The 456,664-nt window shown below is 66.8% G+C and carries 391 protein-coding genes, 1 tRNA gene and 1 pseudogene (1 of these 393 cut by a window edge); 163 read left to right on the forward strand and 230 right to left on the reverse strand.

Features of this window, described 5'->3' with window-relative positions:
* Positions 1-419 precede the first annotated feature (419 nt).
* The 6 genes from PV781_RS08390 to PV781_RS08415 form a co-directional block, all read right to left on the reverse strand.
* A complete protein-coding gene (locus PV781_RS08390) occupies positions 420-812 on the reverse strand; it encodes an ester cyclase (RefSeq protein ID WP_274775186.1) in 393 nt (130 codons plus the stop codon).
* A 190-nt stretch (positions 813-1,002) separates the two neighbouring features.
* Positions 1,003-2,412: a TRAP transporter large permease gene (locus PV781_RS08395; RefSeq protein ID WP_274775187.1), complete on the reverse strand. Its 1,410-nt coding sequence runs from the start codon at positions 2,410-2,412 to the stop codon at positions 1,003-1,005.
* 65 nt (positions 2,413-2,477) lie between these two features.
* Positions 2,478-3,017: a TRAP transporter small permease subunit gene (locus tag PV781_RS08400; protein WP_274775640.1), complete on the reverse strand. Its 540-nt coding sequence runs from the start codon at positions 3,015-3,017 to the stop codon at positions 2,478-2,480.
* Positions 3,017-3,931, reverse strand: coding sequence for a PhzF family phenazine biosynthesis protein (locus PV781_RS08405; protein ID WP_274775188.1), 915 nt, complete (start codon positions 3,929-3,931; stop codon positions 3,017-3,019). The genes PV781_RS08400 and PV781_RS08405 overlap by 1 nt, the downstream gene beginning before the upstream one ends.
* Complete coding sequence (locus PV781_RS08410) at positions 3,928-5,034, reverse strand: TRAP transporter substrate-binding protein (protein WP_274775189.1); 1,107 nt, start codon at positions 5,032-5,034, stop codon at positions 3,928-3,930. The genes PV781_RS08405 and PV781_RS08410 overlap by 4 nt, the downstream gene beginning before the upstream one ends.
* Before the next feature lie 209 nt (positions 5,035-5,243).
* Positions 5,244-6,650 carry an aminotransferase-like domain-containing protein gene (locus tag PV781_RS08415; RefSeq protein ID WP_274775190.1) on the reverse strand — a complete coding sequence of 469 codons (1,407 nt, stop codon included), beginning with the start codon at positions 6,648-6,650 and terminating at the stop codon, positions 5,244-5,246.
* On the opposite strand from PV781_RS08415, the gene PV781_RS08420 reads away from it, so the two are divergent.
* Together PV781_RS08420 and PV781_RS08425 are read left to right on the forward strand one after the other, a co-directional pair.
* Entirely contained in the window at positions 6,649-7,854 is a 1,206-nt protein-coding gene (locus tag PV781_RS08420) for a carbon-nitrogen hydrolase family protein (protein WP_274775191.1), read from the forward strand. The two genes, PV781_RS08415 and PV781_RS08420, sit on opposite strands and share 2 nt — an antisense overlap.
* A gap of 1 nt (position 7,855) precedes the next feature.
* Entirely contained in the window at positions 7,856-8,935 is a 1,080-nt protein-coding gene (locus PV781_RS08425) for a threonine aldolase family protein (RefSeq protein ID WP_274775192.1), read from the forward strand.
* 841 nt (positions 8,936-9,776) lie between these two features.
* On the opposite strand, the gene PV781_RS08430 is transcribed toward PV781_RS08425, so the two are convergent.
* Positions 9,777-10,016, reverse strand: coding sequence for an ATP-binding cassette domain-containing protein (locus tag PV781_RS08430; RefSeq protein ID WP_342455442.1), 240 nt, complete (start codon positions 10,014-10,016; stop codon positions 9,777-9,779).
* 159 nt (positions 10,017-10,175) lie between these two features.
* Between PV781_RS08430 and PV781_RS08435 the strand changes: the two genes are divergently transcribed.
* Entirely contained in the window at positions 10,176-10,310 is a 135-nt protein-coding gene (locus PV781_RS08435) for a hypothetical protein (RefSeq protein ID WP_274775666.1), read from the forward strand.
* A gap of 257 nt (positions 10,311-10,567) precedes the next feature.
* On the opposite strand, the gene PV781_RS08440 is transcribed toward PV781_RS08435, so the two are convergent.
* The 3 genes from PV781_RS08440 to PV781_RS08450 all read right to left on the reverse strand — a co-directional run bounded on the left by PV781_RS08440 (position 10,568) and on the right by PV781_RS08450 (position 14,499).
* Entirely contained in the window at positions 10,568-11,830 is a 1,263-nt protein-coding gene (locus tag PV781_RS08440) for a glycoside hydrolase family 75 protein (protein WP_274775193.1), read from the reverse strand.
* Positions 11,831-11,937: 107 nt separating this feature from the next.
* Positions 11,938-13,146 carry an extensin-like domain-containing protein gene (locus PV781_RS08445; RefSeq protein ID WP_274775194.1) on the reverse strand — a complete coding sequence of 403 codons (1,209 nt, stop codon included), beginning with the start codon at positions 13,144-13,146 and terminating at the stop codon, positions 11,938-11,940.
* A 99-nt stretch (positions 13,147-13,245) separates the two neighbouring features.
* Positions 13,246-14,499, reverse strand: coding sequence for a D-amino acid dehydrogenase (locus PV781_RS08450; protein WP_274775195.1), 1,254 nt, complete (start codon positions 14,497-14,499; stop codon positions 13,246-13,248).
* A gap of 298 nt (positions 14,500-14,797) precedes the next feature.
* Between PV781_RS08450 and murJ the strand changes: the two genes are divergently transcribed.
* The 4 genes from murJ to ubiG all read left to right on the forward strand — a co-directional run bounded on the left by murJ (position 14,798) and on the right by ubiG (position 19,448).
* Positions 14,798-16,327 (forward strand): murein biosynthesis integral membrane protein MurJ, encoded by a 1,530-nt coding sequence (murJ, locus tag PV781_RS08455; RefSeq protein ID WP_274775196.1) that lies wholly within the window; start codon positions 14,798-14,800, stop codon positions 16,325-16,327.
* A gap of 98 nt (positions 16,328-16,425) precedes the next feature.
* Positions 16,426-17,289: an alpha/beta fold hydrolase gene (locus tag PV781_RS08460; protein ID WP_274775197.1), complete on the forward strand. Its 864-nt coding sequence runs from the start codon at positions 16,426-16,428 to the stop codon at positions 17,287-17,289.
* Between the two features lie 239 nt (positions 17,290-17,528).
* A complete protein-coding gene (gene trpS, locus PV781_RS08465; RefSeq protein WP_274775198.1) occupies positions 17,529-18,563 on the forward strand; it encodes a tryptophan--tRNA ligase in 1,035 nt (344 codons plus the stop codon).
* Positions 18,564-18,704: 141 nt separating this feature from the next.
* Positions 18,705-19,448 carry a bifunctional 2-polyprenyl-6-hydroxyphenol methylase/3-demethylubiquinol 3-O-methyltransferase UbiG gene (ubiG, locus tag PV781_RS08470; protein WP_274775199.1) on the forward strand — a complete coding sequence of 248 codons (744 nt, stop codon included), beginning with the start codon at positions 18,705-18,707 and terminating at the stop codon, positions 19,446-19,448.
* Between the two features lie 18 nt (positions 19,449-19,466).
* Here the strand turns inward: ubiG and galE are convergent, their stop codons facing one another.
* The gene (gene galE, locus PV781_RS08475) at positions 19,467-20,462 is read right to left on the reverse strand and encodes a UDP-glucose 4-epimerase GalE (protein ID WP_274775200.1); all 996 of its coding nucleotides are present in this window, start codon (positions 20,460-20,462) and stop codon (positions 19,467-19,469) included.
* Positions 20,463-20,719: 257 nt separating this feature from the next.
* On the opposite strand from galE, the gene PV781_RS08480 reads away from it, so the two are divergent.
* The 6 genes from PV781_RS08480 (at position 20,720) to dapB (ending at position 25,220) form a co-directional block, all read left to right on the forward strand.
* Complete coding sequence (locus PV781_RS08480) at positions 20,720-21,616, forward strand: UTP--glucose-1-phosphate uridylyltransferase (protein WP_274775201.1); 897 nt, start codon at positions 20,720-20,722, stop codon at positions 21,614-21,616.
* A 118-nt stretch (positions 21,617-21,734) separates the two neighbouring features.
* The gene (locus tag PV781_RS08485; RefSeq protein ID WP_274775202.1) at positions 21,735-22,337 is read left to right on the forward strand and encodes a class I SAM-dependent methyltransferase; all 603 of its coding nucleotides are present in this window, start codon (positions 21,735-21,737) and stop codon (positions 22,335-22,337) included.
* A gap of 55 nt (positions 22,338-22,392) precedes the next feature.
* Positions 22,393-22,974 (forward strand): histidine phosphatase family protein, encoded by a 582-nt coding sequence (locus tag PV781_RS08490; protein ID WP_274775203.1) that lies wholly within the window; start codon positions 22,393-22,395, stop codon positions 22,972-22,974.
* Positions 22,971-23,705 (forward strand): orotidine-5'-phosphate decarboxylase, encoded by a 735-nt coding sequence (gene pyrF / locus PV781_RS08495; RefSeq protein WP_274775204.1) that lies wholly within the window; start codon positions 22,971-22,973, stop codon positions 23,703-23,705. Before PV781_RS08490 ends, pyrF begins: the two co-directional genes overlap by 4 nt.
* 21 nt (positions 23,706-23,726) lie before the next feature.
* Positions 23,727-24,356, forward strand: a complete 630-nt coding sequence (locus tag PV781_RS24045) for a DUF1330 domain-containing protein (protein ID WP_342455443.1) — start codon at positions 23,727-23,729, stop codon at positions 24,354-24,356.
* A 48-nt stretch (positions 24,357-24,404) separates the two neighbouring features.
* A complete protein-coding gene (gene dapB / locus PV781_RS08510) occupies positions 24,405-25,220 on the forward strand; it encodes a 4-hydroxy-tetrahydrodipicolinate reductase (protein WP_274775205.1) in 816 nt (271 codons plus the stop codon).
* A gap of 108 nt (positions 25,221-25,328) precedes the next feature.
* On the opposite strand, the gene PV781_RS08515 is transcribed toward dapB, so the two are convergent.
* The 3 genes from PV781_RS08515 to PV781_RS08525 form a co-directional block, all read right to left on the reverse strand.
* Positions 25,329-26,102 (reverse strand): SGNH/GDSL hydrolase family protein, encoded by a 774-nt coding sequence (locus PV781_RS08515; RefSeq protein ID WP_274775206.1) that lies wholly within the window; start codon positions 26,100-26,102, stop codon positions 25,329-25,331.
* 29 nt (positions 26,103-26,131) lie between these two features.
* Positions 26,132-26,704 carry an HdeD family acid-resistance protein gene (locus PV781_RS08520; protein ID WP_274775207.1) on the reverse strand — a complete coding sequence of 191 codons (573 nt, stop codon included), beginning with the start codon at positions 26,702-26,704 and terminating at the stop codon, positions 26,132-26,134.
* Positions 26,705-26,865: 161 nt separating this feature from the next.
* On the reverse strand, positions 26,866-28,149 hold the full coding sequence (locus PV781_RS08525) for a L,D-transpeptidase (protein WP_274775208.1): 1,284 nt from the start codon (positions 28,147-28,149) through the stop codon (positions 26,866-26,868).
* A gap of 262 nt (positions 28,150-28,411) precedes the next feature.
* On the opposite strand from PV781_RS08525, the gene PV781_RS08530 reads away from it, so the two are divergent.
* The 3 genes from PV781_RS08530 (at position 28,412) to metH (ending at position 34,197) form a co-directional block, all read left to right on the forward strand.
* Positions 28,412-29,458 carry an ArsR/SmtB family transcription factor gene (locus PV781_RS08530; RefSeq protein ID WP_274775209.1) on the forward strand — a complete coding sequence of 349 codons (1,047 nt, stop codon included), beginning with the start codon at positions 28,412-28,414 and terminating at the stop codon, positions 29,456-29,458.
* On the forward strand, positions 29,458-30,375 hold the full coding sequence (gene metF, locus PV781_RS08535) for a methylenetetrahydrofolate reductase [NAD(P)H] (protein ID WP_274775210.1): 918 nt from the start codon (positions 29,458-29,460) through the stop codon (positions 30,373-30,375). The genes PV781_RS08530 and metF overlap by 1 nt, the downstream gene beginning before the upstream one ends.
* 93 nt (positions 30,376-30,468) lie before the next feature.
* Positions 30,469-34,197 carry a methionine synthase gene (metH, locus tag PV781_RS08540; RefSeq protein WP_274775211.1) on the forward strand — a complete coding sequence of 1,243 codons (3,729 nt, stop codon included), beginning with the start codon at positions 30,469-30,471 and terminating at the stop codon, positions 34,195-34,197.
* 38 nt (positions 34,198-34,235) lie between these two features.
* Here metH and PV781_RS08545 read toward each other — a convergent pair whose 3' ends face one another.
* The 5 genes from PV781_RS08545 to guaB form a co-directional block, all read right to left on the reverse strand.
* The gene (locus PV781_RS08545) at positions 34,236-35,825 is read right to left on the reverse strand and encodes a PAS domain-containing sensor histidine kinase (protein WP_274775212.1); all 1,590 of its coding nucleotides are present in this window, start codon (positions 35,823-35,825) and stop codon (positions 34,236-34,238) included.
* A 106-nt stretch (positions 35,826-35,931) separates the two neighbouring features.
* Complete coding sequence (locus PV781_RS08550; protein WP_274775213.1) at positions 35,932-37,431, reverse strand: tripartite tricarboxylate transporter permease; 1,500 nt, start codon at positions 37,429-37,431, stop codon at positions 35,932-35,934.
* A gap of 8 nt (positions 37,432-37,439) precedes the next feature.
* Positions 37,440-37,910: a tripartite tricarboxylate transporter TctB family protein gene (locus PV781_RS08555; RefSeq protein ID WP_274775214.1), complete on the reverse strand. Its 471-nt coding sequence runs from the start codon at positions 37,908-37,910 to the stop codon at positions 37,440-37,442.
* 66 nt (positions 37,911-37,976) lie between these two features.
* Entirely contained in the window at positions 37,977-38,969 is a 993-nt protein-coding gene (locus PV781_RS08560) for a Bug family tripartite tricarboxylate transporter substrate binding protein (RefSeq protein WP_425532373.1), read from the reverse strand.
* A gap of 253 nt (positions 38,970-39,222) precedes the next feature.
* Positions 39,223-40,743, reverse strand: coding sequence for an IMP dehydrogenase (guaB, locus tag PV781_RS08565; protein WP_274775215.1), 1,521 nt, complete (start codon positions 40,741-40,743; stop codon positions 39,223-39,225).
* A gap of 432 nt (positions 40,744-41,175) precedes the next feature.
* On the opposite strand from guaB, the gene PV781_RS08570 reads away from it, so the two are divergent.
* The 3 genes from PV781_RS08570 to blaOXA all read left to right on the forward strand — a co-directional run bounded on the left by PV781_RS08570 (position 41,176) and on the right by blaOXA (position 43,509).
* The gene (locus PV781_RS08570; RefSeq protein ID WP_274775216.1) at positions 41,176-41,745 is read left to right on the forward strand and encodes an NnrU family protein; all 570 of its coding nucleotides are present in this window, start codon (positions 41,176-41,178) and stop codon (positions 41,743-41,745) included.
* A gap of 69 nt (positions 41,746-41,814) precedes the next feature.
* Complete coding sequence (panB, locus tag PV781_RS08575) at positions 41,815-42,642, forward strand: 3-methyl-2-oxobutanoate hydroxymethyltransferase (protein WP_274775217.1); 828 nt, start codon at positions 41,815-41,817, stop codon at positions 42,640-42,642.
* Positions 42,643-42,651: 9 nt separating this feature from the next.
* Complete coding sequence (gene blaOXA / locus PV781_RS08580; RefSeq protein ID WP_274775218.1) at positions 42,652-43,509, forward strand: class D beta-lactamase; 858 nt, start codon at positions 42,652-42,654, stop codon at positions 43,507-43,509.
* Positions 43,510-43,681: 172 nt separating this feature from the next.
* Here the strand turns inward: blaOXA and PV781_RS08585 are convergent, their stop codons facing one another.
* The 4 genes from PV781_RS08585 to PV781_RS08600 all read right to left on the reverse strand — a co-directional run bounded on the left by PV781_RS08585 (position 43,682) and on the right by PV781_RS08600 (position 46,535).
* Positions 43,682-44,242, reverse strand: coding sequence for a hypothetical protein (locus PV781_RS08585; RefSeq protein WP_274775219.1), 561 nt, complete (start codon positions 44,240-44,242; stop codon positions 43,682-43,684).
* Between the two features lie 147 nt (positions 44,243-44,389).
* Positions 44,390-44,938 (reverse strand): flavin reductase family protein, encoded by a 549-nt coding sequence (locus PV781_RS08590; RefSeq protein WP_425532374.1) that lies wholly within the window; start codon positions 44,936-44,938, stop codon positions 44,390-44,392.
* On the reverse strand, positions 44,935-45,087 hold the full coding sequence (locus tag PV781_RS08595; RefSeq protein ID WP_274775220.1) for a hypothetical protein: 153 nt from the start codon (positions 45,085-45,087) through the stop codon (positions 44,935-44,937). Before PV781_RS08595 ends, PV781_RS08590 begins: the two co-directional genes overlap by 4 nt.
* Before the next feature lie 125 nt (positions 45,088-45,212).
* Complete coding sequence (locus PV781_RS08600) at positions 45,213-46,535, reverse strand: diguanylate cyclase domain-containing protein (protein WP_274775221.1); 1,323 nt, start codon at positions 46,533-46,535, stop codon at positions 45,213-45,215.
* A 176-nt stretch (positions 46,536-46,711) separates the two neighbouring features.
* Between PV781_RS08600 and PV781_RS08605 the strand changes: the two genes are divergently transcribed.
* The 7 genes from PV781_RS08605 (at position 46,712) to PV781_RS08635 (ending at position 58,223) form a co-directional block, all read left to right on the forward strand.
* Positions 46,712-48,115, forward strand: a complete 1,404-nt coding sequence (locus tag PV781_RS08605) for a sigma-54-dependent transcriptional regulator (RefSeq protein WP_274775222.1) — start codon at positions 46,712-46,714, stop codon at positions 48,113-48,115.
* Complete coding sequence (locus tag PV781_RS08610) at positions 48,099-50,123, forward strand: sensor histidine kinase (RefSeq protein ID WP_274775223.1); 2,025 nt, start codon at positions 48,099-48,101, stop codon at positions 50,121-50,123. The genes PV781_RS08605 and PV781_RS08610 overlap by 17 nt, the downstream gene beginning before the upstream one ends.
* Positions 50,124-50,455: 332 nt before the next feature.
* Positions 50,456-52,117 carry an OFA family MFS transporter gene (locus PV781_RS08615; RefSeq protein WP_274775224.1) on the forward strand — a complete coding sequence of 554 codons (1,662 nt, stop codon included), beginning with the start codon at positions 50,456-50,458 and terminating at the stop codon, positions 52,115-52,117.
* Between the two features lie 351 nt (positions 52,118-52,468).
* Positions 52,469-55,705, forward strand: a complete 3,237-nt coding sequence (locus tag PV781_RS08620; protein WP_274775225.1) for a hypothetical protein — start codon at positions 52,469-52,471, stop codon at positions 55,703-55,705.
* 332 nt (positions 55,706-56,037) lie between these two features.
* Complete coding sequence (locus tag PV781_RS08625; protein ID WP_274775226.1) at positions 56,038-56,841, forward strand: potassium channel family protein; 804 nt, start codon at positions 56,038-56,040, stop codon at positions 56,839-56,841.
* Between the two features lie 156 nt (positions 56,842-56,997).
* A tRNA-Arg gene (locus tag PV781_RS08630) sits at positions 56,998-57,074 on the forward strand.
* Between the two features lie 231 nt (positions 57,075-57,305).
* A complete protein-coding gene (locus tag PV781_RS08635; protein WP_274775227.1) occupies positions 57,306-58,223 on the forward strand; it encodes a LysR family transcriptional regulator in 918 nt (305 codons plus the stop codon).
* Here PV781_RS08635 and PV781_RS08640 read toward each other — a convergent pair.
* The 13 genes from PV781_RS08640 to PV781_RS08700 all read right to left on the reverse strand — a co-directional run bounded on the left by PV781_RS08640 (position 58,183) and on the right by PV781_RS08700 (position 69,366).
* Entirely contained in the window at positions 58,183-58,455 is a 273-nt protein-coding gene (locus tag PV781_RS08640; protein WP_274775228.1) for a DUF2274 domain-containing protein, read from the reverse strand. The genes PV781_RS08635 and PV781_RS08640 overlap by 41 nt on opposite strands.
* A 2-nt stretch (positions 58,456-58,457) precedes the next feature.
* The gene (locus PV781_RS08645) at positions 58,458-59,639 is read right to left on the reverse strand and encodes a TraB/TrbI/VirB10 family type IV secretion system protein (protein WP_274775229.1); all 1,182 of its coding nucleotides are present in this window, start codon (positions 59,637-59,639) and stop codon (positions 58,458-58,460) included.
* Positions 59,636-60,619, reverse strand: a complete 984-nt coding sequence (trbG, locus tag PV781_RS08650) for a P-type conjugative transfer protein TrbG (protein ID WP_274775230.1) — start codon at positions 60,617-60,619, stop codon at positions 59,636-59,638. The genes PV781_RS08645 and trbG overlap by 4 nt, the downstream gene beginning before the upstream one ends.
* Positions 60,616-61,305, reverse strand: coding sequence for a conjugal transfer protein TrbF (trbF, locus tag PV781_RS08655; protein ID WP_274775231.1), 690 nt, complete (start codon positions 61,303-61,305; stop codon positions 60,616-60,618). Before trbF ends, trbG begins: the two co-directional genes overlap by 4 nt.
* Positions 61,302-62,531, reverse strand: coding sequence for a P-type conjugative transfer protein TrbL (trbL, locus tag PV781_RS08660; RefSeq protein WP_274775232.1), 1,230 nt, complete (start codon positions 62,529-62,531; stop codon positions 61,302-61,304). Before trbL ends, trbF begins: the two co-directional genes overlap by 4 nt.
* A gap of 1 nt (position 62,532) precedes the next feature.
* Positions 62,533-62,802, reverse strand: a complete 270-nt coding sequence (gene trbK-alt / locus PV781_RS08665) for a putative entry exclusion protein TrbK-alt (protein WP_274775233.1) — start codon at positions 62,800-62,802, stop codon at positions 62,533-62,535.
* Positions 62,803-62,813: 11 nt separating this feature from the next.
* A complete protein-coding gene (trbJ, locus tag PV781_RS08670; RefSeq protein WP_274775234.1) occupies positions 62,814-63,566 on the reverse strand; it encodes a P-type conjugative transfer protein TrbJ in 753 nt (250 codons plus the stop codon).
* Positions 63,563-66,001: a conjugal transfer protein TrbE gene (gene trbE, locus PV781_RS08675; RefSeq protein WP_274775235.1), complete on the reverse strand. Its 2,439-nt coding sequence runs from the start codon at positions 65,999-66,001 to the stop codon at positions 63,563-63,565. Before trbE ends, trbJ begins: the two co-directional genes overlap by 4 nt.
* 13 nt (positions 66,002-66,014) lie before the next feature.
* Positions 66,015-66,284: a VirB3 family type IV secretion system protein gene (locus PV781_RS08680; protein WP_274775236.1), complete on the reverse strand. Its 270-nt coding sequence runs from the start codon at positions 66,282-66,284 to the stop codon at positions 66,015-66,017.
* Positions 66,284-66,616: a TrbC/VirB2 family type IV secretion system protein gene (locus PV781_RS08685; RefSeq protein ID WP_274775237.1), complete on the reverse strand. Its 333-nt coding sequence runs from the start codon at positions 66,614-66,616 to the stop codon at positions 66,284-66,286. The genes PV781_RS08680 and PV781_RS08685 overlap by 1 nt, the downstream gene beginning before the upstream one ends.
* Positions 66,613-67,584, reverse strand: a complete 972-nt coding sequence (trbB, locus tag PV781_RS08690; RefSeq protein ID WP_274775238.1) for a P-type conjugative transfer ATPase TrbB — start codon at positions 67,582-67,584, stop codon at positions 66,613-66,615. The genes PV781_RS08685 and trbB overlap by 4 nt, the downstream gene beginning before the upstream one ends.
* A 550-nt stretch (positions 67,585-68,134) precedes the next feature.
* On the reverse strand, positions 68,135-69,016 hold the full coding sequence (locus tag PV781_RS08695) for an ImmA/IrrE family metallo-endopeptidase (RefSeq protein ID WP_274775239.1): 882 nt from the start codon (positions 69,014-69,016) through the stop codon (positions 68,135-68,137).
* Entirely contained in the window at positions 69,013-69,366 is a 354-nt protein-coding gene (locus tag PV781_RS08700) for a helix-turn-helix domain-containing protein (protein WP_274775240.1), read from the reverse strand. Before PV781_RS08700 ends, PV781_RS08695 begins: the two co-directional genes overlap by 4 nt.
* A gap of 146 nt (positions 69,367-69,512) precedes the next feature.
* Here PV781_RS08700 and PV781_RS08705 point away from each other — a divergent pair, with 146 nt between their 5' ends.
* The 7 genes from PV781_RS08705 to PV781_RS08735 all read left to right on the forward strand — a co-directional run bounded on the left by PV781_RS08705 (position 69,513) and on the right by PV781_RS08735 (position 76,897).
* Complete coding sequence (locus PV781_RS08705; protein WP_274775241.1) at positions 69,513-70,799, forward strand: nucleotidyltransferase domain-containing protein; 1,287 nt, start codon at positions 69,513-69,515, stop codon at positions 70,797-70,799.
* A gap of 40 nt (positions 70,800-70,839) precedes the next feature.
* Positions 70,840-71,289 carry a type II CBASS E2 protein gene (locus PV781_RS08710; RefSeq protein ID WP_489667328.1) on the forward strand — a complete coding sequence of 150 codons (450 nt, stop codon included), beginning with the start codon at positions 70,840-70,842 and terminating at the stop codon, positions 71,287-71,289.
* Positions 71,279-72,307, forward strand: coding sequence for a CBASS cGAMP-activated phospholipase (locus tag PV781_RS08715; protein WP_274775243.1), 1,029 nt, complete (start codon positions 71,279-71,281; stop codon positions 72,305-72,307). Before PV781_RS08710 ends, PV781_RS08715 begins: the two co-directional genes overlap by 11 nt.
* A 77-nt stretch (positions 72,308-72,384) precedes the next feature.
* Positions 72,385-73,599 (forward strand): nucleotidyltransferase domain-containing protein, encoded by a 1,215-nt coding sequence (locus PV781_RS08720; protein WP_274775244.1) that lies wholly within the window; start codon positions 72,385-72,387, stop codon positions 73,597-73,599.
* Positions 73,596-75,308 (forward strand): ThiF family adenylyltransferase, encoded by a 1,713-nt coding sequence (locus PV781_RS08725; protein WP_274775245.1) that lies wholly within the window; start codon positions 73,596-73,598, stop codon positions 75,306-75,308. Before PV781_RS08720 ends, PV781_RS08725 begins: the two co-directional genes overlap by 4 nt.
* Positions 75,305-75,766 carry a M67 family metallopeptidase gene (locus PV781_RS08730; protein WP_342455444.1) on the forward strand — a complete coding sequence of 154 codons (462 nt, stop codon included), beginning with the start codon at positions 75,305-75,307 and terminating at the stop codon, positions 75,764-75,766. Before PV781_RS08725 ends, PV781_RS08730 begins: the two co-directional genes overlap by 4 nt.
* A gap of 12 nt (positions 75,767-75,778) precedes the next feature.
* On the forward strand, positions 75,779-76,897 hold the full coding sequence (locus tag PV781_RS08735) for an SAVED domain-containing protein (RefSeq protein WP_274775247.1): 1,119 nt from the start codon (positions 75,779-75,781) through the stop codon (positions 76,895-76,897).
* Positions 76,898-77,134: 237 nt separating this feature from the next.
* On the opposite strand, the gene PV781_RS08740 is transcribed toward PV781_RS08735, so the two are convergent.
* From PV781_RS08740 to PV781_RS08750, 3 genes are read right to left on the reverse strand one after another with little or no spacing between them, the layout of a single operon-like run.
* Complete coding sequence (locus PV781_RS08740) at positions 77,135-77,581, reverse strand: CopG family transcriptional regulator (RefSeq protein ID WP_274775248.1); 447 nt, start codon at positions 77,579-77,581, stop codon at positions 77,135-77,137.
* A 5-nt stretch (positions 77,582-77,586) separates the two neighbouring features.
* Complete coding sequence (locus PV781_RS08745; protein WP_274775249.1) at positions 77,587-79,578, reverse strand: conjugal transfer protein TraG; 1,992 nt, start codon at positions 79,576-79,578, stop codon at positions 77,587-77,589.
* A 21-nt stretch (positions 79,579-79,599) separates the two neighbouring features.
* Positions 79,600-81,339: a relaxase/mobilization nuclease domain-containing protein gene (locus PV781_RS08750; protein WP_274775250.1), complete on the reverse strand. Its 1,740-nt coding sequence runs from the start codon at positions 81,337-81,339 to the stop codon at positions 79,600-79,602.
* A gap of 253 nt (positions 81,340-81,592) precedes the next feature.
* On the opposite strand from PV781_RS08750, the gene tnpA reads away from it, so the two are divergent.
* The 3 genes from tnpA (at position 81,593) to tnpC (ending at position 84,441) form a co-directional block, all read left to right on the forward strand.
* Entirely contained in the window at positions 81,593-82,489 is an 897-nt protein-coding gene (gene tnpA / locus PV781_RS08755) for an IS66-like element accessory protein TnpA (RefSeq protein WP_274775251.1), read from the forward strand.
* Positions 82,486-82,839 (forward strand): IS66 family insertion sequence element accessory protein TnpB, encoded by a 354-nt coding sequence (gene tnpB / locus PV781_RS08760; protein ID WP_274775252.1) that lies wholly within the window; start codon positions 82,486-82,488, stop codon positions 82,837-82,839. Before tnpA ends, tnpB begins: the two co-directional genes overlap by 4 nt.
* Positions 82,840-82,911: 72 nt before the next feature.
* Positions 82,912-84,441: an IS66 family transposase gene (gene tnpC, locus PV781_RS08765; protein WP_274775253.1), complete on the forward strand. Its 1,530-nt coding sequence runs from the start codon at positions 82,912-82,914 to the stop codon at positions 84,439-84,441.
* Between the two features lie 107 nt (positions 84,442-84,548).
* Here the strand turns inward: tnpC and PV781_RS08770 are convergent, their stop codons facing one another.
* The 10 genes from PV781_RS08770 to PV781_RS08815 form a co-directional block, all read right to left on the reverse strand.
* The gene (locus tag PV781_RS08770; protein WP_274775254.1) at positions 84,549-85,211 is read right to left on the reverse strand and encodes a lytic transglycosylase domain-containing protein; all 663 of its coding nucleotides are present in this window, start codon (positions 85,209-85,211) and stop codon (positions 84,549-84,551) included.
* Position 85,212: 1 nt separating this feature from the next.
* Positions 85,213-85,758 (reverse strand): S26 family signal peptidase, encoded by a 546-nt coding sequence (locus PV781_RS08775; protein WP_274775255.1) that lies wholly within the window; start codon positions 85,756-85,758, stop codon positions 85,213-85,215.
* Positions 85,755-86,276 (reverse strand): DUF2840 domain-containing protein, encoded by a 522-nt coding sequence (locus PV781_RS08780; protein ID WP_274775256.1) that lies wholly within the window; start codon positions 86,274-86,276, stop codon positions 85,755-85,757. Before PV781_RS08780 ends, PV781_RS08775 begins: the two co-directional genes overlap by 4 nt.
* Complete coding sequence (locus PV781_RS08785; RefSeq protein WP_274775257.1) at positions 86,273-86,524, reverse strand: ribbon-helix-helix protein; 252 nt, start codon at positions 86,522-86,524, stop codon at positions 86,273-86,275. The genes PV781_RS08780 and PV781_RS08785 overlap by 4 nt, the downstream gene beginning before the upstream one ends.
* Positions 86,521-87,174 (reverse strand): ParA family partition ATPase, encoded by a 654-nt coding sequence (parA, locus tag PV781_RS08790; protein WP_274775258.1) that lies wholly within the window; start codon positions 87,172-87,174, stop codon positions 86,521-86,523. The genes PV781_RS08785 and parA overlap by 4 nt, the downstream gene beginning before the upstream one ends.
* Positions 87,171-88,280, reverse strand: coding sequence for a replication initiator protein A (locus PV781_RS08795; protein ID WP_274775259.1), 1,110 nt, complete (start codon positions 88,278-88,280; stop codon positions 87,171-87,173). The genes parA and PV781_RS08795 overlap by 4 nt, the downstream gene beginning before the upstream one ends.
* A gap of 9 nt (positions 88,281-88,289) precedes the next feature.
* Positions 88,290-88,571, reverse strand: a complete 282-nt coding sequence (locus tag PV781_RS08800) for a helix-turn-helix transcriptional regulator (protein ID WP_274775260.1) — start codon at positions 88,569-88,571, stop codon at positions 88,290-88,292.
* A 122-nt stretch (positions 88,572-88,693) separates the two neighbouring features.
* Complete coding sequence (locus tag PV781_RS08805; RefSeq protein WP_274775261.1) at positions 88,694-89,119, reverse strand: DUF2285 domain-containing protein; 426 nt, start codon at positions 89,117-89,119, stop codon at positions 88,694-88,696.
* Positions 89,085-89,426 carry a transcriptional regulator domain-containing protein gene (locus tag PV781_RS08810; protein ID WP_274775262.1) on the reverse strand — a complete coding sequence of 114 codons (342 nt, stop codon included), beginning with the start codon at positions 89,424-89,426 and terminating at the stop codon, positions 89,085-89,087. Before PV781_RS08810 ends, PV781_RS08805 begins: the two co-directional genes overlap by 35 nt.
* 118 nt (positions 89,427-89,544) lie before the next feature.
* Positions 89,545-89,805 carry a DNA -binding domain-containing protein gene (locus PV781_RS08815; RefSeq protein WP_274775263.1) on the reverse strand — a complete coding sequence of 87 codons (261 nt, stop codon included), beginning with the start codon at positions 89,803-89,805 and terminating at the stop codon, positions 89,545-89,547.
* Between the two features lie 256 nt (positions 89,806-90,061).
* Here PV781_RS08815 and PV781_RS08820 point away from each other — a divergent pair, with 256 nt between their 5' ends.
* Positions 90,062-90,310 (forward strand): helix-turn-helix domain-containing protein, encoded by a 249-nt coding sequence (locus PV781_RS08820; RefSeq protein WP_274775264.1) that lies wholly within the window; start codon positions 90,062-90,064, stop codon positions 90,308-90,310.
* Between the two features lie 83 nt (positions 90,311-90,393).
* On the opposite strand, the gene PV781_RS08825 is transcribed toward PV781_RS08820, so the two are convergent.
* The 9 genes from PV781_RS08825 to PV781_RS08865 all read right to left on the reverse strand — a co-directional run bounded on the left by PV781_RS08825 (position 90,394) and on the right by PV781_RS08865 (position 98,946).
* Positions 90,394-90,720 (reverse strand): DUF736 domain-containing protein, encoded by a 327-nt coding sequence (locus PV781_RS08825; protein ID WP_012172357.1) that lies wholly within the window; start codon positions 90,718-90,720, stop codon positions 90,394-90,396.
* Positions 90,721-91,348: 628 nt separating this feature from the next.
* The gene (locus PV781_RS08830) at positions 91,349-91,789 is read right to left on the reverse strand and encodes a hypothetical protein (RefSeq protein WP_274775265.1); all 441 of its coding nucleotides are present in this window, start codon (positions 91,787-91,789) and stop codon (positions 91,349-91,351) included.
* A gap of 123 nt (positions 91,790-91,912) precedes the next feature.
* Positions 91,913-92,080 carry a hypothetical protein gene (locus tag PV781_RS08835; protein ID WP_188079217.1) on the reverse strand — a complete coding sequence of 56 codons (168 nt, stop codon included), beginning with the start codon at positions 92,078-92,080 and terminating at the stop codon, positions 91,913-91,915.
* A gap of 282 nt (positions 92,081-92,362) precedes the next feature.
* Positions 92,363-92,785: a type II toxin-antitoxin system VapC family toxin gene (locus PV781_RS08840; protein ID WP_274775266.1), complete on the reverse strand. Its 423-nt coding sequence runs from the start codon at positions 92,783-92,785 to the stop codon at positions 92,363-92,365.
* The gene (locus PV781_RS08845; protein ID WP_132030399.1) at positions 92,782-93,036 is read right to left on the reverse strand and encodes a FitA-like ribbon-helix-helix domain-containing protein; all 255 of its coding nucleotides are present in this window, start codon (positions 93,034-93,036) and stop codon (positions 92,782-92,784) included. The genes PV781_RS08840 and PV781_RS08845 overlap by 4 nt, the downstream gene beginning before the upstream one ends.
* A gap of 85 nt (positions 93,037-93,121) precedes the next feature.
* Complete coding sequence (locus PV781_RS08850; protein ID WP_274775267.1) at positions 93,122-94,048, reverse strand: DUF2493 domain-containing protein; 927 nt, start codon at positions 94,046-94,048, stop codon at positions 93,122-93,124.
* Positions 94,049-94,418: 370 nt separating this feature from the next.
* Positions 94,419-95,453 (reverse strand): DUF7146 domain-containing protein, encoded by a 1,035-nt coding sequence (locus PV781_RS08855; protein ID WP_274775268.1) that lies wholly within the window; start codon positions 95,451-95,453, stop codon positions 94,419-94,421.
* A gap of 69 nt (positions 95,454-95,522) precedes the next feature.
* Positions 95,523-97,586 (reverse strand): ParB/RepB/Spo0J family partition protein, encoded by a 2,064-nt coding sequence (locus PV781_RS08860; RefSeq protein ID WP_274775269.1) that lies wholly within the window; start codon positions 97,584-97,586, stop codon positions 95,523-95,525.
* Between the two features lie 166 nt (positions 97,587-97,752).
* Complete coding sequence (locus tag PV781_RS08865; protein ID WP_274775270.1) at positions 97,753-98,946, reverse strand: DUF932 domain-containing protein; 1,194 nt, start codon at positions 98,944-98,946, stop codon at positions 97,753-97,755.
* A 346-nt stretch (positions 98,947-99,292) separates the two neighbouring features.
* On the opposite strand from PV781_RS08865, the gene PV781_RS08870 reads away from it, so the two are divergent.
* Together PV781_RS08870 and PV781_RS24050 are read left to right on the forward strand one after the other, a co-directional pair.
* Positions 99,293-100,498, forward strand: a complete 1,206-nt coding sequence (locus PV781_RS08870; RefSeq protein WP_274775271.1) for an NnrS family protein — start codon at positions 99,293-99,295, stop codon at positions 100,496-100,498.
* 148 nt (positions 100,499-100,646) lie between these two features.
* Entirely contained in the window at positions 100,647-101,933 is a 1,287-nt protein-coding gene (locus tag PV781_RS24050) for a PAS domain S-box protein (protein WP_342455445.1), read from the forward strand.
* Positions 101,934-102,038: 105 nt separating this feature from the next.
* Here the strand turns inward: PV781_RS24050 and PV781_RS08885 are convergent, their stop codons facing one another.
* From PV781_RS08885 to PV781_RS08935, 11 genes and pseudogenes are all read right to left on the reverse strand, one after another.
* Positions 102,039-102,506, reverse strand: a complete 468-nt coding sequence (locus PV781_RS08885; protein ID WP_274775272.1) for a hypothetical protein — start codon at positions 102,504-102,506, stop codon at positions 102,039-102,041.
* Positions 102,506-103,033, reverse strand: coding sequence for a molybdopterin adenylyltransferase (gene mog / locus PV781_RS08890; RefSeq protein ID WP_274775273.1), 528 nt, complete (start codon positions 103,031-103,033; stop codon positions 102,506-102,508). The genes PV781_RS08885 and mog overlap by 1 nt, the downstream gene beginning before the upstream one ends.
* Position 103,034: 1 nt before the next feature.
* Complete coding sequence (moaA, locus tag PV781_RS08895; RefSeq protein ID WP_274775274.1) at positions 103,035-104,057, reverse strand: GTP 3',8-cyclase MoaA; 1,023 nt, start codon at positions 104,055-104,057, stop codon at positions 103,035-103,037.
* Positions 104,058-104,290: 233 nt separating this feature from the next.
* Positions 104,291-104,920, reverse strand: a pseudogene (locus PV781_RS08900) (carbonic anhydrase); the annotation flags it as partial.
* On the reverse strand, positions 104,907-105,269 hold the full coding sequence (locus PV781_RS08905; RefSeq protein ID WP_274775276.1) for a hypothetical protein: 363 nt from the start codon (positions 105,267-105,269) through the stop codon (positions 104,907-104,909). The gene PV781_RS08905 and the pseudogene PV781_RS08900, both read right to left, overlap by 14 nt.
* Before the next feature lie 9 nt (positions 105,270-105,278).
* The gene (locus PV781_RS08910) at positions 105,279-106,124 is read right to left on the reverse strand and encodes a peptidylprolyl isomerase (RefSeq protein WP_274775277.1); all 846 of its coding nucleotides are present in this window, start codon (positions 106,122-106,124) and stop codon (positions 105,279-105,281) included.
* A gap of 5 nt (positions 106,125-106,129) precedes the next feature.
* Complete coding sequence (narI, locus tag PV781_RS08915; RefSeq protein WP_274775278.1) at positions 106,130-106,903, reverse strand: respiratory nitrate reductase subunit gamma; 774 nt, start codon at positions 106,901-106,903, stop codon at positions 106,130-106,132.
* Positions 106,904-106,915: 12 nt separating this feature from the next.
* Complete coding sequence (narJ, locus tag PV781_RS08920) at positions 106,916-107,617, reverse strand: nitrate reductase molybdenum cofactor assembly chaperone (RefSeq protein WP_274775279.1); 702 nt, start codon at positions 107,615-107,617, stop codon at positions 106,916-106,918.
* Positions 107,618-107,622: 5 nt separating this feature from the next.
* Complete coding sequence (narH, locus tag PV781_RS08925; RefSeq protein WP_274775280.1) at positions 107,623-109,146, reverse strand: nitrate reductase subunit beta; 1,524 nt, start codon at positions 109,144-109,146, stop codon at positions 107,623-107,625.
* On the reverse strand, positions 109,143-112,898 hold the full coding sequence (locus PV781_RS08930; RefSeq protein WP_274775281.1) for a nitrate reductase subunit alpha: 3,756 nt from the start codon (positions 112,896-112,898) through the stop codon (positions 109,143-109,145). The genes narH and PV781_RS08930 overlap by 4 nt, the downstream gene beginning before the upstream one ends.
* A gap of 14 nt (positions 112,899-112,912) precedes the next feature.
* Positions 112,913-115,681 (reverse strand): nitrate/nitrite transporter, encoded by a 2,769-nt coding sequence (locus PV781_RS08935; protein WP_274775282.1) that lies wholly within the window; start codon positions 115,679-115,681, stop codon positions 112,913-112,915.
* Between the two features lie 333 nt (positions 115,682-116,014).
* On the opposite strand from PV781_RS08935, the gene PV781_RS08940 reads away from it, so the two are divergent.
* From PV781_RS08940 to chrA, 11 genes are all read left to right on the forward strand, one after another.
* Positions 116,015-116,710, forward strand: coding sequence for a cyclic nucleotide-binding domain-containing protein (locus PV781_RS08940; RefSeq protein WP_274775283.1), 696 nt, complete (start codon positions 116,015-116,017; stop codon positions 116,708-116,710).
* 373 nt (positions 116,711-117,083) lie between these two features.
* Entirely contained in the window at positions 117,084-119,561 is a 2,478-nt protein-coding gene (gene nirB / locus PV781_RS08945) for a nitrite reductase large subunit NirB (protein WP_274775284.1), read from the forward strand.
* A 5-nt stretch (positions 119,562-119,566) separates the two neighbouring features.
* Positions 119,567-119,905, forward strand: a complete 339-nt coding sequence (gene nirD / locus PV781_RS08950; RefSeq protein WP_274775285.1) for a nitrite reductase small subunit NirD — start codon at positions 119,567-119,569, stop codon at positions 119,903-119,905.
* 184 nt (positions 119,906-120,089) lie between these two features.
* Entirely contained in the window at positions 120,090-120,902 is an 813-nt protein-coding gene (locus PV781_RS08955; protein ID WP_274775286.1) for a formate/nitrite transporter family protein, read from the forward strand.
* Positions 120,903-120,971: 69 nt separating this feature from the next.
* Positions 120,972-122,705, forward strand: coding sequence for a bifunctional protein-serine/threonine kinase/phosphatase (locus tag PV781_RS08960; RefSeq protein ID WP_274775287.1), 1,734 nt, complete (start codon positions 120,972-120,974; stop codon positions 122,703-122,705).
* Between the two features lie 212 nt (positions 122,706-122,917).
* On the forward strand, positions 122,918-123,223 hold the full coding sequence (locus tag PV781_RS24120) for a sulfite exporter TauE/SafE family protein (protein WP_425532375.1): 306 nt from the start codon (positions 122,918-122,920) through the stop codon (positions 123,221-123,223).
* Between the two features lie 3 nt (positions 123,224-123,226).
* Positions 123,227-124,546, forward strand: coding sequence for an MFS transporter (locus PV781_RS08970; protein ID WP_274775288.1), 1,320 nt, complete (start codon positions 123,227-123,229; stop codon positions 124,544-124,546).
* A 25-nt stretch (positions 124,547-124,571) separates the two neighbouring features.
* A complete protein-coding gene (locus tag PV781_RS08975; protein ID WP_274775289.1) occupies positions 124,572-125,009 on the forward strand; it encodes a YqaA family protein in 438 nt (145 codons plus the stop codon).
* Between the two features lie 2 nt (positions 125,010-125,011).
* A complete protein-coding gene (locus tag PV781_RS08980; RefSeq protein WP_274775290.1) occupies positions 125,012-125,737 on the forward strand; it encodes a nickel/cobalt transporter in 726 nt (241 codons plus the stop codon).
* Positions 125,738-125,862: 125 nt separating this feature from the next.
* On the forward strand, positions 125,863-126,681 hold the full coding sequence (locus PV781_RS08985; RefSeq protein WP_274775291.1) for a sulfurtransferase/chromate resistance protein: 819 nt from the start codon (positions 125,863-125,865) through the stop codon (positions 126,679-126,681).
* An 11-nt stretch (positions 126,682-126,692) separates the two neighbouring features.
* The gene (gene chrA, locus PV781_RS08990; RefSeq protein ID WP_274775292.1) at positions 126,693-128,084 is read left to right on the forward strand and encodes a chromate efflux transporter; all 1,392 of its coding nucleotides are present in this window, start codon (positions 126,693-126,695) and stop codon (positions 128,082-128,084) included.
* Between the two features lie 220 nt (positions 128,085-128,304).
* On the opposite strand, the gene PV781_RS08995 is transcribed toward chrA, so the two are convergent.
* Positions 128,305-129,666 carry a tyrosine-type recombinase/integrase gene (locus PV781_RS08995; RefSeq protein ID WP_274775293.1) on the reverse strand — a complete coding sequence of 454 codons (1,362 nt, stop codon included), beginning with the start codon at positions 129,664-129,666 and terminating at the stop codon, positions 128,305-128,307.
* Between the two features lie 623 nt (positions 129,667-130,289).
* On the reverse strand, positions 130,290-130,844 hold the full coding sequence (locus tag PV781_RS09000; protein WP_274775294.1) for an FMN-dependent NADH-azoreductase: 555 nt from the start codon (positions 130,842-130,844) through the stop codon (positions 130,290-130,292).
* Positions 130,845-130,936: 92 nt separating this feature from the next.
* On the opposite strand from PV781_RS09000, the gene PV781_RS09005 reads away from it, so the two are divergent.
* Complete coding sequence (locus PV781_RS09005; protein ID WP_274775295.1) at positions 130,937-131,338, forward strand: winged helix-turn-helix transcriptional regulator; 402 nt, start codon at positions 130,937-130,939, stop codon at positions 131,336-131,338.
* A gap of 80 nt (positions 131,339-131,418) precedes the next feature.
* On the opposite strand, the gene PV781_RS09010 is transcribed toward PV781_RS09005, so the two are convergent.
* Entirely contained in the window at positions 131,419-132,195 is a 777-nt protein-coding gene (locus tag PV781_RS09010) for an IclR family transcriptional regulator (RefSeq protein ID WP_274775296.1), read from the reverse strand.
* 135 nt (positions 132,196-132,330) lie between these two features.
* Here PV781_RS09010 and PV781_RS09015 point away from each other — a divergent pair, with 135 nt between their 5' ends.
* From PV781_RS09015 to PV781_RS09055, 9 genes are all read left to right on the forward strand, one after another.
* Positions 132,331-133,173, forward strand: coding sequence for a cyclase family protein (locus PV781_RS09015; RefSeq protein WP_274775297.1), 843 nt, complete (start codon positions 132,331-132,333; stop codon positions 133,171-133,173).
* A gap of 75 nt (positions 133,174-133,248) precedes the next feature.
* A complete protein-coding gene (locus tag PV781_RS09020) occupies positions 133,249-134,175 on the forward strand; it encodes a 3-hydroxyacyl-CoA dehydrogenase family protein (RefSeq protein ID WP_274775298.1) in 927 nt (308 codons plus the stop codon).
* The gene (gene kce, locus PV781_RS09025; protein WP_274775299.1) at positions 134,172-135,107 is read left to right on the forward strand and encodes a 3,5-dioxohexanoate:acetyl-CoA acetone transferase; all 936 of its coding nucleotides are present in this window, start codon (positions 134,172-134,174) and stop codon (positions 135,105-135,107) included. The genes PV781_RS09020 and kce overlap by 4 nt, the downstream gene beginning before the upstream one ends.
* 36 nt (positions 135,108-135,143) lie before the next feature.
* Positions 135,144-136,277, forward strand: coding sequence for an ABC transporter substrate-binding protein (locus tag PV781_RS09030; protein ID WP_274775300.1), 1,134 nt, complete (start codon positions 135,144-135,146; stop codon positions 136,275-136,277).
* Between the two features lie 33 nt (positions 136,278-136,310).
* Positions 136,311-137,186 (forward strand): branched-chain amino acid ABC transporter permease, encoded by an 876-nt coding sequence (locus tag PV781_RS09035; protein ID WP_274775645.1) that lies wholly within the window; start codon positions 136,311-136,313, stop codon positions 137,184-137,186.
* A 3-nt stretch (positions 137,187-137,189) separates the two neighbouring features.
* Positions 137,190-138,236 carry a branched-chain amino acid ABC transporter permease gene (locus PV781_RS09040; protein ID WP_274775301.1) on the forward strand — a complete coding sequence of 349 codons (1,047 nt, stop codon included), beginning with the start codon at positions 137,190-137,192 and terminating at the stop codon, positions 138,234-138,236.
* Positions 138,233-139,024, forward strand: a complete 792-nt coding sequence (locus PV781_RS09045) for an ABC transporter ATP-binding protein (protein WP_274775302.1) — start codon at positions 138,233-138,235, stop codon at positions 139,022-139,024. Before PV781_RS09040 ends, PV781_RS09045 begins: the two co-directional genes overlap by 4 nt.
* A 1-nt stretch (position 139,025) precedes the next feature.
* Positions 139,026-139,739: an ABC transporter ATP-binding protein gene (locus PV781_RS09050; protein WP_274775303.1), complete on the forward strand. Its 714-nt coding sequence runs from the start codon at positions 139,026-139,028 to the stop codon at positions 139,737-139,739.
* 345 nt (positions 139,740-140,084) lie between these two features.
* Positions 140,085-141,296: an ABC transporter substrate-binding protein gene (locus PV781_RS09055; RefSeq protein WP_274775304.1), complete on the forward strand. Its 1,212-nt coding sequence runs from the start codon at positions 140,085-140,087 to the stop codon at positions 141,294-141,296.
* 50 nt (positions 141,297-141,346) lie between these two features.
* On the opposite strand, the gene PV781_RS09060 is transcribed toward PV781_RS09055, so the two are convergent.
* The 3 genes from PV781_RS09060 to PV781_RS09070 are packed head-to-tail and all read right to left on the reverse strand — an operon-like array spanning position 141,347 to position 144,625.
* Complete coding sequence (locus PV781_RS09060; protein WP_274775305.1) at positions 141,347-142,249, reverse strand: MBL fold metallo-hydrolase; 903 nt, start codon at positions 142,247-142,249, stop codon at positions 141,347-141,349.
* A complete protein-coding gene (locus PV781_RS09065; RefSeq protein ID WP_274775306.1) occupies positions 142,246-143,403 on the reverse strand; it encodes an NADH:flavin oxidoreductase/NADH oxidase in 1,158 nt (385 codons plus the stop codon). The genes PV781_RS09060 and PV781_RS09065 overlap by 4 nt, the downstream gene beginning before the upstream one ends.
* Positions 143,404-143,443: 40 nt before the next feature.
* Positions 143,444-144,625 (reverse strand): zinc-binding dehydrogenase, encoded by a 1,182-nt coding sequence (locus PV781_RS09070; protein WP_425532376.1) that lies wholly within the window; start codon positions 144,623-144,625, stop codon positions 143,444-143,446.
* Positions 144,626-144,892: 267 nt separating this feature from the next.
* Between PV781_RS09070 and PV781_RS09075 the strand changes: the two genes are divergently transcribed.
* Positions 144,893-146,347 (forward strand): NAD-dependent succinate-semialdehyde dehydrogenase, encoded by a 1,455-nt coding sequence (locus PV781_RS09075; protein ID WP_274775307.1) that lies wholly within the window; start codon positions 144,893-144,895, stop codon positions 146,345-146,347.
* On the opposite strand, the gene PV781_RS09080 is transcribed toward PV781_RS09075, so the two are convergent.
* The 10 genes from PV781_RS09080 to gcvA form a co-directional block, all read right to left on the reverse strand.
* Positions 146,335-147,324, reverse strand: coding sequence for a LysR substrate-binding domain-containing protein (locus PV781_RS09080; RefSeq protein WP_274775308.1), 990 nt, complete (start codon positions 147,322-147,324; stop codon positions 146,335-146,337). The genes PV781_RS09075 and PV781_RS09080 overlap by 13 nt on opposite strands.
* A gap of 70 nt (positions 147,325-147,394) precedes the next feature.
* On the reverse strand, positions 147,395-148,180 hold the full coding sequence (locus PV781_RS09085) for an N-acyl homoserine lactonase family protein (RefSeq protein ID WP_274775309.1): 786 nt from the start codon (positions 148,178-148,180) through the stop codon (positions 147,395-147,397).
* Positions 148,177-149,568 (reverse strand): MmgE/PrpD family protein, encoded by a 1,392-nt coding sequence (locus tag PV781_RS09090; protein ID WP_274775310.1) that lies wholly within the window; start codon positions 149,566-149,568, stop codon positions 148,177-148,179. Before PV781_RS09090 ends, PV781_RS09085 begins: the two co-directional genes overlap by 4 nt.
* Positions 149,569-149,573: 5 nt before the next feature.
* Entirely contained in the window at positions 149,574-150,464 is an 891-nt protein-coding gene (locus PV781_RS09095; protein ID WP_342455446.1) for an NAD(P)-dependent oxidoreductase, read from the reverse strand.
* 47 nt (positions 150,465-150,511) lie between these two features.
* The gene (locus tag PV781_RS09100) at positions 150,512-151,720 is read right to left on the reverse strand and encodes an ABC transporter substrate-binding protein (protein WP_274775311.1); all 1,209 of its coding nucleotides are present in this window, start codon (positions 151,718-151,720) and stop codon (positions 150,512-150,514) included.
* A gap of 53 nt (positions 151,721-151,773) precedes the next feature.
* Positions 151,774-152,643 carry an alpha/beta fold hydrolase gene (locus PV781_RS09105; RefSeq protein ID WP_274775312.1) on the reverse strand — a complete coding sequence of 290 codons (870 nt, stop codon included), beginning with the start codon at positions 152,641-152,643 and terminating at the stop codon, positions 151,774-151,776.
* The gene (locus PV781_RS09110) at positions 152,640-153,029 is read right to left on the reverse strand and encodes a hypothetical protein (RefSeq protein WP_274775313.1); all 390 of its coding nucleotides are present in this window, start codon (positions 153,027-153,029) and stop codon (positions 152,640-152,642) included. Before PV781_RS09110 ends, PV781_RS09105 begins: the two co-directional genes overlap by 4 nt.
* Before the next feature lie 16 nt (positions 153,030-153,045).
* Positions 153,046-154,212, reverse strand: coding sequence for an acyl-CoA dehydrogenase family protein (locus PV781_RS09115; RefSeq protein ID WP_274775314.1), 1,167 nt, complete (start codon positions 154,210-154,212; stop codon positions 153,046-153,048).
* Between the two features lie 17 nt (positions 154,213-154,229).
* Positions 154,230-155,210, reverse strand: coding sequence for a Bug family tripartite tricarboxylate transporter substrate binding protein (locus tag PV781_RS09120; RefSeq protein ID WP_274775315.1), 981 nt, complete (start codon positions 155,208-155,210; stop codon positions 154,230-154,232).
* 137 nt (positions 155,211-155,347) lie between these two features.
* On the reverse strand, positions 155,348-156,241 hold the full coding sequence (gcvA, locus tag PV781_RS09125) for a transcriptional regulator GcvA (RefSeq protein WP_274775316.1): 894 nt from the start codon (positions 156,239-156,241) through the stop codon (positions 155,348-155,350).
* Between the two features lie 102 nt (positions 156,242-156,343).
* Between gcvA and PV781_RS09130 the strand changes: the two genes are divergently transcribed.
* The 3 genes from PV781_RS09130 (at position 156,344) to PV781_RS09140 (ending at position 161,046) form a co-directional block, all read left to right on the forward strand.
* On the forward strand, positions 156,344-157,492 hold the full coding sequence (locus PV781_RS09130) for an acyl-CoA dehydrogenase family protein (RefSeq protein WP_274775317.1): 1,149 nt from the start codon (positions 156,344-156,346) through the stop codon (positions 157,490-157,492).
* Complete coding sequence (locus PV781_RS09135; protein WP_274775318.1) at positions 157,489-159,591, forward strand: acetate--CoA ligase family protein; 2,103 nt, start codon at positions 157,489-157,491, stop codon at positions 159,589-159,591. Before PV781_RS09130 ends, PV781_RS09135 begins: the two co-directional genes overlap by 4 nt.
* Positions 159,592-159,894: 303 nt before the next feature.
* The gene (locus PV781_RS09140; protein WP_274775319.1) at positions 159,895-161,046 is read left to right on the forward strand and encodes a winged helix-turn-helix transcriptional regulator; all 1,152 of its coding nucleotides are present in this window, start codon (positions 159,895-159,897) and stop codon (positions 161,044-161,046) included.
* Here PV781_RS09140 and PV781_RS09145 read toward each other — a convergent pair.
* Positions 160,982-162,220 (reverse strand): ABC transporter substrate-binding protein, encoded by a 1,239-nt coding sequence (locus tag PV781_RS09145; RefSeq protein ID WP_425532377.1) that lies wholly within the window; start codon positions 162,218-162,220, stop codon positions 160,982-160,984. The genes PV781_RS09140 and PV781_RS09145 overlap by 65 nt on opposite strands.
* A gap of 322 nt (positions 162,221-162,542) precedes the next feature.
* Between PV781_RS09145 and PV781_RS09150 the strand changes: the two genes are divergently transcribed.
* The 5 genes from PV781_RS09150 to PV781_RS09170 are packed head-to-tail and all read left to right on the forward strand — an operon-like array spanning position 162,543 to position 166,944.
* Positions 162,543-163,004, forward strand: a complete 462-nt coding sequence (locus PV781_RS09150) for an acyl-CoA thioesterase (RefSeq protein WP_274775320.1) — start codon at positions 162,543-162,545, stop codon at positions 163,002-163,004.
* Positions 163,005-163,778 (forward strand): enoyl-CoA hydratase-related protein, encoded by a 774-nt coding sequence (locus PV781_RS09155; protein ID WP_274775321.1) that lies wholly within the window; start codon positions 163,005-163,007, stop codon positions 163,776-163,778.
* Positions 163,779-163,797: 19 nt separating this feature from the next.
* Positions 163,798-164,559: an N-acyl homoserine lactonase family protein gene (locus PV781_RS09160; RefSeq protein WP_274775322.1), complete on the forward strand. Its 762-nt coding sequence runs from the start codon at positions 163,798-163,800 to the stop codon at positions 164,557-164,559.
* A gap of 51 nt (positions 164,560-164,610) precedes the next feature.
* Positions 164,611-165,363, forward strand: a complete 753-nt coding sequence (locus tag PV781_RS09165; protein ID WP_274775323.1) for an SDR family NAD(P)-dependent oxidoreductase — start codon at positions 164,611-164,613, stop codon at positions 165,361-165,363.
* 42 nt (positions 165,364-165,405) lie between these two features.
* A complete protein-coding gene (locus PV781_RS09170; protein WP_274775324.1) occupies positions 165,406-166,944 on the forward strand; it encodes a class I adenylate-forming enzyme family protein in 1,539 nt (512 codons plus the stop codon).
* Between the two features lie 58 nt (positions 166,945-167,002).
* Here the strand turns inward: PV781_RS09170 and PV781_RS09175 are convergent, their stop codons facing one another.
* Genes PV781_RS09175 through PV781_RS09185 form a run of 3 tightly spaced genes read right to left on the reverse strand, consistent with a single transcriptional unit; the run spans position 167,003 to position 170,741 of the window.
* Positions 167,003-169,381 carry a xanthine dehydrogenase family protein molybdopterin-binding subunit gene (locus tag PV781_RS09175; protein ID WP_274775325.1) on the reverse strand — a complete coding sequence of 793 codons (2,379 nt, stop codon included), beginning with the start codon at positions 169,379-169,381 and terminating at the stop codon, positions 167,003-167,005.
* Positions 169,378-169,860, reverse strand: a complete 483-nt coding sequence (locus PV781_RS09180; protein ID WP_274775326.1) for a (2Fe-2S)-binding protein — start codon at positions 169,858-169,860, stop codon at positions 169,378-169,380. The genes PV781_RS09175 and PV781_RS09180 overlap by 4 nt, the downstream gene beginning before the upstream one ends.
* Positions 169,857-170,741: an FAD binding domain-containing protein gene (locus tag PV781_RS09185; RefSeq protein WP_274775327.1), complete on the reverse strand. Its 885-nt coding sequence runs from the start codon at positions 170,739-170,741 to the stop codon at positions 169,857-169,859. The genes PV781_RS09180 and PV781_RS09185 overlap by 4 nt, the downstream gene beginning before the upstream one ends.
* Positions 170,742-170,855: 114 nt before the next feature.
* Between PV781_RS09185 and PV781_RS09190 the strand changes: the two genes are divergently transcribed.
* Entirely contained in the window at positions 170,856-171,980 is a 1,125-nt protein-coding gene (locus PV781_RS09190; protein WP_274775328.1) for a zinc-dependent alcohol dehydrogenase family protein, read from the forward strand.
* A 54-nt stretch (positions 171,981-172,034) separates the two neighbouring features.
* Positions 172,035-172,799 (forward strand): SRPBCC family protein, encoded by a 765-nt coding sequence (locus PV781_RS09195; RefSeq protein ID WP_274775329.1) that lies wholly within the window; start codon positions 172,035-172,037, stop codon positions 172,797-172,799.
* 198 nt (positions 172,800-172,997) lie between these two features.
* Here PV781_RS09195 and PV781_RS09200 read toward each other — a convergent pair whose 3' ends face one another.
* The 3 genes from PV781_RS09200 to PV781_RS09210 all read right to left on the reverse strand — a co-directional run bounded on the left by PV781_RS09200 (position 172,998) and on the right by PV781_RS09210 (position 178,768).
* Positions 172,998-176,081, reverse strand: a complete 3,084-nt coding sequence (locus tag PV781_RS09200) for an efflux RND transporter permease subunit (protein ID WP_274775330.1) — start codon at positions 176,079-176,081, stop codon at positions 172,998-173,000.
* A gap of 12 nt (positions 176,082-176,093) precedes the next feature.
* Entirely contained in the window at positions 176,094-177,215 is a 1,122-nt protein-coding gene (locus PV781_RS09205; RefSeq protein WP_274775331.1) for an efflux RND transporter periplasmic adaptor subunit, read from the reverse strand.
* Between the two features lie 71 nt (positions 177,216-177,286).
* Complete coding sequence (locus PV781_RS09210; RefSeq protein ID WP_274775332.1) at positions 177,287-178,768, reverse strand: efflux transporter outer membrane subunit; 1,482 nt, start codon at positions 178,766-178,768, stop codon at positions 177,287-177,289.
* Between the two features lie 171 nt (positions 178,769-178,939).
* Between PV781_RS09210 and PV781_RS09215 the strand changes: the two genes are divergently transcribed.
* Positions 178,940-179,575: a TetR/AcrR family transcriptional regulator gene (locus PV781_RS09215; protein WP_274775333.1), complete on the forward strand. Its 636-nt coding sequence runs from the start codon at positions 178,940-178,942 to the stop codon at positions 179,573-179,575.
* A gap of 251 nt (positions 179,576-179,826) precedes the next feature.
* On the opposite strand, the gene PV781_RS09220 is transcribed toward PV781_RS09215, so the two are convergent.
* The 28 genes from PV781_RS09220 to PV781_RS09355 all read right to left on the reverse strand — a co-directional run bounded on the left by PV781_RS09220 (position 179,827) and on the right by PV781_RS09355 (position 208,991).
* Positions 179,827-180,627, reverse strand: a complete 801-nt coding sequence (locus tag PV781_RS09220; RefSeq protein WP_274775334.1) for an SDR family NAD(P)-dependent oxidoreductase — start codon at positions 180,625-180,627, stop codon at positions 179,827-179,829.
* Between the two features lie 278 nt (positions 180,628-180,905).
* Positions 180,906-181,982, reverse strand: a complete 1,077-nt coding sequence (gene hypE / locus PV781_RS09225; RefSeq protein ID WP_274775335.1) for a hydrogenase expression/formation protein HypE — start codon at positions 181,980-181,982, stop codon at positions 180,906-180,908.
* Positions 181,979-183,100: a hydrogenase formation protein HypD gene (gene hypD, locus PV781_RS09230; RefSeq protein WP_274775336.1), complete on the reverse strand. Its 1,122-nt coding sequence runs from the start codon at positions 183,098-183,100 to the stop codon at positions 181,979-181,981. The genes hypE and hypD overlap by 4 nt, the downstream gene beginning before the upstream one ends.
* A gap of 12 nt (positions 183,101-183,112) precedes the next feature.
* The gene (locus tag PV781_RS09235; protein ID WP_274775337.1) at positions 183,113-183,412 is read right to left on the reverse strand and encodes a HypC/HybG/HupF family hydrogenase formation chaperone; all 300 of its coding nucleotides are present in this window, start codon (positions 183,410-183,412) and stop codon (positions 183,113-183,115) included.
* 10 nt (positions 183,413-183,422) lie between these two features.
* Entirely contained in the window at positions 183,423-184,883 is a 1,461-nt protein-coding gene (locus tag PV781_RS09240; protein ID WP_274775338.1) for a sigma-54-dependent transcriptional regulator, read from the reverse strand.
* Positions 184,884-184,886: 3 nt separating this feature from the next.
* A complete protein-coding gene (gene hypB, locus PV781_RS09245) occupies positions 184,887-185,903 on the reverse strand; it encodes a hydrogenase nickel incorporation protein HypB (protein WP_274775339.1) in 1,017 nt (338 codons plus the stop codon).
* Positions 185,903-186,244 (reverse strand): hydrogenase maturation nickel metallochaperone HypA, encoded by a 342-nt coding sequence (hypA, locus tag PV781_RS09250; protein ID WP_209103747.1) that lies wholly within the window; start codon positions 186,242-186,244, stop codon positions 185,903-185,905. The genes hypB and hypA overlap by 1 nt, the downstream gene beginning before the upstream one ends.
* A gap of 1 nt (position 186,245) precedes the next feature.
* A complete protein-coding gene (locus tag PV781_RS09255; protein ID WP_274775340.1) occupies positions 186,246-187,181 on the reverse strand; it encodes a nickel-dependent hydrogenase large subunit in 936 nt (311 codons plus the stop codon).
* On the reverse strand, positions 187,181-188,077 hold the full coding sequence (gene hybE, locus PV781_RS09260; protein WP_274775341.1) for a [NiFe]-hydrogenase assembly chaperone HybE: 897 nt from the start codon (positions 188,075-188,077) through the stop codon (positions 187,181-187,183). Before hybE ends, PV781_RS09255 begins: the two co-directional genes overlap by 1 nt.
* Complete coding sequence (locus tag PV781_RS09265; RefSeq protein WP_274775342.1) at positions 188,064-188,936, reverse strand: hydrogenase expression/formation protein; 873 nt, start codon at positions 188,934-188,936, stop codon at positions 188,064-188,066. Before PV781_RS09265 ends, hybE begins: the two co-directional genes overlap by 14 nt.
* A gap of 19 nt (positions 188,937-188,955) precedes the next feature.
* Positions 188,956-189,363: a thioredoxin domain-containing protein gene (locus tag PV781_RS09270; RefSeq protein ID WP_274775343.1), complete on the reverse strand. Its 408-nt coding sequence runs from the start codon at positions 189,361-189,363 to the stop codon at positions 188,956-188,958.
* Positions 189,363-189,689, reverse strand: a complete 327-nt coding sequence (locus PV781_RS09275; protein WP_274775344.1) for a HypC/HybG/HupF family hydrogenase formation chaperone — start codon at positions 189,687-189,689, stop codon at positions 189,363-189,365. The genes PV781_RS09270 and PV781_RS09275 overlap by 1 nt, the downstream gene beginning before the upstream one ends.
* A gap of 3 nt (positions 189,690-189,692) precedes the next feature.
* Entirely contained in the window at positions 189,693-190,313 is a 621-nt protein-coding gene (locus PV781_RS09280; RefSeq protein ID WP_274775345.1) for a HyaD/HybD family hydrogenase maturation endopeptidase, read from the reverse strand.
* Between the two features lie 230 nt (positions 190,314-190,543).
* Complete coding sequence (gene cybH / locus PV781_RS09285; protein ID WP_274775346.1) at positions 190,544-191,299, reverse strand: Ni/Fe-hydrogenase, b-type cytochrome subunit; 756 nt, start codon at positions 191,297-191,299, stop codon at positions 190,544-190,546.
* Positions 191,300-191,309: 10 nt separating this feature from the next.
* Positions 191,310-193,124 (reverse strand): nickel-dependent hydrogenase large subunit, encoded by a 1,815-nt coding sequence (locus PV781_RS09290; protein WP_274775347.1) that lies wholly within the window; start codon positions 193,122-193,124, stop codon positions 191,310-191,312.
* A complete protein-coding gene (locus PV781_RS09295; RefSeq protein WP_274775348.1) occupies positions 193,121-194,266 on the reverse strand; it encodes a hydrogenase small subunit in 1,146 nt (381 codons plus the stop codon). The genes PV781_RS09290 and PV781_RS09295 overlap by 4 nt, the downstream gene beginning before the upstream one ends.
* A 202-nt stretch (positions 194,267-194,468) precedes the next feature.
* Positions 194,469-196,772: a carbamoyltransferase HypF gene (gene hypF / locus PV781_RS09300; protein WP_274775349.1), complete on the reverse strand. Its 2,304-nt coding sequence runs from the start codon at positions 196,770-196,772 to the stop codon at positions 194,469-194,471.
* 7 nt (positions 196,773-196,779) lie between these two features.
* Positions 196,780-198,258, reverse strand: coding sequence for a nickel-dependent hydrogenase large subunit (locus PV781_RS09305; RefSeq protein WP_274775350.1), 1,479 nt, complete (start codon positions 198,256-198,258; stop codon positions 196,780-196,782).
* A complete protein-coding gene (locus PV781_RS09310) occupies positions 198,255-199,292 on the reverse strand; it encodes an NADH-quinone oxidoreductase subunit B family protein (RefSeq protein ID WP_274775351.1) in 1,038 nt (345 codons plus the stop codon). The genes PV781_RS09305 and PV781_RS09310 overlap by 4 nt, the downstream gene beginning before the upstream one ends.
* Entirely contained in the window at positions 199,289-200,695 is a 1,407-nt protein-coding gene (locus tag PV781_RS09315; protein ID WP_274775352.1) for a sensor histidine kinase, read from the reverse strand. Before PV781_RS09315 ends, PV781_RS09310 begins: the two co-directional genes overlap by 4 nt.
* 79 nt (positions 200,696-200,774) lie before the next feature.
* A complete protein-coding gene (locus PV781_RS09320) occupies positions 200,775-201,164 on the reverse strand; it encodes a twin-arginine translocation signal domain-containing protein (protein ID WP_274775353.1) in 390 nt (129 codons plus the stop codon).
* A gap of 203 nt (positions 201,165-201,367) precedes the next feature.
* Entirely contained in the window at positions 201,368-203,191 is a 1,824-nt protein-coding gene (locus PV781_RS09325; protein ID WP_274775354.1) for an AMP-dependent synthetase/ligase, read from the reverse strand.
* A gap of 10 nt (positions 203,192-203,201) precedes the next feature.
* Entirely contained in the window at positions 203,202-204,008 is an 807-nt protein-coding gene (locus PV781_RS09330) for an ABC transporter ATP-binding protein (RefSeq protein WP_274775355.1), read from the reverse strand.
* A 17-nt stretch (positions 204,009-204,025) separates the two neighbouring features.
* Positions 204,026-205,201 carry an ABC transporter substrate-binding protein gene (locus PV781_RS09335; protein ID WP_274775356.1) on the reverse strand — a complete coding sequence of 392 codons (1,176 nt, stop codon included), beginning with the start codon at positions 205,199-205,201 and terminating at the stop codon, positions 204,026-204,028.
* A gap of 49 nt (positions 205,202-205,250) precedes the next feature.
* On the reverse strand, positions 205,251-206,294 hold the full coding sequence (locus PV781_RS09340; protein WP_274775357.1) for a branched-chain amino acid ABC transporter permease: 1,044 nt from the start codon (positions 206,292-206,294) through the stop codon (positions 205,251-205,253).
* A gap of 1 nt (position 206,295) precedes the next feature.
* Complete coding sequence (locus PV781_RS09345) at positions 206,296-207,180, reverse strand: branched-chain amino acid ABC transporter permease (RefSeq protein WP_274775649.1); 885 nt, start codon at positions 207,178-207,180, stop codon at positions 206,296-206,298.
* Positions 207,180-207,995 carry an ABC transporter ATP-binding protein gene (locus PV781_RS09350; RefSeq protein ID WP_274775358.1) on the reverse strand — a complete coding sequence of 272 codons (816 nt, stop codon included), beginning with the start codon at positions 207,993-207,995 and terminating at the stop codon, positions 207,180-207,182. Before PV781_RS09350 ends, PV781_RS09345 begins: the two co-directional genes overlap by 1 nt.
* Before the next feature lie 213 nt (positions 207,996-208,208).
* A complete protein-coding gene (locus tag PV781_RS09355) occupies positions 208,209-208,991 on the reverse strand; it encodes a FadR/GntR family transcriptional regulator (RefSeq protein ID WP_274775359.1) in 783 nt (260 codons plus the stop codon).
* 402 nt (positions 208,992-209,393) lie between these two features.
* Between PV781_RS09355 and PV781_RS09360 the strand changes: the two genes are divergently transcribed.
* A complete protein-coding gene (locus PV781_RS09360) occupies positions 209,394-210,884 on the forward strand; it encodes a sensor domain-containing diguanylate cyclase (protein ID WP_274775360.1) in 1,491 nt (496 codons plus the stop codon).
* Positions 210,885-210,903: 19 nt separating this feature from the next.
* Here the strand turns inward: PV781_RS09360 and guaD are convergent, their stop codons facing one another.
* The 3 genes from guaD to PV781_RS09375 all read right to left on the reverse strand — a co-directional run bounded on the left by guaD (position 210,904) and on the right by PV781_RS09375 (position 214,081).
* A complete protein-coding gene (gene guaD, locus PV781_RS09365) occupies positions 210,904-212,301 on the reverse strand; it encodes a guanine deaminase (protein ID WP_274775361.1) in 1,398 nt (465 codons plus the stop codon).
* A gap of 191 nt (positions 212,302-212,492) precedes the next feature.
* Positions 212,493-212,939, reverse strand: coding sequence for an RrF2 family transcriptional regulator (locus tag PV781_RS09370; RefSeq protein ID WP_274775362.1), 447 nt, complete (start codon positions 212,937-212,939; stop codon positions 212,493-212,495).
* Positions 212,940-213,037: 98 nt separating this feature from the next.
* The gene (locus PV781_RS09375; protein ID WP_274775363.1) at positions 213,038-214,081 is read right to left on the reverse strand and encodes a tetratricopeptide repeat protein; all 1,044 of its coding nucleotides are present in this window, start codon (positions 214,079-214,081) and stop codon (positions 213,038-213,040) included.
* 200 nt (positions 214,082-214,281) lie between these two features.
* On the opposite strand from PV781_RS09375, the gene PV781_RS09380 reads away from it, so the two are divergent.
* The 3 genes from PV781_RS09380 (at position 214,282) to PV781_RS09390 (ending at position 216,800) form a co-directional block, all read left to right on the forward strand.
* Positions 214,282-214,725, forward strand: coding sequence for a hypothetical protein (locus PV781_RS09380; protein ID WP_274775364.1), 444 nt, complete (start codon positions 214,282-214,284; stop codon positions 214,723-214,725).
* An 88-nt stretch (positions 214,726-214,813) separates the two neighbouring features.
* Positions 214,814-214,963, forward strand: a complete 150-nt coding sequence (locus PV781_RS09385) for a DUF5989 family protein (protein ID WP_274775365.1) — start codon at positions 214,814-214,816, stop codon at positions 214,961-214,963.
* A 7-nt stretch (positions 214,964-214,970) separates the two neighbouring features.
* Positions 214,971-216,800 carry a carbamoyltransferase family protein gene (locus PV781_RS09390; protein WP_274775366.1) on the forward strand — a complete coding sequence of 610 codons (1,830 nt, stop codon included), beginning with the start codon at positions 214,971-214,973 and terminating at the stop codon, positions 216,798-216,800.
* A 39-nt stretch (positions 216,801-216,839) separates the two neighbouring features.
* Here the strand turns inward: PV781_RS09390 and PV781_RS09395 are convergent, their stop codons facing one another.
* From PV781_RS09395 to PV781_RS09410, 4 genes are all read right to left on the reverse strand, one after another.
* Complete coding sequence (locus tag PV781_RS09395) at positions 216,840-217,529, reverse strand: fumarylacetoacetate hydrolase family protein (RefSeq protein WP_274775367.1); 690 nt, start codon at positions 217,527-217,529, stop codon at positions 216,840-216,842.
* A gap of 137 nt (positions 217,530-217,666) precedes the next feature.
* On the reverse strand, positions 217,667-218,974 hold the full coding sequence (locus tag PV781_RS09400) for an SGNH/GDSL hydrolase family protein (protein WP_274775368.1): 1,308 nt from the start codon (positions 218,972-218,974) through the stop codon (positions 217,667-217,669).
* Positions 218,975-219,075: 101 nt separating this feature from the next.
* Complete coding sequence (gene msrA, locus PV781_RS09405; RefSeq protein ID WP_274775369.1) at positions 219,076-219,732, reverse strand: peptide-methionine (S)-S-oxide reductase MsrA; 657 nt, start codon at positions 219,730-219,732, stop codon at positions 219,076-219,078.
* Between the two features lie 164 nt (positions 219,733-219,896).
* Positions 219,897-220,208, reverse strand: a complete 312-nt coding sequence (locus PV781_RS09410) for a hypothetical protein (RefSeq protein WP_274775370.1) — start codon at positions 220,206-220,208, stop codon at positions 219,897-219,899.
* A 187-nt stretch (positions 220,209-220,395) separates the two neighbouring features.
* Here PV781_RS09410 and PV781_RS09415 point away from each other — a divergent pair, with 187 nt between their 5' ends.
* On the forward strand, positions 220,396-220,905 hold the full coding sequence (locus tag PV781_RS09415) for a GNAT family N-acetyltransferase (protein WP_274775371.1): 510 nt from the start codon (positions 220,396-220,398) through the stop codon (positions 220,903-220,905).
* Positions 220,906-220,956: 51 nt separating this feature from the next.
* On the forward strand, positions 220,957-221,487 hold the full coding sequence (gene ppa, locus PV781_RS09420) for an inorganic diphosphatase (protein ID WP_274775372.1): 531 nt from the start codon (positions 220,957-220,959) through the stop codon (positions 221,485-221,487).
* A 42-nt stretch (positions 221,488-221,529) separates the two neighbouring features.
* Here ppa and PV781_RS09425 read toward each other — a convergent pair whose 3' ends face one another.
* The 3 genes from PV781_RS09425 to PV781_RS09435 form a co-directional block, all read right to left on the reverse strand.
* A complete protein-coding gene (locus PV781_RS09425; protein ID WP_274775373.1) occupies positions 221,530-223,227 on the reverse strand; it encodes a formate--tetrahydrofolate ligase in 1,698 nt (565 codons plus the stop codon).
* 23 nt (positions 223,228-223,250) lie between these two features.
* Positions 223,251-224,738 carry a nitrilase-related carbon-nitrogen hydrolase gene (locus PV781_RS09430; protein ID WP_274775374.1) on the reverse strand — a complete coding sequence of 496 codons (1,488 nt, stop codon included), beginning with the start codon at positions 224,736-224,738 and terminating at the stop codon, positions 223,251-223,253.
* 93 nt (positions 224,739-224,831) lie between these two features.
* Positions 224,832-225,203, reverse strand: a complete 372-nt coding sequence (locus PV781_RS09435; protein ID WP_274775375.1) for a winged helix-turn-helix transcriptional regulator — start codon at positions 225,201-225,203, stop codon at positions 224,832-224,834.
* Positions 225,204-225,328: 125 nt separating this feature from the next.
* On the opposite strand from PV781_RS09435, the gene PV781_RS09440 reads away from it, so the two are divergent.
* Positions 225,329-226,051 (forward strand): alpha/beta hydrolase, encoded by a 723-nt coding sequence (locus PV781_RS09440; protein WP_274775376.1) that lies wholly within the window; start codon positions 225,329-225,331, stop codon positions 226,049-226,051.
* A 108-nt stretch (positions 226,052-226,159) separates the two neighbouring features.
* Positions 226,160-227,173, forward strand: a complete 1,014-nt coding sequence (locus PV781_RS09445; RefSeq protein ID WP_274775377.1) for a zinc-binding alcohol dehydrogenase family protein — start codon at positions 226,160-226,162, stop codon at positions 227,171-227,173.
* A 45-nt stretch (positions 227,174-227,218) separates the two neighbouring features.
* Here PV781_RS09445 and PV781_RS09450 read toward each other — a convergent pair whose 3' ends face one another.
* From PV781_RS09450 to PV781_RS09490, 9 genes are all read right to left on the reverse strand, one after another.
* Positions 227,219-228,259, reverse strand: a complete 1,041-nt coding sequence (locus tag PV781_RS09450; RefSeq protein WP_274775378.1) for a sulfate/molybdate ABC transporter ATP-binding protein — start codon at positions 228,257-228,259, stop codon at positions 227,219-227,221.
* Complete coding sequence (gene cysW, locus PV781_RS09455; RefSeq protein ID WP_425532378.1) at positions 228,256-229,155, reverse strand: sulfate ABC transporter permease subunit CysW; 900 nt, start codon at positions 229,153-229,155, stop codon at positions 228,256-228,258. Before cysW ends, PV781_RS09450 begins: the two co-directional genes overlap by 4 nt.
* Before the next feature lie 20 nt (positions 229,156-229,175).
* Positions 229,176-230,036 carry a sulfate ABC transporter permease subunit CysT gene (cysT, locus tag PV781_RS09460; RefSeq protein ID WP_274775379.1) on the reverse strand — a complete coding sequence of 287 codons (861 nt, stop codon included), beginning with the start codon at positions 230,034-230,036 and terminating at the stop codon, positions 229,176-229,178.
* A 94-nt stretch (positions 230,037-230,130) separates the two neighbouring features.
* Positions 230,131-231,156 (reverse strand): sulfate ABC transporter substrate-binding protein, encoded by a 1,026-nt coding sequence (locus PV781_RS09465; RefSeq protein WP_274775380.1) that lies wholly within the window; start codon positions 231,154-231,156, stop codon positions 230,131-230,133.
* 404 nt (positions 231,157-231,560) lie between these two features.
* A complete protein-coding gene (locus tag PV781_RS09470) occupies positions 231,561-232,289 on the reverse strand; it encodes a phosphoadenylyl-sulfate reductase (RefSeq protein WP_274775381.1) in 729 nt (242 codons plus the stop codon).
* Between the two features lie 11 nt (positions 232,290-232,300).
* Positions 232,301-232,792 (reverse strand): DUF934 domain-containing protein, encoded by a 492-nt coding sequence (locus tag PV781_RS09475; RefSeq protein WP_274775382.1) that lies wholly within the window; start codon positions 232,790-232,792, stop codon positions 232,301-232,303.
* Complete coding sequence (locus PV781_RS09480) at positions 232,779-234,431, reverse strand: nitrite/sulfite reductase (protein ID WP_274775383.1); 1,653 nt, start codon at positions 234,429-234,431, stop codon at positions 232,779-232,781. The genes PV781_RS09475 and PV781_RS09480 overlap by 14 nt, the downstream gene beginning before the upstream one ends.
* A gap of 22 nt (positions 234,432-234,453) precedes the next feature.
* Positions 234,454-234,765 (reverse strand): DUF2849 domain-containing protein, encoded by a 312-nt coding sequence (locus PV781_RS09485; RefSeq protein ID WP_274775384.1) that lies wholly within the window; start codon positions 234,763-234,765, stop codon positions 234,454-234,456.
* A gap of 173 nt (positions 234,766-234,938) precedes the next feature.
* Positions 234,939-235,868, reverse strand: a complete 930-nt coding sequence (locus PV781_RS09490; RefSeq protein ID WP_274775385.1) for an NAD(P)H-dependent flavin oxidoreductase — start codon at positions 235,866-235,868, stop codon at positions 234,939-234,941.
* Between the two features lie 199 nt (positions 235,869-236,067).
* On the opposite strand from PV781_RS09490, the gene PV781_RS09495 reads away from it, so the two are divergent.
* Together PV781_RS09495 and PV781_RS09500 are read left to right on the forward strand one after the other, a co-directional pair.
* The gene (locus tag PV781_RS09495; protein WP_274775386.1) at positions 236,068-236,859 is read left to right on the forward strand and encodes an enoyl-CoA hydratase/isomerase family protein; all 792 of its coding nucleotides are present in this window, start codon (positions 236,068-236,070) and stop codon (positions 236,857-236,859) included.
* 76 nt (positions 236,860-236,935) lie between these two features.
* Positions 236,936-237,112 carry a hypothetical protein gene (locus PV781_RS09500; protein WP_274775387.1) on the forward strand — a complete coding sequence of 59 codons (177 nt, stop codon included), beginning with the start codon at positions 236,936-236,938 and terminating at the stop codon, positions 237,110-237,112.
* Between the two features lie 267 nt (positions 237,113-237,379).
* Here the strand turns inward: PV781_RS09500 and rnd are convergent, their stop codons facing one another.
* Positions 237,380-238,543 (reverse strand): ribonuclease D, encoded by a 1,164-nt coding sequence (gene rnd, locus PV781_RS09505; RefSeq protein WP_274775388.1) that lies wholly within the window; start codon positions 238,541-238,543, stop codon positions 237,380-237,382.
* 56 nt (positions 238,544-238,599) lie between these two features.
* Positions 238,600-240,831 carry a bifunctional diguanylate cyclase/phosphodiesterase gene (locus tag PV781_RS09510; protein ID WP_274775389.1) on the reverse strand — a complete coding sequence of 744 codons (2,232 nt, stop codon included), beginning with the start codon at positions 240,829-240,831 and terminating at the stop codon, positions 238,600-238,602.
* Positions 240,832-241,161: 330 nt separating this feature from the next.
* Between PV781_RS09510 and aspS the strand changes: the two genes are divergently transcribed.
* The gene (aspS, locus tag PV781_RS09515) at positions 241,162-242,934 is read left to right on the forward strand and encodes an aspartate--tRNA ligase (protein ID WP_274775390.1); all 1,773 of its coding nucleotides are present in this window, start codon (positions 241,162-241,164) and stop codon (positions 242,932-242,934) included.
* 234 nt (positions 242,935-243,168) lie between these two features.
* On the opposite strand, the gene PV781_RS09520 is transcribed toward aspS, so the two are convergent.
* The gene (locus PV781_RS09520) at positions 243,169-245,163 is read right to left on the reverse strand and encodes an AsmA family protein (protein ID WP_274775391.1); all 1,995 of its coding nucleotides are present in this window, start codon (positions 245,161-245,163) and stop codon (positions 243,169-243,171) included.
* A gap of 322 nt (positions 245,164-245,485) precedes the next feature.
* On the opposite strand from PV781_RS09520, the gene PV781_RS09525 reads away from it, so the two are divergent.
* Positions 245,486-247,765, forward strand: a complete 2,280-nt coding sequence (locus PV781_RS09525) for an NADP-dependent malic enzyme (RefSeq protein WP_274706729.1) — start codon at positions 245,486-245,488, stop codon at positions 247,763-247,765.
* A gap of 125 nt (positions 247,766-247,890) precedes the next feature.
* Here PV781_RS09525 and PV781_RS09530 read toward each other — a convergent pair whose 3' ends face one another.
* The 4 genes from PV781_RS09530 to PV781_RS09545 all read right to left on the reverse strand — a co-directional run bounded on the left by PV781_RS09530 (position 247,891) and on the right by PV781_RS09545 (position 254,061).
* On the reverse strand, positions 247,891-251,076 hold the full coding sequence (locus PV781_RS09530) for an autotransporter domain-containing protein (protein WP_274775392.1): 3,186 nt from the start codon (positions 251,074-251,076) through the stop codon (positions 247,891-247,893).
* A 113-nt stretch (positions 251,077-251,189) separates the two neighbouring features.
* The gene (locus tag PV781_RS09535) at positions 251,190-252,422 is read right to left on the reverse strand and encodes a cell wall hydrolase (protein ID WP_274775393.1); all 1,233 of its coding nucleotides are present in this window, start codon (positions 252,420-252,422) and stop codon (positions 251,190-251,192) included.
* Between the two features lie 135 nt (positions 252,423-252,557).
* Positions 252,558-253,430, reverse strand: a complete 873-nt coding sequence (locus PV781_RS09540; RefSeq protein WP_274775394.1) for an ArgK/MeaB family GTPase — start codon at positions 253,428-253,430, stop codon at positions 252,558-252,560.
* Between the two features lie 322 nt (positions 253,431-253,752).
* A complete protein-coding gene (locus PV781_RS09545; RefSeq protein WP_274775395.1) occupies positions 253,753-254,061 on the reverse strand; it encodes a YMGG-like glycine zipper-containing protein in 309 nt (102 codons plus the stop codon).
* Positions 254,062-254,440: 379 nt separating this feature from the next.
* Between PV781_RS09545 and PV781_RS09550 the strand changes: the two genes are divergently transcribed.
* The gene (locus PV781_RS09550) at positions 254,441-254,782 is read left to right on the forward strand and encodes a rhodanese-like domain-containing protein (RefSeq protein WP_274775396.1); all 342 of its coding nucleotides are present in this window, start codon (positions 254,441-254,443) and stop codon (positions 254,780-254,782) included.
* A gap of 14 nt (positions 254,783-254,796) precedes the next feature.
* On the opposite strand, the gene PV781_RS09555 is transcribed toward PV781_RS09550, so the two are convergent.
* From PV781_RS09555 to PV781_RS09565, 3 genes are read right to left on the reverse strand one after another with little or no spacing between them, the layout of a single operon-like run.
* Entirely contained in the window at positions 254,797-255,942 is a 1,146-nt protein-coding gene (locus PV781_RS09555) for a sensor histidine kinase (RefSeq protein ID WP_274775397.1), read from the reverse strand.
* Positions 255,943-255,951: 9 nt separating this feature from the next.
* On the reverse strand, positions 255,952-256,389 hold the full coding sequence (locus tag PV781_RS09560) for a response regulator (RefSeq protein WP_274775398.1): 438 nt from the start codon (positions 256,387-256,389) through the stop codon (positions 255,952-255,954).
* Positions 256,382-257,884, reverse strand: coding sequence for a sensor histidine kinase (locus tag PV781_RS09565; RefSeq protein WP_274775399.1), 1,503 nt, complete (start codon positions 257,882-257,884; stop codon positions 256,382-256,384). The genes PV781_RS09560 and PV781_RS09565 overlap by 8 nt, the downstream gene beginning before the upstream one ends.
* A gap of 308 nt (positions 257,885-258,192) precedes the next feature.
* Between PV781_RS09565 and PV781_RS09570 the strand changes: the two genes are divergently transcribed.
* On the forward strand, positions 258,193-259,563 hold the full coding sequence (locus PV781_RS09570) for a glutamine synthetase family protein (protein ID WP_274775400.1): 1,371 nt from the start codon (positions 258,193-258,195) through the stop codon (positions 259,561-259,563).
* 82 nt (positions 259,564-259,645) lie between these two features.
* Here the strand turns inward: PV781_RS09570 and PV781_RS09575 are convergent, their stop codons facing one another.
* Together PV781_RS09575 and PV781_RS09580 are read right to left on the reverse strand one after the other, a co-directional pair.
* The gene (locus PV781_RS09575) at positions 259,646-259,900 is read right to left on the reverse strand and encodes a hypothetical protein (RefSeq protein ID WP_274775401.1); all 255 of its coding nucleotides are present in this window, start codon (positions 259,898-259,900) and stop codon (positions 259,646-259,648) included.
* Positions 259,901-260,211: 311 nt separating this feature from the next.
* Positions 260,212-261,675 carry an MFS transporter gene (locus tag PV781_RS09580; protein WP_274775402.1) on the reverse strand — a complete coding sequence of 488 codons (1,464 nt, stop codon included), beginning with the start codon at positions 261,673-261,675 and terminating at the stop codon, positions 260,212-260,214.
* Positions 261,676-261,835: 160 nt separating this feature from the next.
* On the opposite strand from PV781_RS09580, the gene PV781_RS09585 reads away from it, so the two are divergent.
* The 12 genes from PV781_RS09585 (at position 261,836) to PV781_RS09640 (ending at position 276,593) form a co-directional block, all read left to right on the forward strand.
* Complete coding sequence (locus tag PV781_RS09585; protein WP_274775403.1) at positions 261,836-263,893, forward strand: NAD(+) synthase; 2,058 nt, start codon at positions 261,836-261,838, stop codon at positions 263,891-263,893.
* A gap of 171 nt (positions 263,894-264,064) precedes the next feature.
* A complete protein-coding gene (locus PV781_RS09590) occupies positions 264,065-264,742 on the forward strand; it encodes a tetratricopeptide repeat protein (protein WP_274775404.1) in 678 nt (225 codons plus the stop codon).
* Positions 264,743-264,753: 11 nt separating this feature from the next.
* On the forward strand, positions 264,754-265,017 hold the full coding sequence (locus PV781_RS09595; RefSeq protein ID WP_274775405.1) for a hypothetical protein: 264 nt from the start codon (positions 264,754-264,756) through the stop codon (positions 265,015-265,017).
* Between the two features lie 25 nt (positions 265,018-265,042).
* Positions 265,043-266,398 carry a ribosome biogenesis GTPase Der gene (gene der / locus PV781_RS09600; protein WP_274775406.1) on the forward strand — a complete coding sequence of 452 codons (1,356 nt, stop codon included), beginning with the start codon at positions 265,043-265,045 and terminating at the stop codon, positions 266,396-266,398.
* Between the two features lie 153 nt (positions 266,399-266,551).
* Complete coding sequence (gene mepA / locus PV781_RS09605; protein WP_274775407.1) at positions 266,552-267,472, forward strand: penicillin-insensitive murein endopeptidase; 921 nt, start codon at positions 266,552-266,554, stop codon at positions 267,470-267,472.
* Between the two features lie 94 nt (positions 267,473-267,566).
* Positions 267,567-268,727: an LPS export ABC transporter permease LptF gene (gene lptF / locus PV781_RS09610; protein WP_274775408.1), complete on the forward strand. Its 1,161-nt coding sequence runs from the start codon at positions 267,567-267,569 to the stop codon at positions 268,725-268,727.
* Positions 268,728-268,731: 4 nt separating this feature from the next.
* Positions 268,732-269,826 (forward strand): LPS export ABC transporter permease LptG, encoded by a 1,095-nt coding sequence (gene lptG / locus PV781_RS09615; RefSeq protein ID WP_274775409.1) that lies wholly within the window; start codon positions 268,732-268,734, stop codon positions 269,824-269,826.
* Positions 269,823-272,342, forward strand: a complete 2,520-nt coding sequence (locus tag PV781_RS09620; protein WP_274775410.1) for an LPS-assembly protein LptD — start codon at positions 269,823-269,825, stop codon at positions 272,340-272,342. The genes lptG and PV781_RS09620 overlap by 4 nt, the downstream gene beginning before the upstream one ends.
* A 131-nt stretch (positions 272,343-272,473) precedes the next feature.
* On the forward strand, positions 272,474-273,406 hold the full coding sequence (locus PV781_RS09625) for a SurA N-terminal domain-containing protein (RefSeq protein ID WP_274775411.1): 933 nt from the start codon (positions 272,474-272,476) through the stop codon (positions 273,404-273,406).
* Positions 273,406-274,455, forward strand: coding sequence for a 4-hydroxythreonine-4-phosphate dehydrogenase PdxA (gene pdxA / locus PV781_RS09630; protein ID WP_274775412.1), 1,050 nt, complete (start codon positions 273,406-273,408; stop codon positions 274,453-274,455). The genes PV781_RS09625 and pdxA overlap by 1 nt, the downstream gene beginning before the upstream one ends.
* Positions 274,452-275,318 (forward strand): 16S rRNA (adenine(1518)-N(6)/adenine(1519)-N(6))-dimethyltransferase RsmA, encoded by an 867-nt coding sequence (gene rsmA, locus PV781_RS09635; RefSeq protein WP_274775413.1) that lies wholly within the window; start codon positions 274,452-274,454, stop codon positions 275,316-275,318. Before pdxA ends, rsmA begins: the two co-directional genes overlap by 4 nt.
* A 78-nt stretch (positions 275,319-275,396) precedes the next feature.
* The gene (locus PV781_RS09640; RefSeq protein ID WP_274775414.1) at positions 275,397-276,593 is read left to right on the forward strand and encodes a histidine-type phosphatase; all 1,197 of its coding nucleotides are present in this window, start codon (positions 275,397-275,399) and stop codon (positions 276,591-276,593) included.
* 71 nt (positions 276,594-276,664) lie between these two features.
* Here the strand turns inward: PV781_RS09640 and gmk are convergent, their stop codons facing one another.
* The 7 genes from gmk to fabD form a co-directional block, all read right to left on the reverse strand.
* Complete coding sequence (gmk, locus tag PV781_RS09645) at positions 276,665-277,351, reverse strand: guanylate kinase (protein WP_274775415.1); 687 nt, start codon at positions 277,349-277,351, stop codon at positions 276,665-276,667.
* Positions 277,352-277,365: 14 nt separating this feature from the next.
* On the reverse strand, positions 277,366-278,253 hold the full coding sequence (locus tag PV781_RS09650) for a YicC/YloC family endoribonuclease (protein WP_274775416.1): 888 nt from the start codon (positions 278,251-278,253) through the stop codon (positions 277,366-277,368).
* 216 nt (positions 278,254-278,469) lie between these two features.
* Positions 278,470-280,002 (reverse strand): endolytic transglycosylase MltG, encoded by a 1,533-nt coding sequence (mltG, locus tag PV781_RS09655; protein ID WP_274775417.1) that lies wholly within the window; start codon positions 280,000-280,002, stop codon positions 278,470-278,472.
* A gap of 265 nt (positions 280,003-280,267) precedes the next feature.
* Entirely contained in the window at positions 280,268-281,530 is a 1,263-nt protein-coding gene (gene fabF, locus PV781_RS09660) for a beta-ketoacyl-ACP synthase II (protein ID WP_274775418.1), read from the reverse strand.
* A gap of 78 nt (positions 281,531-281,608) precedes the next feature.
* A complete protein-coding gene (locus PV781_RS09665; protein WP_029003376.1) occupies positions 281,609-281,845 on the reverse strand; it encodes an acyl carrier protein in 237 nt (78 codons plus the stop codon).
* A 337-nt stretch (positions 281,846-282,182) separates the two neighbouring features.
* Positions 282,183-282,920 carry a 3-oxoacyl-[acyl-carrier-protein] reductase gene (fabG, locus tag PV781_RS09670; RefSeq protein WP_274775419.1) on the reverse strand — a complete coding sequence of 246 codons (738 nt, stop codon included), beginning with the start codon at positions 282,918-282,920 and terminating at the stop codon, positions 282,183-282,185.
* A gap of 52 nt (positions 282,921-282,972) precedes the next feature.
* Positions 282,973-283,929, reverse strand: a complete 957-nt coding sequence (gene fabD, locus PV781_RS09675) for an ACP S-malonyltransferase (RefSeq protein WP_274775420.1) — start codon at positions 283,927-283,929, stop codon at positions 282,973-282,975.
* A 365-nt stretch (positions 283,930-284,294) separates the two neighbouring features.
* On the opposite strand from fabD, the gene rpsF reads away from it, so the two are divergent.
* From rpsF to PV781_RS09740, 13 genes are all read left to right on the forward strand, one after another.
* Entirely contained in the window at positions 284,295-284,738 is a 444-nt protein-coding gene (rpsF, locus tag PV781_RS09680; RefSeq protein WP_209103669.1) for a 30S ribosomal protein S6, read from the forward strand.
* Positions 284,738-284,995 carry a 30S ribosomal protein S18 gene (rpsR, locus tag PV781_RS09685; protein WP_012172827.1) on the forward strand — a complete coding sequence of 86 codons (258 nt, stop codon included), beginning with the start codon at positions 284,738-284,740 and terminating at the stop codon, positions 284,993-284,995. The genes rpsF and rpsR overlap by 1 nt, the downstream gene beginning before the upstream one ends.
* Before the next feature lie 194 nt (positions 284,996-285,189).
* Positions 285,190-286,143 (forward strand): DUF2232 domain-containing protein, encoded by a 954-nt coding sequence (locus PV781_RS09690; protein ID WP_274775421.1) that lies wholly within the window; start codon positions 285,190-285,192, stop codon positions 286,141-286,143.
* A gap of 70 nt (positions 286,144-286,213) precedes the next feature.
* Positions 286,214-286,777, forward strand: a complete 564-nt coding sequence (rplI, locus tag PV781_RS09695; RefSeq protein WP_274775422.1) for a 50S ribosomal protein L9 — start codon at positions 286,214-286,216, stop codon at positions 286,775-286,777.
* A 281-nt stretch (positions 286,778-287,058) separates the two neighbouring features.
* A complete protein-coding gene (locus PV781_RS09700) occupies positions 287,059-288,312 on the forward strand; it encodes a cyclopropane fatty acid synthase (RefSeq protein ID WP_274775423.1) in 1,254 nt (417 codons plus the stop codon).
* Positions 288,313-288,484: 172 nt separating this feature from the next.
* On the forward strand, positions 288,485-289,969 hold the full coding sequence (locus tag PV781_RS09705; RefSeq protein ID WP_274775424.1) for a replicative DNA helicase: 1,485 nt from the start codon (positions 288,485-288,487) through the stop codon (positions 289,967-289,969).
* Positions 289,966-291,111, forward strand: a complete 1,146-nt coding sequence (gene alr, locus PV781_RS09710; RefSeq protein ID WP_274775425.1) for an alanine racemase — start codon at positions 289,966-289,968, stop codon at positions 291,109-291,111. The genes PV781_RS09705 and alr overlap by 4 nt, the downstream gene beginning before the upstream one ends.
* A 3-nt stretch (positions 291,112-291,114) precedes the next feature.
* A complete protein-coding gene (gene radA, locus PV781_RS09715) occupies positions 291,115-292,533 on the forward strand; it encodes a DNA repair protein RadA (protein ID WP_274775426.1) in 1,419 nt (472 codons plus the stop codon).
* 123 nt (positions 292,534-292,656) lie between these two features.
* Positions 292,657-293,349, forward strand: a complete 693-nt coding sequence (locus PV781_RS09720; RefSeq protein ID WP_274775427.1) for a CvpA family protein — start codon at positions 292,657-292,659, stop codon at positions 293,347-293,349.
* 20 nt (positions 293,350-293,369) lie between these two features.
* Positions 293,370-294,932, forward strand: a complete 1,563-nt coding sequence (purF, locus tag PV781_RS09725) for an amidophosphoribosyltransferase (protein WP_425532379.1) — start codon at positions 293,370-293,372, stop codon at positions 294,930-294,932.
* 56 nt (positions 294,933-294,988) lie between these two features.
* Positions 294,989-295,732: an SDR family NAD(P)-dependent oxidoreductase gene (locus PV781_RS09730; protein WP_274775428.1), complete on the forward strand. Its 744-nt coding sequence runs from the start codon at positions 294,989-294,991 to the stop codon at positions 295,730-295,732.
* A 73-nt stretch (positions 295,733-295,805) separates the two neighbouring features.
* Positions 295,806-296,390 carry a chlorite dismutase family protein gene (locus PV781_RS09735; protein ID WP_274775429.1) on the forward strand — a complete coding sequence of 195 codons (585 nt, stop codon included), beginning with the start codon at positions 295,806-295,808 and terminating at the stop codon, positions 296,388-296,390.
* 98 nt (positions 296,391-296,488) lie between these two features.
* Positions 296,489-297,985, forward strand: a complete 1,497-nt coding sequence (locus tag PV781_RS09740) for a leucyl aminopeptidase (protein WP_274775430.1) — start codon at positions 296,489-296,491, stop codon at positions 297,983-297,985.
* A gap of 30 nt (positions 297,986-298,015) precedes the next feature.
* Here the strand turns inward: PV781_RS09740 and PV781_RS09745 are convergent, their stop codons facing one another.
* Positions 298,016-299,194 carry an NAD(P)/FAD-dependent oxidoreductase gene (locus PV781_RS09745; RefSeq protein ID WP_274775431.1) on the reverse strand — a complete coding sequence of 393 codons (1,179 nt, stop codon included), beginning with the start codon at positions 299,192-299,194 and terminating at the stop codon, positions 298,016-298,018.
* A 215-nt stretch (positions 299,195-299,409) separates the two neighbouring features.
* Here PV781_RS09745 and PV781_RS09750 point away from each other — a divergent pair, with 215 nt between their 5' ends.
* Positions 299,410-300,279 (forward strand): transglutaminase family protein, encoded by an 870-nt coding sequence (locus PV781_RS09750; RefSeq protein WP_274775432.1) that lies wholly within the window; start codon positions 299,410-299,412, stop codon positions 300,277-300,279.
* A gap of 17 nt (positions 300,280-300,296) precedes the next feature.
* Here the strand turns inward: PV781_RS09750 and PV781_RS09755 are convergent, their stop codons facing one another.
* Positions 300,297-301,202, reverse strand: coding sequence for a LysR family transcriptional regulator (locus tag PV781_RS09755; protein WP_274775433.1), 906 nt, complete (start codon positions 301,200-301,202; stop codon positions 300,297-300,299).
* Between the two features lie 102 nt (positions 301,203-301,304).
* On the opposite strand from PV781_RS09755, the gene PV781_RS09760 reads away from it, so the two are divergent.
* The gene (locus tag PV781_RS09760) at positions 301,305-302,312 is read left to right on the forward strand and encodes an NAD(P)H-binding protein (protein WP_274775434.1); all 1,008 of its coding nucleotides are present in this window, start codon (positions 301,305-301,307) and stop codon (positions 302,310-302,312) included.
* Positions 302,313-302,316: 4 nt separating this feature from the next.
* Here PV781_RS09760 and PV781_RS09765 read toward each other — a convergent pair whose 3' ends face one another.
* The 4 genes from PV781_RS09765 to PV781_RS09780 form a co-directional block, all read right to left on the reverse strand.
* A complete protein-coding gene (locus PV781_RS09765; protein ID WP_274775435.1) occupies positions 302,317-302,508 on the reverse strand; it encodes a hypothetical protein in 192 nt (63 codons plus the stop codon).
* Positions 302,509-302,640: 132 nt separating this feature from the next.
* A complete protein-coding gene (locus tag PV781_RS09770; protein ID WP_274775436.1) occupies positions 302,641-304,047 on the reverse strand; it encodes a L,D-transpeptidase family protein in 1,407 nt (468 codons plus the stop codon).
* A gap of 223 nt (positions 304,048-304,270) precedes the next feature.
* Entirely contained in the window at positions 304,271-305,221 is a 951-nt protein-coding gene (locus tag PV781_RS09775; RefSeq protein ID WP_274775437.1) for an acetyl-CoA carboxylase carboxyltransferase subunit alpha, read from the reverse strand.
* A 389-nt stretch (positions 305,222-305,610) separates the two neighbouring features.
* Positions 305,611-305,988 carry a hypothetical protein gene (locus PV781_RS09780; RefSeq protein ID WP_274775438.1) on the reverse strand — a complete coding sequence of 126 codons (378 nt, stop codon included), beginning with the start codon at positions 305,986-305,988 and terminating at the stop codon, positions 305,611-305,613.
* A 335-nt stretch (positions 305,989-306,323) separates the two neighbouring features.
* On the opposite strand from PV781_RS09780, the gene PV781_RS09785 reads away from it, so the two are divergent.
* The 4 genes from PV781_RS09785 to PV781_RS09800 all read left to right on the forward strand — a co-directional run bounded on the left by PV781_RS09785 (position 306,324) and on the right by PV781_RS09800 (position 311,197).
* Positions 306,324-306,614 carry a YggT family protein gene (locus PV781_RS09785; RefSeq protein ID WP_274775439.1) on the forward strand — a complete coding sequence of 97 codons (291 nt, stop codon included), beginning with the start codon at positions 306,324-306,326 and terminating at the stop codon, positions 306,612-306,614.
* A gap of 8 nt (positions 306,615-306,622) precedes the next feature.
* Positions 306,623-306,931 (forward strand): DUF167 family protein, encoded by a 309-nt coding sequence (locus PV781_RS09790; protein ID WP_274775440.1) that lies wholly within the window; start codon positions 306,623-306,625, stop codon positions 306,929-306,931.
* 836 nt (positions 306,932-307,767) lie between these two features.
* Entirely contained in the window at positions 307,768-310,281 is a 2,514-nt protein-coding gene (locus PV781_RS09795) for a circularly permuted type 2 ATP-grasp protein (RefSeq protein WP_274775441.1), read from the forward strand.
* 7 nt (positions 310,282-310,288) lie between these two features.
* Positions 310,289-311,197, forward strand: a complete 909-nt coding sequence (locus tag PV781_RS09800) for a transglutaminase family protein (protein ID WP_274775442.1) — start codon at positions 310,289-310,291, stop codon at positions 311,195-311,197.
* 18 nt (positions 311,198-311,215) lie between these two features.
* Here PV781_RS09800 and PV781_RS09805 read toward each other — a convergent pair whose 3' ends face one another.
* The 6 genes from PV781_RS09805 to PV781_RS09830 all read right to left on the reverse strand — a co-directional run bounded on the left by PV781_RS09805 (position 311,216) and on the right by PV781_RS09830 (position 319,414).
* Positions 311,216-313,189 carry an alpha/beta hydrolase domain-containing protein gene (locus PV781_RS09805; RefSeq protein ID WP_274775443.1) on the reverse strand — a complete coding sequence of 658 codons (1,974 nt, stop codon included), beginning with the start codon at positions 313,187-313,189 and terminating at the stop codon, positions 311,216-311,218.
* 144 nt (positions 313,190-313,333) lie between these two features.
* Positions 313,334-314,650, reverse strand: coding sequence for a TRAP transporter large permease (locus tag PV781_RS09810; RefSeq protein WP_274775652.1), 1,317 nt, complete (start codon positions 314,648-314,650; stop codon positions 313,334-313,336).
* 5 nt (positions 314,651-314,655) lie between these two features.
* Positions 314,656-315,162: a TRAP transporter small permease subunit gene (locus PV781_RS09815; RefSeq protein ID WP_274775444.1), complete on the reverse strand. Its 507-nt coding sequence runs from the start codon at positions 315,160-315,162 to the stop codon at positions 314,656-314,658.
* Between the two features lie 98 nt (positions 315,163-315,260).
* Positions 315,261-316,211: a TRAP transporter substrate-binding protein gene (locus tag PV781_RS09820; RefSeq protein ID WP_274775653.1), complete on the reverse strand. Its 951-nt coding sequence runs from the start codon at positions 316,209-316,211 to the stop codon at positions 315,261-315,263.
* A 300-nt stretch (positions 316,212-316,511) separates the two neighbouring features.
* On the reverse strand, positions 316,512-318,047 hold the full coding sequence (locus PV781_RS09825) for a malonate--CoA ligase (RefSeq protein WP_274775445.1): 1,536 nt from the start codon (positions 318,045-318,047) through the stop codon (positions 316,512-316,514).
* The gene (locus PV781_RS09830; RefSeq protein WP_274775446.1) at positions 318,044-319,414 is read right to left on the reverse strand and encodes a malonyl-CoA decarboxylase; all 1,371 of its coding nucleotides are present in this window, start codon (positions 319,412-319,414) and stop codon (positions 318,044-318,046) included. Before PV781_RS09830 ends, PV781_RS09825 begins: the two co-directional genes overlap by 4 nt.
* Before the next feature lie 241 nt (positions 319,415-319,655).
* Here PV781_RS09830 and PV781_RS09835 point away from each other — a divergent pair, with 241 nt between their 5' ends.
* The 3 genes from PV781_RS09835 to PV781_RS09845 all read left to right on the forward strand — a co-directional run bounded on the left by PV781_RS09835 (position 319,656) and on the right by PV781_RS09845 (position 323,193).
* Complete coding sequence (locus PV781_RS09835; protein ID WP_274775447.1) at positions 319,656-320,330, forward strand: GntR family transcriptional regulator; 675 nt, start codon at positions 319,656-319,658, stop codon at positions 320,328-320,330.
* A gap of 146 nt (positions 320,331-320,476) precedes the next feature.
* The gene (locus PV781_RS09840) at positions 320,477-322,099 is read left to right on the forward strand and encodes a GMC family oxidoreductase (protein WP_274775448.1); all 1,623 of its coding nucleotides are present in this window, start codon (positions 320,477-320,479) and stop codon (positions 322,097-322,099) included.
* A gap of 68 nt (positions 322,100-322,167) precedes the next feature.
* Positions 322,168-323,193: a 3'-5' exonuclease gene (locus PV781_RS09845; protein WP_274775449.1), complete on the forward strand. Its 1,026-nt coding sequence runs from the start codon at positions 322,168-322,170 to the stop codon at positions 323,191-323,193.
* 24 nt (positions 323,194-323,217) lie between these two features.
* On the opposite strand, the gene PV781_RS09850 is transcribed toward PV781_RS09845, so the two are convergent.
* Positions 323,218-323,715: a hypothetical protein gene (locus PV781_RS09850; RefSeq protein WP_274775450.1), complete on the reverse strand. Its 498-nt coding sequence runs from the start codon at positions 323,713-323,715 to the stop codon at positions 323,218-323,220.
* A 69-nt stretch (positions 323,716-323,784) separates the two neighbouring features.
* Positions 323,785-324,693 carry a LysR family transcriptional regulator gene (locus PV781_RS09855; protein WP_274775451.1) on the reverse strand — a complete coding sequence of 303 codons (909 nt, stop codon included), beginning with the start codon at positions 324,691-324,693 and terminating at the stop codon, positions 323,785-323,787.
* Between the two features lie 169 nt (positions 324,694-324,862).
* Here PV781_RS09855 and PV781_RS09860 point away from each other — a divergent pair, with 169 nt between their 5' ends.
* The 9 genes from PV781_RS09860 (at position 324,863) to atzD (ending at position 334,265) form a co-directional block, all read left to right on the forward strand.
* On the forward strand, positions 324,863-325,615 hold the full coding sequence (locus PV781_RS09860; protein WP_274775452.1) for a cysteine hydrolase family protein: 753 nt from the start codon (positions 324,863-324,865) through the stop codon (positions 325,613-325,615).
* Between the two features lie 20 nt (positions 325,616-325,635).
* Positions 325,636-326,700 (forward strand): ABC transporter substrate-binding protein, encoded by a 1,065-nt coding sequence (locus PV781_RS09865; protein WP_209103641.1) that lies wholly within the window; start codon positions 325,636-325,638, stop codon positions 326,698-326,700.
* A gap of 152 nt (positions 326,701-326,852) precedes the next feature.
* Complete coding sequence (locus PV781_RS09870) at positions 326,853-327,644, forward strand: SDR family NAD(P)-dependent oxidoreductase (protein WP_274775453.1); 792 nt, start codon at positions 326,853-326,855, stop codon at positions 327,642-327,644.
* 10 nt (positions 327,645-327,654) lie between these two features.
* Positions 327,655-329,100 (forward strand): allantoinase AllB, encoded by a 1,446-nt coding sequence (allB, locus tag PV781_RS09875; RefSeq protein WP_274775454.1) that lies wholly within the window; start codon positions 327,655-327,657, stop codon positions 329,098-329,100.
* The gene (locus tag PV781_RS09880; protein ID WP_274775455.1) at positions 329,097-329,912 is read left to right on the forward strand and encodes an ABC transporter ATP-binding protein; all 816 of its coding nucleotides are present in this window, start codon (positions 329,097-329,099) and stop codon (positions 329,910-329,912) included. The genes allB and PV781_RS09880 overlap by 4 nt, the downstream gene beginning before the upstream one ends.
* Entirely contained in the window at positions 329,909-330,682 is a 774-nt protein-coding gene (locus PV781_RS09885; RefSeq protein WP_209103637.1) for an ABC transporter permease, read from the forward strand. Before PV781_RS09880 ends, PV781_RS09885 begins: the two co-directional genes overlap by 4 nt.
* Positions 330,683-330,730: 48 nt before the next feature.
* Entirely contained in the window at positions 330,731-331,762 is a 1,032-nt protein-coding gene (locus tag PV781_RS09890; RefSeq protein WP_274775456.1) for an ABC transporter substrate-binding protein, read from the forward strand.
* Positions 331,759-333,204: an amidohydrolase family protein gene (locus tag PV781_RS09895; RefSeq protein ID WP_274775457.1), complete on the forward strand. Its 1,446-nt coding sequence runs from the start codon at positions 331,759-331,761 to the stop codon at positions 333,202-333,204. Before PV781_RS09890 ends, PV781_RS09895 begins: the two co-directional genes overlap by 4 nt.
* Complete coding sequence (gene atzD, locus PV781_RS09900; RefSeq protein ID WP_274775458.1) at positions 333,204-334,265, forward strand: cyanuric acid amidohydrolase; 1,062 nt, start codon at positions 333,204-333,206, stop codon at positions 334,263-334,265. The genes PV781_RS09895 and atzD overlap by 1 nt, the downstream gene beginning before the upstream one ends.
* Before the next feature lie 17 nt (positions 334,266-334,282).
* Here atzD and PV781_RS09905 read toward each other — a convergent pair whose 3' ends face one another.
* From PV781_RS09905 to PV781_RS09925, 5 genes are all read right to left on the reverse strand, one after another.
* Complete coding sequence (locus PV781_RS09905) at positions 334,283-335,299, reverse strand: proline racemase family protein (RefSeq protein WP_274775459.1); 1,017 nt, start codon at positions 335,297-335,299, stop codon at positions 334,283-334,285.
* Positions 335,300-335,331: 32 nt separating this feature from the next.
* A complete protein-coding gene (locus PV781_RS09910) occupies positions 335,332-336,141 on the reverse strand; it encodes an ABC transporter permease (RefSeq protein ID WP_274775460.1) in 810 nt (269 codons plus the stop codon).
* Positions 336,138-336,971: an ABC transporter permease gene (locus PV781_RS09915; RefSeq protein ID WP_274775461.1), complete on the reverse strand. Its 834-nt coding sequence runs from the start codon at positions 336,969-336,971 to the stop codon at positions 336,138-336,140. Before PV781_RS09915 ends, PV781_RS09910 begins: the two co-directional genes overlap by 4 nt.
* Positions 336,972-336,975: 4 nt before the next feature.
* Positions 336,976-338,049, reverse strand: coding sequence for an ABC transporter ATP-binding protein (locus PV781_RS09920; protein ID WP_274775462.1), 1,074 nt, complete (start codon positions 338,047-338,049; stop codon positions 336,976-336,978).
* 348 nt (positions 338,050-338,397) lie between these two features.
* Positions 338,398-339,468 (reverse strand): ABC transporter substrate-binding protein, encoded by a 1,071-nt coding sequence (locus PV781_RS09925; protein ID WP_274775463.1) that lies wholly within the window; start codon positions 339,466-339,468, stop codon positions 338,398-338,400.
* A 106-nt stretch (positions 339,469-339,574) separates the two neighbouring features.
* Between PV781_RS09925 and PV781_RS09930 the strand changes: the two genes are divergently transcribed.
* Positions 339,575-340,609, forward strand: coding sequence for a GlxA family transcriptional regulator (locus PV781_RS09930; protein ID WP_274775464.1), 1,035 nt, complete (start codon positions 339,575-339,577; stop codon positions 340,607-340,609).
* 10 nt (positions 340,610-340,619) lie between these two features.
* Here the strand turns inward: PV781_RS09930 and PV781_RS09935 are convergent, their stop codons facing one another.
* Positions 340,620-341,507, reverse strand: a complete 888-nt coding sequence (locus tag PV781_RS09935) for a LysR family transcriptional regulator (protein ID WP_274775465.1) — start codon at positions 341,505-341,507, stop codon at positions 340,620-340,622.
* Positions 341,508-341,660: 153 nt separating this feature from the next.
* Between PV781_RS09935 and PV781_RS09940 the strand changes: the two genes are divergently transcribed.
* The 5 genes from PV781_RS09940 (at position 341,661) to PV781_RS09960 (ending at position 346,094) form a co-directional block, all read left to right on the forward strand.
* Positions 341,661-342,854, forward strand: coding sequence for a TDT family transporter (locus PV781_RS09940; protein ID WP_425532380.1), 1,194 nt, complete (start codon positions 341,661-341,663; stop codon positions 342,852-342,854).
* Positions 342,855-343,129: 275 nt separating this feature from the next.
* The gene (locus PV781_RS09945) at positions 343,130-344,554 is read left to right on the forward strand and encodes a sensor histidine kinase (protein WP_274775466.1); all 1,425 of its coding nucleotides are present in this window, start codon (positions 343,130-343,132) and stop codon (positions 344,552-344,554) included.
* Complete coding sequence (locus tag PV781_RS09950; protein ID WP_274775467.1) at positions 344,551-345,402, forward strand: peptidoglycan-binding domain-containing protein; 852 nt, start codon at positions 344,551-344,553, stop codon at positions 345,400-345,402. The genes PV781_RS09945 and PV781_RS09950 overlap by 4 nt, the downstream gene beginning before the upstream one ends.
* A gap of 1 nt (position 345,403) precedes the next feature.
* Positions 345,404-345,748: a DUF1491 family protein gene (locus PV781_RS09955; RefSeq protein ID WP_274775468.1), complete on the forward strand. Its 345-nt coding sequence runs from the start codon at positions 345,404-345,406 to the stop codon at positions 345,746-345,748.
* A gap of 160 nt (positions 345,749-345,908) precedes the next feature.
* Positions 345,909-346,094, forward strand: a complete 186-nt coding sequence (locus PV781_RS09960) for a hypothetical protein (protein WP_274775469.1) — start codon at positions 345,909-345,911, stop codon at positions 346,092-346,094.
* Between the two features lie 5 nt (positions 346,095-346,099).
* Here the strand turns inward: PV781_RS09960 and PV781_RS09965 are convergent, their stop codons facing one another.
* Genes PV781_RS09965 through PV781_RS09975 form a run of 3 tightly spaced genes read right to left on the reverse strand, consistent with a single transcriptional unit; the run spans position 346,100 to position 349,538 of the window.
* Positions 346,100-346,780, reverse strand: coding sequence for a DUF1254 domain-containing protein (locus PV781_RS09965; protein ID WP_274775470.1), 681 nt, complete (start codon positions 346,778-346,780; stop codon positions 346,100-346,102).
* On the reverse strand, positions 346,777-347,352 hold the full coding sequence (locus PV781_RS09970) for a DUF1214 domain-containing protein (protein WP_274775471.1): 576 nt from the start codon (positions 347,350-347,352) through the stop codon (positions 346,777-346,779). Before PV781_RS09970 ends, PV781_RS09965 begins: the two co-directional genes overlap by 4 nt.
* A 17-nt stretch (positions 347,353-347,369) precedes the next feature.
* On the reverse strand, positions 347,370-349,538 hold the full coding sequence (locus tag PV781_RS09975) for a transglycosylase domain-containing protein (protein ID WP_274775472.1): 2,169 nt from the start codon (positions 349,536-349,538) through the stop codon (positions 347,370-347,372).
* Between the two features lie 254 nt (positions 349,539-349,792).
* Between PV781_RS09975 and PV781_RS09980 the strand changes: the two genes are divergently transcribed.
* The 3 genes from PV781_RS09980 (at position 349,793) to PV781_RS09990 (ending at position 352,046) form a co-directional block, all read left to right on the forward strand.
* Entirely contained in the window at positions 349,793-350,308 is a 516-nt protein-coding gene (locus tag PV781_RS09980) for a YcgN family cysteine cluster protein (RefSeq protein ID WP_274775473.1), read from the forward strand.
* A gap of 95 nt (positions 350,309-350,403) precedes the next feature.
* Positions 350,404-351,651: an Hsp70 family protein gene (locus PV781_RS09985; RefSeq protein WP_274775474.1), complete on the forward strand. Its 1,248-nt coding sequence runs from the start codon at positions 350,404-350,406 to the stop codon at positions 351,649-351,651.
* 251 nt (positions 351,652-351,902) lie between these two features.
* The gene (locus PV781_RS09990; protein ID WP_274775475.1) at positions 351,903-352,046 is read left to right on the forward strand and encodes a hypothetical protein; all 144 of its coding nucleotides are present in this window, start codon (positions 351,903-351,905) and stop codon (positions 352,044-352,046) included.
* A gap of 260 nt (positions 352,047-352,306) precedes the next feature.
* Here PV781_RS09990 and zigA read toward each other — a convergent pair whose 3' ends face one another.
* Positions 352,307-353,521: a zinc metallochaperone GTPase ZigA gene (gene zigA, locus PV781_RS09995; protein ID WP_274775476.1), complete on the reverse strand. Its 1,215-nt coding sequence runs from the start codon at positions 353,519-353,521 to the stop codon at positions 352,307-352,309.
* Positions 353,522-353,775: 254 nt separating this feature from the next.
* Here zigA and PV781_RS10000 point away from each other — a divergent pair, with 254 nt between their 5' ends.
* Together PV781_RS10000 and PV781_RS10005 are read left to right on the forward strand one after the other, a co-directional pair.
* Positions 353,776-354,780, forward strand: coding sequence for a Bug family tripartite tricarboxylate transporter substrate binding protein (locus tag PV781_RS10000; protein WP_274775477.1), 1,005 nt, complete (start codon positions 353,776-353,778; stop codon positions 354,778-354,780).
* Positions 354,781-354,899: 119 nt separating this feature from the next.
* The gene (locus PV781_RS10005; RefSeq protein WP_274775478.1) at positions 354,900-355,766 is read left to right on the forward strand and encodes an outer membrane protein; all 867 of its coding nucleotides are present in this window, start codon (positions 354,900-354,902) and stop codon (positions 355,764-355,766) included.
* 42 nt (positions 355,767-355,808) lie between these two features.
* Here PV781_RS10005 and PV781_RS10010 read toward each other — a convergent pair whose 3' ends face one another.
* The 3 genes from PV781_RS10010 to PV781_RS10020 form a co-directional block, all read right to left on the reverse strand.
* Complete coding sequence (locus tag PV781_RS10010) at positions 355,809-356,954, reverse strand: CmpA/NrtA family ABC transporter substrate-binding protein (RefSeq protein ID WP_274775479.1); 1,146 nt, start codon at positions 356,952-356,954, stop codon at positions 355,809-355,811.
* Positions 356,951-357,541 (reverse strand): ANTAR domain-containing response regulator, encoded by a 591-nt coding sequence (locus PV781_RS10015; RefSeq protein ID WP_274775655.1) that lies wholly within the window; start codon positions 357,539-357,541, stop codon positions 356,951-356,953. The genes PV781_RS10010 and PV781_RS10015 overlap by 4 nt, the downstream gene beginning before the upstream one ends.
* A 233-nt stretch (positions 357,542-357,774) precedes the next feature.
* Positions 357,775-360,732 (reverse strand): hypothetical protein, encoded by a 2,958-nt coding sequence (locus PV781_RS10020; RefSeq protein WP_274775480.1) that lies wholly within the window; start codon positions 360,730-360,732, stop codon positions 357,775-357,777.
* A gap of 308 nt (positions 360,733-361,040) precedes the next feature.
* Between PV781_RS10020 and PV781_RS10025 the strand changes: the two genes are divergently transcribed.
* Complete coding sequence (locus PV781_RS10025) at positions 361,041-362,714, forward strand: hypothetical protein (protein ID WP_274775481.1); 1,674 nt, start codon at positions 361,041-361,043, stop codon at positions 362,712-362,714.
* Positions 362,715-362,775: 61 nt separating this feature from the next.
* Positions 362,776-363,684, forward strand: coding sequence for a hypothetical protein (locus PV781_RS10030; RefSeq protein ID WP_274775482.1), 909 nt, complete (start codon positions 362,776-362,778; stop codon positions 363,682-363,684).
* Between the two features lie 121 nt (positions 363,685-363,805).
* Here the strand turns inward: PV781_RS10030 and rplS are convergent, their stop codons facing one another.
* The 9 genes from rplS to PV781_RS10075 form a co-directional block, all read right to left on the reverse strand.
* Positions 363,806-364,204 (reverse strand): 50S ribosomal protein L19, encoded by a 399-nt coding sequence (rplS, locus tag PV781_RS10035; RefSeq protein ID WP_274775483.1) that lies wholly within the window; start codon positions 364,202-364,204, stop codon positions 363,806-363,808.
* Positions 364,205-364,324: 120 nt separating this feature from the next.
* Complete coding sequence (gene trmD / locus PV781_RS10040) at positions 364,325-365,038, reverse strand: tRNA (guanosine(37)-N1)-methyltransferase TrmD (protein ID WP_274775484.1); 714 nt, start codon at positions 365,036-365,038, stop codon at positions 364,325-364,327.
* Between the two features lie 84 nt (positions 365,039-365,122).
* Positions 365,123-365,425 carry an STAS domain-containing protein gene (locus PV781_RS10045; RefSeq protein WP_274775485.1) on the reverse strand — a complete coding sequence of 101 codons (303 nt, stop codon included), beginning with the start codon at positions 365,423-365,425 and terminating at the stop codon, positions 365,123-365,125.
* On the reverse strand, positions 365,415-367,046 hold the full coding sequence (locus tag PV781_RS10050; protein WP_274775486.1) for a Na/Pi cotransporter family protein: 1,632 nt from the start codon (positions 367,044-367,046) through the stop codon (positions 365,415-365,417). The genes PV781_RS10045 and PV781_RS10050 overlap by 11 nt, the downstream gene beginning before the upstream one ends.
* Positions 367,047-367,175: 129 nt before the next feature.
* Positions 367,176-367,622 carry an ATP-binding protein gene (locus tag PV781_RS10055; protein WP_274775487.1) on the reverse strand — a complete coding sequence of 149 codons (447 nt, stop codon included), beginning with the start codon at positions 367,620-367,622 and terminating at the stop codon, positions 367,176-367,178.
* Positions 367,619-368,317, reverse strand: a complete 699-nt coding sequence (locus PV781_RS10060) for a hypothetical protein (protein WP_274775488.1) — start codon at positions 368,315-368,317, stop codon at positions 367,619-367,621. The genes PV781_RS10055 and PV781_RS10060 overlap by 4 nt, the downstream gene beginning before the upstream one ends.
* Positions 368,317-369,354 carry an ABC transporter substrate-binding protein gene (locus tag PV781_RS10065; protein WP_274775489.1) on the reverse strand — a complete coding sequence of 346 codons (1,038 nt, stop codon included), beginning with the start codon at positions 369,352-369,354 and terminating at the stop codon, positions 368,317-368,319. Before PV781_RS10065 ends, PV781_RS10060 begins: the two co-directional genes overlap by 1 nt.
* Positions 369,351-371,342, reverse strand: a complete 1,992-nt coding sequence (locus tag PV781_RS10070; protein ID WP_274775490.1) for an MFS transporter — start codon at positions 371,340-371,342, stop codon at positions 369,351-369,353. Before PV781_RS10070 ends, PV781_RS10065 begins: the two co-directional genes overlap by 4 nt.
* Positions 371,339-371,992 carry a hypothetical protein gene (locus PV781_RS10075; protein ID WP_274775491.1) on the reverse strand — a complete coding sequence of 218 codons (654 nt, stop codon included), beginning with the start codon at positions 371,990-371,992 and terminating at the stop codon, positions 371,339-371,341. Before PV781_RS10075 ends, PV781_RS10070 begins: the two co-directional genes overlap by 4 nt.
* 201 nt (positions 371,993-372,193) lie before the next feature.
* On the opposite strand from PV781_RS10075, the gene PV781_RS10080 reads away from it, so the two are divergent.
* The 4 genes from PV781_RS10080 to PV781_RS10095 all read left to right on the forward strand — a co-directional run bounded on the left by PV781_RS10080 (position 372,194) and on the right by PV781_RS10095 (position 377,147).
* A complete protein-coding gene (locus tag PV781_RS10080; RefSeq protein ID WP_274775492.1) occupies positions 372,194-372,904 on the forward strand; it encodes a hypothetical protein in 711 nt (236 codons plus the stop codon).
* Positions 372,894-373,721 carry a hypothetical protein gene (locus tag PV781_RS10085; protein WP_274775493.1) on the forward strand — a complete coding sequence of 276 codons (828 nt, stop codon included), beginning with the start codon at positions 372,894-372,896 and terminating at the stop codon, positions 373,719-373,721. The genes PV781_RS10080 and PV781_RS10085 overlap by 11 nt, the downstream gene beginning before the upstream one ends.
* Positions 373,721-375,772, forward strand: coding sequence for a SpoIIE family protein phosphatase (locus PV781_RS10090; protein WP_274775494.1), 2,052 nt, complete (start codon positions 373,721-373,723; stop codon positions 375,770-375,772). The genes PV781_RS10085 and PV781_RS10090 overlap by 1 nt, the downstream gene beginning before the upstream one ends.
* A gap of 154 nt (positions 375,773-375,926) precedes the next feature.
* On the forward strand, positions 375,927-377,147 hold the full coding sequence (locus PV781_RS10095; protein WP_274775495.1) for an MFS transporter: 1,221 nt from the start codon (positions 375,927-375,929) through the stop codon (positions 377,145-377,147).
* A 4-nt stretch (positions 377,148-377,151) separates the two neighbouring features.
* Here PV781_RS10095 and PV781_RS10100 read toward each other — a convergent pair whose 3' ends face one another.
* The 3 genes from PV781_RS10100 to PV781_RS10110 are packed head-to-tail and all read right to left on the reverse strand — an operon-like array spanning position 377,152 to position 379,684.
* The gene (locus PV781_RS10100) at positions 377,152-378,600 is read right to left on the reverse strand and encodes an FAD-binding oxidoreductase (RefSeq protein ID WP_274775496.1); all 1,449 of its coding nucleotides are present in this window, start codon (positions 378,598-378,600) and stop codon (positions 377,152-377,154) included.
* A gap of 44 nt (positions 378,601-378,644) precedes the next feature.
* Positions 378,645-379,214 (reverse strand): TetR/AcrR family transcriptional regulator, encoded by a 570-nt coding sequence (locus tag PV781_RS10105; protein WP_274775497.1) that lies wholly within the window; start codon positions 379,212-379,214, stop codon positions 378,645-378,647.
* Complete coding sequence (locus PV781_RS10110) at positions 379,214-379,684, reverse strand: nuclear transport factor 2 family protein (protein ID WP_274775498.1); 471 nt, start codon at positions 379,682-379,684, stop codon at positions 379,214-379,216. Before PV781_RS10110 ends, PV781_RS10105 begins: the two co-directional genes overlap by 1 nt.
* Before the next feature lie 174 nt (positions 379,685-379,858).
* Here PV781_RS10110 and PV781_RS10115 point away from each other — a divergent pair, with 174 nt between their 5' ends.
* Positions 379,859-380,317 carry a MarR family winged helix-turn-helix transcriptional regulator gene (locus PV781_RS10115; protein ID WP_274775499.1) on the forward strand — a complete coding sequence of 153 codons (459 nt, stop codon included), beginning with the start codon at positions 379,859-379,861 and terminating at the stop codon, positions 380,315-380,317.
* Between the two features lie 27 nt (positions 380,318-380,344).
* Here the strand turns inward: PV781_RS10115 and PV781_RS10120 are convergent, their stop codons facing one another.
* The gene (locus tag PV781_RS10120; protein WP_274775500.1) at positions 380,345-381,304 is read right to left on the reverse strand and encodes a DMT family transporter; all 960 of its coding nucleotides are present in this window, start codon (positions 381,302-381,304) and stop codon (positions 380,345-380,347) included.
* Positions 381,305-381,545: 241 nt separating this feature from the next.
* The gene (gene moaA / locus PV781_RS10125; RefSeq protein ID WP_425532381.1) at positions 381,546-382,532 is read right to left on the reverse strand and encodes a GTP 3',8-cyclase MoaA; all 987 of its coding nucleotides are present in this window, start codon (positions 382,530-382,532) and stop codon (positions 381,546-381,548) included.
* A gap of 244 nt (positions 382,533-382,776) precedes the next feature.
* Here moaA (PV781_RS10125) and PV781_RS10130 point away from each other — a divergent pair, with 244 nt between their 5' ends.
* A complete protein-coding gene (locus PV781_RS10130) occupies positions 382,777-383,178 on the forward strand; it encodes a gamma-butyrobetaine hydroxylase family protein (protein ID WP_274775501.1) in 402 nt (133 codons plus the stop codon).
* A gap of 18 nt (positions 383,179-383,196) precedes the next feature.
* Here the strand turns inward: PV781_RS10130 and PV781_RS10135 are convergent, their stop codons facing one another.
* The 15 genes from PV781_RS10135 to PV781_RS10205 all read right to left on the reverse strand — a co-directional run bounded on the left by PV781_RS10135 (position 383,197) and on the right by PV781_RS10205 (position 403,514).
* The gene (locus PV781_RS10135) at positions 383,197-385,902 is read right to left on the reverse strand and encodes a nitrate reductase (protein ID WP_274775502.1); all 2,706 of its coding nucleotides are present in this window, start codon (positions 385,900-385,902) and stop codon (positions 383,197-383,199) included.
* A 73-nt stretch (positions 385,903-385,975) separates the two neighbouring features.
* Positions 385,976-387,577: a sulfite reductase subunit alpha gene (locus PV781_RS10140; RefSeq protein WP_274775503.1), complete on the reverse strand. Its 1,602-nt coding sequence runs from the start codon at positions 387,575-387,577 to the stop codon at positions 385,976-385,978.
* Positions 387,574-389,340 (reverse strand): NirA family protein, encoded by a 1,767-nt coding sequence (locus tag PV781_RS10145; RefSeq protein WP_274775504.1) that lies wholly within the window; start codon positions 389,338-389,340, stop codon positions 387,574-387,576. The genes PV781_RS10140 and PV781_RS10145 overlap by 4 nt, the downstream gene beginning before the upstream one ends.
* A gap of 30 nt (positions 389,341-389,370) precedes the next feature.
* Positions 389,371-390,579, reverse strand: a complete 1,209-nt coding sequence (locus tag PV781_RS10150; protein ID WP_274775505.1) for an NAD(P)/FAD-dependent oxidoreductase — start codon at positions 390,577-390,579, stop codon at positions 389,371-389,373.
* Between the two features lie 22 nt (positions 390,580-390,601).
* Positions 390,602-391,396, reverse strand: coding sequence for an ABC transporter ATP-binding protein (locus PV781_RS10155; protein WP_274775506.1), 795 nt, complete (start codon positions 391,394-391,396; stop codon positions 390,602-390,604).
* Positions 391,397-391,406: 10 nt separating this feature from the next.
* Complete coding sequence (ntrB, locus tag PV781_RS10160) at positions 391,407-392,306, reverse strand: nitrate ABC transporter permease (protein WP_274775507.1); 900 nt, start codon at positions 392,304-392,306, stop codon at positions 391,407-391,409.
* Between the two features lie 54 nt (positions 392,307-392,360).
* Positions 392,361-393,728, reverse strand: coding sequence for a CmpA/NrtA family ABC transporter substrate-binding protein (locus PV781_RS10165; protein ID WP_274775508.1), 1,368 nt, complete (start codon positions 393,726-393,728; stop codon positions 392,361-392,363).
* A 411-nt stretch (positions 393,729-394,139) separates the two neighbouring features.
* Positions 394,140-394,367: a formate dehydrogenase subunit delta gene (locus tag PV781_RS10170; RefSeq protein WP_274775509.1), complete on the reverse strand. Its 228-nt coding sequence runs from the start codon at positions 394,365-394,367 to the stop codon at positions 394,140-394,142.
* Positions 394,357-395,211: a formate dehydrogenase accessory sulfurtransferase FdhD gene (gene fdhD, locus PV781_RS10175; RefSeq protein WP_274775510.1), complete on the reverse strand. Its 855-nt coding sequence runs from the start codon at positions 395,209-395,211 to the stop codon at positions 394,357-394,359. Before fdhD ends, PV781_RS10170 begins: the two co-directional genes overlap by 11 nt.
* 121 nt (positions 395,212-395,332) lie before the next feature.
* Positions 395,333-398,170, reverse strand: a complete 2,838-nt coding sequence (fdhF, locus tag PV781_RS10180; protein ID WP_274775511.1) for a formate dehydrogenase subunit alpha — start codon at positions 398,168-398,170, stop codon at positions 395,333-395,335.
* A 10-nt stretch (positions 398,171-398,180) separates the two neighbouring features.
* Positions 398,181-399,743 (reverse strand): formate dehydrogenase beta subunit, encoded by a 1,563-nt coding sequence (locus PV781_RS10185; RefSeq protein ID WP_274775512.1) that lies wholly within the window; start codon positions 399,741-399,743, stop codon positions 398,181-398,183.
* Positions 399,740-400,219, reverse strand: coding sequence for a formate dehydrogenase subunit gamma (locus PV781_RS10190; protein WP_274775513.1), 480 nt, complete (start codon positions 400,217-400,219; stop codon positions 399,740-399,742). The genes PV781_RS10185 and PV781_RS10190 overlap by 4 nt, the downstream gene beginning before the upstream one ends.
* Before the next feature lie 243 nt (positions 400,220-400,462).
* Positions 400,463-401,395 (reverse strand): LysR family transcriptional regulator, encoded by a 933-nt coding sequence (locus PV781_RS10195; protein ID WP_274775514.1) that lies wholly within the window; start codon positions 401,393-401,395, stop codon positions 400,463-400,465.
* A 432-nt stretch (positions 401,396-401,827) separates the two neighbouring features.
* Positions 401,828-402,739, reverse strand: a complete 912-nt coding sequence (locus PV781_RS10200; protein WP_274775515.1) for a coiled-coil domain-containing protein — start codon at positions 402,737-402,739, stop codon at positions 401,828-401,830.
* Between the two features lie 184 nt (positions 402,740-402,923).
* Positions 402,924-403,514: a DUF1134 domain-containing protein gene (locus PV781_RS10205; protein WP_425532389.1), complete on the reverse strand. Its 591-nt coding sequence runs from the start codon at positions 403,512-403,514 to the stop codon at positions 402,924-402,926.
* A 293-nt stretch (positions 403,515-403,807) separates the two neighbouring features.
* Here PV781_RS10205 and chpT point away from each other — a divergent pair, with 293 nt between their 5' ends.
* Both chpT and PV781_RS10215 read left to right on the forward strand, forming a co-directional pair.
* Entirely contained in the window at positions 403,808-404,467 is a 660-nt protein-coding gene (gene chpT, locus PV781_RS10210; protein WP_274775517.1) for a histidine phosphotransferase ChpT, read from the forward strand.
* A 198-nt stretch (positions 404,468-404,665) separates the two neighbouring features.
* Positions 404,666-406,123: a peptide MFS transporter gene (locus tag PV781_RS10215; protein ID WP_274775518.1), complete on the forward strand. Its 1,458-nt coding sequence runs from the start codon at positions 404,666-404,668 to the stop codon at positions 406,121-406,123.
* Here the strand turns inward: PV781_RS10215 and PV781_RS10220 are convergent.
* The 10 genes from PV781_RS10220 to nifH form a co-directional block, all read right to left on the reverse strand.
* Entirely contained in the window at positions 406,095-406,847 is a 753-nt protein-coding gene (locus tag PV781_RS10220) for a nitrogen fixation protein NifQ (protein WP_274775519.1), read from the reverse strand. The two genes, PV781_RS10215 and PV781_RS10220, sit on opposite strands and share 29 nt — an antisense overlap.
* A gap of 11 nt (positions 406,848-406,858) precedes the next feature.
* Positions 406,859-407,173, reverse strand: coding sequence for a ferredoxin III, nif-specific (gene fdxB, locus PV781_RS10225; RefSeq protein ID WP_209103573.1), 315 nt, complete (start codon positions 407,171-407,173; stop codon positions 406,859-406,861).
* 43 nt (positions 407,174-407,216) lie between these two features.
* Positions 407,217-407,423 carry a CCE_0567 family metalloprotein gene (locus tag PV781_RS10230; RefSeq protein ID WP_274775520.1) on the reverse strand — a complete coding sequence of 69 codons (207 nt, stop codon included), beginning with the start codon at positions 407,421-407,423 and terminating at the stop codon, positions 407,217-407,219.
* 12 nt (positions 407,424-407,435) lie between these two features.
* On the reverse strand, positions 407,436-407,915 hold the full coding sequence (locus PV781_RS10235) for a NifX-associated nitrogen fixation protein (protein WP_209103571.1): 480 nt from the start codon (positions 407,913-407,915) through the stop codon (positions 407,436-407,438).
* Between the two features lie 17 nt (positions 407,916-407,932).
* Positions 407,933-408,427, reverse strand: a complete 495-nt coding sequence (nifX, locus tag PV781_RS10240; protein ID WP_274775521.1) for a nitrogen fixation protein NifX — start codon at positions 408,425-408,427, stop codon at positions 407,933-407,935.
* On the reverse strand, positions 408,396-409,778 hold the full coding sequence (gene nifN / locus PV781_RS10245) for a nitrogenase iron-molybdenum cofactor biosynthesis protein NifN (protein WP_274775522.1): 1,383 nt from the start codon (positions 409,776-409,778) through the stop codon (positions 408,396-408,398). The genes nifX and nifN overlap by 32 nt, the downstream gene beginning before the upstream one ends.
* A 10-nt stretch (positions 409,779-409,788) precedes the next feature.
* The gene (nifE, locus tag PV781_RS10250; RefSeq protein WP_274775523.1) at positions 409,789-411,309 is read right to left on the reverse strand and encodes a nitrogenase iron-molybdenum cofactor biosynthesis protein NifE; all 1,521 of its coding nucleotides are present in this window, start codon (positions 411,307-411,309) and stop codon (positions 409,789-409,791) included.
* Positions 411,310-411,451: 142 nt separating this feature from the next.
* Positions 411,452-412,990 (reverse strand): nitrogenase molybdenum-iron protein subunit beta, encoded by a 1,539-nt coding sequence (gene nifK, locus PV781_RS10255; protein ID WP_274775524.1) that lies wholly within the window; start codon positions 412,988-412,990, stop codon positions 411,452-411,454.
* A gap of 194 nt (positions 412,991-413,184) precedes the next feature.
* Positions 413,185-414,705, reverse strand: coding sequence for a nitrogenase molybdenum-iron protein alpha chain (gene nifD / locus PV781_RS10260; protein WP_274775525.1), 1,521 nt, complete (start codon positions 414,703-414,705; stop codon positions 413,185-413,187).
* Between the two features lie 61 nt (positions 414,706-414,766).
* On the reverse strand, positions 414,767-415,666 hold the full coding sequence (nifH, locus tag PV781_RS10265) for a nitrogenase iron protein (protein WP_209105224.1): 900 nt from the start codon (positions 415,664-415,666) through the stop codon (positions 414,767-414,769).
* Between the two features lie 436 nt (positions 415,667-416,102).
* On the opposite strand from nifH, the gene PV781_RS10270 reads away from it, so the two are divergent.
* Entirely contained in the window at positions 416,103-416,693 is a 591-nt protein-coding gene (locus tag PV781_RS10270) for a hypothetical protein (protein WP_274775526.1), read from the forward strand.
* 67 nt (positions 416,694-416,760) lie between these two features.
* On the opposite strand, the gene PV781_RS10275 is transcribed toward PV781_RS10270, so the two are convergent.
* The 4 genes from PV781_RS10275 to PV781_RS10290 all read right to left on the reverse strand — a co-directional run bounded on the left by PV781_RS10275 (position 416,761) and on the right by PV781_RS10290 (position 425,463).
* A complete protein-coding gene (locus PV781_RS10275) occupies positions 416,761-417,270 on the reverse strand; it encodes a hypothetical protein (protein WP_274775527.1) in 510 nt (169 codons plus the stop codon).
* A gap of 240 nt (positions 417,271-417,510) precedes the next feature.
* The gene (locus PV781_RS10280) at positions 417,511-420,846 is read right to left on the reverse strand and encodes a transglutaminase family protein (protein WP_274775528.1); all 3,336 of its coding nucleotides are present in this window, start codon (positions 420,844-420,846) and stop codon (positions 417,511-417,513) included.
* 132 nt (positions 420,847-420,978) lie between these two features.
* Positions 420,979-424,167 (reverse strand): efflux RND transporter permease subunit, encoded by a 3,189-nt coding sequence (locus PV781_RS10285; RefSeq protein WP_274775529.1) that lies wholly within the window; start codon positions 424,165-424,167, stop codon positions 420,979-420,981.
* 30 nt (positions 424,168-424,197) lie between these two features.
* Positions 424,198-425,463: an efflux RND transporter periplasmic adaptor subunit gene (locus PV781_RS10290; protein WP_425532382.1), complete on the reverse strand. Its 1,266-nt coding sequence runs from the start codon at positions 425,461-425,463 to the stop codon at positions 424,198-424,200.
* Between the two features lie 540 nt (positions 425,464-426,003).
* On the opposite strand from PV781_RS10290, the gene secA reads away from it, so the two are divergent.
* From secA to PV781_RS10315, 5 genes are all read left to right on the forward strand, one after another.
* On the forward strand, positions 426,004-428,784 hold the full coding sequence (secA, locus tag PV781_RS10295) for a preprotein translocase subunit SecA (RefSeq protein ID WP_274775531.1): 2,781 nt from the start codon (positions 426,004-426,006) through the stop codon (positions 428,782-428,784).
* A 192-nt stretch (positions 428,785-428,976) separates the two neighbouring features.
* A complete protein-coding gene (putA, locus tag PV781_RS10300) occupies positions 428,977-432,846 on the forward strand; it encodes a trifunctional transcriptional regulator/proline dehydrogenase/L-glutamate gamma-semialdehyde dehydrogenase (protein WP_274775532.1) in 3,870 nt (1,289 codons plus the stop codon).
* A 205-nt stretch (positions 432,847-433,051) separates the two neighbouring features.
* Positions 433,052-433,660 (forward strand): TetR/AcrR family transcriptional regulator, encoded by a 609-nt coding sequence (locus tag PV781_RS10305; protein WP_274775533.1) that lies wholly within the window; start codon positions 433,052-433,054, stop codon positions 433,658-433,660.
* A gap of 111 nt (positions 433,661-433,771) precedes the next feature.
* Positions 433,772-434,938 carry an efflux RND transporter periplasmic adaptor subunit gene (locus tag PV781_RS10310; protein ID WP_274775534.1) on the forward strand — a complete coding sequence of 389 codons (1,167 nt, stop codon included), beginning with the start codon at positions 433,772-433,774 and terminating at the stop codon, positions 434,936-434,938.
* Between the two features lie 17 nt (positions 434,939-434,955).
* On the forward strand, positions 434,956-438,111 hold the full coding sequence (locus tag PV781_RS10315) for an efflux RND transporter permease subunit (protein WP_274775535.1): 3,156 nt from the start codon (positions 434,956-434,958) through the stop codon (positions 438,109-438,111).
* A gap of 320 nt (positions 438,112-438,431) precedes the next feature.
* On the opposite strand, the gene PV781_RS10320 is transcribed toward PV781_RS10315, so the two are convergent.
* On the reverse strand, positions 438,432-438,944 hold the full coding sequence (locus PV781_RS10320) for a prolyl-tRNA synthetase associated domain-containing protein (protein ID WP_274775536.1): 513 nt from the start codon (positions 438,942-438,944) through the stop codon (positions 438,432-438,434).
* Between the two features lie 396 nt (positions 438,945-439,340).
* Entirely contained in the window at positions 439,341-440,840 is a 1,500-nt protein-coding gene (locus tag PV781_RS10325; RefSeq protein ID WP_274775537.1) for a phosphomannomutase/phosphoglucomutase, read from the reverse strand.
* 339 nt (positions 440,841-441,179) lie between these two features.
* Here PV781_RS10325 and PV781_RS10330 point away from each other — a divergent pair, with 339 nt between their 5' ends.
* The 7 genes from PV781_RS10330 to PV781_RS10360 form a co-directional block, all read left to right on the forward strand.
* Positions 441,180-441,614, forward strand: a complete 435-nt coding sequence (locus PV781_RS10330; protein ID WP_274775538.1) for a VOC family protein — start codon at positions 441,180-441,182, stop codon at positions 441,612-441,614.
* 132 nt (positions 441,615-441,746) lie between these two features.
* Positions 441,747-442,451 (forward strand): hypothetical protein, encoded by a 705-nt coding sequence (locus PV781_RS10335; protein ID WP_274775539.1) that lies wholly within the window; start codon positions 441,747-441,749, stop codon positions 442,449-442,451.
* Between the two features lie 313 nt (positions 442,452-442,764).
* Entirely contained in the window at positions 442,765-443,568 is an 804-nt protein-coding gene (locus PV781_RS10340; RefSeq protein ID WP_274775657.1) for a transporter substrate-binding domain-containing protein, read from the forward strand.
* A gap of 152 nt (positions 443,569-443,720) precedes the next feature.
* On the forward strand, positions 443,721-444,479 hold the full coding sequence (locus PV781_RS10345) for an amino acid ABC transporter permease (protein WP_274775540.1): 759 nt from the start codon (positions 443,721-443,723) through the stop codon (positions 444,477-444,479).
* The gene (locus tag PV781_RS10350; protein ID WP_274775541.1) at positions 444,476-445,360 is read left to right on the forward strand and encodes an amino acid ABC transporter permease; all 885 of its coding nucleotides are present in this window, start codon (positions 444,476-444,478) and stop codon (positions 445,358-445,360) included. The genes PV781_RS10345 and PV781_RS10350 overlap by 4 nt, the downstream gene beginning before the upstream one ends.
* Positions 445,361-445,451: 91 nt before the next feature.
* A complete protein-coding gene (locus PV781_RS10355; protein WP_274706728.1) occupies positions 445,452-446,162 on the forward strand; it encodes an amino acid ABC transporter ATP-binding protein in 711 nt (236 codons plus the stop codon).
* Between the two features lie 268 nt (positions 446,163-446,430).
* A protein-coding gene (locus PV781_RS10360; RefSeq protein ID WP_274775542.1) for an autotransporter outer membrane beta-barrel domain-containing protein crosses the window boundary here: on the forward strand, positions 446,431-456,664 show its 5' portion. It continues 1,658 nt past the right edge of the window; 10,234 of the gene's 11,892 nt are visible here — the first part of the coding sequence; the start codon lies at positions 446,431-446,433; its stop codon lies off the right edge, out of view.

The raw sequence follows: 456,664 nt of genomic DNA on the forward strand, positions 1-456,664 counted from the left end.
GTTCGGCCAGATCGAGTTCATCGACGAAGGCGTCAATGATGCGGACCGGGTTGTCTGCATCCACATAGTCTTCCAGGTACGTCGGCAAAAAGCTTGCTTGGCGGCGGTCAGCAGCTTCAACGAAACGTCCCATAGGGCACCCCGAAGCACTGCCAGATCATAGCATCATCAGGGGTTTTCGCACAGCCTCGGGCCGGGAGCAGACTGTCCGTTCTTTGGTGCTGAGGAGCGAATAGCTTCCTTGAAAACGGGCCTATCTCGACTGCGGCTTACGACCCCGTCTCGGCCATTCACGCCCCACTATAGCCATGGCAGCCTCTCAGCTTGAGCATCCGGTCGACTTACCTCGCGATGGCGTGGCGCGGCGTGATGTGGCTCGGCGATCCCAAGGCCGGAGAGGAACTCTCACGCAGCCGCTTTCAGGCCCCAAGCTGAGCTTCAATCGCTGCTTTGTCCACAATCGACCACACTTGGACGATGCGGCTCCGATCGAAACGATAGAAGACATTTTCATAGAATATAACGCGGCGGCCGTTAATCGGAAGGTCAAAGAACGATCGAGATGGTCTGCAATCAAACTTCAAACGGCTGCCGATCTGCGGCGGTTGAACGACCAGCAACTCCGTTTCAAAACGCAGGTCGGGGATGTCTCGGACGTTCTGTTCGAGCATGCCTCGGTAGCCCGTCAGTCCGAGTTTAATGCCATTGTGGACGACATCGGCGTCGACAAAATCGCCAAGCCTCGTCCAGTCGCGCTCGTTCAGGCAGGCGATATAGTCGCTGTAGATAAGGGGCAGTGTGGCTTGCTCCATCGGGCTATCCTCACGTCATTCCTTGCTCTGGGGCCTGATAATCCCCCCGCGTGATCTTCTGATGCACGACCGCCACCTCGATGCCGGGTCCGGAGGTGAGTAAGGCACAAAGGGGGTTGGTCACCTCATATTCCTTCACCTTTTGAGGAAAGGCCTGAGGGGGACGTCGCAATGGCATGCTCCACACCCGCTACGGCTTTTCTGTGCTGCTGTCGAACAGGGGGACCTCCACCTCCAGCTGACGTTGCACGGACGCGGCGTCGAGGCTGGCGGGGGGCTCAATCCAGTAGATGACGGTTTCCGGCCAGGCGATAACAATGGCCACGAGCAGAAGCTGCATCACAACCCACGGCACGGCGCCCCAATAAATGTCACGGCTGCGCACTTCGGGCGGCGCCACGCCCCTCAGATAGAACAGGGCGAAGCCGAAAGGCGGGTGCATGAAGCTCGTCTGCATATTCACGCACAGGAGGACCCCGAACCAGATGAGGTCGATCCCCAGATTCAGGGCCACCGGAGCCAGCAGCGGGACGATGATGAACGCGATCTCGAAGAAATCGAGGAAGAAGGCGAGGAAGAAGACGAAGACGTTGACCGCGATAAGGAAACCGGTGGACCCGCCCGGAAGGTGGGAGAGCATCCCCTCGATCCAGTGGCCTCCGTCCATGCCCTGGAACACCAGGCTGAAGCAGGTGGAGCCGATGAGGATGAATACCACCATGGAGGTCATCCGCATGGTGCCGGCCATGGCCTCGCGGATCAGCGCCACACTGAACCGGCCATGGAGGGCAGCCAGAACCATAGCGCCCACGGCGCCCATGGCGCCGGCTTCGGTGGGCGTCGCCAGGCCCAGCAGGATGGTGCCAAGCACCAGAAACATCAGCAGCAGGCTCGGCACCATGCCGGCAAGAACGCGCCTGAACAGAGGCCAGCCCAGCGGCGTTCGCTCAGCCCTGGGCAGAGGCGGCATGGCCGCGGGGCGCAGAAAGGAGAGCACCGCCACATAAGCGAGGAAGATCATCACCTGGAGCGCGGACGGGCCGATGGCCCCCATATACATGTCGCCCACCGAGCGGCCCAGCTGATCGGCCAGCACGATGAGCACCACCGCCGGAGGAATGAGCTGGGTGATGGTACCCGAGGCGGCGATCACACCGGTCGCCAGCCGCATGTCATAGCCATAGCGCATCATCACGGGCAGGGAGATGGTGGCCATGGCGATCACTGAGGCCGCAACCGTGCCCGTGATGGCTCCGAGCAGCGCGCCGACCAGAATGACCGCATAGGCGAGTCCGCCGGGGACGCCGCCGAAAAGCTGGCCTGTCCCCTCCAGCAGGTCTTCCGCGAGACGGCAGCGTTCCAGAACCGCCCCCATGAAGGTGAAGAACGGGATGGACAGAAGCAGGTCGTTGGAGATCACGCCGAAGAAGCGGAAGGGCAGCGCCTGAAGGAAATCCGTAGCGAAATAGCCGGCCTCGATGCCGACCACACCGAAAAGCAGGCCGACGGCCGCCAGGGTGAAAGCCACGGGAAATCCAAGCAGGATGAAGAGAATCATCCCGCCGAACATGGCCGGGGGCATGAAATCGGAGAAGGCCATCTAGTTGATCCCGATGATGGAGCCGGGCGTCCGGAGGAAGGCGCGACAGGTCGTGCCCGACGCGGTCACTGGAGCGGCTTTTCGTAATGCGGGTGGAAGTGGGAATGCCCGGAAAGGCCGGCAATCCGCTTGACGATCTCGGAGAGGCCCTGCGCGAGCAACAGGCCGAAGCCGGCCGGGAGCAGAAGCTTGACGGGCCAGAGAAGAAGCCCGCCCGCATTGCTCGAATACTCGCCGGATGCGACCGAGGCTGCAAAGAAGGGCAGGGACAGGACGAAGAAATACGTCACCGCCGGCATGAAAAGGAAGATGAAGCCCCACAGATCGAGCCACATACGCCCTCGCTCGGAGAGCGAGGAATAGATCACGTCGACGCGGACATGCTCATTCATCCGTAAGGTCTGCGAGGCGCCGAGGAAGACGACGGCGCCGAACAGGTACCACTGGATCTCCAGCCAGCCATTGGACGATAGGTTGAACGCGTAGCGAACCACCGCATTGCCGGCGCTGATGAGCACGGAAAGCAGCAGCAGCCAGTCGCAGAGCCCACCCACGGCATTGCTGAGGCGATCGATTCGTTTCGAGAGGCCAAGAAGCCTTGCCATCATGCCGGCACCCGCAAGTCGCCGCATACCATCCGGTGCGCACGTCCACCGATGCGAAAGCGCAGATCCTCGTCCGGCCCGCGAACCTCGACGCGCCCATCCCGCCCGAGCGCCCGGCCCTGCCGCGCCACATAGTCGGCACTCGAAGGCGCGAAGCCCTGCCACGCGGACAGAGCGGCCGCGACGCAGGCGTTCCCGCCCCCGCATACCGCATCCTCCGGCACGCCGATGGCGGGCGCGAACGAGCGCAACTCGGGCATGCGGGCGCCAGCCGGCGCCTGCACCTCGGCCACCACTGAAATCCCGTTGACCCGCTCCGCCAGGCTGAGCCGGGCGATACGGGCCATGTCGGGCGCGAGACGGTATAGGTCCTCGACCGCGTCGAGCGCGGCGATAATCCAGCGCGCCCCGGTATCGGCGATCACCACCTCGCGGAGGGCAGCCGGCCCATTCAGGCATTCGGCAACCTCGCGGACGGTGGATGCCGGCAGGGGCGAGACCTGAGCCGCCCCCGGCGTCCGGAAGGAGATGGTCTCGCCCCCCTCGTCGATACGCATCGACACAAGACCGGCCGCGCATCGGAGCGTGATCTCGCCAACCGCCGGAGCGGCGAGGGCGCGATCCAGCAGCGATCGCACCGCGCCGATGGCGGGATGGCCGGCGAACGGCAGCTCACAGGCCGGTGCGAAGATTTCGATATGGTGGGGGCCGCCCGCTTGGGGCGCGGGCGTCACGAATACCGTCTCCGGCAGGCCGATCCAGCGCGCGAAGTCCTGCTTCCAGCCCTTGCTCGCGCCGTCGCAGCCATAGGCGACGGCCACGGGATTGCCACGGCCGGGGAGATCGGAGAACACGTCCACGATATCGAGCGCGGCGGTTGGCGCCGGGCCGTCAAATGCGACCACGGCGCTCATCGGGGGGAGTTCCGCAGGGCCTGCGCCACATAGCTGTCGAAATACTGTTCGCCGATGACGAACCAGCTCGAGATTTCCCGTTGGTAGGGGCGCCAGCTGTCCAGGATCTTCTTGAAATGGGCGTTCTTGGCGGCCTGCTCGTCGAGCACTTCATTGGTCGCTGCGAACAGGCGGTCGAGGACGGGCTTGGGAAAGGCGCGCAGCACCGCCCCCTTCGCCACCAAGTCCCGCAACGCGATGGGATTGAGGTGGTCGTATTTCGCCTGGGTCAGGACATGGGCGGCAAGACACGCCTGTTCGAGCGCCGCGCGGTACTCGCCGGGAAGTGCGGAGAGGGCCTTGCTGTTTACATACAGCGAGATCTGTCCGGAGCCCTCCTGCCAGCCGGGATAATAATAGTTCTTCGCGATCCTGTAGAAACCAAGTTTTTCGTCGTCATAGGGGCCGACCCACTCACATGCGTCGATCGTACCGCGTTCGAGCGCCGGGTAGATGTCGCCCGCGGGAATGTTCTGCGGCACGCCGCCCACCTTGGCGAGCATCGCTCCGGCGAAGCCGCCGATGCGCATCTTGAGGCCGCTGAAGTCTTCCGGCGTCTTGATTTCATTGCGGAACCAGCCGCCCATCTGGCCGCCGAAGTTACCGCAGGCATAGCTTGTGATGCCATAAGGGTTCAGCACGTCCTGGATTTGCTGGCGTCCCCCGCCATAGAGGTACCAGGCATTGTGCTGGCGGGCATTGAGGCCGAACGGGATGGTGTAGTCGAAGGCGAGCGCGGGCTCCTTGCCCCAATAGAAGAAGCTGGCGGTATGCCCGCATTGCACGGTGCCATTCGAAACGGCATCGAACACCTGGAAGGCGGGAACGATCTCGCCGGCGGCGAAAACCTGGATGGTGAACTTGCCGCCGGTGGCCTTGGACACCATCTGGGACACCAGTTCGGACGCCCCAAACACCGTGTCGAGGCTCTTCGGATAGCTCGATGCCAGGCGCCAGCGGATTTCAGGGCTGCTCTGGGCGATCGCTGGCTTTGCCAGCGTGGAGGCGATGGCGCCGCCTCCCAGCACTCCGGCCCCGACCAGCATGTTTCGGCGTGTCGTCATTGCGAACCCTCTGTTTTCGTTGGTGCGAAAACGATAGGGGCACGCGGCGACCTTGCCAGATGCAGCTAGAAGGCAAGTGTACCTGCACAGTTGAGCAATGCGTCGAATTGCATAGTATTTGTTCAGAATGTCATCATTCGGAGCAGACAAACGCGCGCTTTGCGGCGCGGGGCAGTGTGGCGCAGGCGCGAACCGGCACGCGGTCCCTGTCACATCATGCTTCGGATAAGCCCGGCCAGTTGTTCATAGGCCAAGGCGATCTGAGGGGTCCACACCTGCCCGCAATTGACGCGGATATGGCTGCGGAAGCGGCCATCCGCCGAGAACATCGTCCCGGGCGCCAGCCCGATGCCGAACCCAAGAGCCCGGCGATGCAGTTCGAGGCAGTCCACATGGCGCGGCAATTCGAGCCACAGCAGGAACCCACCGGTGGGCCGTGCCATGCTGACGCCGTCCGGTATCAGGTCGGCGATGGCCTGGAGATGCTGCCCGACCTGCTGCCCGAGCACCCTCACCAACTGCCTCAGATGCCGTTCGTAGCCGCCGGACGCCATGTACTCCGCGAGGGCGAGCTGGTTCAGCTCGGGCTGACCGATGCTCGACACCCGCTTGAGATAGCTGATGCGGTCCGCCAGCGGTCCGCCGTCCACCCAGCCAATGCGCAGGCCGGGCGCAACCGTTTTTGTGGCGGACGCGCATAGGATCACGTTGCCCTGGGTATCGAAAGAGCGGGCGGCTAGCGTGTCCCCCGCGAATTGCAGATCGGCGAAGGTCGCGTCCTCGACAAGAGTGATGTCATGCCGCCGCGCGATCTCCACCAATTCCTTCTTGGCGTGTGAGGACATGGTGGCGCCGGTGGGATTGGACACCGTGGTCGAAAGCAGGCAGGCGCGGATATCGAACCCCCGCGCCGCGTCTGCGAGCGCCTCCACCGACATTCCGCTCACGGGATCACACCGGATCTCGATCGCCCGCAAGCCCAGGACTTCCAACAGGTTCAGGAACCCGTAATAGGTGGGGGTCTCTACCGCGACGATGTCGCCGGGCTTTGTTACGGCACGCAACGCCAGCCCCACGGCCTCCACGCATCCATTGGTGATGACGACGTTCGCAGGATCGAGGGTGCACCCCCATCGCAATGACCGGCGCGACACCTCCTGCCGGAGGTCCAGGGCGCCGGGTGCGAAATCGTAGGAGCCGAGAATTTCCGGATTGTGACGGATCAGCCTCGACATGATCGAACGAAGACGACCAAGCGGGAATAGAGCGGGACTTGGAACCGCCGCCCCGAATGGCAGGAGGCCGGGCCGCTGCGAGGCGGTCATCACCAATTGGGTCGCCTGGAGCGTGCGGACCTCGGTCGGCCGACCGCTGGTCCTCACCGGGCGCGGACGCCGGAACACCGGGGCCCTGGCGCGCACATAATGGCCGGAGCGGTCACGGGGCGCGATGAGCCCGCGGTCCTCCAGCACGCGGTAGGCTTCGACGATGGTGGGGATGGAGACGGATTTCGCACGGCTGAGTTCGCGGACGGACAGCAAGCGGTCACCCTCAGCCAAAGTGCCCGCCGCGATCATGGCCGCGAGCTCGTCCGCTATCTGCTGATAGAGCGGCATGGATGACCCGGTCCTGCGCGGCCCCGCCATCGTCATCTCCCTGCGCGGTGAAGACGATCTGTATAGGGAACATTGGAGAGTGGCTGCAACTGTCGACGTTGGACGACCTCGGCTAGCCTCCTGCGAGACGTTCAGTCAGGATATGCGGACCATGAAAAGCTACAGGGCCTTCCGGGCGGCGGCGTGCCACGTCAGTCCAATCTATTTCAACCTCGCCGCGACCATGGACAAGGCGTGCGCGCTGATCGCGGAGGCCGCTCGCAATGGTGCGGCGCTGGTCGCCTTTCCAGAGGCGTATCTCTGCGCATTTCCGGTCTGGTCCGGCCTCCGTTCCCCCGTGGAGAACCACGATTTCTTCTCGTCCCTGGCGCGATCATCCGTCGAGGTTCCCGGACCCGAGATCGCCCGCCTGCGCGCGGTGGCCCGCGAGCACGGCATTGTCGTCTCCATGGGCCTTAACGAGGGCACCTCCCAGAGCATCGGCTGTATCTGGGACACGAACATCATCATCGATGCCGATGGCAGCCTGCTCAACCGACACCGCAAATTGGTGCCGACGTTCTGGGAGAAGCTGACCTGGGCGAACGGCGACGGCAGCGGGCTGAAGGTGGTGGAGACCGCCATAGGCCGCGTGGGCGCCCTGATCTGTGGGGAGAACACCAATCCGCTCGCCCGCTATGCCCTCATCGCGCAGGGCGAGCATGTCCATGTGGCCTCCTATTCGCCGCGCTGGCCCACCCATCCGGCGACATCCAACGCGGGCTACGACCTTGAGGCGGCGATCCGCATTCGCTCTGGCGCCCATGCCTTCGAGGGCAAGGTGTTCTGCGTCGTGTCCTCCGGCTTTCTCAGCGACGCCGCCGCCGACCTGGTCTGCCGTGGGGAGCCGGCGGCCAGGACCCTGCTGGACAGCGCACCGCGCAGCGTCTCCATGATTATCGGGCCGAGTGGCAATGTGATCAGCGATACCCTCCAAGACGAGGAGGGGATCATCTATGCCGACATCGATATCAACGACAGCATCGTTCCCAAGCAGTTCCACGACGTGTCGGGCGGCTACAACCGCTTTGACGTCTTTGACCTTCAGGTAGACGATCGCGCATTGCAGCCCATCACCTTCCATCAAGGTCCGCCACTGCCCCACACTGGCGTGGCCGATGCCGGAAGCGAGGTCGCGGCGTGGTCTGGTTCGGGTGTCGAATGACATGAGCACGATCAACCTTTTCAGTGATACGCAGACCCTGCCAAGCCGCGACATGCGCGCCGCCATCGCCGACGCCGAGCTGGGCGACGAGCAACGCGGGACCGATCCCTCAGTCAACAGGCTGTGCGAGCGGGTGGCCGATATGCTGGGCTTCGAGGCGGCGCTTTTCGCGCCGTCGGGAACCCTGTGCAATCAGATCGCGATCCTGGTGCATTGCCGCCCCGGGGACGAGTTGCTCTGCGATGCGAGCGCACATGTGGCGAACACCGAGGCCGGCGGGGCCGCCGCGCTTGCGGGAACGGGAATCCGCGCCATCTCGACCCCGGACGGACGGTTCGGCGCGCGAGACATCCTCCCGCTTCTGCGTCCGCCCTCCGTCTCGGCCCCGCGCCCCCGCCTGCTGGTTGTCGAGCAGACCGTCAACTTCCTCGGCGGGCGCGTCTGGCCGTTGGATCAATTGCGGGAAGCGGTGGTCACGGCCGGGACCGCAGGCCTCACGGCTCATCTCGATGGTGCGCGCCTGCTCAATGCCGTAGCCGCAAGCGGCGTGTCCGCACGCGCTTTCGCCGCCGAGAGTGGCTTCGCAAGCGCATGGATCGCCCTCAGCAAGGGACTGGGATGCCCGGCGGGAGCGGTCCTATGCGGGTCTCGCGACTTCATCGATGAGGCCTGGAGATGGAAGTACCGGCTCGGTGGCGCCATGAGGCAAGCGGGGATTCTTGCGGCAGCCGGGCTCTACGCCCTTGACCACAATGTCGCGCGCCTGCCTGAGGATCACCGCCGCGCGAGGATGCTTGCCGCAGGCCTCGCGGACCGCTTTCCCGGTTGCGTCACGCAGGACACGGTCGAGACAAACATCGTCATCATCGATACCATTCCCCTTTGCCGACCTGCTGCCGAGATCGCCCGCGCCTGCGCCGTGGCGGGTCTCCAGTTGAGCGTGATTGGCGAACACGAGCTAAGGGCGGTGACGCATCTCGACATCACCGACGGGGACATTGAGCGCGCTACCGCACTTTTTGCCGATTCGCTGGCCTCGATGGCGCCCCCGACGGTCCCTCACCCCTTAGCTATGGCATAGTCGCGGAGAGCCGTTCATCGCTCTCGGGCATGGTCGCGGAGAAGGCGGCGGGGAATGCTGATTCAAGGTTCTTGGAAGAAGCCTTGGGAAGAGGGGAGAGGTTGAGTGGCCAAGAGATGAAGAGTCAGAGCGCATCAAGCCCCCTGCTGCTGCGAGGTGCGCGGATGCTCTTTGCGCGGATGACCGCCGATGGACGGGGAAGAACACGGCCTTCCTTGCGGGGGCGGGGGCGGATCCGCGTGGTGAAGATCGCGCATACAGTTCGGAGCCCGCGTCTTTCCCAAGCTCGCACGCCGGGCCACGCGATGACGTTCTGGCCCTCTCGATGGGCCAGAAAGACCTTCAAGCTGGATTATCCCAGAGGAACAACGTCACCATCGTTGCAGCCTTTTGAAGAGCGTCTTGCTGTGCCTTTAACTGCAGAACCGTCATACGATTGCCCCAAGGTCTTGGCGCAGGCATGACGCTCGAGCTTAGCGCTAGGGTGACCTCTGCAACAAGGTGTGGGTTCAGCTGAAACCCTATCGCGGTCACTAAACACAAGGTCGAAGGTTCAAGCCCCTCCGCCTTCGTCCGTTTTCAGGCGTTCCGCCAATTTCCGCTATTGGCGCAAGGGTGCCTACGCGCGGCATTTCACTAATGTCCGCTTTTGGACCGCGGCCGTTTCAAGATGAATGACCGAGATGGGGGCGCTTTGGTGACAGACTGCTCCGGGGCCGACAGCGGTCTGTCAGCTTTCGGCTGCAGCGGTATCCATAGCTGCCCTTCCGCAGCCGACTCGACAATCGACGGAATGGACCTCAAAAACGAGGAGCGCCTCCAAACGAGATCAAGCTCCAGGTTAAGCGGGCATGAAAATCGGAGGCATGCCGATCGCGGAGCCCTCGATCGAACTATCAACTATCTCGAACTGGCGGGCGAGCAGCTTCAGCAGGGTGGACTTGCCCGAGCCATTGTGCCCGATCAGGCCGACCACGCGCCGGGCGGGAATATTCAAGGTCAGGGGCTCAAGCAGCACGCGGCCGGCGACAGCGTAGGTCACGTCTTGCAGGGTGAACAGGTCCGTCGTTTCGGTCGTCATGGCGCGTTCTCCAATCCCATCCCCGGCCGGACCGCCCGGGCGTCCTCGACGATGCGGCCTCCGGCCATGCGGACGATGCGGTCGGCCAGGTGGAAATAGCGGTCGTCATGGCTGACCACGATCAGCGTACGGCCTTCGCGCTTCAGCTCGCGCCTTGAGATGGAGGTCCTGCTCGCAGAACTCCTCGCGCAGGTGGACCGCATCGAGGTCGACCCGCCGGAACTGGCATCGAACAACGTATTGCAGGGCTTCCAGCTCTTGCCGTGCCGGCTGTTCCGCGCCCCTTGCGCGTGAGGCCCAGGCTGGCGCGGGCTCGCCTGCGGCTCACTTGGGAGAGGCGGGGAGGGGGCATCTGCGCTGGGATCGAGCTTGAGCCGAGGGAGATGACAGCTCCCTCGGCCTCACCGTCCAGGCGCGGAAGGAGCCCGACCTGCCCGACACAAACATCCCTCGCTCAGCCACAACGGCCTCCCGCCCCTCCAAAGGGTGAACCCTTTCCTGCAAGCGAGATCTCTCACCCTAACGTCCTCGCACCCTGCCGTCCTCAGAGCCTAGACGTCCTCGCAGGCCCGCAGCCGGGCGAGGCCGCCCCAGCCTTCGAACAGGGGTTCGGCGCGCGCGCGGATCTCGTCGAGGGGCAGGCCGGAGCCCCGTCCGCTGCCGGGGAAGACCACGTAGAGGATATCCCGCTTGTCGGCGCCGCCATGGCGGGCGTCGGCCTTGAGGCCGAGGGCCGCGGCCAGCGCGAGGGAGCCTTCGCCGATCTCCCGCGCCGGGCCGATGTCGCAGCATTGTGCAAAGCTGAGGGCGCCCGTCTTGATGTTGTAGGCGACGCCCACATCGCCGAGCAGGGACGCTTCAGACGCGGTGAAGTGCCGTGACCGGCCGCCCCCGGGCAGGACGATATAGGGGATGGTGCTCGCATCCACATAGCGGGCCGGCGTGTTGGGCGCGGCACCGGCATTGTTGAGTGCGGTCTTGGACACATAATAGCCTGGCGCCGGATCCCCCGGCCCCTGCACCAGCGGCTCGCCCGCCGCATCCGTGCAGATGCCGTACCAATTGCCCGGCCGGCCGGCATTGATGAGATTGTCGAGGCCCGTTGCGCTGTCCGGGTGATAGGCCCGGGGCGCTCCATCGGCGCACACCGACATCTTTGCGCGGAACACGGCGGCCGGCACGTCCGAGGTCTCGAACACGCGCCAGCCTTCCGGCGCCTCGTAGGAAAGGCGCAGTTTTGATGAGGTCACGGAGAGGAGGCGGGTGGTGAGACGCGGACCGAAGCGCTCCTGCATCACCTGGTCGATCTCCGGCCATGTCAGCCCGGCAGCCAGGGGACTGGCGGTGGCACGCAGCTGGACATGGGGGGCGTCGTCGCGCGAGGTCCAGTAATGGCCCGGATCGAGCCCGAGGGCCTTGGCTTCTTCCGCATACACCTCGAAGCCGTTGAGCCCGTCCACCAGACGGTGGGTGGACCATTCGGCCTTGTTGTCCACCAGCCAGAAGCAGTCCACCGCCTCGCCCCATTGGTGCCAGGAATTGCCGGGCAGGGCGCTGGTGACGTCTCGCCCCTCCTGGGGACCCACGGAGGAAAGCACCTCCGCCAGATAAGGGGCGCCGACGTTCCGCAACATCTCGATCGCCGCGTCCACCTGCTGTCGGGAGCGGGATTGCCGCCAATAGCGCGCCTGCACATGGGGCGAGCGGACCGTGTGGCTCGGAACCATGGTGATGCCCCGCGCGGCGCAGCGCTGGAGCAGAAGCGCCACCTTGTCCTGGAATTCTGGAACGAGGTCTGTGATTGAAACCGCCATCGCCACCCCCACTGGTTGTGGGAATGGTTTTAACAAAATCTTAAGTTGTAGAAAAGCGTCCGCACACGCTGCGGCAGAGATTTTCCGGCCGCCGGAGGTCCAAGGGGTCAGTCCGCCCCTGGCTCGGCCGGGGGCAAGGGGAGGGGAGAGGCCTGGGGGATGGGCACCGAATAATAGCGGCGCGGGGGCACCGAGCCGGTTTCCGCCGGCGCGCCCTGTGTCGGTGCGTAGGACATGGGGCCGGGTGGGCGCAGTGTGGAGGGCTGTGGCACTGCGCCGGGTGGCATGAGCACGCGCTGGAACGGATCGCTCGGTTGCGCCGGCGGCGCCTTCACATAGGGGGGTGGATAGGCCGGCTGCGGGTAGGCGGCTTGGGCCGGCGGCTCCGCCTGAGGCGGCAGCGCGCCTTGGGGATGGGGCGAGATGTCCATGGGCGCGCCGGTGCCGCGCGGCCCGGCCTCGGGGGCTGCGGGCGGCAGGCTGGACATGGGGCCACCATACCCGCTGCTCGGCGCCTTCTGGGGCAGGGGCTGGGGATAGGATGGTGGCGCGATGGCGGGTTGGTTGCCATAGGGGAAGGAGGGCGGGGCAATGAGCGGATTGCCTGCCGGCGCCTTCAAGGGCATCTGCTGGCGGGCCATGACCGGGGGCGGCATGGGGCTCGGCTTGGGCTTGCAGATGGTGGCGCCCTTGGCGTGGCGCATCAGATCCACATGCAAGTGGTCGTAGTGGAAGATGTTGGAGCCCGGCGCCAGCGTGGTGGTGAACACATCGCATGCCCCCGCCTGCACTTGCAGAAGGAAGCCGCGGGCCTCGTTGGGGCCGCGCCAGTTGTTCTTCACGCTGATCTCGCGCCCATCCGCAAACCGAAACGCCCCAATGTCCAGCGCATTGCCGAAGGCGTGCTCGGAAATCTTGGCGTTGGGATCACCATTCATGCCGCGGCAGGAATAGGAGGACATCTGCGTGATGCCCACCACCGGCGCCCCCATCCAGGCCATGGCGGCCGGCTGGACCACTTCCTCCAGCCAGATATTGACGTTGCGCGCCATGGGGCAGGCGAGCACCGCGCGGGGCTTCACCTCCACCTGGCCATCATCAAAGGCGGTGATGCGGAAGGGATGCTCCATGCCGCAGACGCCGGGGCCGTTGATGGCCGAGGCCGGCTCCACATAGGCCGAGACCGTGATGCCCTTCTGGGCGATGCACTGCTCCTCCGCCTCGGCGCGCCAGGGCTCCCGTCGGTCGAACAGTCCGAACCGACACCCCGACAGGAGCCCCACGCAGACGAGCGGGGCTACGAAATACCTGAACACTCCGCGCGTCATGCCCTTGAGCATGGGGCGCGGAGATTGAAATGGCGTTAATGTCGCAGTGCGGTGGCCGGAAAATCACCGCCGGGCGCGGCCTCCGCCTCACTGGTAGCGGGCAAGGGTCAGACCCTCCATGTCGATCTCCGGTTTCCGGCCTGTGAGGAGGTCTGCCATCACGCGTCCCGTGCCCGCCGCCATGGTCCAGCCCAGCGTGCCGTGGCCGGTGGACAGGTGCAGGTTGGCATAGCGGGTCGGCCCAAGCACCGGCGTGCCGTCGGGCGTCATGGGACGGAGGCCGGTCCAGAAGGTGCCGGTCTCCACCTGTCCCCCATCGGGGAAGAGGTCGCGCACCACATGTTCCAGCGTGCCCCGGCGGCTCGGGCGCAAGGTCAGGTCGAAGCCGGCCAGCTCCGCCGTGCCGCCCGCCCGGATGCGGTCGCCGAGGCGGGTGACGGCCACCTTGAAGGTCTCGTCCATGACGGTGGATTCCGGCGCCCCCGCGGCATCGGTGATGGGGACAGTGAGCGAATAGCCCTTCACCGGATAGACCGGCACCGAAAGCCCGATGCTCTTCAAAAGCGCGGTGGAATAGGAGCCCAGCGCCGCCACATAGACATCGCCGGTCACAAGGCCCTGATCGGTGCGGATGCCGGTGATCCTGTCCCCCGCCGTCTCGATGCCGGCAATGGTGCGCCCATAGGAGAAGACGGCGCCCCGCTCGGCCGCCAGCGCCGCCAGGGCGGTGGTGAACTTGAAGCAGTCGCCCGTCTCGTCGCCGGGCAGGCGCAGGCCGCCGGCATATTTGCCGGCCACCCGCGCCAAGGCCGGCTCCACCGCCACGCAGCCGGCGGGGTTGAGGATTTCATAGGGCACGCCGAAGCGGTCGAGCACAGCGGTGTCGGAGCCCACATGGTCCAGCTGGGCCTGGGTGCGGAAGAGTTGCAGCGTGCCCTGCATGCGGGCGTCATATTGCACGCCGGTGCGCTGGCGCAGGGCGATCAGGCAGTCGCGGCTATATTCGGCAAGGCGCACCATGCGCCCCTTGTTGCGGGCGTAGCGCCCTTCCGTGCAATTGGCGAGCAATTGCAGGCCCCAGCGGATCATCTCCAAATCGAGGCGCGGGCGGACCACCAGAGGCGGGTGGGACATGAGCAGCCATTTGATGGCCTTGAGCGGCAGTCCCGGCCCCGCCCAAGGCGCGGAATAGCCGGGCGAGACCTCGCCCGCATTGGCAAAGGACGTCTCCAGCCCCGCTCCCGCCTGCCGCTCGATCACCTCGACCGCATGGCCTTCTTCAGCGAGGTAATAAGCGAGCGTGGTGCCGATGACGCCGGCGCCCAGAATGACGATGCGCATGACGGGCCTCTCCGAGAGCCGGCAGCGCCAGGCGATCATCGCCCGCGCCACGGCACCGCTTCAGACTAGGCGCGTTCCGCGCTCCGGGGAAAGGGGTGATGGTGCATTGCACCATTCAGCCATGGCCTGCACCGCCCTGCCCCCCGTGGCGCCCGCGGTCTTCAATCCCCGCGGCCTTGATCCTCCTCCGGCCATCCTGTGCCTTGCCGAGGGCTCCCGCAGGGCCTATCGACGCGGCGCGGGCGCTTTCGCCCGGAGAGCCATCCCTGATGATGGCCAGGGGTATCGCGTTTCACCCATGTCGCTGCTGGCCCGTACCTCCACCGTTTCCGCCGCCACGCTCGGCTCGCGGCTGCTGGGCTTTGCACGGGATGCGGGAACGGCGGCGGTGCTGGGGGCGGGGCCGCTGGCGGACGCGCTCATGGCCGCGCTCTCTTTGCCGCTGCTGGCCCGGCGGCTGCTGGCGGAAGGCGCGTTCAACGCCGCGCTCATTCCCGCCCTCTCCCATGCCGAGGCCGAAGGCCGGGAGGCGCGGCTGGCACGGGCCTGCCTCTTGCTCCTCACCCTTCTGCTGGCCGGTCTCGCGCTCGGGGGCGCGGTCTTCATGCCCTGGCTCATCCAGGTGCTGGCGCCCGGCTTTGCCATGGGGGGCGAGCGGGCGGACCTCGCCGTCGCCTGCGGGCGCATCGCGCTGCTCTATTTGCCGCTCGCCGGAGCGGCGGCGGTCTATGGGGCGGTGGCCAATGGCGCGCACCGGGTTCTCCTGCCCGCGCTCGCCCCGCTCACCGCCAATGCGGTCGTGCTGGTGGCCATCGTCGCCCTCTTGGCGGCGGGGCTGGTGGCGACCGCCGAGGCGGCCTTGGTGATGGCGGGCTTCACGGTTCTCGCCGGCATCGCCCAACTGGTCCTCATGGCGGCCGCTGCCCGGGGCGCGCCGGCGGCGCCCGGCGGCGCCGTCGGGCGCGCCGAGTGGCGGGCGAGCCTTGCCGTGCTGCGGGCCGCCGCGCCCGCGCTGCTGTTCGCCGGCCTCTCCCAGGTGCGCCTGCTGCTGGCTGCGGCGGTGGTGTCATCGGTGCCGGGATCGGTGGCGGCGCTCAATTATGCCCAGCGCCTGGTGGATCTGCCGCTTGGCCTCGTGGGTGCGAGCGCCGGGGCGGTGCTGGTGCCGCTGCTGGCTTCAGGTGCGGCCAAGGGCGACAAGGCAGCGCATGCCACCGGCGCGGTGCTTGCCGCCTTCGCGCTGGCATGGCCGGCGGGCCTCGGCCTCCTGATGCTGGCCGAGCCCATCGTCACCGTGCTCTACCAGCGGGCGAGCTTTTCCGCTGAGGACGCCAGGCTGACCGCCGGCTTGTTGCAGATGCTCGCTTTGTCGCTGCCCGCACAGGGCCTGGAGCGGGTGCTGTGCGCCACCGCCATGAGCCATGGATTGGAAAGGCCCGTGGAGCGCATCGGCCTTGCTTCCCTCCTTCTGGCGCTCGTCCTCGCTTTGCCGGCCTTCCATCTGTTCGGGCCGGAAGGTGCGGCGGGGGCGGTGGCGGCCTCGGCGCTGGCTTCCGCGCTCGCAATGTTGTGGCTGCTGGTGCGACGCGGGCATCTGGCCTTCACCGGGGCGACCCTTCGGCAGGGGGCGACGCTGATTGTGGCGGGCGGAGCCATGGCGGGGCTGGTGGCGGCGGGCGCGGCGGCCTGGCCGGCCCCGCAGGCCGGCACGCTTCTTGGCCTGGTGCGGCTCGGTTGCCTTGTCCTGGCGGGCATGGCGGCCTATGGCGGCGTCTGGCTCCTGGGACGGGCGATGCTTTCCCGGGCGAAGGATCCGGCGGCGTCATGAGCGCGCCACGGAAGGCTTTGCAGGGCCGGCGCGGGGCTTTATCGGTGGGATACCGGGACCGCCCGCAGGCCCGGTCCCCGCGCCCGAGAAGGATGGCCATGACCACGTGCAGCTATTTCGCCTATGCCAGCGACGATGCCCACGCTCTCTTCGGCCGCCGCTGGGGCGAGGAGAGCAAGGAGACGCCGCTCGTTTGCCTGCCCGGACTGACGCGCTCTTCCACCGATTTCGAGGCCCTCGCCGAGGCGCTGGCCGAGGGCGGCCGGCAGGTGGTGGCGCTGGATTTCCGCGGCCGGGGCGGCTCGGCCTTTGCGCCCTACACCACCTATAATGTCGCCCAGGAGGCCCGTGACACGGTGAAGGGGCTGGCGAGCCTCGGCATCACCAACGCCCATTTCCTCGGCACCTCCCGCGGCGGTCTCGTCATGATGATGCTGGCGCTGAAAGCTCCGGATCTCCTGGCGGGGTGCATCTTCAATGATATCGGCCCGGTGGTGGAGACCGCCGGCATCGCCCGCATCACCGGCTATGTGGGCGCCCCGCCGCCCCCCGCATGGCCGGACCTGATCACGCGGCTGAAGGCTGAGCAGGGTGCGCTCTTCCCCCGCCTCACGGCCGAGGAATGGGAGCGCTATGCTCGGCAGATCTATGCCGACCATGATGGCGTGCCCAAGCTCGCCTATGATCCGGCCATCGCCGAGGCCTTCAAGGAATTCGATCCCACAAAGCCGCTGCCCGCGTTCTGGGAGGGGTTCGACGCCCTGGCGGAGAAGCCGCTTTTGGTCATTCACGGCGCCCTGTCCGATGTCCTGTCCTCCGCCACCGTGGAGGCCATGGCCGACCGGCACCGCGGCACCGAGGTCTATACGGTGGACGACCAGGGCCACGCCCCGCTTCTGTGGGACGCACGCAGCCACAAGGTGATCGGCAATTTCCTGGCGCGGATCGAAGAGGCGGTCTGACGCCCCGGCACCGCGCGCCCCGCCGGCGAAGCGTCGGCCGCGTCTGCCCGCATGCCGCCCCTTGCCGCGCCCCGGCGGGCGTGGCATGAGGCGGCTCGTCCAAGCGGGCGTTTCGCACTGCGCCATTGGCGTCGGCGCGGGGCGTCCGCCTGTTCTTTTCGAGCGCGGGTGTTTGGCCCGCGTCCTGTCGTGCCGGACGGGCCGCTCCGCTCGGGAGCCCCGTCCTTGAGGAGGTCGCCATGGCGGCGGTCGCGGAACGCGTCTTCTCCGGTGTGCAGCCCACCGGCAATCTGCATCTCGGCAATTATCTCGGCGCCATCAAGCGCTTCGTGGAGCTCCAGCAGAGCCACGACTGCATCTATTGCGTGGTGGACCTGCATGCCATCACCGTCTGGCAGGAGCCCGAGGAGCTGAAGCGCCACACCCGCGAGGTGACGGCGGCCTTCATTGCCTGCGGCATCGACCCGAAGAAGCACATCGTCTTCAACCAGAGCCAGGTGTCCGGCCATGCGGAACTGGCCTGGATCTTCAATTGCGTCGCCCGCATGGGCTGGCTGAACCGCATGACGCAGTTCAAGGAGAAGGCCGGCAAGGACCGCGAGAACGTCTCGGTGGGCCTGTTCGCCTACCCGACCCTCATGGCCGCCGACATCCTGCTCTACCGCGCCACCCATGTGCCGGTGGGCGAGGACCAGAAGCAGCATCTGGAACTGACCCGCGACATCGCCCAGAAGTTCAACGTGGACTTCGCTCCCTCCATCGCGGCCCTCGGCCACAATGACGGCTATTTCCCGCTGACCGAGCCGCTCATCGCCGGCCCTGCCACCCGCGTCATGAGCCTGCGCGACGGCTCCAAGAAGATGTCCAAGTCGGACGCCTCGGACTTCTCGCGCATCAACCTCACCGACGATGCGGATGCCATCGCCGGCAAGGTGCGCCGGGCCAAGACCGATCCCGAGCCGCTGCCCTCCGAGGAAGCCGGCCTCAAGACCCGTCCCGAGGCGGACAATCTGGTTGGCATCTTCGCGGCGCTGAGCGATGTCAGCAAGGAGAAGGTGCTGGGCGAATATGGCGGCGCCCAGTTCTCCACCTTCAAGGCGGCCCTGGTCGACCTGGCGGTGGCCAAGCTCGGCCCCATCGGCGGCGAGATGCAGCGCCTGATGGCGGACACCTCGGCCATCGACGCCATCCTGCGGGACGGCGCCGAGCGGGCGGGCGTGATCGCCGAGGCCACCATCCGCGACGTGAAGGACATTGTCGGCATGGTGCGCTGAGGCGCGCCGGCTGATTGTGCCCGGGCGGTGCGGGTTCCGGGCGTCGCCCGGTCAAGGCGGGGCGAAACGCCCCGCGTCACCGGCCTTGCCGCGCCGCCTCCGCCTCCCTAGGTGGAGGGGGCCGGCACATTGGAGAGAGCCATGAACGAGGCGCGCACCACGGTCGATCCCGCTGAGGTCGCCTTCTTCGAGGCGCTGGGGGCCGAATGGTGGGACCCCAAGGGCAAGATGGCGCCCCTCCATGGCATGAACCCGGCGCGCCTCGCCTTCCTGCGCGACCTGCTGGTGCGCCGCTTTCACCGCGACCCCAAGTCCATGCGGCCGTTGAAGGGCCTGCGTGTCCTCGACATCGGCTGCGGCGGCGGGCTGCTCTGCGAGCCCCTGGCGCGCATGGGTGCCGACGTTGTTGGGGTCGACCCCGCGCCTGGAAACGTGGACGTGGCGCGCCATCATGCCGTGCAAAGCGGCCTTGAGATCGACTATCGCGCCACCACCGCCGAGGAACTGGCCGCGGCCGGCGAGACGTTTGACGCCGTGCTGGCGCTGGAAGTGGTGGAGCATGTGTCGGATGTGGCGGCCTTCCTGCGCGCCACCACAGCCCTTGTGGGACCGGGGGGGGTGATCGTGCTCTCCACGCTCAACCGCACGGGCAAGAGCTTTGCACTTGCCATCGTGGGCGCCGAATACATCCTGCGCTGGCTGCCGCCGGGAACCCATAGCTGGCAGAAGTTCGTCACCCCCGCCGAGATGGAAGCCGGGCTCGCCGCATGCGGCTTCTCGCCCGTGGAGATGATCGGCTTCGTCTATGATCCCCTCTCGGGGTCCTGGAGCCTCTCCCCAGACATGGACGTGAACTACTTCCTGGCCGCCGAGAAGGCCGGCTAGGCGCCGGCCTTCGTTCCGTCACGCCACCGTGCGCAGGCGATCGTCCAATTGCCGCTCCCAGGCCAAGGCATGGGCGACGATGGTGGGCAAATCGTCCAGCTTGGGCGTCCAGCCCAGCGCGGCGCGGATGCGGTCGGCCTTGGCCACCACGGCCGCCGGATCGCCCGCGCGGCGGGGCGCGAATTCGACCTTGAAGTCGACGCCTGACGCCTCCTTCACCGCTTTCAGCACTTCGAGCACCGAATAGCCGCGGCCATATCCGCAATTATAGGTGCCGCTCTCGCCGCCCGCGCGCAGGTGCCGCAGGGCGTCCAGATGGGCCGCCACAAGGTCGGCCACATGGATATAGTCCCGCAGGCAGGTGCCGTCGGGGGTGGGATAGTCGGTACCATAGACCTCGATGCCAGCCCTTTTGCCAAGAGCGGTCTCGCAGGCGACCTTGATGAGATGGGTTGCCCCGGCCGTCGACTGGCCCGTACGATCCTTGGGGTCGCCGCCCGCCACGTTGAAATAGCGCAGCGCCACATACCGCAGGGGCGTGGCAAAGGCCGTGTCCTGGAGCATCCACTCGCTCATGAGCTTGGAGCGGCCATAGGGCGAGATGGGCGAGAGCACGGCATCTTCAGCCACCGGGTCGATGCCCACCATGCCGTAGACGGCGGCGGTGGAGGAGAAGATGAAATGGGGAATGCCCGCCTTCACCACGCTCGCCAGCAAGGCCCGCGTCTTCACCGTGTTGGCGAGGTAGTAGCCGAGCGGATCGGCGACCGAATCGGGCACCACGATTCGGGCGGCGAAATGGATGACGGCGTCGATGGCATGTTCGTCGACGATGCGGGCCACCAGCTCCGGATCGCTCACATCGCCCAGGATGAAGGTCGCCTGCGGCGCCACCGCCCAGCGGAATCCGGTGGACAGGTCGTCCAGCACCACCACGGTCTCGCCGGCATCCAGGAGCGCAAGAACCATGTGGCTGCCGATATAGCCGGCGCCGCCCGTCACCAGAACCGCCATTTTCCTGCCTCCGTATGCGCGCGGACCCTGGAGCAGAGGGCGTGCGCGGTCAATGCGAAGAAACAATCCGCGCGCTACGGCGTTCCTGAACCCGACACGGGACGGCCATGCTTCCGCCAAGCCTGGCTGTGAGGTTCGTTCCGTCTTACCGCTGAAGCCTCGCCGCCGCGCGGGCGCGCCACCTTCACCTTGGCGCTTCCCTTGACGGCGCGAGGGCTTTAGGGACATTCCGTCGTCTCAAGATTTGGTGAGCATCGATGCCCAAGCCTTTGCGTAAAGCCATCCTCCCGGTCGCCGGCCTTGGTACGCGCTTCCTGCCCGCGACCAAGGCAGTGCCGAAGGAGATGCTCACGGTGGTGGATCGCCCCGTGGTGCAGCATGTGGTGGACGAGGCCCGCGCCGCCGGCATCGAGCACATCGTCTTCGTCACCGGCCGCAACAAGGCGGTGATCGAGGACCATTTCGACCGCCAGTTTGAGCTGGAAAAGACCCTCTCGGATCGTGGAAAGACCAAGGAGCTGGAACAGCTCGACCGCGACACGCCGAAGGCGGGCACCACCTCCTTCACCCGCCAGCAATTGCCGCTCGGCCTTGGCCATGCGGTATGGTGCGCCCGCGACCTGATCGACGATGAACCCTTCGCGCTCCTGCTCCCCGACATGCTCCATCTGCCCAAGAATGGCGGCAAGGGCTGCCTGGCGGAGATGGTGGAGCTCTATAACCGCACCGGCGGGAATGTGCTCTCGGTCTATGAGGTGCCCGAGGACCAGACCAACCAGTACGGCATCGTTGGCACGGCCCCCGCTGCGGGCGGCGTCAACGAGATCGTGCAGATGGTGGAAAAGCCGGCGCTCGGCACGGCCCCCACCAACCTCGCCATTTCCGGCCGCTATATCCTCCAGCCCACCATCTTCGATCTCCTGGCCCGTCAGGACCGGGGCGCGGGTGGCGAGATCCAGCTCACCGATTCCATGCTTAAGCTGATGGAACGGGAGCGCTTTTTCTCCGTCACCTTCGATGGCCCGGTCTATGATTGCGGCTCCAAGATCGGCTTCCTCATGGCCAATGTGGCCTATGCCTTGTCCCGTCCCGACATCGCCCCGGAATTCCGCACGGCGCTGGGGGAGATGTTGCAAGGCGGTAACGGCGCATGAAAGACGAACGGGAAGGCGGCGGCGGAAGGCGGGTGAGGGGGCTTGCGCGCCTTGACCCGGCTCCCGATCCCGTCTAATCGCCGACCCACCTGTCCTCCCCAGGAGTGGAGTCGACCGCATGCTGCAGTCCCAAGATCGTCACTGCGCGCCCGTTAAGCCGAAGTTCGACGATGAGATCCGGTTCCTGCAGTCATGGTTCCAGAGCCCCCTGAAGACCGGCGCGGTCTCGCCTTCCGGGCGGGCTCTCGCCAAGATGATGGCCTCGTATCTCGACCCGGCCACCCCCGGCCCGGTCATCGAGCTCGGACCTGGCACCGGCCCCGTCACCAAGGCGCTGCTGGACCGTGGGTTTGCCCCGGAGCGGCTGTTCCTGATCGAATATAATCGCGAATTCTGCACCTTGCTGCGCCGGCGCTATCCGGGTGTGACGGTGCTTCATGGCGATGCCTATGCCATGGCGGACACCCTGAAGGACCGGCTGCCCGGGCCGGCGGTGGGCGTCATTTCCTCCCTGCCGCTGTTCACGCGCTCTCCGGCGGATCGCGAGCGGATGGTAGAGGAGGCCTTCGACCTCTCCGTTCCGAACGCTCCGTTCGTGCAGTTCACCTACGCCGTCGTCTCCCCCGTGCCGCTGAAGCCGGGCCAGATTGACGGCCAGCGCTCGCCCCGCGTGTGGCTCAACCTGCCGCCGGCCCGGGTATGGGCGTATCGCCGGCCGTGACCGGCCCCCTCCCGCCGAGGAGGCCGCCCGCCGCATTCCAGGCGGGAGGCCGGGCGTGACCTCTTTCCTTTATGTCAGCCATCCCCAGGTGAAGGTGGACCCCAAGGTTCCGGTGCCGGACTGGGGGCTCTCCGAGATCGGCCGCGCCCGCGCCGCCGCCTTCGCCGCCCGCGCGGACCTTGCCGGCACAGCTCGCATCCTCTCCAGCGACGAATGCAAGGCCAAGGAGACCGCAGCCTTTCTCGCGCAGGCGCTCGGCCTTTCCGTCGAAGTGCGCGCGGACATGCACGAAAATGACCGCTCCTCAACCGGCTTCCTGCCCGAGGCCGAGTTCCAGGCGGTCGCGGACGCCTTCTTTTCCCATCCCGAGGCGAGCGTGCGCGGCTGGGAGCGGGCCATCGACGCCCAGGCCCGGATCGTGCGCGCCGTCACCGAGGAGATCGCCCGGGCCCCTCACGCGCCAACCATTTTTGTCGGCCATGGCGGGGTGGGGACCTTACTGCTGTGCCATTTGGCTGACATGCCCATATCCCGCGTCCACGACCAGCCCCCCGTCGGCGGCGGCTGCTGGTATGGTTGGACCAATGCGACGCCGCCCGACCGGTGGCGCGCCATGGAGGAAGGCCCGAACCCATGAGTGCATCCGCTCCAATCCTTCCCCCCTCTCCCTTCGGTCCCGATCCCCGCGACCGCCTCATTGTGGCCCTGGACTTCCCCTCCATCGCCGCCGCCGAGGCCATGGTCTGGCAGCTGGGCGATGCGGTCACCTTCTATAAGATCGGCCTGGAGCTGACCGTCTCCGGCGGTCTCGACCTCGCCGCCGACCTCATCGGCGCCGGCAAGAAGGTGTTCCTGGACCTCAAGCTCCACGACATCGACAATACGGTGGAACGGGCGACCGCCGCCGCCGCCGAGCGCGGCTTCACCATCCTCACCGTCCATGCCTACCCGAAGACCCTCGCTGCCGCCGCCCGTGGCGCTGCCGGCAGCGCGCTCAATGTGCTGGGCGTCACGGTGCTCACCTCCTATGACGATGCGGACCTTGCCACCGCCGGCTATTCCCGCAACGTGGACGAGACCGTGCTCATGCGCGCGGGCCAGGTGCGGGAAGCCGGCGTTGCCGGCGTCATCTGCGCGCCCACGGACGCCGCGCGCGTGCGGCCTCTTCTCGCGCCGGGCCAATTGGTGGTGACGCCGGGCGTGCGCCCCGCCGGTTCCGCTGTGGGCGACCAGAAGCGCTTTGCCACCCCCGCAGATGCCTTTGCGGCCGGCGCCAACGGCATTGTGGTGGGCCGCCCCGTCATTGCCGCCTCCGATCCCGGCGCGGCGGCACGGGCGATCCTGGACGAAATCAAGCCCTTCCTCTGAGCCCACGAAAGGGAAGGCGACATGCCCAAGGGATATTGGATCGGCCGGGTGGATGTGTCCGACCCGGAGGCCTACAAGGCCTATGTGACGGCCAATGCCGCACCCATCGCGGCCCATGGCGGGCGCTTCCTGGTGCGCGGCGGGCCGGTGACCGCCCTTGAAGGGCGCACCCGCGCGCGCAACGTCCTGCTGGAGTTCCCGTCCTTCGAGGCGGCGCTCGCCTGCTATCATAGCCCTGGCTACCAGGCCGCGGTGGCGCTGCGCCAGCCGGTGGCGGTGGCCGACCTTGTGGTGGTGGAAGGCACGGATGCGCCCGATGCGGCCTTAGGCGGGCCTGCCCCCGGCTACTGGATCATGGGCATCGACGTGATCGATCCCGAGGGCTACCGCGCCTATGCGGCCGCGGGCGGCACGGCCGCCTACAAGCCGCGCTTCCTGGTGCGCGGCGGGCGGCAGGAACAGGTGGAAGGCACGGGGCGGGCGCGGCAGGTGGTCCTGGCCTTCGCCGACGTACCGCAGGCGCTCGCCTGCTACCAGGCGCCGGACTATCAGCGCGCCGTCGCGCTGCGCCAGGGGGCGGCGGAGGTCGATCTCCTGCTCATTCCCGGCTATGAGGGGCCTCAGCCCGGCGAGAGCCCGACCCTCCCATAAGCGCTCCGGCGCACAGGAAACCGCGCCGCGCGGCGCCAAGGAGACACCGTGTCCGATCTTCGCATCGTCATCTCGGGAGCCGGCGGCCGCATGGGCCGGGTGCTGCTGCGCAATGTGATGGAAGGGGAGGGCCTGCGCCTGGTGGGCGCCCTGGAGCACGAGGGCAGCACGCATCTGGGCGAGGATGCCGGCCTTCTCGCCGGGCTCGGCGCCAATGGCATCGAGGTCAGCGCCGATGTGGCCGCCACCCTCAAGGGCGCCGATGCGGTGATCGACTTCACCTCGCCTGCAGCCTCCGTGCGTCTGGCGCAAGCCTGCGCCGACCTGGGCGTCGCCCATGTGGTGGGCACCACCGGCTTTTCCCATGCCGATCTCCAGGCCCTGGCCGAAGCGGCGCAGCGCACGGTCGTCGTCCGCTCCGGCAATATGAGCCTCGGGGTCAACCTGCTCGCCGCGCTCACCCGCCGGGTGGCGGCGACGCTGGGTGTGGACTTCGACATCGAGATCGTCGAGATGCACCATTCCCGCAAGGTGGATGCGCCCTCCGGCACCGCCTTGCTTTTGGGCGAGGCGGCTGCGGAAGGCCGGGGCGTGGACCTCGACACCCACAGCGCCCGCGGCCGCGACGGCCATACAGGCAGCCGCCGGCCGGGCGATATCGGCTTTGCCTCGCTGCGGGGCGGCTCGGTGGTAGGGGAGCACGTGGTGATCTTCGCCGGCCCGTCCGAGCGCATCGAACTGGTGCACAAGGCCGAGGACCGGGCCATCTTCGCCAATGGCGCGCTCACGGCGGCGCGCTGGAGCAAAGGCAAGGCGCCGGGGCTTTATTCCATGGCCGACGTGCTGGACATTGCGGCGATCTGACGCCCGCCTCGATCGCTTCCGCGCACCTTGAAAACGCAGAAGCGATCACATCACTCGTTGCAGGGCATTTCCTTCACGCGAACCGGTCCCACTTGGGCCGGAAACGCTCTAGCGGGCAGCCGCCTTGGCGCCGCCCGGGCCGAGGCCCGCCGCCAGCGAGATGGCGAGGCTCTTGGTGAAGCAGGCATAGGCCCAGTCGGTCAGGTGCAGGCCGTCCAGAATGATGACGGAGGACATGGGGACCTTGTCCTGCTCCACCCAGCGCTTCATCACCTTGTAGCGCGGGAAGACGGAGACCTTCTCCTCCCGCCCCACGGACGCAATGGTGGCCACCACGCCCGGGCTGTCGGGATCGAGATTGACCCAGGGCGAATATTGCAGGTCGATCAGCACCACATCCGCCCCCCAGGAGCGGATGAGGTCGATGCCCTTCTTCAGCGGCTCGGCGAAGCGACCGACGCCGAAGCTGCGCAGCGCATAGTTCGTGCCCACCTGCCAGAGCACCAGATCCGGCTTCAGGTCGCGCACGTCGCGCTCGAATCGCCACAGATTCTCGGCCGCGTCCTCGCCATTGCCGCCGCGATTGAAGACCTTGATCTCGGCACCGGGATAGCGGGCCTGGAGGTCCGCCTGCAGCAGGGCCGGATAGGTGCGCTCGGTGCTGGAGGCGCCCACCCCGGTGGTGGAGGAGGAGCCGATGGCGACGATGGTGAGCTTCTTCTGCTTGGCCAGCACCTCGGCGGCGTGGGGCACGGACAATGCCGCCTCCGCCGGGCTGGTGATGCAGGCCGGGCCGCTTGACTGGGCCACGGCCGCGCCGGGGAGCGACAATGCGGCGCACAGCAGCGCGCCGCCGAACGTGAAGCGGATGGTCCGCGCCATGATGATGCCGTCCCCGCCTGCGCCGCCGTTCAGTGGGCGTTCTTGAGCGACCAGCCGAACACGGCGGTGGCCACCCCGTTGATGATGAGATCGAGGCCCAGGAACAGGCCGAGGATGAAGACCGAGTTCACCGGCCAGCCAGCCATGATCTCGATGCCCAGCAGCAGGGTGATGATGCCGGACAGCAGCAGGAAGCCCCAGCCCTTGGCCGGGCGGGCGCCGAAGCTGGCGAAGATGCGGAAGATGCCGCCGATCACGAGGGACACGCCGATGAAGAGCGTGATGATGCCCGCCGCCAGCAGCGGCTGGTACATGATCAGGCCGCCGGCGATCACATAGAGCACACCCGCCAGCGCCCAGAACAGGAAGCGGCCCCAGCTCTGCACCCGGAAGGCATGGAGCACCTGCACCACGCCGCCCACCAGCACCATGGCGCCCACATAGAGCGCGGTGGCCACCGTGCTGGCCAGCAGGTGGCCCAGCGCCACAAAGCCCAGAATCACGAAGGCGACGCCGAGCGCGACGAACCAGCCCCAGCCGGCCTTGATGGAGGTGAGCTGGTCACGCGTGGCTGAGCCGGGCGTCGGGATGGTGGTGGGCATGGAGGGAACTCCGAACGGCAGGGAAGCTGTTCGCCTTGCTATCACATTCCCGTCAGGGCCGGGAGGAAATTGGCGCTTCTCCCCCTGCAGCCGGTGGCCGCTCCCCCAACGAAAAAGGGCGCCCGATGGGGCGCCCTGATCGAAAGGGGAAGACGCTGGACTCAGCGCTGCGCGGTGGGCGCGCCCGTCTGGGCGGATGCGGACTGGGACCCGGTCTTCGGCATGATGACCACCTTGGTGCCCACCTTCACGCGCTCATAGAGGTCTTCCACATCGTCATTGAGCATGCGGATACAGCCGGAGGACACGAACTTGCCGATGGTCTGCGGCTCGTTGGTCCCGTGGATGCGGTAGATGGTGCTGCCCAGATAGAGAGTGCGCGCGCCGAGCGGGTTGCCCGGCCCGCCCGCCATGAAGCGCGGCAGGTAGGGCTGGCGTTCGATCATCTCCGCCGGCGGGCGCCAATCGGCCCATTCCGCCTTCCGGGTGATCTTCTCGGTGCCCTGCCAGGTAAAGCCCTCGCGGCCGACGCCGATGCCGTAGCGCATCGCCTTGCCGTTGCCGAGCACGTAATAGAGGTACGTGTTGGGCGTATCGATGATGATGGTCCCGGCGGGCTGGCTGGTCACATAGTCCACCGTCTGGCGGCGGAACCGCGAATCCACCGGCTCGCTCGGATCCACATTCTCGATGCGGGGGCCGGACGGGGCCTGGGTGGTGCCGGGCACCACGGGCGAATTGGAGGCGTAGGACCCGGCGGGAGCGGGGGCCGCATCACGCACATAGCCCCCGGGGGCGTAGGAAGCGTTCTGCGGCGCAGGGGCGACGCCCTGCTGGCTGGCGCGCGCCTGCTGGAGAAGCTGGTCCTGCTGATAGGAACCCGCATAGCCGCCGGCGGGCGGCGGCTCGGCCGGCTGCGCCGCCGCATAGCCCGGCTGGGCCTGATAGACCGGCTGCTGCTGATAGGAGGGCTGCGCCTGCTGGTAGCCGCCCTGCTGATAGCCGGGCTGGGCGCCGTAATTGGCGGCCGGCTGCTGCGCCGGGATCGAGCCGGTGGCGCCGGGCGGGGTGATGGCCATGGGCTGGTTGCTGGGCGCGGCCGCCTGCTGGGCGCCGGGCTGGTAGCCATAGCCTGGCTGGACATAGCCCTGGGTCTGGCCCTGTCCCTGCACGCCAGCCGGCGGCGCGATGGGCGCGCTCTGCACGGCCTGCTGCCGGGAATAGGGATCGCGCGCATAGGGGTCGTTATAGCCCGGCACGCTGCCGGAGGGCACGACGCCCGTTGCCGAGGGAGATTCGGAGGTGATGGCGCCCGTCGCTTCCGGGTCTGCCTGCGCCTGCACCTGCACATAGGTGGTGCTGTAGGGCACACGCGATTGAGCGTGGGCGGACATGGCGAGGACAGAGACCCCGAGGGCCGTGAAGAGAGTGGTGCGCAGCATCATGGACTCGGTGCTAATCCTGAAACGTGACGAAATTGGAAACGGCCTGCGTTTTTTTTTCCGCCTCGATGGCGTGAAGCTCTCGCGGCCCTACTTGGTTCCGTGTAGCCCAATTGCCGTGCGTTCATGACGGCACCATTAGACCTATGCTCCGGGGCGTGCAACGCGCAGGGAACGCGCGGTGGCGTGCTTCGCGATTTTGTCATCATGCGTTGCAGAAAGGTGGCGCTTGAATTGAGGTCGGAATAAACATAAAGATATGTTTATGTCTTTAGGCCGATCCTCAGCGCGCCCCGCGCCCTTGTCCTATGCCGCCTTGCTGGAGGGCCTCAAGGCCGCCGGAGAGGACACGCGCCTGCGCCTTCTCGCGGTGCTGGACGCAGCGGAGCTGACTGTCACTGACCTGACCGAGGTGATGGGGCAGTCCCAGCCGCGCATTTCACGCCATCTCAAGCTGCTGGCGGAGGCTGGCCTGGTGGAGCGGCACCGGGAGGCCAGCTGGGTCTTCTATCGTCGCGCCGGCACCGGGCCCGGCGGTCAGGTGGCCGCTGGCCTGCTCGATCTGCTCGACCCTGCCGATCCCATGGTGTCGCGGGACCGGGCGCGCCTCGCCGAGGTGCGCGCCCAGCGCGCCGCACAGGCCCAGACCTATTTCGCCGCCCATGCGGCGCACTGGGATGCCATCCGATCCCTCCATGTGCCCGAGGCGCAGGTGGAGGCCGCCATCCTGGACGCGCTCGGCCCCGAGCCCATCGGGGATCTCCTGGATCTGGGCACCGGCACTGGCCGGATGCTGGAAATCTTCTCGCCCCGCATTGGCCAGGGCCTGGGCATCGACCTGTCGCCCGACATGCTGGGGGTGGCGCGGGTGAACCTGGAAAAGGCGGGCATTCGCAATTGCTCGGTCCGCCAGGGCGACATCTATGCGCCGCCGGCCGGCACCGGCTTCGACGCCATCATCGTCCACCAGGTGCTGCACTTCCTGGACGAGCCGGCCCGCGCGCTGCGCGAGGCGGCGCGCCTCCTGAGGCCGGGAGGGCGCCTCCTGGTGGTCGATTTCGCCCCTCACGATTTGGAATTCCTGCGCGAGGCCCACGCCCATCGCCGCCTCGGCTTTGCCGCCGAGACGGTGGCCGGCTGGATGGCGCAGGCGGGCCTGCGGCCTGACCTCCACCGCACCCTCGTGCCCTCCGGGGGCGGGGCCGACACTCTTACCGTCTCGCTCTGGCTCGGGCGCGCGGCCCTGCCGCCCACCGGCAGCGGGCCCGCCGGGCAGGACAGGATGACCTGGGAAATGAAGGAAATCGCGTGATGACGACCCCCATCCGGGCCAGCCGGGAACTGGGCAGGACCCCCGTGAGCGTCTCCTTCGAGTTCTTCCCGCCCAAGACGGAGGAGATGGAGCGCAACCTCTGGGCGAGCATCGCCCGCCTTGCGCCGCTCGGGCCCAAGTTCGTGTCCGTCACCTATGGCGCCGGCGGGTCCACCCGCGAGCGCACCCATGCCACCGTGGCGCGCCTGGTGCAGGAGACGGACCTGCAGCCCGCCGCGCACCTGACCTGCGTCGCCGCCAGCCGGGCGGAAATCGACGAGGTGGTGCGCGCCTATAGGCAGGCAGGCGTGCGCCACATCGTCGCGCTCAGGGGCGATCCCACCACCGGGGTGGGCACCGCCTATGAGCCTCACCCCGACGGCTATGCCCATGCCTGCGACCTGGTGGCGGGGATCCGCAAGCAGGGAGATTTCGAGGTGTCGGTCTCGGCCTATCCCGAGAAGCACCCGGAAAGCCCTTCCATCGACGCGGACATCGACTATCTCAAGGCCAAGGTGGATGCGGGCGCCACCCGCGCCATCACCCAGTTCTTCTTCGAGAATGACGTCTATTTCCGGTACCTGGACAAGGTGCGGGCGGCCGGCATCACCATTCCCATCGTCCCCGGCATCCTGCCGGTGACCAATTTCAAGCAGGCCGCGAGCTTCGCCGCCCGCACCGGCGCCTCGATGCCCGCCTGGCTCGCCCGGCGGTTCGAGGGACTGGATGGCGATCCCGAGACCCGCAAGCTGATCGCCGCCGCCGTCGCGGCCGAGCAGGCCACAGACCTGGTTGATCGCGGCGTGGGCGAGATCCATTTCTATACCCTCAACCGGGCGGACCTGGTCTATGCCATCTGCCACCTGCTGGGCTTGCGCGACCGGCCCGCAGCCCCGCCGCAAGCCTTGGCGGTCTAAATTCCTCAGAGCCTGACCCGATCGGGCCACATGAACCCGGTCGGAGCGTGCTTCAGAAAATTCTGCCGGCCCCCCGGCCAAGACGAGCCAGCCATGACCCGCGAGACCGACACCTTCGCCGCCCTCACCGCCGCCGCCCGCGAGCGCATCCTGGTGCTCGACGGGGCCATGGGCACCATGATCCAGGGTCTGAAGCTGGACGAGGCCGGCTATCGCGGGGCGCGCTTTGCGACCTGGAACCGGGATGTGAAGGGCAATAACGACCTTCTCAACCTGACCCAGCCCGACGCGGTGCGGGACATCCACCTGGAATATTTCCTGTCCGGCGCCGACATCGTCGAGACCAACACCTTCTCCTCCACCACCATCGCCCAGGCCGACTATGCCATGGAGGCGCTGGCCTATGAGCTGAACGTGGAGGGTGCGCGCCTCGCCAAGGCGGCGGCGAAGCTCGCGCAGGAGAAGGACGGCCGGCGTCGCTTCGTGGCGGGCGCCATCGGCCCCACCAACCGCACCGCCTCCATCTCCCCTGACGTGAACGATCCCGGCTTTCGGGCCGTGACCTTCGACGAACTGGCGGTGGCCTACGGCGAGCAGGCGCGCGGCCTGTTGGAGGGGGGCTCTGACCTCCTTCTCATCGAGACCATCTTCGACACGCTGAACGCCAAGGCGGCCATCTTCGCCATCGAGGGCCTGTTCGACGAACTGGGTTATCGCGTGCCGGTGATGATTTCCGGCACCATCACGGACCTGTCCGGCCGTACCTTGTCGGGCCAGACGCCGGCGGCCTTCTGGTATTCGCTGCGCCATTCCCAGCCCTTCTCCATCGGCCTGAATTGCGCGCTCGGAGCCAAGGAGATGCGCGCCCACATCGCTGAGATCGGCCGGGTGGCGGATACCTTCGTGTGCGCCTATCCCAATGCGGGCCTGCCCAACGAATTCGGCCTTTATGACGAGAGCCCGGAAGCCATGGCGGCCCTGGTGGGCGAGTTCGCCGCGTCCGGCCTCGTCAATATCGTCGGCGGCTGCTGCGGCACGACGCCCGCCCATATCCGCGCCATTGCGCAGGCGGTGGCCCCTCACAAGCCGCGCGAGATCCCGACCCTGGTGCCGCGCCTGCGCCTGTCGGGCCTGGAGCCGTTCGAGCTGACGCCGGAAATCCCGTTCGTGAACGTGGGCGAGCGCACCAACGTCACCGGCTCCGCCCGCTTCCGCAAACTCATCACCAATGCGGATTTTCCCGCCGCCTTGGCGGTCGCCCGCGACCAGGTGGAGAGCGGCGCCCAGGTGATCGACATCAACATGGACGAGGGCCTCCTGGATTCCCAGGCGGCCATGATCTCGTTCCTGAACCTGGTCGCCTCCGAGCCCGACATCGCCAAGGTGCCGGTGATGGTGGACAGCTCCAAGTGGGACATCATCGAGGCCGGCCTCAAGCGCATCCAGGGCAAGGGCATCGTCAATTCCATCTCGCTGAAGGAAGGCGAGGAGAATTTCCGCGCCCAGGCGCGCCTCGTGCGCCGCTATGGCGCTGCCGTGGTGGTGATGGCCTTCGACGAGCAGGGCCAGGCCGACACGTTCGAGCGCAAGACCCAGATCTGCGCCCGCGCCTATGCCATCCTGGTGAATGAACTGGGATTCCCGCCCGAGGACATCATCTTCGATCCCAACATCTTCGCGGTGGCCACCGGCATCGAGGAGCACGCCCCCTACGGCGTCTATTTCATCGAGGCCACCCGCTGGATCCGGCAGAACCTGCCCCACGCCCACATTTCCGGCGGCGTGTCCAACCTGTCCTTCTCGTTCCGCGGCAACGAGCCCGTGCGCGAGGCGATGCACGCCGTGTTCCTCTACCACGCCATCCAGGCGGGCATGGACATGGGCATCGTCAATGCCGGCCAGCTCGCCGTCTATGACGAGATCCCCGCTGCGCTCCGCGAGGCCTGCGAGGACGTGGTGCTGAACCGCGACCCCGACGCCACCGAGCGCCTCCTGGCGCTGGCCGAGACCTTCAAGGGCGGCGCCGGCAAGGAGAAGCGGGAGGCTGACCTCACCTGGCGCAGCTGGCCGGTGGAAAAGCGACTGGAGCATGCCCTCGTCAACGGCATCACCGAGTTCGTGGAAGTGGACACGGAGGAGGCACGCGCCGCCGCCGAGCGTCCGCTGCACGTCATCGAGGGGCCGCTGATGGCCGGCATGAACGTGGTCGGCGACCTGTTCGGCGCCGGCAAGATGTTCCTGCCCCAGGTGGTAAAGTCCGCCCGCGTCATGAAGCAGGCGGTGGCCTATCTCATGCCCTTCATGGAGGCGGAGAAGGCCGCTAATGGCGGGTCCGAGCGCTCGGCCGCCGGCCGCATCCTCATGGCGACCGTCAAGGGCGACGTGCACGACATCGGCAAGAACATCGTGGGCGTCGTGTTGCAGTGCAACAATTACGAGGTCATCGACCTCGGCGTGATGGTGCCCACCGCCAAGATCCTGGACGTGGCCCGCAAGGAGAAGGTGGACGTGATCGGCCTGTCCGGCCTCATCACGCCCTCGCTCGACGAGATGGTGGGCGTCGCCTCCGAGATGGAGCGCGAGGGCTTCGACGTGCCGCTTCTCATCGGCGGCGCGACGACGTCGCGCGTCCACACGGCGGTGAAGATCGCCCCCCGCTATGAGCGTGGCCAGGCGGTCTATGTGACGGATGCCTCCCGCGCGGTGGGGGTCGTCTCCAACCTGCTCAACCCTGCCACGCGCGAGACCTACAAGGCCGAGCTGAAGGCGGAATATGTGAAGCTCGCCGATGCCCATGCCCGCGCCGATGCCGCCAAGCAGCGCGTGCCGCTGGCCAAGGCGCGGGAGAACGGGCTGAAGCTGGACTTTGCCGGCTATCAACCGCCCAAACCCACCTTCCTCGGCACCCGCGTGTTCGAGGATTACGACCTCGCCGACCTCGTCCCCTATATCGACTGGTCGCCCTTCTTCGCCTCCTGGGAGCTGACCGGCCGCTATCCCCAGATCCTGGACGACGCCACGGTGGGCCACACCGCCCGCGCGCTGTTCGCCGATGCCCAGGCCATGCTGAAGCGCATGGTGGAGGAGAAGTGGGTCACCGCCCGCGCGGTGGTGGGCTTCTGGCCCGCCAATGCGGAAGGCGACGACATCATCCTGTTCCGGGATGATACGCGGAAGACCCCGCTCGCCACCCTTCACACCCTGCGCCAGCAGCTGGCCCGGCGGGAAGGACGGCACAATCTGGCGCTGGCCGACTTCGTGGCCCCGGTGGCCAGCGGCGTGCCCGATTATGTGGGCGGCTTCGCGGTGACCGCAGGCATTGGCGAGCAGGCCCGCGCGGAGGCCTTCAAGGCGGCCAATGACGATTATTCCGCCATCCTCCTCAAGGCCCTGTCCGACCGCCTCGCCGAGGCGTTTGCCGAGCGCATGCACCAGATCGTGCGCAAGGAATTGTGGGCCTATGCGCCCGACGAGGGCCTCGGCAATGACGAGCTGATCGCCGAGCGCTATCGCGGCATCCGCCCCGCGCCCGGCTATCCCGCCCAGCCCGACCATACGGAGAAGGGCACGCTCTTCACCTTGCTGGATGCCACCAACAAGATCGGCCTGGAACTGACCGAGAGCTATGCCATGTGGCCGGGCGCGGCGGTGTCAGGGCTCTATTTCTCCCATCCCGAGAGCGCCTATTTCGGCGTCGGGCGCATCGAGGCCGACCAGGTGGCCGACTATGCCGCCCGCAAGGGCTGGAGCGTGGAGCAGGGCGAGCGCTGGCTCGCGCCCATCCTGAACTACGACCCCGCCCGCCGCGCCGCGGCGGAGTGAGGCCTGCGGCGAGCGGGATCTATTGGGGCGAGCGGGATCTATGTCCCGCCGCCCGCTTCAGCCAGCAAGGCGTGGAGGCGCCCGGCCAGGGTGTCGGTGGTGAAGGGCTTCACCAGCAGGTCCATGCCTTCGGTGATGAAGTCCGGACGCCGGGCGGCATCTGCCGCGTAGCCGGTGATGAACAGCACCGGCAGGCCCGGCCGAAGCTGGCGCACGAAGTCCGCCAGCTGGCGCCCGTCCATGCCGCCGGGCAGGCCGATATCCGTGACCATGGCCCGCACCTCCAGGCCGCCGCCCAGCAATTCCAGCGCCGTCGGCCCGTCCTCCGCCGTGATGGGATCGTAGCCCAGCGCGGTCAGGATTTCCGCCACCAGATGGCGCACCTGGGGTTCGTCCTCCACCAGGAGCAGGCGCTCCCCTTGCCCGTGATGGGGGCTGGCCGGTGCCGGGGCCGGTCGCGCCGTGTCGCCTTCCGCAACGCACAGATGAAGCACGGCGCGCGTGCCTTCTCCTGGCGTCGAGGTCAGGGTCAGGTTGCCGCCGCTCTGCTTGGCGAAGCCATGGATCATGGACAGGCCGAGCCCGGTGCCCTGGCCATAGGGCTTGGTGGTGAAGAAGGGCTCGAAGGCCCGCGCCAGCACCTCCGGGCTCATGCCCGCGCCGGTATCGGAGACGGTGATGGCGATGATGTCGGGCTTGCCGTCGCGCTCCGTCTCCAGCGCCGTCTCGATGGCGAGGCGCCCGCCGGCGGGCATGGCGTCGCGGGAGTTCAAGGCGAGGTTGAGGACCGCATTCTCCAATTGGTTTGGATCGGTCCAGGCGGGCGGCAGGGGCGCGGCCAGCTCCAGCGAGACCGCGATGCCCTCGCCCAGCGTGCGGGCGAGCATGTCCTGCATGGCGAACAAGGTGGCGTTCACGTCCACCGCTTGCATCTTCAGCGGCTGGCGGCGACCGAAGGCCAGGAGGCGCTGGGTGAGGCGCGCGGCGCGCTCGGCCGCGGTGAGCGCCAGCTCCACATACCGGTCCGCCTCGGCGATGCGCCCGGCATGGATGCGCGCGCGCAGCAGTTCCAGCGAGCCCATGATGCCGGCGAGTACATTGTTGAAATCATGGGCGATGCCGCCGGTCAGCTGCCCCACCGCCTCCATCTTCTGGGCCTGGAACAGGGCCTCCCGGGTCTCTTCGAGCGCCTGCTGGGCCTTGCGCCGCTCGGTGATGTCGCGGGTGACCTTGGCATAGCCGATGAGCACGCCGTCCTTGTCGCGCACGGCGTCCAGCAGCACGCTGGCGAAGAAGCGCTCGCCATCCTTGCGGACGCGCCAGCCTTCCTTCTCATACTTGCCCGTGAGCGCGGCGGTGGCGAGCGCGCGGTCGGGCTCGCCGGCGGCCACGTCCTCCGGCGTGAAGAACTGGGCGTAGGGGGCGCCGATGATCTCTGCGGCGGAATAGCCCTTGATGCGCTCGGCACCGGGGTTCCAGGTGCACACGCGACCATTGGCGTCGAGCATGAAGATGGCGCAGTCGGTCACCCCCTCGAAGAGGATGCGCAATTGCTGCTCGGTTCCAAGACCGGCAAGGCGACTATCGGGGTCCAGCTGAAGCTGGGCGGGGATCGGCCGGCGGCCCATTCTTGATCTTCCGGCTCCATGCGAGATGGGGGACGGATGATAACGCCCCAAATGGAAAACCGGCTACCCTAACCGCTTCACAAACTGGCCAGACGGCGCCAGCGGCTCAATCCTCCTCCGCCCGGAACCGGTCGAGACCCTTGAGAACGAAAGGCGCCAGGAGGGCGAGGGCGGCCACCGCGAGCAGGGTCGCCGAGATCGGGCTTTGCACCAGAACCAGGGGGTCGCCGAGGCTGATGGAGAGCGCCCGCCGCAATTGCGCCTCCGCCATGGGGCCGAGAATCAGCCCCACCACCACGGGCGCGATGGGATAGTCGAAGCGCCGCATGAGGTAGCCGAGGATGCCGAAGGCGCCGAGCATGCTCAGTTCCACCACCGAGGGCTTGGCCGCGATGGTGCCCATGGTGGCGAACACAAGGATGCCGGCATAAAGCCAGGGCTGGGGAATGGCGAGCAGGCGCACCCACAGCCCCACCAGCGGCAGGTTCAGCACCAGCAGCATGACATTGGCGATATAGAGCGAGGCGATGAGGCCCCACACCAGTTGCGGGTGATCGGCAAACAGAAGCGGGCCAGGATTGAGGCCATATTGCTGGAAGCCCGCCAGCATCATGGCGGCGGTGGCGGAGGTGGGCAGGCCCAGCGTCAGCAGCGGCACCAAGGTTCCGGCGGCGGAGGCATTGTTGGCGGCCTCGGGGCCGGCCACGCCCTCGATGGCGCCCTTGCCGAATTCCTCCGGGTGCTTGGTGAGGCGCCGCTCGATGGCATAGGACAGGAAGGTGGGGATTTCTGCGCCGCCCGCCGGCAGGGCGCCGATGGGAAAGCCCAGGAAGGTGCCACGGATCCAAGGCTTCCAGGATCGGCGCCAGTCGTCGAGGCTCATCCAGAGCGAACCCTTCACCGCCAGCACCTCTTCGGGGTCGGTGTGGCGGCGGGAGGCCACGAACAGCGCCTCGCCCACCGCGAACAGGCCCACCGCCAGCGTGGTGATCTCCACGCCATCCAGCAGTTCCGGCATGCCGAAGCCCAGCCGCGCCTGTCCGGTGAGCTTGTCGATGCCCACCAGCCCCAAAGCCAGGCCGATGAACAGGCTGGTGAGCCCGCGCACGGGAGAATCGCCGAAGGTTGCGGACACCGTGACGAAGGCCACGCACATGAGGGCGAAATAGTCCTCCGGCCCGAACTTGACCGCGATCTCCACCAATGTGGGCGCAAGGAACGTCAGGCCCAGCGTGGCGATGGTGCCGGCCACGAAGGAGCCGATGGCGGAGGTGGCAAGCGCCGGCCCGCCCCGGCCGGCCTTGGCCATCTTGTTGCCCTCCAGCGCGGTGGCCATGGAGGCGCTCTCGCCGGGGGTGTTGATGAGGATGGCGGTAGTGGAGCCGCCATACATGCCGCCATAATAGATGCCGGCGAACATGATGAGCGAGCCGGTGGGGTCGAGCTTGTAGGTCACCGGCAAGAGCAGGGCGACGGTGAGCGCCGGCCCGATGCCCGGCAGCACGCCCACCGCCGTCCCCAGCAGCACGCCGATGAGCGCGAACAGCAGGTTGGTGGGCGCGATGGCGAAGCTGAGCCCGTGGAGAAGCTGCGCGAAGGTATCCATGGCCGGCCTCAGATCAGCTGTTCGAGGGGCCCGGTGGGCAAGGTGAGGGACAAGAGCTTGGCAAAGAGCAGGTAGGCCACCAGCCCCAGCCCCACCCCGATGCCGAAATCAACCAGAAGCGCCCGCCGCCCGAAGGCACGGGCGGTGGCCGCGAACAGCACGGCGGTGGCGATGATGAAGCCGCCGCCAAAGGCGATGATGGCGATGAGGGCGGCAAGCCCGCCCACGATCCACAGGATGGCACCGAGGTCGCCAGGCTCCCGGTGGGGCATGGCGCCGCGCCAGGCATTGACGAAATTGGCCACCGCCAGCACCGCGAGCCCGGCCGCCACCACCTTGGGTGCGGCGTCCGGCCCCAGGCCATAGGGGGAGAGGGCGCTCAATTTGGTGGCGTCCCACCAGATCACGCCGGCAAGGCCCGCGAGCGCTGCGGCGATCACGATCCCGGCCTTGTCCGGCCCCTTCACCTTGCTGTTCATGCGGCTCCCCCTGCCGGCTTCATCCGTGTCACACGAAAAGGGGCGCCGCGCGGCGCCCCGGACGGCTCAGGGCTTCACCAGCCCGACAGTCTTGAGCACGTCGGCAGTGCGCGCCGTTTCCTGCTTCAGGAGCGTGGTGAAGGCATCGCCCGTCACCAGGGCATCGTCCCAGCCCTTCTGCTTGAGCACTTCGGCCCAGGCGGGGGACTTGGCCATTTTCTCCACCGTGGCGACCAGGGTGTCGCGCTGCTCCTTGGAGAGGCCGGGAGGGGCGACGACGCCGCGCCAATTGGTGATTTTCAGTTGGATACCGGCCTCGGTGAGGGTGGGGGCGTCCACGCCCGGCAGGCGCTCGGAGGCGGTCACGGCGAGGACGCGCAGCTTGCCCGCCTTCACCTGGCTCTCGAATTCCCCATAGCCGGAAATGCCCGCCGTCACCTTGCCGCCCAGCAGGGCGGCCAGCGCCTCGCCGCCGCCGGAGAAGGGGATGTAATTGATCTTGGCGGGATCGGCGCCCGCCGCCTGGGCAAAGAGGGCCGCGGCGATATGGTCCACGCCGCCCGCCGACCCGCCGGCCCAGGTGACCTTGGCCGGGTTGTCCTTGATGGCCGCTGCCAGCTCCTGGATGGTCTTGATGGGGGAGGCGGCCGGAACGGCGATGGCCTCGGTCTCTTCCGTCAGGCGGGCGATGGGGGTGACCTGGTCGAGATTCACCGGCGCCTTGTTGGTGAGGATGGCGCCCACCATCACGAAGCCCATGACCATGAGCTGGTTCGGGTCGCCCTTGGCGCCATTGATGAACTGGGCGAGCCCGATGGTGCCGCCGGCGCCGGTGACATTGGTCACCTGCACGCTGCGCACGATGCCGGAGGACACCAGCACCTGCTGCATGGAGCGCGCGGTCTGGTCCCATCCGCCGCCGGGGGAGGCGGGGGCCATGATCTTCAATTCGGCCATCTGCGCGGCGGCCGGCGTCAGGCCGAGCGGGGTCGCCAAGAGGGCGAGGCCGAGGCCGGCCACCAGCCGGCGCGAGGGGCGAGCGAGACGATGAGACGACATATGGCTTCCTTCCCTGATCGGCCCGCTTGGAGGCGCCCGGCGGGCCAACTTGCGCCGGAGCGGTGCGACCTTACGGGAAGCTTGGCCGTTTCCGGCGTCGGAAGGAAGTGGCGCCGCGCCATATCCGCCTGATTTTTAACGTCAAATAGGCTTACCTAGCGGCATGCCGTTGCGCCTGTGCGGGTGTGCCGCGACCATGAAAAAAGGCCCGCGCCGGGGCGCGGGCCTCTCGATTTCAATCGGATACGTGCCGTCAGACAGCAGAGGGGTAGTTCGGGCTCTCGCGGGTGATGGTCACGTCGTGCACATGGCTCTCGCGCAGGCCGGCGGAGGAGATGCGCACGAAGCGCGCCTTCTCGCGGAACTCGGGGAGGTCCTTGCCGCCCACATAGCCCATGGCGGCGCGCAGGCCGCCGGCGAGCTGGTGCAGCACCGCTGAGACCGGGCCCTTATAGGCCACCTGGCCCTCGACGCCTTCCGGCACCAGCTTCAGCGCGTCGCGCACTTCCGCCTGGAAGTAGCGGTCCGCCGAGCCGCGGGACATGGCGCCCACCGAGCCCATGCCACGATAGGCTTTGTAGGAGCGGCCCTGATAGAGGAACACCTCGCCCGGGCTTTCGTCGGTGCCGGCGAGCAGGGAGCCCACCATGGCGCAGGAGGCGCCCGCCGCCAGCGCCTTGGCGAGGTCGCCGGAGAACTTGATGCCGCCGTCCGCGATCACCGGGGTGTCAGTGGCGGCGCAGGCTTCCACCGCGTCCATGACGGCGGTGAGCTGGGGCACGCCGACGCCGGCCACGATGCGGGTGGTGCAGATGGAGCCCGGCCCGATGCCCACCTTGATGGCGTCCGCGCCAGCCCCGATCAGCGCCCTGGCGCCCTCGGCGGTGGCGATGTTGCCGGCCAGGATCTGGGTGGCGTTGGACAGGCGCTTGATGCGCTCCACCTGGTCCAGCACCTTCTTGGAATGGCCGTGGGCGGTATCCACCACCACGAGATCGACGCCCGCATCGATGAGGCGCTCGGTGCGCTCATAGCCATCATCGCCCACCGTGGTGGCGGCGGCGACGCGCAGGCGGCCCTGCTCGTCCTTGGCGGCATCGGGATTGGCCACGGCCTTCTCGATGTCCTTCACCGTGACGAGGCCGACGCAGCGATAATCGCCGTCCACCACCAGCAGCTTCTCGATGCGGTGCTGGTGGAGGAGGCGCTTGGCCTCGTCCTGCTTCACGCTCTCATTGACGGTGATGAGCCGGTCCTTGGTCATCAGGTCCGAGACCGGCTGGTTGGGATCGTTGGCAAAGCGCACGTCGCGGTTGGTGAGGATGCCCACCAGCTTGCCGGCGCGGCCATTGGGCCCGCGCTCCACCACCGGGATGCCGGAAATGCCGAAGCGCTTCATGAGCGCAAGGGCATCGGCCAACGTCTCGTCGGGGTGGATGGTCACAGGGTTCACCACCATGCCCGACTCGAACTTCTTCACCTGGCGCACATGCTCGGCCTGGAGTTCGGGGGTCAGGTTGCGGTGGATGACGCCGATGCCACCCGCCTGGGCCATGGCGATGGCGAGGCGGGATTCCGTCACCGTGTCCATGGCGGCGGACAGGATGGGCAGATTGAGGCTGATGGTCTTCGTCAGGCGGCTGACCAGCGACACCTGGCCGGGCATCACCTCGGACGGGCCGGGCTGGAGCAGCACGTCGTCGAAGGTGAGGGCCTCACGGAAGGGCGAACCGGAGAAAGGGGGGATCGCGCCGGACGGATTGAGGGTCGACATCGCCAACTCCCTTATGGCCTTGCGGACTGGCGTAGAGGTGTCCGCCGGCAGTGATCGAATCCGCGCCGGAGCATGTGCGGCCGGCGTTTCGAGTTGGCGGTGGCCCATACCATGAGGACACGACGATTAGAAGACCCGGGCGGCGTCTTGGGCATGCGCGAAGCGCAGGGGAGGGTGGCTTAAGGTGCGTGCGCTGGGCCCCATCGGCCGAGGTTCCGGTGGCCGGGGCGGCCGAAACCGATGCCGCGGCGCACCGGTCCTGCATAAGGCTCGAAAAATTATCTCAATATATCATTGTGTTACCGATCTGGTGCGGCGCAATTGCCGGTCGACTCGAAGCCTCGACATGCTCTAAAGTCCCCGCGCCCGGGGGGCGGACCTGAAAAATGGGACCGCGGCCGTCGCGGGCGCCGAGCGAGAGGGCGGACGATCATGGTGGTGATGCTGGTCGGCCTTGTGGTGTTTCTGGGCGTGCATCTCATCGCCAGCCTGCGGGGGCTGCGGGCCAAGCTCATCGCTGCGCTGGGGGAGAAGCAGTATAAGGGCTTCTTCTCCCTGCTCTCGGTGGCGGGGTTGGGGCTCATCGCCTATGGCTTCGCGCTCTGGCGGGCAGCGGGCCCCGCGCTCATCTGGGACCCGCCCATGGGACTGCGCCACCTGGTGCTGCTGCTGATGGTCTTCGTCACCATCGCGGCGGTGGCGGCCTATGTGCCGAGCCATATCCGCACCTTTCTCAAGCATCCCTTGCTGGCGGCGGTGAAGGTGTGGGCGCTCGGCCATCTCTTGGCCAATGGAGACGCCGCCTCCATGGTGCTGTTCGGCTCCATCCTGGCCTGGGCGGTCTATGCCCGCATCATGGCCAAGCGGCGCGGCGCGCCTGTCCCGCCGGCCCCGGCCGGCTATGGCGGCGATGCGATCGCCGTGGTGGGCGGGCTTGTTCTTTACGGGGTTCTGGCCTTCTGGTTCCACCCCGCCATCATCGGCGTGCCGGTCATCGGCTGAGCCGGCCCGGCCGGGCGAGAGAGCCCGGCCCCTTGCAATCAATCAAAACAGAAAACCGAGGAACGCATCATGTCCATCCAGTCCGACGTGCGCCGGATCACGGCCCCGGAAATCCGCGCCCGCAAGGGCGGCACGCCCATCGTCTCGCTGACCTCCTACCATGCCCACACAGCCCAGCTCCTGGACCGGCATGTGGACGTGATCCTGGTGGGCGACAGCCTGGGCATGGTGATGCACGGCCTGGAAACCACGGTGCCGGTGACGGTGGAGATGATGATCGTGCATGGCCGCGCCGTGGTGCGCGGCACCAAGCACGCCCTCATCGTGGTGGACCTGCCCTTCGGCAGCTATGAGGCGAGCCCCGTGGAAGCGTTCCACACCGCCGCCCGCGTGCTGAAGGAGACCGGCGCCGGCGCCATCAAGCTGGAAGGCGGCCGCCGCATGGCCGATACGGTGCGCTTCCTGGTGGATCGCGGCGTGCCGGTGATGGGCCATGTGGGCCTCACCCCCCAGGCCATCAACACGCTCGGCTCCTTCAAGGCGCGCGGCCGCGACGACAGCGAGGCCTCCGTCATCCTGGACGATGCCCGCGCAGTGGCGGAGGCGGGCGCCTTCTCCATCGTGGTAGAGGCCGTGGCCGAGCCGGTGGCCCGCCGGATCACGCAAGAGGTGGCCCCGCCCACCATCGGCATCGGCGGCAGCCCCGCCTGCGATGGCCAGATCCTGGTGCTGGAGGACATGCTGGGCCTTGGCCAGCGGGTGCCGAAGTTCGTGAAGAAGTATGCCGATCTGGGCCCCGCCATCGAAGAGGCGGTGGGCCGCTATGCGGACGAGGTGCGCGCCCGCACCTTCCCGGGGCCTGAGCATACCTATGCGCCCAAGGCGCCGAAGGCCTGAGGCATGAAGATGGCCTTGCGTCCCGTGACGCCCCGACAGGATCTCGCCCGGTTGGGCCGTCAGGCCCTGTTGGGCGTGCCGGCCCTGTCGGCGGTCCTCTTCGCCGCCGGCCCCGCCCGCGCGGTGGAGGAGTGCTTCCTGGTGGCGGAGGTGAAGACCGGGCATGTGGCGGCCAAGCAGGGGCTGTGCGCCACGCGCCAGTCGCCGGCCTCCACCTTCAAGGTGCCGCTGGCCCTCATGGGCTTTGATTCCGGCATCCTGAAGAGCCCCGACGCCCCCGTCTGGACCACCCGGCCCGGCCTCGCCGAAGGCCTGGAACAGTGGAAGGGTCCGCAGACCCCCAAGAGCTGGATGCAATATTCGGTGGTCTGGTACTCCCAGCTCCTCACGCAGGACTTGGGCATGGACCGCTTCAAGGGCTATGTGCGGGCCTTCGACTACGGCAACCAGAACCTTTCGGGGGATCCCGGCAAGGACAATGGCCTTACCCGCGCCTGGCTGTCCTCCTCGCTGCGCATCTCCCCGCGCGAGCAGGTGGATTTCCTGCGCCGCATGCTGAAGGGCGAATTGCCCGTCTCGCCCGAGGCGGTGGACAAGACCATCACCATCCTGAAGGTGCCCGAAAGCCCGGCGGGATGGGATCTCTATGGCAAGACGGGCACCGGCTTCCAGCAACTGAGCGACGGCTCGCCGGACCGGCAGCGCCCCTTCGGCTGGTTCATCGGCTGGGCGGAGAAAGGCGGCCGGCAGTTCGCCTTCGCCCGCTTCATCACCCTCGACTACAATCCGCCCGAGCCGCTTGGCCCGATGGCGCGGCGCCAGGCGGTGAAGGCGCTGGAGCCGATCCTGACGGCACAGGAGAAATAGAGCGTCTCAGAGTTTCATGGAAACACTGAAACGCTCTATCTCTTTGTTTTCACGCATTTCCTTCACGGGAACCGGTTCCCACTTCGCTCGGAAATGCTCTATCAATACGTTAGAGGGCGATTCACCGATCAGATTGATTCAATTTGATCGGATCGCGCTCTAGGAGGCGGTCTCAGTCGTCCGCCTCCGCGCGCACCTCCACATCCGCCCGGGAGAGGCGGGTGAAGATGCGGCGCTGGCGCACCAGCGGCCACCAGTCATAGAGGAAGATCTCGATGGGCCGCCAATTGGCGACCCATCCCACGATGACAAGGCTTTCCTCGGCGAAGCTGACGAAGCGCGCCTCGCCGAACCGGCCCGAAATGGCCTGGGCCAGCAGGAGGCACAGGCCCAGCACGCACAGGCCGATGACGAGCGAGATGCGGCCCACCCGAAACAATTCCCGCAATTCCCGGGTCATTTCGGCGGCACGACCGGCGAAATAGTTGCGGACGGCGTCGGGAATGCCGCCGGCCTCAGGGCTGTCCGCCTCCTCGGCGGGCATGCGCACCACAAGGCGCAGCGGGCTGGCCTTGGGCAGTTCCTCCACCCATTCCACCAGATAGGCTTCCGCCGCCGGGTCCAGGTCCCGCTCGCCGAAGGGGCAGGGGTCCAGCATGTTGAAGAGCTGGGCAGTCTGGGCGATGCGGATCTGCAGGATGTCTGGCGCTGCGCCGCGTGTTGGTTCGCTCATGGCCTGCCTCCCGAGATCTTATGCCTCCGGCATGGCACAGCTTGCGGTCGCGAGCCAGCGGGCTTTACGCCGCTCCCTTCGCATGTCCGCGTGAGACGGTAACCGCCTCGCCCAAACCAGACGCGCTGAGACGGAGGGCTTCAGCCCTCATGGCATGCGGGACGGGAGGGTGAGGTCGGTCCCGTCAACCGCGAAATGACCATAGCCCTTGTGGTGGATGGTCCGCCGGTCGGTGATGGCCGGATCCTGCCAGGCCGCCACCACCTCCAGCACGAACAAGTTGAAGCGGTTGACCAGCCGCGTGTCGATGACGCGGCATTCCAGGTTGGCAAAGCAGCCGCCAATGAGCGGGGCCTTCACCAGGGACGCGGGATAAGCGGGAATGCCAAAGGTTGCGAACTTGTCCAGGTCGCGGCCCGAGCAATTGCCGATCTTGACCACGGTTTCCGCCATGGCCAGCGGGGGAATGCCGATGACGCAGGCGCGGTTGGCGCGCAGGGCCGTGAAGCTGAAGTCGCCGCCCGACACCACGCAAGCGATGCGGGGCGGCGTGAACTCCACCATCATGTGCCAGGACATGGCCATGACATTGTCCCCGGCGCTGCCATGGGTCGCCAGCAGCACCACCGGGCCGGGCTCGATGAGCGCGTAGACCTCCGCCAGGGGCAGCGGCTTCAGGCCACCAGCGTGCGTCACGCCTGCGGACGACGGGCCTGGACGGTGCGGGACTGCGGCAGCCAGGAGGCCGAGGGGGCGAGAAGGGCGACGGCGATCTTCTCGAAGGCGGCGAGGCCGGCGGTGAAGGCTGCGGTGAAACCAACCATGGAAAGAACAAGCGGGGACATGACACTCTCCTTGCCGGCAACCCTTGCCGGCGCGCCCTGCTGCAGTGCGGGAGGACGCTAAGCCAACGGACCCATCAGAGGCCCGATTTCCCCTATTTTTGTTGCGATGCATCAAAATCGCAAGGTCAAACGGTCGCAGCGTTCCCGGGTCCCTCCATCACCAGGAGGCCCCGTCCTTGCCGCTTTGCAGCATAAAGCGCTGCGTCCGCCCGCCGCAGGAGGTCGTCCGGCGTGGCGGCCGGCGGCAGGGCGATGCCCACCGACATGCCAACCTGAACGGGTCCGCCAGGCAGGTCGAAAGGCCTTGATACGATTGCAATCAGGCGCTCTCCGAGGCGCCGCGCGGAGGCCGCGGGGAAGAGCCCCGCATCGTCCGGCAGCGCGGGATGCAGGATGGCAAATTCGTCCCCGCCCAGACGGGCCATGAGGTCGCCTGGACCCAGCTCGGAGCGGCAACGCTCTGCCATGGCGCATAGCAGAGCATCGCCGGCCGCATGGCCGCCAGCGTCGTTCACCTGCTTGAAGTTGTCGAGATCCAGGCATAGCAGCGCGAAACCAGCGCCGTTGGCATCGGTCAGAGAGGCGTCAAGGCGCGACTTCAGAAAGGCGCGATTGGCAAGGCCGGTCAGGCTGTCGTGGGAGGCGAGATGCTGGAGCTTCAGCTCCGCTTCCTTGCGCCGGGAGATGTTGCGGACCGAAGTGACATAGCCGTCGGCCTTCCCGGTCGCGTCATAGGTGAGCTTGACGAAGGCCTCCATCCACACCCACGAGCCGTCCCGGTGGCGCTGGCGCATCTCGCTCACCGCCACGCCGATGCGGGCCGCCCGCATGTCGGCCATCAGCCGGCCGAACTCTTCCGCATCGTCGGGATGAACGATCTCCGCCGCCCGGCGGCCGATCATCTCCTCCGGCTCGTAGCCCAGAAGCGTGCGGACGGAGGGCGAGATATAGGTGCGCACCCCGTCCAGCGTCCCCCGCACGATGGTGTCGGTGGTGGTGTCCGCCAGCAGCCGATAGAGAGCGGCCTGCCGTGTGGCCGCGTCGAGGGCACATCCCTGTCGGGCCTGGGCCTGGGCCATCTTTGCAAAGCCGTCGAAAACGGCGCGGTCGGAGGCCGAGAGGGTGTCGCCGCCCGGGCGGGTGATGAAGAAGCGGCCGGCGGGCGCGCCATCCGCCGCCGGAAACGTAAGGCCCGCGAACAGGCCGGGGGCATGGGGGTGGGCGTCCAGCACGAGCGGGCCCTCCGCGCCATCCAGTCGGGCGAGAAGGGGGGCCAAAAGGGCGAGATCGCCCCCGCCGCCGCCCTCAAGCACGGTCGTGTCGGCGCTGATGAAACCCGCCATCTCCGCCCTCAGCGCCAGGCGGGCCGTGGCGCAGAGCGCGCGCAGCAGGTCACCCCCGCCCGCCTCTCCGGTCGCCGCGCCGCTCGTCGTCCCGACCCTGTGCATGTATCCCCTCCGCGGGGCGATGATTCCGCAGGTGCCTGTGCACCGCAAGCCATGACGGCCCGGGGCGTGGCGGCTGCTGTGGGGCATGGTGCATCCTCCATGCCGGCGGCCGCCATCGACAGGCCGGCTGGCGGTCGTCATAATCGCGCCAACACACAAGAAGGGGAGGAGCATCGGTGCAGTCGGAAGCAGCGGCGCGTCGGCTGCGGGACGCATCGAGCCATCCCGAATTCGGCCCCTGGCTGGCCCAGGCCTCCATCCTCGTGGTGGACGACGAGCCGGGCATCCGCAACTTCCTGGTCCGCACCCTCGCCCCCCGCTGCAAGCTGGTGGAGGAGGCCGCCGACACCCAGGAGGCTTCCGCCAAGCTTGATGCGCAGCATTTCGACGTGGTGATCGTCGACAATGTGATGCCCGGCAAAAGCGGTGTGGAGTGGCTGGCCGAGCAGCGCGCCGTCGGTCTGTTCGCCGACGCCATCCTCATCACCGCCTATGCGGACCTGGAGACCGCCATCCGCGCGCTGCGTGCCGGGGCGGTGGATTTCGTGCTGAAACCCTTCCGCTCCAACCAGATCCTGAATGCGGTGGCGCGGTGCCTGGATCGCATCCGGCTCCAGCATGAGAATTTCATGCTCCAGCACGAATTGCGCTTCAGCGCCAATCATGGCGTGCTACGCGACCGGCTGATCGGCGAATCCGATCTCATTGCCCAGGTGCGCGACACCCTCTCCCGCGTCGCCCGCCTGCCCACCACGGTGCTCATCACCGGGGAATCCGGCACCGGCAAGGAAGTGGCGGCGCGCTCGCTCCACGCCCTCTCGGAGCGCGCCGAGAAGCCCTTCGTGCCGGTCAATTGCGCAGCCATTCCCCCCGACATGATCGAGAGCGAATTGTTCGGCCATCTGAAGGGCGCCTTTACCGGTGCGCTGGCGGGCCGGGACGGGCTCTTTCTCCATGCCAATGGTGGCACGCTGTTCCTGGACGAAGTGGGCGAGCTGCCGCCCGCCACCCAGTCCAAGCTCCTGCGTGTGCTGGAGGATCGCCGGGTGCGGCCGGTGGGCGCCGAGCGCGAGGTGCCGGTGGACCTGCGCTTCGTCTTCGCCACCAATCGGGACCTGGAGCGGGAGGTGCGTGAGGGGCGCTTTCGGGCCGATCTCTTCTACCGCATCAATGTGATGAAGATCGATCTGCCGCCTTTGCGCGCCCGCGGCGAGGACGTGGCGGAGCTGGCCGCCATGTTCATGCGCACCTTGTCCCGCCAATTGGGCGTGCCGCCGGTGCCGCTGGATGCCGCCGCCTCCGTTGCGCTCGCCCGTTATGACTGGCCGGGCAATGTGCGGGAATTGCGAAACGTCATCGAGCGCACCTTGATCCTCGGTCGCCTGCCGGACGATTTCCCCGGCCGTGCGCCTTTGCGGCGCGAGGCGCTCGGAAACAGTCTCGACGAGGTGGAGCAGCGGCACATCCTCTCCGTGCTGGAGGCCTGTGGCTTCGACCGCAACGCGGCGGCCCGGCGGCTCGGCATCTCCCGCAAGACCATCGACCGCAAATGCGCACGCTGGAATGTCCGTGAGCCCTGACGGGGCGGGGACGCGCCCGCGCGGGCGCTCCGTCCGCTTCCGCCTCCTGGCGATCGCGCTCCTGCCCACGCTCGTGGTGGTGCCGCTGCTGCTGGGCGCCACCATGGCGCGGTGGAACACCAAGTTCGACGTGCTGCTCGCCTCCAAGGTCCATGGCGACCTGACCATCGCCCACCAGTATCTGGCCCGCCTCCTGGAGATTACCGGCGACCATGTCCAGGCGCTCGGCCTCTCCGCTCTGTTTCGCGATGTGGCGGCGGGGCGGCAGGCCAGCGACCTGTCGGAACTCCTGGAAACCCGGCGCCGGGCGCTGGGGCTGGACTTCCTCTATGTGCTCGACCCCGGCGGGCAGGTCTCCGCCGCCGCCCCTCCCGCGACCGGCGCGCCGCTCAAAAACGACTGGCCGGTGATCGAGGCGGCGCTGCGCGGGGAATTGCGCACCGCCATCGACATCTTCACGGCGGAAGATCTGGCCGCCGTTTCCCCCCAACTGGCGGACCGCGCGCGGATCGAGCTGGTGCCGACCGCCAATGCCCGCCCCACGGACCGGGCGGCGGAGACCTCCGGGATGGTGGTCCATTCCGCCGCCTCGGTGCGGTTCGCGGACGGGCGGGTGGGCGCGCTGGTGGGCGGCATCCTGCTTAACCAGAACCTTGTCTTCATCGACACCATCAACGATCTCGTCTACCGCGCCGCCAGCTTGCCGGAGGGCAGCCAGGGCACGGCGACGCTGTTTCTGGGCGATGTGCGCATCTCCACCAATGTGCGCCTGTTCGAGGGCAAGCGCGCGCTGGGCACCCGCGTGTCCAACGCGGTGCGCACCCAGGTGCTGGAAGAGGGCCATATCTGGCTCGGCAGCGCCTTCGTGGTGAACGACTGGTACCTGTCGGCCTACGAGCCGATCACCGATAGCTTTGGTCAGCGCGTGGGCATGCTCTATGTGGGCTTCCTGGAGCGGCCCTTCTTCGAGGCGAAGCTCTCAACCGTGCTCGCGGTGGTGCTGGCCTTCCTGGTGGTGGCGGCGGCGAGCGTGCCCCTGTTCCTGCGCTGGGCGGGGGGCATCTTCCGGCCGCTGGAGCGCATGAACGCCACCATCGCCGCCGTGGAGGCGGGCGAACGGGAGGCGCGCACGGGCCTGAAGCATGCCGATGACGAGATCGGCCGCGTGGCGCTTCATCTGGATCATCTCCTCGACCAGTTGGCCGAACGCGAACGGGAGCTGGTGCGCTGGAATGACGAACTGAACGTGAAGGTGGCCGAGCGCACCCGGGATCTCGAAATCGCCAACCGCCAGATCGAGGCCACCACGCGCCAGCTCATCATGTCGGAGAAGCTCGCCGCGATCGGCGAGGTGACGGCGGGTGTCGCCCATGAGATCAACAATCCCGTCGCCGTCATCCAGGGCAATCTGGACGTGCTGCGCGACGTCCTGGCCGATCATCCCGATCGGGGCCGCACCGAGTTCCGGCTCATTGACGAGCAGATCGACCGCATCACCCAGATCGTCAACAAGCTGCTGCAATTCGCCCGGCCCGAGGAATATGCCGGCTTCGTGGAGGCCAACGCTCCCGCCGAGGTGATTTCCGACTGCCTGCCCCTCGTGCAGCATTTGCTGAACCGCTCCGCCATCACCCTGGTGCGCGAGGATGCGGCCACACGGCTCATCGTCATGAACCGCACCGAGTTGCAGCAGGTGCTGGTGAACCTCATCGTCAACGCGGTGCACGCCATGCCCCAGGGCGGCCGCCTGACCTTGCGGACGCGCGATGCCGAGCATGAGGGACGCCCGGGCATCCGCATCGAGGTGGAGGATACGGGGATGGGCATGAGCGAAGAGGTGCTGGCGCGCATCTTCGACCCGTTCTTCACCACCAAGCGCCAGCAGGGCACGGGCCTCGGCCTGTCCATCACCCAGAAGCTGATCGCCCAGCAGGGCGGCGCCATTGACGTGCGCAGCACTCCCGGGGAGGGGACCGTCTTCTCCATCTTCCTGCCCGAGGCCAACTGAGGCTTCCCCCTCCCGTTTGGACAATTTGTCCCGCGCGCCGGACGAAATGTCCCGCGCGCCTGTTCCCCATCGGGCGGTCATTTCCGTCGGGTGATTGAAAACGCTGATCTTTCCCCGCGTGCGGCATGTGGCACGGCGTTTGCGGAAGGTGTCCCGGACAAAACGCACAAAAACCGGAGGACACGTCCGCAGTCGCCCCGCTTCTCTGCATTTCCGGCCGTCATGGCCGGTGCGGACGCGGAGCCGGCATCCAAGACAGCTCAATCGTGCCCACCGCCTCAGGCCGGCGGCGCACGCCATCAACCACATCGAGGGCACCTCGGGGGAAACGCATGACTGCAGGGATCGAGACCTATCACGGCGCGGCCGAGCAGGCCGGGCTTCTGGACCGGGAGCGCATCATTGCCCGTCCCGGCTTCAATCGTTGGATGGTGCCGCCGGCCGCCTTGGCCATCCATCTGTGCATCGGAATGGCCTACGGCTTTTCCGTCTTCTGGCTGCCTCTGACGCGCTCGCTGGGCGTTTCCCAGTCGGTGGCCTGTCCTGACCTGACTTTGGTGGGTGCGCTCTTCACCCGCACCTGCGACTGGCGGGTGGCGGATCTCGGCTGGATCTACACCCTCTTCTTCGTGCTGCTGGGCTCCTCCGCCGCCATCTGGGGCGGATGGCTGGAAAAAGCCGGCCCGCGCAAGGCGGGCGTGGTGGCGGCCCTGTGCTGGTGTGGCGGCATCGCACTGGCGGCGCTGGGCGTGGCCATCCATCAATTGTGGCTGATGTGGCTGGGCGCCGGCGTGATCGGCGGCATCGGCCTCGGCCTTGGCTACATCTCTCCCGTCTCCACCCTGATCAAGTGGTTCCCCGACCGGCGCGGCATGGCCACCGGCATGGCCATCATGGGCTTCGGGGGCGGCGCCATGATCGGCGCGCCGCTGGCCAACCTTCTGATGACCCATTTCCGCACCGCCGAGACGGTGGGCGTATGGCAGACCTTCCTGGTGATGGCGGCCGGCTATTTCGTCTTCATGATGGCCGGCGCCTTCGGCTATCGGGTGCCCCCGTCCGGCTGGCGGCCGGAAGGCTGGACCCCGCCGGCGGCCAAGTCGGCCCTCATCACCCATCGCAACGTGCATCTGCGTGACGCCCACAAGACCCCGCAATTCTGGCTGATCTGGGCGGTGCTGTGCCTCAACGTGTCGGCGGGCATCGGCGTCATCGGCATGGCCTCGCCCATGCTGCAGGAGATTTTCGGCGGCCGCCTCATCGGCCTGCCGGACCTCACCTTTACCCAGCTGGACGCCTCCCAGAAGGCGGCCATCGCCGCCATCGCGGCGGGCTTTGCGGGCCTGCTCTCGCTGTTCAACATTGGCGGCCGCTTCTTCTGGGCCTCCCTGTCGGACCGCATCGGCCGCAAGAACACCTACTACACCTTCTTCATCCTCGGCATCGCCCTCTACGCGCTCGCCCCCACGGCCGCGCACATGGGCAGCCAGGTGGCGTTCGTGGCCATCTTCTGCGTGATCCTGTCCATGTATGGCGGCGGCTTTGCCACGGTGCCGGCCTATCTGGCCGACATCTTCGGCACCCATTTCGTGGGCGCCATCCATGGCCGGCTGCTGACCGCCTGGGCCACCGCCGGCATCATCGGCCCGGTGGTGGTGAATTATATCCGCGAGGCGCAGCTCAATGCCGGCATTCCGCGGGCGCAGGTCTATGACTTCACCATGTATATCCTCGCCGGCATGCTGGTGCTGGGCCTCATCGCCAATGCCCTGGTGCGGCCTCTGCCCGAACGCTGGTACATGAGCGAGGCCGAGGAGGCTGCTCTCCAGGCCAAGAGCGCAGCCGCGCAGAAGGGGCCGTCCGGCTCGTTCGGCATCGGCCGGGGTGGTCTGGACCTGAAGGCCGCTTTGGCCTGGGCGGCGGTGGGCATTCCCATGCTGTGGGGGGTGTGGATCACGCTGCAGAGTGCAGCCATCCTGTTCCGCGCCGGCTGATCCCATGCCGGCCTGACACGACCGGGCGCGCCTATCCGGCGCGCCCGTTTTGCGTTTTGAAGAGGCCAGGTCGGGCGAGCTGGGCATGCTGCTGTGCCTGGGCGCCGAGCGCGATGCCGGCCATTTCGCTCCCCTGACGGGTGGATCGCTGGCAAAGTCCTGGAGGAGAGTCGGCGTTTCTCCTCGCCTTATTCCCGCTGTGCGATCCCGCGAGCGGGACCTGGGCCCGGCGGGAGATACATCCAAATGTGCACAAAAAAATGCCCTGCCGGTCTTCTAAAGGTATTCCCTAGCCGCGTGCCCGGCCTCCCGTAACGCTAAGGTTGCGCCTGCGCGGGAGGAGATAGAAGAATGACCACGCTGAGCGTCACCCTTACTCCCACTTTGCAGACCACGCTCCAGCAATCGGGCGTGTGGGCCTATGCGGTCTATTTCGGCAGTTCCGGTCCGGTCTGGAACCCGTTGGTGGAAAATGGCGCCCTCCAGACGACGGGGGGCGTTCTCGACATTGCCTTGCCCACCACCTTCAACGGCGGCAAGGTCTATTTCCTGATCCAGAGCCAGGATGCCTCCCAGCCCTATGATCTGACCACGCTGATCACCGGCGAGGACAATATCAACTGGACCAGCGCCCAAAGCTACGACTTCCGCTATGACAGCTTCGAGGTGTCGCTGCTGAATGCAGCCGGTGATGCGGGGAACCTGACCTCGGTGGAAGGCTTCGGCCTGCCCATGTCGGTGGCCATAGACTATTCCAACGGGACCAGTGCCTCGGTGGGCTACGGCATCACGGGCAGCACCGTGTTCCAGCAGATCGCCGCCATCGATGCGTCCAAGACCTATGTCTATGACTATACGTCCGGCCCCCTCGCGGGCCAGGACCGGGCAGGCATCTCGCCGTCCCAGGCGGTGGGCCTCACCCCGCCCAATCCCGCCTTCCAGGCCTCCGACTGGAACGCCTATATCCAGAGCCTGGAAAACACCACCGCCGCCTCCGCGGTCACGCTGGCGGGCTATTTCAACGGCGCGCCCGATGCCAATGGCATCTATCACAACGAGGCCTTCTTCTCCTACCAGCTGCAATGGGACTCTGGCGAGAGCGTCTTCTGGCTTGCACCGACCGAAAGCAGCAACGTCAAGGGCTATATCAAGATCACACCCGAGAACCTGGCCGACAGCATCTATTCGACGCTGGGCACGGTAGAGATCTATACCAACCAGACCGATACCACGCCGTACCAGATCCTCGACAGCACCTCGCCGGAGATGAATACCGGCCTCAACAACCAGTGGGGCGAGGTGCTCACCCAGTTCCTGACCGGCTTTACCGCCGGCTATTATGGCACCGTCGGCGCCTCGCCCAACGCGGCGGTGACCACGCCCGTCGACCTCAACGCCAACTGGAATTGGGACCCGACCTACGCTTTTGGTCACAACCTCACCTCGGCCCAGCCGGTCTATATGGATCCTTATTCGGAGATCTATTTCTTCAGTTCCAATTCCTATGGCTCGGGTTATTCCGACAATCTGATGCGCCAGTACAGCGTTGGCGGGCCGCTCATCTCGGTGTGGGACTCCCAGCTCGGCACCGACGTCACCACCATCTCGCTCACCATCTTCGACGACAGCGAGCAGCCCACCGGCTATACGACGCCCGTCCTCTACAACTACATCGCTCCCGTGGGCGGAAGCTATGGGGTGCCCACCTATAGCGGCGACGGCACCAATGTGGTGATGACCTTCTCCAACCAGGAAATGGTTCTGGTGGAGGACACGCCCATCGTGCTGCGCATCTATGACGGGATGAGCGGCGGTGCGGCGCAGTGGAAGGACGTGACCATCCAGGCGGCCTCCGGCCAGACGCTTTGGCAGAACTGGAATCTGACCTATGATTCCGGCACCGGCACCTATTCCGCGAGCCCGGTCTCCGGCTCATCGCAGCCGGTGGGCTCGCTTCTGGTGAACAACCTGCCCAAACCCGCCGACGGCACCGCGTGGTACCAGATCGTGGTGGGCACGGGCGATGCGGCCAAGACCTATAATCTCTATGCCAATGTCACCGGCGGCGAATTTGAAAACCCAGCCTATGCCGGCCAGGAGGGGAGCCTGGCCATTGACGGCCTGGCGCTCGCCACCCCCAGCAGCACGACGGCGCAGACCATTTCCACTTTCTCGCTCAGCTTCCTTTATGGCGGCTCCACCTCGCTTGATCCCAGCCTGCTGGAACAGAATACCGCCGCAAGCTATGTGAGCACCCGCGCCACGCCGTTCGCGCCGGTGGCCGGGACGCTGAGCGGCGGCGTCTTCACCGCCGAGCCGGACCAGGACAATGCGACCGCCAATTCCATAACGGTGTCCGAGGGGGCGATCGCCTTCGGCTGGACCGGGACCAATTCCGCCTCCGGCACCCCGTCCTGGATCTCGGGCTACACCAACAAGGTGGGCGCCCTGAACTGGGGCGTGCTTTCCGTCGTGGAGGCCGGCGGCAGCACCAGCTTCGCACCGCTGGGCGCCCAGGCGGACATTGACGGACAGTGGACATCCGCCGCCGCGACGCTGGGCAATGGCACCTACACGGTGACCATGACCGAATATGCCCAAGCCGACACCGGATTTACGACCCCGCTCGCGCCGCAAAGCTCGGCCCTGACCTTGACGGTCGACCTTTCCGACCTCCAGATCCAGACCACTGCGGGCAATGCGCTGAAGCTGCTGGATGACAGCTCGGCCACCTCCGGCAACTGGTTGCACTTCCAGGTGCAGTCCTCCAGCCTGCCCCGGTCCACCAGCGTGCTGCTCTATGTGGTCAACGACCAGGGCGAACTGGTTGCGCGCAATGGCGAGACAGGGGCCGGCGTGACGCTGGAAGATGCCGTCATCGGCACGCTCGGCGCCGCGGTTTCCGATGCCGGGGCGACCTTGTTCAACGGCTCTCAGATGGTCTATCTCGGCCTTGGCCAGGAATTGCGCTTCGCCCTTCAGACCGGCGCCGATTCCATCAACCTCACCCCCACCTTCTCGGCCACCGCTCCCGGTGATGGCTCGGTGGCGCTCAATGTGGGCGGCGTGAGCATGTCCGCCAGCGTGGACAACACCCTCTCCAGCGGGGCCGAGCTGGCCGCGCCCCAGCGCGCTTCCAACGAGGCGCTGACCTACCTCACCCACGGGGCAATGCTGGAGGTGGATGTGTCCGGCAGCTGCGCCAACACCAACCAGCTCTCCTTCGTGAAGGTCGACATCAATCCTGCCACCGGCGGGTGGAGCGTCAATGGCGTCGATTATGGCGACACGCCGGAATTCCATGCCGCCGTCCTGGCCAGCCTGGATGCGGGATATTCCGCCCAGCATGGGGGCGGCACCTTCCAGGCCTCCTCGTCCTGGACGGTCAGCGGTTCGGATGGCTATTACGTGCCGGTGCTGGTGACCCAGTCGGGCGCTGTCTTCCTGCCCGGGCAAGGCAATGCGGGCGGGCACGAATACATCCAGATGTATGGCGAGAACACGTTCGGCTTCGAAGATCTGACGGCCGCCCAAGGCTCCGACTTCGACTATAACGACATGGTCATGCGCCTCGTGCCGCACCTTTGAGGGGCGACGCACCGGCCTGAGGCCGGCGTCCGGGAGGGTCCGGCACTCCCCCCGCCGGCCAGCTCCGTTTCCCGGCGGGAGGCGGCCGGGCACGGCGTGCCGTCCCCCGCGCGATATCTTGGCCCGTGCGCGGCTGACCAGGCGGGGAGGGCGGCGCAACAGCTGCCCGCACATCCTGAAGATCGGCCGTTCAGATCCATCCGTCTCCCGCACAGAGGGGGCGGTCCTTTGCGGCACGGGCGGGAGGTGGCTCGGCCATCCGCCCCGCCTTCCGCTCTGGACCGCGCTTCGGGTTATGATGGGATGGATGGATTCATGAGGGTCGGGCGGGGATGACGGGCGGCTTCAGCATTTATCGCAATTTCTACATCAAGATCACTATATTGATGCTGGCGTCCATCCTGGTTTTCCCCGCCGTGGAAAACCTCAGCGCCGGCATTGCGGCGATCACGCTCTTGGATGTGGCGCTGATGCTGATGGCCATCCATTTGGTCTCCACCGGCTCCACCCGCCGCCGCTGGCGTCGGGTGCCGCTGGTCCTGCTGGGCATGGTGGCGATCGGGCTGGACCTATATTCTGTCTTCGTCCCGAACCGGCACTTCCTCCTGGCCGCCACGCTCTTCTTTTGCGGCTTCTATCTGTTCGCCATCTACAACATGTTGAAATACGTTCTCTCGCCGGGGCGCATCACGCTCGACCGCATCTTCGCCTCGCTCACCGCCTATATGACCATGGCGCTGTTCTGGGCGCTCATCTATCGCGCGCTCTATCTGGTGGAGCCCCATTCCTTTCGCTTCGACACGACCATCCAGCGGGCCGAAGTGCCGTTCTACGATTTTCTCTATTTCAGCTACGCCACCATCACCACCACGGGCTATGGCGACATCGTGCCCAACACCCATCAGGTCCAGTCCTTCGCCATCGTGGAGCAAATGGTGGGCGTCCTCTATGTCGCGATCCTGGTGGCGCGGCTGACCAATCTCTACGCGCCGACGCCGCCGCGCCGGCTCGGCCGCGCGCCCACCGCTCCCGCCCAGCGGCCGCGACCTGTGCACGGCGCCGCCGATCCCACTTCCCCGGATTGTCAGGCGCCGGCCGATGGGGTAGGAGAGGCATCGACGACTAGGCACCCGTAGCTCAGCTGGATAGAGCGTTGCCCTCCGAAGGCACGTGTCAAGCCGGCTGGTGCGAAAAGTGTGAAGAAAAGCGTTTTTGAATTCAACGACTTGCGAGGGTTGGGCCGAGGGCTTCACTTTCGCAGGAAATCCGAGTAAGCACTGCGTAAGCAGCAGGCACCCGTAGCTCAGCTGGATAGAGCGCCGCCCTCCGAAGGCGGAGGCCACACGTTCGAATCGTGTCGGGTGCGCCACTGCAACTTTTGATTGCGCCGGCTCTGCAGGGGCGATGGCCGTCAAAACAAGCGGTATAGAGCCTGTTTAGAGAGCGCCCAAACGCAACGATAGGCGGCGCATTCGAAAGTCCCCATATCGAGCATGTCTAGCGTGGTCACGACCGCGATGCCGCCAGCTATGCGACTCTCGACCCTAACTGCAACTTCCGGTACGAATATCGAGGTTTTATTCAACACGCCTGAGCAAGGATGGCTACGCCGTTTTCAACATCGATCGAATTGCGCCACCTACGTTATTTCGTCTCTGCCGCCGAGCAGGGAAGTTTCCGCAAGGCCGGGGTGGCACTTGAGGTCAAGGAATCGTCCATCAGCCGGAGCGTGCGAGATCTTGAAGACGAGATCGGTGTATCGCTTTTCATCCGGCACTCGAGCGGGGTGAACCTCACTTTGGCGGGGCAGCGCTTTCTGAACCGCACGCGGCAGGCCCTCGATCAAATCCGAGAGGCCACCGTCGAAGCGGCCACGCTCGGGCGCGCCGAGGAAGGCCACTTAAAGATTGGCTTGTTCTCCAACGTGTCCTCGGGATTTCTGCGCGACCTGTTCCAGGCCTATGACAGCCGCTACGCGGGCGTTCATATCGACTTTGTCGAAGCGCCTGCGGAAAATCACGCGGCCGCGATACGGCGGTTTGATCTCGACGCCGCATTCGTGCTGGGCCGGCAAAGCTGGCCGGACTGTGATGCGATTTACGCGTGGAGCGAACCACTCCTGTTCGCGCTGCCGCGGCTTCATTCTCTGGTCCAAAAGGATGTGCTGTCCTGGCGCGATCTCTTGGATGAGACCTTTCTCGTCCGCACCGAAGGCTCCGGCAATGAAGTGCGCGGTTTTCTTGAACGCAAATTCCGGGAACTCGACATCTCGCCGCGCATCAGCACGCAGCAGGTCGCGCGCTATAGCCTTCTCGGTCTGGTCGCCACGGGACGCGGAATCGTGCCGGTGCTTGAGTCGGAAACGGTCATCGGTCTCCCAGAGGTGGTATTCCGCCCTCTCGCCGGCGAGGCGATTCCGTTCTCGGTGATCTATTCGCCGAAGAACGACAACCCGGCGGTGCGTACCTTGCTCAGCCTCACACGGAAGATGGCACAGGACCGGGCTGCGTCGCGCTGATGCTCGCAGCGCCGCCAGCCTCGCGGCGCGCCTTGGCGAACTCGCGATCCGTGGCGATGAAGCGCTCCAGCATGGGCACGATAAGCTTTGCTGGATCCGGGACGGGCTGGCCGGTTTCCCGCGCGAGCACCTCGGCGTAGGCGACAAGATCGCGGTGCAGCGCGCCGGGTAGCGAGAGCGCCAGCTTCACCGGCTTGTCGTTCGCGATGGGTCCGAGTTTCAGCTTCGCCATGGTCAGTACCTGTAGGGTTCGAGGACGAGGTCACGGGTGACCATGACCCGCACCGGGAAGCCGGGCCGGATGGTCAGGGTCGGCGCGACGTTCAACTGCCGGCGGATGATCTCCTGGCCGGCATCGTTGATGGTGTCCTGCGCCCCACTCTGCAGTGCCTGGATCAGTTCGTCCTCATCATCCATGGCCAGCTCGGCGCTGACGGAAAGCAGCGTCGAGAGGCCGACCGCCTTGGCGAGATCCCACCAGTGCATGTCGACGCCGTCCTCAAGGCCGGCATAACCCTGCGCATCGGTGCCGGGCTGGCGCTCGAGCACGATGGAGCGGCCATTGGGGAAGATCAGCCGGTTCCAGACCAGCAGGATGCGGCGCTGCCCGTAGCCGACGCCATTGTCGTATTGGCCGAGCAGCCGGGTCCCCTGCGGGATGATCAGGATGCGCCCGGTCGGACTGTCATAGACATTCTCGGTCACCTGGGCGGTGATCTGGCCGGGCAAATCGGAGCGGATGCCGGTAATCAGCGCGGCCGGGATGACGGCGCCGGCCTGCAGAACATAGGGCGATGCCGGTGCCATGACCCGATCGGACGCGACCACACGTCGATCGACACTGGCATTGAGGAAGGCGAGTTGGCGATCCTGGGTCGAGGGCGTGGCGCCTGTTCCTGCCGAGCCAGGGCCGCTGAAGCCGGAAGCACCCGTCACTGAAGGCGCTGACGCGCGCCCCTGCGCAGCCTGGAAGAATACGCGGCTGGTCCGCGCGGCTTCCTGCTCGGCAAGACGCCGCTGCTGCTCGGGATCGACCTGTGGCGCCGTCAGTGTCGGCGGCACGACGGGCTGGCCGCGGTTCTGCGCCTCAAGGATCGGCCGGCCAAGATCGCCCGGCAGCGGCGGACCCAGGATCGGCCCGGTGTAGTCCCGCGGCAGGCCGGCAAGGCCATCGGCAGTGGAGCGGTTCTGTGTGGAGTAGAGTTCATCGCCGCCGGTTACTTTGTCGCGACCCTGCAGCGCATAGATCATGGCGCCACCAATGCCGAGGCTGACGACCAGCCCGGCACCGGCCATCACTTTCCGCGAAAGGCGCGTAACGCGCGGCGGCTCGGGACGCAGCCGCATGGTGGCGGCGTGATCGGTGGTCGGAGCGCCGAGATCCGCCTCGAGGTCATGATGATCCGGATTGCTCATGATGCGGGCCTCCCATCCGTGCGCTCGATCCGCACCTTCTGAGGCCGGTCGCCGCCACCGAGGCGCAGTTCGGCCGCCCCAAACAGCCGGTCGACGATCAGGACGTTCTGATAGGTGCGGCTATTGACGATCTGCGCCTCACCGTCGGCTCCGATGACGAAGAGCGGCGGCATCTCGCCCTGGATAATGCCGCGCGGGAACTCGACATAGACCTTGCGCCCGTCGTCATAGACGGCAATCGGCCGCCAGGGCGGAGTGTCTCCGGTGAGTGAATAGCGGTAGTTGCGGGCCGCGAAGGCCGGGATGATTGGCGTCGGAGGAACACTGGGTCGCTGCGCTCCCGGAAGTTGCGGATAGGCCCAGGCGATGGCCGGCATGTAGGGCTTCTCGCCAGCCCGCAGCTCGATCATGTAGCTGCGCCGGTCGGTGGTGATGACAAGATTCGTGGAGATGTCCGCCCGCGTCGGTTTCACCAGCACATGCACGCGCCGGTTCACACCTTCCCCGCTCTCAGTGTCGCCAATGATCCAGCGGGCGGTGTCGCCCGCCGCGATCGGCCCATTGCCGGTCAGGCTCTCGCCCGGCTCCAGTGCGATGTTGGTGATCTGGCCGGGCGCTGCATAGATCTGATAGAGCGCGCCCTCGCTCCAGGGATAGATCTGGATGGCGTTGTAATAGCCCTCGCGCCGCGGCTCCACGCGGGCCGCAGCATTGGCGTTCTCGACGCGGGCAACCGGGGTTTTCGCGTCCGTGCCGCCCTTGGCCGGCGTCCAAGCGGGAGGCGTATGGAGCGGGCGCGGCCGGTCATCTGCAACCACTGTCGGCACCGTCGGCAGCGACGGCACGTCACTGTCATAGCTGATCTGCGGCGGCTTCGGAGCCGAGGCGCAGCCGCCCAACATTGTCGCCGAGAGCAGAAGAACCGCAAAAGCGGATCGGCGCAGAGCCGGAGATGTGGATTTACGGAAAGACGTGTTCACTGGCTCATCTCCCGCGACCAGCTGATGGCGTTGACATAGATGCCGAGGGGATTGGTGCGCAGGCGCTCGGCATCGCGCGGTGGCTGGATCACCAGGGTCAGGATCGCGCTCCAGCGCTCGGTGGCGCCGAGCTGGCCGTTCTCGTACCGTCGTTCGACCCAGGCGAGGCGGAAGGAATCCGGCGAAGCGCGGATCACACTGGAGACCTCGACTGCGATCTGCTGCTTGCCTATCCGCGTGAAGGGATCGTTGGCGCGGGCATAGTCGTTGAGCGCGGCGGCGCCCCGATCGGTGGTTAACTCATAGGCTCGAAGCCAGTTCTGCCTGATGATGACGGGGTCGGCCGGCAGACTGCGCACCTGCTCGATGAAGCGGGCGAGATGCCAGGCAATCTGCGGATCGGTTGGGCGATAGTTTCCAGTTGCGGGCCCTACGGCCTGTGTCTGGCCGAGACGATCGACCTCGACCACCCAGGGCACAACGCTGCCCCGCGTCGATTGCCAGATCAATGCCGAGGCAAAGCCGGCCGAGAGAAGCAGACTGCCAAAGGCCATCAGCCGCCAGTTCTTGGCCTGCACACGGGCCGAACCGATGCGCTCGTCCCAGACTTGTGCTGCCTTCTGATAGGGCGTGACTGGCTCGGGCGAGGTGCCGTAATGGGTCGCGGGTCGCTTGAAGAGGCTCATGAGCGGTCGCTCTCATTGAGGGAAACGGAAGAGCCGCCGGCATGGCTGTCACCGGAACGGACAGCGTGGGCGGCGGCGGAGACGCCATGGCGAAGCGACTGGCCGCGCTTCATGCGCTTGGCCCAGTCGGGCACGTCACCGGCCGAGGAAGTCGAGGCCGTGCCGTTGATGGCGTTCGCCAGCGGTGACACGGCGGCGGAGCCCGCCGCGCGCGCGACGCCACCCAGTCCCGCGGCGACACTCGCCATGCCGGGCTGACCGGCCGCACCGATGCTGTAGGCTGTCGCACCTCCGCGCGCCGCGGCCGCCGTCGCGGAGAGCGCCGCCCCACCGCCCCGGACTGCGAGGCTGGCGGCACCGCCCGCTGCCATCAGGGCGCCACCGGCGGCGAGGCCCGTGCCAACAGCGGCCCCGGCGCTCAGCTGCGGGCCACCGGAGACAAGGCCGGCGGCAATGCCGGGACCGAAGATGCCGAGGCCGAGCAGGGAAAGGGCCGCCAGCACGATGGCCATGGCGTCATCGACGGTCGGCGTCTGACCACCGAAGCCTGCGGTGAACTGGCCGAACAGGGTCGAGCCGATGCCGATGATGACGGCGAGCACCATGACCTTGATGCCGGAGGAGACCACATTGCCCAGCACCCGTTCGGCCATGAAGGCGGTCTTGCCGAACAGGCCAAAGGGGATCAGCACGAAGCCGGCGAGCGTGGTCAGCTTGAACTCGATCAGGCTGACGAAGAGCTGGACGGCGAGGATGAAGAAGGAGAGCAGCACCAGCACCCAGGCAAAGAGCAGGCAGGCGATCTGGATGAAGTTCTCGAAGAAGGCGACCCAGCCCATCAGGTCGGAGATGGAGTCGAGCAGAGGGCGGCCGGCATCGAGCCCGGTCTGCGCCACTTTGCCGGGACGCATGAGATCATCAACCGAGAAGCCGGTGCCCGATCCCTTCAGCCCCAGCCCGGCAAAGCTCTCGAAGACGATACGGGCGAGGGTGTTCCAGTTGCCGATGACGTAGGCGAAGACGCCGACGAACAGCGTCTTCTTGATGAGCCGGGCGATGATGTCGTCATCAGCGCCCCAGGACCAGAACAGCGCTGCCAGCGTCACATCGATGACGATGAGCGTGGTGGCGATGAAGGCGACCTCGCCGCCAAGCAGGCCGAAGCCGCTGTCGATATAGGAGGTGAAGACCCCGAGAAAAGTGTCTATGACGCCGGTGCCGCCCATCTCAGCGACCTTCAATCGATGCGGGACGCCCGAGGAACCGGTCCCGCGTCTGAGCCCAGACCTTCAGACACGCTGTGTCCTGCGCGGCAGCCTCTCCCAATTGCTGGCAGCGGCGCTGTTCACCACGCAGAGGATCGTGCTCGGCCGCGACCGTCCGAATGGGTGAAGACTCCGGCGCCTTCTCCTCCCGGCTCATCTCCAGAACCGCCGCCGTACCGGCGATGGCCACGAAGATCACCGCGCCGAGCCGGGCCAGCATGGCTCCGTCCATGTCGGCCTCCCTCAGTTGCTGAACATGCGGGCGTTGCCGGTCTGGTAGCCGGCGCCCGGGGTGAGGAAGCGCCGGCGCTGCTCGCGGCCCTGCTCGACGGCGGTCGCGCGTTCCGCCTCGGACAGCGCCGCGGCGCGCCCATTGGCGGACATCACCGCGATCAGGTCGGAGAGCTGCTGCGACTGCAAAGCGAGCAACTGGTTGCCGGCCTGCGTGGCCTGAAGGGCGCCCGTGGCGCCTTGGCTTTGGCCGACGAGGGTCGCCATCTCGGCCTTGTTGGCGTCGACATTGCCGACGACGCCCGCCTGCACCAGCAGCGCGTCCTGCAGGCCCCCGACGGTCGTCTGCCAGCGCGCGCGTGCACCGGCGACGAGATCGGCATCGGAGGCCGAGAGCGGGATGTTGCCATAGCGCTGCTGGAAAGCCTGGTCGATCTGACCGACATCGAAAGCGATGCTCTGCGCCTGCCCGAGCAACTGCTGGGTGCGCTGGACCGATTGCTGGATCTGCTGCAGCGAGGAGTGCGGCAGGCTGGCGAGATTGCGCGCCTGGTTGATCAGCATCTGCGCTTCGTTCTGCAGCGAGGTGATCTGATTGTTGATCTGCTCCAGCGCCCGCGCCGCCGACATCATGTTCTCCGCGTAGTTCCACGGGTCATAGACCGTGAGGGCCTGCGCGGGCGGGGACAGCACGGGTGCGAGGGCGAGCGGCGCGGCCAGCAGCGCGACGGCGAACGCGGATACGCGCGGACGGAACAGCGTCATGGCTGCGTCTCCAGATTGGTGAGGTTGGGAAGGAGGTCGGCGGCCCAGCCGAGGCCGCGATGACGCAGCCAGGCCGCAAGGAAGCCGTCGCGCCCATGATCCTTGACGATCTTGCTGATGGCCTGCTGGTCGGTCTTGGAGGACGCCGCGCACAGCGTAAGCGCCACGTCCGACAGGCCGAGCTCGAACAGCCGGTTGCCGCGCCGCGACTGGCAGTAATAGTCCCGCTTCGGCATGGCCCGCGCTAGGATCTCGATCTGTCGGTCGTTCAAGCCGAAGCGGCGATAGATGGCGGTGATCTGCGGCTCGATGGCCCGCTCATTGGGGAGCAGAAGACGTGTCGGGCAGCTCTCGATGATCGCCGGGGCAATGGCGCTGCCATCAATGTCGGAGAGCGACTGCGTGGCGAAGATGACGGAGGCGTTCTTCTTGCGCAGCGTCTTCAGCCACTCGCGCAGCTGGCCCGCGAAGCCCTCGTCGTCCAGCGCCAGCCAGCCTTCATCGATGATGATGAGGGTCGGTGATCCGTCGAGCCGATCCTCGATCCGATGGAACAGATAGGCCAGCACCGCCGGCGCGGCCTCAGTCCCGATCAGTCCTTCGGTCTCAAACGCCTGAACGGTGGACGAGCCCAGATGCTCGCTCTCCGCATCCAGCAGCCGGCCCCAGGCTCCGCCAAGGCAATAGGGACGCAACGCCTGCTTGAGGTCGTTGGACGCTAAGAGGACGCAGAATCCTGTGAGGGTGCGCTCCTCGACCGGCGCCGAGGCGAGCGAGGTCAACGCCGTCCAGATGTGCTCCTTCACCTGTGGCGTGATAGGAACACCTTCTCGGGTGAGGATCGCTACGATCCAGTCGGCGGCCCAGGCGCGTTCCGCAGCTTCATCGACGCCCGCCAGCGGCTGGAGCGAAACGCTCTCCGCGCTCCCCTCACTAAGTCCGCCGCCGAGGTCGTGCCAGTCCCCGCCCATGGCAAGCGCCGCGGCCCGGATCGAACCGCCGAAATCAAAGGCAAACACCTGCGCGCCCGCATAGCGCCGAAACTGCAGCGCCATCAGCGCCAGCAATACGGATTTGCCGGCGCCGGTGGGGCCGACGACGAGGGTGTGGCCGACATCACCGACATGGAGGCAGAACCGGAACGGGGTCGAGCCCTCGGTCTTGCCGAACAGCAGCGGCGGTGCATCAAAATGCACGTCGCGGCACTCGCCGGCCCACACCGCCGAGAGCGGGATCATGTGCGCGAGGTTCAGCGTCGAGATTGGCGGCTGGCGGACATTGGCGTAGACGTGCCCAGGCAAGCTGCCGAGCCAGGCATCGACGGCATTGATGGTCTCGGTCATCGCCGTGAAGTCGCGGCCCTGGATGACCTTTTCGACCCGTCGCAGTTTCTCGTCGGCGATGCGGGGATCGGCGTCCCACACCGTCACTGTCGCGGTGACATAGGCGATGCCAGCGTGATCCGCGCCGAGCTCCTGCAGCGCGAGGTCGGCATCTTCAGCCTTGTTCGCGGCATCGGAATCCACGAGGACGGATTGCTCGTTGGTCATCACCTCCTTCAGGATGGCGGCGATGGATTTGCGCTTGGCGAACCATTGCCGGCGGATCCTGGTGAGCAGCCGGACCGCATCCGTCTTGTCGAGCAGGATCGCCCGGGTCGACCAGCGATAGGGAAAGGCCAGGCGGTTCAGCTCATCGAGCAGGCCGGGCGTCGTCACCGTGGGAAAGCCGGTGATGGTCAGCACCCGCAGATGCTGGTCGCCAAGCCGGGGCTCCAGCCCGCCGGTGAGCGGTTGATCGGCAAGCAGCGCGTCGAGATAGATCGGCGTCTCCGGCACGCGGACACGGTGCCGATGCGTCGAGACGCAGCTGTGCAGATAGGTCAGCGTCTCGCCGTCATCCAGCCAGCGGCATTCCGGCATGAAGGCGTCGATGAGGTTGAGGAGCCGATCGGTTCGGTCGGCAAAGCCGCGCAACGTCTCATGGGGATCAAGGCCCGCCTGATCGCGGCCCTCATAGAGCCAGCCTTCGGTGCGCGCAGCATCTTCGGCCGGCGGAAGGAAGGTAAAGGTCAGAAAGTAGCTCGACTCGAAATGGCTTCCCGCCTCTTCGAAATCGGCCCTCCTCTCGGCATCGACCAGTGCGGAAGCGGCATCGGGAAAAGTGTTCGCCGGATAGGTTGCTGCGGCATGGCGCTGCGCCTCCACAAAGATCGCCCATCCCGAGCCGAGACGGCGGAAGGTGTTGTTCAGCCGCCCAGCGGCCGCGACGAGCTCGGCGGGCACAGCACTGTCGAGGTCCGGCCCGCGAAAAGATGCGGTTCGCTCGAACGAGCCGTCCTTGTTCAGCACAATGCCCGGCGCGACCAGTGCCGCCCAGGGCAGGAAATCGGCGAGGCGGCGGTTGCGGCTGCGATATTCGGCGAGGTTCATCATCACGGCACCCCGCTCAGACCGAGAGGTGCGTCGGGATGCGCAGATGCCGGCGCACCGCCTCGACGAAAAGCGGATCGCGCTTCGCGGCCCACACCGCCGCGACATGGCCGATCATCCCGATGGCGAGGCCGATCAGCCAGAGACGCAGGCCAAGGCCCACGGCGCCGGCGAGGGTGCCATTGACGATGGCAATGGCGCGTGGTGCACCGCCGAGCAGGATCGGCTCGGTGAGCGCCCGGTGGACCGGAACGCTGAAGCCGGGAATCTCAACCGTCTCGGCCATCAGACGAGCGCTCCGCCGCCGAAGGAAAAGAACGACAGGAAGAAGCTCGAGGCGGCGAAGGCGATCGACAGGCCGAACACGATCTGGATCAGACGTCGGAAGCCACCCGACGTGTCGCCGAAGGCCAGCGCGAGGCCGGTCGAGATGATCACGATGACGGCGATGATCTTGGCGACCGGCCCCTCAATCGACTGGAGGATGGATTGCAGCGGCGCCTCCCACGGCATGGACGAGCCAGAGGCATGAGCGCTGGCCATTGTCATCAGGCTGATGCAGATGGCAGACGCGGCCAAGCGGGCTGCGCTGACGGCGCGATGGAGCGATCGGATCATGTGGGATCTCCGGTGATGACAGGGGTGACGCGGTAGTCGCCATCGGGGCCGAGGCCCTCGATATGGGCGAGTTCAGTGAGCCGGCGTGCGGAGCCGCGCCCCGAAAGCACGGCCACGAGATTGATGGTCTCGGCGATCAGCGCGCGCGGGACGGTGACGACGGCTTCCTGAATGAGCTGCTCCATCCGCCGCAGCGCGCCGATGGCACTGCCGGCATGGATGGTACCGATGCCACCTGGGTGGCCGGTGCCCCAAGCCTTGAGCAAATCGAGCGCTTCCGCGCCGCGCACCTCGCCGATGGGGATGCGGTCGGGACGCAGCCGAAGCGCCGAACGAACAAGGTCGGAGAGCGAGGCGACACCGTCTTTGGTGCGCAGGGCAACGAGGTTCGGCGCCGCGCATTGCAGCTCGCGCGTATCCTCGATGAGGACGACGCGTTCTTCTGTCTTCGCGACCTCGGCGAGCAGTGCATTGGTCAGGGTGGTCTTGCCCGTCGAGGTACCGCCCGCGACGAGGATGTTGGCGCGGGATGCAACGCCCCGGCGCAGCGCGTCGGCCTGTCCTGCGGACATGATCCGGACGCGGACATAGTCCTCGAGCGTGAACACCGCGACGGCAGGCTTGCGGATAGCAAACGTCGGTGCCGCCACGACTGGCGGCAGCAGGCCCTCGAACCGTTCTCCCGTCTCGGGCAGTTCGGCCGAAACGCGCGGGGCGCCAGCGTGAACCTCGGCGCCGACGTGATGTGCGACGAGCCGCACGATGCGCTCGCCGTCAGCGGGCAAGAGCCGCTCACCCGTGTCGGATAGTCCCTCCGAGAGCCGGTCGATCCACAGCCGTCCGTCCGGGTTTAGCATCACCTCGACGACGAGCGGGTCTTCCAGGTGCCGGGCGATGGCCGTCCCGAGCGCCGTGCGCAGCATCCGGGCGCCGCGGGCAAAACCCTGATGATGATGTGCTGCCGCCATCCCAACCCCGACAATGCCGGGGTCCTGACGATCTCATCCCGGTCGGGGATGATTAAAAGAGCCCGATATTGGGCCGGTTCAACAGGATTCCCTCCGCGTCGCAGCGTGGCGTGCAACGACAGGCGAACGGCGGAGGTGCGCCATAGGCCGAGGTTCGCTGTGGCTGCAGCGAACGGCCGGTTTGGGGCCGAGAGCGGACCGTCCGGATCTGGGGCGAGAACTGTCGATAACGGACGCTCACCGCCGTGTGAAGGTCATTCAAACCGGTTTCATGCGCCAATGTTCCGGCTGACCGCTTCCGTCTTTAATCGTCAAAGCGCGCACAGGCGGCATCGATTGGACCGTGGGCAGAGCTAGAAATGCATCCCAATGTTTTCGGTGCTAACGAAGTGCGGGGCCGTTCGCAGCCGCGACGATGGGCGGGACGAGTTCGCGTCACGAAGATCCGGAATCTGGTTGTTGACCTGCCAGTGCGGACTTTCTTCGAGTTTTCTGCCGCGGTCACAATATCGGTGCATCGGTGCGCAGGGTCCTTGGACTGCGCCATATGTCAGCGGCGAAAACGTGGGGTCCAACTCTCGATGAGATTCTCATCCTTATCGTCGTCATCGGAATCTTCGTCCTGGCCGATGCTGGTAGAGACAAGAATGGTCAGGACCTTACCGTAGCGGCCAAGACCGACAGCTTCCTCTGAAACCGTAGCCTTTGTGGTGCCCCCGAGCCAATCGCTCACGTCAACTTCTTCTGCCACACGCTCCCCGGCCAGAACAGCATCCGACCGGGCAGCTAGGCGCGCCGTGGCCGTTCCCTTGGGCAGGGGCGATCCTTTGCGTATCCAGTCGAGCTTCGGAAGCGACTTCATGGCATCGGACATGAAGCAATAATCGATAGCGGCACCGGTGCTGACGATGACGGCAACAGCAACGTTGGAAAGTTCCGCGAAGCGGATTGCGGTAGCTGTTCGGGAGGTAAGGCAGAGTTCCGACACCGCGTCGATTGCATCCAAGCCGGGGTCATAGAGGCCCATCGCCTTCCGAAAGGGCGTTTCGGGCATCAGGAGCCCGGCCGCGAAGTGATCGGCCTCTAACTCGTAGGGATCGTTCGTGATGAACCCCGCGCGCGAGACGTGCAGACCGTTCTTCAGAACCTGATCTACATGGCCCGGCAGAAAATAGTGGCCGAGTTCATGGCTCACGCTGAAGCGCTGGAAACCGATGCTGGGGATGCGTGTCGCATAGATGATGCCGAAGTCATTGCCGTGACGCAGCAGCATACCCGACACCCCATCGTGCTCCTCCGGTTTGCCTTGGACCGTGATATCCCGGCTCTCTGCGATGGCAAAGGGATCGACCGGCAGCGCCGTAATGCCTTCCTCCGTTAGGAAAGCCTCCGCCGTTTGCCGGGCGAGCTTGAGGCTAAAGACCCGACTCACTCGTCCCTCTCTTTCCTAGCCTTGCGATTGGCCAGCATTTCAAGAAAGTCCTTCGCGATCTCGCGATCGTGGCCTGTCAACTTGGCGACGTCGCGGAACAGCGGATCTCCATCCTGGGCCAGTTCCGGACTGTCGACCCGGCCGAGCAGGTAGTCAGTGGTGATCTCCAGCGCGATAGCGAGCCGCCGCAACGAATCGAAAGACGGTTTGCGGCTGGTCTCAAAATGCGCAATCGAGCTGGGAGGCATTCTCGCACGCTTTGCCAGATCTTCCTGGCTGTAACCCCTTAATTCTCTGGCACTTTTCAGTCTTTCGCGAAAAATGTCGGTTGAAGGTTCATCTTCGGCCATGTCTTCTCCGCCAGGTGAATCTTGACGCCAATTGGGGCCATCCCTACATTCTAGACATGTATTCCATGTCGATGGCGACATGCGCAAGTGATGATCACGGCATAGGCCGCCCGCTCGGCTCCTGCCGCCAGAAACAGGAACTGCCGATGACCTTCCATGACCCCTTTCGCCAGACGGTCGCCCTCGACGAGGTTCTCCTCGACGTCGCCGCGCTCATCGAACTAAGCCCCCGCGACCGACGGGTAGCCGAAAACCGGTATCGGCTCCTGAAGCGGCACCTGGAGCGTAAGGGTAGTCCCCTCGCGCCGTACCTGATCGACGGTGTAAGCCTCATTTACGCGCAGGGTTCGATCGCCACGAGCACGACGATCGTCAGCGGCACCGAGGACGACCGGTTCGATGTCGATGCCATCGTGGAGATCGATGTTCCCGACGACTGGAACGACAGCCGCGCACTCGACGAGCTGGAAAAGGCGCTGCAGGGCTTCCCCGGCGCTGTCGCCATCGTGCGCTGCACCCGCTGCGTCCAGCTCCAGTTTCCTTTCATGCACATGGACGTGACGATCATGGATCGGCGCGGCCGGATCGTCATTCCCCGCGCCGGTGAAATCTTCCATTCGCCGGATGAGGGGGACGCCTATCGCGTTGACGCCAACCCTTGGGGCTTCACAGCATGGTTCCGGTCCATGGTTGGAATTGGTCAGGTGGTATTCGCCGAGAGCCTGGGCCGGCACCGCGCCGCGGCGGCGCGCAGTCGCCTGCAGTTCATCGATGAGCAGGAGCGCCTCGTAGTGATGAAGGCGGACCAACTCGACCTGCCGCCGATGATCCCGAGTGCCATTGACGCGCAGGAGGCCGTGGCCCTCAAGCTTCTGAAGCGGTTTCTCAACCTGCGTTACGAGAGCCTGCCCCTGAACCGCCCGCCGTCGATCTATCTCGCGAAGCGTGCAGGCGATGTAGGCTACGTGCCCCTCGGCTTGTCAGCGCAGCTCTTCGTGCTGTCCGACTCCACGGCGAAAATCCTTCGGGGGCATATCCAGAACGGAACCCGCCCGGAGGAGCAGAATCCGTCCTATCCATCCGACCGGATCAATGACCGCTGGCCGCGCGCCGGGCGCGACGGCATTGCCGACATGCGCACGCTCGCCGAACAGCTCGAGTATCTGGCGGAGAAGCTGGAGACCATGGCGATGGCTCCGCTCGCCGACATCGCGAAGGCGATCGACGACCTCTTCGGAGAACGCATCGGGCGGGAACAGCGGGCAGTTCTGGCTAGTCGGCACGACAGGCGCACGGGCGCGACGCCCATTCTGTCGGCGGCGCGCTCCGGCGCGATCCAGGCCCCCGCCATCGTGGTGACACCCGAGCGGTACCGCGAGGTGCCGCGTCATAACTTCCACCCCTTCGTGCTGGACGGTGGGGATGACGAATAGAGAGCGCAAGCACCGGTCGCCCGACGCACAGCTTACGGCGATGCGCCGCCTGTGGCCCGATTTCGAGGGCCGCAGGCTAGGCGACGGTACACTCTGGTGGCGGGGGCCGCTGCGGCCCAAAGCTCAGTTCTATGCCGTGGCGCTCTTCTGGAAGCCCGGAGCCATGTCGCTGCCCTACGTGATGGTCGATGACCCACCACTCACGCCCCGGCCGGACAGCACATTCGACGCGATACCGCACCTGATCTTTCACGCTGAGGAACCGACTCGGTCGGGACTGTGCTTATTTGATCCTGAAGGCCGGGAGTGGACGCCCGCGGACCTAATTGCAGAGACGACGATCTGGTGGGCCGCCGAATGGCTAGCCTACTATGAGCTGTGGCACATGACTGGCGAATGGCTGGCGCCCGGCGTCGGCTACGAGAGTGTCGCTCGCATGCATGCAGCGGAAGCGCTTACGGTGAAGGAGGTCTTGGCCGATGTTCACTGACCGACGCGTCAACAGCCTGGGTGCAAAGCGGCGGCGCCAGCCGTGGCCGAAGGACAAGCCGTTCAAGATCCTCTCGCTCGACGGCGGCGGCATCAAGGGAATCTACACTGCGGAGTTTCTACATCGGTGCCAGCAGACTCTGGGCCGCGGAGAGCCTGTCGTCCGGTATTTTGACATGATCGCGGGCACTTCCACGGGCGGCATCATCGCCCTCGGGCTGGGGCTGGGGCTTTCCACGGCCGATATCGTGACCTTCTACCGCGACGACGGGCGTAAGGTTTTTCCTCCGCTGCCCGGACGTTGGTGGGCCAGGGCATGGCAGTGGGTGAGTTGGCGGTTCTTGGGTCCGAAACTGGCACATGAGGAGCTGGAGAAGGCGCTGAAACACCGGTTCGAAGATCATCTTCTCGGTGAATCTATGGTGCGGCTGGTGATCCCGGCCTTCATGATGCCAAAGACGGAGATCGCGGTCTTCAAGACGGATCATCACGAGGATTTCCAGAACGACCATCGGACACCGATGTGGAAGGTGGCCCGATCGACCTCGGCCGCGCCGACCTATCTCAAAGGTCATAAGCACGAGGATAGCGGACGCATTTTCATCGACGGTGGTGTGTGGGCGAACAATCCCGCTATGATTGCACTGGTCGACGCACTTACTGCGTACGACCTAACGCCCGAGCAGATCGAAGTCTTCAGCATCGGGACGGGGAATCCGCCATTCAACTTGAGCCAGCCAGACGTCTTCGGCGGACTGTTTGCGTGGAAGGAAATCATCAAGGCGGCGATGTTCCTCACGACTGACAACGCAACAGCGCAAACCAAGCTCCTGCTGGGGCCGGACCGTTGCTTGCGCGTGGAACCGGCGGGTGAAGATGCGCTCGTCGAGATGGACGATTACGGCGCGGCTTTTGCCCGACTTCCGGCTCTAGCTGAGCGTGATTTCAATGCGAACAAAGAGGCTATTTCACGGTTCTTCACGGCTACTGTCGAGCCCCGCGAGCGCCACTACACATAGTCGTATTTGTTTTATTTTCACGAGCATCTCTAGTCTTGATGGCTGGAATTTTGGACAAACTGTACACGGGGGGATGAATGGCAAGCGCAGATGAGCAGGTTGAGCGGTTTCTTCGGGCGTTGGTCGACGAGCTGGCGATACCCGAGTCTCGGTATGAACAGGCCGAGACGAGCTATAAGTCTCTGGGTGATTGGTTTCACCGGCCAGAGAGTGCCGTCCGGGGTTTCGACCCTGCGGTCTATGTGCAGGGATCATTTCGTCTCGGGACGGCGATCCGGCCGATCAACGACGCCGAAGAGTATGATGTCGACTCTGTCTGTGAGCTGAAAAAGCTCAGCAAGAACGACCTCACGCAGTTCGAACTGAAGCAGCTCCTGGGTCGCGAGATCAAGGCCTATCACGACGCCAAAGGGATGACGAAGCCCGTTCGAGAAGGACGGCGCTGCTGGATCCTCGATTACGCGGATGGTGCCCAGTTTCACATGGACATCGTCCCCGCGCTGCCGAATGGCGCGGAACAGAGGCTTCTTCTCGAAAGGGCGCAGTTCGATGCGCGGTGGGCCGACACCGCGATCGCCATCACGGATCGTGAAGTGTCGACGTACCTGGCTCGGACGACAGATTGGCCGCGCTCCAATCCCAAGGGATATGGCGAGTGGTTCAAGTCACGTATGGCGGCGGTCCTGGCTCGACGCAAGCAGATGCTGGTGGAGTCCCTGAGGAGGCGAGGCGTTACCGCGAGCATCGAGAAATTGCCCGACTATCGCGTGCTGACGCCGTTGCAGGCGGCAGTGATGCTTTTGAAAAGGCACCGGGACAACATGTTCTCCCGTGATCCCGATCTGAAGCCCATCTCCGTCATCATTACCACCTTGGCGGCCCACGCCTATAGCGAGGAGGACACGATCGCGGGCGCGCTCTTTTCAATCCTCGAGAGCATGGACCGCTACATCTATCACGATGGCACGAAGTACGTGATCCCGAACCCGACTGACCCGTTTGAGAACTTTGCGGACAAATGGGAGAAGGAACCGCGCAAAGCGCAGGCTTACTTCCAGTGGCTCGATCAGGCTCGTGAGGACTTTGGTCGTGCTGCTCGAGCCACGACGATCCAGGGCATGAACGAGGCGGTTTCGGCGAGGATGGGAACCGCACTGAGCGATCGTGCAGCCAGGAAGATCGGCGGAAGCGGCGGTGGGCTCTTGCGCACGGCTTCCGTTGCCCCGGCAGTGGCTGTTCCGACCTTCGGAAACGCGCCACGCGTGCCCACGACGCCCAAGGGCTTTGCATGAGCTGGTGGCTGACCAACACCACCCGTGCCAAGTTCGAGCGGGTTGCTCTCGCCCAGTTGGCGGAGGGCGCTGGATGGCTGTCAGGTATCAGCTGGAGGATCGGTGATGACCTTCAGCTGATCGTTGATTTTGACATTCAGCACGACGGTGAGATTTTCGGCCTCTTCATGGCATATCCGTCGACCTTTGCAGATACACCGCCGATGGTGCGGTCGCGGGAAGGCAAACGGCTTTCCTGGCACCAGTACGGAGCGGAAGGAGAGCTCTGCCTCGAGCACCGCCCCGACAACTGGGATCCGTCTATCACCGGCGCGATGATGGTGGAGAGCGCACATCGTCTCCTCTCGAGTGAGAAGCCGACGGGAGACGAAGACGGCATCGTCCAGTCCGCTCATCAGGCATCGATTGGCCGCGAGGCACGCGGCGAGTTCATGAGGTTCGTGATTGCCGGAAGTGCCATCGAAGCCTTGGCGCGCCTTCCCATGGACGGTCCCATACCCATCACGGCCTGGGACAGGCTTGAAAAGCCGACATGGGTCGCATCTCTCGTTAGCGTCGGAGACGAGGGTTCGATCATCTGGTCGCAAAGCGCTCCTCAGCCCTCGGGATCCTCGATTGCGAAGGGGTTTGCGTTTAGGACAATGCGGGAGATTGATCGCTTCCGGGTAAGCCCAGGGAGTTTTGCCGAAGCGTTGCCTGCCGAGTTTCCCGAACTTGCCGAACAGCTTCCTCAAATCCCTTTTGATGGCTTCGTCCTGCTTGGGAATGGCGACCGGTGGGTTGCGCTGAACCTCTATGCCTACGAGGGAAAGCAGACCGTCTTCCATTACAGGGTGATCGTTGCACCTGAAGCGTCTGGCCGACTTCCCGCCACTTACGCTGGTCTCGCCGAGAAGCGGATCGCGATTGTCGGATGCGGTTCGGTCGGATCGAAGATCGCTGCCACGCTCGCCCGATCCGGGGTCCGCAAATTCACGTTGGTCGACGACGATATATTCTTCCAGGCGAACCTCGTCAGGAATGACCTCGATGCGCGAGCAGTCGGCGGGCACAAGGTCGATGCCTTGACGATGCGTCTCAAGGATATCGTTGCAGATGCTGAGGTTTCGAGCCGGCGCGTGGCCCTTGGCCAACAGGAGAGCGCCGGGACAACCGAGTCGGTCATGGAGGAGCTGACGCAGGCCGATCTGTTGATCGACGCGACTGCTGATCCGCGCGCGTTCAACCTGCTGGCGGCAATAGCGCGGCGGCGACGAAAACCTATGGTCTGGTGCAAGGTGTTCGCCGGAGGCATCGGAGGCGTCGTCGCGAGGGCGAGGCCGGATCTCGACCCACCCCCGACGTTTGCCCGCACACAGGTCCGGGCTTGGTGTGACGGCCATGGTGTGTCGTGGGCGGGAGCCGCCGATGCGGATTATGGGGCGCGGTCGGAAGATGGCTCTCCGCTGGTTGCCGATGACGCCGATGTCAGCGTTATTGCCGGCCATGCGTCCAGATTGGCATTGGATATCCTGACGCGCGAGCAAAGCATCTTTCCTTCCTCGGCTTATGCGATCGGATTGGCAGCGGAATGGATTTTCCAGGCGCCGTTCGACACGTGGCCAATCGAACTACGGCCGGAAGGAGAGTGGGGCGAATCCAAGGACGCTGCATCCGCGGAGGACCTAAAGGACCTGTTGTCCTCTCTCTTTCCGGGATCCGCAGCGTGATTCAGGTCGAAATTCCTGCGGACACGAGAGTTCGTATGAAGCAGGCCCTTCGACGGGCTGGGTCGCGCGAGATTGGTGGCGTCCTTATGGGTCAGGAACTCGCGGCCGGTAATTTTGTGATCGTCGATTTTTCTCTGGATGAAATCTCGGGAGAGCACGCCCACTTCGTGCGGGATGCCGACCATCACCGGAAAGCACTGGAAGAGTTTTTCGATCGGACGGGTCACAAGTATCAGACGTTCAACTATCTGGGCGAATGGCACTCGCATCCGAGCTTTCTGGCGCGACCAAGCATCACCGATCTTCGTTCGATGCAGGATTTGGTCGACGGAGAAAGAGGAATCGACTTCGCGGTGCTCCTGATCGTGAAACTAGGTTTTTTTCGTCGCTTCGTTTCCTCGGCGAGCCTTCATCGTCGCGGTCGAACGCCGGAATCTGTCGAACTGACGACCACCTGAAGAGAGCCGCCGATGAGCTGGGATACAGTTGACTTTGTGATTCGATCTGCGACGGCCTGGTTCTTTCGAGCCCGCAACGCGGAGAGTTGGATTTTCCGCGGTGCTGTCGCGGTGCTGATTGCGGTCCATGGCGCAAATTGGGTCTTCAAATACTCCGGCCCAATCGGCGCGAGCCCCGTTTCTGTGGAGATTGGAACTGCAGGGACAATTCCCGATGGCATTCTCTGGAGCGTCACGGTGGTTTGCGCTCTCCTAATGATCTGTTCAGCCGTTTGGGCGTGGAAGCGCTACGCCGGCGAGCAAGAGAGACTCTCGCGGAAGAAGGTCTTCGTAATCGAGGGCAGAGGACTGCGGGACGACGATGGCTCGCCATTGAAGGCTGCCATCCCCGATAGCATTGCCGGCCTTCGGATGGACTATCTTCTGGACCTGCGCCAACACAAGGATGGAGTCATTGTCGAGCCTGAAGATCTTCTCCATCGTATTGGTGCCATGAAGACCTTTTTCCATCAGGCTCAGAAAGGAAATGACCGAAGCGACCTGACGACCGTCTATGGCGGATTGACGGCGGTGCCGTTCACCTTTTTGACCGGAGTGCTCCTCGACGATGAGGGCGATGTCGTCGTCATGGACTGGGATCGCACTGCGAGTAGGTGGCGTTTGCTGGACGGATCAGACGATGGTCTGCGTTTCGAAGTCACGGGGCTCGAGGAGGCGCGTGGTGCCCGCGATGTAGTGCTCGCCGTGTCGGCCTCATACTTGGTGAAGTCGGAAGATTTGGCGACTACCTTCACACATCCGGTTGTTCGGGCGACGTTGACCGACTTCCAGTCCTCGCATTGGTCTAAAACCAAGCAATCTGCCATGGCCGAGCAGTTTCTCGGTGTCGTTAAGAAACTTGACGCGATGGGAATAGGCCGGATTCATTTGGTTGTGGCCGCGCAAAATAGCATAGTCTTCAATCTTGCTCGACGTTACGACAAAAGAAATCTGCCAAATGTTACAGTTTATCAGTTCGAGCGAGCGCAGGACACACGATATCCGTGGGGAGTGGAAATGCCGGTTGCGGGTATAGGGACGTCCCGCGTGGTGCACGTAGCGGGATCTGAGATGCAATCTCGCCTCGGGTGACCGTCCATGGGGCAATCGGCGGTGATCGCGTAGCTATCTCGTGGAGTATCGCACCATAGCGTGCAATCGGCGGGCGGGCCGGATGAGATTCGAACATATACGCCGAAGTAATCGGCTGGCGCCCGGCTACGCCATAAACAATGTCGGCTTTCGGGAAATCGCAAGTGTCAGTCGAATGGCAGGAATGGGGGCGCAAGGCGGACGTCGCTGGATTGGCTGTCGAGGGGCAGTTATGGCTCAACTCCGGCTGGCCCCGTCATTCTCCGATCCCGCAACATCCTCCACAATTTCCTGCCGCAGCTGCGGCCCCTTGGCGAGGCGCCGGCCGAGCGCGCGGGTGTAGGCTGCGTAGCGCTCCGAGACCTTGGCCCGGGCCGCCTGGGCGGCGGGTTCGGGCAGTGCGGGGGTGGTGGCGAGCCAGAAGCGGATGAAGGTGGCGAAGGCTTCGGTCGAGATGCCGAGATCCCGCTCCAGCCGGGCCAGGCGGCGATCAATCTGGCCGAGGCGACGGGCAAGAGCGGCCTCCTGATGCTCAGCACTGTCGGGCGACAGGAAGGAGGCGATCGCGGCCTGAGCGATCAGGGACATGGACTGGTCGCGCTGGGCGGCATAGTGCGCCAGCATGTCCATGATGTCGGGCTCGAGATAGACGGAAATCTGCGCTTTCTTCGTGCGACCTGCCATGGCGATCACAGCTCCATGCCGTCATTGGGATTGAGGCTGACCTGACGAGCGACGCCTTGCATGAGGCCAGTCATGCGCCGGTTCCGGGTGGCGACATCCTCCATCTCGTCGTCGCGATCCGTGTCGAACTCGAACTCGTTCTCGATGGGCTGGCTTTTCTCGACAGGCTTCACGCGGCTGAGCTCGGGCTGATGCCGGTGCTCGGAGCCGGTCGGATCATCGTCTCGACCTTCGTCCGCTGAGCTCCCGCCGGTGCCCTCCTGTTGCCTTGGCAACGGCAGCGCGGTCCAGTCATCGTGCTGCACAGCCGAACCACGGGAGGGTGTTGGCGGCGGTAGGACCCGGTCCCGGAAGCGCGCGTCCTCGTAATAGCGCGCCTTCTTCGCCCGGATTGGAGGCGTGCCGGCGACCATGACGATCTCGTCCGTGGGCGGCAGCTGCATGACCTCGCCGGGGGTGAGTAGAGGGCGGGCGGTTTCTGATCGCGACACCATGAGATGACCGAGCCAGGGCGAGAGCCGGTGGCCGGCATAATTCTTCATCGCCTTCATCTCGGTGGCGGTGCCGAGCGCATCAGAGACCCGCTTGGCGGTGCGCTCGTCGTTCGTGGCGAAGCTCACGCGGACGTGGCAATTGTCGAGGATCGAGTTGTTCGGCCCATAGGCCTTCTCGATCTGGTTCAGCGACTGGGCGATGAGGAAGGCTTTCAGACCATAGCCGGCCATGAAGGCGAGCGCCGATTCAAAGAAGTCGAGCCGCCCCAGCGCGGGGAACTCGTCGAGCATGAGCAGCAGACGGTGGCGTCCGCCCTTGGCCTGCAGGTCCTCGGTGAGGCGCCGACCGATCTGGTTGAGGAGCAGGCGGATCAGCGGCTTGGTGCGATTGATGTCGGAGGGCGGCACCACGAGGTAGAGCGTCGACGGTCGCTTGCCGCCGGCGATATCGGCGATGCGCCAGTCGCAGCGCCGCGTCACCTCGGCGATCACCGGATCGCGGTAGAGACCGAGGAAGGACATGGCGGTGGAGAGCACCCCCGAGCGCTCATTGTCGGACTTGTTCAGCAGTTCGCGAGCGGCGCTGGCGATGACGGGATGCGGGCCCGCCTCGCCGAGATGGGCGGTCTTCATCATGGCGTCGAGCGTGGTCTCGATCGGCCGCTTTGGATCGGACAGGAAGGCGGCGACGCCGGCGAGCGTCTTGTCCGTCTCGGCATAGAGCACGTGGAGGATGGCACCGACGAGCAGGGCGTGGCTGGTCTTCTCCCAGTGGTTTCGCTTTTCCAGCGAGCCCTCGGGATCGACGAGGATGTCGGCGATGTTCTGTACGTCGCGCACTTCCCACTCGCCGCGGCGCACCTCGAGCAGAGGGTTGTAGGCGGCGGACTTGGCATTGGTCGGGTCGAACAGGAGCACGCGTCCATGCTGGGCGCGGAAGCCGGCGGTGAGCTGCCAGTTCTCGCCCTTAATGTCATGGATGATGGCCGATCCTGGCCAGGTCAGCAGCGAGGGCACCACCAGGCCGACACCCTTGCCGGACCGGGTCGGCGCGAAGCACAGCACGTGCTCCGGCCCGTCATGACGTAGATAGTCGCGTTCATGCCGACCGAGGATGACGCCATCGGTGCCGAGCAGCCCGGCGATGCGGACCTCCTCCTTCTCGGCCCAGCGCGCCGAACCATAGGTCTCAACCCTAGATGCCTCGCGGGCCCGCCAGACCGACAGGGCGATGGCGACGGCGATGGAGAGGAAGCCGCCAGAGGCGGCGATCAGCGCCCCCCGGAAGAACACCTCCGGCGCATAGGCGTCGAAAAAGTACCACCACCAGAAGAAGGCCGGAGGGTAGTAGACCGGCAGACCGAGAGGCGCGAACCACGGGGCGCCCAGCTGGGCCTGAAAGCCGAGGCGCCAGGCCACATATTGTGTGGCGCCCCAGATGGCCGCCAACACGATCAGCAGCACGGTGAGGATCTGCCCCCAGAGGATTTTCGTCGCCGACATGGTGATGATCCTTCTCTGCGGTCAGAGGCCGAGGCCACGCTTGCGGCCGAAGCTCCAGTCGACGCCGCCATCGTTACGGGCGACGCCGGAGACATGCTTGCCGAGCTGGCGCTCCAGAGACGGCGACCAGGGCACGAGCTGGAAGCCGAGCCCGTCGTCGAGCATGGCGAAGCGACCGGACGCGAGCACAAGGCGCTGGCGATACGTGCCGGCGACATATTCGCCGGTGCCGGCCCTGTTGAACGGAATGCCGGTCTTGGAGGCGATCTTGTCGCCGACGATGTCCAGTTCCCTGCGACGCAGCGTCTCGATGAGGTTGCGGGCGAAGACGACACGCCGTCCCTGCCGCTCGGCCATGCCCTCGCGGATGAGATGGTCGGCACGCCGGTCAAGCGCCTGGCTCACCTCCGCGCCGAAGCCGCCGTCGGAGAGAGCAACGGGGTCATGCGCAATGGCCTGACGGTCGAGCCAGGTGGCGCCGGTGGCCGTGACCTGATGGGCGAGATCGAGATCGGAGCGCACGGCGAGCGCCACGCGCCGTTTGCCGTGCGCATCATCGAAGGTGCGCAACTCGACGATGGAGCCCGGTGCGCCATCGCCGGCGGCATCGAGGTCAGGAAGCCGGATGTGATGGGAGCGGCCGTCCACGCCATCGACGATGGCATAGGCGGAGCCGTGGAGTTCATCATCAAGACCACGTGCGACCAGCCGGCCGATGACCGGCACATCGAGGCTCTCGGCGGCGAGGACATAGCTGGCCGTGCCGCGCTCGATCCCGAGTTCGGTGAGGGCGCGGTGCATGCGCTTGATGATATCGCCACGCTCACCGAGCGCGCGGAGGGTTGATTCCGCCTCCGGCTCCATCACCCATTGCGCGTTGCCGATCTCACTGGCGAGGCCGAGCGTCTCGAGTTTGCGAAGGCGTCCGATCTTGAGCGCATGATGGTCGTCCGGCTGCCGGCCTAGAGCCGGCGCCATGTCGATGATGCCGCTCTCCCGGGTCTCGCGGAGAAGCTGGCGGTCGAGCTCGGTCCAGCGCTCGGCCTCGATCTGGCGTTCGAAACTCCGGCGGATATCGAGCTCGGTACGCGGGCCTAGTTCCTGGGTGATCAGGTCGCGGGCGCGGTCGCGCATGCCTTGCCTGATGTAGTCTCGGGAGATCACGATGTCCTGGCCGTCGTCGCTGCGGCCCCGGACGATCAGATGGACATGGGGATGCTCGGTGTTCCAGTGATCTACGGCGACCCAGTCGAGCCCGGTGCCGAGATCCTTTTCCATCTGCCGGGTGAGGTCACGGGTGAAGGCCCGCAGGTCCTCCATCTCCAGGGCATCGTCAGGCGAGATGATGAAGCGGAAATGGTGACGGTCCTCGCGGCAGCGCTCGGTGAAGGCGTCGACATCCACACTCTCGCTCTCGGGACCGAACAGCCGCGCCTTCTCGCCGCCTCGCGTCACGCCCTCGCGGCGAAGATAGGTGAGGTGCTGACTGAGGGAGCCCGCACGGGCCGTGTGTCGGACGACGCGGGCTTTCACCACGGCGCCACGCGAGTGCGGCGTGATCCGGCGGCTGGCCTGCAGGCTGGCGACCTGTCCGCTGCCGAAGCGCGAGCGGTTGCCGGAGGCGATCTTGCCTGACCGAGAGACCCCGCCGCCGGCCTTTCGGGCTGCGGCGAGCGCCTGGGCGACGAAGGGGCGGGCCTGCTGGGCGCGGGTCGAGCGGATGCGGCCGGGACGGACGCGGAACTCGCGTTCATCGCTCATGGCGAAGCCTCGCAATGTGCGGAAAATCGTTGATGCGGTGCCATTTGCGGCACGCGCAAACCTTGTGGTTCGGCTCCGCAAGGTGCCGAAGGCGCAGGAAAGATGTGCAGAAACAACACCCCGACCGCCGCGCAATGTGCGCCCTTTTATCCTGCCCTCGTGCGGTCGTGGGTAAGCGTCCGGCCCCTGCACAGTATTGGCGTGGTGCAAAATCGGGGCATGTCGGGTTCCTTCGTAGCATGGAGGATCTCCGATGAATTTGAGACATTTCGAGAACACGGCGCGGCAGTCCTTTTGGGTTGTTCACATCGAGGCGTGGCGGCAGAGCGGGCTGGACCGGACGAACTATTGCCGCCAGCACGGACTCTGGAAGTGCACGTTCGATCGCTGGTTGAAGTATCTGGCCGGCAAGGAAGCGGCCCGTAAGCATGTGGAATATCAGGCGGAACTGCGCCGGTCGAAGCGCCGTGAAGCCGAGGAAAAGCGCCAGAAGAGACGCGCCCGGCTGCGCTTCAGCGTGAGCACGGATGAGCGCAACCGTGCGCTTCAGGCGTTCTGGGCGATGCATGTCGAGGCGATGAACTGGAGCGGGATGGGCATGCGCGAGTACGCCGCTGCGCTCAATCTGTCGCCGACGAGCCTGCGCAAATGGCGCGACCGGCTGGACGAGGGCGAGGTGGAGATCGACTGGCGCGCGCATCTTCACCCCTCCGCCCGTCCGGTCGTTGGCACTAGTGCCAGCAAAAAGCCGGCGGACGGCCTCTTGACGGCTCCATCGAAGGGTGAACCGGAGGCGCCGCGGCAGCCGATCCGGCGTGTCTTCAGCGACGAGGAAAAACGCGCCATCGCACTCGAGAGCGACCAGGCGGGCGTCAGCGTGTCGAGCGTGGCGCGCAAGCACGGCATCGTCACGGGACTGCTGTTCCGCTGGCGGGTGCAGTTCGGCGTGGCGCAGAAGAAGCGCGCGAAGCTGGCGCCCGTCGCGCTGGACGAAGGTACGCCGGCGGCACGTGTGCTGCAGGATCTGATGCAGCGGCCCGACGGCATGATAGCCGTCGAATTGGCCGACGGGCGGCGGGTCTTCGCGCCGGCCGGCAGCGATCCCGATGCTGTGCGGGCGCATGTCGAGCGCGGGGAGATCGCACCATGATGATCGTTCCCGCCGGCGTGAAGGTGCATCTGGCGCTGGGCTACACCGACATGCGCAAAGGCCTGGACGGGCTCGCCATGCTGGTGCAGCAGACGCTGAAGCAGGACCCGTTCTCGGGCCACCTGTTCGCCTTCCGGGGAAGGAAGGCGTCGATGCTGAAGATCCTGTTCTGGGACGGCAACGGGCTCTGCCTGTTCACCAAGCGGCTCGACCAGGGCAGCTTCGTGTGGCCGGTGATGGCGGGCTATGACGGCGCGATCACGTTGACGCCGGCGCAGCTGGCCATGCTGATCGAAGGCATCGACTGGCGTGCGCCGGAACGTGTCTGGAAACCGGCACTGGCGGGATGAAAAGGCAGGCAAATGCTGACAGATGAAGGCTTCTAAGCTTGGGTGCGACGCGGTTTTGCAGTAGAATCGCGCATGCGGCTCGATCTGGATAACCTGCCCTCCGATGTCGACCTCCTGCACCAGCTGGTGCGCGAGATTGTGGGCGTCGTCGAGAGCCGCGACGGCGAGATCGAGCGCCTTCAGTCGATCATCAAGAAGCTGCAGCGGGCGCAGTTCGGCCGCCGTTCCGAGCGCCTCGATCCCGACCAGCTGGCGCTCGCCCTGGACGATCTCGATGCCGATATCGCTCGCATCAGGGAGAGCAGTCCGGACGTCGCGAAGCTGCCGTCGGAACGCACGTCTCATCGCAAACCGCTGCCCGATCACCTGCCGCGCCAGGAGGTTCGGCTCGACATCGAGAGTGAGGTTTGCGCGTGCTGCGGCGGCGCGCTCCATGCGATTGGCGAGAGCCAGGCCGAAATGCTCGACTGGGTGCCGGCGCAGCTGCGAGTGATCCGCATCACCCGCCCGAAATATGCCTGTCGCCTCTGCGAGAGCGTGGTTCAGGCGCCGGCGCCGGAACGGCTGATCGCCGGTGGAGTGGCCACGCCGGCGCTGCTCACGCAGGTTCTCATCAGCAAATATTGTGACCATACGCCGCTCTATCGGCAGTCGCAGATCTTCGCGCGGCACGGCATCGATCTGGCGCGCTCGACGCTCGCCGGCTGGGTCGGTGGCGCATGCTGGTGGCTGGAGGCGCTTCACGACAAGCTGGCGAAGAATATCCTGGCTTCCGACTATCTCTTCGCCGATGACACGCCAGTTCCGGTGCTCGATCCCGGCCGGGGACGCACCAAGACCGGAAGGCTGTGGGTCTATGCCCGTGAACAGCGCGGGTGGAGCGGACCGGAACCTCCAGCCGCTATCTACATGTTCGCACCCGACCGGAAGGCCGAGCGCCCGGCCAGACATCTGGCGTCCTATAGAGGCGTACTGCATGTCGATGGCTATGCCGGCTTCGAGACGCTCGCGAAGGCCGGGACCATCAAACTTGCCGCCTGCTGGGCGCATACGAGGCGCAAGTTCTACGATGTCGCGCAGGCCACCGGCTCGCCCATCGCCGAAGAGGCCATGCGCAGGATCCGCGATATTTACGTGATCGAAGCAGAGCTTCGCGGGCAGTCGCCGCCGCACAGGCTGGCGGCACGACGAAGCCGCTCGAAGCCACTGGTGGCAGCACTGGAGGCCTGGCTGAAGGCACAGCTGGCGCTCATCCCCGCTGCCGGGGAACTGGCGAAAGCCATACGCTATGCGCTCTCCAGATGGGACGGCCTCACCCGGTTCCTGACCGATGGCCATGTCGAGATGGACACCAATCCTGTCGAGCGGGCGATCCGCCCCGTCAGCCTTGGGCGGAAGAACCACCTCTTCGCCGGCAGCGACGGCGGAGGGGCGAGATGGGCGATCCTTTGTTCGCTCATCGAAACCGCCAAGCTCAACGGAGTCGAACCCTACGCCTATCTCGCCGACGTTCTCCAGCGCATGGTCGACGGCCATCCCGTCAACCGGCTCGATGAACTCCTGCCATGGGCATGGAAAGCAGCGAATCTTGCCAAGAGCTGACATCATGTGCAGCCCCCGGACGCATACGGTCGTGGTTCCTGTCCTGCGCCTCCCCACCCTCCACGGAACGCCAGAGCCCGACACCATGCGAAAGCGGGCCCGCCTGCTCATGGCGCCCTCCGCGATGGCAACGGTGCAACGAACAGCGCGTCCGATCGCGGCGCGAGGAGCGCGGCATCGGTGGGATTGCTGCGCGCGGGCGGCGCGGCGAACAGCGGCGCCTCACGCCAGCTTTGCGCCATTGGCCGGCCCAATTCGGTGGCGCCGGCTGCAGACTCTTTGTCGATGATCGGCGCCAGAGCCGCGATGTACGTGCGCGTCTCCGGCGGCAATGGCGCGCCGGCAAGCGACGCCTCATAGCGCGCCGGCCCGGCATTATAGGCCGCGAGCATGGCGCGGATGCTGCCATAGCGGTCATGGAGCTGGCGCAGATAGGCGGCGCCAGCGAGGATGTTGTCACGCGGGTCGAACGGATCGGCACCGAGACCGTGATGGACGCGAAGCTCATCCCAGGTCGCGGACATGATCTGCATCAGACCCATGGCCCCGGCCGGTGAAACGGTGCGCGGATCGCCGCCGCTCTCGGCCTGCAAGACGGCTCGGATCCAGCTGGCCGGAAGCTCGAAGCGCTGCGCGGCTTCGTCGATAAAGGCGGCGTAGGACGTGACGGCGTGCGCCTCAGTCGGCGACGTGGTCTGCGCGGTGGCAGAGCCGGGCGAGGCGCCCCCGATCAGCAGTCCGGATGCGAGAAGGAGCGTAGCGCGATGCATGTCAGCGCACCGCCGCGCGCCAGATGAAGTCACTGTTGCCGGCTTCATCCGTGAGGAGTGGCATTGCCCGCCCGATGACGGTGCCGTCTGAAATCGGCCCGAAATACCGTCCGTCGAGACTGTCGCCGACGTCCGGGTTCATGAGGAAAAGGTAGCCTGGCTCAACACGACGGCAGCCCTGCCAGACCGGCAGGTCCCGACCCAAGCGATCGCGCGGCAGCGCCTCGCCCAGCGGCACGCCATCGACCGTGATGGCGTCACTGAAGCGGCAGACATCCTGCCCCGGCAGCCCCATCACACGCTTCAACAACGGCGTGCCTTCTCCGAGATAGCCACGGGCGATCAGGAACGCGGCGAGCGGCGGTGGCGGCATCACCGCGACCAGATCGGTGATCTCGAGATGATCCGCCGGCTCGACAGAGTAGAGCCCGACAGGGACGCTCGCCGAGACATTCCACACCAGCTTGAGCGACGTCGGCACCGTGGCGGCGAAGGCCACACCGACGCTGGCGACGATCGTCATCAGCACATAGGCGGCGCGGTTCATTGTCCGCACTCCCGCCGCTTCAGCCACGCCTGATGGCGCTCTGCTGTATAGGCGCGCGGCTCGAAGCCGACGCTCGTACGGTGGGCGACATGACCCCAGTGATCGGGAGCGACACTGGCAGGATCGATGCCGATCGCCTCGATGACGTCGATGTGCTGTAGAATTTTCTCGACCTTCGGCCAGCCATCCACCCGTAACAGGATCTCACCGCCGGGACGCACGAAGGGCAGCGTCTGGTAGCTCTCGCCCGGCGCCACGCAGCGCACGATGTCGAGGCGGGAGGCCACGGTACCGAAGTCGTTCGACGCCCACCGGACAAAGGCGAAGATGCTGCCGGGAGGGAAAGACAGGATGCGTCGACGGCGATCCAGAAGCTGCTCATGTGCGTGATGGCCGAAACGGATCCAGTTCTCGATGCGCTTCTCGATATGGGTCAGCTCGACATGGGTCAGGGCATCGGACGGGGGACTGGACGCGGATGTCGTGCTGGCCGCACGGGGCGCAAACGCCGCGCTCATGGCAGATCTCCAGATTGGGGAGGGAATTCGCGCGCGAGGAGGTCGCGCAGCATCTCGGCGACGGTGACGCCGCGGCGGAAGGCGGCGACCTTGATCCGCCCGCGCAGTTCGGGCGTCACATCAATGGTGAGCCGCGCAGTGAACGCGGCGCCGGGGCGGTGCTCTGGCGCGACATCTGCTGCCTTGATCCAGTGCTCGGGATCAGCAGGCCGAGAGGCGAAGTCGCGGCGGATCGGGCGTTCGCTCATGGCGCGAGCCTCCCGAGGTCGAGACCATTGATCTCGGCGCGGAGCGCGGCGATCTCGCGCGTGGCCGGCCCCGCATCGTCGCGCTCGAAGACGAGACGCCCGGACTGCGCCGCAGCCGCAAAGGCGATGCGCTGACCGATGGTGCTGGCGAGCACCGGGGGATCGTGGTCGGCCAGCGTCCGCGCGGTCTCGCGGGCGAGAACGGTGCGCGCGCCGCAGCGGTTCAGGACGAACCGGACCACCATCTCCGGGCGGTAGATCCGCGCCTCGCGGATCAGCGCCAGCATCTCGGCCGAGGCCCAGCCATCGAAGGGCGAGGGCTGCACCGGGATCAGCACCAGATCGGCGGCGAGCAGAGCTGAGCGCATCAGGCCAGCGACGCGAGGCGGTCCATCGATGACGATGTGATCGGCGTCACGCGCGAGCTCGGGGGCCTCCCGGTGCAGCGTATCGCGTGCAAGCCCGACGACACCGAACAGCCGTGGCAGGCCCTCGCGGCTGCGCTGCTGCGACCAGTCGAGGCTGGAGCCCTGCGGATCGGCATCGATCACCGTGATCCGCTGTCCCTGCCGAGCCCATTGCCCGGCGAGATGCAGCGCCAGCGTCGTCTTGCCGACCCCGCCCTTCTGGTTGAGGAGCGCGACGATCATCGCCGATCTCCACCGCGAGGGGGTGTCTGCGAAGATATGCCAGGCGGCGTCTTCCCAGGCCGTTTTGCCCGCTGCCGATGCTGATCTGCAGCGCTCTCAAAAGCGCTCGCGCGCCTCTTAAAGTTAGATTCTGGGTTAGACTCTAAGTTAAGGGCGCGATTTTCTGATGTATGACAGGGAGTTAGGGCCTGTTTGGGTTCCTGATAGCACGAGGCACCGGTTCCCGATGGCACGATAGTCCGGGTTCCCGATAGCACGAGGCTATCCACAGGCTGTCCACAGGGGGCGGCTGGCTCGAAGGCGAGCTTCAGCCGGCCGCTGACCTCGACCTCGACGAACAGCATGTAGCCGGGAAGCGGCTGGCGCCGGATCAGATCCCTGAGTTCGAAGGCGAAGCGCTTGAACGGCGACAGGCTGCCGGACTTCTGATGCAGGTGCCGGAAATCGAAACGCCACCCATCCTGCTGTCGCCCGCCATGCTTGCGCACCAGCCGGTAGAGCCAGCGTTCCAGCCCGCCCGTCAGCCCGAAATAGGCCCGGTCTATGGTGAGCACGAGCGCGTCGTCGAGCACGGCGCGGTAGAACCAGTCCGGCAGGATGAGGTCGACGCCATCAGGCCGGCCACTGCGGTCGGTGCGTTCCTGCCATTCATTGATCCAGGAGAAGCGGTGCCGGCGTCCCTCGGCTGGTTGACGGATCGTGGTTGAGATCGTCGTGGATTGGAGACGGTCGAGCGCGGCCTTGAGGCGCTGATAGTCGCGCAGGGAGGTGCCGCGCCCGACAAAGGTGAGGATCTCATAGGGCGTCGCCGCCATCAGGCGCGAGGTGCGCAGCCCCGCGTCGCGTGCCTCGACGATCTGGCTGGCGGCCCAGATGAGAATGTCGGCGTCCCAGATCGTCGCCATGCCGTGGTCGGGCACGGCCTCGACCCGGATGGCGATGCTGCCGGTCCGGAAATCGATCGGCGCGACGCGCGGCGTCTTGGAGAGGGAGAAGAAGGGATAGGCCATGAGATCCTGCGCATCTCGTGGCGCGAACTCGCCTGGCAGGGCGCGGAACAGATCCAGCTGTCCGCGCTCCGAGAGGCTGTGATGCCGCGCTGCCATGGGGAGCGGTCAGCGCGCGGCGCGGCCAGCGAACGAACCGGCGACAAGCCCATGGCGCTTGGCCGGCAGGACGGTGCCGCGCGGATCGGAGGTCGAGGTGACCGCGCCGCGTTCCGTCCAGGCCTGCAGGTCGTCGATGGAATAGACGACGCGCCCGCCGAGCTTGCGATAAGCGGGGCCGGTGCCATAGGTGCGGTGCTTCTCAAGCGTGCGGGCCGACAGGCTGAGAAATGCGGCGGCTTCCTTGGTGCGCAGATAGCGCGGCGGGAGGGTGGCGAGATCGGGTCGCATGGAGCGGGCCTCCGTGGGCGTGGCGGGAGCCGCCGGAGTGCGGCGGCGGACGGTGACCACGGTGGCGGAGGAGGAATGTCGGGAGGGATGGGGAAGATTGGGGGGCTAAAATCCCCACCCAGTCACGTGCGGCGACGGTGGCGGAAAAGCCGCAGATATCCGCCGGCGATCAGCCCGGTGCCGCCTTCCACCAGGCCGATGACGCGGTCGCGCAGGGGAGACGTCTTCCAGGGATCGGCCGCGACACGCTCTGTGCCGAAGATGGCCTCCGCGATGGCGCGGTAGCTGGCGCCCCGGCACCGTCCGTCGCAGGCCTGAAGCATCAGCCGCAGGCGTCCGCGCTGCTGGCGGGTGATGCGGGTGTCGGGTGGAATCCGCTTCCCACGCTGCGCATGCCAGAGGCGGTTCAGCGCCTCGATACGGCCGGGCATGTCGTCGTCGAAGGGGATCAGGGCCGCGATCGATGCGCAGGGTTCAACGACGGTAAGCAGAAGGTGCGGCGGCGCCGCATGATCAGGTGGTTCGGCAGGCACAGCGTGAGGTGCCATGCCGGTGCCCAGCAGATGGTCGGGAAGCTCGGTGAGGACGGTGACGGCCGGATTGATCCGTGGGGACCAGTGGACTGGTTGACGGGTCGCGGGGAGCGAGGGGTTCGCGGGGACATCGCAACCCCCAGAGATGTTCGGCCTCGGCTGGGAGAGGTGCAGCCGCTCTCTCGGCGTCCACAAGGTCCCGATAGGCCTGCTGGTAGGATGGATCCCGCCTGAGGCACTCCCAGGCCAATCCCTCCACCGAGAGATCATCGAAATAGTCGTAGGTCCGACTGTCTCGCCAGCGCGACGTATCGGGCTTCATGAGCGACTCCCAGACGGTGCATGCCGTGGGGTCATCAATTGAAGATTGTATCTCCGGGCAGAACTCACCTCACAGGCAACAGGTGATGCGTCGCGCGCATCACCTGGATAGCGGCGCTTCAGTTCACGCGATGTGGGAGCAGATCGCGATAGCCTGTCTGGGCGAGCCAGCGGGCGCGCTCCAGATGGCTGTCATGCACCGCGCGGGCGCGGGCAGGCTCCTGCGCCGGATCGATCCCGAACAGCACGACCACCACTTCCTGCCAGTCGGCTCCTTCAGCGGTCGCGTCGAGGAGGCGCATATAGAGCTTGATATGGGTGCGATCATAGGCGGTCAGTTCCTGACCCGACGGCGCCCTATCCTCAAACGCCTTGGCCACGTCCATTCCCCCGCAGGCTGCCGTTTCTTCTGTCGCAACCCAAGCCGTCGGCGACGGCGTGGGGCTGCAATTTGGGATCATTCTATCATGCGCGCTCATAAAGCCGAACGCTGCGTCGCCGGTGCGCGCAACTGATCCACGATCTCTTTGGCACTGACGGTGCGAGGCATCAGGCGACCACTGCCCACACCATGGCGAGTGCAATGTAGAGAATACTCCGTGGTGAAATACTCATCAAGCGATTGCTCTCTCGGTCATGGAGATCCGAGAGGTGTTCGCGCGCAATCTGAAGGCCTTGCGGCTGGCCAAGGGGCTGTCGCAGGAGGAGCTTGCGCACCTCGCGGACATTGACCGGACCTATATCAGCTCGCTCGAGCGGTGCGTTTACAACGCCAGTATCGATGTGGTGCAGCGGCTCGCCTCGGTTCTCGGCGTCGAGGCTTCCGACCTGCTCCTGCGTCCGCCGAAAGAGCCAGTCGAGACCGATCTCAAGGACGGCAAGTAGGGCTGGACTTTAGCTGTCGCGGTAATCGCGTTTGCCGATGAAGAGCGCCCCCGGCCTTGCCGGCCGGGGGCGCAGCCCGCACGTCAGTCGCTGCGGCGCCCGTTGGGGCGGGACCAGATGAGGGAGAAGTTCTCGCCGTCCTCGTCATCGAAGAGGTTGGCGTAGATGGCGGCGGTGAAGCTCGGATCGTCGAGCTTGAGGCCCAGATAGTCGCGGCCCTCGGTGGAGCGCTTGGACCAGGCGGCCCCGATCTCGGCGCGGCCGACCAGGACCCGGTGGCTGGGGGCGTTCTCGCCGGTGGCGCGGGTGTCGGGGATGATACGCACGCCCCGGGCCTGCACGCCGAGGGTCACGATGTCGCCGGTAAACTCGTTGGTGCCGGTCTTCTTGAAGGTGCCGATGGTGGCCATGTTCCGTCTCCGTCCTGTCCTCTGAGCCCGCACCATTGCGGCCTCGATGGCGATCGGGAGGCCGGAGGCGAGCGACGCCACATCGCCTCGGGGCCCCGTCGCGCTCGCGCGATGGGGTGAGGATTGCGACCGCAGCGCAGCGGAGGACGGCGCAGGCGCGACTTTGTTGCTTCGCGAGGAATGACGGCGATCCAGGGTCCCCGCGCAGCGCGCGGGGTGGGCGTCGGCAGGGGAAGAAAGTCGCGACCAGCCATTGTGGCATAGGCGATCGAGGCGCAGCCGTCCTTCGGCCAGATCAGGCCATTGAAGAGGCCGTTTGGAGCGGGCACTGGCGGGCGGATGACGGAGAGGTGCGGCCCCGCACCGGATACGCAGACCCGACCGACCCACACCGCCAGACGATGCCGTGAGTCGGGTCAATCTGCCCATTCCCCGTCCCGCCAACGTCGCGAATGCTCCGCCCCGAGGGGTCTTTCGGCTGCGACACGGCCGCCGTCCTCCACGCGCACCAATCTTGCCGCGTTAGAGGGCGAAGCTGGCGCGCCGGATCTCCGCTCCCTCCCGGCCCAGCCAGGTTAAGCGGACGATATGCCGTTCACTGTCTGGTGCGCCGAACCGCATCGCGGTGTCAGGGACGGGAACTGTGCCCGTCAGAAGGGCCGAACGCCTTCGTCTCGGTGATGCGCACGCAGGCGACAATGCCGACCACGCCGGCTCCGATGATCGAAAACACCATCTGCCACGTCGGCGAGGGCATGGTGTGCTTCACGATGCCATGGGTGGCGTGGAAGCCTGCGGCGGCAGCCGGGACGACGAATGCGGCGGCGATGAGCAGACGGGACCAGATCGGGTGGACGGTGGCGAGCAGGAACCGGCCCATACCGAAGGTCAGGGCTGCGGCAGCAAAGCCGACAAGGATAGCTCCGGGCCATCCGGCGCCGGTGCCATAGGCCCATGTGCCCGCCATGATGCCCGCAAACAGCGGGAATGCGAATACCGCCAGCGTGAAGAGCAGCCAGCAGAGGGATGCGGTCGCCGCCATGCTGAGAAGAATGCCGATGAAGATCATGGGGGCGGCTCCATAAAATCAGATCGACGCGCCTCCACCACCACGATGCACCGGCGGGATTGGCGTTGGCGTCTGAGCACGAGCGCACGCCGCCTCCGTCGGTAATGGCCGCCTGTTCGCCTCTCAAGAGGCGAAGGGGTCGATTTCGCGGACGATGGCGGCTTCGTCGCCGTCATATTCTGCAGCGGGGGCGACAGAGAGCGTGCCGTCGCCGGCGCGGAAGATGACGACGGTGGCCATCAGGGTGGTGGCGAGGCTGAAGGCGAAGGCGTGAGCGATCTGGGCGGACATCGACCTGGCTCCTGCGCGAGCGGAGGTCCATCCCCCGCTGACAGGCGCCCGAAAGGGCCGGCCGGTGGCCGCAATCACCGCGTGAGGCGCAGCCGGAGCGGCGGCACGCGCAGCGTAGTCCGACCCTTCATGGGTTGATGGCGTCAGGCCATCGGCTGGACCCAAGGATCAGCGTCGTGAAGCGGGGATGGTCGTCCGGTCAGGAGACCGTGATGGCGGGTTGCCGCGCAGGTCGCTTCCGCAGCGTTGTCAGGTTCAACACGTGCTGACTGTGGCAGGTCGTCAGCGTTCCACGTTCCACGGATTGATGACCGCCACACCGGCGGCGTCGAACGCGCTGGTATCGCGCGTGGCCACAGTGAAGCCTCGGGAGGCTGCGATTGCGGCGATATAGCCGTCGGGCGTCGGAAAGCCCTTCCCGGCCGCACGCGCCTTCACGGCAAGGTCGGCATAGCGTCGTGCGGCAGCAACATCGAACGGCAGGATGCGGTCGGCGAACAGCTCCATCACCCCGTCCAGGGCTTCGGTCAGCCGGTCTTTGCGCTTGCCCGCGGGCAGCGCACCGATGCCATACAACAGTTCGGCAATGGTGACGCTGGAGAGATAGAGCGTCTCGGCCGCCTGCTCGTCGAGCCACGCCCGCACGGTGTCGTCGGGGACGGGCTTCATCGCCTCCGAGATGACATTGGTGTCGAGAAGGATCATTCGAAGCTCATGGGCTCGGCGGGCGTCCTGTCGCGCGCAGGGCTGAGGGCATCGACGTCCTCATTGGTCAGGCCGAGGCGGCGGCTGCGTTCCGCAAGCGCCGTGCCGAGGCGAAGTCGCGTGTCAGGGCGAACGGCAGTCTCTAGGATCTCGCGCATCTCGGCTTCGGTGCTGCGGCCATGCTGGGCCGCGCGCACCTTGAGGGCACGGTGCGTCGCCTCGGAGAGGTTGCGGATTGTCACTGCGGGCATGATGGCGCCTCCCAGTAAGGCTGATAGCGTTGATAGCAAAATAGATAATTTGCTATCATATTCAAGATAGCAGGTCAGGTGGCGCTTATGCGCCACCGGAGCCGAAGCGATAGACCGGGATGCCCATCTTGTGGGCCTTGTCGGCGAGATTGTCCTGAATGCCGGTGCCGGGGAAGATTACGACGCCGATCGGCACCACGTTCAGCATCTGGTCATTGCGCTTGAAGGGGGCAGCCTTGGCGTGCTTCGTCCAGTCAGGCTTGAAGGCCACCTGCGGCACCTTGCGGCTGTCGGCCCAGAGGGACGCGATCTTCTCGGCGCCCTTTGGGGAGCCGCCATGCAGCAGCACCATGGCCGGGTGCCTGGCGTGGATCTGATCGAGCTTGGCCCAGATCTGCCGGTGATCGGCGGTGTCGCCACCAGAGAAGGCGATCTTTGGCCCGGCGGGCACAAGCACCTCAGTGTCGGCACGCCTTCTGGCGGCGAGGAAATCCCGGCTGTCGATCAGCGATGCAGTGAGATGGCGATGGTTGACCCGTGATCCGGCCCGTGGCGTCCAGGGAGAGCCGGTGGCGATACGGTAGCGGTCGGCGGCGGCCTCGCGGAAGGTTTCCATGCCGTCGCGCCGGTCGATCAGGTTCATGCCGATGTTGATCAGGCGCTCGAGCTCCAGTGACTTCACCTCCGAGCCGTCCTGTTCGCGCTGAAGCTGCTTCTGGGTCTGCTCATTGTCGTCGAGCTTCTGTTCGATCCGGTCCACGGCGCGGTGGAATATGTTGACGGTCGACCAGAGGAGATCGGGAAGCTCGGCATCAAGGCTGGTGTCGGTGATCGTGGCGACCAGGGCATCGAAGATGTCGGCAACGGCGCCTTCGGTGAGGCGGTCTTCCGGCGGCGGGCGCTGGTCGCGTTCGTCCTCGGAAGGACGATGACCGTGGAGCTGCAATTCCTGGATCAGGTGCTCGGTCGGAGATGAGACGTGGTGCGGCTCGTGGTCGTCATGCGCGCTCATGGGATGCTCCGTCGGTTTGGACCGCTTGCCGTGGCGGCCTTCATGGCGACGAAGCCGGCGGACGGGACGGACCTGCACCCGGAGCGCGGGCATGGTCCCCGAAAGTGGGAACCGGTTTCGGGACAAGACCCTGCCGGAAAAGCGCAGAGGGCCGCAGCGCCAGCGGAGGATGGCGAGAAGCCGGCGATTTTGCCTCGCGATGGAAAGCGGCCCGAAGGCCGCGCCGGAAAATCGTCGGCGGCAGCCATTGCCGATCCGGCCCGGCTGACGGCCGATCGCCCTCTCGAAGGCGCAAGGCGCGGTCCTCTTGCCGTTACCGACGCATCCTTGCCGGCATGGCGGCCACGTCTCGCGGTTCAGCCCGTTTCGGCTATGGGGCCAGGCTCATGAAGCGCACGACATCTTCCGGGACGAGTTGCACCCGAACACCCGTCCGCAGGGCATCGATACCGAGCCGTTGGAGATCCTCGTTGAAGTCCTCGAGCGCTGGCGACAATGGGATGGTCTCGATCCCCTCGGCGTTCGCCCGTTGGATCAGCATGTCCCGTGCGCCGTCTCCCGCCGGATCGTTGTCGCGGACGATGTAGAGCCGCCGCAGCCTCAGTGGGAACAGGATGGCAGCCAGATGTGCTGCCGAGAGCGCGGGCGCCATCGCCATGCTCGGCAGGACCTGCCGGAGAGACAGCATGGTCTCGATGCCTTCGCCTGCCGCCATAACGTCACCGGCCACGCCGATGCGGACACTACACCCAAGCAGATCGCCCATCGCCTTGCGCGGCGTGTCGACTGGAGCCTTGTCCGAGCCGTCGGGTGCAAGCCAGGTGCGGTGTACGCCGGTGATCCTGCCGGAGAGATCGGTGACGGCGGCGATCATGGCGGGCCAGGTCTCGCTCGGGCCGTCGTCAGGCTTGTAGTAGCAGCGTGGATGGAAGCGGAGGTTTGCGGTTCCGTGCAAAAGCGTAATGCCGCGTCGGCGCAAATACGTCTCTGCGATGGTCCCGGCGATGGGCTGCGACATGGCAAATAGCCGGCGAGCCGCTTCGACCGACCCTGATGGAGCCGGCATGACGCGGCAACGTGGTGCTGCGGGCTCCAGTTCGGGATGCGGCAGGTTGAGAAAGGTCCGCGCCTCGTCGGCAACGTCAGCGAAGTCGGTGAGGCCCAGCGATCTGCGGATGACGTCGAGGAGATCGCCATGTTCGCCGGTGGCGGCATCGGTCCATTTGCCAGCAGGCCCCTTCGCGGACACCTGGAGCCGGACAAAGAGCGAGCGGCCGGGCGTGTTTCTGATATCGCCGACCAGCCAGTAGCGCCCCTCCCGGCGCCCATTGGAGAGATAGTGACGGCACACGGCTTCGGCCCGATCGGCGAGCCGGCGCGACAGATCGTGAGCAATCCCGGACATGGCGAGCTTTTCAAAAACAAAGGCCCGCCGACGGAGCCGGCGGGCCGAGGTTCAGGATCGTGTTGAGGGTTACTCCGCCGCCACGGCAGGGGGGATGTCCGTGGTGTATTCAGTATCCTCAAGACTCTCGTCTTCGCCCATGACCGTTTTGCCGTCCTGCGCCGCCGTTTCTTCGCCGGCCTCCGGTTCGGTTCCGCGCAGCGGTTCCGGGAGCCAGCCGGTATCAGCCAGCAACGTTTCGGCCTCGCGGGCCATGTCACCCTTCTTCAGGTGCGCGATGCGATCCGACGCACGCGCCCCCTTCGCCTCGCTCACCGCCAGCAGAATGCGGGCCTTGGTGACCCGGCCGAGGAAATTGTCCACGGTCGGCTTCCACCCGGCGGCCGACATGTCGAGGTCGACGGCGCGGGCGAGTTGATCCGCATGGTGGAGTGCGCGGGGGCGCCGGTTCCAGGCCTCGTGAACGGCGTTCACCGACAGGCTCACCACATGGGCGAACAGGCCGGAGCGGCTGTCGCTGTCCCAGTCGTGCAGAGCTTCCCAGAGATCGACCGAGTCCTTGGGCAGAAGCTTGGCCCAGCCCTCATGCCGGGCGTGGATCGCCGCAGCCGAGGCGCTGTCGTTCAGCCCCGGCGCCTGCGCGCTGAAGGTGACGCTCTTCAGGTCGAGTTCGAGGCAGCTATCCAAGCCGTAGCGATAGAAACTCTTCAGCGTCAGGGTATGAAGGGCGGCGAGGAAGGCGACATCGGGCCGCTCGCCCAACGCCTGGCGCAGGCCGAGCGTGCGATGCGAGGTCAGCTCGGTCATGAGCCGGTCCGAGAGCGCCGACAGCCCTTCGTCCTCCTCGGGCTCGGGCGTCGACACGTCTGCCATGACGGACTCGCCGGTATGCATAGCCGCCGCCGCGATGTGGTGCGGCCCGGCGTCTTCCGCGACGACTTCGGGCTCCACCGGCAGTTCGTCCTCCGGCCGCACATAACCGCGCTCAATGCGCACCGTGCCATCATGGGCGATGCTGACGAAGGCGCCGGCGCGCGCCACATCCAGCGGATCGAAGGTGATCGGACGCGCCTCGAAGGCCTCGATCGCCGTCTCGATCTCGCCGAGCCGGGCGTCCACCTCCTCCGGCAGTTCATCCGCCTCGGCGTATTCCGTGGACAGGCGATCATATTCCGCCTGAAGGGCATCGCGGCTGGCTTCTTCCTCGGCGGTGGACGGGATGGTTTCGCCGCGTAACTGGCGCAGGCCGTAGGTGTGGCCATAAGCGAAGTCCGGGGCCATCTCGACCCATTTCCAGCCCTCGGCGGCGACAGCGTCGGCCTCGGCCTTCAGCTTCTCGGCCACCAGCCGATCGACCAGCGCGACATCCTGCAGCCAGCCGCCATCATCACCCTGGAACAGGTCGCGCAGGATGGTGCCGCCGGCCTCGATATAGGCCTCGAGGCCGATGAACTGGGCGCGCTTGTCGCAGGCGCGGACAGCACCCTCGGTCAGCATGCGGCGGATGGCGTAGGGCTGCTTGTCATAGGAGGTCTTCAGCCGGTCAAAGACCTGCTCCTGGCGCGCATGGTCGCCGGAAACGGTGAAGGCCATGAGCTGGTCGAGCGTCATGCCGTCCTCGGCATAGACCTCCAGCAGCACCGGCGAGACCGAGGCGAGCCTCAGGCGCTGCTTCACCACGCTGGCGGAGACGAAGAATGCGGCGGCGATCTCTTCCTCGGACTGGCCCTTCTCGCGTAGGGCGAGGAAGGCGCGGAACTGGTCGAGCGGATGCAGCGGCGCGCGCTGGACATTCTCTGCGAGGGAATCCTCCTCGGCGATGCCGCCCTCCCGGATGACGCAGGGAACTGGCGCGGTCCTGGCGAGCCGCTTCTGCTTCACCAGCACTTCCAGCGCCCGATAGCGTCGCCCGCCGGCCGGAATCTCGAACATGCCGGTCTCGACGCCGGCGTCGTCAACCACAGGCCGGACGCTCAGGCCCTGCAGCAGGCCACGGCGGGCGATGTCCTCGGCCAGTTCCTCGATCGAGACCCCGGCCTTGATGCGCCGGACGTTCGACTGGCTGAGCAGGAGCTTGTTGAAGGGGATGTCACGCGAGGGCGAGAGCGTGATCTTCTGAACATTGGTCGCCATGGAAGGCACCTCCGCGACGGGCGGCCAAGAGCCTCTCTCTCGACCTCCAACCCGTCACGAAGCGCAGCGCCGCCCTCTCACTCTGGAGGGCGACGCCGAAGAACCGCAGATCCGCAAAAGCGCAAAGCCGGAGACACGGATCTCTGCATCTCCGGCTTTCCGGAAGTCAGGCGGCCCGATCGAGCAGCTTCTTGGCCCGGCCCTCAAGGTCGAGCCGCGCATCCTGGTGGGGCTTGTCGCGTGCGAGCGCGGTGATGCCCTGCACGAAGTCGAAGATGCTCTCGGGCTTGCGCCCTTCCTCGGCCAGCACCGTGTCGATGATTTTCGCGGTCTCGGCCCTGGAGAAGCCCCGGTTGCGCAGGAAGTCGCTGCGGTCCTCGTCAGTGCGCGCGACGATCTTCTCCCGTGCCGCCTTGATGCCGTTGACGAAGGGCATCGGCGAGGAATTGGCGAAGCGGGTCAGGGCCGGCGCTGCCTCGTGCGCGAAGCGGGAGGCCGCATACTTGGAGTGGCGGATGGTGATCGCCTGGAAATCCTCGACGCCCCAGAGATTGCGATTCTGGCAGACGGCACGCAGATAGAAACTCGCGATGCCGAGCGTCTTGGCCCCCACCTCCGAGTTCCAGCAGTAGAAGCCCCGGAAATAGAGGTCCGGCGAGCCGTCGGGCAGCCGCCCGGCCTCGATCGGGTTGAGATCGTCGACCAGGAACAGGAACACGTCGCGGTCGGAGGCGTAGAGCGTCGTCGTATCCTTGGTGATGTCGACACGCGGATTATAAACGCCCGTCGACCAGTCGAGCACGCCCGGCACCTTCCAGCGCGTGTCGCCGGTGCCGTTGCCGGCGATGCGCTGCACAGCCTCGACCAGTTCGTGGTCATAGATCCGGCCATAGTCCGGGCCGGTGACCGCGCGCAACTCGACGCGGCCATTGGCGGTCTCATAGGTCTTGATCTGCTCGGCGCGGTGCGAGGTCAGGCCATATTGCAGATTGATGCCGGCCAGCGCGGCTGGAAGCTGGCGCAGATACGCGGCCGGCGCCCCGATCTGGGCCGCGAGCTGGCCGAAGGACCAATGGTTCGGCTCGACGGGTGCATCCGCCCCGGGCAGCACCAGCGCCAGCCGCTCGGCATTGGAACGGCTTGCCTCGACATGAATGCGGGACGTCTCCACAAGGCGCGACCGGCTGTGATCGGCCCGGCCCCGCACCATCGCGGCCAGTTCGCCGAGCGACAGGAACCGTTCGTCGTCTGGCCTCGAGAACCACTCCGACGACACGCGGCCGACCCGCTCGCCGCGCGTGACATCCACCTTGTAGCCGCCAATGGCGTCGCGACCGGAATCCAGAACCTGCATGTTCATGGGGAACACCTCCATGACGGGCGCCGGAAGCCTCTCTCCCGGCCCTCCACCCGTCACGGAACCCAGGTCCATCCCCTACCTTTCATCAGGCATCGACGAATCCGGCCTTGCTCAGACCGTGAGGCCGTAAGGGCGGGAATAAGCTGGTTGCTCGCAAATTCGGTTTCGGATTTGACCTTGATCAGGGAGGCATGGGCTCCACATCGCATAGAGTTTGACGACAACTTGGTCCCCTCTGTGGAGACCCACAGTTTGACTCTTTGCTTGCATGTCCGCCGCGTTAAGACACACGCGAAGTCGACTGACGTTGAGCAAGGGGTAGGCATTTTTGATAAGGGCGGATGACATGTCGGCCGCATCCAGACCGAGGACCTATGAGGGGCACCCGTTTCTGTCCTTCGGTTTCCGCCCACTTTTCCTGCTCGCCTCCCTTCAAGCGGGATTGGCCATCTTGATCTGGCTGCCGTTTATTTCCGGCCGTCTCGACGTGCCGACCGCCTTCTCCCCAGTCGACTGGCATGTCCATGAAATGCTGTTCGGCTATCAGGCTGCGGCGATCGGAGGTTTTTTGCTGACAGCCATTCCGAACTGGACTGGGCGATTGCCCGTTCAGGGCATACCGCTCCTGGTTCTTGCTCTTGCGTGGATCGCAGGCCGCCTTGCGGTTTCGGTTTCGGCGCTGGTGGGCTGGCAAATAGCCATGGTCATCGATTGCCTGTTCCTCGCCCTGCTTGCGGGCGCGGCCATTCGCGAGATCGTCGCCGGACGCAACTGGCGTAACCTGAAGGTCGTGGGGGTTCTCTGCCTTCTCACACTCACCAATGTGGCATTTCATCTTGAGGCCCACCTGGCGGGCGAGGCCCTATATGCCCGCAGGCTAGCGATCGCCGCGATCCTCAGCCTCGTCGCACTCATCGGCGGACGCATCATCCCGAGCTTTACCAACAACTGGCTGGCCTCGCGCGGCGGGGGGCGCTTGCCTGTTCCCTTTGCAGGTTATGACAAGCTCGTCCTTATCCTGACGGCAAGCTCCCTGGCCCTTTGGGTCGCGGTTCCGGAAGGGATGGCCAGCGGGGTGGCACTCAGCCTCTGCGCGGCGCTCCACTTGGTGCGACTCGGGCGGTGGGCAGGAGAGCGGACCTGGCGCAATCCACTCCTGGTCATTCTCCATATCGCCTACCTTTTCGTTCCGGTGGGGTTCGGCCTCACGGCTGCAGCCAGCTTCGGGCTCATCCCAGCGGGAGCCGGCCTCCATGCATGGACCGCCGGCGCCTTCGGCACGCTGACGCTTGCTGTCATGTCGCGGGCCAGCCTCGGACATACCGGACGGCCCCTGAATGCCACCTTGGCAACCAAGGTCAGTTATCTGCTGGTTTTGGTCGGCAGCATCGCCCGCATCATTTCTGCGCTCGATGCAGGTTGGCCCGTCCTTCTTGATGCGGCAGGGCTCTGCTGGTCACTCGGGTTCATCCTCTTCTCGGTGGCATATTGGCCCGTCTTCACAGGGCCGCGTATCGGACAGAAGACACCGAGCATCGCCGTCCAGCGCTGACTTGCATCCTTCTGGACCGGTTTCGTGGGCGCCAGCCATCCTTCAATCGAGCGCGGCACTTCCGGACCTATGCACAGGCCCGGAGGAAATTCGGGTTTCATCGCCCTGAATGAGGCATACAATATTCAAAATTTGAGGGATGGAAATCATGTCCAGAATGACTGTAGCGCCAGCCGCCACCCAACAAGGCCTCCGGACCTTCGAGGTGGAGAGCCGCGCGCAGGAGAGCGAGCAAATCACTTCGTTCACCCTCCGCCCTACTGATGGCCTTCCACCGCCGCCGCACCGCGCGGGCCAGCATCTTGTCCTCTTCGCCGACATTCCGGGGGCGGGTCGACAGAAGCGCAACTACACCATTTCCTGCGCTCCGAACGGGCGCAGCTTCCGCATCTCGGTGAAGCGGGAGGATAGAGGCACGGTCTCACGCTGGCTCCACGACTTTGCGCAGCCGGGCACGCGGCTCGATATCGGCGGGCCGGGCGGTAGCTTCGCGCTGGATGCGGCGCGCGCTCACCCGATGGTCCTGCTCAGCGCGGGCGTTGGTCAGTCGCCCATGGTGGCCATGCTCGAAGCGTTGGCCATTGATGGCGCCTCCGCGCCGGTGCACGCCATCCACTGCACCCGTAATGGCCGCCTCCATGCCTTCGGCGCGCATGTGAGGAACATCGCCGCGACGACGGCGGGCGTCACCTCCACCGTCTTCTACACCCAACCGGACGCGGACGATGCGGCCCAAGGCCGGTTCGACGTCGAGGGGCGGGTAACGCTTGACTGGCTTGCAGAGCACACCTCGCTTGCGGAAGCCGGCTATTTTATCTGCGGGCCGTTCGAATTCCTGAAGACTTTTGTCTGCGGCCTCGCCCGCATGGGCGTGTCCCGCGAGCGACTGCACCATGAATTCTTCGGCCCGGTCGCGGACCTTTGGGACGAGGATGACGGCGCACCGTCGGCGCCGCCCTCCTCTGCCACAGGCGCGACACGCACCTCGCGGCTCACCGGGGGCTTTACCCGCGTCGCGATCGGCGATGCCATGATCGACGCCGCAGGGGATGGCGTGGTCGTTTCCGACGCGCATGGCACCATCACCCTCTGGAATCCCGGTGCTGAACGCATCTTCGGATTTTCAGAGGACGAGGCGCTCGGCAAGTCGCTCGACATCATCATTCCCGAGCCGTTCCGCGCCCGCCACTGGGAAGGCTATCGCGAGACGGTGGCCACTGGGCAAAGCCGATATGGGGCCGGAGATCTGCTCGCTGTACCTGGCTTGCGCCGAGACGGCAAACGCATCTCCATCGAGTTCACCATCGTTCTCGTGAAAGACAGCGCGGATTGCGTAACGGGCATGGTCGCCACCATCCGCGACGTGTCGGTGCGCTTCGATGAGACGAAGGCGCTCAAGAAGAAGATCGCGGACTTGGAAGCCAGGGTCGGCTAAAGCAATCCGGCTCCAAACTTATAAGTGAATGCACGTGGAGAGCGCATCCGAACACTGAGGCTGAAAATCTTGGTATTTCCGGGAGACTCTGTGGCTATCAGCATGTCAGAAGAAGAAGCCGTGCGCGCCCGCGCTTGCCCCGAGAACCGTAACGGCGGAGGCGAGCAGCAGCAGTATATGAAGACGCAGCGCCCGTGTGAGGAAGGCCTGCGGCCGCAACCGAGCAGCCTGCATCAGCCGTGGGCCCAGGAGCGGTTCGATGACGAACACCACCGTCATGAACAATATCCAGACGGCGACCATGGCCGTCATCCACCAGAAGGCCGGTTCGGCAAAGCGATCCCACAAATCCATGCGCCAGGTCATCCAGAAGCCACTTGCCCCAGCGAGCGGAATGGAAGCCCGTACCTGCCGGGAGAAGCCGTGCTCAATGCGCTCGAACAGGTCGATCCCGGCGGCGCCACAGCGCCGGGCGAGCGGCAGCACGATCAGCGTCACGAAGGAGACGCCGCCGATCCAGTGGACAACGGCCAGCACATGCAGCGCACGGGCGATGGTGATGTCGTCGATCATCACGCTCCCCTGGGGCGGAAGGCCGATATCAGGGCAGGATCCGTCTCGATGCGCCCAGCGCCGATGAGGTCGAGGCAATACGGCACGGCGGCGAAGACGGCGTTGAGGCAGGTCGCGATGGCGGCCGGCTTTCCGGGGAGCGCGATGATGAGGGTGCGCCCCCGAACACCCGCCTCCTGACGGGACAGGATGGCAGTGGGCACTTCGGCAAGGCTGGCGGACCGCATCGCTTCTCCGAAGCCCGGCAAGGGCTTCTGGATCACCTCGGCCAATGCCTCTGGGGTGAGGTCGCGCGGCGCGGGACCGGTGCCGCCGGAGGTGAGAATGAGGTCCAACTGCTCCTCGTCACACAGCAGGCGCAGGCAATCCCTCACGCTCACCAGGCCATCTGGGATGATCAGCCGCCGAGGGTCCCAGGGCGAAGTGATGACCCGGCGCAGCCACGCCTCGATGGCGGGACCGCTGAGATCGTCATAGGTACCCGCACTCGCGCGGTCCGAGATGGTGACGATGCCGATGCGGACCATTTCAGCCCCCCAGTGCCGACATATGCCGGGCTAAAGCCGGCGCGCCGCCCCGGCTGATGACGAAATCATGCCCCTTGGGCTTCGCTTTTATTGCACCGGCGATGGCCGCGTTGAGCGCCGGTTCGCCCCCGTCCCGCAGCGGGGTCTTCAAGTCCACCGCATCCTCCTGACCAAGACAGGTGTGCAGCACGCCCGTCGCGCTGACACGCACTCGGTTGCAGCTCTCGCAGAAGGAATGGCTCAGCGGGGTGATGAAGCCTATGCGACCGCCCGTCTGCTCGACACGCGCATACCGCGCCGGCCCGCCCGTGCGCTCCGCCGTGTCCGCGAGATCGAGGCGGGTCTCGATCAGCGCGCGCAGCCGGTCCAGCGGCAGGTACTGGTCAATGCGGTCCACCCCCACATCGCCGAGTGGCATGGTCTCGATGAAAGTCAGGTCCATGCCCTGGCCGTGCGCGAATTGGATGAGGTCGAACACCTCGTGCTCGGTGGTCCCGGCCAGCGCCACCGCGTTGAGCTTCACCCTGAGCCCGGCATCGCGGGCGGCCCGTATCCCGTCCATCACCTGCCCGAGGGCGCCCCGCCGGGTCAGCACCTTGAACCGGCCGGCATCGAGCGTGTCGAGCGAGACATTGATGCGCCGGACGCCGTGGCGAAAGAGATCGCCGGCATGGCGGGAGAGCTGGGTGCCGTTCGTGGTGAGCGTGAGTTCCTTCAGCGCTCCGGTCTTCAGGTGGCGAGACAGGCTCCCCACAAGGTCCATGATGCCCCGCCGCACCAGTGGCTCGCCGCCTGTGAGGCGCAACTTGGTGACCCCGAGGCCGACGAAGGCAGAGGCGAGGCGATCCAACTCCTCAATGGACAGAACCTGGTCTCGCGGCAGGAAGGTCATGTCCTCGGCCATGCAATAGACGCAGCGCAGGTCGCACCGATCGGTCACCGAGAGGCGCAGATAGGTGATACGGCGGCCGAACAGATCGACCATGGCGCAGGCGGGCGGGCTCGGAACGGTGGGGTTGGGCATGGCTTGGCTCCGGCTCACTCGTCCTGCGCCGCGCTGGGACGGCGGGCAAGGGAGCGATCTTGCAGCGCGCCGCATGTGCAGGCGGCGCCGCAGCGGGCGGCGTCCGCGACGTCCATGGAAAGGAAGGCTGCCATGGCATGGAGCCGCACGGCACTCATGGGCTCGAGCGGTGTCGCGGCGATCAGATCGAGTGGCGCGAGGGCGGCGAATTCCCCACTCGACGACAGGGTGGTGCCGAGATCGCGCAAAAGGCCGTCGCCGATGCCGTAGATCCAGCCGTGAAGCGTGAGTTCCGCGCCCCGCGTCCAAGCGGAACGCATGACCGGTGTGGCGGCGAGCCGCCGCATCTGCAGGCAGACATTCAGCTCGCACAGCCGGTCGAGGCGCGCGGACAGTTCCGGCAACGCATCCATTTGTGCGCGATGGCGGCCATAGAGATCGACGATGGGTGCCAACCAGTGGTCCACCAGCCCCTCCCCGCCCGGCCCCTGCGCATTCTCGATGGCCCGCCGAACGCCGCCGCAGCCATAATGGCCACAGACGATGACATGGCGGACGCCCAGCACATCCACAGCGAATTCCAGCACCGCCAACAGGTTCATGTCACTGGAATGCACCACATTGGCGATGTTGCGATGGACGAAGATTTCGCCGGGGTCGAGGCCCACCACGTCATTGGCCGGCACCCGGCTGTCGGAGCAGCCCACCCAGAGGAAGCGGGGCGCCTGCTGTTCCGCGAGGCGTCGGAAGAAGGTCGGGTCGGCCGCGTGCTTGGCATTGGCCCAGGCGAGATTGTTGTCGAACAGTTCGTCGAGCACGGTGCCCGGCCGCGCACCAGCCGAATGCGAGTCAGCCCGGCCCATGGTCGTGACCTCCGCACCCGCCGCCTCCCCCACAGCCGCAGCCACCTTCCGGCTGGGGCTCGAGCGCCTTCGCATCCATGCGGAACGACCATTCCATCATGGTGCGCAGGCAGGTGGCGGCGGGGTCCTCCCCCCGCTCCAGGGCGGTCATGAGGGCGAGCCAGTCCTCGTCCGAGGCGCCGCTGCTGAAGCGGGCGCAGGCGGCCGAGGCATAGTCCGCCGCCCCCTCGCCGAACGGCTCCCCGGCCTGGCGGGCGCGCTCCGCGAGGGTGACATCGCCGAGGGCGAAGAGGGTCTCGCCGGCAAACCGTTCGTCCTCCAGTTGCTTGAGCAGGCTTCCGAGCAGCACGGATACCTCCTATTGAACGAGGGGCGATACGGCCCCTTCCATCGCGATGCCCCGGATCTCGGCGCGTCCGACCAGCAGCGTCAGATATTGCCGCGTGGCGATGTGCCAGGCCGTCAGCTCCAGATGTCCCGCAATCACCGGTTCCGCCATTTCGAACGGGAGGTCACGCCCTTCCACCCGGTGGGCGAGGAACACCACATGGAAGCCGTAGCGTGTCTCCACTGGCTCGGGATGCACCTTGCCGGGGACCATCCCTGCGAGGGCGGTCTCGAACTCGCTCACCGTCTGCCCGCGCCCGATCTGGCCGAGGCTTCCGCCCACCTCGCGGGAGGGGCACGCCGAGTGCGACCGAGCCATCTCCGCAAAGTCCGCCTGTCCGGACAGGAGGGCCGCGAGGATCGCCTGCGCCTTCGCGCGGGCTTCCATACGCCGCTCGCCGTCGTCCGGGCCGGCGGGGATGAGGATGTGAGCGACCTCGAACAGGTCGCCGGTGCGGAAGCTCCCCCGGTTGCGCTCGAAGTGGCGCCGGCAGGTCGCGGTGTCCGCCTTCGGCACGCGAACCTCTCGGGCAAGAAGGGCGCGGATGGTGGCCTCTTCGTCGGTCTCGCGCGCGCCGTCCGGATGGGTGGCGGGTTCCGCTGGGATGCCGATGCGGTCGGCCTCCGCCAGGAGCAGTTCGCGCACCACGAGGGCGCGCGCCGCCGCATGCCAGGCCTCCGCCGGAGTGCCGGCCTGGTGGTTCTGGATCTCCCGCGCGATTTCGGCGCGGGAGATGATGACGCCGTTCACGGAAACCTCGTCCGGCCGGGTGGCCCGGACGGGGCGAGAGGCGCGATGGCTGATGATTTCGGTCATGCCGCTCACTCCGCCGGGCTACGCGCCGGACGACCCGCGACGGGCCCCACGGCGGCGATCGGCATTGACGCTTCGGGACGGCGGCTATGCTGGGGCCGGCGGGTGCGCACCACTTGATAGCCGGTGCGGCCGAGATACCAGACCGGGGCGCTCCACACATGGACGAGCCGGGTGAAGGGGAAGACGAGGAAGATTGTCATGCCAAGGAGCAGGTGCGCCTTAAAGACGAGGCTCACGTCCGCGACATAGGCGGCCGCCGAGGGCTGGAGGGTGAGGATGCCCTGCGCCCAGTTCATGAACTTCACCATCTCGTGGCCGTCCATGTGCTGGAGCGACACGAAAATGGTGGAGAGACCGAGCGTGAGCTGCACCCACAGGATGAGAAGGATCGCCGTATCGCCGAAGCTCGAATTGGCGCGGATGCGCGGATCGAAGAGGCGGCGGTGGGCCAGCAGCGAGATGCCGATGAAGCACATCACGCCGGCGATGCCACCTGCCGTGATGGCGAGGCCCTGTTTGAACGAGTGCGAGATGCCGATGGCATCAAACACCCAGATCGGGGTCAAAAGACCACCGGCATGGCCGAGGAAGATGACCAGGATGCCCACATGGAACAGGTTCGAGCCCCACCGCAATTGACGCTTGCGCAGCAATTGGGATGAACCCGTCTTCCATGTGTATTGCTCCCGATCGAACCGCACGAGGCTACCGAGCAGGAAGACCGTGAGGCACAGATAGGGATACCAGCCGAAGAGCGCGGAATTGATGGCGTCAGACATGTCCTGCCTCCTTCAGGCGGCGGAATGGCGCGCGTCGCGTTGCGCGGCGCGCAATTGGGTGCGGAAGCGGTCCACGGAGCAGCCGCCCATGGCGTCGCCGGGGCCGAACGTGACGGCGGTCTCTTCCCATTCCTTGTCGAGGGCAGCGAGTTCGTCCTCCGGCGAGGGCTTGGGTTCACTCGGCGCCTCCGCCAGCTCCGCGCTGCCGGCAAGGCTGCGCAGCGCGCCGAAAACCGCCGCATAGGGAGAGGTGCGGGATATCAACCGCTCTTCGAGGCCGGCCAGGATATGGTCCACGTCGGCCAACAGGTCCTGCGCCTCCTCACGCGGCCGGGTGGCGGCATATTCGAGGAACAGCGGCAGGAAATCCGGCAACTCGTTGGTCGCGATGAGCAACCCGCCGGTTTCGTAAAGCGCGGCCAGATCGACCATGGCTTGCCCCCGGTCGCGGCTTTCCCCATGCACGTGTTCAAACAGGTGCAAGGAGAGGCGACGGGTGCGGTCGAACAGGCTCACATAGGTCTCTTCAAGTTCGTAGAGATCCTCCTGCGCGAGATTGCGCAGGAGCGGGGCCAGGGCGTCGAACGCGGCCGGCGAAACCCGGCCTTCCTCGGCCAGGGCAGAGGCCAAAGCGGGGACGGCAGCGGTGAGCGCCGCGTCGGGATAGGTGAGAAGCGCGGAGAGCGCGCGCAGCGTGATGTCGGTGCCGGTCATGCGCCTTACTCCACTTCCATGGGGGTGCGGGCCTTCTTGGACGGGCTGCCGAACAGGTTGAGCTCGCTCTCGCCGCCCGAGCAGCCGTTGCCGAAGGTGAAGCCGCAGGAGCCCCGCAGATCGAATGTGTCCTCGCCCACTTCGCGGTGGGCGGTGGGGATGACAAAGCGATCCTCGTAATTGGCGATGGCCATCACCTGGTACATGTCGTCGATGGCCGCGCCGGTGAGGCCGACGCGCGTGGCGATCGCCTCGTCGATGCGCCCGTCCACGGTCTTTGCCCGCATATAGGCGCGCATGGCCAGCATGCGCTCAAGCGCCCGGGCCACCGGCTCCTCATTTCCTGCGGTCAGAAGATTGGCGAGGTACTTCAGCGGGATGCGCAGCGAGCGCACGTCCGGCATGTCGCCGTCCATGCCCATCTTGCCCGCGGCGGCGGCGGACTGGATGGGGGAGAGCGGCGGCACGTACCAGACCATGGGAAGCGTGCGGTATTCGGGATGGAGGGGAAAGGCGACCTTCCATTCCATGGCCATCTTCCAGATGGGCGACTGCCGCGCCGCCTCGATCCAGGCATCCGGCACGCCGTCGGCGCGCGCCTGCGCCACCACGGCCGGGTCCTTGGGATCGAGGAACAGGTCGAGCTGTGCCTGATAGAGCTTCTTCTCGTCCTTGACGCTCGCCGCTTCCTCGATGCGGTCGGCGTCATAGAGCAGCACGCCGAGATAGCGGATGCGGCCGACACAGGTTTCCGAGCACACGGTGGGCTGGCCCGCCTCGATGCGCGGATAGCAGAAGATGCACTTCTCCGACTTTCCAGAAGACCAGTTGTAATAGATCTTCTTGTAGGGGCACCCCGAGACGCACATGCGCCAGCCCCGGCACTTCTCCTGGTCGATGAGGACGATGCCGTCCTCCTCCCGCTTGTAGATGGCACCGGACGGACAGGAGGCCGCGCAGGTGGGGTTGAGGCAGTGCTCGCACAGGCGCGGCAGGTACATCATGAAGGTATTCTCGAACTGGCCGTAGATGTCGGCCTGCACGCCTTCGAAATTCACATCCTTCCGGCGCTTCTCGAACTCGCCGCCGAGGATTTCTTCCCAATTCGGGCCCCACTCGATCTTCTCCATCCGCTCCCCCGAAACCAGGGAGCGCGGGCGCGCGGTGGGGAATGCCTTCGATTCCTTCGCATTGTGAAGATGCTCGTAGTCGAAGGTGAAGGGCTCGTAATAATCATCTATCTCCGGCAGGTCCGGATTGGCGAAGATGTTCGCCAGGATCCGCCACTTGGCGCCGATCCGCGGCTCGATCTTGCCGTTGGCCTTGCGGCGCCACCCGCCATTCCACTTCTTCTGGTTCTCCCACTCGCGCGGATAGCCGATGCCGGGCTTGGTCTCCACATTGTTGAACCAGGCATATTCAACGCCCTGGCGGCTGGTCCAGACGTTCTTGCAGGTGACGGAGCAGGTGTGACACCCGATGCACTTGTCGAGGTTCAGCACCATGGCGATCTGGGCACGGATCTTCATTGGGCCATCTCCTTGGCCGGAGTGTTGGAGGCGGAGGGCTGAAGCTCCTCTTCAAGCCAGTCCACCTTGCTCATCTTGCGGATGACGACGAATTCGTCGCGATTGGCGCCCACGGTGCCGTAATAGTTGAAGCCGTAGGATTGCTGCGCGTAGCCGCCGATCATATGGGTCGGCTTCAGCACCGTGCGGGTCACGGAATTATGGATGCCGCCGCGCTTGCCGGTCTGTTCCGAGCCGGGCGTGTTAATGATCTTCTCCTGCGCGTGGTACATCATCATCATGCCCGGCATGACGCGCTGGGAGACGACGGCCCGCGCCGTGAGCGCGCCGTTGGCGTTGAAGACCTCGACCCAGTCGTTATCGACGATGCCGGCGGCCTTCGCGTCGTCCTCCGAGATCCACACCACCGGCCCACCCCGGTTCAGGGTGAGCATCAGCAGATTGTCCGTATAGGTGGAGTGGATGCCCCACTTCTGGTGCGGGGTGATGAAGTTGAGGACGATCTCCGTGTGCCCGTTGGGACGCGCGTCCTTGTGGCCGGGGATGGTCTTCAGGTCCACCGGCGGCTTCCAGGTGACGAGCTCCTCGCCGAACGCCCGCATCCACAGGTGATCCTGGTAGAGCTGCTGGCGCCCGGTGATGGTGCGCCAGGGGATCAGTTCGTGGACGTTGGTGTATCCGGCATTGTAGCAGACCGTCTCGCTCTCGATGCCCGACCAGGTGGGCGATGAGATGATCTTGCGCGGCTGGGCCTGCACGTCGCGATAGCGGATCTTCTCGTCTTCCTTGGGAAGGGCGAGATGGGCGTGCTCGCGGCCGGTATTGCGGGAAAGCGCCTCCCACGCCTTCACCGCCACCTCGCCATTGGTCTCCGGCGCGAGCATGAGGATGACCTCGGCCGCGTCGATGTCCGTGTCGATCTTCGCCAACCCCTTGGCCGGGCCGTCGCGGTGCACGCCATTGAGCGCGCGCAGCGCGTCCACTTCGTGCCCGGTCTTCCACGAAATGCCCTTGCCGCCGTTGCCGATGCTCTCCATCAGCGGGCCGAGGGAGGTGAAGCGGGCATAGGTCGCCGGATAATCCCGCGTGACCACCGTGACGCTCGGCATGGTCTTGCCGGGGATCGGCTCCACCTCGCCGCGCTTCCAGTCCTTCACGTCCATGGCCTGGGCGATCTCGGCCGGGGTGTCGTGCAGGATCGGGGTGAGGACGGTGTCCTCCTCCACCCCCAGCACCTCAGGCGCGACCTCCGAGAAGGCGCGGGCGATGCCCTTGTAGATCTCCCAGTCGGACCGCGCCTCCCAGGCCGGGTCCACCGCCGCGGACAGCGGATGGATGAAGGGATGCATGTCCGAGGTGTTGAGGTCGTTCTTCTCGTACCAGGTGGCGGTGGGCAGCACGATGTCCGAGTAGACGCAGGTGGTGGACATGCGGAAGTCCAGCGTCACCAGGAGGTCGAGCTTGCCCTCGGGCGCCTCGTCCCGCCACGCCACCTCCTTGTTGCGCACGGCGCCCTCGGCGCCGAGATCCTTGCCCATGACGCCGTGCTGGGTGCCGAGCAGGTGCTTCAGGAAATATTCATGCCCCTTGCCGGACGAGCCCAGCAGGTTGGAGCGCCAGACGAAGAGGTTGCGGGGCCAGTTGTCCGGGTGGTCCGGATCGTGGCAGGACAGTTCGAGCTCGCCGCTCTTCAGGGCGGCGGCGACATAGTCCTTCGGCTCCTGGCCGGCGGCCTTGGCGCGACCTGCTATCTCCAGCGGATTCTGCCGGAGCTGCGGGGCGGAGGGCAGCCAGCCCATGCGCTCGGCGCGCACGTTGTAGTCGATGAAGCTCTGGTCCCAGTCACCCTTGGGCGCGGTGGGCGAGAGGATCTCGGACGCGGTCAGCGTCTCGTAGCGCCACTGGTCCGAGTGGGCATACCAGAACGAGGTCGCGTTCTGGTGCCGCGGCGGGCGCCCCCAGTCGAGGCCGAAGGCGAGCGGCTGCCAGCCGGTCTGCGGGCGCAGCTTCTCCTGCCCCACATAATGGGACCAGCCGCCGCCGGACTGGCCGACGCAACCGCAGAACACCAGGAGATTGATCACCCCCCGGTAGTTCATGTCCATGTGGTACCAGTGGTTCATGGCCGCGCCGATGATGATCATGGACCGGCCATTGGTCTTCTCGGCATTGGTCGCGAATTCGCGCGCCACCGTAATGATGGCGTCCCGCTTGACGCCGGTGATGCGCTCCGCCCATGCCGGTGTGAAGGGCACGTCCGCATCGTAGGACGTGGCGACGTTCCCGCCACCGAAGCCGCGGTCAAGGCCGTAATTGGCCATCATCAAGTCGTAGACGGTGGCGACCTTCATCACGGCGCCGTCCGCGCCCTGGATGAGCCGGACCGGCAGGTTTCGGGTGAGGACCTCGCCATGGTCCGTGGCGACGAAATGTTCGGTGGCCCGTCCCCCGAAATAGGGAAAGTCCACGGGCACCATCTCGTCCTCGCCTCCCGCCAGCGACAGCTTCAGGCGGATGGCGCGGCCGGCCCCGTCCTTCTCCTCCAGGTTCCACTGGGCGCTCTCGCCCCAGCGATGGCCGACTGAACCGACGGGAGCCACAAGGTCTCCCGTCGGTTCGTCGAAGGCGACCGTCTTCCATTCCGGATTGTTGGTCTCTCCCAGAGCGCCGGGCAGATCGGCCGCGCGCAGCAGTCGCTCGGGCACGAGGCGCCCGTCCCGCTCTTCCAACCGCACCAGGAAAGGCATGTCCGAATAGCGACGCAGATAATCGTCGAAATACGGCACCTGCCGGTCGAGATGGTACTCGCGCAGGATGACGTGGCCCATGGCCAACGCGAGGGCGGCATCAGTGCCCTGCTTGGGGTTCAGCCAGATGTCGGCGAACTTGGTGGCCTCGGCGTAGTCCGGCGTGACAACCGCGCTCTTGGTGCCCTTGTAGCGGACCTCGGTGTAGAAATGGGCGTCGGGCGTGCGGGTCTGGGGCACGTTGGAGCCCCACACGATAATGAAGCCGGCATTGTACCAGTCGGCGCTCTCCGGCACGTCCGTCTGCTCGCCCCAGGTCTGCGGTGAGGCGGGCGGCAGGTCGCAATACCAGTCGTAGAAGGACAGGCACACACCGCCGAGCAGCGAGAGATAGCGCGCGCCCGCCGCGTAGGAGACCATGGACATGGCCGGGATCGGCGAGAAGCCCGCCACGCGGTCCGGGCCATGCTTGCGGATGGTGTGGGCATTGGCGGCAGCGACGAGTTCGTTCACCTCGTCCCAAGAGGCGCGCACCAGCCCGCCATGGCCCCGGATGGAGGTGTAGGAGGCGCGCTTTTCCGCGTTCTCGACGATGGAGGCCCAGGCGGCCACCGGCGGCAACTTGGACCGCGCCTCGCGCCAGAGCTTGAGCAGGCGCCCGCGCACCATAGGGTGCTTCACCCGGGCGCCGGAATAGAGATACCAGCTATAGGATGCACCACGGGCGCAGCCGCGCGGCTCATGGTTGGGCAGATCCGGCCGGGTGCGGGGATAGTCGGTCTGCTGGGTCTCCCAGGTGACGATCCCGCCCTTGACGTAGATCTTCCACGAGCACGATCCGGTGCAGTTCACGCCATGGGTCGAGCGCACGATCTTGTCGTGCTGCCAGCGCTTCCGGTAGGCGTCCTCCCAAGAGCGATCCTCATGGGTGACGATGCCGTGTCCGTTCGAGAACGGCTCGGTCTGCCTGCGGAAGAAGGTGAGACGATCGAGAAAATGGGACATGGGGATGCCTTCCGTTACTCGGCAGCAGCCGGACGGTTGATGGCGCGCGGGGCGATTCCGCGCTCGAGGTCATGGAGAAGGCCGCCCTTTCGGGTGTAGACAGCCCAGGTGAGCAGGAGGCAGCTCACATAGAAGATGAGGAAGGCCCACAAAGCCGCCTCCGGCGAGCCGGTGAGCGCAATGGAGGAGCCGTAGCCCTTCGGGATGAAGAACGCCCCGAAGGCTGCAATGGCGGAGGTGAAGCCGGTGATGGCGGCCGCCTCCTTCTCCGCCTGCCGGCGCCGCGTCTCCGCATCCGCTCCGGGCAGCAGGCGCTCCATTTCCTTCGCCATGATCGCCGGGATCATCTGGAAGGTGGAGGCGTTGCCGACGCCGGTGGCGAAGAACAGCACCAGGAAGGAGGCGAAGAAGGCCGAGAATGCCCAGGGCTCCGCCCGCATGCCGATGGACCACAGCACGCCGCTGACCCCGGCCATGGAGAGCAGGAAGACGTAGATGGTCACCCGTCCCCCGCCAAAGCGGTCAGCGAGCCACCCCGTGCCGGAGCGGGCAAGTGCGCCGACCAGCGGGCCGAGAAAGGCGTATTGGAGCGCGTTCACCTCCGGAAAGAGGATGTTGGTGAGCAGCGGGAAGCCCGCCGAATAGCCGATGAATGAGCCGAACGTGCCCGTATAGAGCCAGCACATGATCCAGTTGTGCTTGCGCTGGAAGATCACCGACTGCTCACGGAACGACGCCTTGGCGGAGGCGATGTCGTTCATGCCGAACCAGGCCGCGAAGGCGGACAGGACGATGAAGGGCACAAAGAAGAAGCCGGCATTTTGCAGCCATACCGGGACGGGGCCGGCCGGTGTCTTCACCATGGCCGGGTCGCCGCCCAGGGCGCCGAACAGGCCCGCCGTGATGACGAGCGGCACCACGAACTGCACCACGCTGACGCCGAGATTGCCGAGTCCCGCATTGAGCGCGAGGGCGTTCCCCTTCTCCTTCTTGGGAAAGAAGAAGGAGATGTTGGCCATGGAGGAGGCGAAGTTACCGCCGCCGAAGCCGCACAGCAGAGCCAGGATCAGCAGCACCACATAGGGCGTGTCAGGATTCTGAACCGCATAGCCGATGCCCAGCGCCGGGATGATGAGCGACCAGGTGGTCAAAGTGGTCCAGAGCCGCCCGCCAAAAATGGGCACCATGAAGGAATAGAAGATGCGCAGCGTTGCGCCGGTCAGGCCCGGCAAGGCGGCGAGCCAGAACAATTCCTCCGTGGTGAAGCGGAAGCCAGCCAATGGGAGCTTCGCCACCACCACCGACCACACCTGCCAGATCGCGAAGGAGAGCAGCAGGGCCGGAATGGAGAGCCAGAGGTTGCGCCGCGCGATGGCGCGCCCGGTCTTCTGCCAGAAATCCGGATCCTCCGGCCGCCAGTCGGTCAGGACAGCGCCGCGCACCTTTGCCGGAGTGGGAACAGGGGTGGCCACCGCCGGGGCGAGGCCTTGCATTTCCGGCAGCTCCGGCAACGTCTTCAGCGCATCGCCCGTGGCTTCCTTCTCCATCTGCCGGATGGCGAGGTGCATCCAGGTCAGGGAGATGGCGGCGATAACGAACAGCAGCATGAAGCAGCTGGTCCACAAGCCGGTCAGGTCGTTGAGCACGCCGAACAGCAGCGGAAGGACGAAGCCGCCGAGGCCGCCGATCATGCCGACGAGGCCGCCGACAGCGCCCACGTTCTGCGGATAATAGACGGGGATGTGCTTGTAGACCGCGGCCTTGCCGAGGGCCATGAAGAATCCGAGGATAAAGACCGCGACGGTGAAGCCGACGACCCCCATTTCCATGTGGAATTCGATCGGGCCGTTGATGCCGCGTACGATGTAGTCCGTTGGGGGATAGGACAGGACGAATGTGGCGACGACCGACACGAGGAACGTCCAGTACATGACCCGCCGCGCGCCATACACGTCCGAGAGATGCCCGCCATAGGCGCGGAAGATGCTCGCGGGGACGGAAAAGAAGGCGGCGATCATGCCCGCGGACTTGATGTCCAGCCCGTAGACCTTCACCAGATATTGCGGCAGCCAGAGCGCGAGCGCCACGAAGGCGCCGAAGACGAAGAAATAATAGAGCGAGAAGCGCCAGACCTGGATGTTCTTCAGCGGCTCCAGTTCGAGCCAAGCGCTCTTCGGCTTGATACCGAGCCGGCGGCGCTCCACGAGCACCGGATCATCCTTGGTGGAAACGAAGAAGACGACCGCCATCACCACGAGGGCGGCGGCCCAGACCTGGGCCACCATCTGCCATCCATAGGCGACGAGGATGAAAGGGGCGAGGAACTTGGTGACCGCCGCGCCCACATTGCCCGCGCCGAAGATGCCGAGCGCGGTCCCCTGCTTGCCCGCCGGATACCAGCGCGAGACATAAGCAACACCCACCGCGAACGATCCGCCCGCGATGCCGACGCCGAGGGCTGCGAGCAAGAATTGGGGATAGGTGGTGGCGAAAGTCAGAAGGAAGGTCGCGACCGCCGCCGCCAGCATGGTCAGCGTGAAGACGACACGACCACCATAAAGGTCGGTCCAAATCCCCAGCGCCACGCGGATAAGTGAGCCCGTGAGGATGGGGGTGCCCACCAAGAGGCCGAACTGCGTGTCGGTAAGCCCCAGATCCTGACGGATGCGGATGCCGATGATGGAGAAGATCGTCCACACCGCGAAGCATACGGTGAAGGCGACAGTGCTTAAGGTGAGCGAGGTCCGCTGGTCTGCGACGCTCACGTCTTGAGTTGTTTGCATGGCTCAATCTCGCCCGTTGCAAGTGCACGGCTACGTCGTGCGTCAGCAAAATGGCCGATCTCGCCTCATCCTTCTTTGATTTGTATCAGCTTTAATGAAACGCACTGGAGATATTATTGTATTTGAATTTATATGTTACTTAATTATATTATGTAATCCGCTGAATTGAATATTTCAGTTTTATCTCTTGATATTTATCAATTCGAATGCTGTCCGCGGCCTGTTTAATGGATGCGGGACAGGAGGATCGCGTCGGGCGGGCCAGCGGATCTCCGGTTGAGCCTCAGCCGCCCGACGGAGCTTTCATGCGATAATAGGGGCGATGGTGCTGGAATGAGACCCGAAGACACCGACGCCGTCAGGCAGCTTCCGTTGTTCCGGGACGCGCGCAAGGAGACGTTCGCAAAGATGATGCGCGCGGGCCTCCTCCAGCGCTTCCCGCCCGGCGTCACCATCATCCACGAAAGCGACCATGCCGACTTCCTCCACGTGGTGGTCGACGGTTTGGTGGAAATGTTCGCCATCGATGGGGATCGCGAGACCTCGATCAGCTTGGTTCGTCCCGTGGGCACATTCATTCTCGCCGCCGTGCTCACCGGTCAGGTCTATCTCCAGTCGGCCCGGACGCTGCACAAATCCCAGTTGCTCATGATTCCGGCAGAACATGTCCGGTCCGCTGTTGGGACGGATGAGGGCTTCACCCGCGCAGTGGTCCCTGAACTCGCACGCGGATATCGGGGTGCCGTAAAGGAGCTGAAGAACCAGAAGCTGCGGACTGGCGCGGAGCGGCTGGCCAATTGGCTGCTGCAAAGCGCGCATTTTCATGAAGGCGAGAGCGTTGTCACGCTCGATTTCGAGAAAAAAAAGCTCTCGTCCTTGCTCGGAATGACGCCTGAAAACCTGTCTCGCGCCTTTTCTGCTATTAAATCCGTGGGCGTCTCCACAGCGGGATCTGCGATCAGGATCGAGGATGTCGCAGAGTTGCGTCGTTTTGCACGGCCCAATCCATTGATCGACGGACTGGAGTGACCACCCGCCTGGTCTGTCCTGTGTCGCGCAAATACTGGGCTGGCGGCGAGCGCCTAATGGAGTTGCATGCCATGCCCGCTTGATAGGCATTTGGCCGTTCGAAAACCCGCTCTGAGGCTGGGCTGAACCGAATGGCTGGCGCCGATAGGTGTGGAACCGAGCCTTCATTGGAGTTGGCATAATTCGTGCGTGCAAAATCGCGTCAATGAAGACGACCGCTCGCCGGTATACGTGGCCAATGGCGGCCAACGTGCAGGGCATGTCAGGGAAGCCTCGAACAAGAATCGAGGATTGCTGGCGCGCGTCGTGACGCATTTTATAACATGCTCGCCTTCCTGCACCCGGCACGCGGTCGCTCCCTGGAGGACGCACCGTGACGTCAGTAAAGGTCCGCCGTCGACTTGTGGTCGTCGGCAATGGCATGGCCGCCGGCCGCATGCTTGAAGAGCTGTTCGCGCATGACGAGCAGGGATTCGACATCACCCTTTTCGGCTCCGAGCCGCGGGTCAATTACGACCGGATCATGCTGTCCCCCGTGCTGGCTCGGGAGAAGACGTATGAAGACATCATCATTCATGACGAGGGCTGGTATGCGCGACATGGCGTGCGGCTGATCCTCGACGACCGGGTGGTGGTCATCGACCGGGCGGCCAAGACGGTTACGAGCGCGTCCGGTCTGTGCGTGCCTTATGACGTTCTGGTGCTCGCCACCGGCTCGGACCCCTTTGTCATTCCGGTGCCCGGCGCGGATTTGCCGGGGGTCGTCACCTTCCGCGATCTCGATGATGTGGAGCGGATGCTGGCGGCCGCCGACCGTGGCGGCCGGGCCGTGGTCATCGGCGGGGGGCTGCTGGGCCTTGAGGCTGCCGCAGGCCTGGCGCTGAACGGCATGAGCACCAGCGTGGTGCATCTCATGCCGTTCCTGATGGAGCGCCAACTGGACCAGAACGCCGCCTATCTGCTTCAGAAGGCCATCGAGAAGCGTGGCATCGACGTCTACACAAGCGCGAACACCGTTGCAGTCCTAGGCTCTGACCGGGTCGAGGCCGTGCTGCTGGAGGGGGGACGCTCCCTGCCTGCGGACCTTGTGGTGATGGCTGTGGGTATTCGGCCTAGCGCGGCGCTCGCCCGAGCGGCGGGGTTGGAGGTGAAGCGCGGAATCGTCGTCGATGACGCTCTTACAACCAGCGACCCCGACATCTACGCCTTGGGCGAATGCGTCGAGCACCGGGGCGCCTGCTATGGGCTCGTGGCGCCGCTTTACGAGATGGCCAAGGTACTCGCAGCGCGCCTCGCCGACGTCGCGAGCAACGAGTATCGAGGCTCCGTGACCGCCACGAAGCTGAAAGTCACAGGGGTCGACCTCTTCTCCGCCGGAGATTTTTCCGAAGGGGACGAGACGGACGAAGTGGTTTTGCGCGATCCGGCACGCGGCATTTACAAGCGCGCAATCCTGCGAGGCGACCGCCTCGTTGGCGCGGTGCTCTATGGTGATACCGCCGATGGGGCATGGTTCTTCGATCTCATCAAGACCGGCGCGGACGTCTCCAAGATGCGCGACACGCTCATCTATGGCCAGGCATACCAGGGCGGGGGCGTAGCGCTCGACCCGGTAGCCGCGGTGGCCGCCCTGTCCGACGAGGCAGAAATCTGCGGGTGCAATGGCGTCTCCAAGGGCGCAATCGTCTCGGCCATCCGCTCGAAGGGCCTGACCACCATCGACGATGTGCGCGCCGTCACCAAGGCATCCGCCTCGTGCGGCCAGTGCACATCGAAGGTTGAGGCGGTACTCGCTGCCACGTTGGGCGCGTCCTATGCCGCTGCCGGCCGGAAGGCCATGTGCAAGTGCACTGACCTGACGCATGACGAGGTGCGCGGCTTCATTGCAACAAAAGTACTGAAATCGGTGCCTGCCGTCATGCAGGAGCTCGGCTGGAAAACCTCGTGCGGCTGCGCCTCCTGCCGTCCGGCGCTCAACTACTACCTGATTGCGGCCTGGCCGGGCGAATATCGAGACGACCCGCAATCCCGCTTCATCAACGAGCGGGTCCACGCAAACATTCAGAAGGACGGCACTTTTTCCGTGGTGCCGCGGATGTGGGGCGGTCTCACCACCGTCCAGGAGCTGCGCGCCATAGCTGATGTCGCGGAACGCTATGACGTGCGCACCATCAAGGTCACGGGAGGACAACGAATAGATCTACTCGGCATCCGCAAGGAAGATCTCCCTGCAGTCTGGGCGGAGCTGAACGCCGCCGGGATGGTGTCCGGCGCGGCCTATGCGAAGGGCCTGCGCACGGTCAAAACCTGTGTCGGCTCCGAATGGTGCCGCTTCGGCACACAGGATTCCACCGGCCTCGGCGTCAAGCTGGAGCGCCTCATGTGCGGCTCCTGGACCCCCGCCAAGGTTAAGCTGGCGGTTTCGGGCTGTCCGCGCAACTGCGCGGAGGCGACGGTGAAGGACATCGGCATCATCTGTGTCGAGTCGGGCTACGACATCCACGTGGCGGGTGCCGCGGGCCTGCATGTGCGCGCCACGGACCTGTTGGGCCATGTGGATACGGAAGAGGAGGCCATCGAGGTCTGCTCGGCCATACTCCAGGCCTATCGCGAGCAGGCGACCTATCTGGAGCGCATCTACAAGTGGGTCGACAAGATCGGACTGGACACGCTCCGCTCCCTCGTCCTTGAGGATCTCGACTCCCGCCGGGCTCTGTACGAGCGTTTCCTGGTCTCCCAGCGCGCCGTCCACCGCGACCCTTGGGCCGAGCGCGCGGCCGGCCGCGAGCTTCACGAATTCATGCCGCTCGCACGCCTCGATGGTGTCCGCGCGGCCGTCACTTCGGAGTGAGAGCCATGCAAATCGCAGATGAATACTGGTTCGATCTCGGTCCCCTCAGCGGCATTCCGCGGCGGGGCGCACGCACCGTCAAGGTCCCTCGCCGCGAGATCGCCGTGTTCCGCACGGCGAACGACGAGGTGTTTGCCCTGGAAAACCGTTGTCCCCATAAGGGCGGCCCGCTCTCGGAAGGCATCGTCCATGGCCGCAAGGTGGCCTGCCCGTTGCACAATTGGGTGATCGACCTTGATAGCGGCGAGGCCGGCGGCGCCGACCACGGCTGCGCCCGTACGTTTCCGGTCAAAGTCGAGAATGACCGCATCTTCATCAACATGGGAATCGCTGCGGCTCCCTAACGCGCGATCTGCTCCGATTGAAACAATCCGAGCGGTGAAACGCCATCTGCCTCTCTGAAGACAGACGGCTTCACCGATCACATTGCATCGCGCGACGGTTCGATGTGACCGGCTCCCATTCCGGGCACCAACGACGGCATCCCTCACCGCTCACCTCACGAATTTAAACTTTCCTGGAGTACCGATGGCCTATCTCGCCCCTTCCGAATTCGTCAGCAAAATGGTCGACGCTGGAGAAATGAAGATCTTCATGTCGACTCGCGACACCTTGATCCGCTCCTACATGGCAGGAGCTATCCTCGCGCTCGCAGCGGCCTTCGCCATCACCGTCACGGTGAACACAGGCAACCACCTCATAGGCTCGCTCTTATTCCCGGTCGGCTTCGCCATGCTCTACCTGCTTGGATTCGACCTGCTGACAGGGGTCTTCACCCTTGCTCCGCTGGCCGTGTTCGACAAGCGGCCTGGCGCCACGTGGAACGGGGTGCTGCGCAATTGGGGGCTGGTGTTCATCGGCAACTTTGCCGGGGCGCTGACGGTCGCGTTGTTCATGTCCATCATCTTCACTTACGGCTTCACCGAAGCTCCCAACGCAGTTGGTCAGAAGATCGGCAGCATCGGCGAAGGACGCACCGTGGGCTATGCCGCGCATGGCTTTGCCGGCATGCTGACGCTCTTCATCCGGGCAGTCATGTGCAACTGGATGGTCTCGACCGGCGTTGTGGCCGCCATGATGTCCACCACGGTGTCGGGTAAGGTCATCGCTATGTGGATGCCGATTTTGGTGTTTTTCTATATGGGATTCGAGCATTCCATCGTGAACATGTACTTGTTTCCGTCGGGCCTGATGATGGGTGGGCATTTCACGATCATGGATTATCTCTTGTGGAATGAGATTCCCACAGTAATCGGAAATCTGGTGGGTGGGCTGACATTTGTGGGCGCAACACTCTATTCAACCCACTACAAGACGGCACCGAGTCGCATCCCTGGCTGACGCAGAGCCACGCCACAAACACCCTTGCGCCAGGCCCCCGCATCGGCGGGGGCCGTTTAGGGAGTTCGTATGCCGAAAATCCTCAGTGTGTCCCTAGGGCAATGTTCGGAGGCGGGCCTTAAGGCGGACAATCAAGACTTTCATGGCGCGATCATTCCGGACGGAGCGGCACTCACCCTTAAGGGAATAGCGCTCGCGATCGCTGACGGCATCAGTTCAAGCAGCGTGAGCCGCGTCGCGAGCGAATCGGCGGTCAAAGGGTTCCTCACCGACTATTACTGCACCTCCGACGCCTGGAGCGTGAAGACGTCCGCCGAGCGCGTCCTGTCTGCCACGAATTCATGGCTCCATGCCCAAACGCGACGCAGTCAATGGGCCTACGACCGGGACAAGGGCTATGTCTGCACCTTTTCCGGCCTGGTACTCAAGGCGACTACCGCTCACCTTTTTCATGCGGGCGACAGCCGAATCTACCGGATGACGGGCGGTACGCTGGAGCAACTGACCGACGACCATAGGCTCGTCGTCTCTCCAACGGACTCTTTCCTGTCCCGTGCGATGGGCATGGACCGCAACATCGAGATCGACTACCGGGCGCTGCCGGTGCAACCCGGTGACACCTTCGTCATGGCGACGGATGGTGTGTATGCGCATGCGAGCGCGAAGTTCATAGCCAGTGCCATCGCCGCGAACGGCGGCGACCTCAACGCGGCCGCCCGAGCCATTGTGCTGGAGGCGCTTCACAAAGGGAGCCAGGATAACCTGACGGTCCAAATCGTCCGGGTCGAGACGCTCCCGGACGATGAGGCGCGTGACGTCCTGGGGCATGCCCTTGACCTGCCGCTGCCCGCATTGCCCGCGCCGCGCCAGATGCTGGATGGCTATAGGATCGAACGTCAGGTCCACGCATCCAGCCGGAGCCATTTGTATCTGGCAACTCATGTCGAGAGCGGCGCGCAGGTGGTCCTGAAACTGCCGAGCGTGGAATTGCGCGACGACTCGACCTATCTGCGGCGTCTCTTCATGGAAGAATGGATCGCGCGTCGCATCGAAAGCCCGCACGTCCTGAAGGCTGCCCCGCCACAAATCCGCACCTCGCTCTATACCGCGATGGAATATGTGGAGGGCCGAACACTGTCCCAATGGATGCGGGACAATCCGCGGCCCGACCTGGAAACCGTCCGAGGCATCGTCGATCAGATCGCGATTGGGCTGAACGCCTTCCATCGAAAAGACATGCTTCACCAAGACATACGGCCCGACAACATCCTGATCGATCCGTGCGGCACGGTGAAGATCATCGACTTTGGTTCCACAAGGGTTGCGGGCATCATCGAATCCACACGCGACTCTGCGGAGACCGCAATACTCGGGACAGTTCAGTACACCGCGCCGGAATACCATGGGGGGGTAAGCGGGACACCCCAATCTGATCTCTATTCTCTGGCGGTGATCACCTACCAGATGCTCACCGGTCAGCTTCCCTATGATCCGCGCGCGCTGGTCGCGCACGCGCGTGGTGGGCGACAACGGCTTGTCTATATGTCGGCGCTCGACCCCGTTCCCTCGCTGCCCCCTTGGGTGGACGATGTGCTTGAGACCGCGCTGTCCACGGATCCCAGCCGTCGGTTCGCAGATGTTTCCGAATTCACCTATGCCCTGCGTCACCCTGACGGGAACTATTCACGACGATCTGCGCGCCCCCTACTCGAGCGCGACCCGCTTGTTTTTTGGAAGGCCGCTGCGATTGCCTTAGGGGCAACATCAGTCTTGCAGGCGATTTTACGGCTTAGCGGGAATTAAGCCTGTGGTGCGGATATCTGAATCCGTAAGGCGCATGCTCGGATGAATTTCATTCGACCCCACTGTCCGCGGCAACCCTGCGCAAGTAAGTGGCGAGCATTTCCTTGCTGTATTTCTGATCTAGCGAATATTCAGCCTGTTAGAATTCGATGACATCAAGAATAAAATGAATGAACTCACATAATTTGTCGGATCCAATCTATGAGAACCGCATGACGCCATTTGCCGAGTTGCTTCAACAGAGGGCAGGAAGCTCCTGGCTGTTCATCGCGAGGACCATCCTGCTCGGCGCGCTGCACGGGCTGGAACCGGGCCATTCCAAGACGGTGACGGCCGCCTTCATCGTAGCGCTGCCTGGAGTTTCGGCCCATGTGGTCCCTCTCGGCCCGCCGGCCATAGTGTCTCACATACGGCGCGCTCTCGGCTTCTTCTATGCACGGCTGATCGCGGTGGGCCTTGATGTCGGCGGGCGCCGCCGGAGCGGCATCGCCGTGCTCGCCAGCGCGCAGGCGGTGTGAGACATGCTCGCTGTCCTTGCGAACCGGACATACCGGCACCTGTTCCTCGCACAGGTCATTGCCCTGATCGGGACCGGGCTGGCGACCGTGGCCCTCGGCCTTCTCGCGTATGACTTGGCGGGGGCGAATGCGGGGTCGGTGCTGGGCACGGCACTCGCGATCAAGATGATCGCCTATGTCGGGGGCGCGCCGGTTGCAGCTGCCTTTGCCGAGCGACTGCCTCGGCGGACCATGCTGGTTTCGCTGGATCTGGTTCGTGCCGCCGTCGCGCTTCTGCTGCCCTTCGTGAGCGAGATCTGGCAGGTCTATGTGCTGATCTTCGTGCTCCAGTCGGCCTCCGCCGGGTTCACGCCGACCTTCCAGGCGACCATCCCCGATGTCCTGCCGGATGAGCGTGACTATACTCGTGCGCTCTCGCTATCGCGGCTCGCCTATGATCTAGAAAGCGTGGTCAGCCCGATGCTGGCCGCCGCCTTGCTCACGCTGATCAGCTTTCACAGCCTGTTCGCCGGCACCGTCGTCGGCTTCCTTGCCTCGGCCGCACTCGTCGTGTCGGTGGTCCTGCCGAGCCCGCAGGCGATAGAGAAGCGGGGCATTTATGATCGGACCACGCGCGGCATCCGCATCTATCTCGCGACGCCGCGCCTGCGCGGCCTGCTCGCGCTGAACCTTGCCGTCGCCGCGGCCAGTGCCATGGTCATCGTCAATACCGTGGTCCTGGTTCAAGCGGTGCTCGGCCTCGATCAGAGCGCGACCGCGCTGGCGCTCGCCGCCTTCGGCGGGGGCTCGATGGTGGCGGCACTGGCGTTGCCTCGGCTGCTGGATACGGTTCCCGACCGCGCCGCCATGCTCGCCGGCGCCGGGATCTTGGTCGCGGGGCTTCTTGTCGGATCAGCGCTGCGCAGCTTCGCGTTCGTGCTGCCGCTCTGGTTCCTGCTGGGGCTTGGATATTCGTTGGTGCAGACCCCCTCGGGGCGACTGCTGCGCCGCTCCTCGCGGCCGGAAGACCGTCCCTCCCTCTTCGCGGCGCAGTTCGCACTGTCGCATGCCTGCTGGCTGATCACGTATCCTCTTGCCGGCTGGTTCGGCGCAAGCATGGGGTTGCCGGGCACGTCCGCCGTTCTTGCCATTCTTGCTGGGGTCGCAGCTCTCGCCGCGATGCGGCTTTGGCCGGCAAGAGATCCCGATGAACTGGAGCATGTCCACGACGCGCTGCAGGACGATGATCCCCATCTGGCCGGCGCTATTCCCGTTTCCGGCGGGCACCGGCATAGCCATGAGTTCGTCATCGACCACCATCACACAGCATGGCCGCGCGGGTGATGCCTCCTGGCGATCGCGGACGACCATGACCGAGCTGACGGCCTTTGCCGGCCTCTTCTTCAGCGCATTGATCGCTGCGACGATCCTGCCGATGCAATCGGAAGCCGTTCTGGTCGGGTTGCTGCTAGCGACCGACTATCCGCCCTGGGTGCTGGTGGGTGTGGCGAGCCTCGGCAATGTGCTGGGTTCGGTCATCAACTGGCTGCTCGGGCGCGGCATTCACCGGTTTCGGCGCCAGAGATGGTTTCCCGTCAAGCCTGCGGCCCTGGCGCGCTCGGAGACCTGGTACCGCCGCTACGGCAAATGGTCCCTGCTTCTCAGCTGGGCGCCGGTCATAGGCGATCCGCTGACCGTCATTGCCGGGGTGCTGCGCGAGCCGCTGCCAATGTTCTTGGCTCTCGTCGCTCTGGCCAAGGTCGGACGCTACGTGGTTCTTGCGGCCGTTACGCTTGGGCTGGGCTGATCATGGCCTTCTGGCAGTACATTGTCGGTTTCCAGCAGGAAATCTATCAGGCCTTCGCCGCACAGATCCGGGATGTCGCGGGGGCGGGCGGCTGGGGGGCGTTCATCCTCTATCTGCCAATGGGAAGCCTGTTCGGCGCCGCGCACGCGCTGACCCCTGGACATAGCAAGACGATCCTCGCGACCTATCTTGCGGGCTCCCACCTTGGCATCCTGCGCGGGCTGGGGGTCTGCCTGGCGCTCTCCTTTACCCATGTGCTGATGTCGGTTCTGATCGCGCTTCTGGCGCTCCCGCTGATCTCCGCATCACTGGGTAGCGTTGGCCGCACGCCTGTTCTTGAGGATGTCAGCCGGGCGCTTCTGGGCATCATCGGCCTCTGGATGTTGTGGCGAGCCTGGCGTCGGCACTCGCATGTTCATGGTCGGGGCGAGGGCCTGATGGTCGGCGTCATGGCCGGCCTCATTCCGTGTCCATTGACGCTCTTCGTCATGACCTTTGCCATGGCGCGCGGCGTGCCGGAGGCGGGGATCGCCTTCGCCGTAACAATGATGCTCGGGGTCGCGCTCACCCTGTCCACGGTCGCCGTCGCGACAATCCTCTTCCGCGATCGGCTGATGCGGCTGCTGGAACATCGGGGGAGGCTCCTGGAACGCTCGGCGCGGTTCATCGAGGCCGCCGCCGGGCTCGTGTTGCTGGCGGTTGCCTTGAGAGAAGTGTGGCTGCGCTGATCGCGCGGCTTGCGGGCGACGGACGAGTTCAGCTAGAAGCGGGATAAGGGGTTATTCGCGATTGCCCCGTGAGGCGGCAGCCCAAAGATCGCGTCCATGTTCCCTGACAAATGGGATGGACGCTCATGCCGTCAAACACTGAGATCACCGTTTCCCAGCTCTCCCGTCTCATCGGTCTTCCGGGCGCGCCTGCGATCATCGACGTGCGTATGAGAGACGACATCGACGCGGACCCGCGTCGGCTACCGGCGTCAAGCCGGTACGAGGCGCAGGCTGTGCCGTCCTGGGCCTCGCAGTTCGCCGGCCGTGAGGTGGTTGTGGTTTGCCAGAAGGGCGGCAAGCTGGCGCAGGGCACGGCGGCATGGCTCCGCCAATCGGGCGTCCGGGCCGAAACGCTCGAAGGCGGCTTCGAGGCGTGGCGTGCCGCTGGAGGACTGCTCGTCAAACCTGACAGGCTGCCCGTGCCTGACGCGGCAGGACGAACCGTCTGGGTCACACGCGCGCGCCCCAAGGTCGACCGTATCGCCTGCCCGTGGTTGATCCGGCGGTTCGTCGACCCGTCGGCCGTGTTCCTCTTCGTCGGCGCCTCCGAGGTTGCCGCCGTCGCCGATCAATTCGATGCGACCCCCTTCGACATTGACGGTGTGTTCTGGAGCCATCGGGGCGATCGCTGCAGCTTCGACACCATGATCGAAGAGTTTGGCCTCTCCTGCACGCCGCTGGAACGGCTGGCCGACATTGTGCGCGCCGCCGACACGGACAGGCTCGACCTCGTTCCGCAGGCGGCCGGCTTCCTTGCCGCCTCCCTGGGACTGTCGCGCATGTTTCGCGACGACCTCGAACAACTCGACGCCGGCATGACGCTCTATGACGCTTTCTACCGCTGGTGCCGCGACGCGACCGAGGAGACCCATAACTGGCCATCGCGCTCGAACCCGGCGTGAGGGAGGCGACCATGTCGACATCCACCACGAGCGTCGCGGCTTCCGCGAGCGACCCCGCCGTTCCGTCCTTCCGCGAAGCCACCAAGGTGTGGGCGCGCATCGGCCTGCTCAGCTTCGGCGGCCCGGCGGGTCAAATCGCCCTGATGCACAAGGAACTGGTCGAAGACCGCCGCTGGATCGGCGAGCAGCGCTTTCTGCACGCCCTGAACTACTGCATGGTGCTGCCCGGCCCGGAAGCCCAGCAACTCGCCACCTATATCGGCTGGCTGATGCACCGGACCCTGGGCGGCCTCGTTGCCGGCCTGCTCTTCATCCTTCCCGGCGCGCTGGTCATGTTTGGCTTGAGCGTCCTTTATGTCGTCTACCGACACGTGCCGCTGATCGATGCCGTGTTCTTCGGCGTTAAGGCGGCGGTCCTGGCGGTGGTCGTGGAGGCCGTTTTGCGCATCGGCAGGCGGGCGCTGAAAAACCGTGTGATGATCGGCATCGCGGTGGCCGCCTTCCTCGGCATCTACCTGCTGCGCATACCGTTTCCGATCATCATTCTCGCCGCCGGGTTCGTTGGCTGGCTCGGGAGCCGGACCGCCCCTGCGGTCTTTGCCGGTGGCGGACATGGCGGCAAGGGCGGTGTTGCTGACGCCCATGGCGTGATCGATTGCATGTTCGAGCGCGGCCAGCTGACCCATGCCGTCCCCTCGACGCGACGTACCGTTCGCGTCGTGAGCCTGTGGGTCGCCATCTGGCTCGCGCCGGTGCTGCTCCTGTGGCTGTCGACCGGCGGTTCCAGTCTGTGGACGCAACTCGGCACCTTCTTCGCGACCATGGGCGTCGTGACCTTCGGCGGGGCCTATGCGGTGTTGACCTATGTGGCGCAGGCCGCGGTCGACAGCTTCGGCTGGCTGGCACCGGGCGAGATGGTCGATGGCCTCGGGCTCGCCGAGACCACGCCGGGACCGCTGATTCTGGTTCTGCAGTTCGTTGGCTTTATCGCCGCCTACCGAGCGACGGGTACGCTTGATCCCTTGGTGGCGGGTGGATTTGGCGCCCTGCTGACCACATGGGTGGTGTTCGCGCCGTCCTTCCTGTTCATTTTCGCTGGCGCGCCGTACGCCGAAGCTCTGCGGGGCAACCGGGCGGTCTCGGCGGCTTTGTCGGCCATCACCGCCGCCGTCGTCGGCGTCGTCATGAACCTTGCCCTATGGTTCGCCTTTCATGTGATTTTTCATGAGGTTCGAACTTTCGAGCTCTTCGGGTTTGGACCGGAGCTGCCCGTGCTCTCGTCGATCGACTGGCGCGCGGCGCTATTGGCCGCCGCCGCCATGGTGGCCATGCTCCGCTTCAAGGTCGGCATGCTTCCGACACTAGCAGTGTGCGCGTTAGCGGGCGTGTTGCTTCACATGTGACGGCGGAACGAAGTGCCCCAGATTCGCCCGACTGCGGGGGGGGGGGGGAGCGGCCGCATCGGCGATATCGCGAGCAACCGAACGTTCCGATAGGTGTTCTATTGGAGCGTGAGAGAAACATGACACCACGCTCGATATCATTGCTGGTGCTGCTGGTCGCTTTGGCGACCTTGGCTATTTTTGTCCCCGACATCCTGCTGATTGCTTTCGTGGACGCCGCCTATGCAACGAGGCTATCGCCTTCTTCATATTCTGTATTCGGGTCACTTGCCGCTCGCTGAAGAAACCGTGCCAGTGCCGCCTTGCGGGAGCCGCGATCCAGAGCATAAGCTGTCTGCTTGTACTTAATGCCGTCAAGTAAGCCCTGGATGTAACCTGATATTGTATCCGCAGCCATGATCAGCGCAGTATCGAGTGTGTGAATGTATTTGCTGGTGACGGATCCCTTCGAGTGGCCGACCAGGGCGGCGATCGTAACTTCGGTGAAGCCGAGGTCGTTCGCGATGCTGGCAAAGCTGTGACGAAGGACATGGGGCGTAACATCAGATAGTGGGGATTTCTTGAAAATCTGCTCCCATTGATTCGGGAAGCTGCCGAAGGCAATGTCCTCCGCACGTGAGCCTGGGAACACGTGGGTCCCTGTGCGGCGCGTCTTGCGATCCTCAAGATATTCGACCACGGGCAGGCCAATGGGACGGATGGAGGCGCCTTCCTTGCTGTCGATCAGTCGGAGGCAACTGGAAGCGGTGTCGACCTCAGCCCACCTCAGCTTAATCATCTCGGTGCGACGGCACCCCGTCAGTGCGATCTGACGGATGATGTCGAGCGTTGTTGCAAACTTCTCATTTGCAGCAGCTTTCCTGAGCATCTCACCGAGGACACGGTACTCGCCTTCCGTCAGGCGCCGGTCCCGTACCCGATCCTTCGGCTTCCTAATTCCATGTGCAGGGTTATGCGCAATGATGCCGGCCTCAACGGCATAGGTAAGGATGCCGCCAAGCAGCCCAACCGTTCGGGTCGCCGTTCCGGCTCCGCCACGGACGACAGCCCGGCCTCGCAGGTTCTTGGTTCTAACCGAGCACCGTGTCTTCCCGGCCATGATATCCTTCAGAACCTTGTGAATATCGGCCTTAGCCAGGTCCTTTACCCTGAGGGTCCCAATTAACGGGATAATATGCCGATGGATGCGTCCGGTGTCGGTGATCACGGTGGTCGGCTTCTTCGGGCGCCCCCCCTTTCCGAGGATGAGACCCGCTTGGAGGTCCGCGATGTAAAGTGTGCAGAGTTCTTTGACGGTGATCGCCTTGTGATCCAGCTGCCTTTCCTCCGCCGGATTGTCACCCTGCGCGACTCGACCAAACTGGATCCTAGCCTCCTGCCGGGCGGTCTCAGGTGTCCAAATACCGTGTAAGCCTATTGTGTAGCGGCGTGATCGGCCGCCTGCTCGATACTGGATAACGTAACTCCGCTTGCCAGAGGTGAATATGCGGAGGCCGAAGCCAGGCAGTTCGTCATCCCAAATGATGTAGTCCTTATCGGTGGGCACGGCGGCGTCGACGACCCTTTTGGTGATCTTAGCCATGAAGCTCACTCCGGCTGATACCCTTCTTCCGCGTAAGCACCGCGTAAGCACGAGGGCGGAAATTGTGGCGCAGGTTCGGATAAGTGCGTGTTGCTCCTTTATAAGATAGTCCAGTTAAATCAGATGGATATCGAGCCATGGCGTGCCCTGTCGCATATTTGGGACGGGCAGCCTAAATTGCTCCGAAGGCAAAGGTCGCACGTTCGAATCGTGCCGGGTGCGCCATCGCAATCAAAGGCTGTGGCGACCTTTGTGCCGGCAGGCACGCTTTCAGGGTCAGCGCAGAGAGCAGGGGAACTCGCCGGAAGAGGTGGGATCACCGTCCAGAACATTGTGAAAGCACCGAACAAATAGAATTGAATGGCGGCGCGGCGCAGCAGCGTTCCCGAAAATCTCTCCCGCCACACCTCCACTCATTCGAATGTCAAGCTGTCCAAGTGGCGGGGCTGGATGCATGCCCAGCGCCCTGCCACTTGGAACGCGTCGAGGACCGTTATCGGGGATCTTCCTCCCGCGACAACAAAGAATTCAACGCCGCGGACTGAAAGCAGGTGCGCGTAAACCTTGCGCTTGAGGGGGAAGGGAAAACGAGGTCTGAAGGCTCACGTTTCCGCCTCCGCCACTTACGCAGCCAGGGCCTGGATCTGAGCCTGCGCCGCCTCGAGCGACCGCTTCTGCGCCTCTTCGCCCAGCGCCAGACCCTCTGCACGCACGAAATGAAGGTCCTTCACGCCGAGGAAGCTGAAGAAGGCGGTGAGGTGGCTCTCCTGATGGTCGAAGGCGGCATAAGGCGAACCGGAGGTGAAGATGCCGCCGCGCGAGGACACGACAATCACCTTCAGGCCGCCGCACAAGCCTTCCGGCCCGGTGGCGCTGTAGCGGAAGGTCTTTCCGGGCACCGCGATGTAATCGAGCCACGTCTTCAGCTGAGACGGAATGCCGAAATTATACATGGGCGCGCCGATCACGACGGTGGAGGCGGAAAGAAACTCCTCCAGCACCGACGGATCGCCCCCGCCCACCTGCGCAAGGTGCGGCAGCGGCTGGGAGGCGAGATCACGCAACACCACGGTTTCGGAAGGGTTCGCGGCCTTGAGGCGGGCCACCACACCCGCGCTGAGAGAGCGGCTGACGCTGTTGGCGCCATTTATGCTGCTGTCGATATGCAGTATGGTCATCAAAACGCATCCTAGTTGTACCAGGTAACCTGGTTCCATTGTGATGCGAGGGATATTGATAGAACTGCGGCGGTACACAAGGAGGCACTTTGATGTTGCAGAGGCACACCGAGGTAACCATCGACTTCAGAGAGGACAGGTGCTGCCCCGTCGCCCGTGATGTTCTGACCCGGGTGGGAGACAAATGGACTGTCTACACAGTCATTGTTCTCGGATCTGGGCCCAAGCGCTTCAATGAGCTGAAGCGTGCGGTCGACGGCATTTCGCAGCGGATGCTGACCTTGACGCTCCGCACACTCGAACGGGACGGAATCGTGACGCGAACCGTATTCCCTACGGTGCCGCCCCGCGTGGACTATGCCCTGACGCCGCTCGGCATGACGTTGCTGCGGACGCTGAAGGAACTCCACGATTGGGTCAGCAGCCATGCGGATGAGATCCAGCAGGCGCGAGACGCGTTTGACCGCAGAAGCGCGGTTCCAGAGCCGATTTAGCGCTGCGCGGCGCTCAATCGCGTTCCTGGGTGTGCCGCACCCCTCTCTTTGCATGGCAAAGGGGCAGCAGGGATCGAAGACTAGGAGCACTCGGCATTTCTGTTGTGCGCCCCGGTCTTGTTTATGATCTGCTGGCGATGGACCTGGAGTTCCCGGATGATGTCGTCCTTCATGGCTGGAAACCGTGAGGTCGGCACGGGCACGGAAATGGCATAGATGCCGCCGGCCGCATCCCGGAAACCGATGCCCACAGCACTGATGCCGACCGTGTGCTCCTCGTGGTTGAAGCCAATCCCCGTCCGCCGCACTTCCGCGATTTCCGCCAGAACCGCATTCAGCTTCCGCGTGCCGGGAAGCTCCTTGCGGATGAGCGCGCGTGCCCGCTCGGGGTCCAGCAAGGCGAGGCAGCATTTGCCATTGGCGGTGTTCGTCAGGGGAAAGATGTCCCCCACCGCTGATACCGCGCGCAGGCGGTGCGTGCCGGTCACCTGATCGAGAAAGAGCACCTCGCTTCCCCGCAACACCGAGAAGTCGACGGTCTCGCCAGTGGCTTGCGACAGGGCGACGATGTGCGGGCGCACCAGCTCCACGATGTCCATCTTGCCCGAGCGTGACAGGGCATGGATTTCTGGGCCGAGACGATAGCCGCCCTCCGGGCCTGCCGAGATCACAAGATCCTCCTCCAGCAGCGCGTTGACGATGCGCTGGACCGTGGAGCGGGGCAGGTCCACGCGGGCGGCGATCTGGGCGAGGCTGAGGCCGGAGCGCACATTCTTCAACGCCCGGAGAATTGCTGCCGCTCTTGCGATGACCTGGATTCCCCCTCCCTCACGGATCGACGCTTCCGCCCCCGACATGCGCTCTCTCCTCGCTTGTGTATCGCGATACAATACACATGTATCATTAGATTTGACCACCCCCGATGGTGCGTCCTATCCCAGGCACAACAAAAAAATCCGCGCCTTCGGGTGCACGACGCTGGGAGGCGTTAAATGACTGTCACGATCCGTGGCATTGAATTTCAGTCAAACCTTAAAAATGCGATGGGAATCGAATTTTATAATCTGTCGCATCGGTTCGGATTTCAGTCGCCAAATTGGCCATATTTTCAGGATGTGCAGATTGATCGCATCCATTACATGGCAAAATCTGGTGTTCTGACCCAGCGCATCACCACGACGATGCACAACACCACCCATATCGATGCGCCGGCCCATGTGGTGGAGGGCACGCCCTTCATCGATGAAGTTCCCCTGCCGCATTTCTTCGGCACCGGCATCGTCGTTTCGATCCCGAAGGAGAAGTGGGAACCCATCACGTACGAGGACCTGGAGAAAGCCGCCGGCGCGCATGTACGGCCCGGCGACGTGGTCATCGTCAATACGGGATGGCACAAGCGCTACGAGGACAATGCGGAATACTTCTGCTACGCGCCCGGCTTCGTCGCCTCGGCGGGCGACTGGTTCGTCGAGAAGAAGGTGAAGGTGGTCGGCCACGATACCCAGGCCAATGACCATCCGCTGGCAACCGCCATCGGCCCGCACCGCAACGGCCCGCTGCATCCCCATCTTGCGGAGGAGTACAAGGCCTGGTCGGGCGGGCGCGACTGGAAGGACGATCATCCCGAGTGGGAGCCGGTCCACCGCAAGCTCTTTACCAACGGCATTCTCGGCATTGAAAATGTCGGCGGCGACCTGGACGCCGTCACCGGCAAGCGCGTGACCTTCGCCTTCTTCCCCTGGAACTGGGACCGGGGCGACGGCTGCATCATCCGCCTTGTCGCGATGGTGGACCCCCAGCAGGCGTATCGCATCGAGGCCGGCACGCCGCTCTGAAACATCCCCGACCCGACCTGCCCCGGACTGAGCCGGGACAGGTCCCGCCCTGTGCTTTCCGCAGGAGGAGAGGGCATGACCACGCACCCCGTCACAGCCATTATCGGCGCCGGCCTCATGGGGCATGCCATCGCCCAGGTCTTCGCAGCGCGTGGACATCAGGTCCGCGTGTTCGACCCGGTGCCAGAGGCGCTGGCGACCCTGCGCAGCCGCATTTCCGGCAATCTCCGGGCACTCGGCGCGGACCCGTCGGCCGCCGAGGCGGTCGAGCCCTGCGCCGCTCTGGCGGACGCGGTGGCCGGCGCGGGCCTCGTCGTCGAAGCGGCCAGCGAAAATCTGGAGGCAAAGCGACGCCTGTTCATCGAGATCGAGGCCCATGCGCCGCAGGATGCGGTGCTGGCGACCAACACCTCCGTCATCCCCATCGGCAGCATCATGGCGGGGTTGGCGCACCCCGCGCGGGCGCTGGGTACCCATTGGTGGAACCCGCCCCATCTGGTGCCGCTGGTGGAGGTGATCGGCACGGATCGCACCGCGCCAGAGGTCATAGCGCGGACCATGGATATCCTCGCCGCCGCCGGAAAGACGCCCGTTCATGTGCGGCGGGACGTGCCGGGCTTCATCGGAAACCGGCTTCAACATGCCCTCTGGCGGGAGGCCGTCTCCCTCGTGGAGGCCGGCGTGTGCGATGCCGAGACCATCGACACGGTGGTGAAGACCAGTTTCGGGTTGAGGCTGGCGGTGCTGGGGCCGCTGGAAAACGCGGACCTCGTGGGCACCGATCTCACCCTCGCCATTCACGAAACCATCCTGCCCGCCCTCAATCGGGATGCGGGACCGTCCGACTATCTGCGGCAACTGGTGGCCGACGGGCGCCTCGGCATGAAGACGGGCGAAGGCTTCCGGTCCTGGCCGCAGCAGGCGGCCGATGAGGTCAGGGCCGCGCTGGTGCGGCACCTGAGGCAAGCCGTGCAGCGGCCCGCAGCGGGAGAGGACGCGTGAAGAGATCCAGCAAGGTCATCATCACCTGCGCCATTACCGGGGGCATCCACACCCCCACCATGTCGCCGGCTTTGCCGTTCACGCCCGAGGACATCGCGGCCCAGTCCATCGCCGCGGCGGAAGCGGGCGCGGCCATCCTGCATCTGCATGCCCGGGACCCCAAGGACGGGCGGCCGACGCCGGACCCTAAGGTGTTCATGCAGTTCCTGCCGGTCATCAAGCAGGCGACGGACGCGGTGCTCAACATCACCACCGGCGGCAGCCTGAACATGAGCGTGGAGGATCGCTTGGCGGCGCCATTGGCGGCGCGACCTGAGATGTGCTCGCTCAACATGGGCTCCATGAATTTCGGCATCTACCCGCTGGCCGACCGCTACAAGCAATGGCGGTTCGACTGGGAGGAGCCCTATCTGCGGAGCACGGACGACTTCATCTTCCGCAATACGTTCCGGGACATTGAGCGCATCCTGAAAATGCTGGGCGAAGAGCACGGCACCCGCTTCGAGCATGAATGCTACGATGTGGGGCACCTCTACAACCTCGCCCATTTCGTGGATCGCGGCCTTATCAAGCCGCCCTTCTTCGTCCAGACCATTTTCGGCATCCTCGGCGGCATCGGCCCCGAGATGGACAATGTGCTGTTCATGAAGCGCACCGCCGACCGCCTCTTCGGGGAGGACTATGTCTGGTCGGTGCTGGCGGCGGGGCGGCATCAGATCCCCGTTGCCACGCAGGCCGCCATGCTTGGCGGCAATGTGCGCGTGGGGCTGGAAGACAGCCTCTTCATCGGCCGCGGACAGCTTGCGGCGAACAATGCCGAGCAGGTCCGGAAAGTGCGGCGCCTCCTGGAGGAGCTTGGCCACGAGATCGCAACGCCAAGCGATGCGCGGTCCATGCTCGCCCTCAAGGGAGGGGACCGCGTGGGGTTCTGAAACGCTGAAAAGCAATAAACACAGGGAGGAAGAACAATGATGCATCGCGTGTCGCGCCGGGGACTCCTGGCCATTCCCGTTCTTGCCCTTGCCCTCGCGGGCACGGCCGCAGTCGCAGCCGAACCGATCCGCATCGGGGCAATCCTCTCCACCACCGGCCCCGGTGCCGGCGCGGGCATTCCCCAGCGCAACGGCCTGCAACTGGCGGTGAAGCTCGCTAATGAGAAGGGTGGCATCAATGGTCGGCCGGTCCAGCTCATCGTCGAGGATGACGGCTCGAGCCCCGATGTGGCCGTGACCAAGGCGAACAACCTCATCTTCTCGCAGAAGGTGGAGGCCATTATCGGCCCCACCCTGACGGCCTCGACGCTTGCCGTGGGGGGCGTCGCGGACCCCGCCAAGATCCCCGTCATGGCCTTCACCGGCCTGGGCGTGGCGATGGAGAAGACCCGGCGCTGCGTGTTCCACATGCTGCCGTCGCAGGACCTCAACGCCCGCGCGCTGCTTGAGGTGGCCACCAAGGGCCTTGGCGTGAAGAAGCTCGGCGTGCTGCACGATTCCGCCTATGGCAACATCGTGATGGCGAAGATCCGGGAAGTGAGCCCCGACTATCCGGTGGAAATCGTCGCGGTTGAAAAGTGGGAGGTGGGCGCAACCGACGCCACCACCCAGGCCGCGAAGGTGAAGGCCGCGGGCCCGGATGCGGTGGCCGTCATCGGCAATTCGGCGACGCCCTTCCGCAACGCCCGGCAGATCCGCATGACCGTGCCTCTGCTGTCCGGCATTGGAACTGCGACCTATGAATATGTGAAGGCCATGGGCGACGCCGCGGACAATATCGTCTTTGCCGAATTCCTGGTCGCCGAAGATCCCCTGCCCAGCCAGAGCGCGTTCGTCGACGCCTTCAAGAAGGAATATGGCGTGCTGCCCAAGACCATGGAAGCCAGCGCCTGGGACGCCTTCAACGCGGTGGCCGCGGGCCTTGCAAAGGTCGGCCCCGATGCCCAGCCGGGAGCCCTGTGCGAGGCGATCCGGGGACCGTTCGACGGCGCCATGGCGCGGTTCGATTTCTCCAAGGACGACCTGACCGGCCTCACGCTGCAAAGCTACGTCTTCTCGAAGCTGGACAAGGGCAAGTTCGTCCGCCTGCCGTTCAAGGCCGGCTCCTGACCTCACAGACAGGGGGATCGTCCCTTGGCCTTGATGCTCATCACCCAGGCACTGCTTGCCGGTGTCACCAACGGTTTCGTCTATGCTCTGGTGGGGCTTGGCATTGCCGTCATCTTCAAGGGCAGCCACGTCATCAACGCCATGCAGGGCGAACTTGCGGTGGTGGGCGCGGCGACCGCCGTGTTCGCGGCCACCATGTGGGGCCTCCCGCTGTGGCTGGCTGTCATCACCGGCGTGCTCACGGGGATGGCCACCGCCATCCTCGTGGAGCTGGGCCCCATCCGGGCTCTGTTCGCACGGCGGGCGCGGGAGGAATCCTTCCTCCTGCTTACGGTGGGCCTCGGCTTCACCTTCTCGGCGGGGGTGCTCTATCTGTTCGGGCGGGAGGAGCATCTGCTGCCCCCGCTGGGAGACGAGGTGTACGAGATCTTTGGCGCCATCATCCGGGAGCATGCCCTCTGGGTGATCGCCATCTCTGCCGGACTGATCCTGGCGCTGCGCCTGTTCTACCGGCACACCCATCTGGGGCTCTCCATGATGGCCGCTTCGATCGACCCCGACGGGGCATCCACCACCGGCATCAATGTCCGCCTCATGCGCACGGCGACCTTTGCCTTGGGGGGCCTGCTTGCGGCGCTCGCCGGCCTTCTGGCGGCTCCGCTCATCGGTGTCGGTTACCAGATGGGGCCGCTGCTCACGCTGAAGGGGTTCGCGGCCGCCATCCTGGGTGGCCTCACCAATCCGCTCGGCGCGCTGGTGGGCGGCCTCGTCATTGGCATCCTGGAGGCGATGTCGATCGTCTTCGTCTCCTCCGGGATGAAGGATGCCGTCGCGCTCACCCTGCTCATCGTCATCATGATCTTCGTTCCGGACGGCATCCTCGGCCGCGCCGGTCGCAAGGGAGGCTGAGACATGCCACGCACCACAACGCGCGCCGCCCCTCTGGCCGCCGCTGCGGCCCCTTCCCAGTCCATCCTGACGACGAACAGCGGCAACGGCGCCTCCCTGATCGCCCTTGCTCTGGCCGGCGCCGTCTTCCTCCTGCTGCCGCTGATCCTGGAGCGGCACGCCGTCGACCTCCTGGTGTTCTGCGGGCTTTATGCCATTGCGGGGGCGGGGGTGGGCTTCCTGCTGGGGCAGGGCGGCATCGTCAATCTGGGGCAAGCCGCCTTCTATGGGATCGGCGGCTATGCCAGCGCCTATTGCTCCGCACGGCTCGGCTGGCCGGCAGGGGCCGGGATCTGCGTCGGCATTGCCATCTCCCTTGCCATCGCAGCCCTCATTGGCCGTCCGATCCTTCGGCTGTCCGGCTATTTCCTGGCGCTCGCCACGCTCGCCCTCGGCATCATCTGCACCAACATCTATTTCGAGGCGGACTTCATCACCGGCGGCACGCTGGGCGTGCCGGGCGTTCCAAAGCTTGCCATTGGCAGCTTCATCTTCGACACGCCGGAGAAGTTCTACTACCTGGTCTGGCCCATCGCTTTCGCGACCATCTTCGCCATGCACAACCTGATGGGAAGCCGCATCGGCCTCGCGCTCCAGGCGATGCGGGATGCGCCCGAGGCCGCCATGGTGATGGGCATCGACAATGCGCGGCTGAAGCTCTGGATCTTCATGCTCTCGAGCGCCCTAGGAGCCCTGTCCGGCAGCCTGTTCGCGCATTATGTGGGCTTCGTGAACGTGGACAGCTTTGGGGTCGACAAGTCGATCCTGTTCCTGCTGGTGCCCGTCATCGGCGGGGCGGCGGTGCCGGCGGGCGTCATTGTCGGCGCACTCTTCATCGGTCTGGTTCCGGAGTTCCTGAGCGCGCTGGGTGACATCCACCGCGTTCTCTTCGGGCTTGCCCTGGTGGCGTCCGTCGTCTTTTTCCCGGATGGCTTATGGGGCGTCGGGCGCAGTGTGGTCGCCGTCTTGCGGCCGCGCCCTGGCTCCGGGGATGGAAGGGGCGCGTCATGATCCAGGCTGCTGCTGCCCTCCCTTCCCGTCCGGATGCACCCCTGCTGGAATTGCGCGCTATCGCCCAGCGGTTTGGCGGGTTCCAGGTGCTTCACGGTGTGAGCTTCGCGGCGCCGGCCGTGGGTATCACCGGCCTGATGGGGCCGAACGGCTCCGGCAAGACGACCCTCTTCAACATCGTCTCCGGCTTTCTCACGCCTACGGCGGGAGAGGTGCGGTTCGACGGCCGCGATATCCGGGGCGAGAGCGTGCGTCAGCGCAGTCTCGGGGGCCTTGTGCGCACCTTCCAGACACCGAAGATATTCGAACGCCTGACGGTGGCCGAAAATGTCATGGTGGGGGGCTTCAAGCAGGGACGCTCCGGCTTTTTCGCCGGACTTGCCAGCTTGCCATCCTCGCGCCGCGAAATGGGGCAGATGCGCGCGCGCGCCTATGAAACGGCGGTGCGCTTCGATCTGGGAGCCGTGTTCGAGCGCCCCTCGTCTCTGCTTACGGCGGGTCAGCGGCGGCTTCTGGAACTGGCGCGGGCCTATCAGGGCCGGCCGCGTCTGCTGATGCTGGACGAGCCGTCTTCCGGCCTCACCACGACGGAGATCGAGGTGCTCATCAGCAAGCTGAAGCTGCTCGCGGAGGAAGGCATCGCCATCCTGCTGGTGTCGCACGACATGGACCTGATGGGGATTGCACAGACCATCCATGTCCTGAATTTCGGACGCATCATCGCCTCCGGAACCATGGTGGACGTGCAGGACGATCCCGCTGTGCGCGAGGCCTATCTGGGAGTGTGAGATGTTGAGCGTGAAAGGCCTCTGCGCCGGCTATGGCGCGCTGACCATTCTCGAAGGCATAGACCTCAGTGTCGGCACGGGCGAAGTGGTCGGGCTGGTGGGTGCCAATGGCGCCGGCAAGACGACGCTCGTGCGCGCGCTGTGCGGACTGCTGCCCGCCCGGTCGGGCGAGATCCGGCTCGGCGGTCAGGATATCACCCGCATTCCTGCGCACCGCCGCGGCGGGTTCGGCCTCGGGGTGGTCCTTGAGAACCGCAATCTGTTTGTCGAGCTGACGGTGCGCGAGAATCTCGCGCTTGCGGAGCGGGCTGGCCGGCGGCGCAGGCGGGTGTTCACCATGGAGCGCATCGTGGATCTCTTTCCGGCCGTGGGAGAAAAACTGAACGTGCGCTGCGATCTCCTCAGTGGGGGACAACAGCAGCAGGTGGCCATCAGCCGGGCGCTCCTGCTGCAGCCGGACATCATCGTGATGGACGAGCCCTCCACCGGCCTTGCGCCGAAGGTGGTGAAGGACATCCTGGATGTGCTCGGTCGTCTGCGCGCGGACGGCATGAGCATCATCCTGGTGGAGCAGAACATCGCCATCGCCTCCAGCGCCACGAGCCGGGCCTATGTGATGGCAACGGGACGGATGGCCCACGAGATTGGCGAGGGCGAGTGGCCGAGCTTCCTGGCGGATGGGAGGCTGGTGAGCTCGTATCTCGGTCAGCACTGATCGGATTTTATGAGTTTTGCGGTGGGGCAGCGAATCTGAAAATCAATACGGCAGCGATCCAGTGTCCGTCCCGATGCTCGGCCTCGATATGGTCGAGGCGGCCACGGTCACGGGTGTCGAGCGCATGGTCAGGAAGTCGCCTGGGTCCACTTTGGCGGTGGAAAGAAACGGCCTGAACAAGCCCGCTTTGGCTCCAGCATTACCAAAAGTTGGGCGAGGCTTCGCATTTGGAATTTGGTGTGTCCTCTCCGTGATGGGATGTCAGCGCAGGCCCGGAAGTCCTGAAACTGGGGCGATGGGTAACACTGAAGGGCCAGCGGGCCCTGATCCCTGGGGAGGGAGACCATGCGCGCGAAATTGTCCCTGGCAGCCGCTGTGGCGGGCTTGCTGATTGCGGCCCCTGTTCAGGCCCAGATGGCCGATGGCAAGATCAAGATCGGGGTGCTCACCGACCTGTCCGGCCTCTACACGGACAATACGGGGACCGGCTCCGTCCTCGCCGCGCAGATGGCGGTGGAGGATGCCGGCGCCAAGGTGGGGAACACGCCGGTGGAGCTGATTTCGGCTGACCACCAGAACAAGGCGGATGTGGGCGCTGCCATCGCCCGGCGCTGGTACGACACCGAGCAGGTGGACCTGATCGTCGACGTGCCCAATTCCGCTGTCGCGCTGGCCGTGCAAGCCATTGCGCGGGAGAAGAACCGCATCGTCATCTTCTCCAGCCCCGCCAGTTCGGATCTGACCGGCAAGGCCTGTTCGCCGGTCGGCGCCCACTGGACCTATGACACCTATGCGCTGGCGCAGGTGGTGGGGCGCGCGGTGGTGGCGAAGGGCTACAAGGACTGGTTTTTCCTGACAGCCGATTACGCCTTCGGCCATGCGCTGGAGGGCGACACCTCGGCCGTGGTGAAGGCCTCGGGCGGCAAAGTGGTGGGCAGCATCAAGGCACCGGCCAGCACGCCGGATTTCTCCTCCTTCCTACTTCAAGCACAGGCCTCCAAGGCGCAGGTGATCGCGCTCGCCACCGCCGGCGCCGACACCCAGAACGCCATTAAGCAGGCGGCCGAGTTCGGTGTCACCCAGTCCGGCCAGAAGCTGGTGACCCTGCTCCTCGCCATCAACGAGGTGCATGCGCTCGGCCTGAAGGCCACCAGCGGCATCATGCTGGCGAGTCCCTTCTATTGGGACCAGAACGCGGAAACCCGTGCCTTCGCCAAGCGCTTCTTCGAGCGTCACAAGGCCATGCCCTCGCTCTACCAGGCCGGCGTCTATAGTGCCGTCTCGCACTATCTGAAGGCGGTGCAGGCGGCCGGCACCGACAGCGCGCTGACGGTCATGGCGAAGATGCGCGATCTGCCCATCAACGACTTCATGACCAAGAACGGCAAGTTGCGCATCGACGGCCGCGCCATCCGCGACATGTATCTGTTCGAGGTGAAGGCGCCGGCCGAGTCCAAGGCGCCGTGGGATTATTACAAGATGGTCGCCACCATCCCCGGCGACGAGGCGTTCCGCCCGCTGGCGGGCTCGCCGTGCCCGCTGGTGGCCAACAACTGAGCATGACCTGAAAAGAGAAGAGCCGGGCGCGCTGCCCGGCTCTTTCGCGTTCAGGCGAAGCGGAAGCGGTCCTCGAAGCGGCGCACCTGAGTCATGGACCGGAATGGGATATGCCCGGCCAGAAGCCAGGCCCCGGTGTCCGCGCAATGGGAGAGCAGCCGGCGGCGGGTGGCGGCGGCGAGCGGCGCGTCGAAGTCCGCGCGCATATGCATGTCGGGCAAGTCGAACTGGATGGGGTGGTGGAGCGCATCCCCGCAGATGAGGGCTTCCTCTGCGCCGCTGGCGGCCCGCACGCAGCAATGGCCCACCGAATGCCCCGGTGCCGGCATGAGTGAAATCCCGCCGCCCGCTCCTGGCAGCACCGTGTGGGTCTCTTCCACGAAATGGGCGAGGCCGGCTTCCACCACCGGCAGCACGCTGTCGGCGAAGGCGCCGTGGTTCACAGCCGCCGCACCCTCGGTCCTGTACCGCGCGAGGAAATGCTCATATTCCCGGCGCCCGAACAGGTGGCGGGCCTTGGGAAAGGTGGGCACCCAGCGGCCATTGTCCAGCCGCGTATGCCAGCCCACATGGTCGCAATGCAGGTGAGTGCACACCACCATGTCCACGTCCTCGCAGCGCAGCCCCAGCGCGCCGAGATTGTCGAGGAAGGCGCTGGAGCGCAGATCGTGCTGCCAGGGGGCGGTGGGCCTCTGCTTGTGGTTGCCGTTGCAGGAATCCACCAGGATGGTGAGCCCTTCCGTCCGCACCACATAGGCCTGGAAGGCAAGCCCCAGCGTCATCGCGGCGGGATCGAGGAAGCGGGCGTCGAGCCAGTCGGCGTTCGCCTCCATCTGCGTCTTGGACAGGTCGTTAAACAGGAACGAGACCGGCATCATGCGATGCGCGATCTCGGGGAGAAGGTCGATGGCCAGGCCATCCAGCTGGAGATGGCGGATCGCGCGGTCTGTCATGCGGCGGGGCGCTCCCCGCTGGCCTTCAGGCCGCTGGACCACTTTTCCAGCCACCAGGCATAGGGGCGCGGCCAGGCCTCGAAGGCGCCTGTGACCCCCAGGGCCTCGGCCGCATGATGGGCCCAGAAAGGGTCGAAGAGCATCTGCCGGCCAATGGCGATGATGTCCGCCGCGCCCTCCTGGAGCAGGCTTTCGGCCAGTTCCGGCGTGCGGATGAGACCCACCGCCTGGCTGAGAATGCCGGCCTCCTCGCGCACACGGCGGGCGAAGGGTGCCTGGTAGGCGGGCCGGCGCGTCAGGTTGGAATTGGTGGCGCCCCGCAGCAGGTTGCCGCCGGAGGAGCAATCCACCAGGTCCACGCCCGCGAGGCGCAGTTCGCGCGCCAGCGCTACGCTGTCGTCCATTTCCCACCCGCCCTCGATCCAGTCCACCGCCGAGATGCGGGCAAAGAGCGGGGTGTCCTGCGGGATCGCCGCACGCACCGCGCGGGCCACTTCCAGCGGGAAGCGCATGCGGTTGTCCCGGCTGCCGCCATAGTCGTCCGTGCGCTTGTTGGCGATGGGCGAGAGGAAGCTCTGCAGCAGGTAGCCATGGGCCATGTGCAGCTCGATGATGCGGAACCCCGCCTTCAACGCCCGGAGCGCCGTGGCGACGAAGGCGTCGCGGATCTCGTCCAGGCCGGCGCGGTCGAGCGGATGGGGCATGGGCCAGCCATCGGCAAACGGCGTCGCGGACGCGCCGACGGGCTGCCAACTCTCATCCCCGTTGGCGAGGTTCTCCGCGGTGAGAACCCCATTGCCTTCCCAGGCCCGCTGGGCGCTCCCCTTGCGGCCGGAATGGTTGATCTGGATGGCCGGCACCGCCCCCTGCTCGGAAAGAAAGGCGGCCAGTGGCGCGAGCGCCTCCGCCTGCCCGTCTTCCCAGAGGCCGAGGCAGCCATTGGTTATGCGCCCCGTTCGGGTCACGGCCGCCTGCTCCACATAGACAAGGCCCGCCCCGCCCATAGCAAACTTGCCGTAATGGGTGTGGTGGAAGGGCACGGGGTAGCCGTTCCTGGCGCAATACATGGCCATGGGCGACACGGCGATGCGGTTGCGCAAGGTCACGCCCCGCACGGTCAGGGGCTGAAACAGAAGCGGCGTCTGGTTGGGCATCGCAAGCTCTCCGCGGGATCGGCGGGTCGAAGGGGGAGGGTCAGGCGCGGCTGGCCTCCCGGTGCGGGGCGAGGGCGGCAGGCACGCCGTGGGGCGCGAGGATCTGGCGGAGCGCGCCGCCCGTGGCCAGCCGGTCGAAACCTTCATTGATCTCGTCGAGGCCGATGACGCCGTCGAGCAACGCGTCCACGGGCAGGCGCCCCTGGCGGTAGAGATTGATGAAGCGGGGAATGTCGCGCACCGGCACGCAGCCGCCCATGTAGCAGCCGCAGATGGACTTGTCGTTCGAGACGAGGTCGCCCTGTTCCACGCACATCAGCACGCCCGCGGGCGCAAGGCCGGAGGTGGTCACGCGCCCGCCGCGCACGGTCAAGTCATAGGCGGACTTCAGCACGGAAGGCGCCCCCACGAAGTCCAGCGCGTGGTCCACGCCGCCTTCCGTCGCCTCGCGCACCTTGGCGTCGAGGCCGGGATCGCGGGCATTGAAGGCATGGGTGGCGCCGAGGGTGAGGGCCTTGGCGAGCTTGGCCTCGTCCAGGTCGATGGCCACGATGGTCTCGGCGCCCGCCACACGCGCGCCCATCACGCCGGACATGCCGACGCCGCCCACCCCATAGACCGCCACCCGCTCGCCAGGGGAAACACGGGCGCTGTTCACCACCGCGCCCACCCCGGTCATCACCGCGCAGCCGAACACCGCCGCCTCGGTCAGCGGCAGGTCTTTGGTGATGACCACCACGGAGCCGCGATGGACCACGCTGTATTGGGCAAAGCACGAGACGCCCGCCTGATGGCGCAAGGTGCGACCCTCGGCATCGCGGATGCGCGAGCCTCCGGAAATGAGCTCGCCCTTGGCGCGGGCGGCGGGGGCCGCCTCGCAGATATTGGGGCGCCCGCCAAGGCAGGCCCGGCAGCGGCCGCAGGCGACGGAAAACTGGAACACCACATGGTCGCCCACCTTCACGTCGGTGACGGCGGCTCCCACCTCCACCACTTCGCCGGCACCTTCGTGGCCCATCACCATGGGCACGCCGCGCCCGCGCGATCCGTTGATGACGGAAAGGTCGGAATGGCAGAGGCCCGCGCCCATGACCTTCACCACCACCTCAAGCGGCCCCGGCGGGTCGAGCGTGATCTCCTCGATGGCGAGCGGTCGGCTCTGCGCATAGGGCTGGGGCAGGCCGAGCGTGCGCAGCACCGCGCCCTTGCAGGTGATGGTCATCACATCCTCCCCCATATTTCGGAGCGCCGGCAGGGCTCCTGTTCTTGCCCGCACCATAGCCGCGTTCGCGCCCGGATGCCGCTGAGGGATGGTCAGGCCAGCCAGACGTGAGGTTCGCCTCGTGGTGATTTGGCCTCCCCGCCATAACCGCAGGTTAAGCTGGTCCAAACAGCCCCCGACTGTCGCGCCGCGCCCTCGCATGCTCTCATGACACCCAAGCGAGAGCCGGGCGAGCGCCCGCACAAGACACGCGCCAAGGACAGGACGATGCACACCAGAACCGAGGCCCGCGGCCATTATCCAGAACTGGGCCAGCTCATTGGCGGCGCCTACGAGACCGGCGGGGGCCGGGTGATGCGCGATGTGGTGGATCCCACCACCGGCATCCCTCTTGGCCAGTATCCGGAAGCCACCAAGGCCGACATCGCCCGTGCCCTGTCGGCTGCGGAGCACGGCTTTGCGGTGTGGCGCAGGCGCCCGGCCTTTGAGCGCGCCAAGGTGTTGCGCAAGGTCGCCGATACCATGCGAGAGCGGGCGCAGGACCTGGCGCGGCTGGTGACGCTGGAACTGGGCAAGCCCTGGAAGGAGGCGGTGGCCGAAGTCGAGCAGGCGGCCGGCATGTGGGAATGGTATGCGGAAGAGGGCAAGCGCGCCTATGGCCGCCTGATCCCCCCGCGCGAGGCCTATGCCCGCCAGATGGTCATGCCCGAGCCGCTGGGCATCGTCGCTGCCTTCGGGTCCTGGAATGCCCCGCTCATCACCCCCTCGCGCAAGATGGCGGGGGCGCTGGGTGCGGGCTGCGCCATCATCATGAAGGCCTCCGAGGAGGTGCCGGCCTGCGCGCTGGCCATCGGCCGCATCGCCTATGAATGCGGGCTGCCGGAAGGGGCGCTGTCCATCCTCATCGGCGATGCGGTGCTACTGTCCGAGCGCCTGATCGATGCGCCGCAGGTGCGCGGCGTCACCTTCACCGGCTCGACCCAGATCGGCAAGCAATTGTCCGCCCGCGCGGTGGCACAGATGAAGCGGCCCATCATGGAACTGGGCGGCCATGCGCCGGTGCTCGTCTTCGACGACGTGGACATCGAGGCCACCGCCCGGGCGGCGGCGGGGGCCAAGTTCCGCAATTCCGGCCAAATCTGCATCGCGCCCACCCGCTTCTATGTGCAGCGGGGCATCTATGATGCCTTCAACGCCGCCTTGGCGCAGGCAGCGCGGGACCTGGTGCTGGGCTGCGGCTTCGAGGCCAAGACCAGCATGGGTCCGCTGGTGCATCCCCGTCGTGTCCAGGCCATGGAGAGCTTCGTGGCGGACGCAAGGGAGCGCCGCCTGCCGGTCCTGGCCGGCGGCGAGGCCCTGGAAGGGGAGGGCACCTTCTTCGCCCCCACGGTCATCGCCAACATCACGCCAGAGACGCTGGTCTCCAATGTGGAACCCTTCGGCCCCATCGCCGCCACCGCCCCGTTCGACACCTATGAGGAGGGCATCGCGCTCGCTAACCGCCTGCCCTTCGCGCTGGCGGCCTATGTGCAGTCCACCAATGTGCACACCATCAACAAGGCCATCGAGGACGTGGAGGCCGGCAGCGTCATCTGCAATGGCTGGCGTGTCTCGCTGCCCGAGACGCCGTTCGGTGGCCACAAGGACAGCGGCCTGTTCGCGGAAGGCGGGATCGAGGGGCTCCAGGCGTTCCAGAACGTCAAATATGCCTATGTGGCGTAGCGGGCGCGGCCTTGCCCGCTGGTTCGGCGCGGGGAACGGGCGCGGAGCGGGGTGACATTGCCACCTTCGGGCGGCGCCTCCCCGGCCTCCTCCGCCGCCATCGCCGCGAGCCAGTCGATGAAGCGGCGGGTCTTCTGGGCCAGCGACTTTGTCGTCGGCCACACCGCATAGAAGGCGGCGCCGGTGGCCACCTCGCAGGCGAAGGGTCGCACCAGCGCGCCCGCGTCCAGTTCCGGCTTCAGAAGGGCCAACTGGCCGATGGCGAGGCCGAAGCCCTGCCGGGCGGCGCTGTAGGTGAGGAGGGAGGAGTCAAACTCCGTACTGGTGCAGTCACCCAGCGTGACGCCTGCCCCGGCCGCCCAGATGCCCCATTCCTCCCGCCGATAGCGGGACTGGAGGATGTCGGTGCCAGAAATGGTGCGGTGCTCCACCTGCGTGGCGAGGCGCTCGGCACAGCCCGGCGAACACACGGCGTCCACCTGCTCCTCGAACAGAAATTGCGCCTTCGCCTCCCGCCAGGAGCCCTGGCCCAATTGGATGGCGAGATCAAGATAGGTGCTGCGGAAGTCGAGCGGCTCCACCGTGGTGTCGAAGCGGACGCGATATTGCGGGTGAAGGGCGGTGAAGGCCTGCAGGCGCGGCATCAGCCAGTGGTTCAGGAAACTGGGATAGACGCGCACATTGATGGTGGCATCGCTCTCATCGGCCAGGATCTGGGCGGTGGCGCGCTCGATGCCGTCGAACAGGCCGGCAATCTCGTGGCCGAAGCTGCGGCCGATGTCGGTGAGTTTCACCGAATGGGAGGAGCGCTCGAACAGCTTCACCCCCAGATAGGCTTCAAGGATGCTGATCTGCCGGCTGATGGCCACCTGGCTCACCCCCATATGGCGGGCGGCGGCGGTGAACGAGCGATGGCGCGACGCGATGGCGAAGGCGCGCAGGGGATTCAGCGGCAGGCTGCGGTAGCGCTCTTCCAACGGCGTGTCTCCTTTCCCTCCGTCCAGCTTGGCACCGCCTCATGCCTCGCGTCCAGGGCGGTCGGCCGGATCATGCCAGGCAGACCACGTCGCCGCCGCCATCGGGATGCGGCGCAAAGCGCGACAGCACCTGCGGATCATGGCCCGGCACGAGCCGCGCGTGCGATCCGGCCAGCGCCGAGAGGCGGCGAAAGGCATTGAGCTCCCCCGCCACGTCCACGAGCGCGGGAAACGGGTTGTCCTGTTCGAGATTGGCGTAATAGTGCACGGCGTCCGAGGCGATCACCAGTGGGCCGGTGATGGTGGCCACCTCCACCGCCTGAAGCCCCGCCGTGTGCCCGGGAGCGTGGTGGACCCGCACGCCCGGCGCCACCTCGCTTGTGCCGTCGTGAAAGCAAACCCGGCCCTCATGGATCAGATGCACGAGGGTAGCAAGGTCGCGCGCCTCGTAATGCGCGCGCAGCAGAGGGTGCGCCATGTCCGGCCCTGTGGCGGCCGCCACTTCGCGGGCCTGCACATGGAAGGTGGCGGCGGGGAAGTCGGCGAGATTGCCCACATGGTCGTAATGCAGGTGCGTCAGGATCACGTCGCCCACCTGTTCGGGCGCGATGCCGATCCGCCGCAGCAGGTCCGTCGGACGGTGGAGATAGGGGCGGCGGCGCTTCTCCGAGGAGAAGGGGCTGAAGCCGGTGTCGATGACGATCGCCCGCTCACCCGCCCGCAGCGCCCAGAAGAAGAAATCGAGGCGTACGAGGCGGTCGGGTCCCTTCCAGGTGAGGAAGGTCTGGGATGCGAGGCGGTCAATGGTGGCATAGCGCAGGGCGAACGCTTCATAGGCGGGCGCGGTGTTGGTCATGCGTGTCCTCCCGGTGGAAGCGCCGCCGCCGTGATGAGGTCCGTGACATCGGCCGCAGCGTCGATCCGCCAGAGGCCGTCCAGCAGCCGCTCCGCCTGTCCCGTCCCCAGCACGGGCGCCGCGAGCCCCAGGAACTTGTGGGAAAGGGCCTCGTCGTCCAATGGCAGAAGGCGCGAACCCAGCGCCTCCATCGCCTCCCGCCTGAAGCATCGAGACCCCGTGCGCACGGTGACGCGGGCCGGCCTCAGCTCCGGATAGAGGCGATCCAGCGCCGGGTCGATGCTCACCCGCACCCGCCGGCACAGGTCGGCCAACGTGGGGTCGGCCCGTGTCTCGACGGAAAAGTGCGCCAGCTCCACGGCGCCGAAGCGCAGGCCGAGGGCGAGGATGAAGGGGAAGGAGAGTTGCGCCGAGGCAAAGTCGGCCCAGCCGGTCTGCGCATGGGCGGCGGCGATGGCATAGGTCTCTACGTGAATGTCCTCGACGTCCTCCGCGTTCAGCCCCTCGTCCGCCATCAGACCCATGAGGGCCTCCAGCGCCGGCTGGAGATGGCGGCAGCAGGCATGGGGCTTGATGTAGCAATCGAGGATGCCGAAGGCGCCGAGGTCCAGCATGAGGCCCTCCGGTGCGCCAGCGAAGGCCTGGAGGAAGCCGTCCGGCGCCTCGATCACATCCGGCGGCCCCGCGACGCCCTCCCGGGCCAGAAGCGCGGCCATCAGGCCCTCGCGGGCGGCGTGGCCGGCATGGAGGCGCTTCACGTCCCCGCCGCCACCGAGAAAGGCGAAGAGGCCCGCCGCGCTGCTGGCTGCAAGGCCCAGGGCGCTTTCCAACTGATGGGGCGCAAGGGCCTCCAGGCGGCCCACCGCCATGGCGGCGCCCAGGGCGCCCACCGTTCCGGTGGGGTGAAAGCCCCGCGTGCGCAGCGCCGGGTGGGCGGCGCGCGCGACGGCGGTCACGGTCTCGTATCCCGCCACAAGGGCCTCCAGCAGGCGCGGGCCGCAGACACCGCGGCCATGGGCCATGGCCAGCAGCGCGGGAACCACGGCCACGCCCGGATGTACCGAGCCCTGCCGGTAGCCGTCGTCGAGCTCAATCCCATGCGCGCCCGTTCCGCCCACATAGGCGGCGTCCAGCCGATCGAGCCGGCGGGTGCGGCCGGGCACGGGAACCGGACCGGCCGTCCGCTCTCGCGCGAGTACGGCGCACAGACGGCCGGCCACATCCCCCGCGCATCCGGCCACCATGACACCGACCGTGTCGAGCAGATGCCGCCGGGCCGCGTTGCGCACGTCGGTCGGCAGGTCGGCCCACCGGAGCGACCCCGCCCGGGCCACCAGCGCATGGGTGGCCCCGGTGCCTGAGGCGGGGCGGCGGCGAGCAGCGGACATGGCCGTCACGCCGCCCCGGCTTCAATCAGCCGGATCATGGCGGGATAGTAGGCCTTGCCGTAGCCAGCCTTGCTCGTCTCCTCCAGCAAGGCGAAGGTGCGCCGCGCGGCATCGGCATCGATGCCGGCCTGCTCGGCCAGTTCGAGCGCCAGCTTGATGTCCTTGATGGCATAGTCGGTGGGGAAGGTCTGTTCCGGGAAAACGTCCGGCACCAGGGCCTTCTGGCCGGGCGTGCGCAAGGCAAAGCTGTCGGCGGAGCCCTTCGACATCACGTCGAACAGAAGCGCCCCGTCGACCCCCGACTTGCGGCCGATGGCGAGCGCCTCGGCGAGCGCATGGACGGTCATGAAGACCACCATGTTGTTGAGGATCTTCACCACCTGCCCGGTGCCCACGGCGCCGCAATGGGTGATGTCCGTGCCCATGGTGGCGAGGAACGGGCGCACCGCCTCGAAATCTTCCGCCGTGCCGCCCACCATGATGGAGAGCGTGCCATCCTTCGCCGCCTGCCGCATGCGGGCGACGGGAGCGTCCATGAAGGTGATGCCATGCGCCGCCATGCGCGCGGCCAGTTCGCGGGTGAGCTTTGCCGGGCTGGTGCTCATGTCCACCACGGTGTGGACCCGCCCCCCCGCGCTGGCGAGGCCGCCGGGGCCGAAGCAAACCTCCTCCACCTGCACGCCGCTGGGCAAGGAGAGGAAGACCACGTCGCTTGCCTGCGCCACCTCCGCCAGGCTTGCCGCCGGACGCAGCCCGAGGGCGGCAAGCCGTTCCACGGGTTCCGGCATCCGGTCGGTGCCCGTCACCGGCAGGCCACCCTTGCGCACCAGGTTGGCGCACATGGCCTCGCCCATGACGCCGAGCCCGACAAAGCCGAGCGCTTCGATTTTCTTCATGATTGTGATCTCGCGATGGGCCGGCGCGCCGAGCGCGCCAGCGCGTCTCAGTTGGGCTTCTGCACCAGCGGGCATTCGCTCTGCGCCAGCGGGCGGAAGGCGTCCTTCCCCGGCGTAGTGGTCAGCAGCGAATAGTAGTCGTAGGGATATTTGGACTCCGCCGGCGCCTTCACCTTCATCAGGTACATGTCGTGGAGCACGCGGCCGTCCGGCCGGATGGCCACGTTGGTGTTGTAGGCGTCGTTCACCGGCGTGTCGTGCATGGCCTTGGCGACAACGGCGGACTCGGTCGTGCCCGTTGCCTTCACGGCGGCCAGATAGTGCCGAACGCCGCTATAGACGCCCGCATGGACCATGGTGGGCTTCTTGCCGTTCATCTGGGCCGAGAAGCGCGTGGCGAGCTTGCGGGTGCTGTCGTTGAGGTCCCAATAGAAGGAGGTGGTGAGCACCAGCCCCTGCGCGACGTCGAGGCCCATGGCATGCACGTCGGAGATGAAGACCAGCAGGCCGGCAAAATTCTGCCCGCCTTGCACGATGCCGAACTCGCGGCCTTGCTTCAGGGAGTTGATGGTGTCGACGCCGGCATTGGCGAGGCCGATGATCTTGGCCTTGGAGGCCTGGGCCTGAAGCAAATAGGAACTCAGATCCTGGCTGCCGGTGGGATACTTTACCGAGCCGAGCACCTTGCCGCCGGCCTCTTCCACGAATTTGGTGACATCGCGCTGGATGGCATGGCCGAAGGCGTAGTCGGCGGTGATGAAGAACCAGCTGTTGCCGCCCTGCTTCACCAGGGCCTTGGCGGTGCCGTTGGCGAGCGCATAGGTGTCGTAGGTGAAGTGGAAGGTGGTGGGGCTGCACCCTTTGCCCGAAAAGTCCGGGGCGGCCGGGCCGGAGACAACGAAGATGGCGCCCTTGGATTTCGCCACCTCATTGATGGCGAGGCCTGCGGCCGAGGACGCGCCGTCGGCGATGAGGTCATAGCCTTCCACCTCAATGCCCTTGCGCACGATGGCGGCGGCAATGTCCGGCTTGTTCTGGTGGTCCTGCACCACCAGCTCGATCTTGCGGCCGTTGATCTCACCGCCGAAATCCTCGATGGCGAGGCGCGCGCCCACCACCGAGCCCATGCCGCCGGTCTCGGAGAAAATGCCGGTCTGGTCGTTGATGACGGCGATGCGGATGGGTTTCTTGTCCTGGGCCGCCGCCGGCCCGAGGGCCAGAACCAGCGCCAGCGCCGTCATGGCGATGCGTGTCATGATGTCCTCCCGATGGCCCCTTGGGGCACGTCTTGTGTGAGTGCCGGGGCGCCTCAGGCCGCCCGGCTTGTGGTGGGTCCCTGCGCGATCTCGCCGAGGACCGGCAGCAGGTAGGAGATGAAGCGTTCCGGATCCTCGCTCATGGGGAAGTGGCCCAGGCCCTCCATGATGGTGGCCTTGGCTCCCGCGATGCGACGCTCCAGGTCGCGGGTATCCTCCGGCGTGGCGGAATAGTCGTATTCGCCGGAGAGCAGGAAGAGCGGGCAGCGGCCGGTGTCGATGGCGCTCACCGCGTCCCGCATGTCGCCGTCGAGCTTGTAGAAGTGGAGGTCGCCCTTGAAGACGCCGGGGCCCCCCTGCATGTAGTGCCAGAGCGTTTCCCATCGCTCCTTTTCCGGTGCCGAGGGGCCGACGAGGCCGGAGACCACGCCCGCGCACACCTCGCCGCCATGCACCATGGGATGGTGGAGCCAGGTGAGGTCGTAATAGGGGTCCACATGGGCGCCCGACTGAAGGCCGATGATGGCGCGGAAGCGCTCGGGATGGCGCAAGGCCAGGTGCAGCACCACCCGCCCGCCAATGGAGCAGCCCATGACAATGGGGGCGTCGAGCGCCATGGCATCGGCCACCGCCAGCACCATGTCCACATAGGCCTGAGAGGTGAGCTTGTATTCCTCGCGCTCCCAACCCTCCGGCGGGGAGGACTTGCCGTGCCAGGGCATGTCGAAGGCGATGACCCGGTGCGTGGCGGTGATGCGCGGATCATTCATGAGCCCGCGATACTGGCGGGTATCGGAGCCTGCCGTGTGCAGGCACAGAAGGGGCGTGCCCTGGCCAGCCTCCTCCACATAGAGCCGGTGGGGCCGGCCCGCGAGGTCCAGCGTCATGTAGCGCCCGATGATGGGCTCGAACGTCGCGCTCATCGGGCGGCCTCCGGGCTGCACAGCGTCGCCAGGACGCCCTTGAAATAGAGCAGGTTGGCCATGAAGACATGGAGGTCGCCCTCGATCTTCAGCACGCGCCGCTTCAGCATGGCGAACAGGTCGTTGAAGCCCGGTGGCGGCAAGGGCTGGAAGAAGCTGGCCCAAGCTTCCGCGGGCGCGCGCAGGGCGAAGGTCCAGCTGGGCATCACGAAGGGGCCACGGCGCACGCTGGCGATCCGGCCGCCTTGCACCTCCACGAGAAACGCCGTCTCTCCGATCTCGATCAGGAAGGTGGTGTCCACGAAGCGCCCCCGCCGCACCAGGACTGGGTCCGCTTCCACGAGGGCCGGCAAGTGTTCGATCCGCATGATCTTTTCGTCTGTCATTTTTTGAAGGCTCTCGTCACTCGGCTGCCAGGCGCTGGGCCCGCTGGTCGAACCGGCGGTTGAAGATGTGCTCCGCAATGCGGTTTTTCAGAACCTCGATGGACCCGCCGGCGATCATCCAGCCGCGGGTGCGCCGCATGCAGTATTCGGTCAGGGCCTCCTGGCTGTAGCCAAGGCCGCCCATCACCTGCACGCAGTCATTGGCCACCTCGAAACCGGCAAGGTTGCAGGCGGTCTTGGCGATGGCCGTCTCGTACGGGTCGGGCAGGCCCGCCGCGCCGGCATTCACGGCGGCCCGGTAGAGCAGAAGCTGGGCGCTCTCCAGCTTCAGCGCCATGTCGGCGAACTTCCATTGCAGGCCCTGGAACTCGCACAGCGGCCGGCCGAACTGGCGCCGGGTGGCGGCATGCTCGCGGGCCCGCTCGAAGGCATAGCGCCCGAGCGCAAGGGAGCGGGAGGCATTGCCGATGCGCTCCACGTTGAAGCCCGAAATCTGCTTCTGGAAGCCCCCGGGCCCCAGCAGCACATTCTCGGCGGGGATGCGGCAATCCTCGAAATAGAGCTGGCACCATTCCTCGCCGCTCATGAAGGGGGAGGGCTGCCCGATGGAGAATCCCGGCGTGCCGCGCTCCACCAGCACCGACCCGATGCCCTTGGTGCCCGGCCCGAAACGCACATAGATGAGGAAGAGATCCGCGTCCGGGCTGTGGGTGGAGAAGACCTTGGTGCCGGTGATGAGATAGTCGCCGCCATTCTTTCGCGCCGTGGTGCGCAGTTCGGTGACGGCGGAGCCGGCCTCCGGCTCGCTCATGCCGAGGCTGATGACCTTTCGGCCAGCCAGCAGATCAGGCAGGAAGCGCTTCTTCTGATCGGGGCTGGCATATTCGGCGAAGGTGCGGATGGGGCCGAAATTGCCCGCCTGCACCACGTCGGCGCTGCGCGGGCAGGCGGCCGCCACCTGTTCGATGGCGATGACCGCATCCATCAGGCTGCCGCCCTGGCCGCCATCCTCCGGCGCCATGGTGATGCCGAGCAGTCCCTGCCGCGCCATGTCCTGCGCCACGTCACGGGGGAAGCGCGGATCGTGGGCGCGCGCGAGCGCCTGCGGCTGGAGCGTGTCCTCGGCGAACCGCCGGACGCTGTCCGCAAACAGCTTCTGTTCTTCGGAAAAGGCGAATTGCATGGTCGTTCCGTATTTTATCAGTCCACGTGGGCGCCGGTCGCCTCCACGACCTTGCGCCATTTGGCGAGTTCGGCTCGGATGAAGCCGTCCAGGTCCTGTGGCGTGCCGCCGCCCGGATAGGCGCCGAAGCCGGCGAAGCGTGCGCGCACCTCGGGGCTGGCGAGGGCCGCATTGGCGGCGCCATTCAGCTTGTCGACGATGGTGTCCGGGGTCTTGGCCGGGGCGAGGAAGGCGAACCAGGCCACGGCCTCGTAGCCCGGAACGGTGGCGCTCACCGGCGGCACGGCGGGCAAGTTGGGATCGGCCTTGGTGGATGTGACGCCCAGCCCCTTCAGCCGCCCCGACTTGATGTGCGGCGCGGAGGTGGGCAGGCCGTCGACCATCAGCTCCACATGGCCGCCGAGCAAGTCGTTCATGGCCGGGCCGCCGCCCTTGTAGGGGACATGGACGATGTCGATGCCGGTCATCGCCTTTAGCAATTCCGCGCTCATGTGCGTGGTGGTGCCGCTGCCGGCGCTGGCATAGGAAATCCTGCCCGGATTGGCCTTGGCGAGGGCGATCAGGCCGGCCATGTCATCGGCGGGAAACTTCGGGTTGGCCACGAAGATGTTGGCCAGCGTGCAGGCCAGCGCAACGCCGCGGAAGTCGCCGGTCGGGTCATAGGGGAGCTGGCGGTAGAGGCTGGGATTGATGCCGTGCGTCCCGCCGGACGCATAGAAGAGCGTGTAGCCGTCCGCCGGCGCCTTGGCGGCGAGGCCCGCGCCGATATTACCGCCCGCGCCGCCCTTGTTCTCCACGATGATCGGCTGGCCGAGCTGGCGGGCCATGTCCTCGGCGACGATGCGCGCGGTGACGTCGGCGGGGCCGCCGGGCGGGAAGGGCACGATGAGGCGAATGGGCCCTGCGGGATACGCGCCGTCCGCCGCTGCCATCCGAGGCCGGGCGGCAAGAGTTGCGAGCGACAGGCCCAGCAGGCAGGCGCGTCGGCTGAGGGGCATCTGGCGTCATCTCCCGAAGCTCCCTCCTGCGAACGGGCGCAAGGGGAGGTTGTTTCAGACGACGTTGCCGCGAAGCGGGCGGCCCCGACACTTCGCAGACCTCATAGGTGGATGACTTTTTGGAATGCGAGCAGGCTTCAGGCGTCCCGGCGGGCCGCGTCCACGAGCCAGGAGCGAAAGGCGCGCAGCCGCCGCCGGTTGCCCATGCCTTCGGGCGCGATGAAGTAATAGCCGAGGTCGCGCTCGACCATATGGTCAAAGGGGCGGACGAGGGCGCCGCTTTCCAATTCCTTCTGGAGCATCTTGGCCTGCCCCATGGCGATGCCGAGGCCGTCCTCCGCCGCCTGATAGGTCAGCAAGGAACTGGCGAATACCGTCGGCTCCTCCTCCTGGTGAGGCGGCAGGCCCAGGGAGAGGAACCAGTCGTCCCAGTCTCGCCGACGGTAATGGGAATGGAGCAGGGGATAGCGCAGCAGGTCCTGCGGCTGCCGCACCGGCGGGCCGCGGTCCAGCAAAGCCGGACTGCACACGGGCCCAAATGCGTCCTTGAACAGGAAGGTGACCTCGGCGCCAGGCCAGGTGCCATCCCCCAGCTGGATGCCCGCGTCGATGCGGTGGCGGGTGAAATCCACCGGGGCGACACTGGCGGTGGCGCGCACCAGGACATCGGGATGCCGGGCCTGGAAGTCCGGCAGCCGGCGCATCAGCCACTTCGCCATGAAGGTGGGATAGACCTGGAGCCGCAGCGGCTCGCGGCTCGTGCCTTCCGATAGGCGCGCGGTGGCCTCGATGATGGTCTGGAAGGCGGGCGCCACCTCGGCCAGATACTGGACGCCGTCCGGTGTCAGCTTCAGTCCCGGCCGCTCGCGCAGGAACAGGCGAACACCCAGATAATGCTCCAGCACCGCCACTTGCCGGCTGACCGCCGACTGGCTGACCCGCAGTTCCTCTGCCGCCCGCGTGAAACTGCAATGTTGCGCCGCGCACACGAAGACGTGCAGCGGATTGAGGGGAGGGAGGCGCTGGCTCATCCGTTGGCATTACCAAAACTCATGACGGGGCGACAACTGCGAAGTTGCTCCCCTCGCGGGAATGCGGGGACAAGGGGCGGACGACTTCAACACGGTAAGCCCATGCATTTCGCCCTTTCGCCCGAACAGAGCGCCTTCGCCGACACCATCCGCCGGTTCGCCCGCGCGGAGCTGGCGGAGGGCGCCCTTCAGCGTGCGCATTCCGCCAGCTTTCCCTGGGACGTGGCCCAGCGCCTCGCCGAGATGGGCCTTCTGGGTATCACCGTGCGCGAGGAGGATGGCGGCATCGGCGGCACCCTGATGGATGCGGTCACCGCCATCCAGGAGCTTGCGCTCGTGTGCCCCAAGAGCGCCGATGTGGTGCAGGCTGGAAATTTCGGCCCGCTGCGCACATTCGCCGAATATGCCAGCCCGGCCCAGAAAGAGCGCTTCCTGCCCGACCTGCTCGCGGGCCGCAATCTCATCGCGCTTGGCATGAGCGAGCCGGATGCCGGCTCCGCCGTCACCGAGCTGAAGACCACGGCCCGCCCGGACGGCGAGGGGTTCCGGATCACCGGCTCCAAGGTCTTCTCCACCCACAGCCCGGAGGCCAACCTCTTCCTCGTCTATGTGCGCTTCGGACCGGGGGTCGGCGGCATCGGGTCGGTGCTGCTGGAGCGGGGGATGGAGGGCTTTTCCATCGGCCAGCCCTCCGCCTTCATGAGCGGCGAGGAATGGTGCCAGCTCTACATGGAAGACTGCTACATCCCCAAGGAGAACGTCCTGCTCGGGCCGGGCGGGTTCAAGAAGCAGATTTCGGGATTCAACGTGGAGCGCATCGGCAATGCGTCCCGTTCGCTGGCGCTGGGCCGGCACGCCTATGAGGTCGCCCGCGAGCATGCCCTCACGCGCCATCAGTTCGGCCGGGCCTTGTGCGAATTCCAGGGGTTGCAATGGAAGTTCGCCGACATGGCGCTGAAGCTGGAAAGCGCGCAGCTGCTCCTCTACCGCGCCGCCGCGAGCGCAGATGGCGGCTTGCCTTCTCCCTACGAGACCGCCATCGCGAAACTTGCCTGCAACCAGGCCGGCTTCGAGGTGGCCAATGATGCCTTGCAGGTGATGGGTGCCTATGGCTACAGCACCGAAGCCCTGGTGGAATATTGCGTGAAGCGGACGCGCGGCTGGATGATTGCCGGCGGCTCCATTGAAGTCCTCAAGAACCGCGTCGCCGAGCATGTGTTCGACCGGCGCTTCAGTCAGCGTGCATCATGACCGCGTCTCTTCAGCCTTTGTCCGTGCCCGCATCCGCCTGGGCCGATGCTCTCCTGCGCCCCCGCTCGGTGGCGCTTGTGGGCGTGTCGGATGATCTCACGAAGACCGCCGCCCGCCCGCTCCAGTTCCTGCGCCGCGCGGGATTTCCGCACCGCATCTATCCGGTCAATCCCACCCGCGCGACGGTGCAGGGCGAGAGGGCTTATCCGTCTTTGGCGGCGCTCCCCGAGCGACCGGACCATGCCTTCATCGTGGCCGGGACGGAAGCGGCCATCGCGGCCGTGGAGCAGTGCGGCCAACTGGGGATCCCGGTGGCCACCATCCTTGCCGGGGGCTTCTCCGAATCCGGCCCGGACGGCGATGCCAATGAACGCAGGCTGAAGGCGTTGGCGGCGCGCCATGGCGTGCGGGTGCTGGGGCCGTCCAGTATCGGCATCGTCAACCTGCACGAGCGGCTTGTCCTGACGGCGAACGCTGCCTTCGCGGAGCCGGATTTGCCTGCCGGGCGGATTTTTGTCGGCTCGCACAGCGGCAGCCTCATCGGGGCGCTGGTGTCGCGCGGGAAGGCGCGCGGCGTGGGGTTTGCGGGGCTGGTGTCGGTGGGCGTCGAGAGCGACCTCAGCATGGGGGAGATCTGCACGGCCACCCTCGATGACCCGAACATCTCGGGCTATCTGCTCTTCCTCGAATCCATGCGCCATGCCGATGCCCTTGAGGCGTTCGCCCACGCCGCGGCGCGCCGGGGCAAGCCGGTTGCGGCCTATAAGCTCGGCCGCTCGCCCGAGGCTGCAGAACTGGCGGTCTCCCACACGGGCGCCCTTGCCGGGGCCGATGATGTGGCGGATGCCTTCCTGCGGGAGTGCGGCATCGCCCGTGTGGACTCCTTTGAAGGACTTCTCGACATCATCCCCGTTCTGGAGAAGCTTCCGGCGCGGCCTGCCCGCCGCACGCCCACAGTGGGCGTTGTCACCACCACGGGCGGGGGCGCGGCGATGGCCGTGGACCAGCTTGCGGTGCGTGGCGTGTCGGTGATCCCGCCCTCCGAGGATACGCGGGCGCGGCTGGCGGCTGCGGGTGTGAGCGCGGGCCATGGACGCATCGTCGACCTGACATTGGCGGGGACACGCTACGAGGTCATGAAGGCCACGCTGGATGTGATGCTGACCGCCCCGGAATTTGATCTGGTGCTGGCCACGGTGGGGTCATCCGCGCGCTTCCAGCCGGACCTTGCGGTGAAGCCGGTGATCGATGCCGGGCATGAGCACGAGCGGCCGGTGGCCGCCTTCATCGTGCCCGACGCGCCCGAGGCGCTGGTGCGTTTGGCACAGGCAGGCATCCCCAATTTCCGCGCACCGGAGACGTGTGGAGACGTGATCGCGGCGGCCTTTGCCCGGCGCGCCCCGCGTGCGCGCCCTATGCTGCCGGCGGCGGGGCATGAGGACGCCACCGCGCGCCTGCTGGACGAGGCGACGGCCTATGAGCTGTTCGCGAAGGTGGGCATCCCCCACGCCCCGGTCATGCTTCTGGACGCGGATGGGCCGGTTCCCCGCCTGCCCTTCTCGTACCCGGTCGTCGCCAAGGTCCTGCACGCTGAGATCGCTCACAAAACGGAAATGGGCGGGGTGGAGCTTGGGATTCCCGATGCCGAGGCGCTAGCCGAAGCGATGCGGCGCATCAAGCGGACAGTGGAAGCACGAAAGCCGGGGATTGCCGTGTCTCGCATTCTCGTTCAGCCGATGACCCGTGGGCTGGGAGAGGCCCTTATCGGCTTCCGTCGGGATCCACAGGTCGGGCCGGTCGTGATGCTGGCGGCTGGGGGTGTGTTTACCGAGCTATATCGCGACCGCAGCCTCCGCCTCGCTCCCATCGACCGCGACGGCGCGCTGGAGATGATTGCGGAGGTGAAGGCGATGCGGATGCTGGACGGCTATCGCGGCAAGCCGAAGGGCGACCTCCCGGCGCTGGCGGATGCAATCGTGGCCGTCTCTCGCCTCGCCATGGAGCCGGGGATTGACGAGGCGGAGATTAATCCGGTCCTCATCCGGCCTGTCGGAGAGGGCGTGGTGGCTGTGGATGCATTGGTACGGCGCGTGGGCTGAGCAGATCGCGTCCCTCGCTGTCGACGTGTGAGCGTGCAGCCTGGGCGGCATGCCGGAAGGTGTGCCGCTCGTGGGGTCGCCCTTAAGGGCCAGTTCGGTGCCGAAGCGGTCCTCGCCGGCGCGCTGGCCGCCCCGCTGGCCGCCCCGCTGGCCAGGCGTACTCCATGGGCTCAGACCTGATCATCGGGGAAGAGGCGATCTGCCTTTCCAGAAGCGCAACCGCCTGACAGGGGCGCGGGGCCCTCGCGACGCGGAAGGAGTTCGTATTATAAACGGACACTTTTCGCGGGACTCATATCGAAGATGGTCAGGGACAAGGGCCCGGAGGCTGCACGGGGCAGCGAGCGCGCACGGCCGGTGGCTCAACTTTTCGAGCGCAACTGCTCCGTGGGTCGGACGATTTCGATTGTCTCTGATGCCTGGAGCTTTCTCATCATTCGAGAGGCTTTCTTCGGCGCGCAGCGGTTCGAGGAGTTCCGCACCGCCCTCGGCCTGCCTCGGGGCACGCTGTCCGAGCGCCTGAAGCGCCTGACCATGCGGGGCATTTTCCGGCAGGTGCACTACTCGGACACGTCGAGCCGGGTGGAATATCATCTGACGCGATGCGGCATGGATCTCTATCCGAGCTTCGTCGCCCTGATCCGCTTCGGCGACCGCTGGCTCTGCGGGCCGGAGGGGCCGCCACTCAAGCTGATCCATGCGACCTGCGGACAGGAGTGCGAGCCTTATGTGGCCTGCTCGCATTGCCTGGGAGAGGTGCACGCCCACCGTGTCAGCTACCGGGATGGCCCCGGCGCCGGGCGTACACCGGTGGAGCCGGCCAAGCGCGCGCGGCGGACGGCCGAATCCGCCAGCTTCTCACAGGGACGCCCGAGTTCCGTGTCCCGCTCTCTGGAGATTATCGGTGACCGCTGGAGCTTCCTCATCCTGCGGGAGGCCTTCTTCGGCGTGCGTCGGTTCGACCAGCTTCAGAACGAACTCAAGATTGCACCGAACATTCTTGCGGAGCGGCTCGGCCGTCTCGTGGCGCGAGGCGTGTTCGAGCGGCGCAAGTATCAGGACTTGCCCGAACGCTTCGAATACCGCCTGACCGAGATGGGCAAGGATCTCTACGGCGCCTTCATTTCCATGGCGGCATGGGGAGATCGATGGTTGTCTGGGGGCGATCCGCCGCTCATCCTGACGCATCTGGATTGCGGGCATGATTTTTCGGCGGTCGTCATCTGCAACAAGTGCCGGCAGCCGGTCGAGGCCCACGCGATGCGCTATCGGCTGAACTACGATCCGGCCAGATACGGCGCGCCCCAGGCGAGTGATCGCATGGAGCGCGTGATGGCGGGGGCGGCGGGCGGGACCCAGGCAAAGGAGCCCGCGCGCAAAGCTGGAAAGGCTACTTCTTCACCAGCGGGCACTGGCTCTCGGACAGCGGCCGGAAAGCCTGGTCGCCGGGGATGACCTGGACGAGCTTGTAGTAGTCCCACGGATACTTGGACTCCGCAGGGGTCTTGACCTGGTAGACATACATGTCGTGAACAAACCGGCCATCGGCCCGCAGGTATCCGCCCTTGGCGAAGAAGTCGTTGACCTTCATCTCGCGCATCTTGGCAAGGACGGCTTGCGCCTCGTCGGTGCCCGCGGCTTCGACCGCCTTCAGGTAGAAGATGGTCGAGGAATAATCGCCGGCATCGCCCATATGCGGCTTGCGCCCCATGCGTGCCTCGAACTTCTTGGAGAAGGCGCGGGTTTCATCGTCCCGATCCCAGTAGAAGGCATTGGTCAGGACGAGCCCCTGCGCGTTTTCAAGGCCCATGGAGTGCACGTCCGTGATCCAGACAAGGAGGCCCGCCAGCGATTGCTTGCCCGACTGGGTGAGGCCGAAATCGTGGGCCGCCTTCACGGCGTTGATGAAGACGGTGCCGGATCCGGCGACGGCGATGACATCAGCGCCCGACCCCTGGGCCTGAAGCATGAAGGAGCCGTGGTCCAAGGTGTTGATGGGGTAGCGGACGGAGCCGACCACCTGGCCGCCGCCGGCCTTGACCACCGCCGCGGTGTCGGCTTCCAGCGCATGGCCGAAGGCGTAGTCGGCCGTGAGGAAGAACCAACGCTTCTTGCCTTGCTTGATGAGCGCGTTGCCCGTGCCGACGGCAAGTGCGTAGGTGTCATAGGCATAGTGGATGGTGTTCGGGGTGCAGGCGTCGCCCGTCAGGCGTGAGGATCCCGATCCGTTGACGATGGCGATCCCGTTCTTCTCCTTCGCGACGCTGGCGACACCCATGGCGACCGCGGAATTGATCAAGTTGGCGATCATGTCCACCTGGTCCACATCGAACCATTCCTTGGCCTTGGAAATGGCGACCTCGGTCTTGTTCTGGTGGTCCGCCACGATGACGTCGATGGGCTTGCCGAGAACCTTGCCGCCAAAGTCCTCCACCGCCATCTTCACGGCCGTGACGGATCCTTCTCCCGCCTCGTGCGAGAACTGGCCCGACATATCCGTGAGCACACCGATCTTGACGGTGCCATTGGCCATTTTCCCCTGAGGCGCCGCCGGCTGCGCCTGCGCCAGACACGGCATCGGGATGGCAAGCGCCGCGCATACCATAAGTGACTGGACGATCCGGGACATGATTTTCCTCCTCCCTGCGTGCGCGGTTTGGCCCACGCGACGTGCCTGATTGTTGCTACGGTAAATGGACGGACGAATGGGCCGCTTGGCGAAGGCTCCGTTCTCCGTATGGCTGAGCACTGTCTGGCTGATCAGCGCTCCGGCATTTTTGCTGCGTTACCTGGATCTCTACGGGATCGCTCCATTGACAACAGCATTTTCAGTCTAATAATGCAAGTCATAGAGCGAGCGATCGCTGCCTGAATTCGGCCGAGCGCAAGGCGTGCGCCGGCTCGGCGCCGATCGGGCGCGTGCCTTGCCACCAGTGCTTCAGAGGGTGAATGTGACTGCGCGCGCCACACCGGAAAGGCGATCCGCCTATCGACATTTCCGCGAGATCACGACCCGGTGGATGGACAATGATGTCTACCGGCACATCAACAACGTGGTCTATTATTCCTTCTTCGATACGGCCGTTTGCCAGTATCTGATCGAGGCGGATGTTCTCGATATTGAGCACAGCCCGGTCATCGGCCTCGTAGCCGAGACACGGTGCCAGTATTTCTCCTCCATCGCCTTTCCCCAGCGGGTGACCGCGGGTCTGCGGGTGGGGCGGCTCGGAACCAGCAGTGTCCGCTACGAAATCGGCCTGTTCCGGAATGCGGATGAGACCGCGGCGGCGCAGGGGCATTTCGTCCACGTCTATGTGGATCGTGCCAGCCAGCGCCCTGTGCCGCTCCCCCCCAAGCTGCGCGAGATTCTTTCCCCTTTGGTCGTCCCGTCCGACCTTATTCAGGAGGCCTAAATGAGCGAGCTTCTGGTCGCCGTGGATGGCCCGATCGCGACGGTGACACTGAATCGCCCCGCGCAACGCAATGCCATGACGCTCGCCATGTGGCAGGGTGTGGCCGGCATCTTTTCCGAGCTTTCGCGCGACAATACGGTGCGCGCCATCCTGTTGACCGGCGCGGGTCAGGATTTCAGCGTCGGCGCGGACATTGCGGAGTTTCCCCGCGTGCGCCACACCCTTGAACAGAGCATCGCCTATGAAGAGGCGGTGGATGCGTGCTCGGATGCCATCGCCGGTGCGGGCAAGCCGACCATCGCCGTCTTGTCGGGCTATTGCCTGGGCGGGGGATGCCACCTGTCCATGGCGTGTGACTTCCGCATTGCGGGGCCGTCCGCCATTCTCGGCATTCCGGCGGCGCGGCTGTCCATCGTTTATGGCGTGCGCAGCACCCAGCGACTGTTTGCGCTGGTAGGGCTGACCCAAGCCAAGCGCATCCTGTTCACCGCAGATCGTATCCCGGCGGATGAAGCGGCGCGCATCGGGCTCGTGGATGGCGTGGAGGATGATGCGCAGGCGGCGGCGCGTGCTCTGGCGGCCCGCATGGCGGAGAATGCGCCGCTCTCCCTGGCCGGTGCGAAATTCATCCTGGACGGCCTCGCCATGGGGCCGGGCGCGCTTGATCTGGCCGATGCGCAGGCCCGCATCGATGCTGCCTCGCGCAGCTTTGACTACCAGGAAGGGCGCAATGCCTTTGCCGAGAAGCGCCCGCCGCGCTTCGAGGGGCGGTAACGGCCGGGAGGAATTGGCGATGAAGATGCATGTGCTATCCGGTGGCCGTCTGCGGATGAAGCGGCACGTCTATGAGCCGGATGCCGACCGCAGCGAGACCATCGAGCTTCCCGTCTCATCCATCCTCCTGCGCCACCCGCAGGGCAATGTGCTGTTCGATACTGGCTGCCATCCCTCCGTGGTGACGCAGGCGGAGGCGCGTTGGGGCGGCGTCGCCCGCGCTATGACCCCGATCATGGGGCCGCAGGACAATGTGGTCTCGCAGCTCGCCTGCACCGGCCTCGGGCCGGACGATATCGATGTGGTGATCTGCTCGCACTTCCATCCCGATCACTGCGGCTGCAATGCCTTTTTCCGCCGCGCGACGATGGTTGTGCACGCCGACGAGATGGCGGCCGCGCGCGCCGAAAATGCGCAGGCGGCCGGCTATCTGCCGGTGGAGTGGGACCAGCCCAATCCGGTCGATCTGATCGATGGGCAGAGGGATCTGTTCGGGGACGGGCGCATCACCCTCATCCCGCTGCCGGGCCACACGCCTGGGCTCACGGGAGCGTTGGTATCTCTCGACCAGGACGGCGCCTTCCTGCTGGCCTCCGATGCGGTGAGCCTGCGCTCCAGCCTGGAAGCGGACCTGGTGCCGAAGAACACCTGGAATGCTGATCTCTACCGGAACTCCCTCGACGAGATCCGCAGGATCGAGGCCGCAGGCGCGACCGTGCTCTGCGGCCATGACGATGCCCAGTGGGCCACGCTCCGCAAGGGTGCGGACGCCTACCAATAGGGACCGTCCGGTTTCTCTCTCGAACACATAATCGCGGAAGGCGAAACGTCCATGGATCTGGAATTGAAGGGCAAGGTGGCGCTGGTGACGGGCGGCGCCCGTGACGTCGGTCGGGAAATCTCGCTGGCGCTCGCCGCTGAGGGAGCCAGGGTGGCGGTCAACTATCGCAACTCCGCGGAAGAGGCCCAGGCGGTGGTGGATGAAATCCGCGCGCGCGGGGGAGAAGCCAAGGCCTACAAGGCTGATGTCGCCGATCTCGCCGCCGTGCGCACCATGGTGGAGGCGGTGGCTGGCGATTTTGGCGGGCTCGACATTCTCGTCAACAATGCCGGCCTCGCCATTCGCCAGAGGTTCATCGACTCCACCGAGAAGGAATGGAAGGCGCAGATCGATACGTGCCTCTATGGGGCCATTCATCTGGCGCATGCCGCCGCGCCCCATCTGGAAAAGAGCGGGAACGGTCGGCTCATCGCCGTCGTGGGGGATAGTTCCCGCGTGGGCGAATCCGGCCTTGCCATCGTGGCCGCCGCGCGGGCCGGAACCGTTGCCCTCATGAAGTCGCTGGCCCGGGAAATGGGTCGCTTCGGCGTCACCGCCAACACGCTTTCCCTGGGCCTGATCGAGACCGCCCATGACCGGGCCTGGGTGGAGGCGAACCGCGACAAGCTGACCAAATTCTATCCGCTGCGCCGGCTCGGTCAGCCCGAGGACATCGCCCCTGCGGTGGTCCTCCTCGCCTCGCCGAAGGGCTCATGGATCACCGGGCAGGTGATCAGCATTTCTGGTGGCTTCAGCATGGTTTGACAACGCCGCGCACAGAAAGCGGCGGGTTGATCGGAGGACAACATGCTCAAGGCGGACCTCATCGCCCCGGTGCCGGATCTGCTCCGGCGCCACGCCCGCGAGCAGGGCGCGAAAATAGCTTATCAGGATGCGGGTCGCTCCGTCTCCTATGCGGAGCTGGAGCGACGCACGGCCAATCTCGCGGGGCACATGGCCGAACGCGGCATCCGGCCGGGGGAAAGCGTCGCCATCTACCTGCCCAACAGCGTGGCATGGGTGGAGGCGTGCCTTGCCATCGTGCGGGCTGGCGCTGTGGCCGTGCCGATCAGCGCCGAGGCGGCGCCCGGGGAGGTGGAATACCGCCTCACGGATGCGGACTGCCGCCTGGTCATCACCAGCGAAAGCGGCGCCGCGCTCGTTGAGGCGCTGGACCGCCCGGAGCCGCTGTCCCTCATCAGCGTCGATGCGCCGGACGACGCGCCGCGCAGCTTCTCCGCCTGTGCGGACCGGCCGTGCGCGGAGGCAGCGCGCGATCTCGATGATATAGATGCGCCGGCCTTCATCATCTATACGTCAGGCACGACCGGCCGCCCCAAGGGCGTGGTGCTGACATGCCGGAGCATGTTCTGGGTGACCGCCGCGTGCTGGGCTCCGGTGGTCGGGCTCTGTGCCGATGACAGGGTGCTGTCACCGCTTCCGCTGTTCCACTCCTACGCGCTCAATTTCTCCGTCCTGTCCGTGCTCGCGGTGGGCGCGAGCGAATATCTTCTTGAGAAATACTCGACGCGGGAAACCCTGCGCCTGCTGGAGACCGGTGACTTCACGGTGCTTCCCGGCGTGCCGACCATGTTCCATTACCTGAAGGATGCCGCACAGGCGCAGGGCTGGTCCAAAATGCCGGGGCTCCGGGTGTGCGTGTCTGCCGGCGCCATCCTGCCGGCGCCCCTGAATGCGGGGTTCGAGGCCGCATTTGGCGTGCCGTTGCTGGACGGCTACGGCATCACCGAGACCTCCACCATGGTGACGATGAATTCTGCGTCGGCCACCCGCATCATGGGCTCCTGCGGCCTGCCGCTGCCGGGGGTCGCGCTGCGCCTCGTGGACCCGGTCAGCCTGAGGGATGTGGATGCGGGCGAGGAGGGTGAACTCATCGTACGCGGGCCAAACGTCATGCTCGGCTACCACGCCAAGCCGGAGGAGACCGCGAAGGCCCTGCGCAACGGGTGGTATCACACGGGCGACCTCGCCCGAGCGGACCGGAACGGCTTCGTGACGGTGACCGGCCGGCTCAAGGAACTCATCATCCGCGGCGGCCAGAACATCGCGCCGGCGGAGATCGAGGAGGTCATCCTGACACTGGCGGGCGTGCGGGACTGCGCGGTGGCGGGCATTCCCCATCCGACGCTCGGGGAAGTCCCCGCCGTCTTCATCGTGCCAGGTGAGGCCGCGCCCGATGTGGAGGCCCTGCTCGATCACTGCCGGGCGCGCCTGTCTTCCTACAAGATCCCGCACGTGGTGCAGTTTGTGGAAGAAATCCCGCGCACAGGTTCGGGCAAGGTGCTCCGCTTCCGCCTGCGCGAATTGCTGACCACCGCCGCCTGAGATAGGCGGCGGTGGCCGGTGAGATCGAGTGATGGAGTGAGGCCGGGAGCGGCCGGTCTCACGCTTCTTTGCGCGCCTGTTCCACCAGCTGGAAAAGGCGCTCCGGCGTCACCGGCAGCGTGTCGATCTCGATGCCAAGATGCGCCAGCGCGTCGGAGACGGCATTGGCGATGGCGGCTGGCGCGCCGATTGTGCCTCCCTCGCCCATGCCCCTGAACCCGCCCAGATTGGCCGGCAACTCCGCCTCCACATGCAGGATTTCGATGTCAGGAACGCTGGTGGCCACCGGCACCAGATAGTCCGCAAGACTGGCGGTAAGCAATTGCCCCGTCGCGTCATGGACCACCTCCTCCAGCAAGGCGGCGCCGATGCCCTGCGCCACCGCACCGTGGACCTGACCATCCACGATCAAGGGATTGATAATCCTCCCGCAATCCTCCGCCACGGCGAACCGCCGGATGGTGACGCCATAGGTTCCCGGGTCCACCTCGACCATGGCCAGGTGCGTGGAGGAACAGGCCGTGCCCAGATAGGGGTCATAGGTTTCCTCCGCGACCAGATCCTCCCGCACATCATGGGGAATGCGGCCCATCTGCGCATAGACGGCATGGGCGAGCTGCTTGAAGGTCATGGTGCCATTGGAGGAGCGCGCGCGGATGATCCCGTCCCTTGCCTCCAGGTCCTCCAAGGGCACATCCATCAGGAAGGCAGCCGCCCGCAGCACCTTCGCCTTCACCACGCGCGCCGCCTTGGTCGCCGCGCCGCCGCCGAGCACCGCCGAGCGGCTGGCATAAGTGCCGGTGCCCATGGGAACAAGCGCGCTGTCGCCGTGCCGGATTTCCACGTCCTCGAAGCGGCAGCCAAGCTCGTCCGCGACCACCTGCGCCAGCGTGGTCTCAAGGCCCTGCCCGTGGGATGAGACGCCAAAGGCGGCGGTTACGGCCCCGGTCGCGTCGATGCGGATGGAGGCGGTCTCTGTCCCGGTATTGATCGGCATTCCCGGCGCGACGGCGATGCGGGAGCCGATGCCGGTGAGTTCGGCATAGCTGGCGAGCCCAATGCCGACCCAGCGTCCTTCGGCGCGCGCGGCATCACGGGCTTTGACGAGGGCGGGGTAATCCACCAGCGTGCAGACCCCCTCCAGGCACTCCTGGAAGGCCGAGCGATCCCAGATGATCCCTGAGCCCGTGCGATAAGGAAACTCCTCGGATCGCACGAGGTTGCGACGGCGGATTTCGGCCGGATCCAGCCCCAGCCGGCGGGCCGCCATGTCCATCAGCCGCTCCATGGCAAAGGTGGAGGACGGTCGGCCGACGCCCCGATAAGGCCCGGTGGGCGGCTTCGGCGTGAGGACCCCGCGGACCCGGCCCTCATAATGCTCCATGCGGTAGGGGCCGGGAAGGAAGCTGACCACCTGCACCGGTTCCAGCGCGCCGGTCCAGGGATAGATGGAATAGGCGCCGATATCGCCGATGACATCGGCCTTGAGGCCCAGAAGCCGCCCCGCCCCATCCACCGCCAGTTCCGCCTCGATCAGTTCATCGAAGGCCTGGCTCATGGCGGTGAGGTCTTCCATGCGATCGGCCGTGAACTTGATGGGTCGCTCCAGTTTGCGCGCCAGGATGGAGACCAGCACTTCCTCCGGATTCAGCGAGCCCTTGCCCCCAAAGCTGCCGCCCACATCCGGGGCCACCACCCGCATGCGGTTTCCGGGCAGATCGAGGCAGGTGGCCAATACGTCGCGGATGATCCCGGGAATGTTGGTGGCCGAATGGAGCGTCAGCGCCTGCCGACGGCGGTCCCATTCAGCAAGATAGGCCCGGCCTTCCAGCGGCATGGGCGTCTTCCGCGTCATCCGGAAGCGCCCTTTCACCACCACCGAGGCGGACGCGAGCGCCGCCTCCGCATTGCCTCGCCTGAAGGTGCGGGAGATGATGACATTGCTGCCCGCCTCCTCATGCAGGAGCGGCGCCTCGGCCTTGACGGCCTCTTCCTGCCGGATGGCGAAGGGCAGGGGATCGTAGGCGACGGATATCGCCCCCACGGCATCTTCCGCCGCATAGCGGCTCTCCGCGAGCACCGCCACCACGGGCTCCCCCACATAGCGCACCTTGCCGAGCGCCAAGGGGCGGATGGGCGTGGCGTAATAGCCAGCCATGCGGGAGGTGGGAATGGCGGGCTGGAAATCGCCCGAGACGTCCTCCGCATCGAACACCGCCACCACCCCCGGCACCGAAAAGGCGGCGGAGGCGTCGATGGAACGGATCCGGGCGTGGGGCTGGTCGCTGCGCAGAAGCGCGAGGTGCAGCATGCCTGGTGGCGACATGTCGTCCACATAGCGCCCGTTGCCGGTGAGCAAGCGGAGGTCTTCGGTGCGTTTGATCCGTTGACCCACAAGGCCGGGCCGCATTTCCACAGCGGAAGCAATGGAGTTCATGGCAGCGGGCCTCTCTCTCGCGCCAGCTCCCGCACTGCGTTCACGATGTGCTCGTAGCCGGTGCAGCGGCAGACGTTGCCCGACAGCGCCTCCCGGATGTCCTCGTCGCTTTCCAGGGGGTGGTGCCGCAGCATGTCGGTGACGGTCATCAGGAAACCCGGCGTGCAGAAGCCGCATTGCAGCCCATGATGATCCCGGAACGCCTGCTGGATCCGGCCCAACTCGTCCATGCGCCCAAGCCCCTCCACTGTCTCGATGACAGCGCCATGGGCCTGAATGGCAAGGGTCAGGCAGGAACGCACGCTGCGCCCGTCCATCAGGATGGTGCAGGCGCCGCAGACCCCATGCTCGCACCCCACATGGGTGCCGGTGAGGCCAAGCTCGTGCCGCAGGAAGTCACTGAGCAGAAGGCGTGGCTCGACCGTACGGGTATAGGTGAGGCCATTGACGGTCAGGCTGATGAGGCTACCGGTAATCATGCCACCGTCTCCTGTGCCCGGCTGGCGCGTGTCCAGGCTTCGGCAAGGGCGCGCTGCGCGAGGACGCCCGCCAGATGGCGGCGATAGTCGCTGGAGGCATTGAGGTCCGACGACGGGGTGATGCTGTCCCGCAGGGCCTCCACCGCCTTCGCGATGACGGTGGGGTTCGCTTCCCGTGCCTCAACGGCCGCCTCCACGCTGGGCAGGCGCAAGGGCGTGTCGCCCACCCCCATCATGGCAATGCGGACGTTGCGGGCCTTGCCGTCTTCTTTGTCCATGAGCACCGCGACCGCGGCGAGCGCATAATCCCCGTGGCGCCGGGCAAACTCCTGGAAGCCCCAGCCAACCCGTGGCGAGGGCAGGGGAAGGTCGATCCCCGTTACCATTTCGTCCGGCTCGAGCGCCGTCACCAGAGAGCCGAGAAAGAAGCCCCGCGCGGCGAGTGTGCGCACCCCTCTCACTGAGGCGACGTGAAGGGTGCCGTCCAGCAGCATCATCATCATCGGCATCTCGGCGGCAGGGTCCGCATGGCAGACGCTGCCGCAGAAGGTGCCACGGTTGCGGATGGTGAGGTGCGCCACATGCGCCATGGCGGCACGCAGCACCGGGAGGTGGCGGGCAACGAGTTCATTCTCCGCGGTCATGCGGTGCCGAACCAAGGCTCCGATGTGGAGCGCGCCGGGGCGGCGTTCGATGCTTTCCAGCCCGTGCACCTGGTTGATGTCCACAATGACGGACGGTTGAACCAGTCGGAAATTCATCATCGGCATGAGGCTTTGTCCGCCCGCCAGGATCTTTCCATCCCCTCCGGCTGCGGCCAGTGCTTCCACCGCGTGGGGAATGCTCTCGGCCCGCACATAATCAAAGCTGGCGGGCTTCATGCGTCTTGTCCCGACATCATTGTGTCCATTCTCTAGTGACTTGCATTATTGAACTATGTTAGGGGATGTCAAGGTGCGGGGACGCCCGGGGCGTCCTGTCGGAGAGGGAAAGCCATGAAGACCAGGGCTGCGGTGCTGCGGAACATGGGAGCTCCGATGCCTTTTGCCGAAAGCCGGCCACTGCGCATCGAAGAGGTGGAATTGGATCCGCCGGGCCGCGACGAGGTGCTCGTGAAGATCGCGGCGGCCGGCCTTTGCCATTCTGACCTTTCGGTCATCAACGGGAACAGGCCAAGGCCGATGCCCATGGCGATCGGCCACGAGGCTGCAGGCATCGTCGCCCAGGTGGGTGCAGGCGTTACCGACCTTGTTCCGGGCGATCATGTGGTCATGGTGTTCATGCCCAGTTGCGGCCATTGCCAGCCCTGTTCCCGGGGGCGTCCGGCCCTGTGCGAGCCCGGCGCGGCGGCCAATGGGAAGGGAGAATTGCTGAGCGGGGCCATCAGGCTGCATCAGGATGGCGCACCTTTGCACCATCATCTCGGATGCTCCGCCTTTGCGGACTATGCGGTGGTGTCGCGGCGATCTTTGGTTCAGATAGACAAGGATATTCCATTGCCTGTGGCCGCCCTCTTTGGGTGCGCGGTGCTGACGGGCGTGGGCGCGGTGGTGAATACGGCGCGTGTTCAGGCCGGTGAGAGCGTGGCGGTGGTCGGCCTTGGGGGCGTGGGCCTTGCGGCGGTGCTCGGCGCGCGCGCCGCGGGCGCAGCCCGGATCGTCGCCGTGGATCTCGCGCCGGAGAAGCTCGCCTTGGCGATGGAACTGGGCGCCACCGGCATTGTGGACGGCCGCGCCCCCGACGCCATTGATCAGGTGAAGGCTCTCACCCAGGGCGGGGCGGATTTCGTGTTCGAGTTCGCCGGTTCCGCGCGGGCGCTCGAAAACGCTTACCGGATGACCCGGAGGGGTGGCACCACGGTGACCGCCGGCCTGCCATCGCCCGACGCGGTTCTCCCCGTGAATATCGTGAGCCTGGTGGCCGAGGAGCGCACGGTGAAAGGCAGCTATATCGGCACCTGCGTGCCCGTGCGGGACGTGCCCCGCTATGTGGAACTCTACAAGGCGGGACGCCTGCCCGTAGACCGGCTGATGAGCGGCCGCATTCCGCTGGAAGACATCAATGCCGGTTTTGACCGGCTTCACGAAGGTTCAGTCGTACGGCTGGTGGTCGAATTCTAGTCGCAAGCCATCGATTGCCCCGCATGCGTCGCGGGCGGTAATGGAGACCAGTGCATGGACATGAGCGGTGAACAGCGCATTCCCGCTGCGCAGGCGACCGTCTGGCAGGCGCTCAACGATCCGGAGATCCTGAAGGCCTGCATTCCCGGCTGCCAGGATCTCGTAAAAGAGACGGACACACGGATGAGTGCCCGCCTGCTCCTGAAGGTCGGCCCGGTGAGCGCCCGCTTCGAAGGATCGGTCGTCCTCTCGGACCTGGACCCACCCAACAGCTACCGCATCACTGGCGAAGGGCAGGGGGGCATGGCCGGCTTCGCCAAGGGGGAAGCACGGGTGCGTCTCCGGTCAGATGGGGGCGAGACCATCCTGTCTTACGAGGTGACCGCCCAGGTTGGCGGAAGGCTGGCCCAGCTCGGCGCCCGTCTCATTGATGTGACGGCAAAGCAGATGTCGGCCGCCTTCTTCAAACGGTTTGCCGAGGAGATCGCGGCCCAGAGCAATGGCGGCCCCCGTGAGGCGGCGGATGAATCAGGCGCGGAAAAACCGGAGGGCCAGATCCCCCTTACGCGTCCGCCGCACTCTCGCCCGCGTCCGTCGTCCGCGCCGTCCCGGAACAAGGGCATGCATTGGCTGGCAGGGCTGGTCGTCCTGTCCGCCACTGTCATTGCAATTCCCTATCTCTACGGCGGTGGGGTGGCCGGTGGCATGTCCGGATGCGGACCATTCTCCGCAGAATTTATCGCTGCCTTGGTTCTCATCCTGACGGCTGCGATGGGATACCTGGGAGGCAGGCTTGCCGCTCTGGAGCGAGATCGGTGAGGCGACCATTCAGAGCCCAGGTGATCAGGATGTGCCCGCGGAAATCCGCGGGCAAGTCATTCGTCCGGGTGATGGTGACCATGCTGCCGAGGATCACCTTCTTCATGCCGCCGGTCGGTGAAGAGCGTGGCATGGGGCCGCGCGCCTGGCGCCAGGGTCCCGGGGACCAGGGCTGACGCGAAGCCAGCCCCAGCCACTCTATTGGGCCGGTGCCGCTGTCGGCGCGACGCCTTCATCTTCCACACGGCGGTGGGTCTCACCCATCAGCACATAGGCTGCGGGCACCACATAGAGGGTGAACAGCGTGCCGATGGCGAGGCCGGTGGCGATGACGAGGCCCAGATTGTAGCGCGACGCCGCGCCCGCGCCCGAGGCCAAGATCAGGGGCACGACGCCCAGCACCATCGCCGCCGTGGTCATCAGGATGGGCCGCAGCCGGAGCGTCGCGGCCGCCTGGATGGCCTCGCGCTTCGTCTTGCCCTCCAGCTGCAGTTCGTTCGCCACTTCCAGCATGAGGATGCCGTGCTTGCTGATGAGCCCCATCAGCGTCGTCAGCCCCACCTGCGTGTAGATGTTGATGCTGGCGCCGCCGATGCCGAGGCTGATGAAGATCAGCGCTCCGGCCAGAGACATGGGCACCGAGAGCAGGATCACCACCGGATCGCGGAAGCTGTTGAACAACGCCGCCAGCGACAGGTAGATCACGATGAGCGCGAAGGCGAACGTGGTCACGAAGCCGCCGCTCTCCTGCACGTACTGGCGCGAGGCCCCGCCGAAGTCGAGGGTATAGCCCGGCGGCAGTGTGCGTTGGGCGAGGTCCTTCAGCGCCGTGATGGCATCGCCCGTGGTGATGCCGGGGGCGACGACGCCGGCAATGGTGGCGGCGTTCACCTGCTGGAAGTGGTTGAGGGATTCCGGCACCGTCTTGGTCTCGATCCGCGCGACGGTGGAGAGCGGAACCATGGTGCCGTCCGAGGTGCGGATGTAATAGTCGAGCACTTGGTCCGTGTTGAGCCGGGCCTCCTGCTTCACCTGCGGAATGACCTTGTAGGAGCGGCCATCCAGGCTGAAATAGTTCACATAGCCGCCACCCATGAGGGAGGAGAGCGCGCCGCCCACATCGCTCATGGACAGGCCCAGCAGCGAGGTCTTCTCCCGGTCGATGACGATGGAGGCCTGCGGCTGGTCGATCTTCAGGTCATTGTTGAGGAAGATGAACAGGCCTGTGTCCAGGGCGTCCTGGAGGAACTTGGCGGCGACCTCATTGAGCTTGTCGAAGCCGTCCGAGGTGCCGATGACGATCTGCATGGGCAGACCGTTGGAGCCGGGAAGCGGGGATTGCTGGAAGGCGACGATCTTCTGCCCCGCCACCTGGTTCAGCTCCTGCTGGATCATGGGCTGGAGCTGCTTGGTGGTGGCCTTGCGCTCGTCCCACGGCTTGAGCACCCATCCCGCGATGCTGGTGCTGGGTGCCTCCACCTGGAACACCGTCTCGGTCTCCGGGTGCTTGGCGAAGGTCTCGAAGGTCGCCTTGTTGTAGAGTTGCTTCTGCTGCAGCGTCGCGTTCGGGGCGGAGATGCTCTGCGCCAGGATGATGCCCTGGTCCTCCTCCGGCGCCAGTTCGCTCTGCGCGGTACCATAGAGCCAGTAGATGCTGGCGAGCACCAGCCCCGCGAACACCGCGATGACGGGCAGGTAATTGAGCGCGGAGGCGAGCGAGCGGGAATAGGCGGCGGTGACTTTACCCATCACCTTGTCCACCGCCAGCACCATGCGTGATTCCAGGTCGCCGCCCGCATGGTCCACGGGCTTCAGCATATGTGCCGACATCATGGGCGTCAGCGTGAGCGCCACCACCGCCGAGATGGTCACAGCCCCCACCAGCGTGAAAGCGAATTCGGTGAACAGCGCGCCGGTGAGCCCGCCCTGGAAGCCGATGGGCACGTAGACGGCGATCAGCACCACCGTCATGGCGATGATGGGATTGGCCAATTGCCGCGCCGCCGCAAACGCCGCCGCGCGGGCGCTCATGCCCTCCTCCATGTGGTGGTTGACGCTCTCCACCACGATGATGGCATCATCCACCACAAGGCCGATGGCGAGCACCAGGGCCAGCAGCGTCAACAGGTTGATGCTGAATCCGAAGGCCAGCATCATCAGGAAGGTGCCGATCAGCGACAGCGGGATGGCGATGACCGGAATGAGCACCGAGCGCCAGGACCCCAGGAAAGCGAACACCACCAGCGTGACGATGGCCAGCGCCTCCACGAGGGTGTGGATCACCTCCTCGATGGAGGAGTTCACGAAGGCCGAGGCATCATAGATGACGCCCATGCTCAGCCCGGTGGGCAATTGCGCCTCGATGCCCGGCAGCGCCGCGCGCACCCCCGCAATGACATCCAGCAGGTTGGCGGAGGGGGCGATCTGGATGCCGATGTAAACAGACTCGCGGCCGCTGAACATGGTGGCCGAGTCATAGTCGTCCGACCCCAGCGTGACATTGGCCACGTCCTTCAGCCGCACCACGGCCCCATTGGCCTGCTTGACGATGAGGTTCTTGAACTCATCCACATTGTGCAGGCTGGTGGAGGCGGTGAGATTCACCTGCACCATCTGGCCCTTGGTGTTGCCGAGGCTGGCGATGTAGTCGTTGCTGCTGAGCGCAGTGGAGACCTCGGAGGCGGTGACGCCATAGGCGGCGAGGCGGATGGGATCGAGCCAGGCGCGCATGGCGAACGTCTTGCTGCCCAGGAGTTCCGCCGTCTGCACCCCTGTCACCGCCTGCAGCTTGGGCTGCACCACGCGGATGAGGTAGTCGGTGATCTGGTTGGCCGCGATCGCTTCGCTGCGGAAGCCGATATACATGGAATCGATGGTCTGGCCGACCTTCACGGTCAGCACCGGCTGCTGGGTGCCGGAGGGCAATTGGTTAAGCACCGAATTAACCTTGGTGTTGATCTCGGTGAGCGCCTTGCCGGTATCGTAGTTGAGCCTGAGGTTGACCGTGATGGTGCTGGTGCCGGTGGTGCTGGTGGAGGTCATATAGTCAATGCCGTTCGCCTGGGCGATGGCATTTTCCAGCGGGGTCGTGATGAAGCCGGCCACCACGTCGGGATCCGCGCCGGGATAGGTCGTGGTCACGGTGACGATGGCGTTCTGGGTGCGCGGATATTGGAGGATGGGCATGGAGCTCATGGCCCGAAGCCCGAGCACCAGGATCAGCAGCGAGACCACGATGGCCAGGACCGGCCGGCGGATGAAGATATCGGTGAAGGATGACATGGCTGCCTCCGCTCACTTGTCGATGATGGAGGGCGAGGGATTGTCGGTGGGCAGCACGGCGTTGTTGATCTTCACCTGCGAGCCGTTGTGCAGCTTCATCTGGCCGGCCACCACCACCTCGTCCCCGGCCTTGAGGCCGGATGTGATGGAGATCTGGTCGCCACGGGTCTCGCCGGTCTTCACGAACACCTGCCGGACGGTCAGGCCGGTGGCTGAGCCTTCCGCCTTCTCCACCACGAAGGCGATGTCGCCATAGGGGTTGGCGGTCACCGCGGTCTGCGGCACCGTCACGAGCTCGTCGGGCGAGCCCACCGACACCTCCACGGTCGCGAACATGCCGGGCACCAGGCGGTGGTCGTCATTGGGGAATTCCGCCCGCACCTGCACGTTGCGGGAGGAGGAATCCACCTTCGGGCTGATGGCCGTGATGGTGCCCTCGAAACCTTGACCCTGATAGGTGTCGACGCTCGCCTTCACCGTTTGGCCGGTGCGCACCTCCGCCAGCGCCTGCTGGGGCAGGTAGAAGTCGATGAAGATGGGGTTGAGCGACTGGAGGGTCACCACCGCCGTGCCTGCGCTCACATATTGGCCGAGGTCCACGGAGCGGATGCCGAGCCGGCCGGAAAAGGGCGCCTTCAGCGTCTTCTTGTCCACCACCGCCTGCTGCTCGGCCACCTGGGCGAGCGCCTTCTTGAGATTGGCGGTGTCGCTGTCGATGGTGGCCTGGCTGACGGCGTGGATCTTCAACTGCTCCTGGTCGCGGTTCAGGATGATGGCGCTGACATTGGCGGTGGCCTTCAGCGCTTCCAGATTGGCCAGCTCCTGTTCGTTGCGGAGCTGGAGCAGGATCTGGCCTTCCTTGACCTCGTCTCCGGACTTGAAGTTGAGAGCCGCGACGATGCCGGAGCTTTCCAGCGAAAGGTCCGCGCCCGCCTCGGCGCGCACACTGCCCACCGCCTTGATGGTGTCCTGCCAGGGCGTCATCGCGGCGGGCATGGTGGCGACCGTCTGCGGTGGATCCTTGAGGGAAGCCAGCGCCTGCTTGATCATGGAGGCCTTGAAGGTCTGGAAGCCGTAGAGCCCGCCAAAGATGAGGCCAACGACAGCCAGCATGAGGATCATGCGCTTTTTCATGTCTTGCTTCTCCTCGCAGATGCGGGGCTTTGTTCTGGAAACGGGGGAGCGCGAGGCCGCTGGCCGGTCGCTCAATGATCCTGGAAATAGCCCGCGTTCGTGCGGGGCGTGGCCTGGGCGGTCTGATCCACGCGGTTCCACCAGCCCCCGCCGAGGGCCTGGAACAGGGCCGCCGTGTCGGAGAAGCGCAGCGCCTGCGCCTTCACGCGGGCGATGACGGCTTGCTGGTAGTTCTGCTCGGAGGTGAGCACCGAGGGATAGGTGACGGCGCCGGCCAGATACTGGGTGCGCGAGATCTTCACGCTCTCCTGCGCGGCCCGCTCATAGGCCAGCTGCGCCTTGAGCGTATCGGCATCCGCCTGGATGGCGCGCAGCGCGTCTGCCACGTCCTTGAAGGCGGAGATGACGGTGCTCTTGTATTGCGCGAAGGCCTGCTCACGGCTGGCAATGGCAGATTCTTTGTCGTGGAACAGCGTGCCGCCGTCGAACACCGTCTGCGCGGCGCTGGCCGCGATGCTCCAGGCGGCGGTGCCGGGATTGAACAGGCTGTCGGGGGTGAGGCCGCTGCGCCCGTAACTGCCGGAAAGTTGGATCTGCGGGAGCATTTTGGCCACGTTCACGCCGACCGTGGCGGTGGCCTTGTGCAGGCTCGCCTCCGCCGAAGCGATGTCGGGCCGCTGCCGCACCAGGGCCGAGGGCAGGCTCACGGGGAGGTCGCGCGGCAAGGTGAGGCTCGCCAACGTGACGTGTTCGCCGCGATCCTCGCTGGGCAGCCGCCCGAGATAGGCCATCAGCTGGTTTCGCTGCTGCGCCAATTGCTTCTGCAGAGGCGGCAGGGTCGCTTGCGTCTGGGCGAGGTTGGACTGCTGTGAGAGCACGTCCGATTGGGCCACCGCGCCCAGCTCGAACTGGCGCTGAACCAGTGTCAGTTGTTCCTGCTCGGACTTGATGATGTCGTTGGTGGCGTCGATCTGCGCCCGCAGGGACGCATCGGAAATGGCGGCCGTCACCACATTGGCGGTGAGGCTGAGATAGGTGGCTTCCAGCTGATAGAGCTGGTAGTCGGCCTGCGCCTGCAATGCCTCCACCTGGCGGCGGGTGCCGCCCCAGGCGTCAAGCGCATAGGTGACGCTAACCGAGGCATTGTAGAGATTGTAAGGGCTGGTATTGCCGCTTTCGCCCTGGGTCGCCAGCGAGGTCACCTGCCGGGTCGGCCCGGCGCTGGCGGACACCTGGGGGAATAGCGCCCCTTCTTCCGCCAACGCATTCTCCCGCGCCGCGCGCAGGGCGGCCTGGGCGGCGGCGATGTCCGGATGGTTGCGGATGGCCTCGGCGACGAAGGCGTCGATCTGCTTGTTGCGGAACACCTTCCACCATTCTCCGGGCAGATCGCGGCCGGGCTTGAAAGCCTGGCTGCTGCCGCCATGCACGTCGGCGGAGGCGGTGGCCTGTGGCGGACCTCCTGGAAGGTAGCCGTTCACCCGCGGCGCATCGGGGCTCTCGAAATTCGGCCCCACCATGCAGCCGCTCAGGAGCAGCAGGGACGCAGCCATGGCGCCTCCCTTGAGGCAGGTCGCCAGCCGAGGGAGGACGGGCAGGTCTCGCATGATTAGGTGCATCCGGCTACTGATCTGAACCAGACCGTTCAGTTCGATAGACGAGTAGGGCGACATAATCGCGGAGTCAATATGGACTGCACCGTTCAGTTCGATTAAATTGCAGGCATGTCACAAAGCACTGAAGAATGCCCCGCGCCGCAGGGGGCGAGCCGCCTGAAACCCAAGGCCCTGGAGGCCCTCACGGCAGCCCGATCTGTCTTTCTTGAAGCCGGTTACGACGGCGCCTCGATGGATGCGATCGCGCGCGTCGGTGCGCTTTCGAAGGCGACGCTTTACGCGCACTTCTCCAGCAAAGCCGCGCTCTTTGAGGAGTTGATCCGCGTGGAATGCCGCGCCGTCAACGCAAACCTCTATGGGCCGGACCCGAAGAGCCCGTCAGTCGCGTCAGAGTTACGGAGGGTTGCGGTCAATTACCGGCGCCTCTTCGCCCAATGCGAAGGGCTGGACGTCTTCCGCATTCTGGTCCCGGTCGCGCCCCGCTTTCCCCGTCTGGCGAAGGTGTTTTACGAGGAGGGGCCCGGCGCATCGATCGAGCAAATCGCCGTCTATCTTGCGGCGCTGAACCGTGACGGGCGCTTGCGTATTCCCGACCCCCACGCGGCCGCGCGCCAGTTTCTCGCACTCGTGGCGGAAGATGCCAGGCTTGCAGGGTCGCTCGGCTTACCTGCCCCGCGAGCCCGGGATGCCGACCAACTGATCGATGGCGGCATCGCCATGTTCCTCGACTTCTACAAGGTCTGAGTGCCCGCCGACGGATCGCGGGTCGACGCGCCAAAGGTGCGAAAACCAGGTGCAGCGGGCGCTCCACACCCGGCAGATTGTCGAGCCGGCCGCCACGCCGAGGGCTTCACCCGGACGGCGTGGCTTGACGTTGGAAGGTGGGCCTCTCTTTGGCTCCTTGGGCAGCGCTCAAGGGGCAGACCCGGACGCTCTGCGCATCTGTGGCCCGCGCTGGCCTCGCGGCATGGGCCGGCCCACGCTCCAGCGTGGGCTCAACCTTGGCGGACAGCGCCGCGCAGGGTGGGCAGGCCGATGCCGGCTGCATCGAAGCCGCCGTCTACGGCAAGCTCTTGCCCGGTGATGTAGCTGGCCTTGTCCCCACACAGGAAGAGCACGGCCTCCGCGAGTTCGTCCTCCAGGCCGTAGCGGGCAAGCGGAATGGCGTCGTGATAGTCGGCGCGGATGGCGGCCGAATGCACCGCCTTGGCCATCGCCGTGTCCACGGGGCCCGGCGCCACCGCGTTGACGCGGATGCCCATGCCTGCGAGCTCAACTGCAAGCTGCTTTGTGAGGTGGGCAAGCCCAGCCTTGCTGGTGCCGTAGGCGGCCCGCAGGGTCGAGGCCCGCAACCCGGAAATGGAGGTGATGTTGACGACAGCCCCGCCGCCCTGCCGTGCAATCAGCGGCGCTGCGGCTTTGGTGCAGTGGAACGGGCCGGACAGGTTGACGTCGAGCACGCGGCTCCACTCCGCGTCCGTCGTCTCAAGGATCGGCTTGAACACCGCGACACCGGCATTGTTGACCAGCGCATCGAGCCGTCCGAACCGAGCCTCGATCGTCTGCATGGCCGCGGTGACCGCGGCCGGATCCGCCACGTCGCAGACGAGAGCAAGCGTGCGCTCAGGCTCCGCCAGGGCGGCGACCGCTTCCTCCAGCAGAAGCGCTTCGATATCGAGCATTGCCACCCGCCAGCCATCGGCGAGGAACTTGCGGGCCACGGCAAGGCCGATCCCACGTGCCGCGCCGGTGACGAGGGCGACCTTCAGATCTGGGGAGCTGGATGTTTCAGACATGGGCGTTTCATTTTGATTCATGTTGCGAACGCTCATATCCCGCCCGACGTCGAAACGGAATGCCCTCCTGGCATGGCCCAGCCGAGAGGTGCGCAGCGCACGCGTGACACGTCCTGCTTCTTGTCGGGAGGTCGCGCGGCGCCCATTTCGGCGTGGCACGCGGCGCGCAGCATGAGGCCGCGTGCGAACAGCGAAAGGTCACGAGCGAGGCTACAGCGTGCGTTGCCGAAGACGATCCATTGGTTCGACGAAGGACCGGCTCCTGTCGCCCATGTGGCTCAGCAGATCCGCGGCAACTGGTCGCCCACCAGCATGTCCACGATGCGCGCGCCACCGAAGCGGGTTTCCATCACGACCCTGCCGGGGCGATCGGCGGTGGCGACGCCGATGAGCGCGGCACCCAGGCCGAGGGGATGGGCGTGCAAGGCCGCGAGCGCGGCCTGGGCTTCGTCGGCCGGCACGGCGGCGACCAGCTTGCCCTCATTGGCAAGATAGAGCGGGTCGAGGCCGAGGATCTCGCAGAAGCCCGCCACTTCCGGCCGCATGGGCACGTCCGTCTCGCGGATGCGCACGCCCACTTGGCTCGCCTCGGCCAGTTCGTTCAGCACCGCCGCGACACCACCGCGCGTGGCATCGCGCATCATGCGGATGCCCGGGGCTGCGGCGATGAGGTCGGCGATGAGCCCATGAAGGGCGGCGCAGTCGCTGGCGATCTGCGTGTCCAGCGCAAGATCGCCTCGGGCATTCAGGATGGCGGCGCCATGGTCGCCCAGAAGGCCGTTCACCAGCAGCACGTCGCCGGGCCTCACCCGGTCAATGCCCAGGTGAAGGCCGGAGCGAATGACGCCGATGCCGGTGGTGGTCAGGAAGAGCTTGTCGCAGGCGCCACGCGCCACAACCTTGGTGTCGCCGGTGACGATGGGCACGCCCGCCGCCGCCGCCGTGGTGGCGAGGGAGGTGGCGACCGCCCGCAAGGTCTCCAGCGGCAATCCTTCCTCGATGATGACGGCGCAGGACAGCGCAACCGGGCGCGCCCCGCCCACGGCGAGGTCGTTGATGGTGCCGCACACGGCCAGCGTGCCAATGTCCCCGCCGGGAAAGAAGAGCGGGTCCACCACGAAGGAATCCGTGGTGAAGGCGAGGCGGTCGCCCTGCGCCACAAGGGCTGAAAGGTCGAACCGCGCCTGGTCCTCCGCCGCGCTCGGCGCCCCGCCCGCGAAGGGCCCGCGGAATACCTCCTCGATCAGGTCGCGCATGGCCGAGCCGCCGCCGCCATGGGCCAGCGTCACCTTGGCGCCTGTGACGGGCCGGGCGCGCCGGCTCGCCGCTTGAAGCGGAACGGCCGGCGCGCTCATGCCGCCCCCCGCAGGCCGGCATACTGATAATAGGCCGCGCACGCCCCCTCGGACGACACCATCAGCGCGCCGAGCGGCATGTCGGGCGTGCAGGTCGTGCCAAAGGCGGGGCAGGCCCAGGGCTTGGCGGCGCCTGTCAGAACCTCGCCGCAGCGGCAGGCGGCGGGGTCAGCCACCTTGATGTCGGGCACCGCGAACCTGGCCTCCGCATCGAAGGCGCGATACGCGTCCCTCAGCCGGACGCCCGAACCGGCGATGGAGCCGAGCCCGCGCCACTCGAAGGTGGGACGGGGCTCATAGACCTCATGAACCGCCTTGAGCGCCGCCGGATTGCCCGCTTCCGGCACCACGCGGGCATATTGGTTCTCGATCCGCGCCACGCCCGCATCCATCTGCCGGATGACCATCAGGAGGGATTGCAGCAGGTCCACCGGCTCGAAGCCGGACACCACCAGCGGACGGCCGAATTCCTGCGCGATGAAGTCATAGGGCGCGGTGCCGATGACCATGGAGACATGGCCTGGCCCGATGAAGCCATCAATGCCGAAATCGGGCTGCTCCAGCAGCGCGCGCAGCGTCGGGATGATGGTGATGTGGTTGCAGAACAAGGAGAAGTTGGTGATCTCCTCGCGCGCCGCCCGCAGCACGGTGAGCGCGGTGGAGGGCATGGTGGTCTCAAAGCCCAGGCCGAAGAACACCACCTCCCGGTCCGGGTGCCGGCGGGCCAGCGCCAGCGCGTCGAGGGGGGAATAGACCATGCGCACATCCGCCCCATCGGCCTTCGCCTGGAGCAGGCTCTTGCGCGAGCCGGGCACCCGCATGGCGTCTCCAAAGGTGGCGAAGATGACCTCGGGACGCTCGGCGATGGCGACGCAATCATCCACCCGCCCCATGGGCAGCACGCAGACCGGGCAGCCGGGGCCGTGGACGAACTCAATGAGGTCCGGCAGCAGCCCTTCCAGGCCATAACGGAAGATGGCGTGGGTGTGCCCGCCGCACACTTCCATAACGCTGACCGGCTTGTCCCGGCCGCGCCCCAGGCGCACGCAGAGCGCCTCGATCTCGCGGATCAAAGCGGCGGCAAGGGCCGGGTCGCGGAATTCGTCCACATAGCGCATGGCTTATCTCCCTCAGCCCGCCTTCGACAGCAGCTCGACGCTGCCGGTGCGCATGGCGTCGATCTCCGCCTCCGCCTCGCCGATCTCGGAGAGCACCTTCAAGGTGGCGGCGGCCTCCTCCTCGTCGATGCGGCTCATGGCGAAGCCCACATGGACGAGCACCCAGGCGCCGATCAGATCGTCAAGCAAGGCGCCGGGCTCGGCCACGCACACCACGTCGACCGTCCGCCGCACGCCCGAGACGTCCACCACCGCCAGCATGGCCTCTGCATCGGCTATGGCGACGATGCGGCCGGGAATTCCAAGGCACATGGCAGGTCTCCTAATGGCGGGCGAGGGGGCGGCCGGGGGCAATGCCGTAGCGGTCGAGCTTTGCGCGGAGGCCGACGCGGGAGAGGCCGAGCTCTTCCGCCGCCCGGCTCTTGTTCCAGCGACAGCGCACCAGCGTTTCCAGGAGGATGGAGGCCTCCATGCGCTCGATGCGGTCTTTAAGCGGCCCATTGTCCGGCAGGGCAATGGCGGCGGCCTCCGGTGGCGGAGCGGCGGCGGCACGCAGGACATGGGGGGAGAGCAGGTCGGCGCCCAGCAGCGGCTCGGTGGTGAGCACCAGCATGCGCAGCACCTCGTTCTGCAGTTCCCGTACGTTTCCCGGCCAGTCATAGGTGGAGATGCAGGCGAGCGCCTCCTCCGTGAAACCCTTGGCGGCCTTGCCGTGCTGGGCGCACAGAGAATCCAGGATGGCGAGTGCCAAGGGCTTCAGATCGCCCCTTCGCTCCCGCAGCGGCGGCATGGTGAGCACCATGGCGCTGAGGCGATAGAACAGGTCCTCGCGGAAGCGGCCGGCCTCCACCTCCTTGACGAGGTCGCGGTGGCTGGCGGCCAGCACCCGCACATTCACGCGCTTTGCCTCGTTGGAGCCCACGGGGCGGATTTCGCCCTCCTGGAGGAAGCGCAGCAGCTTGACCTGGAAGGCGGGGGAGACGTCGCCGATCTCGTCCAGCAGGATGGTCCCGCCATCTGCCTGGTCGAGCAGGCCGATGCGGGTCACATGGGCGCCGGTGAAGGCCCCCTTCTTGTGGCCGAAGAGTTCGCTCTCCAGCAATTCGTCCGGGATCGCTCCGCAATTGACGGCGAAGAAAGGCCGCTCGGAGCGCAGGCTCGAATAATGGATGGCGCGGGCCAGCAATTCCTTTCCTGTGCCCGTTTCGCCCTGGATCAGCACCGGTACGTCGAAGGCCGCCACCTGCGCGGCGCGGCGGCAGGTGGCGTTGAGCGGGCTGCCGGCGGCACGGATGAGGGTGTCGAAATGGAAGTTCTGCGCCACCTCCGCCCGCTTGCGGGCAAGGCGCGCCTCTGCGGTTGGGGCGGCGAGGCGCAGTTCCAAAGAGAGCCGGTCATGCTCGCGCTGAAGGGAGAAGAGGTGCGCGGCGTTGCGGGCCACCAGCAGCAGCTGGTCGGGATGCCAGGGCTTGCTCACATATTGGTAGATGCCGGCCTCGTTGATGGCGCCGATCATGTCCTGCGGGTCGGTATAGCCGGTGACGATGACCCGCACGATTTCCGGCCAGCGCTCGCGCACTTCGGTGAGGAAGGCAACGCCCGGCACTTCCGGCATGCGCTGGTCGCAGAAAATGGCCTGGATCCACTCCGCCTCCAGGATGCGGCGGGCCTCCGCCGCGCTCAGCGCCGTGAAGACCTCGAATTCTTCGCCCAGCACGCGCGCCATCACCTCCGCCGAGCGGGGCTCGTCATCCACCACGAGGAGGGCAGGGCGCGTCGACATGGCTCAGGCTCCGATCGCGCTGCGCAGGGCCTCGGCACGGGCCTGCGCGCCGGCGGCCAGCGCATCGAGGCGCGCCGCGCGGGCTGTGGCAAGCCAGGCGAGCCAGGGGGCAAGGCCAGGTCCGCCGCGCGCGGAAACGGTGAGGATCTGCGCCTGCGGATTGATGCGGGCGACGTTGGCCCGCAGCAGCTCTTCCGACACGTCCAGGTGGGGCAACAGGTCCGCCTTGGTCAGCAGAACCACGTCGGCGGTCTCGAAGATGTCAGGATATTTCAGCGGCTTGTCCTCGCCCTCGGTGACTGAGAGCAAGGTGGCGCGCTTGGCTTCGCCCAGATCAAAGGCGGCGGGGCACACCAGGTTGCCCACATTCTCGATGAACAGGACGCCGCCGGGCGGCAGCGGCAGGCGCTCCATGGCGTGACCCACCATATGGGCGTCCAGGTGGCAGCCCTTGCCCGTATTCACCTGAACCGCCGGAACGCCCACGGCGCGGATGCGGTCGGCATCGTTGGAGGTTTGCTGGTCACCCTCAATGACCGCGCAGGGATAGCGTTCGGCGAGCGCCTTCAAGGTCTCCACCAGCAAGGTGGTCTTGCCCGCGCCGGGGCCGGCCAGGATGTTGAGCGCCAGAACCCCGCCCTCGGTCAGCCGCGCGCGGTTGCGGGCGGCGAAGCGGTCATTCTTGGCGAGGATATCCTGCTCCAGTTCCAGGAGACGGGGGGCGCCCGCCGGAGCGGCGTCGGCGTGGGCATGGTCGTGAGCGTGATCGTGGGCATGGCCATGGCCATGATGGTGGTGATGACCATGGCCGTGGTGGAGAACGTGATCGTCGTGATGATGGGCATGTGCATGGTGAGGATCATTGTCATGCTCATGGGAATGGTCATGACCATGTGCCTCATGACCATGCGCCTCATGGCCATGCGCCTCATGGCCTTGCGCCTCCTGGCCTTGCCTGGCTTCGCCCCAGGGGCCGGAAAGGATGGCGGCGTCGGTGCCGCAGCCGCAGGTCACGCACATCACAGCACCTCCAGGTCCTTGATCTTCATGTCCGTGCCGCCATTGGGCAGCAGGCGTTCCCCGCCGCAGCGCGGGCACGGGTCCAGCCGGCCCGCCAGCGGCACCGTATCATTGCAGTCGAAGCACCAGGCGGTGCCCGCTTCCTCCAGCACCACCAGGTCCGCCCCCTCGGCGGGCGAGCCGCGCATCACCACGTCGAAGCCGAAGCGCAGCGCCTCCACCTCCACCCCGGCGAACCGCCCGATGGCGAGGCGCACCCGCGTGACCCGGGAGAAATTCTGGGCGCGGGCGGCATCCTCGATGGCGTCGCGCAGGCTTTCGCATATGGCCATTTCGTGCATGTCAGGCCTCTAGGTGCCCAGCAAGGCGCACCGCCACGCAGGGATTGACGGCGAGAAGGGAAAGCCGTGCGATGAGGCCCGACTCTGCCCGCGCGGGAATGGCGTCGAGCATGCGTTCCAGCAGCCCGCCGGGCGTCAGCGTCCAGCGGCTGGGTGCCAGCATTCTGTAGGACACCACGCGCCCCTCCGCCACGTGGGCGCGATGGACCAGCATGCCGCGCGCCGCCTGGGCGAAGCCGATGCCGTGGGGGCGGGCGCCGCTCAAGGCCTTGGGCGCAGAGGGGCCGAGGCACGCGGACAGGTCCAGGATGCGCGCCAACAGGCGGGCAAAGAGGCTCGGGCCGTCGCGGGCGATGAGAGCCGCGAGGAGGGGCATGTCGCGCACGCGGGCAAGAAGGGTGGCGTCTCTGGCCGGCGCGGCAGTTTCGTCCGCCAAGTTGGCTTCTGCCTCCACGAGGGTGAGGTCCGGCAGTTCCGCGCGTGCCCAGGCGGGATCGAGGGCGGCGACACGCGCCAGGGAGCGCGCGGTGGCTGTCTCTCCGCGCGCCAGGAGGGCGTCCAGCTCTGAGGGCGAGAGGTCGCCCAGCGATAGGACGTCGGGCGCTTGTGGGCCGAAAAGATGGCTCGTCACGCGGGCGGGGGCGTCTTTGGTCTGCAGGAGGGCCAAGCCCTCATTGTCGCGCGCCTCGCCCAAGGCCATGGGCAGGTGATGGAACAGGAACAGACCATGCTCGCGGGCGATCTCGGCGCGGATGGCGTCCCCGCTTCCACCGGAGAGGCCCAAAGCGGCAGCCGCAGCCGCGCCTTGAGCGGCGGCGCCCACATTATAGAGGCGCGGGATGAGCGCCGCCGCCTCTTCCGGCACGCGACCGAGCAGCACCCGTTCCGCGTCCGGCATGGGCGCGTAGGTGAAGGGCCGCGCGGTGCGGGCGGCCATCACGAGGTCGCCTCCCGCCGCGCCGCGCCCGCGCCGAAAATGAGGTCGCGGCGGGTGGGGCGGACCGGGGCGGCCGGCGCGTCGCTCGGCGCGCCGGCAGGGGCCGTGTTCGACGGTGCTGCACCCGTCTCTGCCTCTGCTGCGCGCGCCTCCGCCTCGCGGGCCTCGGCTGCGGCGATCTCGGCCTCGCGGCGGCGGCGGATCTCGCCGGTCTGCGCGCCTTCCTCGCGGATGTCGGGATCGAACAATGCGCCCAGCGCCGCCTGCGCCGTCTCCACCGCCTGGAGCATGGAGGAGAAGTCGAACATGGGCGAGAACAGCGAGCAGGCTTTGTAGGGACCCACTTCCGGCCGGTTGGCGCCGAGGAATTCGTACCAACCGGATGGGAACTCGATGAGTTCCTTGGCGCCGGTGGCCAGCGCCGACCAGTCGTCGTCCGGCCCGGGCAGCAGTACCAGATTCATGAACCAGGGGGTCACCAGCACGCCCAGCGCGCGGCCCTCATGGGGCCGGAACCCCACCGCCTTCACGCCCAGGGTCTCGTTGACCATGGGCACGCCGCGCATCTGGCCAGCATGGATTTCCCGGAAGGCGGCCTCCAGGCGCGGCGGCACAGCGGCGATGATGGCCTTCAGCCGCTCGTCCTGCTGCGGTGTCACGGCGGCTGGCGCGGCATCGGCGGGCACGTCCAGCACCATGAATTGGTCCCGTGCGCCGTCACAGACCGGGCAGCGCCAATGGTCGGGCAGGTCGGCGAAGGCCGTGCGAGGGGGCACCTGCCAGGTCTCGCAGCCTTCCGCCGGATCATAGACGTGCCAGCAGATCTTGCATTCGAGCCGGGTGGCGGGCGGCAGGTCCGCGCCGCCCGCGCGCAGCGAGCCTTCAAACCGCGCCATGGCCGTCCTCCTGTGCACCCATCAGCGTCTCCAGCACCTCGGCGAGGCGTTCGGCGGAGTCGGCGAGGTCCTCGGGGGCGGCGGCGGCCACTTCCGGCAGGCGGGTGATCTCGATGGTATCGAGGATCAGCATGTCGTTGGAATTGTAGTAGCGCACCCGCCACACATCCTTCAGCGCGCAGGCATCGATGCGGCAATTGCCATAGCCGCGGGACAGGATGGTGAGGCTGCCTTCGCCCAGCACCGTTTCGATCAGGGCGAGGTCTTCCGGCGTGTGGGGGAGGAGCGAGAAATTGATGACGTGGGAGATCCCGTCTCCGGACAAGGCCTGCGCCTTGTGCACGATCTCTGTGATGACCGGCGGGGCATTGAAGATGCCCGGCGCGGGCACGGAGAGGGCGGGGAGATCCACCGTCCAGCCTGGCCGGAAGGCACGAACCAAAGCGCCGCGCGGGAAGGGGCCCACCTCGATGCGGTCGACACCGCCGGCGCCGCGCACACGCCAGACGCCGGCGAAGGTGGCTTCCTGGATCTCCAGTGGCGCGTCGCCGCTCACCTTCACCGCCACCTCGCCCTCGCCCAGGCATTCATCGATGAGCGCGCGATTGGCTGCGTCCAGTGGCGAAACCGCAAAGGAGGCGTGCGCCCCGGCGCGCCAGTTCTGCAGCGCCTCCCAGACCTGCGTGAGCAGGTTGAGCGCGGGCGCCAGGCGGCGGGTATCCACCGCGTCTGGCACATGCGGCTCGAATACCCGCATGCCGGAGGGCAGGGGCATGTAGGCGAGCCCGTCGTCCTCCTGCGGCTGACTGCCGGGACCGAAGCCGATGGGGGGCTGGGTGGCGAAGGGGGAGGAGGCCATGGGCGGCTCGCGAACGGGGTCAGTGGGTGGAAGTGGGCGGCAGCAGGGCGGAGAGGCGGGCGAGATACTCGTCCCAGTCCCGCATACGGGCGACGGACCCTGCGACGGCGCCTGCGCGCACAACCACCAAGGCCGGCAAAGCGAGGCCCAGGGCGCCACGCAGTTCGGTCTCCAAGGCGGGCCCCGCCACCGCGCCGGTGAGGCGGGCGCCGGAGGGATCGAGCGCCTTAACCAGTTCCGGCAGCACCACCGCGATGTCCGGTGTCTCCAGATGCGCCTTGGCATGGGAGGGCAGGAAGAGGAGCACATCGCGCGGCTCGACTAGGGCGTCGAGCGCTTCCGCGTAGGCATAGCCGTGGCAGGCCAGGAGCCGTTGCACCAGGGGATGGAGCGTGGAGGCGGGGGGAGGGGGGGCGGTGTCGAGCATCAGGCCTCCTTGTGGCCGGCGGCATAGGCGGCGGCGAGATGGGGCGGGAGCTGCGGCTCCCGGTCGAGATCGGCAAAGGCACGCTCGAAAATTGCGGGGTCTTCACCCGCCATCACCGCCGACAAGGCGGCCAGCGCCTCGGCGATGCGGGCGGCTTCCTCCGGGTCGAGATGGCTGCGGGCGGCGCCCAGGAAGACGAGGAGATGGTCGCCCACCTCCGCCTCCGGCACCAAGGAGAGGTCCACTGGCTGCGGGCCATCGGCCCCGGCGCACAGGCCGGCATCGCCGGAGCGGGAGATGAGGCGCATGGGGATGCCGACGCACATGGCTCAGGCTCCCACGCCGCGGGCCAGCACGCGGGCATCGCCGATGCGGCAGGCGTCCTCTGCGCTGGGGCGGCCGGCCTCATAGGCGGCCCGCGTTACGGCGGGGGCAAGAATGTCAGGGACTGAAGCGGCGCGCGGTCGGGGATCGACGTCGAACTCGGTCCGCAGGAGACCGACCACGTGGTCCGCCGCCGGCGCCACCTGGGCGGCGACACCTTCCGTCAGGCCGCCGCCATAATCGTCGAGCGTGTGGGGCTGCACCCCCACAAGGACGAGGCGGCGCGGCGCGCGGCCACGCAGGCGCAGCAAAGCCAGCACCTCCTGGAAACCGGTCTGGTGGAGGCTGACCTTGCGGGCGGACAGGGCGACGGGAACATCCTCGTCCCGCACCACATGAAGGGTAGTCGGCGGCAGGCCATAATCCACCGCATCGAGGATGATGACCGTGTCGGCGTCTTCCAGGTGGGGCAGCAGGTAAAGGCCCTGCGTGCCGCCATCCAGGAGGCTCACCGTGTCCGGGAAATCATAAGTGGCATCCAGGTGCTCGACGGTGCGCACGCCGAAGCCTTCATCCGCCCACAGGATGTTGCCGATGCCGAGTATGAGAATGCGTTCGTCGGCCATGGCGACGTTTTTCCCCTTGAGCCTCCCGGCGCGGTCTGACGCCGCGACTTTCGAACCGTTTCAATTCAAAAGCCGTGCCAGCCGGGCGACAGAGGAAAGACCCCTTGCACCGCAAGCCTTTCCCGGCTCGGTTCAGCGCAAGGGAAACATAGGGGTGGAAGGCTGTCTTCCATTTGGATCAAAAAACGGAAGGAAAACGACCGGGGCCACGTTCTGCCCCGGTCGGGCGTTCACTCCGGATCGTCGTCCCGGAACGTGCGGTAGCCATTGGTGATGGCGGAGATCATGGTCTGGCGGGACATGATGTCCTCGCGCACCACCGAATAGACGTGGATGATCACGAAGAGGATGATCACCCACATGCCCAGGTGATGCAGCGTGTGCACGGACAGGCTGCCCCCAAGCAGGGGGATGATCCAGCCGAACAGCTTGTCCTGCCAGGAGCCCAGTCCCTCGCCCTCGGAATAAAGGGCAAAGCCGGTGCCGATCATGAAGGCCGAGCCCAGCACCATCACGAAGAAAAGGAAGGTCTGGGCCAAGGGATTGTGGCCGGTGAACTTCAGTGGCCGTGTCTTCAGGAAGGCGTACCACTGGGCTTCCACGAACAGCCCGCGCCAGAAGCTCTTGCGCCAGAACGGGAAGGTGAAGAGCTCGCGGGAATAGGTGTTGCCGAAGAAAGCCCAGATGATCCGCCCCACAAAGCCCACGGCGAAGATGTAGGCGGCTGCGAAGTGGATGAAGCGGATGGTGCCCATCATGTAATGGGCGCTCGCTTCGCCCGACAAGGTGGGGAGCGGCGAGCCGATGAGATAGCCGGTGATGCACAGCACCACGATGGACAGCGCATTCACCCAATGCCAGAGGCGTACTGGCGCCTCATAGACATAGACCGTGGTCAGCTTGCGCCCCGCCGGGTCCCGTTCCGCCGGAATGCCGGCGGCGGGGGGAGAGGCGGGGGCGGGCAATGCGGGGGAGGCATCCGACATGGCCGCCTCCTCAGCGCACGGTGACGCGGGCGAGTTCCTCGCCGCCCGGCGACATCACATGGGTGGAACAGGCCAGGCACGGATCGAACGAGTGCAGCGTGCGCAGGATCTCCACCGGCTCTTCGGGGCGCATCATGGGGGTGTTCATGAGCGAGGCTTCGAAGGCGCCGATATTGCCCTTGGGATCACGCGGCCCGCCATTCCAGGTGGTGGGCACCACGCACTGATAGTTCTCGATCCGCCCGTCCTTGATCTTGATCCAGTGGCCAAGGCCGCCGCGCGGCGCGGCTACCGTGCCCACGCCCTTGGCTTCCTTCGGCCAAGTCTTGGGGTCCCACTTCTCCATATTGGCGGTGGCGGTGTCGCCGGCCTTGATGTTGGCGATGAGGTTGTCGAAGTCGCCCAGCATCATCTCGGCGCAATAATGGGCCTCCAGCGCGCGCGCCAAGGTCCGGCCGATGGTGGTGGGCAAGGCCTGCTGGGGCGTGAGGTTGGTGCCGGCGAGCGCATTGAAGCGCCCGAGCGCCTCGTCCACCTGCCCCTTCACATAGGGCACGCCATGGGCATAAGCGAGGATGTAGCGTGCAAGCGGACCCACTTCCACCGCATTGCCCTTCCAGCGCGGCGCCTTGATCCAGCTGTACTTGGCCGCCTCGTCCACCGCCTCGATATTGGTCTTGGTGCCCTTGGCGGCCGGGCCCAGCTCATATTTGGGCTCTGTCACGCCGTCCCAGGGATGCAGGCCCTTGTCATTGTTGCCGGCGCCGTAGCTGTACCAGGAATGGGTGACGAACTCTTGGACTTGCGCCGGGTCGCGGGGATCGATGGGATGGATTTCGTTCCAGTTGCCATTGAGGATCACGCCGCCGGGCAGCCGGTCGGTGGATTTCTGGCCCTGGATGGCTTCGTAGTCGCCATAATCCATCACGTTGGTGGCCGAGAGCCCGCCGCCATAGAGCCAGCCCTTGTAGAAGGAAGCGATGGCGATCACGTCCGGCACATAGACGTTCTTGGAGAATTCATAGGCTTCCTGAAGCTTCAGCTTCACGAAGTTGAGCCGCTCCATGTTGAGCGGGGCGCCCGCCGACATGTCCCCTTCCATGTTGATGGCGCAGGGCACGCCGCCCACCATGTAGTTGGGATGGGGGTTCTTGCCGCCGAAAATGGTGTGGACCTTCACGATCTCCCGCTGGAAGTCGAGGGCTTCCAGATAATGGGTGACGGCGAGAAGATCCGCCTCGGGCGGCAGCAGATAGGCCGGGTTGTCCCAATAGCCGTTCTTGAAGATACCGAGCTGGCCGCTTTCGACAAACTTCTTCAGCCGGTTCTGCACGTCGCGGAAATAGCCGGGGGACGACTTGGAATGGTCGGAAATGGCCTGCTGGAGCGCGGAGGTCGCCTTGGGGTCGGCCTTCAGCGCATTGATGGGGTTCACCCAGTCGAGCGCATGCAGGTGGTAGAAATGGACCACATGGTCATGCCACTGCAGCACCTTCGCCATGATCTCGCGGATCAGGAAGGCGTTGTTGGGGATCTTGATGGCGAGGGCGTCCTCCACAGCGCGCACCGAGGTGAGCGCGTGGCAGCCGGTGCACACGCCGCAGATGCGCTCCACGAACGCCCAGGCGTCGCGGGGGTCGCGGCCCTTCAGGATCACCTCCAGCCCGCGCCACATGGTGCCGGTGGAGACCGCGTTGCGGATGACATTATTGGCATCCACATTCACCTCGCAGCGCATATGGCCTTCGATGCGGGTGACGGGATCGACGACGATGCGGCGGCCGGACGTGTCCAGGCTGAAGCCGTTGGGGGTCTGGATGGTCACTTGGCGCCTCCCTGGTCATGGGGCGTGGCGGAAGAGGCGGGCGGCGGCGGGGCTGCGGGCTTGGGGCCGTCCCCCTTGTGCTGGGCGCGCTTCAGCGCGCTGACGGCGGCATGGACCGCAACTGCGCCACCCACGATGCCGGCGGCGGCAAGGCCCACCTGGTCCGCATTGGCCTCGATGCCGAAGCCCTCGCCCTTCAGGTCGGTGAGGCGGGCATACCAGGATCCCTTGTCCCAGAAGCCGTCTTCCGAGCAGCCGATGCAGCCATGGCCAGCCTGGATGGGGAAGGACACGCCGTCATTCCAGCGCACGGTGGAGCAGGCGTTATAGGTGGTCGGGCCCTTGCAGCCGACCTTGTAGAGGCAATAGCCTTTGCGCGCGCCTTCGTCGTCGAACTGCTCCACATACTGGCCGGCATCGAAGTGGGGACGCCGGTAGCATTTGTCGTGGATGCGCTGGGAATAGAACATCTTCGGCCGGCCCTGGCGGTCGAGCTCGGGGATGTGGTCGAAGGTGAGCATGTAGGTGATGACGCCGGTCATCACCTCGGCGATGGGCGGGCAGCCCGGCACCTTGATGATGGGCTTGTCGAAGATCACCTCGTGCACCGGGGTGGCGCGGGTCGGGTTGGGGCGGGCGGCCTGGACGCAGCCATAGGAGGCGCAGGAGCCCCAGGAGATGATGGCCGCCGCGTCCTTCGACACCTTCTTCAGCTGGTCGACGAAGGGCTTGCCGCCGATGATGCAATACATGCCGTCTTCATTGAGCGGCGGATTGCCTTCCACGGCCAGGATGTAGCGGCCCTTATACTTGGTCATCACCTCGTCGAGGATGGCTTCCGCCTGATGCCCCGCCGAGGCCATGAGGGTGTCGTCATAGTCCAGCGAGATCATGGACAGGACGACGTCCTTCACCAGCGGATGGGCCGAGCGGATGAAGCTCTCCGAGCAGCAGGTGCATTCCAGGCCGTGGAGCCAGAGCACCGGCAGGCGCGGCTTGGTTTCCATGGCATGGGCGATTTTGGGCGCGAATTCCGGCCCGAGGCCAAGCGCGGCGGCGGTGAGCGAGCAGTATTTCAGGAATGAGCGGCGGGTGATGCCCTGCCGCCGCATGACGTCATAGAAAGTTTCGAGGCCGGCCATGCGGCGTCCCTCCCCGGTGGAACCTCGCGCTGCCGGCGGGGCTGAGCCCCTTGTGGTCCCGTGCGCGCTTGGGGATGTCTTCAGCAACCGCCGTGCCACAGATTGGAACTGTTGCAAGTCAAGGCTTTCGGCATGTGCGGAGGGTGCGCGAGGCGGAAAGCGGGTTCCCGGTGGACGAGCGGGGCGGAAAGCGCGTGACCGGTCAGGCCGTGTGCCGCGCCGCCGCCACCACCGCCTGGCCCAGCGCCAGACCGCCATCATTTGTGGGCACATTGGCCGAAGTGAGCACGCGCAGGCCCGCATTTTCCAGGCGCAGGCTGAGGCTTTCCATCAGCCGGGCATTCTGGAATACGCCTCCGCACAGCGCCACCGTGCTCAGCCCCTCGTCCGTGGCGATGCGCAGCGCGGCCTGCGCGAATGCGTCAGCCACGCCGTCATGGAAGCGGGCGGCGAGGGTTGCCGCGGGTGCGTCCGCGGCTCGGTCGGCGAGAGCGGCGCGCCAGAGCAGGCTGGGATCGATCTCCAGGAGGTCCTCTCCCACCAGGCCGTTGCGCACCTCGATGACCATGGGATAGGGCGCCCGCTCCTGCCATCCTGCCGCCGCCTCCAGCGCCATCGCCGCCTCACCCTCGAAGGAGAGGCGATCGGGGGCAAGGCCAGCAAGGCACGCCATGGCGTCGAACAGTCGGCCGGCTGAACTGCTGAGCGGCGCATTCAGCCCCTTCCGGGCCATGGCGCGCAGGGTGGAAAGGGGCTTTCCGGCGAGGAGTTCATCGGCCGCCGCCCCTTCGCCCGCCGCGTCGAGATGCGCCAGCAGCATGCGCCAGGGCTCGCGATTGGCGGCATCGCCCCCCAGCAGCGGCACCGGCTTCATGCGGCCACGCCGCACGCTGGAAAGATAATCGCACACCAGGATTTCACCGCCCCAGACCGTGCCGTCGGTGCCGTGCCCGAGGCCGTCGAGCGCAATCCCCAGCACCCTGCCGTCCGCGCGCCGCCAGCCTCCTTCCGCCATCACCGCCGCCACATGGGCATGGTGGTGCTGGACCTCGACCAGTGGCAGGCCGTGCCGTTCAGCGAGATCGGCGGCGAAGCGGCTGGGGAAGAGATCGGGATGGAGGTCGCAGGCGACCGCATCGGGCCGATGGTTGAACAAGGCGGAGCAATCGACCAAAGCGGTTTCGAAGGCCTCGGCGGTCGCCGGCTCGTCAAGGTCGCCCAGATGCTGGGAGAGCAGCGCACGCCCGCTTTGCGTCAGGCAGAGCGCATTCTTCAATCCACCCCCGGTGGCGAGAATGGCCGGGCTTCCGGCGAAATCCTCCGGCAAGGGGAGGGGAATGGGGGCAAGGCCGCGCGCGCGCCGCAACACCCTTTGCCGACCACCCACCACCTGCACGACACTGTCGTCGAGCCGGCGGGCGATGGGCCGGTCATGGGTCAGGATGGCATCCACAAGGCCGCTGAGTTCGGTGCGGGCCTCGTCATCGCGATAGACCTGCGGTGCATTGGAGCGGTTGGCGCTGGTCATCACCAGCGGGCCGCCGAAGGCCTCCAGGAGCAGGATGTGAAGCGGGCTGTAAGCCAGCATCAGGCCGAGCCGCTGCTGGCCGGGTGCCACGGAGGGGGCGAGGCTCACCTCATTGCGGTGGCGCAGCAGCACCACGGGGGCAGCGGCGCTTTCCAGGGCTTCGGCTTCCAGAGGCGCCACATGGCAGAGCGCGCGGGACGCCGGAAGATCCGCCACCATTATGGCGAAGGGCTTGGCGGGGCGGTGCTTGCGCTGGCGCAGCTCGGCAACCGCCGCCTCATCGCAGGCATCACAAGCGATGTGGAAGCCACCGATGCCTTTCACGGCGAGAATGCCGCCCGCCTTCAGCCGCGCCACTGCCGTCGCGAGCGCCTCCTCTCCCACAAGGGAGGGCGCGTCCGCCGCCTGGAGCATGAGGCGTGGCCCGCACGTCGGGCAGGCTACGGGCTGGGCATGGAAGCGTCGATCGGCGGCGTTCTCATACTCGGCACGGCACTCCGGACAAAGGGCAAAGGCCGCCATCGTCGTGCGCGCCCGGTCATAGGGCAGGCCGGTAACGATGGAAAAGCGCGGGCCGCAATGGGTGCAATTGGTGAAGGCGTAGCGGAAGCGGCGGGCGGGGGGATCGGCCATCTCGGCCCGGCATGCGGGGCAGGTGGCCATGTCCGGCACGATGCCCACGCTCACCTCGCCGGCCGCGCTCTCTATGATGCGGAACCCGTTTTTCGGTGGCGGCGCGGCGGGCGTGCAAACGATGCTTTCGACGCGGGCGAGGGTGGGGGCCTCGTTGCGCAGGGCCTGTTCCAGGGCCACGAGGGCGACGGGCGGGCCACCCGCATGGATCACCACCCGCGTGCCCTCATTGGCCACCGTGCCGTGAAGGCCCAGCCTCTCTGCGAGACGCCAGACGAACGGCCGGAAGCCCACGCCCTGCACGATACCACTGACGATGATCTGCGCGCCTGCGTCCTCCGCCATGGTCGCCTCAATGCACCGTGCAGACCATGCAGGGGTCGAAGGAGCGTACGATATGCTGCACGGAGAGGGGCGTTTTCTCTCCTGCCTCCACTTGCGCGCCCACGAGGGCCGCCTCCAACGGACCGGGGATGCCTTGCGCGTCGCGGGGAGAGAAGTTCCAGGTGGTGGGGGCGATGATCTGGTAGCGGGCGATGCGGCCCTTCTCCACGCTCAACCAATGGCCGAGCGCGCCGCGGGCCGCCTCGGTGAGCCCTGCTGCCTGGCCATTGGCGGGATTGACCCCTTCCGCGCACCAGGGCGCGTCGGGTTCAAGCGCGCGGACCCAGGCTTCCATAGCCATGAGGGTGCGCGCAGTCTCCAGGAGGCGGGCGACCACGCGGGAATAGACGGTGCCACCACCCTCCGCCACCAGGGCGGTCAGAAGCGGCTGGCCATCCACCACCTGCCGCGCCAGCGCGCCAGTCTCGAACGGGCGGCCGAAGAGGCGCGGCGCCTTGCACCAGGTGTAGCCGGTCTCGTCCGCCGCATCAGGCAGGGTGGAGCCGGCGAAGGGATGGTGCGGGTGACCGCGCTCCTCCATGCGGGCGAAGGTGTGATCCTCGGTTATGCCTGCGGGATCGAGCGTGCCCCGATGGCCCTCCGCCACGATGCCGGCGGCATAGAAGGGGCCATCCGCGCCCGGATAGGCGCCATGGCTCAGGAAGCGGTCATAGGCTCGCCCCATGCGGTCAAGCCCGAGGTCGGCGGCGATTTCCAGGAACAGGCGAAAATCCCCGTCCGGCCCGTTCGCGCGCCAGGCTTCCAGTTCCAACGGATCGGATAGCTCCGCCACCTGCTCCAGCGGTGCGCCGAAAAGCTGGGCCTCCAGCACCCCACGCACGGCGCGCAAGGTGGCGAGGAGGCGCATCTGGTCGCGCCGGTCGGCCCGCCGCGTCACCCCGCCGGGCTGGATGGCCAGGGTGTGGGGCCAGCGGCCGGCGAGCAGGCCCAGCACATGAAACAGTGTCGCCCGCGCCTCAACCATGCGGCGCGCGCTGGTGCCGCGCCCAGCTTTGAAACGGGCTTCGGCGGCGGGAAACCAAGGCCGCCCGGCATAGGCGGCGCGGGCGAAGTCCGGCATGAAGAAGAGGTGGAAATGGGTGAGATGATCCGCCACATTCTCGGTCGCCACCAGGAGATTGGTGGCGATGCGGCCGTTTTCCGTCGGCCCGATGCCCTGCAAGCCCGCCAGCGCCAGCGCCGCCGCCTGGGATTGGGACACCGAGCAGATGCCGCAGATGCGGGGCGCGATGATGAGGGCATCGCGCGGATCGCGCCCCTCCAGGATGCGCTCGAAGCCGCGAAACAGGGGCGATGACACAAAGGCCGCCCTCACCGCGCCATCCGCCACCTCCAGGCGCACTTCCAGGTCGCCCTCGACGCGGTTGAACGGGCCGACAATCAGCCGGCGGGGAGCCTCTTCCGCCCCCGTCTCCAGGATGCTCATCGCCGCTTGATGTCCCGCACCGTGGGCGGCACCACCGGATGGTCGCTGACCGCATTGCGCTTCAGCCGCTCTGGCGTGGCCGCCTTGGCCAGCGACGACAAGGCGATAAACCACGCCTTGGGCATGTCGGTGGGCAGGCCGATGGGAATGCCGGCGATCTTGGGCGTCTCCAGGAAGGGGTGGCCGGGCTCCTCGAATTCGGGCGCGGTGCAGTTGATGCAGGAATACCCGCCACGGGTGCAGGAGCCTTCGCCGTTCCAGGGCCTTGTATTGCAGTCCGCATGGGCCTGGGTGCCCAGGCAGCCCAAATGCTCCATCATGCAGCCGAGGTCTGAGAGCTTTTCGGCGCTTGCCTTGTATTCATAATATTCGTTGCGGGTGCAGCCGTGATGGACCAGATGGTCCGCATAGAATCGCGGCCGGCGATAGGCGTCCAGATCCTGCGGCGAAAGCAGCCCCGCCGCCAGCAGCATCAGCGTTTCCGTCACCCAGTTGGGGTGGGTGGGACAGCCCGCCACATTGATGACCGGCAGGCCCTCCCGCGAGCGGAACGAAACGCCCAGCGCCCCGCCTTCCCGGCGGCCGTCATATTGCAGGCCGCAGGCATCGGTGGGGTTGAGACCCGCGGCCGTCACCCCGCCATAGGCGGCGCAGGTGCCCACCGCCACCACGTATCGGGCAAGCTGAGCCAATTCGCGCACCCATTCGATGGTGGCCCGCCCCGTGCCGGCGAGCACGTGGAAGCGCCCGGTGCCGTTGGGCCCGCGTAGCAGCGCACCCTCGACGCAGAGCGCATCGAGCACGATCTCGCCGCTCTGGATGCGGGAGAAGAGGTCGAGCACCTCGTCCCCCGTTTCCTCCGAAAGACTGGGGTGCCACAGGAGCGAAATGCCGGCGCCCTCCAGCGTGGTCATCAGGTCCGGCCCTTCGGCGCAGAGCAGCGACATGGTGCACCCGCCGCAGCCGCCGGACTGGAGCCACAGCACGGTGAATGGGGCGTGCAAGGTGCCGGAGAAGGTGGCAAGGCCGCTCATGCGGGGCCTCCTGGGCGAGGCGCCTCGCCGCGGGCGGCAGGCAGGGACAGGGTCAGCACCGCACCGCCCTCGGGATGATTCGCGGCGGTCAGTGCGCCGCCATGTTCGGCGGCGATGCGATAGGAAATGGACAGACCGAGACCGGTTCCCTTGCCCACCGGCTTGGTCGTGAAGAAGGGGTCGAACATGCGGCAGGCCACCTCGTCGGGCAAGCCCGGGCCGGTATCGCGGACGGTGAGCACCACCTTGCCGTTTTCCTGTGCGCCGGAAATCTCCAGGCGGCGCTCCGGACGGCCCTCCATGGCATCCGTGGCGTTCTGAATCAGGTTCATCACCAATTGGTGGAGATGGCCCGGATGGCCCTCCACCTCAAGTCCGTCGGGCAGGTCGATGCGGGTCTCGATGCCCGGCATCTGGGCCTTTGCCACCCAGTCGAGAGCCGATCGGACCAGAGGACCCATGTCGAAGATCTCCAGCGCCTCGCGCCGGTCGGCGGAAAAGCGGCGCAGGTCTGCCACGATGTCCCGCACCCGCTCGGCGCCTTCCAATATGCCGGCGAGCGTGGCGGGTAGGTCGGCGCGGGTGTGATCGAGCTTGAGGGACGTCCGCAGTGCCTTCAACTCCGCTGGTGCCGCGCCGCGCTCCACCGCGTCGAGAAAGGCGGAGATGCGGTCCGTATAGCGCTTCAAGGCGTGGGCGTTGCCATAGACGAAGGAGATGGGATTGTTCAGCTCATGGGCGACGCCCGCCACCAGGCGGCCGAGAGAGGCCATTTTTTCCGCGTGGACCAGTTGCTGCTGAGCCTGCTTGAGCCCCTCATGGGCGGCGGCCAGATCCCGGTAGGCCTTGCGCAGCTCGCCCACAGGCCGACCCATGAGGACCATGCCCACGGCGCGGCCGCGGGAATCAAACCGCACCGCGCCATTCACAGACACCGGGAAGGGCCCCTCGGGCGTGGCGAAGGCGAAGTCCGTATCGACGATGCGCTGGCGTTGGGCGACGATGGCAAAGACGTCGGCGACACGGGTGGGGGAGGATGGGTCGATCAGGTCGGCGAGCGGCATGTCCTGCAGGGCGGAGCCCGGCCGCCCAAAGAGGCGTTCGGCTGCCACATTCACCTGCTCGATCCGTCCGGTGAGATCGCTGGCGATCAGCACGTCCGTCATGGAGGCCATGATGCCGGCGATGAAGGCCTGCGCTTCCTCCAGAGCCTCGTTCTTGGATTCCAGTTCCACCTGCTGAGCGAGCAATTCGGCGTAAGTCTCGTCCATCTTGCGGATGACAGAGATCCAGGCCTGCTCGGTGTCCCGTTCGCCCGCTTCGTCCGGTGCTCCAAGTCCCGGCGCGTGTGCGCCACCCCCGGAGGGGGAGGCGGCATCGGAAGGCGCGCGGGAGGAAGGCATGGCGTCTCGTCAGGAAAGACCAAGAGCCATGCTACCCCCGGAGGCTGCCCGGCGACAACAGCGCCGGGCAGGAGAGATGTCACCAGCGCGCCCAGCTGCCGGGCACGAACACCCAGACGCCGCCGCGATTGACCCAGCGGGCGCCGACATAGCGGTAGCCGCGCCGTGCCGGAATCCAACGGCCAGGCACCCAGACGTACCGCCAGCTGCGCGCGCTCCAGGTCCAGTGACCCGGCGCCCAGACGAAGCCCGGGCGAGGTGGGGGCACCCGCTCCCAGCGTGCGGGCGGCGGCGGCGGGGGGCGGCGGCCGGGGCGGGGCCCGCCGGGGGGCGGCGGTCCGGGAGGGGGAGGACCGGGCGGTCCGGGCGGAAACCAGGGCTGGGCCTCGGCCTTGCCGGCCAGGGCCGCCAGCGGCGCGGCGGCTGCGGCGGCGACGAGGCCCTTCAGGAAGCGGCGGCGTTCGATCATCAGTTCTTCCTTCTGCGCGCGCCATTCGGGCTGCGGCGAGACCGGCCGGGCCGGTTCCGCCGGCCTGGAGCGGCGCGGTGCGTCGAAGACGCTTCAGAAGGCATTGAGGTTCCCGAAGGGGGCAAAGATGGGGCGCGCGGGCGCCGTCCGGCACCCTGGGCGCGCCCGTCGCGGCTCTTGGTTAACGGCAGGAGGGTGCAGCCTCAGGCGCTCGCATAAAGCCCTTCGATTTCAGTGGCATACTTCTTCTGAATGTTGGAGCGGCGCACCTTCATGGTGGCGGTCACCTCGTCATCGTCGTGGTCGAGCTCCTTCACCAGGAGATGGAAGCGGCGGATGTGGGAGACCTGGGCCAGCTGGGCGTTGGCTGCGGCGATCTCGCCCTCGATCAGCTCGCGCACCTTGGGATGCTCGGCCAGCGAGCGGAAATGGGTGTAGGCCACGCCCTTCTCCTCGGCCCACTTTCCGACCGTCTCGGCGTCGATCTGCACCAAAGCGGACACATATTTGCGTCGCTCGCCGATGACGATGCACTCCTTCACATAGGGGCTCGCCTTGACGGTGTTCTCGATCTCGGAGGGGGAGAGGTTCTTTCCTCCGGCGGTGATCATGATGTCTTTCAGCCGGTCGACGATCTTGAGCTGCCCCTGCACCATTTCCGCCACGTCACCCGTATGGAGCCAGCCGTCGCGGATGGCGGCGGCGGTGGCGTCGGGGGACTTGTAATAGCCGGCAAAGACGATGTCGCCGCGCACCAGGATCTCGCCTGTCTCCGGGGCAAGGCGCATCTCCACGCCGCGGGCCGGGCTGCCGACGCACGCCGGCACCAGATGATCCAGCCGCTGCCCGCAGGCGAGGCCCGAGGTTTCGGTGGCGCCATAGACTTCCACCAGGGGGACGCCCAGGGTGCGGAAGAAGCGGACGATCTTGGCCGAGATGGGGGCGGCGCCGGTCATGGCCACCTTGCAATGGGTGAGGCCGATATAGTTCTGGAGCGCCCGAAAGACCGCCACATAGCAAACCGCAAAGATCGCACGCTGCGCCAAGGTGCGGCGGGCGGGTGGCACTTCGGCGAAGGGCTCGCACAGGGCGTAGGCCCGCTCGAACAAGGCGCGGCGCACGCCGCCGGCCTCGATGAGCTTGATGTAGATGGAGGCGTTCAGCTTCTCCCAGATGCGTGGCACGCCCAGGAACATGGAGGGCGCGACCTCCCGCAGGTCCTCCTGAACGGTGCGGATGCTCTCGCCGAAATTGATCTGCGATCCCAGATAGATGGGTGCCATGGTGGTGAGCATCTGCTCGGCCACGTGGCAGAGCGGCAGGTAGGACAGATGCGTGGTGGATGCATCCAGGGAAAGCGTGTCCACCACCGCGATGGCCTCGGCCCTGAGGTTGCGATAGCTGAGCATCGCGCCCTTCGGCTTGCCCGTGGAGCCGGAGGTGTAGATCATCAGCCCGATGTCATCGAGGCTCTGACGCGAGAGGCACTCCTCGATGAGGCGGGGATGCGCGGCGCCATACGCCCGGCCGAGCTCTTCTAGCGCCGCGAACGAGATGACGAGGCCGTCCGGATAGGCGCGCAGCCCCTTCTGCTCGATGACGACGATGCGCTTGACCTTGGGCAGTTCGGCCTGGCGCTCCAGCACCTTGTCCACCTGCTCCTGGTCCTCGCACACGACGATCTGCGCGTCCGAATGGTCGAGCACATAGGCCACTTCGTTGGAGGGGCTGGTGGCATAGACGCCCACCGTCACCCCGCCCACGAGGCCGGCGCCGAGCTGTGCCAGCACCCATTCCACCCGGTTCTCGGAGAGAATGGCCACGTGGCCGCCCTCGACGAGGCCCATGGCCCGGAAGCCTAAGCCCGCGGCGCTGGCGCGCGTGAAATAGTCCTGGAAGCTCAGCGGCTTCCAGATGCCGAAATCCTTCTGGCGGATGGCGGTGCGCGCCCCATTCTCCTGGGCCTGGCGGCGCAGCATCTGGGGCAAGGTGAGGGCGGGGGGATCAAAGACGGGCGTCGCGGTCATGGGAGGGTCCTCAGGACAGCCAGCGCTTGCGGCGCTTGTAATGCTTCACGTCGCGATAGCTTTTCTCCGCTCCTTCGCCGCCCATGCCGAGATAGAATTCGCGCACATCCTGGTCGCGCATCAGCTTTTCAACCGGGCCGTCGATGACGACCTTTCCCGTCTCCATGATGTAGCCGTAATGGGCGACCGCCATGGCCACCGCCGCATTCTGCTCCACCAAGAGCATGGAGACGCCGCGCTCCCGGTTGATGCGGGCGATGATGGTGAAAATCTCCTCCACCAGCTTGGGCGAGAGGCCGAGGGACGGTTCGTCCAGGAGGATGAGGCTGGGCTTGGCGATGAGCGCGCGGCCGATGGCCAGCATCTGCTGCTCGCCGCCGGAGAGATAGCCCGCGCGGCTGGTGCGCCGTTCCTTCAGGCGCGGGAAATAGTCATAGACCTCGTCGAAGGGCGTGGGCGGCAGGCCCCGGCCCGACAGGGCGAAGGTGGCGGCGGTGAGGTTTTCCTCGACGGTCAGGTCTTCGAACACCCGCCGCCCCTCCATCACATGGAAAAGGCCCTTGCGGACGAGGCCGTGGGGGGAAAGCCCCGCCACGTTGCGCCCGTCGAAGGTGATGGTGCCGGCGGTGACGGCGCCATCCTCGAGGTCCAGCAGGTTGGAGATCGCCTTCAGCGTGGTGGACTTGCCCGCCCCGTTGGAGCCTAGCAGCGCCACCACGGACCCCCGCTCCACCCGGAGCGAAAGTCCGCGCAGCACCTGCACCGCCTTGTTGTAGACGACCTCGATATTGGTCACCTCGAGAATCGCGTCAGTCATGTCCGGCCCTTTGCCCGTCAGGAGGCGACGTTGATCCAGTCGGAATCCGCCACCATCAGCTTCTTGGCGGCGTCGTAGCGATAGACGCGACCGACCGGCACCGAATTGCCGGGAATGGAGACGGGAACGCCGATGATGCCGCCGGTGTCGAAGTCCTTCAGGCTATTGAGCGCCGCCTTCAGGTTCGTGCCGTTCAGCTCCTTGCCAGCGCTGAGCGTGCGCTTGGCACTCTCCAGGAACAGCATGGCCGTGAAGAAGCCCTGCATATAGGCGGTGGACTGGTATTCCGGCCGCATCTGCCGGATCTTGTCCAGCATGGGGCTCTTGCCGTCGGCGTCGTAATAATAGCGATACGGCATCACGCCCATGAAGCCGTCCGCCGGCTCGCCCACCTTGGTCCAGAGCGAATTGTCCATGGACCAGAACGTGCCCATGAACTTGGTGGCAAGGCCCATCTGCTTGGCCTGGCTCATGAACTCCGGAATGGGCGCGAGCACGTAGCCGTGGAAGATGGTGTAGTCGGGATTGGCGCGCCGCAGCTTCAGGATCTCGGTGGACACGTCCACGGCGGTGGGCGGGGTGACGATGGTCTCGGTCATCTTCAGGCCGAGCTTCTTCACCTTCTCCTGGCCCGCTGCGATGGGATCGCGTCCGAACTCGGTGTCCGAATGCACGAAGGCGATCTTCGCGCCCGGCTTCGTCTTGGCCACATATTGCAGCAGGATGTCGAACATCTGCGTGTAGTCGGGGCCGGCGATGAACTGGAAGGGATATTTCTTGGGGTCGTTCAGCTCGCTGGCGAAAGAGGCACCCGCCATCATAATGGTCTTCTTGCGGTCCAGCTCCGCATTGATGGTCTTCGAGAAGCCGGTGGAGTCGCCATAATAGAGGTTGATATTGGCCTGACTGGTGAGCTTGTTGAACACCGCCACCGACTGGTCGACCTTGTAGCCGGTATCCTCGGCCAGATACGTCACCTTGCGCCCTGCGATGCCGCCGCCATCATTGATGATCTTCACATAGTCCTGGATGCCCGCATGGATGCCGATGCCGGCAAAGGCGAACACGCCGGACAGCGGGATCGAGCCGCCGATGACGATGTCGTCCGCCGCCGCCGAGGGGCGGATGCCGAGCCCGATGGCAGCGCCCGCGCCAAGGGCCAGAGTGAGGGCCTCGCGTCTGTTCAGGTTCATGATGTTTCCTCCCGGGTTGCCCGCCTTTGCGGTCGGGTCTGTCACGTCGTCAGGTCTTGAACGGCCACAGATGAAAAAAGCGCCGCGTGCGCCGCCAGATTTCGGCAAGTCCGTGCGGCTCGAAGATCAGGAAGCCGATGATGAGCGCGCCGAACACGATGGTGCGCACCGGCGAGAGAATGGCCACCGCATCGGGCAGGATGGGGGAAAGCACGCCCACCATCAACTTCAAGACTTCCGGCACCATGGTCATGAAGATGGCGCCGAGAATGCCGCCCAAGATCGTGCCCATGCCGCCAACGATCACGGCGGCCAGGAAGAAGATGGAATAGACGAAGGGGAAGCTTTCCGGCGTCACCACCCGGAAGAAGTAGGCCCACAGCCCGCCGGCCACCCCCGCATAGAAGGAGGAGAGGGCAAAGCTCATGAGCTTGTAGCGCAGGAGCGGAATGCCCAGCACCTCGGCGGAAATGTCCCGGTCGCGGATGGCGATGAAGGCCCGGCCGATGCGGGTGCGGAACAGGTTCGCCGCCGCCAGCACCATGACCGCCATCAGGGGAAGGATCAGCCAATAGAGCGCGAAGGGACGCGACAAGGTGAGCCCGAAGACCGAGGCCGGGGCCACATTGATGCCGGACACGCCATTGGTCACCGAGGACCAGTTGGCGAAGATGAAGTGCAGGATGAAGGAGGCCGCGATGGTGGCCATGGCCAGGTAAAGGCCTTTCACCCGCAGGCTGGGCAGGCCCACCACCGCCCCCACCAAGGCGGTCATCAGGCCGGCGAGCAGGAGGTTGAGCAGGGCCGGCGTCCCGAGCCGCCCCTCCAGCACCGCCACCGTATAGGCGCCCACCCCCATGAAGGCCGCCTGGCCCAGCGAGACGAGGCCGGTGAAGCCGGTGAGGATGTTGAGGCCGGTGGTGGAGATGATGTGGATCCCCACCAGGCAGGCCAGATAGAGGAAATATTCGTTGGCGACGAACGGCAAGGCGACGAGCGCAACCGCCAGCACCACCAGCCAGGCCCGCTGGGTGGAGGTGTCGAAGAGCGCCTCGTCTGCGGCGTAGGTTTCCTTCAGCGTGCCGATGCGCATGTCACAGCCTCTCGATCTCGACCGTGCCGAACAGCCCGTAGGGCCGCACCAGCAGCACCAGCATCAGCAGGCCGAAGGTGGCCAGCATCTTGTATTCGCCCCCCAGGAAGGTGCCGGCCCACGCCTCGATGAGGCCCACCAGGATGGCGCCGATGAGCGCGCCGGAGATGGAATCCAGGCCGCCCACGATCACCACCACAAGGGCGGAGAGGCCGAACACGCCCATGGCCGGCGAGATGCCGCCCACCGCGCCCACCAGCACGCCCGCGCCGGCCGCCGCCATGCCGGCGAACACCCAGGCCAGCGAGAAGACGGCGGGCACATTGATGCCGCAGGAATAGGCCGCCGCCTGGTCGGTGGCGGTGGCGCGCAGCGCCACGCCGCCGCGCCAGAAGCGGAACACCAGAAGGAAGGCGGCAATGACCGCGCAGGAGACGGAGAAGCCGATGACCACCTTGCGGGAGACGTAGGCATCGAAGATGAACACCGCGCCGCCGCCCATGAAGTCCGGCAAGGCCGTGGGCGCCGCGCCCCAGATGATCTCCGCAAGGCCCATGAGCACCGAGCCGATGCCGATGGTCACCATGAATACCGAAATGGCATTCTCGCCCAGCATGGGACGGATGACCGTGCGCTCCAGCACCGCGCCCAGGATGCCGCCCCCCACCAGCGCCGCGGGGATGGCCACATAGGTGGGAAGGCCAAGCCCCGCCGTGAAGGAGAAGAAGAGATAGGCGCCCACCATCAGGATTTCGCCGATGGCAAGGTTCACCACGCGGGTGGCCTTGTAGATGAGCACGAAGGCAAGGCCGGTGAGCGCCAGCAGCGCCGCATTGCCGAGGCCCGCGAGCGTCACCTCGAAGAAGAACAGCCAGTCGAACTCCATCACGCCGCCTCCCGTCCCTGAATGCGGCGCTGGAGCGCCTCAAGGTCCGTGCCACCGAGATAGGCGCGGATCACGTCCGGATTGGCGGTCACCTCCGCCGGCCGGCCGCGGGCGATCACCTGGCCGAAATTGAGCACCACCACATGGTCGGAAATGTCCATGACCATGCCCATGTCGTGCTCCACCATGAGGATGGTCACGCCCCACTCCTCCTTCACGTCCAGGATGAAGCGGGCCATGTCCTCGGTCTCCTCCCGGTTCATGCCCGCGACCGGCTCGTCCAGCATCAGCACCTTCGGGCGCATGGCCAGCGCGCGGGCCAGTTCCACGCGCTTGCGCAGCCCATAGGGCAGCGTCGCCACGGGCTGGTTGCGGATGTGGTTGATCTCCAGGAGATCGATGACCTTTTCCTCGATCTCGGCGCGCAGCTCCATTTCCTCCTTCTGCGCCCGGCCCCAATAGACGAGCGCCTCCAGCAGCGAGGTCTTCATGTGGGCGTGGCGACCGAGCTTGATGTTGTCGAGCACCGTCATGCCCCGGAAGAGGGCGATGTTCTGGAAGGTACGGGCGAGGCCCAGGCGGGCGCGCTCGGGCGGGTGGGTGCGGGAAATGTCCTGCCCCTCGAAGCGGATGGCGCCTTCGCTGGGATGGTAGAAGCCGGAGATGCAGTTGAAGAGCGAGGTCTTGCCGGCCCCGTTCGGCCCGATGACGGCGGTAATGGAACCCGGCGCCACGTCGAAGGTGACGCCGGAGAGCGCCTTCAGGCCGCCGAAGGACAGGCTCATGGCATCGACCGAGAGGATGGGCGCGCTCATGCTGCGCCTCCCGCGGGCCATGCGGGCCCGGTGACGGCGCGCACGCGCTCCCCGCTGCGCGGTTGGCCTTTGCCCTGATGGGCGCGCACGACGCCGCCTGCGGCTGGTGCCGTCATGGTTTCCTCCCTCCCGGCGGCGCTTTGGCGCGCTCTTGGTGATTTTTGTGGTGCCTTCTCTCCCGGTGGCGTTGGCGCGCCGGCCGGGAGCGCTTGTTCAAAGTGTCATGTGCTGCGGCAGGCTGCGGGCGTAGACGCGCTCAACCGGCTCGTCGAGATCCCGCCCGGCCCGCTCGAAGCCCCGCCGCCAGTCATAGATATGCCGGCGCATCCACAGGCGCGCCGCCTCCAGGTCCCGCGCCGCGATGGCATCGATGATCTGGCGATGGGCGAAGATCATGCGCGCGGGGCCTTCCGGCACGCGCCGGCAGATCAGCTCGGACGTGGGAAAGAAAAGCAGGCTGCACGGCTCGCGCGACAGGGTCAGCACCCGGTTGCCGGTGGATTTCGCCAACAGGACGTGGAAGTCGAAATCCACCTGGGAAATCCGGGTCGGGTCGTTGGCGGCGGCGGCGGCTTCCAGTTCCTTCTGGTTGTCCTCCAGTTCGGCGATGGCCTCGGGCGAGGCAGCGGCCACCGCCTCCTCCGCCGCCGTCACCTCCAGCACCAGGGAGACCGAGAACAGTTCGCGGAACGTCACCTCGTGCAGCGCCAGGGCGCGGCTCATGCGCGAGGACAGGCGGTTGTAGCGGGGCAGGCAGGCATAGAGGCGCCGGTCCGGCCCGCGTTGGATGAAGCCGCTCTCCTCCAGCGCCCGGATGCCCTCCCGCACCGTGGAGCGGTTGACGCCGAACTGGCGCACCAATTCGGCCTCGGTGCCCACCGGCTCGCCCGGCAGGAGGCGCCCCGACACCACCTCGCGCTCGATCGCCTCGGCCACCAGCTGATAGGCCGGAGCAACCTGGATGCGCTCAAAACGTGTCTGCGAGGGGGCGACCATTGTTCGTCCATCCTGAACCGACAGAAGCCTAGCATGAGAAGATCGGACATTGTCAACAGTCGCTGGAGGTGGCCACGTTTCTTTATTTTGTAAGCAGTTGCGAGATGCGTTCTTCGCGAATGCAGCACAAAAGTCCGTTTGTCGGACAAACAACACTTCAGTGCATTTGGGGCGCTGCGCCCGAGCCTGCGACTCCGCCGGGCCGCGGTAAGGCATTCAGCTTTCCATCGCGCGCATCAGCCGTTATCTTCAACCGCATAAGAGTGAAGCCATTTGCGGTGGGCAGGCGCATCACTGAAGCCGTGCCTTTGGCCGGTTTCAGCCCTGGGAGGGGCGCAGGTGACGGTGTGGGGGGATAACGCCGCCAAGGTGCTCAGGCAGATTGCGGGTCGGGGGCTGATCATGATGGCAGCCATCCTGATGGTGGCGGCCATTGTCGCGATCCAGGCCTATACGCTCTGGCAGGCCCGGCAGGATGCCTGGGACAATGCTGTCCGCGGGGCCGACAACGTCCTGACCACCCTCGTCGCGGCCATCGGGCGCAATCTCACGCTCATTGATGCGTCATTGTCGGGTGTCCAGGATGGCCTGCGGCATACGGAGGTCCAGTTCGTGTCGCCGGAACTGCGCAACCTGATCCTGTTTGATCGGGCGACGGCAGCGGAGCATGTGGATGTGGTGCTGGTTCTGTCTCCAGCCGGCGACATCGTTTTCGATTCCCGCTCGCCCCTTCCCGGGCCCGGAAACTTTGCCGATCGGGATTTCTTCAAGGCGCACCGGCACAGGGACGGGGGGGCCTATCTGGGACAGCCCACCAACAGCGGGCTTCAGCCGGGCATCTGGCAGGTGACTATCAGCCGCCGCCTGACCAACCGCGACGGAACATTCGGGGGTGTCGCGGCGGCCAGCCTGCGGTCCAGCTATTTCGACGAGCTCTTCTCCGCGCTCGACCTCGGACCGGGCAGCATTCTCACCCTCATGCGAACCGATGGCGTCGTGGTGGAGCGCCACCCCACGGAGGAGGCGAATGGGGGCGCCGGCGTCGACGTGGCGGGGAAGGACGTGTTCGAGGCCATCCGCCAGGGTCGCCCCAGCGGGTTCAAGGCCGTCTCGATGTATGAGGAGAAGGAGAAGTACTTTCTTTACAAGTACATCAATGACTTTCCCCTGGTCCTTATGATCTCCATCCCGCTCGACACGGTGCTGAAGCCCTGGCGGAACCAGGCCATTGTCGTGGGTCTTCTGACCATCTGCGTCTGCGGCCTGATCCTCTTCCTGGTGGCTTTGGTGCAGCGCGCGCTCAACCAGAGCTTTTCCATGGCCGACCGGCTGAAGCTTGCGGCCTCCACGGACTTTCTGACGGGCCTGACCAACAGGCGTGACTTCGACCGCTATCTCGCCGCCGAAATGAGCCGTGCAGCCAGGGATGGCTCGGTCCTGTCGCTGGTGATGGTGGATGCGGACCGGTTCAAGCTGGTGAATGACCGGCACGGTCACCTGGTGGGAGATGAGCTCCTGCGCGAGATCGCAGCCAGCATTCGCCGCTCGCTGCTGCGGCCAGGAGACCTGGCCTCGCGCTATGGCGGCGAGGAGTTCGCCATTGTCCTGCCGGGAACAGATGGCGCCGGCGCGCGCGTGATTGCAGAGCGCATCCGAAAGGTGGTGGAAGGCACGTCCGTTCCGCTCGCCGATGGGACCCGCCTGTCCGCGACGGTGAGCATTGGGGGCGTCAGCGCCCATATCGGCCCCACCGCCCGCATGGAAAGCCTGGTGCGCCGCGCGGATGAGGCGCTCTACATGGCAAAGGGGCGGGGGCGCAATTGCGCCGTGTTGCTGGACGGATTCGGAGTGGACAGCAGTGTCACCAGCATGCTGAGCCTGATGTACGTCTGATCTGCGGAGGCAGTTCCTGTCAGGGCTTTTTGTAAAGCCGGCGACCCATGACCCAGGTCTCGTCCACCGCCCGCTCGTCGGCCACGCTCATGAGGCCGAAGAGGAGGCCGGCAGCCTCTTCCACGGTTTGGGGACGCTCCCCCTCCAGGACCATGGACTGGCGCCAGGGGAGGGCGGCCGGTCCCCCATTCCAGTCCAGCACCACGAAGTCCGCCTCCTTGCCCGGCTCGAAATTGCCGAGCATGTCATCGAGATAGAGGCCCTGCGCGCCTCCCAGCGTGATCGACCAGAAGGCGCGATAGGGCGAGAGCTTGTTGCGCTCGGCCTCGGCGGCATCCCGCCGGGCGGGATCGACGGCGCCGTCGAGGAGCGTGGCGTTGCACATCCCCACCTTGTAGGCCTCGTCCAGCACATTGAGCATGGAGAAGCGGTTGCCGCCGCCAATGTCCGAGCCGAAGGACAGCCGCACCCGGTGTTCGGGGTCCGTCGCGCGCCCGAGCCGGAACAGCCCCGATCCCAGGAACAGGTTTGAGCAGGGGCAAAAGGTGATGGAGGCCCCCGCTCGCGCCATCCGCCGGAACTCGCCGTCCGACAGCCAGACCCCGTGACCGCCCGAGAAGCGGGGGCCAACGAGGCCGTACTTCTCATAGACGGCCAGATAATCCGGGCACTCCGGAAACAGGTCCATCACGCCGCGGCACTCCGCTGGGGTCTCTGAAATGTGCGTGTTCACCCAGCAATCGGGATGTTCCGCCTTCAGGCGCTCGCAGGCCGAGAGCAGCTCGGCGCTGGCGCCCAGGGCGAAGCGGGGGGTGATGGCGTAGAGATTGCGGCCCTTGCGGTGATAGCGGTCAATGAGGCGCTTGGTGTCCGCGTAGAAATTCTCGGGCGTGTCGGTGAAGTCCTCCGGCACGTTCTTATCGATGCCGGTGAGGCCCGCGATGACACGCACATTGCGGCGGCTGGCTTCCTCGAAGAAGGCTTCGGTGGAGACGGGGGAGGCCGTGGTGAAGGCCTGGCAGGTGGTGGTGCCGGATGCCAGCAGCGCATCGAAGAAGCGGACCGCGCCCTCGCGCGCATAATCGGGATCCTTGTAGCGCAGTTCCTCCGGGATCACCCACTTCTTCAGCCAGGGCAGCAATTGCTCGCCATAGGAGCCGACCATGCGCGTCTGGGGAAAGTGAATATGGCCGTCGATGAAGCCGGGCAGGATGAGCCGGTCGGGATAATGGGTGACCGCCAGATCCGCATAGGCCGGGGCGATCTCAGGGAAGGGGCCGAAGGCGCGGATGATGCCGTCTTCCACCACCAGGAGGCCGTCGGGCAGGAAGCGGGCGGCCTGTTCCTCGGCGCCCACATGCGCCCAGGGGTCGTCCACGAAGTCAAAGAAGCAGCCGCGAATGCCCACGAGGCTCATGTGCCGGCCTTTCCCGTCGGGCGAGGCCCGCCGAGGCCCACAAGGATGGGACAGGGCGTTGTGATTTCGGCGCCCGGCCCTTCCCGCATGTCCTCTCCCATCGCCCGCCCTTTGCGCCGGACCGCCATGGCCGGCTGCTTGCTGCACTGCAGCTTACAGGCGGTGCAGCGCCACGCAAGCGCAGCAGGGGATCAGATATAGTCGACGAACGACTGGAGCGAATCCTGGTCGAGATCGCGCATTTCGGCGAGCGTGCAGGTGTCGAGCACGGTGCCGATGGCGTCTCGCACCCGACCCATGAGCAGGCGGACATGGCAATGGGTGACGTTGCAGTCCTCGCACGGCACATAGGCGTTGCGGCTGGCGCAGGGGAAAGGCGCCAGCGGGCCGTCAAGCGCACGGATCATCTCGCCGACGAGGATGTCCTCCGGCGCCTTGGCCAGCCGGTAGCCGCCCAGCTTGCCCTTCTTGCTGGTCAGGAAGCCGGCATTGCGCAGCTCGCCCAGGATCACGTCGAGGAATTTCTTCGGGATCTGATTGGCGTCCGCGATCTCCGCCACCTGGACGGACGCGCCCGGCGCCAGGCTGGCGAGATGCACCGCCGCCTTAAGCCCGTATTTTCCCTTCTTGGTCAGCATGCCTTCACCTCGATCCTCGGCTTATGGGGCGGCACGGGGATCGGGTCAACACGGGAGCAGGCCGCGGGGTGGATCTGCCCCCGGCGGCACCGGGCGGGTCACGTGTCGAGCAGGGTGACGATGGCGCCGTGCAGGCTGCGCGCGAGCGCCTGGGGACTCGTGGCATCCGGATCGGTATCGATGCGCAGCTGCGGGTGGCCGATCTTCAGCGCGAGGCGCGATTCCACCTCCAGGGCCAAGTCGTTCAAGGCGTCCCTCAGCTGGGACGTGGCGGTGGCGCCCAGTTCCGGAGCATGGACCAGCTCGCGCAGGAACTCGACACGCCCCGTGCCGTTCCCCAGCGCGCCCGCATAGAAGGCCAGGGCTGCCTCGTCCACCTGTCGGCCCAGCACCCCGAGAAAGGCGTCCCGCACGAACTGGCGGCGCTGGGCAAGGGTGCCGCCCGCGCTGCCATGCTCCGGCGCGCGACCTTCGGCGATGCGGTGCAGGCTGTCCTGGACATCCAGATGAATGAGCGCGCCGGCCCGAGGAAAATCGTCGAGGGCGTCAGCCAGGGCGGCGGTCACCGCCACCTGATCCTGGGCGAGCATGTGGCGCAGCTCGTTGAGCGGGTCGCTTGCGGCCTCCTCCAGGTCCAGGGCGCGCAAATAGGCCAGGGCCGCGTCCTGTCGGCGACCGGTGATCTTGAGCAGGTGACCCAGCTGGAGATGCGTGTCCCAGTTCATGGGGTCGGCGCCCAGGGCCCGCAGATAGGCCGCTTCCGCGCCGATCAGCTGGCCGGATTCCTTGTGGGCATGGCCGAGCTGAACCCAGATGTGGGTCATGTCCGGCTTGCGGCGCAGGGCCTCCACATAAAAGGACGCCGCCTTGCGCCAGTGGCGCTGGGCGCGCTGGGCGTCACCCAGCCGCACGCATTCGGCGGGGGAGGGGCCTTCACGGCCCAGACCCATGAAGCGCACCCCGCGCACCAGAGCGGGCGCGTCCTCCCCATCGGGGTTGAGGGCCAGTCCTTCCACCCGTCGGGCCCGCGCGCTGTCATCGAGCATCCGCCCCGCCAGCGCCGCCTCGAGCGCAAGGCAGGCGCGTTGAAAGGCCCGCATGTCGCGCGGCTCGCCCCGGGTGGATTTGGTCCGTTGCCCCATGTCTTCCGAATATCCCTGCACAGCGGCACAGTAATGCGCGGGCGCGAACGAGGAAAGCGCGCCTTGCGACCAAAGGTCGGGCCGGTGGCTGCGGGCTGCCTTCGGTTGCCATACTTCCCTGTGCATGCTACCGCACCCTTCAGTATGGCGGGGGCGCCGGGCTTTGGCCGGTGGCTGTACAAGAATAGGGGTGGGACACCATGCCCAAGGCCGCGCCCTCCGGCGCCTTCGAGACTTATGTCCGCGATCCGGACCAACTGAAGAGTTCGGACCGCTCTTTCGGCCGCATCATGGCGGTCTTCCTGCTGATCGTCGCAGGCTTCCAGTATCACCACGAGCGGGCGATGCTGGCCTTGGGGCTGGCGCTTGCCGGTCTTGCCTTTGCAGGGATCGCGCAGGTGCGGCCGCACGTGCTGCACCGGCTGAACCTTCTGTGGTTCCGCTTCGGCCTGCTGCTGCACAAGGTCGTCAATCCCGTCGTGATGGCGGTGATCTTCCTGGGCGCCGTGGTGCCCACCGCCCTGGTGATGCGCCTCCTCGGTAAGCGACCGCTTGCCCTTTCCTTTGATCGAACGGCGACCAGCTACTGGATCGCGCGCCAGCCGCCCGGTCCCTCCGGGGACAGCATGTCGCGACAGTTCTAGCGCCACCGGTCGCTTCTCGCGTCAAAACGCAAAAGACGCCCATCCGGCGGGATCTCGCGGTCCTCCGGCGTGCGGCCAAGGGGGTCTCATGGGGTTCGTTTCCGAGTTGTGGCAGTTCCTGCGGGTGCGCAAGAAGTTCTGGCTGCTGCCCATGCTGGTGCTGATGGCGGCGTTGGGTGGGCTTTTGATCCTGGCCAAGGGGTCTGCGGTCGCTCCCTTCATCTACACCATGTTCTGAGGGCGGCGTGCGCATTCTCGGCCTGTCGGCCCTCTATCACGACAGCGCGGCCGCCTTGGTGGTGGACGGCGAGATCATCGCCGCCGCCCAAGAGGAGCGGTTCACCCGCCGCAAGCATGATCCCCGCTTTCCCGAGCACGCTATCCGCTACTGCCTGGAGGCGGGCGGCATCAGCCTGTCGGATCTCGACCATGTGGTGTTCTACGACAAGCCCTTTCTGAAGTTCGAGCGGCTGCTGGAGACCTATGTCTCCTACGCGCCCAAGGGCTTTTCCTCCTTCCGCATCGCGCTGCCGCTGTGGCTGCGCGAGAAGCTGTTCCAGAAGGACCTTCTGGCCAAGGAACTGAAGGGGTTCGACAAGAGCTTCGACGCGCTGGGCAAGCTGCTCTTCACCGAGCACCACCTGTCCCACGCCGCCAGCGCCTTCTTCCCCTCGCCCTTTGAGGAAGCTCTCGTCCTGACCCTGGACGGGGTGGGCGAGTGGGCCACCACCTCAGCCGCCATCGGCCGGGGCAACAGCCTGGAGATCTTCAAGGAGATCCACTTCCCCCATTCGCTGGGGCTGCTCTATTCCGCCTTCACCTATTATACCGGCTTCAAAGTCAATTCCGGCGAGTACAAGGTGATGGGCCTTGCGCCCTATGGTGAGCCGCGCTTTGTCCAGACCATCCTGGACCATCTCATTGATGTAAAGCCCGACGGCAGCTATCGGCTGGATCAGAGCTATTTCGACTATTGCGTCGGCCTGACCATGACCAACCGGCGCTTCCACGACCTGTTCGGCGCGCCGCCCCGCAAGCCGGAAGAGCAGCTCACCCAATTCCATATGGACCTTGCCGCCTCCGTGCAGAAGGTGACGGAACTGGTGGTAGAGCGCCTTGCCCGCTCGCTTGCCCGCGAGACCGGGCAGACGAAGCTGTGCATGGCCGGCGGCGTGGCGCTCAACTGCGTCGCCAATGGCGTGCTGCACCGGCTTGGCCTGTTCGAGGACATCTATGTTCAGCCGGCGGCAGGCGATGCGGGTGGGGCGGTGGGGGCGGCGCTGGCCGCCTACCACCTCCATGCCGGCAAGCCGCGCGTTTCCGGCTCCGACCGCATGCGCGGCGCCTATCTGGGCCCGGCCTTTGATCAGTCGGACATCGAGCGGAGGCTGGCCTCGGCGGGCGCGGTCTTTACGGTCCTGGACGACACGGCCCTCATCGATGCCACCGCCCGGGCCCTGGCGGACGAAAAGGCGGTGGGCTGGTTCCAGGGTCGCATGGAGTTCGGGCCGCGGGCCTTGGGCGGGCGGTCGATCCTGGGCGATCCGCGCTCGCCGACCATGCAGAAGACCTTGAATCTGAAGGTCAAGTACCGCGAGAGCTTCCGCCCCTTCGCGCCTTCCGTTCTGCGCGAGGACGTGGCGGATTGGTTCGAGTTTAACGACGACAGCCCCTATATGCTCATGGTCGCCCCCGTGGTGGAGCGCCGCCGCCGGGCCATGACCCAGGAGGAGCAGGCTTTGTTCGGCATCGACAAGCTGAACGTGCCGCGCTCCGATATCCCGGCCGTGACCCATGTGGATTATTCGGCCCGGTTGCAGACGGTCACGGCGGACACGGCGCCGCGCTATCACGCGCTGATCTCGCGCTTCAAGGAGCTGACCGGCTGCCCGCTGGTGGTCAACACGTCCTTCAATGTGCGGGGCGAGCCCATTGTCGGCACGCCCGAGGATGCCTTCCGCTGCTTCATGGGCACCGAGATCGAGGTGCTTGCGGTGGGCAATTGCTTCCTGCGCAAGGAAGACCAGGACCCCGCGCTCAAGCTGAACTACGAGACGGCCTTCGAGCTGGATTAAGCCGGGACAGGGGCCCGGCACAGGCCGGGCCCCGTTTCCTCAAACGATGGTCACGTCCAGCGTGGCGACGCCATCGACACCACCTGCCAGCCGGTCCCCCGCCTTCACCGGGCCGACGCCGGCCGGCGTGCCCGCGAAGATCACGTCGCCGGGGGCGAGGCGGAACAGGGTGGACAGCTCCGCGATCATCTCCGGCACCTTCCAGATCATCTGGTTGAGGTTGCCCTCCTGCTTTACGGTGCCGTTCACCGACAGCCAGATGCGACCCTCCGAGGGGTGACCGATCTTTTCTGCCGGAACGAGGGCCGTGCAGGGTGCAGACTGCTCGAAGGCCTTGCCCACTTCCCACGGGCGCCCGAGCTTCTTGGCCTCGCCCTGGAGGTCGCGGCGGGTCAGGTCGATGCCGACCCCGTAGCCATAGACATGGCTCAGGGCGTCTTCCACCTTGATGTTCTCGCCGCCGCTCTTCAGCGCCACCACCAGCTCTATCTCATAATGCATGTCGCTGGTGCGCGGCGGATAGGGGACCGAGGGGCCAACCACCAGGTTGTCGGCGTTCTTCTGGAAGAAGAAGGGCGGCTCGCGATTGGGATCGTGGCCCATCTCGATGGCGTGGTCGGCGAAGTTGCGGCCCACGCAATAGATGCGGTGCACCGGGAACAGGCCTTCCGAGCCCTCGACGGGCAAAGCGGGGATGGCGGGAGGGGTGATCACATAGGCACTGGCCATGGAAACCTCAGGCTCCTTTCGAGCCGGCGGATGGAGAACGGCCGCCGCGGCGGGAGGCGACATCTTGCATGGAAGATGCCCGCCTCCAAGGGGGTGCGACGGGGTCCGAAGGGGGGACGTAAGGGCAGGACGCTCCGTTAGCGGGGCGCCACCGGCGGCACGCACAGATCCCGATGCGCATCGAGATAGTCCAGAACCGCCCTTGCCGCTGCGGCATGTCCCGCTGGCGTCCAGTGTCCGTCATGGGCGAAAGACGCGCCCGCCACCGGCAGCTTGTTGCGCTCCATATAGTCGTACATGTCGATAACCGGGATGCCGCGCGGGTCCGCCAGCTCCTTGAGCCGCTTGAAGCGCAGGCCCGTGGGCTCGTCCATGCGCATGGACTCGATGGACAGGATGAGCAGGGTCGCGCCGTCGCGCGTGGCGCGGGTCTTGAATTCGTCGAGGGCATAGCCGGAAAAGGCCATGGCGTCCTGGAAGGCCGGCGGCAGCTGCGGCCAGGAGAAGGGGGCGTCCATGCTCAGCATGGTGGCGTTGGTGGAGGTGTTGCGCGCCGGGTCCCAGCCTTCCAGCAGCTTTTCATTGCCCGGACGCTTCGCCAGCACTTGCGCCCGTTCCTTGAAGAGCTGTCCCATGTCCTGTCCCGACAGCCAGGCGGCGGCCTGCGGGGCCACCATGGTCAGCTTGGTGAAGATCCAGGCGTAGAAATAGGAATGGGTGACGAGGTAGGTGTTCACGCGCGGGATGAAGTCGCGCGTCCGGCTGGGCACCTCCAGGAGATGACTGCGCCAGCCCGCATTGTCCACGGGCAATGGCTCGAAGCCGCCGGAGGCGGTGCGTCGGGCATACATGCGGTGGGGATGGTCTGGATCGATGCCGCCGCGTATGCCTTCGAGCACCGCCGAATTGTTGGCAAAGTCGTTGCCCACGAACACCAGGAGCACGATGCGGGGGCGGAAGGCGCGTGCGAATTTGTCGTAGAAGGGCAATTGATTGAGCTGGCCCGTGCCGCCATAGCCATAAGCCGCGACCGCAAGGTCGAGCGGCGGGTTCTGCGCGGCCGCCAGGTTCGTCAATTGGCGCGGCAGCTTCTGCTCGATCTCCACTTCCAGGGCCGACACGAAGCTGTCCCCGATCACCGCGATCCGGCACGCCTTGGAGTCGGAGACGGGCGGCTCCTCGGCCAGGAAGCCTTGCGAATTGGCTTTCTGCTCCGTCCAGAAGTCCAGGCCATTGGTGGCCCGTGCCACGCCGCCGGGCGTGAAGAGGAGGCCCACGTCATCCACGAAGGTCAGCGGCCAGTCGCCGTTCAGGAAGGGGCGGGTGAGGCGGAAATAGGCTTCTCCCGCGCCTGCCACCACCAGCATCATCACGGCGGTTACCGTGAGGCTGGTGAGAAGGTCCTTCACCCAAGACGAGGAAGGGCTCCCCTTGTCCTCCGACATGACACGTCCCCAAAGGTCAGGGGACGCATCCCCGCCGGTCCAAGGGCCTGGACCGGCGGGTCATTGGGCGGGGCCGAGCCCTCCGGCCCGGCCACCGGAGCCTAGGACGCGACGGCCACGATACCAGTGGGGCACGCTATGCCCGTGCCGCCAAGCCCACAATATCCCGCCGGATTCTTTGCCAGATATTGCTGGTGATAATCCTCGGCGAAATAGAAGGGGCCGCCCTCGGCGATCTCGGTGGTGATGTCGCCATAGCCGCGCGCCTTAAGCGCCGCCTCATAGGCAGCTTTCGAGGCGCGGGCCTCTTCCTGGCGGGTGGCATCCGCCACATAGATGCCGGAACGGTATTGGGTGCCGATGTCATTGCCCTGGCGCATGCCCTGGGTGGGGTCGTGGCTCTCCCAGAACACCTTGAGCAACTGGCCGAAGGACACCTGCTTGGGATCATAGACCACCAGCACCCCTTCGGTGTGGCCGGTACGGCCCGAGCAGACCTCCTCATAGGTGGGATTGGGCGTGTGACCGGCCACATAGCCGACCGCCGTCACCTTCACGCCCGGCACCTGCCAGAACTTGCGTTCGGCCCCCCAGAAGCAGCCGAGCGCGAACACCGCGCTCTCCAGCCCTTCGGCATAGGGGCCCTTGAGGGCGGCGCCGTTCACGAAATGGCGTTCGGCGGTGGGCAGGGCGGTCGCGCGGCCGGGAAGGGCCTCGGCGGCGCTCGGCATGGAAAGCGGCTTGCGGGACCAGAACATGGCGAACTCCTCGCGCACCCGCCGCGCGGGCCTTTTGGCCGTGCGAAAGTCAGGGTACGCCGATCAGAGGGGGAGCTTGATTTCCGCCGTCCTGTGGATCGGGCGGGAGCTGCTCCGGAGGCTCGGTCCCTAATATGGGATCACACCTGCCATTGCGCGAGGGGTCAGGCGTCGAAGCGCGAGCGGCGCCTTTTCCGGCCCGCCGCCATGAGCAGGAAGCCCAGCACGCACAGCAGGGCAAAAAGGGGCAGGTTTAGCACCGGCACGGCTGCGTCCGCCCATGCGGCTGCCGACAGGCCGGCGATCGCCACCTTTGCCTTCTCAAGGCTCGCGGGCGACAGCGAGGACCAGGCCGAGAGCGCCGAGATGAACTCGATCTGCGAAGCGGCAATGGAGCGGGTGCCGTCCACCACCAGGGCGACGACCCCGCCGGCCAGCAGCCAGAAGCCGATAAAGCGCAGCAGGAACCTGATCATGCCATCCACACTTTTGCGTCATCGCGCCCGGCCGCCCGCGCCGCCGCTGTTTGTCCCTGAATAGAGCGCCCTGGCGCGGGAGGGAAGCGGATCGAGGCGCGGCGCGCGCGTCCTGTAAGGGGTCCAAGCTGCGCCTGGGACGCTCAAGCCTCTTGAAGCGACGCACAGTGTTTGCTTCCATTCAGGCATGGGCACGGGTCTGATCGAAATCCGTCGAGCGACGGTTACGGATGCAAGGGCCATAGCGGGCGTCCACGACGCGGCTTGGCGCACGGCTTATCGTGGCCTTATTCCCGGCCTCGAGCTGGAGCGAATGGTGGAGCGGCGGGGTCCCAACTGGTGGGAACAGGCCATCCGCCGCGGCAGCCGGGTGTCGGTGCTGCTCGCTGGTGACACGCTGGTGGGCTACACCAATTTCGGTGGCAACCGCGCCAAGAGCCTGCCCTATGGTGGCGAGATCTACGAGATCTATCTCGACCCGGTGCACCAGGGCCTCGGCTTCGGCCAGCGCCTGTTCGCGGCGGCCCGGCGGGATTTGTCGCGGGCGGGTCTCAACGGCCTGGTGGTGTGGGCGCTGAAGGACAATACGGGCGCCACAGGCTTCTACGAGGCCCTCGGCGGGCAACCGGTCGCAGCATCTTCGGAGCGCTTCGGCACAAAAACCCTGGACAAGATCGCGTTCGCTTGGCAGCGGTAGCCGCGGCACGCTGCATCGCAGCGTCTTCCGTGGCTTCAAGCGAGTGGTGTCATGATCATCGACGCGATCAAGATCGGCAAGAATCCCCCCAATGAAGTGAATGTGGTGATCGAGGTGCCGATCGGTGGCGAGCCGATCAAGTACGAGCTGGACAAGGAGTCCGGTGCGCTGTTCGTCGATCGCTTCCTCTATACGCCCATGCGCTACCCGGGCAATTACGGCTTCATTCCCCATACGCTCTCCGGCGATGGCGACCCGTGCGACGTGCTCATCGCCAATACCCGCCCCATCATTCCCGGCGCGGTGATGAGCGTGCGCCCGGTGGGCGTGCTGCTGATGGAGGACGAGAGCGGCGTCGATGAGAAGATCATCGGCGTGCCCGGCTCCAAGCTCACCAAGCGCTACGAGAATGTGAAGAACCACACCGATCTGCCGGAGATCACCCGCGCCCAGATCGAGCACTTCTTCTCGCACTACAAGGACCTGGAGCCCAACAAGTGGGTGAAGATCATCCGCTGGGGTGATGTCGAGGAGGCCCATAAGCTCATCCTCGAAGGCATCGAGCGCGCCAAGACCGCCTGAGCAGGCTTGGCGGGAAGGCCCGGCGCGTGCCGGGCCTGATCCTTACGACAGACCGCCGATGACGCCGTCGGCGGTCACAAACATGCCCTCGGCCGCCGGCACGGAAGGCAGGCCCGGCATGGTCAGCACGTCGCCGGTCAGGGCCACCACGAAGCCCGCGCCCGCGGAAAGCCGAACCTCCCGCACCGGCAGCGCATGGCCCGTGGGTGCGCCGCGCAGAGCCGGATTGGCCGAGAAGCTGTACTGAGTCTTGGCCATGCAGACGGGCAAGGTGCCGAAGCCCGAGGTCTGCAGTTCGTCCAGTTTCTTGGAAACCTCGGCGCTGAACACCACCTCGCCGGCCCGGTAGATTTCGCGGGCGATGGTCTCGATCTTCCCCTTCAGCGGCATCTCGTCGCCATAGAGCGGCTGGAACGCGCTGGGGGCGTCGGCGAGCGCCACCACCTCGCGGGCGAGATCCTCTGCGCCAGCGGCCCCGTCCGCCCAATGGCTGCAAACGTGCACGGCCACGCCCAGCGGGGCGAGGGCGGTGCGCACGGCTTCGATTTCGGCGGGGGTATCGGCGGTGAAGCGGTTCAGCGCCACCACCACCGGCAGGCCGAACTTGCGCAGGTTTTCCACATGGCGCACCAGATTGGCGGCGCCGGCGGTCACGGCCTCGGCGTTCTCGGCCGAAAGGCCCTTCAGCGGCACGCCGCCATGCATCTTCAGCGCGCGGATAGTCGCCACCACCACCGCGGCGGAGGGGGCAAGACCCGCCTGCCGGCATTTGATGTCCAGGAACTTCTCCGCCCCAAGGTCCGCCCCGAAGCCGGCTTCCGTCACCACATAGTCGGCCAGCGCCAGCGCGGAGCGGGTGGCGATCACCGAATTGCAGCCGTGCGCGATGTTGGCGAAGGGGCCGCCATGCACGAAGGCGGGCGTGTGGCCCATGGTCTGCACCAGGTTGGGCTGGAAGGCGTCGCGCAGCAGCGCCACCATGGCCCCAATGCCCTTCAGCGCGCCCGCTTCCACGAGCGCCTTGGCTCGGGTCTGGCCGATCACCATGCGGGACAGACGCTCTTCCAACTCGCTCAGGGTCCGAGAGAGGCAGAAGATGGCCATCACCTCGCTGGCCACCGTGATGTCGAAGCCGTCCTCGCGGGGGAAGCCGTTGGCGGCGCCGCCCAGGCCCACCACCACCTGCCGCAGCGCCCGGTCGTTCAGGTCCACCACCCGGCGCCAGGAGATGCGGCGGGTGTCGAGGTCGAGCCCGTTGCCCCAATAGATGTGGTTGTCGATGAGCGCCGCCAGCAGATTGTGCGCGGCGGAAATGGCGTGCAGGTCGCCGGTGAAGTGCAGGTTGATGTCCTGCATGGGGATGATCTGGGCATGCCCGCCGCCTGTGGCCCCGCCCTTGGCGCCGAAGACCGGGCCGAGCGAGGGCTCCCGCAGACAGATCGCCGCCTTCCGGCCGATGCGGGCGAGCGCATCGCCGAGGCCGATGGTGGTGGTGGTCTTGCCCTCTCCCGCCGGCGTCGGGCTGATGGCGGTGACGAGGATCAGCTTGCCCTGCGGGCGGTCTTCCAGGCCCGATATGTAATCCAGCGAGAGCTTCGCCTTGTAGGGACCGTAGCGATAGAGGTCGGCGGCGGGGATGCCGAGCTTGGCGCCGATCTCCTCGATGGGCGCCGGCGTCACGCTGGCCGCGATGGCGGCGTCGCTGGCGGGGTCGATCTGGCGGGCTGTCACCTGATGCATGGGGAAGCTCTTTGTTGGGAAGGTCAGCCCGGCCCGGTGAGGCGCAGGGATAGGGAGGTGGAAAAAAGCGAGGGCCCGTCCACAAAGGACGCGGTTCTGAGGCGCGGGCCGGGAATTCCGGCTGGTCCGCCCGCGTGAGCGGGGGCAGGCCAGCCGTCGAGGGTCAGGCGCTCCGGCCCCTTGGCCCCCACGGGGCGAGTGGTGGACCGCCAGGTGAGCAACCGCTCGATTTCAGCCGGCGCGAGGTCCTTCACCGGATTGAAGGCGCGAAGGGGGAAAAGGGCGGGCGGCGATGGCTCGGCATCCGGGTCGTCCGCGCGCGGAGCGGGCAGGAGCGGCACGAGGCCAAGCGCTTCGGCCGCGAGCGCCAGCGCCGGGACGCGCAGAGGGCCAGCCGGAGGCGATGAGGCGCCCAGGGGCGCGAGCATCTCGGCCATGGCATCGGCCATGGGGACAACAGGCAGGGGCGCCAGCGTCAGGCCCAGCGCCCCGGCGAGCCGGAGGCCGGCGGGGGGCGCATCTTCCAAGGACCCCAGCACCACCGCCTTCACCTTGTCCGCCCCGATGGCGTCGAGCGCCAGCACCGCCGAAAGGCCGCCATCCGCCACGGTGCTGAAATCCAGGATCAGGCCGTCCCGCCCGCTCTTGCGCACCAGGTCGCGCAGGGCCAGGAGGCTGGCCTCGTAATCGGCGGCATCGCCTTCTGTGCGCTGGGCGAAGGGTGCCTCCAGGCACCGCCAGCCATTCTCGAAGCGCTGCCAGGTGGTCATGCGCACGCGCGGCTGGAAGCTCGGGAACTGCATGGGCAGAGAGCGATCGGCATTGAGTGCCAGAGAGGCGCCATCGAACACCCATTCGCCCGTTCCGCCCACCGCATTCACATGCAGCAGCGGCAGGTCGCATTCCACCACCCGGGCCACGATGCGGCTAAGGCGGCCATCCGCCCCTTCCCGGCAATAGGGCGCGGCGTCCGGCACGATGAGGATTTCGGCGCCGGTTTCCGCCAGGCATTCGGGCACGTCGGGCGTGTCCATGTCGGAGCCAATCGCCACGCCGATGCGCACCCCCTTCACCGCCAGCGGACCGGGCAGGGGACCGGGCGACACCATGTCCGCCTCCCGCACCCCGCCCCGGGCCCCGGTATCCACCTTGGCGCGGCTTGCCGCCACCTTGCCGTCCGCGATCAGGAGCATGACGTTGAACAGGCGGTCTCCCTCCCGCCAGGGCGTGCCGACCAGCACGGCGGGTTGGCCTTCGCTTTCATGGGCGAGCCTGTCCACAGCCTCGGCGCAGGCGGCGATCATGTCCGGTGAACGGGCAGGGCCGATGAAGGGGGCGCCGGACAGGAAAAGTTCGGGAAAGACAATGAGGTCCGCCTCCTGTCGCCCGGCTTCGTCTCGCGCGGCGCGAACGGCCGCGAGATTGGCGGCCACGTTGCCAAGTTCGGAATCGAGCTGGGCGACGGCGATGCGCAGGCTGTCGGCGGGGAGGGACGTATCTTCGGCGGTCATAGGCTCATGCTTTCTGCGCCCCCTGATGTAGAGGGCGATCTCCCCCGTGGGAAGCGGCGAGGCGACAGGCGGCAAGGCAACAGGCTAGAGGGCTTACTCGGCGGCCTCAGGCAGCCTTTCTTGGCTGGCCGCCGCCCGCGCGGCCATCATGTCGCCACCCCACCGGGCGAGGGCGGCTAGGGCCTCCCGCAAGGTCTCGCCCGTCGGGCTCAAGGCATAGCTCACCTGCGGCGGCGTGGTGGGCACCACGCTGCGCGCCACGATGCCGTCCGCCTCCAGTTCCCGCAGTGCCTTGGTCAGGATGCGCTGGCTGACATGGCCCATGGCGCGCCGCAATTGGGAATGGCGCTTCTCGCCGGTGGCAAGGTGGAAGAGGATCGAGCCCTTCCATTTGCCGCCGATCATTTCCAGCGCCACTTCCACCGGGCAGCCGGGGCAATCGAGTGCTTCGTGGCGCCTGGCCATGGGGTGCCTTGCCTCCTGCGTCATGTGCGCGGGCAAGATACCGGCCTCGACCGCGCCCGTCACCCGATGGACAGGTGTCTGGCGCGACGTATATCGTATTCCAAAAGAGGAAACGCGACGCCGCCATGCTGGACCCCTATCTCGCCGGCCATCTGGATTTCGTGTCCGGAGCCGAGCCCCCCTTCCTGCCCCCGCTTGAGCCAGGCCGCTACGGCCTCGGCCTGTTCGCAGAGCGGGACGCCCATCTGGTGGTGCCCCCCGGCCTGGAGCCGGGCCGGCCGGCGCCCCTCATGGTTCTCTTTCATGGCGGAGGCGGCAGTGCCCAGAAGATCCTGCCCATGATGGAGCGGCACGCGGCCACCAAGGGCTTCCTGCTGCTCGTGCCCCAGTCCCAGTTTCCCACCTGGGACCTGGTGATCGCGGGCAACGGCCCCGACCGGGAGCGGCTCGATACGGCCCTCGGGGCGGTCGCCGCGCGCTTTGCCATCGATCCCAAACGGGTCTGCTTCGCCGGCCATTCCGATGGCGGCAGCTATGCGCTCTCCCTCGGCCTCACCAACGGGCAATTCGTGACACACATCATCGTGTCCTCCGCCGGGTTCATGTCGGTGCAAAAGCAGGCGGGCGCACCCCGCATTTTCATGTCCCATGGGGTGAATGACGAGCAGATCCCCATCGATCGCAGCGCGCGCACCCACGCGACCTTGCTGCGCGAGGCGGGCTACGACCTGACCTATATGGAATATAACGGTCCGCACGCCTATCAGCCGCCGGTGGTGGCGCTGGCGGTGGACTTTTTCCTGGCGCCCCTGCCGGCGCGCGCGGACGCTGCTTCCGCTTCAGCCTGACGGCCGGCGGCCGGTGCCGCGCAAGGCGGGCACGAAAATGTGCCGTCTTGCGGTGCGGCAGGAACTTCCGAAATTGGGCGGCATATGGACCCGTTTCGGAGACCCGTCATGAAGGCTGTCGGCTACGTCCAGTCCCTTCCCATTACAGATCCGAAGTCGCTGTTCGACTTCGAGGCTCCCACACCAGTTCCCGGCCCCCGTGACCTTCTGGTGCGGGTGGAGGCCATTTCGGTCAATCCCGTCGACACCAAGGTGCGCATGCGCCGCCAGGGCACGGCCGAGGCGCCGGTCATCCTGGGTTGGGATGCGGCCGGCATCGTGGAGGCGGTGGGGGGCGAGGTGAGCCTCTTCCGTCCCGGCGACGAGGTCTATTATGCCGGCTCCATCGCCCGGCCCGGCACCAATGGCGAACTGCACGCGGTGGACGAGCGCATTGTCGCACGGAAGCCCAAGTCGCTGAGCTTCGCGGAGGCGGCCGCCTTGCCTCTGACCGCCATCACCGCCTGGGAGGGCCTGTTCGACCGCCTGCGCATTCCGGTCGGGAAAGGCGGCAGCGGCGGGGCCCTCCTCATCATCGGCGCGGCCGGCGGCGTGGGCTCGATCGCGGTGCAACTGGCACGGCGCCTCACGCCCTACACGATCATCGGCACCGCCTCGCGCCCCGAGAGCGAAAAATGGGTGCGCGAACTTGGCGCCCATCACGTGATCGACCATTCCCGCCCCTTGAGCGAGGGCCTGAAGGACATCGGCATTCCCCAGGTGGAGGCGGTCTATGCCCTCACCAACACCGACAAGCATTGGGCCGAGATCGCCGCCAGCCTGAAGCCTCAGGGCGCCGTGTGCGTCATCGACGATCCCGGCCCGCTGGACATTGCGCTCCTGAAGCAGAAGGCGGCCACCTTCGTGTGGGAATTCATGTTCACCCGCTCGCTGTTCGAGACGCCGGACATGGAGGCCCAGCACCACCTCTTGAGCGAAGTGGCCGCCCTTGTGGACGAGGGGCTGGTGCGCACCACGCTCGGCGCGCATTTCGGCGCCATCAGCGCGGAAAACCTGCGCCGGGCCCATGCGGCCCTGGAGAGCGGGCGGAGCGTGGGCAAGGTGGTGCTCGAGGGCTGGTGACAGCAAGAGGCGCGCGGGCGGTCCCAAGGGGCCGTCCGCACGCCCTCAGGCGCTTGCGAACACCCGGTAGCGGCGGGGCACGAGGCCGATCTCGGTGCCCACGGGCAAGGTGTCGCCATGGGGCACCGCCGCCTCCACGACCACGTTGCCCCCGCTGATCTGGATGTCCGCCCGCCGCGTGGGGCCGAAGGTGCGCACGCCCAGCACCTTGCCGGAGAGGGGGGCCTCTCCCGCCGCCGCCAGTTCCACGTCGTGGGGACGGGCCAAAATCCGGGCCGGTCCCGTCGCGACGCCCTGCGGGTCGAGCCGAACGGGCCGGTCGCCCACGAACAGGGTGCCATCCCGCACATCCGCCGGCACGGAGAGGCTTTCGCCGATGAAGTCGTGCACGAAGGCGGTGGCCGGGCTGTCATAGACCTCGGCCGGCGTGCCGACCTGCTCGATGCGCCCGCGGCCCATCACGACCACCGTGTCGGCCAGTTCCAGCGCCTCTTCCTGGTCATGGGTGACGAGCACGGACGTGACCGGCAGTTCCTCGTGCAATTGCCTCAGCCAGCGGCGCAATTCCTTGCGCACCTTGGCGTCGAGGGCGCCGAAGGGCTCGTCCAAGAGGAGCACGCGCGGGGAGATGGCGAGGGCCCGCGCCAGTGCCACGCGCTGGCGCTGGCCGCCAGACAATTGGCCGGGATAGCGATCGGCCAGCCAGTCGATCTGGACCAGGGACAAGAGCTCGTTCACCCGCTCCCGGATCTTGGCCTCGGGCAGCTTGTTGGCGCCCTTGCGCACCCGCAGCCCGAAGGCGACGTTCTCGAACACGTTCATATGGCGGAACAGGGCATAGTGCTGGAACACGAAGCCCACATTGCGCTCGCCCACGGAGCGGGACAGCGCATCCTGTCCATCAAACCGCACCTCGCCGCTATCGGGCCAGTCGAGCCCGGCAATGATGCGCAGCAGCGTGGTCTTGCCCGAGCCGGAGGGACCCAGGAGGGCGACCAGCTCGCCGCCGGGAATGTGCAGGCTCACATGGTCCAACGCCTTGAAGGCCTTGAACTGCTTGGTGACATTGACGACGTCGATGCTCATCGGTGGTCCTCCGCGAGCCGGCTTTCCAGGATGGTCTTGGCGATGAGGGTGACGAGCGCCAGCAGCGCCAACAGCGAGGCAACCGCGAAAGAGGCGACGAACTGGTACTCGTTGTAGAGAATCTCGATGTGCAGCGGCATGGTGTTGGTGAGGCCGCGAATGTGACCGGACACCACCGACACCGCGCCGAACTCGCCCATGGCCCGGGCGTTGCACAGAAGCACGCCGTAGAGCAGCGCCCATTTCACGTTCGGCAAGGTGACGCGGAAGAAGGTGGACAGCCCGGACGCCCCGAGCGAGAGCGCCGCCTCCTCCTCCGCCGTTCCCTGCTCCTGCATCAGCGGGATCAGCTCGCGCGCCACGAACGGGAAGGTGACGAAGATGGTAGCGAGCACGATGCCAGGTAGCGCGAAGACGATCTTCACGTCCCAGTCCTGCAGCTGCGGCCCCAGCAGGCCCTGCGCGCCGAACAGCAGCACATAGACGAGGCCGGCCACCACGGGGGAGACCGAGAAGGGCAGGTCGATCAGGCTGATGAGCAGGCTCTTGCCGGGAAAGTCGAACTTGGTGATGGCCCAGGAGGCCACCAGGCCGAAGATCAGGTTCGCCACAACCGAAATGACGGCGACGAGCAGCGTCAGCTGGATGGCGGCGACCGCGTCGGGATCGATGATGGCGGCCACATAGGCGCTCCAGCCCCGGCGGAACGCCTCGTAGAACACATTCACCAGTGGCAGGCCGATGAAGAGGCAGAGGAAGCCGAGGGCGATGGCGGTCAGGGCGATGCGAACCGCGCGCGGTTCCGTGCGCACCGGCTTGTGCCCGGTCGCGGCGCGGGCGGCCTCCGCGCGGGCCAGACCGGTGGGAAGGCCCTCGGAGGTGGGAAGCTCGGCCACGGCGCCGTCCGACCGGGAGGTCAATGGTCCCTCCCGCGCGACTGGGTCCAGCGCTGCAGGCGATTGATCACCAGCAGAAGCGCGAAGGACGCCACCAGCATCACGCAAGCGATAGCGGTGGCGTCCGCATAGCGGAACTCCTCAAGCCGGATCACGATGAGGAGCGGCGCCACCTCGGAGATGCCTGGCAGGTTGCCGGCGATGAAGATGACGGAGCCATATTCGCCCACCGCCCGGGCGAAGGCGAGGGCGAAGCCGGTCAGCAGGGCCGGCAGCAGGGACGGCAGCACCACACGCCACAAGGTCTGGACCCGGTCCGCCCCAAGGCTCGCCGAGGCCTCCTCCAATTCCTTGTCGAGATCCTCCAGCACCGGCTGAACCGTGCGCACCACGAAGGGCAGGCCGATGAAGATGAGGGCGACCAGGATGCCCAGAGGGGTGAAGGACACCTTGATGCCGAGCGGCGCCAACAGGCCGCCGATCCAGCCGTTTTCCGCATAAAGCGTGGTCAGCGCGATGCCGGCCACGGCGGTGGGCAGGGCGAAGGGAATGTCGACGATGGCATCCACCACCCGCTTCAGCGGGAAGTCATAGCGCACCAGCACCCACACAACGATGGAGCCGAATACCAGGTTGATGGCGGCAGCCGCCAGCGACAAGCCGAACGAAATCTGGAGGGCGTGGAGGGTTCGGGCGCTGGTGATGATGGCAATGAAGCGCTCGAAGGAAATTTCAGACGTCTTGATGAAGAGCGCCGACAGCGGCAGCAGCACGATGAGGCACAGCCATGTCAGGGTCAGGCCCATGGTCAGGCCAAAGCCGGGAATGACAGTCTTTCTGCGCCGGGAGAGAAGGATGGGGGATGCTGCCGCGGTCGCCATCTGTGTCCTTGCGGGCATGGGAGGGGCCTGCCGTGCAGGCGCTGAGAACGCACATGGCCCCGCCCTTCCGGGGCGGGGTCCGCCTTGCGGCTTGTCAGTTCGTGTAGATCTGGTCGAAGACGCCGCCGTCGCCGAAATGGGTTTTCTGCGCCTTGGTCCAGCCGCCGAAGACCTGGTCGATGGTGAAGAGTTCCACCGGGGCGAACTTGTCCTTGAACTTGGCGGCCACAGCCTCGTTGCGGGGGCGGTAATAGTGCTTGGCCGCCAGTTCCTGGCCCTCGGGAGTGTAGAGGAACTTGAGATAGGCCTCCGAAATCTCCCGGGTGCCGCGCTTGTCGACCACCTTATCCACCACCGTCACCGGCGGCTCGGCCAGGATGGAGAGGGAGGGGGTGACGATGTCGAACTTGTCCGGCCCGAGTTCGTTGACGGACAGATAGGCTTCGTTCTCCCACGCGATGAGCACATCGCCGATCCCGCGCTCCACGAAGGTGACGGTGGAGCCGCGCGCGCCCGTGTCCAGCACCGGGGCGTTCTTGAAGAGGGCGGTGACGAAGGCCTTGGCTTTCGCCTCGTCACCTCCGTTCTTCTTCAACGCATAGCCCCAGGCCGCCAGATAATTCCAGCGTGCGCCGCCGGAGGTCTTCGGGTTTGGCGTCACCACCTTGATGCCCGGCTTCACCAGGTCGTCCCAGTCCTTGATGTTCTTGGGGTTTCCCTTGCGCACAAGGAAGACGATGGTGGAGGTGTAGGGGGCTGAATTGTCGGGCAGGCGCTTCTGCCAGTCGGCGGCGATGAGGCCGCGCTCCGCGATGGCGTCGATGTCGTAGGCGAGCGCAAGAGTCACCACATCCGCGGCGAGCCCGTCGATCACGGAGCGCGCCTGCTTGCCCGAGCCGCCATGGGACTGGCGGATGGTGACCGTGTCGCCCGGATGAGCGGCCGCCCACTGGGCCGCGAAGGCCTTGTTCACATCCACATAGAATTCCCGGGTGGGGTCGTAAGACACATTCAGCAGCGTCGTTTCTGCCGCCAGGGCCGCGGTCGGAGCCAGAAGTCCGGCCGAAAGTCCGATCACGAGGGCCGTCCGGGCGAGCCGCTGGAGGATGCGGGCGGGCATGCGGATCTCCTGTGGTGTCAAGGCGTGGAGCGCTTGAGCGGTCAGGTCGCAACGATGACAGCCGCGCTCAAAGCGGTCAATTATTAATTCCATTAAAATGCTATAAAAATAAACTTACATGAGATTCGAGGGATTAGGTCTGATCCCCGTGAGGCCCTGCGCTGAGCACAAGCGGATGCGGACCGGCGTCCGATCGCGATGGATCGGCGGCCAGTCGATGCACAAGGGGTCGGAATAAGGCTGGAGAGCCCGTCACGCGCGTCAGGCGCCGCGCGGGGCGCGCGGCATGAGCGGCCGGCAGGACCGGCCAGCAGGACGATGTCGGGACTGGGAGGGGGCGTCCGTGTGTCGTCAGGCGGCGCGCACAGTCGTAACGGCCGCCCGATGCAACAGCGGACCCGGGTTCACCAGGAGGTGTGGATGCCGCACTCGGTCTTGGACGAGCCCCGCCAGCGTCCGGCGCGCGGGTCTTCACCGGGTTGAACGCGGCTGGTGCAGGGCATGCAGCCGATGGACGTGAAGCCCTGGGCCTTCAAAGGATGCTGGGGCAGATTGTGGGCGCGCATCCAGCCGATGATTTCCGCCGCGCCCAGGGCCGCCAGCGGATTGAACTTCACACGGGCGCCGTCCGCTTCAACCGTGCGGATGGTGGCGCGGCTGGCCGACTGGAAGCGCTTGCGTCCATTCACCCAGGCCGAAAACGGCGCGAGCGCCCGCTGGAGGGGCTCGGTCTTGCGCAGGGCGCAGCAGGCATCCGGTGCGTCTGCCCACAGGCTGGTCTGGGGATCGCGCGCCGCCAGCGCCCGCTCATCCGGTGCCACCGAGCGCACGTCGGTGAGGCCGAGAAGGGCGGTCAGCGTGTCGCGGTAGGCCAGTGTTTCCGGGAAGTTGTGGCCGGTGTCGAGGAAGATGACCGGAATGGTCCGGTCCACCTGCGCCGCCATGTGCAGGAGCACGGCGGATTCCGTGCCGAACGAGGAGACAATCGCCAGGTCATTGCCGAAGGTGCTGCGCGCCGCGCCCAGGATTTCCAAGGGAGAGGCATCGCGCAGGCGCGCGTCCAGCGCGTCGGCCAGCGGGCCGGACGCGGCCAGGCTTTCGCCATCTGGGATAGAGGTGAGCGCGATGGTCATTGCGGTCGGCCTCAGTGAGCGGTCCGGCGCAGATCGAGCGCGGTGGCGCGCCCGTCCCCGGTGGGCTGGTAGAAGACGGAATAAGTGGCAAGCGCAGATGCGAAAGCCTCAACGTCCGACGGCTTGGTAATCTCGAACGCATCGAAGCCACATCGCGCCATCAGCAGGATCTGGTCGCGCAGGACGTTGCCGCTGGCTCTCAGCTCGCCGGAAAAGCGCAGCCGCTCGCGCAGCAGGCGCGCCTGGCTGTAGGCGCGGCCGTCGCGGAACTTGGGAAAGCTCAGCACCACCACCGACAGGTCGTCGATGAACGGCGCAAGGGTCGTCACGTCGGCATCATTGGAAACGGCAACCCCCACCGGGCGGTTGCCGCCGATGAGCGTCTCGTGTTCCGCCAGGAGCCGGCTGAGCGGCACGATGACCGGGCCGTCGGGCAGGGGACCCTCCGCATCAGCGCGCATGAAGGCATCGGGCACCACGGCCCCGTTCTTAACGAGAGGCATAGGCGCGCTCCTTGAAGGGTTCGATGCCCAGGCGCTGAACCACCGAGATGAACGGTTCGGCCGGGCCGGAGCGCAGCTCCAGATAGGTGTCGACGAGACGCTCCACCACATCCACCACCTCGGTCTCCGACACCGCCGGGCCGAGCAACTCGCCGAGCCGGGCCTTGTGGTTGCCCTTGCCGCCGAGGGTGATCTGGTAGAATTCCTCGTCCTTCTTCTCGACGCCGAGAATGCCGATATGGCCCACATGGTGGTGGCCGCAGGCATTGATGCAGCCCGAGATATTCATGTGCATCCGGCCGATATCGGCCGCCCGCGTCTCGTCTGCGAAGCGCTCGGACAGGCGCTGGGCGAGCGGAATGGAGCGGGTATTGGCCAGCGAGCAATAGTCCAAGCCCGGGCAGGCGATGATGTCGGAGATGAGCCCCACATTGGGGGTCGCCAGGCCAAGGCCCTTCAGCGCCTGCCACAGCTCGGGGAGGTCCTTCTGGCGCACATGGGGCAGCGTCAGGTTCTGCTCGTGGGCGACCCGGATCTCGCCATAGCCGAAGCGGTCGGCAAGGTCGGCAATGCCGTCCATCTGCTCGGCCGTGGCATCACCGGGAGGCCCCCCCACCGGCTTCAGCGAAACCGTGACGATGGCATGGCCGGGCACCTTGTGGGCGGTGATCGCGTTCTCGTACCAGCGCAGGAAGTCGGGGTCCGCCTTCGCGGCCTCAAGGGCGGCAGGGCCGTCGGCGAGAGGCTCGAACTCGGGGGTGCGGAAGCGGTCGCGGATGGTGTCGAGGGCCGCCTCGTCGAGCCGCAAGGCGCCGTCGCGGATTTGCGCCCACTCGTCTTCCACGCGGCGGGAGAAGTCCTCCGTCCCCACCTCATGGACCTGGATCTTGATGCGGGCCTTGTAGATGTTGTCGCGCCGGCCACCGGAATTATACACCCGCAGGATCGCCTCCAGATAGGAGAGCAGGTCTTCCTTGGGCAGGAAGTCGCGGATGGTCTTGCCGATGAAGGGCGTGCGTCCCAACCCGCCGCCCACGATCACCTCAAAGCCGGCCTGGCCGTCCCGCTTATGCAGCCGCAAGCCGATGTCGTGCACGCGGATGGCGGCGCGGTCATGCTTGGCGGCGGTGATGGCAATCTTGAACTTGCGGGGCAGGTAGGTGAATTCCGGGTGCAGGGTCGACCACTGGCGGATCACTTCCGCATAGAGGCGCGGATCCTCGATCTCCTCCACCGTCGCCCCCGCCCATGGGTCTGTGGTGGTGTTGCGGATGCAATTGCCGGAGGTCTGGAGACCATGCATGCCGGCCTTGGCCAGGTCATCCATGGCATCGGGCAGCTCATTGAGCTTGATCCAGTTGAACTGGATGTTCTGCCGGGTGGTGAAGTGGCCATAGCCCCGGTCATAGGTGCGGGCCACATGGGCGAGCGCCCGCATCTGGTCCGACGACAAGGTGCCGTAGGGAATGGCGACCCGCAACATGTAGGCGTGAAGCTGGAGATAGACGCCGTTCATGAGACGGAGCGGCTTGAACTCCTCCTCATTGAGCGCGCCGGACAGGCGGCGTTCCACCTGGTCGCGGAACTCGCGGACCCGGTCCTGAAGGAAGGCGCGGTCGAATTCGTCATAGACATACATGATGAAGTTCCGGTCCCGCGGCTCAGGCGGACTGTGAAAAGGCGACGGTGGGGCCGGCGACGCGGATGCGCTCCCGCAGATTGACCGGGTGCACTTCGCTGCCCTCCGCCGCGACGCGGGCGGGATAGGCGCCCACGGCAGTGTTCTCATCGGCATTGGCAACGTTCAGAAGTCCAAGCGCCGCCTCGGACGTGGTCACCACGGCGGCGTCGGCAAGGCGCGTCGACCAGACATGGTCCTCCGTCAGCCAGACCACCACGCCGTCGGTAAGCCGGTTGGCTGTGATCACAGTGGGACCGGTGATCTTCAGCTTCTGCTGGAGCGGGGACGTCATGGTCGGATTTCCATATTAATCACGTTAAAAAAACGTGATTTAATTGATCATGTCTTGATGAAAGGTAGAATAATTCATTCTCCTGTTCAATGGCAAAAAGAACAAAAAAGTTATGTTAAATGAAGACGAAAAAAGAGCCGCTCGATTTGGGCGTGCGGCTCAGACCCGTTGTTTCACAAGCGCGCGGCAGCCTCTCGCGCGGCGTTGAATTCGGTGATGAGGCGCTGGCACAGCTCCGCGGCGGGCGGGGCATCAAGGACCGATCCCACGCCCTGCCCGGCGGACCAGACGTTTTTCCACGCTCGCGCCTCGTGGTTCAGATCGAGGGTCGCGTGATCGGGGAGGGCATTGGGGTCAAGCCCCGCGGCCAGGATGGATGGCGTCAGGAAGTTCGCATTCACGCCGGAAATGGCGGGGGTGTAGAGGATGTCGGCCGCGCGGGCCTCCATGAGCATGGTCTTGTAGGCATCCGGGGCCGCGCTCTCGCGTGTGGCGATGAAGCGCGTGCCCAGATAGGCCAGATCCGCCCCCAGCAGGCGCGCGGCGGCCACATGGGCGCCGGTCGACATGGCGCCGGACAGGAGGATTGTGCCGGAGAACATGGAGCGGATTTCCGGCACCAGGGCGAACGGGCTGAGCGTGCCCGCATGTCCTCCGGCACCCGCGCAGACCGCGATGATGCCGTCGACTCCCGCCTCGACCGCCTTTTCGGCGTGGCGCCGGTTGATGACATCGTGAAACACGAGTCCGCCATAGGAATGGATGGCCTTCACCACGTCCGGCACCGCCCCGAGCGAAGTGATGACGAGGGGCACCTTGCGGTTCACCGTCACCTTCAGATCTGCTTCCAGTCGCGTGTTCGAGCGGTGAACGATGAGATTGACCCCGAAGGGGGCGGCATCCGGCGTGTCGGCGAGCCGTCCATTGATCTCGTCGAGCCAAGCGGCATAGCCCTCGGTGCTGCGCTGGTTCAGGGCCGGAAAGGTCCCCAGAAGCCCGCTGCGGCAGGTTTCCACCACCAGGTCCGGGTTGGAGACCAGGAACATGGGGGCGGCGACGATGGGGGCTTTCAGGCGGCCTTCGAGCTGAGCCGGCAAAGGCATGGGCGGGTGTCCTCCAGTCATTGTTACAGCGACCTTGGCTGTGCGCAGGGGGCTTGGCAAGGCGGACCCATGGCCTGCGGCGTGCCGACGCGGGCGCCGGCAGGTCTGGAGGACCCTGCCGGGCCTTGCCGGTTTGTGGGCCATGGTGCAGCCTCCCCGGCAAATGGCGCCAGGCGCGCCAGTCAGCCGGGAGGATTGCATGTCGGACGCCGAACCCATTCTGTTTCAAAAGGACGGCGGCGTCGCACGCATCCGCTTCAATCGCCCGCAGGTTCTCAACGCCCTCGACGAGCGCATGATCCTGGCCTTCGCCGACGCCGTGGCGCGCGTGGCCGATGATGGCACCGTTCGCGTCGTCGTGCTCTCGGGAGAGGGGCGGGGGTTCCTTGCGGGGGGCGATGTGGGGCGCTTCCATGCGGCGGGCGCGGATGCCCCCTCCGTGGTGGATTCCATCATTGGTCCCTTCCACAGCGCCATGACACAGCTCACGACGCTTCGGGCGCCGGTGGTCGCGGCCCTGCATGGTCCGGTGGCGGGTGCCGGCCTGAGCGTGGCCTTGGCGGCGGACCTTGCCATTGCGGCGGAGGACGCCAAGTTCACGCTGGCCTATAGCCGCATCGGCACCAGCCCCGATGGCGGCGCCTCCTGGAGCCTGCCCCGGGTGGTCGGTTTGCGCCGGGCCATGGAGATGGCGCTCCTGTCCGACGTCATCGACGCAACCGAGGCGCTGCGCCTTGGTCTGGTGAATAAAGTGGTGCCGCAGGACCGTTTGGCGTCCGAGGTGGAGGCCCTTGTCGCCCGCCTGGCTGAGGGGCCGACGCACGCTTACGGCAAGATCAAGGCCCTGTTGCGGGGTTCGCTCCAGCACAGTTTACCGGAGCAGTTGGAAGCGGAGCGCCAGTCATTCCTCTCCTGTGCGGGAACCGCCGATTTCGCGGAAGGCGCCGCGGCCTTCGTGCAGAAGCGGCCGGCGCGGTTCGAGGGTATATAACATAATTTTTATGTTATATTGACAATAAACACGTAGAATTGGAATATCGCTCCACAAACTCCATTGGAGATGTGGAATGTCTCGTCGCGCTTCGGATGTGCTGCTTCCCCGCCGCTCCCTCGGGACCGTGGGCACGGCTGCCTGCACGACCGCGGCGGCCAGCCGCGTCGCCCAGTCCTGGCGGGATTGGATGCTGTTTTCGATGGCCTACGGGATCATCGTCGCGGCCATCCTGTTTACCGGCCCTCATTGAGGCCTGTCGCGGATCGCTGGCAGTCCAATGGCCGGTGGTGGGCGCACGCGTCACGTGCCGCAACGGCGGGGCAGGGGTGAAGGGCCTCAGTCCCAGACGCGGGAAGGCGCAAGACCAAGAGGATGGAATGGCATTGCGGCGCCATTCGCCCGGATCGCGTTCCCACGTCTTCGTTTCAAGGCCATTGCTTCACGCGAGCCGGTTCCCGCCTCGCTGTGACTAGGTCCCGCGGGTCTTGCGCGCTGGCCGGGGCCGCTGGCGTCCGCGTCAGGCGTCCACCTTCTCGCGCTCCACGGCCACCACGCGGCCGCGCTCCACGGCCAGGGCGAGACGTCCGGCCTTCAATGCGAGCGCCCGTTCCCCAAACAGTTCGCGGCGCCAACCCCGCATGGCGGGAACAGGGGCCTCATCGTCTACCGCGATCCGCTCCAGGTCGTCCGTGGTGGCGATGACCTTGGCGGCCACCGCATTCTGTTCCGCCGTCATGCGCAGCAGAACCTTCAGCAACTCCACCGTGGCGGAGGCGCCGTTGGGCAAGGGCTTGTCCCGCTCGATCCGGGGCAAGGTGCGGGGATCGCGGGCGATGCCCCGCTTCACCGCCTCAAGCACGGCCTCGCCATAGCGCGAACGCTCGAACCCCTTGGGCAGGGAGCGCAGTTCCGCCAGCTTCTCCGGTGTCTGGGGCTGCTGGGTGGCGATCTCGCCGATGACCTCGTCCTTGATGATCCGCCCGCGCGGAAGGTCCCGGGTCTGGGCCTCCCGTTCGCGCCAGGCGGCCACTTCGATGAGGACCGCAAGCTCGCGCGGCTTGCGCACCCGCGACTTGAGCCGTTCCCAGGCGGTCTCGGGCTCCTGCCGGTAGGTCTCGGGCGAGGTGAGCACATGCATCTCCTCCCCCACCCATTCGGCGCGACCGCGCGCTTCAAGATCCCTGAGCAGGGTCAGGTACACTTCGCGCAGGTGCGTCACATCCGCCGCGGCATAGGCCAGCTGCGCCTGCGAGAGGGGCCGCCGCGACCAGTCGGTGAAGCGCGAGGACTTGTCCAGGGCGTGCCCGCAGATGCGCTGCACCAGCTGATCGTATGAAATGCTGTCGCCATAGCCGAGCACCATGGCCGCCACCTGGGTGTCAAACACCGGATGGGGGATGATGCCGGCCAGGTGCCAGATGATCTCGATGTCCTGCCGTCCCGCATGGAAGGCCTTCATCACCCGTTCATTGGCCATGAGGGTGAAGAAGGGGGAGAGGTCCATGCCCTCCGCGAGCGCATCGACCACGATGGCTTCGTCGGGGGACGCAATCTGCACCACGCAGAGCTTCGGCCAGAAGGTCGTCTCGCGCAGGAATTCCGTGTCGACGGTGACGAAATCGTGGCGGGCGAAACGCTCGCAGGCGGCGGCAAGGGCTTCAGAGGTCGTGATCAGCTCCATGAGGGCAACATAACGGACCTTGATGCTGCCGCGAAAGAGCCAGATTGCTGTGATCGTCAACGAGCCATGCGCGCGGCGAGGGCCGCAGCCTCTTCTTCTCCCATCGGGCGGCCGAGGAGGAAGCCTTGGACATGCGTGCAGCCTTCTGCCCGCAGGATTTCCAGCTGTCCCTGCCGCTCCACCCCCTCGGCGGTGATTTCCACCTTCAGCGCCTGTGCGAGCCCGATCATCGCCCGCACGATGGCAAGCCCTTGGCCGCCTTCCTCAAGACCTTCCAGGAAAGTTTGGTCGATCTTGATTCGGCTGAAGGTCAGCCGGCGCAAATAGGACATGGAGGAATAGCCGGTTCCGAAATCGTCCAGCGCCACGCAAATGCCCTGGGCGCGAAAGCTCTCGAACGCGGTCTCGGCGGCATCGCTTTCATCGAGCAGGGCGGTTTCGGTGATCTCAACCTCCAGCCGGTGGGGCGAAAGGCCGGATTGGCGAAGCGCGTTGGACACCTGCTGGGTGGCCAGATGGCCGCGGAACTGGATTGGCGAGAGGTTGACGCTCACCCGCACACCCTCAGGCCATTGCGTGGCAGCCCGGCAGGCCTGCTCCAGCACCCACGCCCCTACCGGAATGATCAGTCCCGTCTCCTCCATCACGGCCATGAAGCTGCCGGGACTGACGAGGCCCCGGCTGGGGTGGCGCCAGCGCAGCAGGGCCTCGAAACCCACCAGGCGCAGATCGCCGATGGCGTAGATGGGCTGGTATTGGAGACAGAACAGGCCTTCCCGCCAGGCCGCGTCCAGGTCCAGTTCCAGGGTCCGCCGGGTGAGTGCGTTGCGCTCCATCTCCCGGTGGAACACCCGCGCCTGACCGCGACCGTCGCCCTTGGCGCGGTAAAGGGCGAGGTCGGCATTCTTGAGCAGGTCGGTGGTGGTCTGCCCATGGTCGGGCGCGATGGCGACGCCGATACTGCCGCCGGCCACCACCCGGTGCCGCTCCACGACGAACGGCGCGCGGATGGCCGCGAGCACCCGCTCGGCCAAGGCCAGGGCGCAATCCGCATCGGTGCGCGGCTGCAGGATGGCGAATTCGTCGCCGCCGAGCCGCGCCACCGTGGCATCGGCGCCCACGCATCCTTCGACGCGACGGGCGACCGCCTGGAGCAGCGCATCGCCCACCGCGTGCCCCAGGGTGTCGTTGATGGACTTGAAATAGTCGAGGTCCAGGAACAGCACCGCCAGGGGGAAACGGGCTTCGCCCCCCTCCAGGGCCTCCTCGATCCGCTCCCCCAGAAGCAGACGATTGGGCAGGCAGGTCAGCGAATCGTGGCGCGCCGTATAGTGGGCGCTGGCGGCAAAGCGGTGCTGGGAGCGCAGGAAGCGGATGGCCACCACCACCAAGCTGCCAATAACCAGGCACAACAGCACCGCGCCGGTGAGAATGGCGAGGGCCTGCGGACGCACGGAACGGTTCACGGCGGCCGTCGTGTCGGTCACCATGACCGCCATGGGATAACGCTCGGAGGGGTGCACCGCCACCAGGCGTTCGCGTGCGTCAAACAGCCCCGGTGGCGCGACTTTCGGGCCCGGTCGCGCCAGGATTTCGCGCGCGTGCTCCTGTCGCGTCTGGGTCGCGTCGGGCAGAGGGACCGAATGGGGGTAGCTGGCCAGATAGGCGCCGTCCTCCCGCACCAGCAGGATCGCGCCGTCCTGCCCCAGATTGATGGCGCCGAAGAAGTTCTCGAAATACGCCTGCTCCATGGCGCCCAGGACAAGGCCAAGGAACTTCCCGTCCGGCCCGGTGAAGCGGCGGGCCAGATAAATGGTCATGGTGCCCGTGCCGCGATTGGGCACCGGGATGGAGATGAAGGTGTCCGGGCCGGTCATGGACTTCAGGGCGATGAAATAGTCCCGGTCGGAAATGTTGACCGGGGGAATCGGCCAGTAGCGCGAGAAATTCAGCAGCTTGCCGTTCTCGTCGATGATGGTGACGGCATCCACATAGGGCAGGGCGTCGATCTTCTCCCGCAGCGTCTGGTGCATGCCCATGGTGGACACGGCGCGCTCCAGCCCATCGCGGTCGGTCACGCCGGCGGCGGCGACGAAATCCACCACGGACAGCTGAACCAGTTCCAGCGCCTCGAAGGCGCGGGCGGTCTGCTCGGACAGGGTCAAGGCGAGATTGGCCATCTCGCGCTGCCGGTCCGCCACCGCGTGGCGCTCCAGGGACAGGACCATGACCGCCGCCGTCGCCAGTGCGGCGAGGGCGAACACAGCGCCCAGAACGGCGACCCACACCACGCCTTTCGCACGCCCCGGCGCCGGTGGGCGAGTGAGATGCGGCACGGTCGGGGAATGGTCCGGCGGGACGTCCATCGGGCGCCTTATGACACGGGCGTGTTTCCGGCACGTTACACGGGTTGCTCCCTGGCACCTAGACGACACCGGATGAATGTTCCCACGCTCCAGTCCGCACGCGCCAGCTTCCGTTCGGTGCGCCCGTGCCTGCATCCGTGCACGTGCCGCCCTTGACAAGGTTGGGCCCGCGTGCACCTTCCGCGGCCTGCGTTCCGGCCTCGCGAGGGGCGGAGCGCGCTTGTTTTGAGATTTGCCCGAAAGGTCCGCCCCATGCACCGCTACCGCACTCATACCTGCGGCGCGCTCACCGATGCCCAGGTTGGCGAAAGCGTCCGCCTCTCCGGCTGGTGCCATCGCATCCGTGATCATGGCGGCGTGCTGTTCATCGACCTTCGGGACCATTACGGCCTGACCCAGGTGGTTATCGACCCCGACAGCCCTGCCTTCGCCGCCGCCGAGAAGGTGCGCGCGGAATGGGTGGTGCGGTTCGACGGCAAGGTGCGCCTGCGCCCCGAGGGCACGGAAAACGCCGACCTGCCCACCGGCAAGGTGGAAGTCTATGCCACCGAACTGGAAGTGCTCGGTCCGGCGGCGGAACTGCCGCTGCCGGTGTTCGGCGATCAGGACTATCCGGAAGACATCCGCCTGCGCTACCGCTTCCTGGACCTGCGCCGCGAGCGCATCCACGGCAACATCATGAAGCGCGGCCAGATCGTTGACAGCCTGCGCCAGCGGATGAAGGGCCAGGGCTTCTTCGAATTCCAGACGCCCATCCTCACCGCCTCTTCGCCGGAAGGCGCGCGCGACTTCCTGGTGCCCTCGCGCATCCATCCCGGCAAGTTCTACGCGCTGCCCCAGGCGCCCCAGCAGTACAAGCAGCTGATCATGATGAGCGGCTTCGACCGCTACTTCCAGATCGCCCCCTGCTTCCGCGACGAGGACCCCCGCGCCGACCGCCTGCCGGGCGAGTTCTACCAGCTCGACCTGGAAATGAGCTTCGTCACTCAGGAAGACGTCTTCGCGGCGGTGGAGCCGGTCATCCGCGGCGTGTTCGAGCAGTTCGGCGACGGCAAGCCGGTGACCCAGAACTGGCCGCGCATTCCCTATGCGGAAGCCCTCCGCAAATACGGCTCCGACAAGCCGGACCTGCGCAACCCGCTGGTCATGCAGAATGTCTCGGAGCACTTCCGCGGCTCCAACTTCAAGGTCTTCGCCCGCCTGTTGGAAGACCCCAAGAACGAGGTCTGGGCCATTCCCGGCCCCACCGGCGGCTCCCGCGCCTTCTGCGACCGCATGAACAGCTGGGCGCAGGGCGAGGGCCAGCCGGGCCTTGGCTACATCATGTGGCGCGAGGGGGGAGAGGGCGCAGGCCCGCTCGCCAACAATATCGGTGCCGAACGCACGGCGGCCATCCGCGAGCAGCTGGGTCTCAAGGAAGGCGATGCGGCTTTCTTCGTGGCCGGCGACCCGTCCAAGTTCTACAAGTTCGCCGGCCTTGCCCGCACCAAGGTGGGCGAGGAGCTGAAGCTGGTTGACCTCGACCGCTACGAGCTGGCCTGGATCGTCGACTTTCCCTTCTATGAGTGGTCGGACGAGGAGAAGAAGATCGACTTCTCCCACAATCCCTTCTCCATGCCCCAGGGCGGGCTGGAGGCTCTGCAGTCGCAGGATCCGCTCACCATCAAGGCGTTCCAGTACGACATCGCCTGCAACGGCTATGAGATCGCCTCCGGCGGCATCCGCAACCATCGCCCCGAGGCCATGGTGAAGGCGTTCGAGCTGGCCGGCTATGACGAGGCCACCGTGGTGGAGCGGTTCGGCGGCATGTACCGGGCGTTCCAGTATGGCGCGCCGCCCCATGGCGGCATGGCGGCGGGCATCGACCGCATCGTGATGCTGCTGTGCGGCGTCACCAACCTGCGCGAGATCTCGCTCTTCCCCATGAACCAGCAGGCGCTGGACCTGCTCATGGGCGCGCCCTCCGAGGTGGCGCCCAAGCAGCTGCGCGAGTTGCACATCCGCCTCAACCTGCCGCAGAAGTGAGCGGCCTGTCGGCCGCACCCCCAAGATGAAACGGCCGCCCGAGCTGGGCGGCCGATTTCGTTTATGGGGTCTTGGGCCGCCTTGCGGGCGGGCGCCCTGTCTTCGCGAAATGACACGGATTTGCCGACCGCACGGCATCGCAGGCCGATCCGATGCGGTCGAAGGCGACGCTAACTCATTGATAGAGAATGCGTGAGCCGCCCAGATGGCGATGCCATCCGAGCGGCGCAGGCTCTAAGGCTTGGTCGCCGTGACGGTGATGGAGAAATTCTGCAGCGCCAACAAGGGTTCGGAGCCGAGCACATCCATCAGCCGGGCGCCGTCGCGTGGCGTGACGGAGACGGTGAGGGTGCCGGGATCCTTGAGGAATGTGCCGATGGCCGCCGCAATGCCCGGCGCAGACGGGAAGGCGGGCGCGGCCTGATCGGCGGTCTTGGTAAGTTCCGCGATGAAGCCGTCCCGGAAGGACTCCGGCGTCTGGTCCGTCGCCTGCGCCTGTCCGCGCACCGCCATCTCCACGAGGCCATGGTCCGTGAGCGTCAAGGTCATGGGCCCGGGCGCGATGGCGGGCGCGGAGGCCACCAGGGTGACCGGGTCCTCGAACGCGCTGGCCGGCACGTTGGTAAGCATTGCCTTTGCGGAAAGCGTCGCCGCCTTGTCCAGCATGATGCGGGCGGGGTCCAGGGTGAGGGTGTTCGAACTGCGATCATAGGCAAGGCCGAGATCGAGGTCGAGCGTGGCCACCTTCATGCCGGCATTGGCCAGATAGCTGAAGGGCGCGCTGTCGCCTTCCGAAATGGGGCCGCCGAGCCGGGAGACCTTCAGCGTGAACCGCCCCGGAAGCATGCCCACATAGTCGCCCCACGCCATGTCCAGCTTCTGGAGCGTGACCGGTGGCTGGCCGGGCTCCTCGGGATAGGAAAGGCCGGCAATCTCAATGCCCTTGAGCCCCTGCAGCAAGGCCAGCGCCGCCTCGACGGACGGTTCGGTGCCCTCGCGCATGGCCTTGGCCGAGACGGCGAAGATGGGCGTGAGGCTGAAGCCCTTCAGCACCAGGGACTCAAGCTTCAGCGGCTGCCCGTCGGAAGTCTTGCCCTGAAGGCCCCGGAGCGCGAAGCTTTCAAGGGTGCCGTTCCGGAAGTTGCGCATCCCCACCGAGGCCAGCTCGACCGAGCTTTCCGCGTCGCCCGCCTTGATGTCCTTCAGTTCCGCGGACACGAGCGCGGCGCCTTTCAGCACGTCCGCGGAAATGTCGAACAGGCGCGCGCTCTGGTCGTGTGACAGGCTGCGGCTGTTCTGCGTGAGAGCGGTCAGCTCGTCCATCCGCTTGAAGGACAGGATGGCGGGGTCGATGCCGACCCCCTCGGCGAGGATGGAGCCGACCGACATGGTGGGGCCGTCCGTCTGGGTCAGCGAATAGCCGGTGGCGGCGATGCGGCCATAGATGGTCCGGTATCCCCCGCCGGTGCCTGCCGCAGTTCCGGTGGAGGCAAGGGCGAGGACAGGGGCCGTGTCGATCTCGGAGGCGTTGAAGTTGCTGAGGTGGCCTGTGGTGCGCTCGTCGGGGCCGGGGCCGGTGGCCACATTCTCAAAGGACATGCGGTCGAAGGAGAGGGTGGAGATTTTTCCGCCCTTGATCCCCTCGCCGAGAAGCAGGCGATAGGTGGCATCGAGCGTGTGGGGGCGGTCATTGGGTGGTATCGTGGTGATATGCGCCGCAAGGTCCGGCACCTCCACGCGCGCCGCCGTGGTTGCCGCGAACTGGGCAAGGCCGAAGCGCACCGCCTCGTGCTTGTCTCCGCCGGTGGGCACCGCAAGCGCGGTCGCCGGGCCTTCGAAGCCGCGAATATGGACCACCGGAGCCTCATAGACCGACTTCTGGTGAAGTGCCGGCTCGTCCAGGCTCACCTGGAGCGCATTCAACGCGATGCTGTCGGCCGAGAAGCGGCCGGAGACCACGGGGGAGACACCGCCCGCCACGAGACTGGCCACGGCGATCGACTTCGATCCATCCGCGCTCCGGATGGCGATGTTCGAGACGGTAAGGGTGCGGGAGAACAGATCGAAGCCGACCCCTCCATGGGTCGCCGTGGCCCCGCTCTGCCGCAGGGCGGTGAACGTCTGCTCCACCTGGGCTTTGGCTTGGGCCTTCCCCCAGGCGACCACGCCGAGAAACGCGCCGCCCGCCAGCAGGAGCACCGCACCGATCCCGATCAAAACCTTCTTCATGTCCCGTCCCTGCATCTGTCGTCGGCACCGTGCCTTTCCCGCCCGCAAAGCTCAATGCCCGCGAAGACAGGAAAATCAAACTTCCACCCGTGACATCCCCCGTTTCGGGGGCTACCGTGCCGGCCCTTTTCCAGAGCCGGTTCCGCGCACGGTGAATCGGGTGGAGATCAAGACGTGCGCGGGGAATGCGTCTCTGTACAACGGGTTAGAGTGCGAACCGGCGGAGTGAAGCCGGCCTGGGCCACCCGCTCGGCCGGATCGCACTTTAAAGGTCCACGCGCGCGACGGCTGCATAAGGTTGGGGGAGGACATGGCGTCCAACATGTCGAACATTTCCGACGATCTGAAGTCGGGAGCACTCATTTATCACCGCCTGCCGCGTCCCGGTAAGCTGGAGATCCAGGCCACCAAGCCGCTCGGCAACCAGCGCGACCTCGCGCTTGCTTATTCTCCCGGCGTCGCCGCCGCTTGCGAGGCCATCAAGGCCGATCCGCTCCAGGCCGCCGAACTGACCACCCGCGCCAATCTGGTGGCGGTGGTGTCCAATGGCACTGCCGTGCTCGGCCTCGGCAATATCGGCCCGCTCGCCTCCAAGCCGGTCATGGAAGGCAAGGCGGTGCTGTTCAAGAAGTTCGCGGGCATCGATGTGTTCGACATCGAGCTGGCGGCCACCGAGATCGACCATCTGGTGGAGACGGTGGCGGCGCTGGAGCCCACTTTCGGCGGCATCAACCTGGAAGACATCAAGGCGCCTGAATGCTTCGAGGTGGAGCGGCGCCTGCGCGAGCGCATGAAGATCCCGGTCTTCCATGACGACCAGCATGGCACCGCCATCATCGTCGGCGCCGCCGTGCGCAATGCGCTGGAGATCGGCAACCGCAAGATCGAGGATCTCAAGATCGTCGTCTCCGGTGCGGGCGCGGCGGCGCTCGCCTGCCTCGGCCTGCTGGTGACGCTCGGTGCCAAGCGCGAGAACATCTGGGTCTGCGACATCGAGGGCGTGGTCTATGAAGGCCGCGAGACCCTCATGGACCCCTACAAGTCCATCTATGCCCAGAAGACCGACGCCCGTTCGCTGGGCGAGGTCATTGACGGCGCCCACATCTTCCTTGGCCTGTCCGCAGGCGGCGTGCTGAAGCCGGAGATGGTGGCCCGCATGGCCGAGCGGCCGCTGATCCTGGCGCTGGCCAATCCCAATCCCGAGATCATGCCGGAAGAAGCGCGCGCCGTGCGCCCCGACGCCATGATCTGCACCGGCCGGTCGGACTTCCCGAACCAGGTCAACAACGTCCTGTGCTTCCCCTACATCTTCCGGGGCGCATTGGATGTCGGGGCCACCGACATCAACGCGGAAATGAAGATGGCGGCGGTGGAAGCCATCGCGGCGCTTGCCCGTGAGACGCCCTCCGACGTGGTCGCTCGCGCCTATGGCGGCGAGACCCGGGCTTTCGGTCCGGACAGCATCATTCCCTCGCCCTTCGATCCACGCCTCATCCTGCGCATCGCGCCGGCGGTGGCGAAGGCGGCCATGGATACCGGCGTCGCCACGCGGCCCATCGCCGACCTGGAAGCCTATGTGGACCAGCTGGACCAGTTCGTGTTCCGCTCCGGCTTCATCATGCGTCCCCTGTTCCAGCGGGCGAAGCTGGAAAAGAAGCGCGTGATCTATGCGGAGGGCGAGGACGAGCGCGTGCTGCGCGCCGCACAGGCCGTGGTGGAAGAGGGCATTGCCCGCCCGATCCTGGTGGCGCGCCCCGGCGTGCTGGAGACCCGCCTGCACCGCTTCGGCCTGTCCATCCGACCGGGCGTCGATTTCGACGTGATCAATCCCGAGGATGATCCGCGCTATCGCGACTTCGTGCGCTCCTATGTGGAGATTGCCGGCCGCCGGGGCGTGACGCCCGATGCGGCCCGTACGCTGGTGCGCACGTCGGCGACCGTGATCTCGGCGCTGGCCGTGCGCAAGGGCGAGGCGGACGCCATGCTGTGCGGCATTGAGGGCCGCTTCATGCGCCACCTGCGCCATGTGCGCGACATCATCGGCCGCGCGCCGGGGGTGAACGAACTGGCCGCCCTATCGCTGCTGATCACGCCCAAGGGCAATTTCTTCATTTGCGACACCCAGATCCAGGCCGAGCCCACCCCGGCGGACCTCGCCGAAATGACGGTGCTTGCCGCCGCCCATGTGCGCCGGTTCGGCATCGAGCCGCGGGTGGCGCTGCTGTCGCATTCCAACTTCGGCAGCCACGAGACCACCAGCGCCAAGCGGGTGCGCGCGGCGCTCGATCTCATCCTGGAGCGCGACCCTGGCCTTCAGGTGGATGGCGAGATGCAGGCGGACACCGCTCTGGTGGATGAAATCCGCCAGCGCACCTTCCCGGCTTCCAACCTCGACGGCCCTGCCAATGTCCTGGTGATGCCCGATCTCGACGCGGCGGACATTGCCTACAACATGATCAAGGTGCTGGGCGACGCCCTGCCGGTGGGCCCCATCCTGATGGGCACCGCCAAGCCGGCGCACATTCTCGGGCCCTCCATCACCGCCCGCGGCATCGTCAACATGACGGCGGTGGCGGTGGCGGAGGCTCAAGGGACGCTCTGAGCGAGGGCTTTGGTCCGTCGCTCAGGCCACGCCCTTATGGGGATGTGAGAGCGGTACATGCGACGGCCCGGCTCATGCCGGGCCGTTCGCGTTTCAGGCCCCCGTCTCCTGCAACGCCTCCGCGCTCACCATGTGTAGCGCAGGCCGAGGGAGACCGTCTGCGCCGTGAGGTCATCGGCCACCTGCAGTTCATATTGCGCCGAGATTCTCAGATTACTGGTCTGCTGCGCGGATAGGCCGGCGGCCAGAACTCCGATATTTCGCCCAAGGCCGGTGGCGGTCACCGTAAAGGGCACACCTGGCGCGCCGATGAGGCTGGCCGTGGTGCCGACCGTCGTGTCTCCGGCATTGTAGTAATAGCGGGCGCTCAGTTCCGGCGTAAGGGTGAAGGCACCGGCGTCGAGACGGCTCGACAGGCGCGCGCCGATGGACGGCAGGATGAGGTCCAGCGTCTTCGAGGCGACGTCGAGGCCCGCAGCGCCGGCCCCGGATTCGGCGAATGCGCTTCGGGTGAGGCGATACCAGTCGAAGCCGAGGCTCGGCTCGAACGTTAGGGCCCCCGCGCTCCAAACGCCGCCCGCCTTCAACGAAACCGCGAGGTTGTCCCCATCCGCGCTACCGGTTGCCATCCGCTGCAGGGCGCCGAAGGACAGTGCGCGCGTGGTGGAATAGTCCGCATGCGCATAGGAGGCCGTGGCATCGAGGAACAGGTTGCCGGACTGGAGCGCGCCATAAAGCGAGACCTGATAGGTGTCCGCGCTCCCATTGGCGGTGTTGGCGCCCTGCATGTTGAGGCTGCCATAGGCGAAACTGATACCGGCGAGACCGGAGCCAAAGCCCTTGTCCATCCCCAGCATCACGCCCACGCCGGTCATGTCGAAGCTGCCCGGACCACCAATGCTGCCGGGCCCGCCCAGCACCCGCGCCCAGGCCGAAACGCCGTCCTCATCGCCTGCCCGTCCCGGCCTGGCCACATCCGCATCTTGCAAGGTGCCGGTCGCAGCGGCCAGCGCGCCCCCAAGCCCTGAGGCGTCGGAGCCTGAAACCGTCAGCATGCCCGTGGCGGCGGCCGGCAGGCCGCCCGCGTCCCGTCCCGCGCGGCGGGCAGAAATGCGATCCTCCAGGGCACGGGTGAACTGGCCCTGCTGGATGGCGCTTGCCGTCAAAAGATTGCCGATGGACACGCCGGACAACTGGTCGAGTGCATTGGCACCAGCAGAGACCGTGTCGGTGGTGTCGAGCCCGTAGAAGACGTTGTCGAGGTCCCCTTGGCTCGTGGGGCGGTAGGCGGCGTTCAGCGCCGAGGCGACTGCTTTCTGATTGGCCGTCGTCGCCGGGGCCGCGAAGTCCCGGGCGAAGGTCACCGACACCCCGTTGCCGGCATAGTGGAGCGTCTGGGACAGGAAGGGCGAAAGGTCGACCACCTCATCATAGGTGCCGGCCATGGTGCCGGTGGAGGTGACGAAGGTGAGGGTCTGGTTGATCAGCTTGTCGGTGGGGTCGGTGACGATGCGGACGGTGCCGTCGAGGGCGAGCGCGCCCGTGACCACCAATTGGTCCGCGCGCGTCGGGTCCACCTCCAGATGGTAGACGGAATTATCGGTCAGCGTCAGGTCACCGTTGATGGTGAGGGTGCCGATGGAATTGCCGGGCGCGATCAGGCCGGCTGCGACGATGCCGCCGCCCTGGTCCATGCGGCCGGTCACGATGGTCCCGGAGCCGCCGAGAACCGTGTCGGGCAGGGTTTCCAGCCGATATGTCACGAAGGGCGTGGCACTGTTGATCTTGAGCGTGCCGCCCGCCAGCGTGGTGAGCTGCCGGCCTTGTCCTTTCACGGCCTCGCTCTGGCCATTGGCGGAGGTGTCCATGGTCGAGCGGATGTCCAAGGTTCCGGCGCCGGTCTTGGTGAGGTTGCCGTCGCCGGACACGGTATTGCCGGTGAGGGTGAGGAGCGCGCCAGCATCCGTATGGAAGGTGCCCCCTGCCTCGCCGATCGCGATGTTGCGGGTCATCTGGAAACTCCCGCTCGCCGAGATGCCGCCGCCGCGCAGGGTCAGGAGGCCAGACCGAGCGCCCAGATTGTCATCCGTGGAAATGCGCACCAGGCCTTCATCCACCCGTGTGCCGCCCTGATAGGTGTTGAGGCCTGCGAGTGTGAGCGTGGCCTCACCCTGCTTGATGAGGGAACCGGTGCCGCCGATCACGCCGGCATAGGTTTCATCGCGCACGTCGATATTGGCCACGTGCGGCATGGTCAGGGTGACCGGCGCGCCATAGTCGAGCCGGTCGGAGTTCATGGCGAACGCGGCGATGATGGCGTGGCCCGCCGTGGTGGGGTGGAACTGGTCCCAGAACAGGAAGGTCTCGGCTGCGGTCTTCGAGCAGCCATTGACGAAGTTGCCGGTTTCCGAATCCACGCAATTGTTCTGAACGTCGGTGAAGCCGTAGGCTGCGGGGTTTGACTGGATTTCCTTGAACAGGGCGGCCGCATCGACCACCACCATGCGGGTGAGGGCGTTGCCTGCCGCAAAACTGGTTCCAAGAGCGTACATGCTTTCCTTCAGCGACCGGTTCATGCTGGTAATGGCATCGCTCAAGGCGGCCTTGTCGTCGGGTGCCAGGGTCTTGAACTTGGGCGAGGTGGACGCGTCCGGCAGCGTCAGGACCATGTATGTGACGCCATTCTCCGCCACGTCCCGCCGGGCCTGGAACGCCGCATTCATCTTGGTGAGGTCGGCCGGGATGTTCTTGAGGATGAGGTCGCGCTGGAAAGTGGGCGAGCGGAGCTGTTCCGCCGTCAGGCCGAGGAGGCTTGGAAACGTGTCGAAGGCATCGGCATCCACATAGGGTTGCCGGAAATTGTTGCCGCCGATCCAGAGCGTGACCAGGGGATGCGCGCCATACTGGGAGGCGGGACTGAGCGTGGGGTTCAGCCAGCCAGTCGTCTTGGTGAGGCCGTTGGCGAACTGGTCCACCTGAGCTTCCAGATGCGTGACAAAGGTCTGAACGCTTTGCCGATAGGCCGTTCCGGTGACCGCTCCGCCCCAGGACAGATTGTGGTCTGCCACGTAGGGCAGGCCCTCGTTCGCGGCGAGGTATTCCAGCCAAACGCGGCCGTTGGAGAACCGGCCGTCATCGTAGTTCGGCCCCTTGGGGGCCACGTAGCGACTGGGTGCGAAACGTTTGAGATAGTGGTAGGTGCGGCCGGTATCGCTCAGGCTGTCTCCCACCGACCAGATGGACGTGTATTGAAGATCCGCTCCGGAGGCGAGCGCCGTGGAGGACAGGAGGGCCAGCGAAAAAACGGTCAAGCCAAGCTTCAAGATGTCCCCCACACAGCAAAGTGCGCGGAGGCTAGAAATCACCCTGAGCTTGGTCAATGAAATAAAACGAAATATTGCTGTGAGAGTGGCTGCAATTTCGGTCAGCTGCCCCATCGTTGTGGCCGATAAAAGGTGTGAACGCCGATCTTGTCCAGCTTTCTCATCTCACGCACCCAGCGGGGGTGTACCCAATAGGCGTGGTAATGGGTGGCTCTTCCCACGCTGGGCAGCCACAATTTTCCGTCCAGCATGTCGGCGGAGATCTGTTTGGCCTGGACCCACATGTCGGGCTCGCGGATCACGTCCGGGACATCGTCGCAGGCGAAGGTGAACTGGCAGGCGAGGTGGCGGTGGGCGTTCTGGTAGACGGTCTTGCAGACGTCCGCCGGGTAATAGCCGGAGAAGACGCGGTTCATGATCACCTGCGCCACCGCGATCTGCCCGCGCTTGGGTTCGCCACGACTTTCGTAATAGATGGCCTCGGCCAGGCACTTCTCGGCCTGCGCGCGCTCCGCGCCCATCAAGGAGAGCCGGATGGCGGGCGTGACGATGCTGGGCATGGCGGGCTCTTCGCCCTCCGTGCCGTCCTCCGCATGCTGGAAGGTGAGGGCGGGAAACAGGCGGGTATCGCGCCCGAAGATGAGGCTTGCATCCCGCTGGACCGGCTGGTCGGCGCCCCAGGAATCCATCAGGGCGGCCAGCTGCGCCTCGGCGTCACTGGGAGCGCTGCTGTCGGTGCTGGCCTCGGTCCGGTCATCATCTGCCCCGGCAGGCGGGGTGGCCTCAAGGCCAGCGACCTCCGGGCCCGCGGGCGCTGCCAACTCGCCTTCGGAGAGGGCCAGCGGATCTTCGGCCGCATCGTCCACCAGGCCCGGCAAGGTGAGCAGCGTATCGAGTGCCAGTTCCAGATAGGCCAAGCCGGCCGCCGGTTCAGGACCGAACAGGTCCGCCGCAGCTTCCCCGGAGAGAGCCGGGGCGGTGATTTCCGGTGCCAGCAGGTCCGGTCCCATCGGGTCCGGCGCGGGGCCGCCCTCGCTCCCCTTGGTGAGGGTCCCCAGCACCAGAGGGGGAGGAAAGGCCTCCGCCGACGCGCCGGCGGCGCTGTCCGCGATGGAAGCTGGCAGATCCTGCCATTCAAGTGTGGCGACGCGCAATGCCCGCATGGGGCCGGCCAGGAGACCCGGCTGGGCCCGGTCCGCAGCCGAGCGGGAGAGGAAGGCGTCGGACGGCAGGCTTTGCGCATGGCCCGGGGCGGGCGACAGGCAAAGAGCCAGCGCGCACGCGGCCGGCGTGAGCAGGCGGGCGGATCTGCGCGGAGCAGCAGGAGCCGGCATGACCATCGTCCTCGATCGCCAGGGCGCCCCTTGCCCCCGTCAGCGGAATGCTGCCGGCCGCGCGCCCGCTGCCGAGGCTTGGCCCCGGTTGTCCAGGGGGCCTCGGCGGCATATCGAGAAAATCGCCCATTAAGCTTACGGGGTGGTTAAGCGCCGCGCGAACGCGGCCTCCCGGGTGAAGGGGCCGCCGGCCGGCAGTTCCATGCGGCGGGCACGCGCCAGCCCTTCCGTGCCGAAGCGGACCCGGATCGCCTCCTCCACCCAGCGCGCCTCTTGGGCCTTGCGGCGCGCATCCGCCCGTCCGCCCTCGGAAAGATGGAGTTGATGGTCCCGCACCGACTGTGAGAAGGCCGGGAGACCCTCTCCCGTGGCTGCCGACAAGCGGATCACCGGCACCTGCCAGCCGCCCCCGCTTCCCGCCAGGGACAGGGCGCCCGTCACATCCGCGGCCGCGCGGCGCGCGATTTCCGCCATGTCGGCTTTCGTGACGACGATGATGTCGGGTAATTCCATCACGCCCGCCTTCATGAATTGCAGGCTGTCACCCGAAGCGGGCTGGATGCACAGCACGACCGTGTCGGCCACGAGGTCTATGTCGGCCTCCGACTGGCCCACGCCGACCGTTTCGACGATCACACGGTCATAGACCGCCCGCAGCAGGGCCACCGCCGCCACCGCATCGTCCGACAGGCCCCCCAGCCTGTCGCGTGCGGCCATGGAGCGCACGAACACACCACGATCTTCCGGATCGGTCTGGATGCGGGCGCGGTCTCCCAGAAGGGCGCCGCCCGTGCGGCGGGAGGAAGGGTCCACCGCCAGGACGGCAATGGTTTCGCCGGCCGCGCGGGCCTGGCGCACCAGGGCATTGGTGAGGGTGGACTTGCCCACCCCCGGCGGGCCGGTCAGCCCAAGCACATGGGCACGCGCGGACTGGACGGCCGCGTCGAGCAGGGCGGTCAGATCGGCGGAGCCGCGCGCGGTCTCCACAGCGGCGAGTGCGCCGGCCATGGCGCGCTTGCCGCCGGACCTGAGGACTTCAAGGCTGGGAATCGAAGGGCGGGGACGCTGCATGGCACAAGCTTAATGCAGGTGCGAAGGCTTGGCACCCGGAGGGCGGCCGACATGCGTCATGCCGGCCGTCGCCAAGGCACTGGCGCGGGCCCAACGGAACAATGCCGGCCTGGATGGGGGAGAGCGAGTGAACCGTTCTCGCCAGTTGAAATCTGGAGACGCAGAGAGCGAGATGAAACGAAAAAAAGGCGTCGACTTGCGTCGACGCCTTTTCCACTGATCGGAACCGTGCGGGGGAACGAAACCGATCAATAGCTCTTCATTGGCAATAGGCTTTCGGAACCGTCATCACTTGGCCACTGTTGTCGCTATAATAGCAGCGACCATTATTCCAGAAATAATATGTACTCTGCTGCTGCTGGTTCAGGGCTCCGCCCAGGATCGCACCGGTCGCTCCGCCGATCACCGCGCCCGCCGCTGCACCCCTTGCGTTACCCGAGACCGCTCCACCAATGATCGCCCCTGTGATGCCCCCCATCACCGCCCCCGCCGCCACATCGTCCTGGGCGACCCCGGCGCCTGGAAGGCAACTGGCCAGAAGCAGCACTGCCATGACCTTCTTCCACATCTCACAGCTCCGACTCGATCCCTTTCGGATATCGACCGAACCTTGTGCGACGCTTTCAAAAGCTAGTTCCACCAACATGAACGGGAGATGAGCGAGAGGTGTGAATGCAATTTTGGAGGTATTATGTCAGCGAATCTCGGTTCTCTAACCGCTTGATACTCTTGCCAAGCTCGAGGTGCCGAATTTGCGCAACATTATGAAATATCTCGAAAAATTCTGGCTATAAAGGGTGCGATGGGTCGCTCGATCACGGGCGCGTGATCGCTGAGGCAGTTTCGCGCGCTGCGCCGCACGCGGATGATGCGCGAGAATGCGTGGCAACCCTTGCCTTGCGTGCCTCTCTTGGGCACGGTGCTGCCTCTTTCGGGAGACGTGTGAGATGAGTGAGTTCAATCCGTTTGGCGGCCGAATCGTCCATCTGTCTCCCCAGGAGGTTCAGGCTGGCCTTGATGACGGCACCGTCCTGCTGGTGGATGTCCGCGAGCCGAACGAGATCGCGGCGGAGCGCATTCCCGGCGCCGTCAATATGCCGCTCAACAGCTTCGATCCGGCGGGCTTGCCGGACCCGGAGGGCAAGCGCCTGGTCTTCTCGTGCCGGTCCGGGCAGCGGTCGCAGAAGGCGGCCGCGCTCGCTCAGGCCGCCGGCCTGCCCTATGTGGAGCACATGCAGGGCGGCATTCTCGGCTGGAAGGACGCCGGCTTCGAGACCCTCAAGGGCTGAAGCCGGGCGCGCTCTCAGGCCCGACCCTCCGGCCGAAGCGGGAAGGTCAGGCGCACGCACGTCCCGGGCGATGCGGCAAGAAACGCCAGGTGCGCGCCAAGCTTGGAGGCCATGGCGCGCACGATGCGATTGCCGAGCCCGGTGCCCTTGCTGTGTTCCTGCGGCATGCCCACCCCCTCGTCCGCCACGTCCAGGCGAACCTCGCCGTCCGAATGGGTCAGGTCCACCCGCACGGGGCCCGATCCGCTGGGATAGGCGTATTTGGAGGCGTTGATCACCAGTTCGGTGACGATTACGCCGATGGCCACGGCCCTGTCCGGATCGATCTCCAGCGGGTCGGAACGCACCTGAAGGGTGACCCCCACCTCCCCATGCCGCGCAGAGACCTGAAGGTCCTCCGCGAGGGCCGCCAGATACTGGTCGAGCGCGACGCTTGCCACGTCCTCGGAGGTGTAGAGGCGCCGATGCACCTGCGCCACCGCGGCGACGCGGCCGCGGGCGGACTGGAGGGCATCCTGCACTTCCGGATTGTCGGTGGCGCTGGCCTGGACGTGCAGCAGGGACACGATGATCTGCAGGGAGTTGCCCACCCGGTGATTCATCTCCCGCAACAGCAGCGCCCGTTCCGCGGCCAGCGCCTCGAAGCGGTCGCGGGCGGCGCGGATCTCCGCCTCGGCGGCCTCATGGGCGCGTCGCATGCGCACGGTCTCGATGGCCGCGTCGATGGCCGAGCGGAGCAGTTCGATGAAGTCGCTCTGGACTTCCTTGATCACATAGTCGACCGCACCGGCCTTGAGCGCGGCAACGGCCACGCGGCTTTCCTGGGTGCCGGTCACATAGACCACGGGCGGCGGGTCGGGCAGGCGGCGGATGTCGGCAAGAGTGGAGAGGCCATCCTGGCCGGGCATGAAATGGTCGAGCGCGACCACGTCGATACCCCCGGCGGCAATGCGCATGAGCCCTGCCGCCCCGGTGGGGGCCGTCTCGACGGCATAGCCCAGGCGCTCCAGCTTCCGGCGCACCAGGCTGGAAAGGCCAGGATCGTCATCGATATAAAGCACCCGTCGCGGGCGCGCGGATAGGTCCGCTGCGTCTGCGGAAGGCTCCGCACCCTCGCTGCCGATGGCCGCCTCCACCCGTGAACTGTCAGTCATGGCCATGATGCCACATCATTTCGCCTCGGGAACCTGGATCACCGAGAAGAACAGGCCGAGCTGGCGGATCGCATTGGCGAAGTTCTCGTAATTGACCGGCTTGGTCACATAGACATTGGCGCCGAGGTCGTAGCAGCGCTGGATCTCGCGCTTGTCGTCGGTGGTGGTGAGCACCACGACCGGAGACCGCTTGAGGTGTTCGTTTTCCTTGATGCGCTTGAGGATATCGACGCCGGTCATGTCCGGCAGGTTGAGATCCAGCAGCACCAGGAGGGCCTTGCCGGCATTGACGGCGCCCGTGCCGTCGGCACCGAACAGGTGCTTGATGGCGCTCGTGCCATCCCGGAAGGGAGTGATCTCGTTCATCACGCCGGCGCGGCGGATGTTCTTCTCGATCAGGCGGGCGTGGCCTTCATCGTCCTCGATCATCACGATGGAAACGTGCTCAACCATTGTCGTTCCCTAGGTTTTGCGGCGCGAGCACGCGCGGCAGGGTAATTTTGAAGGTGGTTCCCTCGCCCAATTGGGAGTCCAGCACGATGGAGCCGCCCATGCGGCGCACCAGGGAGCGCACGTGGGCAAGGCCGATGCCTTCGCCAGGCTTGTCCTGCGGACCCGAGCGCCGGAACAGCTCGAACACCCGGCCGCGATCCTCGGCGGCGATGCCGCGCCCATTGTCCGAGACCAGGAAGGTCACATAGCCCGGCGTCTCAAGAGCCGACACCGAGATCCGGCCGGGCACGTCGGGGCGCAGGTACTTGACCGCATTGTCGATGAGGTTGGTGAAGACCTGCTCGAGCGCCATGCGATCGGAAATGATGTCCGGCAGCGGCGTGACATCGATGCGGGCGTCCCGCTCCAGCAGTTGGTGCGCCATCGTCTCGGCGATGGACGTGACGAGACCGCGCACATCCACTCCGGCGGGATGGAATTCCGCGCGGCCCTGCCGGGAAAGCTCCAGGATCGCCTTGATGAGCCGGTCCATCTTCACGATGGACGCCTTGATGAAGCCAAACGCCTCCTCGAAGTCCGCCGCCAGGTCCGCATCCTCGTCCACCTTGCCGCCCGTCTGCTGGCGCAGCGCGGCAAGCCGGTCGAAGAGGTCGGTGCGCATGGCTTCCAGCTCGCTGGTGAAGCCCATGATGTTCACGAGCGGCGAGCGCAAGTCGTGGCTGACGATATAGGCGAAGCTCTGGATTTCCTTATTGGCCTCTTCCAGATCCGCCGTGCGCTCGCGGACGCGCTGCTCCAGGGAGAGGTTCGCGCGCTCCAGGTCGCGATGGGCGAGGCGCAGGTCTTCCGTGTTGCGCCGCACGAGAAGCATGGACAAGGCCGCGATGATGAGGATCGCGATCACGCCGATGACGTTCATGACCAGCAGCCAGGTGGCTGTGGCGTTGGACGCGGCGGTTCGGGAGGCCAGAAGCGCCTCCTCTTCGTTCTTCATCTCGGAGATGAGGGTGGACATCTGCCGCATGAGGGTCTCGCCCCGACCCGCTTCCACCACGGCCAGCGCCTCGTCCGCCTGCCCGGCCTTTCGCAAGGCAACCGTGCGGGTCAGCTCCGCCACTTTCTCGCGCACCATGGGGACCAGCTTGCTGATCCGGGCGCCCTGGCTGGGATTGTCCGCCGTGAGTTGCGAGAGGGTCTCCAGCGCCGGCTCAATGTCCCGGACCGCACCGTCAAACACCGCGACGAAGCTGTCCCGGCCAGTGAGGAGATAGCCGCGCTCGGAACTTTCCGCCCGCCGGATCATGACCCTGAGCTCGGACAGGCTGTTCTCGACCTTGAGCGTATGGGCGACCTTGCTGGAATCGTCCCGCGCCCGGTTGACCAGGAAAATGGACGCCGCGCTGATGGCGATGAGCATGGAAAAGCCAAGGCCGAGCAGAACCGGCTGGCTGAGAAAGATGGCGCGCTTGGTGTGCGGCGCGGAAGGGGCGGCCATTCAGGTCGTCCAACCTCGGACAAGTGTGAAGGGTGATGATCGGAAGATGGACAAGAATGAAGGTCGCGATTTTGATTCCTGACCTTCTCTCTATAAGAAATCTCAGTGGCGCGATAGCGCAACGGCTGGGCGAAAATAAAGTCGCGGTTCAGAAAAGGTCATATAAAGCTATAGCTTGTCCGTAAGCAGCCAATATGCTCCTATGAGCCGGTTCATTTGGACGATGGAGTATCATGCAGGTTCCAGAACGCAGTCGCCTTCTTCAGGGTGCACCTGAAGCGCAGAGTGGGGCTCAGGAGGCCCCCCTGATGGTTTCACCCGCGCAGGGCGCGGCCCCGGTCGAGGCCGGAGACGAGGCGAAATCCTACATCCAGTCCTACGGTGTGCCCGACATCGTGGAAGTCCTCCTGCCCGACACCAGCGGTGTGCTCCGCGGAAAGTGGATCCCCGGCCAGTCCATGGCCAAGATATGGGAAAGCGGCGTCGCCATTCCCCTATCCATCTTCGGCCTCGACATCTGGGGCTGCGAGGTGGAGGCCACCGAAATTCATCTGGAGACCGGCGACAAGGACGGCCTGTGCTGGCCGGTGCCCGGCACGCTGAAGCCGGTGCCCTGGTCTCCGCGCCCGGCGGCGCAGGTGCTCATCACCATGCATGAGCCGGATGGTCGCCCCTGGCTCCTCGACCCGCGCCAGCAACTGGCCCGCATTGTCGAGCGCTTCTCGGCGCTGGGGCTCACGCCGGTGGTGGCGTTCGAACTGGAATTCTATCTGCTGAAGCCCGGAGAGCCCGGTCAGCCGCCCGAGCCGGTCTTTCCGGCCACCGGGCAGGCGCGCCAGAACATGTATTCCATGTCTGACCTCGATGCCTTCGCGCCGGTGCTGCATGATATGCGTACAGCGGCGGCGACCCAGGGCCTGCCGGCCGACACGGTCATATCCGAGGCGGCGCCCGGCCAGTTCGAGGTCAATCTCTATCACCGCGCCGATCCCATGGCCGCGGCGGACGATGCGATCCTGCTGAAACGGCTGATCGACGGGGTCGCCCATCGGCACGGCCTGCGCGCCACCTTCATGGCCAAGCCCCTGCTCGATTTCGCCGGCAACGGCATGCATGTGCATGTGAGCCTGAAGGACAAGAGCGGCGCCAATGCCTTCTCGCGCGAAGGCGGGGAGGGCGACAAGCTGCTGCGGCACGCCGCAGGCGGGCTTCTCGCGACCATGGCGGAAACGCTGCTCTTCTTCGTCCCGGGCTTCAACGGCTATCGGCGCCTCGTGCCCGGCAGCTATGCGCCAACGGGCATCACCTGGGGGTTCGACAACCGCTCGGTGGCTGTGCGGGTCCCCAATGGTCCCCCCAACGCCAAGCGCTTGGAGCATCGCATCGCAGGCGCGGACGCCCATCCGCATCTGGTGCTCGCTGGCATTCTCGCCGGCATGCTGGAGGGGATCGAGGCCGGTATCGAACCGCCGCCCCCCTTGAGTGGCAATGCCTACGACCATGAGGCGGAAAGCCTTTCCCCCTCCATGAGCGAAGCCATCAACCGCTTCCGCAACTCGGACTTCATCGCCCGGGCGTTCGGAGAGGAATATCGGCGGATCTATGCCGTCATGAAGCAGGCGGAACTCGACGCACTTTCGCGCGTCATCTCGTCGCTGGAGTACGACACGTATTTGTAAGAGCAACCACCACCCCGGGGCGTCCATTGGATGCCCCGGCCATTAGCTTCTCGGCATCCCTTGGATGCCGGGGAGAGGGTGATCAGTGCGCCGGTCGCGGCCGGCGCCAATGCCTTCTACGGGCACGCTCCATATGCACCGGCTCCATATCATTGGGGATGCTGGGAGCGGTGGTGCGCCAGGTCACCACTTCGGTGATGGCGCCGCTGACGCATTGACCTGTGCTGCCGGAAATCGCTCCGGACGGCATGATGACATGACCATCGCTGTTTGGAATGGCAGCGGGGACGGAAGTGCGGCCCAAATCTTCCGGCATACGCCGTGCGACATGGCCCATGGCAGGTCCTCCTTATTATTCTGGGTTGTTCCCCCCATTGCCCATCAAGATGGTCCTTCCACCGGGAAAGTCCAGGGGGACTTCATCGGGCCTGGTTGGGTCCGACATGCGACCGGCGCATGGTTTGATCCGGATCAAGGGACGAAAGGGCGAGTCTTCTTAGCCTTGGCGGCAATAACCAAGGAGGATGCCATGCCCGCCGATGTCGCCCTTGTGATCACCGCTGTCGTTGCAGCTTTCGTGGTCTTCGCCGCAGTGCTCGCCTGGGCCGATTTCCATACCCGCCCCTCCCACTAGTCGGGAGGCCTTCATCAAGGCTGCGGCGGTACCTCGCTGCGGGGATCAGGCAAGGTGTGCTTCTCGATGGTGGACTTGGCCCCCGTCATTTCCGCCCCCGCATCCTTGGGAAGTCGAAGGAACGAGAATACTGAAAGCGCCGAAATGGCGGCGACGACGAGGAAGGCGGGCGTGAAGTCCGCCTGCACGAGGGTGTCGGACCCGCGGATCTCGCGCATGGCCTCCAGCACCATTCCGGCCACCGCGACGCCCACAGACAGCGAGATTTGCTGGGCGACACTTGCGAACGAGGTGGCGCGGCTCATGTCGGCCTGTTCCACGTCCGCATAGGCGATGGCGTTCAGCGCTGTGAATTCCAGTGACCGGAAGAAGCCGCCCACCAGCAGAACACCCATGATGATGAGGTGAGGCGTCTCCGGCGTGAAAAGCACGTTCGCCGCGATGAAGGCGGAGGATATGAGGCTGTTCACCACTAGGATCCGGCGGAAGCCGAAATGCCGGATGATGGGCGCGGCCGTTGACTTCATCACCAGCGCGCCGGCCGACGAGGCGAAGGTCAGGAGGCCGGAGGCCAGCGGCGACAGCCCAAAGGTGAGTTGCAGCATCAGGGGCAGCAGGAAGGGGATGGCGCCGATCCCCACCCGGAACAGGGAGGCCCCCAGTACGCCGGCCCGGAAGGTGGTCAGCCGTAGCAGGGTCAGGTCGATGACCGCATTGGGCGTGCGGTGCGCGTGGCGCACGTAGAAGCCGAAGATGACGACGCCGGCCGAGCCGATGGCGAGGGCCAGCCAGAGCGACATCATCGCCTCGCCCATGAGCGCCAGACCCGCCACGATGCCAGAAAGGCCGAGGCCGGAGAGCACGAGGCCGCGCAGGTCCAGCGGTGGCACGTCCTCCTCGCGCACGTTCTCGATGAAGCGGGTGGCCAGGATCACGCCGAGAATGCCGATGGGCACGTTGATGAAGAAGATGAACCGCCAGTCGAAATAGGTGGTGATGAAGCCCCCCAGCGGCGGGCCCAGCACCGGCCCCAGCAAGGCCGGCATGGTGAGCCAGGCGAGCGCCGAAACCAGTTCGGACTTGGGAATGGAGCGCAAGATAACGAGGCGTCCCACCGGCACCATCATGGCGCCGCCCATGCCCTGGATGATGCGGTAGAGCACGAAGTCCACGAGCCCGGTGGAGAGCCCGCACAGGATCGAGCCCAGCGTGAAGATGACGATGGCTGAGCGAAAGACCGTGCGCGCCCCGTAGCGATCCGCCGCCCAGCCGCTCGCCGGTATGAACACCGCAAGCGACAGGAGGTAGGAGGTCATCGCCAGCTTCAGCGAGACCGGATCCTCCTGCAGCGAGGTGGCGATGGCGGGCAGTGCCGTGGAGATGATGGTGGAATCCACCTGCTCCATGAACAGCGCGCAAGCCACGATGAGCGGGATGAGGACCTGTCGGGGCAACTGGCGGGGGAGGGCAGCCGGCATGTTCGCTCTGCTTTCTGTTCTCCTCCTTAAATGAAATCGGCGGGGTTGGAAAAGCGTGCCGCACGCAGAACCGCCGGCAAGTGCATGCGGTTGGTGCGGTGGAACAGCCGGGCCACATCCTGTAGAGCTAGCCTTGCCCGGCGGGGAACAGGAGATGTGCGTGGCCAAGGACCTCACCTCGGACTTCACCTCCCTCTACGCTCACGAATTCGTGCGGATCGCAGCCTGTGTGCCCCGAGCGACCGTGACCGATCCCGAATTCGCGGTGGAGGAGACGCTGCGCATCGCCCGCGAGGGGCATGCCGCCAAGGCCGCCGTGCTGCTGTTCCCGGAACTTGGCCTGTCCTCCTATGCCATCGACGACCTCCTGTTCCAGGACGCGCTCCTGGACGAGGTGGAGGCGGCCATCCGCACCTTGGTTGAGGCCTCCCGCGATCTGTTCCCGGTGCTGCTGGTGGGCGCGCCGCTGCGTTGTGAGGGACGCCTTTATAATACGGCGGTGGTGATCCATGGCGGATCGGTGCTGGGCGTGGTGCCAAAGACTTACCTGCCCAATTACCGGGAATTCTACGAGCGGCGCCATTTTACCTCCGGCGCGGCGGTGCGGGGACGGCGCATCGAGGTGGCGGGGCAGGAGGCACCGTTCGGAGTCGACCTGATTTTCCGTTCGGAAGGCACGGTTCCCTTCACCTTCCATGCGGAAATCTGCGAGGACATCTGGGTTCCTCTGCCGCCCTCCACCCGCGCGGCGCTGGCGGGCGCCGAGGTGCTGCTCAACCTGTCGGCGTCCAACATTACCATCGGCAAGGCGGGGAGCCGGCGGCTGCTCTGCGCCAGCCAGTCCGCCCGGACCATTTCGGCCTATGCCTATTCAGCGGCGGGACCTGGCGAATCCACCACCGACCTGGCTTGGGATGGTCATGCGGCGGTGTTCGAGTACGGCGACTTGCTCGCCGAGACCGAGCGCTTCCCGGTCGGGGCGGTGATTGCCACGGCGGATGTGGACCTCGGCCGCATCCGGCAGGAGCGCATGCGCATGTCCACCTATGGGGACAGTGTGCGAGAGGAGGGGGGCGCGGCTGTGTTCCGCACCATTGCTTTCCGCCTTGATGCGCCGGCCCATCCGGTGCCGCTCCAGCGTGCCATCGAGCGCTTTCCTTTCGTGCCCTCCAATCCGGAGCGGCTGCGGGAAGATTGCTACGAGGCCTACAACATCCAGGTGCAGGGCCTCGCCAAGCGGCTTGAGGCCACGGGCCTCCAGAAGGCGGTGATCGGGGTTTCCGGGGGGCTGGATTCCACCCAGGCCCTCATCGTCACGGTCAAGGCCATGGACCTGCTGGGCCGGGATCGGTCCAACGTGCTGGCCTATACGCTGCCTGGGTTTGCGACCTCCGATCACACCAAGGCCAATGCCTGGGCGCTGATGCGGGCGCTGGGGGTGAGTGCGCAGGAGATCGACATCCGCCCGGCTGCCCGGCAGATGCTGGCGGACATGGGCCATCCCTTCGCCAGCGGCGAGCCGGTCTATGACGTGACGTTCGAGAATGTGCAGGCGGGCCTGCGGACCGACTATCTGTTCCGCCTGGCCAACCAGGCCGGGGGGCTGGTGGTGGGGACGGGGGACCTGTCGGAGCTGGCTTTGGGGTGGTGCACCTATGGCGTCGGGGACCACATGTCCCACTACAACGTCAATGCCTCCGTCTCCAAGACCTTGATCCAACATCTGATTCGCTTTGTGGCCGGGTCCGGGGACGTGGACGTGGAGACCGCCGGGATCCTCTTGTCCATCCTCGATACCGAGATCTCGCCGGAGCTGGTGCCGGCGAGCGATGGGAAGCCGATCCAGTCCACCCAGCAGATCGTCGGGCCCTACGCACTGCAGGATTTCAACCTGTTCTACCTCACGCGCTACGGCTATCGCCCGTCCAAGATCGCCTTCCTCGCCCACCATGCCTGGGGGGATGCGACGCGGGGAGCCTGGCCAGAGGACATGCCTGAGGCCGAGCGAAGAGCCTATGCCCTCGGCGAGATCAAGGCTTGGCTCAAGGTGTTCTTGTCGCGATTCTTCGTCAGCCAGTTCAAGCGTTCCACCTTGCCCAACGGACCGAAGATTTCCTCCGGCGGGGCCCTGTCCCCGAGGGGCGACTGGCGAGCCCCCTCCGACGGCCAGGCCAAGGTGTGGCTGAAGGAGCTGGCGGAGAACGTGCCCGACGCCTGACGTTGGGTCAGCTTCAAATCCGAAGTGGCTTTACGCGGGACGGCCTTTGGGCCAGAAGGCATTTGCCACGATGAAGCCGCATGGATAGGTTACGCGCCCTCGACCGGGCGCTGGCCTTGTGCCGTGCGCTCGCCCTTGCGACCCGTGCGATCCCCCCTTTCCGGACCGTTCATGACCGATATTTTCCACGAGATCGAAGAAGACCTGCGGCGCGACCGCCTGCGCCGGGTCTGGGACCGCTACGGCATCGTGTTCGTCGCCCTGGTGATTGCGGTGATTGCCGGTTCGGCCGGCTATGCCGGCTTCAAGTGGTGGAAGCTGAAGCAGGATCAGGCCTCCGGCGCCCGCTTCGAGGCTGCCAGCCAGTTGGCCGCCGCCGGCAAGGTCGCCGATGCCGAGGCGGCCTACCTCGCCCTCGCCAAGGATGGCACGGCCGGCTACCAGATGCTGGCGCGCTTCCGCGCCGCCTCCGAGCTCGCCCCCACCGACAAGGCGAAGGCCGCTGCCGCCTTCGACGCCCTCGCCGCCGACGGGAGCCTCTCCACCCTGGCGCGGGACCTTGCCCGGGTCCGTGCCGCCATGTTGCTTGTGGACACCGCGCCGCTCGCCGACATTCAGGCCCGCCTCCAGGCGCTGGCCGACAGCCAGAGCGCATTGCGCTATTCCGCCCGGGAGATCCTGGCGTTGGCGCAGTACAAGGCCGGTGACCTGGCCGCCGCCAACAAGGCGGCCGCGCTCCTCCTGGAGGAACCGGAGGTGCCGCCGGGCGTGCGCAATCGCGCCGAACTCATCCGCGCTCTGACGGCTGCGGCCGTGCAGATCAATCCCGCCGCTGCCGCCACCCAGTGAGGACCGCAGACATGGCCCATCGCCCTTCCTTGTTCCTGCGCCTGGCGATCGTCATGGCCCTCGGCCTTGGCGTCGCCAGCTGCGAGACGCTGGAAAAGTTCAATCCCTTCGACGAGAAGAAGCCGCCGCTGCCGGGCGAGCGCAAGCCGGTCTTCCCGCAGGGCGTGCCGGGGGTGACCTATTCCGGCCCGGTGGCCCAGCCGTCCAATTCCAACGTGGATCCGACCGTCCTTCAGCCGCAGCAGCAGCAGGGCGGAACGAGCCAGCGCAACTGAGCCAGAAGGCTTCGGCGGTCCTTTCATGTCCTTTACCCTCGCCATTGTCGGGCGGCCCAATGTGGGCAAGTCCACCCTGTTCAACCGTCTGGTGGGCAAGAAGCTCGCCCTGGTGGACGATCGCCCCGGCGTGACCCGCGACCGGCGCGAAGGGGAGGGGCGGCTTGGCGACCTGAACTTCCGCATCGTCGACACGGCCGGCCTCGAGGAGGCGGATGCCGCCTCGCTGGAGGGCCGGATGCGCGCCCAGACCGAGGCGGCCATCGGCGATGCCGATGCCATCTTGTTCATCATCGACGCGCGGACCGGCCTCACCCCCACGGACCGTGCCTTTGCGGGCCTGGCGCGCCGCTCGGGCAAGCCCACCATCCTGGTGGCCAATAAGAGCGAGGGCCGGGGCGGCGAGGCCGGAACGCTGGAAGCCTTTGAGCTGGGCCTCGGCACGCCCATTCCGCTGTCGGCGGAGCATGGCGAGGGCCTGTCCGACCTTTATGACGCCATCTGCGATGCGCTGCCGGCGCAGACCGCCGCGCAGCTTGAGCCCGAGCCCGAGGAGGAGGAAGGCGACCGCGCCAGCCGCCCCATCAAGGTGGCCGTGCTCGGCCGCCCCAATGCGGGCAAGTCCACCCTCATCAATCGTCTTCTCGGCGAGGACCGCCTGCTGACCGGCCCCGAGGCCGGCATCACCCGCGATTCCATCTCGGTGGAGCTGGAATGGCGCGGCCGCAAGTTCGAGCTTTACGACACGGCCGGCCTGCGCAAGCGGGCGCGCATCGACGACAAGCTGGAGAAGCTGTCCGCCGCCGACGCCCTGCGAGCCATGAAGTTCGCCGAGGTGGTGGTGGTGCTCATGGACGCCGAGCGGCCGTTCGAGGAGCAGGACCTGCGCATCGCCGATTTGGTGGTGCGCGAGGGCCGGGCGGTGGTGCTGGGCTACAATAAGTGCGACCTCATCCCCACCGGCGGACTTGCCACCAAGCTGCGCGAGGAGGCCGACCATTGGCTGCCCCAGGTGCGCGGCGTGCCCGTGGTGCCCATGTCGGGGCTGACCGGCCGTGGGCTGGATCGCCTGATGGAGGCGATCGTTGAGACCCACCGGGTCTGGAACATCCGCGTTCCCACCAACCCGCTGAACCGCTTCCTCCAGGAGGCGACCGATTCCCATCCGCCGCCGGCGGTATCCGGCAAGCGGGTGAAGATCCGCTACATGACGCAGCCCAAGGCCCGCCCGCCGAGTTTCGTCCTGTTCTGCTCCCGCGCCGATGCCTTGCCGGAGAGCTATCTGCGCTACCTGACCAACGGCCTGCGCGAGGCCTTCGACCTGCCGGGCGTGCCGATCCGCCTGACCTTGCGCGAGAAGGACAATCCCTACGCGCCGTGAGCGCCCAGGGTTCAGGGGCCAGGGGCCAGCGGCCGGGCTCATTGTCCAGGGGCCGGGGCTTAGGAGATCCTTCACGCCCGCCCGGCTAAATCCGGGAGGGTCGGCGCGACCCGCTCCAGGAGCGGCGTGCCCGGGCGAACAGGAGGAGACGGCATGGAACGCGCGCGCATCGGCCGTCTCGGTCTGCTGGCCCTGGCCTTTTCGTTCGCCTTGCCATTAACCTGGCTCGCCGGTCCCGCCTCAGCCCAGACGCCCGCCCCCGAGGCCGTGGCAGGTAAGCCCGCCAAGGAATTGTTTGGCGCGGCCGCAACGCCGGCTCCGCTGGCCGCGCGCTCCATCGGCTTCTATTCCAAGGGCTGCGTCGCCGGGGCCTCCGCTTTGCCGGTCAACGGCCCGGCGTGGCAGGTGATGCGCCTATCGCGCAATCGCAATTGGGGCCATCCCGAGCTGATCGACTTTATCGAGGGCTTCGCGGTCACAGTGCCCAAGGTGTCCCGCTGGCCGGGCATCCTGGTGGGCGACATGGCGCAGCCGCGCGGCGGCCCCATGCGCACCGGCCATGCCTCCCATCAGGTGGGGCTCGACGTGGACATCTGGCTGACCCCGAGCCCCGGGAGCCAGCTTTCCCGCGAGGCCCGCGAGACCATGTCCGCCACCATGATCGTGCGGCCGGACCGGCTCGACGTGGACAAGGCGGTGTGGACCCCGGATCATGTGGCGGTGATCCGCGCCGCCGCCCTTGATCCCCGGGTGGAGCGCATCTTCGTCAACGCGGCCATCAAGAAAGCCCTGTGCCGGGACGCGCGGGGCGACCGCGCCTGGATGACCAAGGTGCGCCCCTATTGGGGCCACGATTATCACATGCATGTGCGGCTCGCCTGCCCGTCCGACAGCCCCCAGTGCCGGCCGCAGGAGCCGGTGCCGGTGGGAGATGGATGCGGGGCGGAGCTAGACTGGTGGTTCTCCGACGAGGTGCTGCACCCCAAGCCCTCCAAGGAACCGGCCAAGCCCAAGCCGCCTTTGACGCTCGCCGATCTGCCCGCCACCTGTACCGACGTACTGCTGGCACGGTGAAGCTGCATTTGCGCTGCAGCGCGGGAGCGGCTATCAGGAGTAGTTCTAGAATGATCACGCGCCAGGGCGGTGAGTGCGTGTCGCAGGAAGGTGCATGGGCCGTCTAGACCGGTACATCTTTTCCACCGCCGCCACGGCATTCGTGGGCGTGACGCTGGTCCTGACGGCCATGATCTGGTCGACCCAGGCGCTGCGTCAGCTCGATCTCGTGACGAGCCAGGGGCAGACCATCCTGTCCTTCCTGGCCATCACCGGGCTCACCGTGCCGACCCTGGTGCTGGTGATCGCGCCGGCGGCGCTGTTCATCGCCACCGCCTACACCCTTTTGAAGCTGAACGGCGATTCGGAGATCGTGGTGATGGCCTCGGCGGGCATGAGCCCGTGGCGGGTGCTGCGGTCGCTGATTCTGCTGGCTGCTCTGGTCTCGGCCTTCTGCGCGGCCCTCTCCATCGACCTGGTGCCCGCGAGCCTGCGGATGTTCCGCGAGAAGGTGACGAAGGTGGGCGCGGACGTGGTGTCCTTCGTGGCCCAGCCCGGACGCTTTGTGACGGTGGCAGACGGGCTCGTCTTTCATGTGCGCGACCGCGACAATACCGGGCTGATGCGGGGCGTCTTCATCAACGATTCCCGCGAGAAGGAAATCTCCACCTATGTGGCCGACCATGGCCGCATCGTGGACACCCCCAGCGGGACCTTTCTCGTGCTCGAAGACGGCTCCATTCATCGCCGCACCCCCGGGGCCTCCGGCAACGGCTCCGTGGTGGATTTCGAGCGCTATGCGCTGGGCTTGAACGATCTGGCGCCCGGCAAGCAGGGCAACGACTTCCGCCCCAACGAGCGGGAGTTCACCTATGTGCTCAATCCGCCGCCGAGCGACGTCTATGTGCTGCTGAAGCAGACCGGGCGCTTCCGCGAGGAGGTGCACAAGCGCCTGTCGGCGGGGCTTTATCCCTTCGCCTTCTTTGCGGTCGCGGCCTCCGCGCTGGCGAGCCCGCGCACCACGCGCCAGAGCCGTTCCATGGCGCTGGTGGCCATCATCCCCATCATGGTGGGCCTGCAGATCGCCTCCTTCGTGGTGGGCGGCATGCTACGCACCTCCAGCGCGGCCATTCCGCTCGCCTATCTGCTGCCGCTCGCCTGCATCGTGATCTGCGGCTTCGTGGTCCAGGGCTGGATCCGCTTTTCCGCGCCGCAGGGCCTGACGCGCCTGATGGAGGCCATGTCCCGGCGCCTTGCGCGCATGAATGCCGAGTGACCCGATGATCGGACCCACTCTCGGCTTCTATTTCGCCAAGCGCTTCTTCTGGGCGGTGGTGCTGATCTTCGTCTCCTGCGTCGCTCTCATCATGCTGGTGGACTTCCTGGAGATGACGCGCCGCACGGCGGACCGCGACACGGTCACCGCCGGCATGGTGGCCATGCTCACCCTCTACCGCACGCCCGCCTTCACCGAGCAATTGCTGCCCTTCGCCGTTCTGTTCGGCGGCATCGCGGCCTTCGTGACCTTGTCCCGCAAACTGGAACTGGTGGTGGCGCGGGCGGTGGGCCTGTCGGCCTGGCAGTTCATTTTTCCGGCCGTCCTGGTGGCCTTCCTGATCGGCGCCTTTTCGACCGGGGTGTTCAATCCCGTCTCGGCGGACTTCAAGGAGCGCGCGAACCGCATCGAGGGCGACATCTTCAATTCGTCGTCGGGCGGCGTCCTGCCCTCCGGGCGGGGGGCCTTCTGGATCCGCCAGCAGAGCATTGACGGCCAAGCCATCATCCAGGCGGCCACCACCCAGCACGGGGGGCGCCAGCTCATCGGGGTGACGGTGTTCGAGTTCGACAAGAACGACCGCATTGTGCAGCGCATCGAGGCGAAGTCCGCCACCCTGCAGAGGGGCTACTGGGAGTTGCAGGATGCGCGCCTGCTCATCCCTGGATTCGACCAGCAGACCTTCGCGACCTTCGTGGTGGCGACGAATCTGGACCCGGACCAGATCCAGGAGGCCCTGACCTCCCCGGACACCGTGTCCTTTTGGCAACTGCCCGACGCGATCGCCGCCGCCGAGCAAGCGGGCTTCGGCGCGCAACGCTACCGGCTGCACTTCCAGAGTCTTTTGGCGCGGCCATTTCTGCTGATTGCCATGGTGCTGATCGCCGCTGTGGTTGGGTTAAGGGTGTTCCGCTTTGGTGGTGTGGGGCAGACGATTCTCGGTGGCGTGGCTGCCGGCTTTCTGCTTTATCTTGGCACCAAGCTCGCGGAAGATCTTGGAGAGGCAGGCGTGATCCATCCCGTTGCCGCAGCTTGGTTTCCGGCGGTGGCTGGGATTGTTCTTGGGATTTTGGTCTTGTTGCACCGGGAGGACGGATGACCGTCGGGATTGCTCCCGCCGAGGATCGTGAAGTGAACCCCGTGCGCCCCCTCCGGCGCGCGGCCGGGGACGGCTTTGTCCGCGCCCGCACTTTCGCCTGGGTTGTTTTCTGCGCCCTCCTGTTCGCCTTCGGCCATGTGTGCGCTGCAGCAGCGCAATCGGCCGGCAGCAGCCTGCTGGCCAGCCGGGGCATCGATCATTCCGATCCCAACAAGAAGATGCTCGTGACCGCCGATGAGCTGGTCTACGACTACGAAAAGAATACGGTAAGTGCCGTCGGCAACGTGCAGTTGTATTATGATGGCTCCTCCCTGGAGGCCAAGCGCGTCACCTATGATCGGGCGAAGAACCTGGTGATTGCGGAGGGCAATGTCCGCCTGAAGGAGAAGAGCGGGCAGATCGTCACCGCGGACAAGCTCCAGCTCACCGAGGACTTCAAGACCGGCTTCATCGATTCTCTGCGGGTGGATTCGCCCGACAAGACCCATTTCGTCGCCGCCCGGGCCGATCGCCTGGAAGGCAACATCACCGTCTTCCAGAACGGTGTCTACACGGCCTGCGAGCCGTGCAAGGACAAGCCGGAGAAGCCGGTCCTGTGGCAGGTCAAGGCACAGCGCATCATCCATAACCAGGATGAGCAGATGATCTACTACAAGGATGCCACGCTCGAATTCTTCGGCATGCCCATCGCCTATTTCCCCTATTTCTCCACCCCCGACCCGACGGTGAAGCGCAAGACCGGCTTCCTGACGCCCGTCTTCGCCAATTCCTCGGAACTGGGGTTCGGCTTCGGCATCCCCTTCTTCTGGAACATCGCACCGGACCGCGACCTGACGCTGACCCCGGTCTATTACACCCAGCAGGGCCTGCTGATGCAGGGCGAGTGGCGCCAGCGCCTGATGAATGGCAGCTACAATATCCGCGCCGCCGGCATCATGCAGCAGGACAAGGACGCCTTTGCCGGCCTGCCTGGGTATCGTGACAATCGCGGCGTGGTGCAGAGCGCCGGCGAGTTCGTCATCAACGACTTCTGGAAGTGGGGCTGGGACGGCACGCTGGCCTCCGACCGCACCTTCATCAACGACTACAAGCTCGCCGGCTATACCGACCCGATGGGCCTGATCACCGCCACTCCCACGGAGGCGGTCTCGCAGATCTACCTGACCGGGCAGGGGAACCGCAGCTTCTTCGACCTGCGCGGGCTCTACTTCCTCGGGCTGTCCGTGACCGACAACCAGGATCAGATCCCGGTCGTGGGCACGTTCAACTACAATTACGTGTTCGCAAACCCGATTTGGGGCGGCGAGGCGGGGCTGAAGGTCAACTTCAACTCCATCAACCGCAACGAAGCCGACTTCGTCGGCATGTCGTCCTCGACCTCCTATGTGAATGGCGGCGTCGGCATTCCCGCCGGGGCGTGCGCCCTGACCAATCCCAACCCGACCCAGTGCCTGCTGCGCGGCGCGCCGGGGGATTACCAGCGCCTGTCGGCCGAGCTGTACTGGAAGAAGTCCATCACCGATCAGGCCGGCCAGATCTGGACGCCGTTTGCCAGCGCCCGGGTGGATCTGGCGCACTCCAACATCTCCGCCTTGCCCACCAGCTACACCAGCGGCATCACCCTGCCGGGTCAGAATCCGCTGCAGTCGGGCGAGGAAAGCATCATCCGCGCCATGCCCGTGGTCGGCCTGGACTATCGCTACCCCTTCATCTCGGTTGAGAACTGGGGCGTGCAGACCATCGAGCCGCGCGCCCAATTGGTCATCCGTCCCAACGAGACCGCCATCGGCAAGCTGCCCAACGAGGATGCGCAGAGCCTCGTCTTCGACGACAGCAACCTGTTCGAGGTGGACAAATATTCCGGCTGGGACCGGGTGGAAGGCGGCGGCCGGCTGAATGTGGGCATCACCTACACCGCCGCCATCAACAAGGCCGGCCTCGTCACCGCCTTGGTCGGCCAGTCCTACCACCTGTTCGGCAAGAACTCGTACGCCAATGGCGACATGGCCAATACGGGCCTGGAATCGGGGCTTGAGACCAACGTCTCCGACTATGTGGCCCGCTTCTCCTACTCGCCGACCTCGAACCTGGAATTCATCTCGCGCTTCCGGTTCGACGAGCAGAACTTCTCCATGCAGCGCTTCGAGGTGGAAGGGCGCACGTCCTTCGACCGGGTGTCGTTCTCGGCGGTCTATGGCCTTTATGCGCCCCAGCCGCTGCTCGGCTATTATTACGAGCGCGAAGGCGTCTATACGACCGCCTCCTACAAGCTGACGGACGAGTGGTCCATCGGCGGCGGCGTGCGCTACAACATCGCCCAGGCGGCCTTCGATCTGGTCTCGGTCGGCCTGAACTATGCCGATGACTGCTTCACCATGGCCCTGAGCTACATTTCCAATTATACGGTGAACGGGCCGAACGGATCGCCGTCCAACACGGTGATGCTGACCATCGGTCTCAGAACGCTCGGGCAGACCAAGGTGTCCGCCGGCGTGGGGTCCTCCAGCAGCAATTGATGCCAGGGGAAACCGGATGGGGCCTCTTGGCCCCATTGCCGCCACAGGGCCGGGCGAATTAATGTGCGCGAGGGCGTGGAAGACCGTGCCATGCCCATGACCCACCACCAGCCGGTGCGATCCCTCTGCCGATGATGCCTTTCCGACCGAACAGTGCCGCCCCTGTCCGCCGCACCCTCGCGTTTGCCTTCGGGCTGGTGCTGGCGCTCGCGGCCTTCGGCACGCCGGCCTCCGCCCAGCAGATCCTGGCCATCGTGAATGGCCAGCCCATCACCTCCTTCGACGTGGCGCAGCGCATGAAGCTGCAGCAGATGATCGAGGGCAAGGCGCCCGGCCAGAAGGAGACGCTGGAGGAATTGATCGATCAGAAGATCAAGATCCAGCAGGCCGCCAAGATCGGCATCACCCTCGACGACGAGGATCTGGATCGCCTTTTCAATTCCGTGGCCGAGCGCAGCGGCCGCACCCCCCAGCAGCTCATCCAGGGCTTCGCCCAGTCCGGCGTCGACGTCTCGGCCTTCAAGGAGAAGCTGCGGGCGGACAATGTCTGGCAGCAATATGTGCGCGCCCGCGCGCCGACCGTGAATGTGCGCGACCAGGACGTGGTGGCGGCGGTTCAGCAGCGCGGCAATGTCCAGATGGTGTCCACGGAGTACAAGCTCTACCCCATCATCTTCGTGGTGCCGCGCAATTCCAACGCCTATGGCTCCCGCCTGGCCGAGGCCAATGCGCTGAAGGCCCGGTTCAACGGCTGCGACGCGGGCCTGGAAGCCGTCAAGGGGCTGAAGGAAGTGGTGGTCCGCTCCCCGGTCTTCCGCCTCTCGTCCGAGATGCCGCCCCAGCTGCGCCAGATTCTGGACAAGACCGATGTGGGCCGGCTGACGCCGCCGGAAGTCACCCAGTCCGGGGTCGAGATCTTCGCGGTCTGCGGCAAGAACGAGGTCAAGGGCGAGGTCTCCACCAAGCGGGAGATCAAGGAGCAGCTGGCCTCCACCCAGTTCCAGGCGGAATCCAAGAAGCTCATGGCGCAGCTGCGCAAGTCCGCGCTCATCGTGTATCGCTGATGGGGCCGGAAACGGTCCCGCCCCTGGCGCTGACGCTCGGGGAGCCGGCAGGCATCGGCCCCGACATCGTCCTGATGGCCTGGGCCCGGCGCACCCGCGCCACCCCGCCTTTCTGCGTCATCGGCGATCCCGCCCTCCTGGCGGATCGCGCGCGTCTCCTCGGCCTTGATGTGCCCGTGCGCGAGGTGGCCCTGCCGCTGGCGGCGGACGGCTTTTCAGACGCACTTCCCGTGGAGCCGGCCGGCCCCCGCGCCACCGCCGCGCCCGGCCAGCCGGATGAGACCAGCGCTGCCGCCGTGGTGGCCAGCCTCGACCAGGCCATGGACCATGTGCAGGCGGGGCGGGCTGCGGGCCTCGTCACCGCGCCCCTGGCCAAGTCCGTGGTCTATGCCGCCGGCTTTCCCTTTCCCGGCCACACGGAATATCTCGCCGCCCGCTGCGCCGGGCCGGACGGTATCATGCCTCATCCGGTGATGATGATCTGGTCGCCCCGGCTCGCCGTGGTGCCGGCCACCATCCATGTGCCACTGAAGGACGTGCCGCGGCTTGTCACCCGGGAGCTGCTGGTGCGCACCGGTCGCATCCTGGCGCGCGACATGCGCCAGCGCTTCGGCCTTGAACGGCCGCGCCTGGTTCTGGCCGGCCTCAACCCTCATGCGGGCGAAGACGGGACCATCGGGCGGGAGGACGAGGACATCCTGCGCCCCGCCGTGGCGGACCTGCGCGCCGAGGGCATCGACATGCGCGGCCCATTGCCGGCGGACACGCTGTTCCATGAGGAAGCCCGTGCCACCTATGACGCGGTCATCGGCCCCTATCACGACCAGGTGCTCATTCCCGCCAAGACCCTGGCCTTTCATGACGGAGTGAATGTCACGCTCGGCCTGCCCTTCGTGCGCACTTCTCCCGACCACGGCACCGCCTTCGACCTCGCCGGCACGGGGCGCGCCAACCCCTCCAGCCTCATGGCCGCCATCGCACTCGCGGGCCGCCTTGCCGCAGCCGATCGCCGGGCGGGCCGGCGCCCTGGCGTGGGAGCTGCCGCGTGAGCGCCATCGACGAGCTGCCGCCGCTGCGGGATGTGATCCGCCGCCACGAGCTGTCGGCGCAGAAATCGCTCGGCCAGAACTTCCTCCTGGACCTCAACCTCACCGCCCGCATCGCCCGGGGCTCCGGCCCGCTGGAAGGGGCCTGCGTGGTGGAAGTGGGGCCGGGCCCGGGCGGGCTGACGCGGGCGCTGCTGGCGCTGGGCGCGGCGCGCGTGGTGGCGGTGGAGCGCGACCGGCGCTGCATCGCGGCGCTGGCCGAAGTGCAGGAGGCCTATCCCGGCCGCCTGCATGTGATCGAGGGCGACGCGCTCAAGGTGGACGTGCTGCCCCTGCTGGGCGAGGGGCCGGCCCGCGTGGTGGCGAACCTGCCCTATAATGTGGCGACGCTGCTCCTGGTGGGCTGGCTCTCCACCGATCCCTGGCCGCCCTGGTTCTCCTCGCTCACCTTGATGTTCCAGCGCGAGGTGGCCGAGCGCATTGTGGCGACGCCCGGCAGCAAGGCCTATGGGCGTCTCGCGGTGCTCGCCGGCTGGCGCACACAGGCGAAGATCCTGTTCGATGTCGCCCCCTCCGCCTTCGTCCCCCCGCCCAAGGTCACCTCCTCGGTGGTCCATCTGGTGCCGCGCGAAGACCCTCTCCCCTGCCGCCTGACCGACCTGGAGCAGGTGACCCAGGCCGCCTTCGGCCAGCGCCGCAAGATGCTGCGCCAGAGCCTGAAGTCGCTGGGCGTCGACACCGGAGCCTTGCTGGCGCAGGCCGAGGCCGAGGAAACCGCCCGGGCGGAGGAGATCGATGTGGCCGGCTTCGTCAGGCTGGCCAATGCCTTGGCGGCGCTGCGGGGCAAGAGCATAGTGGCCGCCTGATCGTCTGGCGGGAGCGGGACAATGGCGGGCATGAGCCGGGGGACGTGGCGCGGGTGGCGGCGGGCCGGAGCCCTGGCTATGGGCGCGCTGGCTTGGCTTTCCGGCGCCCCGGTGGCGGCTGAGCCGGTGCTCGACCAGGTGGTCCTGGTGCAGCGGCACGGCGTGCGCGCGCCCACCCAGTCCCCGCAGGTGCTGCAGAGTTGGGCCGCCCGCGCCTGGCCGTCCTGGCCGGTGCCGCGCGGCGAGCTTACCGACAAGGGCGCGCAGGTGGTGAGTCTCATCGCCACCGCCATCCGGGACCATTATGTGAAGGCCGGCCTCCTGGGCGCCGAGGGCTGTCCCGGCGACAGCGTGCGGGTGTGGTCCGACGCGCGGGACGAGCGCACGCGGCGCAGCGGCCGGATGATGGCGCAGAGCTTCTCCCCCGGCTGCACCGCCGAGGTGGCCCATCTGGCGGACGGGGTGCGCGACCCGCTGTTCCGGCGGGTGGGCAAGCAGTGCCGCTATGATCCCAAGGCCCTGGCGGAGGCGGTGCGCGCGGGCTTCGGCCCGGCCGGCGAACTGGTGGACCCGGCCTCTGCCCGCGCCATTGCGGGGGTGAGCGCCATCCTGCGCCCGGAGGGGCCGCCGCTCGATCCGGCCGCCTCCGCCTTTGTCGCCTCGCCCACCGGCGTGCTGCTGAAAGGTCCGCTGGCCATTGCGGCCGACGCCGCCGAAATCTTCCTGCTGGAATATGCCCAGGGCGTGCCGCTGGAGAATGTGGGCTGGGGCCTTGCCGCCAGCCCTGCTGCGCTGGCGCCGCTCATGGCCGCGCGCGATCGCACGGTCTGGTTCTCCCGCCAGATGCCGGAGGTGGCGCGGGTCCAGGGGGCGGGGATGGCGCGGGTGATGCTGGAGACCTTGGCCGGCCAGCCACGCGCCGCTTCGCCCGCCGTCACGCCGGGGCTGAAGCTGCTCGCCTTTGCCGGGCACGACGACAACCTCTCCAACATGGCCGGCATTTTCGGGGTGGACTGGTCCTTGCCGGGCCAGCCCGACAAGACCGCCCCCGCCACCGCCTTCGTCCTGGAGCGCTGGCGCGACCCGGGGAGCGGCGCGGTCAGCCTTGCCCTGCGGATCTGGTATGCGCAGCTGGACGGCATGCGCAGCCTCGATCCCGCCAGCGTGCACGCCGTCCCCGTGTCCTTGCCGGACTGCCCGGGCGAGGACCTCTGCCCGCTGGAGAAGGTGCGCGCCCGCATCCTGCCCGACCTGCCGGTCGCATGCGGCCAATAGGCCGCAAACGGCTCAAAGCGGGCCAGTAGGCCGCAAACGGCTCAAAAGCGGGCCAGTAGGCCGCGAACGGCTCAAAGCGCGTCGCGCAGGCCCTTCACGAAGTCCGCAAGGCCGGTGAGGCGACGGCGCTTCAGCCGTTCTGCCTGGAGGATGGACACCAGCTTGCCGAGGCTGTCATCCACATCCTGGTTGATGAGGATGTAGTCATATTCGGTGAAGTGGCTGATCTCGTCGGACGCCTTGGACATGCGCTGATGCACCACGTCGTCGCTGTCCTGGGCGCGGGTGCGCAGGCGCTTCTCCAGGTCGGCGGCGGAAGGCGGCAGCAGGAACACCTTCACCAGATCCTGCTGGGCGCTCTGGTCCAGCTGCTGGGTGCCTTGCCAGTCGATGTCGAACAGCACGTCCCGGCCCGCCGAGAGCGCCTCCTCCACCGCCTTGCGGGGGGTGCCGTAGAGATTGCCGAACACGGTGGCATGCTCCAGCAGCTCGCCTTCGTCCCGCATGCGCTGGAAGGTGGCCACGTCCACGAAGAAATAGTCCTTGCCGTTCACCTCGCCGGGCCGGGGCGGGCGGGTGGTGACGGAGACCGACATGGTGATGCGGTCGTCCTGCGCCAGCAGCTTGCGCGAGAGCGTGGTCTTGCCGGCGCCGGAGGGCGAGGACAGGACCAGCATCAGGCCGCGCCGGGCAAGGCCGGACTTCGAGCCGGGCTTCCAGCCGGGCAGGGAGAAGTGGGACGGGGTCGGGTTGGCCATGTGCGGGAACCGGGTCACTCGATGTTCTGGATCTGCTCGCGGAACTGATCCACCAGGAGCTTCAGGTCAAGCCCGATCTGGGTGAGGGCGACCGCATTGGACTTGGAGCACAGCGTGTTGCTCTCGCGGTTGAACTCCTGCGCCAGGAAATCGAGCCTGCGCCCCACGGGGCCGCCGGTGGCGATGAGTTCGCGGGCGGCGGAGACATGGGCGCGCAGCCGGTCCAGTTCCTCGCGCACGTCCGCCTTGGCTGCCAGCAGCGCGGCTTCCTGGTGCAGCCGCTCGGCATCCAGGGAAATGCCGGTGTCGAGGAGGGCGCGCACCTGCTCGGCGAGGCGGGCGCGGATGGCGTCCAGGCGCCGCTCCGGCAGGGTTTCGGCGGCATCCACGAGGGCGGAGATGGCGTCGAGCCGCTCGAGCAGGACGGTGCGCAGGGCGCCGCCTTCCCGCTCGCGCATGGCTTTGAGGTCCAGCAGCGCCGCCTCGAAGCCCGAAAGGGCGGCGGCGGTGATGCCGGCGCGGTCCTCGTCGACGGAATCGGCCTCGCTCACCTCCACGATGCCCTTCACCGCCAGCAGGGAATCAAGGCTGGCTGGGGGGAGCGAAAACCGCGCGGCGGCGGCACGGGTGGCGGTGATGAGTGCCTGAAGCGCGGCCTCGTTGACGGCCACGGACACCTGGTCGCCCTCGCGGCTCAGGGCGAAGGTGGCGGACACCGAGCCGCGCGAGAGGCCCCGCGTGGCCGCCGTGCGCGCCCCCGCTTCCAGCTCCTCGAACCCGGAGGGCAGGCGCAGGCGCACGTCCAGCCCCTTGGCATTGACGGAACGGACCTCCCAGCTCCAGCGCCAGGGGCCCGTATTTCCCTGGGCGCGGGCAAAGCCGGTCATGCTTTGAAGGGACATGGGCGTGATCCGGCGGCGTCCAGCCATCCGCTCCTCTGGAGGCGGGCGGGTGCCGCGCCTCGAACAATGACATCACAAGGGGCGACCGGCGCCGAGGCGCGATCATCCCCGCATCTAGAGCCGGTCTCCCGCCGCGGGGAATATGGTTTGCGCGCGCCGCGCGTAAAAGCGTGGTCCGCGCCTTGCGTGCACACGGGCGGCCTGCGCGCCGTCCGCTCAGTTGGCGGAGGCGGGCGCGCGGGGGGCCGGGGCGGCGGGGGCGGTCCCCGTTCCGGTTCCCGTTCCCGTGCCTGGGCCGTTCACATTGCCGCCCTGGCTGGCCCGCTGGCGGGCATCGGCCTCGATCTCGCGCCAGCGCGCCACGTTGCGGTTGTGCTGCTCCAGGGTCTCGGCGAAGGCGTGGCCGCCGGTGCCGTCGGCGACGAAATAGAGGTCCTTGGTCTTGGCGGGGTTGGCCACCGCCGCCAGCGCGTCCCGGCCGGGATTGGCGATGGGGCCGGGGGGCAGGCCATCAATGGCATAGGTGTTGTAGGGGGTGGCGGTGGCGATGTCCGTCCTGGAGATGGGCCGCCCCAGCGATCCCTTGCCGCCCACGATGCCATAGATGATGGTCGGGTCCGATTGCAGCCGCATCTTGCGGTTGAGCCGGTTGATGAAGACGGCGGCCACCCGCGCCCGCTCATCCGGCTTGCCCGTCTCCTTCTCCACGATGGAGGCCAGGATGATCATCTCCTGGGGCGACTTGAGCGGCAGATCGGGCGCGCGCTTCTCCCACAGCTCCTTGACCACCTTCTGCTGGTCCGCTGCCATGCGGGCGAGCAGTTCGTCGCGCCGCATGCCGCGCACCACGTTGTAGGTCTCGGGCAGGAGGGTGCCTTCCTGCGGCACGCGTGGGGTGCCGGCCAGGAGATCGTTGGCCATGAGGCGCTCCACCACCTGGGCGGAGGTCAGCCCCTCGGGAATGGTCACCTGGTGCTGCACCACCTTGCCCGCCACCATCTGGTCGAGCACGTCGGCGATAGAGATGCGGGGCGGGAACACATACTCGCCCGCCTTCAGCGGTTCGCCGCGCCGGGCGATCTGCTGGCTGGCGACGAACAGCGCCCAATTGTCCACGACGCCCTCGCGCTCCAGGATCTCGGCGATGTCCCGGCCGCCGGAGCCGCGGGGAATGAGCACGGTCTTCTCGCTCTGGAGCGGGCCGGGGGCGGTGTATTTCATCTGCCCGTACCAGGCCGCCAGGCCGCCGCCCACCGCCAGGAACAGCAGGAAGGTGAAGACCCCGCTGCCAATGACCACGGCGGGGTGCCGCGCGCCGCGCGAGGGTCGCTTCTTGGGGTCCATGGGCTTGGATTTCACAGGCTTGCGCCCCGAGGGCGTCTTGGGTGTGGCCTTGGGTGTGGCCTTGGGTGTGGCCTTGGGAGGGGCGCCCTTGCGGGACGGGGGCGCCGGCGCCTCCTCGACAGGCGCGGCACGGGCGGCCACGTCTTCAGGCGAGGCGGGCGCGGGAGTGGGCGGAAGGGGAGAGCCGGGTGCGGCTTCCGGCGTGACCCGCGCGGGCGCGGGCGACGGGACGGGTCCAGGCTCCGACGCCGCTGCGGGAGCCGGCTCGGGCGTGGGCTCGGCGCGGGTGGGAATGAGGGGCGCGCCAGATTCAGGGGAGCTGGAGGCTGGGGCGCCGGGTGCAGATGCTCCGGGCGTTTGGGCGCCATCGTGCGGGGAGGGGGCGTTCGGGTCGTTGGTGGCCATCGCGGACGTCTCCCATCACTCTCGCTATGCACCGCATGGGCGCGCGGGCGGCCGGCGAAGCGCCGGATCGGCCACGCAGTCCAAAGGGGCGACGAGACGACCTGGTTCCGGACCCGTCTTTCGCTGCGGCGCCCGCAAGGGGATAGCGCTTATCTGGACGGAAATGCGACGCCCGCACCGATCCGGTGCTTTTTATGGGACCTTGCTGTCCCCGCTGGCAGGGCCACCGGGGAGAAGCCGGCGGCCCGAAGGCCGCCGGAGAAGATCAGGCGTCCGCGCGGCGGAAGATCAGCGACGCGTTCGTGCCGCCGAAGCCGAAGGAATTGGACAGCACCGTGTCCACCTTCCGCTGGCGGGCCTTCTGGGGCACCAGGTCGATGGGGGTCTCCACCGACGGGTTTTCCAGGTTCAGCGTCGCAGGCGCCACTTGGTCGCGGATGGCGAGGATGGAGAAGATGGCCTCCACCGCGCCGGCCGCGCCGAGGAGATGGCCGATGGACGACTTGGTCGAGGACATCGACACATTGGCCGCCGCATTGCCCAGCAGCCGCTCCACCGCCTTCAGCTCGATCTCATCCGCCATGGTCGAGGTGCCGTGGGCGTTGATGTAGTCGATGTCGGACGGGGTCATGCCGGCCCGCTTCAGCGCCGCCGCCATGCAGCGATAGGCGCCGTCGCCGTCCGGCGAGGGGGCGGTGATGTGGAAGGCGTCGCCGGACAGGCCATAGCCCACCAGTTCGGCATAGATCTTGGCGCCGCGCGCCTTGGCGTGCTCGTACTCTTCCAGCACCACGATGCCGGCGCCTTCGCCCATGACGAAGCCGTCGCGGTCCTTGTCATAGGGACGCGAGCCGCGGGCGGGGTCGTCATTGAAGGCGGTGCAGAGCGCCTTGCAGCTGGCGAATCCGGCCAGCGACAGGCGATTGACCGGCGATTCGGTGCCGCCGGCCACCATCACGTCCGCATCGCCGAGCGCGATGAGGCGGGCCGCATCGCCGATGGCGTGGGCGCCGGTGGAGCAGGCGGTGACCACCGCGTGATTCGGACCTTTGAGCCCGTGGGCGATGGACACATAGCCGCCCGCCAGATTGATCAGGCGGCCGGGAATGAAGAAGGGGGAAATGCGGCGGGGGCCGCGATCGCGCAGGATGAGGGAGGCTTCCGCGATGCCCTCGATGCCGCCGATGCCGGAGCCGATCAGGACGCCGGTATTGGTCTGGTCCTCATAGCTTTCCGGATGCCAGCCGGCATCGTCCAGCGCCTGGGACGCGGCAGCCATGGCGAAGACGATGAACTCGTCCACCTTGCGCTGTTCCTTCGGCTCCATCCAATCGTCGGGATTGTAGGTGCCGTCGGTGCCGTCGCCCCGCGGAATGGTGCAGGCGATCTGGCAGGCAAGATCGGCCACGTCGAACCGGTCGACCCGCTTGGCACCGCTCTCGCCCGCAATCAACCGCCGCCAACTGGGCTCGACGCCGCAGCCGAGCGGCGTCACCATGCCGAGGCCAGTGACGACAACACGTCTCATGAGGGAACTCCGGGTACGATCACGACGACGGCCGCGGCGCGTGGCGCACCGCGGCCGTCAGTATCATGATGACGGCGATCAGGCCGCGTTCTTTTCCAGGAACTTGATGGCGTCGCCCACCGTCAGGATGGTCTCGGCGGCGTCGTCCGGGATCTCGGTGTTGAAGGCCTCTTCGAAGGCCATCACGAGCTCGACGGTGTCGAGGCTGTCGGCGCCGAGATCGTCGATGAAGCTGGCGTTTTCCGTAACCTTCTCGGGCTCCACGCCCAGATGCTCCGCGACGATCTTCTTCACCCGCTCGGCGATGTCACTCATCGATGCACCCTCGTTATCTGAAAAATTGTCTCTCTGCCGTACGGCGGCTGTGAGAGGGCATAAAGCCTTTCACGCGCCGTGCCCAGCCCCCTTGCTCGTATCCGACCGGGCAGATGGAAGCACCGTCGTCCAAGCCCCGTCCGTGCCTGGCACGACCGGGTGGTATGAGCGGCTCGTTACCACACTTCCCCCGGCTTGGCCAGCAAACCCGATCATCACCCGAAGGTCCAGAGCGGGCTTGGGTTTTCGCCGCATCCCGGTTTTCTCCGCCCGGGGCGGCAGACCCGTGATGCGGGGCGGGAGCGGCCTTCGGCGGGGGCCGAGGGCCGCATCCCGGTCATACCATGGCCATGCCGCCATTCACATGCAGCGTCTGCCCGGTCACATAGGCCGCCTCGTCGGAGGCCAGATACACACAGGCCGATGCGATGTCCTCGGGCGAGCCCAGGCGCGCGGCGGGCACCGCCTTGAGAATCGCCTCGCGCTGCTTGTCGTTCAGCACGTCCGTCATGGCGGTGGCGATGAAGCCCGGCGCCACGCAGTTCACGGTCACGCCGCGGCTCGCCACTTCCTGGGCCAGCGACTTGGACATGCCGATCAGGCCCGCCTTGGCGGCGGCATAATTGCCCTGGCCGGCATTGCCGGTCACGCCCACCACCGAGGTGATGGAGATGATGCGGCCCGACCGGCGGCGCATCATGGAGCGCACGGCGGCGCGGCTGAGGCGGAAGGTGGCGGTGAGGTTGACCGCGATCACCTGGTCCCAGTCCTCGTCCTTCAGGCGCATGAAGATGTTGTCGCGGGTGATGCCGGCATTGTTCACCAGGATGTCCAGCTGGCCGAGCTTCTCCTCGGCGTCCGGCACCAGCTTCTCCACCTCCTCGGTGTTGCCGAGATTGCAGGGAAGCACCACCACGCGCTCGCCGAGCTCGGCCGCGAACGCGTCCAGCACTTCCCGGCGGGTGCCGGAAATGGCGACGGTGGCGCCCTGGGCGTGGAGGGCCTTGGCGATGGCGCCGCCGATGCCGCCGGTGGCACCGGTGACGAGGGCGGTCTTGCCGCTGAGATTGAACATGAGGTCTCCGGAAAGAGAGGAAAAGCGAAAGGACGGCCTCAGGCGGCGGGCCTCAGGCGGCGGGAGCTTGGCGGGCGGCGATGAAGGCTGCCACATCCTCGGGCGTGCCCACGGCCGAGACGGCGATCTCGCGGGCGATGCGCCGCACGAGGCCGGAGAGCACCTTGCCGGCACCCACCTCCACCGCGCGGGTCACGCCCGCGCCCGACATATAGATGACGCTCTCGCGCCAGCGCACGGTGCCGGTGACCTGCTCCACCAGGAGGCGGATGATTTCCTGGGGATCGGTGACCGGGGTCGCCCGCACATTGGCGATGACGGGGACGCACGGCGCGTTCACGGTGGCTTCCGCCAGCGCCGCAGCCATGGCCTCGGCGGCGGGCTCCATCAGGCGGCAATGGAAGGGGGCGGACACGGGCAGCAGGATGGCGCGCGAGGCGCCCTTGGCCTTGGCGATCTCGATGGCGCGCTCAACGGCCGCCGTGGAGCCGGACACCACCACCTGGCCGTTGGCATTGTCGTTGGCGGCTTCGCAGACCTCATCGCCAGCCGCCTCGGCGGCGACCGCGACCACCTGGTCGTAGTCGAGGCCCAGCAGGGCGGCCATGGCGCCCTGGCCCACCGGCACGGCCTCCTGCATGGCCCGGCCGCGAATGCGCAGCAGGCGGGCGGCATCCGTGATGGAGAGCGCGCAGGCGGCGGCGAGCGCCGAATATTCGCCCAGCGAGTGGCCGGCCACGAAGGAGGCGTCGCGGGAAAGGTCGAGGCCGGCTTCCGTCTCCAGCACGCGGATGGCGGCGAGCGAGACGGCCATCAAAGCGGGCTGGGTGTTGGCGGTGAGGGTCAGCGCGTCGGCGGGGCCGTCCCACATGATGGCGGTGAGCTTCTCGCCCAGCGCCGCGTCCACTTCTTCGAACACGGCGCGCGCGGCCGGGAAGGCATCGGCCAGGGCCTTGCCCATGCCGACAGCCTGGCTGCCCTGGCCGGGAAAAATGAAAGCGGTGGTCATGCGCATCCCCTTGACGGGTTCCAAGGATTGAATTTTGGGGAGGGCAGAGACACCGCACGGCCCTGGGAGTCAAGCCGCGCCGCACCATGGGTGCCCTGCACCGCGCTTGCGGGACGCCGCGGGGAGGGGGCACGCGCGAGTTGCCTTTCCCGCGCATTCTGCTATACGCGCCGCTTCCGTTGCCCCGGCCGGGGGCTGAACGGACGGTCGGCTGTTGTCGCGGGCATCTGATGCCCCTGCAAGATCCGGCAGGGCCTGTGGTCCGTCGTCCCGTGTCCCCGCCTTCCGAGCAGACGAGCCTTTCCTGAAAGGCTTGAAAGGGCTTGGCGTCGGGGCGCGGTGGAACAGGAAAGGCAATAGGACACATGGCGCTCTATGAGCACGTGTTCCTCGCGCGCCAGGACATCACGGCGCAGCAAGTCGAGGAACTGACCACCCGCTTCAAGGGTGTGATCGAAGCGAATGGCGGCTCGGTCGGCAAGACCGAGTATTGGGGCGTGAAGTCCCTGACCTATCGCATCAACAAGAACCGCAAGGCGCACTTCACGCTCCTCAACATCGACGCCCCCGCGGCGGCGGTGCAGGAGATGGAGCGCCAGATGCGCATCGATGAGGACGTCCTGCGTTTCCTCACCCTGCGCGTCGAGGAGCATGAAGAAGGCCCCTCCGCCATGCTGCAGAAGCGCGACCGCGATGATCGCGAGCGCGGCGAGCGCGGCTTTGGTGGGGATCGTGGCTTCGGTGGTCGCGAGGACCGCCCCCGTCGCAGCCGTGACCGGGAAGAAGCCCAGGGCGAGGAGGCAGTCTGATGGCGTTCGCTCAAGCTGGTGGTGGCGGCGGTCAGCGCCGTCCGTTCTTCCGTCGTCGCAAGACCTGCCCGTTCTCCGGCCCCAACGCGCCGAAGATCGACTACAAGGACGTGCGTCTCCTGCAGCGCTACATTTCCGAGCGCGGCAAGATCGTGCCGAGCCGCATCACCGCGGTGTCCGCCAAGAAGCAGCGCGAGCTGTCCGCCGCCATCAAGCGCGCGCGGTTCCTCGGCCTGCTGCCCTTCGTGATCCGCTGATCGCGATTTAAGTTCGCCGCCGGCCTCCGGGTCGGCGGCACCCCGATGCGGCGTGCCCGAAGGGGCTTGGCCTTGTCGATTGATCTTTGAAGGACGGTGGTCCTCTTCCGGTTTGCCGCATGCGCGCCGGGGGCGGATGCCAAGGCTGGGGTGGGCCTCGACCCTCCTCTAACCGCTCATGGCGGGACAGCGAGATGATGGGACAGATTGCACTGATCGGCCTGGCCGCTGGCGCGGCTTCTGCGCTCCTTTCCGCCGGCGTTGCCGCGGGAACGGTGCTGGCCGTGCCGCTGTTCTATCTTGCCCCTCTTCCCATCATGCTGGCCGGCCTGGCCTTTTCCCACTGGACGGCGTTTGTCGGCCTGGTGGCGGCGGCCGCTGGCCTCGGCCTTGCCTTCGGCTCCACCTTCCTCATCGCCTATGTGCTCGGCATTGGCGGCCCCGCCTGGGTGCTGGCCTATGGCGCGCTGCTCGCCCGGCCCGATCCTGCCGCGCGGGACGGGCTGGTCTGGTTTCCCATCGGCCCGCTGGTGCTGCTGGCCGGGGCGCTGGCCAGCCTCAGCGTGATCGTGGGGCTGCTGTCGGTGGCCACCGACTATGCCGCCTATCAGGCGGCGGTGGGGCAGGCCTTCGAGCTGTTCATCGAGGCGGGCGCGGGGTCGGCGCGCACGGCGGATACGGCGCATATGTCGGCGCTGGTGGCGGCGGTGCTGCCGCCCATGGCCGGTACGCTCACCACGGTCTCGCACCTGGTCTGCCTTTACCTTGCGGCACGGGCCGCGCGGGTCTCGGGGCGCCTGGCGCGCCCCTGGCCGGACCTGGCCGCCACCCGTCTTCCGGCGGTGATGACGCTGGTGCTGGCGGTGCTGATCGCCCTGTCCGTGACCCCCGGAATGATCGGCCTGTGCGCCTCCGTGGTCACGGCGACGCTGCTCACCGCCTATGCGGTGTCCGGCTTCGCCACCCTGCATTTCGTGACGCGCGGACGCCCCGGGCGCCCGCTCATCCTGACCGCCGCCTGGATGGCCACCCTCGCGCTCGGCTGGCCGGCGCTGGCCGCCGCCTTGCTCGGCATCGTGGACACCATGTTCGACCTTCGCACGCGCATGGGCTTTCGCGGCGGGCCGCCCGCCGCCAACGACCGATAGACCTCAAAGAACCGGCGGCTCCGGCCGCCCTCCCGAAACTGAAACAGACAGAACCGATCAGGAGATCAAAATGGACGTCATTCTTCTCGAGCGCGTGGCCAAGCTCGGCCAGATGGGCGAAGTGGTGCATGTGCGCGACGGCTATGCCCGCAACTTCCTGCTGCCCCAGGGCAAGGCCCTGCGCGCCACCTCGGCCAACCGCGCCAAGTACGACACCATGAAGGCCCAGCTCGAGGCCCGGAACCTGGAGCTGAAGAAGGATGCCGAGGCGGTCGGCGCCAAGCTCAACGGCACCAATGTGGTGGTGATCCGCCAGGCGGGCGAGAGCGGCCAGCTCTACGGCTCCGTCTCCACCCGCGACATCGCCATGGCGCTGGAGCAGGCCGGCTTCACCGTGAACCGCCAGCAGATCGTGCTGAACCACCCCATCAAGCTCATCGGCCTGCACACCCTGCCGGTTTCCCTGCACCCCGAGGTCGAGGTGAAGGTGACCGTCTCCGTGGCCCGCAGCGCCGAGGAGGCCGCCCGCCTCGTGGCCGGCGAGGACGTGACCGCCCGTCGTGATGACGACGAGGACGAGGACGAAGTGGTGGAAGAGGCCGCCGAGGCCGCCGAGGACACTGCCGAGGCCTGATCTGCCCGCCTTCTGGGCGTTTACGCTACGTCAATTGAAGCGCCCGGCCCTGGCCGGGCGCTTTTCTTTTGGGCTGAAAGCACCGCAGCATATTGTCGATTGGCCGCGCAGGTGTTGTGATTGGCCAACTCCGATCTCATCTTCGGTGCAGGGGGCCCGAGCCTGACCGGCTTGGGCCGGTGCGGCACCGGAGGCGGCAGAACGTCAGAGGGAGTGGCGCGCCGCCGCAGCGGGCGCAGGGGGGAGGGCACGCGGGGACACATTTCAGACGGAGGCGGCCGATGGAAAGGTTGCTTGAATCTGTTTTGCGTCGCGTGGTCATACGCGAAGGTCTCGTCGTCACACTGGCCTCCGGCCGGACCATCACCTTGGGGTCCGCCCCGCCGGAGGTCCATATCCGCTTCACCTCGGCCAGGGCCCAGTGGCGCCTGCTGCTCGACCCGGAACTGGCGCTGGGCGAGATCTATATGGACGAGGGGCTGGTGCTGGAGCGCGGCGACATTGCCGGGCTGCTCCACATCCTTATGGGCCAGCCGCTTCTCCAGCCGACGCTTACCGCGCGCCTTTTCTTCAAGGCCCGCATGGCCTTGCGCCGCATCGCCCAGTTTAACCCGCGCGGCCGGTCCCGCCGCAACGTCGCCCATCATTACGACCTGGACGGGCGGCTCTATTCCCTGTTCCTGGATGCGGACCGGCAATATTCCTGCGCCTATTTCGAGCAGCCCGGCCAAAGGCTGGACGATGCCCAACTGGCCAAGAAGCGCCATATCGCCGCCAAGCTGGTGCTCGATCGGCCCGATTTGAAGGTGCTGGACATCGGCAGCGGCTGGGGCGGGCTGGGCCTTTACCTCGCCGGCATTGCGCGGGCGCAGGTCACGGGTGTGACGCTCTCCACCGAGCAATTGGGCGTCGCACAGGCGCGGGCGGCGGAGCAGGGGCTGGAGGATCGCGCCGTCTTCCGCCTCCAGGACTATCGGGACGTGGCGGGCCCCTTCGACCGCATCGTCTCGGTGGGCATGTTCGAGCATGTGGGCGTCGACCATTACGGCGCCTACTTCCGAAAGGTGCGCGAATTGCTGGCACCCGACGGCGTGATGATGCTCCATTCCATCGGCCGCTCCGACGTGCCGGGCATCACCAATCCCTGGATCGCCAAATACATCTTTCCCGGCGGCTACATCCCCGCTTTGTCGGAGGTGCTGCCTCACATCGAGCGGGCGGGACTGGTGGTGACCGACGTGGAGATCCTGCGCCTGCATTATGCGCAGACGCTGAAGGCGTGGCGGGAGCGATTCCTCGCCCGGCGCGAGGAGGTCGCGCGGCTCACCGATGCGCGCTTCATCCGCATGTGGGACTTCTATCTCGCCGCCTCGGAAATGGCATTCCGCCACCAGGGCATGATGGTGTTCCAGATCCAGTTGGCGCGGCGGCAGGAGGCGGTGCCGCTGACGCGGGACTATATCGGCGAGGAGGAAAGGCGCCTGCGGCTGAAGGAAAAGCGGGCCTCCACGCCCCTGCGGCTGGCGGGCGAATGAGGCCGGCGGCGGCGCCGTCCCGCCGCCGCGCCCGGCCTTTTCCCCATTGTTATGCACAGGTGGAAAACTACATCTGCATGGGAAAGAGATTCCGCTGGGTCGCTCTTAACGCGGCATCAGGGCGGATGGGATCTGCTAGGCTCCCCGCATCTCCAGGAACCGACCGCACGCAATGCTTGACCTGCCTGCCGCCCGTGACGACGTGGAACCGAGCTATCGTCAGGCGCCCCACAATCTGGACGCCGAGCAGGCGCTCCTGGGCGCCATTCTGGTGAACAACGAGGCCTTCTACCGCGTCTCCGACTTCCTGAAGCCCGAGCATTTCTTCGAGCCCATCCATTCGCGCATCTTCGAGCTGGCGGGCTCTCTGGTGCGGGCGGGCAAGGTGGCGACGCCGGTCACGCTCAAGACCTTTTTGCCGGCTGATTTTGAGGTGGGTGGGCTGACCGCGCCGCAATATCTGGCGCGGCTTGCCGCCGAGGCCACCACCATCATCAATGCCGAGGATTACGGCCGCACCATCTATGACCTGGCGGTGCGCCGGCAGCTCATCCAGATCGGCGAGGAGATCGTCAACGAGGCCTATGAGGCCCCCATCGAATCGACGCCGCAGGACCAGATCGAGGAAGCCGAAAAGCGCCTCTACGCCATCGCCGAGAGCGGGCGCTATGACGGCGGCTTCGTGCGCTTCGGCGATGCGCTGCGCGATTCGGTGGACATGGCCAACCGCGCCTTCCAGCGCGACGGGCATTTGTCGGGCATTGCCACCGGGCTTGATGACCTCGACCACCAGATGGGCGGCCTCCAGCCCTCCGACCTTGTGATTCTCGCCGGCCGCCCCGCCATGGGCAAGACCGCGCTCGTCACCAACATCGCCTTCAACATCGCCTCGGCCTATCGGGGCGAGCAGAAGCCGGACGGCTCCATCGCCACCGTCTCGGGCGGCATTGTCGGCTTCTTCTCGCTGGAAATGTCGGCCGAGCAATTGGCCACCCGTATCCTCGCCGAGCAGGCGGAGATCGCCTCCTACAAGATCCGCCGCGGCGACATTTCCGAGAGCGAGTTCTCAAAGCTCGCCGCCGCCGCCCAGACCATGCAGGTGATCCCGCTTTATATCGACGACACCGGCGGCATCTCCATCGCCCAGCTGGTTGCCCGCGCCCGGCGCTTGAAGCGCCAGCGCGGCCTCGATTTCATGGTCATCGATTACCTCCAACTGCTCTCCGGTTCGGCCAAGACCTCGTCCCAGGGCCGCGTGCAGGAGATCACCGAGATCACCACGGGCCTCAAAGCCCTCGCCAAGGAGCTGAACGTGCCCGTGGTGGCGCTGTCCCAGCTCTCCCGACAGGTGGAAGCGCGCGACGACAAGCGTCCCCAATTGTCGGACCTGCGCGAATCCGGCTCCATCGAGCAGGACGCCGACGTGGTCATGTTCGTGTATCGCGAGGAATATTACCTCAAGAGCCGCGAGCCCAAGCCCGGCACCGAGGAATGGTTCAAGTGGGAGGCGGACATGAAGGCCGCCGAGGGGGTGGCCGAAGTGATCATCGGCAAGCAACGTCACGGCCCCACCGGCACCGTGAAGGTGCATTTCGAGGCCCAGTTCACCCGCTTCTCCAACCTCGCCCGCGAGGACCGGCTTCCGGACCATAGATGACCGCTCAGACCCCCGCGTCCTCCGACGCGTCCGATGTGGCGCTCGCCCGCGCGAGCGCTGTCCTGACCATCGATCTCGACGCCCTCGCGGACAATTGGCGCACCCTGGCCGGCCTTGCCGCGCCGGCGGACTGCGCGGCCGTGGTGAAGGCCAATGCCTATGGCATCGGCCTGGAGCGCGCGGCGCCCGCGCTCTGGCAAGCGGGGGCACGCACCTTCTTTGTGGCGCTGCTGGAAGAGGGCGTGCGCCTGCGCGCCGTGCTGCCGGAGGCGACCATCTATGTGCTCGGCGGCCTCCTGCCCGGCACCGAGTCGGCGTTCGAGGCTCATGACCTGCGGCCCGTGCTCGGCAGCCTGCCGGAGATCGCCGACTGGGCGGCCCATGGCCGCGCATTGGGCGCGGAGCGGCCGGCGGCGATCCATGTGGACACCGGCATGAACCGGCTGGGCATCACCGTTGACGAGGCTTTGGCGCTCGGGGCGCAGGGGGCCGGCTTCCGGCCGAGCCTTGTCATGAGCCATCTGGCTTGCGCCGATACGCCCGGTCATCCTCTCACCCCGCGGCAGGTGGAGCGCTTTGCCCGTGCTGCCGCCGCCTTTCCCGGTGTTCCCGCCTCGCTCGCCAATTCCGCCGGTGTGCAGTCCGGTCCCGAATTTCGTTTCGACCTGGTGCGGCCGGGCATCGCCCTTTATGGCGGCATGGCCATTGCCGGCCGGGCGCCGCTGAAGCCGGTGGTGCGGCTGGAGGTGCCGATCATCCAGGTGCGCCAGGGGCTTCCCGGCGACAGCGTGGGCTACGGCGCCGCCCAGCGCCTGTCCCGCGACAGCCGCATCGCCGTGCTCTCGCTGGGCTATGCCGACGGCTTCCACCGCGCCTTTGGCTCCGCCGATGGGCGGCCGGGGGCGGATGCCATGATTGCCGGCCATCGCTGCCCGCTGGTGGGGCGCATCTCCATGGACCTGGTCACCGTTGATGTCACCGACCTGCCGCCCGAGGCGGTGCAGCGCGGCCAGAGCGCGGTCCTGCTGGGAGACGGCATCGGTGTGGATGAGCTGGCCGCCCATGGCGGCACCATCGGCTATGAGGTGCTCACCGGCCTCGGCGCCCGCTACCGGCGCGTCTATGTCAGCGGGGCGGGCTGAAGCATGGCCAAGCGTGGCTCCCATTTCGTCTGCCAGGCCTGCGGGGCCAGCTATACCCGCTGGCTCGGCAAGTGCGAGGCCTGCGGGGCCTGGAACACCATTGCCGAGGAAGTGGAGGTCGTCGCCTCCGTCCCCGCCGCCCAGCGGGCGGGCCGAAAGGGGCGGGCGGTGCCGCTGGAGAGCCTCCAGGGCCAGGGCACGCCCCCGCCGCGCCTCGTCTCCGGCATTGGCGAACTGGACCGGGTGGCGGGCGGCGGCTTCGTCCCCGGCTCCATCCTTTTGCTCGGCGGCGATCCCGGCATCGGCAAGTCGACGCTTCTGGTGCAGGCCTCGGCCGCTTTGGCCTCGGCCGGACACCGGGTCATCTATGTCTCGGGCGAAGAGGCGGTGGACCAGGTGCGTCTGCGCGCCGGGCGCCTCGGCCTTGGCGAGGCGCAGGTGGGCCTGGCCGCCGAGACCAATGCGGAGAACATCCTAGCGACCCTGGCGAGCGGGCCGCCCGTGCGCATGGTGGTCATCGATTCCATCCAAACCATGTGGTCGGACTCGGTGGACTCCGCGCCGGGCACGGTGACGCAGGTGCGCACCTCTGCCCAATTGATGGTGCGCTTCGCCAAGCAGTCCGGCGCCGCCGTCATCCTGGTGGGCCATGTGACCAAGGACGGCCAGATCGCCGGCCCCCGCGTGGTCGAGCACATGGTGGACGCGGTGCTCTCCTTCGAGGGCGATGGTGGCCACCAGTTCCGCATCCTGCGCGCCCAGAAGAACCGCTTCGGCCCCACCGACGAGATCGGCGTCTTCGAGATGACCGGCAAGGGCCTCTCGGAAGTGCCCAACCCCTCCGAACTCTTCCTGTCCAACCGCGATGCCGGCGCCCCCGGAACGGCGGTGTTCGCGGGCATGGAAGGCACGCGCCCGGTGCTGGTGGAGATCCAGGCCCTCGTTGCCCCCTCCACCCTCGGCACGCCCCGCCGCGCGGTGGTGGGGTGGGATTCCAGCCGCCTGGCCATGGTGCTGGCGGTGCTGGATGCCCGCTGCGGCGTGCGCCTTGGCGGCCATGATGTCTATCTGAACGTGGCGGGCGGCCTGCGCATCGGCGAGCCGGCGGCGGACCTGGCGGTGGCGGCCGCTCTGGTTTCGGCGCTCACGGGAGCGCCCTTGCCGCAGGAATCGGTCTATTTCGGCGAGGTGAGCCTGACGGGGGCCGTGCGCCAGGTCTCCCAGACGCCGGCACGGTTGAAGGAGGCGGCCAAGCTCGGCTTCTCCCGCGCCGTCATTCCCGCCGCCAGTACGGAAGGCCTGGATGCGCCCGTTGGCATCGATGCCGTTCCTTCCCTCGCAAGCCTCGTTGCCGCCATTGCGGCACGCGCGCCGCGCAAGGCTGCCCTGCCGCCCCGTGAGGCATCGGCGCAAGAGGACTGATGACGCGGGGGGCACATGAAGCTATACGTCCCACCCACGCGAGGCCTGTCATCCAGGTGTCGCCTCACCGTGTCGCCTCACCGGTCGCCAGGTCGGCGCCACCTTGAAGGGTAAGCCGCGCCGATGCCTGTGACGCTGCTGGATCTCATTCTCATTGCCGTGATGCTCATCTCCGGCCTTCTGGCCATGGTGCGCGGCCTGCTGCGGGAAGTCTTCAGCATCGTGTCCTGGATCGCCGCCGCCGGCGTGACCGTCTATTTCTATCCAAAGCTTCTGCCCTTCACGAAACAATATATCTCGCAGGACACGGTGGCCCTCGCCGTCACCGTGGCGATCCTGTTTCTGGGCACGCTTCTCATCGTCTCCATCGTCAGCGCCCGCTTGTCCGACATCGTGCTGGACAGCCGAATCGGCGCGCTGGACCGCACGCTGGGCTTCCTCTTTGGATTGGCCCGCGGCCTTCTCGTGGTGGTGGTCGCCTTCCTGTTTTTCAACTGGCTCGTTCCGGACAAGAACCAGCCGCCATGGGTTTTGAACGCCAAATCCCGCCCTGTGCTTCAAAATACAGGGAATTGGCTGGTCTCGCTGTTGCCGGATGACCCGGAGAACACCATTCTTAAGCGACTTAAGCGTTCGCCCGCCGGCGAGGAGGGCGAGACGCCCGCGCCCCCGAGCGGACAGCGCACGGAGCGTGGGGGCACCACTGTTGCAGCTGCATCGTCCGCCATGGCGGCAGGCGGTGAAGCCGGATACCGCCGCGGTGACCGGCAAGGGTTTGATCAGCTGCTCGAGAGTACGCGCGGCACCGGCCAGTGAGCCGCCGAGCGGAGGGTAAGATGGACATGGAGAGCGAAGGTTCGCACCCCGGGCATGGCGCTGCGGGGCATATGGGCGTTGAGGCGCGGGACAGGCAGGTTCAGGGGGCGCGCGAAGAGGCGCGGCCGCTCAACCTGGATCTCGACCTCAATGGCGACCGGCTGCGCGAGGAATGCGGCGTATTCGGCATCTTCAACCATCCCGACGCGGCGGCCATCACCGCCATCGGCCTCCACGCGCTCCAGCATCGCGGCCAGGAGGCGGCGGGCATCGTCGTCTATGACGGCAACCGTTTCCATTCCGAGCGGCGCCTCGGCCTCGTGGCGGATGCCTTCTCGGACGCGGCCGTCATCGACCGCCTGCCGGGCCATATCGCGGTCGGGCATGTGCGCTATTCCACCACCGGCGAGACGCTGCTGCGCAACGTGCAGCCGCTGTTTGCCGAACTGGATGCCGGCGGCTTCGCGGTTGGCCACAATGGCAACCTCACCAACGGACTGACGCTGCGCCGCCAATTGGTGCGCGAAGGCGCCATCACCCAGTCCACCACCGACACCGAGGCGATCCTCCATCTGGTGGCCCGCTCCAAGAAGCCGCGCTTCGTCGACCGCTTCGTGGACGCGCTGCGGGCCATTGAGGGCGCCTATTCGCTGGTGGCGGTCACCAACAAGAAGCTCATCGGCGCCCGTGACCCGCTGGGCATCCGCCCGCTCGTGCTCGGCGTGCTCGAAGGTTCCTATATCCTCGCCTCCGAGACCTGTGCCCTCGACATTATCGGCGCCACCTATGTGCGCGACATCGAGAATGGCGAAGTGGTCGTGATCGACGAGGAGGGCATCCAGTCGCTGCGGCCCTTCCCCGAGATGCAGCCGCGCCCGTGCATCTTCGAGTACATCTATTTCGCCCGGCCGGATTCCGTGGTGGGCGGGCGGTCTGTCTATCAGGTGCGCAAGACCATGGGCCAGGTTCTGGCCCAGGAAAGCGGTGTCGAGGCGGACGTGATCGTCCCGGTGCCGGATTCCGGCGTGCCGGCGGCCATCGGCTATTCCCAGGTGTCCGGCATCCCCTATGAGCTCGGCATCATCCGCAACCATTATGTGGGCCGCACCTTCATCCAGCCCACCCAGTCGGTGCGCGACCAGGGCGTGCGCATGAAGCACTCGGCCAACCGCTCCGTGGTGGCCGGCAAGCGCATCGTGCTGGTGGATGACAGCCTCGTGCGCGGCACCACCTCGGTGAAGATCGTGCGCATGATGCGCGATGCGGGCGCCACCGAAGTGCATTTCCGCATCGCCTCGCCGCCCATCACCCATCCCGATTATTACGGCATCGACACGCCGGACCGGGACAAGCTGCTGGCCGCCACCCACGATCTGGAAGGCATGCGGCGCTATATCGGCGCGGATTCGCTGGCCTTCCTGTCCGTGAACGGCGTCTATCGCGCCATGGGCTATGAGGCGCGCGACCCGGTTCGTCCTCAGTTCACCGACCACTGCTTCACCGGCGACTATCCCACCCCCCTGACCGACCGGTCGGGCGCGGTGGCCGCCCAGCAGCTCTCCCTGCTCGCCGAAGCCAGCTGATCCGGCGCCTCCTCCCGCGCGGGGGAGGCCACCCTCCTTCGCACGAGACCTGACCCATGACCGACCGGCCGCTCGCCGACAGGATCGCACTCGTCACTGGCGCCACGCGGGGCATCGGGGCGGCCACCGCCGTGGCGCTTGCCGCCGCCGGCGCCCATGTGGTGGCCATCGGCCGCACCGAAGGGGCGCTGGAGGAACTGGACGATGCGGTGTCGGCGGCCGGCGGCTCCGCAACCCTCGTGCCGCTGGATGTCACCGACTATGACGCCATCGACCGTCTGGGCGCCGCGCTCTATGAGCGCTATGGGCGTCTCGACGTGTTTGTGGGCAATGCGGGCGTGCTCGGCCCCATCACCCCCCTCGGCCATGTGGACCCGAAGGATTTCGACCAGGCCCTGGCCGTCAATGTGACGGCCAATTACCGCTTCGTGCGCTCCCTCGATCCGCTCTTGCGCCTGTCCTCGGCGGGGCGCGCGGTGTTCGTCTCCTCGGGCGCGGTGCACAAGGCGCGGGCTTATTGGGGGCCCTATGCGGTCACCAAGGCCGCGCTGGAATTGCTGGGCCGCACCTGGGCGGCGGAAACCGTCACGACCAATCTGAAGGTCAACCTCTTCAATCCCGGCCCCATCCGCACCCGCATGCGGGCCAAGGCCTTCCCGTTCGAGGATGCGCAGACCTTGCCGGCGCCCGAAGAGGCCGCCGCCGCCATCGTGCCGCTCTGCCTGCCGTCCTGCGACGTGACCGGCAAGCTCTATGACTATCCCACGCGCCGGATGCTGGATTTCCAGGCGCCGGCCTGATCCCTGCGCGACGCGCGGCGCGCGGCCTTCAACGACCCTGTACAGGCCAGCACATTCCGCATAGCGTTAAGCTATGCCTTATCCTTTGCGCGTGCGGTTCGCCGCTGGTGAAACCGGTGAATGGTCCATCACGGGCGTGTCCGCCGTGATCGGCGAGCCCCTGCCCACCGCTGCACGGCTGGCGGTGCGCTCCGGTTCCCAATTGACCGGCCCGGATGCCGGAGGTTCTCCGCCTCTCTGGTCCCTGGAAGGCACCACCAGCAACCTGCGCTACACGACCCACGCCGAAGAGGCCGCGCTGAAGGCTCGGCAAGAGGGGCTCGGCAGGCCGCAGGCGCGCTGCGCGGCGCTCATTCCCATCCGCAAGACCCAGGCATGGTGGGACCTGGCGCAGGATGAGCGGCGCGCCATTTTCGAGGACCGCTCCCGCCACATCGAGATCGGGCTCGCCTATCTGCCGGGCGTGGCGCGCCGTCTGCATCATGCGCGCGAGTTCGGCGGCCCGTTCGATTTCCTCACCTGGTTCGAATATGCCCCGGAGCATAAGGCCGCCTTTGAGGACATGGTCGGACAACTCCGCCGCACGGAGGAATGGGTCTATGTGGACCGCGAAGTGGACATCCGCCTGTCCGCCGCAGCCGGTGCCGACGGACCCTAGACCGCTTGCGTTTGTCGCCGGACGCGTGAGGGTCTAGACAAGGGACGGACGGCTTGCCCGTCCTGCCTTTTCCAGATCCTTCGCCTTCCGGAGCGTTCATGTCCGAGCCCGTCCTGACCCATTTCGCAAAGCACGGCACGCCGTCCGAGGGTGTCCTCATCGTCCTCACCGACGAGACCCTCGCCTTCGGCAAGGCCACGCAGGCGGTGCTGAAGCCGGCCACGGTCGCCATCCGCCGCGCCATGGAGGCGGACCGCTTCAAGGGCAAGCTTGGCGGCGCCGTGGACGTGCTGGCGCCCGAAAAGCTGACAGCGCCGCGCGTGATCGTGCTGGGCGTCGGCAAGGCGGAGGACCTGAAGGACGCCGACTGGCTGCGCCTCGGCGGGATCGCGGCCGGACGCCTGCCTTCCGGCACCCGCACGGCCACCGTGGTGGTGGATCTGCCCAGCCCCAATGTCGCCCCGGCGGCGGCGGCGGAAATCGCCCTCGGCCTCCAGCTGCGCACCTACAGCTTCGATCGCTACAAGACCCGCCGGACGGATGGCGAGGCTGACCGTGGCCCGCTGACGGTGACCCTGCTGGTGGCGGACGAGACGGCCGGCCGCGCCGCCTGGGCGTCGCGCAAGGCCTTGGCCGAGGGTGTCATCCTCGCCCGCGACCTTGTCAACGAGCCGCCGAACGTGCTCGACCCGCCGGAATTCGCCCGCCGGGCCGAAGCCCTGCGCAATGTCGGCGTCGAGGTGGAGGTGCTGGACGATGCGGCGCTCTCCGAAATCGGCATGCGCGCGCTGCTGGGCGTCGGCCAGGGCTCCATCAAGGAGAGCCGGGTGGTGGTGATGCGCTGGAATGGCGGCGCGGAAGGTGAGGCGCCCGTGGCCTTCATCGGCAAGGGCGTGACCTTCGACACCGGCGGCATCTCCATCAAGCCGGCGGCCGGCATGGAGGACATGAAGGGCGACATGGGCGGCGCGGCCTGCGTCACCGGCCTGATGCACGCTTTGGCCGCCCGCAAGGCCAAGGTGAATGCGGTGGGCGTCATCGGCCTGGTGGAGAACATGCCCGACGGCGCGGCGCAGCGCCCCGGCGACATCGTCACCTCCCTGTCCGGCCAGACCATCGAGATCATCAATACCGACGCCGAGGGCCGGCTCGTCCTGGCCGATGTGCTCTGGTACGCCAAGGAGCGGTTCCAGCCGCGTTTCATGGTGGACCTGGCCACCCTCACCGGCGCCATCCTGGTGGCGCTTGGCACCGTGCATGCGGGCCTGTTCTCCAATGACGACGAACTGGCCCAGCGCATCGCGGCGGCCGGCGAGACGACCGGCGAGACGGTGTGGCGCATGCCGCTCGGGGCCGCCTATGACAAGCTGATCGATTCCAAGTTCGCCGACATGAAAAATACCGGCGGCCGCAATGGCGGCTCCATCACCGCGGCCCAGTTCCTCCAGCGCTTCGTGGACAAGACCGCCTGGGCGCATCTGGACGTGGCGGGCACCGCCATGGCCTCGCCCAGCAGCGACATCAACAAGAGCTGGGGCTCGGGCTGGGGCGTGCGGCTGTTGAACCAGCTGGTCGCCGACCATTACGAGGGCTGATCGGCGACCCTTTCCGGTTGGGGGCCGCGGTCAGACGACCGCGGTCTCCAGCAAGGGGGCGGCGCGGGTGAGGCGCTCATAGGCGAGCGGGGAGAGATCGAGGCTGCGATAGCCGCCATAGGTGATCAGCTCCGCCAGCCCCCGCCCGACGGCGGGCGACTGCTGCAGGCCGTGGCCGGAAAAGCCGTTCGCCAGCAACAGATTGTCCACACCCGGCGCGGCGCCCAGAATGGCATTGTGGTCGAACAGGTTCATGTCGTAGTGCCCGGCCCAGGCGCGGCCCTGGCGGATGCGCTCGAAGGCGGGCACGCGCTCGGCGAGCACCGGCCAGATGCGCTCCTCGAAGAAGGTGTGATCCACCTCGAAGTCGGTGCTGTCGGGGTCCTCGTCCTCCGGCGGGGAGGTGCCGCACAGAAAGCCGGTGCCTTCCGGGCGCACATAGACGCCGGTGGGGTCGATCATCAGCGGGCAGTCCGGCACCGGATCGGCGCAGGTGAAGGTGAAGATCATCCGCTTCTTGTTGGCGACGGGGATCTCCACGCCGGCCGAACGGGCGAGCGCCGTTCCGCCGGCGCCAGCGGCATTCACCACCACCCCGCAGGACACGGTCCGCCCGTCGGAAAGCCGCACGCCGGTCACGCGACCGCCGCTCATTTCCAGCCCTTCGGCCCGCGCGGCGGCATAGGTGACGCCCAGTGACCGGGCCTTCTTGCGGAAGGCCTGCATGAGGCCATAGCCGTCGAACCAGCCTTCCCCGGTGAGCCCCAGGCTGCCGAGCGCGATGCCCTCGGTGCTCAGCCAGGGGAAGCGGGCGACGAGGGCCTCGGGATCGAGCAAAGCGATGTCGGCGCCGCGTCCGGTCTGGAGGGCGTTGGAGGCGCGCATGGCCGCCTCGCCGCGCGCCGTCGCCAGGAAGAGATAGCCGCCTTCCTTCAGGCCGATCTCCGGCCGGTCTCCGTCCACCTCCAGCCGCTCCCCGATCTCGCGCAGGAAGGTGATCCCGTAGAGCGAGATGTCCACATTGATGGCGGTTGAATATTGCTGGCGGATGGAGGCCGCCGAAAGCGCGGAGGCGCAGCGCTGGTAGCTGGGGTCCTGCTCCACCACCAGCACGCGGCCGCCGAAGGTGGGGTCCGCGGCCAGGTGATAGGCGGTGGAACTGCCGGTGACGGCACCCCCCACCACCACCACGTCATAGGTGTCGGCCATCTGGAAGGTCTCTGCTGTTCTGTTCGCCCTGATTCTCCAGCTATGGCCGATGCAGGGGCGGGGACACAATGGCCAAGTCCATATGCGCGCCGATGCTGCCGTGCACGGAACGCATGCGTCAGCGCGGCTGTCGTGCCTATATGGTGCAAGGCAAGGTCGTGCGGGCGCCGAGCGTATCGGCTCGCGCGTGCCGGGCCCGCAGGGGAGGGCATCGCTTGATCACCTTGAGGATCAGCCATCGGACCACGTACCGCTACGCCGAGCCCGTGCGCCTGTGTCCCCATCGCCTGCTGCTGCGTCCGCGCGAGTGGGGCAGTGTGCGCCTGCTGGGACACCAGGTGCTCACCGATCCCTATGGCCAGCTGTCCTTTGGCGCCGACGTGTTCGGCAACGGCCTGGCCACGGTGGTCTTTCCCGCGCCCACCGACCGCCTGTCCATCCAGGCCCTCTCAACGGTGGAACTGTCGGAGCCGCGGCCGCCCCGCACCGCCCTGTCGCCGGAGGCGCGCACCTATCCCTTCCGCTATTCCGATTCGGACTGGGCCGATCTTGGCCATCTCACCTCCCTGCATGCGCCCGATCCGGACGGGCGCCTCATGGCCTTCGCGCAGAGCTTCGTCGCCGGGCCGGGCACCGACACGCTCGCCTTGCTGTCCGACCTCAATGCGGGCATCGCCAAGCGCCTGCGCTATGTGATCCGCACCCTTGAAAGCGCGCAGGCGCCGCTGGAGACGCTGGACCTGGGCTTTGGCTCCTGCCGGGACTATGCCGTCCTCTTCGCCGAGGCGGCGCGGCGGCTGGGATTCGGGGTCCGGCTGGTCTCCGGCTATCTGTTCACGCCCAACCGCATCCCCTTCGGCCCGCAGGACCAGGGCGCGACCCATGCCTGGGCGGAGGTGTTCCTGCCAGGCGCCGGCTGGGTCGCGTTCGACCCCACCAACAGCACGGTGGCGGGGGGCGATCTCATTCCGGTGGCGGTCGCCCGCACCATGGACCTCGCCACGCCCGTGTCCGGCACGTATCTCGGCAATAACAATGTCTTCCAGGGCATGGATGTGGAGGTCACGGTCACTCCGGCGTGGTGAAATCAGGCCGGGGGAGTTCAGCCCCCTCCCGCATAGGCGGTGAGCCCTTCCACCAGGGCGTCGAACACCAGCCGCACGCGCCGCACGTCCCGCAGGTCCTCGTGGGTGACGACGAAGGTCTCCAGGGGAAAGGTCAGATCCGGCACCACCCGCTCCAACTGGGGCGCGCGGGCGGCAAGGCCCACCTGGCAGATGCCAATGCCCAGCCCGGCCCGGATGGCGGCCAGTTGCGCCAGGTCGCTGTCTGATCGGAAGGCAAAAGTGTCGGGGGTCAGTTCAAGGCCGTGCATGGCCTTGAAGGCGCGCACGGCGGCATTCTCGGTCTCATAGCCCACCATGGGCAGGCGTTTGGCCTCCGCCAGGGTGGCGGGCCGACCCCAGGCGTCCAGCAGCCGGGTGTGGCCGTGCAGGCCCAGAGCAATCACCCCCACGCGCCGCGCCACCAGCGCCTCCTGCACGGGGCGCACCATGCGCACGGCAATGTCCGCCTGACGGGCCAGCAAGTCCTCGTTGCGATTGGTGAGCGCCAGCTCGAAGACGAGGCCGGGATGGGCCTCGCGCACCCGCGTCAGCAGGGGCGGCAGCACCTCCATGCCGATCACCTCGCTGGCGGTGATGCGCACCGTGCCCGCCATGGCGCCCGCTTCGGCCGAGGCGGTGCGGGCGAAGGCGGCAGCGGCCGCCGCCATGGCCTCCGCCGGGGCGGCCAGTTCGCGGGCGAGCGCGGTGGGGGTAAGGCCGGCGGGGGAGCGGGTGAAGAGGGCGACGCCCAATTGCCGCTCCAGATCCTCGATCCGCCGGCGCACCGTGGGCTGGGCGGCCCCCAGCACCCGCGCCGCGCCGGAAAGGCTGCCCTCCCGCAGTACGGCCAGGAAGGCGCGCTGGCGTTCCCAGTCGATGGCGTCGAGAGAGGGTAGGCTCATAAAAAAGAGACTAGCCGATCAATCATTCTCGTCAATTTATATGGAGCCTTCCGGCGGGCAATGTGGCGTCACGTTGAAACCGTGATCCGAAGGAAGTCCGTCATGTCCGTGACCCCGTCCCGCATCGCCCTGGTCGTCGGCGCCCATGGCGGCGTCGGTGGCGAAACCGCGCTCGCCCTCGCCCGCCACGGCTGGACCATCCGCGCTTTGGTGCGCGACCGCGCCAAGGGGCCGGCCCACGCCGACTGGGACACTGTGCAGGGCGATGCCATGAACCGCGAGAGGGTGGTGGACGCGGCCCGCGGCTCCGCCCTCATCGTGCATGCGGTCAATCCGCCCGGCTACCGCGCCTGGGATCGGCTGGTCCTGCCCATGATGGACAACACGATCGCGGCCGCGCAGGCGAGCGGCGCGCGCATTCTCCTGCCGGGCACCATCTATAATTACGGGCCGGACGCCTATCCGCTCCTGGCCGAGGACGCCCCCCAGCGGCCTGCGACCCGCAAGGGGCGGATCCGGGTGGAGATGGAGGCCCGGCTGGAAGCGGCCGCCGCGCGGGGCGTGCGCTCGCTCATCCTGCGGGCGGGGGACTATTTCGGGCCGCGCACCGGCAACAACTGGTTCGGGCAGGGCTTGGTGAAGCCCGGCAAGCCCTTGCGCTCCATCCTTTATCCCGGTGCCCCCGGGGTCGGCCATGCCTGGGCCTATCTGCCCGACGTGGCCGAGACCTTCGCCCGCCTCGCCGGACGGGAAGGCGAACTGCCGGCCTTCGCCCGCTTTCATTTCGAAGGCCAGTGGGATGCGGACGGCACCGCCATGATCGAGGCCATCCGGCGCGCGGCTGGGGGCGCGCGCCTGCCCGTGCGGGCCTTTCCCTGGTGGCTGCTGGCGCTGATTGCGCCCTTCAACGAAACCATGCGCGAATTGCGGGAGATGAAGCCCCTGTGGCGCCAGCCCGCGCGGCTCGACAATCGCCGCCTGGTCGCCTTCCTGGGCGAGGAGCCGCACACGCCGCTGGAGGCGGCCGTGCAAGCGACGCTGGAGGGGCTGGGCGTGGGGATGGGCGGCCATGGCGGTCCCGCCCCCCTTGCCGCGCCGCGGCAGGGGTGAGGCTTCAGCGCCCAAGGAGCAGCAAAGCCAGCCCTTGCAGGATGGTCGCCCCGCCGATGGGGGCGGCCAGAAGCATCAGGAGGTTGAAGGCGAGGATGCCCAGCAGCACCCGTTCACCGCGGGCGGACAGGCGCCGCTGCGGCCGCTCGGGAAGGGGCTCGGGCCGGGGGCCCAGCATCTTTTCGTCGAGAAACATGGCGCACGCTCCCGCAGGCCTCCTGCCCAGCTCGAAGGCATGGAGACTTTAGCGCGAAATGCTTCCCGCGCGCACGAACATGCGCGACCGGCCGCCTCGGCGGACCCGGTTGCCCGCGCTGCGTCGCCCGGATCAGCGCGTGGGTGTGAACGTGCCCGTGGCGAGGGAGCCCGGGGCGGGCACGAAGCTGCCGGTGGCCAGGCTTGCCGTCTGCTGCGGGGCAGGGGCATAGACGGAGGCGGTGGCGCCGCTCGGCGCACTTGCAGGACGCGGGAGGGGCAAGGGCGCGTTGTCCGCCATGGTGGCGGAGGTGTCCGGCGCCTCTTCTTCCTTCGCGCCGCCGCCAAGCAGGTTGGCGATGGACAGGCTGCCGGACGCGGGTGTCGCGGCGGGCGCAGGGGCGTGCGGGTTGGAGCCGGGCTCCTCCGGCGCGCGCAGCGCCAGCAGGGACCGTCCATAGGTGTTGGTGGTCACATGGGTATTGGCGGGCGAGCCCACCGGGCTGAAGCCGTCATCCGCCACGTTCGGCGGGTTGGTCGTGCGGCCCGGCATGGTGCCCGGCGCGGGACCCGGCGGAATGGTCTTCAACTCCTGGCCCGGATTCTTTTCCTTGTAGCTGGCCAGGAAGATGGGGTGCATGCCGCCATCGATGCCGGCGCGGCTATAGGGCGCCGAGACGCTGCCCACCAGCGCGGCCACCTTCTGCTCGTCCGCATGCTGCTTGGCCTGCACGGCCTGCGCGATGGCGGGGGGGATGGTGTAGCTGGGGCAGGCCATGGTGGCGTCGAAGCCGCGGCCGGGGGCGGCGGTGGCGTTGAACACATAGCGCCGGTCGCAGACATTCACCTTCGGCTCGCGCATGGTGACGTCGAAGGCGTCCACGCCCTCCTTCAGGTTCTTCCAGAAGGGCATGTTGGGGTTGTTGCGATACTTGGCCATGTTGGTGGGCGTCATGCGGAAGGGCAGCGCCTGCACCTGGAACGACTTCTGCCCGCCGGCGAACGCCTCGCGGCCCAGCGCATAGATCTCGGCCATCTGCTCATCCGTCATGGAATAGCAGCCGGCGGACGAACAGTCGCCATGCACCATGAGGAAGTCGCCCGAGCGGCCATAGGCACGGTCATAGGCGTTGGGGAAGCCGAGATTGAAGGACAGGTAATAATTGGAGTTCGGGTTCATCTGGCCCGGGGTGATCGTATAGAAGCCCTCCGGCGCCTGGCGGTCGCCCACCTTCACCTTGGGGCCGAGATCGCCTGACCAGCGGCAGATGGGATAGGTCTTGAAGAGGGCGAAATCGCCGTCCGTCTTCTGCTTCCACACCTCAAGCTCCGCCTCCTGCTTGTAGACGCGGATCAGGATCGGGCTCTGCGGCGTCATCCCCTTCTCGGAAATGAGCGCGAGCGTCTGGGCGGAGAGAGGCTGGCGGGCGCGGGCGGAGGTTTCGTAATTCTCGCCATTGCAGCCGGCAAGCGCGAGGGCGGCCACCGCAGCAAGGGCGGCAAGGCGAAGGCGCGGAAGAAGAGGCAGCGGGCGGCTCAACGCAGAACTCCAACAACCGTTCCGGATGCGGTGAGCGACATGTCTAGATTCCCTGACCTTGCCACGTCGTTACCGCATGTCGCTCCAAAGGGGAAGAGCGGGGCTCGACCGGCCCAGCAAAGGGCGAAAATGCGGCCAAGGTTGGATCATATCCGGCCATCCTTGCCCTGGGATGACCTACTCACCAACCATTTGCGCGACATGGTTAATTCCGGTCAGCCGGTCAGAGCGTGCGGCCGATGGCCAGGAACTTCTCCCGCCGCGCCTTGCGCACCGCCGCCGGATCCAGGCCCGCCAGCTGCGAGAGGGCGTCGGAGATGGCGTCGCCGGTGGCCGCGATGGCGGCCTCGGGGTCCCGATGGGCGCCGCCGCGCGGCTCGCGGACGATGGTGTCCACCACGCCGAAGCGCTGCAGGTCCTGCGCCGTGATCTTCATATTGGTGGCCGCGTCCTGGGCCTTGGCGGTGTCGCGCCACAGGATGGAGGCGGCCCCTTCCGGTGAGATCACCGAATAGATGGCATGCTCCAGCATCAGCACCTTGTTGGCGGTGGCCAGCGCGATGGCGCCGCCCGACCCGCCTTCGCCGATGATGACCGCCACATTGGGCGCGCTCAGCGAGAGACAGGCATCGGTGGAACGGGCGATGGCTTCCGCCTGGCCGCGCTCTTCGGCGCCGATGCCGGGATAGGCGCCGGCGGTGTCCACCAGCGCGATCACCGGCACGTTGAAGCGATCCGCCAGTTCCATCAGGCGCACGGCCTTCCGGTATCCCTCGGGGCGGGCCATGCCGAAATTGTGCCGGATGCGGGTCTCGGTGGTGGAGCCCTTCTCATGGCCGATCACGCACACCGCTTCGCCGCGGAAGCGGGCGAAGCCGCCAATGATGGCCTCGTCCTCGCCGAACTTGCGGTCGCCGGCGAGAGGGGTGAATTCCTCGAACAGGCCCTTGGCGAAATCAGCGAAATGCGGCCGCATGGGATGGCGGGCCACCAGGGTCTTCTGCCAGGGGGTGAGGCTCGCATAGAGCTGGGCGAGCGCCTCGGCCGCCTTGGCCTCCAGGCGCTGCACGTCGTCGGCGATGGCGACGCCGTCCCCGGTGGACAGGGCACGCAATTCTTCCACCTTCGCCTCGAGCTCGGCCACCGGCTTCTCGAAGTCCAAATAGCTGCGCATGCCTGTCCGCTTAGGTTCTGAGGGGGAGAAAAGGGCCCCCGAAAGGGAGGCGGGAAGCTGCCCGCCGCAGGAGGAGGTGTCAAGCCGGGCCAAGCCCGGTGCGCCACCACGTCCGCAGTCGGACGCCACGGGGGTCGGTTAACGGCGAAACATGGCGCATCTGAGATGGCAACCGCCAAAAGGCGCGCCGGTCTTGCCTCCGCCGGTGCCTTGGGGTCGGAGTCCTGGATCGGGGGCTGTGTCGGTTGGCATGGCCGCAGCGGCCTTCCAAAGCCATGGGGACGAGAGCGGAGGAGTGTGGATAGGCGCCGTGTGCGACAGGGCGTCCCGGGTCCGCCATCCCGTCCGGTCGATGGCGAGAGACGGGTCCGTCTCTCGCCGTAGCGGCTTCAATCGAACGAGATGTCGTTGTCGTGGAGGTAGACGTTGCTGGCCTTGCAGATGTCGATGCGAATGGGTTCATCCTTCACTTCGCCACCCGACTTCCCGCGCCAGCCCACACGCAGCGTCTGCTGGCAGCTGCCGCCCGACTTGGTAAATTCGAGTTCGGCGCTGTCGCCGGGCTCGAGGGGCCGGCTCAGCCAGTTGGTGCTCCAGCCGGTCCCGTCATTTGTATAGAAGCCGACCACCGTATTGCCGGGTGTTTCATTGTGAATCGTGAATTCACCACGCTTTCCCGTCTGCGCTGACGCTGCGTCAATAGAAAGAGCGCCAGCGAAAACAGAAAGAATAACGGCGGCTACTTTGATTTCTAATTGCTTTCTCATCCTTGCCCCCGCGGCTTTGATTTGCGGGCGGACTTTTGCAAGGGGTCTGGAAAATATCAATGATTAATCTTGCCCCAATTCCGGTGCCGCCGCGCATTGGACAGGTATGGCACATGCGACCCCCAAACATCCCGTGCCGGTGCGCGTGCCGCGGCCGGGGCGACGGGCCCGTTTCCGCCCGGGGCGCCACCCTCGCGCCACCCTCGTGTGGAAAACTGCCGCTTGCTTTAGGTGGAGGTTCGCACTGTTCAAGGGCGCCGCCGTTGGGGTATTGCATGCGCGAACGAGGCGGGAAGCCGTCTTGTGCCGCCAGTCTGCCGAGGAAGTTCCAGCCGATGCGCGCCATTCTCGACGTCATCCTGATCGTGCTCCAGCTCTATGTCTGGGTGCTGATCGCCGCCGCCGTCCTGTCCTGGCTGGTGGCCTTCAATGTCGTCAATCCCTACAACCAGTTTGTCCGCTCCGTGGGCGAGTTCATCTATCGCATCACCGAGCCGGTCCTGGCGCCCATCCGGTCCATCCTGCCAAGCCTCGGCGGCCTTGATTTGTCGCCCATGGTGCTGATCCTGATCATCTTCTTCATTGAGCGGGTGATCGGCCTCTACATCTATCCCTACGTGTTCTGACGCCCGCCATGTCCTTCTGGACGGCGCGGGCGGACGGGGTTGAGGTGCGCGTGCGCGCCACCCCCAAGGGCGGGCGCGACGCCCTCGACGGCGTCGTCACCCTCTCGGATGGGCGCGAGGTGCTGAAGATTAGGGTGCGGGCGGTGGCGGAAGACGGTGCCGCGACCCAGGCGGTGGCCAAGGTGCTGGCGCAGGCGTGCGGGGTGGCCCCGGCGCGGGTGCGCCTCGTGTCCGGCGCGACGGCGCGGCTCAAGTCGTTTCATGTGGAAGGCCCGGCGGACGCCCTGGTGGCAGCCTTGACCGCGCGCTTGTCCTGACGCGCCAGTCCGGGGGGCGGTCGCGATCGCACGGGCCAAGAAGGAGGCGCGGCGCGCGGCGGCCCTGACGCGCCGGAGCCGCACCCCCTTCCGGCTTTCCCTCCGGGAAGGAGGGAAAACCTCTTTGTCCTGCCACGCGGACAGGCCCGTTTCGAAGACAATTTATGGACGCATTGTGCGCAACGCCGAACCCGTGGTGCCGCGCGGGCTCCAGCGTGAGCCTTGCATAAAATGCAGGGCAGGATTTCAGCCCTGCGAAGCTCCCGCCTTGTGGTGACGGGCCGGAAAGCGGAACGCTATCCCGCCCAAGATGCACGCACATGCCGGACGCTGCGGGGGCCCAAGGGGACGCTTGCGTCAATGCGCCGCAGAGAGCGGGCGGCGATCCCGGCGCGCCGGGTGGGGATCGCCGCCGGATCGGCGGACCGCACGCGCCGCGCCACGGCGGAGAATCGGGAAGCTGCGGCAATTCAAAGGGTTGGCCCCTTTTGCCGAGAAAAGGTTCTTCACCCCTGTTTCGGAACCTGTTCTAATGTGCCGAGGGCCGCTTGCAGCGCGCCGGCCGGGGCGGGGCCGAGCGGGGACTTGAGCGACGGCCTTGGTCGCCTGCCTTGGGCGTCTGCTTCCGTCCGCAGGGGCGTTTTCGATCGGATGGCGCTGGGGCATCCGGTGGGAAAGCGTTCTCGAACAAGGCCTTGGATCAAGGTGCCGACGTGGTCCGGAGCTGTGCGGGCCGGCGGGCGGATGACCTCCAAGGACGGCTCCAATGGACGGCTGACGGGGGTGCTCCAGACGTGCACCTCCGAGGAGCCGGAAGCCGGGGATCGGGAAGCGGGATGGGGCAGGTGGCGGGAAGCGAAGAGCGGACCGAGGCGTTTCGAGCGGCGGCAGTGGCGAGCTTCGTCGGTGCCTATGCGCCCCTGCCGGGCGTGCGCGACGAGATGATGGACGCGGACGGCCAGCCGCGCGCCCATTGGGCGCCGTTCCTGGCTGCGTTGGCGGAACTTGGCCCCGAGGAGCTGCGCCGCCGCTTCGATGCTGCCGACCGCTATCTGCGCGACAGCGGCGTCTTCTACCGGGTCTATGACGATGGCGGCGGCCGCGAGCGGCCCTGGTCGCTCAGCCATGTGCCCCTGCTGCTGGACAAGCCCGACTGGGACGCCCTGTCCGCCGGGCTCATCGAACGGGCGGAACTCCTGGACCGTCTGCTGCGCGACCTCTACGGCCCGGGAAGCCTGGTCAGCGAGGGGGCGCTGCCGGCGGCGGCGGTGGCCGGCAGCCCGGAATTCCTGCGGCCCCTGGTGGGCGTGAGGCCGAGGGGCGGCCGCTACCTGCGATTCTATGCCGCCGATGTGGGGCGCGGCCCGGACGGGCGCTGGTGGGTGCTGTCCGACCGCACCCAGGCGCCCTCCGGCGTCGGCTATGCGCTCGAAAACCGCCTTGCCCTCACCCGCGCCCTTCCAGACACCTCCCGGCAATTGCGCATGGAGCGCCTCGCCGGCTTCTTCCAGACCTTCCGCAATTCGCTCATCAAGCTCGACCGCACGGGAGAGGGGCGCATCGGCCTGCTCACCCCCGGTCCGCTCAATGAGACCTATTTCGAGCATGCCTTGCTCGCCCGCTATCTGGGCTTCCTGCTGGTGGAGGGCGAGGACCTGTCGGTGCGCTCGGATGCCGCCTTCGTGCGCACGGTGGCTGGCCTCAAGCGCATCGACGTGCTGCTGCGGCGGCTGGATTCGGATTTTGCCGACCCGCTGGAATTGAATGGCCGCTCGCGCCTCGGCGTGCCCGGTCTTGTCTCGGCGGTGCGCAACCAGGCGCTGGTGCTCTCCAATGCGCTGGGCTCGGGCCTGGTGGAGGCTCCCGCCCTCATGGCCTTCCTTCCGCGCCTCGCCGTGCGTCTCCTCGGCCGGCCGCTGGCGCTGCCCCATGTGGGCACCTGGTGGTGCGGGCAGGAGGCCGAGCGGACCCAGGTGATGGAGAATCTGGATTCCCTCGTCATCGCCTCCGCCTTCGGCCAGAAGGTAAGCGCGCTTGGCCCGCGCGGCTCGGTCCTGGGGGCGGACCTCACCGGTGCCGAGCGGCGGCGCCTGTCTGCCCTCATGGCCCGGCGGGGGTCCGACTTGGTCGGACAGGACGTGGCGCGCCTGTCCACCATGCCGGTCTGGACCGGCGAGAAGCTGGTGCCGCGGCCCTTCACCTTGCGTGTTTTCCTGTGTGCCACCGACGAGGGCTGGACCGTGATGCCCGGCGGCTTCTGCCGCATCGCGGAGAGCCTGGACGCGCGCGCCTTCTCCATCCAGCGCGGCGACCGCTCGGCGGATGTGTGGGTTCTGGCCGACACGGAGGTGGGCACCCAGACCCTTTTGCCCAGTCCCGACAATGTGCGGGTGCGCCGCTCCTCCGGCACGCTGCCGAGCCGCTCGGCGGACAATCTGTTCTGGCTCGGGCGCTATGTGGAGCGGGTCGAGGCGACGCTGCGGCTGGTGCGGGCGCTGGTCGGCCGCCTCGCGGAGACCGAATCCTCCTCCGGCCCGCTGGTCACGCGCATTCTCTCGCTGCTCTCCTCCTGGGGGGCCATGCCGGCCAACATGGCCCGCGCCACCCCCGGTTTCTGCGCCGTGGCGGCGCTGACCCGGCCGGACCTGCCGGGCGGCCTGCCGCAACTGGTGCGCTCGGCGCGCGCCTCCGCCTCGGTCATCCGCGACCGCTTCTCGCCTGATGCCTGGCGGGCGCTGGTGGACCTGGAAGCCTGCCTCAACGCCCCCGTTCCCGCCGCCCCATCGGAGGCGGACGCGCACGAGCGGGCGGACGCGGCGCTGCGCATCGTCGCCGCCTTTTCGGGCCTGGCCTCGGAGAATATGAACCGGCTCACCGGCTGGCGTTTCCTGGAGATGGGCCGGCGCATCGAGCGCTCCATCGTGCTCCTGCGCTATGCCCGCACCTTCGCCGAGCCGGGCGTGCCCAGCGGGGCGCTGGACGTGCTGCTGCAACTGGCGGACAGCCAGATCACCTATCGCAGCCGCTATGTGACGATGGAAGCGCGCGGACCGGTGCTCGATTTGGTGCTGCTGGACCCGGACAATCCCCGCTCTTTGGCCTTCCAGGTGCAGCGCATGGCGGCCCATCTCCAGGTGCTGCCCGGCCGCAATCCCGACGAGCCGCCGCCACTGTCGGAGCGCATCATCGCCCGCATGCGCGCCGACCTCATCGCTTCCAGCGCCGAGACGTTCGAGTTCGAGGATTTCGACGCCCTGGAGCAGGATTTGATGCTGCTCTCGGACGAGATTTCCACCCATTATTTCATCCAGGGGCCCGCCGCCGACGCGGAATGGCACGGTCCGAACTGAGGTGGCCATGCTCTACGACGTGCGCCAGACCACCACTTATACCTATGGCACAACCGTGCGCTCGGCCCGGCAGGTGCTGCGCATGACGCCGGTGGACCGCATGCCCCACCAGCATGTCATCGCCCATATGCTGAACACCCAGCCGCGCCCCAGCGAGCTGGAGCAGGGCACGGATTTCTTCGGCAATGCGGTGGCCTGGGCCACCTTCGACACGCCCCATGACCGGCTGGACATCTCCACCCGCGCCCGCATCGAGGTGCATCCGGTGGTGCTGCCCGATCCCGAGGCGACGCCCATGGTGGATGCGGTGCGCCGCGAGGCGTTCGCCAGCACGGACCTTGGACCAGCCTCGCCGGTCCATGCGCTCTATCCCAGCCGCGCCATTCCCCTTGATGGCGAAATCACCGACTGGACCGCCCAGAGCTGCCCCGCCAACCGGCCCATCCTCGCCGCCGCGCTGGAGGTGATGACGCGCATCCATGATGACTTCGCCTATATGCCCGGCACCACCGACGTCACCACCTTGCCGGCGGAAGCCTTCGCCGCCCGGCGCGGGGTCTGCCAGGACTTCGCGCATGTGATGATCGCCGGCTTCCGGGGCCTTGGCCTGCCGGCGCGCTATGTGTCCGGCTATCTGCGCACCGTGCCCCCGCCCGGCCAGGAGCGTCTCGCCGGCGCCGATGCCACCCATGCCTGGGCCGAGGTGTGGTGCGGGCCGATCCTCGGCTGGGTGGGGCTCGACCCCACCAATTCCATCCCCGCCGGGGAAGATCACATCATCCTTGCCATCGGCCGGGACTATGCGGACGTGGCCCCCGTGGACGGCGTCATTGTCGCCTCGGGCGAGCACGGGCTGGCGGTGGGCGTGGATGTGATCCCGGTGGAAAAGCCCTCGGCGGAGGCGCCGGCGTCCTGAACGGTCGGCGCGCTTGGGTCACTGTGCGGCCGGGAAAGCCGGCGCGGCCTTCAGCACCATGGCGCGGTCTTCCGGCAGCATCAGCCCCTCGGCGACGAGGCCGTCGGCCGCCTTGGCCAGCGCCGCCTCATAGTCCTGCGCAGAGCCATAGCGGGCGGAGAGGGGCGCGCGGCTGTCGGAGTTGAGCTGCGTCTTGGGGAAAGCCACAAAGCTGCCGGTGAGGCTGCACAGTTCGCCCGGTGCGAAACCCTCGCGGCGCAGGTTCCAGCCCCAATAGGTGCCGAGCGGCGCGGCCACCGGCACTTCCCGCACCCCGCCGAGCGCCATGCCGTCCCCATCCACCTTCGGCACCAGGATGGCATAGGCGGCGCCGTCCCTGGGCGGCACGGCGGTGTCGCGCACGTTCAGTCCATTCACCGGCGGGCGCGGCACGGTGCCCTCGATGCGCGGCAGGCCGAGCGTCTCGGGCGCCACCAGGGCCTCCTTGCCGGCCGGATAGACCGAAGCGCGCGGCGCCTTGCCGCCCCTCACCCAGTCCTTCATGGCCACCGTCAGCGCCCGCAATGTGGGGCCGACGCTCAGGGGATTGGTGGGAAAAAGGCAGGTCTTGTCGGCGCGCGATGAGGCGCCCCACGCATTGAAATGCGGCGCTCCCGCCAGGAAGAACAGGCGCACCGTCTCCGGCATGGTCAGGGCCGTGCCGTCGGGGGCGGTGGAGACGAGAGCCGCGCGGCCCTGCCAGAACTCGGTGGAGGTGTCGGTGTGGATCACTTTCGGGCAGGTCTGCGTCGCCCCGCAGGCCTTCAGGATGCCGTCCGTGCGGCCGCTCACCGGGTCGGTCATGTCCACATAAGTGAAGGGGAACTGATCGCCGGGATAATCGTGGTCCTCGTGCTGGCGGGAGTAGCGCCCGGGCTGGGCGAAGGGATCGTTGGTGAAGGTCTTCCGGGAGCCGGCAATGTGCGGCATGACGCCGTCGAAGACAGGCTTGCCGCCTGCGTCCGCATTGAAGCCCTGGTAGACGAGATCGCGCAGGAAGCGGCCGGACTGGGAAATGCCGAGGCCGATCGTGTGGTCGATGGGGCCGACCGGGCTCTTCACCCCTTCAGGTCCATGGCCGCGCAGGAAGGAGACGAGGTCCGCCGTGGCGATGAAGCCGAGGCCGGCGGGCACCGCGTCGCGGGCCGGATAGATGAACTCATAGATGGCCCCGCCATCGAGGCCCGCCGGGCGGGTGATCTCCACGGTCTGGGCGTCCACGAAGCGGAAGGAGAGGCCGGCGGGCGTCGCGCGGGCATCGCCCGTCTTCGCGCGCACGGTGAGGGTGGCCTTGGCGGGGTCGAGGTCGGCGGCCGGATAGGTGAGCTTGGCCGTGCTGACGGGTTTGGCATCCTCGAAAATGAATTCCTCGCGGGAGGGGGCGGTGACGCCCGCCAGCACCGGCAGGGCGATGTCCATGAGCGTGTCGCCCAGGTCCGTCTGCCAGCCGCTCCATACGATCGTGAAGCCCTGGCGCATCAGGAAGCCGTCGCCGGGATCGTCCACCGTGAAGGCGGGACCGGCCTTGGTCACCGCGTTCAGCAGGGGGAAAGACAGGTTCCGCCCCCGATTGGGCACCTCGTAGAACAGGGTCCGCGCCCCGGCGGCCGCGTCGAGGGGTGCGAGGATCACCATCTCGGTGGAGAATTCCACCTCGCCCTTGGCGTTCACCGGCGCCTTGTCGATGCCCGCCACCTTCCGCGCGCGTTCCGACTTGGGATCGATGGCGAAGTGCACCCGCGCCTCGATCTTCTCATAGGCGCCGGCACCGCCGAAGCTGCGGCCGTCATAGGCTGGGGTGCGCTTGAGGTCCTCAAGCCGCGTCACCTCTGCCGCCGCCGGACCGAGAAGGGCGCCGGAGGCTGCGAGGACAAGCGGCACGGCCAGGGCGCCGGTGCGGCGCGGGGGAAGGCCGGCTTTTCGGGCGGTGCGCGGGCGGGTGGGCTTGGTCATGCGTGTCCTCCCCCGCGGTGTGCGGGTGCGCGGGCCGGCGCGGCCGGCGGGTGAAGCGTTGCCGGCTGAGCCGGCCCGCAGACGGGCGAAAGGGAGACGTGGTGCGGAACGGCCCGCCCCCGCCGGGGCGGGCAGGGGGCCCCCTTATTGGGCCGGGCCCATCACCAGGTCCGGCAGCCAGGTGGCGATGCCCGGGAAGATGGAGAGAATGATGATGCCGAGGATCATGGTCAGCACATAGGGGAAGGCCCCCCACAGCACCTCGCTGGTGCGCACCTGCGGGGCAATGGCATTGACCACGAACAGGTTGAGCCCCACCGGCGGCGTGATGAGCCCGATCTCCATATTGATGGTCAGCACCACGGCGAACCAATAGGGATCGAAGCCCGAGCTGACGATGATGGGATAGAGCAGGGGGGCGGACATCACGATGATGGCCACCGGCGGCAGGAACATGCCGGCCACCAGGAGGAAGACGTTGATGAGCCCCATCAGCACCCAGCGGTTCACCTCCAGCCCGGCGATGGAGGCGGCGACCGACTGGGTGATGAAGAGCGAGGACAAGGCGAAGGCGAACAGCTCCGCCGAGGCCATGATCATCATGATCATCACGCTCTCGCGCATGGTGGAGCTGAAGATTTCGATGATGGGCTTTGGCTGGAACAGCCGGTACATGATGATGACGACGCCCAGCGTCAGGAAGGCGCCCGCGCCCGCTGCCTCGGAGGGGGTGGCCACCCCGCCATAGAGCACATAGAGCGTGCCGGCGATGATGAGCAGGAAGGGCGTCACCTTCGGCAGGGCGGCGAATTTCTCGCCCAGCGTGAAGACCTTGCCGGCATTGTCGAACGAGAACTTCTTGCGCCGGCAGTCGATCAGCGCCCAGGCCATGAACATGGCGGTGAGCATGAGGCCCGGCATCACGCCGGCCAGGAAGAGGCGGCCGATGGAGGTCTCGGTGGCGATGCCATAGACGATAAGCGTCACCGAGGGCGGGATGAGGATGCCGAGCGTGCCGCCCGCGCAGATGGAGCCGGTGGCCACCGAGGCGGGATAGCCGCGCTTCAGCATCTCCGGGATGCCCATCTTGCCGATGGCGGCGCAGGTGGCGGGGCTCGACCCGGTCATGCCGGCGAAGATGGCGCAGGCGCCGATATTGGACAGGACGAGGCCGCCGGGCACCCGGTTCAGCCAACGGTCCAGCGCCTCGTAAAGGTCGCGCCCGGCCGGCGTCGCGGCCACCGCCGCACCCATGAGCACGAACATGGGGATGGAGACATAGGCCAGCGAGGCGATGCCGGCGAACATGGTCTCTGCCAGCACCTCGAACACGCCGGGGCCGGAGGCGATCAGAAGGCCGCCAATGGCGGACAGGCCGAGGGCAAAGGCGATGGGCATGCCGGTGGCGAGCAGCGCCAGCAGGAGGCCGACAATCACAAGCCCGGACAGGGTGGGAGACAGGGCCATCATGCGTGTTCTCCGAACGGGCCACGGCCCTGCACCCGGCGGATGATCTCGGCCACATATTGCAGGGAGAGGAGGATGAACCCCACAGGCAGCGGCAGCAGCGGCACCCACAAGGTGATGGCGGCCACCGTGGAGGTGCGCCATTCATTCACATAGGCTTCGTGGAAGAAGATCAGGCTCGCCACGCTCATGGCGAGGCAGAAGAGCAGCCCGAAGCCGGCGCCGATAAGACCCAGCAGCCGGCGCGGGCCGGGCGGCATCACCATTTCGATCACGTCGACGCCCACATGGCCGCGGGTCAGCAGCACATAGGGCGCGCCGAGAAAGACGGCGGCGGTGGCGGTGAAGATCACGAAGTCGGTCTGCCAGATGGTGGGCGCCCGGAACACGTAGCGCAGGAAGATCATCTGGCAGGTCACCAGCATGGCGCCGATGAGCATCAGCGCCGCGATGACGCCGGCAAGCTTCGAGAGCATGTCCACGGCGGATAGGAACAGGCGGGTCATGGATCAGCCTTGGGCGGAAGGAACCGGACGCGGGAGGTCTGGACGCGAAAGGGGTGCGGGCGTTGCCGGCTCCCCCGTGCGGGAGAGCCGGCGGGGCCTCACTGGACCGCCAGGGCCTTCTTGATCAGCTCGTCGCCGCCCTTCACCTTCTCGGAGAAGTTCTTGTACGAGCTTTCCTGCGCCACCTTCAGCCAGGCGTCATAGTCGGAGGCGGACATCTCCACCACTTCGACGCCGGCCTTCTTGAAGGTGTCGATCAGCTTCTGGTCCGCATTCTTCACCTGCTCGGCGAACCAGGCCTGCGCTTTCTTGCCGGCGTCCAGGATCGCCTTCTGCTGGTCGGGCTTGAGGCGGTTGAACACCTGCTTGGACATCAGCACCGGCTCGTACATGAACCAGAGCGCATTCTTGCCCGGCGCGGTCAGGCACTTGACCTGCTCGTAGAGGCGATAGGAGACGAAGCTCTCGGACGAGGTGTTGGTGGCATCCAGAACGCCGGTCTGCATGCCCGAATAGATTTCGGACGACGGCATGGAGGCGATGGAGGCCCCCGCCGCCGCCAGCATCTGTTCGAAGGCGGGGCCGGCGGCGCGCGTCACCTGTCCCTTGATGCTCTCGGGATTGGTGATGCAGCCCTTCTTGGAGGCGAAGGCGCCGGACAGCCAGGCATCGGCGATGACGATGGCGCCCTGGGCCTCCACGATCTTCTTGATCTCCACCATGAAGGGCGAGTCATTGAGGCGCTCGGCGCGGTCGAAATTGCGCACCAGCCCCGGCATGAGGGTGGCGGAGAATTGCGGCACGCGGCCGGAGGCGTAGTCCAGGGGGAAAGAGGAGATGTCCAGCTGGCCCTTGGTCAGCGCGCCCCATTGCTCGTTGGGCTTGTAGAGGGAGGCGCCGGGAAAGACCTGGATCTTCAGGCCCACATTGGCCGCTTCCACGTCGCGGGCAATCATCTGGACCATTTCGTCGCGCGGATCGCCCTTGCCGCCGGGAAACTGGTGCGAAGCACGCAACGTGATGTCCTGCGCCAGAGCCGGGGCGGTCATCAGCAGGCAGGCGCCGGCGGCATAGGCCATCTGGCGCAAGGTGAAGCGACGGGTACGGGGGGCTTGGGCCCGGGGGAATCCGGTCATGGCATTCTCCTTGTGGCGGCCGAAAAGGCGGCCTTGGCGTTTCCTCGGATGCCGCCCGGTATCAGGTGCGGCGTGACGCTCTCGCGTGAAGTTCCGCGCGCGGTGACCACGCTGCGGCCCGTGCGGCTTGGCGGCCGGGACGGGTTTCTTGTTTCGCCGCCGGCGGACCGGCGGCGTTTTCATGGTCCGGTGGCCGCTGCGGCCGGTCCGGTGTTACGCGGCGGACTGGTACGCGTCCTTGTAGGTCTCGCGCAGCACGTTCTTCTGCACCTTGCCCATGGTGTTGCGGGGCAGTTCGTCGACGAAGAAGACCCGCTTGGGCAGCTTGAACTTGGCGAGCCGCTCCTCCAGCGCCTTGTGAATCTCCGCCTCGGTGACGGTCGCACCCTTGGTGCGCACCACCACGGCGGTCACGCCCTCTCCGAAATCCTTGTGCGGCAGGCCGATGACGGCGCTTTCCAGCACGCCGGGAATGGCGTCGATCTCGCCCTCGATCTCTTTCGGGTAGACATTGAAGCCGCCGGTGATGACGAGATCCTTGCCGCGCCCGACAATGTGGACATAGCCGTCCCCATCCACCTTGCCGAGATCGCCGGTGATGAAGAAGCCGTCATGGAATTCCGAGGCGGTCTTCTCCGGCATGCGCCAATAGCCCTTGAACACGTTCGGGCCCTTCACCTCGATCATGCCGATCTCGTCGGTGCCTACAACCGCGCCGGTTTCCGGATTGGTCACCCGCAGGTCGATGCCCGGAAGAGGGAAGCCCACGGTGCCGGCCCGCCGGTCCCCATCATAGGGGTTGGAGGTGTTCATGCCGGTCTCGGTCATGCCATAGCGCTCCAGGATCGCCTGTCCTGTGCGCTCGCGGAAGGCGCGGTGCGTCTCGGCGAGCAGCGGGGCGGAGCCGGAAACGAACAGGCGCATGTGGGCGGTGGCCTCGCGGGTGAGGCCGGGCTGGTCGAGGAGACGGGTGTAGAAGGTGGGCACGCCCATCAGGCTGGTGGCCTGCGGCATCAGGCCGAGGGCCTCGCGGGCGTCGAACTTCGGGCAGAAGATCATGGACGCGCCGGACAAGAGGATGATGTTGGTGGCCACGAACAGGCCGTGCGTATGGAAGATGGGCAGCGCGTGGATCAGCACGTCGTTCGACGTGAAGCGCCAATAGTCGCGCAGGGTCAAGGCGTTGGACAGGAGGTTCTCGTGCGAGAGCATGGCCCCCTTGGCCCGCCCCGTGGTCCCCGACGTGTAGAGGATGCCACCGAGGTCATCGGGCCCGCGCGGCACGTTTTCGAAGGTCTCCGGCAGGCCGGCGGCGCCCTCCGTCAGCGAACCCTTGCCGTCGGTGCCGAGCGTTTCCACATGGGGCACGCCGAGGCGGGTGGCGAGCGCGCGCATGTCATCAGCCACTTCCGGGCGCGCCACCATGACGGTGGGCTCGGCATCGGAAAGGAAGTACTCGATCTCCGCCAGCGTATAGGCGGTGTTGAGCGGCAGGTAGACCGCGCCCGCCCGCACGGCGGCAAGATAGAGCGCCAGCGCCGTCCAGGACTTCTCCACCTGCACCGCCACCCGGTCGCCGGGCTTCACGCCGCGGGCGACGAGCAGATGGGCGAGGCGCGCCGACAGGGCGAGCGCGTCCGCATATGTCTCGCGGCCACCATCGGGATGCAGCACGAGCGGCTTGTCGAGGGCCGGGATCGCCGCCTCGAAGGCGGAGAAGAGGTGGTTCTTCTTGGCAGGAGAGGTCATTGCACGGGCACCAGGCTGCGCGCGCTGGCCTCGCCGCGCAGCAGTTTCTTGACAGGAGCGCTCGCCACGACCTCGCCCTTGCCGGCATAGGCTTCGTGGTTCTTCTCAATGTCGGCCAGGACATAGCGGTAGTTCACCATCAGGCCGGCGGCCTGGGCGATGCCCTTGGGCGAGAGGTCGCCCATGGGATTGATGCGTTCCAGCCGCGCGCCATTGCCGAGGTGAAAGCGCGCCACCGGGTCGAGCGGCTTGCCCTTGGCGGTGCGCGCCACCAGGAAATAATGGGCGGCGAGTGCGTTGATGACCGGCGTCAGCTCGGCGCGGGCGGCCTCGTCCGCCTCCCAGCCCGCCGTGTCGAGGCGCGTGAGCACCTGCCGGTCGGCCGGGGTGAGGATGGGCGAGGTCTCGTCCGCGCGGGTGCTGTTCACGAAGGCGCGGAAGCTGGGCACCGGGGAGAGCGTCACGAAGGTGGTGAGCGAGGGGATCTCGCGGGAGATTTCCTCCACCACCTGCTTGATGAGGAAGTGGCCGAAGGACACTCCGCCGAGCCCGCGCTGGCAATTGGAGATGGAATAGAACACCGCCGTGGTCGCCGTGCCCGGGTCGAGCGGGGCGCGGGTCTGGTCCAGGATGGGGGCGATGGCGCCGGGCGTCTCGCGCATGAGCGCCACTTCCACGAAGATCAGCGGCTCGTCCACCAGGGTGGGATGGAAGAAGGCGTAGCAGCGCCGGTCGGGCGTGTCGACGCGGGCGCGCAGGTCGTTCCAGTCCTTGATCTCGTGCACCGCCTCGTAGCGGATGATCTTTTCAAGGACATTGGCGGGTGTCGCCCAGTCGATGCGGCGCAGCACCAGAAACCCCCGATTGAACCAGGAGGAAAAGAGGTGGCCGAAGTCCCGGTCCACCGGCGCCAGGTCGGGCCGCAGCGCCATGGCGTCCATCAGGTGCTCGCGCATGCGCACCAATTGCCCGGTGGCGCCGGGGGCCATGTTGAAGCGGCGGAACAGCTCCTGCCGGCGCGGCTCGCTGGCATTGTGCAATTCGGCGATGGCCGCGTCCGAGCCCGTCTTGCCATAGGCGGCGACCGCTTTTTCCAGGCGCGGCAGGTCGGCGCCGAAGGTCTCGTGCAGGGCCTCGAAGAAGGCGATGCGCTCGCCGGTCTTCATGCGGGCATAGCGGTCGAGAATATCGGTGGCGAGCGCAACGCCGGAGGCCTCGCCCTTGCCGGACAGCAGGTCCTGGCACCGGTCCACCAAGGTCGCCGCCTTGGTGGCGCCGCTCACCCGGCTGTTGCGGTCCAGGAGCGCCCGGCCGCGATCGGCAATGGAGTTCAGGAGGTCGCCGAAGAAGGAGGTGTTGGAGCTCATGGGGTCCTGTCCGCCTGTTCGATCAGTGTCCATTGGGCCGGTCTGCGGCCCGCATTGCAAGGCTGCCTTGGGGGCCTTTGGGACATTGTGTGGGCAGATGAGGCATGGAGCAGAGCTTCCCCCGTCGTCCTACACATCTAAGAGCCGTTTGCATCATTCGTCAATCATCATGTATGCAAGATTGGTGATGACTGTATGTGACGAGATGCTAAAGTGACGCTGAAGCTGAAGGAGCGAAGCGGTGAGGGGAGAGGCCACGCCGCGCCTGCGTGAGGCGCTGGAGGACGACATCGTCGCCGGCCGGCTGCGGCCGGGGCAGCGGCTGGACGAGGTGGGCCTCGCCGAACGCTTCCAGGTCTCGCGCACCCCTATCCGGGAGGCGCTGATCCAGCTGGCGTCCTCGGGCCTGGTTGAAATCCGTCCCCGGCGCGGGGCCTTCGTGGTGCTGCTTGGCCCGCGCGAACTGGTTGAGTCCTTCGAGCTCATGTCGGAAGTGGAAGGCGCCTGCGCGCGCCTGGCCGCCCAGCGCATGGAGCCGGACGACCGCGCGGCGCTGGAGGCGGCGCACCGCGCCTGCGCGGAGGCGGTGGCGGCGGGCGATACGGGCGCCTATTACCCGGCCAATGCGGTGTTCCACCAGGCCATTTATGACGCCACCGGAAACCGCATTCTGGCGGCGGAGGCGCGCCGGCTCCAGCGACGGCTTCAGCCGTATCGGCGCCTGCAATTGCGTGTCTCGCGCCGCATGGATGCCTCCTTCGCCGAGCACGAGGCCATTCTCACCGCCTTGCTCGCGGGGAACGGGGAGGCCGCCGCGGCCGCCATGCGCGCCCATGTGCTGGTGCAGGGCGAGCGCTTCCTCTCCCTCCTCACAGCCTTGCAGGACGAGACCGAAGGCACCGCCGCCACCGGGTGACCTGCCTTCGACTTATGGCGCATTCACAGCGCGCTCCTGGCATGGCCCAAGTGGAGGCGGATGCGGCCGGGGAGGCACAGCGTCGCTCTTGCCCCTGCGCCAGCCCCCCGCCACAGTCCCGACAACAAGACCGGGAGGCCGACGCCATGGCGGGGGAAGTGGACGACATCTTCGATTATATCGTGGTGGGCGCGGGCACCGCCGGCTGCGTTCTCGCCAATCGGCTCTCGCAAGACCCCAACATGCGCGTGGCGGTGGTGGAGGCGGGGCGGCGCGATGACTGGATCTGGTTCCACATTCCCGTCGGCTATCTCTATGCCACCGGCAACCCTCGCGCCGACTGGTGCTTCAAGACCGAGCCGGAGCCCGGCCTCAATGGCCGCGCGCTGAACTATCCGCGCGGCAAGGTGATCGGCGGCTCGTCCGCCATCAATGGCATGATCTCCATGCGCGGCCAGGCGGCCGATTATGACCATTGGCGGCAATTGGGCCTTCCCGGCTGGGGCTGGGACGATCTCGCGCCCCTCTTCAAGGGCAATGAGGACCATTTCCTCGGCCCCAACGCCCATCACGGCAAGGGGGGAGAATGGCGGGTGGAATTTCCGCGCATGACCTGGCCGCTGCTGGACGCCGTGCGGCAGGCGGCGGGCGAGGCGGGCATCCGCGCGGTGGAGGATTTCAACACCGGCGACAATGAGGGCGCCGGCTATTTCCACGTTAACCAGAAGCGCGGCGTCCGCTGGAGCGCGGCGCGCGGCTTCCTCAAACCCGTGCTGGATCGCGACAACCTGTTCATGATCACCGCCTCCCATGTGCGCAAGGTGCTGATCGAGAACCGCCGGGCCACCGGCGTGGTGGTGACCGGCCGCGCCGGGCCGCGCACGCTCATTGCCCGCCGGGAGGTGATCCTCGCCGCCGGTGCGGTGGGTTCGCCGCAATTGCTTATGCTGTCGGGCGTCGGGCCGGGGGAGCATCTCAAGGACAAGGGCATCGATGTCGCCCATCACCTGCCCGGCGTCGGCGGCAATCTGCAGGACCATCTGCAATTGCGGCTCATCTATAAGCTCCAAGGCATCGGCACCCTCAACACGCGCTACCATTCCCTGCTCGGCAAAGCCTGGATGGGCGCCCAATATGCCCTGTTCCGGCGCGGTCCCTTGACCATGGCGCCCTCGCAGCTGGGCATCTTCACCCGCTCCGATGCCCGGCAGGAGCGGGCGAACATCGAGTTCCACGTCCAGCCCTTGTCGCTGGACAAGTTCGGCGAGCCGCTGCACCGCTTCCCCGCTTTCACCATGAGCGTGTGCAATCTGCGCCCCACCTCGCGCGGCACCATCCGGCTGAGGGACAACGCCTTTTCCTCCGCCCCCGAGATCAGGCCCGGTTATCTCGCCACCGAGGAGGACCGGCAGGTGGCGGCCGATTCCATCCGGGTGGCCCGGCGCATCGTTGGCCAGAAGGCCCTTGCCCCCTATACGCCGCAGGAGATCCTGCCCGGTCCCGCCGTGCCGGATGAGGACAGCGCGCTGGCGCGGGCGGCGGGCGATATCGGCACCACCATTTTCCACCCCGTGGGAACGGCCAAGATGGGCCTGCCCTCCGATCCCTCGGCGGTGGTGGATGCGCGGCTGAAAGTGCTGGGGCTGGAGGGGCTCCGGGTGGTGGACGCCTCCGTCATGCCCACCATCACGTCGGGCAACACCAACACGCCCACCCTCGTCATCGCCGAGAAGGGGGCGCGCATGATCCTGGAGGATGCCCGCGCCTGAGGGCGGCTTGCCAATGGTGTAATCTCCCCGCCACCCCCATATGAGGGGGGCGATTCGGAGCTTTGGCCTTGGCGCAGCAGGCGGATTTCTTCGCCCTGATGAATCTGGACGAGGGCGAGGCGGTGCATAAGCCCCGCCGCCGCGCCCGCACGGCCGCCGTGCGCCCCGCGCCCGAGCCGGTGGCGCCGCCCGTGCCCGAAATCGCCTATGACGCGCAATATGAGGCCTGGGCCTGCGAGCTGGAGCGCACCGGGCGCTATCGCATCCTGCGCCGGCTGGAATTCCCCCCCGTGGTGCCCCGGCCTCTCAAGGCGGGGGAAAAGCTCGCAATCATCATCGACACCGAGACCACCGGCCTCGACCCCACCAAGGAAGAGGTGATCGAGCTGGGCATGGTGGCCTTCGCCTATGGGGAGGATGGCGCGGTGGGCGATGTGATCGCCACCTATAGCCAGCTCCGCGAACCCTCCGTGCCCATCAGCGCCGAGATCACCAAGCTCACCGGCATCACGCCGGAGATGGTGAAGGGCCATGCGCTGGATCTCGACGAGGTGGCCCGCTTCATTGCCCCCGCCGCCTTGGTCATCGCCCACAATGCCCGCTTCGACCGCCCCTTCTGCGAGCGCCTGCTGCCGGACTTCGCCCACAAGGCCTGGGCCTGCTCGGCCTCGCAGGTCGATTGGTCGGGCTTCGGCTTCGAGGGAGTGAAGCTTGGCTATCTGGTGGGCCAGTCCGGCTGGTTTCACAATGGCCACCGCGCCGTGGATGATTGCCAGGCGCTCCTTGCCGTGCTCGGAGCGCCCTTGAAGGAGGCGGAGGGCATCGCCTTTTCCCGGCTGCTTTCCACCGCCCGCCTTCCCACCTTCCGCGTCTGGGCGGAAGGCGCGCCCTTCGACATGAAGGACCATCTGAAGAAGCGCGGCTATCGCTGGAATGACGGCTCCGACGGGCGGCCCAAATCCTGGTGGATCGAGGTGCCGGAGGCGGGCCTCGCGGACGAATTGGCCTATCTCAAGGCCGAGATCTATCTGCGCGAGGTGGACCTGATGGTCCAGAAGATCACTGCCTTCGAGCGGTTTCGGCCGGGGGTGTGAGGCCTCCGGCGCGGGCCGGATCTGTCACAGGCAGGATTGGGCGGTGCCCGCCACGATCTTCGGCTCGGCGATGCGGGACCAGTTGCCGTTGGCATTGCGCCACTGTTCCTTGCGCGAGAAGGTCGTCTGCGCCAGCTTGGCGTTCAGCACGATGGTGATGGCGGGTCCTGCCTGCTTGAACTGGGGTGTGAAATCGGCCCCCTCGCGCCCGAACGCATAGGTGCCTTCGCCGATGGTGGCGCCGGTCTTGGCATCGCAGAGCTTCAGGTCGAACGATCCGGACGCGCTGGTGGGCAGCTTCTCGATATAGACGAGGTATCTGTCGCCCATATTCATCACTTGGCCCACATAGAGGCGCTCTTGCTGGTCCAGGGAGGGCTCGCGGCTCAAGCGAGCGGCGATACTGGCCACGTCCTCCGCGAGTTTGCCCGGATCCATGAATGTCCGATAGGCGATCACCGTGCCGACGATGGTGGCGATGAAGCCGATCACGGCCATGATCCGCTCAAGGATGGTCCACATGCCGCCTATCCCCCGCCCAACGCAAAGGTAGGGCCATGCCCCGCAGGTGTCGAGGCGGCATGGGGCGGCTCACCCCGCCTTCGGCGGCGCCAGGGCCCGAAGCGCCTTGGTGAGATGTTCGGCGAACTGCGCCCCCGCCAGCGGCAGGCTGCGGCCGCGCAATTGGGCGAGCACCATGTCGGCGCCGGCCAGATCATCGATCTGGCGCACCACGATGCCGGGCGGCATGGCGGCGGGGAGCGCGCCCAGCTCGATCTGGAACGAGATCATGCCGCAATGGGCCACCAGCCCGCGCAGCATCTCGAAGGAATTGCATTCCGCCGCCACCGAGAAGCGCAACCCTGAGCGGGCGATGCTCTCCTCAATCATCTGCCGCCCGCCCGTGCTGCGCTCGGCCAAAGCCAGCGCATACCCGGTGCAATCGGACAGGCGCAGCGACGTGCGCGCGGCGAGCGGATGGTCCGCCGGCAGGAGGGCGACGAGGCGCTGGGGCAAGGTGGTGAGCAGGCGCAGCGAGCCGACAAAGGGCGGGCGGAACACCAGCACCAGGTCCACCTCATAGGCGGTGAGCAGCGCCACGGCGCGCTCATGGTCGGCCACCGACACCTCGAAATTCATCAGCGGATAGCGCTTGCGGAAGGCGGCGATCTGCTGGGGCAGGAAATCGTGCGCCAGCGCCTGGCTGCAGGCGATCTTCACCGTGCCGCGTTTCAGGCCGCGCAAATCCTCGATCTGGGAGCGCATGCGCTCCGCGTCGGCCAGTTGCTCGCGCAGATAGGCCACGAACACCTCGCCCGCCGCGCTCAATTGAACGCCGCGCGGGCGGCGTTCCAGGAGCTTGGCGTCCAGTTCCTCCTCCAGATCCATGATGCGGCGGTTGAGGGCGGACGGCGTCACGTTCAGCCGCTCCGCCGCCCGGCGGATGGAGCCGGTGCGGGCCACCTCGTCCATGTAGCGCAGGAAGCGGAGATGGCGCATGGCGGGCCTTGGACGCAGGAAAGTTCGTAGCCTAATCGGCAACGCAATGTATCAAAATCGGCTATGGATCGCATCACCGATCGTGCCTAGGCTGTGTCACGAAAGGATCATGTTGCGGCGCACCGGAACGGACCGGCCCGGGCCAGCGACAAGGTTTCGTGAGCCGCCCATGCCCCCTTCATCCTCCGGCACTTTGAGCTTCGCGCGCCCCCGCCCTGCGCCGCGCCTCGCGACCTTCGCGGCGGAGCCGCAGTCGGCGGAACTGGACCTTTCCACCACTGCCCTCGTGGTGGTGGACATGCAGAACGACTTCCTCCACGCGGACGGCTGGTTCCCCCGCTCCGGCGTCGACCCGGCGCCCCTCAAGGCCGTCATCCCCGCCATTTCCCGCCTCGCCGCGGCAGCGCGGGCGGCTGATGTGCCGGTGGTGTTCGTCAATTGGGGCGTGCGGGCGGACGTGGCCGAATTGCCGCCGCTGGTGCTGGCCAAGGGCTCGGCGGGCGGCACGCGGCCGGTCTATGGCGATCCCTCGCCCGGCGGGCGCGGGCGCATCACGGTCGCCACCGACTGGGGCGCGGAGGTGGTGGAGGAGCTGGCACCGCAGGAGGGCGATCTCCTGGTGCACAAGCACCGCCTCAGCGGCTTCACGGACAATGAGCTGGATTCTGTGCTGCGCAATCGCGGCATCGACACCTTGCTGTTCACCGGCATCAATATCGACCGCTGCGTCTTCTCCACCCTCTGCGACGCCTCGTTCCTGGGCTATGGCTGCGTGCTGGTGGAAGATGCCTGCGCCACCCCATCCCCCGATTATGTGCGCGACGCCATCCTCTATCTCGTGCGCCTGCTCTATGGCGCCACCGCCTCGGCCGACGCGCTGACGGCCGCTTTCCAACAACAAGAAACCAAAGACAAACCTTGACCAGAAGGGAAGTTCTTCCGATGCCGTTCAAGTCCCTGACCCGACGTGCGCTTGCCCGACGCGCCCTTGCTACCGTGGCGGCCGGCCTGACCCTCGGGCTTGCCTTTGGCCTGTCCGCCGCCCCGGCGGCGGCGCAGACCAAGATCAAGCTGGTGCTCAACTGGAAGTATCAAGGCCCGCAGGCCATGTTCTTCCTGGCCGAGGACAATGGATACTTCAAGGCCGAGGGCCTCGACGTGACCATCGACCAGGGCAACGGCTCCGGCGCCGCCGTGCCGCTGGTGGCCAACGGCACCTATGATGCCGGCTTCGGCGACATCAATGCCCTCATCGAGCTGGTGGCCAAGAAGCCCGAGGACGCGCCCATCGCCGTCTATGTGATGTTCAACCAGCCTCCCTTCACCATCGCGGTGAAGGCCGACAGCCCCATCAAGACCCCGCAGGACCTGGTGGGCAAGACGCTCGGCGGGGCCGCCAATGACGGCGCGCTGAAGCTGTTCCCGGCCTTCTGCAAGCTGGCCAAGATCGATTGCTCGGGCATCAAGATCGTCAACATGCAGCCCAATCTGCGCGAGCAGATGCTGATGCAGGGCCAGGTGGACGGCGTGTTCGGCTATGTGAATACCATCCGCTTCTCGGCCAAGATGATCGGCATCGAGGACAGCCAGATCCGCTACATCAATTATGGCGATTACGGCATGGACCTCTATTCCAACGCCATCATCGTCTCCCAGAAACTGGTGAAGGAAAAGCCGGAGGCGGTGAAGGGCCTGGTGCGGGCGCTGAACAAGGGCCTCATCGACATGCTCAAGGACCCCAAGGCCGGCGTCGCGGCGGTTCAGAAGCGCGAGCCGCTCATCAAGCCGCAGGTGGAACTGGAGCGCCTGGAGGCGACGCTGCGCTCGGAGATGAACCATCCCGAGATCGCCAAGATCGGCCTCGGCAATGTGGACCCGGTGCGCCTGAAGCAGGCCATCGACATCCTGGTGGACGCCAACAAGCTGCCCACGACCCCCAAGGTCGACCAGGTCTTCACCCCGGCCTTCCTGCCGCCGGTGGCCGACCTGCCCAAGAAGCTGTTCTGACCCGGCGTTACGGACCGCCTCCTCCTGACCTCCGGCCGGCGCCGGCCGCGCCGGTCCATGACGAGCCCCACCTTCCCCCCAGCGGGGGAGGGCAGGGCGGGGTGTGCCCCGCGCCGCCCGCTTGCTTTCAATCAAGAACCCCCGGACGTGCCATGGACCTCAAGCTGAAAGATCGCGTCGCCTTCATCACCGGCCCCGCCAAGGGCATGGGCGCCGCCGTCACCCTCGCCTTCGCCGCCGAGGGCTGCCGCCTGGCCTTGGTGGGCCGGGACACGGGCGCCATCGGGCCGGTGGCGGAAGAGGCGCGGGCCAAGGGCGCAGAGGTGATCGTCCTCGGCTGTGACCTGACCGATGCGGCGGCCTGCGAGGTCGCGGCAGCGCAGGCGCTGGAGGCGTTCGGCGCCATCGACATCCTCGTCAACATTGCCGGCGGCTCCGGTCCCATCGGCAAGACCGGGGTCGAGACCACGCCCGAGGAGTTCGACGACATCGTCACCCTCAACATGAATGGTTGCTTCCACACCATGCGCGCGGTGCTCCCGGGCATGATCGCGCGCCGCTACGGCAAGGTGGTGAATGTGGGCGGCACCTTCGGCATGCGGGGCCGCGCCGGGCGGATGGCCTATTCCGCTTCCAAATGGGGCCTGCGCGGCATCACCAAGAGCTTCGCGCTGGAGGTGGGGCCGCACAATATCAATGTGAATTGCGTTGCCCCCGGCATGGTGGACGGCCCGCGTTTCCGCGAGAAAGTGTGTGCCAATATGGCGGCCAAGCTGAACATCACGGTGGAGGAGGCCATGGAGCGCCACGCCGCCGACTATGCGCTGCGGCGGGTGACGCAGGACGAGGACGTGGCCAATGCCTGCCTCTTCCTCGCCTCCGACGTGTCACGCCAGCTCACCGGCATCGACCTGCCGGTGGATGGCGGCTGGGCCATGCTGTGAGGAGGACGGAATGAGCGATCAGGATTTCCCCGCCGACCTCGTCATCACCGGCGGACAGGTTGTCACCCACGAGACCGTCCGCCCCGCCGCCATCGCGGTGAAGGACGGGCGCATCGTGGCGGTGGGCGAGGAAGGCGCCATGCCCGCCGCCCGGCAGACCTTCGATGCCACGGGCCTGCACATCCTCCCCGGCGCCATCGACGTGCACGTGCATTTCCGCGATCCCGGCTACACCCACAAGGAAGACTTTGAGAGCGGCACGGCGGCGGCGGCCTTTGGCGGCGTCACCACCGTCTTCGACATGCCCAACACCATTCCGACCGTGGCTGACGCGGCGAGCCTTGCGGAAAAGCACGCCATCGCCAGCGCGAAGGCCCATGTGGATTACGGCCTCTATGCGGTGCTGGGCGAGGAGAGCCTTGCCCATGTGCCGACGCTGGTCGAGGGCGGGATCATCGGCTTCAAGCTCTATATGGGCAACACCTTCGGCCGCATCCCCTCGCCCTCTACCGGGGCCATGCTGGAGGCGTTTGAGCTGGTGGCGCCCACCGGCAAGCGCGTCTCGCTGCATGCGGAAACCAATTCCATCATGGAGCGCCGCCAATCCCGCCTGGTGGAGGCCGGCCGTACCGATGCCCTTGCCCATCTCGCCTCGCGGCCTGCCGTTGTGGCGGTGGAGGCGGTGGCCCGCGCGGCGATCCTGGCCGAATGGACCGGCGCGCGCATCCACATCCTCCATATCTCCTCGGCCGCCGAGTTGGTCCCGCTGCGCGACGCCAAGGCGCGGGGCGTGGACATTACGGGGGAGACCGGCGCACATTATCTGATGCTGGCGGCGGAGGAGTATGGCCGCTGGGGCGGCATCATCCGCGTCAATCCCCCGGTGCGCGAGGCGGCAAACCAGGGGCCGCTCTGGGCGGCGCTCAGGGACGGCACCATCGACATGATCGCCACCGACCACGCGCCCCATACCCCGGAAGAAAAGACCCGGCCGGACATCTGGACGGTCGATTGCGGCTTCCCGGGCGTCGAGACGCAGATCCCTCTCATGCTGACCGAGGTGGCGGCCGGGCGCATGGCGCTCACGGATCTCGTGCGCTGGAGCGCCTATAATCCGGCCAAGGTCTGGGGCCTCTATCCCCGCAAGGGGGCGATCCAGTCTGGGGCCGACGCGGATCTGGCCTTTATCGATCTCGACCGGCGCTGGACCATTGACGACGCGGCCCTCCAGTCCCGCTCCAAGGTCTCGCCCTGGCATGGCCGGGAGGTGCAGGGCCTGCCGGTGCACACCATGGTGCGCGGGCGCTTCGTGATGAAGGACCGCACCTTGATGGCCGACACGCGCGGACATGGCCGCTCGGTCCACGCCATCCAGGACGTGGGCACCCCCAGCCCCCGCCACACCGATGAGACACTGGCCGCCGTGGTGGCGCAGCGACCGGAGGCGGCCGCATGAGCACGCCCCGCACCTTTGTCGAGTTGGAAGAGGTCACCCTCTCCTATGGACGGGAGGGTCACCAGGTCCACGCGCTGGGTGAGACCAGCCTGACCATCGGGCAGGGCGATTTCGTTGCCCTGGTGGGGCCTTCGGGCTGCGGCAAGTCCACCATTTTGAAGTTGGTGACGGGCCTCATTTCCGCCACCACGGGCCATGTGTTCGTGGATGGCCGGGAAGTGGGGGCCTCGCAGGTGCGGGTGGGCATGGCGTTCCAGAATCCCACCTTGCTGCCCTGGCTCTCCATCCGCGACAACATCATGCTGCCGCTGAAGATCGTGCCGCCCTTCCGGGCTGAGTTCCGGTCCAAGCGCCGCACCGAGTTCCGCGATCGCGCCGATGCCCTGCTCAACCAGGTGGGCCTGAAGGGCTTTGCCGATCGCTTTCCCTGGCAATTGTCCGGCGGCATGCTCCAGCGCGCCTCGCTATGCCGGGCGCTGATCCATGACCCGCAACTGCTCATGCTGGACGAGCCCTTCGGCGCCCTCGACCAGTTCACCCGCGAGGAATTGTGGGGCGTGCTCCAGGATCTGTGGCTTGACCGCAAGCCCACCGTGATCCTCGTCACCCACGATTTGAAGGAAGCCGGCTTCCTGGCCAACCGGGTCTGCGTCATGCGCGCCCGCCCTGGCCGCATCATCGAGGATTGCCATGTGCCGTTCGCCCGGCCGCGCAACATCGAGATGACCTATGAGCCGGGCTTCGTGAGCCTGACCCAGCGCCTGCGCGAGCTGATCGTCTCCGCGCGCGAACCCGTGGAGGCCGCCCGATGAACACCCAAGTGCGCCGCCGCCTGTCCTCAGTGGCCGTCATCATCGGCTTCTTCGTCATCTGGGAGCTGGCCTGTATCGCCTTCGGCATCAAGGAGATCGTGCTGCCCCGGCCGACCCAGGTTGTGGCCACCCTCATCGAGCGGGCGCCCGCCATCTGGCCCCACGCGCTCCAGACCCTCTATACGACGCTGGTGGGATTTGCCCTCGGCATCGTCTCGGGCGTCGCGTTGGGGGCGCTCATCGGCTCCTCGCGTCTCGCCTATGATGCGGGCTATCCATTGCTCATCGGCTTTTCCTCGATCCCGAAGGTGGCCCTGGTGCCCATCTTCGTGCTGTGGTTCGGGGCGGGCTCCATCCCGGCCATCCTCACCGCCATGATCATGAGCCTGTTCCCCATCGTGGTGAACGTGGCGGCGGGCTTGGCCACCACCGAGCCGGAGCTGGAGGATGTGATGCGGGCGCTGCGCGCCTCCAAGATGGACATTCTCATGAATGTGGGGCTGCCGCGCACCATGCCCTTCTTCTTCGCCTCGCTGAAGGTGTCGGTGACCTTGGCCTTCGTGGGCGCGGTGATCGCGGAGACGGTGGCCTCCAACCGGGGCATCGGCAATCTCATGATGATCGCCTCCTCCTCCTTCGACGTGCCCCTGGTCTTCGCCGGCCTCCTGGTGCTCGCGGTGCTGGGGGTGGGGCTCTACGCGCTCTTCTCCCTGATCGAGGGCCGCGTCATCGGCTGGGCGCGCCGCAAGGATGATTTCGCGGTCGGCTGAGGCCGGCCGGGCTTTTCAAAAAACATAAATCCCTTCCAGGAGTTGCTCATGAAACGCTTGCTGCTGGCAGCGCTTGGCGCGCTGCTGCTCGCCGGTGCGTCCCCTTCCGCTCATGCCGAGCCCACCAAGATCCGCTTCACCCTGGACTGGAAGCTCCAGGGTGTGCACGCCTGGTATTACTGGGCGCTGGAGAAGGGCTACTTCAAGGCCGAGAATCTCGACGTGACCATCGACCAGGGCGAGGGCTCGGCGGCCACCGTCACCCGCATCATGTCGGGGGTCTATGATGCCGGCTTCGGCGACATCAATGCCGTCATCCAGAACGCCGCCGCCCGGCCCGCCGAGACGCCGGTCATGGTCTATATGATCTACAACAAGGCGCCGTTTGCCCTGCTCACCAAGGCGGACAGCCCCATCAAGTCCGTGAAGGACCTCGCCGGCACCAAGCTCGGCACGCCGCCGGGCGGGGCCTCCTTCAAGCTGCTGCCGCTGCTCGCCAAGGCCAATGGGCTCGATTATGGCTCCATCGCCATCACCCAGGTGGCGCCCAACCTCCAGGAGCAGATGCTGCTGCAGGGGCAGGTGAGCACCATCGCCATCTTCTCGGCCACCAGCTACATGAACCTCGTGGCGCTGAAGCTCGATCCCGACAAGGACTTCCGCTGGATTTTCTATTCCGATGCCGGCATCGACCTTTATTCCAACGGCATCATGGTCTCCCAGAAGCTTGCCAAGGAGAGCCCGGAAGCGGTGAAGGGCCTCTTGCGCGCCATCAACCGGGCCATCAAGGAGACGGTGGAAAATCCCGACGCCGCCATCGCGCTCCTGGCGGCCAAGGAACCCCTCATCAACAAGGACATCGAGACGCGCCGGCTGATCTATGTCTACAAGTCCCTCATCGACACGCCGGAGGCTCGCTCGCTCGGCCTCGGCGATGTGAGCGATGCGCGGCTTGAGACCGCCATCACGCTGATCTCCGATGCCTTCGAACTGCCGAAGAAGCCGACCCCGGCCGAGGTGTTCAACCGGGCCTTCCTGCCCCCGAAGGCCGATCGCATGCCGCCGCAGGTGGGCCAATGAGCGCGACGCGCTCCCTCTCCTGCACCCACCTCCTGGCCGACCCGCGCGGGCCGGTCACCGGGCCGGCGCGGCTTGTCCTGGCGGATAGGCGCATCGCCGAAGTCGGTCCCGCCGCCGGGCCTGTGGACGATGTGTTCGTCATGCCGGCGCCGGTCAATGCCCATGACCATGGACGCCCGGTGCGCACCACTTCGGTGGGGGCGGGAGGCAAGCCGCTGGAGGCGTGGCTCAACTACCTCGCCCTCTTTCCCTCCGTCGATCCCTATCTGGCGGCGGCGCTGTCTCTGTCCCGCAGTGCGCTCGGCGGGTCGGGCATCGTGATGATGCATTACACCCGCGCGCAGGGTTTCACGGACCTGCCGCGCGAGGTTCAGGAGGTGGCCCGCGCCGCCCGCGACGTGGGCGTGCGGGTGGGGTTTGCCGTCTCCATGAAGGACCGCCACCCGCTCGTCTATGGCCCGAGCGAGCCTTTCCTTGCCACCATTCCCGAGCCGGCCCGCAGCGTGCTGGCCGGCCAGTTTCTCCGCGAGCCCCTGTCGCCCAAGGCCTTCATCGAACTGGCCGACGCGGTGGCCGAGGCGGCGGGCGGGCCCGACTTCGACGTGCAATACGGACCCAACGGCCCGCAATGGTGCTCGGATGCTTTGCTGGAAGCGGTGGCGGAGGCCTCTGCCCGCACCGGCCGGCGGGTGCATATGCACCTGCTGGAAACCCGCTACCAGCGGGCCTGGGCGGATGAGGCCTATCCCGGCGGCATCGTGCGGCACCTGGATTCCATCGGCCTCCTCTCCGAGCGGCTGACGCTTGCCCATTGCGTGTGGGCGCGGCCGGACGAACTGGAACTGCTGGCGGAGCGGGGCGTGACCATCGTCTCCAATCCATCCTCCAATCTGCATCTGCGCTCGGGCATCGGGCCGGTGGCGCAGATGAAGGCCAAGGGCTGCCGCGTGGCCATCGGCGTCGACGGCAAGGCGCTGGAGGAAGACGACGATGCCTTGCGGGAGATCCGCGTGGCCCACCTTCTGCACATCGGCACCGGCTTCCGCACCAAGGTCACCGCCGCCGACATTCTCGGCATGGCCCTTGTGAATGGCCGCCGCTCCGTCACCGGCCGGAACGAGGGCGGCGTGCTGGCCCCCGGCGCGCCGGCGGACCTGATCGTGCTCGATTGGGCGAAGATCGAGGATGACCGCCTGGGCGTGCCGTGCGACGTGCTGGACATGATACTGACCCGCGCCACCGCCCGCCACGTGCGCGAGCTGATCATCGGCGGGCGCACGATCGTGCGCGATGGCGTGGTCACCGGCATCGATTATCCCGCGGTGCGGGCGGAAGTGCTGGCTCGCATGCGCGCCGCCATGCCGGACAAGGCCGCCCTTGCCGCTGCCATGCCGGCGCTCGATGCCGCCGCCGGCAAACATTTCGAACCAGGATGCTGCTGATGCCCATCGCCAAGGTCCACCGGATCAGCGCGGCCGGGCCCGACGACGTGTCGGGTATCGAAGCTGCCATCGCCGCCCGCCAGATCCATCCGGCGGGCATCCTCGCCATCTTCGGCAAGACCGAAGGCAATGGCTGCGTGAACGATTTCTCACGCGGCCTCGCCGTGCAGTCGCTCGGCCTGATGCTGAAAGAGCATCTGGGCGCCTCCGCGCAGACCGTGTGCCTCGTCATGTCCGGCGGCACCGAGGGGGGCATGGCGCCCCACTGGCTGGTGTTCGAGCGGGCGGAGGGGGAGGGCACGCCCGGCCCGGCGCTCGCCATCGGCCGCACCCACACCGCCGATCTCCTGCCTGAAGACATCGGCCGCATGGGTCAGGTGCGCCAGGTGGCGGCGGCGGTGCGCCACGCCATGTCGGAAGCGGGCATCCACCGGCCGCAGGACGTGCATTTCGTGCAGGTGAAGTGCCCGCTGCTGACCATGGCCCGCGTCGCCGAGGCCAAGGCGCGCGGTGCCGATACGGCCACATCTGACACGCTGAAATCCATGGGCCTGTCGCGGGGCGCGAGCGCGCTGGGCATTGCCCTGGCGTTGGGCGAGGTGGACGAGACGGCCCTCTCCGACGCCGTCATCTGCTCCGACCTCTCGCTTTATTCGGGACGGGCGAGCTGCTCGTCCGGCATCGAGCTGATGGGCCACGAAGTGGTGGTGCTGGGCATGTCGCCGGACTGGTCCGGCCCGCTGGCCGTCGACCATGGGGTGATGGCGGATGCCATCGATGTGGCGCCCGTGCGGGCGGCCCTTGGCCGCCTCGATGCCCTGGAGGGCGACAGGCTGGTGGCGCTGCTTGCCAAGGCCGAGGCGAGCCGCTCCGGCCGCATCCGCGGCTATCGCCACACCATGCTGGATGACAGCGACATCTCCTCCACCCGCCATGCGCGGGCCTATGTGGCGGGCGCGCTGGCGGGGCTCGTCGGGCTGCCGGAAATCTATGTTTCCGGCGGCGCCGAGCACCAGGGCCCCGACGGGGGCGGCCCGGCGGCGGTGATCGTCCGCCGCTGAGCCGTCACTGGCTGGCCTCAGGCCACCAGGAAGCCGGCGCCCACCGGGTCCTCGCGGTCAATCACCCAGCGGGCGGTGCCGAGGATGGAGGCGGTGCCCTTCACGGTCGGGCGTACGAAGCGGGTGCCGTTGAGGCTGGTCTCGCCGATGAGGCAGCCCTCGAAGGTGCCCGAGCCGAGCAGCCCCTCCGAGCGGATGGTCTGGCCGATCTTCAGCGCGCCGCGCGCCTCGAACATGGCCATCATGGCGCTGGTACCGGTGCCACCGGGAGAGCGATCCAGCTGGCCGGCGGAGAAGACGTGCACGTTCTTGTAGAAGGCGCCGGGAATGGTCGCCTCATGCCAGAAGGTGACGAAGTTGAAGTTGTTGATGTGCTTGGACGCGGGGTGCTGGATCGCCACCTTCTCGCGCAGTTGCTCGCGGGCCATGACGCCCAGGCGCGACAGCTCCGAGCCGTTCTCGGGGCAGATCTTCAGCGCCGTGCCGCGCAGGTCGATGATGCCGAAATAATTGCCGCCCCAGGAAATATCCGCCTTCAGCGCGCCGACGCCGGGCAGTTCCAGCGGCACGTCCTGCGCCGCCACATAGGCCGGCACATTCTCGAACCGCGTCCACAGGACCGTTTCGCCTTCGTTGGCCACTTCCGCCACCACCAGGCCGGCGGTGGTCTCGAAGCGGATGGTAGTGCGCCCGTTCTCGCCCCGACGCACGAGGCCAAGCGAGACCATGGCCATGGCCACCGCGATGGTGCCGTGCCCGCACATGTGGGAATACTGGGTGCCGTCGATATAGATGAGCCCGGCATCGTAATCGGTGCTGGAGGGCGGGGTCAGGAACACGCCGAACATGTCCCGGTGCCCGCGCGGCTCGCGCATGAGGGCGCAGCGCAGCCAGTCATAATGTTCTTCGAGGAACGCGCGCTTTTCCAGGATGGTGGAGCCGGCGGGATAGGGAATGCCGGAATGGATGATGCAGAGCGGCTCACCTTCGGTGTGGGTATAGACGACGTCGAACACGTCCTGAGTGCGCATCATGTGCGGGGCTCCTTGGCTGAATGGAAAGGGGGTCACCGGCGCTCGGACAGCATGTCCAGGCCGAGGATCAGGTCGATGAGGATGATGGCGAGGCCGGCCACCAGGATGGTGAGCGCGGACACCGCCGCGATGGTGGGATCGATGGTGTACTGGACGTAATTGAACAGCTTCACCGGGATGGTGGTGAGGTCCGCCGTGGTGTTGAAAATGCTCAATTCCACGTTGATCCAGGAGGAGATGAAGGCGAACACTGCGCCCGCGATCACCCCCGGCCGGATCTGCGGCAGCGTCACCAGGAAGAAGGTGGTCAGCGGCCCCGCGCCAAGATCGGCGGAGGCGTCCTCCAGGCTTTTCTGGTCGTCATCCAGCAAGGGCAGCACGGCCCGCAGCACGAAGGGCGTGATGATGACCACATGGCCCACCAGCAGCGCCGCAAATGAGCGCGTGAGACCGATGGCGGTGCCGTATTGAAGCAGCGCCGCGCCCAGCACCACATGGGGCAGGACCAGGGGCGACATGAGCGTCGCGGAGAGCGCCCGGCGACCCACAAAGGCATAGCGGGCGATGGCCAGCGCGGTCGGCACCGCGAACACCACCGCCACCAAGGTGGCCGCCGCCGCGAGCACCGTGGAGGTGACGAAGGCCGACACATAGGACGGGTCGCCCAGCATCTTGGCGTACCAGGCCAGCGTGATCCCTTGCGGCGGGAAGGCCAGATAGCTGGTGGTGGTGAGCGAGGCACCCACCAGCACCACCAAGGGCAGCATCAGGAAAGCCAGTGCCAGCAGCGAGAGGAGGCGCACCGCGCCGGAGGCGCAGGCCAGGATCAGGCGATCGCTCATGCCGCCCTCCGCTCGCCGATGCGCCCGGCCAGCGCCACCAGTGCCAAGGTCAGCACCAACATGGTGAGGGACAGCGCGCCGCCATAGTGGAAGTCGAACACCGAGCTGTATTGCTGGAAGATCAGCATGGAAAAGACGGTGATGCGCCCGCCCGAGAGCAAGGCCGGCGTCACATAGGCGCTGGCGGCCAGCGTGAAGACCAGCACCGCGCCGGAAACGAGACCGGGCAAGGTCAAGGGCAAGGTGACGGTGAAGAAGGTGGTCCAGGGCGCGGCGCCGAGATCGGCCGAGGCGTCCTCAAGGCCGGGATCGACTTTGGCCAGCGTATTGCCCACCGCCAGCACCATGAAGGGCAGGAGGATATAGACAAGGCCGATCAGGATGCCAGTCTCGGTGCCGAGGAACCGCATGGGCCGCTCCAGAAGGCCGAGCCCCACCAGCGTGTCATTGACGAGGCCATTGCGGCCGAGCAGAACCATCCAGCCGAACGAGCGCACGATGTTGGAGGTGAAGAGCGGCACCACCAGCAGGATCACGCAGGCCCGCCGCCACGCCTTCCAGCGCACCATGCGCACCAGGTACCAGGCCAGCGGATAGCCGATCAGCACGCACAGCAAGGTGGTGAGGGCGGAGAGGCGGAAGGTGATCCAGATCACGTCCCAATGGTAGCGATCCAGCAGGATGCGGGCGTAATTGGCGAGGGTCACGTGACCCTCCCCATTGGTGAGGCTGGCGATGGCCACCACCATCATGGGCGCCAGGAAGAAGGCGGCGAAGAACAGGACCGGCAAGCCGGTGAGAAGGATGAGGGTGCGGAAGGGCGCCGTCATGGGGCTAGGCCGCGATGAGGTGGAGATCGGCGGGATCGATGCCAATCCGCACGCTGGCACCCCGGGCAAGGCCCGCCGGCAAGGTGCCACCGAGCCGGCTCACCAGCTGCGTTTCCCCGCAGGCCAGGGTGACCATGGCGTGGCTGCCCACATGGACGATGTCGGTGACGATCGCGGTGGCCGCCAGATGGCCCGCGGGCGCGTCGACGCCCTCCAGCAGGCGCACCTGTTCGGGCCGGAGAACCGCCACGGGGGCGTTTCCCTGAGTGCGGTCCGCGAGAGGCGCGGGAAGGGGCAGGATTTGCCCGCCCAGGGTCAGGGTTGGTCGGCCATCGATGCCGGTGGCACAGGGCAGGAAATTGGCCTCGCCGATGAAGTCGGCCACGAAGCGGGTGGCCGGGCGGCGATAAATCTCCTGGCCAAGGCCCACTTGCTCCACCCGGCCGGCATTCATCACCACGATGCGGTCGGCCATGGTCATGGCCTCTTCCTGGTCGTGGGTGACGAAGACGAAGGCGATGCCGAGCTTGGCCTGGAGCTGCTTCAGCTCGGTCTGCACCCGCTTGCGCAGCTTGTAGTCTAGCGCGCTCAGCGGCTCGTCCAGGAGCAGGAGCTTGGGCTTGTTGACGATGGCGCGGGCGAGCGCCACCCGCTGCTGCTGGCCGCCCGACAAATGGCGGGGCAGGCGGTCGGCAAAGCCCGACAGGCCCACCAGGTCCAGGGCTTCCCCGGCCCGCATGGCGGCCTCCGCCCGGCTCGCGCCCTGGCGGCGGGGGCCATAGGCCACGTTCTCAGCCACGGTCATATGCGGGAAGAGAGCGTAATTCTGGAACACGGTGTTGAGTGGCCGACGATAGGGCGGCAATTGGGTCACGTCCTCGCCGGCGATGCGGATGGCGCCGCTCTCGGCGAGGTGGAAGCCGGCGATGCAGCGCAGGAGCGTGGTCTTGCCGCAGCCGGACGGGCCAAGCAGGGCCACGAACTCGCCCTGCTCCACGTCGAGCGAGACATCGGTGAGGGCCGCCTGCCCGCCGAAGCGCTTGGACAGGCCGGCAACGTGAAGAAGAGGAGACCGCATGGCGGGGTTCCGGCAACCTTCATCAATGGGGCGAAGCGGCGGGCGCGGGCCCGGCCGTGGACAGGCAAAGCATCGGCCATGGCCCAGGCGCCGTGAAGCGCGGACCGTTCGTTCCTGGAAAAGAAAGGTTCGGGCGCCTGTTTGCCGGCGCACGGTGTCGCCGTTCCGCCGGGATCGGTGATCCAGGACGGCTGAGGGCGGGGAGAGGGAGCCACGCGTCGTGTGTCAGGGCAGGAACACGGGGTGCGTTGGCTGGCCCCCTCCCCAACCGTCCCTCGCGCGCGGGAGAGGGTGGGGGAGGGCGGCGGCCGGCCTCCCGGAGCCGGCCGCCTGACCGAAGGGCGCGATCTACTTGCGCGCGATCTCGCGGTTCCAGGTCTCGACGATCTTGGGGCGCAGCTCATTCACTTGGGCCCAGTCGGACAGGCGCAGGTCCTTCACCGAGCCCTTCTCGCCCCAGGGCAGCTTCTTGGCCACGTCCGCGGGCACGGTGACGTCCTTCACCGAGGGGCCGAGATAGAGCTTCTGGGCAAGGCAGGCGGAAGCTTCCTTGGTGAGGGCCTGGTCGATGAACTTCTGGGCGGCTTCCTTCTTCGGGCTGCCCTTCACCAGATGCAGGCGGGCATCGGTGGCCCACACGCCTTCCTTGGGCACCACGAAGCCGATGGGCAGGCCCTTGTCGGCCATGTCCCAGGCGCCCACGTTGAAGTGCGCGCCGATGATGGCTTCGCCGCTCTGGAAGGCATTGGTGGCCGCGCCCGAGGAATCGAAGAACAGGGCGGCTTTGAGCTCCTTGATCTTCTTGAAGGTGGGGGCCAGGTCGGTGGCCGGCACGCCCCAGGTCTTGGACAGGAAGAGCAGGAAGGGCACGCCCGAGGAATTGGAGGGCGACGGGATGGTCACCGCGTCCTCATATTCCTTCTTCCACAGGTCGTTCCAAGAGGTGGGCACCTCCTTCACCTTCTGGGTGTTGTAGGTGATGCCCACCGAATAATAGCCGGTGCCCACCGCATAGGCCTTGCCGCCCGCCGAATAGACGGCCTCGGGCAGGGTGTTGGCCATGTTCTTCACGGCGGCGGGGTCGAGCGTGTCGATCACATCGGCGGCCAGCGCCAGCTCGGAGATGCCGCCATCCATCCAGGCGGCGTCGATGGTGGGCGCGGCCTTCTGCTGCTGGAGCTTGGAGAGGGTGACGGTGGAGGTGCCGATCTCGCCATTCACCTGGATGCCGGTGGCCTTGGTGAAGGGCTCGGCGACGCAGGCGCGGAACGCATCGCCCCAATTGCCGCCATACCAGGCCACCGTGATGGACGTGGGCTGCTGGGCGTTAGCACCGGGCGCCAGAAGGGCGGCGCCCGCCAGGAGGGCCGCGACGGAGGCGGAACGCCTCAGGGCGGAAAGCGGGAGGCAGGTCTTCACGCGATGTCTCCTCTGGGTGCGCAGTTTGCGTCTTCCAGGAAGAAACCTTTCATGCCTGAGCCAGGGCCACTAGAAACCTGCTGTCTAAAAGTTGAATATTTCCGCCATGACGGATCTTCCCCGCCTTTCTCCCTCCGCCGCCGTCCCGCAGGAAGATGGCGCCGGGCCGCGCCTGCGGGTGGGCTTCATCCTGCTCGACCAGTTCACCATCGCGGCCTTTTCCGGCCTCATTGATGCCTTGCGCCTGGCGGCCGACCATGGCGCGCGGGGCCGGCAGGTGCATGCGTCCTGGACGGTGATGACGCTGGGGGGCGGCCCGCGCCGCTCCAGCTGCGGGGTGACGGTGACGCCGAACGGCGACCTCGTCGACCCGCCCGCCTTCGACTATCTCGCCGTGTGCGGCGGCAACGACTATCTCAATGAAAACCCGCCCGAAGCCTTGCTCGACTATCTGCGCCGCGCCGGCCGGGCGGGCGTGCGCATGCTCGGCATCTGCACCGGCACGTTCCTGCTGGCGAAGGCCGGGCTGGTGGGCGGGCGGCGGGTGTGCGTGCACTGGAACGTGCTCGACGCGTTCAACGAGCAGTTCCCCGGAATCCGGGCGGGGGTGGACCGGCTCTTCATCGACGAGGGGGACCTCATCACCTGCGCCGGCTCCACCGCCGCCATCGATCTGGGCCTTTACCTGGTGGCCCGCCATTGCGGGCGCGACAAGGCCCAGCAGGCCATGCGCCACATGATGGTGCAGGACATGCGCCCGGCCGCCATGCCGCAGGCCCACTTCTATGCCAGCCTCGAACATATCCGCGACGTGCGGGTGCGCCAGGCGGCGCGCTTCATCGAGCAGCGGCTGGACGATCCGCCGGCGCTGGAGGCGGTGGCGCGCTTCGTGGGGCTCAGCACGCGGCAGCTGGAGCGGGTCTTCCAGGCGGCTCTGGGTGTGGGGCCGGCGGCCTTCCAGCGCCAGCTCCGGTTGGAATATGCCCGCTGGTTGCTGGAGAACAGCGGCCGGCGCATCACCGATATCTCGCTGGATGCGGGCTTTGCCGACACCGCCCATCTCTCCCGCGAGTTCAAGGCCGCCTTTGGCCACTCGCCCCGCGCCTTCCGCCGGTCCATGGCGCAGGAGAGTGGCGCCTGATTGCTCCCCTTCAGCCCCGCCGTTCGGCGCGCACCATGGCCAGGAACGCATCGGCAGCGCGGCTGCGATAGCGCTCGCGATGGCGCAACACGGTGAAGGCCCGCTCCGGCAGGCGGAAATTCACCTGGGCCAGCAGCCCAGCCTCGAGGCTGGGCGCGGCGACCGAGGCCGACAAGGCGGTGGCGCCCATGCCCGCTTCCACGGCCGCGCGCACGGATTCATTGGAGGGCAGATCGAGCGGCACTTTCAGCCGGGCGGGATCGATGCCGATATGGGTCAACGCCTCCTCGAAGGCCGAGCGGGTGCCCGATCCCGCCTCGCGCAGCACCCAGTCGCCCTCCAGGAGATCGGTGGGCGTGAGCGTGCGTCCCGCCCATAGGTGGTCCGGGGCCACGACGATCACCAACTGGTCGTGCGCCACTTCAATGCGCTCGAAGGCGGCATTGTCCACCGAGCCTTCCACGAAGCCCAGTTCCGCCGTGCCTTCCTCCACCGCCTCCGCCACCTGGGCGGTGTTGCCCACGGACAGGCGCAGCTCGATCTGGGGATGGGCCCGGCGGAAAGCCACCATGTGGCGGGGCAGCCAATAGCCGGAAATGGTCTGGCTGGCCTGGAGCACCAGCGAGCCGCGCCGCAGCGAGCCGAATTCTGCCAGCACCTGTTCCGCCGCCTCGGCACGGGCGAGCACCGCGCGGGCCTCCGGCAGGAAGGCCCGGCCGGCTTCGGTCAATTCGATGCCGCGCCCCACCCGATGGAACAGCTTGGTGTCGTGCCGCGCCTCCAGCACCGCGATCGCATTGCTCGCCGCCGATTGGGCCAGATGCAGCGCGCGGGCGGCCTGGGTGACATGTTGGCGTTCCGCAACGGCCACAAAGATGCGAAGCTGCTCAAGCGTCATGCAATTATCCTAAGCTCGGCCGGAAGCAATCAAATCAATCTTATATCGAGATTGATTTGATGCCAAAGATCTGTTTGTGAGATGAATATCCCACCGGTATCTTGAGACCAGTTTTCGACGAGCGGGCGATCAGCCCGGCCAAAGGAGAGTGTCATGGCGACGATGCGTCAACCGCAGGCCGGAACCGGCCATCATGCGCCGTTCGGCGGTCTGCGCGAGGCGGTGCGTCAGTTCACGCCCAACTGGTTCGCGGCGACCATGGGCACGGGCGTGCTGGCCCTGGCGCTGAACCAGTTCCCCATCGCCTTTCCCGGCCAGCACCCCATCGCGGTGACGCTGTGGCTGTTCAATATCGGCCTCTTCAGCCTGTTCACCGCGCTCTATGCCTCGCGCTGGATCTTCTTCGGACATGAGGCCAAGCGCATCTTCCAGCACCCCGTGGTGTCCATGTTCTTCGGCACCATCCCCATGGGGCTGGCCACCATCGTCAACGGCTTCGTCACCTTCGGCATTCCCATGTGGGGCGACGTGGCGCTCAATATCGCCCATGTGCTGTGGTGGCTGGACGTGGCGATCGCGCTGGCCTGCGGGCTGCTCATCCCCTTCCTCATGTTCACCCAGCAGGACCACTCGCTGGAGAAGATGACGGCGGTCTGGCTGCTGCCCATTGTGGCGGCGGAGGTGGCGGCGGCCTCGGGGGGCGGGCTGGTGCCGGTGCTGCCGGCGGCGGAAGCCTATGGCGTGCTGTTCATCTCCTACGCTTTGTGGGCCTTCTCGGTGCCGCTGGCCATGAGCATCCTGGTCATCCTGCTGCTGCGCCTGACGCTGCACAAGCTGCCCAACCGCGACATGGCCGCCTCCGGCTGGCTGGCGCTCGGCCCCATTGGCACCGGCGCCCTGGGGCTCCTGACACTCGGCGGCAATGCCTCTCCCGTGCTTGCCCATGCGGGCCTGGAGAGCGTGGGGCCGGTGGCCTTCGGCATCGGCATCATCGGCGCCACCATTCTGTGGGGCTATGGGGCCTGGTGGCTGATGCTGGCCATGCTCAAGACCGCCCGTTATCTCAAGGAGGGCATGCCGTTCAACATCGGGTGGTGGGGCTTCACCTTCCCCCTCGGCGTCTATTCCCTGGCCACTATTGGCCTCGGCCGGGTCACGCACTTCGACTTCTTCACCATCGTGGGCGGCGGCCTGATCCTGCTCCTGACCGGGTTGTGGCTGGTGGTGGCGACCCGCACGGCGCAGGGCGCCTGGCGCGGCACGCTCTTCTTCTCGCCGTGCCTCGTCTCCGGCGTCGCTCCGGCCCAGAGCTTGCCGCCGGTGGCGGCGCAGCCCAAGGCGGCGTGACGCGCGGTCACTCCGGCACAGGCGCCCTCCGATCGTCCTGCCCCGCGCGGTCCGCCGCGCGGGGCTTTTGCGTTGAGGGGCGGGTTTGAAAATTCCTTCTCATCTCCCGTCAAAACCGACGCACCGTCCCGCCGCTTTAGCGTTCGCTTAAAGCCTGCCATGGCAAGGTTTCCGCAGATCGCGCGGGAGGGTCATGGGCCGTGGGGGACGTGTGGGCGTCAGGGGGAAGGCGGACGGAGGCCGGGGCCGCCGGACGGCGCACGCGCGCCGAAGCCTTGCCGGCCACGCCCGACCAGATCGCCTTGTTCGCCCGTCGCAGCGCGCGGGCGCTGGCGGCCCTTGGCCTGCTGGCGCTCGGCTCCGGCGGCGCGGTGCTCTGGGGCGAGGCGGCCGGCCTCTTCACCGGCGCCGCTCCCGATGCCCTCTGGCTGGTGGCCTGCGGCCTGATTGCCGCCGCGCTCGCGGCGGTTTCCGCAGGTCTTGCGCGCGCCGCCCGGCGGGTGGGGCGCGCCGGCCTGATGGCGGACGTCGCCTTGGTCACCCTGCACGGCCCGGCCGGTGAGTTCCTGGAGCTGGAGCACGCGCAATCGCCGTGCGCCGCTTTGGGGCTTGCCGCCCCGTCCGACCTGTTCGACCGCATCCAGGTGGCCGACCGCCCCGCCTTCCTTGCCGCCTTGTCCAGCGCGCGCGGCGGCGAAGGGGAGGCCCGCTGCGAGGTGCGCCTGCGGTGCGAGAATGCGGGCGAGACGCCCGCTTATGTGTGGATGGAGATGCGCGCGGTGCGCGCCGGCACCGGGCGCGACCGGCGCGGCCCGCTGAGTGGGGGCTTCACCCGCGCCCGCCTCACGCGGGTGTCGTGGCGCGACATCGACGCCGCCAAGCGCAAGGCCGAGCGCGAGGAAGCCGCCCGCGCAGAGGCTGAGCGGGCCAACCACGCCAAGAGCCGGTTCCTGGCCGCCATGAGCCACGAGCTGCGCACGCCGCTCAACACCATTCTCGGCTATTCCGAGCTTCTCGCCGGCGACGACATCGGCCATCTCGATGCCGCCCGCCGGGCCGACTATGCCCGCATCATCCATGAGAGCGGCCAGCACCTCCTCGGCCTCGTCAACGACATACTCGACCTCTCGCGGGTGGAGGCGGGGGCCTATGAGCTGTCGCCCGAGCCGCTCGACGTGGCCGGCCTCGTGGACGGCTGCCGGGACATGATGACCCTGGAGGCCGGCCGGCGGGGCGTGGACCTGAAGGTGCGCGTGGCGCCTCGCCTGCCGAGCCTGTCCGCCGATCATCGCGCGCTGCGCCAGATCCTGCTCAACCTTCTCTCCAATGCCGTGAAGTTCACGCCCAGGGACGGCAAGGTGGAACTGACCGTGCGGCAACGTAACGGCGCCGTCGCCTTCTGCGTGCGCGACACCGGTCCCGGCATGAGCGCAACCGACGTGGCGCGCCTTGGCGAGCCTTTCTTCCAGACCGGCGACATGGAGCATCGGCGCGCCGGCAGCGGTCTTGGCCTTGCGGTGGTGCGTGGGCTGGTTCTGCTTCATGGCGGCACCTTCCATGTGGCGAGCACGCAAGGACGGGGCACGGCGGTCACCATCACCATTCCGCTGGTCCGGGAGAGCGGCGTCGTCGCATTTGCCCGAGCGGAGGAGCCCAGCGCGGCACAGGCAGAGTTGAGGGACGGGAGGCGCAGCGCATGAGGATCGGTCTCGGACGCGAGGCGGTGGCCGCAATGCCTTCCCATGACGTGCCGCGTGAAGCGAACGGCGGCCGCATGGCGTATCGCATCGCCGACAGCTTCGCCCTTCTGGTGGCGCTGGGCCTGGCGGGCGCGATCCTGGCAAATGTGTTCATGAACCAGACCGGCGCGGTGATGCCCGCCGCCGATGGCAAGCTCATCCCTCTGGTGGAAAAGCCGAAGGCCACCCCGGCGCCCGCGCCGCTGCCGCCGGGCACGGCCGCCATGTTCAATCCCAATTCCCTGAGCACCTCGGTGCCCCAAGGCACGGTGCTGAACGGCGGAGCGGCTACCGCAGGCACGGCGCGCCCCACCGTGCCCGCGGGCGTGCCTGTCCCTCCAGCCTCGGTTCCGGCCAAGACCCCGGTGCCGCTCATTGCCGACATCCAGCGGGAACTGGCCCGTCGCGGCTTCTATGACGGTCCCGCCGACGGCCTCACCGGGCCTCGCACCGATGCGGCCATCCGCGCCTTCGAGCAGGCTGCCCGCCTGAAGGTGACGGGCGAGCCCAGCGACGCGCTGCTCGCCCAGATCCGCCGGTCTCCCGTCGCGGCCAGCGCCGCCGCGCAGGATGCAACGGGATCAGTGCGCCCGCCGGCGGACGTGCCGGGCTCCAACCGCATCCTCGCGGTGCAGAAGACCCTGGCCAAGCTTGGCTATGGCCCCATCAAGATGGATGGCAAGCCCGGCACCGAGACGCGCCTGGCCATCCAGCGCTTCGAGCGCGACCGCAACCTGCCGGCCTCCGGCGAGATCACCGACCGCCTGGTCCGGGAGCTGAGCGCCGTTTCCGGCATGCCGATCGAATAGAATGCGGCTCAAGAGCGCCATCTTCGTCGCCGCCATCATCCGTACCGCCAATGGGGCCGGTGCGTTCGCCGCCGTTCGCCGCAAGGGGGCGGAGGAGGCGGGCGCCGTCTTCGTCACCGTCTCCACCCTGGACGGCAAGGCCGCCCTCTACGGCCCCGCGCCCCAGACCGATTTCGACGAGAGCTTCCCCGCCGACCGGCGCTTCCGCGCCCTCGTCCCGCCCGGAAGTCCGGAGGCGGAGGGGTCGGCGCGGATGGAAAAGGAACTGCGATTCGATCAGGACCTGTGGTGGATCGAAATCGAGGACCGCCAGGGCCGCCCCTTCGTGGACCTTGCGCAGGACTGACCGGCTGCCCCGCCCGTTGGCGATTTTGCCGCTTTGCATGTTTCCCCCGCCCGCCCATGCAACCTTCGCCCCAGCCAGGCGTTGAAGATGCGGAGCTGCGCCGTTCGAGGCGCTGAAGGTCCGTTCCAGCCAGGGCAGGCGGACCGCAGAGGAGGGGAATATGGGCAATCTCGTCGCGTTTCCGATCCGCAAGGCTCGCCGCAAGTCACGCCCGGTGCCGGCCACCGGTGCCCAGATCATCATCCTGCCGGTGGTGCGCTATGAATATGCGGGTGCGCCGCCCGCCCGTCCGCTCTCGCGCGCTCCGGAAGGCGGCTCCAAGCGCGGCCTGCGCCGCTCCGGCTGATCGCTCTAGTTGGACGGGGCGCAGCTCGCCGCTTCCAGTTGGCGGCGAATGGCGTCGCGGGTGTCCGGATAGCGGGCGAACGCCCGGATAAGGACGACGCCCCGCAATGCGGGGGATTCCACAATCAGCCGGTCCGCGGCGGTGATTTCCTCGTCCTCCGGCAAGGCCGCCCGCTGCGCGGGGGAGAGCAGGTCCAGCTCGATGACTTGCCCCGCTGCTTGATCATTCAGGGCATAGAAGGCCACCCCGCGCGCCGTATAGAAGGACACGGACGTGTAGTCCGACGTAGCGGGAACGCGCACCTTCAGGGGATGATCGGCCAGGTCGTAGAGGCACACCGCGCTGACAAAGGCCGGGTCGGTGAGCGGCAAGGTCATGCTCTGTGGCGTCGGGTCCGGCAGCAGCAGGATGCCGTTTATAGGCGCGATCCGGGAAAGGCGGGCAAAGGCATTGTTGGTGGCCAGAAGGGGCATGGCCAGCACCGAGGTCAGGTGCACGATCCCCGCCAGCACCAGGATGAAGGCGAGACCGAACGCCAATTGCCCAGGCGCCTCTGCCAGCCAGGCCAGCACGGCGGCTGTGCGGCTGCGCCGTGGCGGCTGGAAGTCGAACATGGGCTCGGGCTCTACCGGACGACGCCAGAAGGCCAGGCGGTTGCGCCGGGTGGGAAAGGGCGGCGCGCTCATGGGCAGCGCTCCGTCACGATGCGCGGCATGTCCGCACCGTCCTGCCCCCCGGACGAGAAGCTGAAGGGGGCATCATACAGCCGCAACGCCACCTTCACCCGGCCCCGCGCGCCGGAGGGGAGCCAATTGCCCGCCCGCGCGCGGGGCGAGAGCACGATGTCGATCTCGCCATCATCCCGATAGACCGTTTCCGCGCTGGTGAAGCCGTGGCGCCGTGCCTCGTTGGCGATGAGATGGCCCTCTTCGTCGGTGAGCGTGATGGTCCAGAGGCGCGACTGGGGCAAGGTGCCGACGATGCGAATGTCGCAGCGCCCGTCCAGCGGCGTTCCGGCGCTGTCGCTGGAGGCCAGGAAAAGCAGGCCGTCCGCCAGTTCCAGCGGCAGTTCGCCGGAGCGGGCGAAGACCGCGCGGGCATAGGGGTCAGCCTGCACGGTGCCTGAGCGCGGCCAGCCCTCCCAGGGGCCGAGCCGCACCATGTCGAGCCCGCGCGTGCGGGTGACGGCCTCGTAAGTGGTGCCGAGCCCCACGGCCACGGAGGCGGCAAGGATGAGGGCGAGGGGGAAGAGGCGCACGGACGACCGGTCCCGCGTCAGTTGGTGCGCGCGGGGAGCGCCCGGGCATCCATGGCGGTGGGGCCGCCGGGCGTCGGGGGCAGCGGCGGGGCCTCCTTGAAGAGGCGTTCCAGCCGCACCAGCCGCTCCGCGCTGCGAGGCGAGAGCGTGATGGGGCGCGAGGCGGCTTCCAGGCCGGGAACCTCGATGGGCGCAGGTGGCGGATCGAGCTTGGGGGCGGGGGCATTGCCGACGCCGGGGATGAACTTCAAGTCGATGCCCTGGTGGGCGTAGGCCATCACCTTCTGCCAGGTCATGGCAGGCAGGGAGCCGCCGGTCATCTTGTTGGTGGAGGTGTAGTCGTCATTGCCGAACCAGACACCGCCCACATAATTGCCGGTGAAGCCCATGAACCAGGCATCGCGATAGGCATTGGTGGTGCCGGTCTTGCCCGCCACCTTGATGCCCTCCAGCCGCGCCCGGCGGCCGGTGCCGTTCTCCACCACATTGTTCAGCATGGGATTGATGTCGTTGATGACGGAGGGCGGGATCACCTGCACCGGCTGGGGCGCGTCGCGATCATAGCGCCAGACCACGTCGCCGCTGCCGATGCGCATCTCCACCACCGCGTGGGGATAGACGCTCTTGCCGCCATTGGCGAACACCGCATAGGCCGTGGTCATGTCGATGACCGTCACCTCGACTGCACCCAGCGGCAGGGGGGCCGTCAGCGTCAAGGGCGAGGTGATGCCCATGGATTTCGCGAGATCGACGATCTTCTGTCGGCCGAACTTCTCCGCCAGCCGGACCGCCACTGTGTTGAGGGAGTGCTGGAGCGCCGTCTGCAGCGTGATCGAGCCCATATAGGAGCGCCCGTAATTCTGCGGGCACCAATTGCCCAGGCAGATGGGGGCGTCCTGCACGATGGTGTTGGGCTTGTAGCCGTTCATGAGCGAGACGGTATAGACGAACGGCTTGAAGGAGGAGCCCGGCTGCCGCAAGGCGTCGGTGGCGCGGTTGAACTGGCTTTCCCCATAGTCGCGCCCACCCACCAAAGCGCGCACGGTGCCGTTGGGCTCCATGATGACGATGGCGCCCTGGCTCGCCTTGTAGTCCTTGCCGAACTGCCGGAGCGATTGGTCGAGCGCGGCTTCCGCCACCTTCTGGATGTTCGGGTCGAGGCCCGTGCGCACCACGAAGATGCGCTCGCTGACGGACTTGGGCAGCATCTCCACCAGCTTCTTCACCTCGGAGAAGGCATAGTCGAGATAATAATCGGGCACCGCGATATCCCGCCGGTCGATGGCGGTGGCGGGGTTGCGGCGGGCGCCGAATACCTGGCCCTCGGTCATGAAGCCGGCTTCCACCAGATTGTCGAGCACGGTGGAGGCGCGGGCGCGGGCCGCCGGAAGGTTCACATGGGGGGCATATTTGGAGGGGGCCTTGAACAGACCCGCCAGCATGGCCGCCTCGGCGAGGTTCACCTCGCGGATGGACTTGCCGAAATAATATTTCGCCGCCGCGTCCGCCCCATAGGCGCCGCCGCCGAGATAGGCCCGGTCCAGATAGAGCTTCAGGATCTGGCTCTTGGTCAGCCGGCTCTCCAGCCACATGGCCAGGAAGGCTTCCTTGATCTTGCGCTCGATGGTGCGCTCGTTGGACAGGAACAGGTTCTTGGCCAATTGCTGGGACAGCGAGGAGCCGCCCTGCCGGACCCCGCCCGCCCGCGCATTGGTGACCAGCGCGCGAGCGGTGCCGGCGATGTCGATGCCGAAATGCTCGTAGAAGCGCCGGTCCTCGGTGGCCAGGACCGCCTTGATGAGATAGTCCGGGAAGTCTTCCAGCGGCACGGTATCGTTCTGCCTCACCCCGCGCTCGCCCAGCACATTGCCATAGCGATCAAGGAAGGTGACGGCGAGCTCCGTGCGCTTCAGCCAGTCGTCCGAGGTCTCGTGAAAGGCGGGCAAGGCGAGGGCGAGCAGCGCGATGGTACCGGCGGTGCCAAGGGTAAAGCCCTCCGAAGCCATGCCCACCAGGAAGCGCTTGAAGCCGGTGAGGGCGAAGCGCTCCATGAAGGCGGAATAGCTGGCGGCGGCACGCAAGGTGCCGGTGCCCAGGCGAAACAGCCCGCTGTCGATGCGCGCGTCCGCATCCAGCAGCGTCTTGCGCAGCCAGGCCCGGAACGAAGATGTCTTGCGCTCGCTCACCGTTCGCGTCTCGTTTTGGCCCGTGCCGTTTTCCTTGTGCCCAGGAGGCATGTCGGAAAGACGGCGGCGGACATGGCCTGAAGCGCCCCCATCCGTCTATAGCGCGTGCCCGTGCGTCGGGCGAGGGCGACCTCCAGCCGATCCTGTGCCAAGGTATACAGGGCGTGGCCATCGCGCGCCTGGCGCTGTCGGACCGGCCATAAAATCGTCCCTGGCCGGTATGCCTTCCCGGTCCGTTGCAGTAGGAAGGGGCCATGGTGGACGACCCCTTCTGGCGCAAAAAGACCCTCTGGCAGCTTTCCGATGCGGAATGGGAAAGCCTGTGCGACGGCTGCGGCCGCTGCTGCCTTGTCAAGCTGGAGGACGAGGACACCGGCATGGTGGCCTATACGGATGTGGGCTGCCGTCTGCTGAACGAGGCCACCTGCCGCTGCTCCGACTATCCCAACCGCCAAGCCCAAGTGGCCGATTGCGTGCGCCTGACGCCGGAGACCGTCACCACCCTCTCTTGGCTGCCGCCCACCTGCGCCTATCGGCTGATGGAGGAGGGCGAGGAGCTGCCCTGGTGGCATCCTCTCGTTTCCGGCTCCCCGGATACGGTTCACGAAGCCGGCATCTCCGTGCGCGGCCGGGTGGCGGGACCGGAGCAGTCGTTCGGGCTCTTCGAGCTGATGGAGCATGTGGTCTCCTGGCCGGTGCGCTGGCCTCGCGGCGCCAAGGCCTTGCGCAAGCCGGCCGCCCCGATCGCCCGGCGTCCGAAGCCTGCCTAAGGTGCTGACCCTGGCGACGCCCCTTGCGTTGCAGCGCAACATGATCTAGCAAGCGCGCCCTTTCCGCGTTTCCGCATTCTTGCAAGGAGGTCCCCATGACCGCCTGCGGCCTCGATTTCGGCACCTCCAACACCACCCTCGGGCTTATCTCAGACCGCGTCCCGCACCTCGCGCCCCTCGAAGGCGCGGCGGATACGCTGCCGAGCGCCATTTTCTTTCCGCGCACCGGCGGGCCGCTGTTCGGCCGGGCGGCCATGGCCGCCTATGTGGAGGGCGAGCAGGGGCGCCTCATGCGGGCGCTGAAATCGGTGCTGGGCTCCGCCCTGGTGGAGGAAACCACGCCGGTGGGACGCGTCCGGCTCAGCTTCCGGGAGGTGATCGGCACCTTCATCGCCGAGGTGAAGGCGCGCGGCGAAACCGCCGCCGGCGGCCCTCTGCGGCAGGTGGTGCTGGGCCGGCCCGTGCATTTCGTCGATGGGGACGCGCAGGGCGATGCCCGCGCCGAGGCCGTGCTGGGCGCCGTGGCGCGGCAGAGTGGATTTGAAGACATCTCGTTTCAGTTCGAGCCCATCGCCGCCAGCCTCGATTATGAGCGGCAGGTGCGCGGGGAGGAACTGGCGCTGATCGCCGATATCGGCGGCGGCACCTCGGACTTCTCCATCGTGCGCATCTCGCGGGAGCGGGGCGGGCATGCGGACCGGGCCTCCGACATCCTGGCCAATGAAGGCGTGCGCATTGGCGGCACGGATTTCGATCGGCACCTGTCGCTGGCAACCGTCATGCCGCTGCTCGGCCATGGCAGCGCGCTGAAGCGGGCCGGCCTCGTCATGCCCGTGGGCCTCTATCACGACCTTGCCACCTGGGCGTCCATCAACCGCCTCTATGACGGCAAGGCCCTGCGCACCATTCGCGAGCTGGAGCGCGAGGCCGCACGGCCGGACCTGGTGGGGCGCCTGGTCCGTGCGGTGGAAGACGAGCGGGGCCACACTTTGGCGCTGGCGGCCGAGCGGGCCAAGATCGAGGTGGCCGAGACCGGCCGCACGGACCTGGATCTGGCCTTCCTGGAAGCCGGCCTATCCGTCGGCATCTCCCATGACGAACTGGTGGCCCATACCGGCGCCCTGGCGGACCGCATCGCCGCGCGCATCGGCTCTTGTCTCACGGCGGCTGGGCTCAAGGCGGGGGAGATTGACGCCCTGTTCCTGACCGGCGGCTCCACCCGCCTGTCCCATGTGCGCGCCGGGATTTGCGCCTGTGTCCCCCAGGCGCGCGTGGTGGCCGGCGACACCTTCGGCTCCGTGGGCACGGGCCTCGCCATCGAGGCCGGCCGCCGCTACGGATGAAGGGGCAGGCCCGCACCTGGCTTGTTTATTTCCTCCTCCCGCATAGTGTTGCCACTTCACCAATCAGCATTCGGATGCGGGGGCATCGCATGCGGGACGGGAAGAGGTCGCACGCCGACCCAAGTGCCAACTGGGCGGGCATCAACTGGGGCGGCACCGACTGGAGTGGCTCTGGCGAGCCGCGGATAGACGATGAGCGGGACCACGCGGCATCCGAGGGTTACCTCGGACCCCGTCCGCGGGACGTGGCCGTGGCTCTGGGCCTCGGTCTGCTGACGGCGCTCATCGCCTTTGCTTTCTTCCCGTGGCTCACCTTGGCTGTGCCAGCCTGTGTTTTCGCCGGGGTCTTTGCCGGCGTGGTCCTTTTTGGCCGACGCATCGCGTGCCGGGACTGAGAGGGCCACGGCGGGGAGCTGGCGCGCGGGGGCGCGGGTCTCCCCGCCGTCCCCCGCACCGCCGGAGCGCGGGCGGCCCCTGGCGGTGGTTTCCGACCTCTTCATGATAGGGCGCGTCATGGCTCCCAGCAAAAAGTCCAGCCACGGCTCGGGGCAGAGCTGGAAGGTCGTTGTTCCCAAACGCTTACGGGGTGGCGCGCCCCTTGGATCACGGGGCCTGCATCTTTATTCAGGCGAACAGAGATCCAAGCGCACCAGTGCTATGCATTGGCCCAGGACGGGAAGGGATCGGGCAGGTGGGTCCAGGCGGAGAAGTCCGCGCGGGTGCCGTCGGCCGGACCCAGCAGGCAGGCGTCGAGGGCGGCGCGGATGGCGTCAGCATCCAAGGACTGGCCGATAAAGACCATTTCCTGGCGCCGGTCGCCATAGCCGGGCACCCAATGGCGCTTCATCTCCCGGCGCCAGTCCGCGTCATTGGGCCAGCGCTCCTTCGGCACCGAGGACCACCAGCGCCCCATGCGCTCTGTGCGGCAGATGGCGCCGGCAAGGCTCATTTCGCCCACGAAGGCCGGGCGTGTGGCCAGCCAGAACAGGCCCTTGGCGCGGATCAGCCCCGGCCAGGTGGTGCGCAGGAAGGCGGAGAAGCGGGCCGGATCGAAGGGACGCCGGGCGCGATAGACGAAGCTGCCGACGCCATATTCCTCGGTCTCCGGCACATGGTCTGCAAAGCCATAGAGCTCGCGATACCACAGCGGATGGGTGTGGGCCGCCTCGAAGTCGAACCGCCCGGTCTCCAGCACTTCGCCGAGCGGCACCTCGCAGAAGTCCGTCTCGATCAGCCGGGCCGCCGGATTGAGGGCGCGCACGATGGCGCGGGCCGCCTCCAGCTGGTCCGGCGGCGTGGCGCCGACCTTGTTGAGGATGACCACGTCGGCAAATTCCATCTGGTCCACCAGCAGGTCCACCAGGGTGCGGTTGTCCTCCTCACCGAGGCTCTCGCCGCGATCGCGCAGGAAATCGCGCGAGCCATAGTCCTTCAGCAGGTGAGCGGCATCGACCACTGTCACCATGGTATCGAGGCGGGCCAGGTCTGAGAGGGAAAAGCCGGCCTCATCGCGGAACTCGAACGTGGCGGCCACCGGGAGCGGTTCGCCGATGCCGGTGCTCTCGATGACGAGGCTGTCGAACCGCCCTTCGCCCGCAAGACGCTTCACCTCGGCCAGGAGATCCTCCCGCAAGGTGCAGCAGATGCAGCCATTGGTCATCTCAACCAGCGTCTCGTCAGTGCGCGAAAGATCGGCGCCGCCCTGGCGCACCAGTTCCGCGTCGATATTCACCTCCGACATGTCGTTGACGATCACCGCCACCCGCCGGCCTTCGCGATTGGCGAGGATGTGATTGAGCAAGGTGGTCTTGCCGGCACCGAGAAAGCCGGACAGCACGGTAACGGGGAGGCGGGAATCCGGAGAAGGCATGTCTGGAACCGTAAGTGATATAATGTATCACATTCATGCCATGGCACGATGGTGTGTTCAAGCCTGCGTCCCCCGCCATGTGCTGCCGCCTCTGGGCTGTCCTCGATAACTGCCTGGACCAGAAGCCATTCCAGCGCTGGGGCGGGTGTCCTTCCACATGCGGGTTTCAACCGATTTGAATACCGCTGCCCCGCTGTGGCAGTCTGCCGAGCAACGGCGCCGCTCAGCGCGCCTGCAATGAGAGGAAACTCAGGATGACGTCATTCCGCGCCCGCCGGCGCACGCTCCGCGCCCTCGCTGCGTCCTTCATGATCGCCGCTGGCTCGCTGGCCTCCACCGGTGCCTTCGCGCAGGCGGATTATCCCAACCGTCCCATCCGCATGGTCGTGCCCTTCGCGCCGGGCGGCACAACCGACATCTTCGCCCGCATCCTCGCGGACCATATGGGGACGATCCTCGGCCAGCAGGTGATCGTGGACAACAAGCCGGGTGCCGGCGGCAATACCGGGGCGGCCGGTGTCGCCCGTGCCGACCCTGACGGCTACACCATCCTCATGGGTACGGTGGGCACACAGGCCATTAATCCCTTCCTCTATACCAAGATGCCCTATGACGCGGAGAAGGACTTCCTCCCCGTCGCCTTCGCCGCCGGCGTGCCGAACGTGCTGGAGGTGAACCCGAAGAATGTGAAGGCCACCACGGTCAAGGAACTGATCGCCGAGGCCAAGGCGGCCAAGCAGCCCATGACGATGGCCTCCTCCGGCAATGGCACGTCCATCCACCTTTCGGGTGAGATGTTCCAGCAGATGACTGGCGTGAAGTTCATCCACGTGCCCTACAAGGGCTCGGGACCCATGGTGAACGATCTCGTGGGCGGCCAGGTCGACCTCAGCTTCGACAACCTGCCGTCGTCCATCGCCCAGATCCGCGCGGGCAATCTGCGCCCCATCGCAGTCACCTCTGCCGAGCGCTCCGCCGCCTTGCCGGATGTGCCCACCATCGCCGAATCCGGCGTGCCGGGCTTCGACGCCTCCAGCTGGTTCGCCATCTTCGCTCCCGCCGGTACCCCGAAGGCGATCGTGGACAAGCTGAACGCCGCCGCCAACAAGTCGCTGGGCGAGGCCGCCGTGAAGCAGCGCTATGCGGAAGTGGGCGCGCAGATGAACGTCATGACCCCTGACCAGCTCGGCGCCTTCGTCAAGGCCGAGCAGGCCAAGTGGTCGAAGGTGGTGAAAGAATCCGGCGCCAAGCTGGACTGAGGAACAGGGGCGGGGCCGGGGGACGACCCCGGCCTCATTCGGACATAAATCGCCGTTGAGGCGAGATGGGGCTCATCGCCTTAATTGCCCCCGACGAAACACGTGCGGGGTGCTTTGGTATGATCAAGACAGGTATTTTGGGGGCGCTTTGCCTTCTGGCCTTGCCGCTGGCGGCGCAGGCGGGAGAAAACGATTCGGGTTTCATGCCGGCCAACGGCATTTTCATCGGCGCCGGCGGCGCCTGGAACGGGGCGAATTTCCCCGACCAGAACATCTACGGCTTCGGCGTGAGCCAGAACTACGCGATCGGGCGCGTTCTGGTGGCGACGGGCGCAGCGGCGGGAAATGCCTATCCCAATCTCGGAACGGATTCCTCCATTTCCCCCGTGATCCAGGCCGGCTTCTATCGCACCTTCGAGGGCACGCCCTGGATCTGGGGCGCGAAGTTTTCCTACAATCAGGTGGGCGTCACCGGCGTGGCGCGTGATGTCCTGATCCCGCAGTCGGGCGGCTATACCGGGCTCATTCAAGGCACCTTCACCGGCAACTACCTGCTCAGCTCCTATGAAGTCAGTCTTGACCACCAGTTCGCCCTGGTGCCGATCCTCGGCTATTCCTTCGGCCGGGGCTTCGTCTATGGCGGCGCCGGTGCGACGCTCTCGCGAATCACCAACAACATGAACGGCCTGGTGGGCTTTGCCGAGTTGGACCACCGCTATGCGGTCTCCGGCGCGCCCGCCTTCTTTTCTGATTCCAATTGGGTGTGGGGGGCAACGGCCACGGCGGGCGTCACCTATTTCTTCGCGAAGGGCTGGTTCATTGACCTGAGCTATTCCTACACGGCCTCGGCGACCCCCACCAATTCGTTCGCGAACCAGTTCGACACGCGCTATCCGCAGGTGGAGTTTGTTGGCGTCTCGGGCGGATACCGATCCGGCACCGTCGACAATCAGGCGCTGACGGTGACCGTCAACTACGCGTTCTGATCATGTCCCCCATGGCTTCTGGCGCGCGGCTTCAGCGGCGCGTCAGTTGCCTTGCCCGCCGGTTTTCATGAACAGATCTGCATCGAAGGGCGGGCCGAACTGGGTGGCGACGCAATCGGGACTGCGCGGCGGCAAGTCACGAGCAGGGCCCACGGCCGCGTCGAAAATATCGGGACGATAGACGCTCACCGCTTCGCGCGCTGCATCGGGCGCCCACTCGCCCTGACGGGCCTCCACAATCTGGTGGTAGATCCACAAAGCGTGCCCGGGATCGGGCCGGTTTGCCTGGTCGCGATGGAGCACCAGATAGTCGGGATGCACCCGCAGCGCTCCGCCCGGCGCGGTGCGCAGGCGTCCGTCCAGGGTCCGCCGCAGAACGTCCGCGGGCAAGGCGAGGTGCCGCGTCTCCCCTAGCAGGCGGGCGAGATCCTCGTGATTGGCCGGGTCCTCGCACCAGCGGGCTGCCGCATGGAGGGCCCGCACCAGCCGGTGCAATACGTCCGGCTCCGCATTGGCAAAGCGCGCATGCACGCCCAGTACCTTTTCCGGCACCCAGCCATAAAGCTCAGCGCCCAGCACGGCGATGCGGCCCACATCGGCATCCACCGCCACGCTGTTCCAGGGGCTGCCCACCGAGAAGCCGTGAATGAGCCCGTTGCGCAGGCTCTCGGCCATGAAGGGCGGCGGCACCACAACCAGGCGCACATCGGTGTCGGGATCGACCCCGCCGGCCTTCAGGAAGTTTCGGATGAGATAGGTGTGGGTGGAGAAGGCATAGACGGCCGCGAAAATGAGCGGCTCCGCGCCCGCTGCCCGTCGCACCCGCACCACCTGGCCGAGCGCCTTGGCGGCGCCGGGCGCGGTGGAGAGGTCGAAATCGGTCTCCGCCATCTGGGCATAGAGGCTTTTCGAGAGGGTGATGGCACTGCCATTGAGGTTCAGGGCGAAGGGCACCACCAGCGGCACGCGCACATGGCCGAGCCCCAGCGAGGAGGCGATGGCCAGTGGCCCCAGCATATGGGCGCCATCCAGCAGGCCGATATTCACCTTGTCGCGGATATTGGCCCAGGAGACTTCCTTGTGAAGGGCGATCTCGATGCCCTCGGCCATGGCAAAGCCCCGCTCGGCGGCGGCGATCAGCACCGCGGCGTCGGTCAGGGGAATGAAACCGATGGAAAGCCGTCTCATCGCAGCAACTCCGCGGCGGTGATAATGGATTGCGCGATGTCCACCAGCCGCTTTTTCTCGTTCATGGCGGTGCGGCGGATGAGGCCGTAGGCGGTCTGCTCGTCGATATTCTTGGCCTTCATGAGGATCAGCTTGGCGCGGTCCACCAGCTTGCGCTCCTCCAACTGGCTCTTGGCCTCCTCCAGCTCCGCCTTGAGGCGCGCGAAGGCCTGGAAGCGGGAGATGGTGGTCTCCAGGATGGGCTTCACGCGGTCCTTCCGCAGCCCGTCCACCACATAGGACGCCACGCCGGCCTCAATGGCATCCGCGATGGTCTTCCGGTCCGACTGGTCCACGAACATCGCCACCGGCCGCTTCACTTCGCGGCTGACCTGGAACATCTGCTCGATCGTGTCGCGGCTCGGGTTTTCCAGGTCGATCAGGATCACGTCCGGGTCGATGGCATAGATGCGCTCAAGCAGATTGTTGCGCCCTTCGATGCGCAGCACGTTCACGAAGCCGGACTCGCGCAGCCCCTCGTCCAGGATCGCCGCCCGAACCGGGCTGTCGTCCACGATCACGATGCGCAGGGACAGGTCGCTGGCCATTTCAGTCCGTGTCATTGCAGGCGACAGTCATTGAAGGCCACAGTCATTGCCACGATCTTTGGCAAGAAGCATGCCGGACAGGGAGTCCCCCGGCATTTGGGCGAGGGACAAGGCGAATGTGCGCGCGCGGGGGCCGGGGCTGAGCGGAACGGCGGGCGGGCTCAGGCGAGAGGCTCGCCGTGCCCGCCTCAGCCGTCAAGGGGAGAAGATTAGCCACATGCCCGCGTGCCCGCTCAATTGGCGGGCAGGGCCGCCGCATAGTCCAGGATGCGTGCGCGCAGGGCCGCAAGATCCGGCTTCTGTCGGGCGAAAGCCGCCCAATCATTGGGCACGGCGGCAAGAAGCGCCTGCTGAAGCTCCCGCGCCTTGGGATCGGCCTTGGCGCGCGCGTCCAGCCAGGTCAGCCAGCGCAGGTCCTGCATGCCGTCCACCATGGTGAGGATCAGGGCATCCACCGTGGGCACCAACTGGCAGCGGTCGGCGGCGAGCGGCAGGATGGTGAAGTCAGGCTCGCGCCCGTCGGTTGGGTCGCGCGGGTCGGCGGTGACGGCGCGGGCGTGCCATTGCAGATAGCCCTCGACACCCAGGCGCCAGAACAGGAACCCGGCCGCCGCCCGATGGTCGGGCATGTTGTAGAGCCAGGGCGTCACATTCTTGGAGCGCATGAAGTCGAAGATGGCCGAGGAGACGCCGAAGCCGTTGTTCACCAGCAGCGTATCGAACAGCGGCACCAGGTCCTGCACCTTGGCGTCGTTGAGATGGCCGGCAATGTTGGCGTCGGGGGCGGCGAGGCGGATGGCGTCGCGGATGGCGCGCAGCTTGCCCGCCTCCTCGCTGCCGGGCATGGGCTCGTCGGCGATGGACCAGAGGGGGAGAGGCAGGCCGGCGATGGCCAGCTCCTTCTGGATGGCCGCCACATCCTGCGCGGCCGCCATCTTGTCCTCCCGGTCCAGCAGGTGCTTCACCGAGGTATAGTCGAAGTAGGGCGGCTTGAAGCCGGCCTTCGCCACGAGCCGCATCTGGTCCACATAGCGGGCGCGCTTGTCGGCGAAGGGGGCGGTGATCTCCGGCGAAATGCCGGTGATGCCGAAGCTGCGCAGGGTGGCGAAGTCGCAGGCCATCAGGCGGTCGACGTCCGCGGGCGTCGGCGGGAACCACACTTCATCATTGGGCGCGGCCACATAATAGCCGATGGGCTTGTCGATCGCCGGCAGGATCTGGGGAATGACCGTGACGTTTGCCTGCGCCTGCACATTGTTTCCGGCGATGTTCATCTGCAGGACGATGGGCAAGGTGCCACTGGCGGTTTCGGGAACGGTGAAGGTCAGGTTGATGCGCCGGGGCACGCCGGCGACGATCCGCATGTGGTCGAGATTGCCTTCCAGCACATCGGACGTAATGGACAGCGCCCGCTCGCCTTCGCCTCGGCCGCGCATATAGGTCCACTTGCCCCAGCGCACCTGCGGGCTGATGCCGTCCGGTGCGGTGACCGTGACATTGGGCATCAGGTCGTCCTGGTCGGAAAAGGCCAGGAAGTCCACTGAGACCAGGGCGCCGCGCGCCGCCCGAATGTTGGTCTCGAAGGGCAGGGCGCCGTCCCAGAACGGATGCTGGATCCGATGGCCTTCACCCACCGCGCGCAAGGTGACACCCTTGGCAAGGCTTGGGTCCACCGGCTTGTCCACCACCGGCCAGCGCTCCAGGAAGCGCTTGCGGCGCCAGTCCTCGATGGCGTCGACTGCCGTGGTGCTGTCGCCCGGCTCCACCACCATGGCGGCGAGATAGCCGTTATTGGGCGGCTGGTCGGAGGAGAGCTGCACGACGATCTTGCCGTCGATCACGGGCACGGTGGCGGTGATGAGGCCGGCGCGCTCGCGGGCGAACACCTCCCACGGGCCGCCATCGATCATCGCTTCCTTCCACAGCCCGCGCTTGAACACCTGGTCGATCCATTGGCCGGGCGTGTAGCTCTCCTGGAGCACCACCTGGCCGTTGATGGCGATGGTTCGGTTGAGCGAGTGGGGGAAATACTCCCATTCGCCCTGGTCCTCGGTCCACAGCGAGATCGTGGCGGTGCTGCTCTTGGTCCAGGGCACGGTGACAGTGTGGATGCCATTGAGGCCGCTCGAGAGGAGCGGATCGTTCGGCGTGCGGGTCAGGCTGCCCGCCGGGCGGTCCAGGCGCTTGTCATCGGGCAGAACCGTCTCGAAGCCGGGCACGGCAAAGTCCGCGGAGGGCACGAAGCGCAATGCGAGGGCGTCGGAGGGGACGGGGCTCGCCCCTTCCACTGCGACGCCGCCGAGCGTGGCCGGGCCTTCGCCATCCCCGAGGGAGACGACGATGCGGGAAATCTTGGTGCGGTCCAGCCGTGCCTTGGAGGGCGTCACCCAGGAGGAGACGGGCGAGCGCAGCACGAAGGGGCCGGGTGGATAGGTGCCGCTGGCATTGGCACGGGAATACCAGTTCTTGGAATTCACATCGTCCACCCGCAGATGGACCGTCACCGGCTTGTCGGAGGTGTTCACGCCGGTGATGACCAGTTCCTGGTTGGCATCGAAGGCCACGGGGCTCGGAAATTCCTGCACCGCCGGGAAGCGCGCGCCCTTCAGCCAGGCTTGCCCCACCGAAATATCGGTGGGGGCGGGAGCGAGCGACCCCGTGGTCTGGCGCTTCTCGATGCGCACCGCCTCAATATTGGCGGTGGGCGCGCCTTCCGGGGTGAAGATCACGATGCGGGTGATGGCATTGATGTTGAGCTTGGACTGGCCGGGCGTCGGCAGCGAATCCAGCGGAATGCGCACCTGATAGGGTCCGGGCTGGACCACTGCCACATGGCCGAAGCGGGACATCCAGTTCTGCGAGGCCGTATCATCGATGCGGACGTTCAGCTCCACCGGTCCGCCGCTCGAATTGCTGCCGCGAATGACGAGGTCGTCCCCCACGGCGAAGGCGCGGGGCGGGGCGAACGGAATGTCCAGCGCCTGCTTGGTGCTGGTGTTGGAGGCGAGCACGCGCCCGTCCTCGATGCTTGCGGGGGTGAGCGCCTTCTGCACGCGCTCGGTGGTGATGTCGCCCTTAAGCCGGTCGATGATGTCCGGCCGGAACAGCACCACACCCGCCGCGCAGGTGGCCAGGAAGGCGAGCATGGCCCCCCAGGCGAAGCCGCTGAGCCAGGTTTTAAATCCGCCCATCTGTGTCTCCTTGAACGTCCAGGTGCCACCGCGCGGCGTCCCTCGGCGATCTCAACTCAACCGGCCCCGCCTCCGGCTCCCAAACTGTCCCTTGCATCCTCACGGGGCGGCACGGGGCGCACGTTTCCCTTGTTCCAGCCCGCGCGCAAGCGGGGGGCTCAATGTTCGGCGGGGATTTCGCTCCGCGAGGCAAATTTATCGCCTTTCAAGGCGTTAGCCGCGGTAGGCGGATGGGTGTCGCGACGCTTCCCAGCGCCGTCATAGCATTCTAGAAGCATGGCGCGTGGACCCTGGACCGGAGGTGGGGTGTGGCAGACAGGCACGAGGGCGGCCCGGCACGGGGCATCGGCTGGGCGAGGCTCGTCTCGCGGGGGCTCGTCTTCGCCATCCTCGCCTTGCTCGCTCTGGCGGTTATCGTGTTCCAGCAGCAGGCGGGTGGGGCCTTCGTGGCGGAGTTCTCGGCCAATAATGCGGACGAGGCCAGCCACTATGTCACCGGCCTTCTCTTCACCGACTATGCCCGCGCCGGCTTTCCCTCTCCGCTCGCCTTCGCGCGGGACTATTACCTGCACTATCCCAAGGTGGGCATTGGCCATTGGCCGCCGCTTTACTATCTCGCCGAAGGAGCGCTGTTCCTGGCCTCTTCCCCGGCGACGCCGGTGGCGCTGTTCCTGCCGGCGCTGATCGCCGCGCTGCTGGTGGTGAGCGCCGGCTTCCTGGCGGCGGTGACGCTCGGCCCGCTGGTGGGTGTGGGGGTGGGCGCGGTGCTCCTGGCCTTGCCGCTGCTGCGGGAAGCGACGCTCGTCATCGTGCTGGACCTGCCGGTCGCGCTGCTGGTGCTGCTGGCGATCATCGCCTATGCCCGCTATCTGGCTGCGCCCAGATGGGCGCCGGCCCTGATGTTCGCCGTGCTGGCGGCCATGGCGATCCTCACCAAGGGCACGGGCGCCGCGCTGGCCCTGGTTCCGCCCTTTGCCCTGCTTCTGACGGGCCGGTTCGGCCTGTTGCGCAGATTGGATTTCTGGCTGCCCTTGCCGGTGGTGGCGATCCTCGCAGGCCCGTGGACGCTCGGCACCTATGCCATGGCCGCCTCCGGCTTCCAGTATGGCTGGGGGCCAGCCTTCACCCGGCTCGCGGCTGAAACCTACTGGCATGGCCTCCTGGCGGGCATCGGCGCTCCCCTGATGGTTCTGGCGGCCATCGGCCTGCTCTTTGCCGCTGTGCGTGCCTGGCGTGGAGGCGACGAGGCGCCGGCGACGCAGCCTTTTGCGGCGGTCGGCGCGGGCCTCCTCGCCGTGCTGGCCTTCCAGTGCATTGTCCCGGCGGGGCTGGATCCGCGCTACCTGCTGCCGGCGGCGGCCCCGCTTCTGCTCATGTCCGCCTATGGCCTTGCTGGCCTCTTCAGCCTGCTGACGCGCAGCTGGCCGCTCATCACCGGGCTTCTGGCTTGCCTCATCCTCTTGGTGCTTGCCTCGCCCTTCATGCTGGTCGCGCTGACCAAGCCCTCCATCGGAATGGCACCGGCCGCCCGTGCAGCCATGACCACGGGGGCGGCCAATCCGCTGATCCTGGTGGGCTCGGATGCCATGGGGGAGGGAGCTCTTGTGGCGGCGGTGGCCCAGTCCGACCGGGCCATGCTCTATTTTGCCTTGCGCGGCTCGAAGCTGCTCGCCGTGTCGGACTGGAACGGCAAGGACTATGCTCCCCTCTATGCCGATGCAGCCGCCCTTCTGCGCGGCCTCGATGATATCGGTATCGGCTATGTGGCGCTCGACACCGCTCCGGCGGCGCAGGCCATCCTGCACAACCGGCAGCTCGCGGAGGCCGCCGCCGCCTATCCCGATCGCTTCCGTCTGATCGGCACCTATCCGCGCTCGGATCGCACGGGCGAGGTGCGTCTCTATCAGCTGGCTGGAAACGAGGCACGCCTGCCGGACAAGGGTGCCCTGCAACAGAAAGTCATGCAGGGTCGCAATTTCTGACCCATGATGCACCCTGCCGCAGCGCAGCGCTCATTCCTCCACACCCGGCGACCCATTCCCCATGCGTGACTTGAAGGACTATACGCTACGCGAATGGGCCAAGGCCGCGCCTTTGTCCCATCGGGCGCGCCGCCTGCGCAATGTCGCCATCGACGCCATCTACGCCCGCCGTCGTGCGCCGGGGCAGGAGGCGCTGGTGGCGGAGCTTTCCGCGCGGCGGAACGAGGTGCTGGCCTGCACGATCGCCTTCAACCTGCCGGAGGCGGTGGCTCTCCTGGCCGATGGCATGGCCCTGTCCGTCCCCGACGCCCGCCTGCTGGTGTGCGACAATTCCTCAGACCCGCAGGCGCGGGCGCGCATCGCCTCTGTGTGCCGGGATCGGGGCCTGCTTTACTGCTCCATGCCGCCGGCGCCCCGGCCGCACAAGCGGCCAAACGGCTCTCGCTCCCATGGGGTTGCACTCAACTGGGTGTGGACGAACCTGATTTACCCGTCCCGGCCGCGTGTCTTTGCCTTCCTCGACCATGACCTGTTGCCGCTGGCCCCTGACGATCTCGCCGCCCGCGTCGCCCATCAGCCCGCCTATGGCATGGTGCGCCACGGCACGCGCTTTGGCGGTTGGTATCTCTGGCCGGGCTATAGCGTGTTCGACTTTGCCGCCGTGGCCAACCTCCCGCTCGACTTCGGCACCGATACGCCCCTGACCCTGGACACGGGCGGGCAGAACTGGCGGGTGCTGTATCGCCACCTGTCCCTGCCGGCGCTGGCGCAAGCACGGACGCGCGAAGTATTCTTGGACGACCCGGAGACAGGGGCGAGTGAATCCTATCTCCTCGCGGACCAGTGGCTTCACGTGGGCGGGGCCGGCCATCGCGGGGGCGGAGCGGCCGCGCTGGAGCGTGTGCGCGCGGTCTACCAGGCCGATCCGGAGGGTCTGCTCGCGCGCCTGATGGCCTCGACGCGCGCCTGAGGCTGATCTGCGCCCGGGCCCTTTCCAGCACACGAGAGCGGCATAAAAAAACGCCGCCGGGAGACCGGCGGCGTCGAGAAACCTGGGACTGCGGCGAGCGGACTTGCCCCTCGCGCTATCCTCACTTGGCGGCGGCGGCCTTCTTCTTGCCGTCGCCGGTGCGGTCGGTGCGCTCGGCGATACGCGCCGACTTGCCGCGACGATCGCGCAGATAATAGAGCTTGGCGCGACGGACCTTGCCGCGACGCACGAGCTTGATGGAATCGATCAGCGGCGAATGGACCGGGAACACGCGCTCCACGCCCTCGCCGTAGGAAATCTTGCGGACCGTGAAGCTCTCGTTGAGGCCGCCGCCATTGCGGGCGATCACAACGCCCTCATAGGCCTGCACGCGGCTGCGGTCGCCTTCGACCACCTTCACGTTCACGATGACCGTATCGCCGGGCTGGAAGGCCGGAACCGGGCGCTTCTCGGCAAGACGGGCGGCCTGTTCGGCCTCAAGCGTCTGAATGATGTTCATGTCACCAACCTCTAGCAGTCACCGCAAACGGGCTCCCTCGCGGGAACCATGCCCCGGCGCCACATCGTGTCGTTGTAAGTTAAGGGACGGCGCGGCCTATAGCGCAGAACGGGCCGCCTGTCATGTGTTTTCCGTCATCCGCGCGTCATCGGCGCCGGCAAGAAGGTCCGGCCGTCGGGCGCGCGTGATCTCCAGCGCCTGCTGGCGCCGCCAGGCATTGATGCGCGCATGGTCGCCAGACACCAGCACCTCGGGGATGGGCGCACCCTCGAACATCTGCGGCCGGGTATATTGGGGATATTCCAGCAGGCCGGCGGAGAAGCTCTCATCCTCCCCGCTCTGCGCCTTGCCCATGACACCGGGAATGAGGCGTACGCACGCGTCCAGCAGAAGCAGCGCTGCCGTCTCGCCGCCGGAGAGCACCACGTCGCCCACGCACACTTCTTCCAACTGGCGGGCCGCGATCACCCGTTCGTCCACGCCCTCGAAGCGGCCGCACAGGATCACCGCGCCTGGACCGGCCGCCAACTCGCGGACGCGGGTTTGCGTGAGGGGGCGGCCGCGCGGGGTCATCAGAAGGCGGGGACGGGGGTCGTCGGGCGGGGCGGCGGCATCGATGGCGCGGGCAAGCACGTCGGCCCGCATCACCATGCCAGGTCCGCCGCCGGCGGGCGTGTCGTCCACGGAGCGGTGGCGATCGAGCGCGAAGTCGCGGATCTGAAGCGCCTCCAGGGCCCACAGGCCCCCGGACAGGGCGCGGCCGGCCAGGGCATGGCCGAGGGGGCCGGGGAACATCTCCGGATAGAGCGTGAGGACGCTGGCGCGAAAGGTCATGCGCCACTGATGGGCGAGAGGAGCGGCAAGGTCAATTCAGAGGCGGCCGGAATGGCTGGTGCCATGCCGGCCGGATCGCGCAGATCAGCTGATCTCGAACAGCGTGGAGAAACCCGAAATGTCGAACACTTCGCGAATCTGCGGCTGAAGCGCGGATAGCGAGAGATTGCGCTTGGCGCTGCGCATCGCCTTGCCCGCCACCAGCAGGGCGCGCAGGCCGGAGGAGGACACATAGTCGACGCCAGCAAGGTTCACCTGGATGCCGCCGCTGGTGGTGGACACCACTTCCAGGAGGCTCGCCTCGAACGGCTTGGCATTGGGGGTATCGAGGCGTCCCGATACCTTCAGCAGCACGTCGGCGCCGACTTGTTCCCGCTCAATCTGCATGAGCCTGTTCCCGCACGTCTTGAACCAATTGCCCTGCCGGATTAACCGCATTCGTGCCGGCGCGCAATGTGAGCGCCAGGCGATGCAGCAGCCAGACGGCCCGCTCGAACAGGCCGGTGGCGTGCTGGAGCGCCGCGAGGTCGGAGCCGGAGGCCGTCATGGATGTGGCGATAGCCCGCCGGTGGCGCTCCATCAGGGCGCTGCGGTCGCCGGTGAGGGCACTGAGCGTCTCCAGATCCTCAGCATCTTCCGCATCCACCAGCGCCAGGACCAGGGTGCGCAAGGATTCGGAGAGATTGAAGGCGAGCGCGGGCACGGTGCCGAAGCGGTCGATGATGTCGGACAGTTCCTCCAGCGTCATGCGCAGGTCTCGCATCAGCGCCAACTCGCCCCGGATCCGCAGCGCGAAGTCGAGGTCCTGCGGCGCAAGCCCGCGATGCAGCAGGTCGCTGATGAACAATTCGGTCTCGGAGGAAACCATGTTTGCGCCGCGGGAGATGGCCGCCCGGTGGGCCCGGTCGGTCTTGGCCCCCTGATCGAGATCGGGGATGAGGTCGGGCAGATGGCGCTGGAGGTGATGCGCTTCCCGTGCCGCCAACTCGATGGCGCTGGAGGGATCTTCGAGGGCCGCCGCATGAATATAGGTCGGCCGGGAGACATTATCCTCGTGGGTGGGCGGGCTGATCCGGGCCGCAAGGCGCGCGGTCCAATCCGGCGCGAGCGAGACCACCCCCGCCCCCAGCACTTGGAGGATCAGGAACTGGACGGAAATGGCCACCGAATCCTGCCCGTCCACCAACGTCCGCGCGGCCATGGGAAGATCGATGCCGAAGCCGTATTGCGCGATGAACCACGCGAGGCCGAACAGGGCGGTGCCCGACACCTTCACCAGGACATGCACGTAGCACAATTGCTTGCCTGTCCCGGCAAGCCCCGCCGTGGTCCACAAGGTGGCAAGGCCCGATCCCACATTGGCCCCGAGCACCACGATGACGGCATCATCAAAGGTCAGGAGGCCGGTCTGCACCAGCGGCAGCACCAGGATGGCGGCTGTGGACGAGGACTGGGTGATGAGGGCCACCACCATGCCCAGAATGATGCCGGTGATGGGATTGATGTAATCCGCAATGACCGCCGAGAACTCCGCCAGCGGCAATCCCTTGGGCGCGGTCTTGATGAAATCGAGGCCCATGAAGAGCAGTGCGAGGCCCAGAAGGACTCCGAGCCATTCCCGCATCCGCGGCTCGCGATCCAGCTTGAACTGGTAGCCCATGCCGATCAGCGCGAGAAGATAGAGCACCGCGAGGCGGACATTGATGGCGGCCAGGAACACCAGCACCGACGTGCCCACATTGGCGCCCGCCACCACTGAGACGGCTTCGCGGGTGGTCAGGAAGGCGCTGCGCACCAGGTTCGCGGTAATCAGGGTTACCGCGTTGGAGGACTGGATGACGGCGCCGGCCAAGGTGCCGCAAGCCAATCCGACCGGAATAGAACTGGTGGCGGTCTTGAGCAGCGCCTTGATGCGGTGGCCCAGGGCCGCCTGGAGGTGCGAACCGACGAGCTTGAGGCCGATGAACAGCAGGCCAAGGCCCGCCAGGAGTTCCGCCAGGATCAGCATGAAGGCGCAACCCGGTTCGGGCAGCGGCTAGAGCATTTCCGAGCGAAGCGGGACCCGGTTCGCGTGAAGGAAAAGCGTGACAACAAAGAGATAGAGCCCTTCAGGGAGGCCATGAAAAGCTGAAGGGTGCTAGGCAGCCTTGGTGCTGGCAACCAGAAGCAGATGGTTTTCGTCGCCCTTGCGCTCATAGCTGATGGCCTCGAGGAAGTGCCGCATGAGGCGGACGCCATGACCACCGATTTCTGCGTCCTCGACACTCTCCGCCATGTCCGGAGAGACGACGGCGGTGGGATCGAACGCCACGCCGTTGTCGATGATCCGAACCAGGAAACGACGATCATCCAGCTTCTGGTATTCGAGCCGTATGACAGCGCGGTGACTATGATCTGGAAAGCCGTGATCGATGACGTTCGCCAAAGCCTCCTCAACGCTGAGCTGCAGCCCGAACAGGACGTTCATCGGCAGGTCGTCGCGTTCGGCGAGCGTCTCCAGCCACTCGCTCACCTTGGGAATCTCCTCCACGTCCGCAGTGATGGGCAACGTGTCGGTGGGGAGCTGCGAACCGCTGACCATCATGGATGCCGACCGATCGGGGGCGCGAACAGGATGCCCGGCAAGCCGGAGGGCAGGCGGGTGCGTGCAAAGCCGTGCCATCCCTTCTCGAACAAGGCAAGCTGCGCTGCAATATCGGTTGGGTCCACCGAAATCGCCTGCTCGCTGTCATGAAGACTGTGGTCGCGCACCATCAGGTAGCGCGCGTAGCCGCCATAGCGGCGGACGAGGCCATGGATGGGGAAGCCTTCCGCCAGCAGGCTGGCCCAGCTCGGCGTGTTGATGGGGGCAGCGGTGGAGAACAGCAGCATGGCGCGGGGCGCCATGGCGACGCGCGCCGCGATGGTGGCGCGCTGAAGCCCGCGCCCGCGAAAGGCCGGGGCCACGGAGGCGCCCGCCAAGCGCCCGGTGGCGGTGCCGGGGGCGACGTTCAGGTCCATCTCCCAATTGTCCTTGGGCGCATGCTCGTGCTGGAGGATGCCGTAGGCAACCAGGCAATGCTCGGCGTCTGCCTGGGTTTGGTCGAAACCGCCGATCACGCGGCCGCGTCCCGCCAGGATGCTTTCGAAATAGGAGCGGCTCTCCGGCTTGACGATGTCGGGCCGCACCACCGGACCCACGGCCAGGCGATGCAGCGCTTCCACGGCCTCGATGTCGTCCGGACCCAGCTCGCGCCAGTGCAGGGCACTGTCCGCCGTCTCCACCAGCGCCGCCCGCATCAGGCGATCACCTCGGCATAGTTGAGCATCACGATGGGCGGATAGACGCTGAGGCGCTTTGCGACCTTCATGTTGATGATCAGGGCGAAGCGCTTCAGCGTCTCGATGGGAATGTCCTTGGGCGCCCTCTTTTCCACCAGGATCTGCACCGCCTTGGAAGCGGCCAGCTGCCCGACCGAATAATAGCGCGAGACGAGGCCCACCAGGCCGTCGCCTTCGCGCAGGAAGAACTCGGTGGAACCGAACGTGGGCAGTCCCACGTCGATGGCCACCGGCGCGATCCGATTGAAGATTGTTGCAAGGAAGGTATCGGGCGGCAAATAGAGCCAGTCCGCGCCCTTGTTGCGCATGTCCCGCACGAACTGCTCGACGCCATCCCCGGTGGGGCGCGAGCCGGCCATGTTAAGCGGCTGGGCGAACAGCTCGGCGCCGATGCTGTCGCAGAAGGCCTTCATCTCGTTGACGATGACCACCGAGTTGCTCTCGTTGGGCGAATAGATGACGCCCACCTTGGAGAACGACTTGTAGGTCTGCATCGCGCGCATCTGCACGTCGGTCGGCACCACATGGACGGCGCCCGTCACATTGCGCCCGGAAGACGCGACGGAGGGCGCAATCTTTGTGGGCACGGGCGCCGCCACCAGGGCGAACACCACGGGAATGTCGTGCACGAAGCTGGAGCCGTCGGCGGCATCATAGGGGCCGGCCACGGCCAGGGTGTTGGGCGTGCCGTAGGTATAGATGAGGTCGGGCTTAAAGGTAGGCAGCGTCTCCGCGAGAATCCCCTTCACGCGGGAAGCGTCGCGCTCCACGTCGCGGGTGAGGAAGTCCGCCTTCACCCCCGCGGCCTCGAAGAAATAGCGGAAGCCCCGCTCCACGTCTGTCTCGCCGCGGAAGGTGAGCATCAGGATGCGGAAGGAGGGATCCCCGGAGCTCGAGGCGCCCGAGGTCTGGGCCGTGGCCCGTGAGATCCCGCCCAGCGCGCCTGCGGCGCCCGCGCCAAGGCCCAGCGAAAGGAGCGAACGCCGATCGATCACAACGGACTACCTTCTGGTGATACGTCTTGCGGGCCGCTGGCCGCGCCGGTCCGGGACCGGGTCTGGCGACCGGACAGAGCAAAGACGAGCGCCCCCGACATCACGAATACCCCGATCAGCGCCGTTGCGGAAGCAAATCCCGCCACCGCCAGCAGGAAACCGGCCGCCGCCGGCCCCGCCGCATTGCCGCTGCGCTCGATGAGGCGGAACAGGCCGAGCACGCCCGCCGATCCGCCGCCGGGCATATGGCGGGCACTGTCCGCCACCAGGGCCGATTGCGGCGCGATGGACATGGCCTGGCCGAGCCCCAGCAGCGCGAGCACCGCCGCCACAGTCAGCGGCGAAGTGCCCAGCAGCAGGAGGAGCGTGCCCGCCCCGGCCACCAGTCCGCCCATGGCGACGAAGCCCGCGCGGGCATCGAGCCGCTCCGCGAGCGCCGCGAAGATCGGCACGGCGAACACCATGAGGATGGGATAGATCATCTGCAGCCGTCCCACGGCCGCCGAGCTGTAGCCTTGCCGCTGCAACTCCACTGGCACCAGGTAGAAGCAGACCGCCACCAGCAGGAACTTGGCGGGCAGCGCGCACCCGAACAGCAGCGGGGCGAGGCGCGGGGCGCGAAAGGCGGCTGCGAGGTCCGCCAGTCCGACGCCGGCCGCATCCTTGCGCGGCTCCGAGCGCGGCAAGGTGAAGAAAGCGACCAGAAGGGCGATGGCGGCCAGCAGCGCAGAGGCCATGAGCGCCGCATGGCCGCCCAGGCGGTCGGCGATCACCCCTCCTATGGGGGGGCCACACAGGCCCGCGACCATGATGGCCCGCACGAACATGGCGAGGCCCGCCGTGCGCTCGGCGGGGCGGGAATGGTCGATCACATGCCCCTGCGCCGACACGAAGACGAGAGCATAGCCGATGGCGGAGGCCAGGCGCGTCGCCAGGAAGACGTAATAATTCTCCGCCAGTCCCGACGCCGCATAGGCGCAGGCGGCGATCACCGCGCCCAGCACGAAGCCGCGCCGCCGGCCGAGGCGCTCGGAGGCGACCGCGAACGGCAATTGGCACAGGGCCACGCCTGCCATAAAGACCACGATGGGCAAGGACACGGCCACATCCAGCTTCAGGCTGGAATCGGGCGGGATCATCCCTTGCACCAGGCGGGGGAGGAAAGGGCGGGTCAGCTCCTCCGCCATCATGAACAGGAACAGGGCCGGGCGGATGACGGTGGCGGCGTGGTTCTCACCGGGGTGGACGATGCCGAGGCCGGTGCGCGCGGCCATGGCGTCGAGCGCGGCGACCGCCTCTTCATCGCCCCGGCGAACCGCTTCGGCGCGGGCGCGGGCATGCCGCTGGTGCAGGAGCTGAACCTCCCGGTCGATGGGTCCGACCAATGGCGCGGAAGCATCCTGGCGCGCCTCATGCAGCCAGAGCCGGCCACGTGCCAGGGCGCGCACCCGCGCCTCGATGGCGGAGAGCGCCTCGACACCCCGGCTGCCCACCACCAGGGCCACCAGTTCCAGCGCCACCAGAAGGGAGACGATGCCGATAAAGGCCACGTCCACGAGAACGGCGTTCACGCGCTGGGCCACGACGCCCGGATCGATGGTGATGGCGAGGGTGCCGAGCGGGGCTCCGGTGGTCGCCGTGATGGCGGCCAGCACGCGGGGCGGGTCCTGCGTGTCAGGAGGTGCGCCGGACGCTCCCACCAGATGGCCGCCGATGGCGGTCAGGCGGATATCCGCCAGTTCGGGATTTCGCGTGCGTAGGTCGTCGAAATAGGCCTGCACCCCCACCAACTGGTCGATGGGAATGCCGGCGCGCAAGGCGCTTTCCACCAAGGCGGCCGCGGATCGGCTCACCGACTCGGCCTTTTCCGTAATGGCAGGCACGATCGTGCGTGATGCGGCCTGTTGCGCGCCCCAGCCGATGACGGCAAGGGCGGCGCACAGCACCACGGAAATGGCGATGGAAATGCCGGCCCGGAGCCCGATCATGACCGAGAGGCCTCCGGCGTGACGAGAGCGGCATGGGCGGCATCGGCGGCGGCGCGCGCCGAGAGGGCGGCCGGCGGCCAGGAGCCGGGATCCCAGGCCCGGCGCACCGCCCGCTTCAGCCCAAAGGCCAAGAGGAGGCCGATCAGCAACGTGGCAATCCCCGCCCCTGCCAAGGTCGGAATGGCAATGCGCCACAGATCCTCTGAGAGCGCTTTCGCCCCTGCCTCCAGAGCGTGCGGGTCATAGCGCACGACAACCTGTCCGATCAGCGCCGCCAGATCGTTCTCGATGCCGGCGGATACCGAATCAGTCGGTCTCCGGGGCTCCGAGGTGCCCACCCGGTCAGCCGCGCTGCTGAACAGCACCTGACCTTTGCGGTCCACCACGTCAATGGAGCGAATCACGGCGTCGAGGCGCTGCTCGCGGCGCAGCACGGCGGTCAGGGTCTCCTGGGTGGGCAGGGCGATGCCCAGCGCCTCCGCCACCTGCGCCGTCTGGGCGATGCGCTCCGCCGTGATGGCAAAGCGCGCCTCCACTGCCTGACGATGGGCATTCTGCAGCGTGATGAAGGAGAAGTAGGCACCGAACGCCACGCAAACCGCCGCGATCAGAGCAAACAGCGTAATCAGGCCCACGGTCGTACGGGTCATGACGGCTCGCTGGGTGACGTCGCCGCGCGTTCGTCAGGCGGCTCGAGAGGGCAGGGAAGCGTATCAACGCGTTCGGTATTTTCGATTCTGCTCAGTTTGGGTCTGGTTTGCAACGGCCCGGGGGGGTAACGTCCCGCGCGCTACACAAAACAGCATTTGTTCTTCATGGCGTTTGTCAGTCGGCTCGTCTTAGTGACCTTTTTGACGCTCCTCGTCGCGCTGGTGACGGTGGCTGGCGCAGCCTATTTTGCGGGCAGCAAGGTGGGCGAGGAAATCGAGACGGCCCGTGTCTCCCATCTCCTCGGCACGCTGCGCAGCGCCACGGAGGCAAACCTGTCCATTGGCCTTACGTTGGACCAGGTGTCGCTGCTGCAATCGCGCATTGAGCGGGAGAAGGTGAACGATCCTTCCATCGTGGCCATCGACATCTTTAGCGCGCAAGGGCGGTTCATCTATTCCACCGATCGGGGGACCATCGGTGAGGCGGTGGATAAGTCCTGGCTGGCAAGGCTGAAACAGGATGGCATCTGGCACCTGGAGGGACGGCGGGAGACGATTTTCGGCACCCACTTCGATGGCGATCTGGGGCTGGCGGGGGGCATTGCGGTTACGGTTTCCGATTCCACCCGGGTCCAGCGGGTACAGACCCTCGGGTTTGCATTGGCGACCCATTCCGCCCTCATCACCGCAGCCGCTTGCCTGGTGGGCGTGCTGGCGGCCATGAGCTGCGCCTATGTGATGACCCGTCCCTTCGCCCGCGTTGCCCGAATCCTGCGGGGGGAGGACATACGCCCCCATCGCGGCTGGCGGCTGGAGGCCCTGGCCCTGCGAACCCGCAAGGTCTGGGAGAAGGCGGACGCGCGTGCGGAAAGCGGCATGCGGGAATTGCAGGAGCTGGACGATGCGCACTGACCCGCAATCGCCCCCCACGGGCCGCGATCGCCTCACCTGTGCCGTGTTCGTTTTCCTGGTCACGCTCCTGGTGGGCGGGATGGCCGCTGCCCTGATCGTGACGAGCTTCCGTCAGCGGGTCGAGAATGAGGCTCGGCGGGATGCCACGCTGATCGGCACCACAGTCGCCCGGGCTTTGGCGTCCCAGTTCGAGAAGGCGGCGCGATACGGAATTCCCCTGAAGCTGCTGCCCGGCGTGGAAGCCTATCTGGACGAGACCCTCTCGCGCACACCCGGCCTGACACGCATCGTCCTGCGCGGGCCTGACGGGCGGGAATTGAGGAGCGCCGTCGGCCCTGGTGTTGGCACGGACACCGTTTCCATGCCCATTCAGGTGGATGCCATTCAGATGGGACAGGTGGACGTGGTGACCACCCCCACCACGCTCTCATACGCCTTCGCCGATCTTAACCGCGATGCTGTCCTTGCTGTGCTGGCGTGCGCCATCGTGGGGGCGGGCGTCGCGGCGGTCTTCGCGGGCGCCAGCCTTGCCCGCTCCCGTTCTCGGCTTGTCGCCATGCTGGGTAAGACCGCGTCAGGGGATTATGACCTTGGTCCGCCCCCCGCGATTTTCAGTTTCGGGGCTGTGGGGGCCGCCTTCCTCGCCTTGCGCGCCGGGGCCCGGCGTATCCTGGAGCGGCAGGCCTCGGTGCAGGCCTACGCGGAAGAAATCCTGACCGTTGATTTCGATGGCCGGCTGCGCCCCGAGGTGGAGCGGGTGCGACGCAAGGTGCTCGCGCGGCCGGATGCCAAGAGTGAAACGCCGGGAGGCGTGTGATGTTGCTGAGAACACGCATCACCCTCCTGGTGGGCATCGGCTTCGTATCGCTGTGCCTCGCCTTCCTCGTTGCCAGCTTCGTGCGCGACCGACTGGAGCATGGCCGCTCCTCGCAGATCGCCATTTCCCTTCAAGGCTCGCTTTGGACGGAGATTGTCGAGGCCCAGGTCTCCGATCTCGATCAGATCCTCGCCGAAATGGAAGCCTCCTCCTTTGCCATGGGGGCGTTGGGCGTGGGCGACCGTGAGCGGGTGCTCCAGGAGCTGAAGGAGCTGGGTTACGAGGAGGATATCCCCAACCTCGCGCTCGAGGTGGTAGACCAGCGGCGGGACGTTACCTTCAGCCTCGGCGATGCCTTCGGACGTGGCATTCTGGATGCGGGCGCCCTTGATCGGGCGCTGTCCGGCCGCGCTGTCGGCGGTCTTCGGTCGGTCTCCGCAACCGAGATCCTCGTGGTCGCCTCGCGCACGCTTACCCTGCCCGGTCGAGGGAGCGTGGTGGTGGTGCTTGCGCGCGACGCGCGGGTGGCGGTGAACCGTTTCGCCTCCAGTCTCGGTGCCGTCGCCACCTTGGTGTCGCTGCGTGGGCGCACGGTGGACACCTCCGACGAGGTCTTCTGGCGGCAAGCCGATCTTGCCGTTTCGCCCCGTGTCCCGCTTTACGAGCAGGTGGTGCTGGGACCGCGCACCTATTCCATGACCACCATCCCGGTGGACGACCTGGCCGGCTCCATCGTCGGGGCGGTGGTCAGCCTGAAGGACGAGACCGCAGAATGGGAAGCGCAATCCCTCTTGCGCCGCACCGCCATCTTCATAAGCCTGGCGCTGGTGGTGTTCGGCCTTATCGGCCTTTACACCTTCCTCTGGTACAGCTTCCGTCCGCTTGAAAATGCCATTGAGGTGCTCCAGGCGCTCTCCCGGGGCGACACGTCGGTCACCCTCGACCGCACCGGGGCCGATGAGATCGGCCGGATCGCCCAGGCGGTGGTGGGCTTGCGGGCCAATGCCCAGGCCCTCACCGAAAGCCGCCGTCAGCGCGAGCGTGTGCGCCGTCGGCAGGAGGCGGTGATCTCCACCGAATTGAAGGCCCTGGCCGACGCCATCGATCCCACCGACCGGGAAGAAGTCCTGGCTTTGCTCGCCCGTCCCGAGGCGAGCGAGGGCGACGACGAGCTCCGCCGGGTGGCGCGGGTGCTGCACGATTTGTCCCGGCGCATCGTCGAGCAATATACGCGCCTGTCCTCCATGGTGGTGGAACTGCGCGAAGCCCTGATCACCAAGACCAAGCTGGCTGGCCTGCAGCAAGAGCTGGAAATCGCCCGGCAAGTGCAACTCGCCATCCTGCCCAAGGAGTTTCCCCCCGATCCCCGCGTGATGGTGGACGGCCATATGACCCCGGCTCGCGAGGTGGGCGGAGACTTCTACGATTATTTCTTCATCGACCGCTCAACGCTCGGCTTCGTGGTGGCAGACGTCTCGGGCAAGGGGGTTCCCGCGGCGCTCTTCATGGCCATTTCGCGCACCTTGTTGCGCTCGACTGCCATGTTTGAGCGCTCCCCTTCCAGCAGCGTGCGCCGCCTCAATGACCTCCTGGCGGTGGAGAACGACCAGATGCTGTTCGTGACGCTGTTCTATGGCGTCATCGACCTGGACACCGGCCGCTGCACCTATGTGAATGCCGGCCACAATCCGCCCTATCGCATCTCCCGGGAGGGCAAGGTTGAGGCGCTGCCCACCACCAAGGGCATGGCGGTGGCGGTGATGGAAGGCTTCGTCTATGCCGAGCGTGAGATCCAGTTGGAGCCGGGGGATACCCTGGTCCTCTTCACCGACGGCGTGACCGAGGCGTTCGACATTGACGACGAGCCGTATGGCGAGAAGCGCCTGGAAGCTCTGCTCGCCTCCGGGATTCACGAGCGGCCGGTGCCGCAGGTGGAAAACGACGTGCTCGCCTCCATCCGCGCCTTCGAGCGCGGCGCCCCCCAGGCCGACGACATCACCTTGCTCACGCTCCGCTATTTCGGCGGGCATGGTCCGCGCATTACGCATTAGAAGCGCGGCGCGCGGTGGGCTAGAAGGGATGGAATCCAATGGTGCGCCCAGGACCGGGTAAGCGGTCGCCTCGCCAGCCGGCTGCGGCCGTGAAACGTGTGCCCGTGCCGGAATAAGGGTGACGTCCCAAGCAGGCGGCACCCGGGAGAGACGCGTGAGCCTTGCTGCCCCTTCAGCCGCCGTGCCCGAGCGCGAGATCGCGACCATCTCGGCCGTCGGGACCGCCCATTTCGTCAGCCACGTCCTGCAGCTCGCCCTGGCGCCGCTCTTCATCGGCATGCGCAGCGACCTCAACGTCTCCTTCACGGATCTCGGCCTGCTGCTCTCGGTGTTCTACCTGTTCTCGGGAACCGGACAGGTGCTGGCGGGGGTGCTCGTGGACCGGTTCGGCGCCGACCGGCTGCTGATCGCCGGCATGGTGCTCCAGTCCGCTTCCATGGCCGGTCTGGGACTTGCGCCCTCCTATGCAGCCATGCTGCCGCTCGCGGCTCTCGCCGGCCTCGGCAACAGCGTCTATCACCCGGCCGACCTTTCCATTCTCAGCCATCGGGTCCGCTCCGAGCGTCTGGGACGGGCGTTTGCGGCGCATGTGATCGCGGGCAATCTCGGCTTTGCCGTCTCCCCCATCGCCTCCGGCTTCCTGGCGCTCATGTTCGGCTGGCGCACGGCCCTCATGATCCTGGGCCTGACCTGCCTGACCATCGCCTGCGGCCTGCTGCTGGCGCGCCCGCTGCTGAAGACACAGACCCACGCGGCGCGCGCGGCCGCCCATCCGGATGGACTTCCCGCCATCAGCTTCGCCCACGTGCTGATGACGCCCGTGGTGCTTCTGGCCTTCCTGTACTTCCTGTCCTCGGCCATGGCGCTGGTGGGGGTGCAGTCCTTTTCGATCACCGCCTTGCAGGAAGGCTATGGCTTCTCCGCCTCCCTCGCGGCTCTGGCGATCGGCTGCTATCAGCTCGCAACCATTGTCGGCGTCTCCATCGGCGGCGTGCTGGCTGACCGGGCGACACATCACCATCGGGTGGCGATGGCGGGATTGGCGCTGGCAACAGTGACCTGCGCCAGCATCGGGATGGCGGTACATCCCACCTGGATGACGGTGGCTCTGATTTCGGGCATCGGCCTGTTCTTCGGCCTCACCATGCCGTCGCGGGACGTGCTGGTGCGCCGGGCCGCGCCGGTCGGGGCCACGGGCAAGGTGTTCGGCGTGGTCTATTCCGGGTTCGACATAGGCTCGCTGCTGGGGCCGCTGATCTATGGCGTGCTGCTCGACCACCATATGAACCAGGCGGTGTTCCTCGCGGCCTCCGTGCCGCTTGCCTTCTGCATCCTGGCCGTGCTGGGCGTGGGTGGGCGCCAGCGGCGGTCCTGACGGGTCAGCCCATCAGCACCTTTCCGGGATTGAGCAGCCCGCGTGGGTCGATCGCGGCCTTCAGGCGCGCCATGAGGTCGAGCGCCACCTTGTCCTTGTAGCGCACCAACTCCTCACGCTTAAGCAGGCCGATGCCGTGCTCGGCGGAGATGGAGCCGTCCATCTGCGCCACCAGATCGTGCACGATGCGGTTGAACCCCTCCCAGGAGGCGAGGAAGGCGGCCTTGTCCATGCCCACCGGCTGGCTGAGATTGAAGTGAATGTTGCCGTCGCCCACATGGCCGAAGGCGCAGACCCGCACGCCGGGCATGTGCGCCTCGCACCGCCGGCTCGCCTCCACGACGAAATCGGCGACGCAGGAGACGGGCACCGATACATCGTGCTTGATGGAGCCGCCCTCGAATTTCTGCGCCTCCGACATATTCTCCCGCAGCGCCCAGAGCCCGTCGGCCTGGCTTTCGCTGGCGGCAATCACCGCATCCTCGATTTCGCCGGCCTCCAGGGCATCGCCCAGCACGGCCTCCGCAAGGCCGGAAAGGTCGTCGCGGGCGCGGGGGGAGGTGAGCTCGATGAGGGCATAGAAGGGATGCGTGCCCTGGAGCGCGCGCACCATGCCGGGCATGTGGCGCAGCACCGTCTCCATGCCGAAGGCGGGGATCATCTCGAAGCCCGTGAGGGCATCCGCCGCCTCGGACCGCACGCGCTCGAACAGGCGCAGCACCAGATGGGGATCGGGGACGCCGGCGAGCACCGTCGCCCGCTGGCGCGGCTTGGGATAGAGGCGCAGCACGGCGGCGGTGATGAGACCCAGGGTTCCTTCCGAGCCGATGAACAGGTCTTTCAGGTCGTAGCCCGTATTGTCCTTGCGCAGCCGGGAGAGGCCGTTCCAGACGTCGCCGTTTGCCAGCACCACTTCCAGGCCCAGCGTCAGCTCGCGCGTATTGCCATAGCGCAGCACGGCGGTGCCGCCGGCATTGGAGGCGAGATTGCCGCCGATGCGGCAGGACCCCTCGGAGGCGATGGACAGGGGAAAGAGACACCCGGCTTCCGCGGCAGCCTGCTGGACGGCATGCAGCGTGCAGCCCGCTTCCGCAGTGAGGGTATAGTCGCTGGCATCCAGCCGACGGATGCGGTCGAGCCGCTGGAGCGAGATCACCATGCCGCCCAGCGGTACCTGCCCGCCCACGAGCCCGGTATTGCCGCCCTGCGGCACCATGGGAATGCCCGCCTCGGCGCAGGCCGCGACGCAGAAGGCCACCTCCTCGGTGCTTCCCGGGCGGAGCACGGCCGGCGCGACACCCCGGAACAGGCCACGGTCTTCCATCAGATAGGGCGCCATCTCGGCGGCTTCCACGATCACGTGGCGCGCGCCGATACGGGCTGCGATGCGCTCGAGAACGGGGGCGGTGATTTCGGCGGGGAGATGAAGGGGGGCGGGGGCGTGGCTCGACATGGGCGGGAGACTGGATCAGGGACCTGCCCATCGCAAGCGGAACCTTAAGGGGTCCCTTCCACGCCAAGGCGAACGGCGAGGCGCGCCATCGTGCGGCGGAACACATCCGGCTCGTCCAATGCCCGCGCCAGCACCAGCGCGCCCTGGATCGCCAGGACAGCCTCTTCTGCGTCCGCAGAGGCGGCATCGGCCGGGCGGCCGGCCCGCACGAGGGCGTCAGCGAGCGCCGCGGTCCAGCGCACGAAATAGTCCTTCACCGCCGCCGCAAACCGATCGCGCGCTTCCACCAGGGCGAAGACACCCACCAGGCACACCCGGTTGCCGGATCGGAAATAGGCATCCACGCCCCGAATCATATGGGCGATGGCTGCGTCTGGGTCCGGATCGCTCCGCAGCGGCGCATAGATTTCGGTCTCGAACCAGGCGTCAATATGGGCGAGCACGGCCTGCGCCATCTCCTCTTTCCCGCCGGGGAAGAAATGATAGAGGCTTCCCTTGCCAAGTCCTGTCCGCGCCGAAATCACGGACAGGCTGGCGCCTTCATAGCCGTGCTCCCGGAATACCTCGCCGAGGAGGGGAAGCACGTCGGAACGCTCATGGACGGTGCGCGCCATCAAAGTCCAAGTTCGGTGAGGCCGGGATGGTCGGCGGGGCGGGGGCCCTTGGGCCACAGGAACTTGCGCTCTTCGGCCGAGATCGGGACATCATTGATGCTCGCCTGCCGCCACCGCATCAAGCCGGCTTCGTCAAACTCCCAATTCTCATTGCCATAGGCGCGGAACCAGGCGCCTTCCGCCGTGCGGTACTCGTACTGGAAACGCACGGCAATGCGGTTGTCGTGGAACGCCCACAATTCCTTGATGAGGCGATAGTCGAGCTCCTTCGCCCACTTGCCGGCCAGGAAGGTGACGATCGCGTCGCGCCCGGCCAGAAACTCGGAGCGGTTCCGCCAGATGCTGTCCTCGGTATAGGCCAGCGAGACCCTCACCGGGTCCTGATGGTTCCAGGCATCCTCTGCCATTTGGACCTTCTGACGTGCCGTTTCGAACGTGAATGGCGGGAGGGGAGGGCGAGACATGGGCATTCTCCGTACCAATAAGACTTTTCTGTACCAAATGGTACATTCGCGGATGGCCCTGTCAAGGGGCAGCGTCTGCTGGGCTTGCCGCCCCCAGCTCTGGCAGGTCGATCGCGTACGACCTATATTGGGGAAGGCGGCAAACTCTCAGGGGGCCGCATCTGAATGAGGAATGGCCGGATGGCCGATGATCACTTGCGCCTGGCGGACTTTCTCTGCTTTGCCGTCTATTCCGCGAACCACGCTTTCAACCGCGTCTACAAGCCGCTGCTGGACGAACTGGGCCTGACCTATCCGCAATATCTGGCCATGGTCGTCCTGTGGGAGAAGGATGGACAGACCGTGGGCGAGATCGGCGAGCGGCTGTTCCTGGAATCGTCCACGCTAACGCCGCTCCTGAAGCGCCTGGAGGCGAACGGGCTGGTGAACCGCTTCCGCGATGCCAGGGACGAGCGGGTGGTGCGGGTCAGCCTCACGGACGCGGGGCGTGCCCTTCGCGCCAAGGCGGCCGATGTGCCGCCCTGCATCTTCGCCGCCACGGGGGGCAAGATGGAGGATCTGGTTCGGCTGAAGGACGAGCTGGTGGCGTTGCGTGAGACACTCGGCGAGGCCGGCCCCAATGAAGGGAGCCGCGGCTGACGCGCCGTCGCCGCCCGAGGGTGCGTGTCAGCGCGGCGGTGCGCGCGTAATGGCGCTGGCGAGCGGCGTGCCGCAGCCGGAGGCAGCCGCCTCACTCAAGGCGCGTGCCGCACGGTTCTCGGCCCGTCCCCGCACGGCCTCCTGGTGGATGGAATAGAGGCCAGCGCCCACCACCAGGACCGCCCCCACGCTCGCCCAGCCATCCGGCGTGTGGCCGAAGACGAAATAGCCCACCACCAGTGCCAGAGGCACCAGCACGTAACGCAGTGGCGAGACGGCCCGCACGGGCGCATTGCGGAAGGCGTAGACGAGGCAGAGCGTCCCGGCCGCATAGCAGATGCCGGACCCCGCCATGTAGAGGAGCGAGGTCAGGTCTGGCCACGTCCAAGGATGCATGATGGCAAACAGCAGCCCGGTGACCGAAAGCACCACGGAGCTGGAAAAGGAGATGACTGTGGCCGGCACGGCGGCCGCGATGGAGCGCGTGCCGATGTCTCGGATGGAGCCGAACAAGGCCGCCAGCAGGGGCAGCAGGGCCAGCATGTCGAATGTGCTGGGATCGGGATGGGTGACGATCACCGCGCCCGCAAAGCCCACGATGATCGCGCACCAGCGCTTGAAGGAGACGTTCTCACCCAACATGGGCACCGCGAGGGCCGTGGTGATGAGCGGCGCGGCCATGTAGATGGTGGTGGAAGTGGCGATCGGCAGCACGGCCAAGGCCACCACGTAGGTATAGGTGGTGGCGGAATCGAGCGCGGAGCGGATGGCGACCTTCCGTCCAAATGCATGGCGCACGTTCCGGATGTCGCCGGTGACCACCAGCAAGGCGAACAGAAGCGCGCCCGCCATGATGGAGCGAATGCCGATGACTTCGGCCACCGGCAGCTTGGCGGTGGCGAGCTTCATGAAGGTATCGTTGCCCATGAACAGCACCATGGACGTGATCATCGCCACGATGCCGCGCATGACAGGACTGAAAGCCACCGGAACGTCTCCTCGCGGCCTACGCTCAGATTGGGGCGCGGGCCAAAGCCCGGCGCCGCGCGAGAAGCCGATGGCGCTTTCTAACCGATTTGGCGGCTTGGCGCCGTTGCGGAAAAGGCTGGTCGCGGTCCCCAGCCCGTCGCCTGCGGCATGGGTCCGCCATGCCGGCGCCGCAATCCCGAACGGGCAGTTAAGCCTTTGGGGATACGGAGAAAGTCGTCAAGCTTGGGAGAGGTAGAACCTAGCCGCCGGTGGTGCTCATGTGCCGGTGCACTGCCGGGGAGCGGGTGGCTCGGTCGATGACGAAATCATGGCCCTTGGGCTTGCGGAAGATGGCGGCGTCGATGGCCGTGTGTAGCAGGCTGTCGTCAGGCGACGCCCGCAGAGGCGCCCTGAGGTCCGCCGCATCCTCCTGGCCGAGGCACATATAAAGGGTGCCCGTGCAGGTGATGCGCACCCGGTTGCACCCCTCGCAGAAATTGTGGGTGAGCGGCGTGATGAAACCGAGCCGACCCCCGGTCTCCTTCACCTCAACATAGCGGGCAGGCCCCCCGGTGCGATAGGGGATGTCCTCCAGTGTGAAGCGCTCCTCGAGCTTCGCGCGGACCTCGGATAGCGGCAGGTATTGATCCACCCGCTCCGCCCCCACTTCGCCGAGCGGCATCACCTCGATAAGGGAGAGGTCATGGCCTTCGCCATGGCACCATTCCATCAGGCTGGTGATTTCGTGCTCGTTCACGTCGCGCAGGGCCACGGCATTGATCTTCACGTGGATGCCCGCGGCCTTGGCCGCCTTGATGCCGTCCAGAACCTTGCCCAGGTCACCCCAGCGGGTCACCTCACGGAACTTCGCCGCGTCCAGGGTGTCGATGGACACATTCACCCGCCGCACTCCGCAGGCGGCCAGATCCGCCGCATAGCGGGCGAGCTGGGAGCCGTTGGTGGTCAGGGTCAATTCTTCAAGCTTGCCGCTCTCCAGGTGCCGGGAGAGGGCACGGAAGAGGGTCATCACGTCCCGTCGCACCAGGGGCTCGCCGCCGGTGAGGCGCAGCTTGCGGACCCCGCGCTCCACGAAGGCGGAGCAGAGCCGATCCAGTTCCTCAAGGGAGAGCAGATCCTGCTTGGGCAGGAAGGTCATGTGCTCGGCCATGCAATAGACGCAGCGAAAATCGCAGCGGTCCGTGACCGACACGCGGAGATAGCTGACCGTTCGGCCGAACGTATCCATCAGCGGACCCAATGAGGTGCTCGCGCCACCGCTCCGGTCACTCAGGTCCCGTGCCATCCGCGTCACTGACCGTTCCTCTCTGGTTTTGTGCGGTCTTGACCCCGTTATATCGTATGCCTGAGCGGAAAGGGTAGGGGCTGGCGTGCGATCGGGCTTGAGGCTTCGGTGCGCGGGCGTCTATCACCACATCATCAGTGCGGGGCTGGCGCGCCGGTCCGAAGCATCTTCATCGGGGGAATAGCCCATGTCCGATCAGCCCGCCGGCCAGATGCCGCCTTCCCCGTCCGTGCCCGCAGACCCATGGCCCAGCGAATTGCGCTTGGCCCAGGACAAGCACGCTTTGGTCGTGACCTTCGAGGATGGGGCCAGCTTCACCTTGCCGGCGGAATATTTGCGGGTGGAAAGCCCGTCTGCCGAGGTCCAGGGGCACGCGCCTCACGAGAAGGTGACCGTCCCCGGCAAGCGCATGGTCCGCATTGCAGAGCTTCACCCCGTGGGCAGCTATGCGGTTCGCATCGTGTTCGATGACAGCCATTCCACCGGCCTCTACAGCTGGGTGCTGCTCTATACGCTCGGTCTTGAGCAGGAGACGCGCTTCGCCGCCTATTTGGACGCGTTGAAGGAGAAGGGGCTGAGCCGGGGGTGATCCGACCGTTCGCCCGCGTCACGCGACGGGGGCAAGCATAGTGTCCGCCGGCGCAGCGGCCTCGCCGATGAGGCGCCGGATTTCCGGGAGGCAGGAACCGCAATTGGTGCCGGCCTTCAGGCGGGTGCCGACCGCCTCGGGCGTGGTCGCCCCGCCTGCGATGGCCGCGCAGATGGGCCCTGCGCCGACCCCAAAACAGGCGCACACCAAGGGGCCGCCGGCTTCCGCCCCGTCGCCATGTCGGCCGGACAGGATCACCTTGCGGTCCGCGTCGCCCACAGGACCATGCTCGAACAGGCGGATCAGGATGTCCCATCCCGGCACGCTGCCGCGCGGGCCTGCCATGAGGACCAAGGCGAGGCTTCCATCCGGCTCGAATGCGGCGAGGCGGTAATGTCCGCCTGCGCGATCCTCCAACTCGGCGTACTCGCGCCCCGCGAGGAGAGGCCGCCCGAATGCCTTCCAGACGTTGATGTCCAGATCGGCGAGCACCTTCCAGCCGTACCCGCCCGCAAGCGCGCCCCGTGACCAGAAACTCCCCGGCGGCAAATCCAGCGAGGTCCGGGAGAGAATAAACGCCTCCTGAGGTGAGGGCAGGGGGGTGAGGCCGACAGGTGTCGCCTTCATGTCCGGCTGCCCGGAGAAGGGGTCTGTGTCGTCTTGCACCAGGGGGCCGACGCGGCCGTCCGAGCAATTGGCGCCGCTCCAATGTATGGGTGCGAAGACCGTCCCAGGGCTCTGCCCGTCATCCACGCGCACCTGAAGTCGCACCGTCCCGTGCGCGGTGGTCAGTCGCGCGAGACCTCCATCCTCCAGCCCCACGTGCGCCGCGTCCCTCGGGTTCACCGCGACGAACGGGGCAGGGATATGCCGGGCAAGGCGGGGGCTCAAGCCCGTCCGCGTCATGGTGTGCCACTGGTCGCGGATGCGGCCTGTATTGAGCAGGAGCGGGAAGTCCGCCGTGGGCGTGGCCGCCCGTGGCAAAGCGGGGGACACGAAACGGGCCTTGCGGTCCGGCGTGAAGAAGCCGCCGTCGCCAAACAGCCGCGGCCGTCCCCGCTGCGCACCCGGTCGAACCGGCCATTGCACCGGGGCGAGGGCCTCATAGGCCGCGTCGGAAAGATCGGCGAGACCGGAAATATCGAAGTCGCGGCTGCCCCCATTCTCGAAGCCGGACAGGGTGGCATGCTCGCGGAAAATGTCCCCCGGCCCGCGCCAGGCGAAGGCGCCGCCACGGCCCAGGCGCTTTGCCACTTCCGCAATGGCCCACCAATCGGGCTTTACGCTGGCGGGGCGGGGCAGGAAAGGCCGCTGGCGGGAGATGCGGCGTTCGGAATTGGTGACCGTCCCGTCCTTCTCGCCCCAGGCGGCGGCGGGCAACAGGACGTGAGCGCCGCTGGCGATGGTGTCGGTGTGGCGCACATTGTCGGAGACGACGAAGAGGTCGAGATTGGCGAGCGCCGAGCGCACCGCTCCGGCGCGCGGCAGGCTGACGGCGGGATTGGTGCCCATGACCCAGAGCGCCCTGATCTCTCCGCGCCCGATGGCGGCGAACATGTCGACCGCTTTGAGGCCCTCTTTCTGCGCCATGGCGGGCGCATCCCAGAAACGGCGCACCCGGTCCACCTCTTCTGGCGAAAAGCCCATATGGGCGGCCAACTGGTTGGCGAGCCCGCCCACCTCGCGCCCGCCCATGGCATTGGGCTGGCCGGTGAGCGAGAAGGGCCCCATGCCCGGCCGCCCGATGCGTCCGGTGGCCAGATGGCAATTCAGGATGGCGTTCACCTTGTCGGTGCCCTGGGCCGACTGGTTCACGCCTTGGGAATAGCAGGTCACCGTCCGCTCGGTCGTCGCAAACAGGGCGAAGAAGCGAGCCACGTCCGCCTCGGGCAGGCCGGTCGCGGAGGCGGTGGCGGCAAGGCTTGGAGCGATGCGGCGGGCCTGTTCCAGCGCGGTCGCAAAGCCGCTGGTATGGTCGGCGATGTAGCTTTCATCCAGCGCACCCAACTCGGCCAGATGCACCAGGAGGCCGCTGAACAGCGCCGTGTCGGTGCCATGGGCGATGGGCAGGAAAAGGTCCGCCTCCTCTCCCGTGGCGGTGCGGCGGGGGTCGATCACCACCAGTTTGGTGCCGCGCCGCTGGCGTGCCGCCACCATGCGGCGGAACAGGACAGGATGGCACCACGCGGTGTTGGACCCGGTGAGGATGATGAGGTCCGCCTCGTCCAGATCCTCATAGCTGCCGGGCACGGTATCGGAGCCGAAGGCCCGCTTGTGGCCGGCGACGGAGGAGGCCATGCACAGGCGCGAATTGGTGTCCACATTGGCCGTGCCGAGGAAGCCCTTGGCCAGCTTGTTGGCGGCGTAATAGTCCTCGGTCAGCAACTGGCCGGACAGATAGAAGGCAATGGCCTGCGGCCCGTGGCGCTCCAGCGTGTCCCGCAGGCCTTGGGCCACATGGTCGAGGGCGTGATCCCAGGAGACCGGCGCGAGGGCATCGCTCCCAATGCGCATCATCGGCTCCAGGAGCCGTGTTCCGTAGCCCACCGTTTCACCCAGCGCCGCGCCCTTGGAGCAGAGCCGCCCGAAATTGGCGGGATGGGCGGCGTCGCCCGCGATGTGCACCGTGCCGGCTGGCTCCGGGGTGGCCACCACGCCACAACCTACTCCGCAATAGGGGCAGGTGGTGTGCACGGCTGTGGGGTTCTGGACCGGCGCGTTCATCGGCTCACCCCGCTCCTGCCCGAGGCTGTGCTGAGCGCAGCCCATTCTCCCACGCTGCCCATGCCGCGTCCCCTCAATAGACGTCGGCCTGGTAGCGGCCGGCTTTCTTCAGGTCGGCCAGGAAGGCCACCGCCTGGTCCGCAGACAGTCCGCCTTCCGTGCTGGCCACGTCAATGATTGCCTTTTCCACGTCCTTGGCCATGCGCTTGGCATCGCCGCAGACATAGAAGTGCGCGTCCTCGTTCAGCCAGGCCCAAAGCTCCGGGCCAGCCGCGCGGATCTTGTCCTGCACATAGACCTTGGCGCCGCCATCGCGGGACCAGGCAAGGTCGAGTTTGGTCAGCACGCCCTTGGCCTGGAGGCCGGACAGCTCGTCCTCATAGAAGAAGTCGGTGTCGCGGCGCTGGTGGCCGAAGAACAGCCAGTTCTTGCCGGGCGCGCCCGTGGCCATGCGCTCATGCAGGAAGGCGCGGAAAGGCGCGATGCCGGTGCCCGGGCCGACCATGATGACGGGACGGCTGGCATCGTCGGGCAGCCCGAAGCCATGCGCCTTCTGCACATAGGCCTTCAGGCGCGCGCCCGGCGCCACGCGGCCGCCGAGAAAAGTGGAGCACACCCCAAGGCGCGTGCGCGCGCCGATGGCGTAGCGCACCGCATCCACGGTCAGAGACAGGCGCCCCGGGGTCGCGGCGGGGCTGGAGGAGATGGAGTAAAGGCGCGGCTGAAGCGGATCGAGGCTCTCGATGAAGGCTTCCGGATCCGGCCGGATGCCGGGAAACTTTTCCAGCGCCGCCAGCACGTCGAGGCTCGCGGCATCGCCGTCCGGGTCTTCCCCCGCCGCCAGTGCCTTGGCGAGCGCCTTGCGAGCGCCGCCCGTGACATAGGAGATGAGGGTGAAGAGCGGATCGGGCGCCGCGCCGAGGCTCACCTCGCGCAACAGCACTTCCGCCAGCGTCTTCTCGCCGATGGGAAAGTCGGCGGGCGCATGAAGGGCGGCGATGACCGCTTCCACCAGAGCCGGATCATTCTGGGGAAACAGGCCGAAGCTGTCGCCGGCCCGATAGTCGATGCCGGAACCCTCCAGGTCGAAGTCGATATGCCAGGTCTCCTTCTCCGACCCGGCCTTGTTGAGACGCGTGCGGCCCAGGAAGATCACCTCGCCCGGATTATCCCGCGTGCCGACGGCGGCGATGACTGGCGCCGACGCCGGCTTCGCAGTTGTGGGGGCGGCGGCGACGGGCGCGGCCTCTGTCTCGGCTGCGAGCTGCTTGAGCATGCGCAGCGTGTCCTTGCCGCCGGGTGCGCAGAGGTTGAGGGCAGTCTCGGTGCCCTCCGCCAGGGCCTTGGAATAGGTCTCGCAGATGTAGCCGCACTGGCCGCAATCCTGCTGCGCCATGGCCGCCATCATGCGGCGGGCGAGCGGGCGCCCCTCGGCGAGCTTCATGCGCTCGGCCAGTGGCATGGCGGCATCATGCCAGGGCGCGCCGTCATCCTCCTCCGCCGGGGCGGGCATGAGGGCGGCGCCCTCGGCCGGGGACAGGGCGGTGGCGCCCGACGGGGCGTCAGCCGAGAAAATGCCGGCGAAGAAGCCGTTCAGCCAGGCCCGCTGCTCGTCCGAGAAAGGCGCGCTTTCCGGCAGGAAGGGCACGAAGGGGGGGCGGGTCTGCACGGTCATGCCACAAGCTCCGCATCGACCAGGCGTTTCAGGGCTTCGGCGCCCGTGCGCCGGGTGAAGTCCGCGAAGGTCTCGGTGCCGATGCGATGGGCGAGATAGGCGGCCAGCAGCCGTTCCACGGTGGCGGGTACGTCCTGCGCCTTCACATCGCGATAGAGCTCGTCGGCGATCGCTGCCGCGCTGCCGAAGCCGCCGCCCACCAGCAGGTGGAAGCCATCCACTGTGTCGCCCTCGTCATTGATGGCAACCCGCGCGCCGATGAGGCCGATATCGCCGATATAATGCTGGGCGCAGGAATTGTGGCAGCCGGTGACGTGGATGTTCACGGGACCGTCCAGGTTCACCCGTCCGCCGCAATGGTCGGCGATGGCGCGGGCTGTTCCCTTCGTATCCGCATTTCCGAACTTGCAGCCGCGCGACCCGGTGCAGGCGACGATGCCGGCTTGGAGCGGGTCCGCCTCCGCCGAAAGGCCGAGCGCATGGATGCGGGACTTCGCCTCGTTCACGCGCCCGTCCGGCACGCCGGACAGGATGACATTCTGCCAAACTGTGAGGCGCAGGTCGCCATCCCCATGGGAGGCGGCGAGGTCGGCGAGGCCGCGCATCTGTTCCACCGTCACCCGTCCCACTGGCAGGCCGACGCCGATCCAGTTGAGCCCCGCCTGCTTCTGCGGGTGGACACCCAGATGCGCCAGCCGGTCTGTCTCGGGGCGCGGGAGGATGGCTTCGGTGGGAAGGCGGGTGAAGGGGCTCCCGAGCTTTGTCTCCACGGCCTTCAGGAATTTCTCGAAACCCCAGGCATCGAGCACATATTTCAGCCGAGCCTTCTTGCGGTCGGTGCGGTCGCCGCTGTCGATGAAGACACGCACGATGGCGGCGGCCACCTTGGTGGCCTCTTCCGGCCGCACCACCACGCCGGTGTCGCGCGCAAAGTCCTTGTGGCCGGTGATGCCGCCCAAGGCGAGGCGGAACCACACGCCGGCCTCGACACCATGTCCGGCCTTCACCTTCACCGCCTGGAAGCCGATGTCGTTGGTGTCCTCCAGCGCACCAATGCGTCCGGCCCCGTCAAAGGCGACGTTGAACTTGCGCGGCAGCCCGTACATCTCGCGGGTGTTGAGGATGTAGTGATGCCATTCCCGGGCATAGGGGCGCGTGTCGAGAAGCTCCTGGGGATCGATGCCGGCGGTAGGCGTGCCGGTGACGTTGCGGATGTTGTCCGCTCCCGAGCCCTTGGCGGTCAGGCCGAGGTCCACGAGCTTTTCCAGGAGGATGACACCGTCCGTTGCGGGGATGTCGCGGATCTGGAGATTGGCCCGCGTGGTCACGTCCGCATAGCCGCCACCATGGCGCTCTGCGATGTCGGCGAGGCCGCGCATCTGCCAATGGGTGAGAGTGCCGTTGGGGATCCGCAGGCGGCACATAAAGCTGTCCTGGGCGGGAGCCACATAGAACAGGCCGTGATACTTCCAGCGCAGAAGGTCAGGGCCCTTTGGGAACTCGCCCTTGGCCGCTGCCTCCTTCATGCGGGGATAGCTGTCGAGCCCCAGTTCCTCGCGCTTGGCCTTCTCCTCCGGGCACAGCTTGCGCCCCTCCGCCTCGGTGCGGGCCATGGCGCGGTGGCTGGCGGCCTCGGGGCCGGTGGTCTCGGCGGCAGGAGCCGTCTGCGCGGGCGCGGCGCCTTTCATCACGCGCGCGGCCTGCGCGCCGGAGACGAAGCCTTCCAGATAGCGCTTCTGGTCGATGGTGAAGTCGGCGCTCATGGGCCTGTCTTTCGCAAAGGGGGAGCGGCCTCAGGCCGCCCGATCGAGCGCGGACCGCCCGAAGGCAAGGTCCGCACGCAGATGGGCGACGGGCGCGTGACGGGTGATGAGGTCGAGATAGAAGAGGCCGTCTGACGTATCGCCGAACAGCACGGCTCCAACGAGGCGCCCGTCTTTCAGGATCAGGCGGCGATAGGTGCCCCGGCCGGCATCGGTGAGCAGGATGTCCTCGCATCCCGGGCCGCCTGTGATGTCGCCGGCGGAGAAGACATGGACGCCGGAGACCTTCAGGTTGGTGGAAACGGTGCTGCCTTCATAGGCCGCCCGTTCCCCGCACAGACGGGCGGCAAGGGCGCGCGCCTGCTCATAGGCAGGCGCCACCAGCCCGTAGACCGCGCCGCGATGCTCGGCGCATTCGCCGATCGCGAAGATGTCGGCATCGCTTGTGACAAGCTGGTCGCCGACCAACACGCCACGGCCGCAGGAGAGGCCCGCCGACCGGGCAAGGTCCGCATTGGGGCGCACCCCGCAGGCCATCACCACCAGGTCGGCGGGCAGGAGCGTGCCATCCTTGAGGCGCAGGCCGGTCACATGATCCGTGCCCTCGATCCGGTCACTTTCGGCCTCAAGGCGCACTTTGACGCCACGCGCCTCCAGACTCCCCCGCAGGAGGGCGGCGGCGGCGGGATCCAGCTGGCGCTCCATCAGCCGGTCCATCAGGTGGACGAGGGTGGTCTCGGCGCCGGCGGCGGCAAGTCCGCTCGCCGCCTCAAGCCCCAAAAGCCCCCCGCCAATGACCACCGCGCGGGTGCCGGGTCGCGCGGCGGCAAGGAGATGCTCCACGTCCTTCAGGTCCCGGAAGGTGAGCACGCCCGGCAGGTCCGCCCCGGGCAAGGGCAGACGGATGGGATGCGAGCCGGTGGCGAGCACCAGCCGGCCATAGGGCAGCACTTGCCCATCCGCCAGCGTTACCGTCTTTCCGGTCCTGTCGATGCCGGTGGCTGCGACCCCCTGGATGACCTCAATGGCGTTGCGCTCCCACCAGGCGGCGGGCTTCAGCGCCAGGTCCTCCATCGCCACCTTGCGGGCCAGCACGTCGGAGAGGAGCACCCGGTTGTAGGCCGGATGCGGCTCCGCCCCCACCACCGTCATCGGGCAGGCCGGATCACGGGCACGCAATTCCTCGCACAGCCGCGTGGCGGCCATGCCGTTGCCGATGATGAGAAGGCGGGCGCTCATGGCGTGCGGTTCCGAGCGGGGATCAGGCTGCTTCCACGAAGCGGTGCCGCTCGTGGAGGAATTTCAGCACTGCCTCGCGGGCTTTGAGGTAGGTGGGGTTGGTGACGAGGTCGAGCCGCCGCCGCGGACGCGCCAGGTTGACGTCCAGCACCTCCCCGATGCGGGCGGAGGGGCCGTTGGTCATCATCACGATCCGGTCGGAGAGCAGCACCGCCTCGTCCACGTCATGGGTGATCATGAGGATGGTGTTGCCGAGGCCTGCATGGATCTGCATGACGCTGTCCTGCAGATGGGCGCGGGTCAGCGCGTCGAGCGCCCCGAACGGCTCGTCCAGCAACAGGACTTTCGGCTCCATGGAGAGCGCCCGGGCGATGCCCACGCGCTGCTTCATGCCGCCCGAGACTTCCGCCGGCCGCTTGTCCTTGGCATGGGCCATCTGCACCAGGTCGAGATTGTGCATGGTCCATGCGTGGCGCTCCGCCCGCGAGCGCGTGCCGGAGAAGACCTTGTCCACGGCGAGGCGGACATTGTCATAGACCGTGAGCCAGGGCAGCAGAGAGTGGTTCTGGAACACGACGGCCCGGTCGGGACCGGGAGAATTGACCTCCCGGTCTTCCAGCAGCACGCCACCGGTGGTCGCGTCGGTGAGGCCGGCCACGATGTTGAGCAAGGTGGACTTGCCGCAGCCGGAATGGCCGATGATGGAGACGAATTCACCCTTCTCGATCTCCAGCGTCACGTCCTTCAGGACATTGGTGGAGGCGGAGCCGCGGGTGAAGGTCTTGTCGATATGGTCGAGCTTGAGATACGCGCCCATGTCAGCCTCCTCAGGATGCGGCGGTGCCGCGGGTGACGAAGGCGCCGATGGAGGCAATGATCCGGTCCAGAACGAACCCAACCATGCCCACATAGATGAGCGCCACGATGATGTCGCCGATGAGCGACGAGTTCCAGGCATCCCAGATGAAAAATCCGATGCCGACGCCGCCGATGAGCATCTCCGCTGCGATGATGGCGAGCCAGGACAGGCCGATGCCGATGCGAAGCCCAGTGAAGATGTAGGGGGCGGCCGCCGGCACCATGATCTTGGCGAAGAATTCCAGCGGGTTGAGGCGCAGAACGGCCGCCACGTTGCGATAATCTTGCGGGATATTGCGAATGCCGACGGCCGTATTGATGATGATGGGCCAGATGGCGGTGATGAAGATCACGAACACGGCTGCCGGCTGGCCATCGCGGAAAGCCGCCAGCGACAGCGGCAGCCAGGCGAGGGGCGGCACGGTGCGCAGCACCTGGAAGAGCGGGTCGAGGCCCCGCATGGCCCAGGTGGACTGGCCGATGAGGGTGCCAAGACCGATGCCCACAATGGCAGCCAGCGAATAGCCTATGGCCACGCGCTGCACGGACGCGAGGATGTGCCAGAACAGGCCCTTATCGAGGCCGCCGCGGTCATAGAACGGGTTGGAGATCAATTCCCAGGAATTGGTGATGATTGAAGAGGGGGGCGGCAAGGCGGAGCCCGGTGCGCTGCACAGGAGTTCCCAAAGTCCCACGAGGAGCGCCACCACCAGGAGCGGGGGAATGAGGACGGCAGCGACGTCCTTCAGGAGCGGTACGATCCGCTCTGCGATGGGCTTGCGTCGGGGCGACATGGGCAGGACGGTGGCAGGAGGGGCCGTGCGCACGGCCGCCTCGGTGGAGTGCAGCTTGAGGGCGGGAGTGGTCATTTCGGTCTCCTGATGGAAAGGGGGCGGCCGCCCGCGGCGGGGCGGCCGGCTTTGTCAGGCGATGCGCTTGATGCCGAGGCTGGCGAGATAAGCGGACGGATTGGCCGGATCGAAGACCTTGCCGTCGTAGAAGGTCTCCTTGCCGCGCGAGGTGGATGTGGGCACCGCGCTCGACGAGACGTTCAGCGCCTTGGCGGCATCGCGCCACATGTCCTCGCGGTTCACCTTGGAGATGAGCGCCTTGGCATCGTAATCGGGTTCGAACTTGCCCCAGCGCTGGTCTTCCGTGATGAACCACAAATCGTGGCTCTGGAAGGGGTAGGAGGCATAGTCTTCCCAATACTTCATCATCACCGGGCTTTTCTCGACAACCCGGCCGGTGCCGTAGTCGAACTTGCCCAGCATGCGGTCGGTGACATCCGCCACGGGCACATTGATCCATTGCCGCTTGGCACAGATGGCGGCCACTTCCGCCCGGTTCTCCATCTTGTCGCACCACATCTGCGCTTCCATCACCGCCTTCAGCAGCGCCATGGAGGCCTTGGGATTCTTATCCACATAGGCGGCGCGCATCCCGAAGGCCTTTTCGGGATGGTCCTTCCACATCTCGCCGGTGGTCAGGGCGGTGTAGCCGATCTTCTGGTGGATGAGCTGCTCGTTCCACGGCTCGCACACGCAGAAACAGTCCATGGTGCCCACCTTCATATTGGCCACCATCTGGGCCGGCGGGACGACGATGGTCTCGATGTCCTTGTCCGGATCGATCCCGCCGGCGGCGAGCCAGTATCGGATCCACAAATCATGGGTGCCGCCGGGAAAGGTCATGGCGGCCTTCACCGCCTTCCCGGACGCCTTCTTCTTCTCCAGCGCGACCTTAAAGGGCGCCGTGTCGAGGCCGACCTTCAGGTCGAGATATTCCTGGCCGACCGAGATGCACTGTCCGTTCACGTTGAGGCGGGCGAGGATGTACATGGGCGTGGGGACGTTGTTCTGCGTCACCTTGCCGGCCGAGATGAGGTACGGCATGGGGGTGAGGATGTGGGCCCCGTCGATGCCGTTGCCTTCCGAGCCCAGCACGATGTTGTCGCGCGTGGTGCCCCAAGAGGCCTGCTTGGCGACCGTCACGTCGGTCATGCCGTATTTGTCGAAAATGCCCTTTTCCTTGGCCACGAAGAGTGGCGCCGCATCGGTCAGGGCAATGAAGCCCAGCACGGCCTTGTTGGTTTCCGGTGCTTCGCTGGCATAAGCCGAGGGCACGCCGCCCGGGAAGGCCATGCGGACGGCGTCGAACAAGGCGGCGGTGCCGAGCGCGGCGGCGCTGCCCTTGAGCAGGGAGCGCCGCGACAACTGGGCGGGTTCCCCCGTGGCGGGAACGGCAGCAGGAACGCTCGGATCGGACTTGTTGGACGGCGCGTCGGTCATTCTGTTCCCCTGTGGTCGGCGAAAAAGGCGGGCCAGAAACGAAAAAAGCCGCAGACATCACGACGGCCTGCGGCCATCGGTGTCAGCGGCTCTGCTGCGGGTCCCGCCTTTGGGACGAATGGAATGGCGCGATCAGCGTCGACCGCACACGCATCCTCTCTTTCAAGAGTTGTGCCAAGTGCAGCGTTTTAATTAAGTACTTGTTTTATATAAGTAAAATAATATGCTTAAAATTTAATCTGCCTGGGTCGGTGCAAAAAGGATGCGCAAAATCGCGTCACTTGATGCCTTGGCGTGCACCGCGTGTGGTCTGCTGCCACGATTGCGCCCCCCGCCTGTCCCGAAATGACGACGCCGCCGAATGCGGCAGCATCCGGCGGCGTGACGGGGATAAATGATCGGGCTGCGCAGTCAGGCCTTCACAGGCGTCAGGCCCTCCAGCGCCTCCTTGGCGATGGGGGACAGGCCCTCTCCGCCATGGGCCATGTGTTCGGCGATCTTCTCGCGCATGCGCGGGTCCCAGAACTTGCGGATATGCGTCCGCGTGCCCTCCACCGCTTCCGCATGGGGCTGGGTGGCGAAGAATGTGGCGATCTGGTTGGCCATATAGACCAGTCGGTCGGTGGTGCTATGCGACATGGGCTTGCCCTGCGGATGGCCCGGTGCCGATGCGGTCCGGGTGGGTGAAGACTTCAAAGCCATCGTCCCGGACGATGGCGCAGAGGGTAATGCCCGCCCGTGCGGCGGTGTGCACGGCGAGGGAGGTGGGTGCCGAGACCGCCGCGATGACGCCGACGCCGAGCACCGCCGCCTTCTGGACCATCTCGATGGAGACGCGGCTGGTGAGCAGAAGCAGGCCACGGGAAGGAGAAGCCTGAAGGCGCGCAACCTTGCCCACCAGCTTGTCGAGGGCGTTGTGGCGGCCCACATCCTCGCACACCGCCAGAAGGCCCCGCTCCGGCTCGAAATAACCGGCCGCGTGGACGGCGCGGGTTTCCCGGTTCAGGGCCTGGGCCGGCGAGAGAAGGGCCATCGCCGCCAGCAGCTCGCTGGGCGAGAAGCGGGCTTGCGTGGTCACATGGGCGGCCGGACGGATCGCCTCGGCAAGGCTCTCCACGCCGCACAGGCCACAACCGGTCGGCCCCGCCATATGGCGACGGCGGGCGGAGAGCACGCGCATCTTCTCTTCGGCGATCCACATGCGGGCCTCAATGCCATCCTTCACCGCGATCACGTCGAGGGAGAGAATGTCGCCGGCCTGGGCGATGATGCCTTCGGTGAGTGAGAAGCCCAGCGCGAAGTCCGCAATATCCTGCGGGCTCGCCATCATCACCGCCTGGGTGGTGCCGTTATAGGTGAGCGCCACCGGCGTCTCCTCGGGCACTGCCCGTTCGCCTTCAGCCTCGACCCCATTGCGCCATGCGGCGCGGGCGACGCGGCGCACCGGTTCTGGAAAGTCGGGAATGATCGGGTGGTCAGACATGGCCGGTCCTCGTGCGCGCGAACCCTTCCAAGGTCGTGCGCCCGCCCGCGAACTTCAAGCGGAGCCGGGCAAAGGCCCGGTCCCGCTTCATCTGTTCCGGACGTGAAGACACCGCCCGCCCTCACTCCGCCGCTTCGGCGATGCGACGGCTTTCGCGGGACAACTTCTCATACTCTTCCTGCCACTGGCTCGGTCCGTTGGAGGGCGCGACCTGCACCGCCGTGACCTTGTATTCCGGGCAGTTCGTGGCCCAGTCCGAATATTCGGTGGTCACTACGTTCGCCTGCGTCACGGGATGGTGGAAGGTGGTGTAAACCACGCCAGCCGGAATGCGCTCGGAAATGATCGCCCGCAGCGAAGTGGCGCCCGCCCGGCTTTCCAGCCGCACGAAGTCGCCGTCGCGGATGCCGCGGTTTTCCGCGTCGTGCGGGTGAATTTCCAGCACGTCTTCCGCATGCCAGGCCACATTGGCGGTGCGCCGGGTCTGGGCACCCACATTGTACTGGCTGAGGATGCGGCCGGTGGTCAGCAGCAGCGGGAAGCGCGGTCCAGTCTTCTCGTCGGTCGGGACGTACTCGGTGAGCATGAACTTGCCCTTGCCGCGCACGAAGCCACCGATATGCATGATGGGCGTACCTTCCGGCGCCTTCTCATTACAGGGCCACTGCACCGAGCCCACCTCGTCCAGCTTCTTGTAGGACACGCCCGTGAAAGTGGGCGTCAGGCGGGCAATCTCGTCCATGATCTCGCTGGGATGGGCATAGTCCATCTCATAGCCCAATGCCTTGGCAAGCATGAGGGTGACTTCCCAGTCCGCATAGCCGTTCTTGGGGGCCATGACCTTGCGCACCCGCTGGATGCGGCGTTCCGCATTGGTGAAGGTGCCGTCCTTCTCCAGGAAGGTGCAGCCCGGCAGGAAGACGTGGGCGTAGTTGGCGGTCTCGTTCAGGAAGATGTCCTGCACCACCAGGCATTCCAGCGCGCCAAGACCGGCGGAGACATGCTTGGTGTCGGGGTCGGACTGGAGGATGTCCTCACCCTGCACATACATGCCCTTGAAGGTGCCATCCACGGCCGCGTCGAACATGTTGGGTATGCGCAGGCCCGGCTCGTCATCCAGCGTCACGCCCCACAGCGCTTCGAAGGAGGCGCGGGTGGCGTCGTCGGAGATGTGGCGATAGCCCGGCAGCTCGTGGGGGAACGAGCCCATGTCGCAGGAGCCCTGCACATTGTTCTGGCCCCGCAGCGGGTTCACGCCCACGCCGTCGCGGCCGATATTGCCGGTGGCCATGGCGAGGTTTGCGATGGCCATGACGGTGGTGGAGCCCTGGGAATGCTCGGTGACGCCCAGGCCGTAATAGATGGCCCCGTTGCCGCCGGTGGCATAGAGGCGCGCGGCGCCGCGCACGTCCTCGGCCTTCACGCCGGTATATTTTTCCACCTCTTCCGGGCTGTGGCGGGGGTCGGCGACGAAGGCCGCCCATTCCTGGAAGTCGTCCCAGTCGCAGCGCTCGCGAACGAAGGCCTCGTTCACCAGACCCTCTGTCACCACCACGTGGGCGAGCGCGGTGACGATGGCGACGTTCGTGCCGGGGCGCAGCGCCAGATGGTACGAGGCCTCCACATGGGGTGAGCGGACGATGTCGGTGCGGCGGGGATCCACCACGATGAGCTTGGCACCCTGGCGCAGCCGCTTCTTGAGGCGCGAGCCGAACACCGGGTGGCCATCGGTGGGATTGGCGCCAATGATGAGCACGACGTCGCTCGCCTCGACGGAATCGAAGTCCTGCGTGCCCGCCGAGGTGCCATAGGTCTGGGAGAGGCCATAGCCGGTGGGCGAGTGGCAGACGCGGGCGCAGGTGTCCACGTTGTTATTGCCGAAGGCACCACGAATCAGCTTCTGGACCAGATAAGTCTCCTCATTGGTGCAGCGCGAGGAGGTGATGCCGCCCACCGAACGGCGGCCATATTTCGCCTGGATGCGCTTGAATTCGGAGGCGGCGTAAGCGATCGCCTCCTCGTAGCTCACTTCCTTCCACGGCTCGTGGATGGAGGCGCGGATCATGGGCTTCAGGATGCGGTCCTGGTGGGTGGCATAGCCATAGGCGAAGCGGCCCTTCACGCAGCTATGGCCCCGGTTCGCCTTGCCGTCCTTGTAGGGCACCATGCGCACCAATTCATCGCCGCGCATTTCGGCCTTGAAGGCGCAGCCCACGCCGCAATAAGCGCAGGTGGTCACCACCGAATGCTCGGGGGTGCCGATCTCGAACATAGCCTTCTCATTGAGCGTGGCCGTTGGGCAGGCCTGCACGCAGGCGCCGCAGGACACGCACTCGGAGGACAGGAACGGCTCGTCCATGCCGGGCGAAACGCGCGAGCCGAAGCCGCGGCCGGAAATGGTGAGCGCGAACGTGCCCTGCACTTCCTCGCAGGCGCGCACGCAGCGATTGCAGACGATGCACTTCGACTGCTCATAGGTGAAATAGGGGTTTGACTCGTCCTTGCCGAGCTTGGTGTGGTTTTCCCCCTCATAGCCGTAGCGGACCTCGCGCAGACCCACCACGCCGGCCATGTCCTGCAATTCGCAGTCGCCATTGGCCGAGCAGGTCAGGCAGTCCAGCGGATGGTCGGAGATAAAGAGCTCCATCACCCCCTTGCGGATCTGCTTCAGCCGCTCGGTCTGGGTCTTCACCACCATGCCGTCCATCACCGGGGTGGTGCAGGAGGCGGGCGTGCCGGCGCGGCCCTCGATCTCCACCAGGCAGAGCCGGCAGGAGCCGAACGCATCCAGCATGTCCGTGGCGCAGAGCTTGGGAATCTGGTTCCCCACCTCCATGGCCGCGCGCATGATGGACGTGCCCTCGGGCACCTCCACCGTCATCCCGTCAATGACGAGGGAGACAAGCTTTTGCGACTTGGAGGCCGGGGTGCCGTAATCGATTTCGTGCACGAGGGACATGGCGTTCCTCCTATTCGGCGGCTGCGGGCAGCTTGGGCGCCGCTCCGAAATCTTCGGGGAAGTGGGTCAGCGCGCTGATCACCGGATAGGGCGTGAAGCCCCCAAGGGCGCAGAGCGAGCCGAGCTTCATGGTCTGGCAAAGGTCGGTCAGGATGGCGAGATTGGCCTCGCGCCGCTGGCCGGCGATGATCTTGTCCAAGGTCTCCACGCCGCGCGTGGAGCCGATGCGGCAGGGGGTGCACTTGCCGCAGCTTTCATGGGCGCAGAATTCCATGGCGAAGCGCGCCATGTGGGCCATGTCAACGGTGTCGTCGAACACCACGATGCCGCCATGGCCGATGAGAGCGTCCTTGGCCGCGAACGCCTCATAGTCGAAGGGCGTGTCGAACTGGGAGACCGGCAGATAGGCGCCGAGCGGTCCGCCCGCCTGCACCGCCTTCACCGGGCGGCCGGAGGCGGTACCGCCGCCGATGTCATTCACCAATTCGCCCAGCGAAATGCCGAAGGCGGTCTCGAACAGGCCGCCATATTTGATGTTGCCGGCGAGCTGGATGGGCATGGTGCCCCGCGAGCGGCCCATGCCGAAGTCGCGGTAGAAATTGCCGCCCTTGTCGAGGATGACGGGGACGGTGGCCAGCGAGATCAGGTTATTGATGACGGTGGGGCGGCCGAACAGGCCCTTGAGCGCCGGCAGGGGCGGTTTTGCGCGCACTACGCCGCGCTTGCCCTCCAGGCTATCCAGCAGCGCCGTTTCCTCGCCGCACACATAGGCGCCGGCGCCCATGCGCATTTCCACGTCGAAGTCGTAGGAGGAGCCGGCCACGTTCTTGCCGAGCAGCCCGGCTTGACGCGCCTTGGTGATCGCCTTCTCCATCACCAGGATGGAGAGCGGATATTCCGAGCGGCAATAGACATAGCCCTTGGTGGCCCCGACGGCGATGCCCGCAATGGTCATGCCCTCAATGAGGCAGAACGGGTCGGCCTCCATGATGAGGCGGTCGGCGAAGGTGCCGCTGTCGCCCTCGTCCGCATTGCAGACGATGTATTTCTGGTCCGCCTGGGTGGCCGCGACCGTGCGCCATTTGATGCCGGTCGGAAAGCCTGCGCCGCCGCGACCCCGCAGGCCGCTCTGGAACACTTCCTCGACGATGGCCGCCGGGCCAAGCGTGAGGGCCCGCTCCAGGCCCTTGTATCCGCCATGGGCGCGATAGTCGGTCAGCGACAGCGGATCGATAATGCCGCAGCGGGCGAAGGTGAGGCGCGTCTGGCGCTTGAGATAGGGGATTTCCTCCACCAGGCCGACGCAGAGCGGATGGGGGCCCCCATCCAGCATGCCGGCGGCGAGCAGGCCCTCCACGTCGGAGGCCTTCACCGGGCCGTAGCCGACGCGGCCGGCGGGCGTCTCCACCTCCACCAGCGGCTCCAGCCAGAACAGGCCACGGGAGCCGTTGCGAACGATGTCCACCAGCGTGCCACGGGCGGCGAATGCGTCCGCGAAAGACCGGGCCACCCGATCGGCGCCGCAGGCGACGGCCGCGGCATCGTTGGGAACGAAAATGCGAACGACGCTCATCGGCCGGACTCCGCAACCAGTTCGTCGATGGTCTCGCGATCAAGGCGCCCCACGAGGCGGCCGTCGATCAAGGCGGAGGGAGCGCAGGCGCACAGGCCGAGACAGTAGATGGGCTCCAGCGTCACCCGCCCGTCCGGCGTGGTCTCGCCCATCTGGATGCCGAGCTTCTCCTCGGCATAGTCTGCGAGGCCCTGGCATCCCATGGCCTGGCAGGCCTCGGCCGCGCACAGCTTGATGACATGGCGGCCCGGCGGCTCGCGCCGGAAGTCATGATAGAAGGTGACGACGCCATAAACCTCCGCCCGCGACAGGTTGAGCGTCTCGGCGATCATCGGCACCACCGGGTCCGGCACGAAGCCGAAGGCCTCCTGGATGGCGTGCAAGATCGGCATGGTCGCACCCGCCATGTGCTGGTGGGATGCGATGATCTGAGACGCGCGGTCCGCGCTCCACGGTTCGTAGCCGGCCGTCGGCATGCTCTCTCCCCCGGCCGCATGACGCGACCACTTTTTGAGATCGTTCAAAGGAGTGTCTCACAAGAAGAACTCCAATCAAGCGACCTGTGGGATGTTGCGATAGAACATGCCTATTAAAAATGGAGGTATTATAATAATTCATCCCGCAGTCAAAGGGCTCGTGCCGCGGCTGAAAGGCCAGAAGGCGCTGAAATTTTGTATTTCAATCGCGCTTCTCTATGTGCGGGGGCGTCCTGCAGCTGGCTATTGCTGCAATGCGGCGAGGGCGGGGTCCGGCAGGACGGCAGCCTCAAGGCGTGGCGCGATCCGGCGGGCTTCGGCCACAAGCGCCGCTGTGAGCGGGGTGGTTGGCTCCCGGTGGGGCACGACAAGTCCGATGGAGTGGGTGATTTCCGGCTCAAGAATGGGAATGGACCGCACGATGGAGGTCAGCCCCAGGGAATCGGCCAACATGGCCGGCATCACGCTCGCCCAGTGTCCGGTTCGCACATGAGTGAACAGCACGATCATGGAATTGGATTCGAGCGAAGGCTTGGGCGGGCCGCCGGACGCGGAGAGGAGGCCATCCACAATGCGTCGGTTCTGCATGTCGGGGGTCAGCAGGCAGAGCGGCAATTCAGCTACCTCGGCCCAGGTAACCTGGTCGCGGTCGCCATATTTGGCCTTGGGTGAAGTGACCAGGCGATAGCGCTCCCGATAAAGAGGCACGGTGTTCACGCGGCCGAGCGGCTCATTGTCCAGATAGGTCAGGCCTGCATCGATCTCCAGATTCTCCAGGTGATTGAGGATCTCGATGGAGGTGCGGGAGATGATGGTGAAGCGCACGTCCGGATGCCGGGCCCGGAACGGCGTGGTCAGCGCTGCCACCATGGGCAATGCAGTGGGTATGGCGGCGATGCGAAGGGGGCCGGAGAGGCCGCGCTTCAGGGCGTCGATGTCCTGACGCATGGCGCGTGAATCCGCCACGATGCGCCGCGCCCATTCCAGCGTCCGCTCCCCTTCCGGCGTGAAGCCCATGAAGCGGGAGCCACGCTGCACCAGGAGCACGCCGAGCGTGTCCTCCAACTGCTTGATGCCGGCCGATAGCGTGGGCTGGGTCACCCCGCACGCCTCTGCCGCCCGCCCGAAGTGCCGCTCGCGGGCGAGGGCAATGAGATATTCCAGCTTGTCGATCATGCCGCTCTCCGCCAGATCGGGTGACCCGATGCAGTGTGTCTCTCACCGGGAGCGGTAACCGCTCCCAGGGACTTCAGCCGTCCCAAGGCTCACCGCAGATGATCACAAATTCGCGCGCCGGTACCCAAGCCGGGGAACCTGAGGGTTAACGAACCGTTGACGGTCAGGACGCCTCCCTGCGGCAGGAGGCAAGGGCGAAGCTGAGCTTGGGAAGCCAAATTTGGGGAGTTTTGCCATGCCTGCGATTGCACGTGGTCTGGTGATGATTTCGATGATGGCTCTGCTGATGACCGCTTCTGCGACGGCTGTGGTCGCGCCTGGGCCTGGGTTCGCGCCACAGAAGGCGCCTGAAGCTCCCCGCTATACGGGACCCGCCTTATTCGCGTGAGCCGTGGTCAAGCAACCGGCCACACTGCGCTGACGCAAATGGGTTCAGGAGGCCGCGGCCTGCCGGTGCGGCTGGGTGGCCTCCTCGGCCGAAGCCAAGTCTGCGACAGGCTGGGCTTCAATCCGCTGCACAGGAGCCGTGGCCTTAGGTTCTGTTGAGGTCGCACCCGCAGCAATTCGGCTGGCGATTTCGACGAGGCGCTCACGCACGAGCGCCAGGTCCTCGTCACGAGGTCCTGCTTGCGCACTTCCATGAGGCGGCGCGGCGGCAGCCTGGGCCTCAGCTGCCAAAAGTTTCTGTCGCGCGGCTTCCAGTTGCGCGCGCGCCTCGGAGTTGGCAGCCGCGAACGCCTCCCGCGCCTCTGTCGCGGCCTGCTCCTGCGCCTGGAGCTGGGCGGAGAGACGCGCCATTTCTGCCTCGCGCGATACCAAGGCGGCACTCAAGGACGTCGTGCGTTCCTCTTCGGTTGCCAGCGACTGGCGCAGTTCGGCCAGGGTCGCCTTCATCTGCTGCTGTTCAGCCTCCCGCGTGGCGAGGGCCACCGCAGTGTCTGCGAGGGCGGCCACCCGCTCTTCCAGTGTGCGCTGGGTTTCCAAAAGGCGCGCGGACAGCGCATCGCGCTCATCTTGGAGCGCGGCAATGTTCACCTCCCGGCTGGCGAGCGTGTGCCCGAGTTCCACCGCCTTCAGCCGGTGTTCTTCCAGTGTGCGGGCATCTCGCATCAACTGGTCGCGCAAGGTTTCGATCTGGATCTCCAGGCGGCGCTGATTCAAGGCGAAGCCGGCCCGCTGGAGGTCCTTGTCCGCATGAATCTCAAAAATGGAGGTGGGCACCGCCGCCTCGATACGCCGCGTGGTGAGGCGAACCGCCCGGTGCCAGATGGCGGGCAGGACCATGAGAGCCACAAGCGTCGCCACCAGGACGCCGAGCACGAAGAACATGACCTGCTCGATCACGCGGAACCTATGCCTTCATACGGGGCAGGGCGGCCCGACACTCCGGTCCCCTCTGCCGCATCTTCGCGAGCCAAGTCCCAGCCCCATGCCGGTGGGCTGAGCTGGGTCTTTCGCGCAAGCTCCTTCATACGCCGCCACCCGCCGGAGTGCCAATCGGTATCCGTTGCGCTCAGCGGTGGCGCGGTCAGAAGGGGTTCCAGGTCGCGGCGGGGGTGAACTTCAGATAGCCGAGATTGGCTCCAAGCCGCACGCCCACCCCGGAGCGGATGGGCACCACCACGATATTGTCTGCGGTGAGGGCGGTCATACCGAAGCCCGCGACCAGGTAAGCGGATCCCGAAATGCCGCCGAAGCGCCGGAAGATGTCCTCCACGGTCCGCAGGTTGTAAACCAGGATCATGGTGCGGGCGCCGTCGCCGCCAAAGTCCCACCCCAGCGACGGCCCCTGCCAGAAGACTTTCAGGTCACCGGCATTGCGGGTGTAGAGCACACCTTCGCCATAGCGCAGGCCGCCGACAAACGCGCCGGATCCTTCCTGGCCAAGAATATAGCCGTTGGGCTGCCCCCACTGGCCGACCGCCTTCTCGATGGCGAGCGCCAGATCCTTGGAGACGGTGCCGAAGAAGGAGTGGCCCTTGCTGACCAACTCATTGGTGGAATAGGGCGCAGGCTGTTGCCGGGGCGCCCCCGGGGGCGGTTGCTGCGCGCTGGCACCTGCGGCGCTGGCGGCCAGGAGGAAAAGAGCGGCGGCGAAGCGGGCGACGGCGGAGGTCAGGAAGGGCATGGATCTCTCGCGATGGGCTTCGGGCGGACGCGAATCGGCAGGGGACAGTGTCCCCACAGTGTGACGCGGACAAGGCGTGGCGCAAAGGCGCGCGCTCAAGCACCGTCTGTGGCCAGCATGGGGCCGTGGGGTTAACGGAAGTTGTCCGACCCGCTTGGCTTGTGGAAGGGCGGGGGGAGGTTTATCAGACCCAACGCTTTTCGCCGCGGTGCCTGCGGGCGTGCGCCTCAAGGCCGCATGCCGGTGTGCCTCGTCCATGGACTGGAACTCTGCCGGACTCCCCCATGCCTGCATCCGACGCCCCCGTGACCTTCGCCGTTTCTGCCTTGGACCTCGCTGCGCTCCTGTGCTCGCGGGTGTGCCACGATGTGATCAGCCCCGTGGGCGCCATCGTGAACGGCCTTGAGGTGCTGGAGGACGATGATTCCGCCGACATGCGGGACGTCGCCCTGGAACTCATCGCCAAGAGCGCCCGTCAGGCCTCGGCGCGGCTTCAGTTTACGCGCCTGGCTTTCGGTGCGGCCGGATCTGCGGGCGCGACCATTGACCTCGGCGACGCCGAGAACGTGGTGCGCGGTATGATGGAAGACGCGCGCACGCGCATCGAATGGAGCCTGCCGCGCGAGTTCCAACCCAAGAACCGGGTCAAGTTGCTGCTCAATCTGGCCTTGCTGGCCGGGACCACCATCCCGCGCGGTGGCCTCATCAAGGTGGACCCGGCGCCAGGCGGCGTTGCGAATGGGTTCGTGCTCACCACGGAAGGCGTGAGCGCGCGCATTCCCCAGGCGGTGCCGCCGCTCCTGGCGGGGGAGGCGCCCGAAGGCGGACTCGACGCTCATGCCGTGCAGCCCTTCTATGCCGGCCTTTTGGCGCGGGACTGCGGCATCACGGTGAGCTTCGCGATCGACGGCGAGAGGGTGACGCTTTCCGCCACTGCCGTCTGATTTCTCGCAAGTCCTTCTACCTTTTGCGAAACTGTTGATCGATGGCGATTGACAGTCCCTCTTTCCGCGCCCGAAGCTAAAGGGCGTGCTCCAGCTTCCCTCGCGTCCTTGCGCAGGGGCAGGAGCACGCGGCAGCGGCGGGCGGTGAACGCACCCCGCACGGTGCCCGCGCGAGACGGGCGGGGAATGAGGGGCATCATGAGTGTCGTGGGGGTCGCCGACGGAGTCGCGACGGAAGTGCGTCAGCCCAAGGGCCTGACCTTCCTTTTTCTGGCCGAGATGTGGGAGCGCTTCAGCTTCTACGGCATGCAGGCCCTCATCGTGCTCTATATGAGCAAGGTGCTGGGCTTCAGCGACGCGCGCGCCAGCCTCACCTATGGCGCCTATGCCGCCTTCGTCTTCCTGACGCCCATTGCTGGCGGTGCCTTGGCAGACCGGGTGCTGGGCTTCCGCTGGGCGGTGATCGTCGGCGGCGTCATCATCATGATCGGCCATATCGTACTGGCATTGCCCTTCGGCGCGCTCTCCATGTTTGCCGGCATGGCCTTCGTGGTGGTGGGGACGGGCTTCTTCAAGTCCTCGGTCTCGGCTGTGGTCGGCCAGCTCTATGGCGAGGACGACCCCCGGCGGGATGGCGGTTTCACCATCTTCTACATGGGAATCAATGTGGGCTCGCTGCTGGCCACCTTGATCGTCGGCTATGTGGGCCAGCAGGTGGACTGGCATCTGGGCTTTGGTCTCGCCGCCGTGGGCATGGCGTTCGGCCTGGTGGTGTTCGTCCTGGGCACGCGCCATTACTCGGCCAAGACGCTGGAATGCCCGCGCCCGCGCCTCATCCTGCCGACCATCATCGGGGCGCTCGTGGCCGTTCCCATCCTCACCTATCTTCTCGCGGAGCCGGATGGCGCCAAGCTGATGATGCTGGTGGGCGGCGGCCTGACCTATGCCTATGTGGTCTACCGCGCCTTCACGTCGGAGCCGGAATATCGCCGGCATTTGGTGGCCATCCTGATCTATGTCCTGTTCGCCAGCTTCTTCTGGGCGCTGTTCAAGCAGAAGGACGGGCCGGTGCTGCTTCTGGTGGACCGGGCCATCGACCGGCATGTCCTGGGCTTCGAGATGCCCTCGGCCATGTTCACCTCCTTCAACCCGTTCATGATCCTGGTCCTGGCGCCGATCTTCGTCCGCATCTGGGCGGCCTTTGCCGCCCGGGGCAAGCCGGTCTCCACTGGGGTGAAGTTCTTCCTGGGTCTCTTCTTCGCTGGCGGATGCTTCGCGCTGGTGGCGGGAGCGGCCTATTCGGCCTCCTCGGGCCAGCCGGCCTCCCTGCTCTGGGTGGCGGGCGCCATCTTCCTTCTCACCTGCGGGGAACTGTCCCTGTCGCCGGTGGGGCTGGCCATGGTTTCGGCCCTTTCGCCCCCCTCGCTCACGGGCCTCATGTATGGCGCCTGGTTCCTCTCCACCTCGTTCGGCGCTTATGCCGCCGGCTGGATCGGGACGCTCGCCACCGTGCCGGAAGGGGCAGCCGCGAGCATCGCCACCTATGCGGCCGCCTGCGCGGATGTGTACATGAAGGTGGCGCTGCTGGGCTTCGGGGCAGCCGCGGTGTTCCTGATGCTGCTTCCGGTCATGCGGCGCCTCCAGGCGCACCACTGAAGACATCGGCGGGCGGCAGCGGAGTGATCTGCGCCGCGCGCCGACGCTGCGCGAGGCGGCTTTCGCCGCTCTCGTCGCCGAAGCACGCCTCGAAATCTGAGCAATCCCGGCAACTGGGCGCGGAGCACAGGACGAAGCCTTCCGCCTCGCACAGGCGGCGGTAGAAATACTTCTTCCATTTCATGTTGTTCACATTCCCCGCCGCCAGGAGCGGGAAGTGGCGGCCCAGCAGGCGGGACAGCTCGCTGCGATTGGCGAGGCCGAGATCCTGCCACAGGTGATCCGCCTCCATGGCCCGGCGTGCGATCATGCCGGCCAGGATGCGTCCCTCAGGCGTGCGCGCGTGATGACGGAGCATCTCTTCGAGTATCTCCTCCTCTTCGCCCGCCTGTGCCTCTCCGATGGGTACGGCGAGGGCGACGAAGGCTCTGGGAGAGAAATAGCGAGCGAAGACGTGTTCAAGGTCGTGACCACCCACGCCCAGATGCCGGGCGAGGTCATGACCCTCCGCATCCGCTTCGGCGGCGGCGATGGCGATGATGGATGCGAAGATGTGCGCGTCGAACCCGACATCAAAGGTGGCCGGCTCAGTGGCCTTGTGGTCCGCTTCACTCCCGCGCCGCACCTCTCGGGTGGCCGGCTCCGACGCGGCCCCGGCCTCATACGCGGCCATCAGCGCACCGTAGAGGGCGGGCGCGGAGCGAGAGCGGCGGGAGAGGCCCATCTGCGCCTCCCTCAGGCCGCGATCTTGTCGGCGGTGACGTGGGTCTGGCAATTCTTGGGGCAGACGCGGGAGCAGGCGCCGCAGCCGATGCAGGCCCCCGCATTGTCCACCACCATCACCTTGCGGACCAGCTCGCCGTCGAAATCGTCGTCGTCGTCCTCATCCACCTTGCCGAGCATGGCGTTTTCCTCGCCCACGCCCCACAGATGCATGACATCCCGCGAGCACACCTTGTAGCAGCGGCCGCAGCCGATGCAGGTGGTCTCGTCGATGGCGACCAGATAGTCCGGCGTCCAGGCGCTGCCGTCGCGCGTCGTATAGGCCATGGCTGTTCCCCTTCCTGGCTAGGCCTTGCTGAGGGCCGCCGCGTCAGGCGGCTTGGGATTCAAGGGCTTTGAGGGCCTTGCGGGCCTCGTCCAGCGCCTTGAAGGTGGCGTAGGTCTCCTGCGCCACCTCGAGGATGTTCTGCCAGTTGGTGGGCAGGTCCTCGGACAGGTCATGCAGGTTCATCTTCCAGGTGACGGATTTGGAGGAGAGCTTCTTGATCTCCGCCTTCAGGGTCTCGACGTCAGACATGGGTGCCTCCTCTCAGATGCGGGCGACTTCGGGATAGGTGTTGATGGCGTCCACCGCGTCCGCGAGCGCCTTGGAGCCGGCCTCCGCCAGCTTGGACAGGGTCTCGAATCCGAAGCGGTGCACGTCGCGCAGGTGCTTGGAGAGCACCACCAGTTTGCCGGCGGTGAGCAGCACGCGGCCAAAGCCCTCGTGGCTCATCTTCATCATGGGGCTGGCGATGAGCCCGGTCTCCGCCTCGATGGCGAGGCCCACGGCGGTGTAGAACATCTCCACCCGCCACAGCACGTCCGGGTCCGGATCGCCCATGATGGGGATCTGCCGGCGCTGTTCCTTGGTGAGGATGAAATCCTTCAGCAGCAGGGCGTCGGAACGGCCTTCCCAGCTGCCATAGGTGTCCTGGGCGCGCATCAGGCGCACCAGGGATTTCAGGAAGGGCGTGGCGAGGGCCGCGCCATCGGCGTCGACCCCTTCAAGCACAGCGGCGTCGGTCATGGCATGCTCCTCGTTGGTCAGTCTTCGTCATCGATGAAGGAGGGCTTCGGCGCGACGGCGCCGGCTTCCGCGAGCACCTTGCGCAGCCAGGGCGGCGGCGAGCCGGCCAGCATCTCGCGCGTGCGCTCCAGCACCACGTCGATGGGCTGGGCCTGGGCGATCTTGATGGGGTGGATCTTGGCGGTGACCACCTTGGCCGCCGACGGCCCCCCGATAGCCAAGCAGAACAGGAGATGGCAGCCGCGCAGCGCCTCCACCTTGGGCGTGATCTTGTCGTCGCCGTCGGTCTGGTGCTTGCCGCCCTCGTCCGAGACATTGTCGAACGCCACGGTCTCCACGAAGGACCAGCCATCCACCGTCACGTCATAAACGGCGAACTTCTTGGCCGAGCCGAAATGGGCGTTCAGGCCCTTCATGTCCTGGGTGGCGATGGCGACCCGGACGGCCGGCCCCGTGCGCGGGGCGGCCGGCTCCTCGGTCTCAACGAGCCGCAGTCTGCGCGTGGCTGTCATCGGTCTCTCCGCGATCACGGAACGGGTTCAGGGATTGAGGGGTCGGCTCGTGCCGGGTGGCCTGGAAGATGTTGGACACCTCAAAGATGAGGTTCCGCGTGCCTTCATGGCCGATGGTCAGCCGGTGCTGGCTGCCCAGCCGGTCGAAGATGGGAAAGCCGGCTCGCATGAGCGGTATGCCCAGCCGCTCGGACGCCTGCCGGCCATGGCTGTGCGTGACGAGGAGGTCGCAGCCCCCTGCACGGTCTTCCAGGTCCTGCAGGTCGCCCACCAGCACTTCGGCCGCCGGCACCTTGCGCAGGATGGGATTGGCACCCGTGGTGGTGACCGCCACCTCCACCGTGGCGCCGAGACCGACGAAGAAGGTCGAGAGGGCGAACAGCAGGTCCGGCTCGGCGGCGATGGCGATCTTCTGGCCACCGAAATGGAAGTGCCCGTCCAGCAAAGCATCCTGGAGCTGGCTGCGCTGGCGCCGGAGCTTGGCGGGCACAGGCCGGCCGGAGAGCTGGGCGAGCAGGCTTACGAAGCGATCGGCCGGCTTCAGCCCCGTCAAGGTCTCGAACATCGTGAAGGGCACGCCCGCCCGTTCCTCGATGGCCGCCGCCGCGCCGCGCACATGCTCGGCCAGCACGATGGTGTGCACGGAGCGGCCCATGGCGCGGATATCCGGCACCAGCGTGCCGCCATAGGCGGTGGGCACCCAGCGGTCGGGCACCGTGCCGTCCAGCGACCCGGAAATGTCCGGCAGAATGATGGGATCGAGTCCGAAAGCCTCCACCGTCTCGCGGATATATTCGAGGTCTGCGACCGTGTGGTGCCAGCCGGGCAGGATGTTCACCTGGTTGAGGCTCACCACCCGGTCCGCATTGTGTGGCACCAGGGCCTCCACCATGGACAGGACGGCCTTGGACCAGCCTTCCTCCATGGCGCCCTCGAAGTCCGGCGTCTGGGCGAGCACCACCTCGGTGCCCTGCAGCGCCTCCGCGTTGCGGGCGCGGATGAGCTTGAGGTCGCTGGCGAAATCCTCGCCGCGCGTCTCCACCAAGGCGGTGGTGCAAACCCCAATGAGGCTCGGCTTGGTGCGGGTCTTCAGGTTGAGGATGGCCTCTTCCAGATGATCCGCACCACCCAGCACGGTTGCGACCTCGTCCATGGCGGTGGTCTGGAGCGGGATGGTCTCCTTGAAGTGGCGCACCAGCAGGACGAGCGCGAAGGACGTGCACCCCTGCGAGCCGTGGAACAGCGGCATGGCGCCGTCCACGCCGAGATAGGCGAGCGCAGCGCCCAAAGGCGGGGACGACTTCAAGGGGTTGATGGCGGCGGCCTTCAGGAGGGGCGTGACGCTGGTCATGGCGGCGCCCTCAGCATTCGGCCAGGTCGTCGGCACCGGCGCCGGCGAACTTCTTGCGGGTGTGTGCGAGAAAATGGGGATCCTCCCCGCCGCCTTCGCCCAGCCCCTCGCCCACGGGACCTCCAGGGCCGGACAAGAGGTTGCCCTGCGCATCCCAGGGGGCGGGCTCGCGCACCTCGGCCCACATGGGATTGGAAATGGCGATGTCGATGCGCTTCACCAGCTCCACCATGCCGTCATAGCCCGCATAGGGGAAATGGCGTTCCTGGTTGATGTCGAGCCAGGGCATCTTGGCTTTCAGCGCAATGAACTGGGTGCGCCCGCCGGAGAGCATGATGTCCGCCTTGTTGGACGCGAGCATCGCGTAGAGATCACGCGGCGCCATGCTGTCGAACATATGGTTTTCGTCTTTGAGGAGCTGCTTGATGCGCTCCTTATCCTCCAGCGTGGACTTCTTCACGGAGGTTCCGACAATCTCGATACCGATTTCCATCAGCGCGGCCACCACCGACCAGGACTTCACGCCACCCGTATTGAGCAGCACCCGCTTACCTTGGAGGCGGGGGCGAAATGCCTCCAGCCGGGTCCAGGCGCGGGCCTCTTCCTCTGCAATCAGTGCCTCGGTGCGGTCCAGCAGGGCGGCATCGGCGCCGCGCTGCACCAGCAGGCGCGCGGTCTGGCGCAGCGCCTCCGAAGTGTCGGAGATGCCGTAGAACGAACCTTCGAAGAAGGGGATGCCCCAGCGCTCTTCCATCTTGCGGGCGAGATTGATGAGCGCGGTGGAGCACTCCATCATGGTGGCCCGCGCGGTGTGGGCGGCGGCCACTTCGTGATAGCGCGCATCGCCCGGAATGCAGGCGCGGATGCGGATGCCGAGCTTCTCGAACAGCGGCTTCACCGCCCAGAACTCGCCGGAAAGATTGAATTCGCCGAGAATATTGATGTCGAGGGGGCCGGCATCGTCCGGCTCTAAAGTGCCGATCACATGATCGAGCAGGGCCTCGCCGGCGAGCTTGTTGCCGAGGTTTTTCGAGCCCACGAAGCCCGGCGCGTTCACCGGCACAACGGGCAGCCCATATTTCGCAGACGCCGCCTTGCACACCGCCTCGATGTCGTCGCCGATCAGCGCCGTCACGCAGGTGGAATAGACGAAGATGGCAGGGGGATTGAAGCGTTGCGCGATCTCGCGCACGGCCTTGTAGAGCTTCTTCTCGCCATTGCCCATCACCACGTCGAGCTCGGTGAGGTCGGTGGTGAAGGAGCGCCGCCACAGATCGGAGCCCGAGGAGCCGGCGCCGCGATTGTCCCAGCTGTTGCCCTCGCAGGCGAGCGGAGCATGGATAAGATGCGCCACATCCGTGATGGGCTGGAGCACGATCTTCGCGCCATCGAAGGCGCAACCGCCCGCGGCCGCGCCGGGCGTCAAGGGTTTCGAGCAACCCTTCTTGCGCTCTTTCGCGCCCTTGGCCTGGTTCTTGTCGCAACCTGGCTCGTTGAAGACGTCGGCGATCTTGTCCTTGAGCATGGCCATGCCCTCCGGCGCGATCCTGATGACTTGAAAGACGCTCCCGGACCTTATGTCCGGGAGCGCAAGGAACGTCGCCGCGAGCGATGGGGGGCAGAATTTGTGCGGCGACGGGTCTCGTGCGGAGGCGGGCGGAGCCGCCTCGGATTCAACGGGTCAGGTCGAACGAATAGTCGGTCTTCGCCGGCGTGATCGTCTCCTGGTCCAGCGTATCGAAGATCTTGTCGAGGATCGTGGTCAGCAGGCGCAGGCCACCCTGGTAACCCATCACCGGGAAACGGTGATGATGATGCCGGTCGAAGATCGGGAAGGCCGTGCGGATGAGTGGGGTCTTGGTGTCGCGCTCCAGATACTTGGCGTATGAATTGCCAAGGATGAAGTCGACCGGCTCGGTGAAGAGCAGCGACCGAAGGTGCCACAGATCCTTGCCGGCCCACACCTGGCCCGCCGCACCGAAGGGCGAGGAGGCAAGAAGCTCCTTCATCTCTTCTTCCCACTGCTTGGTGCCATTGGTGGCCAGGCAGTGGATCGGCTCGCCGCCGGTCTCCAGGATAAAGCGGGTGAGGCCATAGACCACATCCGGATCGCCGAAGATCGCGTATTTCTTGCCGTGCAGCCAGGACTGGCTGTCGGCCATGGCGTCGATGAGGCGGCCGCGCTCCAGGGTGAGGGCCTGCGGGACGTCCTTGCCGGTCAGCTCGGAAATCTTGAACAACAGCTCATCCGTGCCGCGAACACCGAGCGGATAGTGGAAGTTGACGACCTCCTGGCCCTTGGTGGCGACATAGTCGAGCGTCTTGCGGGTGCAGTATTTCTGCAGCGAGAGCGTCGCCTTGGCATTCAGGGCATCGGCGGTGTCCTCCAGCGTGGTGCCGCCGGAATACATGCGGAACTCGCCATCGGAGGGCGTGTCATAGGTGTCGGAAGCGTCCTGGAGCAGCGTATAGTCGACGCCCATCAGGTCGAGCATGCGCTTCAGCTCGCGGTTGTTGCCGACGCAGAAGCCGTCGAAGCCGGGGATGATGGTGACCTTCTCACCGGCGACCCGCTCCTTATCCTTCCAGAAATGCTCAAGGATACCCTTGATCATGTTGTCGTAGCCGTCCACATGGCTGCCGACGAAGGCAGGCGTGTGGGCGTGGGGCACGTCGAAGTCTTGCGGAACCGAGCCCTTGTTCTTGGCATTGGTGATGAATGACTGAAGGTCGTCACCGATCACTTCCGCCATGCAGGTGGTGGACACCGCGATCATCTTCGGCTCGTACAGCGAATAGGTGTTCGCTAGGCCATCGATCATGTTGTTGAGGCCACCGAAGACCGCCGCGTCCTCCGTCATGGAGGAGGAGACCGCGGAGGCCGGCTCCTTGAAGTGACGGGACAAATGCGAGCGGTAATACGCGACGCAGCCCTGGGAGCCATGGACGAAGCTCATGGTCTTTTCGAATCCGGCGGAGGCAAACACCGCGCCGAGCGGCTGACAGGCCTTGGCGGGGTTCACGACCAGGGCTTCGCGAGCAAGGTTTTTCTCGCGATACTCCCAAGTCTTGGCATATTCGCGTTGCGCATCCACGGATTCATTGGAAGCGGGGCATTCGAATTCTTCCCGCTTGCGCGCGAACATTTCCTGATATTCGGGCTCGCGGAACAGCGGGGCGTGGTCGAGCACGCGGTCGGCTGATTGCGGCATGGTCAACTCCTGTCCTGTTCGGCGTGGCCGCGCCATACGGCGGCACACGGCTCGGGATTAGGACGGTCTCCCCGCAAGGGGCGGCCGGGTTCGGCTCAGGCAAGGTCCGCCCATTCGCGCCCAAGGGCACGCTGGCGATCCTTGTGGATCAAAGGGTTAGATCCGGCCCGCCCGAGGCGGGCCGGAGGGGGATGTCACTCCGCTGCCTGGAGCAGCGGGGCGGCATCCTTCTTCTTCCAGGGCGGATCGAACAGGCCCCAGACCGGATTGTTGATGGCCAGGTCCATGTCGCGGGCGAAGATGGCGAAGCCGTCATAGCCGTGATAGGGGCCGGAATAGTCCCAGGAATGCATCTGGCGGAAGGGAATTCCCATCTTCTGCACCGGATACTTTTCTTTGATGCCGGAGCCCACCAGATCCGGGCGGATCTTCTCGATGAACTTCTCCAGCTCGTAGCCGGTGACGTCATCATAGATGAGCGTGCCGTCTTTTACGTAATGACCGGTGCGCTGGTAGTCGTCGTTATGGGCGAATTCATAGCCCGTCCCGGCGATTTCCATGCCCAGGTCCTCATAGGCGGTGATGACGTGGCGGGGGCGCAGGCCACCCACGTACAGCATCACTTTCTTGCCTTCGAGGCGTGGCCGGTATTTGGCGATGACCGCATCGACCAGGGGCTGGTACTTGGCGATCACGGCTTCGGCCTTTTCCTCGATCTCCGGCCCGTAATGCTTAGCAATCTTGCGCAGCGAGGCGGCGATCTGGGAGGGGCCGAAGAAATTGTATTCCATCCACGGGATCGAATACTTCTCTTCCATGTAGCGACAAATATAGTTCATCGACCGATAGCAATGGATGAGGTTGAGCTTGGCCTTGGGGGCCCGCTCGATCTCGGCCAACGTTGCATCGCCGGACCAGTTTCCAACGATCCGCAGGCCCATTTCTTCCAGCAGAATGCGAGACGCCCAGGCGTCGCCGCCGATATTGTAGTCGCCGATGACGTTGACGTCATAGGGCGAGGTCTCGAATTCCAGCGTTCCGTCCTGCTTCTCGAACACCCAGTCCCGGATGGCATCGTTTGCGATGTGATGGCCGAGCGACTGAGAAACGCCACGGAATCCTTCGCACCGGACAGGCACGATGGTCTTGCCGATTTCCTTGTTCTTCTTCTTCGCCACGGCCTCGATATCATCGCCGATCAGACCGATGGGGCATTCCGACTGGATGGTGACGCCGTGATTCAGTGGGAACAGGGCCTCGATCTCGGTGATGACCTTGTCGAGCTTCTTGTCGCCGCCGAAAACGATGTCCTTCTCCTGGAAGTCGGACGTGAACTGCATGGTCACGAAGGTGTCGATGCCCGTCGTGCCGATATAATAGTTGCGGCGCTGGGACCAGGAGTACTGTCCGCAGCCAACAGGGCCATGGGAAATGTGGACCATGTCCTTGATGGGACCCCACACCACGCCCTTCGATCCAGCATAGGCGCATCCGCGGATCGTCATCACGCCGGGGATGGACTTGATGTTGGACTTCACATCACATTCGGTGAGGAGCTTCTCCTCGCCTTCGGCTGTCTCTTCGACTTCATCCACGCCCTTGGCGACAGACAAATGCTTGCGCCGGCGCTTGGCAAATTTGTCGGGATAGGCGGACAGCACGTCCTCGATGATCTTCTCGTGGAGCGCGCCGTCGTTTTCATAATCGAGGCTCATGGCAGTCGACCTCTCAAAGTGAGCGGCGGGGCGGCCCGGCGGGGTGCCGGGCCGCGTTGGGTCAGACGGCCGCGGCGGCGGCCTTGGCGGCTTCCTTGGCGGCGAGCTCGGCGAGCTGCTGTTCCTCGGTCTTCATGATGCCGAAGTCCAGCAACATCTCTTCCAGTTCTTCCATGGTGATGGGGGTCGGGATGGTGCCCTTGCCCGCATTGCCATGAACCTTGTTCGCCAGGGTGCGATATTCTTGCGCCTGCTTGCTGTCGGGCGCGTATTCGATCACGGTCTGACGGCGCAGCTCGGCGTGCTGGACGATGTTGTCGCGCGGCACGAAATGGATGAGCTGCGAATTCAGGCGCTTGGCCAGAGCATCGGCCAGGTCCCACTCGCGGTCGGTCTGGCGCTCGTTGCAGATGAGCCCGCCCAGGCGCACGCCACCGGAATGGGCATACTTGAGAATGCCCTTGGCGATGTTGTTGGCCGCGTAGAGGGCCATCATCTCACCGGACATGACGATGTAGATTTCCTGCGCCTTGTTCTCGCGGATGGGCATGGCGAAGCCGCCGCACACCACGTCGCCGAGCACGTCGTAGGAGACATAGTCCACATCATCATAGGCGCCATTCTCTTCGAGGAAGTTGATCGAAGTAATGACGCCGCGTCCGGCGCAGCCGACGCCCGGCTCGGGACCGCCGGACTCGACGCACTTGATGCCCTTGTAGCCGATCTTGAGCACGTCCTCGAGCTCAAGATCTTCCACCGAGCCAGCCTCGGCCGCCAGGGACAGGACGGTGTCCTGCGCCTTGGCGTTCAAGATCAGGCGGGTCGAATCCGCCTTGGGATCGCAGCCGACGATCAGGATCTTCTGACCCATTTCGACGAGCGCGGCGAGGGTATTCTGGGAAGTAGTGGACTTTCCGATGCCACCCTTCCCGTAGAAAGCAATTTGGCGCAGACCGGCCATGGTCAAACCCCACTTGGTTGTTCCGACATCTTGCGATGCCACCATTGGCGCGCGGCGCTCGCCGCCACCGCACTTCCTCCCGCAACCGGCGTGCCAAGCGGCGAACAGGTCGTGCCATTTTCGAAAAGGCAAAGAAAACAACAGGTTGCGCGGGTATGTGCGCCGCGTGTCGGCGGTGTGGGGGCTGTCTCGAAACCGACAAAACACGACAGCCATGTGCGCTTCCGAAAAGCCGTGTCGGCCTTTCCCCATCCCGCCAGGATTGTCGGACGCCTTTGTCGGGTGCGCGACAGGGATGTCGGCGACGGGCCGGAAACCGCCTGTGATCTCGGCTTAGGAGGCCTTTTCAGCGCACGGAACAAGCCAATTCAAGGCTTCCGGCTCTGGTGTCGAACTTGCACCGGCTCCGCCGGCTTTACTTGAGAAGGACTTTGCCATGACGCTCATCGATCAGACCGCCTTCGCCCGCCTCGAGAGCGAGGGGCGGCTCCTCAATCCCGTGCTGAAGGGGCCGACCCACAAGCCGGGCCGGTTCGGCTTCCGGGGCGAGCTGGCGCTCAAGTTCACCCCCACGGTGGCGGGCGAGAAGCGGCCGCCGGAACTGGCGGTGGACCAGGTGCTCTCGGTGAGCCGGGAGGGGGAGGCGACCATCTCCTTCTTCGCCGCCTATCTGCTGTCCTTCGAATATCTGAGCATCCTGGCGGACGTGCTGGGCGATACGCTTTCGCCGGAAGGGAAATATTTCCTCTTCTGCAACAACATCCCGCTCGACAAGAAGTTCAAGGTGACGCTCGCCGGGGCCACCTTCCTTGTGGTGCCCATCGACGAGGCGACGGTCTACAACGAATTGCTGGAGCTCCTGAAGATCGAGAAGAACGACCTGAAGAAGCTGGATACGGCCGGAAAGCAGGATTTCATCGCGGACAAGGCGGCCAAATTCTCTGCCAAATGGCCGGAGCTGACCTTTGCCGAAGGGCTCGCCCTCATGGGGCCGGTGCGCGATCCCGGCGAGAACCGGCCGGTGTGAGGCGGCCCGGCGGGCGCGGTCTGCCGCCGGGGCGGTGGTCCGCCACAGATGGGGACCGGGCGGGGCCTCAGGCCCCGCTTTTCTTGTCGCAGGCGCCAAGGGCAGTCAGGACGGCGGGCACGCCCTCCAGGGGCAGCTTGACCTGCTCCGGGCCGATGATCGCGGTCAGCGTCTTGCCAGTCCGCAGCGCCTTCAACTGCCCATCGCGCAGGAAAGTGCCCATGCGCGCGTCGTCCATGCGGTAGAAGACGGCCTTTGCGCCCTTTCCGTCCACCTCGACGCGGCCCTTCACCTCCTCGCCGGAGGCCGTGGAGGGCACCAGCAAGGTCCAGCCCTCGCTGCTCTTCTCCAGGGCGGCGGCCAGGCCCAGGGCGGCCGGCGGGGCGGCGGCGCAGCGCAGATATTGGCCGTCAATGCTCACCGCCACAACGGTCCAGCCGCTCACTTCGGCGAACTTGGTCTCCACGGGCGCGGGGTCGGAGGCCGGCGTCGCCTGGGGGCTGGGGACGATGCCCGCGAACAGGCTCGCGCCGAGGAAAGCGGGCGCGAGGTGCACCGACAGAAGCGACAAGATCATGCGATCCCCCTGATGCGTCGGTCTGCGAAGGCGCCGGAAGCCCCCCTGGACGGGGCACGCAAGCCGGTCTCCTTCCCTATAAGCATGTCTGCCCTGCGCTGGCGAGATGCTTGTGGCGGGCCGGTGCTGAGCCGGCGCGAGGCGTGACAAAAAGGCCGGCCCGCAGGGCGCGGACCGGCCTGATGACGGGGCGATGCCCGGCGATGCGAGAGGGCGCGGCGGCGGGCCGCCGCGCCCGCCTCACACGCCGATGGGCCGGCGCAGGTCCAGCGTGGTGGGGAACTCGTCCGGCGCCGTCTCGGCCGGCACATGGGTCATGCCGGGGGTGTGGCCATGGGGCTGGAAGCGCGCCAGGCGGCGGGCCTCGGCCTCATAGGAATTGACCGGATAGGTCTCGTAGTTGCGCCCCGCCGGATGGGCCACGTGATAGACCACGCCGCCGCGCGAACGCCCGCTCCAGGTGTCGATGATGTCGAAGGTGAGCGGGGTATGAACGGGGATGGTGGGGTGCAGGCCGTTCGGCGGCTGCCAGGCCTTGTAGCGCACGCCCGCCACGAAGGTGCCGTTGCGCCCGGTGGGGGCGAGCGGCACGCGGCGGCCATTGCAGGTGAGGATGTAGCGGGCCGGATTGAAGCCCTCCACCTTCACCTGGATGCGCTCCACGGAGGAATCCACATAGCGCACGGTGCCGCCGATGGCCCCTTCCTCGCCCAGGACGTGCCAGGGTTCGAGCGCGCTGCGCAGTTCCAGGTCCACGCCCGCATAATGCACCTTGCCATAGGCCGGGAAGCGGAACTCGAACTGGGCGCGGAACCATTCCGGATCAAAGGCATAGCCCGAATCCGAGAGGTCGGAGAGCACGTCCTTGAAGTCTTCCCACACATAATGGCCGAGCATGAAGCGGTCATTGAGCGTGGTGCCCCAGCGCACGCAGCCGCCGGTGATGGGCTGCTTCCAGAACATCATGATGAGCGCGCGCAGCAGCAATTGCTGGGCAAGGCTCATGCGCCAGTCCGGCGGCATCTCGAAGCAGCGGAACTCCACGAGGCCGAGCCGCCCGGTGGGTCCATCCGGCGAATAGAGCTTGTCGATGGAGATTTCCGTGCGGTGGGTGTTGCCCGTCACGTCCATCAGGATGTTGCGCAGCAGGCGATCCACCAGCCAGGGCGGCGGCGGCAAGTCCGTGCCCGGATAGGGGAATTTGGAGAGGGCTATCTCCAGCTCGTAGAGGCTGTCGTGGCGCGCCTCGTCGATGCGCGGATGCTGCGAGGTCGGGCCGATGAAGAGGCCCGAGAACAGATAGGACAGCGAGGGATGGCGCTGCCAATAGAGGATCAGGCTTTTCAGCAGGTCCGGCCGGCGCAGGAAGGGGCTGTCGGCCGGGGTCGCGCCGCCCACCACCACGTGGTTGCCGCCGCCGGTGCCCGAATGGCGCCCGTCCAGCATGAACTTCTCGGTGCCGAGGCGGGTCTGGCGGGCCTCGTCATAGAGAATGCGGGTGGTGTCGACGCAGCCCTGCCAATTGTCGGAGGGGTGCACGTTGACTTCCAGCACGCCCGGATCAGGGGCGATGCGGATCACTTCCAGGCGCGGATCATAGGGCGGGGGATAGCCTTCCAGATGGATGGGAAGGTTCAGTTCCTCCGCCACCGCCTCCACGGCGGTGACCAGCTCCAGATAATCCTCCAGCGCGTCCACCGGCGGCATGAACACGCACAAATGTCCGTCGCGCGGCTCGATGGCGATGGCGGTGCGCACATAGAAGGGGCCGGCGGGCGGGGAATAGGTGAGGTATTCCTGCACGATGGCCCGCGCCCGCACGGCGGCGGGAATGGCCCCGCTGGTGCCGTCGCGGCGATAGGCCTGGGCGATCTCGTCCGGGTCCGGCAAATCGGGGCGCGGATCCAGCGGATCGGCGGGAATGGTGTGGGGATAGAGGGTGGCGGGGATATAGGCCAGCGAATCCAGCGGCAGGCGGAAGCCGATGGGGCTGTCGCCGGGCACCAGGAACATGTGGCCGCGGCGGAAGCGCCAGGCTTCGCTCAGCCAGCCGCCGCCGGCGCGGGAGTTCAGCCGCTGGACCGGAATGGCAAAGCCCTTGGCGGTGCCCAGTCCCTGGGCGAAGGCGTCCGCCATGGCCTTGCGGGCGATGGGGTCCTTGATGCGCGGGTCGCCCGGCTCCAGGTTGATGGGCAGGTTCGCCTCCTTCATGATGAAGTAGGCGATGTCCTCATAGGCCGGGATGACGTTCTCGTCCCTCAGGCCGAGCCGCTCGGCGAGCGCGCTGGAGAAGCGCTGCGCCTCGGCGGCGCCCACCCCGTAATGGGTGGTCTCGTAGGCGATCAGCTTCTCGTCGTGCCAGATGGGCTTGCCATCCTTGCGCCAGAACAGGCCGAAGGACCAGCGCGGCAGGTCCTCGCCGGGATACCACTTGCCCTGGCCGTAATGGAGAAGGCCGCCGGGGGCGAATTTCTCGCGCAGGCGACGGATCAGTTCGTCCGCCTTGCCCCGCTTCATGGGGCCCAGCGCTGCCGTGTTCCATTCCGCGCCTTCATAATCGTCGATGGACACGAAGGTGGGCTCGCCGCCCATGGTCAGGCGCACGTCATGGGCCTTGAGATCGGCATCCACGGTCTCGCCCAGGGCGTTCAGCGCCGCCCAGCTCTCGTCGGAGAAGGGCAGGGTGACGCGGGGGGCTTCCGCGATGCGGTCCACCCGCATGTCGAAGCCGAATTCCACTTCCGCCGGCTCAACCAGGCCCGAAATGGGGGCCGCGGAGCGATAGTGCGGGGTGGCGGCCAAAGGCAGGTGGCCTTCGCCGCACAGGAGGCCGGAGGTCGCGTCAAGGCCGATCCAGCCGGCGCCCGGCAGGTAGACCTCGGCCCAGGCGTGGAGGTCGGTGAAGTCCACCTCGGTGCCGGACGGACCGTCCAGCGACTTCACGTCGGGGCGCAGCTGGATGAGATAGCCGGAGACGAAGCGGGCGGCGAGGCCGAGGCGGCGCAGCACCTGCACCAGCAGCCAGCCGGAATCGCGGCACGAGCCCAGGCCCTTTTCCAGGGTCTCGTCCGGCGTCTGGACGCCCGGCTCCATGCGGATGACATAGCCCACCTGGGACTGGATCTTCTGGTTCATCTCCACCAGGAAGTCCACCATCCGCTTCTTCTCGCGCGGGATGGCGGCCACATAGGCGTCGATGAGGGGGCCGGCGTCCTCCAACTCCAGATAGGGGGTCAGTTCCTTCTTCAGCTCGGGCGCATAGTCGAAGGGGAAATGCTCGGCATAGTCCTCGATGAAGAAGTCGAACGGGTTGATGACCGCCATGGAGGCGTGGAGGTCCACCTCCACCTTGAACTCGGTGGTCTTCTCCGGGAAGACGAGGCGGGCCTGCCAGTTGCCGAACGGGTCCTGCTGCCAGTTGATGAAGTGCTCGGCCGGCGAGATCTTCAGCGAATAGGCGGGCACCTCGGTGCGGCAATGGGGGGCGGGGCGCAGGCGGATGATCTGGGGCCCGAGCGCCACCGGCTTGTCATAGGTGTAGCTGGTAACGTGATGCAGGCTCGTCAGGATGGGCATGGTGTGTCACCGGCTGCGGTGGGCAAATGGCAAGCCCAAGGTTAGACAAGGGGTTAGCGGCATGAAAGCGCGTCTTTGCGGCGCGCGCTGCCGAAAATAAGGGCAGGACGGAGGCCGTCCTGCCCTCATGTCTCACGCGGGATGCGCAGCGCCGCCCTTGGCGGGTTCCGGCCCGCCTTCACCCGGCCGCGTGGGCTTCTTCTTCAGCACCTTCTCCTCGAACTTCTGGAGCACGGTGAAGAAGGAGGGCACGAACAGCACCGCCAGGCAGGTGGAGGCCAGCATGCCCGAGACCACCGCGATGCCGATGGACTTGCGGGAATTGGCGCCGGCGCCGGTGGCGAAGACCAGCGGCAGCACGCCCAGGATGAAGGCGAAGGAGGTCATGAGGATGGGGCGGAAACGCAGCCGTGCCGCCTCCACCGCCGCATCCATGATCTCCATCCCTTCCAGGCGTTTGTCGCGGGCATATTCCACGATCAGGATCGCGTTCTTGGAGGCGAGCGCGATCAGCAGCACCAGGCCGATCTGGGTGTAGAGGTTGTTGGCAATGCCAAGCCCCACCAGCGCGGACACCGTGCCGAGCAGCGCCAGCGGCACCGCCAGGATGACCGAGAGCGGCTGGATCCAGCTTTCATACTGGCCCGCCAGCACCATGTAGACCAGCACGATCGCCATGGCGAAGACGTAGTACATCTGGTTGCCGACCTGCTTCTCCTGGTACGACATGGCCGTCCATTCGAAGCCCATGCCCGGGGGCAAGGTGGCCTTGGCGATCTGCTCCATCAGGTCCATCGCCTGGCCGGAGGAATAGCCCGGCGAGTTGACGCCCACGATGGTGGCGGTGGGATAGAGGTTGTAGAGCGAGATCAGCGGCGCGCCCGGCATCACGCGGATGTCGATGAGGGTGCCCAGCGGCACCATCGTCCCGTTGCCCGCCTTGACCTTCAGGTTGTTCAGGTCCTCGGGGTGAATGCGGGCCTTGCTGTCGGCCTGGGCATAGACCTGGAAGACGTTGCCGAACTTGTTGATCTGGGTGACGTAGCTGGAGCCCACATAGGTGGAGACGGCCGAGAACACCTGGTTCACGCCGATGCCCAGCGTCTCGGCCTTGATGCGGTTGACCTCCACCTGCAATTGCGGCGCGCCCACCCGGAACGAGGTGGACAGGTGGGAGAGGCCGGACTGCGACTCGCCCTTCTCGATGATGGCGTTGGCCACCTTGGAGAGCAGCACGTAGTCGAAATTGCCGTCGCGGATCTGCGGCTGCATGGTGAAGCCGGAGGCGTTGCCGATGCCCTGGATGGCCGGGGGCACCAGCACCAGCACCGAGGCCGACTGCACCTGCTCGAAGTCCTTGTTGAAGCGCATATAGAGGGAGCGCAGGTCCTCGCCCTTGTTCTTCTCGCGCACGCTCCAGTCGGTGAAGGTGACATAGAGCACGCCGGCATTGGACAAGGTGGCGTTGTTGTCGAGGGCCGAGATGCCGGTGATGCCGAGCACTGTGGCCACCCCGGGCACCTTCTGGGCGATGGCGGAGACCTGGTTCACCACCTCCTGGGTGCGCTCCATGGAGGAGCCTTCCGGCAGCTGCACCGCCAGCACCACATAGCCCTGGTCCTCGATGGGCAGGAACGAGGTGGGCACGCGGCTGATGCCGTAGATGGCGATGGCGATGAGGGTGAGCGCGAACACCACCATCAGCTTGGAATGGTGCACCATGCGGCTGATGAGGCCGGTATACCAGTGCTCGCACTTGTCATAGACCGCGTTGAAGCCGCGGAAGAAGAAATTGCGCTTCTCCGGCGGGGTGGGCGGGCGCAGCCAAAGGGCGCACTGGGTGGGCTTCAAGGTGGCGGCGTTGATGGCCGAGATGACCGCGGTGGCGGCGATGACCAGCGCGAACTGCTTGAACATCTCGCCCGACAGGCCGGGAATGAAGGAGGCGGGCAGGAACACCGACATCAGCACCAGCGTGATGCCGATGACCGGGCCGAACAGCTCGTCCATGGCCTTTTCCGCCGCCGGGCGGCCCTCCATACCCTCCTCGATGTGTCGCGCCACCCCCTCCACGATCACGATGGCGTCGTCCACCACGATGCCGATGGCGAGGATGAGGGCGAACAGCGTGGTCAGGTTCACCGTGAAGCCCAGCGCCGCCATGGCGGCAAAGGCGCCGATGATGGTCACCGGCACGGTGGTGGCGGGCACCAAAGTGGCGCGCCAGTCCTGGAGGAAGAGGATGATCACCACCAGCACCAGGATGCCGGCCTCGTACAGGGTCTTGTAGACCTCGTCGATGGAGGCGGAGACGAACTTGGTGGTGTTGAAGGGGATCTCGTAGGCGACGCCCTCGGGGAAGGAGGTCTTCAATTCCTCCATCTTGGCTTCCACCGCCGCCGCCACGTCGAGCGCGTTGGCCTCGGGCAGCTGGAAGATGGCGATGCCGGTGGCGGGCTTGTTGTCCAGGGTGAAGGTCTTGGAATAGGACTGCGCGCCCAGTTCCACCCGGCCGATGTCGCGGATGCGGACGATGCGGCCGCCGTCCTGGTTGTCCACCTTGACGATGATGTTCTCATAATCGGGCACGTCGTTGAGGCGGCCCTGGATGTTCACCGTATATTGGAAACTGGCCTGGCCGCCCGCCGGTGGCGCGCCCACCTGGCCGGCGGTCACCTCCTGGCTCTGTCCCTTCACCGCCTGGGTGACGTCGGAGGGGGTGACGCCGACCGCCTGCATCTTGTCCGGATCGAGCCAGATGCGCATCGCATAGTCGCCGACGCCGAAGATGAAGACGTTGCCGACGCCCGGCAGGCGGGCGAGCTCGTTCTGCACATAGATGGCGGCATAGTTGGACAGGAACAGGCCGTCATAGCGCCCGTCCGGCGAGGTCAGCGACACGAATTCCAGGATCGACGTGCCCTTCTGGAGCACGGTCACGCCCTGGGTCTGCACCGATGTGGGCAGCGAGGCCATGGCGATGGAGACGCGGTTCTGCACCAGCACCTGCGCCATGTTCGGGTCGGTGCCGATGGCGAAGGTCACCACCAGCGTATAGGTGCCGTCCGAGGCTGCCCAGGACTGCATGTAGAGCATGCCCTGGACGCCGTTCACCTGCTGCTCGATGGGCAAGGCGACGGTGTCGATGATGGTCTTGGCGCTGGCGCCCGGATAGGAAGTGGACACCGTGACCGTGGGCGGCACGATGTTGGGATATTGCGCCACGGGAAGGCGCAAGAGGCACACCGCGCCGATGAGCACGAAGAGAAGAGCGAGGACGTTGGCCAGAACCGGTCGCTCGATGAAAAAGCGCGAGATCATGTTCGCCGCCTTGGGTTCGAGGAGCCGACGTCAGTTCTTGGGGGCCGGCGCGGGGGTGCCGGGGGTGTTGTCCGCGGGGCTGATGGGTTTCTTCTGCTGCGGCGCCACCATGGTGCCGGTCTCCGGCGTCACGGTCGCGCCGGGAATGGCGCGCTGGATGCCATTCACGACCACCTTGTCGCCGGCGGACAGGCCCTGGGTGATGGCGCGCAGGCCATTGTCCTGGAGCTGGCCGAGCTGGACCACCTTCTGCGACACCTTGTTGTCGGAGCCCACCACCAGCACGTAGGAGCCGCTCTGGTTGGCGCCCACCGCGGTGTCTTCGATCACCACCATGTCCTCGGGCTTGCCGAGGGGCAGGCGGACGCGGGCGAACAGGCCCGGCAACAGGCTGAAGTTCTTGTTGTCGAAGATGCCGCGCACGGTCAGCGTGCCGGTATTGGGGTCGACCTGGGGCGCCACATAGTCGAGCTTGCCCTTGTGGGGATAGCCCTGCTCGGTCTGGAGGCCGATCTCCACCGGGATGTCGGCGATGTTCTCGGCCACGTGGGCAAGCGTCTTGCCCTGGGCGGCGAGGCCTTCCTTGATGCGCAGCACCTGGGTCTCGGAGAGGGTGAACCACACATAAATCGGGTTGATTTCGACGATGGTGGCCAGCTTGGTGGGCCCGCTATAGCCCACCAGCGCGCCCACATCCTGCAAGTGCGCGGTGACCACGCCGTCGAACGGGGCCATGACCTCGGTATAGCCGAGATTGATCTTGGCGGTGTCCACCTGGGCCTGGGCGTTCTGCACGTTGGCCACCGCCTGGTCGCGCTTGGCGCGGGCCTGGTCGAGAGTGGCCTGGGAGGCGAAGTCCTGCTTGGCCAGCTGATTCTGCCGGTTGAACTCGGCTTCGGCCTGCACCTGGAGCGCCTGGTTGGCGGCGAGCGTGGCCTTGGCCGATTCCAGGCTGGCGATATATTGGTCCTGCTCGATGGTGAAGAGGACGGTGCCCTTCTTCACCAGGGCGCCGTCCTTGTACTTGATGCCGGTCAGGAAGCCCTGGACGCGGGCATTCAGGTCCACCGTATTGATGGAAGCGGTGTTGCCGGTCAGTTCCAGGTAGCGCGTGACCGGCTGGACGGGAGCGGCGGCCACGGTGACGGTGGGCGGGGGCGGGGCGACATAAGTGTTCTTCTCCTCGCAACCCGCGAGGGCAACCGAGACGAACGCCGTTGCGGCCAAGATGAACCCCGGATGACCAGCACGGAGTTCAGACTTGCGCGCACACGTACCGCGGACCAATACCGTCATACCCAACCCCCGATCGAGCGATCGCGCGGATACTAAGCAGCGACCTGTGGCGTGTCCATGAAAGAGAATGGACGAAAGGCGTTCGCGGACGGGCGTGTTGCCTGCGCCACGGCTTGTGTTTCTGCGGTTTGTCTGCCGCCCGCCGCGCCTGCGGCCCCTCTGGCGCGACGGGCAAAGCGCAGGCCGCGCACGCCCGCTCTCATTGACAAGCCTCCCCCCCGTTCATAAGTGTCCCCGCGGTATGGTGGCGACCCCTGCACCATGCCGTCCGCCCGCGTGCGCCCCTTCCGTTGCGGAAGTCGGGCGCGGCAGTGTTTGGGGCTCATGGATGCCGCTTTTGTGGTGTCCAAGGTTCCGGGCGCGACGAGGGACGCGACGTGGAACGCGCTGTGGTCCGCGACGTGGTCCGCGACGTGGCCCGCGACGTGGCCCGCGACGTGGCCCGCGACGTGGCCCGCGACTTGGGACCAGATTTCCGGAGGGCCGGGCCGCCCGTCTGCCCCCTCCGCGCTCCGAGACGGAACGGATAGAGATTTAACGATGTTCGGTGGACTTGCCCGCAAGATTTTCGGCTCCGCGAACGACCGCAGGGTCAAGGGCTTGCGCCCCAAACTCCAGGCCATCAATGCCCTGGAGCCGCAGATGGCGGCGCTCAGCGACGACGAATTGCGCGGGCGCACGGCCGAGTTCCGCGCCCAGCTTGCCGCCGGCAAGACCCTCGACGACCTGCTGGTGCCCGCCTTCGCCACCGCCCGCGAGGCGGCCAAGCGCGTGCTGGGCATGCGCCCCTTCGACGTGCAGATGCTCGGCGGCATGGTGCTCCACGAGGGCGGCATCGCCGAGATGAAGACCGGCGAAGGCAAGACGCTGGTGGCCACCGCCCCGGTCTATCTCAACGCGCTCGCCGGCAAGGGCGTGCACGTGGTGACGGTGAACGACTATCTCGCCCGCCGCGACGCCGAATGGATGGCGCGCATCTACCGCTTCCTGGGCCTGACCACGGGCATCATCGTCCACGGCCTCGACGACGAGCAGCGCCGCGCCGCCTATAACAGCGACGTCACCTACGCCACCAATAACGAGCTGGGCTTCGACTATCTGCGCGACAACATGAAGTATGACCGCTCGCAGATGGTGCAGCGGCCGCACTTCTTCGCCATCGTCGACGAGGTGGACTCCATCCTGGTGGACGAGGCGCGCACGCCCCTTATCATTTCCGGGCCGCTGGACGACCGGTCCGACTTCTACAACACCATCGACAAGTACATCCCCCGCCTCACCAAGGACGACTATGAGGTGGATGAGAAGCAGCGGTCCGTCGCCATGACCGAAGCCGGCATGGAGAAGATGGAGCAGATGCTCTCCGAGGCCGGCCTGCTGAAGGCCACCTCCCTCTACGACATCGAGAACGTCTCGGTGGTGCACCATGTGAACCAGGCGCTGCGCGCCCACACGCTGTTCCAGCGCGACAAGGACTATATCGTCCGCAACAACGAAGTGGTCATCATCGACGAGTTCACCGGCCGCATGATGCCCGGCCGGCGCTATTCGGAAGGATTGCACCAGGCGCTTGAGGCCAAGGAGCGGGTGCAGGTGCAGCCGGAGAACCAGACGCTGGCCTCCATCACCTTCCAGAACTATTTCCGCCTCTATGAGAAGCTCGCCGGCATGACCGGCACCGCCTCCACCGAGGCGGCCGAGTTCGCCGACATCTATCGCCTCGACGTGGTGGAGATCCCCACCAACGTGCCGGTCTCCCGCATCGACGATGATGACGAGGTCTACCGCACCGCCGCCGAGAAGTATGACGCCATCATCAAGGTCATCCACGAGGCGCACGAGAAGGGCCAGCCGGTCCTGGTGGGCACCACCTCCATCGAGAAGTCGGAGCTGCTCGCCTCGCTCTTGGTGAAGGCCGGCTATATCCAGAAGGACTTCTCCGATCCGGAGGCCTTCAGCGGCCACACCCCCGGCAAGGTGTTCGCGGTGCTGAACGCCCGCTATCACGAGCAGGAAGCCTATATCGTCGCCCAGGCCGGCGTGCCCGGCGCCATCACCATTGCCACCAACATGGCGGGGCGCGGCACCGACATCCAGCTCGGCGGCAATGCGGACATGCGCATCTCCCACGAGCTCACCGACGTGCCGCCGGATTCGCCCGAGCGCGCGGCCCGCGAGCAGGCCATCCGCGACGAGGTGCAGGCGCTCAAGAAGAAGGCGCTGGAGGCCGGCGGCCTGATGGTGCTCGGCACCGAGCGCCACGAGAGCCGGCGCATCGACAACCAGCTGCGCGGCCGCTCGGGACGCCAGGGTGACCCCGGCCATTCCAAGTTTTTCCTCTCCCTCGACGACGACCTGATGCGCATCTTCGGGTCCGACCGGCTCGACGGCATGCTCCAGCGCCTCGGCCTGAAGGAAGGCGAGGCCATCATCCACCCCTGGATCAACAAGGCGCTGGAAAAGGCGCAGCAGAAGGTGGAAGCGCGGAACTACGACATCCGCAAGAACCTCCTGAAATATGACGACGTGCTCAACGACCAGCGCAAGGTGGTGTTCGAGCAGCGCCTCGACCTTATGACCGACGACAATGTCGCCGAGACCGTGGAGGAGATGCGCCACACGGTCATCGCCGACCTCGTCGCCAAGTACATCCCCGCCAATTCCTATCCCGAGCAGTGGGACGTGAAGGGCCTCGACTTCGCCGTGCGCGATGTGCTGACGCTCGACCTGCCCATCGAGGACTGGGCCAAGGAAGAGGGCATCGGCGCCACCGAGGTGGTGGAGCGCATCACCCGCCGGGCAGACGAATGGATGGCCGGCAAGGCCGCCAAGTACGGCCCCGATTTGATGCGCTACGTGGAGAAGTCCATCCTTCTCCAGACGCTGGACCATCTGTGGCGCGAGCATATCGGCATGCTCGATCACCTGCGCCAGGTGGTGGGCCTGCGCGGCTATGCCCAGCGCGATCCGCTGAACGAGTACAAGTCGGAAGCCTTCAACCTGTTCTCGGCCATGCTCGGCCGGCTGCGGGAGATCGTCACTTCGCAGCTCATGCGGGTGGAGATCGTCACCTCGCCCCCGCCCCAGGAAGAGCTGCCGCCCATGGAGGCGCACCACATCGACGCCACCACTGGCGAGGACGAGATGGCCTCCGCTGCCGCGGCCTTGGGGTTCCGTCCCGCGCCTGAGTTGACGGGCGATGTGGCCGTTGCCGACCGCGACCCCAACGACCCCTCCACCTGGGGCAAGGTGGGGCGCAACGAGAACTGCCCTTGCGGCTCCGGCAAGAAGTTCAAGCACTGCCACGGCCGCTTCGCCTGAGGCAGGGCGCGCCTGCGGGCGCTGACCTTTAAGGTTGAAAAGGGCGCTCCCGCCGGGGGCGCCCTTTTTGTTTGCGCCGACGGTGAGGCCCCGCACGCACGGCGGGTGAAACTTTCACATCGGGTGGGTTAACCCGATTGACAGGAGGGGTTGCACCTTGTTCTGTGCCGGGCACATACCCGGAGCCCCGTCATGGTCACCACCACCCTCGGCATCAAGGTTGACGACACCCTCAGGGAGCGGCTGCGCCTCGCCGCCGAGCGCCATGGGCGCACGCCCCATTGGATGCTGAAGCAGGCCCTCGTCACCTTGCTGGACCGGCTGGAGGCGGAAGGCGGGACCACCGACCTCTCCGGCGCGGATGCGACCCTGGCGGAGGCGCTTGCGGGCTCCGGCGGGGAGAATCCGTTCCTCGACTTCGCCCGGGGCGTGAAGGCGGAAGGCCATCTGCGCAGCCGCATCACCGCCGCCTATCGCCTGCCGGAAGACGAGTGCGTGCCCCGCCTCGTCGCCGAGGCCAGCCTGCCCGACGCGCTCGCCGACGAGGTGGCCGCCACCGCCCGCACCCTGGTCACTGCCCTGCGCGAGAAGGCGGGACGGGGCGCGGTGGAGGCGCTGATCCGGGAATATGACCTCTCCAGCCAGGAGGGCGTCGCCCTCATGTGCCTCGCCGAGGCGCTGCTGCGCATCCCCGACCGCCCCACCCGCGATGCCCTGATCCGCGACAAGATCGGCCGGGGCGACTGGCTCTCCCATCTCGGCCACAGCCGATCCCTGTTCGTGAACGCGGCCACCTGGGGGCTGCTGGTCACCGGCAAGCTCACCGCCACGGCGAGCGAAAGCGGCCTGTCCTCGGCGCTCACCCGCCTTGTGGGCAAGGGGGGCGAGCCGCTGATCCGGGCCGGCGTGGATCTCGCCATGCGCATGATGGGCGAGCAGTTCGTCTCCGGCCAGACCATCACGGAGGCCCTCGCCAACGCCCGCAAGATGGAGGCCAAGGGCTTCCGCTATTCCTATGACATGCTGGGCGAGGCGGCCATGACGGCGGCCGATGCGGACCGCTATTTCGCCAGCTACGAGCAGGCGGTGCATGCCATCGGCAAGGCCTCGGGCAAGCGCGGCATCTATGAGGGGCCGGGCATCTCCATCAAGCTGTCGGCCCTCCATCCGCGCTATTCCCGCGCCCAGCGCGAGCGCGTCCTGGCCGAGCTCCTGCCCCGCGTGCGCGCTTTGGTGCATCTGGCGCGGTCCTATGACATCGGGCTGAACATCGATGCGGAGGAGGCGGACCGGCTGGACCTCTCCCTCGACATCCTCGAGCAGCTCGCCTTCGACCCGGAGCTCGCCGGCTGGAACGGCATCGGCTTCGTGGTGCAGGCCTATCAGAAGCGGGCGCCTTTCGTGCTCGACTTCGTCATTGATCTGGCCCGTCGCAGCGGCCGGCGCATGATGGTGCGCCTGGTGAAGGGCGCCTATTGGGATGCCGAGATCAAGCGCGCCCAGGTGGATGGGCTGGAAGGCTTCCCGGTCTATACCCGCAAGGTCTATACGGACGTTTCCTATCTGGCCTGCGCCCGCAAGCTCTTGGCCGCGCCCGACGCGGTGTTCCCGCAATTTGCCACCCACAATGCACAGACGCTCTCCGCCATCCTGGCCATGGGCGGCGGCAATTATTATCCCGGCCAGTATGAGTTCCAGTGCCTCCACGGCATGGGCGAGCCGCTCTATGAAGAGGTGGTGGGCGCAGACAAGCTGAACCGGCCCTGCCGCATCTATGCCCCCGTGGGCACCCACGAGACCCTGCTCGCCTATCTGGTCCGGCGCCTGCTGGAGAATGGGGCCAACACCTCCTTCGTTCACCGCATCGCGGATGCCACCATTCCCATCGAGGCGCTGATCGCCGATCCGGTGGCGGAAGCCGCCGCCATCCGCCCCCAGGGCGCGCCCCATCCACGCATCGCCCTGCCGCGCCGGCTTTTCCCCGACGGCCGGGTGAATTCGGCGGGGCTGGACCTGTCCAACGAGCAGCAATTGGCGGCGCTGGGCAGCGCTCTTCTGGCGGGCGCCCATGAGGCCCATCTGGCCGAGCCGCTGCTGGCCGACGGCGCGGTGGAAGGGGAGGGGCGCCCCGTGCGCAATCCCGCAGACCTCCGGGACGAGGTGGGCCGGGTGGTGGAGGCCGATCCCGCGCTCGCCGCCCGCGCGGTGGAAGAGAGCGCGCGCCTCGGCGCCGTGTGGCCCGCAACCCCGCCGCATGAGCGGGCACGGTGCCTGCGCCGCGCGGCGGATCTCCTGGAAGAGCGCATGCCGAGCCTGCTGGGCCTCATCGTGCGGGAGGCCGGCAAGTCCCTGCCCAATGCGGTGGGCGAGGTGCGCGAGGCGGTGGATTTCCTGCGCTATTATGCCGGGCAGGCGGAGAGCTTCGACAATGACACCCACCGGCCCCTGGGACCGGTTGTGTGCATCAGCCCCTGGAACTTCCCGCTCGCCATCTTCACCGGCCAGGTGGCCGCGGCGCTCGCGGCCGGCAATACGGTGATCGCCAAGCCGGCGGAGGAGACACCCCTCATTGCCGCCGCCATGGTGGGCATGCTGCGGGAGGCCGGGGTGCCGGCGGGCGCGCTCATCCTCCTGCCCGGCGATGGCGCGGTGGGCGCGGCGCTGGTGGCCGATCCCGGCGTGCGGGGCGTCATGTTCACCGGCTCCACGGAAGTCGCCCGCCTCATCCGCGCGACGCTGGCGCAGCGGCTGGGTCCCGATGGCCGGCCCATCCCCCTCATCGCCGAGACCGGCGGGCAGAATGCGCTGGTGGTGGATTCCTCCGCATTGGCGGAGCAGGTGGTGGCGGATGTGCTCGCCTCCGCCTTTGATTCCGCCGGCCAGCGCTGCTCGGCGCTGCGCGTGCTGTGCCTCCAGGAGGAGATCGCCGACCGCACGCTGGCCATGCTGCGCGGCGCGCTCAAGGAATTGCGCATCGGCAATCCCGCCCGGCTCGCCACCGATGTGGGGCCGGTCATCACCGCCGGCGCGCGGGAGGGCATTCTCGCCCATGTGGCGGCCATGCGGGAGAAGGGCTTTCCCATCGAGGAGGCGCCCCTGCCGGAAGAATGCCGGCACGGCACCTTCGTGGCGCCGACCCTGATCGAGATCGATGCCATCGGCGCGCTCACCCGCGAGGTGTTCGGCCCCGTCCTCCATGTGGTGCGCTATGCGCGCGAGGACCGGGACGCGCTGCTTCAGGCCATCGCCGCCACCGGCTATGGGCTCACCTTCGGCCTCCACACCCGCATCGACGAGACCATCGCCGAGGTGACGGCGAAGGCCAGCGCCGGCAATCTCTATGTGAACCGCAACCTCATCGGCGCCGTGGTGGGCGTGCAGCCCTTCGGCGGGCACGGCCTGTCCGGCACCGGCCCCAAGGCGGGCGGGCCGCTTTATGTGAACCGGTTGCTGGCGGTGCGTCCGCCTTATGCGCCGTCCGAAGGCAACGCCCCGGCGCCGGATACCGCCGCCCTGGCCTGGGGGGCGCATCTTACCGCCAAGGGCGTGCCCGAGGCGGTGGTTGCCCGCTGCGCGCGGCTGGCGGAACGGGCCTTGCCCGGCCGCGTGCAGGACTTGGCCGGGCCGGTGGGCGAATCCAACCTGTATGCGTTGAAGGCCCGCGGCACGGTTCTGTGCCATCCGGCGACCTCTCTCGGCCTTGTGCTCCAGGTGGGGGCGGCGCTGGCGGCGGGGAATCGGGTGCTGCTGGATGCCCCGACCTCCCTCGATGGCCTGCTGGAGGGCCTGCCCCCCGCCGTCGCCGCCCGGCTCACCCGGGTGCGCGGTCTGCCGGAGGGGCGGCTCGATGCCGTGCTGTTCGAGGGTGACAGCGATACGCTTCTCGCGCTCGACCGCCAATTGGCCGAAAGGGATGGGCCGCTGGTGGCGGTGCATGGCCTCTCCGCCTCCGAACTGGGGGAGGGGGTCGACTATCCCCTGGAATGGCTGCTGGAGGAGCGCTCCATCAGCACCAACACGGCGGCGGCGGGCGGCAATGCCTCGCTGATGACCATCGGCTGAGACGCGCGCCGTCTTGCAAGGCTTGAAGCCCTCTCCCGGCCCGGGAGAGGGCTTTTTTGTTGCCGAAGGTTTTCCTGTGTGACTCCCGAGGGATGGTGCGGCCGTTCGGGCCGCTGGGAGAGGCGGCAGCGGGGAGTCGCGCAAATTCCCCTTGCGTATTTCTGATGAATTTCGATATTCATCAGAAATCAGATTGGAAGGCCCCATGGCAGTGACACGGCCCAAGGAGACGGCGGACGAAACCCGCGAGCGCATTGCGCGCGTTGCGGAGGAATTGTTCCGTCGCATGGGATTTGCCAAGACGGCGGTGGCGGACATCGCCGCCGAGCTCGGCATGTCGCCGGCCAATGTCTATCGCTTCTTCCCCTCCAAGACCGCCATCGTCGAAACCATCTGCAATCGCTGCCTCGGCGAGATCGAGCAGGAGGCGCGGGAGATCGCGCGGTCCGACCTGCCCCCGGGCCAGCGGCTGGAAGACATGTTCATCGCCATCATGCGCTACCACCGGGAGAATTTCCTGGTGGAGCGGCGGGTGCATGACATGGTCCTGGTGGCCATGGAGAACAATTGGAGCTCCATCGAGGCCCACAAGGAAAACATCAAGGCCATGATCGCCCAGGTGCTCGCGCAGGGCACGGCGGACGGGGTCTTTCGCGCCTATGACCGCGCCGATGTCTCCGAGATCATCATGGGCTGCATGGTGCGGTTCTGCCATCCGGTGCTGGTGGTCCAGTGCATCGACGAGGATCTGGAGTCCCAGCTTCGGGTCACTATGCGCTTCCTCCTCGGCGCCCTCGCGCCCACCCCGGCCTGACAACTCCGGCGCCCGTCGGCGCCGGGTTTTTTGTACCTTTTTTCTGACGAAAATGAACTTTCGTCAGTGATGACACGTAACCCTTCACCCCGTTGAACCGGACTTTGCGCCATGCCCGCTTTCACGTCCTCTGATCCGGTCCAGCCCGCCTCCGGGCGCGCTTTCTTGCTGCGACTCCTGCCCGTCATCGGGTTCGGCCTGCTGCTCGCTGGCTGCGGCGATCCGGCCCCGGCCGAGGAGGCCGGTCCGCCCGCCCGCCCGGTCCAGGTGATCACGGTGGCGCTCACGCCTCTCGAAGCCGACAAGAGCTTTGTCGGCGTGGTGCGGGCGCGCCGCGAGATCGACCAGTCCTTCCGCGTGGGCGGCAAGGTGGTGCAGCGCTTCGTGGATGTGGGCCAGAGGGTGCAGGCGGGCCAGGTGATCGCCACCCTCGACCCGCAGGATCTGCGCCTGCAATTGGAAAGCGCCGAGGCGGAATTTGCCGCCGCCACCGCCAATCTCGCCCAGACGGCGGCCGAGGACGGGCGCTATCGCACCCTCACCGCGCGGGGCTTTGCCTCCAATGCGGACCTGGACCGCAAGTCGGTGGCCAAGGAAGAGGCCGCCGGCCGGCTGGAGCGCGCTCGCCGCTCCCTCGACCTTGCCCGCAACCAGCTGGCTTATACCGACCTGAAGGCCGATGCCGACGGCGTGGTCATGACCACGTCCGCCGAGCCCGGCCAGGTGGTCACCGCCGGCCAGACCGTGGCGCGCATCGCCCGCCTGGACGAGAAGGAGGCCGCCGTTGCCTTGCCGGAGACGGCACTGTCCGCCGCCCGGTCGGATTCCGCCACCGTCACCTTGTGGGCCGAGCCCGACCGGGTGTTCAAGGCCCGCCTGCGCGAGCTGTCTCCCCAGGCCGATGCCACCAGCCGCACCTATGCCGCCCGTTTCACCATCGAGAAGGCCGACGATACGGTGGCGCTGGGCATGACCACCTTCGTCAGGCTGCATCCCACCCAGGTTCCCAATGTCGCCCGCCTGCCGCTCTCGGCGGTGTTCGACAAGGGGGCGGGGCCGCGCGTCTACGTGGTCGACCCTGCCACCCACGCCTTGGAGGCGCGCCCGGTGACGGTGGCCGGCTACACCTCGGATTCGGCCCTGGTGTCGGAAGGGCTCTCGGGCGGCGAGCAGGTGGTGACCATGGGCGTCCAGACGCTGGATCCCGGCCGGGTGGTGCGCACGGTGCCCGCCAAGGTGGACGTGGCGCGCGCCACGCCCGCCGCATCCTCCAAGTGAGTGGCGGGGACGGATCTATGTCTGACGATGCATCCCGCGGCGCGCCGGCTGGCGGCTTCAACCTCTCCCGCCTCGCCATCACCCATCGCGCCCTGACGCTGTTCGCCATTCTCCTGGTGGCGGCGGCGGGGGTCTATTCCTACTTCAACCTGGGCCGGGCGGAGGACCCCTCCTTCACCATCAAGGTCATGGTTGTGAGCGCGGTCTGGCCGGGGGCCACCTCCACCCAGATGCAGGAACTGGTGGCCGATCCCATCGAGAAAAAGCTGCAGAGCCTGGCCCATCTGGAGCGGGTGGAGAGCTATTCCCGCCCTGGCGTCAGCTTCATCCAGGTGATCCTGTCGGATTCCACCCCCGCCTCCGACGTGAAGCCCCTGTGGTACCAGGTGCGCAAGAAGGTGGACGACATGAAGGACGAATTGCCGTCCGGCACGATCGGTCCCTTCTTCGACGACGAATATGGCGACGTCTATTCCAATCTCTACATGCTGTCCGGCGACCAGGTCGCGCCTGCCGAGCTGAAGCGGCAGGCGGAGATCATCCGCCAGAAGCTGCGCCGGGTGGCCGGCGTGCAGAAGGTCGACATCATCGGCGAGCGGCCCGAGCGCATCTATATCGAGTTCAGCCACGCGCGCCTCGCCACCCTCGGCATCACCCCCCAGCAGGTGTTCGACGCGGTGGCGCGGCAGAATGCGGTGGTCTCGGGCGGCGCCGTGGATACCAAGGCGGACCGCATCAATCTGCGCCTGTCCGGTGCCTTTGCCGGGCCGGACGCCATCGCCGCCGTGCCGGTGGCGGCGGGAAATGCGGTGTTCCGCCTCGGCGACATCGCCACCATCAGGCGCGGCTATGAGGACCCCGCCTCCTTCCTCATCCGCCAGAACGGCCGCGATGCCGTGGGCATCGGCGTGACCATGGAGGCCGGTTCCAACATCATCAGCTGGGGCGAGGCCGTGAAGGCGGCCATGGACAAGGCGGTCGCGGAACTGCCCGTGGGCATCGACGTGACCCAGATCGCCGACCAGCCGCACATCGTCTCGCTTTCGGTGGGCGAGTTCCTGCGCACCTTCGCGGAAGCCCTGGTGATCGTGCTGGTGGTGTCCTTCCTCTCGCTGGGCCTGCGCACCGGCATCGTCGTGGCGCTCTCCGTGCCCTTGGTGCTCGCCATCGTGTTCGTGACCATGCTGTCCATGGACATGGACCTCCATCGCATCACGCTCGGCGCCCTCATCATCGCGCTGGGCCTGCTGGTGGACGATGCGATCATCGCCATCGAGATGATGGTGGTGAAGATGGAGGAGGGGCTCGACCGGGCGAGCGCGGCCACCTTTGCGTGGAGCTCCACCGCCTTTCCCATGCTCACCGGCACGCTGGTGACGGCGGCGGGCTTCCTGCCCGTGGGCTTCGCCAAGTCGTCCTCGGGCGAATATGCCGGCGGCATCTTCTGGGTGGTGGGCATCGCGTTGATCGCCTCCTGGTTCGTGGCGGTGATCTTCACGCCCTATCTCGGCTACATGCTGCTGCCCGACTTCAAGAAGAAGGCCGGCGCGGCCGGGCAAGGGGGCCATTCCGCACATGGCCAGCATGACGGGCGCCTCTATCGCATGCTGCGGTCTGTGCTCAATGTGTGCCTGCGCCACCGCTTCCTGGTGATCGGCATCACATTCGGCCTGTTCGCCGCCTCGGTGGTGGGCTTTGGCGCGGTGCAGCAGCAATTCTTCCCCACCTCCACCCGGTCCGAACTGTTCCTGCAGATCCGACTGCCCGAGGGCACCTCCATCTCGGTGACGGAAGCCACGGCCCGCAAGGCCGAGAGCCTGTTCGCCGGCGATCCGGACGTGATCACCGCCACAACCTATGTGGGCCGGGGCACGCCGCGCTTCTGGCTGGGGCTCAATCCGGTGCTGCCCAATCCCAACTTCGCCGAGATCGTCATCGTCACGAAGGACACCGAGGCGCGTGATCGCCTCAAGGCCAAGCTCGATGCCGAGATCGCCGAGGGTGCGCTCAGCGAGGCGCGGGCCCGCGTGGACCGCTTCGTGTTTGGCCCGCCTGTGGGTTTCCCGGTGCAGTTCCGCGTGGTCGGCCCCGACCCCCTGCTGGTGCGCCAGATCGCCGAGGATGTGCGCACCGTCGTGGCGCGCGATCCGGCGGTGATCGATCCGCACCTCAATTGGGGCGAGCGGGTGAAGTCCATCTCCCTGGAGGTGGACCAGGACCGCGCCCGCGCCATCGGCCTGACCCCCACCGACATGGCGCAGACGCTGCAGACCCTGCTCTCGGGCTACACCGTCACCCAGCACCGGGACGGCAACCTGCTCATCGACGTGGTGGCTCGCGCCGTCCCGGAGGAGCGCATCGACCTGGAGAAGCTCGCGACCCTCACGGTGGGCACCCGCAACGGGGTGGCCGTGCCGCTGGGTCAGGTGGCGCGCATCGTCTATGCCACCGAAGAGCCCATCCTGTGGCGGCGCGACCGGGACCTGGTGCTCACCGTGCGGGCGGACATCAAGGACGGCGTGCAGGCGCCCGACGTCACCGCCCGCATCCTGCCCAACCTCGCGACGCTGAAGGCCGGGCTGCCGGCAGGTTACCGGGTGGAGGTGGGCGGCTCGGTGGAGGAGAGCGCCAAGGCCAACAAGGCGCTGGCGGCGGTTTTCCCGGTGATGATCATCGCCATGCTCTCCATCCTGATGATCCAGCTCCAGAGCTTCTCCCGTCTCGCTTTGGTGCTGGCCACCGCGCCCCTCGGCCTCATCGGCGCCACGGTGGCGCTCCTGGTGGCCCACAAGCCGTTTGGCTTCGTGGCGTTGCTGGGCCTGATCGCGCTGGCCGGCATGATCATGCGCAACACCGTCATCCTGGTGGACCAGATCGACACCGACATCGCCGCCGGCCATGCCCCGGGCGAGGCCATCGTGGACGCCACCTTGCGCCGCGCGCGGCCGGTGGTGCTCACCGCGCTGGCGGCGGTGCTGGGCATGATCCCGCTGTCCCACTCGGTGTTCTGGGGACCCATGGCCATCACCATCATGGGCGGCCTGCTGGTGGCGACCGTCCTCACCCTGCTGGTGGTGCCGGCCATGTATGCGGCCTGGTTCCGCGTGAAGCTGGGCGCCCCGGCGTCCGCCACCACGCCCGTCGCGCCGGAGGCTCTGCCGGCGGCGCGCTGAACCGCCGTTCCCTGGAGGCGCCACTCCCTTGGAGCCACCAGTCTCTTGGAGCCACCAGTCGTTGGAGGCGGCAGTACCGCTGCTGCCGCTTCCCCGTTCCGCCGGCCGCGATTGGACCCCTTGTCGCGCCGAGGCGGAGGACCCCGCATCCGGCCACCGCCCCCCTTCGGCCGGATGCGGGGGACACCGCGCCAATAACCCGCGCACACGCGCCGGTTCGCAGCGTCGGTGTCAAGCGTGAGCCGGCGTCAGACCTGCCCCGAAGGGCGCGGCCAGGAACACACACACACACCCGTCCCCGTGAACGGCCCGCCGCGTGTTCAGACCGCTACGGCCTCTTCCACCAGCGAGATGCGCAAGGGCTCGTGGCCGGTGACGGCCAAAAAGCGCAGCAGCTCGCCGGGGGCCAGCGTGGTGGTCTTCTCGTTGGTGAGCGGGTGGCAATTCACATAGGGAGCCGCCAGCAGCACCTCGTCGATGGCGATGGTGACCTCGCGCTGGGGATCGTTGGCGGCGGCCAGAAGGGTGACCGCGCCGGGCAGCACGCCGAGCTTCTCATAGAGGGCTTCCGCCGAGCCGAAAGATAGCCCGCCGCGCGCCCCGAGCTTGGCGCGCAGGCCCTTCAGGTCCACGGGCGTGCCTTCCTCGATGGCGACGAGGTAGTAGTTCTTCTTGGAATCCCGCAGGAAGAGGTTCTTGGTGTGGAGACCGGGAATCTCACCCCGAAGCGCCTGCGATTCCGCCACCGTATGCACCGGGGGGTGCGAGTGGGTGGTGGCCGCGATACCGTGGGCGTCGAGAAAGTTGATAAGGCCGTCGGGCGTAAGAGGCATGGTTCAACTCTGATCCGGTCGCGAGCGGAGCTGGACGGCATGCAGGCTGGGGACCGAAGGCCGTCCGGGCTGCGCCTCGCGGCGGTCCCCTTGACCTTTCCCACGCGCCCGCCGGATCCTTGGCGGACCCCGGCTGCCGCCGACTTCGGACAGCGTCGCTCTGCCCTGGCCGAAGCCCGAACTCCCCGCGCATCTACTCCCTGAAGCTTGCACCAGACGGCAGATGCCGCCTCGTGAGCTTGCGCCAGCCCGGCGGAGCCGGCCGGACTGGTCCTTGGTAACCCCGCCGGAGCGGAGATCGCTGCGCCGCAACGCGTGCGGCGCAATACAGTGCGTCGGACGGCGACCGGACGCAAGCCGGCTTTCCATCCCACTTTCGATGAATCTTCCCGGTCTTCAGATCTTCTGGTTGTACTCGCCCACTTCCGGGTGGGTGCGCAGCACCGAATCCACCGCCTCGAACATCTCGCGCATGCGCGCCTCGGAGACGGGGCTTTCCACCACCACCACCAGTTCGGGCTTGTTGGACGAGGCCCGCACCAGGCCCCAGGAGCCGTCCTCGGTGGTGACGCGCACGCCGTTCACCGTCACGAGGTCGCGGATCTTCTGGCCGGTGACGAGCGCGCCCTTGGCCTGGAGGTCCTCGAAATGGCTGACCACCTTGGCGACGATGCCATACTTGGCCTCGTCCGCGCAGTGGGGGGACATGGTGGGCGAGGACCAGGTCTTGGGCAGCGCCAGGCGCAGCTCGGAAAGCTTCTTGCCCGGATTGCGGTCCATCATGTCGAGCACCGCGATGGCGGAGACGAGGCCGTCGTCATAGCCACGGCCCACGGGGGCGTTGAAGAAATAGTGGCCGGACTTCTCGAAGCCCACCAGCGCCCCGGTCTCGTTCACCCGGCGCTTCATGTAGGAATGGCCGGTCTTCCAATAGTCCGCCTTCACGCCCAGCTTGATCAGCTCGGGATCGGTGGCGAACAGGCCGGTGGACTTCACGTCCACCACGAAGGTGGCGCCGGGATGCAGCTTGGCAAGGTCGCGGGCGAGCATGACGCCCATCTTGTCGGCGAAGATCTCCTCGCCCTCGTCATCCACCACGCCGCAGCGGTCGCCGTCGCCGTCGAAGCCCAGCGCCAAGTCTGCCTTGTGCTCCAGCACCGCGTCCCGCATGGCATGGAGCATCTCCATGTCCTCGGGGTTCGGATTGTACTTGGGGAAGGAGTGGTCGAGCTCGCAATCGAGCGGGATCACTTCCGCGCCCAGCGCCTCCAGGATGCGGGGGGCGAAGGCGCCGGCGGTGCCGTTGCCGCAGGCGCAGATGACCTTGATGGGATGCTGCAGCTTCGGCCGATTGGTGAGGTCCTTGATATAGACCTCCGGGAAGCCTTCCACGAACACGTAGGAACCGCCGCCGCGCAGGTCGAACTTGGCGGCCAGCACGATCTCCTTCAGGCGGGTCATTTCGTCGGGGCCGAAGGTGAGGGGGCGGTTGACGCCCATCTTCACGCCGGTCCAGCCATTGTCGTTATGGGAGGCGGTCACCATGGCCACCGCCGGCACGTCCAGCGCGAACTGGGCGAAATAGGCCATGGGTGACATGGCAAGCCCGATATCGTGCACCTTGATGCCCGCCGCCATGAGCCCGGAGACCAGCGCCAGCTTGATGGAGGAGGAATAGCTGCGGAAGTCGTGGCCGGTCACGATCTCCGGTCGCACGCCCATCTCATGCATCAAGGTGCCCAGGCCCATGCCCAGGGCCTGGATGCCCATGAGGTTGATTTCCTTCTGGAACAGCCAGCGTGCGTCATACTCCCGAAAGCCGGTCGGCTTCACCATGGGCTCGGATTCGTAAGCATAGGTGTTGGGCGTCAGAGCGGGCTTCGGGGTCGGAAACATGCACGGCCTCTCCGGCAACAATGGGACGACACGACAAGCCTTGCCCGACAGACGAAAGCAAGGAGAAAAACTTGCCGCTTTCGGGTGGCCATCTGGTTGCCCGCGAACCGAGCCTTCAATGCGACGGAACTGCGAAGGTTCCATGGCCGGTTCGCGGAAACAGAAAGAATGTTGCGGCGCAACGAGATGCGGCCTCGAAAAATTCTGCGCGGGGGGTGTCGGGATGCCCGGTCCCCCGTCGTCTTCCATGGGAGGATGGGCGCGCTGCCCGTGCCTCCCGCCGGGGATGGGCGGATCGACCGCAGGCCGGGCGTCACCGGCCAGGGGAGGGGATGCCTTATGATCGTTCAGCCCTATCTGTTCTTCGACGGCCAGTGCGAAGCCGCGCTCGACTTCTACAAGGCGGCGCTGGGCGCCGAGGTGGAGATGATGATGCGCTTCGGCGAAGCGCCGCCCGCCCCCGACGGTGCCGCCTCCGAAGGCTGCGGTCCGGGCCCCGGGGCGCAGAATGCCGACAAGATCATGCATGCCTCCTTCCGGGTGGGCGATACCGTGATCATGGCCTCCGATGGAAATTGCGGCGAAGCGCCGAAATTCGACGGCTTCTCGCTCTCCATCACCGTGTCGGACGTCGCCACCTGCAACCGCGTCTTCGCTGCCCTCGGGGATGGCGGGGCGGTGATCCAGCCGGTGATGGCCACCTTTTTCTCGCCTGCCTTCGGCATGGTGCGAGACAAGTTCGGGGTCTCCTGGATGATCCTCGTCTATGGCTGACCCCATCCCCCGGCCGGGCGCCGCAACCCGCCTGGCCGGGGGAGGCGATGTGTGGCTTTGGTTGTTATTAATTTTATATTGCAACCTTGAGTTATTCTTGGTTCAGTGACCCCTACTGGGATGGGGGATCACATGAAGCGTGCATTCGCGGCGGGCCTCGCCTGCCTCATGGTCGCCGGCTGTCAGACGGACCGCACCGCGCTGGCGCCGCCGAAGCCGGCCTACAGAGACTTGGGGCCGACCATTCGGAGCATGGGCTTCGACGAATTGCTGCTTCCCTCCACCGGCTATGGACCGGGCTCCTTGGTCACGTCGCGCAAGGGATCCGGCGGCGTGAAGCCCCCGTTGAAGCTCGCCTATCTTTGCAGCCCTGAAGACGTTCGCTTTGTCCCGAAAATTCAGCCGGAACCGGCGCCCTCCGCCGATGTCGTCATGAATCTGAGCGGAGGCTTCAACGTGGAGGCGCCTCTGTCCCAGTTCGTCGGCGGCGTCAGTGCCGATCATGTGGAGGCCGTGACCCTTTCCCTTTCCGACGTGACGGTGGAGCAGGTGGCCCTGAGCGATCTCGATGCGATCATCGAGAGTCTCGGGCCCAAATGCACGGCGCGGCTGGCCAAATACAGGGACAAGGGCACAGCCTATCAAACCCTGAAGGCATTGCGCGCCACCGTGACCTACAAGGTCACGTTCAAACAGGGCGTGTCCGCCCAGTTGAAGACGGCGGTGCTCACCGCCTTCGGGGTGAAGCTCGGTGCCAATGCCCAGCGTGACGGCGAGAGTTCGGTGGTGGTGAAAGGCCTTTATCTGGGCCTCGACCTGGAAAAGGTCGGCGGCTAATCGCGCTCCGGCCCATGCCCCTCTCGCCCTGACGTGCATTTGGCCCGGCGACCCGGCGCGCACCGCCCCGCCGGCGCGCGCCATCCACAGACCTCCGTAATTGCCCGTGCAGACTTCCCCAACTGCCTCTAAGCTGAGGGTCCCGCCTGTCCAGCGCATTCCGCTGGGTCAGGCCGCCGGGCCTTCTTTCGCGGAGGGCGCGGCGTCGACGTAATCTGGTCCCGGTCTTGCAAGCGCCGACGGCAATCGCTGACCGGGACACCGCTCCGAACGTCAAGGCCGCCATTCAGGCGGCGCAGAGGGAAGCCAGATGATGAAGAAGCTTTTGATCGCAGCGGGCCTCGCCCTGGCCGTGGGAAGCCTGCCCGCTTCCGCCGACGTGCTCGACAAGATCAAGGAAAAGGGCGTGCTCGTGGTGGGCGTGAAAGCCGACTACAAGCCCTTCGGCTTCCGCGATCCCTCTGGCGCGATTGTGGGCATCGAGCCTGATCTTGCGGCAGACGTGGCCAAGCGCCTGGGCGTGAAGCTGGAACTGGTGCCGGTGATCTCCGCCAACCGGATCGAGTTCCTGCAGCAGGGCAAGATCGACCTGATGATCGCCACCATGTCGGACAAGCCCGAGCGCCGCAAAGCGGTGCTGGCCATCGACCCGCAATATTATTCCGACAGCGTCAACATCCTGCTCTCCAAGAAGGCCAAGCTCGCCAGCTGGGACGACCTGAAGGGCAAGGTGCTCTGCGGCACGTCCGGGGCCTGGTACAACAAGGAAGTCTCCGCCAAATACGGCGCCGAGGTGAAAGCCTTCGACGGCTCGGAAAAGCCCCTGTTCGCCCTCAAGGGCGGCGAGTGCATCGGCTACCTGTATGACCAGACCTTCGTGCAGGGCAAGCTGCTGGATGCCGAGTGGAACACCGACTATGCCATGCCGCTCCCGGGCGTGATGGAAGCCCCCTGGATCCTGGCGGTGGCCCCCGGCGAGGACAAGTTCGCCAAGTTCATGACCGACACCACCCTCGACTGGATGAAGACCGGCTTCATCGTCAGCGAGGAGAAGAAGTGGGGCATCGAGCCCACCGACTATTCCAAGCGCATGCACGAGAAGTACAAGGGCAGCTGAGCCGCGGCCTGATCCGGCCGGCCGGGCGCGCCTCGTGAGGGCGCTGTCCGGCCGTCTTCCGCTCCTGTCGCCGGTCGCGCCCCGCGCGCCCGGCGTTCAAGTTTCGGCGTTTCGCGGGGGCACGGCCCCCGGCTTCCTGCGGCGGCTCATCCATGGAAATGGTCTCGGACTGGTTTCGTGAGCTTTACGAAACCACGGGCATCAACCTGACCATCGTCTATGACGCCTATGACCGGCAGCGTTTCCTGTCGGGCCTCGGCATGACGGTGTATCTGTCGGTTGTGTGCATTCTCATCAGCCTCGTCATCGGGGCGGTGGGCGCCTGGGCGCAGGGCAGCCCGCTGCGCATCGTGCGGGCGCTGGTGAACGGCTTCGTCGTCATTTTCCGCAACACCCCGCCGCTGGTGCAGATCTTCTTCTTCTATTTCGGCCTCGGCCAGATCCTGCCCCGCATCGAGGGGGCGGACGGCATGCGCGTGCCCATCCTGTCCAACGTGCAATGGGCCATCGTCTCGCTCTCTTTGTTCGCGGGCGCCTTCAACGTGGAGATCTTCCGCTCCGGCCTCGAGGCCGTGCCGCGCACCACCACGGAGGCGGCGGAGGCGCTGGGCTATACCCGCCTTGGCGTCTATCGCCATGTGCTGCTGCCGCTCGCCTTGCGCATCTGCTTGCCGGCGCTCAACAACAATCTCGTCAATTTGCTGAAGACGACCACACTGGCCTATGCCATTGCGGTGCCCGAGACGCTTTATGTCTCCAAGCAGATCTGGACCGACAGCCAGAACGTGCCGGTGATGATGATCGTGCTGCTCATCGTCTATACGGCGCTGGTGGGCCTGCTGGTCTTCATCATGCACCGGTGGGAGAAGATGCTGGCCATTCCCGGCTTCGGCCAGGCGGGTGCGAAATGAGCAAGTCCTCCTTCTCCACACCGCCCGCTGCCACCGCCGTCGCGCCGCGCGACGTCCTGCCCGTTCTCCTGCCCTATCGCCTGCGTCCCACGGCGCCGCTGCGCTGGCCACGCCTCGGCCTGATCTCGTGGGTGGGGATCGCCGGCCTTGCCTTGTTCATCGGCGGCGTCGCCCATGCCCAGTCGGGGGCGGACCGGCTCTCGGCGGTTGCGGTCATCTGGAAATGGCTGCCGCTGCTGATGTCGGGCTTTGCCTTCAACATCCTCATCTCGGTCCTGTCCATGTCGCTTGGCACGGTGGCCGGGCTGGTGCTGGGCCTCGCCCAGGTGGGCGAGAACGCGCTCCTGCGCAAGGCGGCCTGGGGCGCCACCCAGTTCTTCCGCAACGCGCCCTGGCTGGTGCTGCTGTTCTTCGCCATGTTCATGATCCCGTTCCAGTTCCGGATCTTCGGCACCACCATTCCCTTCCCGGACTGGGTGAAGGCGGTAATCGGCTTTGCCCTGCCGGTGATGGCGAACGTGTCGGAGATCGTGCGCGGGGCGGTGGCCTCGCTGCCGTCGGGCCAGTGGGAGGCGGCGGAATCGCTGGCCTTCTCCCGCCGGCAGACCATGTGGCGGATCATCCTGCCCCAATGCGTGAAGCGCATGCTGCCGCCCTGGATGAACCTCTATTCCCTGGTCACCATGGCCACCGTGCAGGCCTCCATCGTGGGGGTGACGGAAATGCTCACCCTGACGGCGCAGGTGCACGCCGCCGAGGGCGGCCGGCCGGATCTGCTGGCGCCGCTCTATGGCTTCGCCATGCTGTGCTTCTTCGTCTACTGCTACCCCATCGAGCGCTTCACCCTCTATCTTGAGCGGCGCTTCCACCTCCACCAGTGACCGGCGCGCGGAGGCCCTGTTGACGGCTCCCCACTCTTCCAACCCGGCCGAGGATTTCGGCTGGACCCCCGACCAGCCCTTGGTGCGGGTGATGGATGTCTACAAGTCCTTCGGCACCTTGCCGGTGCTGCGCGGCGTCTCGTTCGACGTGCGCAAGGGCGAGGTGGTCTGCATCATCGGCCCCTCCGGCTCGGGCAAGTCGACCCTCATCCGCTGCATCAACGCGCTGGTGCCCATCGATTCCGGCACCATCCGCGTGGAGGGGCAGGAGGTGAACGACCCCGACCTGGACAAATTGGCCCTGCGCCGCAAGGTCGGCATGGTGTTCCAGCAATACAACCTCTTTCCCCACCGTACCGCCCTGCAGAACGTGATGATGGCGCCCATCCACGTGCTGAAGCAGGACAAGAAGGAGGTGGAGGCCCGCGCCCGCGCGCTCCTCGCCAAGGTGCGCCTGGCCGGCAAGGAGGATGCCTATCCCGGTCAGTTGTCCGGCGGCCAGCAGCAGCGCGTGGCCATCGCCCGCTCGCTCGCCATGCGGCCCGATGTGATGCTGTTCGACGAGGTGACCGCCGCCCTCGACCCGGAGACGGTGAAGGAGGTGCTGGTCACCATCCGCGAGTTGGCGGAAGAGGGCATGACCTGCATCCTCGTCACCCACGAAATGGGCTTTGCCCGCGAGGTGGCGGACCACATCTATTTCACCGATGCCGGTGTCATCGTGGAGCACGGGCCGCCGGAGGAATTCTTCGCCGCGCCCAAGGACCCGCGCACCCAGGCCTTTCTCGGCCAGATCCTGTGAGGACGACAGGGCATCCGGTGTCGCAAGGGCGCGCCAATCCCAAGTTGTGCAACGCGCATCCGCGCGTCTTGAGGTGTTCGGTGGTATTATAGAGCGGATCGAGGCGAGCCTGACATGCCGGTTCCGTCGGTCCCCCGTCGCCACCAAGCAAAGGTGCGCATTAAGTTTTAGCAATGTCCCGAAATACCACTGGCGCGACCTGGAGCTTCGGCAAGGTGCGTGATAGTGCCTGAAGCGTGGCCATGTATTGGCCTGGCTGGGGGCAGTCATGACATCAGTGCGGGGCGTATCACGCGCGTCGGAGCCTAGCGTCGGAAGCGTCTACCAGGCGTCCACGGCGCGGCTGAGGCTTTCCACCGCCCTGTCCAGCACCCTGGCTGGCCTTGCCTTCATCGCTGGCGCGGGCCTTGGCGGGACGGCCGTTGCGCAGACCCAGGTGTTCGTCCCCTATGTGTCCAATGTCGCGGGTGCCGGCGGCGGTGGGGGCGGGAGCGACTATTATCACACGGATGACGCCCAGGGGAGCACGGGCGGGGTTGGCCAGACCTTCGGCGTCAGTTCATTCCAGGTGAACGGCGCCACCAGCGGCGTGCCGACCGCCCTGTCCATCACCAATATTGGCGGCGTCGGCGGTAATGGCGGCTATGGCCATAGCTGGACCGGCTATGGCTCGGGCGGCACCGGCGGCGCCGGCGGGTGGGGCGGCGAGCAGACCATCACCATCACCAGCGTGAACGCCGCGACCACCGCGAATACGGTGGCGATCCAGTCCCTGGGCGGGGCCGGGGGCGCAGGCGGCTACGGTTCCAGCCGGTACGATTGGGCCCAGGGCGGCGGTGGCGGGCAGGCGGCGGGCGGCGGGGCGATCACGCTGAACGTGGCAAGCTCCACCTTGTCCACTGGGTCGCAAGCCATCTTTATCCTGACCATGGGCGGCGGAGGCGGAGCGGCCAATTCCGGGACTACCCGGACCTCCAGCGGCACCGGCGGCGTCGGCGGTGTGGGTGGCGTCGGCAACTGGATCGACCTCGACATTTCCGGCTCCATCCTCTCGGGCGGCAGCAGCGGGAATGGCTTTGCGGTGTTCGCCCAGTCCGCCGGGCAGACCGGCGGCACCGGGGGCTATGGCAGTTCGTACACCACCACCGCGCGCGGCGGCGCGGGTGGTGCTGGGGGAACCTCGAGCACCTTCGTCTCCGCCTATGGCACCGTGACCAATTCCACCATCACCGGCGCTGCGGGGGGCATCCAGATGCTGTCCACCGCCGGATGGGGCGGCGCTGGCGGCAACGGGTCCAGCGGCGCCGGCTATTCCTATGGTGGCGCCAGCGGCGCTGGCGGCAACGTGGTGGGCGTGACCGGCCTTGCCATCTCGGGCTCCACCATTACCGCCAATGGCGGTGCGGCCATCGTCGTGTCCTCCGTGGGCGGCCTGTCCCTGGCGGCGGGCTGGGCGTCCAGCGACTCGAACAAGTCCTATGGCGGCAATGGCGGTACCGGTGGCAATGGCAACACCGCCAAGCTTGTGTTGTCCGGTTCCACCGTCAGCGGCACCACCAACGGAGTCACCGTGTGGTCCGGGGGCGGCGCCGGCGGGGCGGCGGGCTCGGGCGCCGGCGGCACGGACCACGGTTATGGCGGCACTGGCGGGCAGGGCGGCACTGGCGGCTATGCCTATGCCCGGATCTCCGGCGGCAGCGTCTTCAGCGCCAACGGAACGTCCATCTTCATCTCGTCCGTAGGCGGCAATGGCGGCGCGGGTGCCGAAGGCCACTCCACCGGGAGCAGCGCCGATGGCGGCCTTGGCGGCGCTGGCGGGGCTGGCGGCAATGCCGGGCTGACCTTGACCGGCGCGTCGGTGGCCGGCGCTGTGGGGGTGCTGGTGCAATCCCTGGGCGGCACGGGCGGGAATGGTGGCGAGGGGGATGCCACCTTCGCCAACGCAACCGGCGGCAATGCCGGGGCTGGCGGCAATGCCGGCGCGGTGACCGTCGCGGTTGCCGGCGGCAATGTCCAGCCCTGGGGTGCGGCGCTGGTGGCGAAGGCCAATGGCGGCGCCGGGGGTACCGGCGGCTACGGTTATGGCGGGGCGTCCGAGGCCTGGGGCGGCACGGGCGGGGCAGGTGGCGCGGGCGGCACGGTGTCGGTCAGCCTCGCCAATGGGGTGGTCATCTCCACCGGCGGCGCCAATGCCCCGGCGGTTGCCCTTTATGCCAATGGCGGCGCCGGCGGAACCGGCGGCATGGCGCGGGCGAGCGCGGAGACGCAGGGCGCCGATGGCGGGGCGGGCGGCACGGGCGGAACCGCCGCGCTCACCGTGGGCAATGCCACCATCTGGACCGGCGGCAGCTATGCGGCGGCCATCCTGGTGGCGGCCAATGGGGGCGGAGGTGGCGCGGGTGCGGCGGCCAGCGACAGCCTGAACGAGACCGGCGGCAATGGCGGGGTGGGCGGAAATGCGGCCGGCGGTACGGCGGCAAGCGTCGTCATCCAGGCCGGTGCCAATGTCTATACCAAGGGCTTTTCCTCCAATGCCGTCATCGCCCAGAGCCTCGGCGGCACCGGCGCGAACGGCGCGAGCGTGGGCGGCTTCTTCGGCAGTGATGGCGGACAAGGCAGCCCGGGCGGCACGTCGGGCTTTGTCTATCTGAACACGGCCGGTCGCATCTCCACCAGCGGCGACCAGTCCGTCGCGGTGGTCGTGCAGTCGGTGGCGGGTGGCGGCGGCAATGGCGGCTCCTCCAATGCGGTCATCGCCCCCATGGGCGGTAATGGCGCGGCGAGCGGCGATGCGGGCGGCGTCACCGCGCTGAATTCCGGCACCATCTCCACCACCGGCAATTATGCCCATGGCATGCTGGTGCAATCGGTGGGGGGCGGCGGCGGCAGCCTGCTGGGCGGTTCCGGCTCGGCCATTTCTGTCGGCGGGACCTCCAGCTCCGGCGGCACCGGCGGCGGCGCCGAGGCGCTGGTGCGCAATTCCGGCACCATCACCACCACCGGCAATTTCTCCGACGGCATCCTGGCCCAGTCCATCGGTGGCGGCGGCGGCAATGGCGGCGGCGCAGGGGGCATCGCCTCCCTCGGCGGGCAGGGCGCCTCCGGCGGCAATGCGGATGCCACCAAGGTCTATCATAGCGGCCTTGTCGCCACCTCCGGGCGCGACGCCATCGCCATCACCGCCCAGTCCATCGGCGGCGGCGGCGGGCGGGGCGGCGGTGCCATGTCGGTGGCGCCGGGCGAAGCGGCGGCCATTGGCGGGGGCGGCGGCAGTGGCGGCGCCGGTGGCGGCGTCTATGTCAAGACCTACGGCCCCAGCGCCACCACGCTCACCGTCTCCACCACCGGGCGCTATGCCACCGGCATTCTCGCCCAGTCCATCGGCGGCGGCGGTGGTTCGGGCGGCAGCGCGGTGGCGGCGACCGTGGGATTTGCGGCTCTGGCCATTGGCGGCACCGGCGGGGGCGGCGGCAACGCGGCCTATGCCACGGTGGTGAACGCGGCCGGCATCAGGACCACCGGCGACCGGGCCTCGGCCATCATCGTTCAGTCGGTGGGCGGGGGCGGTGGCTCGGGTGGCGCGGCGCTTGCCGCCAGCGCCGGCATCTATTTCGCAGCGGCCGTGGCGCTGGGCGCGTCCGGCGGCAGCGGCGGTGCGGGCGCGGCGGCGTCCGCCACCAATTCCGGCACCATCGCCACCGCCGGCGCGGATTCCTTCGGCCTTTTGGTGCAGTCCATCGGCGGCGGCGGCGGCAATGGCGGCTCCTCGGCGGCCTATAGCGCGGCGGCCGGCATAGACGGGGCGGCGGCGGTCTCCGCGGCGCTGGGTGGCTCCGGCGGCTCCGGCAACACCGCTGGCAATGCCAGCGTCGAGAATTCCGGCACCATCGCCACGGGCGGCGCAGGGGCGAGCGCCATCCTCGCCCAGTCCATCGGCGGCGGCGGCGGCACGGGCGGCGATGCCACGGCGCTTTCGGTGGCGGTGTCCACGGGCGCATCGGTGAGCGTCTCGGCCGCGCTGGGCGGCACCGGCGGCTCGGGCGCCAATTCCGGTACGGTCACCGTCACCAATTCCGGCACCGTCACCACCTCCGGCGATTTTGCCGACGGCGTGCAGGCCCAGGCCATTGGGGGCGGCGGCGGCAATGGCGGGGTGGGCTCCACCTCCGCCAATGCGGTGAACCTCACCGGCAAGACCTCCATCTCCCTGTCGCTGGGCGGTGGCGGGGCCGGGGGCGAGGCGGGCAATGCCTATGGCGTCACCGTCACCAATTCCGGCACCATCGGCACCCAGGGTGCCAGCGCCAAGGGCGTGTTCGCCCAGTCGGTGGGCGGCGGCGGCGGCGTGGCGGGGGGCGGTGTTGCCAATTCCAATGGCGGCCAGGTGGCCATCGGCGTGACGCTGGGCGGGTCCGGCGGCGGCGGCGGCGCGGGCGGCACTGTGGCCGTGACCAATACCGGCACCGTCACCACCACGGGCGATGATGCGGACGCCCTCTTCGCCCAGTCCATTGGTGGCGGTGGCGGCGTGGGCGGCAGCGCGTCCAGCACCACCAAGGCGGGGGCGGACAACCTCGCCGACCTCAGCAGCAAGCTGACCAATTCCAATTCCTCCTCCTTCGGCCTCAGCGTCGCCCTGGGCGGCTCGGGCGGCGGCGGTGGCGATGGCGCGGCGGTGACGATCACGTCCGGCTCGAGGGCGGCGGGCGCCACCGTCACCACCACCGGCGACCATGCGGTGGCCATCTTCGCCCAGTCGGTGGGCGGCGGCGGCGGCAAGGGCGGCGCGGCGGCGGGCACCGAGAGCGGCGGCAAGGTGGGGCTTACCTTCTCCCTGGGCGCCACGGGCGGCGCGGGCGGCACGGGCGGCGCCGTCACGTTGGGCAGCTATGGCACGGTGAGCACGGCGGGCACGGATGCGATCGCCATCCTCGCCCAGTCCGTGGGCGGCGGCGGCGGCAATGCCGGCAACACCAATAGCGCCGCATCCGCCAAGATCGGGCTTGGCGGCGCGCTGGGCGAAAATGGCGCGGCGGGAGGCGAAGGCGGCACGGTGGCAGTCACCACGGGCGGCACCATCACCACCCGGGGCGATCTGTCGGACGGCATCCTCGCGCAGTCCATCGGCGGCGGCGGCGGCGTGGGCTCCACGGCGGGGGCGGACGCCCATGCGGCGGGCAAGCAATCGGTGTCGCTGGCGGCGACGCTCGGCGGCTCCGGCGGCGTGGGGGGCATCGGGAACACCGTCACGGTGGAAAATGGTGCAGCCATCTCCACCAGCGGCGACCATGCGGACGGCATTCTCGCGCAAAGCATTGGCGGCGGCGGCGGAAAGGGCGGCGCGGTCTCCTCCAAGGGGGCGGGCGGCGCCTACAACATTTCCGCCGCGCTGGGCGGTTCGGGCGGCGCGGGCACGTATGGCGGGGCGGTCACCGTCACCAATACGGGCGTGGTGCGCACGTCGGGCGACCAGTCCATCGGCCTCCTCGCCCAGTCGGTGGGCGGCGGCGGTGGCAGCGCGGCGGGCGCGGCTTCTTCAGCCAATGGCGGCAGCGTGGCGGTGAGCTTCACCCTGTCGGGCGGCGGCGGGAGCGGCGCCTATGGCGGCGCCGTCTCGGTGTCCACCGGCGCCAGCGTCATCACCACCGGGCAGGGCTCCACCGGCATCCTGGCCCAATCCATCGGCGGCGGCGGCGGCAATTCCGGCAGCGCCTCGGACACGGCGCAGGCGAAGATCGGGGTCGGCGGTTCGCTTGGCCTCGCGGCGGGCGGCGGCGGCAATGGCGGCGCGGTGACGGTCACGGCCTCAACCGGCGGCAGCGCCACCACCTATGTGGCCACCACCGGCTCCCATGCGGACGCCATCCTGGCGCAGTCTATCGGCGGTGGCGGCGGCAACGCCTCGGCGGTCAGCAGCAAGGCGGCGGGCGCGGGCAATAAGGGCGTGGGCGTCAGCCTGTCCATGGGCGGCGCCGGCGGCTATGGCGGCAATGGCGGCACGGTGAGCGTCAATAACGGCACCCTGGCCCTGCCGGCGGCCATCGTGGTGGCCAAGGGCGAGGATGCGAGCGCGATCGTCGCCCAGTCCATCGGCGGCGGCGGCGGGCGCGGCGGCGCCTCCTCCAGCGCCACCGATGGCTCGGGCATCGCCAATGTCTCCGCGACCCTGGGCGGGTCGGGGGGAAGCGGCGGCACGGGCGGCACGGTGAACGTGGTCAGCTACGGCATTGTCAGCGCCGAGGGCGGCCATGGCAGCGCCATCCTGGCGCAGTCCATCGGCGGCGGCGGCGGCAATGCCAGCGCCACCAGCACCTCCTCCTCCGACTTGAAGGCGGATGCCAATGTGTCCGCGACGCTGGGCGGCTCCGGCGGGTCCGGCGGCGCGGGCGGGGCGGTGAATGTGACCAGCCTCGGCGCTCTCTTCACCAAGGGCACGGCGGGCACCGCCCTCATCGCCCAGTCTGTGGGCGGCGGCGGCGGCAGCGCGGCGGTGAGCCAGGCCAAGGATTCGGGTGGCAAGGTGTCGCTCTCCTTCGGGCTGGGTGGCTCGGGCGGGTCCGGCGGCAGTGGCGAGACCGTGACCGTCATCGCCTCCGGCGACATCTCCACGGTGGGCGCCCATGCGCTGGGCCTCCTCGCCCAGTCCATTGGCGGCGGCGGCGGCAATGCGGGCAGCGCCTCCAATGCGGCCAGCGCGAAGATCGCCCTCGGCGGCGCTATCGGCGGCGCGGGCGGCGGGGGTGGCGATGGCGGCACGGTGAACGTGACCTTGGGCACCGGCCTTGCAGCCTCCACCATCGTCACCACCGGCCTTGGCGCGGATGCGGTGCTGGCCCAGTCCATCGGCGGCGGCGGCGGCAATGCCGCCGCAGGCAATGGCAAGGCGGACGGCGCGGGCGGCCAGGGTGGCAGCCTGGAGGTGACGCTGGGCGGCGCGGGCGGGGCCGGCAGCACGGGCGGAGCGGTTACCCTCACCAATGCGGGCACGACGCTGGCGGCCATCTCCACCTCGGGCGACCATGCCAATGGCCTGGTGGCCCAGTCCATCGGCGGCGGCGGCGGACGGGGCGGGGCCTCCAGTTCCACGTCCGGCGGATCGGGCGTCGCTTCACTCAGCGCGGCGCTGGGCGGGTCCGGCGGCGCGGGCGGGACGGGCGGCATCGTCACCCTGACCAATGCGGGCACGGTCACCACTGCCGGCGCCCATGCGGACGCGGTCATCGCCCAGTCCATCGGCGGGTCGGGCGGCAATGCGGTGCTGGCCAGTTCCACCAGCAAGGACGCCCAAAGCGATGCCAGCATCTCGGCTTCTCTGGGCGGCACCGGTGGCGCGGGTTCCACTGGCGGCGCGGTGAATGTGGCGCAGAGCGGCACGCTGGCCACCAAGGGGGCCTTCTCCTTCGCCATCCTCGCCCAGTCCATCGGCGGCGGTGGCGGCAATGCGGGTGCGACCGCCGATACCGGCACGGGCGGCAAGGTGGGGGTGACGCTGGGTCTCGGCGGGACGGGCGGAGCCGGCTCCACCGGCGGCACGGTCAGCGTGACCAATTCCGGCTCCATTCACACCGAGGGGCACGGCGCGAGCGCGCTCGTCGCCCAGTCCATTGGCGGCGGCGGTGGCAATGGCGGCAGCGCGGTGAATGCCGCCACCGCCAAGATCGGCCTCGGCGCCGACCTCTCCGGTACGGGCGGGCAAGGGGGCGTGGGCGGCACCGTGACGGTGACGCTCGCCACCGTTTCGGGCTCGCAGATCACCACCTCGGGCGCGGCGGCTGACGGCCTGCTCGTCCAGTCCATCGGCGGTGGCGGCGGCAATGCGGGCACAGGTTCCGGCAAGGCGGACGGCAAGGGCGGCGATGGCGTCAGCCTCACGCTGGCGCTGGGCGGCACCGGGGGTACCGGCGGCACGGGCGGCGCGGTGAATGTCTATAATGGCTCGGCCACCAGTGCCGGGCAGGCCATCTCCACGCGCGGCCACGCCGCGAACGGCATTGTGGCGCAGTCCATCGGCGGGGGCGGCGGCAAGGGCGGCGGCGCCAGCTCCAGCGCGGGGGGAACGGGCGTCGCCGCGCTGTCCGCCAGCCTGGGCGGCACGGGAGGCACGGGCGGCGCCGGCGGTGCGGTCACGCTGAGCACCTTTGCGGAGGTCGCGACGGAAGGCGACCATGCGGCCGGTCTTCTCGCCCAGTCGGTGGGCGGCGGCGGCGGCCTCGCTGTGCTCTCCAATTCGCTGGCGACCGATCAAGCAAGCGACGCCAATGTGGGCGCAAGCCTGGGTGGCGCGGGCGGCTCGGGCAATGACGGCGGCACGGTCACGGTCGCCTCGGATGGGGCGATCACCACAAGGGGCGCCTTCGCGGTCGGCCTCCTCGCCCAGTCCATTGGCGGCGGCGGCGGTGCGGCGGCGGCGACCTCGGAAAAGGGCTCCGGCGGCAAGGTGGATGTGGGCTTCACACTGGGCGCCAGCGGCGGCACGGGGGGCGGCGGCGGCACGGTTGCTGTCACGGTGGCGCAGGCGATTTCCACCTCGGGCCATGGCGCCACCGGCGTGCTCGCCCAGTCCATCGGTGGCGGCGGCGGCACCGGCGGCAGTGCCAGCAGCGCGGCCACCAGCAAGATCGCGCTGGGTGCGGCTCTGGCGGGCGACGGCGGCTCCGGCGGGGCGGGCGGCAGCGCGGGCGTGTCGCTCGCGGGGGCGAAAGCGGGCCTTGCCATCGCGACCACGGGCAAGAGCGCCGACGCGGTGCTGGCCCAGTCCATCGGCGGCGGTGGCGGCACCGGTGGCAGCGGCGACGGCAAGGCCACCGGCGCGGGCGGCAACGGCGCCTCCGCGCAGGCAGCGCTGGGCGCCAGCTTCAGCGGGTCCGGCGGCGCAGGGGCCACCGGCGGCGTCGCCACCATCACCAATGGCGGCAACGGCGCCACGGCCATGACCGTCCACACCACGGGCTTCGGCTCCAACGGCCTCGTCGCCCAATCCATCGGCGGCGGCGGCGGCCGCTCGGGCCATGCGGCCTCGGCGGCGGCGGGCTCGGCCAAGGCGACGCTCTCCGCCAGCCTGGGCGGGTCTGGCGGCAGCGGAGCATCGGGCTATAGCGCCTCCGTCTCCAATGCCGGCACCCTCGTGACCGAAGGCGGCCATGCGGCGGGCATCTTCGTTCAGTCCATTGGCGGCGGCGGTGGCGCGGCGAGCCTCGACGGCTCCACCGGGAAGGGCCAGGGGGCGGACTTCCAGCTCTCGGCAGCGCTGGGCGGGGCCGGCGGCACGGGCGGGGCGGGCGGGACGGCCACCGCCACCAATTCCGGCAATATCTTCACCTATGGCAGCTTCGCCCATGCGCTCCTCGTCCAGTCGGTGGGCGGGGGCGGCGGCAATGCGGGCGCCACCGCCTCGACCGGTGCCGGCGGCACCGTCACGCTGGCCCTGGGGCTGGGCGGCTCCGGCGGCACGGGCGGCACCGGCGGCGCGGTGAACGTGACCTCGGGCGGCATCCTGATGACGCAGGGGGAGGGTGCCAGCGCCATCCTCGCCCAATCCATCGGCGGGGGCGGCGGGCGCACCTCCACCGACAGCACGGATGCCTCCGGCGGCACGGTGAACGGGTCGCTCGCCATGGGCGGCAGCGGCGGCTCGGGCAATGGGGGCGGCGCGGTGAACGTGGCGCTGACCGGCACCATCGCCACACGCGGCGGCAATGCGGCGGGCATCCTGGCCCAGTCCATCGGCGGCGGCGGCGGGCTGGCTTTGACCTCCACCGCCAATGCCGGCACCAAGGTCGCCCTCGCCTTGACGCTGGGCGGATCTGGCGGCAGCGGAAATGATGGCGGGGCGGTCAATGTGGGCCTGTCCAGCGCGGCGGCCATCGCCACCGCCGGCAGGAATGCCCATGGCGTGCTCGCCCAATCCGTCGGTGGCGGCGGCGGCATTGGCGGCACCGGCTCGGCCGAGTCCATCGCCAGCCTCGCCTTTGGTGGCAATGGCGGCAGCGGCGGCGATGGCGGGGCGGTCACCGTCACGTCCGCCGGCGTCATCGAGACGGCGGGGGCGGGCGCCAGCGGCATTCTCGCCCAGTCCATCGGCGGCGGCGGCGGGCTGGCGGGCGATGCCTCCAGCACGGTGCTGACCGTGGCCGACGGCCAGGTGGGCACTGGCGGTGGCACCGGCAATGGCGGCCTCGTGAGCGTGACCACCACCGGCCAGGTCCTGACCACGGGCGCCAATGCGGCGGCCATCAATGCCCAGTCCATTGGCGGCGGGGGCGGATCGGTGAATGCCGGCACCGTCAACGGCGTCGGCACGGCGGGCGGAGCCGGCGCGGGCGGCGCGGTGAATGTCTCCGTGGGCGGCAAGGTGGCGGCCACGGGCGCCAATTCCGCAGCCATTTTCGCGCTCAGCAGCGGCGGCACCGGCGCGGGCAACATCACGGTCACGCTCGGGGGCGGAGCCAATGTGCAGGGCGGTTCCGGCAGCCAGGGTGCCGGCCTCCTGCTTTCGGGCGGCG

The sequence above is a fragment of the Aquabacter sediminis genome, assembly GCF_028863665.1.
Classification (GTDB): Bacteria; Pseudomonadota; Alphaproteobacteria; order Rhizobiales; family Xanthobacteraceae; genus L1I39.

What these genes read in the sequence shown, in the direction of transcription:
- PV781_RS09325 (WP_274775354.1), bottom strand. Translation starts at nt 203,191, where the DNA reads ATGACCGCGACGCCCGTCTTTGATCCCCCCGCCCTCACCTTGCCCCAG.
- PV781_RS08865 (WP_274775270.1), bottom strand. Translation starts at nt 98,946, where the DNA reads ATGAACATGCAGGTTCTGGATTCCGGTCGCGACGCCATTGGCGGCTAC.
- PV781_RS09090 (WP_274775310.1), bottom strand. Translation starts at nt 149,568, where the DNA reads ATGTCCGCTGCTCGCCGCCGCCCCGCCTCAGGCACCGGGGCCACCCAT.
- murJ (WP_274775196.1), top strand. Translation starts at nt 14,798, where the DNA reads ATGTCGCTGCTGGCCCGTACCTCCACCGTTTCCGCCGCCACGCTCGGC.
- PV781_RS10280 (WP_274775528.1), bottom strand. Translation starts at nt 420,846, where the DNA reads ATGCCCATCCTGACGAGCCTGCATCACGTTACCAGCTACACCTATGAC.
- PV781_RS09920 (WP_274775462.1), bottom strand. Translation starts at nt 338,049, where the DNA reads ATGCGGTCTCCTCTTCTTCACGTTGCCGGCCTGTCCAAGCGCTTCGGC.
- PV781_RS09035 (WP_274775645.1), top strand. Translation starts at nt 136,311, where the DNA reads ATGCTCATCACCCAGGCACTGCTTGCCGGTGTCACCAACGGTTTCGTC.
- PV781_RS09350 (WP_274775358.1), bottom strand. Translation starts at nt 207,995, where the DNA reads ATGAGCGCGCCCATCCTCTCGGTCGATGCCATGAGCCTGTCCTTCGGC.
- PV781_RS09015 (WP_274775297.1), top strand. Translation starts at nt 132,331, where the DNA reads ATGACTGTCACGATCCGTGGCATTGAATTTCAGTCAAACCTTAAAAAT.
- PV781_RS08415 (WP_274775190.1), bottom strand. Translation starts at nt 6,650, where the DNA reads ATGCCGCTCTATCAGCAGATAGCGGACGAGCTCGCGGCCATGATCGCG.
- cysT (WP_274775379.1), bottom strand. Translation starts at nt 230,036, where the DNA reads ATGGCGACCGCGGCAGCATCCCCCATCCTTCTCTCCCGGCGCAGAAAG.
- PV781_RS08870 (WP_274775271.1), top strand. Translation starts at nt 99,293, where the DNA reads ATGTCGGCCGCATCCAGACCGAGGACCTATGAGGGGCACCCGTTTCTG.
- secA (WP_274775531.1), top strand. Translation starts at nt 426,004, where the DNA reads ATGTTCGGTGGACTTGCCCGCAAGATTTTCGGCTCCGCGAACGACCGC.
- nifN (WP_274775522.1), bottom strand. Translation starts at nt 409,778, where the DNA reads ATGACCAGCGTCACGCCCCTCCTGAAGGCCGCCGCCATCAACCCCTTG.
- panB (WP_274775217.1), top strand. Translation starts at nt 41,815, where the DNA reads ATGTCCATCCAGTCCGACGTGCGCCGGATCACGGCCCCGGAAATCCGC.
- tnpC (WP_274775253.1), top strand. Translation starts at nt 82,912, where the DNA reads ATGCGGCTCGATCTGGATAACCTGCCCTCCGATGTCGACCTCCTGCAC.
- PV781_RS08855 (WP_274775268.1), bottom strand. Translation starts at nt 95,453, where the DNA reads ATGTCCGGGATTGCTCACGATCTGTCGCGCCGGCTCGCCGATCGGGCC.
- PV781_RS10235 (WP_209103571.1), bottom strand. Translation starts at nt 407,915, where the DNA reads ATGACCGACGCCGCTGTGCTTGAAGGGGTCGACGCCGATGGCGCGGCC.
- tnpA (WP_274775251.1), top strand. Translation starts at nt 81,593, where the DNA reads ATGAATTTGAGACATTTCGAGAACACGGCGCGGCAGTCCTTTTGGGTT.
- PV781_RS08425 (WP_274775192.1), top strand. Translation starts at nt 7,856, where the DNA reads ATGAGCACGATCAACCTTTTCAGTGATACGCAGACCCTGCCAAGCCGC.
- PV781_RS08685 (WP_274775237.1), bottom strand. Translation starts at nt 66,616, where the DNA reads ATGATCCGATCGCTCCATCGCGCCGTCAGCGCAGCCCGCTTGGCCGCG.
- pdxA (WP_274775412.1), top strand. Translation starts at nt 273,406, where the DNA reads ATGGGGCCGGAAACGGTCCCGCCCCTGGCGCTGACGCTCGGGGAGCCG.
- PV781_RS09500 (WP_274775387.1), top strand. Translation starts at nt 236,936, where the DNA reads ATGTCTCGTCGCGCTTCGGATGTGCTGCTTCCCCGCCGCTCCCTCGGG.
- PV781_RS08610 (WP_274775223.1), top strand. Translation starts at nt 48,099, where the DNA reads ATGTCCGTGAGCCCTGACGGGGCGGGGACGCGCCCGCGCGGGCGCTCC.
- PV781_RS10100 (WP_274775496.1), bottom strand. Translation starts at nt 378,600, where the DNA reads ATGTCGAGCCACGCCCCCGCCCCCCTTCATCTCCCCGCCGAAATCACC.
- putA (WP_274775532.1), top strand. Translation starts at nt 428,977, where the DNA reads ATGGTCACCACCACCCTCGGCATCAAGGTTGACGACACCCTCAGGGAG.
- hypB (WP_274775339.1), bottom strand. Translation starts at nt 185,903, where the DNA reads ATGTGCGTGACCTGCGGCTGCGGCACCGACGCCGCCATCCTTTCCGGC.
- PV781_RS08560 (WP_425532373.1), bottom strand. Translation starts at nt 38,969, where the DNA reads ATGTCGTCTCATCGTCTCGCTCGCCCCTCGCGCCGGCTGGTGGCCGGC.
- PV781_RS09980 (WP_274775473.1), top strand. Translation starts at nt 349,793, where the DNA reads ATGGTGGACGACCCCTTCTGGCGCAAAAAGACCCTCTGGCAGCTTTCC.
- PV781_RS10130 (WP_274775501.1), top strand. Translation starts at nt 382,777, where the DNA reads ATGTCCGATCAGCCCGCCGGCCAGATGCCGCCTTCCCCGTCCGTGCCC.
- PV781_RS09930 (WP_274775464.1), top strand. Translation starts at nt 339,575, where the DNA reads ATGACGGATCTTCCCCGCCTTTCTCCCTCCGCCGCCGTCCCGCAGGAA.
- PV781_RS08745 (WP_274775249.1), bottom strand. Translation starts at nt 79,578, where the DNA reads ATGTCGGCGACGAAAATCCTCTGGGGGCAGATCCTCACCGTGCTGCTG.
- PV781_RS09480 (WP_274775383.1), bottom strand. Translation starts at nt 234,431, where the DNA reads ATGTATGTCTATGACGAATTCGACCGCGCCTTCCTTCAGGACCGGGTC.
- PV781_RS09650 (WP_274775416.1), bottom strand. Translation starts at nt 278,253, where the DNA reads ATGTCCCTTCAAAGCATGACCGGCTTTGCCCGCGCCCAGGGAAATACG.
- PV781_RS09745 (WP_274775431.1), bottom strand. Translation starts at nt 299,194, where the DNA reads ATGGCCGACACCTATGACGTGGTGGTGGTGGGGGGTGCCGTCACCGGC.
- PV781_RS08810 (WP_274775262.1), bottom strand. Translation starts at nt 89,426, where the DNA reads ATGAAGCCCGATACGTCGCGCTGGCGAGACAGTCGGACCTACGACTAT.
- PV781_RS08955 (WP_274775286.1), top strand. Translation starts at nt 120,090, where the DNA reads ATGGCCTATCTCGCCCCTTCCGAATTCGTCAGCAAAATGGTCGACGCT.
- PV781_RS09915 (WP_274775461.1), bottom strand. Translation starts at nt 336,971, where the DNA reads ATGACGGCGCCCTTCCGCACCCTCATCCTTCTCACCGGCTTGCCGGTC.
- hypF (WP_274775349.1), bottom strand. Translation starts at nt 196,772, where the DNA reads ATGGCGGAGGACGCAGGCGCGCAGATCATCGTCAGTGGTATCGTGCAG.
- PV781_RS09065 (WP_274775306.1), bottom strand. Translation starts at nt 143,403, where the DNA reads ATGCCCAACCAGACGCCGCTTCTGTTTCAGCCCCTGACCGTGCGGGGC.
- PV781_RS08930 (WP_274775281.1), bottom strand. Translation starts at nt 112,898, where the DNA reads ATGTCCCATTTTCTCGATCGTCTCACCTTCTTCCGCAGGCAGACCGAG.
- PV781_RS09625 (WP_274775411.1), top strand. Translation starts at nt 272,474, where the DNA reads ATGATGCCTTTCCGACCGAACAGTGCCGCCCCTGTCCGCCGCACCCTC.
- nifX (WP_274775521.1), bottom strand. Translation starts at nt 408,427, where the DNA reads ATGACAGCCACGCGCAGACTGCGGCTCGTTGAGACCGAGGAGCCGGCC.
- PV781_RS24050 (WP_342455445.1), top strand. Translation starts at nt 100,647, where the DNA reads ATGTCCAGAATGACTGTAGCGCCAGCCGCCACCCAACAAGGCCTCCGG.
- PV781_RS08440 (WP_274775193.1), bottom strand. Translation starts at nt 11,830, where the DNA reads ATGGCGGTTTCAATCACAGACCTCGTTCCAGAATTCCAGGACAAGGTG.
- PV781_RS10140 (WP_274775503.1), bottom strand. Translation starts at nt 387,577, where the DNA reads ATGACCGTGCAGACCCGCCCCCCCTTCGTGCCCTTCCTGCCGGAAAGC.
- PV781_RS09785 (WP_274775439.1), top strand. Translation starts at nt 306,324, where the DNA reads ATGCGCGCCATTCTCGACGTCATCCTGATCGTGCTCCAGCTCTATGTC.
- PV781_RS09190 (WP_274775328.1), top strand. Translation starts at nt 170,856, where the DNA reads ATGAAGACCAGGGCTGCGGTGCTGCGGAACATGGGAGCTCCGATGCCT.
- PV781_RS08420 (WP_274775191.1), top strand. Translation starts at nt 6,649, where the DNA reads ATGGATGACCCGGTCCTGCGCGGCCCCGCCATCGTCATCTCCCTGCGC.
- PV781_RS08970 (WP_274775288.1), top strand. Translation starts at nt 123,227, where the DNA reads ATGCTCGCTGTCCTTGCGAACCGGACATACCGGCACCTGTTCCTCGCA.
- PV781_RS09865 (WP_209103641.1), top strand. Translation starts at nt 325,636, where the DNA reads ATGCCGTTCAAGTCCCTGACCCGACGTGCGCTTGCCCGACGCGCCCTT.
- PV781_RS09855 (WP_274775451.1), bottom strand. Translation starts at nt 324,693, where the DNA reads ATGCGCCATCTCCGCTTCCTGCGCTACATGGACGAGGTGGCCCGCACC.
- PV781_RS10220 (WP_274775519.1), bottom strand. Translation starts at nt 406,847, where the DNA reads ATGGGCCTCTCCCGCCGCTCTCGCTCCGCGCCCGCCCTCTACGGTGCG.
- PV781_RS08740 (WP_274775248.1), bottom strand. Translation starts at nt 77,581, where the DNA reads ATGGCAGGTCGCACGAAGAAAGCGCAGATTTCCGTCTATCTCGAGCCC.
- PV781_RS10170 (WP_274775509.1), bottom strand. Translation starts at nt 394,367, where the DNA reads ATGTCGCATAGCACCACCGACCGACTGGTCTATATGGCCAACCAGATC.
- PV781_RS09060 (WP_274775305.1), bottom strand. Translation starts at nt 142,249, where the DNA reads ATGACAGACCGCGCGATCCGCCATCTCCAGCTGGATGGCCTGGCCATC.
- aspS (WP_274775390.1), top strand. Translation starts at nt 241,162, where the DNA reads ATGCACCGCTACCGCACTCATACCTGCGGCGCGCTCACCGATGCCCAG.
- PV781_RS08940 (WP_274775283.1), top strand. Translation starts at nt 116,015, where the DNA reads ATGAGACCCGAAGACACCGACGCCGTCAGGCAGCTTCCGTTGTTCCGG.
- PV781_RS08430 (WP_342455442.1), bottom strand. Translation starts at nt 10,016, where the DNA reads ATGACGACCGAAACGACGGACCTGTTCACCCTGCAAGACGTGACCTAC.
- PV781_RS09985 (WP_274775474.1), top strand. Translation starts at nt 350,404, where the DNA reads ATGACCGCCTGCGGCCTCGATTTCGGCACCTCCAACACCACCCTCGGG.
- PV781_RS10060 (WP_274775488.1), bottom strand. Translation starts at nt 368,317, where the DNA reads ATGCGGGCGGCGCTGGTGGAGACGGCGGACAGTGCCCTGCACTGGCGC.
- PV781_RS09330 (WP_274775355.1), bottom strand. Translation starts at nt 204,008, where the DNA reads ATGACTGACGCGATTCTCGAGGTGACCAATATCGAGGTCGTCTACAAC.
- PV781_RS09840 (WP_274775448.1), top strand. Translation starts at nt 320,477, where the DNA reads ATGGCGGGGGAAGTGGACGACATCTTCGATTATATCGTGGTGGGCGCG.
- PV781_RS09815 (WP_274775444.1), bottom strand. Translation starts at nt 315,162, where the DNA reads ATGACCCGCCTGTTCCTATCCGCCGTGGACATGCTCTCGAAGCTTGCC.
- PV781_RS08570 (WP_274775216.1), top strand. Translation starts at nt 41,176, where the DNA reads ATGGTGGTGATGCTGGTCGGCCTTGTGGTGTTTCTGGGCGTGCATCTC.
- PV781_RS10055 (WP_274775487.1), bottom strand. Translation starts at nt 367,622, where the DNA reads ATGATGGTCAGCGGTTCGCAGCTCCCCACCGACACGTTGCCCATCACT.
- PV781_RS09735 (WP_274775429.1), top strand. Translation starts at nt 295,806, where the DNA reads ATGCCTTATCCTTTGCGCGTGCGGTTCGCCGCTGGTGAAACCGGTGAA.
- PV781_RS09255 (WP_274775340.1), bottom strand. Translation starts at nt 187,181, where the DNA reads ATGGCCGCCCGCACCGCGCGGCCCTTCACCTACGCGCCCATGCCGGAC.
- PV781_RS09520 (WP_274775391.1), bottom strand. Translation starts at nt 245,163, where the DNA reads ATGAAGAAGGTTTTGATCGGGATCGGTGCGGTGCTCCTGCTGGCGGGC.
- rplS (WP_274775483.1), bottom strand. Translation starts at nt 364,204, where the DNA reads ATGAACATCATTCAGACGCTTGAGGCCGAACAGGCCGCCCGTCTTGCC.
- trpS (WP_274775198.1), top strand. Translation starts at nt 17,529, where the DNA reads ATGGCGGCGGTCGCGGAACGCGTCTTCTCCGGTGTGCAGCCCACCGGC.
- PV781_RS09960 (WP_274775469.1), top strand. Translation starts at nt 345,909, where the DNA reads ATGGGCAATCTCGTCGCGTTTCCGATCCGCAAGGCTCGCCGCAAGTCA.
- fabF (WP_274775418.1), bottom strand. Translation starts at nt 281,530, where the DNA reads ATGAGACGTGTTGTCGTCACTGGCCTCGGCATGGTGACGCCGCTCGGC.
- PV781_RS10165 (WP_274775508.1), bottom strand. Translation starts at nt 393,728, where the DNA reads ATGACCGACGCGCCGTCCAACAAGTCCGATCCGAGCGTTCCTGCTGCC.
- PV781_RS09395 (WP_274775367.1), bottom strand. Translation starts at nt 217,529, where the DNA reads ATGGCCAGTGCCTATGTGATCACCCCTCCCGCCATCCCCGCTTTGCCC.
- PV781_RS10330 (WP_274775538.1), top strand. Translation starts at nt 441,180, where the DNA reads ATGATCGTTCAGCCCTATCTGTTCTTCGACGGCCAGTGCGAAGCCGCG.
- mog (WP_274775273.1), bottom strand. Translation starts at nt 103,033, where the DNA reads ATGGTCCGCATCGGCATCGTCACCATCTCGGACCGCGCGAGTGCGGGT.
- PV781_RS09820 (WP_274775653.1), bottom strand. Translation starts at nt 316,211, where the DNA reads ATGACCGCCCCGGCTCTGGCGCAGGACATCACGTTGCGTGCTTCGCAC.
- PV781_RS09215 (WP_274775333.1), top strand. Translation starts at nt 178,940, where the DNA reads ATGTCACAAAGCACTGAAGAATGCCCCGCGCCGCAGGGGGCGAGCCGC.
- narI (WP_274775278.1), bottom strand. Translation starts at nt 106,903, where the DNA reads ATGTCTGACGCCATCAATTCCGCGCTCTTCGGCTGGTATCCCTATCTG.
- PV781_RS09690 (WP_274775421.1), top strand. Translation starts at nt 285,190, where the DNA reads ATGATGGGACAGATTGCACTGATCGGCCTGGCCGCTGGCGCGGCTTCT.
- PV781_RS09295 (WP_274775348.1), bottom strand. Translation starts at nt 194,266, where the DNA reads ATGGCCGGCCTCGAAACTTTCTATGACGTCATGCGGCGGCAGGGCATC.
- gcvA (WP_274775316.1), bottom strand. Translation starts at nt 156,241, where the DNA reads ATGAGCCAGCGCCTCCCTCCCCTCAATCCGCTGCACGTCTTCGTGTGC.
- PV781_RS09860 (WP_274775452.1), top strand. Translation starts at nt 324,863, where the DNA reads ATGCCCCCTTCATCCTCCGGCACTTTGAGCTTCGCGCGCCCCCGCCCT.
- PV781_RS08700 (WP_274775240.1), bottom strand. Translation starts at nt 69,366, where the DNA reads ATGGCCGAAGATGAACCTTCAACCGACATTTTTCGCGAAAGACTGAAA.
- PV781_RS08830 (WP_274775265.1), bottom strand. Translation starts at nt 91,789, where the DNA reads ATGATCTTCATCGGCATTCTTCTCAGCATGGCGGCGACCGCATCCCTC.
- PV781_RS10070 (WP_274775490.1), bottom strand. Translation starts at nt 371,342, where the DNA reads ATGATCGGGCTCCGGGCCGGCATTTCCATCGCCATTTCCGTGGTGCTG.
- mepA (WP_274775407.1), top strand. Translation starts at nt 266,552, where the DNA reads ATGGAACGCGCGCGCATCGGCCGTCTCGGTCTGCTGGCCCTGGCCTTT.
- tnpB (WP_274775252.1), top strand. Translation starts at nt 82,486, where the DNA reads ATGATGATCGTTCCCGCCGGCGTGAAGGTGCATCTGGCGCTGGGCTAC.
- PV781_RS09795 (WP_274775441.1), top strand. Translation starts at nt 307,768, where the DNA reads ATGGGGCAGGTGGCGGGAAGCGAAGAGCGGACCGAGGCGTTTCGAGCG.
- PV781_RS10145 (WP_274775504.1), bottom strand. Translation starts at nt 389,340, where the DNA reads ATGAGCGCCGACTTCACCATCGACCAGAAGCGCTATCTGGAAGGCTTC.
- PV781_RS09895 (WP_274775457.1), top strand. Translation starts at nt 331,759, where the DNA reads ATGAGCGCGACGCGCTCCCTCTCCTGCACCCACCTCCTGGCCGACCCG.
- PV781_RS10020 (WP_274775480.1), bottom strand. Translation starts at nt 360,732, where the DNA reads ATGGGCGGATTTAAAACCTGGCTCAGCGGCTTCGCCTGGGGGGCCATG.
- PV781_RS09780 (WP_274775438.1), bottom strand. Translation starts at nt 305,988, where the DNA reads ATGAGAAAGCAATTAGAAATCAAAGTAGCCGCCGTTATTCTTTCTGTT.
- PV781_RS08480 (WP_274775201.1), top strand. Translation starts at nt 20,720, where the DNA reads ATGCCCAAGCCTTTGCGTAAAGCCATCCTCCCGGTCGCCGGCCTTGGT.
- nifD (WP_274775525.1), bottom strand. Translation starts at nt 414,705, where the DNA reads ATGAGCCTCGATTATGAAAACGACGGCGCGCTCCACGAGAAGATCATC.
- PV781_RS09010 (WP_274775296.1), bottom strand. Translation starts at nt 132,195, where the DNA reads ATGTCGGGGGCGGAAGCGTCGATCCGTGAGGGAGGGGGAATCCAGGTC.
- nifK (WP_274775524.1), bottom strand. Translation starts at nt 412,990, where the DNA reads ATGCCGCAATCAGCCGACCGCGTGCTCGACCACGCCCCGCTGTTCCGC.
- PV781_RS08840 (WP_274775266.1), bottom strand. Translation starts at nt 92,785, where the DNA reads ATGATCCTTCTCGACACCAATGTCATCTCGGAGGCGATGAAGCCCGTC.
- PV781_RS09565 (WP_274775399.1), bottom strand. Translation starts at nt 257,884, where the DNA reads ATGGCCGCCCCTTCCGCGCCGCACACCAAGCGCGCCATCTTTCTCAGC.
- rnd (WP_274775388.1), bottom strand. Translation starts at nt 238,543, where the DNA reads ATGGAGCTGATCACGACCTCTGAAGCCCTTGCCGCCGCCTGCGAGCGT.
- PV781_RS09830 (WP_274775446.1), bottom strand. Translation starts at nt 319,414, where the DNA reads ATGAGCTCCAACACCTCCTTCTTCGGCGACCTCCTGAACTCCATTGCC.
- PV781_RS10340 (WP_274775657.1), top strand. Translation starts at nt 442,765, where the DNA reads ATGAAGAAGCTTTTGATCGCAGCGGGCCTCGCCCTGGCCGTGGGAAGC.
- PV781_RS10270 (WP_274775526.1), top strand. Translation starts at nt 416,103, where the DNA reads ATGACGCTCATCGATCAGACCGCCTTCGCCCGCCTCGAGAGCGAGGGG.
- trbE (WP_274775235.1), bottom strand. Translation starts at nt 66,001, where the DNA reads ATGATGAACCTCGCCGAATATCGCAGCCGCAACCGCCGCCTCGCCGAT.
- PV781_RS10010 (WP_274775479.1), bottom strand. Translation starts at nt 356,954, where the DNA reads ATGAGACGGCTTTCCATCGGTTTCATTCCCCTGACCGACGCCGCGGTG.
- PV781_RS09720 (WP_274775427.1), top strand. Translation starts at nt 292,657, where the DNA reads ATGCCTGTGACGCTGCTGGATCTCATTCTCATTGCCGTGATGCTCATC.
- PV781_RS09950 (WP_274775467.1), top strand. Translation starts at nt 344,551, where the DNA reads ATGAGGATCGGTCTCGGACGCGAGGCGGTGGCCGCAATGCCTTCCCAT.
- PV781_RS08585 (WP_274775219.1), bottom strand. Translation starts at nt 44,242, where the DNA reads ATGAGCGAACCAACACGCGGCGCAGCGCCAGACATCCTGCAGATCCGC.
- PV781_RS09535 (WP_274775393.1), bottom strand. Translation starts at nt 252,422, where the DNA reads ATGCCGGCTCCTGCTGCTCCGCGCAGATCCGCCCGCCTGCTCACGCCG.
- trbF (WP_274775231.1), bottom strand. Translation starts at nt 61,305, where the DNA reads ATGAGCCTCTTCAAGCGACCCGCGACCCATTACGGCACCTCGCCCGAG.
- PV781_RS09135 (WP_274775318.1), top strand. Translation starts at nt 157,489, where the DNA reads ATGACCGCGTCTCTTCAGCCTTTGTCCGTGCCCGCATCCGCCTGGGCC.
- PV781_RS08725 (WP_274775245.1), top strand. Translation starts at nt 73,596, where the DNA reads ATGAGCTGGTGGCTGACCAACACCACCCGTGCCAAGTTCGAGCGGGTT.
- PV781_RS09075 (WP_274775307.1), top strand. Translation starts at nt 144,893, where the DNA reads ATGCACACCAGAACCGAGGCCCGCGGCCATTATCCAGAACTGGGCCAG.
- lptF (WP_274775408.1), top strand. Translation starts at nt 267,567, where the DNA reads ATGGGCCGTCTAGACCGGTACATCTTTTCCACCGCCGCCACGGCATTC.
- PV781_RS08645 (WP_274775229.1), bottom strand. Translation starts at nt 59,639, where the DNA reads ATGAGCAATCCGGATCATCATGACCTCGAGGCGGATCTCGGCGCTCCG.
- PV781_RS09005 (WP_274775295.1), top strand. Translation starts at nt 130,937, where the DNA reads ATGTTGCAGAGGCACACCGAGGTAACCATCGACTTCAGAGAGGACAGG.
- blaOXA (WP_274775218.1), top strand. Translation starts at nt 42,652, where the DNA reads ATGGCCTTGCGTCCCGTGACGCCCCGACAGGATCTCGCCCGGTTGGGC.
- PV781_RS08405 (WP_274775188.1), bottom strand. Translation starts at nt 3,931, where the DNA reads ATGAGCGCCGTGGTCGCATTTGACGGCCCGGCGCCAACCGCCGCGCTC.
- PV781_RS09475 (WP_274775382.1), bottom strand. Translation starts at nt 232,792, where the DNA reads ATGCCTCTCGTTAAGAACGGGGCCGTGGTGCCCGATGCCTTCATGCGC.
- rpsF (WP_209103669.1), top strand. Translation starts at nt 284,295, where the DNA reads ATGGCGCTCTATGAGCACGTGTTCCTCGCGCGCCAGGACATCACGGCG.
- PV781_RS09000 (WP_274775294.1), bottom strand. Translation starts at nt 130,844, where the DNA reads ATGACCATACTGCATATCGACAGCAGCATAAATGGCGCCAACAGCGTC.
- PV781_RS10310 (WP_274775534.1), top strand. Translation starts at nt 433,772, where the DNA reads ATGCCCGCTTTCACGTCCTCTGATCCGGTCCAGCCCGCCTCCGGGCGC.
- PV781_RS10230 (WP_274775520.1), bottom strand. Translation starts at nt 407,423, where the DNA reads ATGTCTGACGTCGAGACCCTGAAGGCGGAGATCAAGAAGCTCTCCTCC.
- parA (WP_274775258.1), bottom strand. Translation starts at nt 87,174, where the DNA reads ATGATCGTCGCGCTCCTCAACCAGAAGGGCGGGGTCGGCAAGACGACG.
- trbJ (WP_274775234.1), bottom strand. Translation starts at nt 63,566, where the DNA reads ATGACGCTGTTCCGTCCGCGCGTATCCGCGTTCGCCGTCGCGCTGCTG.
- PV781_RS08400 (WP_274775640.1), bottom strand. Translation starts at nt 3,017, where the DNA reads ATGGCAAGGCTTCTTGGCCTCTCGAAACGAATCGATCGCCTCAGCAAT.
- PV781_RS08910 (WP_274775277.1), bottom strand. Translation starts at nt 106,124, where the DNA reads ATGACCGAAATCATCAGCCATCGCGCCTCTCGCCCCGTCCGGGCCACC.
- PV781_RS09105 (WP_274775312.1), bottom strand. Translation starts at nt 152,643, where the DNA reads ATGAGCGCGACGTTCGAGCCCATCATCGGGCGCTACATGACGCTGGAC.
- PV781_RS09470 (WP_274775381.1), bottom strand. Translation starts at nt 232,289, where the DNA reads ATGACCATCGCGCTCACCTCTATCCCAGATGGCGAAAGCCTGGCCGCG.
- PV781_RS09890 (WP_274775456.1), top strand. Translation starts at nt 330,731, where the DNA reads ATGAAACGCTTGCTGCTGGCAGCGCTTGGCGCGCTGCTGCTCGCCGGT.
- PV781_RS09345 (WP_274775649.1), bottom strand. Translation starts at nt 207,180, where the DNA reads ATGGAGTTCGACTGGCTGTTCTTCTTCGAGGTGACGCTCGCGGGCCTC.
- PV781_RS10185 (WP_274775512.1), bottom strand. Translation starts at nt 399,743, where the DNA reads ATGAGCGTCGTTCGCATTTTCGTTCCCAACGATGCCGCGGCCGTCGCC.
- PV781_RS10015 (WP_274775655.1), bottom strand. Translation starts at nt 357,541, where the DNA reads ATGGCCAGCGACCTGTCCCTGCGCATCGTGATCGTGGACGACAGCCCG.
- PV781_RS09665 (WP_029003376.1), bottom strand. Translation starts at nt 281,845, where the DNA reads ATGAGTGACATCGCCGAGCGGGTGAAGAAGATCGTCGCGGAGCATCTG.
- PV781_RS09595 (WP_274775405.1), top strand. Translation starts at nt 264,754, where the DNA reads ATGGCCCATCGCCCTTCCTTGTTCCTGCGCCTGGCGATCGTCATGGCC.
- nifH (WP_209105224.1), bottom strand. Translation starts at nt 415,666, where the DNA reads ATGGCCGGTCTGCGCCAAATTGCTTTCTACGGGAAGGGTGGCATCGGA.
- PV781_RS09730 (WP_274775428.1), top strand. Translation starts at nt 294,989, where the DNA reads ATGACCGACCGGCCGCTCGCCGACAGGATCGCACTCGTCACTGGCGCC.
- PV781_RS09275 (WP_274775344.1), bottom strand. Translation starts at nt 189,689, where the DNA reads ATGTGCGTCGGCATCCCCATGCGCCTCATCTCCCGCTCCGGCGATGCC.
- PV781_RS09155 (WP_274775321.1), top strand. Translation starts at nt 163,005, where the DNA reads ATGAGCGAGCTTCTGGTCGCCGTGGATGGCCCGATCGCGACGGTGACA.
- PV781_RS10325 (WP_274775537.1), bottom strand. Translation starts at nt 440,840, where the DNA reads ATGTTTCCGACCCCGAAGCCCGCTCTGACGCCCAACACCTATGCTTAC.
- fabD (WP_274775420.1), bottom strand. Translation starts at nt 283,929, where the DNA reads ATGACCACCGCTTTCATTTTTCCCGGCCAGGGCAGCCAGGCTGTCGGC.
- nifE (WP_274775523.1), bottom strand. Translation starts at nt 411,309, where the DNA reads ATGGCCATGCTCAAGGACAAGATCGCCGACGTCTTCAACGAGCCAGGT.
- PV781_RS08995 (WP_274775293.1), bottom strand. Translation starts at nt 129,666, where the DNA reads ATGGCTAAGATCACCAAAAGGGTCGTCGACGCCGCCGTGCCCACCGAT.
- msrA (WP_274775369.1), bottom strand. Translation starts at nt 219,732, where the DNA reads ATGTTCTGGTCCCGCAAGCCGCTTTCCATGCCGAGCGCCGCCGAGGCC.
- PV781_RS10105 (WP_274775497.1), bottom strand. Translation starts at nt 379,214, where the DNA reads ATGGCGCGCACCGTCCATGAGCGTTCCGACGTGCTTCCCCTCCTCGGC.
- PV781_RS09305 (WP_274775350.1), bottom strand. Translation starts at nt 198,258, where the DNA reads ATGAGCATCCTGGAGACGGGGGCGGAAGAGGCTCCCCGCCGGCTGATT.
- hypE (WP_274775335.1), bottom strand. Translation starts at nt 181,982, where the DNA reads ATGAGCGCGCCGGCCGTTCCGCTTCAAGCGGCGAGCCGGCGCGCCCGG.
- PV781_RS09570 (WP_274775400.1), top strand. Translation starts at nt 258,193, where the DNA reads ATGGTTTCACCCGCGCAGGGCGCGGCCCCGGTCGAGGCCGGAGACGAG.
- PV781_RS09045 (WP_274775302.1), top strand. Translation starts at nt 138,233, where the DNA reads ATGATCCAGGCTGCTGCTGCCCTCCCTTCCCGTCCGGATGCACCCCTG.
- PV781_RS24120 (WP_425532375.1), top strand. Translation starts at nt 122,918, where the DNA reads ATGACGCCATTTGCCGAGTTGCTTCAACAGAGGGCAGGAAGCTCCTGG.
- PV781_RS09760 (WP_274775434.1), top strand. Translation starts at nt 301,305, where the DNA reads ATGTCCGTGACCCCGTCCCGCATCGCCCTGGTCGTCGGCGCCCATGGC.
- PV781_RS09370 (WP_274775362.1), bottom strand. Translation starts at nt 212,939, where the DNA reads ATGCTGACCAAGAAGGGAAAATACGGGCTTAAGGCGGCGGTGCATCTC.
- guaB (WP_274775215.1), bottom strand. Translation starts at nt 40,743, where the DNA reads ATGTCGACCCTCAATCCGTCCGGCGCGATCCCCCCTTTCTCCGGTTCG.
- hypA (WP_209103747.1), bottom strand. Translation starts at nt 186,244, where the DNA reads ATGCACGAAATGGCCATATGCGAAAGCCTGCGCGACGCCATCGAGGAT.
- PV781_RS09755 (WP_274775433.1), bottom strand. Translation starts at nt 301,202, where the DNA reads ATGAGCCTACCCTCTCTCGACGCCATCGACTGGGAACGCCAGCGCGCC.
- PV781_RS10075 (WP_274775491.1), bottom strand. Translation starts at nt 371,992, where the DNA reads ATGACCCGTACGACCGTGGGCCTGATTACGCTGTTTGCTCTGATCGCG.
- PV781_RS09740 (WP_274775430.1), top strand. Translation starts at nt 296,489, where the DNA reads ATGTCCGAGCCCGTCCTGACCCATTTCGCAAAGCACGGCACGCCGTCC.
- PV781_RS09100 (WP_274775311.1), bottom strand. Translation starts at nt 151,720, where the DNA reads ATGACACGCATCGCCATGACGGCGCTGGCGCTGGTTCTGGCCCTCGGG.
- PV781_RS08595 (WP_274775220.1), bottom strand. Translation starts at nt 45,087, where the DNA reads ATGTCCCCGCTTGTTCTTTCCATGGTTGGTTTCACCGCAGCCTTCACC.
- alr (WP_274775425.1), top strand. Translation starts at nt 289,966, where the DNA reads ATGACCGCTCAGACCCCCGCGTCCTCCGACGCGTCCGATGTGGCGCTC.
- PV781_RS09030 (WP_274775300.1), top strand. Translation starts at nt 135,144, where the DNA reads ATGATGCATCGCGTGTCGCGCCGGGGACTCCTGGCCATTCCCGTTCTT.
- allB (WP_274775454.1), top strand. Translation starts at nt 327,655, where the DNA reads ATGAGCGATCAGGATTTCCCCGCCGACCTCGTCATCACCGGCGGACAG.
- narH (WP_274775280.1), bottom strand. Translation starts at nt 109,146, where the DNA reads ATGAAGATCCGTGCCCAGATCGCCATGGTGCTGAACCTCGACAAGTGC.
- PV781_RS08980 (WP_274775290.1), top strand. Translation starts at nt 125,012, where the DNA reads ATGGCCTTCTGGCAGTACATTGTCGGTTTCCAGCAGGAAATCTATCAG.
- PV781_RS08850 (WP_274775267.1), bottom strand. Translation starts at nt 94,048, where the DNA reads ATGAGCGCGCATGACGACCACGAGCCGCACCACGTCTCATCTCCGACC.
- PV781_RS09800 (WP_274775442.1), top strand. Translation starts at nt 310,289, where the DNA reads ATGCTCTACGACGTGCGCCAGACCACCACTTATACCTATGGCACAACC.
- PV781_RS10155 (WP_274775506.1), bottom strand. Translation starts at nt 391,396, where the DNA reads ATGGGCGCGTATCTCAAGCTCGACCATATCGACAAGACCTTCACCCGC.
- PV781_RS08485 (WP_274775202.1), top strand. Translation starts at nt 21,735, where the DNA reads ATGCTGCAGTCCCAAGATCGTCACTGCGCGCCCGTTAAGCCGAAGTTC.
- PV781_RS09425 (WP_274775373.1), bottom strand. Translation starts at nt 223,227, where the DNA reads ATGCATCAGGTGACAGCCCGCCAGATCGACCCCGCCAGCGACGCCGCC.
- fdhD (WP_274775510.1), bottom strand. Translation starts at nt 395,211, where the DNA reads ATGTCTGACCACCCGATCATTCCCGACTTTCCAGAACCGGTGCGCCGC.
- ppa (WP_274775372.1), top strand. Translation starts at nt 220,957, where the DNA reads ATGATCATCGACGCGATCAAGATCGGCAAGAATCCCCCCAATGAAGTG.
- PV781_RS08960 (WP_274775287.1), top strand. Translation starts at nt 120,972, where the DNA reads ATGCCGAAAATCCTCAGTGTGTCCCTAGGGCAATGTTCGGAGGCGGGC.
- PV781_RS09575 (WP_274775401.1), bottom strand. Translation starts at nt 259,900, where the DNA reads ATGGGCCATGTCGCACGGCGTATGCCGGAAGATTTGGGCCGCACTTCC.
- radA (WP_274775426.1), top strand. Translation starts at nt 291,115, where the DNA reads ATGGCCAAGCGTGGCTCCCATTTCGTCTGCCAGGCCTGCGGGGCCAGC.
- PV781_RS09380 (WP_274775364.1), top strand. Translation starts at nt 214,282, where the DNA reads ATGCCCAAGGCCGCGCCCTCCGGCGCCTTCGAGACTTATGTCCGCGAT.
- PV781_RS09280 (WP_274775345.1), bottom strand. Translation starts at nt 190,313, where the DNA reads ATGGCCGACGAACGCATTCTCATACTCGGCATCGGCAACATCCTGTGG.
- rpsR (WP_012172827.1), top strand. Translation starts at nt 284,738, where the DNA reads ATGGCGTTCGCTCAAGCTGGTGGTGGCGGCGGTCAGCGCCGTCCGTTC.
- PV781_RS09765 (WP_274775435.1), bottom strand. Translation starts at nt 302,508, where the DNA reads ATGTTTCTCGACGAAAAGATGCTGGGCCCCCGGCCCGAGCCCCTTCCC.
- PV781_RS09490 (WP_274775385.1), bottom strand. Translation starts at nt 235,868, where the DNA reads ATGCCTTTGCCGGCTCAGCTCGAAGGCCGCCTGAAAGCCCCCATCGTC.
- PV781_RS09055 (WP_274775304.1), top strand. Translation starts at nt 140,085, where the DNA reads ATGCGCGCGAAATTGTCCCTGGCAGCCGCTGTGGCGGGCTTGCTGATT.
- PV781_RS09165 (WP_274775323.1), top strand. Translation starts at nt 164,611, where the DNA reads ATGGATCTGGAATTGAAGGGCAAGGTGGCGCTGGTGACGGGCGGCGCC.
- PV781_RS09560 (WP_274775398.1), bottom strand. Translation starts at nt 256,389, where the DNA reads ATGGTTGAGCACGTTTCCATCGTGATGATCGAGGACGATGAAGGCCAC.
- atzD (WP_274775458.1), top strand. Translation starts at nt 333,204, where the DNA reads ATGCCCATCGCCAAGGTCCACCGGATCAGCGCGGCCGGGCCCGACGAC.
- PV781_RS08600 (WP_274775221.1), bottom strand. Translation starts at nt 46,535, where the DNA reads ATGCACAGGGTCGGGACGACGAGCGGCGCGGCGACCGGAGAGGCGGGC.
- PV781_RS09310 (WP_274775351.1), bottom strand. Translation starts at nt 199,292, where the DNA reads ATGAGCGGCCTTGCCACCTTCTCCGGCACCTTGCACGCCCCATTCACC.
- PV781_RS10030 (WP_274775482.1), top strand. Translation starts at nt 362,776, where the DNA reads ATGCGTGACTTGAAGGACTATACGCTACGCGAATGGGCCAAGGCCGCG.
- PV781_RS09085 (WP_274775309.1), bottom strand. Translation starts at nt 148,180, where the DNA reads ATGACCAACACCGCGCCCGCCTATGAAGCGTTCGCCCTGCGCTATGCC.
- PV781_RS09095 (WP_342455446.1), bottom strand. Translation starts at nt 150,464, where the DNA reads ATGAAGAAAATCGAAGCGCTCGGCTTTGTCGGGCTCGGCGTCATGGGC.
- PV781_RS08705 (WP_274775241.1), top strand. Translation starts at nt 69,513, where the DNA reads ATGACCTTCCATGACCCCTTTCGCCAGACGGTCGCCCTCGACGAGGTT.
- metF (WP_274775210.1), top strand. Translation starts at nt 29,458, where the DNA reads ATGACGACCCCCATCCGGGCCAGCCGGGAACTGGGCAGGACCCCCGTG.
- PV781_RS10045 (WP_274775485.1), bottom strand. Translation starts at nt 365,425, where the DNA reads ATGCAGATTGAGCGGGAACAAGTCGGCGCCGACGTGCTGCTGAAGGTA.
- PV781_RS08825 (WP_012172357.1), bottom strand. Translation starts at nt 90,720, where the DNA reads ATGGCCACCATCGGCACCTTCAAGAAGACCGGCACCAACGAGTTTACC.
- PV781_RS10090 (WP_274775494.1), top strand. Translation starts at nt 373,721, where the DNA reads ATGTTGCTGAGAACACGCATCACCCTCCTGGTGGGCATCGGCTTCGTA.
- PV781_RS08715 (WP_274775243.1), top strand. Translation starts at nt 71,279, where the DNA reads ATGTTCACTGACCGACGCGTCAACAGCCTGGGTGCAAAGCGGCGGCGC.
- PV781_RS09410 (WP_274775370.1), bottom strand. Translation starts at nt 220,208, where the DNA reads ATGATCAGGTTCCTGCTGCGCTTTATCGGCTTCTGGCTGCTGGCCGGC.
- PV781_RS09550 (WP_274775396.1), top strand. Translation starts at nt 254,441, where the DNA reads ATGAGTGAGTTCAATCCGTTTGGCGGCCGAATCGTCCATCTGTCTCCC.
- PV781_RS09825 (WP_274775445.1), bottom strand. Translation starts at nt 318,047, where the DNA reads ATGACCTCTCCTGCCAAGAAGAACCACCTCTTCTCCGCCTTCGAGGCG.
- PV781_RS09580 (WP_274775402.1), bottom strand. Translation starts at nt 261,675, where the DNA reads ATGCCGGCTGCCCTCCCCCGCCAGTTGCCCCGACAGGTCCTCATCCCG.
- PV781_RS08530 (WP_274775209.1), top strand. Translation starts at nt 28,412, where the DNA reads ATGTCTTTAGGCCGATCCTCAGCGCGCCCCGCGCCCTTGTCCTATGCC.
- PV781_RS09110 (WP_274775313.1), bottom strand. Translation starts at nt 153,029, where the DNA reads ATGACAGACGAAAAGATCATGCGGATCGAACACTTGCCGGCCCTCGTG.
- PV781_RS08780 (WP_274775256.1), bottom strand. Translation starts at nt 86,276, where the DNA reads ATGAGCGCGGCGTTTGCGCCCCGTGCGGCCAGCACGACATCCGCGTCC.
- PV781_RS09905 (WP_274775459.1), bottom strand. Translation starts at nt 335,299, where the DNA reads ATGATGCGCACTCAGGACGTGTTCGACGTCGTCTATACCCACACCGAA.
- hybE (WP_274775341.1), bottom strand. Translation starts at nt 188,077, where the DNA reads ATGGCGCGGTTTGAAGGCTCGCTGCGCGCGGGCGGCGCGGACCTGCCG.
- PV781_RS08615 (WP_274775224.1), top strand. Translation starts at nt 50,456, where the DNA reads ATGACTGCAGGGATCGAGACCTATCACGGCGCGGCCGAGCAGGCCGGG.
- zigA (WP_274775476.1), bottom strand. Translation starts at nt 353,521, where the DNA reads ATGCCTTCTCCGGATTCCCGCCTCCCCGTTACCGTGCTGTCCGGCTTT.
- PV781_RS09145 (WP_425532377.1), bottom strand. Translation starts at nt 162,220, where the DNA reads ATGTCCCGGATCGTCCAGTCACTTATGGTATGCGCGGCGCTTGCCATC.
- PV781_RS09050 (WP_274775303.1), top strand. Translation starts at nt 139,026, where the DNA reads ATGTTGAGCGTGAAAGGCCTCTGCGCCGGCTATGGCGCGCTGACCATT.
- PV781_RS09445 (WP_274775377.1), top strand. Translation starts at nt 226,160, where the DNA reads ATGAAGGCTGTCGGCTACGTCCAGTCCCTTCCCATTACAGATCCGAAG.
- PV781_RS09540 (WP_274775394.1), bottom strand. Translation starts at nt 253,430, where the DNA reads ATGGCCGGCGCACTCGCCGCTGTGGAGACCGCGCGCGGCTCCGCCGAT.
- PV781_RS08395 (WP_274775187.1), bottom strand. Translation starts at nt 2,412, where the DNA reads ATGGCCTTCTCCGATTTCATGCCCCCGGCCATGTTCGGCGGGATGATT.
- pyrF (WP_274775204.1), top strand. Translation starts at nt 22,971, where the DNA reads ATGAGTGCATCCGCTCCAATCCTTCCCCCCTCTCCCTTCGGTCCCGAT.
- rplI (WP_274775422.1), top strand. Translation starts at nt 286,214, where the DNA reads ATGGACGTCATTCTTCTCGAGCGCGTGGCCAAGCTCGGCCAGATGGGC.
- PV781_RS08770 (WP_274775254.1), bottom strand. Translation starts at nt 85,211, where the DNA reads ATGCATCGCGCTACGCTCCTTCTCGCATCCGGACTGCTGATCGGGGGC.
- PV781_RS09430 (WP_274775374.1), bottom strand. Translation starts at nt 224,738, where the DNA reads ATGACCGCCGAAGATACGTCCCTCCCCGCCGACAGCCTGCGCATCGCC.
- metH (WP_274775211.1), top strand. Translation starts at nt 30,469, where the DNA reads ATGACCCGCGAGACCGACACCTTCGCCGCCCTCACCGCCGCCGCCCGC.
- PV781_RS09375 (WP_274775363.1), bottom strand. Translation starts at nt 214,081, where the DNA reads ATGGGGCAACGGACCAAATCCACCCGGGGCGAGCCGCGCGACATGCGG.
- fabG (WP_274775419.1), bottom strand. Translation starts at nt 282,920, where the DNA reads ATGTTCAATCTCAGCGGCAAGACCGCCCTCGTCACCGGTGCCACCGGC.
- PV781_RS09070 (WP_425532376.1), bottom strand. Translation starts at nt 144,625, where the DNA reads ATGACCATCACCTGCAAGGGCGCGGTGCTGCGCACGCTCGGCCTGCCC.
- PV781_RS09120 (WP_274775315.1), bottom strand. Translation starts at nt 155,210, where the DNA reads ATGCCCCTCAGCCGACGCGCCTGCCTGCTGGGCCTGTCGCTCGCAACT.
- PV781_RS09340 (WP_274775357.1), bottom strand. Translation starts at nt 206,294, where the DNA reads ATGCGCATCGGCACGCTGAAGGAAACCTACGCCGCAGACGAGGCGCTC.
- PV781_RS08805 (WP_274775261.1), bottom strand. Translation starts at nt 89,119, where the DNA reads ATGGCACCTCACGCTGTGCCTGCCGAACCACCTGATCATGCGGCGCCG.
- PV781_RS08625 (WP_274775226.1), top strand. Translation starts at nt 56,038, where the DNA reads ATGACGGGCGGCTTCAGCATTTATCGCAATTTCTACATCAAGATCACT.
- PV781_RS10275 (WP_274775527.1), bottom strand. Translation starts at nt 417,270, where the DNA reads ATGATCTTGTCGCTTCTGTCGGTGCACCTCGCGCCCGCTTTCCTCGGC.
- gmk (WP_274775415.1), bottom strand. Translation starts at nt 277,351, where the DNA reads ATGGCCAACCCGACCCCGTCCCACTTCTCCCTGCCCGGCTGGAAGCCC.
- PV781_RS09850 (WP_274775450.1), bottom strand. Translation starts at nt 323,715, where the DNA reads ATGTGGACCATCCTTGAGCGGATCATGGCCGTGATCGGCTTCATCGCC.
- fdhF (WP_274775511.1), bottom strand. Translation starts at nt 398,170, where the DNA reads ATGTCCCTCGTGCACGAAATCGATTACGGCACCCCGGCCTCCAAGTCG.
- PV781_RS09355 (WP_274775359.1), bottom strand. Translation starts at nt 208,991, where the DNA reads ATGGTCGCCCCCTCGCAGACACGTTTTGAGCGCATCCAGGTTGCTCCG.
- PV781_RS10345 (WP_274775540.1), top strand. Translation starts at nt 443,721, where the DNA reads ATGGAAATGGTCTCGGACTGGTTTCGTGAGCTTTACGAAACCACGGGC.
- PV781_RS09790 (WP_274775440.1), top strand. Translation starts at nt 306,623, where the DNA reads ATGTCCTTCTGGACGGCGCGGGCGGACGGGGTTGAGGTGCGCGTGCGC.
- PV781_RS09965 (WP_274775470.1), bottom strand. Translation starts at nt 346,780, where the DNA reads ATGAGCGCGCCGCCCTTTCCCACCCGGCGCAACCGCCTGGCCTTCTGG.
- PV781_RS08550 (WP_274775213.1), bottom strand. Translation starts at nt 37,431, where the DNA reads ATGGATACCTTCGCGCAGCTTCTCCACGGGCTCAGCTTCGCCATCGCG.
- PV781_RS09440 (WP_274775376.1), top strand. Translation starts at nt 225,329, where the DNA reads ATGCTGGACCCCTATCTCGCCGGCCATCTGGATTTCGTGTCCGGAGCC.
- galE (WP_274775200.1), bottom strand. Translation starts at nt 20,462, where the DNA reads ATGGCGGTTCTGGTGACGGGCGGCGCCGGCTATATCGGCAGCCACATG.
- PV781_RS10305 (WP_274775533.1), top strand. Translation starts at nt 433,052, where the DNA reads ATGGCAGTGACACGGCCCAAGGAGACGGCGGACGAAACCCGCGAGCGC.
- PV781_RS09240 (WP_274775338.1), bottom strand. Translation starts at nt 184,883, where the DNA reads ATGTCGACGCGCCCTGCCCTCCTCGTGGTGGATGACGAGCCCCGCTCG.
- PV781_RS09180 (WP_274775326.1), bottom strand. Translation starts at nt 169,860, where the DNA reads ATGATTACCGGTAGCCTCATCAGCCTGACCGTCAATGGCCTCACCTAT.
- PV781_RS08640 (WP_274775228.1), bottom strand. Translation starts at nt 58,455, where the DNA reads ATGGCGAAGCTGAAACTCGGACCCATCGCGAACGACAAGCCGGTGAAG.
- PV781_RS10335 (WP_274775539.1), top strand. Translation starts at nt 441,747, where the DNA reads ATGAAGCGTGCATTCGCGGCGGGCCTCGCCTGCCTCATGGTCGCCGGC.
- guaD (WP_274775361.1), bottom strand. Translation starts at nt 212,301, where the DNA reads ATGAGCCTCGTGGGCATTCGCGGCTGCTTCTTTGACTTCGTGGACGAC.
- trbB (WP_274775238.1), bottom strand. Translation starts at nt 67,584, where the DNA reads ATGGCGGCAGCACATCATCATCAGGGTTTTGCCCGCGGCGCCCGGATG.
- PV781_RS08545 (WP_274775212.1), bottom strand. Translation starts at nt 35,825, where the DNA reads ATGGGCCGCCGGCCGATCCCCGCCCAGCTTCAGCTGGACCCCGATAGT.
- PV781_RS09400 (WP_274775368.1), bottom strand. Translation starts at nt 218,974, where the DNA reads ATGTCGGAGGACAAGGGGAGCCCTTCCTCGTCTTGGGTGAAGGACCTT.
- PV781_RS08390 (WP_274775186.1), bottom strand. Translation starts at nt 812, where the DNA reads ATGGAGCAAGCCACACTGCCCCTTATCTACAGCGACTATATCGCCTGC.
- PV781_RS09170 (WP_274775324.1), top strand. Translation starts at nt 165,406, where the DNA reads ATGCTCAAGGCGGACCTCATCGCCCCGGTGCCGGATCTGCTCCGGCGC.
- moaA (WP_425532381.1), bottom strand. Translation starts at nt 382,532, where the DNA reads ATGGATACGTTCGGCCGAACGGTCAGCTATCTCCGCGTGTCGGTCACG.
- PV781_RS09385 (WP_274775365.1), top strand. Translation starts at nt 214,814, where the DNA reads ATGGGGTTCGTTTCCGAGTTGTGGCAGTTCCTGCGGGTGCGCAAGAAG.
- PV781_RS09450 (WP_274775378.1), bottom strand. Translation starts at nt 228,259, where the DNA reads ATGAGCATCGACGTCGTCAATGTCACCAAGCAGTTCAAGGCCTTCAAG.
- PV781_RS09200 (WP_274775330.1), bottom strand. Translation starts at nt 176,081, where the DNA reads ATGTCATCCTTCACCGATATCTTCATCCGCCGGCCGGTCCTGGCCATC.
- PV781_RS10110 (WP_274775498.1), bottom strand. Translation starts at nt 379,684, where the DNA reads ATGCCCATGTCTCGCCCTCCCCTCCCGCCATTCACGTTCGAAACGGCA.
- PV781_RS09485 (WP_274775384.1), bottom strand. Translation starts at nt 234,765, where the DNA reads ATGACGTCCCCGCTCCAGCAGAAGCTGAAGATCACCGGTCCCACTGTG.
- PV781_RS09495 (WP_274775386.1), top strand. Translation starts at nt 236,068, where the DNA reads ATGTCGGACGCCGAACCCATTCTGTTTCAAAAGGACGGCGGCGTCGCA.
- der (WP_274775406.1), top strand. Translation starts at nt 265,043, where the DNA reads ATGTCCTTTACCCTCGCCATTGTCGGGCGGCCCAATGTGGGCAAGTCC.
- PV781_RS09335 (WP_274775356.1), bottom strand. Translation starts at nt 205,201, where the DNA reads ATGAACCTGAACAGACGCGAGGCCCTCACTCTGGCCCTTGGCGCGGGC.
- PV781_RS08460 (WP_274775197.1), top strand. Translation starts at nt 16,426, where the DNA reads ATGACCACGTGCAGCTATTTCGCCTATGCCAGCGACGATGCCCACGCT.
- PV781_RS08635 (WP_274775227.1), top strand. Translation starts at nt 57,306, where the DNA reads ATGGCTACGCCGTTTTCAACATCGATCGAATTGCGCCACCTACGTTAT.
- PV781_RS09700 (WP_274775423.1), top strand. Translation starts at nt 287,059, where the DNA reads ATGGAAAGGTTGCTTGAATCTGTTTTGCGTCGCGTGGTCATACGCGAA.
- PV781_RS09185 (WP_274775327.1), bottom strand. Translation starts at nt 170,741, where the DNA reads ATGAAGCCCGCCAGCTTTGATTATGTGCGGGCCGAGAGCATTCCCCAC.
- PV781_RS09555 (WP_274775397.1), bottom strand. Translation starts at nt 255,942, where the DNA reads ATGGCCATGACTGACAGTTCACGGGTGGAGGCGGCCATCGGCAGCGAG.
- PV781_RS09175 (WP_274775325.1), bottom strand. Translation starts at nt 169,381, where the DNA reads ATGAACTCCATTGCTTCCGCTGTGGAAATGCGGCCCGGCCTTGTGGGT.
- lptG (WP_274775409.1), top strand. Translation starts at nt 268,732, where the DNA reads ATGATCGGACCCACTCTCGGCTTCTATTTCGCCAAGCGCTTCTTCTGG.
- PV781_RS09805 (WP_274775443.1), bottom strand. Translation starts at nt 313,189, where the DNA reads ATGACCAAGCCCACCCGCCCGCGCACCGCCCGAAAAGCCGGCCTTCCC.
- PV781_RS08785 (WP_274775257.1), bottom strand. Translation starts at nt 86,524, where the DNA reads ATGAGCGAACGCCCGATCCGCCGCGACTTCGCCTCTCGGCCTGCTGAT.
- PV781_RS08410 (WP_274775189.1), bottom strand. Translation starts at nt 5,034, where the DNA reads ATGACGACACGCCGAAACATGCTGGTCGGGGCCGGAGTGCTGGGAGGC.
- PV781_RS10290 (WP_425532382.1), bottom strand. Translation starts at nt 425,463, where the DNA reads ATGACGGTATTGGTCCGCGGTACGTGTGCGCGCAAGTCTGAACTCCGT.
- PV781_RS08435 (WP_274775666.1), top strand. Translation starts at nt 10,176, where the DNA reads ATGGAGGTCCTGCTCGCAGAACTCCTCGCGCAGGTGGACCGCATCGAG.
- PV781_RS09320 (WP_274775353.1), bottom strand. Translation starts at nt 201,164, where the DNA reads ATGATCGAACGCCGCCGCTTCCTGAAGGGCCTCGTCGCCGCCGCAGCC.
- PV781_RS09205 (WP_274775331.1), bottom strand. Translation starts at nt 177,215, where the DNA reads ATGAAAAAGCGCATGATCCTCATGCTGGCTGTCGTTGGCCTCATCTTT.
- PV781_RS09270 (WP_274775343.1), bottom strand. Translation starts at nt 189,363, where the DNA reads ATGCTCGACACCGCCCCCCCTCCCCCCGCCTCCACGCTCCATCCCCTG.
- PV781_RS08800 (WP_274775260.1), bottom strand. Translation starts at nt 88,571, where the DNA reads ATGCGACCCGATCTCGCCACCCTCCCGCCGCGCTATCTGCGCACCAAG.
- PV781_RS10215 (WP_274775518.1), top strand. Translation starts at nt 404,666, where the DNA reads ATGAGTGTCGTGGGGGTCGCCGACGGAGTCGCGACGGAAGTGCGTCAG.
- PV781_RS10320 (WP_274775536.1), bottom strand. Translation starts at nt 438,944, where the DNA reads ATGCCTCTTACGCCCGACGGCCTTATCAACTTTCTCGACGCCCACGGT.
- PV781_RS10005 (WP_274775478.1), top strand. Translation starts at nt 354,900, where the DNA reads ATGATCAAGACAGGTATTTTGGGGGCGCTTTGCCTTCTGGCCTTGCCG.
- PV781_RS09545 (WP_274775395.1), bottom strand. Translation starts at nt 254,061, where the DNA reads ATGTGGAAGAAGGTCATGGCAGTGCTGCTTCTGGCCAGTTGCCTTCCA.
- PV781_RS08710 (WP_489667328.1), top strand. Translation starts at nt 70,840, where the DNA reads ATGCGCCGCCTGTGGCCCGATTTCGAGGGCCGCAGGCTAGGCGACGGT.
- PV781_RS09705 (WP_274775424.1), top strand. Translation starts at nt 288,485, where the DNA reads ATGCTTGACCTGCCTGCCGCCCGTGACGACGTGGAACCGAGCTATCGT.
- fdxB (WP_209103573.1), bottom strand. Translation starts at nt 407,173, where the DNA reads ATGGCCTATACGACGCGCGACGGCAGCGCCTGGACGCCGGACTATCTG.
- moaA (WP_274775274.1), bottom strand. Translation starts at nt 104,057, where the DNA reads ATGCCCAACCCCACCGTTCCGAGCCCGCCCGCCTGCGCCATGGTCGAT.
- PV781_RS09620 (WP_274775410.1), top strand. Translation starts at nt 269,823, where the DNA reads ATGACCGTCGGGATTGCTCCCGCCGAGGATCGTGAAGTGAACCCCGTG.
- PV781_RS09195 (WP_274775329.1), top strand. Translation starts at nt 172,035, where the DNA reads ATGGACATGAGCGGTGAACAGCGCATTCCCGCTGCGCAGGCGACCGTC.
- hypD (WP_274775336.1), bottom strand. Translation starts at nt 183,100, where the DNA reads ATGCGCTATGTGGACGAATTCCGCGACCCGGCCCTTGCCGCCGCTTTG.
- PV781_RS09415 (WP_274775371.1), top strand. Translation starts at nt 220,396, where the DNA reads ATGGGCACGGGTCTGATCGAAATCCGTCGAGCGACGGTTACGGATGCA.
- PV781_RS10350 (WP_274775541.1), top strand. Translation starts at nt 444,476, where the DNA reads ATGAGCAAGTCCTCCTTCTCCACACCGCCCGCTGCCACCGCCGTCGCG.
- PV781_RS10355 (WP_274706728.1), top strand. Translation starts at nt 445,452, where the DNA reads ATGGATGTCTACAAGTCCTTCGGCACCTTGCCGGTGCTGCGCGGCGTC.
- PV781_RS08750 (WP_274775250.1), bottom strand. Translation starts at nt 81,339, where the DNA reads ATGAGCGATGAACGCGAGTTCCGCGTCCGTCCCGGCCGCATCCGCTCG.
- narJ (WP_274775279.1), bottom strand. Translation starts at nt 107,617, where the DNA reads ATGACCGGCACCGACATCACGCTGCGCGCGCTCTCCGCGCTTCTCACC.
- chrA (WP_274775292.1), top strand. Translation starts at nt 126,693, where the DNA reads ATGTCGACATCCACCACGAGCGTCGCGGCTTCCGCGAGCGACCCCGCC.
- PV781_RS10085 (WP_274775493.1), top strand. Translation starts at nt 372,894, where the DNA reads ATGCGCACTGACCCGCAATCGCCCCCCACGGGCCGCGATCGCCTCACC.
- PV781_RS09160 (WP_274775322.1), top strand. Translation starts at nt 163,798, where the DNA reads ATGAAGATGCATGTGCTATCCGGTGGCCGTCTGCGGATGAAGCGGCAC.
- PV781_RS09315 (WP_274775352.1), bottom strand. Translation starts at nt 200,695, where the DNA reads ATGCCTTCCTCCCGCGCGCCTTCCGATGCCGCCTCCCCCTCCGGGGGT.
- purF (WP_425532379.1), top strand. Translation starts at nt 293,370, where the DNA reads ATGGACATGGAGAGCGAAGGTTCGCACCCCGGGCATGGCGCTGCGGGG.
- chpT (WP_274775517.1), top strand. Translation starts at nt 403,808, where the DNA reads ATGCCTGCATCCGACGCCCCCGTGACCTTCGCCGTTTCTGCCTTGGAC.
- PV781_RS09115 (WP_274775314.1), bottom strand. Translation starts at nt 154,212, where the DNA reads ATGCAATTCGCCTTTTCCGAAGAACAGAAGCTGTTTGCGGACAGCGTC.
- PV781_RS09465 (WP_274775380.1), bottom strand. Translation starts at nt 231,156, where the DNA reads ATGCCCGCCCGCATCCTCCAGCGGCTCGCCCGGACGGCCCTCGTGATC.
- PV781_RS08520 (WP_274775207.1), bottom strand. Translation starts at nt 26,704, where the DNA reads ATGCCCACCACCATCCCGACGCCCGGCTCAGCCACGCGTGACCAGCTC.
- PV781_RS10190 (WP_274775513.1), bottom strand. Translation starts at nt 400,219, where the DNA reads ATGCCGACGGCCGGCTACGAACCGTGGAGCGCGGACCGCGCGTCTCAG.
- PV781_RS09130 (WP_274775317.1), top strand. Translation starts at nt 156,344, where the DNA reads ATGCATTTCGCCCTTTCGCCCGAACAGAGCGCCTTCGCCGACACCATC.
- PV781_RS09220 (WP_274775334.1), bottom strand. Translation starts at nt 180,627, where the DNA reads ATGTCTGAAACATCCAGCTCCCCAGATCTGAAGGTCGCCCTCGTCACC.
- PV781_RS09935 (WP_274775465.1), bottom strand. Translation starts at nt 341,507, where the DNA reads ATGACGCTTGAGCAGCTTCGCATCTTTGTGGCCGTTGCGGAACGCCAA.
- PV781_RS09360 (WP_274775360.1), top strand. Translation starts at nt 209,394, where the DNA reads ATGATGGCAGCCATCCTGATGGTGGCGGCCATTGTCGCGATCCAGGCC.
- PV781_RS08775 (WP_274775255.1), bottom strand. Translation starts at nt 85,758, where the DNA reads ATGAACCGCGCCGCCTATGTGCTGATGACGATCGTCGCCAGCGTCGGT.
- PV781_RS09775 (WP_274775437.1), bottom strand. Translation starts at nt 305,221, where the DNA reads ATGCGCAGCTATTTGGACTTCGAGAAGCCGGTGGCCGAGCTCGAGGCG.
- trbK-alt (WP_274775233.1), bottom strand. Translation starts at nt 62,802, where the DNA reads ATGGACGGAGCCATGCTGGCCCGGCTCGGCGCGGTGATCTTCGTGGCC.
- PV781_RS09020 (WP_274775298.1), top strand. Translation starts at nt 133,249, where the DNA reads ATGACCACGCACCCCGTCACAGCCATTATCGGCGCCGGCCTCATGGGG.
- nirD (WP_274775285.1), top strand. Translation starts at nt 119,567, where the DNA reads ATGCAAATCGCAGATGAATACTGGTTCGATCTCGGTCCCCTCAGCGGC.
- trbL (WP_274775232.1), bottom strand. Translation starts at nt 62,531, where the DNA reads ATGGGCGGCACCGGCGTCATAGACACTTTTCTCGGGGTCTTCACCTCC.
- ubiG (WP_274775199.1), top strand. Translation starts at nt 18,705, where the DNA reads ATGAACGAGGCGCGCACCACGGTCGATCCCGCTGAGGTCGCCTTCTTC.
- PV781_RS09265 (WP_274775342.1), bottom strand. Translation starts at nt 188,936, where the DNA reads ATGGCCTCCTCCCCCTTCGCCACCCAGCCCCCCATCGGCTTCGGTCCC.
- PV781_RS08525 (WP_274775208.1), bottom strand. Translation starts at nt 28,149, where the DNA reads ATGATGCTGCGCACCACTCTCTTCACGGCCCTCGGGGTCTCTGTCCTC.
- PV781_RS08860 (WP_274775269.1), bottom strand. Translation starts at nt 97,586, where the DNA reads ATGGCGACCAATGTTCAGAAGATCACGCTCTCGCCCTCGCGTGACATC.
- PV781_RS09435 (WP_274775375.1), bottom strand. Translation starts at nt 225,203, where the DNA reads ATGGCCAGGCGCCACGAAGCACTCGATTGCCCCGGCTGCCCGGTGGAA.
- PV781_RS09940 (WP_425532380.1), top strand. Translation starts at nt 341,661, where the DNA reads ATGGCGACGATGCGTCAACCGCAGGCCGGAACCGGCCATCATGCGCCG.
- PV781_RS10050 (WP_274775486.1), bottom strand. Translation starts at nt 367,046, where the DNA reads ATGCTGATCCTGGCGGAACTCCTGGCGGGCCTTGGCCTGCTGTTCATC.
- PV781_RS08795 (WP_274775259.1), bottom strand. Translation starts at nt 88,280, where the DNA reads ATGGCAGCGCGGCATCACAGCCTCTCGGAGCGCGGACAGCTGGATCTG.
- PV781_RS10000 (WP_274775477.1), top strand. Translation starts at nt 353,776, where the DNA reads ATGACGTCATTCCGCGCCCGCCGGCGCACGCTCCGCGCCCTCGCTGCG.
- PV781_RS08845 (WP_132030399.1), bottom strand. Translation starts at nt 93,036, where the DNA reads ATGCCCGCAGTGACAATCCGCAACCTCTCCGAGGCGACGCACCGTGCC.
- PV781_RS09870 (WP_274775453.1), top strand. Translation starts at nt 326,853, where the DNA reads ATGGACCTCAAGCTGAAAGATCGCGTCGCCTTCATCACCGGCCCCGCC.
- PV781_RS09235 (WP_274775337.1), bottom strand. Translation starts at nt 183,412, where the DNA reads ATGTGCCTTGGAATTCCCGGCCGCATCGTCGCCATAGCCGATGCAGAG.
- PV781_RS10150 (WP_274775505.1), bottom strand. Translation starts at nt 390,579, where the DNA reads ATGAGCGCCCGCCTTCTCATCATCGGCAACGGCATGGCCGCCACGCGG.
- ntrB (WP_274775507.1), bottom strand. Translation starts at nt 392,306, where the DNA reads ATGACCACTCCCGCCCTCAAGCTGCACTCCACCGAGGCGGCCGTGCGC.
- PV781_RS08835 (WP_188079217.1), bottom strand. Translation starts at nt 92,080, where the DNA reads ATGTCCGCCCAGATCGCTCACGCCTTCGCCTTCAGCCTCGCCACCACC.
- PV781_RS09910 (WP_274775460.1), bottom strand. Translation starts at nt 336,141, where the DNA reads ATGAGCGATCGCCTGATCCTGGCCTGCGCCTCCGGCGCGGTGCGCCTC.
- PV781_RS10135 (WP_274775502.1), bottom strand. Translation starts at nt 385,902, where the DNA reads ATGAACGCGCCGGTCCAGAACCCCACAGCCGTGCACACCACCTGCCCC.
- PV781_RS10195 (WP_274775514.1), bottom strand. Translation starts at nt 401,395, where the DNA reads ATGATCGACAAGCTGGAATATCTCATTGCCCTCGCCCGCGAGCGGCAC.
- PV781_RS10115 (WP_274775499.1), top strand. Translation starts at nt 379,859, where the DNA reads ATGGCCGATGATCACTTGCGCCTGGCGGACTTTCTCTGCTTTGCCGTC.
- PV781_RS08555 (WP_274775214.1), bottom strand. Translation starts at nt 37,910, where the DNA reads ATGAACAGCAAGGTGAAGGGGCCGGACAAGGCCGGGATCGTGATCGCC.
- PV781_RS09590 (WP_274775404.1), top strand. Translation starts at nt 264,065, where the DNA reads ATGACCGATATTTTCCACGAGATCGAAGAAGACCTGCGGCGCGACCGC.
- PV781_RS24045 (WP_342455443.1), top strand. Translation starts at nt 23,727, where the DNA reads ATGCCCAAGGGATATTGGATCGGCCGGGTGGATGTGTCCGACCCGGAG.
- cybH (WP_274775346.1), bottom strand. Translation starts at nt 191,299, where the DNA reads ATGTCGGATGCCTCCCCCGCATTGCCCGCCCCCGCCTCTCCCCCCGCC.
- PV781_RS09640 (WP_274775414.1), top strand. Translation starts at nt 275,397, where the DNA reads ATGGGCGCGCTGGCTTGGCTTTCCGGCGCCCCGGTGGCGGCTGAGCCG.
- PV781_RS08515 (WP_274775206.1), bottom strand. Translation starts at nt 26,102, where the DNA reads ATGGCGCGGACCATCCGCTTCACGTTCGGCGGCGCGCTGCTGTGCGCC.
- PV781_RS08680 (WP_274775236.1), bottom strand. Translation starts at nt 66,284, where the DNA reads ATGGCCGAGACGGTTGAGATTCCCGGCTTCAGCGTTCCGGTCCACCGG.
- PV781_RS08985 (WP_274775291.1), top strand. Translation starts at nt 125,863, where the DNA reads ATGCCGTCAAACACTGAGATCACCGTTTCCCAGCTCTCCCGTCTCATC.
- PV781_RS10285 (WP_274775529.1), bottom strand. Translation starts at nt 424,167, where the DNA reads ATGATCTCGCGCTTTTTCATCGAGCGACCGGTTCTGGCCAACGTCCTC.
- PV781_RS08820 (WP_274775264.1), top strand. Translation starts at nt 90,062, where the DNA reads ATGGAGATCCGAGAGGTGTTCGCGCGCAATCTGAAGGCCTTGCGGCTG.
- PV781_RS08975 (WP_274775289.1), top strand. Translation starts at nt 124,572, where the DNA reads ATGACCGAGCTGACGGCCTTTGCCGGCCTCTTCTTCAGCGCATTGATC.
- PV781_RS09040 (WP_274775301.1), top strand. Translation starts at nt 137,190, where the DNA reads ATGCCACGCACCACAACGCGCGCCGCCCCTCTGGCCGCCGCTGCGGCC.
- PV781_RS09880 (WP_274775455.1), top strand. Translation starts at nt 329,097, where the DNA reads ATGAGCACGCCCCGCACCTTTGTCGAGTTGGAAGAGGTCACCCTCTCC.
- PV781_RS08885 (WP_274775272.1), bottom strand. Translation starts at nt 102,506, where the DNA reads ATGATCGACGACATCACCATCGCCCGTGCGCTGCATGTGCTGGCCGTT.
- trmD (WP_274775484.1), bottom strand. Translation starts at nt 365,038, where the DNA reads ATGACCTTTCGCGCCAGCGTCCTCACGCTCTATCCGGAGATGTTCCCC.
- PV781_RS09955 (WP_274775468.1), top strand. Translation starts at nt 345,404, where the DNA reads ATGCGGCTCAAGAGCGCCATCTTCGTCGCCGCCATCATCCGTACCGCC.
- PV781_RS08720 (WP_274775244.1), top strand. Translation starts at nt 72,385, where the DNA reads ATGGCAAGCGCAGATGAGCAGGTTGAGCGGTTTCTTCGGGCGTTGGTC.
- PV781_RS08620 (WP_274775225.1), top strand. Translation starts at nt 52,469, where the DNA reads ATGACCACGCTGAGCGTCACCCTTACTCCCACTTTGCAGACCACGCTC.
- mltG (WP_274775417.1), bottom strand. Translation starts at nt 280,002, where the DNA reads ATGGCCACCAACGACCCGAACGCCCCCTCCCCGCACGATGGCGCCCAA.
- PV781_RS10315 (WP_274775535.1), top strand. Translation starts at nt 434,956, where the DNA reads ATGTCTGACGATGCATCCCGCGGCGCGCCGGCTGGCGGCTTCAACCTC.
- PV781_RS09885 (WP_209103637.1), top strand. Translation starts at nt 329,909, where the DNA reads ATGAACACCCAAGTGCGCCGCCGCCTGTCCTCAGTGGCCGTCATCATC.
- PV781_RS08735 (WP_274775247.1), top strand. Translation starts at nt 75,779, where the DNA reads ATGAGCTGGGATACAGTTGACTTTGTGATTCGATCTGCGACGGCCTGG.
- PV781_RS08450 (WP_274775195.1), bottom strand. Translation starts at nt 14,499, where the DNA reads ATGCGCATCGTCATTCTGGGCGCCGGCGTCATCGGCACCACGCTCGCT.
- PV781_RS09210 (WP_274775332.1), bottom strand. Translation starts at nt 178,768, where the DNA reads ATGGCTGCGTCCCTGCTGCTCCTGAGCGGCTGCATGGTGGGGCCGAAT.
- PV781_RS08935 (WP_274775282.1), bottom strand. Translation starts at nt 115,681, where the DNA reads ATGCAAACAACTCAAGACGTGAGCGTCGCAGACCAGCGGACCTCGCTC.
- PV781_RS09140 (WP_274775319.1), top strand. Translation starts at nt 159,895, where the DNA reads ATGGTCAGGGACAAGGGCCCGGAGGCTGCACGGGGCAGCGAGCGCGCA.
- PV781_RS09525 (WP_274706729.1), top strand. Translation starts at nt 245,486, where the DNA reads ATGTCGAACATTTCCGACGATCTGAAGTCGGGAGCACTCATTTATCAC.